This is a genomic window from Streptomyces sp. KM273126, assembly GCF_004337435.2.
GTDB classification, from domain to species: domain Bacteria; phylum Actinomycetota; class Actinomycetes; order Streptomycetales; family Streptomycetaceae; genus Streptomyces; species Streptomyces acidicola.
The window spans coordinates 4418219-4879591 of record NZ_SJXB02000001.1 but is presented as its reverse complement, the minus strand read 5'-3'; the positions used below and the strand labels follow the sequence as shown (position 1 = coordinate 4879591).

366 protein-coding genes, 1 tRNA gene, 3 rRNA genes, 8 pseudogenes and 1 riboswitch (2 of these 379 only partly in view) are annotated in these 461373 nt (G+C 70.5%); of the genes and pseudogenes, 158 read left to right on the top strand and 220 right to left on the bottom strand.

All coding sequences use genetic code 11. The annotated features are described in order from the left end of the window. The 4 genes from E0500_RS20855 to E0500_RS20840 form a co-directional block, all read left to right on the top strand. On the top strand, positions 1-262 hold the end of the coding sequence (locus E0500_RS20855) for an ATP-binding protein (RefSeq protein ID WP_131561600.1). The gene continues 2570 nt to the left of window position 1, outside the view; only the last 262 of its 2832 coding nucleotides appear in the window; its start codon lies beyond the left edge, outside the window; it ends in the stop codon at positions 260-262. Continuing rightward, a complete protein-coding gene (locus E0500_RS20850; RefSeq protein WP_131561598.1) occupies positions 259-735 on the top strand; it encodes a roadblock/LC7 domain-containing protein in 477 nt (158 codons plus the stop codon). The genes E0500_RS20855 and E0500_RS20850 overlap by 4 nt, the downstream gene beginning before the upstream one ends. Positions 736-805: 70 nt before the next feature. Beyond that, a complete protein-coding gene (locus E0500_RS20845) occupies positions 806-1246 on the top strand; it encodes a DUF742 domain-containing protein (RefSeq protein ID WP_131561596.1) in 441 nt (146 codons plus the stop codon). After that, positions 1233-1835 (top strand): ATP/GTP-binding protein, encoded by a 603-nt coding sequence (locus E0500_RS20840; RefSeq protein ID WP_131561594.1) that lies wholly within the window; start codon positions 1233-1235, stop codon positions 1833-1835. Before E0500_RS20845 ends, E0500_RS20840 begins: the two co-directional genes overlap by 14 nt. A gap of 73 nt (positions 1836-1908) precedes the next feature. Here E0500_RS20840 and E0500_RS20835 read toward each other — a convergent pair whose 3' ends face one another. From E0500_RS20835 to E0500_RS20825, 3 genes are read right to left on the bottom strand one after another with little or no spacing between them, the layout of a single operon-like run. Further along, a complete protein-coding gene (locus E0500_RS20835; protein ID WP_131561592.1) occupies positions 1909-2577 on the bottom strand; it encodes an ABC transporter permease in 669 nt (222 codons plus the stop codon). Further along, positions 2574-3281 carry an ABC transporter permease gene (locus E0500_RS20830; protein WP_131561591.1) on the bottom strand — a complete coding sequence of 236 codons (708 nt, stop codon included), beginning with the start codon at positions 3279-3281 and terminating at the stop codon, positions 2574-2576. The genes E0500_RS20835 and E0500_RS20830 overlap by 4 nt, the downstream gene beginning before the upstream one ends. Beyond that, positions 3278-4441: an ABC transporter ATP-binding protein gene (locus E0500_RS20825; protein WP_165934931.1), complete on the bottom strand. Its 1164-nt coding sequence runs from the start codon at positions 4439-4441 to the stop codon at positions 3278-3280. The genes E0500_RS20830 and E0500_RS20825 overlap by 4 nt, the downstream gene beginning before the upstream one ends. Positions 4442-4919: 478 nt before the next feature. On the opposite strand from E0500_RS20825, the gene E0500_RS20820 reads away from it, so the two are divergent. Next, entirely contained in the window at positions 4920-6770 is a 1851-nt protein-coding gene (locus E0500_RS20820; RefSeq protein WP_165934930.1) for a BTAD domain-containing putative transcriptional regulator, read from the top strand. A 127-nt stretch (positions 6771-6897) separates the two neighbouring features. On the opposite strand, the gene E0500_RS20815 is transcribed toward E0500_RS20820, so the two are convergent. The 4 genes from E0500_RS20815 to E0500_RS20800 all read right to left on the bottom strand — a co-directional run bounded on the left by E0500_RS20815 (position 6898) and on the right by E0500_RS20800 (position 11963). Then, positions 6898-8142, bottom strand: a complete 1245-nt coding sequence (locus tag E0500_RS20815) for an MFS transporter (protein WP_165934929.1) — start codon at positions 8140-8142, stop codon at positions 6898-6900. A gap of 5 nt (positions 8143-8147) precedes the next feature. Further along, positions 8148-9239, bottom strand: coding sequence for a SagB/ThcOx family dehydrogenase (locus E0500_RS44990; RefSeq protein WP_131561582.1), 1092 nt, complete (start codon positions 9237-9239; stop codon positions 8148-8150). A 200-nt stretch (positions 9240-9439) separates the two neighbouring features. Next, positions 9440-10138 carry a bifunctional 2-polyprenyl-6-hydroxyphenol methylase/3-demethylubiquinol 3-O-methyltransferase UbiG gene (locus tag E0500_RS20805; RefSeq protein ID WP_131561580.1) on the bottom strand — a complete coding sequence of 233 codons (699 nt, stop codon included), beginning with the start codon at positions 10136-10138 and terminating at the stop codon, positions 9440-9442. Further along, positions 10131-11963: a carbamoyltransferase C-terminal domain-containing protein gene (locus E0500_RS20800; protein ID WP_131561578.1), complete on the bottom strand. Its 1833-nt coding sequence runs from the start codon at positions 11961-11963 to the stop codon at positions 10131-10133. Before E0500_RS20800 ends, E0500_RS20805 begins: the two co-directional genes overlap by 8 nt. Before the next feature lie 240 nt (positions 11964-12203). On the opposite strand from E0500_RS20800, the gene E0500_RS20795 reads away from it, so the two are divergent. Continuing rightward, positions 12204-13424 carry a cytochrome P450 gene (locus E0500_RS20795; RefSeq protein WP_181587257.1) on the top strand — a complete coding sequence of 407 codons (1221 nt, stop codon included), beginning with the start codon at positions 12204-12206 and terminating at the stop codon, positions 13422-13424. Here the strand turns inward: E0500_RS20795 and E0500_RS43120 are convergent. The 11 genes from E0500_RS43120 to lxmK all read right to left on the bottom strand — a co-directional run bounded on the left by E0500_RS43120 (position 13387) and on the right by lxmK (position 26007). Then, positions 13387-15483 carry an ABC transporter ATP-binding protein gene (locus tag E0500_RS43120; protein WP_220140560.1) on the bottom strand — a complete coding sequence of 699 codons (2097 nt, stop codon included), beginning with the start codon at positions 15481-15483 and terminating at the stop codon, positions 13387-13389. The two genes, E0500_RS20795 and E0500_RS43120, sit on opposite strands and share 38 nt — an antisense overlap. Next, positions 15483-17267: an ABC transporter ATP-binding protein gene (locus tag E0500_RS20785; RefSeq protein ID WP_131561572.1), complete on the bottom strand. Its 1785-nt coding sequence runs from the start codon at positions 17265-17267 to the stop codon at positions 15483-15485. The genes E0500_RS43120 and E0500_RS20785 overlap by 1 nt, the downstream gene beginning before the upstream one ends. A gap of 93 nt (positions 17268-17360) precedes the next feature. Next, the gene (locus E0500_RS20780; RefSeq protein WP_165934928.1) at positions 17361-18164 is read right to left on the bottom strand and encodes an AfsR/SARP family transcriptional regulator; all 804 of its coding nucleotides are present in this window, start codon (positions 18162-18164) and stop codon (positions 17361-17363) included. Positions 18165-18405: 241 nt separating this feature from the next. Next, positions 18406-18576, bottom strand: a complete 171-nt coding sequence (locus tag E0500_RS20775; RefSeq protein ID WP_165934927.1) for a hypothetical protein — start codon at positions 18574-18576, stop codon at positions 18406-18408. Positions 18577-18701: 125 nt separating this feature from the next. Next, positions 18702-19652: a sulfotransferase gene (locus tag E0500_RS20770; RefSeq protein WP_165934926.1), complete on the bottom strand. Its 951-nt coding sequence runs from the start codon at positions 19650-19652 to the stop codon at positions 18702-18704. Beyond that, positions 19649-20230 carry a hypothetical protein gene (locus tag E0500_RS20765; protein ID WP_165934925.1) on the bottom strand — a complete coding sequence of 194 codons (582 nt, stop codon included), beginning with the start codon at positions 20228-20230 and terminating at the stop codon, positions 19649-19651. The genes E0500_RS20770 and E0500_RS20765 overlap by 4 nt, the downstream gene beginning before the upstream one ends. Continuing rightward, entirely contained in the window at positions 20227-21888 is a 1662-nt protein-coding gene (locus E0500_RS20760) for a hypothetical protein (protein WP_131561567.1), read from the bottom strand. The genes E0500_RS20765 and E0500_RS20760 overlap by 4 nt, the downstream gene beginning before the upstream one ends. Positions 21889-21962: 74 nt before the next feature. Further along, on the bottom strand, positions 21963-22631 hold the full coding sequence (locus E0500_RS20755) for a TOMM precursor leader peptide-binding protein (protein ID WP_165934924.1): 669 nt from the start codon (positions 22629-22631) through the stop codon (positions 21963-21965). After that, complete coding sequence (locus tag E0500_RS20750) at positions 22610-23884, bottom strand: YcaO-like family protein (RefSeq protein WP_131561563.1); 1275 nt, start codon at positions 23882-23884, stop codon at positions 22610-22612. Before E0500_RS20750 ends, E0500_RS20755 begins: the two co-directional genes overlap by 22 nt. A gap of 39 nt (positions 23885-23923) precedes the next feature. Further along, complete coding sequence (locus tag E0500_RS20745) at positions 23924-24913, bottom strand: T3SS effector HopA1 family protein (protein WP_131561560.1); 990 nt, start codon at positions 24911-24913, stop codon at positions 23924-23926. A gap of 5 nt (positions 24914-24918) precedes the next feature. Next, positions 24919-26007: a class V lanthionine synthetase subunit LxmK gene (lxmK, locus tag E0500_RS20740; RefSeq protein ID WP_165934923.1), complete on the bottom strand. Its 1089-nt coding sequence runs from the start codon at positions 26005-26007 to the stop codon at positions 24919-24921. A 250-nt stretch (positions 26008-26257) separates the two neighbouring features. Here lxmK and E0500_RS20735 point away from each other — a divergent pair, with 250 nt between their 5' ends. Together E0500_RS20735 and E0500_RS20730 are read left to right on the top strand one after the other, a co-directional pair. Next, positions 26258-26950, top strand: coding sequence for a 2OG-Fe(II) oxygenase (locus E0500_RS20735; RefSeq protein WP_131561556.1), 693 nt, complete (start codon positions 26258-26260; stop codon positions 26948-26950). A 66-nt stretch (positions 26951-27016) separates the two neighbouring features. Beyond that, a complete protein-coding gene (locus E0500_RS20730; protein WP_131561554.1) occupies positions 27017-27895 on the top strand; it encodes a TauD/TfdA family dioxygenase in 879 nt (292 codons plus the stop codon). Positions 27896-28116: 221 nt separating this feature from the next. Here the strand turns inward: E0500_RS20730 and E0500_RS20725 are convergent, their stop codons facing one another. From E0500_RS20725 to E0500_RS20720, 3 genes and pseudogenes are all read right to left on the bottom strand, one after another. Next, positions 28117-28908 (bottom strand): bifunctional 2-polyprenyl-6-hydroxyphenol methylase/3-demethylubiquinol 3-O-methyltransferase UbiG, encoded by a 792-nt coding sequence (locus tag E0500_RS20725; protein WP_165934922.1) that lies wholly within the window; start codon positions 28906-28908, stop codon positions 28117-28119. A 156-nt stretch (positions 28909-29064) separates the two neighbouring features. Next, positions 29065-29214 (bottom strand): annotated as a pseudogene (locus tag E0500_RS43955) (sulfite exporter TauE/SafE family protein); the annotation flags it as partial. 126 nt (positions 29215-29340) lie between these two features. Next, positions 29341-30123, bottom strand: coding sequence for an IclR family transcriptional regulator (locus E0500_RS20720; protein ID WP_220140559.1), 783 nt, complete (start codon positions 30121-30123; stop codon positions 29341-29343). A gap of 76 nt (positions 30124-30199) precedes the next feature. On the opposite strand from E0500_RS20720, the gene E0500_RS20715 reads away from it, so the two are divergent. The 3 genes from E0500_RS20715 to E0500_RS20705 are packed head-to-tail and all read left to right on the top strand — an operon-like array spanning position 30200 to position 32849. Next, positions 30200-31375, top strand: coding sequence for a cupin domain-containing protein (locus E0500_RS20715; protein ID WP_131561544.1), 1176 nt, complete (start codon positions 30200-30202; stop codon positions 31373-31375). Continuing rightward, positions 31372-32205, top strand: a complete 834-nt coding sequence (locus tag E0500_RS20710; protein ID WP_131561542.1) for a fumarylacetoacetate hydrolase family protein — start codon at positions 31372-31374, stop codon at positions 32203-32205. Before E0500_RS20715 ends, E0500_RS20710 begins: the two co-directional genes overlap by 4 nt. Then, complete coding sequence (locus tag E0500_RS20705) at positions 32205-32849, top strand: maleylpyruvate isomerase family mycothiol-dependent enzyme (RefSeq protein ID WP_181587076.1); 645 nt, start codon at positions 32205-32207, stop codon at positions 32847-32849. Before E0500_RS20710 ends, E0500_RS20705 begins: the two co-directional genes overlap by 1 nt. 9 nt (positions 32850-32858) lie before the next feature. Here E0500_RS20705 and E0500_RS20700 read toward each other — a convergent pair whose 3' ends face one another. From E0500_RS20700 to E0500_RS20650, 11 genes are all read right to left on the bottom strand, one after another. After that, entirely contained in the window at positions 32859-33833 is a 975-nt protein-coding gene (locus tag E0500_RS20700) for a formylglycine-generating enzyme family protein (protein WP_181587075.1), read from the bottom strand. A gap of 12 nt (positions 33834-33845) precedes the next feature. Then, positions 33846-35375 carry a sulfatase gene (locus E0500_RS20695; RefSeq protein WP_131572295.1) on the bottom strand — a complete coding sequence of 510 codons (1530 nt, stop codon included), beginning with the start codon at positions 35373-35375 and terminating at the stop codon, positions 33846-33848. A 30-nt stretch (positions 35376-35405) separates the two neighbouring features. Then, positions 35406-35696, bottom strand: coding sequence for a DUF202 domain-containing protein (locus E0500_RS20690; RefSeq protein ID WP_131572294.1), 291 nt, complete (start codon positions 35694-35696; stop codon positions 35406-35408). Beyond that, complete coding sequence (locus tag E0500_RS20685; protein ID WP_181587074.1) at positions 35693-36064, bottom strand: YidH family protein; 372 nt, start codon at positions 36062-36064, stop codon at positions 35693-35695. Before E0500_RS20685 ends, E0500_RS20690 begins: the two co-directional genes overlap by 4 nt. Next, positions 36061-37578: a sulfatase-like hydrolase/transferase gene (locus E0500_RS20680; RefSeq protein WP_181587073.1), complete on the bottom strand. Its 1518-nt coding sequence runs from the start codon at positions 37576-37578 to the stop codon at positions 36061-36063. The genes E0500_RS20685 and E0500_RS20680 overlap by 4 nt, the downstream gene beginning before the upstream one ends. Then, the gene (locus tag E0500_RS20675; protein ID WP_131565535.1) at positions 37575-40103 is read right to left on the bottom strand and encodes a glycoside hydrolase family 3 protein; all 2529 of its coding nucleotides are present in this window, start codon (positions 40101-40103) and stop codon (positions 37575-37577) included. Before E0500_RS20675 ends, E0500_RS20680 begins: the two co-directional genes overlap by 4 nt. Positions 40104-40168: 65 nt before the next feature. Continuing rightward, positions 40169-42253, bottom strand: coding sequence for an ABC transporter ATP-binding protein (locus E0500_RS20670; protein WP_131565533.1), 2085 nt, complete (start codon positions 42251-42253; stop codon positions 40169-40171). Further along, a complete protein-coding gene (locus tag E0500_RS20665; RefSeq protein WP_181587072.1) occupies positions 42250-43146 on the bottom strand; it encodes an ABC transporter permease in 897 nt (298 codons plus the stop codon). The genes E0500_RS20670 and E0500_RS20665 overlap by 4 nt, the downstream gene beginning before the upstream one ends. Continuing rightward, positions 43143-44096 (bottom strand): ABC transporter permease, encoded by a 954-nt coding sequence (locus tag E0500_RS20660; protein ID WP_131565529.1) that lies wholly within the window; start codon positions 44094-44096, stop codon positions 43143-43145. Before E0500_RS20660 ends, E0500_RS20665 begins: the two co-directional genes overlap by 4 nt. 2 nt (positions 44097-44098) lie before the next feature. Further along, a complete protein-coding gene (locus E0500_RS20655) occupies positions 44099-45652 on the bottom strand; it encodes an ABC transporter substrate-binding protein (RefSeq protein WP_131565527.1) in 1554 nt (517 codons plus the stop codon). 141 nt (positions 45653-45793) lie between these two features. Further along, positions 45794-46462: a TetR/AcrR family transcriptional regulator gene (locus E0500_RS20650; protein ID WP_131565525.1), complete on the bottom strand. Its 669-nt coding sequence runs from the start codon at positions 46460-46462 to the stop codon at positions 45794-45796. A gap of 99 nt (positions 46463-46561) precedes the next feature. On the opposite strand from E0500_RS20650, the gene E0500_RS20645 reads away from it, so the two are divergent. Beyond that, the gene (locus tag E0500_RS20645) at positions 46562-47188 is read left to right on the top strand and encodes a PadR family transcriptional regulator (protein WP_165935060.1); all 627 of its coding nucleotides are present in this window, start codon (positions 46562-46564) and stop codon (positions 47186-47188) included. After that, positions 47185-48969 carry a sulfatase gene (locus tag E0500_RS20640; RefSeq protein WP_131565520.1) on the top strand — a complete coding sequence of 595 codons (1785 nt, stop codon included), beginning with the start codon at positions 47185-47187 and terminating at the stop codon, positions 48967-48969. The genes E0500_RS20645 and E0500_RS20640 overlap by 4 nt, the downstream gene beginning before the upstream one ends. A gap of 31 nt (positions 48970-49000) precedes the next feature. On the opposite strand, the gene E0500_RS20635 is transcribed toward E0500_RS20640, so the two are convergent. Further along, entirely contained in the window at positions 49001-49471 is a 471-nt protein-coding gene (locus tag E0500_RS20635) for a hemerythrin domain-containing protein (RefSeq protein WP_131565517.1), read from the bottom strand. A 335-nt stretch (positions 49472-49806) separates the two neighbouring features. Further along, entirely contained in the window at positions 49807-50295 is a 489-nt protein-coding gene (locus E0500_RS20630; RefSeq protein WP_309505234.1) for a TetR/AcrR family transcriptional regulator, read from the bottom strand. 205 nt (positions 50296-50500) lie between these two features. Here E0500_RS20630 and E0500_RS20625 point away from each other — a divergent pair, with 205 nt between their 5' ends. After that, the gene (locus E0500_RS20625; protein WP_258572877.1) at positions 50501-51346 is read left to right on the top strand and encodes an aldo/keto reductase; all 846 of its coding nucleotides are present in this window, start codon (positions 50501-50503) and stop codon (positions 51344-51346) included. 46 nt (positions 51347-51392) lie between these two features. Here E0500_RS20625 and E0500_RS20620 read toward each other — a convergent pair whose 3' ends face one another. After that, positions 51393-52139, bottom strand: a complete 747-nt coding sequence (locus tag E0500_RS20620) for a FadR/GntR family transcriptional regulator (protein WP_131565513.1) — start codon at positions 52137-52139, stop codon at positions 51393-51395. Between the two features lie 404 nt (positions 52140-52543). Here E0500_RS20620 and E0500_RS20615 point away from each other — a divergent pair, with 404 nt between their 5' ends. Continuing rightward, positions 52544-54328: an alpha-L-fucosidase gene (locus E0500_RS20615; RefSeq protein ID WP_258573389.1), complete on the top strand. Its 1785-nt coding sequence runs from the start codon at positions 52544-52546 to the stop codon at positions 54326-54328. 60 nt (positions 54329-54388) lie between these two features. Here E0500_RS20615 and msrB read toward each other — a convergent pair whose 3' ends face one another. The 4 genes from msrB to E0500_RS20595 all read right to left on the bottom strand — a co-directional run bounded on the left by msrB (position 54389) and on the right by E0500_RS20595 (position 57795). Continuing rightward, positions 54389-54796: a peptide-methionine (R)-S-oxide reductase MsrB gene (gene msrB / locus E0500_RS20610; RefSeq protein ID WP_131565511.1), complete on the bottom strand. Its 408-nt coding sequence runs from the start codon at positions 54794-54796 to the stop codon at positions 54389-54391. A 13-nt stretch (positions 54797-54809) separates the two neighbouring features. Then, on the bottom strand, positions 54810-56204 hold the full coding sequence (murC, locus tag E0500_RS20605) for a UDP-N-acetylmuramate--L-alanine ligase (RefSeq protein ID WP_131565509.1): 1395 nt from the start codon (positions 56202-56204) through the stop codon (positions 54810-54812). Between the two features lie 197 nt (positions 56205-56401). Next, entirely contained in the window at positions 56402-56875 is a 474-nt protein-coding gene (locus E0500_RS20600) for an indole-3-glycerol phosphate synthase (RefSeq protein ID WP_181587071.1), read from the bottom strand. Between the two features lie 92 nt (positions 56876-56967). Further along, positions 56968-57795: a pyrimidine reductase family protein gene (locus E0500_RS20595; protein WP_258572875.1), complete on the bottom strand. Its 828-nt coding sequence runs from the start codon at positions 57793-57795 to the stop codon at positions 56968-56970. Here E0500_RS20595 and zapE point away from each other — a divergent pair. The 6 genes from zapE to E0500_RS20565 all read left to right on the top strand — a co-directional run bounded on the left by zapE (position 57794) and on the right by E0500_RS20565 (position 64797). Further along, the gene (gene zapE / locus E0500_RS20590; RefSeq protein WP_131565505.1) at positions 57794-58942 is read left to right on the top strand and encodes a cell division protein ZapE; all 1149 of its coding nucleotides are present in this window, start codon (positions 57794-57796) and stop codon (positions 58940-58942) included. The genes E0500_RS20595 and zapE overlap by 2 nt on opposite strands. Before the next feature lie 296 nt (positions 58943-59238). Beyond that, complete coding sequence (locus tag E0500_RS20585; protein WP_258572874.1) at positions 59239-59610, top strand: hypothetical protein; 372 nt, start codon at positions 59239-59241, stop codon at positions 59608-59610. An 80-nt stretch (positions 59611-59690) separates the two neighbouring features. Beyond that, positions 59691-60272, top strand: a complete 582-nt coding sequence (locus E0500_RS20580) for a carbonic anhydrase (RefSeq protein WP_131565501.1) — start codon at positions 59691-59693, stop codon at positions 60270-60272. Positions 60273-60286: 14 nt separating this feature from the next. Next, positions 60287-61750 (top strand): SulP family inorganic anion transporter, encoded by a 1464-nt coding sequence (locus E0500_RS20575; RefSeq protein WP_131565499.1) that lies wholly within the window; start codon positions 60287-60289, stop codon positions 61748-61750. Between the two features lie 673 nt (positions 61751-62423). Next, the gene (locus E0500_RS20570) at positions 62424-63311 is read left to right on the top strand and encodes a slipin family protein (protein ID WP_131566570.1); all 888 of its coding nucleotides are present in this window, start codon (positions 62424-62426) and stop codon (positions 63309-63311) included. Positions 63312-63396: 85 nt separating this feature from the next. Beyond that, the gene (locus tag E0500_RS20565; RefSeq protein ID WP_131566567.1) at positions 63397-64797 is read left to right on the top strand and encodes a PhoX family protein; all 1401 of its coding nucleotides are present in this window, start codon (positions 63397-63399) and stop codon (positions 64795-64797) included. A 94-nt stretch (positions 64798-64891) separates the two neighbouring features. Here the strand turns inward: E0500_RS20565 and E0500_RS43950 are convergent, their stop codons facing one another. Then, positions 64892-65563, bottom strand: a complete 672-nt coding sequence (locus E0500_RS43950) for an ABC transporter (RefSeq protein WP_258572872.1) — start codon at positions 65561-65563, stop codon at positions 64892-64894. Then, positions 65563-66492, bottom strand: coding sequence for an ATP-binding cassette domain-containing protein (locus E0500_RS43945; protein ID WP_258572871.1), 930 nt, complete (start codon positions 66490-66492; stop codon positions 65563-65565). The genes E0500_RS43950 and E0500_RS43945 overlap by 1 nt, the downstream gene beginning before the upstream one ends. A gap of 146 nt (positions 66493-66638) precedes the next feature. Between E0500_RS43945 and E0500_RS20555 the strand changes: the two genes are divergently transcribed. From E0500_RS20555 to E0500_RS20525, 7 genes are all read left to right on the top strand, one after another. Continuing rightward, positions 66639-67403 (top strand): peptidyl-tRNA hydrolase, encoded by a 765-nt coding sequence (locus E0500_RS20555; protein ID WP_131566576.1) that lies wholly within the window; start codon positions 66639-66641, stop codon positions 67401-67403. 137 nt (positions 67404-67540) lie between these two features. Then, positions 67541-68140 carry a DUF4142 domain-containing protein gene (locus tag E0500_RS20550; protein WP_309505233.1) on the top strand — a complete coding sequence of 200 codons (600 nt, stop codon included), beginning with the start codon at positions 67541-67543 and terminating at the stop codon, positions 68138-68140. Positions 68141-68353: 213 nt separating this feature from the next. Beyond that, complete coding sequence (locus tag E0500_RS20545; RefSeq protein ID WP_131566557.1) at positions 68354-69160, top strand: DUF4142 domain-containing protein; 807 nt, start codon at positions 68354-68356, stop codon at positions 69158-69160. Positions 69161-69353: 193 nt separating this feature from the next. After that, positions 69354-70703, top strand: coding sequence for a DUF692 domain-containing protein (locus E0500_RS20540; protein WP_131566554.1), 1350 nt, complete (start codon positions 69354-69356; stop codon positions 70701-70703). 326 nt (positions 70704-71029) lie between these two features. Next, the gene (locus E0500_RS20535) at positions 71030-71794 is read left to right on the top strand and encodes a DUF4142 domain-containing protein (RefSeq protein WP_131566550.1); all 765 of its coding nucleotides are present in this window, start codon (positions 71030-71032) and stop codon (positions 71792-71794) included. Positions 71795-71881: 87 nt separating this feature from the next. Beyond that, the gene (locus E0500_RS20530; protein ID WP_131566547.1) at positions 71882-72634 is read left to right on the top strand and encodes a TIGR04222 domain-containing membrane protein; all 753 of its coding nucleotides are present in this window, start codon (positions 71882-71884) and stop codon (positions 72632-72634) included. A 150-nt stretch (positions 72635-72784) separates the two neighbouring features. Next, on the top strand, positions 72785-74410 hold the full coding sequence (locus E0500_RS20525; protein ID WP_131566544.1) for an alpha/beta hydrolase: 1626 nt from the start codon (positions 72785-72787) through the stop codon (positions 74408-74410). A 220-nt stretch (positions 74411-74630) separates the two neighbouring features. Here the strand turns inward: E0500_RS20525 and hemQ are convergent, their stop codons facing one another. Both hemQ and hemG read right to left on the bottom strand, forming a co-directional pair. Further along, positions 74631-75374 carry a hydrogen peroxide-dependent heme synthase gene (gene hemQ / locus E0500_RS20520; RefSeq protein WP_131566541.1) on the bottom strand — a complete coding sequence of 248 codons (744 nt, stop codon included), beginning with the start codon at positions 75372-75374 and terminating at the stop codon, positions 74631-74633. Between the two features lie 4 nt (positions 75375-75378). Further along, on the bottom strand, positions 75379-76830 hold the full coding sequence (gene hemG / locus E0500_RS20515) for a protoporphyrinogen oxidase (protein WP_131566538.1): 1452 nt from the start codon (positions 76828-76830) through the stop codon (positions 75379-75381). Between the two features lie 168 nt (positions 76831-76998). On the opposite strand from hemG, the gene E0500_RS20510 reads away from it, so the two are divergent. Then, positions 76999-78006, top strand: a complete 1008-nt coding sequence (locus E0500_RS20510) for a DUF4349 domain-containing protein (RefSeq protein WP_131566535.1) — start codon at positions 76999-77001, stop codon at positions 78004-78006. A 36-nt stretch (positions 78007-78042) separates the two neighbouring features. Further along, the gene (locus E0500_RS20505; RefSeq protein ID WP_131566532.1) at positions 78043-79452 is read left to right on the top strand and encodes an FAD-dependent oxidoreductase; all 1410 of its coding nucleotides are present in this window, start codon (positions 78043-78045) and stop codon (positions 79450-79452) included. Between the two features lie 117 nt (positions 79453-79569). On the opposite strand, the gene E0500_RS20500 is transcribed toward E0500_RS20505, so the two are convergent. Beyond that, positions 79570-79893 carry a hypothetical protein gene (locus tag E0500_RS20500; RefSeq protein ID WP_131566529.1) on the bottom strand — a complete coding sequence of 108 codons (324 nt, stop codon included), beginning with the start codon at positions 79891-79893 and terminating at the stop codon, positions 79570-79572. 159 nt (positions 79894-80052) lie between these two features. On the opposite strand from E0500_RS20500, the gene E0500_RS20495 reads away from it, so the two are divergent. Beyond that, positions 80053-80874 carry a rhomboid family intramembrane serine protease gene (locus E0500_RS20495; protein ID WP_131566526.1) on the top strand — a complete coding sequence of 274 codons (822 nt, stop codon included), beginning with the start codon at positions 80053-80055 and terminating at the stop codon, positions 80872-80874. A gap of 13 nt (positions 80875-80887) precedes the next feature. Here E0500_RS20495 and E0500_RS20490 read toward each other — a convergent pair whose 3' ends face one another. Then, entirely contained in the window at positions 80888-81916 is a 1029-nt protein-coding gene (locus E0500_RS20490; protein ID WP_131566523.1) for a GlxA family transcriptional regulator, read from the bottom strand. 129 nt (positions 81917-82045) lie between these two features. Here E0500_RS20490 and E0500_RS43940 point away from each other — a divergent pair, with 129 nt between their 5' ends. Next, positions 82046-82168: a hypothetical protein gene (locus E0500_RS43940; protein ID WP_258572869.1), complete on the top strand. Its 123-nt coding sequence runs from the start codon at positions 82046-82048 to the stop codon at positions 82166-82168. A 181-nt stretch (positions 82169-82349) separates the two neighbouring features. Here E0500_RS43940 and E0500_RS20485 read toward each other — a convergent pair whose 3' ends face one another. Together E0500_RS20485 and hemE are read right to left on the bottom strand one after the other, a co-directional pair. Further along, positions 82350-82598, bottom strand: coding sequence for a hypothetical protein (locus E0500_RS20485; RefSeq protein WP_258572867.1), 249 nt, complete (start codon positions 82596-82598; stop codon positions 82350-82352). A gap of 363 nt (positions 82599-82961) precedes the next feature. After that, positions 82962-84050 carry a uroporphyrinogen decarboxylase gene (hemE, locus tag E0500_RS20480; protein ID WP_181587070.1) on the bottom strand — a complete coding sequence of 363 codons (1089 nt, stop codon included), beginning with the start codon at positions 84048-84050 and terminating at the stop codon, positions 82962-82964. Positions 84051-84254: 204 nt separating this feature from the next. Between hemE and E0500_RS20475 the strand changes: the two genes are divergently transcribed. From E0500_RS20475 to E0500_RS20465, 3 genes are all read left to right on the top strand, one after another. Next, positions 84255-84929: a DUF3000 domain-containing protein gene (locus E0500_RS20475; protein WP_131566520.1), complete on the top strand. Its 675-nt coding sequence runs from the start codon at positions 84255-84257 to the stop codon at positions 84927-84929. Between the two features lie 475 nt (positions 84930-85404). After that, positions 85405-86067, top strand: a complete 663-nt coding sequence (locus tag E0500_RS20470; protein WP_150206749.1) for a response regulator transcription factor — start codon at positions 85405-85407, stop codon at positions 86065-86067. 234 nt (positions 86068-86301) lie between these two features. Further along, positions 86302-87594, top strand: coding sequence for a ribonuclease D (locus tag E0500_RS20465; protein ID WP_131562812.1), 1293 nt, complete (start codon positions 86302-86304; stop codon positions 87592-87594). A gap of 105 nt (positions 87595-87699) precedes the next feature. Here the strand turns inward: E0500_RS20465 and E0500_RS20460 are convergent, their stop codons facing one another. Genes E0500_RS20460 through E0500_RS20450 form a run of 3 tightly spaced genes read right to left on the bottom strand, consistent with a single transcriptional unit; the run spans position 87700 to position 90874 of the window. Further along, positions 87700-88554, bottom strand: a complete 855-nt coding sequence (locus E0500_RS20460; RefSeq protein WP_131562810.1) for a carbohydrate ABC transporter permease — start codon at positions 88552-88554, stop codon at positions 87700-87702. Continuing rightward, the gene (locus E0500_RS20455) at positions 88551-89558 is read right to left on the bottom strand and encodes a carbohydrate ABC transporter permease (protein WP_131562808.1); all 1008 of its coding nucleotides are present in this window, start codon (positions 89556-89558) and stop codon (positions 88551-88553) included. Before E0500_RS20455 ends, E0500_RS20460 begins: the two co-directional genes overlap by 4 nt. Continuing rightward, positions 89558-90874 carry an ABC transporter substrate-binding protein gene (locus E0500_RS20450; protein ID WP_131562806.1) on the bottom strand — a complete coding sequence of 439 codons (1317 nt, stop codon included), beginning with the start codon at positions 90872-90874 and terminating at the stop codon, positions 89558-89560. Before E0500_RS20450 ends, E0500_RS20455 begins: the two co-directional genes overlap by 1 nt. Positions 90875-91035: 161 nt before the next feature. Here E0500_RS20450 and E0500_RS20445 point away from each other — a divergent pair, with 161 nt between their 5' ends. From E0500_RS20445 to E0500_RS20425, 5 genes are all read left to right on the top strand, one after another. Next, on the top strand, positions 91036-93546 hold the full coding sequence (locus E0500_RS20445; protein ID WP_131562804.1) for a glycoside hydrolase family 2 protein: 2511 nt from the start codon (positions 91036-91038) through the stop codon (positions 93544-93546). Beyond that, a complete protein-coding gene (locus tag E0500_RS20440; RefSeq protein WP_131562802.1) occupies positions 93543-94628 on the top strand; it encodes a LacI family DNA-binding transcriptional regulator in 1086 nt (361 codons plus the stop codon). The genes E0500_RS20445 and E0500_RS20440 overlap by 4 nt, the downstream gene beginning before the upstream one ends. A gap of 290 nt (positions 94629-94918) precedes the next feature. After that, positions 94919-96136 (top strand): acetyl-CoA C-acyltransferase, encoded by a 1218-nt coding sequence (locus E0500_RS20435; RefSeq protein WP_131562800.1) that lies wholly within the window; start codon positions 94919-94921, stop codon positions 96134-96136. Beyond that, positions 96133-98262: a 3-hydroxyacyl-CoA dehydrogenase NAD-binding domain-containing protein gene (locus tag E0500_RS20430; protein WP_131562798.1), complete on the top strand. Its 2130-nt coding sequence runs from the start codon at positions 96133-96135 to the stop codon at positions 98260-98262. The genes E0500_RS20435 and E0500_RS20430 overlap by 4 nt, the downstream gene beginning before the upstream one ends. A gap of 137 nt (positions 98263-98399) precedes the next feature. Then, positions 98400-98765, top strand: coding sequence for an NTP pyrophosphohydrolase (locus E0500_RS20425; protein WP_131562796.1), 366 nt, complete (start codon positions 98400-98402; stop codon positions 98763-98765). A 41-nt stretch (positions 98766-98806) separates the two neighbouring features. Here the strand turns inward: E0500_RS20425 and E0500_RS20420 are convergent, their stop codons facing one another. From E0500_RS20420 to ngcE, 9 genes are all read right to left on the bottom strand, one after another. Continuing rightward, on the bottom strand, positions 98807-100330 hold the full coding sequence (locus E0500_RS20420) for an amino acid permease (protein WP_131562794.1): 1524 nt from the start codon (positions 100328-100330) through the stop codon (positions 98807-98809). 201 nt (positions 100331-100531) lie between these two features. Continuing rightward, positions 100532-102448, bottom strand: coding sequence for a 1-deoxy-D-xylulose-5-phosphate synthase (gene dxs, locus E0500_RS20415; RefSeq protein WP_131562792.1), 1917 nt, complete (start codon positions 102446-102448; stop codon positions 100532-100534). Between the two features lie 264 nt (positions 102449-102712). Next, a complete protein-coding gene (locus E0500_RS20410) occupies positions 102713-104008 on the bottom strand; it encodes a sugar ABC transporter permease (RefSeq protein WP_131562790.1) in 1296 nt (431 codons plus the stop codon). Beyond that, the gene (locus E0500_RS20405) at positions 104005-104796 is read right to left on the bottom strand and encodes an ATP-binding cassette domain-containing protein (protein WP_131562788.1); all 792 of its coding nucleotides are present in this window, start codon (positions 104794-104796) and stop codon (positions 104005-104007) included. Before E0500_RS20405 ends, E0500_RS20410 begins: the two co-directional genes overlap by 4 nt. A gap of 221 nt (positions 104797-105017) precedes the next feature. Then, positions 105018-106112 (bottom strand): sugar ABC transporter substrate-binding protein, encoded by a 1095-nt coding sequence (locus E0500_RS20400; RefSeq protein ID WP_131562820.1) that lies wholly within the window; start codon positions 106110-106112, stop codon positions 105018-105020. 133 nt (positions 106113-106245) lie between these two features. Next, entirely contained in the window at positions 106246-107445 is a 1200-nt protein-coding gene (locus E0500_RS20395; protein WP_131562818.1) for an ROK family transcriptional regulator, read from the bottom strand. 204 nt (positions 107446-107649) lie between these two features. Next, entirely contained in the window at positions 107650-108573 is a 924-nt protein-coding gene (locus tag E0500_RS20390; RefSeq protein WP_131562786.1) for a carbohydrate ABC transporter permease, read from the bottom strand. A 4-nt stretch (positions 108574-108577) separates the two neighbouring features. After that, positions 108578-109504: a carbohydrate ABC transporter permease gene (locus tag E0500_RS20385; RefSeq protein ID WP_131562784.1), complete on the bottom strand. Its 927-nt coding sequence runs from the start codon at positions 109502-109504 to the stop codon at positions 108578-108580. Positions 109505-109586: 82 nt separating this feature from the next. Further along, complete coding sequence (ngcE, locus tag E0500_RS20380) at positions 109587-111038, bottom strand: N-acetylglucosamine/diacetylchitobiose ABC transporter substrate-binding protein (RefSeq protein WP_131562781.1); 1452 nt, start codon at positions 111036-111038, stop codon at positions 109587-109589. 494 nt (positions 111039-111532) lie between these two features. Here ngcE and E0500_RS20375 point away from each other — a divergent pair, with 494 nt between their 5' ends. From E0500_RS20375 to E0500_RS20335, 9 genes and pseudogenes are all read left to right on the top strand, one after another. Next, positions 111533-115330, top strand: coding sequence for a GH92 family glycosyl hydrolase (locus E0500_RS20375; RefSeq protein ID WP_131562779.1), 3798 nt, complete (start codon positions 111533-111535; stop codon positions 115328-115330). A gap of 150 nt (positions 115331-115480) precedes the next feature. Continuing rightward, positions 115481-116095 (top strand): Uma2 family endonuclease, encoded by a 615-nt coding sequence (locus tag E0500_RS20370; protein WP_131562777.1) that lies wholly within the window; start codon positions 115481-115483, stop codon positions 116093-116095. 257 nt (positions 116096-116352) lie between these two features. After that, positions 116353-117426 carry a lytic polysaccharide monooxygenase gene (locus tag E0500_RS20365; RefSeq protein ID WP_131562776.1) on the top strand — a complete coding sequence of 358 codons (1074 nt, stop codon included), beginning with the start codon at positions 116353-116355 and terminating at the stop codon, positions 117424-117426. A gap of 253 nt (positions 117427-117679) precedes the next feature. Continuing rightward, positions 117680-120112: pseudogene (locus E0500_RS20360) on the top strand (GH92 family glycosyl hydrolase); the annotation flags it as partial. Positions 120113-120350: 238 nt separating this feature from the next. Beyond that, complete coding sequence (locus E0500_RS20355) at positions 120351-122945, top strand: SpoIIE family protein phosphatase (RefSeq protein ID WP_131562774.1); 2595 nt, start codon at positions 120351-120353, stop codon at positions 122943-122945. A gap of 2 nt (positions 122946-122947) precedes the next feature. Beyond that, positions 122948-124192 (top strand): sugar ABC transporter substrate-binding protein, encoded by a 1245-nt coding sequence (locus tag E0500_RS20350; protein ID WP_131562772.1) that lies wholly within the window; start codon positions 122948-122950, stop codon positions 124190-124192. Beyond that, positions 124095-124874, top strand: coding sequence for an ATP-binding cassette domain-containing protein (locus E0500_RS20345; RefSeq protein WP_181587256.1), 780 nt, complete (start codon positions 124095-124097; stop codon positions 124872-124874). The genes E0500_RS20350 and E0500_RS20345 overlap by 98 nt, the downstream gene beginning before the upstream one ends. Beyond that, positions 124865-126169: a sugar ABC transporter permease gene (locus tag E0500_RS20340; protein WP_131562771.1), complete on the top strand. Its 1305-nt coding sequence runs from the start codon at positions 124865-124867 to the stop codon at positions 126167-126169. Before E0500_RS20345 ends, E0500_RS20340 begins: the two co-directional genes overlap by 10 nt. Positions 126170-126300: 131 nt before the next feature. After that, the gene (locus E0500_RS20335; RefSeq protein WP_131562769.1) at positions 126301-127656 is read left to right on the top strand and encodes an ABC transporter substrate-binding protein; all 1356 of its coding nucleotides are present in this window, start codon (positions 126301-126303) and stop codon (positions 127654-127656) included. A gap of 63 nt (positions 127657-127719) precedes the next feature. Here the strand turns inward: E0500_RS20335 and E0500_RS45455 are convergent, their stop codons facing one another. Then, complete coding sequence (locus E0500_RS45455; RefSeq protein ID WP_131566451.1) at positions 127720-128088, bottom strand: ATP-binding protein; 369 nt, start codon at positions 128086-128088, stop codon at positions 127720-127722. A 180-nt stretch (positions 128089-128268) separates the two neighbouring features. On the opposite strand from E0500_RS45455, the gene E0500_RS20325 reads away from it, so the two are divergent. Next, complete coding sequence (locus E0500_RS20325; RefSeq protein WP_131566456.1) at positions 128269-131955, top strand: S8 family serine peptidase; 3687 nt, start codon at positions 128269-128271, stop codon at positions 131953-131955. Between the two features lie 56 nt (positions 131956-132011). After that, the gene (locus tag E0500_RS20320) at positions 132012-133013 is read left to right on the top strand and encodes a LuxR C-terminal-related transcriptional regulator (protein WP_131566460.1); all 1002 of its coding nucleotides are present in this window, start codon (positions 132012-132014) and stop codon (positions 133011-133013) included. Between the two features lie 226 nt (positions 133014-133239). Here E0500_RS20320 and acnA read toward each other — a convergent pair whose 3' ends face one another. Further along, positions 133240-135957 (bottom strand): aconitate hydratase AcnA, encoded by a 2718-nt coding sequence (acnA, locus tag E0500_RS20315; protein WP_131566464.1) that lies wholly within the window; start codon positions 135955-135957, stop codon positions 133240-133242. Positions 135958-136286: 329 nt separating this feature from the next. Between acnA and E0500_RS20310 the strand changes: the two genes are divergently transcribed. Continuing rightward, positions 136287-137816 (top strand): UDP-N-acetylglucosamine 1-carboxyvinyltransferase, encoded by a 1530-nt coding sequence (locus E0500_RS20310; RefSeq protein WP_131566467.1) that lies wholly within the window; start codon positions 136287-136289, stop codon positions 137814-137816. Positions 137817-137865: 49 nt separating this feature from the next. Here the strand turns inward: E0500_RS20310 and E0500_RS20305 are convergent, their stop codons facing one another. From E0500_RS20305 to E0500_RS20295, 3 genes are all read right to left on the bottom strand, one after another. Further along, positions 137866-138900 carry a beta family protein gene (locus E0500_RS20305; protein ID WP_131566470.1) on the bottom strand — a complete coding sequence of 345 codons (1035 nt, stop codon included), beginning with the start codon at positions 138898-138900 and terminating at the stop codon, positions 137866-137868. A gap of 410 nt (positions 138901-139310) precedes the next feature. Continuing rightward, positions 139311-139526, bottom strand: coding sequence for a DUF397 domain-containing protein (locus E0500_RS20300; RefSeq protein WP_131566473.1), 216 nt, complete (start codon positions 139524-139526; stop codon positions 139311-139313). Then, positions 139508-140350 carry a helix-turn-helix transcriptional regulator gene (locus tag E0500_RS20295; protein ID WP_131566476.1) on the bottom strand — a complete coding sequence of 281 codons (843 nt, stop codon included), beginning with the start codon at positions 140348-140350 and terminating at the stop codon, positions 139508-139510. The genes E0500_RS20300 and E0500_RS20295 overlap by 19 nt, the downstream gene beginning before the upstream one ends. Before the next feature lie 308 nt (positions 140351-140658). Between E0500_RS20295 and E0500_RS20290 the strand changes: the two genes are divergently transcribed. Then, positions 140659-140931 (top strand): hypothetical protein, encoded by a 273-nt coding sequence (locus E0500_RS20290; protein ID WP_181587069.1) that lies wholly within the window; start codon positions 140659-140661, stop codon positions 140929-140931. Positions 140932-140969: 38 nt separating this feature from the next. Here the strand turns inward: E0500_RS20290 and E0500_RS45450 are convergent, their stop codons facing one another. Continuing rightward, on the bottom strand, positions 140970-141212 hold the full coding sequence (locus tag E0500_RS45450; protein WP_181587068.1) for a hypothetical protein: 243 nt from the start codon (positions 141210-141212) through the stop codon (positions 140970-140972). Positions 141213-141517: 305 nt separating this feature from the next. On the opposite strand from E0500_RS45450, the gene E0500_RS20280 reads away from it, so the two are divergent. Next, positions 141518-142312, top strand: coding sequence for a carbonic anhydrase (locus E0500_RS20280; protein ID WP_399120224.1), 795 nt, complete (start codon positions 141518-141520; stop codon positions 142310-142312). A gap of 63 nt (positions 142313-142375) precedes the next feature. Here the strand turns inward: E0500_RS20280 and E0500_RS20275 are convergent, their stop codons facing one another. Next, positions 142376-142927, bottom strand: a complete 552-nt coding sequence (locus tag E0500_RS20275; protein ID WP_131566481.1) for a DUF6299 family protein — start codon at positions 142925-142927, stop codon at positions 142376-142378. 333 nt (positions 142928-143260) lie between these two features. Between E0500_RS20275 and E0500_RS20270 the strand changes: the two genes are divergently transcribed. Continuing rightward, the gene (locus E0500_RS20270) at positions 143261-143464 is read left to right on the top strand and encodes a DUF5999 family protein (protein WP_131566484.1); all 204 of its coding nucleotides are present in this window, start codon (positions 143261-143263) and stop codon (positions 143462-143464) included. Between the two features lie 89 nt (positions 143465-143553). Here the strand turns inward: E0500_RS20270 and E0500_RS20265 are convergent, their stop codons facing one another. Next, positions 143554-143952, bottom strand: a complete 399-nt coding sequence (locus E0500_RS20265) for a RidA family protein (RefSeq protein ID WP_131566487.1) — start codon at positions 143950-143952, stop codon at positions 143554-143556. Further along, the gene (locus E0500_RS20260) at positions 143949-145130 is read right to left on the bottom strand and encodes an acyl-CoA dehydrogenase family protein (protein ID WP_131566490.1); all 1182 of its coding nucleotides are present in this window, start codon (positions 145128-145130) and stop codon (positions 143949-143951) included. The genes E0500_RS20265 and E0500_RS20260 overlap by 4 nt, the downstream gene beginning before the upstream one ends. Positions 145131-145250: 120 nt before the next feature. On the opposite strand from E0500_RS20260, the gene E0500_RS20255 reads away from it, so the two are divergent. The 8 genes from E0500_RS20255 to E0500_RS20220 all read left to right on the top strand — a co-directional run bounded on the left by E0500_RS20255 (position 145251) and on the right by E0500_RS20220 (position 153175). Continuing rightward, on the top strand, positions 145251-146909 hold the full coding sequence (locus E0500_RS20255; RefSeq protein ID WP_131566493.1) for an AMP-binding protein: 1659 nt from the start codon (positions 145251-145253) through the stop codon (positions 146907-146909). A 31-nt stretch (positions 146910-146940) separates the two neighbouring features. Continuing rightward, entirely contained in the window at positions 146941-147786 is an 846-nt protein-coding gene (locus E0500_RS20250) for a PaaX family transcriptional regulator C-terminal domain-containing protein (protein WP_131566496.1), read from the top strand. Positions 147787-147870: 84 nt separating this feature from the next. After that, positions 147871-148770, top strand: a complete 900-nt coding sequence (locus tag E0500_RS20245; RefSeq protein WP_131566499.1) for a sulfotransferase — start codon at positions 147871-147873, stop codon at positions 148768-148770. Further along, positions 148767-149195 (top strand): hypothetical protein, encoded by a 429-nt coding sequence (locus E0500_RS20240; RefSeq protein ID WP_165935092.1) that lies wholly within the window; start codon positions 148767-148769, stop codon positions 149193-149195. The genes E0500_RS20245 and E0500_RS20240 overlap by 4 nt, the downstream gene beginning before the upstream one ends. Next, positions 149192-150424, top strand: a complete 1233-nt coding sequence (locus E0500_RS20235; RefSeq protein WP_131566501.1) for a glycosyltransferase family 4 protein — start codon at positions 149192-149194, stop codon at positions 150422-150424. Before E0500_RS20240 ends, E0500_RS20235 begins: the two co-directional genes overlap by 4 nt. Then, positions 150421-150972 (top strand): adenylyl-sulfate kinase, encoded by a 552-nt coding sequence (gene cysC, locus E0500_RS20230; protein ID WP_131566504.1) that lies wholly within the window; start codon positions 150421-150423, stop codon positions 150970-150972. The genes E0500_RS20235 and cysC overlap by 4 nt, the downstream gene beginning before the upstream one ends. Next, positions 150969-151889, top strand: coding sequence for a sulfate adenylyltransferase subunit CysD (cysD, locus tag E0500_RS20225; protein ID WP_181587067.1), 921 nt, complete (start codon positions 150969-150971; stop codon positions 151887-151889). The genes cysC and cysD overlap by 4 nt, the downstream gene beginning before the upstream one ends. A 2-nt stretch (positions 151890-151891) precedes the next feature. After that, entirely contained in the window at positions 151892-153175 is a 1284-nt protein-coding gene (locus tag E0500_RS20220; protein WP_181587066.1) for a sulfate adenylyltransferase subunit 1, read from the top strand. Positions 153176-153200: 25 nt separating this feature from the next. Here the strand turns inward: E0500_RS20220 and E0500_RS20215 are convergent, their stop codons facing one another. Together E0500_RS20215 and E0500_RS20210 are read right to left on the bottom strand one after the other, a co-directional pair. After that, positions 153201-155468: a bifunctional salicylyl-CoA 5-hydroxylase/oxidoreductase gene (locus E0500_RS20215; protein WP_131568061.1), complete on the bottom strand. Its 2268-nt coding sequence runs from the start codon at positions 155466-155468 to the stop codon at positions 153201-153203. Between the two features lie 4 nt (positions 155469-155472). Beyond that, positions 155473-156300: an enoyl-CoA hydratase family protein gene (locus E0500_RS20210; protein WP_131568059.1), complete on the bottom strand. Its 828-nt coding sequence runs from the start codon at positions 156298-156300 to the stop codon at positions 155473-155475. A gap of 308 nt (positions 156301-156608) precedes the next feature. Here E0500_RS20210 and E0500_RS20205 point away from each other — a divergent pair, with 308 nt between their 5' ends. Beyond that, on the top strand, positions 156609-157058 hold the full coding sequence (locus tag E0500_RS20205; protein ID WP_131568057.1) for an ATP-binding protein: 450 nt from the start codon (positions 156609-156611) through the stop codon (positions 157056-157058). 84 nt (positions 157059-157142) lie between these two features. Here the strand turns inward: E0500_RS20205 and argF are convergent, their stop codons facing one another. The 10 genes from argF to E0500_RS20155 all read right to left on the bottom strand — a co-directional run bounded on the left by argF (position 157143) and on the right by E0500_RS20155 (position 173267). Then, positions 157143-158153: an ornithine carbamoyltransferase gene (gene argF, locus E0500_RS20200; protein WP_131568055.1), complete on the bottom strand. Its 1011-nt coding sequence runs from the start codon at positions 158151-158153 to the stop codon at positions 157143-157145. A 134-nt stretch (positions 158154-158287) separates the two neighbouring features. Continuing rightward, positions 158288-159517, bottom strand: a complete 1230-nt coding sequence (locus E0500_RS20195) for an arginine deiminase (RefSeq protein ID WP_165935130.1) — start codon at positions 159515-159517, stop codon at positions 158288-158290. A 111-nt stretch (positions 159518-159628) separates the two neighbouring features. Then, on the bottom strand, positions 159629-162190 hold the full coding sequence (locus tag E0500_RS20190) for a polynucleotide kinase-phosphatase (RefSeq protein ID WP_131568051.1): 2562 nt from the start codon (positions 162188-162190) through the stop codon (positions 159629-159631). Continuing rightward, positions 162187-163683 (bottom strand): 3' terminal RNA ribose 2'-O-methyltransferase Hen1, encoded by a 1497-nt coding sequence (locus E0500_RS20185; RefSeq protein WP_165935129.1) that lies wholly within the window; start codon positions 163681-163683, stop codon positions 162187-162189. Before E0500_RS20185 ends, E0500_RS20190 begins: the two co-directional genes overlap by 4 nt. Positions 163684-164013: 330 nt before the next feature. Next, the gene (locus E0500_RS20180; protein WP_131568047.1) at positions 164014-165306 is read right to left on the bottom strand and encodes a glycosyl hydrolase; all 1293 of its coding nucleotides are present in this window, start codon (positions 165304-165306) and stop codon (positions 164014-164016) included. Further along, a complete protein-coding gene (locus E0500_RS20175) occupies positions 165303-166235 on the bottom strand; it encodes a carbohydrate ABC transporter permease (protein WP_131568065.1) in 933 nt (310 codons plus the stop codon). Before E0500_RS20175 ends, E0500_RS20180 begins: the two co-directional genes overlap by 4 nt. Before the next feature lie 5 nt (positions 166236-166240). Continuing rightward, positions 166241-167215 (bottom strand): sugar ABC transporter permease, encoded by a 975-nt coding sequence (locus E0500_RS20170; RefSeq protein ID WP_309505105.1) that lies wholly within the window; start codon positions 167213-167215, stop codon positions 166241-166243. Continuing rightward, positions 167212-168483 (bottom strand): sugar ABC transporter substrate-binding protein, encoded by a 1272-nt coding sequence (locus tag E0500_RS20165; protein ID WP_131568045.1) that lies wholly within the window; start codon positions 168481-168483, stop codon positions 167212-167214. Before E0500_RS20165 ends, E0500_RS20170 begins: the two co-directional genes overlap by 4 nt. 115 nt (positions 168484-168598) lie before the next feature. Further along, positions 168599-171871, bottom strand: coding sequence for an alpha-mannosidase (locus E0500_RS20160; protein WP_131568043.1), 3273 nt, complete (start codon positions 171869-171871; stop codon positions 168599-168601). Positions 171872-172181: 310 nt separating this feature from the next. Continuing rightward, the gene (locus E0500_RS20155; protein WP_131570823.1) at positions 172182-173267 is read right to left on the bottom strand and encodes a LacI family DNA-binding transcriptional regulator; all 1086 of its coding nucleotides are present in this window, start codon (positions 173265-173267) and stop codon (positions 172182-172184) included. 215 nt (positions 173268-173482) lie between these two features. Here E0500_RS20155 and E0500_RS20150 point away from each other — a divergent pair, with 215 nt between their 5' ends. Both E0500_RS20150 and E0500_RS20145 read left to right on the top strand, forming a co-directional pair. Further along, complete coding sequence (locus tag E0500_RS20150) at positions 173483-175699, top strand: endo-beta-N-acetylglucosaminidase (protein ID WP_131570821.1); 2217 nt, start codon at positions 173483-173485, stop codon at positions 175697-175699. 240 nt (positions 175700-175939) lie between these two features. Continuing rightward, positions 175940-177964, top strand: coding sequence for a beta-N-acetylglucosaminidase domain-containing protein (locus E0500_RS20145; RefSeq protein WP_131570819.1), 2025 nt, complete (start codon positions 175940-175942; stop codon positions 177962-177964). Here the strand turns inward: E0500_RS20145 and E0500_RS45445 are convergent. From E0500_RS45445 to E0500_RS20135, 3 genes and pseudogenes are all read right to left on the bottom strand, one after another. Next, positions 177962-178207, bottom strand: a pseudogene (locus tag E0500_RS45445) (hypothetical protein); the annotation flags it as partial. The gene E0500_RS20145 and the pseudogene E0500_RS45445 sit on opposite strands and share 3 nt — an antisense overlap. 30 nt (positions 178208-178237) lie before the next feature. Then, positions 178238-179260 carry a hemolysin family protein gene (locus E0500_RS20140; protein WP_131570817.1) on the bottom strand — a complete coding sequence of 341 codons (1023 nt, stop codon included), beginning with the start codon at positions 179258-179260 and terminating at the stop codon, positions 178238-178240. After that, positions 179257-180588, bottom strand: coding sequence for a hemolysin family protein (locus E0500_RS20135; RefSeq protein WP_131570815.1), 1332 nt, complete (start codon positions 180586-180588; stop codon positions 179257-179259). The genes E0500_RS20140 and E0500_RS20135 overlap by 4 nt, the downstream gene beginning before the upstream one ends. A 397-nt stretch (positions 180589-180985) precedes the next feature. Here E0500_RS20135 and E0500_RS20130 point away from each other — a divergent pair, with 397 nt between their 5' ends. From E0500_RS20130 to E0500_RS20120, 3 genes are all read left to right on the top strand, one after another. Continuing rightward, positions 180986-182014, top strand: a complete 1029-nt coding sequence (locus E0500_RS20130) for a sporulation protein (RefSeq protein ID WP_131570813.1) — start codon at positions 180986-180988, stop codon at positions 182012-182014. Positions 182015-182180: 166 nt separating this feature from the next. Next, positions 182181-182636 (top strand): tellurite resistance TerB family protein, encoded by a 456-nt coding sequence (locus E0500_RS20125; protein WP_181587065.1) that lies wholly within the window; start codon positions 182181-182183, stop codon positions 182634-182636. 450 nt (positions 182637-183086) lie between these two features. Beyond that, the gene (locus E0500_RS20120) at positions 183087-184343 is read left to right on the top strand and encodes an FAD-dependent monooxygenase (RefSeq protein WP_131570744.1); all 1257 of its coding nucleotides are present in this window, start codon (positions 183087-183089) and stop codon (positions 184341-184343) included. Between the two features lie 192 nt (positions 184344-184535). On the opposite strand, the gene E0500_RS20115 is transcribed toward E0500_RS20120, so the two are convergent. Next, positions 184536-186017: an MFS transporter gene (locus E0500_RS20115; protein WP_131570746.1), complete on the bottom strand. Its 1482-nt coding sequence runs from the start codon at positions 186015-186017 to the stop codon at positions 184536-184538. Beyond that, complete coding sequence (locus E0500_RS20110) at positions 186014-187564, bottom strand: DHA2 family efflux MFS transporter permease subunit (RefSeq protein WP_165935217.1); 1551 nt, start codon at positions 187562-187564, stop codon at positions 186014-186016. The genes E0500_RS20115 and E0500_RS20110 overlap by 4 nt, the downstream gene beginning before the upstream one ends. A 67-nt stretch (positions 187565-187631) precedes the next feature. On the opposite strand from E0500_RS20110, the gene E0500_RS20105 reads away from it, so the two are divergent. The 3 genes from E0500_RS20105 (at position 187632) to E0500_RS20095 (ending at position 189157) form a co-directional block, all read left to right on the top strand. Next, complete coding sequence (locus E0500_RS20105) at positions 187632-188294, top strand: TetR/AcrR family transcriptional regulator (protein ID WP_131570750.1); 663 nt, start codon at positions 187632-187634, stop codon at positions 188292-188294. A 100-nt stretch (positions 188295-188394) separates the two neighbouring features. Beyond that, on the top strand, positions 188395-188703 hold the full coding sequence (locus tag E0500_RS20100; protein WP_228023314.1) for a hypothetical protein: 309 nt from the start codon (positions 188395-188397) through the stop codon (positions 188701-188703). Further along, complete coding sequence (locus tag E0500_RS20095) at positions 188693-189157, top strand: archease (RefSeq protein WP_131570752.1); 465 nt, start codon at positions 188693-188695, stop codon at positions 189155-189157. Before E0500_RS20100 ends, E0500_RS20095 begins: the two co-directional genes overlap by 11 nt. A 135-nt stretch (positions 189158-189292) precedes the next feature. On the opposite strand, the gene E0500_RS20090 is transcribed toward E0500_RS20095, so the two are convergent. Beyond that, positions 189293-190705, bottom strand: coding sequence for an RtcB family protein (locus E0500_RS20090; RefSeq protein WP_131570753.1), 1413 nt, complete (start codon positions 190703-190705; stop codon positions 189293-189295). Between the two features lie 129 nt (positions 190706-190834). Between E0500_RS20090 and E0500_RS20085 the strand changes: the two genes are divergently transcribed. From E0500_RS20085 to E0500_RS20070, 4 genes are all read left to right on the top strand, one after another. Beyond that, positions 190835-191989 (top strand): CapA family protein, encoded by a 1155-nt coding sequence (locus tag E0500_RS20085; protein WP_131570755.1) that lies wholly within the window; start codon positions 190835-190837, stop codon positions 191987-191989. Then, positions 191986-192621, top strand: coding sequence for an MBL fold metallo-hydrolase (locus E0500_RS20080; RefSeq protein WP_131570757.1), 636 nt, complete (start codon positions 191986-191988; stop codon positions 192619-192621). The genes E0500_RS20085 and E0500_RS20080 overlap by 4 nt, the downstream gene beginning before the upstream one ends. Positions 192622-193039: 418 nt before the next feature. Continuing rightward, a complete protein-coding gene (locus E0500_RS20075) occupies positions 193040-194266 on the top strand; it encodes a polysaccharide pyruvyl transferase family protein (protein WP_131572057.1) in 1227 nt (408 codons plus the stop codon). Between the two features lie 52 nt (positions 194267-194318). Beyond that, a complete protein-coding gene (locus E0500_RS20070; RefSeq protein WP_131572056.1) occupies positions 194319-195758 on the top strand; it encodes an FAD-dependent oxidoreductase in 1440 nt (479 codons plus the stop codon). A 25-nt stretch (positions 195759-195783) separates the two neighbouring features. Here E0500_RS20070 and E0500_RS20065 read toward each other — a convergent pair whose 3' ends face one another. Both E0500_RS20065 and E0500_RS20060 read right to left on the bottom strand, forming a co-directional pair. Beyond that, entirely contained in the window at positions 195784-196449 is a 666-nt protein-coding gene (locus E0500_RS20065; protein ID WP_131572055.1) for a dienelactone hydrolase family protein, read from the bottom strand. Positions 196450-196600: 151 nt separating this feature from the next. Beyond that, positions 196601-197524 carry an LLM class F420-dependent oxidoreductase gene (locus E0500_RS20060; protein WP_131572054.1) on the bottom strand — a complete coding sequence of 308 codons (924 nt, stop codon included), beginning with the start codon at positions 197522-197524 and terminating at the stop codon, positions 196601-196603. A 244-nt stretch (positions 197525-197768) separates the two neighbouring features. Here E0500_RS20060 and E0500_RS20055 point away from each other — a divergent pair, with 244 nt between their 5' ends. Continuing rightward, positions 197769-197948 (top strand): hypothetical protein, encoded by a 180-nt coding sequence (locus E0500_RS20055; protein ID WP_131572053.1) that lies wholly within the window; start codon positions 197769-197771, stop codon positions 197946-197948. Between the two features lie 177 nt (positions 197949-198125). Here E0500_RS20055 and E0500_RS20050 read toward each other — a convergent pair whose 3' ends face one another. The 4 genes from E0500_RS20050 to E0500_RS20035 all read right to left on the bottom strand — a co-directional run bounded on the left by E0500_RS20050 (position 198126) and on the right by E0500_RS20035 (position 201105). Continuing rightward, positions 198126-198596: a DUF6099 family protein gene (locus E0500_RS20050; protein ID WP_131569612.1), complete on the bottom strand. Its 471-nt coding sequence runs from the start codon at positions 198594-198596 to the stop codon at positions 198126-198128. A 321-nt stretch (positions 198597-198917) separates the two neighbouring features. After that, positions 198918-199244: a nucleotide pyrophosphohydrolase gene (locus E0500_RS20045; RefSeq protein WP_131569610.1), complete on the bottom strand. Its 327-nt coding sequence runs from the start codon at positions 199242-199244 to the stop codon at positions 198918-198920. A gap of 39 nt (positions 199245-199283) precedes the next feature. Further along, entirely contained in the window at positions 199284-200621 is a 1338-nt protein-coding gene (locus tag E0500_RS20040) for an ATP-binding protein (protein ID WP_399119530.1), read from the bottom strand. A gap of 94 nt (positions 200622-200715) precedes the next feature. Further along, positions 200716-201105 (bottom strand): cell division protein SepF, encoded by a 390-nt coding sequence (locus E0500_RS20035; RefSeq protein ID WP_131569606.1) that lies wholly within the window; start codon positions 201103-201105, stop codon positions 200716-200718. Between the two features lie 399 nt (positions 201106-201504). On the opposite strand from E0500_RS20035, the gene E0500_RS20030 reads away from it, so the two are divergent. Both E0500_RS20030 and E0500_RS20025 read left to right on the top strand, forming a co-directional pair. Continuing rightward, positions 201505-205644, top strand: a complete 4140-nt coding sequence (locus tag E0500_RS20030; protein ID WP_131569604.1) for a molybdopterin-dependent oxidoreductase — start codon at positions 201505-201507, stop codon at positions 205642-205644. A 157-nt stretch (positions 205645-205801) separates the two neighbouring features. Further along, positions 205802-206098 carry a DUF6010 family protein gene (locus tag E0500_RS20025; RefSeq protein WP_181587064.1) on the top strand — a complete coding sequence of 99 codons (297 nt, stop codon included), beginning with the start codon at positions 205802-205804 and terminating at the stop codon, positions 206096-206098. A 15-nt stretch (positions 206099-206113) separates the two neighbouring features. Here the strand turns inward: E0500_RS20025 and E0500_RS20020 are convergent, their stop codons facing one another. Beyond that, a complete protein-coding gene (locus tag E0500_RS20020; RefSeq protein ID WP_131569602.1) occupies positions 206114-206869 on the bottom strand; it encodes a dienelactone hydrolase family protein in 756 nt (251 codons plus the stop codon). Positions 206870-207038: 169 nt separating this feature from the next. Between E0500_RS20020 and E0500_RS20015 the strand changes: the two genes are divergently transcribed. Both E0500_RS20015 and E0500_RS20010 read left to right on the top strand, forming a co-directional pair. Beyond that, the gene (locus E0500_RS20015; protein WP_131569600.1) at positions 207039-207470 is read left to right on the top strand and encodes a VOC family protein; all 432 of its coding nucleotides are present in this window, start codon (positions 207039-207041) and stop codon (positions 207468-207470) included. 49 nt (positions 207471-207519) lie between these two features. After that, positions 207520-208170 carry an SDR family oxidoreductase gene (locus tag E0500_RS20010; protein WP_131569598.1) on the top strand — a complete coding sequence of 217 codons (651 nt, stop codon included), beginning with the start codon at positions 207520-207522 and terminating at the stop codon, positions 208168-208170. A 61-nt stretch (positions 208171-208231) separates the two neighbouring features. Here E0500_RS20010 and E0500_RS20005 read toward each other — a convergent pair whose 3' ends face one another. After that, positions 208232-209125, bottom strand: coding sequence for an MBL fold metallo-hydrolase (locus tag E0500_RS20005; protein WP_131569596.1), 894 nt, complete (start codon positions 209123-209125; stop codon positions 208232-208234). Positions 209126-209340: 215 nt separating this feature from the next. On the opposite strand from E0500_RS20005, the gene E0500_RS20000 reads away from it, so the two are divergent. Then, a complete protein-coding gene (locus E0500_RS20000; protein WP_131569594.1) occupies positions 209341-210246 on the top strand; it encodes a LysR family transcriptional regulator in 906 nt (301 codons plus the stop codon). Positions 210247-210267: 21 nt separating this feature from the next. Here E0500_RS20000 and E0500_RS19995 read toward each other — a convergent pair whose 3' ends face one another. From E0500_RS19995 to E0500_RS19975, 5 genes and pseudogenes are all read right to left on the bottom strand, one after another. Further along, positions 210268-211509, bottom strand: coding sequence for an acyltransferase (locus E0500_RS19995; protein ID WP_258572862.1), 1242 nt, complete (start codon positions 211507-211509; stop codon positions 210268-210270). A gap of 55 nt (positions 211510-211564) precedes the next feature. Beyond that, complete coding sequence (locus E0500_RS19990; RefSeq protein ID WP_131569590.1) at positions 211565-212179, bottom strand: TetR/AcrR family transcriptional regulator; 615 nt, start codon at positions 212177-212179, stop codon at positions 211565-211567. A gap of 236 nt (positions 212180-212415) precedes the next feature. Beyond that, positions 212416-213157: pseudogene (locus tag E0500_RS19985) on the bottom strand (ion transporter); the annotation flags it as partial. 232 nt (positions 213158-213389) lie between these two features. Further along, complete coding sequence (locus E0500_RS19980) at positions 213390-214409, bottom strand: hemolysin family protein (RefSeq protein ID WP_131572180.1); 1020 nt, start codon at positions 214407-214409, stop codon at positions 213390-213392. Beyond that, entirely contained in the window at positions 214406-215764 is a 1359-nt protein-coding gene (locus E0500_RS19975) for a hemolysin family protein (RefSeq protein ID WP_181587063.1), read from the bottom strand. Before E0500_RS19975 ends, E0500_RS19980 begins: the two co-directional genes overlap by 4 nt. A 590-nt stretch (positions 215765-216354) precedes the next feature. On the opposite strand from E0500_RS19975, the gene E0500_RS19970 reads away from it, so the two are divergent. Then, complete coding sequence (locus E0500_RS19970; RefSeq protein ID WP_181587062.1) at positions 216355-216810, top strand: tellurite resistance TerB family protein; 456 nt, start codon at positions 216355-216357, stop codon at positions 216808-216810. A 132-nt stretch (positions 216811-216942) separates the two neighbouring features. Further along, a complete protein-coding gene (locus tag E0500_RS19965) occupies positions 216943-217509 on the top strand; it encodes a hypothetical protein (protein ID WP_131572342.1) in 567 nt (188 codons plus the stop codon). Between the two features lie 54 nt (positions 217510-217563). Here the strand turns inward: E0500_RS19965 and E0500_RS19960 are convergent, their stop codons facing one another. The 3 genes from E0500_RS19960 to E0500_RS19950 form a co-directional block, all read right to left on the bottom strand. Then, the gene (locus E0500_RS19960; RefSeq protein ID WP_399119524.1) at positions 217564-218958 is read right to left on the bottom strand and encodes an LCP family protein; all 1395 of its coding nucleotides are present in this window, start codon (positions 218956-218958) and stop codon (positions 217564-217566) included. A 263-nt stretch (positions 218959-219221) separates the two neighbouring features. Then, entirely contained in the window at positions 219222-220154 is a 933-nt protein-coding gene (locus tag E0500_RS19955; protein ID WP_131566872.1) for a M56 family metallopeptidase, read from the bottom strand. Positions 220155-220160: 6 nt separating this feature from the next. Then, positions 220161-220547 (bottom strand): BlaI/MecI/CopY family transcriptional regulator, encoded by a 387-nt coding sequence (locus E0500_RS19950; protein WP_131566868.1) that lies wholly within the window; start codon positions 220545-220547, stop codon positions 220161-220163. A gap of 218 nt (positions 220548-220765) precedes the next feature. On the opposite strand from E0500_RS19950, the gene E0500_RS19945 reads away from it, so the two are divergent. From E0500_RS19945 to E0500_RS19870, 16 genes are all read left to right on the top strand, one after another. Beyond that, positions 220766-221032 (top strand): GlsB/YeaQ/YmgE family stress response membrane protein, encoded by a 267-nt coding sequence (locus E0500_RS19945; protein WP_131566866.1) that lies wholly within the window; start codon positions 220766-220768, stop codon positions 221030-221032. A 155-nt stretch (positions 221033-221187) separates the two neighbouring features. Beyond that, entirely contained in the window at positions 221188-221763 is a 576-nt protein-coding gene (locus tag E0500_RS19940) for a TerD family protein (protein WP_131566862.1), read from the top strand. 122 nt (positions 221764-221885) lie between these two features. Continuing rightward, on the top strand, positions 221886-222491 hold the full coding sequence (locus tag E0500_RS19935; RefSeq protein ID WP_131566859.1) for a hypothetical protein: 606 nt from the start codon (positions 221886-221888) through the stop codon (positions 222489-222491). A 140-nt stretch (positions 222492-222631) separates the two neighbouring features. After that, positions 222632-223216, top strand: a complete 585-nt coding sequence (locus E0500_RS19930) for a TerD family protein (RefSeq protein ID WP_131566856.1) — start codon at positions 222632-222634, stop codon at positions 223214-223216. A 138-nt stretch (positions 223217-223354) separates the two neighbouring features. Then, positions 223355-223666 carry a Sec-independent protein translocase subunit TatA gene (tatA, locus tag E0500_RS19925; RefSeq protein WP_131566853.1) on the top strand — a complete coding sequence of 104 codons (312 nt, stop codon included), beginning with the start codon at positions 223355-223357 and terminating at the stop codon, positions 223664-223666. A gap of 62 nt (positions 223667-223728) precedes the next feature. After that, positions 223729-224721, top strand: coding sequence for a cation diffusion facilitator family transporter (locus E0500_RS19920; RefSeq protein ID WP_258572861.1), 993 nt, complete (start codon positions 223729-223731; stop codon positions 224719-224721). Positions 224722-225143: 422 nt separating this feature from the next. Further along, positions 225144-226670, top strand: a complete 1527-nt coding sequence (locus E0500_RS19915; protein WP_258572860.1) for an ABC transporter substrate-binding protein — start codon at positions 225144-225146, stop codon at positions 226668-226670. 34 nt (positions 226671-226704) lie between these two features. Next, entirely contained in the window at positions 226705-227376 is a 672-nt protein-coding gene (locus E0500_RS19910; RefSeq protein ID WP_131566850.1) for a haloacid dehalogenase type II, read from the top strand. After that, positions 227373-228665 (top strand): FAD-binding oxidoreductase, encoded by a 1293-nt coding sequence (locus E0500_RS19905; RefSeq protein ID WP_309505104.1) that lies wholly within the window; start codon positions 227373-227375, stop codon positions 228663-228665. Before E0500_RS19910 ends, E0500_RS19905 begins: the two co-directional genes overlap by 4 nt. Before the next feature lie 18 nt (positions 228666-228683). Then, positions 228684-229631 (top strand): ABC transporter permease, encoded by a 948-nt coding sequence (locus E0500_RS19900; protein ID WP_131566847.1) that lies wholly within the window; start codon positions 228684-228686, stop codon positions 229629-229631. Further along, positions 229618-230517, top strand: a complete 900-nt coding sequence (locus tag E0500_RS19895) for an ABC transporter permease (protein ID WP_131566845.1) — start codon at positions 229618-229620, stop codon at positions 230515-230517. The genes E0500_RS19900 and E0500_RS19895 overlap by 14 nt, the downstream gene beginning before the upstream one ends. Then, positions 230514-231407 carry a GntR family transcriptional regulator gene (locus tag E0500_RS19890; protein ID WP_181587060.1) on the top strand — a complete coding sequence of 298 codons (894 nt, stop codon included), beginning with the start codon at positions 230514-230516 and terminating at the stop codon, positions 231405-231407. Before E0500_RS19895 ends, E0500_RS19890 begins: the two co-directional genes overlap by 4 nt. Further along, a complete protein-coding gene (locus E0500_RS19885) occupies positions 231365-232327 on the top strand; it encodes an ABC transporter ATP-binding protein (protein ID WP_181587286.1) in 963 nt (320 codons plus the stop codon). Before E0500_RS19890 ends, E0500_RS19885 begins: the two co-directional genes overlap by 43 nt. Then, the gene (locus E0500_RS19880; RefSeq protein ID WP_258572858.1) at positions 232324-233334 is read left to right on the top strand and encodes an ABC transporter ATP-binding protein; all 1011 of its coding nucleotides are present in this window, start codon (positions 232324-232326) and stop codon (positions 233332-233334) included. Before E0500_RS19885 ends, E0500_RS19880 begins: the two co-directional genes overlap by 4 nt. 46 nt (positions 233335-233380) lie before the next feature. Beyond that, on the top strand, positions 233381-234529 hold the full coding sequence (locus E0500_RS19875) for a cation diffusion facilitator family transporter (RefSeq protein ID WP_131566831.1): 1149 nt from the start codon (positions 233381-233383) through the stop codon (positions 234527-234529). After that, complete coding sequence (locus E0500_RS19870; RefSeq protein ID WP_131566828.1) at positions 234529-236013, top strand: aldehyde dehydrogenase family protein; 1485 nt, start codon at positions 234529-234531, stop codon at positions 236011-236013. Before E0500_RS19875 ends, E0500_RS19870 begins: the two co-directional genes overlap by 1 nt. A gap of 607 nt (positions 236014-236620) precedes the next feature. Here E0500_RS19870 and E0500_RS19865 read toward each other — a convergent pair. Then, complete coding sequence (locus E0500_RS19865) at positions 236621-237343, bottom strand: phosphatase PAP2 family protein (protein WP_131566878.1); 723 nt, start codon at positions 237341-237343, stop codon at positions 236621-236623. A gap of 60 nt (positions 237344-237403) precedes the next feature. Here E0500_RS19865 and E0500_RS43930 point away from each other — a divergent pair. Beyond that, a pseudogene (locus E0500_RS43930) lies at positions 237404-237637 on the top strand (BlaI/MecI/CopY family transcriptional regulator); the annotation flags it as partial. Positions 237638-237659: 22 nt separating this feature from the next. On the opposite strand, the gene E0500_RS43925 reads toward E0500_RS43930, so the two are convergent. Together E0500_RS43925 and E0500_RS19855 are read right to left on the bottom strand one after the other, a co-directional pair. After that, positions 237660-238232 carry a hypothetical protein gene (locus E0500_RS43925; RefSeq protein WP_258572856.1) on the bottom strand — a complete coding sequence of 191 codons (573 nt, stop codon included), beginning with the start codon at positions 238230-238232 and terminating at the stop codon, positions 237660-237662. Positions 238233-238488: 256 nt separating this feature from the next. After that, positions 238489-239970, bottom strand: coding sequence for a PHB depolymerase family esterase (locus E0500_RS19855; RefSeq protein ID WP_131566824.1), 1482 nt, complete (start codon positions 239968-239970; stop codon positions 238489-238491). A 438-nt stretch (positions 239971-240408) separates the two neighbouring features. Between E0500_RS19855 and E0500_RS19850 the strand changes: the two genes are divergently transcribed. Continuing rightward, positions 240409-242775, top strand: coding sequence for a glycogen-debranching protein (locus E0500_RS19850; protein ID WP_220140552.1), 2367 nt, complete (start codon positions 240409-240411; stop codon positions 242773-242775). An 805-nt stretch (positions 242776-243580) separates the two neighbouring features. Next, positions 243581-244339: an SDR family oxidoreductase gene (locus E0500_RS19845; protein WP_131570331.1), complete on the top strand. Its 759-nt coding sequence runs from the start codon at positions 243581-243583 to the stop codon at positions 244337-244339. A 165-nt stretch (positions 244340-244504) separates the two neighbouring features. Here E0500_RS19845 and E0500_RS19840 read toward each other — a convergent pair whose 3' ends face one another. Both E0500_RS19840 and E0500_RS19835 read right to left on the bottom strand, forming a co-directional pair. Further along, a complete protein-coding gene (locus E0500_RS19840; protein ID WP_131570333.1) occupies positions 244505-245584 on the bottom strand; it encodes an endonuclease/exonuclease/phosphatase family protein in 1080 nt (359 codons plus the stop codon). A 47-nt stretch (positions 245585-245631) separates the two neighbouring features. Beyond that, positions 245632-246288: a M15 family metallopeptidase gene (locus E0500_RS19835; protein ID WP_131570335.1), complete on the bottom strand. Its 657-nt coding sequence runs from the start codon at positions 246286-246288 to the stop codon at positions 245632-245634. A 129-nt stretch (positions 246289-246417) separates the two neighbouring features. Between E0500_RS19835 and E0500_RS19830 the strand changes: the two genes are divergently transcribed. Continuing rightward, positions 246418-247113 carry a response regulator transcription factor gene (locus E0500_RS19830; protein ID WP_131570337.1) on the top strand — a complete coding sequence of 232 codons (696 nt, stop codon included), beginning with the start codon at positions 246418-246420 and terminating at the stop codon, positions 247111-247113. After that, the gene (locus tag E0500_RS19825) at positions 247106-248227 is read left to right on the top strand and encodes a HAMP domain-containing sensor histidine kinase (protein WP_131570346.1); all 1122 of its coding nucleotides are present in this window, start codon (positions 247106-247108) and stop codon (positions 248225-248227) included. Before E0500_RS19830 ends, E0500_RS19825 begins: the two co-directional genes overlap by 8 nt. 137 nt (positions 248228-248364) lie before the next feature. On the opposite strand, the gene E0500_RS19820 is transcribed toward E0500_RS19825, so the two are convergent. Further along, positions 248365-249324 (bottom strand): ankyrin repeat domain-containing protein, encoded by a 960-nt coding sequence (locus E0500_RS19820; protein ID WP_131570339.1) that lies wholly within the window; start codon positions 249322-249324, stop codon positions 248365-248367. A gap of 102 nt (positions 249325-249426) precedes the next feature. After that, positions 249427-249846 carry a hypothetical protein gene (locus E0500_RS19815; protein WP_131570340.1) on the bottom strand — a complete coding sequence of 140 codons (420 nt, stop codon included), beginning with the start codon at positions 249844-249846 and terminating at the stop codon, positions 249427-249429. 179 nt (positions 249847-250025) lie between these two features. Here E0500_RS19815 and E0500_RS43115 point away from each other — a divergent pair, with 179 nt between their 5' ends. After that, positions 250026-250142 (top strand): AraC family transcriptional regulator, encoded by a 117-nt coding sequence (locus E0500_RS43115; protein WP_131570342.1) that lies wholly within the window; start codon positions 250026-250028, stop codon positions 250140-250142. Between the two features lie 785 nt (positions 250143-250927). On the opposite strand, the gene E0500_RS45440 is transcribed toward E0500_RS43115, so the two are convergent. Then, positions 250928-251623: an HD domain-containing phosphohydrolase gene (locus tag E0500_RS45440; protein ID WP_131570344.1), complete on the bottom strand. Its 696-nt coding sequence runs from the start codon at positions 251621-251623 to the stop codon at positions 250928-250930. A 1912-nt stretch (positions 251624-253535) separates the two neighbouring features. Here E0500_RS45440 and E0500_RS19800 point away from each other — a divergent pair. From E0500_RS19800 to E0500_RS43920, 3 genes are all read left to right on the top strand, one after another. Then, positions 253536-258026, top strand: a complete 4491-nt coding sequence (locus tag E0500_RS19800; RefSeq protein WP_181587057.1) for a hypothetical protein — start codon at positions 253536-253538, stop codon at positions 258024-258026. Between the two features lie 203 nt (positions 258027-258229). After that, positions 258230-259666: a hypothetical protein gene (locus tag E0500_RS19795; protein WP_131563536.1), complete on the top strand. Its 1437-nt coding sequence runs from the start codon at positions 258230-258232 to the stop codon at positions 259664-259666. Positions 259667-260025: 359 nt separating this feature from the next. After that, on the top strand, positions 260026-260148 hold the full coding sequence (locus E0500_RS43920) for a hypothetical protein (protein WP_258572854.1): 123 nt from the start codon (positions 260026-260028) through the stop codon (positions 260146-260148). 536 nt (positions 260149-260684) lie between these two features. On the opposite strand, the gene E0500_RS19790 is transcribed toward E0500_RS43920, so the two are convergent. Together E0500_RS19790 and E0500_RS19785 are read right to left on the bottom strand one after the other, a co-directional pair. Continuing rightward, a complete protein-coding gene (locus E0500_RS19790; RefSeq protein ID WP_131563535.1) occupies positions 260685-262013 on the bottom strand; it encodes a class I SAM-dependent RNA methyltransferase in 1329 nt (442 codons plus the stop codon). Positions 262014-262170: 157 nt separating this feature from the next. Beyond that, positions 262171-264225: an APC family permease gene (locus E0500_RS19785; protein ID WP_131563534.1), complete on the bottom strand. Its 2055-nt coding sequence runs from the start codon at positions 264223-264225 to the stop codon at positions 262171-262173. A gap of 700 nt (positions 264226-264925) precedes the next feature. Between E0500_RS19785 and E0500_RS19780 the strand changes: the two genes are divergently transcribed. Together E0500_RS19780 and E0500_RS19775 are read left to right on the top strand one after the other, a co-directional pair. Further along, complete coding sequence (locus E0500_RS19780; protein ID WP_131563533.1) at positions 264926-265597, top strand: TrkA family potassium uptake protein; 672 nt, start codon at positions 264926-264928, stop codon at positions 265595-265597. Then, complete coding sequence (locus E0500_RS19775; RefSeq protein WP_131563532.1) at positions 265597-266274, top strand: TrkA family potassium uptake protein; 678 nt, start codon at positions 265597-265599, stop codon at positions 266272-266274. Before E0500_RS19780 ends, E0500_RS19775 begins: the two co-directional genes overlap by 1 nt. A 103-nt stretch (positions 266275-266377) precedes the next feature. Here E0500_RS19775 and E0500_RS19770 read toward each other — a convergent pair whose 3' ends face one another. The 8 genes from E0500_RS19770 to E0500_RS19735 form a co-directional block, all read right to left on the bottom strand. Beyond that, complete coding sequence (locus E0500_RS19770) at positions 266378-267130, bottom strand: DUF3159 domain-containing protein (RefSeq protein ID WP_131563531.1); 753 nt, start codon at positions 267128-267130, stop codon at positions 266378-266380. Between the two features lie 3 nt (positions 267131-267133). Further along, positions 267134-267532: an OB-fold nucleic acid binding domain-containing protein gene (locus tag E0500_RS19765; protein WP_131563530.1), complete on the bottom strand. Its 399-nt coding sequence runs from the start codon at positions 267530-267532 to the stop codon at positions 267134-267136. Between the two features lie 55 nt (positions 267533-267587). Further along, positions 267588-268298 carry a response regulator gene (locus tag E0500_RS19760; RefSeq protein ID WP_131563529.1) on the bottom strand — a complete coding sequence of 237 codons (711 nt, stop codon included), beginning with the start codon at positions 268296-268298 and terminating at the stop codon, positions 267588-267590. Next, entirely contained in the window at positions 268295-270838 is a 2544-nt protein-coding gene (locus tag E0500_RS19755; RefSeq protein ID WP_131563528.1) for a sensor histidine kinase KdpD, read from the bottom strand. Before E0500_RS19755 ends, E0500_RS19760 begins: the two co-directional genes overlap by 4 nt. A gap of 129 nt (positions 270839-270967) precedes the next feature. Next, positions 270968-271648: an ABC transporter ATP-binding protein gene (locus E0500_RS19750; protein WP_131563527.1), complete on the bottom strand. Its 681-nt coding sequence runs from the start codon at positions 271646-271648 to the stop codon at positions 270968-270970. A 199-nt stretch (positions 271649-271847) separates the two neighbouring features. Next, positions 271848-272609: a DUF3710 domain-containing protein gene (locus E0500_RS19745; RefSeq protein WP_131563526.1), complete on the bottom strand. Its 762-nt coding sequence runs from the start codon at positions 272607-272609 to the stop codon at positions 271848-271850. A gap of 1 nt (position 272610) precedes the next feature. Next, on the bottom strand, positions 272611-273126 hold the full coding sequence (dut, locus tag E0500_RS19740) for a dUTP diphosphatase (protein ID WP_131563525.1): 516 nt from the start codon (positions 273124-273126) through the stop codon (positions 272611-272613). Next, the gene (locus E0500_RS19735) at positions 273123-273707 is read right to left on the bottom strand and encodes a PaaI family thioesterase (protein WP_131563524.1); all 585 of its coding nucleotides are present in this window, start codon (positions 273705-273707) and stop codon (positions 273123-273125) included. The genes dut and E0500_RS19735 overlap by 4 nt, the downstream gene beginning before the upstream one ends. A 170-nt stretch (positions 273708-273877) precedes the next feature. Between E0500_RS19735 and E0500_RS19730 the strand changes: the two genes are divergently transcribed. Then, positions 273878-274339, top strand: a complete 462-nt coding sequence (locus E0500_RS19730) for a DUF3093 domain-containing protein (protein WP_131563523.1) — start codon at positions 273878-273880, stop codon at positions 274337-274339. Between the two features lie 129 nt (positions 274340-274468). Here E0500_RS19730 and E0500_RS19725 read toward each other — a convergent pair whose 3' ends face one another. The 4 genes from E0500_RS19725 to E0500_RS19710 form a co-directional block, all read right to left on the bottom strand. Next, positions 274469-275425, bottom strand: a complete 957-nt coding sequence (locus tag E0500_RS19725) for a hypothetical protein (protein WP_165934997.1) — start codon at positions 275423-275425, stop codon at positions 274469-274471. Positions 275426-275438: 13 nt separating this feature from the next. Continuing rightward, positions 275439-275735, bottom strand: a complete 297-nt coding sequence (locus E0500_RS19720; RefSeq protein ID WP_005481602.1) for a DUF4193 domain-containing protein — start codon at positions 275733-275735, stop codon at positions 275439-275441. Between the two features lie 469 nt (positions 275736-276204). Next, entirely contained in the window at positions 276205-277446 is a 1242-nt protein-coding gene (locus E0500_RS19715) for a HAMP domain-containing sensor histidine kinase (protein ID WP_131563522.1), read from the bottom strand. Positions 277447-277451: 5 nt separating this feature from the next. After that, positions 277452-278105: a response regulator transcription factor gene (locus E0500_RS19710; RefSeq protein ID WP_131563521.1), complete on the bottom strand. Its 654-nt coding sequence runs from the start codon at positions 278103-278105 to the stop codon at positions 277452-277454. Between the two features lie 416 nt (positions 278106-278521). On the opposite strand from E0500_RS19710, the gene E0500_RS19705 reads away from it, so the two are divergent. Continuing rightward, positions 278522-278686, top strand: coding sequence for a hypothetical protein (locus tag E0500_RS19705; RefSeq protein ID WP_165934996.1), 165 nt, complete (start codon positions 278522-278524; stop codon positions 278684-278686). Positions 278687-278796: 110 nt separating this feature from the next. Here the strand turns inward: E0500_RS19705 and E0500_RS19700 are convergent, their stop codons facing one another. After that, complete coding sequence (locus E0500_RS19700) at positions 278797-279618, bottom strand: inositol monophosphatase family protein (RefSeq protein WP_309505103.1); 822 nt, start codon at positions 279616-279618, stop codon at positions 278797-278799. A gap of 8 nt (positions 279619-279626) precedes the next feature. After that, positions 279627-280754, bottom strand: coding sequence for a ferrochelatase (locus E0500_RS19695; protein WP_131563520.1), 1128 nt, complete (start codon positions 280752-280754; stop codon positions 279627-279629). Between the two features lie 170 nt (positions 280755-280924). Between E0500_RS19695 and E0500_RS19690 the strand changes: the two genes are divergently transcribed. From E0500_RS19690 to sepH, 3 genes are all read left to right on the top strand, one after another. Next, positions 280925-282181, top strand: coding sequence for an MFS transporter (locus tag E0500_RS19690; protein WP_131563519.1), 1257 nt, complete (start codon positions 280925-280927; stop codon positions 282179-282181). After that, positions 282129-283469: a D-arabinono-1,4-lactone oxidase gene (locus E0500_RS19685; RefSeq protein WP_131563518.1), complete on the top strand. Its 1341-nt coding sequence runs from the start codon at positions 282129-282131 to the stop codon at positions 283467-283469. Before E0500_RS19690 ends, E0500_RS19685 begins: the two co-directional genes overlap by 53 nt. A gap of 452 nt (positions 283470-283921) precedes the next feature. After that, complete coding sequence (gene sepH, locus E0500_RS19680) at positions 283922-284950, top strand: septation protein SepH (RefSeq protein WP_131563517.1); 1029 nt, start codon at positions 283922-283924, stop codon at positions 284948-284950. 169 nt (positions 284951-285119) lie between these two features. On the opposite strand, the gene E0500_RS19675 is transcribed toward sepH, so the two are convergent. After that, entirely contained in the window at positions 285120-285947 is an 828-nt protein-coding gene (locus tag E0500_RS19675) for a sulfurtransferase (RefSeq protein WP_131563516.1), read from the bottom strand. Positions 285948-286272: 325 nt separating this feature from the next. On the opposite strand from E0500_RS19675, the gene E0500_RS19670 reads away from it, so the two are divergent. Further along, entirely contained in the window at positions 286273-287091 is an 819-nt protein-coding gene (locus E0500_RS19670) for a VOC family protein (protein WP_131563515.1), read from the top strand. 296 nt (positions 287092-287387) lie between these two features. Here E0500_RS19670 and E0500_RS19665 read toward each other — a convergent pair whose 3' ends face one another. The 7 genes from E0500_RS19665 to E0500_RS19635 all read right to left on the bottom strand — a co-directional run bounded on the left by E0500_RS19665 (position 287388) and on the right by E0500_RS19635 (position 295849). Further along, positions 287388-288380, bottom strand: a complete 993-nt coding sequence (locus E0500_RS19665; RefSeq protein WP_131563514.1) for an AraC family transcriptional regulator — start codon at positions 288378-288380, stop codon at positions 287388-287390. A gap of 339 nt (positions 288381-288719) precedes the next feature. Continuing rightward, positions 288720-289052, bottom strand: a complete 333-nt coding sequence (locus E0500_RS19660) for a hypothetical protein (protein WP_131563513.1) — start codon at positions 289050-289052, stop codon at positions 288720-288722. Between the two features lie 246 nt (positions 289053-289298). Continuing rightward, positions 289299-290126, bottom strand: coding sequence for an NmrA family NAD(P)-binding protein (locus E0500_RS19655; RefSeq protein ID WP_131563512.1), 828 nt, complete (start codon positions 290124-290126; stop codon positions 289299-289301). 270 nt (positions 290127-290396) lie between these two features. Next, positions 290397-291041, bottom strand: coding sequence for a thymidine kinase (locus E0500_RS19650; RefSeq protein WP_131563511.1), 645 nt, complete (start codon positions 291039-291041; stop codon positions 290397-290399). Positions 291042-291120: 79 nt separating this feature from the next. After that, positions 291121-292362 (bottom strand): alkaline phosphatase family protein, encoded by a 1242-nt coding sequence (locus tag E0500_RS19645; protein ID WP_181587055.1) that lies wholly within the window; start codon positions 292360-292362, stop codon positions 291121-291123. Continuing rightward, entirely contained in the window at positions 292362-292958 is a 597-nt protein-coding gene (locus E0500_RS19640; protein ID WP_131564886.1) for a DUF5998 family protein, read from the bottom strand. Before E0500_RS19640 ends, E0500_RS19645 begins: the two co-directional genes overlap by 1 nt. 56 nt (positions 292959-293014) lie before the next feature. After that, on the bottom strand, positions 293015-295849 hold the full coding sequence (locus E0500_RS19635; RefSeq protein ID WP_131564888.1) for a GNAT family N-acetyltransferase: 2835 nt from the start codon (positions 295847-295849) through the stop codon (positions 293015-293017). A 239-nt stretch (positions 295850-296088) separates the two neighbouring features. Here E0500_RS19635 and E0500_RS19630 point away from each other — a divergent pair, with 239 nt between their 5' ends. Then, the gene (locus tag E0500_RS19630; protein WP_131564890.1) at positions 296089-296370 is read left to right on the top strand and encodes an HPr family phosphocarrier protein; all 282 of its coding nucleotides are present in this window, start codon (positions 296089-296091) and stop codon (positions 296368-296370) included. A gap of 158 nt (positions 296371-296528) precedes the next feature. Here E0500_RS19630 and E0500_RS19625 read toward each other — a convergent pair whose 3' ends face one another. From E0500_RS19625 to E0500_RS19610, 4 genes are all read right to left on the bottom strand, one after another. Further along, positions 296529-297224, bottom strand: coding sequence for a GntR family transcriptional regulator (locus E0500_RS19625; protein ID WP_131564893.1), 696 nt, complete (start codon positions 297222-297224; stop codon positions 296529-296531). A 241-nt stretch (positions 297225-297465) separates the two neighbouring features. Next, positions 297466-298239: a M23 family metallopeptidase gene (locus E0500_RS19620; protein WP_131564895.1), complete on the bottom strand. Its 774-nt coding sequence runs from the start codon at positions 298237-298239 to the stop codon at positions 297466-297468. A 12-nt stretch (positions 298240-298251) separates the two neighbouring features. Then, a riboswitch (cyclic di-AMP (ydaO/yuaA leader) is annotated at positions 298252-298417 on the bottom strand. A 211-nt stretch (positions 298418-298628) separates the two neighbouring features. Further along, positions 298629-300017 (bottom strand): pitrilysin family protein, encoded by a 1389-nt coding sequence (locus tag E0500_RS19615; RefSeq protein WP_131564898.1) that lies wholly within the window; start codon positions 300015-300017, stop codon positions 298629-298631. Further along, positions 300014-301390: a pitrilysin family protein gene (locus E0500_RS19610; RefSeq protein ID WP_131564921.1), complete on the bottom strand. Its 1377-nt coding sequence runs from the start codon at positions 301388-301390 to the stop codon at positions 300014-300016. The genes E0500_RS19615 and E0500_RS19610 overlap by 4 nt, the downstream gene beginning before the upstream one ends. Before the next feature lie 850 nt (positions 301391-302240). On the opposite strand from E0500_RS19610, the gene E0500_RS19605 reads away from it, so the two are divergent. Then, a complete protein-coding gene (locus E0500_RS19605) occupies positions 302241-304694 on the top strand; it encodes a DNA topoisomerase (ATP-hydrolyzing) subunit A (protein ID WP_131564900.1) in 2454 nt (817 codons plus the stop codon). Between the two features lie 82 nt (positions 304695-304776). On the opposite strand, the gene E0500_RS19600 is transcribed toward E0500_RS19605, so the two are convergent. Next, on the bottom strand, positions 304777-305931 hold the full coding sequence (locus tag E0500_RS19600) for a GTP-binding protein (protein WP_131564923.1): 1155 nt from the start codon (positions 305929-305931) through the stop codon (positions 304777-304779). Positions 305932-306190: 259 nt separating this feature from the next. On the opposite strand from E0500_RS19600, the gene E0500_RS19595 reads away from it, so the two are divergent. The 4 genes from E0500_RS19595 to E0500_RS19580 all read left to right on the top strand — a co-directional run bounded on the left by E0500_RS19595 (position 306191) and on the right by E0500_RS19580 (position 310292). Next, positions 306191-306328, top strand: a complete 138-nt coding sequence (locus tag E0500_RS19595) for a hypothetical protein (RefSeq protein WP_181587285.1) — start codon at positions 306191-306193, stop codon at positions 306326-306328. Between the two features lie 478 nt (positions 306329-306806). Continuing rightward, the gene (locus E0500_RS19590) at positions 306807-307745 is read left to right on the top strand and encodes a sucrase ferredoxin (RefSeq protein WP_131564902.1); all 939 of its coding nucleotides are present in this window, start codon (positions 306807-306809) and stop codon (positions 307743-307745) included. A 109-nt stretch (positions 307746-307854) separates the two neighbouring features. Further along, entirely contained in the window at positions 307855-309612 is a 1758-nt protein-coding gene (locus E0500_RS19585) for a sensor histidine kinase (RefSeq protein WP_131564904.1), read from the top strand. Next, positions 309612-310292: a response regulator gene (locus tag E0500_RS19580; protein ID WP_131564925.1), complete on the top strand. Its 681-nt coding sequence runs from the start codon at positions 309612-309614 to the stop codon at positions 310290-310292. Before E0500_RS19585 ends, E0500_RS19580 begins: the two co-directional genes overlap by 1 nt. Before the next feature lie 48 nt (positions 310293-310340). Here the strand turns inward: E0500_RS19580 and E0500_RS19575 are convergent, their stop codons facing one another. The 3 genes from E0500_RS19575 to E0500_RS19565 all read right to left on the bottom strand — a co-directional run bounded on the left by E0500_RS19575 (position 310341) and on the right by E0500_RS19565 (position 314728). Further along, entirely contained in the window at positions 310341-311933 is a 1593-nt protein-coding gene (locus tag E0500_RS19575; RefSeq protein WP_131564906.1) for a cation acetate symporter, read from the bottom strand. After that, on the bottom strand, positions 311930-312499 hold the full coding sequence (locus E0500_RS19570) for a DUF485 domain-containing protein (protein WP_131564908.1): 570 nt from the start codon (positions 312497-312499) through the stop codon (positions 311930-311932). The genes E0500_RS19575 and E0500_RS19570 overlap by 4 nt, the downstream gene beginning before the upstream one ends. Before the next feature lie 105 nt (positions 312500-312604). After that, positions 312605-314728: a type IIA DNA topoisomerase subunit B gene (locus E0500_RS19565; RefSeq protein WP_131564910.1), complete on the bottom strand. Its 2124-nt coding sequence runs from the start codon at positions 314726-314728 to the stop codon at positions 312605-312607. A 445-nt stretch (positions 314729-315173) separates the two neighbouring features. Between E0500_RS19565 and E0500_RS19560 the strand changes: the two genes are divergently transcribed. After that, positions 315174-315404, top strand: coding sequence for a hypothetical protein (locus E0500_RS19560; RefSeq protein ID WP_131564913.1), 231 nt, complete (start codon positions 315174-315176; stop codon positions 315402-315404). 108 nt (positions 315405-315512) lie between these two features. Here E0500_RS19560 and E0500_RS19555 read toward each other — a convergent pair whose 3' ends face one another. The 7 genes and pseudogenes from E0500_RS19555 to E0500_RS19520 form a co-directional block, all read right to left on the bottom strand. Next, a complete protein-coding gene (locus tag E0500_RS19555) occupies positions 315513-316331 on the bottom strand; it encodes a trypsin-like serine protease (protein ID WP_131564915.1) in 819 nt (272 codons plus the stop codon). A gap of 133 nt (positions 316332-316464) precedes the next feature. Further along, entirely contained in the window at positions 316465-318006 is a 1542-nt protein-coding gene (locus E0500_RS43915) for an RNA polymerase sigma factor (RefSeq protein ID WP_131564917.1), read from the bottom strand. Positions 318007-318427: 421 nt separating this feature from the next. After that, entirely contained in the window at positions 318428-319315 is an 888-nt protein-coding gene (locus tag E0500_RS19540; RefSeq protein ID WP_131564919.1) for a FadR/GntR family transcriptional regulator, read from the bottom strand. 182 nt (positions 319316-319497) lie between these two features. Continuing rightward, positions 319498-321296: pseudogene (locus E0500_RS19535) on the bottom strand (ATP-binding cassette domain-containing protein). Positions 321297-321336: 40 nt separating this feature from the next. Beyond that, positions 321337-322095 (bottom strand): NUDIX domain-containing protein, encoded by a 759-nt coding sequence (locus tag E0500_RS19530; protein ID WP_131563412.1) that lies wholly within the window; start codon positions 322093-322095, stop codon positions 321337-321339. A 131-nt stretch (positions 322096-322226) separates the two neighbouring features. Beyond that, the gene (locus E0500_RS19525) at positions 322227-324203 is read right to left on the bottom strand and encodes a glycogen debranching N-terminal domain-containing protein (RefSeq protein ID WP_181587054.1); all 1977 of its coding nucleotides are present in this window, start codon (positions 324201-324203) and stop codon (positions 322227-322229) included. Between the two features lie 271 nt (positions 324204-324474). After that, positions 324475-326220 (bottom strand): DUF4192 domain-containing protein, encoded by a 1746-nt coding sequence (locus tag E0500_RS19520; protein ID WP_258572850.1) that lies wholly within the window; start codon positions 326218-326220, stop codon positions 324475-324477. Between the two features lie 453 nt (positions 326221-326673). Between E0500_RS19520 and E0500_RS19515 the strand changes: the two genes are divergently transcribed. Then, the gene (locus E0500_RS19515; protein WP_131563411.1) at positions 326674-327162 is read left to right on the top strand and encodes a phospholipase; all 489 of its coding nucleotides are present in this window, start codon (positions 326674-326676) and stop codon (positions 327160-327162) included. Between the two features lie 126 nt (positions 327163-327288). On the opposite strand, the gene E0500_RS19510 is transcribed toward E0500_RS19515, so the two are convergent. From E0500_RS19510 to E0500_RS19460, 11 genes are all read right to left on the bottom strand, one after another. Continuing rightward, on the bottom strand, positions 327289-328470 hold the full coding sequence (locus E0500_RS19510; protein ID WP_165934989.1) for a macrolide family glycosyltransferase: 1182 nt from the start codon (positions 328468-328470) through the stop codon (positions 327289-327291). A gap of 70 nt (positions 328471-328540) precedes the next feature. Next, the gene (locus E0500_RS19505) at positions 328541-329527 is read right to left on the bottom strand and encodes a Gfo/Idh/MocA family oxidoreductase (protein ID WP_309505102.1); all 987 of its coding nucleotides are present in this window, start codon (positions 329525-329527) and stop codon (positions 328541-328543) included. After that, positions 329524-330921 carry an NDP-hexose 2,3-dehydratase family protein gene (locus E0500_RS19500; RefSeq protein WP_131563409.1) on the bottom strand — a complete coding sequence of 466 codons (1398 nt, stop codon included), beginning with the start codon at positions 330919-330921 and terminating at the stop codon, positions 329524-329526. The genes E0500_RS19505 and E0500_RS19500 overlap by 4 nt, the downstream gene beginning before the upstream one ends. A 43-nt stretch (positions 330922-330964) precedes the next feature. Continuing rightward, complete coding sequence (locus E0500_RS19495) at positions 330965-331708, bottom strand: NAD(P)-dependent oxidoreductase (protein WP_131563408.1); 744 nt, start codon at positions 331706-331708, stop codon at positions 330965-330967. Between the two features lie 42 nt (positions 331709-331750). Then, on the bottom strand, positions 331751-333070 hold the full coding sequence (rfbH, locus tag E0500_RS19490) for a lipopolysaccharide biosynthesis protein RfbH (protein WP_399119494.1): 1320 nt from the start codon (positions 333068-333070) through the stop codon (positions 331751-331753). Then, a complete protein-coding gene (locus E0500_RS19485) occupies positions 333067-334065 on the bottom strand; it encodes an NAD(P)-dependent oxidoreductase (protein WP_131563406.1) in 999 nt (332 codons plus the stop codon). Before E0500_RS19485 ends, rfbH begins: the two co-directional genes overlap by 4 nt. Next, complete coding sequence (rfbB, locus tag E0500_RS19480) at positions 334052-335038, bottom strand: dTDP-glucose 4,6-dehydratase (protein WP_131563405.1); 987 nt, start codon at positions 335036-335038, stop codon at positions 334052-334054. Before rfbB ends, E0500_RS19485 begins: the two co-directional genes overlap by 14 nt. Next, positions 335035-336102, bottom strand: a complete 1068-nt coding sequence (locus E0500_RS19475; RefSeq protein WP_131563404.1) for a glucose-1-phosphate thymidylyltransferase — start codon at positions 336100-336102, stop codon at positions 335035-335037. Before E0500_RS19475 ends, rfbB begins: the two co-directional genes overlap by 4 nt. Before the next feature lie 121 nt (positions 336103-336223). Next, a complete protein-coding gene (locus E0500_RS19470; protein ID WP_131563403.1) occupies positions 336224-336796 on the bottom strand; it encodes a dTDP-4-dehydrorhamnose 3,5-epimerase family protein in 573 nt (190 codons plus the stop codon). 171 nt (positions 336797-336967) lie between these two features. Then, positions 336968-338254, bottom strand: a complete 1287-nt coding sequence (locus tag E0500_RS19465; RefSeq protein WP_131563402.1) for an activator-dependent family glycosyltransferase — start codon at positions 338252-338254, stop codon at positions 336968-336970. 668 nt (positions 338255-338922) lie between these two features. Next, on the bottom strand, positions 338923-339336 hold the full coding sequence (locus E0500_RS19460) for a DUF4260 family protein (protein ID WP_165934988.1): 414 nt from the start codon (positions 339334-339336) through the stop codon (positions 338923-338925). An 898-nt stretch (positions 339337-340234) separates the two neighbouring features. On the opposite strand from E0500_RS19460, the gene E0500_RS19455 reads away from it, so the two are divergent. Next, on the top strand, positions 340235-342406 hold the full coding sequence (locus tag E0500_RS19455) for a RecQ family ATP-dependent DNA helicase (protein ID WP_131563400.1): 2172 nt from the start codon (positions 340235-340237) through the stop codon (positions 342404-342406). Between the two features lie 221 nt (positions 342407-342627). Further along, complete coding sequence (locus E0500_RS19450) at positions 342628-343263, top strand: hypothetical protein (protein WP_131563399.1); 636 nt, start codon at positions 342628-342630, stop codon at positions 343261-343263. Between the two features lie 251 nt (positions 343264-343514). Here E0500_RS19450 and E0500_RS19445 read toward each other — a convergent pair whose 3' ends face one another. The 3 genes from E0500_RS19445 to E0500_RS19435 form a co-directional block, all read right to left on the bottom strand. Next, a complete protein-coding gene (locus tag E0500_RS19445; protein ID WP_131563398.1) occupies positions 343515-344141 on the bottom strand; it encodes a hypothetical protein in 627 nt (208 codons plus the stop codon). Between the two features lie 68 nt (positions 344142-344209). After that, positions 344210-344911, bottom strand: coding sequence for a ribonuclease HII (locus E0500_RS19440; protein ID WP_131563397.1), 702 nt, complete (start codon positions 344909-344911; stop codon positions 344210-344212). A 104-nt stretch (positions 344912-345015) separates the two neighbouring features. Beyond that, on the bottom strand, positions 345016-345639 hold the full coding sequence (locus E0500_RS19435; RefSeq protein WP_131563396.1) for a TetR/AcrR family transcriptional regulator: 624 nt from the start codon (positions 345637-345639) through the stop codon (positions 345016-345018). 174 nt (positions 345640-345813) lie between these two features. On the opposite strand from E0500_RS19435, the gene E0500_RS19430 reads away from it, so the two are divergent. After that, positions 345814-347361, top strand: coding sequence for an MFS transporter (locus E0500_RS19430; protein WP_131563395.1), 1548 nt, complete (start codon positions 345814-345816; stop codon positions 347359-347361). A 281-nt stretch (positions 347362-347642) separates the two neighbouring features. Here E0500_RS19430 and E0500_RS19425 read toward each other — a convergent pair whose 3' ends face one another. The 4 genes from E0500_RS19425 to E0500_RS19410 all read right to left on the bottom strand — a co-directional run bounded on the left by E0500_RS19425 (position 347643) and on the right by E0500_RS19410 (position 351983). Beyond that, complete coding sequence (locus E0500_RS19425; protein ID WP_258573382.1) at positions 347643-349115, bottom strand: DUF4153 domain-containing protein; 1473 nt, start codon at positions 349113-349115, stop codon at positions 347643-347645. 416 nt (positions 349116-349531) lie between these two features. After that, a complete protein-coding gene (locus E0500_RS19420) occupies positions 349532-350434 on the bottom strand; it encodes an ADP-ribosylglycohydrolase family protein (RefSeq protein WP_131563394.1) in 903 nt (300 codons plus the stop codon). Between the two features lie 12 nt (positions 350435-350446). Beyond that, positions 350447-351106 carry a histidine phosphatase family protein gene (locus E0500_RS19415; protein ID WP_131563393.1) on the bottom strand — a complete coding sequence of 220 codons (660 nt, stop codon included), beginning with the start codon at positions 351104-351106 and terminating at the stop codon, positions 350447-350449. A gap of 271 nt (positions 351107-351377) precedes the next feature. Further along, positions 351378-351983, bottom strand: a complete 606-nt coding sequence (locus tag E0500_RS19410) for a YdbC family protein (protein ID WP_131563392.1) — start codon at positions 351981-351983, stop codon at positions 351378-351380. A 152-nt stretch (positions 351984-352135) separates the two neighbouring features. On the opposite strand from E0500_RS19410, the gene E0500_RS19405 reads away from it, so the two are divergent. Continuing rightward, on the top strand, positions 352136-352669 hold the full coding sequence (locus E0500_RS19405) for a TerD family protein (RefSeq protein ID WP_131563391.1): 534 nt from the start codon (positions 352136-352138) through the stop codon (positions 352667-352669). Positions 352670-352972: 303 nt separating this feature from the next. On the opposite strand, the gene E0500_RS19400 is transcribed toward E0500_RS19405, so the two are convergent. Both E0500_RS19400 and nrdR read right to left on the bottom strand, forming a co-directional pair. Beyond that, a complete protein-coding gene (locus E0500_RS19400; protein WP_131563390.1) occupies positions 352973-355867 on the bottom strand; it encodes a vitamin B12-dependent ribonucleotide reductase in 2895 nt (964 codons plus the stop codon). 159 nt (positions 355868-356026) lie between these two features. Further along, a complete protein-coding gene (gene nrdR / locus E0500_RS19395; protein WP_131563389.1) occupies positions 356027-356590 on the bottom strand; it encodes a transcriptional regulator NrdR in 564 nt (187 codons plus the stop codon). A 521-nt stretch (positions 356591-357111) separates the two neighbouring features. Here nrdR and lexA point away from each other — a divergent pair. Continuing rightward, complete coding sequence (gene lexA, locus E0500_RS19390) at positions 357112-357888, top strand: transcriptional repressor LexA (protein WP_131563388.1); 777 nt, start codon at positions 357112-357114, stop codon at positions 357886-357888. Positions 357889-358038: 150 nt separating this feature from the next. On the opposite strand, the gene E0500_RS19385 is transcribed toward lexA, so the two are convergent. The 4 genes and pseudogenes from E0500_RS19385 to E0500_RS19370 all read right to left on the bottom strand — a co-directional run bounded on the left by E0500_RS19385 (position 358039) and on the right by E0500_RS19370 (position 364351). Further along, a complete protein-coding gene (locus E0500_RS19385) occupies positions 358039-360039 on the bottom strand; it encodes an ATP-dependent DNA helicase (protein ID WP_131563387.1) in 2001 nt (666 codons plus the stop codon). Between the two features lie 175 nt (positions 360040-360214). Continuing rightward, a pseudogene (locus tag E0500_RS19380) lies at positions 360215-361053 on the bottom strand (GNAT family N-acetyltransferase). Between the two features lie 291 nt (positions 361054-361344). Beyond that, positions 361345-363027: an IucA/IucC family protein gene (locus E0500_RS19375; protein ID WP_399119485.1), complete on the bottom strand. Its 1683-nt coding sequence runs from the start codon at positions 363025-363027 to the stop codon at positions 361345-361347. A gap of 625 nt (positions 363028-363652) precedes the next feature. After that, positions 363653-364351, bottom strand: coding sequence for an aminotransferase class III-fold pyridoxal phosphate-dependent enzyme (locus E0500_RS19370; RefSeq protein WP_131559683.1), 699 nt, complete (start codon positions 364349-364351; stop codon positions 363653-363655). A 480-nt stretch (positions 364352-364831) separates the two neighbouring features. On the opposite strand from E0500_RS19370, the gene E0500_RS19365 reads away from it, so the two are divergent. Next, positions 364832-366058 carry a serine protease gene (locus E0500_RS19365; RefSeq protein WP_181587053.1) on the top strand — a complete coding sequence of 409 codons (1227 nt, stop codon included), beginning with the start codon at positions 364832-364834 and terminating at the stop codon, positions 366056-366058. Between the two features lie 310 nt (positions 366059-366368). After that, a complete protein-coding gene (locus tag E0500_RS19360; protein ID WP_131559681.1) occupies positions 366369-367556 on the top strand; it encodes a serine protease in 1188 nt (395 codons plus the stop codon). A 182-nt stretch (positions 367557-367738) separates the two neighbouring features. Here E0500_RS19360 and hflX read toward each other — a convergent pair whose 3' ends face one another. From hflX to miaA, 6 genes are all read right to left on the bottom strand, one after another. Further along, positions 367739-369235, bottom strand: a complete 1497-nt coding sequence (hflX, locus tag E0500_RS19355) for a GTPase HflX (RefSeq protein ID WP_131559679.1) — start codon at positions 369233-369235, stop codon at positions 367739-367741. 320 nt (positions 369236-369555) lie between these two features. Beyond that, positions 369556-371061 carry a M1 family metallopeptidase gene (locus tag E0500_RS19350; protein WP_131559677.1) on the bottom strand — a complete coding sequence of 502 codons (1506 nt, stop codon included), beginning with the start codon at positions 371059-371061 and terminating at the stop codon, positions 369556-369558. Positions 371062-371145: 84 nt separating this feature from the next. Continuing rightward, positions 371146-373530 carry a bifunctional (p)ppGpp synthetase/guanosine-3',5'-bis(diphosphate) 3'-pyrophosphohydrolase gene (locus E0500_RS19345; protein WP_131559675.1) on the bottom strand — a complete coding sequence of 795 codons (2385 nt, stop codon included), beginning with the start codon at positions 373528-373530 and terminating at the stop codon, positions 371146-371148. Between the two features lie 297 nt (positions 373531-373827). Further along, positions 373828-374697: a diaminopimelate epimerase gene (gene dapF / locus E0500_RS19340; protein ID WP_131559673.1), complete on the bottom strand. Its 870-nt coding sequence runs from the start codon at positions 374695-374697 to the stop codon at positions 373828-373830. Positions 374698-374744: 47 nt separating this feature from the next. Continuing rightward, positions 374745-375287 carry a hypothetical protein gene (locus E0500_RS19335; protein WP_131559691.1) on the bottom strand — a complete coding sequence of 181 codons (543 nt, stop codon included), beginning with the start codon at positions 375285-375287 and terminating at the stop codon, positions 374745-374747. A 108-nt stretch (positions 375288-375395) separates the two neighbouring features. Next, positions 375396-376334 (bottom strand): tRNA (adenosine(37)-N6)-dimethylallyltransferase MiaA, encoded by a 939-nt coding sequence (gene miaA / locus E0500_RS19330; protein WP_131559671.1) that lies wholly within the window; start codon positions 376332-376334, stop codon positions 375396-375398. A gap of 181 nt (positions 376335-376515) precedes the next feature. On the opposite strand from miaA, the gene E0500_RS19325 reads away from it, so the two are divergent. Together E0500_RS19325 and E0500_RS19320 are read left to right on the top strand one after the other, a co-directional pair. Next, complete coding sequence (locus E0500_RS19325) at positions 376516-376857, top strand: hypothetical protein (RefSeq protein WP_131559669.1); 342 nt, start codon at positions 376516-376518, stop codon at positions 376855-376857. A gap of 24 nt (positions 376858-376881) precedes the next feature. Further along, a complete protein-coding gene (locus E0500_RS19320; RefSeq protein WP_131559667.1) occupies positions 376882-377166 on the top strand; it encodes an antitoxin in 285 nt (94 codons plus the stop codon). 113 nt (positions 377167-377279) lie between these two features. Here E0500_RS19320 and E0500_RS19315 read toward each other — a convergent pair whose 3' ends face one another. The 5 genes from E0500_RS19315 to E0500_RS19295 all read right to left on the bottom strand — a co-directional run bounded on the left by E0500_RS19315 (position 377280) and on the right by E0500_RS19295 (position 383692). Further along, positions 377280-378014 carry a class III extradiol dioxygenase subunit B-like domain-containing protein gene (locus E0500_RS19315; protein WP_131559665.1) on the bottom strand — a complete coding sequence of 245 codons (735 nt, stop codon included), beginning with the start codon at positions 378012-378014 and terminating at the stop codon, positions 377280-377282. A 143-nt stretch (positions 378015-378157) separates the two neighbouring features. After that, entirely contained in the window at positions 378158-378430 is a 273-nt protein-coding gene (locus E0500_RS19310) for a type II toxin-antitoxin system RelE/ParE family toxin (protein ID WP_131559663.1), read from the bottom strand. A gap of 31 nt (positions 378431-378461) precedes the next feature. Continuing rightward, on the bottom strand, positions 378462-379979 hold the full coding sequence (gene miaB, locus E0500_RS19305) for a tRNA (N6-isopentenyl adenosine(37)-C2)-methylthiotransferase MiaB (RefSeq protein WP_131559662.1): 1518 nt from the start codon (positions 379977-379979) through the stop codon (positions 378462-378464). Positions 379980-380102: 123 nt separating this feature from the next. Beyond that, entirely contained in the window at positions 380103-382706 is a 2604-nt protein-coding gene (locus E0500_RS19300; protein WP_220140550.1) for a glycoside hydrolase family 2 TIM barrel-domain containing protein, read from the bottom strand. A 212-nt stretch (positions 382707-382918) separates the two neighbouring features. After that, on the bottom strand, positions 382919-383692 hold the full coding sequence (locus E0500_RS19295) for a sugar isomerase domain-containing protein (RefSeq protein ID WP_131559658.1): 774 nt from the start codon (positions 383690-383692) through the stop codon (positions 382919-382921). A gap of 227 nt (positions 383693-383919) precedes the next feature. On the opposite strand from E0500_RS19295, the gene E0500_RS19290 reads away from it, so the two are divergent. From E0500_RS19290 to E0500_RS19265, 6 genes are all read left to right on the top strand, one after another. Beyond that, the gene (locus tag E0500_RS19290; RefSeq protein WP_131559656.1) at positions 383920-384804 is read left to right on the top strand and encodes a MurR/RpiR family transcriptional regulator; all 885 of its coding nucleotides are present in this window, start codon (positions 383920-383922) and stop codon (positions 384802-384804) included. A gap of 109 nt (positions 384805-384913) precedes the next feature. Beyond that, a complete protein-coding gene (locus tag E0500_RS19285) occupies positions 384914-389224 on the top strand; it encodes an NEW3 domain-containing protein (RefSeq protein WP_131559654.1) in 4311 nt (1436 codons plus the stop codon). Then, positions 389221-389904 (top strand): peptidyl-prolyl cis-trans isomerase, encoded by a 684-nt coding sequence (locus E0500_RS19280; protein WP_399119477.1) that lies wholly within the window; start codon positions 389221-389223, stop codon positions 389902-389904. The genes E0500_RS19285 and E0500_RS19280 overlap by 4 nt, the downstream gene beginning before the upstream one ends. Positions 389905-390061: 157 nt before the next feature. Further along, on the top strand, positions 390062-391438 hold the full coding sequence (locus E0500_RS19275) for an extracellular solute-binding protein (protein WP_131559652.1): 1377 nt from the start codon (positions 390062-390064) through the stop codon (positions 391436-391438). A 2-nt stretch (positions 391439-391440) separates the two neighbouring features. Further along, complete coding sequence (locus E0500_RS19270) at positions 391441-392460, top strand: carbohydrate ABC transporter permease (RefSeq protein WP_181587052.1); 1020 nt, start codon at positions 391441-391443, stop codon at positions 392458-392460. Continuing rightward, positions 392457-393365: a carbohydrate ABC transporter permease gene (locus E0500_RS19265; protein ID WP_181587051.1), complete on the top strand. Its 909-nt coding sequence runs from the start codon at positions 392457-392459 to the stop codon at positions 393363-393365. The genes E0500_RS19270 and E0500_RS19265 overlap by 4 nt, the downstream gene beginning before the upstream one ends. Here the strand turns inward: E0500_RS19265 and E0500_RS19260 are convergent. Both E0500_RS19260 and E0500_RS19255 read right to left on the bottom strand, forming a co-directional pair. Beyond that, positions 393329-395686, bottom strand: a complete 2358-nt coding sequence (locus E0500_RS19260; RefSeq protein ID WP_131559649.1) for a glycoside hydrolase family 3 N-terminal domain-containing protein — start codon at positions 395684-395686, stop codon at positions 393329-393331. The two genes, E0500_RS19265 and E0500_RS19260, sit on opposite strands and share 37 nt — an antisense overlap. Continuing rightward, positions 395683-396792, bottom strand: a complete 1110-nt coding sequence (locus tag E0500_RS19255; RefSeq protein WP_131559647.1) for an N-acetylglucosamine kinase — start codon at positions 396790-396792, stop codon at positions 395683-395685. The genes E0500_RS19260 and E0500_RS19255 overlap by 4 nt, the downstream gene beginning before the upstream one ends. A gap of 8 nt (positions 396793-396800) precedes the next feature. On the opposite strand from E0500_RS19255, the gene E0500_RS19250 reads away from it, so the two are divergent. Further along, a complete protein-coding gene (locus E0500_RS19250) occupies positions 396801-398156 on the top strand; it encodes a glycosyl hydrolase (RefSeq protein ID WP_220140549.1) in 1356 nt (451 codons plus the stop codon). Between the two features lie 31 nt (positions 398157-398187). Here E0500_RS19250 and E0500_RS19245 read toward each other — a convergent pair whose 3' ends face one another. After that, positions 398188-399696 carry a glycoside hydrolase family 3 N-terminal domain-containing protein gene (locus tag E0500_RS19245; RefSeq protein WP_131559645.1) on the bottom strand — a complete coding sequence of 503 codons (1509 nt, stop codon included), beginning with the start codon at positions 399694-399696 and terminating at the stop codon, positions 398188-398190. A 104-nt stretch (positions 399697-399800) separates the two neighbouring features. Beyond that, the gene (locus tag E0500_RS19240) at positions 399801-400196 is read right to left on the bottom strand and encodes a MazG nucleotide pyrophosphohydrolase domain-containing protein (protein WP_131559643.1); all 396 of its coding nucleotides are present in this window, start codon (positions 400194-400196) and stop codon (positions 399801-399803) included. 167 nt (positions 400197-400363) lie between these two features. On the opposite strand from E0500_RS19240, the gene E0500_RS19235 reads away from it, so the two are divergent. Both E0500_RS19235 and E0500_RS19230 read left to right on the top strand, forming a co-directional pair. Beyond that, positions 400364-401512, top strand: coding sequence for a peptidoglycan recognition family protein (locus E0500_RS19235; RefSeq protein ID WP_131559641.1), 1149 nt, complete (start codon positions 400364-400366; stop codon positions 401510-401512). A gap of 195 nt (positions 401513-401707) precedes the next feature. Then, positions 401708-402691 (top strand): TAXI family TRAP transporter solute-binding subunit, encoded by a 984-nt coding sequence (locus tag E0500_RS19230; RefSeq protein WP_131559639.1) that lies wholly within the window; start codon positions 401708-401710, stop codon positions 402689-402691. Positions 402692-402729: 38 nt separating this feature from the next. On the opposite strand, the gene E0500_RS19225 is transcribed toward E0500_RS19230, so the two are convergent. Further along, positions 402730-404136, bottom strand: a complete 1407-nt coding sequence (locus tag E0500_RS19225) for a HAMP domain-containing sensor histidine kinase (protein WP_131559638.1) — start codon at positions 404134-404136, stop codon at positions 402730-402732. A 9-nt stretch (positions 404137-404145) separates the two neighbouring features. Next, a complete protein-coding gene (locus E0500_RS19220; RefSeq protein WP_131559636.1) occupies positions 404146-404832 on the bottom strand; it encodes a response regulator transcription factor in 687 nt (228 codons plus the stop codon). A gap of 241 nt (positions 404833-405073) precedes the next feature. On the opposite strand from E0500_RS19220, the gene E0500_RS19215 reads away from it, so the two are divergent. The 8 genes from E0500_RS19215 to E0500_RS19185 all read left to right on the top strand — a co-directional run bounded on the left by E0500_RS19215 (position 405074) and on the right by E0500_RS19185 (position 411756). Next, on the top strand, positions 405074-405850 hold the full coding sequence (locus E0500_RS19215) for an amino acid ABC transporter ATP-binding protein (RefSeq protein WP_131559634.1): 777 nt from the start codon (positions 405074-405076) through the stop codon (positions 405848-405850). Positions 405851-406025: 175 nt separating this feature from the next. Continuing rightward, on the top strand, positions 406026-406865 hold the full coding sequence (locus E0500_RS19210) for a glutamate ABC transporter substrate-binding protein (protein ID WP_131559633.1): 840 nt from the start codon (positions 406026-406028) through the stop codon (positions 406863-406865). Between the two features lie 75 nt (positions 406866-406940). Continuing rightward, positions 406941-407609, top strand: coding sequence for an amino acid ABC transporter permease (locus E0500_RS19205; RefSeq protein ID WP_131559631.1), 669 nt, complete (start codon positions 406941-406943; stop codon positions 407607-407609). Further along, complete coding sequence (locus E0500_RS19200) at positions 407606-408529, top strand: amino acid ABC transporter permease (protein WP_131559629.1); 924 nt, start codon at positions 407606-407608, stop codon at positions 408527-408529. Before E0500_RS19205 ends, E0500_RS19200 begins: the two co-directional genes overlap by 4 nt. Before the next feature lie 204 nt (positions 408530-408733). Next, on the top strand, positions 408734-410467 hold the full coding sequence (locus E0500_RS19195; protein WP_131559627.1) for an FAD-dependent monooxygenase: 1734 nt from the start codon (positions 408734-408736) through the stop codon (positions 410465-410467). 87 nt (positions 410468-410554) lie between these two features. Next, entirely contained in the window at positions 410555-410641 is an 87-nt protein-coding gene (locus tag E0500_RS45435; RefSeq protein WP_399120220.1) for a putative leader peptide, read from the top strand. 84 nt (positions 410642-410725) lie between these two features. Next, complete coding sequence (locus E0500_RS19190) at positions 410726-411298, top strand: cysteine dioxygenase (RefSeq protein ID WP_131559626.1); 573 nt, start codon at positions 410726-410728, stop codon at positions 411296-411298. A gap of 86 nt (positions 411299-411384) precedes the next feature. Beyond that, on the top strand, positions 411385-411756 hold the full coding sequence (locus E0500_RS19185) for a rhodanese-like domain-containing protein (protein ID WP_309505230.1): 372 nt from the start codon (positions 411385-411387) through the stop codon (positions 411754-411756). A gap of 159 nt (positions 411757-411915) precedes the next feature. Here E0500_RS19185 and recX read toward each other — a convergent pair whose 3' ends face one another. The 4 genes from recX to E0500_RS19165 form a co-directional block, all read right to left on the bottom strand. Then, positions 411916-412707, bottom strand: a complete 792-nt coding sequence (gene recX, locus E0500_RS19180; protein WP_131559622.1) for a recombination regulator RecX — start codon at positions 412705-412707, stop codon at positions 411916-411918. A gap of 8 nt (positions 412708-412715) precedes the next feature. Next, the gene (gene recA, locus E0500_RS19175; RefSeq protein WP_131559620.1) at positions 412716-413843 is read right to left on the bottom strand and encodes a recombinase RecA; all 1128 of its coding nucleotides are present in this window, start codon (positions 413841-413843) and stop codon (positions 412716-412718) included. 282 nt (positions 413844-414125) lie between these two features. Next, complete coding sequence (locus E0500_RS19170) at positions 414126-415388, bottom strand: AI-2E family transporter (protein WP_309505100.1); 1263 nt, start codon at positions 415386-415388, stop codon at positions 414126-414128. A 93-nt stretch (positions 415389-415481) separates the two neighbouring features. Further along, a complete protein-coding gene (locus E0500_RS19165) occupies positions 415482-415676 on the bottom strand; it encodes a DUF3046 domain-containing protein (RefSeq protein WP_131559619.1) in 195 nt (64 codons plus the stop codon). An 80-nt stretch (positions 415677-415756) separates the two neighbouring features. On the opposite strand from E0500_RS19165, the gene E0500_RS19160 reads away from it, so the two are divergent. Further along, positions 415757-416725, top strand: coding sequence for a hypothetical protein (locus E0500_RS19160; protein ID WP_131559617.1), 969 nt, complete (start codon positions 415757-415759; stop codon positions 416723-416725). 54 nt (positions 416726-416779) lie between these two features. Here the strand turns inward: E0500_RS19160 and E0500_RS19155 are convergent, their stop codons facing one another. Genes E0500_RS19155 through E0500_RS19145 form a run of 3 tightly spaced genes read right to left on the bottom strand, consistent with a single transcriptional unit; the run spans position 416780 to position 418691 of the window. Next, complete coding sequence (locus E0500_RS19155) at positions 416780-417088, bottom strand: AzlD domain-containing protein (protein ID WP_131559615.1); 309 nt, start codon at positions 417086-417088, stop codon at positions 416780-416782. After that, positions 417085-417831 carry an AzlC family ABC transporter permease gene (locus E0500_RS19150; RefSeq protein WP_131559613.1) on the bottom strand — a complete coding sequence of 249 codons (747 nt, stop codon included), beginning with the start codon at positions 417829-417831 and terminating at the stop codon, positions 417085-417087. Before E0500_RS19150 ends, E0500_RS19155 begins: the two co-directional genes overlap by 4 nt. Positions 417832-417857: 26 nt before the next feature. Then, positions 417858-418691, bottom strand: a complete 834-nt coding sequence (locus tag E0500_RS19145; protein ID WP_131559611.1) for an AraC family transcriptional regulator — start codon at positions 418689-418691, stop codon at positions 417858-417860. Positions 418692-418870: 179 nt separating this feature from the next. Between E0500_RS19145 and E0500_RS19140 the strand changes: the two are divergent. From E0500_RS19140 to E0500_RS19130, 3 genes and pseudogenes are all read left to right on the top strand, one after another. Then, positions 418871-423698 (top strand): annotated as a pseudogene (locus tag E0500_RS19140) (ATP-dependent helicase). A 61-nt stretch (positions 423699-423759) separates the two neighbouring features. After that, on the top strand, positions 423760-424575 hold the full coding sequence (locus tag E0500_RS19135; protein WP_131559608.1) for a DNA-formamidopyrimidine glycosylase family protein: 816 nt from the start codon (positions 423760-423762) through the stop codon (positions 424573-424575). A 32-nt stretch (positions 424576-424607) separates the two neighbouring features. After that, the gene (locus tag E0500_RS19130) at positions 424608-425372 is read left to right on the top strand and encodes an SDR family NAD(P)-dependent oxidoreductase (RefSeq protein WP_131559606.1); all 765 of its coding nucleotides are present in this window, start codon (positions 424608-424610) and stop codon (positions 425370-425372) included. A 728-nt stretch (positions 425373-426100) separates the two neighbouring features. On the opposite strand, the gene E0500_RS19125 is transcribed toward E0500_RS19130, so the two are convergent. From E0500_RS19125 to E0500_RS19085, 9 genes are all read right to left on the bottom strand, one after another. Next, positions 426101-426571 (bottom strand): Dps family protein, encoded by a 471-nt coding sequence (locus tag E0500_RS19125; protein ID WP_131568296.1) that lies wholly within the window; start codon positions 426569-426571, stop codon positions 426101-426103. A 244-nt stretch (positions 426572-426815) separates the two neighbouring features. Then, positions 426816-427193 (bottom strand): helix-turn-helix domain-containing protein, encoded by a 378-nt coding sequence (locus E0500_RS19120; protein WP_131568294.1) that lies wholly within the window; start codon positions 427191-427193, stop codon positions 426816-426818. Positions 427194-427302: 109 nt separating this feature from the next. Next, positions 427303-427848 carry a CinA family protein gene (locus E0500_RS19115; RefSeq protein WP_131568292.1) on the bottom strand — a complete coding sequence of 182 codons (546 nt, stop codon included), beginning with the start codon at positions 427846-427848 and terminating at the stop codon, positions 427303-427305. Then, on the bottom strand, positions 427845-428540 hold the full coding sequence (pgsA, locus tag E0500_RS19110; RefSeq protein ID WP_131568290.1) for a CDP-diacylglycerol--glycerol-3-phosphate 3-phosphatidyltransferase: 696 nt from the start codon (positions 428538-428540) through the stop codon (positions 427845-427847). Before pgsA ends, E0500_RS19115 begins: the two co-directional genes overlap by 4 nt. Then, complete coding sequence (gene rimO, locus E0500_RS19105; protein WP_131568288.1) at positions 428537-430009, bottom strand: 30S ribosomal protein S12 methylthiotransferase RimO; 1473 nt, start codon at positions 430007-430009, stop codon at positions 428537-428539. Before rimO ends, pgsA begins: the two co-directional genes overlap by 4 nt. 115 nt (positions 430010-430124) lie before the next feature. Next, complete coding sequence (locus E0500_RS19100; RefSeq protein WP_131568286.1) at positions 430125-430991, bottom strand: helix-turn-helix domain-containing protein; 867 nt, start codon at positions 430989-430991, stop codon at positions 430125-430127. Between the two features lie 266 nt (positions 430992-431257). Continuing rightward, positions 431258-433990, bottom strand: coding sequence for a DNA translocase FtsK (locus E0500_RS19095; protein WP_220140547.1), 2733 nt, complete (start codon positions 433988-433990; stop codon positions 431258-431260). Positions 433991-434294: 304 nt separating this feature from the next. Continuing rightward, positions 434295-434978: a two-component system response regulator gene (locus tag E0500_RS19090; protein WP_131568281.1), complete on the bottom strand. Its 684-nt coding sequence runs from the start codon at positions 434976-434978 to the stop codon at positions 434295-434297. Between the two features lie 328 nt (positions 434979-435306). After that, complete coding sequence (locus tag E0500_RS19085; RefSeq protein ID WP_131568279.1) at positions 435307-440811, bottom strand: HAMP domain-containing protein; 5505 nt, start codon at positions 440809-440811, stop codon at positions 435307-435309. Positions 440812-441185: 374 nt separating this feature from the next. On the opposite strand from E0500_RS19085, the gene E0500_RS19080 reads away from it, so the two are divergent. Then, positions 441186-443957 (top strand): SpoIIE family protein phosphatase, encoded by a 2772-nt coding sequence (locus E0500_RS19080; RefSeq protein ID WP_131568277.1) that lies wholly within the window; start codon positions 441186-441188, stop codon positions 443955-443957. 50 nt (positions 443958-444007) lie between these two features. On the opposite strand, the gene E0500_RS19075 is transcribed toward E0500_RS19080, so the two are convergent. The 8 genes from E0500_RS19075 to thyX all read right to left on the bottom strand — a co-directional run bounded on the left by E0500_RS19075 (position 444008) and on the right by thyX (position 454283). Beyond that, positions 444008-444080: transfer RNA gene (locus E0500_RS19075), tRNA-Thr, on the bottom strand. A 118-nt stretch (positions 444081-444198) separates the two neighbouring features. Next, complete coding sequence (locus E0500_RS19070) at positions 444199-444864, bottom strand: DegT/DnrJ/EryC1/StrS family aminotransferase (RefSeq protein ID WP_131568298.1); 666 nt, start codon at positions 444862-444864, stop codon at positions 444199-444201. Positions 444865-444978: 114 nt separating this feature from the next. Continuing rightward, a 5S ribosomal RNA gene (rrf, locus tag E0500_RS19065) occupies positions 444979-445095 on the bottom strand. Between the two features lie 88 nt (positions 445096-445183). Beyond that, positions 445184-448305: ribosomal RNA gene (locus tag E0500_RS19060) — 23S ribosomal RNA — on the bottom strand. Between the two features lie 312 nt (positions 448306-448617). After that, positions 448618-450144 (bottom strand): 16S ribosomal RNA (locus tag E0500_RS19055). The 16S, 23S and 5S rRNA genes sit together here, the layout of an rRNA operon. A gap of 453 nt (positions 450145-450597) precedes the next feature. Continuing rightward, a complete protein-coding gene (locus E0500_RS19050; RefSeq protein WP_131566383.1) occupies positions 450598-452283 on the bottom strand; it encodes a ribonuclease J in 1686 nt (561 codons plus the stop codon). A gap of 128 nt (positions 452284-452411) precedes the next feature. Next, positions 452412-453311 carry a 4-hydroxy-tetrahydrodipicolinate synthase gene (dapA, locus tag E0500_RS19045; RefSeq protein WP_131566380.1) on the bottom strand — a complete coding sequence of 300 codons (900 nt, stop codon included), beginning with the start codon at positions 453309-453311 and terminating at the stop codon, positions 452412-452414. A 231-nt stretch (positions 453312-453542) separates the two neighbouring features. Next, complete coding sequence (gene thyX / locus E0500_RS19040; RefSeq protein ID WP_131566377.1) at positions 453543-454283, bottom strand: FAD-dependent thymidylate synthase; 741 nt, start codon at positions 454281-454283, stop codon at positions 453543-453545. A gap of 220 nt (positions 454284-454503) precedes the next feature. Here thyX and E0500_RS19035 point away from each other — a divergent pair, with 220 nt between their 5' ends. Further along, on the top strand, positions 454504-454737 hold the full coding sequence (locus tag E0500_RS19035) for a hypothetical protein (protein WP_131566374.1): 234 nt from the start codon (positions 454504-454506) through the stop codon (positions 454735-454737). A 158-nt stretch (positions 454738-454895) separates the two neighbouring features. Next, positions 454896-455456 (top strand): hypothetical protein, encoded by a 561-nt coding sequence (locus E0500_RS19030; protein WP_131566370.1) that lies wholly within the window; start codon positions 454896-454898, stop codon positions 455454-455456. A gap of 64 nt (positions 455457-455520) precedes the next feature. Here the strand turns inward: E0500_RS19030 and E0500_RS19025 are convergent, their stop codons facing one another. The 6 genes from E0500_RS19025 to eccD form a co-directional block, all read right to left on the bottom strand. Next, positions 455521-455997, bottom strand: a complete 477-nt coding sequence (locus E0500_RS19025; protein ID WP_131566366.1) for a hypothetical protein — start codon at positions 455995-455997, stop codon at positions 455521-455523. A 16-nt stretch (positions 455998-456013) separates the two neighbouring features. Continuing rightward, positions 456014-456766 carry a 4-hydroxy-tetrahydrodipicolinate reductase gene (gene dapB / locus E0500_RS19020; protein WP_131566363.1) on the bottom strand — a complete coding sequence of 251 codons (753 nt, stop codon included), beginning with the start codon at positions 456764-456766 and terminating at the stop codon, positions 456014-456016. 90 nt (positions 456767-456856) lie between these two features. Continuing rightward, positions 456857-458236 (bottom strand): pitrilysin family protein, encoded by a 1380-nt coding sequence (locus E0500_RS19015; protein WP_131566360.1) that lies wholly within the window; start codon positions 458234-458236, stop codon positions 456857-456859. Next, complete coding sequence (locus E0500_RS19010) at positions 458233-460464, bottom strand: polyribonucleotide nucleotidyltransferase (RefSeq protein ID WP_131566357.1); 2232 nt, start codon at positions 460462-460464, stop codon at positions 458233-458235. The genes E0500_RS19015 and E0500_RS19010 overlap by 4 nt, the downstream gene beginning before the upstream one ends. Positions 460465-460818: 354 nt before the next feature. Further along, a complete protein-coding gene (gene rpsO, locus E0500_RS19005; RefSeq protein ID WP_131566354.1) occupies positions 460819-461106 on the bottom strand; it encodes a 30S ribosomal protein S15 in 288 nt (95 codons plus the stop codon). A gap of 193 nt (positions 461107-461299) precedes the next feature. Next, a protein-coding gene (gene eccD, locus E0500_RS19000) for a type VII secretion integral membrane protein EccD (RefSeq protein WP_131566351.1) crosses the window boundary here: on the bottom strand, positions 461300-461373 show its 3' portion. 1384 nt of this gene lie beyond the right edge of the window; 74 of the gene's 1458 nt are visible here — the last part of the coding sequence; its start codon lies beyond the right edge, outside the window — the gene reads right to left on this strand; it ends in the stop codon at positions 461300-461302.

The following is a 461373-nucleotide window of genomic DNA, read 5'->3' as shown; positions in this document are numbered from 1 at the left end:
CCTGCGCCGCCGTGTCCGGGGCGCCACCCTCCGTACGGCGGACACCTCGGGGCACGCGGCGCGTCAGGCGGCACGCCCGGCCGACGCCGACGCCGTCCGGTCACAGATCGAGGAGTTCGAGGCCGCCGTCGAGCGTGCGCACCGCGACTCGGCGACAGCCACCGACGCGGACACGGGCCCCGCAGGCACCACCGCACACGACCAGCCCAGCCGGGATCGCCGGCACCACCAGCACGACCTCCCGGAAGGAGCGGAGCAGTGAGTACGTCGACAGGTGACACTCAAGCAGGAGGGGCCGAGCCGGCCGACCTCCAGGCCGCCGCGGCTGACTTCACCTGGCTCCTGAACCGGTTCGCCACCGAGACCGCCGGCGTGGTCGACGCCATCGCCGTGTCCTCCGACGGGCTGCTCATCGCCGTGTCGCAGAAGCGCGAGCACGCCGACTCCGAGCGCCTGGCCGCGATCGTGTCCGGCATCACCAGCCTGGCCGCCGGCGCCTCCGGCAACTACGGCCTGGGCGGCCTGAACAAGGTCATCATCGACCTGGAGGGCGGCCATGTGCTGGTCTCCGCGATCGGCAGCGGTGCCGTGCTCGGTGTGGTCACCGACAAGGAGGCCAAGCTGGGCAACATCGCCTACGAGATGACGCTGTTCGCCAACCGTGCCGGTGCCGCGCTCAGCCCCCAGCTCGTCCTCGAACTGAAGAACAACGTCGGGGGCGCGGCGACGCGCTGACCGTTCGCCGCCCGGTCGCGGGAGTCGTGGGAATCGCAGCAGCAGGAGTCGCAGGAGGAGGGAGACACCCATGGCGGACGGCCAGGACCCGGCCGACGCGGACGGCTTCACGGGCCCGGACGGTGCTCCCGTCGGCGCGGCCTCCGCCGTACGGCCGTTCCTGCTCACCCAGGGCCGCGTGGCGGGGTACGCCTCCGGCAGCGCGATCCCCGTCGAGACCCAGGTCGTCGCCACCACCGCGGGGATCGACGCACTCGACCGGCTCACCCTGGAGCGGCACGACATCATCGCCGCCTGCCGGTTGCCGCAGTCCGTCGCGGAGATCGCGGCCAAGCTCCGGCTGCACCTGAACGTCGTCCGCGTCCTGGCCGAGGACCTGCGCGCCGAGGGGCAGTTGACGGTGCACGTGCCGCGCCCCGGCGCCGCCCGCGACGCCTCCGTTCTGCGAAAGATCATCGATGGTCTCCGCGCCATCCCCGACTCCCGAGGGGTACTCCGTGACTCCGACTGAACCGGCCATCCGCCCCGCCGCGGTGCCGACGGCCGCCGTACGACCACCGCTGCCGGTCAAACTGGTGGTGGCGGGCGGCTTCGGCGTGGGCAAGACCACCACCGTCGGCTCGATCTCCGAGATCGAGCCGCTGACCACCGAGGCGGCCATCACCGAGGTCGCCGCGGGCGTGGACGACCTGACCCACACCCCCCGCAAGTCCACGACCACGGTCGCCATGGACTTCGGCTGCCTCACCATCGACCCGACGCTGAAGCTGTATCTGTTCGGTACGCCGGGACAGGACCGGTTCGGCTTCATGTGGGACGACCTCGTCGAGGGCGCGGTCGGCGCGCTCGTCATCGTCGACACCCGGCGCCTGGACGACTGCTACGCGGCCGTGGACTACTTCGAGCACAAGGAGATCCCGTTCGCGGTGGCGGCCAACGCCTTCGACGGCACGGTGGAGCACACCCTGGACGAGGTCCGCTGGGCGCTCGATGTCGCCGAAGAGGTCCCGGTCGTCGTGTTCGACGCCCGCGAGCGCGGCTCGGTGCGCGACGCGCTGCTCGTCGTCCTCGAACTCGCGCTGGCCCGCACGGAGACGTGACGACGCGCGCGGGCCCGGACGGACCGGTGGATCCGTCCGGGCCCGCGCGCACGACGGATCGGGCCGCCGGCCGTCAGGCGCTCCTGCGCACCCCCCGCGACACCGCTACCCGCGACACCGCCCAGAACACCGCGAGCGTCGCCAGCGCCAGCAGGGCCGTCAGCGTGGCGCCGCCGACCACCTTCTCGTAGTCACGCTGGTAGAGGCCGTCCACGATGTACCGGCCGAGCCCGCCGAAACTGACGTACGCGGCGATGGTGGCCGTGGAGACGATCTGGATGGCGGCCGAGCGCAAGCCCCCCAGGATCAGCGGCAGCGCCTCGGGCAGTTCGACCTGGAACAGCACCCTGCTCTCCGGCATGCCCATGCCCCGGGCCGCGTCGACGGGTGAGGGGTCGACCGAGCGCACGGCCTCGTACGTGGTCACGAGGATGGGCGGCACGGCGAGCACGACGAGCGGGATCATCACGGGCAGCATGCCGAGCCCGATCAGCACGAACAGCAGTACCAGCAGACCGAAGCTGGGCAGGGCGCGGGCGGCCGTGGCGATGAACGCGAGCGTGTTGCCGCCGCGGCCGGTGTGCCCGGTGACCAGCCCGACGGGGAGCCCGATCGCGGCGGCGATCACGAGGGCGAGCAGCGAGTACTGGATGTGCTCCCACATCCGGGTGGGGATGCCGTCGTAACCGTGCCAGTGGGCGCTGTCGCTGAAGAAGGCGTTGACGAAGTTCAGGACGTTCACCGGGCCGTGTCCTTAAGCGCGAGAGCGGCCGGGCCGGGCTGCTCGGCCTTCGGTTTCGTGGGCGTGCGCCGCGGCATCCACGGCGTCAGCAGGACGCGTACGAGCACCAGCAGGGCGTCCACCAGGATGGCCAGGACCGCGGTGGTGACCACGGAGGTCACCGCGAGCTCGGGTCGGTGGTACAGCATCGAGGCCCCGAGCAGGTTGCCGAGGGCGCCCTGGTTGCCGATGAGGCTGCCGACGCTGACGAGGGAGATGCTGGACACGGTCGCCACCCGCAGTCCCGCGATGATGGCGGGCACGGCGATCGGCAACTGCACCTGGACGTACCGGCGTACCGGCCCGAAACCCATGGCGGTGGCCGCGGCGAGCGTCTCCTGCGGCACCGAGCGGACCGCGTCCACGACGGCGGGGACGAGCACCACCAGGCTGTACAGGGTCAGCGGGATCATCACGGTGAGCTCGCTCAGACCGGTGTAGTCGATGAGGACGACGAAGAAGGCCAGCGACGGGATCGCGTAGATCACGGTCGTCACCCACAGCACGGGCGGATACAGCCAGCGCAGCCTGACGCACAGCTGGGCGAGCGGCAGGGCGAGGACCAGTCCGGCCAGCACCGGCAGCAGGGCTTCCCGCAGATGCAGCCCGATCAGCCCGAAGTAGCTGTTCTGGAGGTCGCTCGGGATGTCGAAGAAACCGCTCATCCCGCGACGTCCGCCTTCCGGCCCTCGGCGTCCGCCTTCCGACCCGCGACGTCCGCCTTCCGGCCGGCGGCGTGGGCGCCGCGGATGGCCTCGCCGATCGTCTCCTGGGAGACGACACCGACGACCCGCCCGGTGCCGTCCACGGCGACGGCCCAGCCGGTCGGCGACAGCACGGCACAGTCCAGCGCCACCCGCAGGGAGTCCTGGCCGGCGACGAACGGCCGCCCGTACGGCAGGAGTTCCTCCGCTGCCGCACCCGGCAGGCTGCCCGGCTCGCTCCAGCCGAGCGGCTTGCCGTCGCCGTCGGTGACGAGGAGGTACGGAGCCCCGGACGCCTCACGGGCGGCGGTCTGCTCTGCGGTGGCGCCGACCGCGACGACGGGCCCGGTGAGCAGGTCCAGGCCCTCGGAGGGGAAGAACGACAGCCGCCGGATGCCCCGGTCGGCGCCGAGGAAGTCCTCGACGAACGCGTCGGCCGGAGCGCTCAGCAGCTCGGCGGGCTCGGCGAACTGCGCGAGCCGGCCGCCGGCGCGCATCACCGCGACCTTGGTGCCCAGCCGGATCGCCTCGTCGATGTCATGGGTGACGAAGATGATGGTCTTGCCCAGCTCGCCCTGGATCCGCAGGAGTTCCTCCTGCAGTCCCTTGCGGACCACGGGGTCGACCGCCGAGAACGGCTCGTCCATCAGCAGCACCGGCGGATCCGCGGCCAGCGCGCGGGCCACGCCGACGCGCTGCTGCTGACCGCCCGACAGCTGGTACGGGTACCGCTTGGCGAGCGAGGCGTCGAGCCCCACCCGCTCCATCAGCTCCTCCGCCCGGGCCCTCGCCCTCTGCTTGCTCCAGCCCAGCAGCCGGGGCACGGTCGCGATGTTGTCGGCGATGGTGCGGTGCTGGAAGAGGCCGGCGTTCTGGATGACGTACCCCATGGACCGGCGCAGGGTGTTGACCGGCTGCTTCTGGACGTCCACACCGTCGACGAGGATCGTGCCCTCGCTCGGCTCGACCATCCGGTTGATCATCCGCAGGGTCGTCGTCTTCCCGCAGCCCGAGGGTCCGACGAGGACGGTGATCGTGCGGTCCGGTATCTCCAGCGACAGTCCGTCGACCGCCACCGTGCCGTCCGGATACCGCTTGGTGACTGAATCCATCCGTATCAAAACGCCGGACACCCTTCGGATTTGGGGAGGCGACTGCTGCGGGTGGGGCTCGGTCGAACAGCCGTTTGCGGGACGAGTCTAAACGGCCGATGTTTACGCGCCTTTGACGGGAGTGTGGCGCGATGTGTGCGGGTGACCAGAGCTGCCAGTCAGCGGTGAGACCGCGGTGGAGCCGGGTCCTGAGACGACGCCAGGGTTGAGAGGATGCGGTCGACGGTCGGCGGGCCGCGCGCCTGGAGGCCGCTGATGTGATCCTGCTCCGTTTGCAGGCGCGGCGATGTTGTCCGGAGACGGGCAACACCTGTCGGACATGGGGTAACACCGGCCGGACGCGGAACGGCTGCAACGAGCCCCGGGGGGGCCCACCTTCCGAATCTTCGTGCGAATGCTCTTGCGAACCTTTGCATGACGGACCCATGATCACCGCATGAAATTTCATGGGGGAGAGTTCAGACTGCTGGGACGGATAGACGCCCGCGTGAACGACGTACCAGTCAAGATCGGTCGGCGCCGGGAGCGGTTGTTGCTCGGGCTGCTCCTCCTGGACATGGGGCGCTCCATTCCGGTGCGACGGCTGATCGAACTGCTGTGGACCGGTGAGGCCGTGCCGACCAGCGCCCGGGCCAGTCTGCACGCACACGTTTCGCGGCTGCGCGGCCTGTTCCAAGGAGTCGTCGCCCAGGGACAGGAGCTGACCATCGCATCCGACGGTGCCGGGTACGCGCTGCAGGCCAGTCCTCAGTGCGTCGACGTCCACCGTTTCCGGTCTCTCGTCCGCCGTGCGGACCGCGCCCCCAGCGCCACGGAGTGCACGGCACTCCTCGACCGCGCCCTCAGCGAGTGGCAGGGCCCTGTCCTGGGGAGCGATGGGCCGCAGGAGCTGGTGCACCGTCTGGGGAGCGGGCTGAACGAGATGTACCTGTCCGCCGTCACCCTGCGGGCGGAGGCGAGGCTGACGCTCGGTCAGCACAACGGCCTTCTGGAGGAACTGGCCCAGCTGGTGCAGGAACACCCGCACCACGAGCGCATCGCCCTGTTGCGCATGGGGGCGCTGTACCGCTCCGGGCGCCGGAGCGAGGCGTTGAGCGTCTACGAAGAGACCAGAGCCCGGCTGGCCGATGACCTCGGGCTGGACCCCGGCTCCGACCTGCGACGCGCACAGGAGATGATTCTGCTGGCCGACGGGACGCCGGAGGAATGGCCGCGCGGTCTGATCGGTGACCGATGGCCGGAGGCGATCACCGTGCCGGTGGGGCGGAGCGGGCTCCGGACCACAGTGGGTACAGCCCCGCCCGTCTCGTCCATCCCGACCTCGGCCGCGGGGTTCACCGGCCGGGAAGCCGAACTGCACCGAATCTCGGAACTGTCGCAAGGTGTCCGGCGCCGCGCCCCCGCGGTCGCGATCGTGGGCGCCGCGGGCAACGGCAAGACGGCACTCGCTCTGGAGTGGGCCCGCCGGCACCACGACCACTACCCGGGCGGACTGGACATCGTGGACCTGCAGGGCTACTCGACCCGGCCCGCACTCACCCCGGCCGAGGCGCTGCGCATCCTGCTGACCCGGCGCGGGTTCTCTCCCCACCGGATGCCCCACGTCATGGCCGAGTTGACGGCGCTCCACCACAGCGAGTTCGCGGGCAGCCCGAGCCTGCTCGTGCTCGACAACGCTGTCTCCGCGCAGCAGGTGCTGGCCCTGCTGCCCCCGGCTCCCGGCTCCCTCGTCCTGGTCACGAGCCGCAATCGGCTCAGCAGCCTGCTGGTGGCGGCCGATGTGGGGATGGTACAGCTCGGCACGCTGTCGCCCGGCGACGCTCACCAGGTACTCCAGCACGTCGTCGGTGCCGGCCGTACCGAGGCGGAGCCTCAGGCCGCGGCGGAGCTCGCCGCGCTGTGCGGGCATTCCCCGCTCGCGCTGCGCATCGCCGCGGCCAACCTGGTGATGCACCCTGGGTGCCGTATAGCGGACCATGCTGAGGCGTTGCGCGACGGCAACCCCATGGACTGTCTGGCGATCGCCGGCGAGAGGGACTCGTCGGTGGGGTTCTCACTCGGCCTGTCCGTCCAGCGGCTGGGGCACGAGGCGCAGGCCTTCTTCCGCGCCTTCGGATCGCTGTCCGGTCCGAAGGCCGGTCTGCCGGCGTTGGAGCGGCTGACGGGGTTGCCCCGAGCCCGGGTGTCGGAGCTGCTCGACCTCCTCTTCGCGGAGCACCTTGTCCATGTCGACGGAGCGGATCGCTTCCGCATGGACGAACTGACGTGGCAATACGCGAGGCTCCTTGCCATGGCCGAGACCCGCGGGGCCGCGGACATCTCGGACTGCGCCGCCTGATCCCGGTCAGCTGTCGTCACCCTGGCATTCCGCAGGCGTGGACAAAGGGGTACGCGGTTCCCGTCGGATTGTGCGTTCGCGCTACCCGCCGAACGCGGCACCCGCACGACGGGGCTCCCGCACGCGGTCATGCGACGGGCTCGTCCCGTGGTCGCGTGCGGGCCTTGTCGGGTCCGCCCTCTGTTCGCACCGCCCTCACGTCCGGTACGGCCAGCACCACGAGCGTCACGGCAACGATGCAGACGCCTGCCGCGGAAAGCACCCGCTCCTGCCCATACACGGAGGCGAGCGGCCCGGCCAGCATCTGGCCGAGCGGAACAGCGACCAGAGATCCGAGGACCTGATACGACGTCACCCGGGCCAGCCGGTCGGGCGCGACCCGTTCCTGGACGGCGACGGTCAGCGCGACGTTGACCTGTTCCATCGCCACACCGGCGAGGAAGGCGGCCGGTACCAGGACCGCCGCGCGGGGCTCGGCCGCCAGGGACCACGGCAGTACCGCACTGAACGAGGTCAGCAGCACACCTGTGGCCAGTGCCGCGCGGGGCTGCCAGCGCAGCGCGAGGACGCCGCCGACGACGGCGCCCACGGTCTGGGCCGCCAGCACGAACCCCCAGGTCCGCGCACTGGTGTGGGCTTCGGCCACGGCGGGGCCGATGACCTGGACACCGCCCGCCCAGATCAGCTGCCAGACACACGCGTGCAGGACGACGCTCCACAGCCAGCGGTGACGAAGGAACTCGTCCCGGCCCTCACTCAGGTCGCCGAGGAGCGAACGCCGGCCGGCGGGGCGCGGCACCGCCCCGACCTGCAACCGGCGGAAGAACAGCCCGGCCACGGCGAACGACGCGGCGTCGGCCAGGATCCCCCAACTGGGGCCCGCCCACCCGATCAGCAGACTTCCCGCGGCGGCACCGCTCACGGTGGCGAAGCTGGTGAACGTGCGCAGCAGCGCGTTGGCGCGGTGCAGCAGCTCACCGGGGACCGTCTGGGGGACCAGGGCGGTGGTGGCCGGAAGTTCGACCGCCGCGAAGGCTCCGTTCAGCGCGGAGAGGAGCATGAGCAGGGGTACCGAGGCCACCCCGCCCAGCAGGCTCAGGCCCACCGCGGTCTGCGTGAGGGCCGCGCCGAAGGCGGTGCTCTGCAGCAGCAGTCTGCGCGGCAACCGGTCCGCGAGAACACCGCCGAAGACCGTGGCCACGACTGCGGCCACCGAGCGCGCGCCGACCACCAGGCCGAGTTGGGTGACCGAGCCGGTGAGGTCGAGCACGGCGAAGGACAGCGCCACCGGAGCCATTCCGTTGCCGACGAAGCTCGCGGCGCGGCCCCACACCACGTTCCTGAAGGCGGCGTGTGCCAGAGGACCACTCACGCGGGTCACACCGGGAACGGCGCGGTCGGAAACCGGTACCGCGCAGGCAGGTCGTCGTCACCGAGTACGGGTGTGCCGCAGGCCATGGCGAACGTCGGGAACTCGTCCGGCCCCGGCAGCCCGAGGAGGCTTTCCACCTCGGTGTCCCGGAAGGCGCCGGTGATCGCCGTTCCCAGGCCGAGTGCCGCGGCGGTCATGGAGAACACCTGGGCCATGTGACCGACGTTGTGCAGCAGCACCTTGTAGGCGCGGGGGTTGCGGTACTTCCAGGACATCCGCGTCGCGAAGGCCGTGGTGAACACCCCGAAACCTGCCGCTTCGAAGAATCCCTGATGGAAGGTGAGGTGTTCCATCGTCTCGCGCGGCACGGCCTCCCGCACGGGAACGAGCCCGTGCCGGATGCCGTCGTAGCGGTAGATCCCGGCGTCCACTCCCCGCACGTTCAGGACGACGACGTAGGCTTCCGTCTCGTGCCGTGAGCCACCCGACGCGTTGGCCCGCAGCTGGAGCACACCCACGCTGCCCGCGTCGATGAAGCGGAGCGGGCCGAAACCGTAGTGGAGCAGGGTGGCGAACTCGTCGAGGGGTGTCGGGTCGCCCGAGAAATCACGGTGGGTACGCCGTCCTTCGAGTACGTCCTGGAAGGACGCCGGCATACGGGCGCGAACCCGGGGCAGGAGCAGCACCTCCTCGTCGCCCCGCGTCGCCTTGGAGTTGGCCGGCCGGGTGCGGTGGTGCAGCGCCTCGTAGTACTCGTCGATGCCCTCCGATTCCGGGCGGACGAAAGGCGTGTCGCGAATGCTCTGGTGGAACTGCCAGGCCAGCGCGCCCCATTCGCGCCACGGCCCCGGCAGCTCGTCGTTGCCGGTGTCGTTCGCGGGGACCAGGTAACCGAGTTCGCGCAGCTTCTCGACCGCCTGGGCGACGGCTCCTGAGTCGGCTGCCAGCGCCTGGACGTCGATGCCGTCCACGGCCGTGGTGAGGACGCCGACGACCGCGGGGTGCACCCTCAACCGTCCCTTGATCCTCGGACTGGAGAGGTACGTACCGTCGCCGCGGACGCTGAAGAACACCGGGTCGATCAGGCGAAGTTTCACGGTCTCTCACTCTTCGTGTGCCACGGCTGCCGGGCCGGCGCCGTCCGTGCGTGCCGTGTCCCGCGCCGACGGGCACGGGACACGGCACGCTTCAGGTTCACGGTGCCGCGTAGCAGAGGCAGGCTTCGCCCTCCTCCTCGACCACCTCGACGAGCAGGACCTCGTCGTTCGTGTTCTCCATGGAAACGCACCTCCTTTCCTCAACTCGGGATGTGCACCACGGCCGTTGCCCCGTTCGGCGACGGCGTGGCCCGCACCAGCAGGGTGGGGACATAGGCGGGATCCGGGGCCTCGACGATCCTGGTGTCGACCGTGACGAAGCCGTGCCGGGCGAGGATGTCCCGCCATTGCTCTGGGGTGTGGGCCCAGCGCACCACGGGCACCGGGGGGCCACCGTTCTTGCGGCGGATGTAGGTACCCTGCGCGCCGTAGCAGCCCTCGATCGGCGGCTCGTGGGAGAAGACGAGGAGCCCGTCCGGCGCGAGCCGCTTGCGCACGAGGGGCAGGAGGATGTCCGGGTCCGTGAACCAGACGGCGCCGTGCACCGAGCAGATGGCGTCGAAGCGCTCGTCGGTCTCCGCCAGGAAGCCCTCCGCGTCCCGCTCCACGAAGCGCAGTCCCCGTACGTCGCCCCAGCGCTCGCGGGCCTCGTCGAGCAGGACGGGTGAGAAGTCCACGCCGACCGCTCGGGCACCGCGGACCGCCAGGTGGGCGGTGTTGCGTCCGCTGCCGCAGCCGAGGTCGAGCACCGTGCGCGGCGCACCCAGGAGTTCGGGGCCCGGCCCGTGATCGGGGTACTGGGTCCAGTTGAACCAGGTGGTCTCGCCGGCCGCGTTGCGCAGGCGCGTGCCGGGCCGGCGATCGGCGAACGCGGTCCATGGGTCGCGGTGTTCAGTCATCCCGGCCGTCCTTCTGGCTGTCCTTCCGGCCTTCCTTCCGGCCTTCCTTCTTGCCGTCCTTTTTGCCGACCATGAAGCGGCCCATGACCAGTTGGTCGATCTCCGTCTTCAGGAAGCACCGCAGGGCGTCCCTCGGAGAGCAGACGATCGGTTCCCCGGCGACGTTGAACGACGTGTTGAGCAGACACGGCACACCGGTGCTCTCGGAGAAGGCGTGCAGCAGCGCGGCGAGTTCGGGGTTGGCGGCGTCGTCGACGGTCTGGATGCGGGCGGTGCCGTCCACGTGGCAGGCGCCGGGGATACGGTCCCGGTATTCGGCCCGTACCGGGAAGACGAACGTCATGTGCGGGGACGAGGTCTTCTTGCCCAGGTCGAAGATGCGCGGTGCCTCGGACGCAAGGACCACGGGCGCGAAGGGCCGGAACGGTTCGCGGTGCTTGACCCGGAGGTTGATGACGTCCTTGATGTCGGGGAACCGTGGGTCGGCGAGGATGCTGCGGTTGCCCAGCGCGCGGGGCCCGTACTCCATGCGCCCCTGGAACCAGGCCACCACCTTCTTCCCTGCCAGCAGGTCGACCGTCCGGGCGACGATCTCCGCCGCGTCCAGTTCGACCCATACGACGTCGTCCTGGTACTCGGCCAGAGCGGCAAGGATCTCCGTCTCGTCGTACGAGGGTCCGAGATAGGGAGTCCGGTTCGTCGCGGAACGCTCCGGCAGGCCCGCCACGTGGACCGCCGCGCCGATGGACACGCCCGGATCGCTGGCGCCGAAGCCGACCTCCATCGCGGCGAAGGACGATCTCTGCAGCATCTTCGTGCCGGCGACGCAGTTGAGGGCGAGACCGCCCTCGAAGAGCAGCGTGTCGAACTCGGTGGCCGCGCCGAGCACCCTGACCTGATGCGCTGTCACGGCCTCGACCATGTGCTGGGCGAGCCCCGCCACCTTGACCCGGAAGTCGAACTCCTCGCGCTTTTCACTGTCGCCGTCGAAGAGGGCGTCGAAGAAGGAGTAGTACGCCTTCTTCTCACCCGGGATGAATATGCGGTAGGAGCCGTCCTCGTACAGCTGAACCGCGTTCACCAGCAGGGGATTACGGGTCGGCGGGGGCGCGTAGGCAGCGAGTCCCATCACCTTGTATTCGTCATTGTTGGGGACGAAGCCCAGGTAGCGGGTGATTTTTCCGTAGGCCAGGGCGAGGGAGTCGTCCACACCGACGGAGCCCTGTTCGAAGACGCGCATGACGCCGCGCCGCAACTCGCCCATGACCGCGGAGTGGGCCTCGGCCCGGCCGTCGCTCACCAGAAAGGCCGCGTCGCGGACGCCGGCCAGGTAGGCGCCGCACATCAGGTGCGCCGCGTGGTGAGGGACCAGGACGAGACGGTTCGGGTCGAGCGCGTAGTCCATCCGCGTCATGAAGTCGGTGTGCACAGCGGCTCGGCCGAGCATCCCCGTGAAGAGCTCCCCGGTGCGGCTGAGCTGGTCGAACTTCGCAACAACCGGCATTTCGCCAGCCGCGATGTCCAGAATCGTCCGGTCGACGACCTCCGGGGCGAACCGCCACGGGAAGGCGAAGACGTCGACGTCATCGAGGCCGATTCCGGCCTGCTCCAGGCACCAGCGGATCGCGCGGACGGGGAAGTCGGAGGTCTTCTTGGCCCGGCTGAGCCGCTCCTCCTCGACAGCCGCCACCACCTCGCCGTCCACCACGAGGGCGGCGGAGGCGTCGTGTCCGATCAACTGATGGCGGTCCACTCCCGTCGCCCCGTACAGGTTCCCGAAGAGTTCCGCGCTCCTCGTGAATCCGTTGTAGCCGACCACGATCACTGATTTTCAACCCCCCTCGACTCCCTGCGGGCATCTGCCGCGCCCCGTCGCCACCATTCTCGTCACGTGATGTACGGGGGACATACGAAAGAGGTACCGGAAGAAGATGCCAGGAATATGACGCCCTTTCTGGGACGCCATCGGCCTGACAGGATTCGGTGACATGCCATGGCCGCATATTCCGAACCTCAGGAATCCAGGCCGCCGCTTCTCGATATTCAGGGGAGAATTCCGGTGCCGATGCCCGTCGCCGAAGCCGGCCTGACCCTCGCCGACCCGACCGCCTACGCCGACGACGACCGTCTGCACCGGGCCCTGGACCTGCTGCGGCGCGAGGCCCCCGTCCACTGGGTGACGCCCCGCGGCTACCACCCCTTCTGGGCGGTCACCCGCCATGCCGACGTCCGGGAGGTGGAGCGGCGAGGCGACGTCTTCCTGAGCGCGCCCCGGCCGATGCTTGCCCCGGCACGCACCGTCGCGCCCGGCACGGGAAGCGGGAAGAAGGAGCTGCTGCGTCCCCTGGCGCACCTGGACGACCCCGAGCACCGGGTGATGCGCGCGGTCACCGCGTCCCGGTTCTCCTCGCAGGCCGTCGCCGCGTTGCGGCCACGGATCCGGGACCTGGCCCGGCAGGCCGTGGACCGGATGGCGCGGCGGCAGGGGGAGGTCTGCGAGTTCGTCAGTGAGGTCGCCGATGTCTACGCGCTGCACGTGCTGCTTGTCCTGCTGGGACTGGACGACTCCGAGGCCGCGACGGTCGGCCGCTTCACCCCGGCGGCACGCCGGTCCATGGCACCGGAGCAACGCACCGCGGCCATGCGGGAGTTCTACACCTACTTCCTGGCGCTGACGGCGGACCGGCGCGCGCACCCCAGGGACGATCTGACGTCGGTCATCGCCAACGCACGGGTGGAGGGACGCCTTCTGGACGACCACGAGGTGCTGTCGCAGTTCGTCATCATCCTCATGGCCGGACACGACACGGCGAGCGTCACCGTCGCCGGTGGGCTACGGGCCCTGATCGAGAACCCCGGCCAGCTGAGCGCCCTGCGCGACGGTGCGGCCCGGCTGACCGACGCCGTCGAGGAGATGATCCGCTGGGTCACCCCGGTCAAGGCGTTCATGCGTACCGCCCGTGAGGACCACACCGTCGGCGGCGTGCTGATCCGTGCGGGCGAGGCCGTGCTGCTGTCCTACCCGTCCGCGAATCGCGACGAGTCGGTCTTCCCCGATCCCCATCGGTTCGATGTGTGCCGGACGCCGAACCGGCAGCTCGCCTTCGGGTACGGAGTCCACCACTGTCTGGGGGCCTCGCTGGCCCGGCTGGAGATCGAGGAGTTCTTCGCCGAGCTTCTTCCCCGCCTGGTGTCGGCCACCGTCGCGGGCTCGCCGGTGCAGCTGACGACCACCTTCTCCGGAGGGCTCAAGTTCTTTCCGGTGCGCTGTGTCCTGAAGAGCTGAGCCCGGCCTCGTACAAGTCCGCGTAGACGCCTCCCGCGGCCAGCAGTTCGGCGTGCCGGCCCCGTTCGGCGATGCGGCCGTCCGCCATCACCAGGATGGCGTCGGCGTCGCGCACCGTGGCGAGGCGGTGCGCGACGACCAGACTGGTGCGTCCGGCGCGCAGTTCGCGCATCGCCTCCTGGACCAGTGCCTCGGTGCGCGCGTCGAGGGAACTGGTCGCCTCGTCCAGGACGAGCACGGGGGCGTCTGCCAGGAAGGCGCGGGCGATGGTGATGAGCTGTTTCTCTCCCGCGCTGATCTGTGTGGCGTGCTCACTGATCAGCGAGTCGTAGCCGTCGGGCAGGGTGCGCACGAGACGGTCGAGGCGCGCGGCACGGGCCGCCGCGACAGTCTGCTCCCGGGTGACCTCGCGCGGGCTGCCGTACGCGATGTTCTCGGCGACGGTCCCGGTGAACAGCCAGGTGTCCTGCAGGACCGTGCAGACGTGTCCGCGCAGTTCACCGCGCGGCATCCGTGAGATGTCCGTCCCGTCGAGGAGGATGCGCCCGCCGTGTACTTCGTAGAAGCGCAGGAGCAGGTTGACCAGGGTGCTCTTGCCTGCACCGGTGGGCCCGACCACGGCGGTCGTGGTGCCCGGTTCGGCGGTGAGGGAGAGGTCCTGGATGAGGGGCCGTTCAGGGTCGTAGGAGAAGCGGACGCGGTCGAAGACCACCTGTCCGCGCACCGGACTCGGGGCCCTGGGGGCTGTGTCGAAAGTGGCGTCGTCCGCCCGAAGGGCGGTCCGGGCGGCGGCGATGGGGGTGCCCCCGCGCGAGCTCGGGTTCGAGCATGGGGGAGCGTGCTCTCGGCGTGCCGGGCGGAAGACCCCGTTGATGGACGGGATGTACTTGGGCTTTCGCCCGGTGCGCCGAGCGGGGGTACCTCCCACGCCCTTGAGGCAGTGGGGGAGCGTGCCAGACGTCGCCCGGCAGGCGCCACTTTCGACACAGGCCCCAGCCGCCGGCCGCGGGTCGGGCGGCTCCTCCTCGGTGTCGAGCAGTTCGAAGACCCGCTCGGCCGAGGCCACCGCCGACTGCACGAGGTTGGCCGTGCCCGCGAACTGGCCGAGCGGCTGGCCCAGCAGCCGGGCGTACTGCACGAACGCCTGCACGGTGCCGATGCTCAGGGCACCGGCGGCCACGCGCAGCCCGCCCACCACGGCGATGAGGACGAAGGTGAGGCTCGCGACCGAGGCCATCCCCACCGGTATCAGGCCCGACACGTACTGGGCCTTCAGGCTCGCCCGGTGGAAGTCCCCGTTGTGCCGGGCGAACCGTCGCTCGGCCTGTTCCCGGTGGTCGAAGACGGTGACCAGCGCATGTCCCGAGTACGTCTCCTCGGCGTACCCGGTGAGCGCGCCCATGGCGGCGCGCTGGGCCTTGAACTGCCGCTGGGCGCGACGGGCCAGGCGTGCCGCGACGGTCCCGGAGAGCGGCACGGTGACGAGGGCGACGAGGGTGAGCAAAGGCGAGGTCCAGCTCATCACGACAACGACACCCACCGCCGTCAGCGTGGAGCCGACGAGCTGACCGAGCGTCTGCTGCAGGGACTGCGCGATGTTGTCGACGTCGTGCGTGGCCCGGCTGAGGGTGTCGCCGCGCGGACGGCCGTCGAGGTGGCTCAACGGCAGGTGCGCCGTCTTGCGTTCGACGCGGGCGCGCAGGTCGTGCACGAGGTGGCCGATGACCCGGAGGGTGACCCGGGCTTGCAGCAGCGCGCAGACCGCGGCGCCGGTGTACACCAGAAGCGCCCAGCACAGGACCCGGCCCACGGCTCCGAACGGGACACCGGAGGCGGCCGGGGCGCCGGGCGATCCGCCGACGACGAGATCGGTGGCATGCCCGAGAAGTCTCGGTCCGAGCGCGGTGAGCCCGGCCGAGGCGGCGCCGAGGGCCAGCGCGAACAGGACCGTACGGCGCCGGGGCGCGAGCAGACCGAGCAGGCGGATCGCGGTCCGCCGGAACGTGGTCGGCCGTCGCCCTTCCGGCCCGGAGCGGGAACCGTTGCGGCCGACGGCCACTAGGCGGCCTCCCCGCTCGTCGCGGCCAGCACGATCTCCCGGTATGCCGGGCAGGAATCGAGCAGGTCGACATGCGGGCCGATGCCGACGAGCCGTCCCTCGTCGAGCACCACGACGCGGTCGGCGGCACGCAGGGCCGAGACCCGCTGGGTGACGACCACCGCGGTCATCGCCTCGCCGTCCAGGGCCGTTAGCAGTCGCACCTCCGTGGCCTGGTCGAGCGCCGAGAAGGGGTCGTCGAGGAGGCAGACGGCGGGCCGGTGCACCAGGGCCCTGGCGACGGCCAGCCGCTGCCGCTGTCCTCCGGAGAAGTTTCTCCCACCCTGCAGCACCGGGGCGTCGAGGCCGCCCGGCAGCCCGGCCACGAAGGCGTCGGCGCAGGCCGTGCGCAGCGCCCGCCACAGTTCCTCGTCGCAGGCGCCGGGTTTCGCATACCGGAGGTTGGAAGCGACGGTGCCCGAGAAGAGGTGAGGATGCTGCGGCGCGTAGCCGATCGCGCCGGCCAGGTCGCCCCGGCCGAGCGCGCGTACGTCCGTGCCGCCGAGACGGACGGCCCCGGGCGTCGGGTCGAACCTGCGCACCATCAGGCCGAGCAGCGTGGATTTGCCGGCCCCGGCGGATCCGGTGACGGCGACGACCTCGCCGGCCCGCACGGTCAGTGTGATGTCCCGGAGCACCGGTTCCTCGGCGCCCGGATACCGGAATCCGACGCCCCGCAGCTCCAGGGTCTCTTTCCTTCGCCCCGCCGGGCCCACGCCGCCTGGGAAGGCGGCAGGGGAAACAGGCCCTGGCCGTCCGGACCGCGGTGCGTCGGGTCCGGCGGTCGGGGACGGGCGTGCTGCCGTGCCCAGTGCCTCCCCGATCCGCTCCGCACTCACCTCGGCGCGGGGCAGCAGGACGAACAGGGATCCCGCCGCCATCACCGATGTCAGGATCTGGGTGAGGTAGGTGAGGAAGGCCGTCAGGGCGCCGACCCGCAGGGTGCCGTCGGCCATGCGGTGTCCGCCGACCCACACCACGACGACCGCGGAGGCGTTGACGACCAGCATGACGACGGGGAGCAGGACGGCCATCAGTCGTCCGGACCGCAGCGCCGCGTCCAGCAGGTCGGTGTTGGCCCGGTCGAACCTCGCGCGCTCATGGGTCTCCCGCACGAAGGCCCGGATCACCCGCACTCCGGTGATCTGCTCGCGCAGGACGCGGTGGGTGACGTCGAGGTGGTGCTGCAGGTCCCGGAAGAGCGGGCGGGCCCGGCGCACGGCCCACCCGACGGCCAGTGCCAGCAGGGGTGCCACGACCGCGACGATTCCGGACAGCGCCACATCCTGCCGCAACGCCATGACGATTCCTCCGAGGCACATCAAGGGTGCCGTGACCATGACCGTGCACGCGGTGAGGCAGAACATCTGCACCTGCTGGACGTCGCCGGTGGTACGCATGACGAGGGAGGACACGCCGAGGCGGCCCACCTCGTGCTCGGCGCAGGCCAGGGTCCGGCCGAAGACGGCCGCACGCAGCTCCCGGCCAACGTCCAGGGCGGTGCGGGCGCCGAGCCAGGCGGCACCGCCGGAAGCCGCCAGCTGCACCACGGTGGCGGCCGCCATCCAGGCCCCGATGCGCAGGACGTGGCCGACGTCTCCGGCCACCACTCCCCGGTCGACAAGATCGGCGTTGAGGGCCGGCAGGCACAGGGCGGCCGTGGTCTGTGTCAGCTGAAACGCCAGGATCAGGGCGATCGGAGGGAGGCGCCGTCGGACATGTGTACGCAGCAGGCTCGTCAGCACAGCGCCCTTCCCTCCTCCCAGACCTCTGCGTCCGCTCAGACTCAGACCTCTGTGTCCACTCAGACCTGTCAGTCCTGTCAGTCCTCTGCGTCCTCAACGCCGCCGCGCGTGCGCCGGACCGGTGAGCTGGTCCTGCAGTGCCAGGTCCGGGACCGGCTCGCTGCTGAGCATCTGTTGCTGGAGATTGCGCAGTTCGGTGAGGGGTTCCATGCCCAGCTCCTGCACCAGTCGGCTGCGCAGCGAACGGTACAGATCCAGCGCCTCACTGCGGCGTCCGCAGCGGTAGAGGGCGGTCATGAGCTGGGCGTGCAGGCCCTCGCGCAAGGGATGGAGAAGGACCAGCCGGCTCAGGTCGGTCACCACCTCGGCGGGGCGCCCGAGTTGGAGCAGTGCGCCGAAGCGTTCCTCCATGACGGTCAGCCGGACTTCTTCCAGGCGGGCCGTTTCCGCATCGGCGAACGGACCACTCGCCCCGGTGAGGGCGGTGCCGTGCCACAGGGCCAGGGCCTCGTCGTACGCGTTCAGGGCCGCGCCCGGAACCCCGTTGATCACCGCCTCCCGCGCCTGCCGGACCATGGCGAGGAAGACGTTCAGGTCGAGTTGGCCGTCCTCGACGCGGATCACGTATCCCGACGGCTTCGTCTGGATACCGTCGAACCCGTGACGGGACAGTGATCGTCGCAGTTCGGAGACGAGAGTGCGCACCCGCGTCTCAGGGGCCACGGGCAGCGGCCTCCCCCACACCGCGTCCATCAGGCGCGTGTTGGTCACCGTGCAGTTGGCCTGAAGTAACAGCACTGCCAGCAAAGACCGCTGTTTCCCGCTGAGCCGGACGAAATCCGTGCCGATCCGGGCTTCCACCACACCAAGAATCTGGAACGTCAAGGAACTTGACATCAAAACAACCTCCCCGTTGTTCGCGAAACTCCCAGTTCGTCTGCCGCCCCGAATCGCCCGGCGCGCCGCTTTGACAAAGGGAATCCGACGGCCCCAACCCTGGCAGCAAGATCTAGCCATCGGCTTGCCGTCCCCTTGTCACGGCACCGCGAACAGAGAACGGAACGCGATATTCCCGATCTTGCGAAATCCGGAATACCGCGCTCCATTCAGTGCGTTGTCACTCAGCTGCCCGAGGCACTCAGATGCCCGGCTCGGGCGCGGCCGGCGATGTGGTGCAGCACACGCCGCTGGTACCACCGGTCGGCCAGCAGTCGGTCCAACCCGGGCTCTCCTCGATACCCATCAGGGCCGTTACCACGAGCGACTCCCAGCCGGACTCGGACACATCACGAATCGTGAACCTGGACACGGAAAATCTCCTTTCTGTTCTTTTCATCTCGGACCGGTCGGACACCTCCGCCTCGGGGCGGAGACCTGACCGGTGAAAACCACCGGAAACTCGTCACCGGAATTTCCTTTCTCTTACGGGCGGGCTCAGTAGCCCAATTCGTGTGCCAGCACCGCCATTCGTCTGCACATCTCCTCCGGCAAGTCCCATTCCGGGTCGAATGTCACCGGACCGGGATCCGGGACAGGCCTGAGGTCAGGGGCGCTGAAGAACTTGTGGTCGCCTCCGAACAGCCCACCCGTAGGGCCGTTGTTGGCGAACAACCACGACTCGGGGTGCACCATGCGGTCGATGACCGCTTCGTCACTCTCCAGTTCGAGCCAGTCGAGGATCCGGCGCAGCCACACCCGGGGCTCGTTGACCAGATCCTCGCCGCGGACCCGCATCCACTGCCGCTGCGGCAGTTCGCCGAGCGTCCGCATGATCCGCCGGTGTGACAGGTACCAGGAAGAAGCGGCTCCGACCACGCGCACCTTCCGGTGCGTGAGGTATTGCTGGTTCTGGTTGTGCATCGAGCGCTGGGTCGTCACGGGGTGCCGCGTCAGGTGGATATAGCGGGCCCTCGGATAGCTGCGCAGGCACCGGTCGAGGGAGTCGTCCGTGGCCACCGTGTCGGGCGATTTCTCCACCCCGACCTGCGGGCTGACCAGATCCAGCAGGTGATCCAGGATCATGGGCATCGGCCAGTCGGGGCGCTCCCTCAGCCACTCTTCGGCTCGGGCGACCGCCTCCGCCGTCTGTTCACCCTCGTGGAGTTGGGCGATGGCACGGCAGACCCCGCTCAAGCGGGTCCTGCGGTATTCCGGCGGGAACCGCTCCGCCTCCGTGCCGTCCTCGCCGACGAGATCGCGCACCGTCTCGTTGGCGAAGACCAGCATCTCGGGAAAGCCGAAGATCCGCGGGTGCCCCGCCAGGAGGGCCAGAGTGATCGTGGAGAACGAACGGGGCGGGGAGAGGATGAAGAGGGGATCCGGGTGCCCTGCGACAACGGGTTCGGTGTCATGGGGCGCTCCGCCCGCGGGAACTGTTGCTGTCATGTGGGGCTCCCATCGAGAGGGCCGGCGGAGACGGTCACCAGATGGCGCATCCCCGGATGCGGGCGTCGGACGGCCGAGGTCACGGGACGGTGGCTGCCGGTGTGGATCCGGGTACCCCGCCGCGGGCAGGAGACCGCGAGCCGAAGGGCGTGTGCGAGAGCTCCGGCCCCCGCCAGCAGTTCCGGGTAGACCGCACCGGCCCGCGGGCCGCGCATTCTCCCGAAATCGGCGCAGACGAGGAAGAGCCACCCCACGTCCGGGCACGCGTCGGCGAGAACCCCTGTCCATGAGGACTCCGCCTCGAACGGTGCCACCGCGTCGACCGTGGCGAACGCGGCGCGCGGCACGCCCGGTCCGGCGTGGCCCGTCACCGCGACGATCCCGTACGGAGTCTGGTCCGGTACCGCCAGCCTGTGGAACCGGAACGCGGTCTGCAGCGCAGCCGCCACTTCCCGTACGACGGCCGCGGGTTCGTCCGCCCGGTGCCGGCGCTCCGGCTCCCGACGCGGGGCGGACCGCGCGCTACGGCACGCGTTTTCCACCGCGGCGACCGCGTCGGCCATCGACGGCGGCGTCATCCGTGCACCGCCTCTGTTCCCGGGCCGCCCAGCAGTCCGGCCACCGCAGCCACGCTCTCTCTCGTCGGGTCGAGTTCGAGGACCGCCGGCAGGTGGTCGCTCCAGCCGAGTTCAAAAGAGAGCGGGATCCGGAGCTCCCGTGCCGCGGATGCCAGTCGCATCGCCGCGATTCCGGCATCCAGGTGCGCCAGACGCCGGGCACCGTCCCCGAACTCCGCGGCGAGCGGACCGGCGTCCGCGACGAGCACGATCACCGCATCCAGGCAGGCCACATCCGGCCCGGAGGACAGCACGGCAGGTCTCCACGGCGGGGAGTCGGCTCGCACGGACAACAGCCGGTGGCCGGCCTCGTCGTACAGAAAGACCTGTCCGGGCAGGTCGAGGCAAGAAAGGTCCGCCAGGACGTAGGCATTGACGGAGACCGGACTGTTCTCATCCGGCCTGTCCATCCCGCCAGCCTCGTCGGCCCCGTCCGCTCCATCTGCCCCGTCCGGGCCCCGGTCGGCGCCGTACGCGGCGGTCGTGCCCGCCGTATGCGGCAGAAGCGCCGAGAGTGCCGTAACCGGATCGCCCGCGCCGGGGTGCCCGTCGGGCCGGCGGGGCGACGGTGGGCCTGGTCGTCCCTGCAGCCGCCCCCCGGGCGATGTGTGCAGCGTGACGCGGCGCCGGGACGCCTGTCGCATCTGCTGACGCCGGGGAGCGAGCAGACGCGGTGCGGGCATCAGCCGACCGGGCGGGAGCGCCAGGTGCCATTCATACGCCTCGATGAACCGTACGGCGTCGTCCACCGCCCCGCCTTGGGAATCCCCGCCGCAGGAATCCCCGCAGAGTTCGCACGAGGGGTCGGGCGCGAAGAGGTGACGCTCCGTACGATCGCCCGCGGTGGTGGTGCGCACCCGTGCGCCGAGGGTCGTCACCGGCGTCGTCCGCGCGAGGACGGCAAGCACTTCCATGGCCGCGGCCGAGGCCAACAGCGCCCGCGCGCCGCCCTCGACGCCCACGGCCCCACCGCCACGGCGGAAGCAGCCGACGCACGCCGACTCGCCCGGCCAGAACAGTGGTCCCACCTCGACCCCGCCGTCTCCCGTCGCGAGCCGCAGGACGGGGACGCCGTCCGCCCAGGCCGTGGCCACCCAGTCCTCCAGGCGCCCCGGAGCACCGGGCCGGTCGGCGACCACGACAAGGTCGCAGCCCTGGGGGACTCCGCCGCCGACTCCAACGCCGCCTCCGGTGGACACCCTGCCGACCCCGCCGGCGGTCAGGTCCTCCGCCAGCATCCGCGTCAGCGGCTCCTCGGCGACCAGCAGCACATGAGACCGGGAGAGCTCGCCCAGCACCGACGCACCGGACGCGTGCCCACCCGTGAGGGCAGCCGTGCGCGAGTAGTACGTGACGGTCTGCTCCGGCACGTCCTCCCCCAGGTTCTCCTCCTGCGCGGTGCTGCCCGACTCCAGTACGCCCCAGTCGTCCAGCAGCTCCAGCGCCTGGGTGAGGTCGGCGGGCTCGACGGCGAGCAGGGCGCACAGTTCGTCCGGGCAGTACCGTCCGTCCAGCAGGGGCAGCAGCGCACGGACGAATCCGGAGGCGGCCTCGCCGCTCAACAGCATCCGGTGCGGGCCGCCCTCCAGTACGAGCCCCCCGGGAGCGTCGACGAGCACCAGCCCACGGCAGAGGGCAGGACGTGCCCGACCACCGACCCGCACGGCTCCCGAAGCCGGCGCACCCCCGCTCATCACAGCGCCTCCGAGGGATCACGACGCGGCGACCGGGCGGGCGGAGCCTGCGGAACCGGCTGAGCCGGCAGAACCGCTCTGAGGCGCTCCAGACCCGCGTCCGGGGCACCGCGGACACTGCAGCGCGTACAGCCGTGACACGGCACGACGCGGTGTGCCTCGACACCCCACTCCCGGAGCCGAATGGTGCTCACCAGCCCCGTACCGGTGCCGGGCGCGCCGTCCACGTACGCCGCCGCGACGGAGCCTGCCGCCCTGGCATGGTGGGGCAGGAATCCACCGGGTCCGCAGTGCGGATCGCGGTCGTAACGGTCCGTCAGGAGCGAGGTCGTCCGCGCCTGGAGGTCGTGCTGGCTGCGCCTGCGCCGGTAGCAGCCGAAACAGGGGGCGTACGGAGGGCGGACCAGAGGGCCGACCCGGACGGCCGCGGTTTCCAGGACGACCGGGAGCCAGCTCCGTCCGGCGTCGTGCGCCAGCGAGTCGATCTCCTCGCAGAGCGCGGGCTCGGGCCGCCAGGCGGCCAGGACGACGAGGCCGCTGAACTCACGGAAGGCGTACCGGAGTTCGGATGGGGAGAGCACCTCGATTCCGGGACGGGTCTCGGTGAGCAATCGGCCGACCCGCTCGCCGAAGGCTCCGGTGGCGATCACAGGAAAGGCTGGGGCCACGGGTTCAACTCCTCCTCCGGTCGGCTGGGACATCCCATGGCAACGGGCGCCGAGTACAGGCGCGGATGGGCCCGGTACTGCCCGTACCGGTGAAAGGTCAGGGGTTGCAGCCCCGGTACGACCACGCACACGGCCGTCAGTCCCGCCGCCGCCAGCTCGCGCGTGGTCCGGTCGACGGCCACGGCCCGCATGCCCCGCTCCGAGAGGGCGCCGACCACCTGCGCCAGGGCCTGACCCGCATGCCGGGGCAGGCTCGTACCGTCCTCGGCCCGGCGGGTGCGGCTCTGCTCCAGCAGGAAGTCGAAGGCGTGCCGCCGCTCCGGCCTGCCCATGACCTGCGCTCCGGCCATGACCAGGGCGTACGCGCCGGGATCGGGGCGATGGAACACGGCACGCGCGGGAATGGCTTCGAGCAGGGCCTTCTGAGCCGCCTCGGTGAGGTCGTGGCCGACGGCGCAACCGACCGAGCGGCGGCAGGAGTCGTCGTACTCGGCGACCTGCACGCAGTAGACGGCAGGCACTCCGATATCCGTCGTCGCGTCATAGAAGTGCGTCGTGACGAAGTGCCGTTCGCAGTGGGCGAGCAGTGCGGAGAGCTCCGCTGTGGGACGCGTGAACTCGATGCGCGGCAGCGGCAGCATCTGCAGCCAGACGAGCGCTGCGGAGTCCCGCTCGCACACCTCGCACAGACCGCGCAGCAGGGCCTCGGCCGGGTCGGAGTGCACCGCGTAGCCCGTGGAGATGCGGTTCCAGAAGCGCTCCGCAGGGGCGAGGCGGCGCATGCCGTGACGCGCCATCACGGACGGCACCCACACCGCCTCTCCCGAGGCCATGTCGAGCCCCCGCTGCCATCGGATGGGCTCATCGGCCCGGAAGGGTACGACCGGGCAGTGACCGCTCGCGTATTCGGTCTCCGAGCAACGGGGCACGGCCGTCATGTCCAGCACCGGCCCGTCCAGTTCCGCGACAGTCGCCCATCGTTCCCCGCTGCCGGGAAAGTCGGCGCCCGCGTAGCGTTCGGCGGCCTCGGCGACGGCGATCAGCTCCGCGCCACCCGGACCGGCCAGGCTGCGGCCCGAGCCGCGGAACTCCTCGGGCCGTTCGACGCCCGGCGCACCGTTCACCCTGGCCGAGGCAAGGTACAGCCCCGTCAGGCCCCGGACAGGTGCTCCGGGCAGCACCTCGGAGACGACGCCGTACGGAGAGACGAGTGCGCGCACGCCCGCCGCCAGCTCCGGTGAAAACCCGCCCATGCTCCTCCCTTTCCTCTGTGGTGCCGTCCGGTCCGTCCGTCAGCTCCGCGCGGGCCGGGGGTCCGTACGGGCGAAGTCCAGTTCCGGTGAGTCCTCGTGGCGGAACGGGGCGGCAGGGTCGATCCCCGCCTCCCGCAACGCGTCCGCGACGGCCTCGCTGCGAGAGCCCCGGTGGGTCCCGGTGGCGTGGTCGACGAGCCCCTGAGCCACGGCCGTTGCCCGGTGCTGGCCGAAGCTGAGTCCGGACGGGCCACGCGACCGCCGGGCGAAGGGATGCCACGCCATCGACACTCCCGGCGCGAGCCGCCGCGCGAACACGGAAGCCTCGTCCCCCAGACCCGGCAGCCCGTCGAGTGCGTCGACGATGTCCAGGGCGGCGTCCCAGCCGTCCGGGCCCAGGAAGAGCACCAACGCGTCACGACGCGGCAGCAGGAGCGGGGAGGAGGCCACCTTGGCGCGGTAGGTGACGCCCTTGTCCTCCAGGCAGCGCAAGGCCGCAGCCCAGACACCCGGCACCGCCTCGATGCTCCGCACATGCACGTACACGCGAAGGATCGGCTTGCGCACGGAGCGCCCACGGCTGCCGTCGGCGAGGAAGAAGCCGGGTGAGAGAGCGGGACGCGCGGCCGGCATCGACAGGTAGACCACCTCGCCGTCCCCCGGGGCGTCGGCGATCCTGCGGTCCTCAGAAACCCATACCCGCGTGCCGTCGACGGAGGCCAGCAGCTCACCGCCCCTGCGTCCGTCCACCCGAGCGCTGGTGACCGTGTGCTGGTGTGGCATGACCCGGGTGAGTTCGGCTTCCAGGCCGGCGTCCCGGACGACGTCCTTGGACTTGTAGGTGTCCGGCCTGCGCCCGGAATGCAGGAAATCGTAAAGACTCCATCGGAGCAGGACCGAAAGATGTCGCGGGCTGTTTGCCTCCAGTTTGTGGTTGTCAACTTGGGCGGACATTCCGTCGGACCGCAACTCGACCTTTTCCAAGGCGCTCTCGAGTTCCGGCAGCAGCAGGTCACCTGTTTGCGACATCGACCTCACCCAATCTCCAGAAGCCTGGCGATCTCACCGGGCTTGAGCAGCGCTCTGCGCCCGATGCCATTGGCCACGTACTGGGTCATGCTGAGCACCATCATCTTGGCCACGACACTGAACATCCGGTCGTAGAGGTGCCATCCGGCGAATGCGGCGGCCCGGCGCGGCACATCGGGATCGACCGCCGGGCGCACCGACCGATAGCCGGACCAGAACTCCCCCACCATGGGCTGTATCGCCCGCAACTCGACCGTGGTCCGGTCGATGACCTCCTCACGGCTTACACCGAGCACGGTCCCGGAATCGCCCACGGGCCCCGTGTGCAGTCCGCGGGCCGCCCGGTCGGCCGCCAGGTAGAGCCACTCCCCGACGAACATGCCCACGTCGTGGGCCGGGTCACCGAGGCGGAACTCCTCCCAGTCGATGATGTGTGTCCGTCCGTCGGCGACGAGGACCTGGTCGAGCCGGAAGTCGCCGTGCGTGGGCACCTTCGGGGACGTGTCCTCGTCGCGGCGCATCGCGCGCAGCGCCTCCTTGACCTCCTCGTCCTGCTGCACCAGGCGCCATCCCTGGAGCACGGCCGAACTGGCGGCCTGGTACTGCGTGAGCGTCAGCCCTTCCAGGGACTCCAGGGGCGGGTACCGCGAGGGGGAGGTGTCGATGGAGGCGTTCTCCGGGCGGGCCGGCAGTTCGTGCAGGGCGCCCGTCATCTCGCCCAGGCGACGGGCCAGTTGGGAATCGAACCGGCCCTCACGAGCCAGCAGGTCCGCCGGCTCGGCATCCTCGATGAGCTCGAAGACGAGCAGGTTGCGGTCGTCGTCAGCGCCCAGCAGGGCGGCCCCGGACAACCCGGGCGTCCGCAGTGCCTCGAACGATCTGGCCCTCCCGACGCCCGGAGCCGGGCAGCCGAGGGACTCGTTCAGCTGCTTGACGAACACTCCACGCCCGCTGGTGGTGAAGCCCGAGCACTTCCGGTGCCGTCCCGGATGCGTGACCACCCGGTCCGGCGACAGCTTGCCCAGGCCCAACCGTTCGAGGAATGGGTTGACTATGGCGAGATCTGGAATTCTCGCACCGTTCGGCGGAGGCATGTGTCGAGTCTTGCCGCCGCCTGTACGAAACACATACGCGCCCCGCACGTACATTCCGCGTCAGCGACGGATACGAACGGCATACGCGCCCTGCACGTCATGAGCGAAAGCAATTGACGCATCATCCATAACCTCACTAAATTCGCCATTCATCGACTGTGTTCTGTACGGACGCGTTCTGTACGGACGGCCGGTTCAACAAATACGGAAATACGGACCGGCTGAATGCGAAGAGGTGCGGAGGAATGCGATGACCGAGGCGGTCGACACCACGGCGGCGTTGGAAGCGCCGGTGAGCCCGGATGCGATATGGCAGTCGGCGACAAAGGTCTGCCGCATCACGGACTTTCTGCCCGCCCCGACGGCCGAAGGGCTGCTGCAACGCGCCGTATCGGCCCCACGGCACGACCTGCTCCCCGCGCGCGTGCGCGGGAACCAACTGGACACGCGCACGCGGAGTTCTCTCGCTCACCGCGGCTTCTCCGCTCCGGAACTGCTGACCGCGATCGACGCCGTGGTCGGCCAGGTCGAGAAGGTCCTCGGCGTCTCCTGCGCCGGAACGCGGCCGGCCTTCACGCTGAACGTGCACAACGACGGTGACTTCTACCGCGCCCACCAGGACGTCAGCCCCCATGACGTGGCGAGCGGCCTGGCGGCCGCCAAGCGTGTGGTGACCTTCGTGTACTACCTCCACCGCAGCCCGGCCCCGTTCACCGGCGGGGCCCTGCGCATGTACGACTCCGCCCTGCCGCTGAACGTCCACCACGACGGTCTGCGCCGCAAGGACTGCACGTACCGGGACTACGCCCCGGACCACAACAGCGTCGTCTTCTTCCTCCCCTCCGCCCTGCACGAGGTCATGCCTGTCAGCTGCCCCGGCGGGGACCATGCGAACAGCCGGTTCGCCATCAACGGCTGGCTGTGCCGGACCGACGCGTCCTGACGCCGTGAACCAGGCCGTCTCGAAAGCGAGATCCCCACGGATCGCTCAACACCTGATGGAGGACCCATGGAACGGTTCGCGCTGGACGCCATCGAGCGGCTGACAACCCGGACGCACCAGGCGTACGACACGATCGCGGTCGACCCGTTGACTCCGTTGCTCGGAGCCGAGATATCAGGCCTCGACCTGTCCAAGGAACTGACGCCCGAGCAGGAGAAGGAGGTCAAGGACGCCTTCCTCACTCACCACGTGCTCGTCTTCCGCGACCAGAACCTCAACCCCGACGACCACAAGCGGTTCGCCGGAGTCTTCGGCCCCCTCCACCCCGTGGCGCTCACTGCCGAGGGCTCGGACCCGTACATCCTGGAGATCAGTTCGAGCAGGAAATCGCGTTGGGTAGCCGGAGACAGCTGGCACCACGACGGCACCGCCGACGCCGAGCCGTCCCTCGGTTCCATGCTGTACGTCACCCGTGTTCCGGACACCGGCAGCGGCGGCGACACCCTGTTCGCCAATATGCATCTCGCCTACGACTTGCTGTCGCCGTCGATGCAGACGTTCCTGGAGGAACTGACCGCCCTCCACAACGGTGCACTGCCCTGGCTGCGGAAGGGCCAGAATCCACCGCCGGGGTACGACGTTCCGCGCAACGAACATCCGATCGTGGTCCGCCACCCGGACACCGGGCGCAAGCTGCTCTTCGTCAACAACCCCTACATGTCGAAGATCACCCAGCTCTCCCAGGCCGAGAGCACGGCTGTCCTCGACATGCTGTACTCCCACGTCGCCCGGACGCCCCTGTTGCAGTGCCGGGTCCGCTGGCAGCCGAACACACTGGTGTTCTGGGACAACCGCTGCGTCCAGCACCACGCCGTCTGGGACTACTTCCCCCACGGGCGCTACGGCCAACGCGTGTCCATCACCGGCACCCGGCCCCGGGCATGACTCGTCGCCCCCCTCCCCGACGGGGGGGCCGGCCGCGGGCGCCGGGCGGAGCCGTGAGTCAGCCCGGGGCGGCGCCGATTCCAGGAGCAGGACAGATGGCGGTGGCGGTGGCGGTGGCGGCGAGACCGGATACGACCCCGGTGCCGTCGGCTACGGTCCCGGAGCCGTCGAGGTCTCCAGCAGCCCGCAGGGGCCGCACTCGCCCCCGGTACTGATCCGGTTCACCCATCCCCGTCGTGCTTGCGCAGCACCGCCATGTACGACAGCTGGGGCGCGTCGGTCGGAGCGCCCGGGTAGCGGAAGTCCTCTACATCGCACAGGTGCCAGCCTGCACCCCTCGCGATGCGCTCCAGCTCCTCCGGCCCGCAGAACAGGTAAGGGAACCAGTCAGTTGCCGTGGTGCCGTAGCGCAGGCGCATCACCAGCTCGCCCGGCAGCCTGCCACGCGCGAGGTTGCGCTCGGCATAGGCGCGATTCTCCGCGGTGCCGGCCACCGGACGCCTGCCCTCCGCGATGATCAGTGCGTCGGCGGAGGTGACCGCGTGCACCTGCCGGAGAATGTCCGCGCCGCGCGAGACGGAACCGAGCAGTCCGACGTTGTTGCCCAGAAACAGCACGGTCCGGAACGGCTCCTTCCCCCGCACCTGGTGCTCCAGCTCCGTCACGTCGCCGCAGACGGTCTCCTGCACTCCGGCGTCCCGGCAGATGTCCAGCGCCAGCGCCGACGTGTCCAGTGCCGTCACATGCATCGACCTGCGGGCCAGACAGGCGCCGTGCCTGCCGCTGCCGGCGCCGACGTCGAGCACGGGCCCCCGGGCCCTCGCCAACGCGTCCCGAACTGCCGACGGCCACTCCTGTTCTCCGTTGAGCCACTGGGCCGAGCCGGACGGCACGATCAGTCCGTCCGAACGCTCGACGAACGCGGTGACGGGCCGCTGCAAACGCACCGCGTCCGAGAGTTGCCGTCCGAACGCGTCACCGATCCGCGGCCCCGGAGAACCATTCGCCTCCACGAACTCTCCTCTGCAAAGGCACACCCCAACCGATCAATGTGCGCCAATATCGCAGGGCTCGGATACGGGCCTCATACGCGTCGCGCACGGGGGTGCGACGCCGGGCCCGCGGAAGGACCCACACCCAGGCACTTCTCCGCCTGGCCCGCCAACGGATCAACGTGGTGTTCGCCCGGCGACCTTCGCCGCCATGCGCTTGCCGTCCCAGGCGCCCAGGACCTCGGTTCCGATGAACCGACCGATCACCGCCCAGTCGAGCGAGGCGGCGGCGCCGGAGCGAGTGGCCGACTCCGCGCCGGATCCTGCCCGGCCGGGTATCCGACGCCTCCCAGACTCGCGAAAAAGAACACGTGGTGTCCACGGCGGTATCACCCTGTTTCGGTGCGCCGACGACACCGTCGCCACCCGGGCAGTCAGGGTTTCAAGAACATCTCATTGCCCCTTTGACCCGGCTTCGAGGGCGGCGGAGATGGCCGTGGACGCGGTGGTCAGTGCCGCGACGACCTCCTTCAGCCGACGCGGGGAGTGGCGCACGCTCGGCATGGAGACCGCCACCGCGGCGACGGTGTCACCGCCGGGGCCTCTCACGCCACGCCCGACAGCGACGACACCGCGCTCGGAGCGCTCCAGGTTGAGCGCCACGCCGCTCCGTCTGACCGCGCGCAACTCGGCCCGCAGCTTCGCCGGATCGGGGCGCTCCTCGGCCCCGCCGTGGGGGGCGGGCGCGTAGAGCGCGGCCAGTTCGTCGTCGCCGAGGGCCGCGAGCATGACCAGGCCACCGGTCACCTGGTGCGCGGGGAAGACCATGCCCTCCCGCTTGCCGACCCGGAGCGCCTGGGAGCACTCGACGGAGGCGATGAACCGCACGGTCCGGCCGGTGCGGACGCTGAGGTTCGCCGTCTCGTCGAGCACGTCGACAAGCGCCCGCATCGGGCCGAGGGCGGCGGCCCGGAGTTCCGCGACGTCCGACCGTGTCTGGGCGGCGAGTTCCAGCACGGGGCCGACGCGGTAGCTGCGGTCCGCGTTCTGCACCGCGAAGTCCCGGTACACGAGCGTGGAGAGCAGACGGTGGGCGGTGGAGCGGGCCACTCCGAGCCGCTCGGCGGCCTCCGAGACCGTGAGGGGGCCCTCGACCTGGAGGATCACCGCCAGCCGCAGCGCGTGGTCCACGCTCGTGACGCCGTATGCCGGCGGGTTCTTCATGGGCCTGGCCAAGGCGCGGACCTCCCGGACTGTTCTGCTGAGCAGAATCTACTGTTCCCGGGCGGGCCGCGCGACGCACGGTTCCCGTATGAGCGACCAAGACCGGACCCCGGGCCGGAACGCCGTCTCCCCCGTCACGCTGACCGCCAAGGACGCACCCGGTCAGCCGCCCGTCACTCCGGGGCTGCTGGACCTCTACCGGGGCTTCGAGAAGGCCCTGCTGGTGCCGTTGTGGACCCGGATCGGTGACCTGATGCCCGAGCACCCCAGGTCGAAGGCGCAGCCGCACCGGTGGGAGTGGCGGACGCTGCTCGACCTCGCCGGCCGGTCCGGGGAGCTCGTCCCGGTCGGCCGGGGCGGCGAGCGGCGCGCGATAGCGCTGGCCAACCCGGGTCTGGGCGGCAGGCCGTACGCCACGCCGACGCTGTGGGCCGCCATCCAGTACCTGATGCCCGGGGAGGACGCGCCCGAGCACCGGCACACCCAGAACGCCTTCCGGTTCGTCGTCGAGGGGGAGGGCGTGTGGACCGTCGTGGAGCGCGATCCGGTGCCCATGCGCCGCGGTGACTTCCTGCCGCAGGCGGGCATGCACTGGCACGCGCACCACAACGCGACCGACGAGCCCATGGCCTGGATCGACGGCCTCGACATCCCCTTCCAGCACGACATCGAGGCGCAGTTCTTCGACTTCGGCCGCGACGAGCTGTCCGACGAGGAGCGCACGACACCCGAGCGCTCCCGCTCGGAGCGGCTCTGGGGGCACCCGGGTCTGGTGCCGGTCTCGCACGTCGAGCGCGCCCGGCCCGGCCGGGGCACCCCGCTGCTGCGCTACCGCTGGGAGGACACCGACGCCGCCCTGACCGACCAGCTGGAGCTGGAGCGCGAGGGGCACCCCGGCACCGTCGAGCCCGGGCACGCGCTGGTGCGCTACGCCGACCCCGCCACCGCCGAGGACGTCCTGCCGACCATCCGCGCGCAGTTCCACCGCGTCCGCGGCGGCGCCGAGACCGCTCCCCGCCGCGAGACCGGGTCGTCGGTCTACCAGGTGTTCGACGGGAGCGGCCGGGTGACCGTGGGCGACGTCTCCTGGTCGGTCCAGCGCGGCGATCTCTTCGTGGTCCCGTCCTGGGCGCCGCTGTCGATGCGGTCCGAGGCGTCCCCGTCCGACTCCGACTCCGGCGCGCTCGACCTGTTCCAGTTCAGCGACGCGCCCGTGCTCACCAAGCTCAACCTGTTCCGTACCCATGTCGAGGAGAACGCGTGAAGCTCGCAACCATCCGTCTCGGTGACCGTACCGCCGCGGTCCGCGTCGAGGAGGAGCACCTGGTCGACCTCGGCCTGCCCGACGTGGGCGCCGTTCTCGCCTCACCCGGCGGGCTCGCGGACGCGGCGAGCGCCGACGGGCCGCGGCACTCCGCCGCCGACGCGGTGTTCGCCACGCTCGTCCCCCACCCGAGCAAGGTGGTCTGCGTCGGTCTGAACTACCAGAAGCACATCAAGGAGATGGGCCGCGACCTGCCCCAGTACCCCACCCTCTTCTGCAAGTTCGCCGACACCCTCATCGGTGCCCGCGACGCCATCCGGCGCCCGGCCGAGACCGAGGCGTTCGACTGGGAGGCCGAACTGGCGGTCGTCATCGGCCGCCAGGTCCGGCGCGCCGACGAGGCGACGGCCGAGGCGGCCATCGCGGGCTTCACCGTGCTCAACGACATCACCTGCCGCGACTGGCAGTTCCGCACCCGCGAGTGGCTGCAGGGCAAGAACTGGGACTCCACCACGCCGGTGGGCCCCTGGCTCGTCACGGCCGACGAGGCGGGCGGCCCGCGGCCCGCGCTCGACATCCGCTGCACGGTGAACGGCCGGGTGATGCAGCAGGACAACACCGGTGACCTGCTGTTCGATCCGGTCGACCTGGTCCGCTACGTCTCGACGATGGTGCGCCTGAACCCCGGCGACATCATCGCCACCGGCACCCCCGGCGGTGTCGGCCACGCCCGCAAGCCGCCCGTCTTCCTCCGGGACGGCGACGTCGTGGTCACCGAGATCGCGGGCCTGGGCCGGCTGGAGAACCGCGTCCTCGCCGAGGAGGCCTGATGCGCACGCTGAACACGACGCTCGCCTGGCTCGCCGAGGGAACCGCGCTGTGCCGTGCGGCCATCGAGGGCCTCGACGAGACCTCGCTCGGTGCGCCCTCGCTGCTGCCCGGCTGGACGCGCGGGCACGTCGTCGCCCACCTGGCCGGCAACGCCGAGGCCATCGGGAACCTCGTGCACTGGGCGCGTACCGGCGAGCCCACCCCGATGTACGGCTCGCCGCGGGAGCGCGACGCGGCCATCGAGGCGGGCGCCCGGCTGCCCGCCGACCGGCTCGCCGCGTGGTTCGACGAGTCCGCGCGGGCCCTGGCCGACGCGATGGCCCAACTGACCGGGGAACAGTGGCAGGCGGAGGTGACCACCGCCCAGGGGCGGACCGTGCCGGCCGGCGAGACCCCCTGGATGCGCGGCCGGGAGGTGCTGGTGCACGCCGTCGACCTGGGCACCGGCGTGGGCTTCGCCGACCTGCCCGAGGCGTTCCTCGCCGAACTCCGCGACGACGTCCTCGCCCGGCGCGGCCGGGCGAACGTGCCCGTCGTGCACGGCGACCCGGCGGAGGTCACGGCGTATCTCGCCGGCCGCCCCCACGCGGGCGTGACGACCGCCGACGGCTCCCCCGCCGGGCCCCTGCCACCGTGGCTATGACCTCGGCCGCTACGACCCCGTGATGTCGCGGGCGCAGCGGAAGCCGGTGTTGCCGCCCGAGCTGTCGGGGCTGTTGCTCGTGCGGGCGGCCACCCGGTAGCGGTTGCAGTAGGAGTCGTGGCACAGGTAGGAGCCGCCACGCATCACCCGGCCCGGGCCGTCCGGCGGTCCGGTCGGGTTGTCGCGCGGTCCCGTGCGGTGGAACTCGGCGCTCCAGCGGTCGGCAACCCACTCCCAGACGTTGCCCGACACGTTGTGCAGGCCGAAGCCGTTGGGCGGGAAGGCGTCCACCGGGGCGGTGCCCGCGTAGCCGTCCTCCGCGGTGTTCCGGGTCGGGAAGCGGCCCTGCCAGATGTTGCAGCGGTGCTCGCCGCCCGGGGTGAGCTCGTCGCCCCAGGGGTAGCGCTTCCGCTCCAGGCCGCCGCGGGCCGCGTACTCCCACTCCGCCTCGGTGGGGAGCCTCGACCCGTCCCAGCGGCAGAACTCCTGGGCGTCATGCCAGGTGACGTGGACGACGGGGTGGTCCCAGCGGTCGGCGAGCCCGCTGCCCGGCCCCTCGGGCGCGGCCCAGTAGGCGCCGCCGACCCCGCACCACCAGGGGGTGGACTCGGGGCGGGGCGAGACGCGGCGCAGTTCCCCGGGAAGGAAGCTGGCGAACACGTAGGACCAGCCGAAGCTCTCGGCCTCGGTCCGGTAGCCGGTGGCGTCGACGAAGGCGGCGAAGCGGGCGTTGGTGACGCAGTGCGCATCGATCTCGAAGGGGGCGACGGTCACCTCGCGCACCGGCCCCTCGCCGTCGCCGCGGTTGGCGTCGCGATCGTCGCCGCCCATCAGGAAGGTGCCGCCCGGCAGCCTGACCGGGCGGCCGTCCGCCGGCGCCGCCGCCCGTGCGGGGTCCACGGGCGGGCGGGCGGGGACGGCGAGCGAGAGGGGCTGGTGGCCCGGGCCTTCGGAGCGGTCGGGGCCGCAACAGGACGAGGACATGTGCTTTTTCGTCTACTTCCCGCCCGCGAGCCGGACGTCGGGGATGTGGGGCGCGTGCCAGGACACCGGGGTGGCCCCGCCCAGCGGCGTCAACCGCTGCTCCAGGTCGCCGGCCAGGTGGGCGCGGCCGGTGTCCCGCAGGTGTTGAGCGTACTGCCCCGGGTCGTTGTAGTAGGTGGGGCCGGTCTGCAGCGTGGTGTGCATGGGGTCGGGCAGCGCGCCGGGCCCGCCGGCGTAGTGGTTCCACCACTCGGCGAGGTGGCCGCGCATCCGGTCGGCGAGCTCCGGCTCGTCGGCCAGCAGGTCGCGGGTGAGGTGCGGGTCGTTCGTGACGTCGAAGAGGGACTCCCACTCGGCGCGGAAGGAGCCCGGGTGGTAGGTGCGGATGTAGAGGTGGTCCCGGGTGCGGACGGCCCGCTGGTAGGTGTGGGCTCCGTGACCGAGCACCAGGTAGGGGCGGGAGACGATGGCCTCGCCGCGGAGCGCGGGCGCGAAGGACTCGCCCTGCCAGCCGCCGGGGGCCGGGATGTCGAGCAGTTCGCAGAGGGTGGGCGCGAAGTCGATGTTGTAGAGCAGGGCGTCGCAGTGCCGCGCGGAGTCGGGCAGGTCGTCGGTCACGCCGGGCCAGTAGACGACGAGCGGCACCCGGTGGGTCGGCTCGTTGGCCAGGCCGTGCTCGGCGTAGGAGCCCTGCTCGCCGAGGGACTCGCCGTGGTCGGCGCTGACGACGATGGCGGTGTCGTCGGCGATGCCGAGCTCCTCCAGGGTGGCGAGGAGCTGCCCGAAGTGGTGGTCCCAGTACATGATGGAGCCGTCGAAGCCGTTGACGAGGTGCTCGAAATCGGCGCGGGTGCGGATCTCTTCGGGCATGGCGTGCGGTACGGGAGACGGGCGGGGGCCGCGGAAGTAGTGGAGGTCGCGGGCGGTGCGCGGGCCGTAGATCTCCGCGTGTCCGTCGATGGCCTCCTGGTCGGGCCAGGCGGGGGCGGGGCCCGACTCGGCGGCGCGGCGCACCCACTCGGGGCCTATCTGGTAGTCGGTGTGCGGCTCCCAGTAGGTGAGGTGCAGGTACCAGTCGTCCTCGTCGGCGTGGCGGCGGATCCAGTCGAGGGCCACGGCGTTGATCTCGTGGGCCTCCTCGTCGTTGATCTTGTCGGTGGCGCGGATGGATTCGCGGAAGTTGCCGTGGAAGAAGTAGGCGCGGTGCCGTTCGGCGAACATCGACACGACGGCGGTGTACCAGCCGTGGTCCTGGAGGCGCTGGCCGAGCAGCGGGCGGTAGGGGTCGGGCCGGTGTCCGGAGTCGAGACGGAAGCGGGCCGCCTCGCCGAAGTGGCCGACGACACCGTTGGTGATGCCGAACTGACCGCTGGTGAGGGCGGTCCTGGAGGGCAGGCAGGGCGAGTCGGAACAGTAGTAGCGGTCGAAGGTGACGCCCCGGTCCGCGAGGCGCTGGAGGTTGGGCGTCGTGGGCCGCTGGTAGCCGTAGGGCTGGGTGTGGTCGGCGCGGAGGGTGTCCACGTCGACGTAGATGACGCGCAAGGGAGTCTCCCGGGTGGGTGTGGGGGCTGGTCAGGTGGTCAGGAGGTGCAGGGTCGCCAGTGAGCCGCCGAGGCCAGTGACCCAGGCGGCGGCGAGCAGCCTGCGGCGGGTGGCGCGGGTGCCGGGGCGTGGCGTCCCGACGGCGGCGACCAGGGCGGCGGCCACGGCCAGGCACACGGCGGCGGCGAGTTGGAGCGGGGCGCCGGCGGTGAGGCCGCCGCGCAGCAGCAGCGCGGCGGCGACGAGCGCGGACAGGGCCGTGCGCTGCCGGGCGAGCGCGGTGCGCTCGGGCTGCAGCCCCGGGTCGCGCGGCGGGTTCACCGGACCGCCGGCACGATCAGCAGCACGGCGAGGCCGGCCAGTGACATGCCCCAGCCCACCAGTCGCGGCAGCCGGGTCATGGGCAGCGGCCTGCTGTGCCGCATCGCGTGCTGCACCCGCTGCCACCGGCCGTAGGAGCAGGCGCACAGCACCGTGCCGGTGAGCGCGAGCACGGCGCCGAGCGCGACGCCGGTCACCCGGTTCGGATACGGCTGCACGAACTGGGCGACGGCGACGGCGCCCGCGAGCAGCGCGAGGCCGGTCCTGATCCAGGCGAGGAAGGTGCGCTCGTTGGCGAGCGAGAACCGGTAGTCGGGCTCCTCGCCCTCCTCGTACCAGGGGGTGGGGCGGGTTCGGTCGCCGGTCATGCGGGGGCGGTGTCGGGGGCGGCGGGCGCGGGCAGTTCGACCGGCGGGAAGCGCGGGTCGTGGGTGGCCGGGATGACGTCGGCCGTCTCGACCTGCCAGCGCAGCAGGGCGTCCGTCATCCGGCGTTCGACATCGGCGTGCTCCGCCCGACCTGCCAGGTTGACGGACTCGCCCGGGTCCGTGGCGCGGTGGTACAGCTCCGGCGGCTCGTACAGACGCCAGACGTAGGTCCACTCCCGGTCGCGCACGGCGACGGCCTTGCCGACGAGTTCGGGGCGGTCGTGCTGGATGTCGCCCTTGAGGTCGTAGGGGTAGGCCGGCCGTTCCATCTGGGGCTCCTCCTCGACGGCGAAGCCTCCCTCGGTGAACGCGTACTGCCGGTGTTCGCGCTCGGGGTCGCGCAGCACGGGCAGCAGGCTGCGGCCGTAGTGCCGGTGCGGTGCCTCGACGCCGGCGAGTTCCAGCACGGTGGGCAGTACGTCGATCAGCTCGACCATGCCCTCGTACCGCTGCCCGGCCGGCAGACCGCCACCGCTGATGACGAGCGGATCGCGCGTGATGCAGGCGTCCATGGCCGAGGGCCACTTCTCGATCAGCCCGAAGTCACCGAGGTACTCACCGTGGTCGGCGAAGAAGAGGGTGACGGTGCGGTCGGCCTGGCCGGATGCGGCGACGGCGTCCTGGACGCGGCCGACGTGGTGGTCGAGGCGGGAGACCATGCCGTGGTAGACGGCGGCGACCTCGCGCCACATCTCGGGGGTGAGGCGGTCGAGCCCGTAGGTGCGACGGATCGCCTCCTTGAAGCCGGGCTCGTGGCCCGCGTCGGGCCCGCTGGGCACGGGCAGCGGCTCCGGCACACGGTCGCGGTCGTGCATCGAGTACCAGGGTTCCTCGGCCTGGAAGGGGCAGTGCGGGGCGAACAGCGGGACGAACAGCACCCAGGGGCGGTCGGGCGGCTCGGCCAGGCGGCGTTCGGCGGTCCGTACGGCGGCCTCGTCGTGGTCGGTGAGCCCGTCGGGCTCCAGCCGCCCCCGGTAGAAGGCGCGGGCCCAGGTGTCGGAGGGGTAGTCCTTGACGAACTGCCGGCGGGTGGGCGGCTCGGCGTGCCCGTACTCGTGGGCGCTGAGTTCGGTGACGCCCGGGGCGAAGGTGTCGCCGCGGGTGCCGGCCCAGGTGACGTGGTAGCCGGCGTCCTTGAGGATCCGCAGCAGGTTGGGTTCCTCGGCCTGGAGGAGGTGGGTGAGCGTGCGGTGGCCTCGGACGTGCGGATACCAGCCGGTGAGGAACGAGGCGCGGCTGGGCGAGCAGACCGGGTGCTGCACATAGGCCTGCTCGAAGACGGTCCCGCGGTCGGCCAGTGCGTCGAGGTGGGGGGTGCTGGCCCGGTCGTTGCCGAAGCGGCCGAGCGCGTCGGCGCGCAGCTGGTCGGGCACGATGATGACGAAGTTGGGCCGCTCGGCCCGTGGGCTCTCGGCCCGTGGGCTCTCGGCCCGGTTCGTCGGGTTGGTGGTCATGACAGGTGGACCTCCCGGGAGAGCGGCAGCGCGTCGCTCGCGGTGCCCGCGCGGGCCGTGAAGGCGCCGGGCTCGTGGGACCAGCCGGAGCCGTCCCAGTGCGCGAAGGCGCGGGCCGGGATCCGCACCGCGACCTCGGCGGTGGCACCCGGGTCGAGGTGGACGGGGACGAAGCCGGCGAGCCAGCGGGCGGGCCGGTCGAGGGCGCTGTCGGGGCGGGAGAGGTAGAGCTGGATCACCTGCTTCCCGGCGCGCGGGCCGGTGTTGGTGACCCGGACGGTGGCGGTCACGTCCTCTCCGGCGCCGATCCCGTCGGGCAGCGTCAGCTCGTCGAGGCGCCAGGTGGTGTAGCCGAGCCCGTGTCCGAAGGCGTAGGCGGGTGTGCGGCCGGCGCGGAGCCAGGCGCGGTAGCCGATGTGGAGTCCCTCGGCGTAGTCGAGCCGGCCGTCCGTCGGCCGGGTGTCGAGCACCGGGACGTCGGCCTGTTCGGCGGGCCAGGTGGTGGGCAGCCGGCCGCCCGGCTCCCGGACGCCGAGCAGCAGGTCGGCGAGCGCCCCGCCGAAGTCCTGGCCGGGGAACCAGGTGAGCAGCACGGCGGCCACGTCGTCGCGCCACGGCATCAGTACGGGGCCGCCGGCGTTGACGACCACGACGGTGCGCGGGTTGGCGGCGGCGACGGCGCGGACGAGGTCGTCCTGACGGCCCGGCAGGGCGAGGGTCTCGCGGTCCCGGCCCTCGGTCTCGGCGCGGGTGGTGGTGCCCACGACGACGACGGCGGCATCGGCGCCGCGGGCCGTCTCGGCGGCACGGGCGATGGCGGCATCGGCGTCGGCGAGTTCGGGCAGCAGCCCGAAGGCCAGCGACACCGAGCCGGTGCGGCCGGCGTCGCGGGAGGTGAGGTCGTGGACGACACGCAGCTCGACCTCGCGGCCGGCCTCCAGCGTGGTCTCGCCGGACGCGGTGGGCGGCACGAAGAGACCGGCGCCCAGCTCCGACCCGCCGAGGCCGAAGCAGGCCTCCACGACGGGCTCGCCGTCGACGTACAGGGTGGTGCGGCCGACGCTCGCGATCGCGAGCCGGGTGGGGCCGCCGTGTTCGGGCCGGTAGCGGGTGGTGAGCTCCAGCGTGTGGGCACTGGCCGGGCGGCTGGTGCCGAACCAGACGAGGTCGGTGGCCAGCCGGTCCTCGGCGAAGACCTCGCGTCCTTCCGCGTCGAGGAACCGGGTGCGCACTCCGGGACCGCCCGTGACGGGGTTGGTGAGGGTGTGCGACGGCAGCGGGACGGGGGCGTCACTGATGACGGTGCCCATGTCGTGGACGACGCGGGCGTCGGGCAGCGCGGCCCTCAGCCCGTCGAGCGGGGTGACGACGGCAGGGGGCACCACGGTGGCGCTGCCGCCGCCCTGGGTGCGGGGAGTGACGGCGGCCTGGCCGCTGACCGCCAGCGAGCCGATGTCCCGCGTGTTCCACGGCAGTTCGTTGCCGTGGTTGCGCAGCAGGACGGCTCCCGCGGCGGCGGCCTCTCGGGCGAAGTCGGCGGGCGGCGGGGGCGGTACGAGGGCCCGTTCGGCGCCGGTTACGGCGCCGGTTCCGGTGTCGCCGTGGGCCATTTCGGTGTCGCCGTCGGCCAGGGCGCCGACCCGGGCGGCGAGCCGCAGCAGGCGGGCCACCTTGGCGTCGATCGCGGCTTCGGGAACGCGGCCGTCCCGTACGGCTGCGACCAGTTTCCCGCCCCAGGGGCCGTGGGGTCCCGGCATGGCCAGGTCCTGCCGGCCGCGGGCGCTGGCCTCGGTGCTCTGCACGGCGGTCCAGTCGGAGACGATGACGCCGTCGAAGCCCCACTCGTCGTCCAGCGGGCTGCGCAGGAGGTCGTTCTCGGTCATGGTGGCGCCGTTGACGCCGTTGTAGGCGGACATCACGCCCCAGGCCCCGCCCTCGGTGACGGCGGCCTCGAAGGGGGCGAGGTAGAGCTCGCGCAGGGTGCGCTCGTCGACGCGGACGTCGACGGTGTAGCGGTCGGTCTCGGCGTCGTTGGCGACGTAGTGCTTGGGCACGGCGGCGATCCCGTGCCGTTGTACGGCGCGTACGAAGCCGACGGCCAGGGCACCGGAGAGCGCCGGGTCCTCCGAGAAGCACTCGAAGTGACGGCCGCCCAGCGGGCTCCGGTGCAGGTTGATGGTGGGCCCGAGGAGCAGGTGCACGCCCCTGGTCCTGGCCTCGTGGGCCAGGACCACGCCGTACCGGTCGGCGAACCCGGGGTCCCAGGTGGCGGCGAGCGAGGTGGCGGAGGGCAGGTTGAGCGAGGGTTCACGCTCGTCCCAGAACTCGCCGCGCACCCCGGAGGGGCCGTCGGACAGCAGCATCGAGCCGAGGCCGACGGCGGGTTCCGCGGCGGTGCGCCAGAAGCTGCCGCCGGTGAGCAGCCGGACCTTCTGTTCCAGGGACAGCGCGGCGACGAGCCGTGCCTCCCGGGAGTCGTCGGGTTCGCCGGCCGGTTGCCGCACGTCAGTGCTGGACTGGGTCATCGGGTTCCTTGTCGCTTTCCGGGGGCCCGGGTGCGGGCCGAGGTGGGGGCGTGAGACGGGGGCGGTCAGTCCTGGGTCGCCAGGCGCAGCTCCCCGGGGAAGTGGCAGGCCGCGCCGTGCTCCGCAGGGTCCTGGACGCTCAGCGCCGGGTCCCGCTCGGCGCAGATCGTTCGCTCGGGGCGGGACAGCGGGCCGATCGGGCAGCGGGTGCGGAAACGGCAGCCGGACGGCGGGTTCTTGGGGCTCGGCAGGTCGCCACGGAGCACGATCCGTTCGCGGCCGGCGCCTGCCTCGGGGGTCGGCACGGAGGACAGCAGCGAGACGGTGTAGGGGTGCTGGGGGTCGGCGTAGAGCCGCTCGGCGGGGCCGGTCTCCACGATGCGGCCCAGGTACATCACGGCGACGCGGTCGCTGATGTGGCGGACCACGGCCAGGTCGTGGGCGATGAACAGGTAGCCGAGGCCGAGGCGGTCGCGCAGGTCGGCGAGCAGGTTCATGATCTGCGCCTGGATGGACACGTCGAGCGCGGAGACCGGTTCGTCGAGGACCAGGCACTCGGGCTCGACGGCCAGGGCGCGGGCGATGCCGATGCGTTGGCGCTGGCCGCCGGAGAAGGCGTGCGGCAGCCGGTCGAGATGGCGTTCGCCGAGGCCGACGAGGTCGAGGAGTTCCGCGGCCCGCTCCGCCCGGTCGGCGACCGGCACACCGCGCACCCCGAGTGCCTCGTCGAGCACCTGACGCACGGTGCGCCGCGGGTTGAGGGAGGCGTAGGGGTCCTGGAAGACGTACTGGACCCCGCGTCTGGCCTCGGCTGCCTCGCGGCGCGGCAGGGTGGCGACGTCCAGGCCGCGGATCCGGACGGCGCCGGCCGCCGGCCGGTTGATGCCGACGAGGGTGCGGGCGAGGGTGGACTTGCCGCAGCCGGACTCGCCGACCAGGCCGAGGGTCTCGCCCGCGGCGACCCGCAGGCTGACGCCGTCGACGATGTACAGCGACCCGCCGCGGCCGAAGGCGCGCCGGGTGCCGAGGTCCACCCGCAGGTCGTCGACCTCCAGGATGGTCTCGCCGATGGCGGGCCGCTCGGGGGCGGCGGCCTCGGCCGCGGCGTCGGCGCGGGCCTCGGCGGGCGCCGCGGCGCGGCCGTCGGCGGTCGCCCAGCAGGCGGCCCGGTGTCCGGGGTCGGCCGGGAGGGCGTCGAGGACCGGGATCTCGGCGCGGCAGCGGTCGTGGGCGAGCACGCAGCGCGGGTTGAAGGCGCAGCCGGTGGGCAGGTTGGCGGGGTCCGGCGGCTGGCCCGGGATGGCGGGCAGCCGGCCGCCGGCCGGGGAGTCGAGCCGGGGCATGGCGCGCAGCAGGGCCCGGGTGTAGGGGTGGGCGGGGGCGGTGAACACGGCCTCGGCGGTGCCGGTCTCGACGATCCGGCCGCCGTACATGACGGCGACCTCGTCGCACAGTTCGGCGACGACGCCCATGTCGTGGGTGATCATCAGTACCGCGACGCCGGTGCGCTCGCGGAGTTCGGCGAGCAGGCGCAGGATCTGGGCCTGGATGGTGACGTCGAGCGCGGTGGTGGGCTCGTCGGCGATCAGCAGGTCGGGGTCTCGGGCGAGGGCCATGGCGATGACGACGCGCTGGCGCATACCGCCGGAGAACTGGTGCGGGTACTCGCCGGCGCGTCGTTCGGGATCGGGGATGCCGACCATGTCGAGGAGTTCCACGGCGCGCTGTGTGGCCTTGGCGCGGCGCTCGCCGTGCACGATCAGGGCCTCGGCGACCTGCTGCCCGACGGTGAGGACGGGGTTGAGGGACGCCTGGGGGTCCTGGAAGACCATGGCGATGCGGTCGCCGCGTATCGCGCGCATCTCGCGTTCCGGCAGGGTGAGCAGGTCGGTGCCGGCGAAGCGGACGCTGCCGCCCTCGGTGCGTCCCGGCTCCGGCACCATGCGCATCAGCGCCCTGGCGGTGATGGACTTGCCGGAGCCGGACTCGCCGACCAGGCCGGTGATGCGGCCGCGTCTGATGCGCAGCGACACTCCGTCGACGGCGGTGACCGGCCCGCCTTCCGTGTCGAACGTGACCCGCACCTCGCCGGCGTCCAGCAGGACGTCGGTCTTCTCGATGGGGGATGCGGTCGTGAGTGATTCGGTCATTTCCGGGTCACCGCCTCGTTGAGTGCGTCGGAGAGCAGGCTGAAGGCGAGGGCCAGCAGCAGGAGGACGAGGGTCGGGCCCAGCACGTAGACGGGCGCGTAGGACAGGAAGCGGACCCCGGTGTTGAGCAGGGTGCCGAGGGAGGGCTGCGGGGGCTGGATGCCGAGGCCGACGAGGGAGAGTCCGGTCTCCAGGAAGATGGCGACCACCATGGCGATGGCGGTGTGCACGATGATCGGGTCGATGGCGTTGGGGAGGACGTGGCGGAGCAGCACCCGCCATCTCGGGACGCCGAGGACGCGGGCGGCGAGTACGTACTCGCGCTGTTCCTGGGTGAGCAGCGCGGCCCTGGCGAGGCGCCCGTAGCCGGGGAGCAGCACGATCACGATGGTGATGAGCAGCGCGGTGCTTCCGGGTTCGAGGATGAGCGCGATGACGATGCCGAGGACGAGTCCGGGGAACCCGAGGATGATGTCGAAGACGCGCTGGAGGAACATGCCGAGCGCGCGGGAGAGTCCGCCGGCGATGCCGAGCAGGGTGCCGAGGAGCATGGCGAGCGGGACGCCGACGAACAGGAGCACCAGGTCGGAGCGGAGGCCGAAGAGGGTACGGACGAAGATGTCGCGGCCGAGTTCGTCGGTGCCGAAGGGGTGGGCCAGGGAGGGGTCGGCGAAAGTGTTGCCGGTCTGCTGGTCGTAGCCGTCGCTGAACGCGGGCACCAGCAGGGCGGTCAGCACCAGTACCACGACGAGCGAGGCGCCGACGATGCCGCGGGGGCGGCGGAACGCGAGCAGATAGCGGCGCCAGCCCTCGTACCGGCGGGCGGTGGCGGCGGCCTCCGGGGCGGCGGCGGTCGGCGCGGGCGGGACGGCGGGGTCACCGGTGAGGCTCATCGGGTGCCCTCCAGTCTGATGCGGGGGTCGAGCAGCGACAGGCCGACCTCGGTGAGCAGTTGCAGCAGGACGGCGATGCCGACGGCGAGCAGGATCAGTGCCTCGATCACGAGGTAGTCGCGCTGTGCCGAGCTGGTGACGGCGAGGCTGCCGAGACCGTTGCGGGCGAAGATCGCCTCGATGACGATGGCGCCACCGAGGAGGTCGCCGAGCCGCATGCCGAGCGAGACCAGGGCACTGGCCAGCGAGTTGCGCAGTACGTGGCGGACGGTGACGCGGCGCGCCGAGGCGCCCTTGGCCACGGCGGTCTGCACGTACTCCTCGGTGCGGGACTGGCGCATGGCGCTCTGGATGAGCCGGGCGAGGGAGGCGGCCTGGGGCAGGGCGAGCGCGAAGGCGGGCAGCAGCAGGTACTGGATGCCGATCTCGGCGTTGTCGAACAGCGACACCTCGCCGCTGACGGGCAGGACCTGCCAGGCCACGCCGAGCAGCAGGGCGAGCAGCAGGCCGGTGAGGAAGGCGGGGGTGGCGAGCAGGGTGGTGCAGGTGAGGTCGAGCAGCGACCTGGCCCAGGGGCGGCGGCTCGAACCGGCCGCGACGCCGAGCAGCAGACCGATGGTGATCATGAACAGGGCGGCGAGCAGCGCGAGTTGCACGGTGCTGCCGAACCGGTCGCCGATCAGGTCGGTGACCGACCTGCCGGTGATGTAGGAGGTGCCGAAGTCGCCGCGGAGCACGCCGCCGAGCCAGTGCAGGTACTGGCTGACCCAGGGCTTGTCGAAGCCGAGGTCGGCGCGGATCGCGGCGATCTCCTCGGGTCCGGCGTCCGGTCCGGCCACGGCCGCGGCGGGGTCGCCGGGGGCCATGCGCGGCAGCAGGAACGCGAGGACCGAGGTGGCGAAGAGGACCAGCAGGGCGGAGGGGATCCGGCGGATCAGGAATCTGTTCATGATCACACCACGTATGTGTCGTCGAAGATGAAGGAGCCGAGGAAGGTCTGCCGCACGTCCTGGACCCGCTTGGAGCGGACGATGGTGGACTGCGAGGTCGCGATGCTGTGGTTGAAGGCCTGGTCGAGCATGTAGCGGCCGAGCGCCTGGACCGCCGGCACCCGGTCCTCGGGCGCGGCACTGGCGGCGCCGGCGACGAGGTCCGCGTACTTTTCCGCGGTGAAGTGCGAGGGGTTCTGCTGCGCGGCGAACGCGGGGTGGGTGGCGAAGGTGGCCGCGGACAGGTCCGCGATGCCGTAGCCGTTGATGAACAGCTGGCCGAGGTCTCCCTCGGCCTGGCGGCTGCTGTACTCGACGGGGTCGAGGACCCGGGTCCTGACCCTGAGGCCGGCCTCCTCCAGGTTGTAGCGGACGATCTGGGCGGTGCCCTGCACGGCCTGGATGGTGTTGGTGACGATGGCCACCTCGGTGCCGGCGGCGCCGGCCTCCCGGATCAGCTCCCGGGCGCGGTCCGGCTGGTAGGTGTAGGCCTCCGACTGTTCCTGGCTCCAGCCGGCCTCCTTCCTGCTCCACCAGAGGCTGGTGGGCCTGCCGTAGCCGGCGAAGACCTGGTCGGCGATGCGGTCGCGGTCGATGGCGTGGCCGACCGCCCGGCGCACCCGGATGTCGTCGAAGGGGGCGGTACGGACGTCCATGCCGATCGCGTAGTCGACGGTGACGCCTGCGTTGATCTCGTAGCGCCCGTCGTTGGAGACGCCGCGGGCGTCGAGCGGGGACGCGCCGTAGGCGATGTGGGCCCGGCCGCTGCGGATGGCGGTGATCAGCGCGGTGGGGTCGGTGATGGCGGGCTGCTCGATGCGGTCCAGGTAGGGCCGGCCCGGGACGCGGTAGTCGTCGTTGCGGACCAGGGTGAGCTGCGAGCCGGGGTTCCAGGTGTGCCAGCGGAACGGGCCGGTGCCGATCATGGCACTGCCGTCGGCGATGCCGTCGGCGCTCTCCTCGTCGAGGATGGTGGCGAGTTCGAAGGCGTCGAAGAGGTTGCTGGCGGGGCGGCTGAGCCGGATGCGCAGCGCGTGGTCGCCGTCGGCCGTCATGTCGGTGATCAGCGAAGTGACGGCGCGGGCCTGGGACTTGGCCACCGGGTCGGCCGACCTGGTCAGCGAGAACATGACGTCCTTGGCGGTCATCGGGCGACCGGTGTGGAAGCGGACGTCGTCCCGGAGGTTGAGCGCCACCGTGCGGCCGCCGTCGCGGAGCTCCCAGTCGGTGGCCAGCAGCGGCTGCGGGGTGCCGGAGGAGTTGTAGGCGGTCAGGGTCTCGAAGACAAGGCGGCGCCAGACGACCGAGTTGGCGTTGTGCGCCTGGACGCTGTCGGGCTGGGCGTCGACGTTGATCGCGACGATGAGCGTGCCGCCCCTGCGGGCTCCGCCGCTCACGGCGCCCCGGGCCTCGTCCACTGCGAGGCGGCAACCGCTCACTGCGGCCAGGCCGAGGCCGGCGAGACCGAGAAGTGTGCTACGCCGGGTGACGCCCCCGGCTGTTCGATCGACTCTCATGGGCTTCCTGTCTCTCCATCCGCCGTCGTTGGCGGCATTGCCCAGCGTCGGTGGGCAATGTGGGAGCACTGTAGACCCGAAAACCAATCATGTGAATGGTTTGTTGCGAGATCTTTTCAGGGGGCGTCGGCGCCGGGCGAACTAGGACAGTCCTCGCAGATAGTCGTCCATGAAACGGGCGAAGTCACCGGCCAGGTCCACGGCGTCGGGAGCGAGCAGCCACTGGGTCTGGAGACCGTCCATCACGGCCATGATCAGGGTGGACGCCACCAGCACATCCACGTCGGCGCGGATCACACCCTCCACATCGCGGGCGTGCCGCAGATAGCCGGCCACCCGCTCCCTGAGCATCAGGAAACGCTCGGCGAAGTACGGCTGCGCCGGGTGGTCCCCGCCCACCGACTCGCCCCGCAGCACCGTGTAGAGCCGCACCAGGCCGGCCTGGGTCGCGTTGAGCTCCATCAGGTCGACGAGCCGCCGCAGCGCGACCATGCCGTTCTCCTCGGCGAGGGCCCGGTTGAACGCGGACTGCTCGGCGTCGCGCAGCCGCAGCACCTCGGTGAGCAGGTCGTCCTTGTTGCGGAAGTGGTGCAGCAGCCCGGCCTGGCTGAGGCCGACGGCCTCGGCGATCTCACGCATGGACGTGCTCCGGTACCCCTGCTCGGCGAAGGTCCGCAGGGCGGTGCGCACGATCTCCTCGCGGCGGGCCTTGCCCTTGGCGTAGCCGCGGCGCCCGGGTGTGGCGCGGCCGTCCGGGGTGCGGTCGTCCGGGGTGCGGTCGTCCGGGTGTGCTGACTGATCGACAGACATACGAAGAACGGTAACCGGCCCCGGAACGACCCTTGACGTGATCGAACGACGCGACCTATGTTCACCGCCACATATGTGCAAGCGCACACAGGGAGCCCGATGAAGCTCGAACACGTCCTGCTCCGTCTCCTCGCGACCCGCCCCTACAGCGGCTACGACCTGCGCAAGTGGCTCGCCGCCGACGGGCAGTTCGCGGGCTCACGGGTCCACCACAGCCAGATCTACCGGGCCCTGGCCCGGATGCGCGAGGACGGCTGGGTCGAGGACCGGATCGATCCACGGGAGCGGCGTCCCGACGCCCGGGTCCACCGGCTCACCGAGCGCGGCCGGCAGGCCCTGCGCGACTGGATCGACTCCCCCTACGAGCCCACCAGCCGCTTCCACGACTCCGACTTCGTCAACCGCTTCCTGATCACCGCGGCGCTCGACCGCGACGCGGCCATCCGCCTGGTGACCACGGAGCTCGACCACCGCACCGAGCAGATCGCCCGGAACCGCGACCGGGACCGCACCATCCACTTCGAGGACCCCCTGCCGGGCCTCGACACCCGCCGTCAGCAGGCCGCCGCCGACCTCGTGCACCAATACGGCGCCGGCGCCGTGGACTGGTGGGTCGCCTGGCTGCGGGACGTGCTCCGACGACTGGAGAGCGACGACCTCGCAGCGCCGGCCGCCGTCACCCCGGACACCCCCGCCGCCCCCGACATCTCGCTGGAGCGCCCGTGAAAGCCATCATGGTGATGTTCGACAGCCTCAACCGGCATCTGCTGCCGCCGTACGGGGCCGACTGGACGCACGCCCCCAACTTCGCCCGGCTCGCCGAGCGCGCCGTCACCTTCGACAACTCCTACGCCGGCTCGCTGCCCTGCATGCCGGCCCGCCGCGAACTGCACACCGGCCGGCACAACTTCCTGCACCGGTCGTGGGGCCCGCTGGAGCCGTTCGACGACTCGATGCCCGAGCTCCTCAAGCAGGCCGGCGTCCACACCCACCTCGCCAGCGACCACCCGCACTACTGGGAGGACGGCGGCGCCACCTACCACGGCCGGTACTCCACCTGGGAGTTCTTCCGCGGCCAGGAGGGCGACCCGTGGAAGGGACAGGTCGCCGACCCGCCGATGCCGAGGGACCTCAAGGAGGTCCGCCGCCCCGGCTACCGGCAGGACTGGGTCAACCGCCGGCACCTGCCGACCGAGGAGGTCCATCCGCAGACCCTCACCTTCGACGCGGGCGTCGAGTTCGTGCGCACCAACGCCGCGGCCGACCGGTGGTTCGTCCAGATCGAGACCTTCGACCCGCACGAGCCGTTCTTCTCGCACAAGCGGTACAAGGACCTCTACCCGCACGACTACGCGGGGGCGCACTTCGACTGGCCCGACTACAAGCGGGTGGCCGAGACCGGCGCGGAGACCGAGCACGCCCGCTACGAGTACGCCGCGCTGCTGTCGATGTGCGACCGCTCGCTCGGCCGGGTGCTCGACCTGATGGACGAGCTCGCGCTCTGGGACGACACCCTGCTGATCGTCAACACCGACCACGGCCTGCTGCTCGGCGAACACGGCTGGTGGGGCAAGGGCGTGCTGCCCTGGTTCAACGAGCTGGTCCACCTCCCGCTGTTCGTCTGGGACCCACGCGTCGGCACGGCCGGTGAGCGCCGCTCCTCACTGGTGCAGACGATCGACCTGGCGCCCACCCTCCTTGAGTACTTCGACGTCCCGCGCCCACCGGACATGCGGGGCCACCCGCTGCGCGACACCCTCACCGACGACACCCCGGTCCGCCAGGCCGGGCTCTTCGGCAGCTTCGGCGGCCACGTCAACGTGACCGACGGCCGCTATGTGTACATGCGGGCCTGCGTCGACGACACGAACGCGCCGCTGAACGAGTACACGCTGATGCCCACCCATATGAAGGCCAGGTTCTCCCCCGCCGAGCTGTCCGACATCCGGCTGGTCGAGCCCTTCGCCTTCACCAAGGGCGTCCGGCTGATCAGCGTGCCCGGCCACTCGATGATCAACACCGCCGCGTTCGGCTCCCTGCTGTTCGACCTCGCCGACGATCCGGAGCAGAGCACCCCGGTCGTCGACGACGAGGCGGAGCTGCGCATGGCCGGGCTGCTCGCCCGGCTGCTGCGCGACTCGGACGCGCCGGCCGACCAGTTCGCACGACTCGGGCTGCCGTCCGAGGGCCCGGTCGGCCCCGAGCACCTGCTGGTGCGCGCCCAGCGGGAGCGCGGCGAGGAGACGCTGCGCGCGCTGCCGCCCGTCGAAGAGTTCCCCGACGGCCGGTTCTCGGTCCGCACACCGGTGGCGGAACTGACCGCCGACCCCGCGGCGGCCGACATCCTGCGTCGCCACATCCCGGGCGTCACGGACACGGAGAACCTGCAGTTCATGGCCACCATCTCGGTCATCGGGCTGGCCGCCCTGCCGGTCGCCCGGGTCTCCGTCGACCAGCTCCGCGCCCTCGCCACCGAACTCGCCGAACTGAACGCGACGCGCGCGTGACCGTCGGATCGTCGGATCGCCCGGCCCAGGATCAGATCGGGCCCAGGACCTCCGGTGGCTCGGCTGTCAGCTCAAGGGTCTCCAGCACGGTGAGCAGTTGCCGCTCCTCATAGCGGAAGTGGTTCTCCATGAGCGCGGCGATGCCTTCGAGATGGTGGTCGAGCTCCTCCGGGGGTGCGGCCCGGGCGACGGCGGCGCGGAGGCCGCCGAGCAGGTGGGCGATCATCGAGTGATCCTGCTCAAGCGATCTCAGCACCGGGCGCAACTCGGGGTGGGCGTCCGCGATGGCGGGGAACAGGGTGCGGTCCTCGCCCTGGTGGTGGCCGTCGAGAGCCGTGCAGAAGCCGTGGCAGTACAGCAGCAGCTCACGGGTGGCCGCCTCACCCGGGGTGCCCTCGGCGAGGGATTCGCGCGTGAGGCGAAGCGCCTCGCGCAGCCGCTCGTGCACCAGGCGTAGTTCTCGGCTCCAGGCGATGAGCCTGGTCGTCTCGCGCTCAGTCACGCGAGAGCGAAGGGTGCGACGAGTGCATCGTCGGCCTCCTTCGGTCCGGCGCCTCCATGCCTGACACGGTCTGCCACCGGCACGCGACGCTTTCCGGACCCTATCGCGCCGACTGCCCCGCCGGCACAGGTGCCTTCCGGTGACGCGACGCCGAGCCGAACGACACGACCTCAGCCGAGCGGGGTCCCCGGCGACGCCCACGGCCGTACGGCAGGCCATGCGGCCCGAGCCCGCTGCGAGCGGCGCACCGCCGACGAACCAGACCGTCGCGCGATGGGTGAACGCCGCCCCGCCAAGGTGTCCGGCTCCGAGGATCGGCGCCGCGGGAGAGGTGTTCAGTCGTCGACGCTACGGGCGCGGGTGGTGAGGCCGGGCAGGAGCAGGGTGAGCCTGCGGGCGCGGGCTGCCGGGGCCTGCTCGGCGGGGGCGGTGGAGATGAGCAGGTACATGTCGTCGATGGTGACGTCCGGGTGGATGTCACCATCGGCCTGACCGGCCCGGATGAGGGTGGCCAGGGCGCCGGCCGCGCGTTCCACCGTTGCCTCGCCGGCCGGGTCGGCCCCGAGGGCGAGGGCGGCCGCCTTGACGGCGTGGTCGGCGGCGGACGCCTCGACGACACGTTCGAGAAAACCCGTGATCTCGTCCGTGGCACGCGCGCCTGACGCGACGCGCGCGACGGCGGCCTCGGCCGCCACACCCTCCAGGTGCTCGGCGACCACTGCCGCCACCAGGTCCGCCTTGTCCGGGAAGTGCCGATACAAGGTGCCCACGGCCACGGCCGCCGCGGCGGCGATCTCGTCCATCCCGACCTCGGGCCCGTGCAGCGAGATCTACTCACGGGCGGCGTCGAGGATCTTCTTCCTGTTGCGGACTGCGTCGGCGCGCGGCGCTCTGGCTTGGGTCATGAGGGTCCTCCAATGGCTGGTGGAGTCACCACTTGCATTAACGTGAATTATGGTTCATGATAAATCCTGAACCAGAGTTCACATTAGTTCGGGGGATGTCCCCATGACCACGGAGGAACGAACCATGACCGCCCCCCTCACTTTCGACCTCGGCGGCGACCTGACCGTCAACCGGCTCGGCTACGGCACCATGTGGCTCACCGGCACCGGCGTGTGGGGCGAGCCCGCCGACCGGCCCGCCGCCGTCCGCGTCGTACAGGCCGCTGTCGAACAGGGCGTCAACTTCATCGACACCGCCGACTCCTACGGCCCGATGGTCACCGAGCGGATCATCGCCGACGCGCTCCACCCCTACCCCGACGGCGTGGTCGTCGCGACCAAGGTCGGAAACGCACGCCCCGCCCCCAACGTGTTCGTGCCGGTCGGCCACCCCGCCTACCTCAAGCAGCAGGTGGAGCTCTCCCTGCGGCTGCTGAAGACCGAGCGGATCGACCTCATGCAACTGCACCGCATCGACCCTGAGGTCCCCCTTGCCGACCAGCTCGGCGCCCTGTCAGAGCTCAAGGCGGAGGGCAAGATCCGCCACATCGGACTCTCCGAGGTGACGGTGGAGCAGTTGAAGGAGGCCCGGAGCATCACCGAGATCGCCGGCGTCCAGAACCTCTACAACCTCGTGACCCGCCAGTCGCAGGACGTCCTGGACTACGCCACCGCCGAGAACATCGCGTTCATCCCCTGGTTCCCGATGGCCATGGGCAAGCTCGCCCAGCCGGGCAGCCCGGTCGCCGACCTCGCGGCGGAGCTGGACGCCACCCCGGCCCAGGTCGCCCTCGCCTGGCTGCTGCACATCTCACCCGTCGTCCTGCCCATCCCCGGCACCACCTCCCTGGACCACCTCACCGAGAACCTCCAGGCGGCCAAGCTCTCCCTGACCGACGACGAGGTGGCGCGGCTGAACTCGCTCGCCTGACCTCGCGGATGCAGCCTTCAGCACCTCGCCGAGCCGCCCGAGCGGCTCAGGAGACGGTGCGCCCTGCATCGCGCCCCGGCGTCCGAATGCCGTCACGCTCAGGCGCGGCGGATCCGAGGTGCTGTCGTAGCCACTGTTCGGTGTTGCTGACATGCAGCAGCGCGGCGGCCTGGCTGAGGGGGGAGTCGCGTGCGGACAGGGCCGCGTAGATCGCCTCGTGTTCCGCGAGGGTCCTGCCGGCCGCCTGGTCGTCGACCAGGCCGCGCCAGATGCGCGCGCGGATGGTACGCCCCGAGATGCCCTCCAGGAGCGTGAGCAGCGATTCGTTGCCCGTGGCCGAGACGACGGCGCGATGGAACGCCGCGTCGTGCGAGTTCAGCCGCTCGACGTCGTCGCGGGCGTCCCGCATGGCGTCCAGATGGCGTTTGACCTCTGCCAGTCCTTCCTCGGTGATCCGGGTGGCGGCCAGGGCGGTGGCGAGGGGTTCGAGCAGCCGCCGTACCTCCATCAGGTCCAGCAGGGCTCCCGAGTCGCTCTGCAGCAGTTCGACCGCGCCCCCGAGACCCTCCAGCAGCAGGCTCGGCTGCAGGCTGGTCACATAGGTGCCGTCGCCTCGTCTGACCTCCAGCACCCGGGCGACGGCGAGGGCCTTGACGGCCTCGCGGGCGAGGTTTCTGGAGAGTCCGAGCTGCCCGGCCAGTTCCGGCTCGGGGGGCAGTTTGGAGCCAGGGGGCAGCGCGCCCGTCCGGATCAGCTCACGGATCTGTCCGATGGCCTTGTCCGTCAGGGACAACGTGAACTCCTTCCACGAGTCGGCCGCCCAGGCACATCCGGTCTGACCCAGGATTCCGCATCCCCAGCATGACACGACACGCGGCCCATACAAGTGATGTCTTGAGAAGAAGTAAACAGACAAAAGTAGCAAGTATTCACCAACTACCATTTGATTGGGGCTATTCATCCCTTCACAAGGGTTGACCTGTCTGACACACGAGTGAGATTCATAGGACGCATCAGTCTCTCCCGCCCCCAAATTCCCGGGAGTTCACCGTGTCAGGACGACCGACCCGCAGGCAGTTCATCGGTGCGACGGGCGCAACCGCGATCGCGGCATCGCTGCCCGCCGTACTCGGTACCGGTACATCGGCCCAGGCGGCTGCGTCCGCGCGCCAGGACAGCCTCAGCAAGCTGGTCGACATGCGTTTCGGCATGTTCAACCACTTCAACCTCGGCACGTTCACGGACGAGGAGTGGGCGGCACCGCACCAGGACCCCGCGCTCTTCGCCCCCACTGCCGTCAACTGCGCCCAGTGGGCGGCGGCTGCCGTGGCGGCGAAGATGGACTACGGGGTACTCACAGCCAAACACCACGACGGCTTCTGCCTGTGGCCGACCGCCCACAACAAGCAGAACGTCACCCACAGCTCCTACCGGCACGACATCGTCGCCCAGTACGTCACCGCGTTCCGAGCGCGCGGCCTCAAGGTCGGCCTGTACTTCTCCATATGGGACCGCACCCACGGCGTCGAGGCCTACGACAGCCGGCACGGGATCGGCAGCGACGAGGCCGTCCAGCCCGGCGACCTCACCTACATCCTCGGCCAGATCACGGAACTGCTGACGAACTACGGCACCATCGACCTCTTCGTCATGGACGGATTTGCCTGGCAGATGGGCCAGCAGGCCGTCTCGTACCAGCGGATCCGCGAGCACGTGAAATCGCTGCAGCCAGGCATCGTCATGATCGACCACGGGGCACTGTCCGTGCCCTTCCTCGGTGATGCGATCTACTTCGAGGAGCCGCTGGGCATCACCGCGCCCACGGGCAACACCTACGCGGCACTCCAGGGGCAGACGATCAGTGACGGATGGTTCTGGCACCCGAGTACGCCGACCAGGGACCCCATGAGCAAGGCAGCCATCCTCTCCCATCTGGCCGATCTCGAACCGAAGTACACCTCGTTCATCCTCAACTGCCCGCCGAACCGGAACGGGGTGCTCGACACCAACATCGTGAGCCGGCTGGCCGAGGTCGGCGCCACGTGGAGCCCGGACACCTCCAGAGCACCGCTGCCCACCCAGCCGCTGCGCGCCGAGCACCCCATCACTCCGGTCAACGCCATCGCCACCGGCTTCCACAGCGGCGAAGGGCCGCTGAACGCCATCGACGGGCTCAGCGACCGCAACTTCGAGACGTGCTGGTCCACTTGGAGCCTGCCGCTGCCACAGTCGATCACCATCGACCTGGGCGGTGTCTGGAGCAACGTCTCCACTCTGGAGTACCTGCCCAAGCAGTGGAACCGCACCGACTCCACCGACGGCGACATCACCTCGTACACCATCCACACCAGCACGGACGGCATCGCGTTCACCCAGGTGGCGAGCGGCAGCTGGGCCGGCGACCGCACCCTCAAACTGGCCGAGTGGCCCGCCAGGAACGCCGGTTACGTGCGGATCCAGGTCGACGCGGCGACCGGCGGCTACGCCAACATCGGCGGAGTCAGAATCGGCGGACGCACCGCCAAGCCGGCGCTGCTGTCCACCACACTGCCCGGCGACGGCACCGTCTACCGTCTTCAGGCCCGCCACAGCGGCAAGGTCGCCGACGTGGCGGGCACGGGTACCGCCAACGGCACCGGCGTTCTGCAGTGGCCGTGGAACGGTCAGGCGAACCAGAAGTGGACCTTCACCAGCACCGGAGACGGGTACTTCAAGATCCGTGGCGTGGGCAGCGGCAAACTCGTGCAGATCGCCGGACTGTCCCGGGCCAACGCAGGGAACGTCGACATCTGGGCCGATGCCGACGCCCCCCAGCAGCACTGGGCCCTGACACCGACAGGCGACGGATATTACGTCCTCACCAACCGGTTCAGCGGTCTGTCGCTCGCCGTCGGCAACGCACTGACCGACGACGGGGCCGACATCAACCAGTGGACGTACGACGGAGCCACGCACGAACAGTGGCGGATCATTCCCTCCTGACCACAGCGTGACCGTACGGGCCGCAGGTGGGCGGCAGACGAGTCGGGCTATACGCCCGCGTCAGTCCTCGTCCGGCACCAACCGCAACGAAATCGAGTTGATGCAGTACCGCTGGTCGGTCGGCGTCGCGTACCCCTCGCCCTCGAAGACGTGCCCCAGATGCGACCCACAGCGGGCGCACCGGACCTCCGTGCGCACCATGCCGTGGGAACGGTCCTCGATCAGCTCCACGGCGTCCGAGTCCTTCGGGTCGTAGAAGCTCGGCCAGCCGCAGTGGGACGCGAACTTGGTTCCCGAGGTGAAGAGTTCGGCGCCGCAGGCGCGGCAGGAGTAGACGCCCTTGGTCTTGGTGTCGGTGTACTCACCGGTGAAGGCGGGCTCCGTGCCGGCCTGGCGCAGGACGGCGTACTCGGCCGGGTTCAGCTCCGCACGCCACTGCTCGTCCGGCTTTTCGACGTCGTACGACATGAAGGCCAACCCCTTAGTTGTGCTGCGCGAGACGGTCCAGGATCAGTGGGCCCAGGTCGGTGACGTCACCCGCGCCCATGGTGAGAACGAGATCGCCCGCCTTCGCCATTCCCGCGACCACCGCGGGCGCCGCGTCCTTGTCGTGGACCGCCGTGACGTCCGCACCCGCGGCCCGCGCCGCCTCGATGATCAGCTCACTGGTGACGCCCGGGATCGGGTCCTCGCGGGCCGGGTAGATGTCCAGGACGACGGAGGCGTCGGCCAGGGCCAGGGACTGGCCCATCTCGGTGCCGAGTTCCTGGGTCCGCGAGAAGAGGTGCGGCTGGAACAGCACCAGGATGCGGGCCTCGCCGGCGGCCCCGCGCATCGCCTCCAGGTCCGCCGTCATCTCCGTCGGGTGGTGAGCGTAGGAGTCGATGACCTGGACGCCCGCGACCTCGCCCTTCAGCTGGAGGCGGCGCTTGACGCCCGTGTACGCGGCCAGGGCCGGGGCGAGCTCCGCGGCCGGGACGCCGAGGGCTGCGCCCGCCGTCAGCGCGGCCACCGCGTTGAGGGCGTAGTGACGGCCGGGGACCGAGACGGTGAAGGTGAGCTCCGCGCCCTCCCAGTCCACCGTGACCTCGCTCTTGAGGCCCTGCGGGACGATGGAGAGGACCCGTACGTCGGCGTCCTCCGCCTCGCCGTACGTCACGGTCCTCACCTTGCCGGCCAGCCGCCGCGTCAGCTCCCGCGCACCCTCGTGGTCCGCCGAGATCACCAGCGTGCCGCCGGGGACGATCCGACCCGCGAACGTCTCGAAGGACTCGTGGATCTCGTCCATGGAGGCGTAGTTGGCGTGGTGGTCGAGCTCGACGTTGAGGACGATGGCGACCTCGGGCGCGTACTTGTGGAAGCTGCGGTCCGATTCGTCCGCCTCGGCGACGAAGATCTCGCCGTCGCCGTGCAGGGCGTTGGAGCCGGGGGCGTCGAGTTCGCCGCCGATCACGTACGACGGCTCCAGGCCCAGCGCGCTCAGCGACACGGCCAGCATCGAGGTCGTGGTGGTCTTGCCGTGGGTGCCCGCGACCGCGATCGGGCGCAGGCCCTCCATCAGGGCCGCCAGCGCGTCCGAGCGGTGGACCACGGGGATGCCGAGCTCCTCCGCACGGGCCAGCTCCGGGTTGCCGCCGCGGATCGCCGAGGACACGACCACGCAGCTCGCGTCGTCCGCGAGGTGCTCCGGCGCGTGCCCGATGTGCACCGTCGCCCCCAGGGCGCGCAGTGCCTCGACGGTCGCGGACTCCTTGGTGTCGCTGCCCGCCACCTTCGCCCCGCGCTGCGCGAGTATCTTCGCGACCCCCGACATCCCGGCGCCGCCGATCCCGATGAAGTGCGGTCGGTCCATGGCGGTAGGAAGGCCGGGTGCCATGCGCGTTTCTCCCAAGATTCGTACGGCAACGAGGGCGCCCTGAAGGTGAGGGCGACCCCAGCCTATTGCGTACGCGAGGACGCCTTCGCACACCCGCGGCGAGCCGAGCGCCCCGAGAGGGGCGCGGGGAACTGCGCGAGAAACCACGACGAGCCCGCACCCGAACCACGACATGCACCAGTACGGCGCCCGAACAGCTACGCCTTGCTGTGCGAGAACAGCTTCAGCACCGGCACCCCCACCTTGTGCCGCGCACGCGACGCCCAGTCCCGGTGGAAGAACTCCTCCACGTAGTGGGGATCGGTCAGCACGATGACCTCGTCCGCCTCCACCTCGTCGACCAGCGACTTCAGTGCGTCCAGCGGATGGGCCTCGATGAGCCGCCCCTGCGCCTCGTTGCCGGCCCCGTGCAGCGCCTGCAGGGACACCTCCAGGGCGCGTTTCCCGGTCTCCCGGGCCTCCTCCCCCTCGGGGGTCTCGCGCTCGCGGGCGGCCTCGTCCAGTTCCCCGAGGGCGAGGTCGTCGATGGCCCGCAGAAGGCGGTCCGCCTGGTCCCCGCGGGGCTGGAGCAGCACATGGAAGGCGACCGCCTCGTCGCCGTGCAGCGTGGTGACGAACTCCACGTCGGCGGACGTCAGGGCCTTCTCGATCATCAATACGCTCGTGAACACGACTGGTGCCCTTCTCCATCCGGGACCGGGACCGGGAGTTCGAGTGTGCCCAGCGACACCGAAACAGAACGGCACATTCCACCCACAACCCTTCAGGTCCGACGGTAACGGCTGAACAGGAACCCGGCCTCCTCCAGGAGGGACACGAGTTCGAAACGCTTGGGTACGGCGACTGACGGGCCCCCGGCGATGCGCTGCGCGTCCCCCGCCGTGAGCATCGGGGCGAGCGTCAGACACAGCTCGTCCAGCACGTCGGCCGCCACCAGCTGACCCAGAAGCCGCGGGCCGCCCTCGGTGAGCAGCCGGGTGTGCCCGAGGTCGGCGAGGGCGCGTACGGCCCGGGCGGGGTCCACCTCCGTGCCGTCCCCGGCGATCACGACGCGGGCGCCGGCCTTCTCCGCGGCGGCCACCCGGTCGGGGGCCACCGCGGCGCCGGTGAGCAGGAGCGTGGGGACGAGGGGCGCAGTGAAAAGCGGGAGCGAGAAGTCCAGGTCCAGGCTCGCGCTCACCACGGCGATGGCGGGCGCGGGGCCCTGCCCGGCGGCCTCCCGGCGCGCCGCGAAGGCCTCGCGCGCACGCGGCGGACGGTAACCCTCCTGCCGTACGGTCTCCGCGCCCACCACCACCACGTCCGCGAGCCCCCGCAACGTGCCGAAGATCCGCATGTCGGCCGCGTGGGAGATGGGCTGGGAGCGCCCGTCGTGCTGGGCGGCGCCGTCGAGGGTCGACACCATGTTGGCGCGCAGCCAGGGTTCGGGGGCGCCGCCGGACGCCGAGGGGTAGGCGTACGCCTCGGCCAGTTCGTCGAACCCCCACTCGCGGTCGGTGCCACTCCCCGCCACCGCGTCCGTGCCCCCGCCGGGTGCGCCTCCGGGCCGTGGGGGCGCTGTCAGTTCGGTCACAGGGAACAGGCGTCGCATGTCGTGCAGTGTGGCACGACCCTTAGACTCGGTAATCGTGTCGTCGTCGTCCTCCGCCGCCGTGTCCGGGATCGGTCGCATACCCGAAGCGGTTCCGCTGTCCCTGTGCACCCGTGAGCCGCATGTCCCCGCGGACCGGCTCGTCGCCGAGATGGTGCCGCCGCCCCGGTTCGACTCCGTGCGCTTCGACACGTACATCCCGGACCCGAACCAGCCCAGCCAGACCGAGGCCGTCCGGGTCCTGAGCGGCTTCGCCACGGGTCTCGGCGGGGCGCCCGTCGGCGGCACGTCCGGCAGGCGCCGGCTCTTCGGCTTCGGCAGGCCCCGGAAGAAGACCCCCACCGGCCCGCGTGGCGTCTACCTCGACGGCGGCTACGGCGTCGGCAAGACCCATCTGCTGGCCTCGCTCTGGCACGCGGCCCCCGCCGAGCCCGAGCTCAAGGCCTTCGGCACGTTCGTGGAACTGACGAACCTGGTCGGGGCGCTCGGCTTCCAGAAGACGGTCCAGACCCTGTCCGGACACCGTCTGGTGTGCATCGACGAGTTCGAGCTGGACGACCCGGGCGACACCGTCCTGGTCTCGACCCTGCTCGGCAAGCTCGTCGACGCGGGTGTCGCGCTCGCCGCCACCTCGAACACCCTGCCGGGCAAGCTCGGCGAGGGCCGGTTCGCGGCGGCCGACTTCCTGCGCGAGATCCAGGGGCTGTCGGCACACTTCCGCGCCCTGCGCATCGACGGCGAGGACTACCGCCACCGCGGGCTGCCCGAGGCCCCGGCGCCGTACTCCGACGAGCAGGTGACGAAGGCCGCGTACGCCACCGAGGGCGCCTCCCTCGACGAGTTCCCGCCATTGCTGGACCACCTGGCGCGCGTCCACCCGAGCCGCTACGGCGCCCTCACCGACGGCCTGAAGGCCGTGTGCCTCACCGATGTGCAGCCCGTTCCGGACCAGTCGACCGCCCTGCGGCTCGTCGTGCTCGCCGACCGGCTGTACGACCGCGAGGTGCCGGTCCTCGCCTCGGGACTGCCCTTCGACAAGCTGTTCAGCGAGGACATGCTGAACGGCGGCTACCGCAAGAAGTATTTCCGGGCCATCTCCCGCCTCACCGCGCTCGCACGCGACGCCAAGGGCCTCGTCGAGCACTGAGCGGGGCGCTCACCACCCACCGGGCGGGCACCAGGCCGGGCCCTCAGAACACCGCGCCACCCTGCCCTGCCCCGCGCAGCTCGCTATTCACTGCACTCTCACAGGTCAAGGTCCATTTCAAGCCAGCCCGGCCGCGCTTTCAGGCTCTCTTCAGCATGAAACGTTAAGTTTACGCAGCAAACATCTGCGCCGGGTTACCGTTGTTCTTGACCCGTCGTTGACCAACTGTTGACGCGCCGAAAAGACGGTAAACACCTGGGAGGAGGGACAAGATGCGAGGTAGAAGGGGCCTGACCATGATTGAGCTCCTCTCCGCCATCCTGCTCTGCCTCCCGTTCCTCATCCCCACCACCTCCTTCGCATCCGCGCACACCACGCGCGACGCCAAGGTCAACGCCGCGCCCGGAAAAGTACTCACGGGTAAGGCGCTGCGCGACGAGATCGTCACCCACCGCAAGTGCGACCACTCCCGGGACCCGCTCGGCCCGCTGCCGAGGACTGACCGGCATCGCACGACCGACTCCGTGCCGTCGGCGCCCGAGCGTCCACTGACGGGGTCGGATCGGGCATTCGTTCACGAGCCGGTCGCGCCTGTCACGTGGCATCACCAGGGGGCGAGATCACGGACGGCCCACACCCCGGCCGCACTCCAGGTCTTCCGCTGCTGAGCAGCAGAGTTCTCTCCCCCCACACTCTGTTCTTGTCAGCCCGACGCGCCGCCGTGGCGCGCCAGGAGGAATCACCACACATGCAGCCCCTCATCGACAACGCCCGTACGTTCGGACAGCGCCCTGAGGAGTTCGCCAGGCTGGCCGAAGGCCAGTCCCCCCAAGTCCTCTTCATCACCTGCTCGGACTCCCGGGTCGTCCCGGCCCTGATCACGGGCGCCCGCCCCGGCGAGCTCTTCGAACTGCGCACCGCGGGCAACATCGTCCCCCCGTACGCCTCCGACCACCCCACCAGTGAGGCGTGCACCATCGAGTACGCCGTGGAGGTCCTCGGCGTACAGGACATCGTGGTCTGCGGCCACTCCCACTGCGGAGCGGTCGGCGCGCTGGTGCGGGGCGACGACCTCACCGCCGTACCCGCCGTACGGGACTGGCTCGCGCACGCCGCGGACGAACCCAGGTCCGCCGACTCGGCGGACCCCGCCGTCGCGGAAGCCGTACAGAACCACGTTCTGGCACAGCTTCTGCGACTGCGGTCCTACCCGTGCGTCGAACAACGCCTGGCATCGGGTCAGCTCCGTCTGAGGGGCTGGTACTACGAGGTGCACACGGGAGCCGTGCGCGAACACCGCGCTGACACCGACTCGTTCGAGTCCCTGTGAGCGGGGGAACGACTGTGCTGACCAAGTTCCCCCACCTGAGGCAGGACTTCGCCGCCTCCCTCGTCGTGTTCCTCGTCGCCCTCCCGCTGTGCGTGGGCGTCGCCGTCGCCTCCGGGGTCCCGGCAGAGCTCGGACTCGTCACCGGCATCGTGGGCGGCATCGTCACCGGTCTCATGCGGGGCAGCAGCCTCCAGGTGTCCGGGCCGGCCGCCGGTCTGACCGTGCTGGTCTTCGAGGCGGTCAACGAGTTCGGGCTGCCCGCGCTGGGCGTCATCGTGCTGGCCTCCGGGCTGCTCCAGCTCGCCATGGGCGCGCTGAAGCTGGGCCGCTGGTTCCGGGCGATATCCGTGTCCGTCGTCGAGGGCATGCTGGCCGGCATCGGGCTCGTCATCATCGCGGGCCAGCTGTACGCGGCGGCCGGCCTGAAGGCACCCGCCTCCGGCCTCGACAAGATCGCCGGCCTGCCCGGCGCGGCTGCCGACGCCCTCGGCAGCACCGGGGCACTGGCCTCGCTCGCGATCGGCGCGGGCACCATCGCCGTGATGGTGCTGTGGAAGCGGCTGCCGAAGAAGGCGCAGACGGTACCGGGGGCACTCGCCGCGGTGGTCCTGGCCACCCTTGCCTCCCTCGCCTTCAGCCTCCCGGTCGCCACCGTCGAGGTGAAGGGTCTGCTGGACTCCATCCAGCCGCCCGGCCTCGACGCCTTCGGGGAGCTGGCGAACCTGAGCATCCTCGGCACGATCCTCGCGTTCACGCTGATCGCCTCCGCCGAGTCGCTCTTCAGTGCCGCGGCCGTGGACCGGCTGCACGACGGGCCGCGCACCGAGTACGACAAGGAGCTGATGGCCCAGGGTGCGGGCAACACCGTGTGCGGTGCGCTCGGCGCGCTGCCCATGACCGCGGTGATCGTGCGCAGCTCGGCCAACGTCCAGGCGGGCGCCAAGACCAAGGCGTCCCGGGTCCTGCACGGCGTGTGGCTCCTGCTGTTCGCGGCGCTGCTGCCGTCCACGCTGGCGCTCATCCCGATCCCGGCCCTCGCGGGCATCCTCGTCCACGCGGGCTGGAAACTGATCCCCTTCCGGGAGGTCGTCGGACTGTGGCGGGCGCACCGGGGTGAGGCGTTGATCCTCGTGGTCACCGCCGTGGCGATCGTCGCGGTCAACATGTTCGAGGGCGTACTGATCGGTCTGGCCCTCTCGGTCGTCAAGACCGCGTGGGAGGCCTCGCACATCAGGCTGGAGGTCATCGACAAGGGCGCCGGCCCCATCCAGGCGTACCTGTCGGGCAACGCGACCTTCCTGCGCCTGCCGAAGATCCTCGACAGCCTGGAGGCCCTGCCGCAGGACCGCCCGATCGAGGTGGACCTCTCCGGTCTCCACCACCTCGACCACGCCTGCCGCACGGCCCTGGAGAACTGGGCCCAGCGCCACAGCGCGCCGGACACCGAGCCGGTGAGGGTGACGTCGAACACCGGGTGAGCCCGTAGGGCGCCCACAGGACAGGGCTGCGGGTGACGCTGTTGCGCCGCCTGCAGCCCCGTCCCTCCGGGGGTGTGGCCGGTCGGTCTCGTCTGCCGGGTTCCTGGTTGTGGTCGGCTGCGGGTCGTATGTGGCTGGTCGCGCCCACGCGGCGGAGCCGCAGATTCAACACAGCCCCGCACCCCTTAAAAAGCACGGGCGCGCCCGGCACCACAACGCGCCGCCACCACCCGTCACCGTCACCGTCACCGTCACCGGCACCGGCACCGGCACCGGACACGACACCTGCATCACCACCCGCCCGACACCTGCACCACCGCGCGACCGGTACCACCACACGCCCCGCAGACGTGTACGCACGGCAGGGGGTGTGCCGGGAGGTGTCCGCCCGCAGCGGCCGGCGTCCACCGCCGAGCACATACGACACCCCACAGACCCGCCGGACCGAGGACGGAGACCTCCCGGCGCGCCCCCGACCCACGAACAAACGCGTAGGCGCCCAAGCCACAACGCACCCGCACCCGCACCCGCACCCACGCACCGCCCCGACCGCCGGAGGCACCCTGCACCCGCACCCCGCACCGTCGCCCCGAACCCACCCCAGGCATATCGTGGTATTCGCGGGCGAAGGGTGAAAACGACCCTACGCACGACGGCTCGAAAGGGGGTCGTCATGATCGAGGCACTGGTGACTGCGGCCGTCGCGGTCGGCTGCGCCGGTGGGGTGTACGCCGCAGCGGCGGCACGGGTCATCAAGCAGTACGAGCGCGGCGTGGTACTCCGGCTCGGGCGGCTGCTCGGAGAACCCCGTCCGCCCGGTTTCACCATGGTGGTCCCCGGCGTCGACCGGCTCCGCAAGGTCAACATGCAGATCGTGACGCTGCCGGTGCCCGCGCAGGAGGGCATCACCCGGGACAACGTGACCGTGCGGGTCGACGCCGTTGTCTACTTCAGGGTCCACGACGCGGTCAGCGCCGTCATCAACGTCGAGGACTACCGCTTCGCCGTCTCCCAGATGGCCCAGACCTCCCTCCGCTCGATCATCGGCAAGAGCGACCTCGACGACCTGCTGTCGAACCGCGAGAAGCTCAACCAGGGGCTGGAGCTGATGATCGACAGCCCCGCCGTGGGCTGGGGGGTACAGGTCGACCGCGTCGAGATCAAGGACGTGTCGCTGCCGGAGTCCATGAAGCGTTCGATGGCCCGCCAGGCCGAGGCCGACCGCGAGCGGCGGGCCCGCATCATCAACGCCGACGCCGAGCTCCAGGCGTCGAGGAAGCTCGCCGAGGCGGCCCAGCAGATGGAGGACACTCCCTCCGCGCTCCAGCTCCGCCTGCTCCAGACCGTGGTCGCGGTCGCGGCCGAGAAGAACTCCACGCTCGTGCTGCCCTTCCCCGTGGAACTGCTGCGGTTCCTGGAGCGGGCGCACCAGGAGCAGCCACCCGACGGAGCACCGGAAACGACCACGCAGCCACAGGTGCGGCCGGCCTCCGCACCGCCGCCCGAGGTCACGCCCCGGCCGTCCAAGACCGACGGAGTGACACCACCGAGCACGGAGTGAGACCTTCTACGCGCGTGGTTCACGGGACCGAAGTCACGTGATACACAGGCGGGTCACATCCTGTCCGCCAACAGGAAGGTTTCCCATGTCCGTGACACGACGCACGCCTGTGACACGACGTCAGATGATGGCCCGCTCCGGTGCCCTGGGAGCGGGCATCGCGTTCACCGGCGCCCTCTCCGAACTCTTCGCCGGCACGGCCGCCGCGCAGGGCGTGGGCCATTCCGGCTACGGCCCACTGATCCCCGACCCGGACGGCCTGCTCGACCTGCCGAAAGGATTCCGCTACCGAGTCCTGTCCCGCGAGGGCGACCCCCTCCGCTCCGGCGAAGGCAAGGTACCCAGCAACCACGACGGCATGGCTGCCTTTGCCGGCCGTTCCGGCGGCAGAAACGGCCAGGTCCACCTGGTCCGCAACCACGAGAACCGCGTCACCGGCCGGATCGGCGTCCCCACCGTCGACGGCCTGACGTACGACCCGATGGGCAAGGGCGGCTGTACGGCCCTGACCCTCGACCGGCGGGGCAACGTCCTCGACGAGCGCGTCGCGATCGCCGGTACGGCGGTCAACTGCGCGGGCGGGCCCACCCCTTGGGGCACCTGGCTGACCTGCGAGGAGACCGAGGACAAGGCAGGCACGAACGGCTACACCAAGGACCACGGCTTCATCTTCGAGGTCGACCCCGCGGACCCGCACCGCTCCGGAGCCGTACCCCTCACCGCCATGGGCCGCTTCCAGCACGAGGCGATCGCGGTCGACCCTCGCCACGGCATCGTCTACGAGACCGAGGACGCCTTCGACAGGCCCTTCGGTCTCTTCTACCGGTTCCTCCCCGACAAGCCGCGGGGCGGCCTCGGTTCCCTGCGCGCGGGCGGCCGCCTCCAGGCGATGCGCGTACCCGGCGTGCCCGACCTCTCCTCGATCCAGGAGACCGGCGCGACCTTCGACGGCATCGAATGGGTGGACGTGCCGGATCCGCTCGCCGCCCGCACCCCCGTCCGCCTCCAGGACTTCGGCCCTAAGGGCATCACGCACGCGCAGAAACTGGAGGGCTGCTACTGGGGCGGCACGAGCGTGTACTTCGTGTCGTCCTTCGCACGCAGCGCGGAGGGCTCGGCCGCCGACCACTACGGGCAGATCTGGCGCTACGACCCGGCAAGGCGCCGCCTCACCCTCGTGATCGTCTTCGGCCCGGACACGGATGTCCAGCTCCCGGGCGAGTCACCCGACAACATCTGCCTCGCCCCCAGCGGCGGCCTGATGGTCTGCGAGGACGGCAACGGCGCCCAGCACGTCTACGGGGTGACGCGCCGAGGCGAGGTCTACGCGCTGGCCCGCAACGCCCAGAACACTGGCACTCCCGAGGAACCGGAGTGGGGCGAGTTCGCGGGCGTCACCTTCTCCCCGGACGGCGAGACGATGTACGTCAACTGCTACACACCGGGAACGACGTTCGCGGTCACGGGCCCATGGCGCCGGACCTGACCCACTGACGTGCGCCACTGACCTGCGCAACCGGCACGCGCACCCGGCACGCCGGCCCCGGCGGTGGTCCTCCGCCTCCGGGGCTCCCGGCCGGTCAGGACGACCGTCGGGTGGTAAGCGCGCAGGCCGCCCCGATCGCGGCCGCCGCCAGCAGCGCGGCACCCGCCAGGGGCAGCACCGGCACCGGGACCGTACCCTCCTGCGAGCCCGTGACCAAGGCGCTGACCGCCGCCCGCGCCGGGGAACCCGTGACGACGAGCGCCAGGAGCGCGCCCAGCAGCAGTGCGGGCACGGCGCGGCCCGGCGAGCGCAGCAGCGGACGGGTGGTGAGCGCGCCGACGGCCGTGCCGAGGAGCGCACACGCGAGCGTGGCGAGCAGTCCGGCGGCTCCGGCCTGGACCGCCGACAGCCGTATCTGGTGATCGGCGCTCGTCGCGTCACTGATGAACGTGACGAAGACCGTGGCCACGACCCCGAGCGCCCCGGCCGCCGCCAGCGCGACCGTGACGCACGCCAGGTGCGCCCGCTCGGGACCCGCCGCCGCGCCCACACAACTCCGCGCCGCGGACGGCTCGTTGGTGGCGCAGATGCGTACCAGCCAGGCGGCCACGGGCAGCAGCGCGGCGGCCGTCCAGCCGAGCGAGTCCAGCACGGGCTGCCCGCTCTGCACACCGATCGCGAGGACCGCGGCGTACAGGATCACGGGCGGGAGCGCCCGCTGGGAGCGCAGCAGCAGGGCGGCCTGGTAGCGGAGGAGCGCGGTCATCAGGAGCTCTCGGTTTCGATGGGTTCGGGTGTGCGGGGCCGGGGCACGACGCCCCGTGCGGGCTCGGGCTCCACGCTCACCACGTGCCACGGCGGCCGGGCCCCGAGCAGCGCCCTGAGCACGGCGTCCGAGCGGGACTCCGGGACAGTGATCCGGTGCGCGTCGCCCGCCACCTCCTCGACCAGGGCCGCGAGTGCCGTGACCTCGTCCGGTGGAGCGGTTCCCGCGGGCCCCTGTGCGCGGACGACCACGTGGGGACCGTCCGCATGCGCGTCCCCGTTCCCCGTACGGGGGTTGAGGGTGCCCTCGACGACGGCGTAGATCGCGTCCGGCCGCCCCGCCAGCCGGCGCGGGTCGTGGTCGACGAACACCACCGCGCCCCCGGCGGCCGTGCGCTCGGTCACCGCGCGCTCCAGCTCGCCGCGGGCCGGGTCGTCCAGGCCGGTCCAGGCCTCGTCCAGGACCAGCAATTCCGGTTCGGCGAGCAGGGCCTGGGCGACGGCGACCTTCTGGCTGCTGCCCTTGGAGAGTTCCGACATCGGCGTCCGGGCGTGCTCGGCGGCGCCGAAGCGCTCCAGCCACTCGTCGGCGGCGTCTGCGGCCGCCGGGCGGGACAGGCCGTGGACGGTGCCGAGATGCATGAGGTAGTCGGCCGCGGTGAAGGGCAGCGCGGCCGGGAAGCGTTCGGGGACGTACGCCGTGCGCGGGCGCCCCACCATCCGGCCCACCGTGGGCGCGTCGAGGCCCGCGAGGAGGCGGAGCAGCGTGGACTTGCCGGTGCCGTTGGCGCCCTCGATACGGATCAGCGCCCCGGGGGCCACCTCCAGGTCGACGCCGGACAGGACCCAGCGGCCGCGTCGCCCGTAGCGGCGGCCCACGCCCTCCAGCCGCAACCGTTGTTGTTCGCGTTCCGGTACCTCACGTGCCATGCGCCCCATCCTCGTACGGGTGTGCGTACGCGCGCAGGGGAACGGATCTTCCGCCTGGCAGACTGGGGTGTGTGACGAGTGACGCGGGTGCACAGACCTCGGTGAACGGCGGCGCAGTGAAAGACGACACAGTGGCGGACGGCACGGTGGCGTACGACACAGCGCAGGACGGCACAGCGCAGGACGGCACAGCGCAGGACAGCCCCTTCCGCGGTGAGTCCGTGTCGCGTGACGAGGCGCCGCAGTTCGTGCTGCCCCTGGTGGTGCGGACCGAGCGGTCCGCTCCCCCGGCCCGTACGGACGCGCTGGAGACGGCGGCCCGTGCGGTGCTGGTCATGCTGAGTGACGAGCGGTCGCTGGGGGACGGCCCGTGGGCCCAGGCGATGCGGGACTGGCAGGACGCCCGGATCCGCAAGGTGGTGCGCCGGGCGCGTGGCGCGGAGTGGCGCCGTGCCGAGGCGCTCCCCGGGATCACGGTGACGGGCAAGTCGGCGGAGGTACGGGTCTTCCCGCCCGTTCCCCTGGACGGCTGGCCCAAGGACCTGGCCCGCCTCCAGGTCTCGGGCACCGAACTCGACGACCCGGAACCTCCGGTGGACGCGGACCTCTCCGCCCCCGTCCTCTGGATGAGCCCGGAGCTCGGTATGACGGCGGGCAAGGCCATGGCCCAGGCGGGCCACGGAGCCCAGCTGGCCTGGTGGGAGCTGTCCGACGCGGACCGCGCGGCCTGGCGCGACGCAGGCTTCCCCCTCGCCGTACGCACCGCCGCGCCCGACCACTGGCGCCACCTGACCACCTCCGGCCTCCCGGTCGTCCGGGACGCGGGCTTCACGGAGATCGCGCCCGGGAAAACCGTGGTGGCCGAGGGCGGTAGTCGTTTCTGCCCTCTCCCGGGCCTCCGACGACCGTAAGCGTGACCCGCCCGGCCCGCGAACGCGGTTGACCAACGTTGAACAACACAGCCGTTCCCTACGTACCTCCCTGCACTGGCCAAGTAACAGTTCCCAACGACCAGTTGGTTTCCCCAGGGGAGGCTCTTTTGGAGCGCGTGAAAGTCTCGGTCATCGCCGGCGCGGCCCTCATCGTCACGGTCGGGGCGCTGGCGTTCCCCGTGTGGTCCTACACCGACCGGTCCGGCACCGCACAGGCGAACATGTCAGCCGGCATGGTGAACACCCAGTGGGGGCCCTTGACGGCCTCCGACCGGGATCTGATCGTCCGTGTGCGGCTGGCGGGACTCTGGGAGCTGCCTGCCGCGGAGCAGGCGATGAAGCGTTCGTCCAGCAAGGAGGTCAAGGAGGCCGCGGACCACCTGATCGTGGGCCACGCCGACCTCGACAAGCGGGTGCGGACCGTGGCCACCCAGCTGGGCGTCGAGATCCCGGACGAGCCGAACGAGCAGCAGAAGGCCTGGCTGCAGCAGATGACCGCGGCCCAGGGCAAGGAGTACGACCGCACGTGGGCGAACCTCCTGCGCTCCGCCCACGGCAAGATCCTCCCCGCCATCGGGCAGGTGCGCAACGGCACCCAGAACATGCTGGTGCGCCAGCTGGCCTCGGACACCAACCAGACCGTGCTGGACCACATCACGATGCTGGAGAAGACCGGACAGGTCGACTTCGACGCCATCGCCAACGGCACGATCTGACCCGTCCACGGCGCCACCGCCCGGACCGACGGCGTTCGGCCGGCCGGTCTTCCACAGGGCCCGTCACGGGCGCAGGTGTCGTCTCCGCCCTCACCTGTCGCGGCCATGCGGCCGTTTCGCAGCCGGTTGAACATGCCGACCGGTCTGTACGTACCTCTTGGCCCTGGCCAAGCACGTTCCCAACGATCAGTTGGTTTCCTCCGGGAGGCTCCTTTGCGACGCTCCAAGGGCACTGTCCTCGTCGCCCTGGCGATCGCCGGCACGATCGGCGCACTCGCCTACCCCGTGTTCGTCTCGTACCCCAACCGCAACGCCACCGCCGCCGCCGCGCTCACCGGAGACACGGTGACCACGCAGTGGGGACCGCTGACCCCGTCCGACCGGGACCTGATCGTCCGTGTGCGGCTGGCGGGGCTGTGGGAGGGGCCGGCCGGCCAGCAGGCGCTGGAGCGCTCCTCCGACAAGGTCATGCAGGAGGCCGCGAATCATCTGATCGTGGGTCACGCCGACCTGGACAAGCGGGTACGGATCATCGCGGCGAAGCTCGGTGTCGAGCTGCCGAACCAGCCCAACGCCCAGCAGCAGGGCTGGCTGGACGAGATGACCGCGGCCTCGCCCTCCGAGTACAACCAGGTGTGGGCGAACCTCCTGCGCTCCGCGCACGGCAAGATCTTCCCGGACATCGCCACGGTGCGGAACTCCACCCGTAACACGCTGGTGCGCCAGCTGGCCTCGGACGCCAACCAGACCGTGCTCGACCACATCACGATCCTGGAGAAGACCGGAGCGGTCGACTTCCAGAAGATCGCCGAAGGGTCGGTCTCCGGTACCGCCAGCCCGACCGGCCCGCCGCCGCCGGTCGCCGGGCAGTCGCCGGCCTCCCCGCCCGCGGCGGAGCCGAGCACCAACCCCGATGTGAGCTCGTCCGTCTCGCCGGGAGCACCGGGCGTGGTCAACACCAACCGGCCCGATCCGGAGGAACTCAACGACGACCAGGGCCAGACACCGCAGGTCCAGTAGCCGTAAGCGGCAGAGGGCCGGAGTGCGGGGAACCGCCGCAAGCTCAAATGTTGCTCTGAAGGTCCCCTCCGAGGGGTTCGACCCGGCGTGCCGGGGTCATGAGTCGGTCACGCCGGAACACAGGTCCACCGCGGTGAGACGACCCACAGGGTCCTGGTGCAGCCGTGACCGGCGTGACGAGGAGGGGACGAGGATGAAGCAGCTGGGGACGGGCATCGGGTGGCGGCCGGAGATCGCCGAGGCCGTGGAGCGCATGGTCGCGGGCGGGAACAGGACCGGCGCCGGTGTCGACTGGGTCGAGGTCGTGGCCGAGAACGTCTGCCCCGGCCATCTCCCCGAGTCGCTCACACGGTTGCGTGAGCGCGGCGTCACGGTCGTCCCGCACGGTGTCTCGCTCGGCCTGGGCGGCGCGGACCGTCCCGCGGAGGACCGGCTGCGTGCTCTCGCGGAGCGCGCGGAGGCGCTGGGGGCGCCCCTCGTCACGGAGCACATCGCCTTCGTACGGGCGGGTGGCCCCCTGACGGCGTCCGACGTGCTGGAAGCGGGGCACCTGCTTCCGGTCCCGCGCACCCGGGACGCACTCGACGTCCTGTGCGAGAACGTACGGGCCGCCCAGGCCGCGCTGCCGGTGCCGCTGGCGCTGGAGAACATCGCGGCGCTCATCTCGTGGCCGGGCGAGGAGATGACGGAGGGCCAGTTCCTGTACGAGCTGGCCGACCGCACCGGCGTCCGGCTCCTCATCGACGTGGCGAACCTCCACACCAATCACGTCAACCGGGGCGAGGACCCGTCCAGGGCCCTCGACGAACTCCCTGTCGAGGCCATCGCGTACGTCCATGTCGCGGGCGGTTTCGAACGCGACGGCGTCTGGCACGACAGCCACGCCCACCCCGTCTCCCAGCCCGTGCTCGACGTCCTCGCCGACCTCGTCTCCCGGGTCACCCCGCCGGGCATCCTCCTGGAGCGCGACGAGAACTTCCCCGAGCCGGCCGAACTGGAGCGGGAGCTGACCGCGATCCGGGACACGGTACGGCGGGCGTCCACGGCGGCAGCCGCACAGGACGGCACCCGGGCCGTGGAGCGCGGCACCGCTCCCGGGCCCGACGCCGATCCGGCGCCGTCCACGGGTCCGGCCCGTCAGCGGCTCGGGCTCGCTCAGGCCTCGCTGCTCTCGGCGCTGGTGGCGGGGACGCCCGTGCCCGAGGGGTTCGACCGGGTGCGGCTGGGGGTGCAGGGGCGGGCGCTCGGGGCCAAGCGGGCGGACGTCGTGGCGAAGGTTGCGCCCGAACTGCCGCAGATCCTCGGGGAGTCGTACCGCCCGGCCTTCCTCGCCTACACGCACGGGCACCCCATGAGCGGCGGCTACCGCCATGACGCGCTGGACTTCGCCGAGCATCTGCTGCTCGCCGGGCGGCCCGAGGACGCCGAGGTCCGGCGGCAGCTGCGCGAGTGGTGGCTGGACCGCTCGGGCCCCGTCCCGCGCTCCGAGCGCCCGACGGCCCGCCTGGCCCGCGCCACCCGCCGGGTCCTGCTCCGCCGCTGAGCGCGGGCGGACCACCGAGCGTCTCCTGAGCTCAGGCAGGCCGCCGGGCCCGCCTGAGTGCGGCGAGAAACAACGCACGGTGGCAAATGTGCCGCGAATAACAAACACGCGGCACGTGCGCGGGTTTGACACACCCTTTCGCCAGCTTTCCCCCGATCTCACCCCCAGCCCCTCCCTGTCCTCATACACCATTCAGCGCCCATTTCTGGCCACATCAACGCATCCTCCTCGTACGGCAGTTGACGTAGACCCGGCAGTAACATGCCAATCCGCAGTCAACCCGCACCCGAAGCGCACTAGCGTGCGGTGCCGCGACAGGAGGCACCATGCGATCCAGCAACCGCGGCGGACTGATCAGTGGGACAGGGCTGATCGTCGCCGGACTGACGGCGACCCTCGTCGCGCTGATCGTTCCGATCTGGTCGTACGCGGACCGCTCCGGCACCGGTGTGCACGCGCTCAACGCGTCCACCGTGTCTACGCAGTACGGTCCGTTGTCCGGCCTGGACCGGGAGTTCATCACGAAGGTCCGGCTGGCCGGACTGTGGGAGCTGCCGGCGGGGCAGCAGGCCGAGCAGAAGGGCACGACCCAGGCCGTGCACACGGCGGGCGCGCACCTCGTCGAGGGCCACACCTTCCTCGACGCGCGGGTCCGCGTCGTCGCGGCCCGCCTCGGGCTCGAACTGCCCAACCAGCCGAGCGAGGAACAGCGGTCCTGGCTGGCCGCCCTGGCTGCGGCCCGGGGCGAGGAGTACGACCGGGAGTTCGCCAACATCCTGCGCAAGGCACACGGCAAGGTCTTCTCCCTGGTCGCCCAGGTCCGCGCCACCACCCGCAACTCCCTGGTCCGCGACCTCGCCGACGACGCGAACGCGACCGTGCTCGACCACATCAAGGTCCTGGAGGCCACCGGGCTCGTCGACTACGACGCCCTGGCCCACGACGCCGCCTCCGCGAGTACGCCGCCCCTCACCAACTCCCCGGCCCCGCCCGGACCCACCGACGATCCCGGCTCGCCCATCCCCGTGACCCCGTCCCCGGACTACAGCCTGCCTCCGGCGGCCGTCGGCCCCGAGGAGGACCGGCCCTGAAGCGGAACGTTTACGTACCGGTGACCGCCTGTCCGCATCCTGAACAACCCATGGCGATCCGGCGGCCGTTCACATAGAAACACGCTCATGGTGTGGCCACTCCTCCTGCTCCTGGCCTGGGTCGCCGTCGGCACGGCGTGCATGCGGCTGTGTCTGGCAGCCGCGCGCTCCGGCGCCGAACCCAGGGTCGTACGCCGCGATCTGACGCTGTACGAGGCGGCGTTCCTGTTCGGCGGCCCCGCACGGGTCGCCGAGCTGACGCTGGTGGCGATGGCCCGGCAACGGCGTCTGCTGCTCGCGCACACCGGCTGGGCGACCGTGGTGGACCCGGACGGGCGGGACGACATGGAGCGTTCGGTGATAGGGGCCATAGGCCCTGAGGGCCAGTCACGGATCGCTCCCATATGGCAGTCCGCCGCGGCCGCGGAGTCCGTACGGCGCCTCGCCGACCGGCTCGTCGCGGCGGGACTCGCCGTACCGGACGGCACGCGGACGACGGTCGCGGAGGCCGTCCGCCAGGTGCGGGGCTCCGCGCTGCTCGTGACCGCGCTGGGCACCGTCGCGCTGCTGATGCCGGCACACGACTCCGCCGTGGACCCGGTCCTGGTCGCCCTCTGGTTCGCGCTCCCCCTGATCCTCAGCCTGAGCTGCCTGGCCATCGCCCGCGTCGAGGTCCACCCGTACTCGCGCTGGGCGTCGCCGGCGGGCCAGCGGCTCCTCGCCGCGCTCACCCGGCACACCGAGGGCGACGACGACCGGACGTACCTCACCTCGGTCGCGGTGCGCGGTGTCCGGGTGGCAGGGGAGCCGGAGGTGCGGGCGGCGTTCGGGCATCGCTGAGAGGCCACTTGGCGGGGCACTGCCTCTCGCGCCCCTGGCCGGGCGCTATCAGGGGCATTGGGAACTCCCGCAGCGGCCCGGTTGCTTTACTTCCCCCTACCTCGAACGAAACATCCCTTGTGTTGCTGCCGAGCGCCGAAGGGATACGCGATGAGAGCTGCCGTGCTGTACGGAACCGCCGGGTCCTTGGTTCTGTCCGCCCTCGTCGCCGCGCCGGCCGGCGGTGACCCCCGGTGGCCCGGGAGCCGGGCCACGGCCGAGACGCTCGGCACCGAGATCGCCGCCGAGCGCGCCTCGAAGGAGGGCATCCGGTTCGGCGCGTGCCCCAAGGAGGAGGGCCTGCCCGGCAGTCTCCGGTGCGGCACCGTCACGGTGCCCCTCGACTACGCCCACCCCGACGGCCCGAGGATCAAGCTGACCGTGAGCCGGATCAAGGCCACGGGCAAGAGCCCCGCGAAGGGGAAGATCGCACGGCAGGGCGCCCTCGTCTACAACCCGGGCGGACCCGGCGCCTCCGGCATGGCGTTCCCGCTGATCGGCCATGTCCCCGGGTGGAAGCGCATCGCGGCCGCGTACGACCTGGTCGGATACGCCCCGCGTGGGGTGGACCGCTCGGCGCCGCTGTCCTGCCAGGACTCCAGGCGCTTCCCGCAGGGGCCCACGGAGGCGCCGACGTACCCCTCGGAGCGGTACAAGAGGGAGCGCGTCGCCCGGGCGAAGGCGTACGCGAGCGGCTGTGCGAAGCGGAGCGGCAGCCGGCTGCGGCACTACCACTCGCTCAACAACGCCCGTGACCTGGACGTGCTGCGGGCAGCGCTCGGCGAACCGCGGCTGACGTTCATGGGCTCCTCGTACGGCACGTACTTCGGGGCGCTGTACGCGACGATGTTCCCCTCGCATGTGCGCCGCATGGTCTTCGACTCGGCGGTGAACCCCGCGCCCGACCAGATCTGGTACCGGAACAACCTCGACCAGTCGGCCGCCTTCGAGGGCCGCTGGACGGACTTCCGCGTGTGGATGGCCCTGCACCACAAGACGTACGGGCTCGGGGACAGCGCGGAGAACGTGCTGAGGAGCTACGAGAGGGCGCGGGCGCGGCTGGCCGCCGGGCCCGCGGGCGGCACGGTGGGGCCCGGTCAGTTGCACGGCACGTTTCTGCAGGCCACGTACTTCGACGACTACTGGCCCTCACGGGCGCAGGCGCTGTCCGCGTATCTGAGGGGCGACCCGAAGCCGTTGGTCCGGCTGGCCGGTCCGCACCCGGAGGCGGCGGCCGGCCAGGAGAACGCCGACGCGGTGTACACGGCCGTCGAGTGCAACGACGCTCCCTGGCCCACCGACTGGCGTGTCTGGGACCGCGACAACACCCGTCTGGCGCGCACGGCACCCTTCGAGACCTGGGCCAACGTGTGGACGAACCTGCCGTGCGCGTACTGGCCGGTGCCCCGGCAGCGTCCGCTCGATGTGCGCACGGGCCCCGGTGAGCTGGCGCCGACGCTGATCCTGGCCGCCGAGCGGGACGCGGCGACACCGTACGGCGGCGCGCTCGAAATGCACCGGAGGCTGTCCGGCTCGGTGCTGGTGACCGAGCAGGACGCGGGCACGCACGGTCTCGTGGGCGGCCCGAACATGTGCGTAAACGGCTACCTGGAGACCTACCTCCTGGAGGGCCGACTCCCGGCAGGGCAGGCGGGATGCGCCCCGCGTCCGGAACCACTGCCGAAGGGGCCGGGCGGCCGCTCCGCCAAGGGACAGGCCGCCCCCTACCTTCACTGATCAGGCGAGCCCCTCGACCAGCTCAGCCACCGACCTGCGCCGCCCCGTGCTGCATCTCCCGGGGGCCACCCCCGGACCCCCGGCCGAGAAGACCCGGCCGGCCTCCGCATCAAGCCAGCCCCGCCACCAACTCAGCCACCGACCTGCGCCGCCCCGTGCTGCATCTCCCGGGGGCCACCCCCCCGGACCCCCGGCCGAGAAGACCGGGCCGGCCTCCGCATCAAGCCAGCCCCGCCACCAACTCAGCCACCGACCTGCGCCGCCCCGTGAAGAACGGCACCTCCTCGCGGACGTGCATACGGGCCTCGGAGGCGCGGAGGTGGCGCATGAGGTCGACGATGCGGTACAGCTCGTCGGCCTCGAAGGCCAGGATCCACTCGTAGTCGCCGAGGGAGAACGAGGCGACCGTGTTGGCGCGCACGTCCGGGTAACCGCGGGCCATCTTGCCGTGGTCGGCGAGCATGCGGCGGCGGTCCTCGTCGGGCAGCAGGTACCAGTCGTAACTGCGCACGAAGGGGTACACGCTGACGTAGTCGCGGGGCGTCTCGTCGGCGAGGAACGCCGGGATGTGCGAGCGGTTGAACTCGGCGGGGCGGTGCAGCGCCATGTTCGACCACACGGGCGTGAGCGCGCGGCCCAGCTTCGTACGGCGGAAGAGGTTGTACGCCTCCTGGAGCTGGTCGCTCGTCTCGGCGTGCCACCAGATCATGAGGTCGGCGTCGGCGCGCAGACCCGACACGTCGTACGTGCCGCGGACCGTCACGTCCTTGGCGGCGAGCTGGTCGAAGAGCTCCTGGACCTCGTCGGCGTAGCCCGCGCGGTCCTCGGGCAGCACGTCCTTCAGCTTGAAGACGGACCACAGGGTGTAGCGGATGACCTCGTTCAGGTCCTTGGCCAGCTTGCCCTTGTTCGGGATCCTGCCGGACTCGGTGGTGGGGGCGTCGTCACGGGCGTCGTCACTCATGAAGCTATTCTCCCGCTCCGCCGTGCAGGCTCTGCACCGGGTTGGCCGTGAGCTCCTCCACACCACGCAGGTCGCCGGCCAACTTGTCCACCGCCGCGTACGCGCTCGCGATGCACGCCGGGATGCCCACGCCGTCGTACGCCGCGCCGCACACGGTCAGCCCGGGGAGCCCGGCCACGTGCTCGCGGATGCGGGCCACGCGCGCGTGGTGGCCGACGGGGTACTGGGGCAGGCCGTCGTTCCAGCGGGTGACGCGGGTCTCGACGGGCTCGGCGGTCAGTCCGGTGGCCTCGCGCAGGTCGTGGCGGGAGACGGCCACGAGGTGGTCGTCGTCGTGGGTGAGGATCTCCGTCTCGCCGTACCGCCCGACGGAGGTCCGCAGGACGAGGACGCCGGGGTCCTCGTCCGCGATCCAGGCCCACTTCTGGGACGCGAAGGTGGACGCCTTGATGGTCCGCCCGTCGACCGGCGGCACGAGGAAGCCGCTGCCCTCGGGGAGGGCGGTGCCGGCGCGGCGGTAGGCGAGGGTGACGAGGGCCATCGAGGCGTACTCGACGGCGGCCAGCTCGGTCGCGGCGGCGGGCGCCTCGGCACGCAGCAGCTCGGCGGCGGCCGGGGCCGGGACGGCCACGACGACCGCGTCGGCGTGCAGGACACGGTCGCCCGCGACGACGCGCCACGCCTCCCGGGTCCGGCGCAACTCGCTCACCGGCGTCCCCGTGAGGATCTCGCCGCCCCGTGCGCGCACCGACGCGGCGACCGCGAGCGGCAGCCCGCCCACTCCCCCCTCGATGCCCATGAACACCGGCCCGGTCTGCTGAGCGGCGGCGGCCCTGGCCTGGACCTCGCGGACGGCCTCCGTCAGGGACGCGTGGGCGCGGGCCGGCCCGAAGAGCTGGGGGACGGCCGAACGCATCGAGATGCGGTACGCGTCGCCCGCGTACACACCGCCCAGGAGGGGCTCCACCAGGCGGTCGACGACCTCCCGGCCGAGGCGGGCCGCCACGTACTCCCCCACGGCCACGTCGTCGCCGAACTCCGTGCGGGGCAGGTCGGCATCGCGCTCGATGCGCCTGAGACCCTCCTCGGAGAGCACCCCGGCCAGGGCGGACGCCGTGCCGGGCACGCCCATGACGTGGCCCTTGGGCATGGGGCGGAGGGCGCCGCGGGTCCAGATCGAGGCGGTGGCCGTGGCGGGCGGCTGGAGGCGGTCCGTGAGGCCCACCTCACGGGCCAGGCCGACCGCCTCGGGGCGGCGCGCCAGCATCGACTCGGCGCCGAAGTCCACCCGCACGCCCGCGATCTCGCCCGGCAGCAGCTTGCCGCCGACCCTGTCCGACGCCTCCAGGACGGTCACGCGCGCGCCCCGGTCCAACGACCGGTGCGCGGCGGCCAGCCCGGCGATCCCGCCCCCGATGACGACGACGTGCCCCGCCCCCGCACTTGATCCACGCATGCCTCTACCTTCTCAGAACCCACCGACAGCCCGGTGATGCCGGGTGATCGACCGGTGTCCCTGCCGAGTCCCGACCGTGACCGCATCGGGACCGGAAGGACCCAACGTCCCGGGCCGTTCCGGCGTCGAAGGTACGTCCGTCACGACAACCCTCGGGGGTAAGCCGACATGGCCGAAACGCGCGTACGACGATCCCGGCGACCTGTGCGGGCCCTGGCCGCACTGTTCCTCGTCAGCGCCCTGGCGCTCGCCGGGTGCAGCTCGGGCCAGGATTCCGACAGCGGCGACAGCAGCAAGGCCGAGGCGGCCTCGCAGCAACAGGCCGGTGCGGGTGCCGACAGCGCGAGCGACAGCAAGGGCGGCAGCGCGGGCAGGGCCACCCGGGCGCCCGATCCCACCGCGAGCCACATCATCCGCACCGCCTCGCTCACCGTGCGGGTCAAGGACGTGCCGAAGGCCCTGGAGGCGGCCCGTACCACCACGGAGAACGCGGGCGGGTTCGTCGGGGGCGAGACCACCACCCGCGACGACAAGGGCCGCGAACGCACCCGTGTCACGCTGCGCGTGCCCACCGACAAGTACGAGGAGGTCCTGGGCGACCTGGAGGGCAGCGGCGAACTGGTCGAGCGCGAGGCGAAGGCCGAGGACGTCACCGACCAGGTCGTCGACGTGGAGAGCCGCATCACGTCGCAGCGGGCCAGCGTGGCCCGGATCCGCGAGCTGATGGACCGGGCGACGAAGCTGAGCGACGTGGTCACCCTGGAGGGCGAGTTGAGCAGCCGTCAGGCCGATCTGGAGGCCCTGCTCGCCCGGCAGGCGTCCCTGAAGGACCGCACCAGCCTCGCCACGATCAGGCTCTCGCTGACCGAGACCCCGGTGAAGAAGGCCGGCAAGGACGACGACCCTGGCTTCCTGGACGCGCTCGCGGGCGGCTGGAACGCCTTCGTCACCATGTTCCGCTGGATCGCGCTCGCGCTCGGCGCACTGCTCCCGTTCCTCCTGGGCGGCGCCCTGCTGGTGCTGGTGTGGGTACGGCTCGTACGGCCCAGGCTGCCGCGGCGGCCGGCCACGGCGTCCGCGTCGGCGATGTCCGCGCTGGGCCCGCTGCCGCAGGCGCGCCCGGCACCGGGGTCCGCGCGACCGCAGGAGAGTCAGGAGAGCGGCGAACAGGACTGACGGGACTGAAATGTCCTGTCCCCGTAGCGTGTTCGCATGAGCATGAGCGGTAGGCGGGGCACGCGGGGTGCGCGGGAGCGAATGGTCGTGATCGGTGGCGACGCGGCGGGCATGTCCGCCGCGTCGCAGGCGCGCCGGCTGCGGGACCCCGAGGAGCTGGAGATCGTTGCCTTCGAGCGGGGCCACTTCACGTCCTTCTCGGCGTGCGGCATCCCGTACTGGGTGGGCGGTGACGTCACCGACCGGGACCAGCTGATCGCGCGCACACCTCAGGAGCACCGCGCGCGGGCGATCGACCTGCGACTCCGCACGGAGGTCACGGAGATCGACGTCCCCGGATCACGCGTCCGCGCACGGGACGTCGATTCCGGCGCCGAGTCGTGGACGTCGTACGACAAGCTCGTGATCGCGACCGGCGCCCGCCCGATCCGCCCGCCGCTGCCCGGCGTCGACGCGCCGGGCGTGCACGGCGTGCAGACCCTGGACGACGGACAGGCCCTCCTCGACACGCTGGCCGCCACGAAGGGCCGCCGCGCGGTCGTGGTCGGAGCCGGGTACATCGGCGTGGAGATGGCCGAGGCACTCATCAACCGCGGGTACGAGGTGACGGTCGTCAACAGCGGCCCAGAGCCCATGTCCACGCTCGACCCCGACATGGGACGCCTGGTCCATCGGGCCATGACGGACCTGGGCATCACGATGGTGAACGACGCCGAGGTCACCAGGCTGCTGACCGGCGAGGACGGAAGGGTACGGGCGGTCGCCACCAAGGACACCGAGTACCCGGCGGACGTGGTGGTCCTCGGCATCGGCGTACGCCCGGAGACGGCACTCGCGAAAGCGGCGGGCCTCCCGCTCGGCGACCACGACGGCCTCCTCACCGACCTGGCCATGCGCGTGCGCGGCCACGAGAACATCTGGGCCGGGGGCGACTGCGTGGAGGTCCTCGACCTGGTCTCCGGCCGCGAGCGGTACATCGCGCTGGGCACGCACGCAAACAAGCACGGCCAGGTCATCGGCACGAACGCCGGCGGCGGATACGCCACGTTCCCCGGCGTGGTCGGCACGGCCGTCAGCAAGGTCTGCGACCTGGAGATCGCCCGCACCGGCCTGCGGGAGAAGGACGCACGCCGGGCGGGCCTCCAGTACGTGACGGCCACCATCGAGTCCACGAGCCGCGCCGGCTACTACCCGGGCGCCGCCCCCATGACCGTCAAGATGCTCGCCGAACGCCGCACCGGCCGCCTCCTCGGCACCCAGATCGTGGGCCGCGAGGGCGCGGCCAAACGCGTCGACATCGCGGCGGTGGCCCTGACGGCGGGCATGACGGTGGGCGGTATGACATCACTGGACCTGGGCTACGCCCCACCGTTCTCCCCGGTCTGGGACCCGATCCTGGTGGCAGCACGAAAGGCGACAAAGGCGCTGCGAAGCAGCGCTCTTTAAGGGGCGCGGGGCTGTACCACTGTGCGGCTCCGCCGCGTGGGCGCGCCAGCCACGACGACACCCGCAGCCAAGAACCCGCAGGGACCCCAACGGCACCCACCCGCCCAACCAGCGGAGCTAAGCCGTTCCGTTGATCCTCTCGATCGCCTGCCGCGCCTGCTCCGCCGGCGGCCGCGGCGGCAACGACGACACGGACGCGCTCATGGTCATCGCGGGCGGCTGCTCACCCGCCGGCTTCGCATGGGCGGCAGCCGCCCGCGCGGAGCGCAACCGGTGGCTGACGGCCTCGTCGAGCGTCACGGGCCGCTTCATCTGCGCGGCGAGCCGGCCGGCCTCCTGGCCGAGCCGTGCCACGTCCTCCCACGGCAGGCGCACCACCAGGGTGATCTCGGCCTCACCGTCGGGCGTGGCGTGCATCGGAGGAGTTACTCGGTCGTTCATCGCCTGATCCTCACGTAGTTGACCGCATCACGGGCGTTGAGGAGACATACGTACGCAGAGACGGCCGCGTTCACCCACTGGGGCGCAACGTCGCGTGGTAGGCGCGTGGCTCGGCGGCGACACACGGTTCCGGGGTCCGACAGGGGGCACTAGTTCCTTGTGGTCATCCCCGTCCATGATGTGATGCCCGTACGCACGACGCCGTATGTGACGTACGCGCTGATCGCTGCGAACGTCCTCGTCTTCCTCCTCATGCCGGGCCTCTCCGGTTCGGTGGCGGGTGACAGCGGCCTGGCGCAGCTGTGCCATCTGCAGGCCTTCCTGGACCACTACGCGGCGGTGCCGAAGGAGCTGATTCACCACCAGCTGCCGCGGCTGGTGCCGACGGGCCAGGTCGCGTTCGACCCGCAGCGGGGACCCGGGTGTCTGGTGGGTCCGCCGGGCTACGTCAAGTCACCGGTGCTGTCGGTGTTCACGGCGATGTTCCTGCACGGCAGCTGGCTGCACCTGCTGGGCAACATGCTCTTCCTGCTGATCTTCGGCAACAACATCGAGGACCGGCTCGGCCATGTGCGGTACGCGCTGTTCTACGTGGTGTGCGGGTACGCGGCCGCGTACGGGTACGCGCTGGCGAACTCCGACTCGACCGCCCCGCTGATCGGTGCGTCCGGGGCGATCGCCGGGGTGCTCGGCGCGTATCTGGTGCTCTATCCCAGGGTGAGGGTCTGGATCCTCGTACCGTTCCTGCTGTTCCTGCCGCTGCGGCTGCCGGCCTGGGTCGTGCTGGGATTCTGGTTCGGGCTGCAGGCGGTGTACTCGTCGGGCGCGGCCATCTCGCATGCCGGGACCGTGGCGTACGCGGCCCATGTCGTCGGCTTCGTCGTGGGCATGCTGCTGGCCTGGCCGCTGCGCCCCGGCACGCCGGCTCCACCGGAGCCACGCGGCATCCTGTTCGGCAGGCGCGCTCGGCCGGGCTGGTGACGGCGACACCGCGTCACATGTGATCCTGGTCCGCGCCGTCAGCGGCCTCTCTGGCCTCTCGGGCCTCTTGCACGGTACGGAATCCCCGTCGGTAGGCCGACGGCGATGTACGCATGGTCCTGGAGAAGTGGTGCCGGTAGGTCACCGGCGACTCGAAGCCCACGGCCGTCGCGATCTCCTCCACCGAGGCATGCGAGTTCTCCAGCAACGGCAGGCTCGCCCGTACCCGCTGCGAGATCAGCCAGCGGATCGGTGACGTCCCCGTGGCCTTGGCGAAGTGGCGCAGATAGCTGCGCTCGGACATCAGCGCCTCCCGGGCGAGCGCAGCCACCGTGACCGGCTCGCTCAGGTGCTCCAAGGCCCATGCCATGCTGCGCGAGATCCCGTGGTTCTCGGACGGCACCGACACCGGCGCCTTGATGTACTGGGCCTGGCCGCCGTCCCTGTGCGGCTGGATCACCAGACGACGCGCCACCGCATTGGCCAGCTCCGTCCCGAAGTCCTTGCGTACCAGGTGCAGACACAGGTCCAGAGTGGCGGCACTGCCCGCACCGGTCAGGACATCCTCGTCGTCGACGTACAGGGGATTCGGATCCACCTCGACCCGTGGGTGGCGGGAGCGCAGCAGATCGGCCCAGCGCCAGTGGGTGGTGGCCGGCCGGCCGTCGAGCAGCCCGGCCGCCGCCAGCGTGAAGGCACCCATGCACGTCGAGACGATGCGCGCACCGGCGCGGTGCGCCGCCCGCAGCTCTGCGATGAGCGCGCCGGACGGCGGTACCTCTGGATCGGCGCTGCTGGGCACGATGACCGTGTGGGCCAGGCGCAGCTGCCGTAGCCCGTACCGCGTGGTCAGGACGGCACCGCCCGCCATGGGTACCGAGGAGGGCCGCTCCGCGCAGAGCCGCAGCTCGTAGTGCGCGGGGATCAGATCGCTCAGATACGGGCCGAAGACCGCTGTGACCATGCCGATCTCGAAGGACGAGGTCTGATCGGTCACCAGCACGGCGACGCGGTACGGAGGGTCTTGCTGCCGCTGGATCATCCGTCGCTCCTCTGCGGGACGCTGGCGGAATCTTAGCGGACAGTGTCACTGCCGCCACTGTTCCGGGACGGTCCCCCGCGGGATCGTGGCAGACAACAGCGCACAGAACCGAGAGGGGTAGGGACGGACATGCGCGCACTGGGCATCGCCTGCAAGCGCTTCTTCCGCGACGTGTGCTACGGCATCGACGCGGCCAACGCGATCCGCCACGGGTTGAAGCCGGCGCCCCGGCCCGGCCGCAGGAACGGCTGACGGCAGGGCGGCGGCTTCGGGGCACTACCTGGCCGGGCGCGAGTGTGTCGCCGCGGGTCGTGTGGGGGTTGTTCGCAGCGGCCTGAACGCGTTTCGGGCCGGAGAACTTCCGGGCACAGGGGAAGGGCCGGTTCTGACGGGGCTTTCAGAACCGGCTCTTTGTCAGGAGAACCCGGTCGTGTTACCGGGCCTGGCGGCGGTATGCCTTGACCACGCTGGCGTAGCTGTTCCTGGCGTGACCCTGCGCGATGATGCGCTCCATCAGTGCCTCGGAGTACTTGGGCAGTTCGGCGTCGACGCCGAGCGCCTCGCTCTCCTCGACGAGGTGCTTGAGCGCGCCCAGGTGCGTTTCAAGGGTGGCGTCGTTGGCGGGGAACCTGTCGTCGCCCGCGTCGATCTGTGTGGCGTAGTCGGCCGTGCGCGGTGACACCGACCGCGCCCTCGCTCACCATCGGGAGAGCCTCGTGGAGGGGCCGTCACCACCAAGGACCACCGTTCGGCCGCCCGGGCGCTGAAGGGCCTGGCGGGTGCCCACTCCCTGGCCGGGGATCCGGAGCGGGCCGCGCGCCTGCTCGGCACCGCGGCGGCGACCAGGGAACGGGCCGGAGCTCCTCACCCCCCTGCGGAACAGGGCGATGTGGAGCGGATCTCCGCGCGCGTGCGCGCCGCCATCGACGAGGGCGTCTACGCCCGGGAGTTCGCATGCGGCATCCGAACCGACCACGAGACCCGGGCCACCGCGGAGGCGGCGATCCCGGCACCCGCGAGATACGGGAACCAGGCCCTGTCGGGCCTAGCGCGCGGACCGCGTGTGGACGTAGTCGACGAGCCGGGTCAGGGCGTCGGGGTCCGTGGAGGGCATGACGCCGTGGCCCAGGTTGAAGATATGGCCCTCAAGACCGGCAGCCGCGTCGAGTACCTCGCGGGTCTTGGTCTCCACCGCCTCCCGGGTGGCGAAGAGGACCGTGGGGTCGAGGTTGCCCTGGAGCGCCTTGCCGGGACCGACGCGGCGGGCCGCCTCGTCGAGCGGGACGCGCCAGTCGACGCCGACGACGTCCGCGCCGGCCTCGCCCATGAGGCCGAGCAACTCGCCGGTGCCGACACCGAAGTGGATGCGCGGCACACCGTACGGCGCGACCGCCTCGAAGACCTTGGCGGACGCGGGCATGACCGAGCGGCGGTAGTCGGCGGGTGCGAGGGCGCCCGCCCACGAGTCGAAGAGCTGGACGGCGCTGGCGCCCGCCTCGATCTGCACCTTCAGGAAGGTCGAGGTGATCTCGGCGAGCCGGTCGAGCAGGTCGGCCCACAGTTGCGGGTCGCCGTACATGATCGCCTTGGCGTTCTCGTACGTGCGGGACGGGCCGCCTTCGACGAGGTAGCTCGCGAGGGTGAAGGGTGCGCCCGCGAAACCGATGAGCGGGGTCTCACCGAGCTCGGCGGTGAGCAGCCCGATGGCCTCGGTGACGTAGTGGACGTCCTCCGGGGTCAGGTCGCGCAGCTGGGCGAGGTCGGCGCGGGTGCGGATCGGGTTCTGCACGACCGGGCCGACGCCGGGCTTGATGTCGAGGTCGATACCGATGGCCTTGAGCGGGACCACGATGTCGCTGAAGTAGATCGCCGCGTCCACGTTGTGCCGCCGAACCGGCTGGAGCGTGATCTCCGTGACCAGCTCCGGGCGCATGCAGGACTCCAGCATCGGGATGCCCTCACGCACCTTCCGGTACTCGGGGAGGGACCGGCCGGCCTGACGCATGAACCACACCGGCGTGTGCGGCACGGGCTCGCGCCTGCACGCCTTGAGGAAGGCTGAATCCTGGACCGCGTCACGCTGGGCGGTCGTAGCGGTCGGCTGGTGGCCCGAGGGGCCGGCGATGGCACTCACGACGGAAAGTCTCGCACGCCCCGTGCCGCCCCCGACGCCGGGTGGGGCCGTCTCCGGGCCCCCGCGAGGCAGCCGATGGGGACGCGCGGAGGCGTGCGAAGGCCTGAAACGGGGCGCCACTTTCGCTCAGCGCGATGCGACCGTGACCCGGTGCACGGGTGTCTCTCCCTGCGCTCGGGCTCCGTTCCCCTTAATCTTCCCCGCATGGCTGCGGCTCAGGGACGACTGTCGGACGGCGCTGGCGGAATGGACGACGCGACGGAGGGGAACCGGGAAGCGATGGAGACGGAGACGGCTCCGCTGCCCTTCCGGACGGCCGTCGACGCGCTGGGGGCCGCGACACCGCGGCCGGAGATCGAGATCGAGCCCACGCGCGCGCCGCAGCGGCTCGCCCCGTACGCGTACGCGCTGGAGGCGGCGGTCCTCGACGGCGACGAGGATCTGGCCGACGGTCGCCTCATCCTCCTCCACGACCCGGCGGGACACGAGGCCTGGCAGGGCTCGTTCCGTCTGGTCACCCTGATCCGCGCCGAGTTGGAGCCGGAGATGGCCGCCGACCCGCTGCTGCCCGACGTGTGCTGGTCGTGGCTGACGGGGGCGCTCCAGGCCCGGGGCCTGTCGTACGGCGAACCGAGCGGCACCGTCACACGGGCGAGCTCCCACTACTTCGGCGGCCTCAGTGCCCGCCCCGCCGCCTGCCAGATCGAGATCCGCGCCTCCTGGACGCCCCGTGAGGGCCTCGGGGGCGTCCCCGACACCGCTTCCCACCTCGCCTCCTGGTGCGACCTGCTCTGCCAGGTGGCCGGCCTGCCACCGGCGGTCCCGGGCGAGGCGTCCGTGGTCACCCTGCCCCAGCGCCGGGGACCGCAGCCTCGCTAGACCCTGACGTGTCTGACGTCAGGGCACGTCAGGCCTGGTCCCGCCGCACCAATCCGGAGATCGCACACGGTCGCCGGGGGCGCCCGCCCTCGGCGGCCAGGGCCTCGTCCACCGGGCGCCCTCGGTTCGGCAGGGCCCCGTTCAGCAGGAGCTTCCTCGTTCACCTGGAGCTCCCTCGGCATCTTCCACGGCGCTTTCGGCGTGATCATGCATCCCTGCCCCGCACATCACCCTTTCGCCACTGCCTCTTTGTCGATACGGCCACTTTCGGACCGGTATCGACGCAGAGCGAACCCGTTCGATCTTCGAATGATCGAAGGCGTGTCCGAATTGTACGGATTGTTACTCACCAAATCGTGATCATTCCCTAAAGGAGCATGCGTCGGGTGCCGAAGACGTCTGTGACCTTGAAAGCACGGTTCGTCCCGGCTTCACCCCCCACGAGCCGGCCCCGTCCCGCACCCCAGGAGGCCTGGTGTCCGTTCTCCTAGAGCAGCCCGCAAGCCTGGTCGCCTACCGCCCGAACAAACCCACCGCGATGGTGGTCGTGGCCGACCCCCGCGTCCGCTCCACCGTCACCCGTCACCTCTGGGCGCTCGGTGTCCGCGATGTCATCGAGGCCTCGTCCATCGCGGAGGCCCGTCCCCGCGTCGGCAACCCCCGAGACATCTGCGTCGCCGACGTCCACCTGCCGGACGGCTCCGGCCTCACCCTCCTGTCCGAAACCCGCGCCGCGGGCTGGCCAAACGGCCTCGCCCTCTCCGCCGCCGACGACATCGGCGCCGTCCGCAACGCCCTGGCCGGCGGTGTGAAGGGCTACGTCGTCACCGGTACGCGGACGAACATCGGCCTCCCCACCCGCCCCGGCGCCGCCCCCATCGGCTCCGCGGCGGCCCGTATGCACCGCCGCCCCCCGGGTGCCCCGAGTCACCCGGGTGGCTACCGCGAGCTGTCGGGCCGTGAGGTCGAGGTGCTGCGCCTGGTCGCCGAAGGCCAGTCCAACAAGGCCATCGGCGTCTCGATGGGCCTGTCGGCACTCACCGTCAAGAGCCACCTCGCCCGCATCGCCCGCAAGCTCGGCACGGGCGACCGCGCCGGGATGGTGGCGGTGGCCCTGCGCACCGGGATCATCCACTGACCACGGGACGGTGACCGACGACCGGTGCCCCGTGTCCGGGACCGACGGCCCCGCGCCGGTCCCGGACACGGATACCGATCGGTCCCGTGTACCGGGTGCGACGGACCGCGCACCGGACGCATTCACTGACACACATGTGGCGCGTGTGCCGTGTGACTGGATTACGACCATCGAACGCCCGCCGACGGAACGTTCCGTCGGCGGGCGTTGTGCATACACAGATACCCTTGACAGGTGACCGACGCCCAAAAGACCGCAGCAGACAGCTCACTGCGAACCACCGGAGGCGCCCCTCCGGACGACGGCGGATCTTCTGCGACGGGGGCGCCGATTCCTTTGCTGGAGCCTCGGGACGGCATTCCATCCGTGATCGCCGACGACACCTCGCTCGCCAGGACGATCGCCGCGTTCGCCGCCGGCTCCGGTCCCGTCGCCGTGGACGCCGAACGCGCGTCCGGGTACCGGTACGGCCAGCGCGCCTATCTCGTCCAACTGCGCCGTGAGGGCGCGGGCACCGCGCTGATCGATCCCGTCGCCTGCCCCGATCTGTCGGGCCTCGGCGAGGCGATCTCCGGCGTGGAGTGGGTGCTGCACGCGGCCACCCAGGACCTGCCCTGCCTCCGTGAGATAGGCATGGTTCCCACGCGGATCTTCGACACCGAACTCGCCGGGCGCCTCGCCGGCTTCCCCCGGGTCGGCCTCGGCGCGATGGTCGAGGGTGTCCTCGGCTACGTCCTGGAGAAGGGGCACTCCGCCGTCGACTGGTCCACTCGCCCGCTCCCCGAGCCATGGCTGCGGTACGCGGCGCTCGACGTCGAGCTCCTGGTCGACCTGCGGGACGCCCTGGAGAAGGAGCTCGACCGGCAGGGGAAGCTGGAGTGGGCCCAGCAGGAGTTCGACGCGATCGCGTCCGCGCCGCCGGCGGAGCCCCGCAAGGACCCCTGGCGCCGTACGTCCGGGATGCACAAGGTGCGGCGGCGACGCCAGATGGCCGTCGTACGGGAGCTGTGGGAGTCCCGCGACCGCATCGCGCAGCGCCGGGACGTCTCGCCGGGCAAGGTGCTCAGTGACGCGGCCATCGTCGAGGCCGCGCTGGGCCTGCCGGCCAACGTGCAGGCGCTCGCCTCGCTCAACGGCTTCGGGCACCGGATGGGCCGACGTCAGCTGGAGCAGTGGCAGGCCGCGGTCGACCGTGCGAAGGCTCTGCCGGATGCCCGGCTGCCGCAGCCGGGGCAGCCGGTGACCGGGCCTCCGCCGCCGCGTGCCTGGGCCGACAAGGACCCGGCGGCCGCGGCGCGGCTGTCCGCGGCGCGCGCCGCGGTGTCGGCGCTGGCCGAGCAGCTGAACATGCCGCAGGAGAACCTGATCACTCCGGACACCGTGCGGAGAGTGTGCTGGGAGCCGCCGGGCTCTGTGGATGCCGAGACGGTTGCGGCCGCGCTTGCCGGGTACGGAGCGCGGCCCTGGCAGGTTGAGCAGGTTACGCCCGTACTGGTGAGTGCGTTGTCAGAGGCGAAGGGTGCCTGATCACCGCAGGGCGTTCTTTCGTTTCGTACGGCGGCTGCGGGTCGTCTGTGGTTGCTCGCGCGCCCCTTTTGGGGGCCTGCGGCCCCACTCGGGGGCGCAGGCCCCCTACCTCGTCGCCCCCCTCATGAACCCGTTGTAGATGTACCGCTGCAGGAACAGGAACACGATCAGCGTCGGCAGGATCACGAGGACCGCTCCGGCCGAGATGACCTCCCAGTGCGCGTCGAAGGGGCCCTTGAAGCGGAACAGGGACGTCGAGATCACGCCAAGATCCTTGGACGGCATATAAAGGAAGGGGATGTAGAAATCGTTGTATACGGCGATCCCCTTCACGATCACCACCGTGGCGATCGCCGGCTTCAGCAGCGGGAAGATGATCTTCCGGTAGATGGTGAAGGCGTTGGCACCGTCCAGGCGGGCCGACTCGTCGAGTGAGATCGGGATCGACCGTACGAACTGCAGGAAGATGTAGATCGACACGATGTCGGTGCCCGTGTACAGCATGATCGGCGCCCAGCGGCTGTCGAACATGCCGAAGCTGTTGACGATCTGGAAGGTCGCCACCTGGGTGGTCACACCGGGAACCAGGGTCGCGAACAGGAACAGCGCGACGACGAGCTTCCGGAAACGGAAGGTGAAGCGGTCGATCGCGTACGCCGCCATCGAACCGATGATCACCGTGCCCGTGATGGCGAAGAGCAGGATGAAGGCCGTGTTGCCGATGGCCATGAGCATCCTGCCGTCCTGGAACGCCGTCACGTAGTTGTGCAGGTTCAGCAGGTCGCCGGGCAGGCTGAGAGCTCCGCTGTCGTCCGCCATCTCCTGCGAGGTCTTGAGCGACGTCAGGAAGACGACCGCGAGCGGCAGCAGTACCACCACGCTCGCCACGACCAGCGACAGATACGTGAGCGTTCGGGCGACTCCCCTGCGGACCGCGGGCGTCGGGGCCATGAGCGTCATACGAGATCCACCTTGTCGTCGGGGACCAGTCGGCGCTGCACCCAGGTCACCGCCAGGATGATCAGCAACAGGACGACCGCGGCGGCCGACGCCAGCCCCGTCTTGTTGAACTGGAAGGCCAGCTTCACCGTCTGGATCACGAAGGTCTCGGTGCCGGTCGCGCCGCCGGTCATGATGTACGGGATCTCGAAGACCGCCAGCGAGCCGGAGATCGAGAGGATGACGGTCAGTCCGATCACCGGGCGGATGCCGGGCGCGATGATGTACCGGAACTGCTGCCAGCGGTTCGCGCCGTCCAGCTCGGCGGCCTCGTACAGCTCGCCGGGAATCGACTGGATCGCGCCCAGGAACAGCACGAAGTTCAGGCCCATGTAGCGCCAGACCGACACGCCCGCGAGCGATATGTTCGCCGACGTCGACGTGGACAGCCAGGCGCGGTCCGGGTCGTGGCCGAACAGGCTCAGCACCGAGTCCAGTGTGCCGCCGTCCTGGAAGAAGTAGAGGAAGACGAAGCCGATCGCCACCCCGTTGATCAGGTACGGGAAGAAGAGCACACCCTTGAAGAAGTTCCGGAAGCGGACGTTGAAGCTGAGGATCGTGGCGAAGTAGAGCGCGAGGCCGATCTGGACCGCCGAGGCGGCGAGGTAGTAGCCGCTGACCAGGAAGACCTGGAAGAGATCCGCCCTGGTGAAGATGTCGACGTAGTTCTCGACGCCGGTGTAGTGCAGTTCGGGGCTGACGCCGTCCCAGTCGGTGAAGCTGTACGCCACCATGTTGGCGACCGGCACGTAGGTGAAGGTGATCAGCAGCGCGAGCGGCGCGGCCAGGAAGAGCCAGGGGGTCACTCGCCGCCATACCCGTACCTTCCGCGGAGGACGGGACGTCCCGGCGGCCGGTGACGGCGCGGCGGCCGGTGACGGCGCGGCGGCCGGTGACGGCGCGGCGGCCTTCGGCCGCGCCGCTTTCTCCGTCTCCGTGGTGTGCGTCTCCCTGGTGTGCGTCATCAGGACCCCAGGGACTCTTCCGCCTCGGTCCAGCGCTTGCCGAGGTCGGCGAGGAAGTCGTCGACGTCGCCGTCCTTCGCGCCGCGGGCGAGGTCGACCAGGTCCTGGCGGTAGTCGGGCGCGTAGATGCCGACCTCCGAGGCGTTGTCGATCTCCTTGACCAGTGCGCCCTCGCTGTCGTCGACCTCGATGACCTTCACGCCGGCGTCCTCGTACGCCTTCAGCACGTCGGGCAGCGGAGCGTCCTTGAGCGGGGACATGGCCAGGTTGTCGGTCACGTACGTGGACTTCTCCGTGAACCAGTCGATCCAGGCGCGGGCGGCCTCCTTGTGCGGGGAGTGGACGTTCACCGCCTGGTTGTAGTCGGGGGCGGCGGTCGCGCAGAACCCTCCGTCCACCTGGGCGGGGAAGGGCATGAACCCGATGTCGTCGGGGTCGGCGCCGGCCTTCTCGGCGGCCTGCCGGAACTGGATGACCGCCCATGTGCCGAGCCACATCGTGCCGATCTCGCCCTTCGCGAGCCGGGGCTTGGACGCCTCCCAGTTGGTGGTCGCCGGGTCCTTCTCGATCAGGCCCTGGTTCACGATGTCGTACAGGAGCCGGTCACCGATGCGGAGGTCGGCGCCCTCGGCCCAGGGGTCGCCCTCGGTCAGCTTGGTGGTGGCCTGCGTGTCGCAGTGCACCGAGCCGTTGACATACGTCCACGAGGTCAGCGGCCACATGTCCTTGAAGTTCGTGTAGTACGGGACCGCGTCCGTCTTCGACTTGATGGCCTTCAGCGCGGTGAGGAACTCGGCCGGAGTGGTGGGCCAGTCGGTGACCCCGGCCTCCCGCCAGACCTTCTTGTTGTAGACGAAGCCGGGCATCACGCCGTTGGTGGTCTGCCCGTAGACCTTGCCGTCGACCGCGGTGAAGTCGGTGAAGCGGTACTTCTCGCCGCGCTCGGCCTCGGTACCCAGCGATGCGAAGAACCTGGGGTAGTCGTTCTTCTTGATGACGGCCGGGATCATGAGGACGTCGCCGTAGTTCTCCGTGTTCATACGGATCTTGACCTCGGCCTCGTAGCCGGTGATGGCCTCGAACTCCACCTTGACCTTCGGATAGGTCTTGTTGAATTCATCGGCGTACTTCTCCATCGTGCCGTCCTGCACGATGTCGGTCCGGTGGGTGAGGACCTTGATGGTTCCGGACACCTTCGACGGGTCGTCAGGTGCCTTGGCGTCCGCGCCCTTCGACGTGCCGCCGCTGCCGGTGCAGCCCGCGGCCATGAGCGCGGCGGCCAGCAGTGTTCCGATGAGGCTCCTGCGATGGTTCATGTGCACCAGCTCCGTTCGGGACGGATGAGCACGAATGGGTTGGCTGGTTCGGCACTCTGACAGCCCGTACTGAACCGGTAAAGTCCCTATTTCGCCAAGGGTTCCGAAACATTTCGGGCATCGTTCTCGGGCGCTTGACTGGACCGGTTTAGGGAGTGCGCATGCTGGACGCGACACCGCTCACCGAGGGATGGAGCCTGCGGTACGACGGCCGCGTGCTGCCCGCCGCCGTACCGGGCTGTGTGCACACCGACCTGCTGGCGGCGGGCGTGATCCCGGACCCTTTCCTCGGGCGGAACGAGACCGAGGTGGCGTGGGTGGGGCGGAGGGAGTGGGTGTACGAGACGGAGCTGCCGGCCGCCTCCGGCTCGACGGCTTCTTCCGGTGCTTCCGGTTCTTCCGGTGCTTCCGGTTCTTCCGGTGCTTCCGGTTCTTCCGGTTCTTCCGGGCACGAGCAGACCGATCTCGTCTTCGAGGGCCTCGACACGGCCGCCGAGATCGTCCTGGACGGCCGGCTCCTGGGCCGGGTAAGGAACATGCACCGCTCGTACCGCTTCGACGTGACCGGTATGAGCGGCCGGCTGGCGGTGCGCTTCGCCTCCGCGTACACGGAGGCGGAGGCGGTGCGGGACCGGCTCGGGGACCGGCCGAACGCCTATCCGGAGCCCTTCCCGTTCCTCCGCAAGATGGCCTGCTCCTTCGGCTGGGACTGGGGACCGACCCTCGTCACGGCCGGAATCTGGCGGCCGGTGCGTCTGGAGCACTGGTCGACGGCCCGGATCGCACGGGTGCGCCCACTGGTGAGCGTCGAAGACGGCGTGGGCCGCGTCGAGTTGGCCGTCGACGTCGAACGCACCCGGGTCGAGGCGGACCTCACCCTTCAGGCCCGGATCGGTGCCGTACAGGTGAGCGCGGCGGTCGACGGGACCAGCGGGACCGTACGGCTCGAGGTGCCGGACGCAGCGCTGTGGTGGCCCCGGGGATACGGGGAACAGCCGCTGTACGACGTCGAGTTGACCCTCGCCCACGACGGCACGCCGCTCGACTTGTGGCGGCGCCGCATCGGCTTCCGGAGCGTGGAGCTGGACCGGAGCGCGGACGAGCACGGCACCGGCTTCACGCTCGTCGTCAACGGGACACGGCTGTTCGCACGCGGGGTCAACTGGATCCCGGACGACGTGTTCCCGTCCCGGATCACCCGCGAGCGCTACCGCGAGCGGCTCGCCCGGGCGGCCGAAGCGGGCGTGGACCTCGTCCGGGTCTGGGGCGGCGGCATCTACGAGAGCGAGGACTTCTACGACGCTTGCGACGAACTGGGACTGCTCGTCTGGCAGGACTTCCCGTTCGCGTGCGCGGCCTACCCCGAGGAGCAGCCGCTGCGGGGCGAGGTGGAGGCCGAGGCGCGCGAGAACGTCGTACGGCTGATGCCGCACCCGTCGCTGGTGCTGTGGAACGGCAACAACGAGAACCTGTGGGGCTTCCGGGACTGGGGCTGGGAGGAGCGGCTCGCCGGGGAGTCCTGGGGCGAGGGGTACTACCTGGGCGTACTTCCGCGTGTCGTCGCCGAGTTGGACCCGACCCGGCCGTACACGGCGGGCAGCCCCTGGTCCGGGTGCTGGGACCACCACCCGAACGACCCGGCGCACGGCACGCACCACTCGTGGGACGTGTGGAACCGGGACGACTACGCGGACTACCGGCTCCATGTCCCGCGTTTCGTGGCCGAGTTCGGCTGGCAGGCACCGCCCGCCTACGCGACGCTACGACGAGCCCTGCCCGGCGAGGAGCTCGCTCCGGACTCCCCCGGCATGCTGCACCACCAGAAGGCGGACGACGGCAACGGCAAGCTGGAGCGGGGGCTCACCCGCCATTTCGCGGTCCCCGAGGGCGACTTCGACCGCTGGCACTACCTCATGCAGGTCAACCAGGCCCGGGCCGTCGCCGCCGGGATCGAGCACTGGCGGTCGCACTGGCCCGTCTGCGCGGGCACGGTCGTGTGGCAGCTCAACGACTGCTGGCCGGTGACCTCCTGGGCCGCGATCGACGGCGACGGACGGCCCAAGCCGCTCTACCACGAGCTGCGCAGGCTGTACGCGGACCGACTGCTCACGCTTCAGCCACGGGACGGCGAGCTGGTGCTGGCCGCCGTGAACCAGGCGGGCGAGGACTGGTCGTGCTCGCTCCGGCTGCGGCGGATGTCCGTGGACGGCGTGGTGGTGGGCGCGGTGGACCTGGCTCTTACGGCCGCCGCACGGACGGTCGCGGACGTCCGCGTGCCGCGCGAACTGGTGCCCACCGGCCCGAAAGAGTTCCTGGTCGCCGACGCAGACGCCGGCGCCGGCGCAGACACGGGCACGGGCACGGGCACGGGCACGGACAGGCTGCGCGCCCTGCACTTCCCCGTACCGGACCGCGAAGTCCCCTACCCCCGGCCGGAGTTCGACGTCACCGTGGCACCGGGCACAGTGACGGTGACGGCCCGCACGCTCGTCCGGGACCTGCTGCTCCAGGCCGACCGCCTGGCCCCCGCGGCACGGACCGACACCGGGCTGGTCACCCTGCTGCCCGGCGAACGGGTCACCATGGGCGTACGCGGCTGGCAGGCTCCGGACGACGGCTCCGGTGCGGACGCCGTCCGGTCCGCCCTGTACTGCGTGGAGCCGACCCGATGACAACACCGCCAACACCGCCGACGCCTCCGGCACCCCGGGTCACGATAAAGGAGGTCGCCGCGCGGGCCGGGGTGTCCAAGGGAGCGGTGTCGCTCGCCTTCAACCACAAGCCGGGGCTGTCCGAGGCCACCCGGGACCGTATCTTCACGGCGGCCCGCGAGCTGGGCTGGGCGCCGAACCTGACCGCCCGGTCGCTGGCCGGCCGGCGGGTGGACGTCGTGGGGCTGGCGATCTGCCGTCCGGCGAAACTGCTGGGCCTCGAACCGTTCTACATGGAGTTCATCGCCGGAGTGGAGAGCGTGCTGACCGAGCGGTCCTGCTCGCTGCTCCTGCGTCTGGTGCGGAATCTGGAGGAGGAGGTGGGGCTCCAGGACGCGTGGTGGCGGGGGAAGCAGGTCAGCGGATCGATCCTCGTCGACTTCCGCGCGGATGATCCGCGGGTGGCCGCGGTGCGACGTCTCGGGATGCCGGTGGTCGCGGTCGGGCACCCCTCCCTGACCGGCGGCCTCACCTCCGTGTGGACCGACGACACCACCGCCGTGACGGAGGCCGTACGGTACCTGGCGGCGCTCGGGCACCGGCGGATCGCCCGGGTGGGGGGTGCGGCGACGCTCGGGCACACGTCCCTCCGTACGGCCGCGTTCGACGAGGCCGCGAGGGCGCTGGCGCTGGCCGGGGCGTTTCAGGTGTCGACCGACTTCTCGGGGGAGGCGGGGGCGCGGGCGACGCGGTCGCTGCTCAGTGCCTCCGGCGGGGACCGGCCCACGGCCATCGTGTACGACAACGACATCATGGCGGTGGCGGGGTTGTCGGTGGCGGCGGAGATGGGGCTGTCGGTGCCGGACGATGTTTCGCTGCTGGCCTGGGACGACTCCCAGCTGTGCCGGCTGACGCGTCCGACGTTGTCCGCGATGAGTCATGACGTGCACGGGTTCGGGGCGGAGGTGGCGCGGACGCTGTTCGGGGTGATCACGGGCGAGGGTGAGGGGGCGGGGGCGGGGTCGCATCCCGTTCCGACGCCTGTGCTGACACCACGTGGTTCGACGGCGCCGCCGTCCCGCTCCGCTCGGGATGCCGGGTGAGGATGGCTGCCGTTTGAAAAATGCGGGGAGCCTGTGGCTTGTCGCTCCCCCACTCTCGGCTGCGCTCGAGCGGGGGAACCCCCATCGCGGCGGAGCCGCGTATCGACACAGCCGCGCGCCCCTGAAGGGGCACGGTCATCGTCGCGGAGTACAAAAACTCGTGTGACCTACACCGCTACGGCCTAGAGGACTGGGCAGCATGGTTACCCACAAGTAGCATGGGTCCTGAGCGCGCGCTCAGCGCTTGCGCGTCGCAGCAGTGCCACCCCGCACCCTGGAGGAGAGCCATCGTGCCTCGTACCGTCAGGGACGTCGTCTTCGTCGACGGCGTCCGTACCCCGTTCGGCAAGGCGGGCCCGAAGGGCATCTACCACGAGACCCGCGCCGACGACCTCGTCGTGAAGGCGATCCGGGAGCTGCTGCGTCGCAACCCCGGTCTCGCCCCGGAGAAGGTCGACGATGTCGCCATCGCCGCGACCACGCAGATCGGTGACCAGGGCCTGACCATCGGCCGTACCGCCGGCATCCTCGCCGGGCTGCCGCAGTCCGTGCCCGGCTTCTCGATCGACCGGATGTGCGCGGGCGCGCTGACCGCCGTGACGACCACGGCCGGCTCCATCGCCTTCGGCGCGTACGACGCCGTCATCGCCGGCGGTGTCGAGCACATGGGGCGTCACCCGATGGGCGAGGGCGTGGACCCCAACCCGCGGTTCGTCAGCGAGAAGCTGGTCGACGAGTCGGCACTGTTCATGGGCATGACCGCCGAGAACCTGCACGACCGCTTCCCGCACATCACCAAGCTGCGCGCCGACGAGTACGCCGTGCGCTCGCAGGAGAAGGCCGCCAAGGCCTACGCCAACGGCAGGATCCAGCAGGACCTGGTGCCGATCTCGGTGCGTCGTACGACGCCCGATGCCGGTGAGACCGGCTGGGGCCTGGTCACCGCCGACGAGCCGATGCGTCCGGGCACCACCCTGGAGAACCTGGCGAACCTCAAGACGCCGTTCCGCGTCCACGGCCGGGTCACCGCCGGTAACGCGGCCGGTCTGAACGACGGCGCCACCGCCTCGATCATCGCCTCCGAGGACTTCGCCCGCGAGAACGACCTGCCGGTGAAGATGCGCCTCGTCTCCTACGCCTTCGCGGGCGTCGAGCCGGAGGTCATGGGCTACGGCCCGATCCCGGCGACCGAGAAGGCCCTCGCCAAGGCCGGGCTGTCGATCGAGGACATCAACCTCTTCGAGATCAACGAGGCCTTCGCCGTCCAGGTCCTGGCCTTCCTCGACCACTACGGCATCGCGGACGACGACGAGCGCGTCAACCAGTACGGCGGCGCCATCGCCTTCGGTCACCCGCTGGCCTCCTCCGGGGTCCGGCTGATGACGCAGCTGGCCCGCCAGTTCGAGGAGCAGCCGAACGTCCGCTACGGCCTGACCACCATGTGCGTCGGCTTCGGCATGGGCGCGACGGTCATCTGGGAGAACCCGCACTTCGAGGGGGACAAATGAGCACCACCGCTGAGCTTCTGAAGGGTGCGGCCGAGCTGTTCCCCGACGAGGTCGTGACGTCCGCGCACGTACGCCACCTCGACCTGCCGTTCGGCGCCGGGCGCTTCGCGCTCATCACGCTGGACAACGGCCTCGACCACACCAAGCCGACCACCTTCGGCCCGGCCTCGCTCGCGAACCTCAACACCGCGATCGACCAGGTGGAGAAGGAAGCGGCCGACGGCGAGATCGTCGGCGCCGGCATCACCGGCAAGCCGTTCATCTTCGCGGTCGGCGCCGACCTCAAGGGCGTCGAGCTGCTGAAGCAGCACGACCACGCGCTCGCCATCGGCAAGGGCGGCCACGAGGTCTTCAAGCGCCTGTCCGCGCTCGCGGTCCCGACCTTCGCGTACTACAACGGTGCCGCGATGGGCGGTGGCGTCGAGGTCGGTCTGCACTGCACGTACCGGACCGTCTCGAAGGCGCTCCCGGCCTTCTCGCTCCCCGAGGTCTTCCTCGGCCTGGTCCCCGGCTGGGGCGGCTGCACCCTGCTGCCGAACCTGATCGGCGCCGACAAGGCCGTCTCGGTGATCATCGAGAACAGCCTGAACCAGAACAAGCAGCTGAAGGGCCAGCAGGTCTTCGACCTCGGCATCGCCGACGCGATCTTCGAGGGCGCGGACTTCCTTGAGCAGTCGCTTCTCTGGACGGCGAACGTCCTCAAGGGCGACATCGCGGTCGAGCGTCCGGTCATCGACCGCGGTGAGGCCTGGGACCAGGCCGTCGCCAAGGGCCGCTTCATCGCCGACAGCAAGGTGCACGGCGCCGCCCCGGCCGCGTACCGCGCGCTGGACATCATCGCCGCCGCCAGGAACGGCGACCTCCAGCAGGGGTACGACGCCGAGGACGTCGCCCTCGCCGACCTGATCATGGGCGGCGAACTGCGCGCCGGTATCTACGCGTTCAACCTGGTGCAGAAGCGCGGCAAGCGTCCGGCCGGGGCGCCCGACAAGAACCTGGCCCGCCCCGTCACCAAGGTCGGTGTCGTCGGCGCGGGCCTGATGGCCTCACAGCTGGCGCTGCTCTTCCTGCGCCGCCTGGAGGTGCCGGTCGTACTGACCGACATCGACCAGGAGCGCGTCGACAAGGGTGTGGGCTACGTCCACGCGGAGATCGAGAAGCTGCTCGGCAAGGGCCGTATCAACCAGGACAAGGCGAACCGTCTGAAGGCCCTGGTGACGGGAGTCCTGGACAAGGCCGAGGGCTTCGCCGACGCGGACTTCGTCATCGAGGCCGTGTTCGAGGAGATCGGCGTCAAGCAGCAGGTGTTCGCGGAGGTCGAGGCGGTCGCCCCGGCGCACGCGATCCTGGCGACGAACACGTCCTCGCTGTCGGTGTCGGAGATGGCGTCGAAGCTCAAGAACCCCGAGCGGGTCGTCGGCTTCCACTTCTTCAACCCGGTCGCGGTGCTGCCGCTGCTGGAGATCGTCCGCGGTGAGAAGACCGACGACGCCTCGCTGGCCACGGCGTTCGCCGTCGCCAAGAAGCTGAAGAAGACGGCGGTCCTGGTGAAGGACGCCCCCGCGTTCGTGGTGAACCGCATCCTCACCCGCTTCATGGGCGAGATCCAGAACGTCATCGACGAGGGCACTCCGGTCGAGGTCGCCGAGAAGGCGGTCGAGCCGCTGGGTCTGCCGATGTCGCCGCTGGTGCTGCTGGAGCTGGTGGGCCCCGCCATCGGTCTGCACGTCTCCGAGACGCTGAACGGCGCCTTCCCGGACCGCTTCAAGGTCTCCCCGAACCTCAAGGCGGTCGTGGAGGCGGGCAAGCGCGGCTTCTACGTGTACGACAGCGGGAAGCCCGAGCTCGACCCGGAGGTCGCCGCGCTGCTGAAGCAGGGCGACACCGTCCTGACCGAGGAGCAGGTGCGGGCGCGGGTCCTGGACACGGTCGCCCAGGAGATCGGCCTCATGCTCGACGAGGGCGTGGTCGCCGAGGCCCAGGACATCGACCTGTGCCTCATCACGGGTGCCGGCTGGCCCTTCCACCTGGGCGGCATCACGCCGTACCTGGACCGCGAGGGCGTCAGCGACCGCGTGAACGGCAAGAAGTTCCTGGAGCCCGGAGTCGCGTCGGTTCCCGCGTAACCCCCAGTCGTGTGCAGAGGGCCCCCGCTCCGGCGGGGGCCCTTCCGCCGTACAGTCGCGGGTGACCGGCGGCGTCGACCGCCCCATGACGCACGACAGGGCCCTGGGCCGACAGGACCTGGCCCGGAGGCACCACCATGACGACACTCGTGATCATCGACGCCGCCAACGTCATCGGCTCCGTCCCCGACGGCTGGTGGCGCGACCGACGCGGCGCGGCGGAACGACTGCGTGACCGGCTCGCCCGGGACGGGATGCCCGGACAGGCCGAACCCGTGGAGCTCGTCCTGGTCGTCGAGGGGGCGGCGCGCGGTGTGGAGTCCGTCCCCGGTGTACGGGTCGACCAGGCGCCCGGAAGCGGTGACGACCGGATCGTCGAACTCGTCGCCGAGGCCCCCGACCGGCCCCGTCTCGTCGTCACGGCCGACCGCGAACTGCGGCGCCTGGTCGGCGAGTTGGGCGCGGCCGTCGCCGGGCCGCGCACGGTGCACGGCCCGTCCTGAGCCGGCCGGCAGTCGCTCGGTGACGCACCACCGCCGGTTGATCACTGGGCGTCGCAGTTCGGTGGCGTGGTCACCTCGCCCGGCGGGGTCTCCTCGTGCTGCGCGAGACGGCTGTGTGTGCGGCTGTACAGGAAGTACACGACGAAGCCGAGGAGCATCCAGGCGCCGAAACGGATCCACGTCTCGGCCGGCAGATTGAGCATCAGCCACAGCGAGGCGAGGACGGACAGGACCGGGATGACGGGCACCCACGGCGTGCGGAAGGCACGGTGCAGGTCGGGGCGGGTCCTGCGGAGGATGAGGACGCTGACCGCCACGACGACGAAGGCGAACAGCGTGCCGATGTTGACCAGTTCGGCGAGTTCGCCGAGGCTCGTGAAGCCCGCGACGATCGCGATGATCACGCCGAGCAGGATGGTCGGCCGGTGCGGTGTCTTGTACTTGGGGTGGACCTGCGAGAAGAAGCGCGGCAGCAGCCCGTCACGGCTCATCGCGAAGAACACCCGGCTCTGGCCGAGCAGCAGGATCATGCAGACGGTGGTCAGACCGACGGCGGCGCCGAAGCTGATGAAGCCCGCGTACCACGGGTGCCCGGTGGACTTGAACGCGTCGGCGAGCGGGGCGTCCACGGAGAGCTTCGTGTAGTGCTCCATGCCGGTCACCACGATCGACACCGCCACATAGAGCGCGGTGCAGATGAACAGTGAGCCGAGGATGCCGCGCGGCATGTCCCGCTGCGGATTCCTGGTCTCCTCGGCGGCCGTGGCCACGATGTCGAAGCCGATGAAGGCGAAGAAGACGACGGACGCGGCCGTGAAGATGCCCATCACACCGAAGTTGGAGGGCGCCCAGCCGAACATCAGCTGGATCAGCGGGGCATGGAGATCCCCGCCCGCCTCCACGGGCTGCGCCTTCGGGATGAACGGGTGGTAGTTGGCGGTCTTGATGAAGAACGCGCCCGCGATGATGACGACGAGGACGACGATCACCTTGACGGCGACGACGAGCGAGGTGAGCCGCGCCGAGAGCTTCATCCCGAGGACGAGGATGCCGGTGAGGACGAGGACGAGCAGGGCGGCGAGGATGTCGAAGCCGAAGCCGTGGGCGCCTTCCCGGCCGGCCAGCTCCTCGGGCACATGCCAGCCCGCGTTGTCCAGCAGTGAGCGGACGTAGCCGGACCAGCCGACGGCGACCACCGCTGTGCCGAGCGCGAGCTCCAGCACCAGGTCCCAGCCGATGATCCAGGCGGGCAGCTCACCGAGCGTGGCGTACGAGAAGGTGTACGCGGACCCGGCGACCGGGACCGAGGACGCGAACTCGGCGTAACAGAGCGCGGCGAGCGCGCAGACGACCCCGGCCACGACGAACGCCAGGGCCACCGCGGGCCCCGCGTTGTTCTTGGCGACCGTGCCGGTGAGGACGAAGATGCCGGTGCCGATGATGACGCCGACGCCGAAGACGGTGAGATCCAGGGCGGACAGGGACTTCCTGAGCGCACGCTCCGGTTCCTCGGTGTCCCTGAGGGACTGTTCGATCTTTTTCGTCCTGAAGAGGGTGCTGCTCACGGGCGTCACGGGCGTACCTCCCACACTGTGTCGTCCCCGACATGATCGAGAGGGGGTGTAGGGCGTATGCCCCGACATGGGGAAATTCACGCGAATGGGCCGGTTTCGCCACCGTAAAGGTTGGTGAAACCGGCCCATTCGGTCGATTTCCAGCCCAGCAGGTTGCCTCGGGCCGGGCTCGGAGCCGACCCGGAGCGCGGGTCAGTCGCGAGCGGGCTCCACCGAGTCCACCTGGTCGAACCGGCCGTCCAGCTTGGAGACCAGCCCGGTGACCTGGCGCGCGATGTCCGGCGCGGTGAGGCCGATCTCCGCCATGACCTCGGCGCGGGACGCATGGTCGAGGAAGCGCGGCGGAATGCCGAAGTCGCGCAGCGGGACATCCACACCGGCGTCGCGCAGGGCCTGGGCGACGGCCGAACCGACGCCGCCGACACGGGAGTTGTCCTCGACGGTGACGACCACGCGGTGCTGCTCGGCGAGCGGTGCCATGGCCTCGTCGACGGGCTTGACCCAGCGCGGGTCGACCACGGTCGTGGAGATGCCCTGCTTGTCGAGCAGGTCGGCGATCTCCAGGCACATCGGCGCGAGGGCGCCCACCGACACCAGCAGCACATCCGGCGTGTCGGTGCCCGGCTCGCGCAGCACGTCCATGCCGCCGATCCGGCCCACGGCGGGTACGGCGGGACCGACGGCCCCCTTGGAGAAGCGGACCACGGTCGGGGCGTCCTTGACCTCGACGGCCTCGCGGAGCTGGGCGCGTACCTGGTCGGCGTCGCGCGGCGCGGCGAGCCGCAGCCCCGGTACGACCTGGAGGATCGACATGTCCCACATGCCGTTGTGGGAGGCGCCGTCCGTGCCGGTGATGCCGGCGCGGTCGAGCACGAAGGTGACACCGCACTTGTGCAGGGCCACGTCCATCAGCACCTGGTCGAAGGCGCGGTTGAGGAAGGTGGCGTACACGGCGAAGACGGGGTGCAGCCCACCCGTGGCCAGACCGGCGGCCGACACGGCACCGTGCTGCTCGGCGATACCGACGTCGAAGACCCGCTCGGGGAACGCCTTGGCGAACTTCTCCAGACCGACCGGCTGCAGCATGGCGGCCGTGATGGCGACGATGTCCTTGCGCTCCATGCCGAGCTTGACCATCTCCTCGCCGAAGACGGACGTCCAGTCGGCGCCGGAGGAGGCGATCGGCAGACCCGTGTCGGGGTGGATCTTGCCGACGGCGTGGAAGCGGTCCGCCTCGTCCAGGAGGGCGGGCTGGTAGCCGCGGCCCTTCTCGGTGAGGCAGTGCACGATGACGGGGCCGCCGAACCGCTTGGCACGCGCGAGCGCGGACTCCAGGGCCTCGATGTCGTGCCCGTCGATCGGACCCACGTACTTCAGCCCCAGGTCCTCGAACATGCCCTGCGGAGCGATGAAGTCCTTGAACCCCTTCTTGGCGCCGTGCAGCGTGTCGAAGAGCGGCTTGCCCACCACCGGGGTGCGTTCGAGCACTTCCTTCGTCCGGGCGAGGAAACGCTCGTACCCTTCCGTCGTGCGCAGCGTGGCGAGGTGGTTGGCGAGGCCGCCGATCGTGGGGGCGTACGAACGCTCGTTGTCGTTGACGACGATGACCAGCGGGCGGTCCTTGGCGTCCGCGATGTTGTTGAGCGCCTCCCAGGCCATGCCGCCGGTGAGGGCGCCGTCACCGATGACGGCTACCACGTGGTCGCCCCGTTTACGGAGCTGGTTGGCCTTCGCGAGGCCGTCGGCCCAGCCGAGGACCGTGGACGCGTGCGAGTTCTCGATGATGTCGTGCTCGGACTCGGCCTGCGACGGGTAGCCCGACAGACCGCCCTTCATCTTCAGCTTCGAGAAGTCCTGACGACCGGTGAGCAGTTTGTGCACATATGACTGGTGGCCTGTGTCCCAGAGCACCTTGTCGTTCGGGGATTCGAAGACGCGGTGCAGGGCGATGGTGAGCTCGACCACGCCCAGGTTGGGGCCGAGGTGGCCGCCGGTCTTGGATACCGCCTCGACGAGGAAGGTCCGGATCTCCTCTGCCAGCTGGTCCAACTGCTCCAGGCTGAGCCGGTCCAGATCGCGCGGTCCCCTGATGCGGGTCAGCAGCGGCACCCGTGCCTCCTTGCAATAGTGCTGTTCGAGCGTTACCGGGTTCGTCGAGTCTAATGTTCCGCCCGTACGGGCGACGCCCGGCCCGCGCGTCCTTCTCACGCGATCGGACGTAGACCATCCTGCGCAGCCGTCCCGCTGCGAAACGTCCCCGGCCGGGATGGCCGCGCAGCGGCCTAAGGGGCGCGGGGAACTGCGCGACCAGCCACCACGAGACCCGCAGCCGGCCCATCGCACCAGCCCCCGCGGCGCTCCCCCTGAAAACCGCTACGCGCGCCCCGCGGTCTTCTGCGTCCGCCGTGTGACGGAGTCAATAACCACCGTCGTCAGCAGAACCCCCGCAGTGATCATGTACTTCACCGGCTCAGCAATCGACTCCAGCTGCAAACCGTACTGAATCGACACAATCACCATCACACCCAGCAGCGCGTTCCACGTACGCCCGCGCCCGCCGAACAGTGACGTACCACCGATCACGGCCGCGGCGATCGCGTTCATCAGCAGATCCCCGGTACCCGCGCTCTGGTTCGCCGAAGCGATCTTGGAGGCCAGGAAGAGGCCGCCCATCGCCGCGAACCCACCGGAGATGGCGAACACGGAGATCCGCACCGCCGTCACATTGATACCCGCACGCCGGGACGCCTCCACGCTGCCGCCGAGCGCGAAGACCTTACGGCCGTACGCGGTTCGGCGCAGCAGGAAGTCGGTGGCCACCAGGAACACCAGGAAGATCACCGTGGCGAGCGGCAGCCCCTTGTACTGGTTGTACATGGCGGCCGCGGCGAAGGAGACCACGGCGAGCAGCACCGTGCGCAGGACCGTGTCGCTGAGCGGCCTCGACGGGATGCCGACCGCCTCACGCCGGCGGTTGGACAGGAACGAGGTGAGGAAGAACACGCCGACCACCACGGCGGCGAGACCGTAGGCGGCCGCGATGTCCGTGAAGTAGTACGTGGTCAGCTTGCCGATCAGGCCGTCGCTGTCGAGGTTGATGGTGCCGTTCTCGCCCAGGGTCTGGAGCATGAAGCCCAGCCAGAAGAGCAGACCGGCCAGGGTGACGGCGAACGCGGGGGCGCCGAGCACCGCGAAGAAGAAGCCGTGCGCCGCGCCGATGGCGGCACCCGCGGCGATGGCGAACAGCACCGCGGCCCACTCGGGCCAGCCCTGGTTGACCGCGAGCACGGCCGCGATGGCGCTGGACGCGCCACTGACCGAGCCCACCGACAGGTCGATCTCACCGAGCAGCAGCACGAAGACGATGCCGACGGAGATCATGCCGGTGCCGACCATCGTGATGGTGATGTTGCTCAGGTTCTCCGCGGAGAGGAACGCCGAGTTCAGGCTCTGGAAGACGACGCAGATGACAATCAGACCGATGACGACCGGGATGGAGCCCAGCTCACCGGCCTTCATCTTCCGCCTGAACTCACCGATGTAGCCGGTGAGTCCGCGCTCGCGGATGAGGAGCCGGGGGTCGACCGCGGTCACCGCGGCCGCGGCGGCCTCGGGGTTCTCGACGACGGGCCCGTCCTGCGCGGTCGTGGAGGTCTTGTCGAAGCTCACTGGGAAACCTCCCCGTTCGTGCGCGCCGCACGGCGGGTCACGGCGTTGTCGGTGGCGCCCGTGATGGCGGAGATGATCTCTTCCTGTGAGGTCGTCCTGACCTCGAAGACACCGTTGTTGCGGCCGAGGCGCAGCACCGCCACCTTGTCGGCGACGGCTTTCACGTCGGCCATGTTGTGGCTGATGAGGATGACGGCGTGGCCGCGTTCGCGCAGCCGCTCGACCAGGTCGAGGACCTGGGCGGTCTGCTCGACGCCGAGGGCCGCGGTGGGCTCGTCGAGGATGACCAGCTTGGGCTCGCCGAGCATGGAGCGGGCGATGGCCACGGTCTGGCGCTGTCCGCCGGAGAGCGAGGCGATCGGGATGCGCACACTGGGGATGCGGATCGACAGCGTCCGCAGCAGTTCCTGGGAACGCCGCTCCATCTCGACCTCGTCGAGGACGCCCCACTTCCTGAGCTCGCGGCCCAGGTACAGGTTGCCGACGACGTCGATGTTGTCGCACAGCGCGAGGTCCTGGTAGACGGTCGCGATGCCCAGGTCCTGGGCATCGTGCGGTTTGTTGATCTGGACGGGCCTGCCGTCCCACTCGATGACGCCCTCATCGATGGGGTGCACGCCGGCGATCGTCTTGACCAGCGTGGACTTTCCGGCGCCGTTGTCGCCGACCAGGGCGACCACCTCACCGGCGTGGACCTCAAGCTCTACGTCGGTGAGCGCCTGAACGGCACCGAACCGCTTGGAGACCCCGCGCAACGCCAGCACGGGCGTAGCGGACACGTGAACCATCTCCTTCGCCGCCTGACCCGGCGGAAGGTTGCACAGAAGAGTTGGGGGGGTGTTCCGTCCGGCGCCCCGCGCGAGCTTGCGGGGCTGTCTGATGCGCGGGGCGCCGGCGGAGCCTGGGGCGGAGCGGGCCCGGTCATGGGGCCGCTCCGCACGAGCCGGTCCCTGTCCCCGTACGGGAGTTCAGGATGAACGCGCGTACGGGGACAGGGACGTGCGGCTGACTACTTGACGCCGGCCTCGTCGCAGGCCGACTTGTACTTGGCCGTGCAGATCTCGGCGGCCGTGTAGATACCGTCCTTGATGACGGTGTCGTTGATGTTCTCCTTGGTCAGCGAGACCACCGGGACCAGGACCGAGGGAACGTCCTTGGCGCTGCCGCTGGAGACCTTGTCCTTGGCGATGGAGTCCAGCTTCTCGCCCTTGGCGAGCGCCACGGCCATCTCGGCCGCCACGTCCGCCTCCTGCGGGTAGGACTTGTAGACGCTCATGAACTGCTCGCCGGTGAGGATGCGCTGCACGGCCGAGAGTTCCGCGTCCTGGCCGGTGACGGGGACGTCCAGGCCCGCGGCCTTGAGGGCGGTGATGATGCCGCCCGCCATGCCGTCGTTGGCGGAGTAGACGCCGACGATCTTGTCCTTGCCGAGCGCGGAGATCGACGACTCCATGTTGGCGTTGGCGTTGTCCGGCGACCATTCCTTGGTGTCGAACTCGCGGCCGATGTTGACCTTGCCCTTGAGGACGGAGAGCGCGCCCTCCTTGAACTGGGCGGCGTTGGGGTCGGTGGCCGACCCGTTCATCATGACGATGTCGCCGTCCTTGGCCTTGTCGCCCAGGGCCTCGAGCAGGGCCTCGCCCTGGGTCTTGCCGACGGTGACGTTGTCGAACGAGGTGTAGGCGCTGATCGGGCCCTCGGCCAGGCGGTCGTAGGCGACGACCGGGATGTCGGCCTCCTTGGCCTTCTGGACGGAGTTCTGAATGGCCTTGGCGTCCACGGCGTCCACGATGAGGACGTCCACCTTGCTGGTGATCATCGTGTCGACCTGCTGGGCCTGGAGGTTGGCGTCCTGCCGCGCATTGCTGTACAGGACGTCGGCCTTGCCGTTCGTGAGCTCCTTGATCTTCTTCTCGATCAGGGGCTTGTCGAACTTCTCGTACCGGGCGGTCTTGTTCTCCGGCAGAAGCAGGCCGACCTTGATGTCGTCCCCCTTCGCCGCGCCCGCGGACTCGTTGTCGCCGCCCGACTCCTTGGCGCTGCCACAGGCGGCAAGCGAGACGGCCATCGCACCAGCTGCGACTGCGAGGGCGGCACTACGCATACGCGTGTTCACTTCAGAAACCTCCCTGACGAGGCCGCGACGCTGCGGCCGAGGTGGCTGGAAGTCAACTCGGCCACGCGTACGACGTCAAGAAGTAAATCCTTAACGGGTTGGCAACGGTGTCATCCGTCCTCTAAGTGAAGACAGGGGTCGCGGCAGTCAGTGCGCCGTCCAAAAGGGTTGAATCCCCCATCTCGCTGAGGGCCAGCGCGAGGGCTCCGAGGACCTCCGCACGACCGCCGAGGGCCCCCGGCAGCACCGAGAGCTGCCGTGCCGCGCTGGGGATCGCGTACCGGCCGACGGACTCCCTGATGGGCGCGAGCACCAGCTCCCCGGCCTCGGCGAGGTCGCCGCCGAGGACCACCCGGCTCGGGTTCAGCAGATTGCAGAGGCTGGCGACTCCGCTGCCGATGTGGCGGCCGACGTCGGCGATCACCCGACGGCACCCCGGATCTCCGTCCCGCGCCAGCCTGACCATGCCCTCCATGGTCAGGTCGGTGCCGTGGCTGGAGTTCAGGAGCGGCAGTACGTAGCGCGCGGCCGCGAAGGTCTCCAGACAGCCCCGGTTGCCGCAGCGGCAGACGGGGCCGGACTCGTCCAGCGTGATGTGCCCGATCTCCCCCGCCGTGCCGCCCGGGCCGCGGTAGATCTTCCCCGCGATCACCAGTCCGGCACCGACACCGCTCGCGACCTTGATGTACGCGAGGTCCTTGACCCCGCGGCCGCTCCCCCAGACCAGCTCCCCGAGGGCGCCCAGGTTGGCGTCGTTGTCCACGTGCACGGGCACGCCGAGGCGCGCCCGCAGCTCCTCGGCGGGCCGGGTCCCGGTCCAGCCGGGCAGGATGGCGGTGGAGCCGAGGGTGCCGGACTCCACGTCGATCGGGCCGGGCACGCCGACGCCGACGCCCGCGATCTTGCCGCGGTCCACTCCGGTGGCCTCGATCAGCCGGTTCACCAGCTGCTCGGCGCGGTCGAGGCCCTGCGCCGCGGAGGCGTCCACGTCGAGCGGCTCGGACTCCTCGGCCAGCACCTGGTGGGCGAGGTTTCCGACGGCGACGCGCAGATGCGTGTGCCCGAAGTCCACGCCTATGACAATGCCGGCGTCACCGCTCAAGGAGACGGCCCGGGCCCGCCGGCCGCCCGCCGAGGTCGGCGTGACCTCGACCGTTCCGCCGTCCTTGAGCTCCCGCACGATGTTGGAGACGGTCGCCGCCGACAGGCCCGTCGTCCGCGCGATCTCCGCCTGTGTGAGGGATCCGGCCAGCCGCACGGCGCGTACGACCCGCTCCAGATTGGCTCGGTGCAGCGACGACTGCGACCCCGGAGTCTCCACGACGACCTCCTGCGCGCGGGACCGCTTCAGCGGGGCCCCGTCCATGTCCAACAATTGAACTCTAAGTCGAGCTGTTCGGGGCATGTTCCGTCAAGAGGTTGAACCAGATCCGGGTCGTTGCACATGCATGGGACGCCGCCCCCGGAAGACCGGGAGCGGCGTGACATCGGTGAACGCGCCGGGCCGCCGGGCGCCGCGGCTCTCCTACTTCAGCGCACCCGCCGTGAGCCCCTGCACCACCTGCCTCTGGAAGACGATGTACGCGGCGAGCACCGGCAGCATCGCCATCACCAGCCCGGCGAAGAGGCCGGACCAGTCGCCCTTGTAGCCCTGGCTGACGGCCAGCTGCACCAGGCCCTGGGTGAGGACGTGCTTGTCCTGGTCGGTGTTGAGCACCGTCGGCAGCATGTACTGGTTCCACTGCCCCAGGAAGTTGAAGATGCCGACGCTGATCAGGCCGGGCTTGGCCATCGGCAGCATGATCTGGAAGAACGTACGGGAGTGCGAGGCCCCGTCCACGAACGCCGCCTCCGCCACCGAGCTCGGCAGGGTGCGGAAGAACGCGGTCAGGAAGAACACCGTGAAGGGCAGCGAGTAGGCGATGTAGACGAGGATCAGCCCGTGGATGGTGTTCAGCAGGCCCATGTTGTTCACCACGTAGAACAGCGGGACCAGCGCCAGCATGATCGGGAAGCTCATGCCGCCGATGAACAGGTAGTAGATGAAGCGGTTGCCCGGGAAGTCGAAGCGGGCCAGCACATAGGCCGCCATCGAGCCGAGCACCAGGGTGCCGATGAGCGAACCGCCCACCACCAGAACGGTGTTGAGGAAGTAGTCGCTCATGTTGGCCTGGGTCCAGGCCCGCGACCAGTTCTCGAAGTGCAGCTTGTCCGGCAGCGACCAGGGCGAGCTGAAGATCGATCGGTCGTCCTTGAAGGACGTCATCACCGCCCACAGCAGCGGCATGACGACCATGAACGCCCAGAGGACGAGCATCCCGTGGGAGAAGACGTTGAGGACGGCGCCCTCCTTCTTCTCCTTCGGGGGCGCTCCGGCCGGGGCGTCCGTCTTGACGACGGGGGCACCCGACTCGGCGGGTACGGGGGCGGGGGTCTCGGTCGTCTTCATCTGATCAGTACTCCAGCCGCTCGCGCCGGCCCAGCCGCATCACGACGGCGGCGAAGGCCAGCGTGACGACGAGCAGGGCGACGCCGATGGTGGTGGCGTAGGCGGCCTGACCGTCACGGAACGCCTTCTGGTACACGTAGAGGACCATGACGGTGGTCGAGTAGTCGGGACCGCCGGGCCCGGTCGTCATGATTCCCACGACCGCGAACGACTCGGCGCCGAGGGCGAGGATGCCCATGTAGACCCAGCCGGACTGCACGGTGTCCCACAGCAGCGGCAGGGTGATCCGGAAGAACGTGGTGATGCGGTTGGCCCCGTCCAGCAGCGCGGCCTCGTACAGGTCGGCGGGGATGGAGGCCATACCGGCCGAGAAGAGCACCACGAAGAAGCCGACCGTGGACCACACGAGCACCGCCATCACGCACCACAGCGCCAGGTTCGGGTCACCCAGCCACAGCGGCTGGACACTGTCCAGCCCGATCCCGCGCAGCAGGGAGTTGATCGCTCCGCTGTCCGGGTTGTACGCGAACTGGAACAGCAGGGCGACGATCGCGATCGAGAGCACCTGCGGGAAGAAGTAGACGATCTTGTAGAACGAGGAGCCGCGGACCCCGGAGACCACGGGTCCGCCCTTTCTCCGCCGTCCACCGACATTGATCATGAAGGCGAAGAACAGCGCCAGACCGATCGTCACCACCGGCAGCAGCAGCGCGAACAGCAGGCTGTGCTGCAACGACTTCCAGAAGATGTCGTCGTCGAGCATCCTGGAGTAGTTGTCGAAACCGACCATCTTGAACTCGGGACTCAGACCGGTCCAGTCCGTGAACGAGTAGTAGATGGACTGGATGAACGGCCAGACGACGAAGAGCGCGTACAACCCCAGGGGTACCGCGAGGAACCCCACGATGAACCGGTACTTGCCGTGCTGCATTACCACCGACCCCGATCTGCGCGCGGAAGCCGTCGGGGTGTGCCCGGCGCACGTACGCCGGGCACACCCTGGTGACGGATCCTCACTGGTGCTTGTAGTGCTTGATCGACGTGTCCTTGGCGGCCGCGTCGGCGAAGCCCTGGATCTTCTTGATGGCCTCGGCCGGGGTCATGCGGCCGGCCATCATCTCGCCGAGACCGGACACACCGATCTGCTCCTTCTGAAGCTTCACATACCAGTCCTGGATGCGCGGGTTCACCACGTTGTCCCCGGCCTTCTCCAGGGCCGCCTGCCCCGACTCCAGGCCGGGGGTGAGGGTGATACCGGTGGTACCGCCGTTGTACGCGCTCAGCGACTTCACCTTGTCGGTGAAGTTCCTTGACGAGGCCTCACTGAGCATGATGCGCAGCTGCTCCATGCCGCCGGCCGGGTTCTTCGCCTTGGCCGGGATGACGAAGGGCTCGGCGCCGGAGGCCCAGATGGTGCCGAACGGCATCTTGTCGGAGGAGTCGAGGCCGGTGGGCGCGTTGACGGCCAGGCCGAAGTCCTTCGGGATGACGTTCGCCGACTCGTTCTCCACCCAGGAGCCGTTCGGGAGGAACAGGGCCTTGCCCTGGGCCCAGGCGGTCTGCGACTGGATGTGGTCCAGGCCCGGGGTGCCCTTGAGGACGTAGCCCTTCTTGAAGAGCTCGTAGTAGGCCTCGAAGGAGGCCTTGACCGCCGGGTGCTTCCAGGCGTTCGGCTCCAGGTTGTCGATGGCGTCGAGGACCTCTCGCCCGCCGACCTTGGCGATCATCGGGTAGAGCGAGAAGGGGAGGTAGTACGGGTACTTGCCCGCGTACGTCCAGCCCGCCATCCCCTTCTTCTTGGCCTTCTCGCAGACCGCGAGCATCTGGTCCCAGGTCTCGGGGTACTGCTCGTCGAGCGAGTCCAGGGCCTTCTGCGAGTACCAGACGCCGTACACCGTGTAGGCGTAGTACATGATCCAGACCGGGTCGCCGTCGAACTGGCCCATCTCCACGATGCCGGGGCGCAGGGTGTCGCGGACCTTCTTGTCCGGGTCGTCATATGACGGGGCGTCCAGCAGCGGGGTGAGGTCGGCGAGCTGCTTCTTGCCGACGAGGACGCCCATGTCCATCTGCTCGGCGCCGGAGTTGTCGATGAGGTCGGGCGGGGTGCCCTGGTTGAACCGCGGCTGCAGCGTGGACTGGATCTTCTGGGTGGCGGAGAACTTGACCTTCGCCTTGGGGAAGCTCTTCTCATAGAGCTTCACGGCGTCCTGGCCGTACTCCTTGCCGAAGCCGCCGTCGAACAGGACGAACTCCATCTGCGTGGCGTCGTTGACGCCGAGCGGGTTCTTCGCGGTCTTCTCGCCCGCAGCGGCCTTCTCCTCGTCGCCGCCACCGCTGCTGGCACACGCGGACAGGAAGCCCATCGTGGGGACGGAGATCAGGCCCAGCGCAGCGGAGCGCTTGATCAGATCACGGCGGCCGACACCCTCGGGGCCGTTGCTCCCGTCGGTAGTGGATCCCATGCTCAAGTCCTCGCCTTCTCCAGGACTCAGGCGGTGAACCGGATCCTCCCGGCACCGCGGTCGGTTCGTGCTGGGGTCGTGCGTGAGGATTCAACAGGGGCGGGACGGCAGTCGGCGCGTGTGACACGTCCGCTGCCACCCGTAATTCCCCCCGGGTCGTGCCTGTCCACGCCTAGGCGGACGCCGACAGGTATAGTCCACTTCCCGTCAGCGGAGCAAGATCGAACGCAAGTTTGGCCTGTGGTCTTTTCCGAGTTGAGACCTCGCGGAAATATGACACGGCTGTGAGCTTCCCAAGCGAAGATCCACACTGCTTCGCCCCGGTTCGGCGTGACTTCTGCGGCACGAAACCAGCCACAGAAAGCCCGGTTGGCACGCCCGACACCCTTGACATCACCCACCACCTGAACCCCTACTAGTGGCTTGCGCAGCGAAGTTGACAACGTTGTCCATTTCTGATCGGTTCCGATCAGGCGCAGGGAGGGTGCGCGCGCATGCGGCACAGATGGGGATCCACGGCGGTGCTCGGCGCCGCCGCCTTCGCTCTCGTGGCGGCCTCGCAAGGGGTGGCCGTGGCACTGCCGGTCACGGCGGCGGCCGCGGACCGGGAGTTCCACTCGTCGTTCGAATCAGATGATCCGTCACCGGACTGGCTCAATACCGTCGACACCGCACCGGACGGCACCAAGAGGGCGTCCGGCGTCGACGGCGGCTACAGCAGCGGCATCCCGGGCAATGTGACCGACCATGTCACGGAGGTCCGGGCGAGCGGTGAGTACGCGGGCGCGGGCGAGGTGAAGGAGAACCTCGTCGACAGCGAACCGAGCACCAAGTGGCTGACCTTCGCACCCACCGGCTGGGTGGAGTTCGACCTCGACGCCCCGGTGAAGGTCGTGACGTACGCGCTGACGGCGGCCAACGACCACGCCGAACGGGACCCGAAGGACTGGACGCTGAAGGGCTCGACGGACGGCGAGGACTGGAAGACCCTCGACACCCGGTCGGGCGAGTCCTTCTCGGAGCGGTTCCAGACGAAGTCGTACGACGTCGACGGCACCCCGGCCGAGTACCGGCACTTCCGGCTGGAGATCACCAGCAACAACGGCGCCTCCGACGCCACCCAGCTGGCCGATGTCCAGTTCTCGACGGGCGGCACCGGCGATCCCGTCCCCCAGGACATGCTCTCGCTGGTCGACCGCGGCCCCAGCGGCTCCCCCACCGCCAAGGCGGGCGCGGGCTTCACCGGCAAGCGGGCGCTGCGGTACGCGGGCCGGCACACGGTGAACGGCCGGGCGTACTCGTACAACAAGGTCTTCGACGTGAACGTGGCCGTCGGCCGGAACACCGAGCTGGCGTACCGGATCTTCCCGTCCATGGCGGACGGCGACCGCGACTACGACGCAACGAACGTGTCCGTGGACCTCGCCTTCACGGACGGCACCCACCTGAGCGAGCTGAACGCCACCGACCAGCACGGCTTCGCGCTCACACCACGCGGGCAGGGCGAGTCCAAGGTGCTGTACGTCAACCAGTGGAACAACGTCCGCTCGTCGATCGGCTCGGTCGCGGCCGGCAAGACGGTGGACCGGATCCTGGTGGCGTACGACTCGCCGAAGGGCACGGCGAAGTTCCGCGGCTGGCTCGACGACGTGGCCCTGCGCGCCGCCGCCCCCGAGAAGCCGAAGGCCCACCTGTCGGACTACGCGGTGACGACCCGCGGCACGAACTCCAGCGGCGGCTTCTCCCGCGGCAACACCTTCCCCGCGACGGCCGTGCCCCATGGCTTCAACTTCTGGACGCCGGTCACCAACGCGGGCTCCCTGAGCTGGCTGTACGACTACGCACGATCGAACAACGCGGACAACCTGCCCACCGTCCAGGCGTTCAGCGCGAGCCACGAGCCGAGCCCCTGGATGGGTGACCGGCAGACCTTCCAGGTGATGCCGTCGGCCGCGTCGGGCACCCCGGACACCGGCCGGGCGGCCCGGGCGCTGGCCTTCCGGCACGAGAACGAGACGGCGCGGCCGTACTACTACGGCGTCCGCTTCGAGAACGGCCTCAAGGCCGAGATGGCGCCCACCGACCACGCGGCGGCGCTGCGCTTCACCTACCCCGGCGACGACGCGAGCGTGCTCTTCGACAACGTCACCGACGAGGCCGGCCTGACCCTCGACAAGGAGAACGGGATCGTCACCGGCTACTCGGACGTGAAGTCCGGACTGTCGACGGGCGCGACCCGCCTCTTCGTGTACGGAGTCTTCGACGCACCGGTGACGGAGGGGACCTCGTCCGGAGTCAAGGGCTACCTCCGCTTCGCCCCGGGCGCCGACCGCACGGTCACCCTGCGCCTCGCCACCTCGCTCATCAGCGTCGACCAGGCGAAGGACAACCTGCGCCAGGAGATCCCGGACGGCACGTCCTTCGAGACCGTGAAGACGCGGGCACAGCGCCAGTGGGACAGGATCCTCGGCAAGGTCGAGGTGGAGGGCGCCACGCCGGACCAGCTGACGACGCTGTACTCCAGCCTCTACCGGCTGTACCTGTACCCCAACTCGGGCTACGAGAAGGTGGACGGTAAGTACAAGTACGCGTCCCCGTTCTCGCCCATGCCCGGCCCGGACACGCCGACCCACACGGGCGCGAAGATCGTGGACGGCAAGGTGTACGTCAACAACGGTTTCTGGGACACGTACCGCACGACCTGGCCGGCGTACTCGTTCCTCACGCCCTCTCAGGCGGGCGAGATGGTCGACGGCTTCGTGCAGCAATACAAGGACGGCGGCTGGACCTCGCGCTGGTCCTCCCCCGGCTATGCGGACCTGATGACGGGCACCTCGTCGGACGTGGCGTTCGCGGACGCGTATGTGAAGGGGGTCGGCTTCGACGCGAAGGCGGCCTACGACGCGGCAGTGAAGAACGCGACGGTCGTCCCCCCGTCCTCGGGCGTGGGCCGCAAGGGGATGACCACGTCCCCCTTCCTCGGCTACACGAGCACCGAGACCCACGAGGGCCTGTCGTGGGCGCTGGAGGGCTACCTCAACGACTACGGCATCGCGCGGATGGGCGAGGCCCTGTACAAGAAGACGGGCGAGAAGCGCTACAAGGAGGAGTCCGCGTACTTCCTCAACCGTGCGCAGGACTACGTGAACCTGTACGACGACAAGGCGGGCTTCTTCCAGGGCCGGAACGCCAAGGGTGACTGGCGGGTCGAGTCCTCCAAGTACGACCCGCGCGTGTGGGGCTACGACTACACGGAGACCAACGGCTGGGGCTACGCCTTCACCGCTCCCCAGGACAGCCGGGGCCTGGCCAACCTGTACGGCGGCCGGAAGGGACTGGCCGAGAAGCTGGACGAGTACTTGGCCACTCCGGAGACGGCCTCCCCCGAGTTCAAGGGCTCCTACTCCGGGGTCATCCACGAGATGACGGAGGCGCGGGACGTCCGGATGGGCATGTACGGGCACTCCAACCAGGTGGCCCACCACGCGCTCTACATGTACGACGCGGCGGGCCAGCCCTGGAAGACGCAGAAGAACGTCCGCGAGGTCCTCTCCCGCCTGTACACCGGCAGCGAGATCGGCCAGGGCTACCACGGCGACGAGGACAACGGCGAGCAGTCGGCCTGGTACCTCTTCTCCGCGCTCGGCTTCTACCCGCTGGTCATGGGCAGCGGCGAGTACGCCATCGGCTCCCCGCTGTTCACCAAGGCGACGGTCCACCTGGAGAACGGCAGGGACCTGGTGGTCAAGGCCCCGAAGAACAGCGCGAAGAACGTCTACGTCCAGGGCCTGAAGGTCAACGGCAAGGCATGGAAGACGACGTCGCTCCCCCACGAACTGATCGCGAAGGGCGGCACCCTGGAGTTCGACATGGGCCCCAAGCCGTCCTCGTGGGGCACGGGCGAGAACGCGGCGCCCGTCTCGATCACGCGGGACGACGCGGTGCCTTCACCGCGCTCGGACGTGACGAAGGGCGAGGGAGCCCTGTTCGACAACACCTCGGCGACGGACGCGAGCGTCACGTCCCTGGACCTGCCGGTCGACGAGCGCACCAAGGCCGTTCAGTACACGCTGACGTCGTCCACGGACCGCTCGAAGGCACCGACCGCATGGGTGCTCCAGGGGTCGGCTGACGGCACCACCTGGAAGACCCTCGACAAGCGGTCCGGCGAGTCCTTCGCATGGGACAGGCAGACACGCGCCTTCTCGGTCACGTCACCGGGTGCGTACACCCAGTACCGCCTGGTTCTCTCCGGCGAGTCGACGCTGGCGGAGGTGGAGTTGCTGGCCTGAACCGTGTTCCCCCATTGAGGGAGAGGCGGGCGCGGAGCTGTCTCCGCGCCCGCCTTGCGCTGTCAATGGCGTGCCGTGGTCTCGTCACTTCGCGTGGCGACACCTTCGTACCCGGGAGCACGACGCACCACGGCGTGCACACTGGCGCCCATGGGAGCAGCGACGACCACGCCCGAGCCGGCACCGGCCACCGAGGACACCTGGATGTTCCCGCCGGGAGACGGCTGGACATTCGACCAGGTCAAGCACTTGGAGCTGCCCTTCGACTGGGAACTTGTGGACGGAGTGATCGTGGCGCGTGGGCAGACCAACGTCTGGCACAACGAGGTGCGGGACGGCATCGCCGACGCCCTCAAGGCGGCACGCGTCGAGCGCTACCGGGTTCTGACCGGGCAGTGCGTGATGGTGGACGACAGGAACCCTCCCAAACCCGATGTGATCGTCTACGACCCTCGGAAACTGAACTTCTTCGAGGCCGAGTGCGTCCCTGCGGAAGGGGTCGCCCTAGTCATCGAGGTCGTCTCCCCCGGCTCCCGTCAGCGCGACCGGGTATGCAAGCCCGCACTCTTCGCCGCGGCCAAGGTCCCCTGCTACTGGCGCGTCGAACTCGACCGGGACCGGCAGCTAGCGATCCACGAGTACTGGCTCAACGCCGACACCCGCTCATACCTCCCCGCTCCGCTGCACGCGGTCCATCACGGCAAGCTGATCACCGAGATGCCGTTCCCCGTCGAGATCGACGTCGTCGGGCTCGTCGGATTCTGACCCCGCACCTCAGTCGCCAAGGGCCGCACCCGCTCGGGTGCGGCCCTCGTGCGTCAGGCGTTTACAAGCGGAGCGCTCGGCGCTAGCGTCCGAAGCAGGTGCGGTGGGAGCGCTCCCATATGCGGTGGACCGGAACCCATCCCATGGAGCGCTCCCACCTCCCGCACGCAGGGGCACCGCACGCACCCGGCACCCCTGCGCGCACCCGACGCACACACGCACGTTCCTCATGGCTGTACACCGAAGGAGCGTTTGTCATGCACGCGATAACCCTGCGATCGTTGCTCCCCAAACGCCACAGAGCCCTCCTCCTGGTCCTGCTCGCCCTCGTCACCACGATCCCGGCGCTCGGCCTGGTCATGACGGCCGGCAGCGGCAAGGCGGAGGCCCACGGCACCCCTATGAAACCGGGCAGCCGCACCTTCCTGTGCTGGCAGGACGGGCTGACCGACACCGGTGAGATCAAACCGGTCAACCCGGCCTGCAAGGCGGCCCAGCAGGTCAGCGGCACCACGCCGTTCTACAACTGGTTCTCCGTGCTCCGCTCGGACGGCGCCGGTCGCACCCGCGGCTTCGTCCCCGACGGCGAACTGTGCAGCGGCGGCAACCCCAACTTCACCGGGTTCAACACGCCCAGCAAGGACTGGCCCCTGACCCACCTCACCTCGGGCGCGACCGTCGACTTCTCGTACAACGCATGGGCGGCGCACCCCGGTTGGTTCTACGTCTACATCACCAAGGACGGCTTCGACCCGACGAAGACGCTCACCTGGAACGACATGGAGGAGCAGCCGTTCCTGACCGTCGACCACCCGCCGCTGAACGGCAGCCCGGGCACGGTCGAGGCCAACTACTCCTGGCGGGGCAAGCTCCCGGACAACAAGTCGGGCCGCCACATCGTCTACGTGGTCTGGCAGCGCTCCGACAGCCAGGAGACCTTCTACTCCTGCTCGGACGTCGTCTTCGACGGCGGCAACGGCGAGGTGACCGGCATCAAGGAGCCGGGCAACCCCACCGACCCCGTACCGGGCCAGTGCTCGGCGACCCGCCGCACGACGGGCACCTGGAACGGCGGCTACCAGTCCGAGGTGACCGTCGAGAACACCGGTGACGTGCCGATGCTGGGCTGGATGGTCGACTGGACGCTGCCGGGCGGGCAGTCGGTCAGAAGCCTGTGGAGCGGCAACGCCACCTACAGCGGGCAGAACGTGATGGTCCACAACGTCGACTGGAACGGGTCGCTGGATCCCGGCGAGAGCACGACGTTCGGGTACGTGGTGGACGGCTCGGGAGGTGATGCGGCCACGAGCCTGGCCTGCCGGGTGGGCTGAGCGGCCACCGCGGCCGGTACGCGAGCCGGTCGCGTGAGCCGCGTGAGCCGAGCGGCTCGGGGCGGACCGGGTGGGCGGCCGTGCCCGCTCATCCGGTCCGCGCGCCGGGCCGGTCTGCTCCGGAAGGGTGAGACCGTACGCGCGCCTCCGGCACCGTACGGCCTCTTCCGTGGTACCGGTGGCGCACGTCACTGTCCCCGCGGTGTGTGCCATCTGTGGTGCGCGACCCGTCCGAAGGAGGAGGGGCCGCGTCATGCGTTTCCGTCTCACGTTCCTGCTGCTGGCCGCAGCCCTGACACTGGGGAGCACCACCCCGGCTCTGACGGACCGGGAGAACGCCTCCCCGGAACCGGTCCGGGACCCCACCGTGTACGTCGATCCCCTCATCGGCACCATGAACGGCGGCAACGTCTTCCCGGGCGCCGTCGTCCCGTACGGCATGCTCTCCTGGAGCCCGGAGAACACCCGCGGAGACGCCACCCGCACGGCCGCGCCCGGCGGCTACCGGTACGACACCACCCGCATCCGGGGCTTCAGCCTCACCCACATGTCCGGCACTGGCTGCGCGGGCGGCAGCGGCGACATCCCGTTCTTCCCGTTCGCGGGCGAGGTCACCTCCTCCCCGGCCGGCGACACCAAGGACGCGGTGTACGCGTCCGACTTCGCGCACGCCGACGAGACGGCCGAGCCCGGCCACTACAAGGTGAAGCTGGCGTCCGGAGTGACCGCCGACCTCACGGCGACCGCCCGCACGGGCTCCGGCCGCTTCACCTACCCCGCCGACAGGCCCGCCACGATGCTGATCCGTACGGCCAACTCGGAAGTGGGATCGACCATGTCGGACGTACGGATCGATCCGGCGACCCGCACGGTCTCCGGCTCGGTCACCTCCGGCAACTTCTGCGGCTACCTCTCCCCGGAAGGCCGGCGCGCCTACTACACGCTGCACTTCACGGCACGCTTCGACCGCGCCTTCAAGGCGGTCGGCACCTGGCAGGACGCCACCCTGACCCCCGGGTCCACGTCGGCGGGCGGTGGCACCGGCGGGTTCTGGGAGGGCGGCCGTCCCGTGGCCGGCAAGGGCGCGGGCGGTTATGTGGAGTTCGAGCCGGGTTCCGGACCCGTGAACGTCAAGGTCGGCATCTCCTACGTCAGCAAGGCCGGCGCCGAGGCGAACCTCAGGGCCGAGAACCCGCGCGGCCGGTCCTTCGACACCGTACGGGAGGCCGCGCGCCGCGCCTGGCGGGACCGCCTGGGCGCGATCCGGGTCGGCGGCGGCACGGAAGCGGACCGTACGACCTTCTACACGGCGCTGTACCACTCCCTGCTCCACCCGAACGTCATCAGTGACACCGACGGAAGGTACCGGGGCAGCGACGACCGCGTGCATGAGGTCGCCAGGGGACGCGGTGCGCAGTACGGCACGTTCTCCGGCTGGGACGTCTACCGCTCCCAGGTCCAGCTGCTGACCCTCCTCGACCCGCGCACCGGCTCCGACGTCGCCCAGTCGCTCCTCGAACTCGCCCGCCAGAACGGGGGCGTGTGGGACCGCTGGCTGCACGGCGCGGCGGGCACCCACGTCATGAACGGCGACCCGTCCCCCATCGCCCTCGCGGGCATCCGGGCCTTCGGCGGCACGGACTTCGACCTGCGGGGCGCGCTGGACTCGCTGGTGCGGGCGGCCACGGTGCCCACCGAACGGGACCTCTCACCGGCGGGCAGGCCGGTCCTCTCGGCGGGGCAGCGCCCCTCGCTGGACAAGTACCTGGCGAAGCACTACATGCCGTCGGTGTCGAACGCCTGGGGCGGTGCCGCCGAGACACTGGAGATGTCGGGCGCCGACTTCGCGCTCTCCCAGCTGGCACGGGCGGCAGGAGAGAGCACCACGGCAGCCGTCTTCGCCGACCGCTCCCAGTGGTGGCGGAACAACTTCAACAGCGCGGCCACTCCGGCCGGCGGCTACATCGCCAACCGCAAGGCGGACGGCAGCTGGGTCACGGGCTTCACCCCCGCCACCCGCAACGGCTTCGTGGAGGGCACGGCGGCCCAGTACACCTGGATGGTGCAGCACAACCCGGCCGGCCTGTTCGCGGCCATGGGCGGCCGGGACAAGGCGGTCGCCCGCCTGGACAACTTCTTCCACAAGGACGACGGCAGCTGGGCGCTCACGGACAGCGGCGGCGAGAAGTCCGAACTGGACAACGAGCCGACGATCAACGTCCCCTACCTCTACGCGTACGCGGGCGCCCCGTACAAGACGCAGGAGACGGTCCGCGCGGCGATGCGCGAGCTGTGGTCCACCCGGCCGGGCGGCATCCCCGGCAACGACGACCTGGGCACGATGTCGTCCTGGTACGTCTTCTCGGCGCTCGGCATGTATCCCCAGGTACCGTCACGCGCCGAACTGGTCCTGTCCTCCCCGCTGTTCCCCTACGTGCACATCGAGCGACCGCACGGCAACGACATCGAGATCCGCGCGACGGGGGCGTCGGCCGGCGCCCCGTACGTCCACTCGCTGAAGGTCGACGGCCGTCCGGCCGATCGCCCCTGGCTGCCGTCGTCGTTCGTCCGTGACGGCGGGCGGCTGGACTACACCCTGGACGCCGCCCCGAACCGCACCTGGGGCAGCGACCCCGCCGACGCCCCGCCCTCCTTCCGCGAGGGCGAGCGGCCCCACCGGGTCGGCCGCTGACCCGCCGCACCTGCGGTCCCGGCCCGGGGCGCCCGCGCCCGCCGGAGCCCCGCGACGGCAGGACATATGGCGTGTTCGTCCAGGTATGCGATTCTGATGTGTGGGTGCCCTGCCGCTCACGGGCGGCGCGGTCCGGTCTCGTCGGGTCGTGCGCCCACGCCGTCGCCGCCTGAGTTCAGGGGAACCCCTACCTGCCGGCACCTGCGGCACGGACGGGAGGTAGGTACGGACAATGCCCCATTACGGCGGTGCCCGGGCCGCAGTGTCGGGTCTGCGGGCACTCGGGGCCGGGGCACAGGACGTCGGTTTGCCACGCCCGGCGTCTGAGCCCACTGCGAGAGAGCGGGTCCTGGCGTTCACCGGGGCCGCGCTGATGGCTGTCTACGTGCCGAATGAAGGGGGCCGAAACCTCCGGCTCGTCGAGTCGGCCGGAACCGGCACCGGCACCGGCCGGGACGGACTGCCGGAGCGCATTCCGGTCTCCGGCGACTCACCCGTGGCCGACGCCTTCCGCGTCGGCCGGCAGCTGTGGCTGAGTTCCGCGCCGTTCGCCTCCCGTCCCACGGACGGTCCTCTCGCGGTGCTGCCGCTCGGGGCGGCCGGCGGATGGCTGGGCTGTCTCGTCGTCGTGGGCGACTCCGTGGACGGCTTCGGAGCCGAGCAGCGGGACTTCCTGGAGCAGTACGCCGTGGCGATCTCCCGCCGGCTCCGGGGCGAGGCCGACACGGCCGCGCCCGAACCACCGCTCGATCCCGCCCTGCGGAGCATGCGCGTCGGTTCGTTCGTCCTGGTGCTGAGCACCGGCGTGGTCGAGTCCGACGCGACCCTGCGCGAACTGGTCGGCATCTCCGAGGACGACTTCGACGGCGAGACCGACGCCCTCCTGACGTACACCGTGCCGGAGGACCTTCCCTCGCTGATGTCGGTGCTGGAGCCGTCCTCGCAGGTCGGCGGCCTGAGGGAACTGGAGTTCCGTATCCGTCGGCCCAGTGGTGAGCTGTGCTGGCTGCGCCTGGTCTGCCGGGTGCTGAGGGGTGTGGACGACGGGCCGGACCGGGTGGTGGGTCTCGTGACCGCGGCTCCCGTGCTGCGCCAGAGCGCCAGTGACGTCGCCAGGGTGCAGTGGCTGACCGCCGCGCTCGACGACGCCACGACGGTCCGGGACGTCAGCGGGGTGATGGTCGCCGCCCTGCGCGAGCCGCTGGGTGCCGACCGGGTGGCCCTCGCCGAGCTGGTGGACGACCGGCTGGCGGTCACCGTGCTCGATCCGCCGGGGGACGGTGCCTGGCCCGAGCTGTGGCGTTCCGAGTGGCACTCGGAGTGGCCCGACGCGCCGGTCGGCGCGCTGTCCACGCTGCGGGCGGTGCTGCGGGACGGCCGGATGAGACTGTGGTCCGCGGGGGCCGTCATCGAACCCGGGCTCATGGGCATCGGCCCCGGCGGGCTGGCCGTCCTGCCGCTCCGGGCCAAGAGCGGGGTCGCCGGGGTGTGCCTGGTCGGCTGGGACGAGCCACATGAGTTCGGCCCGGAGGAGCGGTCCCTGCTCACCGCGACGGCGGGGCTGGTGGGGCAGGCCCTCAAGCGGGCACGCGTGTACGACGCCGAGCAGGAGCTCGCCACGATGCTGCAGCGCAGTCTGCTGCCGCGCCGCCTCCCCGAGCTGCCCGGTGGGACGGCCGTGGCCCGCTACCTCCCCGCCCAGCGCGGGCTGCAGGTGGGCGGTGACTGGTACGACGTCATCGCGCTCTCCGAGGGCCGGGTGGCCCTGGTCATCGGCGACGTGCAGGGCCACAGCGCCGGGGCCGCGACGATCATGGGCCAGATGCGCACTGCGGTCAGGGCCTACGCCGTGGAGGGCCACCCGCCCGACGTGGTCGTCTCGCACGCGAACCGTCTACTCGTCGGCATGGAGACCGACCTGTTCGCCACCTGCTGCTATGTCGAGCTGGACATGGAGGAGGGCAACGCGCTGTTCGTCCGGGCCGGGCACCTGTCCCCGCTGCTGCGGCACCCGGACGGCAGCACCGAGGAGGTGGCCGTCGAGGGCGGACTCCCGCTGGGCATCGTCGCGGACGCCGAGTTTCCCCTGACCGCCGTCGCGCTGTCTCCCGGCGCCGTTCTCGCGCTGGTCACCGACGGCCTGGTCGAGTCGGCCGCCCTGCACCTGGACGAGGGCATGCGGCGCACGGCTGAGGCGCTCGCCGCCGCCGACCCCTCGGATCCCGGGCGGATGGCCGACGCACTGCTCGGCGAGGACGGTCGCCGTGAGGACGACGTGGCGTTGCTGCTGCTGCGCTACGACGGGATGAAGGTGCGGCCCGTTCGGTCAGGATGGGTGGTGTGGCGGCTGCCCGACGCCGTCATGCACGCCCGCCGCTTCACCGCGCGTACCCTTCGCACGTGGAAGGTCCGCGAGGAGGCCGACACGGTACTGCTGGTCGTCTCGGAACTGGTCACCAACGCGCTGGTCCACACCCAGGGCGCCGTCCGGCTCGACCTCACCCACGCCGGGGACCGGATACGGGTCACCGTGACCGACTCCTCACCGCGCGCCCCCGCCAAGCCGGTGATCGTGGACTGGGAGTCGACCGGCGGCCGGGGCCTGTTCCTGGTCGAGGCGGTGTCGGCGTCCTGGGGCTCCGTGCCGGTCGGCGGCGGCAAGCAGGTGTGGAGCGAGTTGGTCGTGGCCCCGCCCGCACCGGGGCCCGTGGACGACGGGCCCGCGCAGCACGACGCCGGACCCGGACGCGAGGGGGCGGACCCGGACGGAACCGAGGGGGCCGGAAAGGAAACCCAGGGGGCCAGAAAGGGAATCGAGGGGGTCTGAAGATGAGGACCCGCACGCGCAACGCCCTCGCCGCCCTCGTCACGGGGCTCATGGCCGTGTCCATGGCCGGTTGCGGAGAGACCGAGGGAGAGGGCGAAGACGGCTTCACCGTCGGCCTGCTGCTGCCGAGCAGCGCGGTCCCCCGCTGGGAACGCTTCGACAGACCCCTGATCGAGAAGCGGGTGAAGGAGCTGTGCCCCCACTGCAAGGTGGCGTACGCCAACGCCGCGGACGACGCGATGAACCAGCGCGACCAGATGAACTCCCTGATCACCAGAGGGGCACGGGTCATCATCCTGGACGCGGTCGACGTCAAGGCGATGCGTTCCTCGGTCCAGGCGGCAGACCGGGCGCACATCCCGGTCGTCGCCTACGACCGGCTCGCCGAGGGCCCGATATCGGGCTTCGTCAGCTTCGACGGCACCCAGGTCGGCAGGCTCCAGGGCAAGGCACTCCTGGAGGCCATGGGAGACAGGGCGAAGGGCCGGCGGATCGTCATGATGAACGGCGACCCGATCAGCCCCAACACGGCCTGGTACAGAAAGGGTGCCCGGTCCGTCCTCGGCGACAAGGTGACGATCCGCAAGGAGTACGCCAACCTGGAGTGGCGGGCGGAGAACGCCCACGACAACATGGCCGCCGCGATCAGCGACCTGGGCGCGCACCGCATCGACGGAGTCCTGGCGGCCAACGACGCCATCGCCTCCGGTGTCATCTCGGCGCTCAAGAGCGCCCGTGTCTCACCGCTGCTCCCCGTCACCGGCCAGGACGCCGACCTCGACGCGGTGCAGCGGATCGTCAAGGGCGAGCAGACCATGACCGTGTACAAGTCCTTCGAGCGGCAGGCCGACGTGGCCGCCTCCATGGCCGTGGCCCTGGGGCACGGCAGGTCGGTCCACGCCATCGCCACGACGACGGTGGACAGCCCCACCACCCAGGACGTCCCGGCCGTGCTGCTCACTCCGGTCCCCGTCACGGCCGGCACCATCGGGCGGACCCTCGTCAGGGACAAGGTGTACTCGATTCACGAGATCTGCACTCCGAAGCTCCGGTCCGCCTGCGACCGGGCCGGGCTCACCGGACCGAAGAAGGTCACCGAACCGAAGAAGCTCACCGGACCGAAGAAGAAGGAGATGGGAGGTGATCCCGGTGGCGTACCCGCCCGTGCTGGCGTTGCGCGGCATCTCCAAGCGATTCGGCGGCGTCCAGGCGCTCCTGGACGTGGAACTGCAGCTCCGGGCCGGTGAGGTGGTCGCCCTGGCCGGGGACAACGGTGCCGGCAAGTCCACGCTCATCAAGGTCATCTCGGGGGTCGGGCCCGCCGACCGGGGTGTCATCGAGTGGGAGGGCCGGCCCGTCCACATCAAACGGCCCCACGACGCCCAGGCCCTGGGCATCGCGACCGTGTACCAGGACCTCGCGATGTGCGACAACCTCGATATCGTCGGCAATCTGTTCCTCGGCCGGGAGATCGACCGGGTGGGCATCCTCAACGAGGTGGAGATGGAGCGCCGCGCCCGCGAGCTGATGCACACCCTGTCCATCCGTATCCCCGATGTGCGGGTGCCGGTCGCCGCGCTGTCCGCGGGACAACGGCAGGCCGTCGCGATCTCCCGCTCGCTGATGGGCTCACCGAGGGTCCTGCTCCTCGACGAGCCCACCGCCGCCCTGGGCGTCGAGCAGACCAGCCACCTCCTCGACCTCATCGAGCAGGTACGGGACCGCGGCATGGCGGTCCTCCTGATCAGCCACAACATGGGCGACATCAAGGCCGTAGCGGACCGTGTCGCCGTCCTCCGCCTGGGCCGCAACAACGGCCTGTTCGACGTCAGCACCGCATCCCAGGAGCAGATCATCTCCTCCATCACCGGCGCCGCGGACAACGCCGTGGCCCACCGCACGACGGGCACCGAGGAGGCATGGCCGTGAGCGGGAGCAAACCGTTCGGGAGCGCCGGGCCCGGCGGCGGTGCCGGGACCGCCACGCCCGGCCGGGGCCCACGCACCCGCGGATGGCACCAGAGCCTCAAGGGGTACGCCGACGACGTCCGCGGCCGGGTGCGGGACGGTGACCACGGCCCGATCTCGGCCGTCCTCGGTCTGGTCGTGATCGGGATCGTCTTCCAGAGCCTCGACAGCAGCTTCCTGTCACCGCGCAACCTGTCCAACCTCAGCGTGGACATCGTGGGTACCGGTCTGGTCGCGGTCGGCATCGTGTTCGTGCTGCTGATCGGGGAGATCGACCTGTCGGTCGGCTCCGTGAGCGGCCTGTCGGGGGCCGTGTTCGCCGTGCTGAACGTGAACCTCGGCATACCGGAGTGGCTCGCCGTGATCGTGGCGGTGGTCTCGGGGGCGGCCGTGGGCGCCCTCCACGGGGTGTTCTTCGCCCGGATCGGTGTGCCCGCGTTCGTCGTCACCCTCGCGGGACTGCTGATCTGGAACGGCCTGACGCTCTACCTGCTCGGCGCGAGCGGCACCATCAATATCGACCAGTCCGGCCTGGTCGCCTCGCTGACCAGCAGGTACTTCGGTGCCCACGCGGTCTCTTACGGTCTGGCGGCGCTCGGCACGGCCGGGTACCTGCTGGCCGCGTTCCGGCACCGGAAGCGGAACCGGGCCGCCGGGATGCCGTCCCGGCCGCCGGGCGAGATCTGGTTGCGCGGCGGTGTCCTGGCGGTGCTCGCCTTCGGCGCCGCCCGCGTGCTCAACCAGTTCCAGGGCCTTCCCCTGGCACTGCTGATCTTCCTGGTGGTCCTCGTCGTCTCGGACTACATCCTGCGCCGCACCCGCTACGGACGGCGGGTGTACGCGCTCGGCGGCGGTGTCGAGGCGGCGCGACGTGCCGGTGTCGGTGTCGAGCGGATACGGATCTCGATGTTCATGCTGTCGGGGACGCTGGCCGCTGTCGGGGGCCTGTTCGTGGCTTCGGGGCTCACCTCGGCGAGCCCCACGACGGCCCGTGTCGCGGGCTCGGGCATGCTGCTGATCAACGCCATCGCGGCGGCCGTCATCGGCGGCACCAGTCTGTTCGGCGGGCGCGGCTCGCCCTGGTCCGTGCTGCTCGGCGTGCTCGTCATCCAGTCGATCGCCTCGGGCATGACGCTGCTGGGGATCGAGGACTCCATCCAGTTCATGATCACTGGAGGGGTGCTGCTCGCCGCTGTCGCGGCCGACTCCCTCTCCCGGCGGGCCGACAGGCTGAGCGGTCGACCACGAGCCGGTTGACGCGCTCACCACAATTCTTGATTGCTACTCCTTGCTCCTTGCTCCTTGCTTCTCGATGAAATCTCAACCAAATGGAAGAGTCGGGCATTCCTGACATACGGTGGAGAAAGTCTCGCGTCCATCGGAGTCCCATGAAGCGCAGCCGCCTCGCCCGGGTGGCCGTGACCGCCACGGTCGCCGCCGGTCTGGTCCTCTCCGGCTGCGGCCACGCGGGCCCGCCGACCGGTGGGTCGAACGGCGGCATCAACGTGCTGACCACGGACGCGCCCCAGATGCAGAACCTCAAGAAACTCACCAAGAGGTACTTCACCGCGCGGACCGGCATCAACGTCAACTACACGATGCTGCCGGAGAACGCGGCGCGGGAGCGGATGAACCGCGAGTTCGCGACCCAGGCCGGGCACTACGACGTGGCGAGCGTCAGCGCGTACGAGGTGCCGATCTACTCGGCCAACGGCTGGCTCACCCCGCTGGACTCGTACGCGAAGGCGGACAAGCAGTTCGACCAGAGCGACATCTTCCCCAACCTGATCACCGCACTGACCGGGAAGAACGGCAAGCTCTACGCCGAGCCGTTCTACGGCGAGGGGTCGTTCCTGATGTACCGCAAGGACTTCTTCCGCATGGACGGGCTGACGATGCCGGCGAACCCGACCTGGGCGCAGGTCGCCCGGCTCGCGGCCAGGCTCGACGGCACCGACGGCGCGAGCGGCATCTGTCTGCGCGGGCTGCCCGGCTGGGGCCAGAACCTCGCCCCGATCAACACCGTCGTCAACACCTTCGGCGGCTCCTGGTACGACATGGGGTGGGACGCCAGGCTCACGTCGCCGGACTTCAAGCGGGCCGTGGAGTTCTACGTCCACCTGCTCCGCACGTACGGTGAGCCCGACGCCCAGCGGATGGGGGTTCTGCAGATCCTCGACCGCTTCGTCCGGGGCAAGTGCGCCATGATGTACGACGCCACGTCGCTGGCCTCGTCCATCGAGGCCGACAGTTCACCGGTCAAGGGCAAGGTGGGCTACGTCCCGGCGCCGCACGACAAGACCAAGAGGTCCGGCTGGCTGTGGACCTGGGCCTGGGGCATCCAGAAGGCGAGCAGGCACAAGGACGCCGCCTGGAAGTTCATCTCGTGGGCCTCCTCCAAGCAGTACCAGGCGGAGGTGGGCAGGGAGCTCGGCTGGACCGCGGCGCCCGCCGGGAGCCGCGAGTCGCTCTACGACAACCCCGAGTACCAGAAGGCGGCCCACGCCTGGTACCGGCAGGAGTACATGGCCGAGACGCAGTCCGCCGATCCGAAGGACCCGGGTGTCGGGCCGCGTCCCTACGCCGGTATCGGTTTCCTGGCCATCCCCGAGTTCGCCGTTCTCGGTACCGCGGTCTCCCAGCAGATCAGCTCCGCCATCGCCGGACAGCAGTCGGTGGTCACGGCCCTGCAGAAGTCCCAGGACCTCGCGCAGGCGTCGGCGGCGAAGCATCGGGGTGAGTGAGGGGCCAGGTCCGGTTTTCCCCCGCCTCCCCACCCGCCCCTGCCCCTGCAACCACCCACCCGCTTACATACCACCCCCAGACCTCGGGCCGAGCCCCGACCGTCGCGCTCGGGCAGGCTCCACGCCGTGCTGGTGGGACGGTGCCGACACCGTGTCCAGGGACGGCAGTTCGGCGGTGCCCGCGGGTGGCAGTGGCACGGTGAACTCCGTGCGCCCCGGCTCGCTCTCCACACTGATGCGCCCCCCGTGCGCCGAGGTGATCGCGGCGACGACGGCAAGGCCGAGACCGGAGCCGCCCTCCTTGTCCGCGGTGCTGAGCGCGAGGCGTCGGCGCCGGTGAAGCGTTCGAAGACCGAGGGGACCAAGTGCCGCGGGACGGGTTCCCGCCCCCGTCGAACGAACCGCACCACACCTGGTCGAGGATCTGCGCAATGCTCAGCACCTGGCGCGGGTGGTAGTAGTCCGCGCAGCCGCAGCCGTGACCGAAGGGGGCATTGGCACTCCCCGGCCACGGGAATCCCTTGAGTCGCTTTCCGCACGGCGTTCACCCTGATCACTGGCTTCCGCCCACCAGGCCGGAAGCGTTTCAGCGTTCAGGGGAGGACGCCACCCATGCGAAGACTCCATGCCCTCTGGGCCGTGGCGGGAGCGGCCGGACTGCTCGCGGGCGCGATCACGCCCGCGGCGACCGCACCCGCACCCGCACCCGGATCCCCGGTCACCGTGCCGGGCTCCACACCAGCAGTCGGCACCGCACCCGCAGCGCAGACCGTCACCCTGATCACAGGCGACACCGTGACGCTCACCGCCGGCCCGGACGGCAAGAACGCCGTCGACGTCCGGCGCGGCAGGGGCCGTGAGGCGGCCACCTTCCTGTCCAGCGAGCGCGACGGCGAGATCAGCGTCTTACCGGCGGACGCGATCCCACTGGTGCAGGCGGGCCGCCTCGACCCGGCCCTGTTCAACATCACCCAGCTGGTGAAGCAGGGGTACACGGACGCGATCACCGGCGCCACCCCGGTGATCGCGACGTACGCGAAGGGCAATGCCACCCCCGACGGCGCACGCCGGACGCTCGCGCTGCCCTCGATCGACGGTGCCGCGCTCAGCGCGCGGAAGTCGACCACCTTCTGGGCGGACATCGCCCCCGCGCTCGGCACCGAACCCACCACGAAGGCCGCGCGGCAACTCGGCGAGGGCATCGAGAAGATCTGGCTGGACGCAAAGGTGGAGGTGTCCCTCGACACCAGCGTCCCGCAGATCGGCGCGCCGGAGGTGTGGCGGTCGGGCTACGACGGCAAGGGCGTCAAGGTCGCGGTCCTGGACACCGGCGTGGACACCGGGCACCCGGATCTCGCGGGCCGGATCACGGAGTCCCAGAGCTTCGTGCCGGACCAGCCCGTGCAGGACGGCCACGGTCACGGCACCCACGTGGCGTCCACGATCGTCGGCTCGGGCACGGCCTCGGACGGCAAGCGCAAGGGCGTGGCGCCGGGCGCGGAGCTGCTGGTCGGAAAGGTGCTGAACAACGCCGGCGAGGGCCAGTCCTCATGGATCATCGCGGGCATGGAGTGGGCGGCCCACTCCGGCGCGAAGATCGTGTCGATGTCGCTGGGTGGTACGGCATCGGGCTCCTCCGACGCGCTCAGCGAGACCGTCGACGAGCTGTCCGCCGCCACGGGCGCCCTCTTCGTGATCGCGGCGGGCAACACGGGCCCGTCCGAGCAGACCATCGGCACGCCGGGCATCGCGGACTCGGCGCTGACGGTGGGTGCCGTCGACAAGTCCGACAAGCTGGCCTCGTTCTCCAGCCGGGGTCCGCGCTACGGCGACTACGGGGTGAAGCCGGAGATCACCGCGCCGGGCGTGAGCATCACGGCGGCCCGCGCCTCCGGCACCAGCATGGGCACACCGGTCGACGACAACTACACGACGGCGAACGGCACGTCGATGGCGACCCCGCATGTCGCCGGCGCGGCGGCGCTGGTCGCGCAGGCGCATCCGGACTGGACGGGGCCGCAGATCAAGCAGGCCCTGGCCAGTACCGCGAAGACGAATCCCGACAACTCCGCCTTCGAACAGGGCGACGGCCGCGTCGACGCCGTGCGGGCGGTCGGACAGGGCGTCTTCGCGACCCCGACGCTGAGCTTCGGCAAGTACGAGGACGGCGACACGGAGGCCGACAGCAAAGTCATCACGTACACCAACACCAATGACAAGCCGGTGGAGTTGAAGATCTCGTCGACCCTGACCGAGGCCGCCCTGGGCGAGGACACCGTGACGGTCCCGGCGACGGGTACCGCCACCGTCGCGGTCACGGTCGACCCCTCGGACCAGCCGCAGGGCCGGTACGCGGGCCACATCACGGCACAGGCGGACGGCGTCCTGGTCACCACGGGCGTCGGCTTCGAGAAGCTGCCGAAGACCTACGACCTGAAGGTCTCGCTGGTGGACCGCCAGGGCAAGGCGTCCACCGCGGCGTCGCACTACACGCTGCAGGAGCTGAACGGCGCCTATCCCAGCGAGTACGGGTTCCTGGGCAGCACCTGGACCTGGCAGGTACCGGCCGGCACCTACTCCATGGCGACCTGGATCCCTGACCGGGACGCGGGCGGCGTGGCCGTCGGCACCTCGGTCGTCGGGGATCCCGAGATCAAGGTCGACAAGGACACCGAGGTCGTCCTCGACGCCCGCAAGGCCGTCGAGATCAAGCCGAAGACCAAGGAGGACTCCGAGTTCCAGGGATTCAGCACCAGCTGGCACCGGGAGGGACCGGGCGGCGCCTGGGGGCTGACCTACAGCCAGGGCTTTTGGACCGACCACATCTATGTGGCGCCGACCGAGAAGGTCACCGAGGGGACACTGGAGTTCTCCGCCAAGTTCCGCCTGTACGCCAAGGAGTTGACGGCGAGCGTCACCAGCCCGGAGAAATCCGCGCTGTCGTCGCTGTACTACGCGCAGACGTACAACGACTTCCCACTGAAGATCAGCGGTGACCGCACGGCGCAGGCGGTGGACGCGGGCGGCGGTACCGCGGCCGACTTCGAGGGGCTCGACGTCAAGGGCAAGGTGGCGGTGGTCGGGCTCGGCGCCACGGAGGTGGCGGACGAGGCACTGGCCAACGCGACGAAGGCGGGAGCGGGTTACGTCATCGCGTACCGCAAGAAGCCCGGCTTCTGGATCGCGGCCGTGGACCGTGCGACGACTGTCCCGCTGATGATCGCCACCGGTGAGGAGGGCGCGAAGCTCACCGACCTGCTGAAGACCGGCAAGAAGGTCAAGCTGAAGCTGGGTGGCACACCGGTCAGTCCGTACGTTTACAACCTCCTGGTCGCGCAGAGCGGCTCCATCTCGCAGAACCAGACGTACCGCATGGACAGCTCCAACACGGCGAAGCGAAAGGCTCGTTACTACGGGACCCAGGCCGGCGAGATCGGCGCGGACGCCCTCTACACGTTCCGCCCCTGGCAGCTCTTCGGCATCGAGAACGCCGATTACATGCAGCTCGGCACGGAACGGACCGAGTACTACTACGTCGACCCCGACACCCGTACCTGGCACACCGTATACCCGAACTGGCAGGCGTTCAGGGGCCAGTGGAGCCCTCTGCGGACCTTCAGCGAGGCGGCCACGGAGCCCACGGAGAGCTGGCTGCGGCAGGTCGTCCGCCCGGGGACCAGCGAGGAGTACGGCCTCTCTGAGCGAACCGGCGACAAACTCACTCTTCATGTGGCGGAGTTGAGCGACGCCACTCCGGGCCACTACGGATACATCGACACCACCGTGGACACCGCGAAGGGCAAGCTGTACGCGGACGGGCAACTGGTCGGCGACACGGTCCTCGGCGGCTACGGCACGTTCGACGTGGCGCCGGACAAAGCCGCGTACCGCTTCGAGCTGGACGTACAGCGCCAGGCGCCCTGGGCGGCGTACTCCACGAGCACCCGGACAGAATGGTCCTTCGCCTCGGCGCACACCGACGCCGAAACGGCGCTGCCCCTGCTCACCGTCGGCATCGCCCCGAAGGGTCTCGACCTCCTCAACCGTGCCGACCGCAAGCGGGAGTCGGTGATCGACCTCTCGGTCGGGAACCAGCTCGGGAGCCTCCGGCCGAGCAGCCTGAAGGCGTGGGTCTCCTACGACGAGGGCACGTCCTGGAAAGAGGTGAACGTCAAGCACGGCGAGGCGAGGTTCAAGCCCGCGAAGGGCGCGGAGTCCGTGTCGCTGCGGGTGCGGGCCGCCGACCGGGACGGCAACACGATCGACCAGACCGTACTGCGGGCCTTCGGCCTGAAGTAGACGGCGGCCCGGCACGGTGTACCAGCCTTAACAAAGATCCTCTACCGTGCCGGGCCATGGTGAACACGGCGTACGACACGGCAAGACGGCCCCCTGCCGCGAGCCCCTGGGCCGCGGTGGGGGTCTCCGCCTTCGACGAGCAGGTGTACCAGGCGATCCTTCATCAGCCCGATGCGGGCGCGGCCGGCTGGGCGCAGCTGGCCGGTGCCTCCCTGGGGCGGGTGCGCAAGTCCTGCAACCGGTTGCTCGCGCTCGGGCTGCTCCAACCGCCGGATTCCATGGGCGGGTTACGCGCGGTCGACCCCCGGGTGGCGATCCGGGCGCTGATCCGGCGGCGCGAGACGGAGTCGGAGATGCTCGCCGCCACGGCCGAGGAGATGGCCACCGCGTACGAGGCCGGATTGCTGCGTGAGGAGCCCGCCCGGTTGGTCGAGGTCGTCTCCGGAGAGGGCGCCAACGCGGCGCGCCTGGAAGAGCTGTACGCGCGCGCCGAGCGCGAGGTGTGCCTCTTCGACACTCCTCCCTATCTCGCCCCGCGCACCCCGCAGCTGGACCTCCAGGCCGATCTGCTCAGCCGCGGGATCGCATATCGCGCGATCTACGCGGCGACCGCCCTGGAGGATCCGGACGTCCTGTCCCACGCCTGGAGGATGGTCGAACTCGGCGAGCAGGCCCGGGTGTTGCCGACCGTGCCGGTCAAGTTGCTGGTGGTCGACGGGAGTCGGGCGATGCTCCCGCTGACCGCCCCGGCGGCGGGGGGCTACTGCGCCGTCGTGGTACGGCACTCGGCGGTGACCGAAGCCCTGCAGAGGCTCTTCGACCTGGCCTGGCAGCAGGCGACGCCGCTCGGCCAGGGGGCTGACGACGGTGAACTCTCCGAGGGTGAACGGACGTTGACCCGGCTGCTGGCGGCCGGGATGAAGGACGAGGCGGTGGCCCGCCATCTGGGAGTGAGCCTCAGGACGCTGCGGCGGCGGGTGAGTGAGCTGCAGGAGCGGCTGGGGGCGGCGAGCCGGTTCCAGCTGGGGGTGCGGGCCGCACAGCGCGGCTGGGTGTAGCCGACGAAGGGCCGCGCCCCTCAGGAGGAGCGCGGCCAGATGGCTCCTGGAACTGCGGACACATCGACCACGCGGATCGCGGCGCCTCGGTCGCAATCGGGGGCCCGTGCACGCCGGACGGGCGACACGGTCACCAAGAGCAAGTGGTACTCGGATGCGTGCAGCACTGGCCGCCGCCCGTGCAGGGCGACGGCCAGAACCCCGGGCACTCACGCCAAGGAGCACATCACTTGCGGATCAGGCTCCGCAGCACGTACTGCATGATGCCGCCGTTGCGGTAGTAGTCGGCCTCACCGGGGGTGTCGATGCGGACGACCGCGTCGAACTCGACACCCGTGTCCGTGGCGACCTTGACCGTACGCGGCGTGGTGCCCTCGTTCAGCTCCGTCACGCCGGAGACGGAGAAGGTCTCCTCGCCGGTCAGACCGAGGGCCTCGGCCGAGGCACCCTCCGGGAACTGCAGCGGGAGCACGCCCATGCCGATGAGGTTCGAGCGGTGGATGCGCTCGTACGACTCGGCGATGACGGCCTTGACGCCGAGGAGCGCGGTGCCCTTGGCCGCCCAGTCACGGGACGAACCGGAGCCGTACTCCTTGCCGGCCAGGACGACCAGCGGGGTGCCGGCGGCCTGGTAGTTCTGCGAAGCGTCGTAGATGAAGGAGACCGGCGCGCCCTCCTGCGTGAAGTCGCGGGTGTAGCCGCCCTCCGTGCCCGGCGCGATCTGGTTGCGCAGGCGGATGTTGGCGAACGTACCGCGGATCATGACCTCGTGGTTGCCGCGGCGGGAACCGTACGAGTTGAAGTCGCGGCGCTCCACACCGTGCTCGGTGAGGTACTTGCCCGCCGGAGTGTCGGCCTTGATGGCACCGGCCGGGGAGATGTGGTCGGTGGTGACCGAGTCGCCCAGCTTGGCGAGCACGCGGGCACCGGCGATGTCGGTGACCGCGGACGGCTCCATCTCCATGCCCTCGAAGTACGGGGGCTTGCGGACGTACGTCGACTCGGCGTCCCACTCGAAGGTGTTGCCGGTCGGGATCGGCAGGGCCTGCCACTGGGCGTCGCCCGCGAAGACGTCGGAGTAGGACTTGTTGAACATGTCCTCACCGATGGCGTTCGCCACGACGTCGTTGACCTCGGCCTCGGAGGGCCAGATGTCGGACAGGTGGACCGGCTTGCCCTCCTGGTCGATGCCGAGGGCGTCCCTGGTGATGTCCACCTTCATGGAGCCCGCGATGGCGTACGCGACGACCAGCGGCGGGGACGCCAGGTAGTTCATCTTGACGTCGGGGTTGATGCGGCCCTCGAAGTTGCGGTTGCCCGAGAGGACCGAGGTCACGGCCAGGTCGTGGTCGTTGACGGCCTTGGAGACCTCCTCCGGCAGCGGGCCGGAGTTGCCGATGCAGGTGGTGCAGCCGTAACCGACGAGGTTGAAGCCGACCTTGTCGAGGTACGGGGTCAGACCGGCCTTGTCGAAGTAGTCCGTCACGACCTTCGAGCCCGGGGCGAGCGTGGTCTTGACCCACGGCTTGCGGGTCAGGCCCTTCTCCACGGCCTTCTTCGCGACGAGCGCGGCGGCGACCATGACGTACGGGTTCGAGGTGTTGGTGCAGGAGGTGATGGCCGCGACGGTCACCGCACCGTGGTCGATCTCGTAGGTCGAGCCGTCGGGGGCGGTGACGGTGACCGGGTTGGACGGGACGCCGTTCGGGGTGACGGCCGGGGCGTCGGAGGCCGGGAAGGACTCCTGGCCCGCCTCGTCCACGGTGTCGACGTAGTTGCGGACATCCGTCTTGAACTGCTCGGCGGCGTTGGCGAGGACGATGCGGTCCTGCGGGCGCTTCGGGCCGGCGATCGACGGGACGACCGTGGCGAGGTCGAGCTCCAGCTTCTCGGAGAAGTCGGGCTCGGCGGCCGGGTCGAGCCAGAGGCCCTGCTCCTTGGCGTACGCCTCGACGAGCGCCAGCTGCTGCTCGCTGCGGCCGGTCAGCTTCAGGTAGTTGATGGTCTCGGCGTCGATCGGGAAGATCGCGGCGGTCGAGCCGAACTCCGGCGACATGTTGCCGATGGTGGCGCGGTTCGCGAGGGAGGTGGCGGCCACGCCCTCGCCGTAGAACTCGACGAACTTGCCGACCACACCGTGCTTGCGCAGCATCTCGGTGATGGTGAGCACGAGGTCGGTGGCGGTGGTGCCGGGGGTGAGCTCACCGGTCAGCTTGAAGCCGACGACGCGCGGGATGAGCATCGACACCGGCTGGCCGAGCATCGCGGCCTCGGCCTCGATACCGCCGACGCCCCAGCCGAGGACGCCGAGGCCGTTGACCATGGTGGTGTGCGAGTCGGTGCCGACGAGGGTGTCGGGGTACGCCTGGCCGCCGCGGACCATGACCGTACGCGCCAGGTGCTCGATGTTCACCTGGTGGACGATGCCGGTGCCCGGCGGGACGACCTTGAAGTCGTCGAAGGCGGTCTGGCCCCAGCGCAGGAACTGGTAGCGCTCCTTGTTGCGGCCGTACTCCAGGTCGACGTTCTGCTTGAAGGCGTCGTTCGTGCCGAACTTGTCGGCGATGACGGAGTGGTCGATGACCATCTCGGCCGGGGAGAGTGGGTTGATCTTCGCCGGGTCGCCGCCGAGCGCCGCGACGGCCTCACGCATGGTGGCGAGGTCCACGACACAGGGCACGCCGGTGAAGTCCTGCATGATCACGCGGGCCGGCGTGAACTGGATCTCCTGGCTGGGCTGGGCCTGCGAGTCCCAGCCGCCGAGGGCCCGGATGTGGTCGGCGGTGATGTTCGCGCCGTCCTCGGTGCGGAGCAGGTTCTCCAGCAGGACCTTGAGGCTGTAGGGAAGGCGGGCCGAGCCCTCCACCTTGTCCAGCCGGAAGATCTCGTACGACTCGTCGCCCACCTGCAGCGTGCTGCGGGCGTCGAAGCTGTTCGCCGACACGACAGTCTCCTTCATTTTTGTGCGCGTACCACCGCATCCTGCCGCCACGCCGTCTCGACGATCCGCTAAGGTAAGGCTAACTTAGGTACGCCTTACCGCCCATTCGGTGCTGGCGTGCGGCTGCGGCGCGCCTCGGCAGATATCTCGATGTCGAGATAACTCTAGTACATGAGCGCGGCGCGGTCATGCCCAGACCCTGTTGACCCTGCCGCGCCGTTCTCGCGTCCCCACACGCGCGGTGCGGCCGAGGAAGGCCTGATCCGGGCCGACTCACTCGGAAGGCGGTCTTCCGCTTTTCGTATATCTCACATCAGATATACGGTCGCCCCATGGGAGACGACTACCTCGTACGCATCGGCAGACTCATCCGTGACGCTCGGCAGCACCGGGGCTGGACACAGTCGCAACTCGCGGAGGCACTCGGCACCAGCCAGAGCGCCGTGAATCGCATCGAGCGCGGCAACCAAAACATCAGCCTTGAGATGATCGCTCGAATCGGTGAAGCCCTGGACAGTGAGATCGTCTCGCTGGGCTACGCGGGTCCGATGCATCTGCGCGTGGTCGGCGGCCGCCGCCTGTCCGGCGCCATCGACGTGAAGACCAGCAAGAACGCGTGTGTCGCGCTGCTGTGCGCCACGCTGCTCAACAAGGGGCGCACCGTGCTGCGCCGGGTCGCCCGTATCGAGGAGGTGTACCGCCTTCTGGAGGTACTCGGGTCGATCGGCGTCCGCACCCGGTGGATCAACGACGGGGTCGACCTGGAGATCGTGCCCCCGGCCGACCTCGACATGAACGCCATCGACGAGGAGGCGGCCCGCCGCACCCGCTCGATCATCATGTTCCTCGGCCCGCTGCTGCACCGTCTGGACCGCTTCCGGCTGCCCTACGCGGGCGGTTGCGATCTCGGCACGCGGACGATCGAGCCGCACATGATCGCGCTGCGCCGGTTCGGGCTGGACATCACCGCGACCGAGGGCCAGTACCACGCCACGGTGGACCGCTCGGTCAGCCCGGCGCGGCCGATCGTACTGACCGAGCGCGGCGACACGGTGACCGAGAACGCGCTGCTCGCCGCCGCCCGGCACGACGGCACGACCGTCATCCGCAACGCCTCGTCCAACTACATGGTCCAGGACCTGTGCTTCTTCCTGGAGGCCCTGGGCGTGCGGGTGGAGGGCATCGGGACGACCACCCTCACCGTGCACGGCGTGCCGGACATCGATGTGGATGTCGACTACTCCCCCTCGGAGGACCCGGTCGAGGCGATGAGCCTGCTGGCCGCCGCCGTGGTGACGGAGTCGGAGCTGACGGTCCGTCGCGTCCCCATCGAGTTCCTGGAGATCGAGCTCGCGGTCCTGGAGGAGATGGGCCTCGACCACGACCGCACCCCCGAGTACGTCGCGGACAACGGCCGTACGCGTCTGGTGGACCTCACCGTCCGGCCCTCCAAGCTGGAGGCGCCGATCGACAAGATCCACCCGATGCCGTTCCCCGGCCTCAACATCGACAACGTGCCGTTCTTCGCGGCCATCGCCGCCTCCGCGCAGGGCAAGACCCTCATCCACGACTGGGTCTACGACAACCGCGCGATCTACCTCACGGACCTCAACCGGCTCGGCGGCCGCCTCCAACTCCTCGACCCGCACCGCGTACTGGTCGAGGGCCCCACCCGCTGGCGCGCCGCCGAGATGATGTGCCCGCCCGCCCTGCGGCCCGCCGTGGTCGTCCTGCTGGCGATGATGGCGGCGGACGGCACGTCCGTCCTGCGGAACGTGTACGTCATCAACCGCGGGTACGAGGACCTGGCCGAGCGGCTCAACTCGGTGGGGGCGCAGATCGAGATCTTCCGGGACATCTGAACGACACGGGCCGCCGCACCCAGCACATGCGCTCCGGCGCGGGAGGCGCTCATTCACCGAGGCTCCGCGCCACGAAGGTCATGTGCTGGGCGTTGCCCACGCGGTTCCAGACGGAGTGGTTGCCCGTGCTGACGGTGCCTCGGGCCCGGTCGTGGAGCCACCTCTCCCCCGCACCCGCCGCTGCGCCCCGGAAGTCCGCGAGACGGGTGAGGCAACGCGCGGCCTCCCGGTTGGCTTCGTCGTACCGAGTGCCGTGCGGCACCTTGGACAGGTGGTAGGAGCGGGCGGTCGTGTAGCGGAGGACACCCCAGCGTGGGCCCCCGTTGCGCGGGGTCTCGGCGACGTACCTGGCGGGATGGATGCCGTAGTCGCCGTAGCGGAGTCGGGGAAGGTAGGCGCGTTCACTGTGCTGGATCTCGTGCCAGGTCTCCCAGTCCGGCCGAGGCGCCTCGTACGGGACTCCTTCCTGGAAGTCGGGGGGCGGATCGGGAAAACCGCCGGCCAGGACGGTCACCGTGCGCCAGGAGGTGAGAGGCATCAGGGCGTCCAGGGCGCGCAGGCCCTCCTTGGCGGCGTCGCGGCGGTCGGGCAGGACGGTGCCGAGGTCGAGGAACAGGTTGGCGGGGTGATTCGGAGGAAGCTGGTCCAGCAGATCACGGACCCCCGAGGTCATGCCGTCGTTCCACTCGCCGGAGTGCTGTACGCGCACGCCGAGACCGACCTCGCGTCGTCGGGCCACTGCGACGGCAAGTGACTGCTGTATGCCAGGACGTCCGGGTCCGGTGACGGGCCACAGGTTGCGGTGGTCCCACCACTCGGGGGTCAGGGTATCGGCCAGGACCGCGGCTTCGGTGCCATCGGAGAACGGTGCGTCCAGCCATCCGGATTCATGGCGCTGCGCGGCGGCGACGTTGTCGGCGTCCTCGCCGATCCGCTCGGCCAGAGGCTTGGGCAGCATGCCGGGGCGGGGAGGCAGCGTCCACAGCGGAGCGACGCGACGCCGTACGTGCGGTGTCAACGCTCGGTAGGCGGCCGTGGCATGCGGCCGGGTCGGCAGCACGGGAACGTACAGCGGTACGGACATGGCGGTCCCCTTAGGCGCTGCCCGTGCGCGGTTTCCTTCGCTTTCCCTTGCTTTCCTTTGCTTTCCTTCAGGGTGAAACCACTGCCAGGGCCCCGAAAGGGCGCCAATCAGCCAATGCGTACCTTCGCTGGGCCGGCGGGCGGCCACTCACGACGGTTCAAGGGGCGGGGACAGAAATGATGGATGACCGATGGACCACGGTCACCGAGTCCGAGTCCGTCAGGCCGGACGGCGATTGGCAGATGTGGGACAACCCTGACGGGACAAGGCCCAAGCGGCACCAGGAGCACTCGTGGCCCAGATCTGCCAATCGCTCACCGCAGATCCACCACCCCACTGCCGGAGCCGGGGCTCCGGCAGTGGGGGCACGGGACGTGACGCTCAGCGTCGTTGCGTTGCTGGGCCTGACGTCAGGTTCGGGCTTCCAACTGGCCGCGCTTCACGGCGGTTACGAAGGAACCCCAACCGTCAACCGCAAACTTGAGTACAGGGCCGTACGGGTTCTTGCTGTCACGCACGGGAACGACGGTCGCGAAGTCGTCGGAGACCTCAACGCACGCGCCACCGTCCTGATTGCTGTAGCTGCTCTTGCGCCACGAAGCAACACTCAGGTCGACGATCCGCACTGCACTTCCTCCAACTTGCGCAGGATGTACTTCCGCGACTCGGCTGGAGACAGCGCCAAGTCGCGCACTGAATCGTACGCCTTCTGGAGGCGCACAACTGGCCTGGTTTCATCGATGAGTTCGCCCCTGTACCCATTCTCGGTGTAGGCCACGGTCCGGCCCTCCGGCAGCAGCAGGTACCAAACGTCGAAGCCCATCAGGGCGTGAAGCCCGGCACTGTTCGGCAGCACATGAACCGTCACGTGGTCGCGTTCCGACATCTCCAACAGGTGCTCCAACTGCGTTCGCCACTCCGTTGCGTCACGCAGCGGAGTAAGCAACACGGCCTCTGACAGGATTGTTCGGAACGGAGGTGCGTCCTCGCCCTCCAGCAAGTCCCGCCGACTCATCCGCGCCTCGACCTGCTGGTGCAGCTCATCACCCTTGAGGTCGCCCGCCGCCAAGACCTCCCGCGCATACCCCGGCGTCTGCAACAACCCCGGCAGCACACTCACCGCGAAGTGCCACAGGCTGACCGCCTCCGCCTCCAGCGCCATGTACTGCCGATACCGCTCCCGAAACTGCGTACGGTCCGCCCGCGCCAGTTCCCACAACGCCAGCAACATCCCCGGCGTCCCGAAGTACGTGTCGAGGGCCTGGACGACCTCCGGGCCGCCCAGCGTCTCCCCCTTCTCCATCTTCCCGAACAGCGACCAGTCCCACCCCAGTCGCTCCCCGAGCTGACGCAGACTGTCCCCCTTGCCGGCCCGCAACCGCCGTAACTCCTCAGCGAACCGCTGACGAGGCTCCTGACTGCGGCCCGTGACCAGGCGTCGCTGCGGCAAGGTGACTCCTCTCCGGGGTTCACGCGCAACCCCACATGCCCACGCCCCACCGTCACCCCTGTGGACAGTGTGGAACGTGCGTCAACCGGCGCGGAACGGCACCGCGTCGACGGCACCGTCCCGACCAAGTTCGGCGGCATTCTCGTAACGACTCGACTACGCACGGTAATTCACCGAACGCGGACGCGCAGGCCGATTCGGCACATTCCCGCATCCGCGCATCCACCCGTCCCGCCATCCCGCCACCCAGCCCCACCCACTCATCCCTTCGCTCCCCTCCCGTCACCAGGACCGAAAAAGGCAAGCCCATGCCGAACCCGAATCTCACCCCCAAACTCCAGGAAGCCACCGACGCCCGCGACGCCCTCAACGCCGCGCTCACCCAGGCCGGTATCCAGCTCCCCGCGATGGACGTCCGTACCCCGTGGAACGACCTCGTCCCCGACGACGGGGAGCAGACGGCACAAGACCACGCCGACGCCCCCGCCAGCGCCCGCTACGCCCTCGTCCACCTCGGCGTCTGCTCGGCCCCGGTCGCCCTCGCTCTCGCCGCCGTCATCGCGAGGGGCGCCACCGGATGACCGCCCCAAATCCGGACCACGTCCCGAACCCCACCCACTCACCGAAGCCCGAGCTCGCTCGATCCTCTCCCCCACCCGGCACCGCCGTCCGCGACACCACCCTCGACCGCGTCGGCATCGTCATGGGGCACAAGGGCCCGTACCTTCAGCTCCGCCCTCTCTCGGGCGGCCGCGTATGGGACGCCGATCCCGACCGCCTCGAACCCCTCACCCCCACGGAACTGCTCCGCGTTCGTCTCGCCGAGACGAACGCGCGCAGCCGCCAAGAGCTCGGCATCCATCGGCCCACTGGGGAAGCCCCTCCTCCTCGGTAGGTTCCGCCGGCGCGACGCACCGAAAGGTATCGCGCGGCCGACGGCCATGACCTCCTGCCCGGACGGTTCCGGGGGCGCGCTGCCTGTTTTGCGAAAAGCCGACGAAGGGCGATGAAGGGACCGGTAACGGCCTTACGGCAATGCCCAGTTCGGCTTAAGGGAAAGGGCAGGTCATGGGCTGGGAGGCGACGGCCCAAGATTGTTTCAACATCTGCCAAGAATCAGTAACGGAACGGGTGTTCACCGGATTCGGACGTACGTTCCTCACCGTGATTTCTGAGCCTTCTCCCCACAGAACGGCCGGCCTCGCGCCGACCGCCCCTGCCACTTCGCCCTCGACCTCGTCCTCGACCAAGCCCGGGACCGCGCGGCGCTCCCTCCTCCGCGCCGCGCTGACCGGCACCGCCGTCCTCGGTGCCGGTCTCGCCGTCGGTGCACCCTCCGCCGCTGCCGCGACTCCCGTCGGCGGCACCCGTGCCCGCCCGACCACCCCGCAGGAGGCCCTGCGGGAACTGGCGGCGGGCAACCTCCGCTGGCGCACCTACCGCCAGCAGCACCCCGACGAGACGCATACCGTGCGGCAGGCCTTGGTGTCGGGTCAGCAACCCTTCGCCATCGTGCTCGGCTGCATCGACTCCCGTGTGCCGCCGGAGCTGGTGTTCGACCAGGGCCTCGGCGACCTGATGACCGTGCGCTCGGGCGGCGAGGTCCTCGACGACGCCGTGCTCGGCAGCACCACCTACGGGGTGCTCGAACTGGGCGTACCCCTGATAGTGGTGCTCGGGCACCAGTCGTGCGGCGCGGTGAAGGCCGCGGTCCACGCGGACGAGACGGGTGAGGAAGTGCCCGCCAGCCTGAGGTACCTGGTCGAGCAGATCAAGCCGGCCATCGACCACAGCCAGGAGGGCGACGCGCGCGTCGACGCGACCATCGACGCCAACGTCAAGCGCGTCCGCTCCCGGCTCGCGGCCGAGCCCGACCTCGCGGCCAAGGTCGACGCGGGCGAACTGCTCATAGTCGGCGCCCGCTACGAACTGACCACCCAGCAGGTCCACCGGGTCGGCTGACCCCGGGCGGCGGCCCCGGTACCCTGCCCAGCGCCGGGGACCGGGGCCGCCGTGCCGTGTCCGTCAGCGAGCGACCAGCTTGATCTGCCGCTCCTCCACCGCGCGGATGTACGGCACCGGAATCCAGCCGGAGAAGCGGCGCAGCTCCAGCAGGGTGGCCTGCACCTGGGCGTCGCCGGGCCGGTACGTGTCGGACCTGACCCAGCCCGTGTCCCCCGACGGGCGTCCGCCTTCGGGGCAGACCGTGCGGGAGTTGCTGCTCACACGCCGCTCGACGCCGTTGCCGGAGCTGCTTGTGGTGACGCAGCGGTACGTGACGGACCCGGCCCTGCCCGAGTTCGTCCACCGGTGTTCGTCGCCGTCGCAGACGGCGCGGGTGCCGCCGATGCTGCGTCGGCTGGTGCCCTGCTGGATCGAGGACGACACGAAGACGGGGCCGCTGCCGGGCGCGCAGCGGTACGTGCCGGACAGGGTGATCGTGCCGTCGGTGGCCATGCGACCGGTGGTGGCGATCGTCACGGCCTCGTCCGGCTCGGCGGCGGCCTGGGCCGAGGGGGCGGTGAAGACCAGCAGCGCGGCACCCGTGGCCGCGCCGATGACCCGGGAAAACGACATCGGTATACCTCCTCATACCTCCTTGAACGGGTACCTCAGAGGTATCGGCCCGGCGGGCGCCTGTCCGTCTTCGTCACTCCTTCGTCAGCGAGTCGGCTCGCCCGTCTCCAGCACACCGACCCCTCACCGGGGGAGCAGTGGTCTCCGGTATGTCAGCGTCGTGTCACAGGACGTCCGGGTGGTGTCACGCTTCCTCGACATCGCTTGGCGAGGGGTTCGGGGCGCACGCATGGTTCGTAGTACAGCACCAGGGCGGGGCGGTGACCCGCCGCCCGCCGCACAGTCATCCGATGGAAGCCATCCGATGTGAGGCATCCGATGTGGAGGCGCGCCATGTGTTCCCACCAGCCCCAGTGCCCCTCGGTCGACCGTCCTGGAAGCGACGCCGCGCACATCGTCGCCTTCCACCCCGAGCAGGGCTGGAACCTGCTGTGCAACGGGGCCATCGTCTTCGACGACACCGGTGAGATCCAGCCCGACGGCAGCGTGGTAGCTCCGCGGCGGGTACCGGTCACGGAGCTGACGGTCGCCGCGTAGCGCTCCGCGGGAGAGCGGTGATATCGCTGCGGGCCGGTGGGGGCTGGTCGCGCAGTTCCCCGCGCCCCTGTCGGGGCGCCGTACCGCGCCTACGGCAGCACCGCGAAGCCGTCGAGTTCGACCAGAGCCCGCTCGTCCCACAGCCGTACGATCCCGACGACGGCCATCGCGGGATAGTCACGGCCCGCGAGCCTCCGCCAGATCCGGCCGAGCTGGGAGACGTGTGCGCGGTAGTCGGCGACATCGGTGGCGTAGACCGTGACGCGGGCGAGGTCGGCCGGAGTGCCACCGGCGGCCTTCAGTGCCGTCAGCAGGCCGGTGAGCGCCCGCTCGAACTGCTCCGGGAGCGTGTCCCCGACGATCTTGCCGTCGGTGTCGAGCGCGGTCTGGCCGGCCAGGAAGACCACCCGGGAACCCGTGGCGACGACCGCGTGGGAGAAACCCGTGGGCGGGGACAGGTCGGGCGGGTTGATGCGTTCGGCGCTCATGAGGGGTGCACCTCCTCCGTCTTCTCCTCCGTCTTCTCCTCCGTCTTCGCCTTCTCCTCCCTCAACTCCTTCGTCAACTCCTTTGCGATGATGTCGCGTTGGACCTCGCTGGCCCCTTCGTAGACCCGGGGCGCCCGCACCTCCCGGTAGAGGTGTTCCAGCAGGTGGCCGCGGCGCAGGGCGCGGGCGCCGTGGAGCTGGACCGCCGCGTCCACGACGTACTGGGCGGTCTCGGTGGCGAACAGCTTGGCCATGGCGGCGCGCTTGGGGACGTCCGGGGCCCCCTCGTCGTAGGCCGTCGCCGCCGCGTACACCATGAGGCGTGCCGCCTCCGTCCGTACGGCCATCTCGGCGACCTGGTGGGCCACGGTCTGAAGGTCCTTCAGCTTGCCCCCGAAGGCGCTGCGTTCGGCCGTGTGGGCGAGCGTCGCGTCCAGGGCCGCCTGCGCCATGCCGACCGCGAAGGCACCCACGCTCGGCCGGAAGAGGTTCAGGGTGCCCATGGCGACCCGGAACCCGCGGTCGGGCTCGCCGAGGACGTCGTCCGCCGTGACCGGTACCGCGTCGAAGCCGAGGGCTCCGACGGGGTGCGGGGAGAGCATGTCGAGGGCGGTGCCGGTGAGGCCGGGGCGGTCGGCGGGGACGAGGAAGGCGGTGACGCCGCGGGCGCCCCCTTCGGGTGTCGTGCGCGCGAAGACGGTGTAGAGGTCGGCTTCGGGGGCGTTGGAGATCCAGCACTTCTCGCCCGTGAGCCGCCAGCGGCCCGGACCGTCCGGCTCCGCCCGCAGGGCCAGCGCCGCCGCGTCCGAGCCCGCCCCCGGCTCGCTGAGCGCGAAGGCCGCCACCGCCGTGCCCGCGGTCACCTCGGGCAGCCAGCGGCTCCGTTGGGCCCCGGTGCCGTACGCGTGCACCGGATGGGCGCCCAGGCCCTGCAGGGCGAGCGCGGTCTCGGCCTCCGTACAGGCGTACGCGAGGGACTCCCGCATCAGGCACAGGTCGAGCGCGCCGGAGGTGAACAGCGCCTCCAGCAGGCCGAGTCGGGCGAGTTCCGCCACGAGCGGGCGGTTGACGCGGCCCGGCTCGCCCTTCACCGCCAGGGGCCTCAGCCGCTCCGCCGCCAGGGCGCGCAGCTCGACGCACCGGGCGAGTTGTGCCGGTTCGAGCGAGAATGCGGTCATCGCCAGTCCTCTCACCTGAGGGGCGGATCCTCACCCGACGGTATCGCGGACCATTGACTGTCGTCACCAACCCGATACGCTCCTGGTGCGAGCCCACCACGGCCAAGGGGGCGAACCGCCATGAAGACCAAGGACCCCGGTGAGAAGGACCCCGCTGAGGGCGTACGGCCGACTGGCTCGGCCCACGCGGACACCTTCGCCCGCGACCACCTCCCACCCCCCGGCCAGTGGCCCGAGCTCACCTTCGACCTGCCGGAGCTGCGCTACCCGGCCCGCCTCAACTGCGCCGCCGAACTGCTCGGCACGACGGACCCGGGGCGTCCGGCGTTCCACACCCCCTCAGGCGCCACCTGGACGTACGGCGAACTCCGCGCCCGTGTCGACCGCATCGCCCACGCCCTGTCCACTGTCCTGGGTGTCGTCCCCGGCAACCGGGTCCTCCTGCGCGGCCCGACCACACCATGGCTGGCGGCCTGCTGGCTGGCGGTGCTCAAGGCGGGTGCGGTCGCCGTCACCGTGCTGGCGCAGGCCCGACCGCACGAGCTCGCGACCATGTGCCGGATCGCCCGGGTGGACCGGGCCCTGTGCGACGTACGGTCGGTCGACGACCTCGCGAAGGCCGAGGTGCCCGGGCTGCGGATCACGACGTACGGCGGTGACGCGCCGGACGACCTGCTGCGTCTGCCGGCGCCCGACGGGCCGTTCGAGGCGGTCGACACGGCCGCCGACGACGTCGCGCTGATCGCGTTCACGTCCGGCACGACCGGCCGCCCCAAAGGGTGTCTGCACTTCCACCGCGATGTGTTGGCCATAGCGGACACCTTCTCGAAGCATGTGTTGAAGCCACACCACGAGGATGTCTTCGCGGGCAGTCCGCCCCTCGGGTTCACCTTCGGGCTCGGCGGGCTCGTCGTCTTCCCGCTGCGGGTGGGCGCCAGTTCCTTACTGCTCGAACAGGCCGGTCCCCGGCAGTTGTTGCCCGCGATCGCCGAGCACCGGGTGTCGGTGCTGTTCACCGCGCCGACGGCGTACCGGGCGATGCTGGCGGAACTCGACGGCACATCCGGGCAGGCCCGGCATGACGTGTCGTCACTCCGGCGCTGTGTCTCGGCGGGCGAGAACCTGCCCGGGGCCACCTGGAAGGCCTGGCACGAGCGCACCGGGCTGGGGATCATCAACGGCATCGGCGCCACCGAGCTGCTGCACATCTTCATCTCCGCGGCCGACGAGCACATCAGGCCCGGCACGACCGGCGTTCCCGTACCGGGGTGGCACGCGCGCGTACAGGACGAGAACGGCTCGCCCGTACCGGACGGCGAACCGGGACTGCTGGCGGTGCGCGGGCCGGTGGGCTGCCGGTACCTCGCCGATGCGCGCCAGCGGGAGTACGTGCGGGGCGGCTGGAACATCACCGGGGACACGTATGTCCGCGAACCCGACGGTTACTTCCGGTATGTCGCGCGCGCGGACGACATGATCATCTCGTCCGGGTACAACATCGCGGGCCCGGAGGTCGAGGACGCCCTGCTGCGGCACCCGGACGTGGTCGAGGCGGCGGTGGTGGGGCGGCCGGACGAGGCGCGGGGGCAGGTCGTCGTGGCGTACGCGGTGCTGAGGGCGGGCGCGCCACGGGACGAGACGGCGCTGCGCACGTTCCTCAAGAGCGAACTGGCGCCCTACAAGTGCCCGCGCGAGATCGTCCTCCTGGACGCGCTGCCGCGCACGGCGACCGGAAAACTACAGCGGTTCAGGCTGCGCACCGGCGACGACCAGCGGTGACGACCAGCAGCAGCGATGCCGAAGATCTAAAATGATCAACGTGTCCGATCAGCACGCACCCCGTTCCCTCATCGTGACCTTCTACGGCGCGTACGGTCGCTCCGTGCCCGGCCCGGTGCCCGTGTCCGAGCTGATCCGGCTCCTCGCCGCGGTGGGCGTCGACGCGCCCTCCGTACGGTCGTCCGTGTCCCGGCTGAAGCGGCGCGGGCTGCTCGTGCCGGCCCGTACGGCGGCCGGGGCGGCCGGGTACGCGCTGTCGCCCCAGGCGCGGCAGTTGCTCGACGACGGTGACCGGCGCGTGTACGCCGCCCAGCCGCCACCGGTGGACGAGGGCTGGGTGCTGGCCGTGTTCTCCGTACCGGAGCCCGAGCGGCAGAAACGGCACGTACTGCGCTCCCGGCTGGCCGGGCTCGGCTTCGGCACCGCGGCTCCCGGGGTGTGGATCGCGCCGGCCCGCCTGTACGAGGAGACCCGGCACAGCCTGGAGCGGCTGAGGCTCGACCCGTACGTGGACCTGTTCCGCGGCGACCACCTGGGCTTCGCGCCGACGGTCGAGTCGGTGGCCCGCTGGTGGGACCTGGCCGCGATCGCCAAGGAACACGAGGCGTTCCTCGACGGCCACGCGCGCGTGCTGCACGACTGGGAGGGCCGGGAGGACACCCCTGCGGAGGAGGCGTACCGCGACTACCTGCTGGCCCTGGACTCGTGGCGCCACCTGCCGTACGTGGACCCCGGGCTGCCGTCCGCCCTGCTTCCCGCCGACTGGCCGGGCGTGCGTTCGGCTGCCGTCTTCCGGGCGCTGCACGAGCGGTTGAGGGACGCGGGAGCAGTCTTCGCCGGAGTGGATCAGGTACCGGGAGTGATCCGCCAAACCTGACGCCAGGTTACGATTTGGTGGACTCAGGGAACCCTTAGATTTCTCCTTCCGTCTTCTCAGAATTCTTACTTAGCATCGTGACGCATGAGTCTGATGCGCAATCTGAACCGGGCGCTCACCGCCACCACCGGCCTCCAGGTCCGCAAGGCCGCCCCGGCCACGCCCGACCAGCCGAAGAAGGCCGCGGCTCCCAAGCCGGCCGCCAAGCAGCCCACGGCGGTGTACCGATGTCCGGGCCCCGAGGACCTCACGACGGACCGGCTGCTGCGGCAGCCGGTCTTCATCATGTCTCCGGTTCGTTCCGGTTCCACGCTGCTGCGGATGCTGCTGAACGCGCACTCGCGGCTGCACTCGCCGCACGAGCTGCACATACGCCGGCTTGAGGTCGGCTACGGCAGCAAGCTGTCGCAGAAGGCCATGACCGCGCTGGACCTGGAGCGCGGCGACCTGGAGCATCTGCTGTGGGACCGGGTGATGCACCGCGAGCTGGTGAAGTCGGGCAAGGACTTCGTCGTCGAGAAGACGCCGAGCAACGCCTTCGTCTTTCAGCGCATCAGGGACTGCTGGCCCGACGCGCGTTTCGTCTTCCTGCTGCGCCACCCCGTCTCCATCGCCCAGTCCTGGCACGAGGGCGACCCCGACAAGCGCACGTACGAGGAGGCCGCGGCCGACGCGCTGCGCTACATGAAGGCCGTCGAGAGGGCCCGCGAGGGCATCACCGGCGGTCACACCGTGCGCTACGAGGACATCACCGCCGACCCGGAGAAGGAGATGCGGCGGCTGTGCCTGTTCCTCGACATCGACTTCGAGCCCTCCATGCTCGACTACGGCAAGAAGGACGACGCCCAGGTCGTCAAGGGCCTCGGTGACTGGCGGGACAAGATCAAGACCGGCACGGTCCAGACCGGCCGCGCGCTGCCCACCGAGGACGAGATCCCGGAGATCCTCCGGCCCATGTGCGAGGCCTGGGGTTACAGCGAGTGAAGCCGCATGCCGAGATAGCAGAGGTCTGGCCACGCGACGGACGCATACGGCTCGTCGGACACCTCCACGGGCTGCCCACCAACGACGCTGCGGACACGGCGGTCACCTGGCAGCTGGTCCTCACCCGCCGCGCACACCCCGACCAGCGGCTGCACTACGACGCCCACCTCAAGGGCGACCGCTTCGAAGGCGAACTGCCCGTCGCCGACCTCGCCGCGGCCGACCACGCGGCCGTCGAGGAGTGGGACATCCACCTCAGCGACGGCGAGACGGAACTGCGCGCCGGACGCCGGCTCGATGACATACGCGGCAAGAAGAAGATCTTCGTGTACCCGGAACAGCACACCGGGAACATCGGCGTGCGCCCCTACTACACGGTCAAGGACAACCTGTCCCTGGAGTGCCGTACGGGAGGTGCGGCATGAGCGACCGCCGCACCCTCCCCAGGGTCCGCTATCTGCTGCTGCACGCCTACGGCCGCGGCGGAACCATCCGCACCGTGATGAACCAGGCCAACTCGCTCGTGGCCGCGGGCTGGGACGTCGAGATCGTGAGCGCGATCCGCCGCCGGGACGACATCCAGTTCCCGCTCGACCCGCGGGTGCGGGTCTCCACGGTCGTCGACCTGCGCGAGGACGCGTACACCCCGCCGTCCGGCCTCATGGCCCGCTGGCGCGACCGCCACCGCGGCAGGCTCCTCGACGAGCCCCCTCGGTACATCCCGGCGGGCGAGTTCGGCTACCGCTACTTCAACCGGTACGTCGAGGACCGGCTCATCGCGTACCTGGGCGCGTTGACCGACGGCATCCTCGTCACCACCCGCCCCGCACTGAACTTCCTGGCCGCCGAGCACGCCACGAACGGTGTGGTCCGCATCGCCCAGGAACACATGAACCACGGCACCCACAAGCGTGACGTGCAGAAACGCATCCAGGAGACCTACCCCCGCTTCGACGCGGTCGCGGTGCTCACCGAGCGGGACCGCGACGAGTACGAGGAACTGCTGCCCGGCACCCGGGTCGTACGCATCCCCAACGCCGTGCACTCGCTCGACCAGGTGCCCGCCAGTCCACAGGCGAAGATCGCGGTGGCGGCCGGGAGGCTCTTCCCGCAGAAGGGCTTCGACATGCTGATACCGGCTTGGGCGAAGCTTGTGGAAACGTTCCCCGAATGGCAGTTGAGGATTTACGGAAGCGGGGAGAAGAAAGCGGAACTTCGGACTCTGATCGAGGAGCACCACCTCTACAATCACGTGTTCCTGATGGGTCACACCGACCGCCTGGACGACGAACTGGCGAAGGCCTCGTTCTACGTGCTGAGTTCCCGCTTCGAGGGGCTGCCGATGGTGATGATCGAAGCGATGAGCCACGCGCTGCCGGTGGTGAGTTTCGACTGTCCGACCGGCCCCGCGGACGTCCTCACGCACGGGGTCGACGGTCTGCTGGTGCCGCCCGAGGACCCGGACGCGCTCGCCGACTCGATGGCCAAGCTGATGGCCGACGAGAAGTTGCGCGCGGACATGGGTGTCGCTGCGGTGCTCACTGCCTCGTCGTACGGTCCGGACGCCGTGCACCCGCGTTGGGAAGCCCTCTTCACCGACCTCCACGGACAACGGCATCCGAGCGGTGCCGCCGCGAAAGGACAGCGCGCATGACCACCACTCCCAGGGCTCAGGGAGCCACCGTCTGGCTCACCGGGCTGCCGAGCGCGGGCAAGACCACCATCGCCCGCATCCTCGCCGGGCGCCTGCGGTCGGAGGGACACCGCGTGGAGGTCCTCGACGGTGACGAGATCCGCCGCTTCCTCTCCGCCGGCCTCGGCTTCTCCCGTGAGGACCGCCACATCAACGTCCAGCGCATCGGCCTGGTGGCAGAGGTGCTCGCCCGCAACGGCGTCCTCGCCGTCGTCCCCGTCATCGCCCCGTACGCCGACAGCCGCGAGGCCGTGCGCAAGCGCCACTACGCGAGCGGGACGCCGTACCTCGAGGTGCACGTAGCGACCCCGGTGGAGGTGTGCAGCCAGCGGGACGTGAAGGGCCTGTACGCGCGCCAGGCCGCGGGCAACCTCAAGGGCCTGACCGGTGTCGACGACCCGTACGAGGAGCCGGTCGACCCCGCGCTGGTGCTGCACACTCAGTCGCAGACGCCCGAGGACTCGGCGAACGCGGTGCACGCGCTGCTGGCGGGGAGGGGGCTGGCATGACGGCGGAGCTCACCGAGCGAACCTTCGCTCTTTCGCACCTGGACGCGCTGGAGTCCGAGGCGGTGCACATATTCCGTGAGGTGGCGGGCGAGTTCGAACGGCCGGTGATCCTGTTCTCCGGCGGCAAGGACTCCATCGTCATGCTCCACCTGGCACTGAAGGCCTTCGCCCCCGCCGCGATCCCCTTCTCCCTGCTCCACGTCGACACCGGACACAACTTCCCCGAGGTCATCGAGTACAGGGACCGCACCGTCGAGAAGCACAACCTGCGCCTCCACGTCGCCTCCGTGCAGGACTACATCGACCGCGGCGTCCTGCGCGAACGCCCCGACGGCACCCGCAACCCCCTCCAGACCGTGCCGCTCACCGAGAAGATCCAGTCCGAGAAGTTCGACGCCGTCTTCGGCGGCGGACGCCGCGACGAGGAGAAGGCCCGGGCCAAGGAGCGCGTGTTCTCGCTGCGCGACGAGTTCTCCCAGTGGGACCCGCGCCGCCAGCGCCCCGAACTGTGGCAGCTCTACAACGGCCGCCACGCCCCCGGCGAACACGTCCGCGTCTTCCCCCTGTCGAACTGGACCGAGCTGGACGTCTGGCAGTACATCGCCCGCGAGGGCATCGAACTGCCCGAGATCTACTTCGCCCACCAGCGCGAGGTCTTCCAGCGGGCCGGCATGTGGCTCACCGCCGGCGAATGGGGCGGGCCCAAGGCGGGCGAAACCGCGGAAAAGCGGCAGGTGCGGTACCGCACGGTCGGCGACATGTCCTGCACGGGCGCGGTCGACTCCGACGCCACCACACTGGACGCCGTGATCGCCGAGATCGCCGCCTCCCGGCTCACCGAGCGGGGCGCGACCCGCGCCGACGACAAGCTGTCCGAGGCCGCGATGGAAGACCGCAAGCGCGAGGGGTACTTCTAGTCATGACCAGCACGATCAGCGCGACCGAGTCGACCGGCCACGTCGGGGCCACCATCGACACACTGCGGTTCGCCACCGCCGGATCGGTCGACGACGGCAAGTCCACCCTCGTCGGGCGCCTCCTGCACGACTCCAAGTCGGTCCTCGCCGACCAGCTGGAGGCCGTCGAGCACGCCTCCCGCAACCGCGGCCAGGAGGCCCCGGACCTGGCCCTCCTCACCGACGGGCTGCGGGCCGAGCGCGAGCAGGGCATCACCATCGACGTGGCCTACCGCTACTTCGCCACGCCCCGCCGCCGCTTCATCCTCGCCGACACCCCCGGCCACGTGCAGTACACCCGCAACATGGTGACCGGCGCCTCCACCGCCGAACTCACGGTAGTCCTCGTCGACGCCCGCAACGGCGTCGTCGAACAGACCCGCCGCCACGCCGCCATCGCCGCACTGCTGCGCGTCCCGCACGTGGTCCTGGCCGTCAACAAGATGGACCTCGTCGGCTACGAGGAGCAGGCGTTCGACCGCATCGTCCAGGACTTCGCGGCTTACGCGGAGGAGCTGGGCCTGCCCGGGTTCACTCCGATCCCGGTGTCGGCGCTCGTCGGTGACAACGTGGTGGAGCCGTCGGCGCACATGGACTGGTACGCGGGTCCGGCGCTGCTGGAGTTCCTGGAGAACGTCCCGGTGGGCGCGGAGAGCGCCGACGCCCCGGCGCGCTTCCCCGTCCAGTACGTGATCCGGCACAACGAAGTCCGGTACTACGCGGGCCAGTTGGTTTCCGGCTCGCTGCGGGTGGGCGACCGGGTGACCGTCCAGCCGTCCGGCGAGGCGTCGGAGATCACTGGCATCGACGTGCTCGGCACCGACGTCGAGACGGCGTACGCGCCGCAGTCCATCACCGTGCGCCTGGCCGACCAGCGGGACGTCTCGCGCGGCGACATGATCACGGCCGGCACGGACGCGCCCACGCTGACGCAGGATGTGCGGGCCGCCGCCTGCCACCTGGCCGAACGGCCGCTGCGGGTCGGCGACCGGGTGCTGGTCCGGCACACCACGCGGACCGTGAAGGCGATCGTGAAGGACCTGGGCGATGGGGTTCCCCCCGGTCGAGCGAAGTCGAGAGTGGGGGAGACCGAACTGTCCGCGAACGACCTGGGCCGGATCACCCTGCGCACGGCCGAGCCGCTGGCGCTGGACGACTACGCGGACGTACGCCGCACGGGCGCGTTCATCCTGGTCGACCCGGCGGACGGCTCGACACTGACGGCGGGGATGGCCGACCTGTCGTAGGCCTCACCGCGCATCGTGGACGCCCTCAACTCCCCAGCGTCAGCCGGGGTTTGGGGGCGTCTGTGCGTCCGGTGCGCGGCGGTCTACTGCCGGCACGGTAGGGCGGGGGCCAGCTCACCCCCGGGCCCTGGTAGCCCTGGTCGGCGGCGGCGTGGAGCGTCCAGTTCGGGTCGTAGAGGTGGGGGCGGGCCAGGGCGCACAGGTCCGTACGCCCGGCGAGGATCAGGGAGTTGACGTCGTCCCAGGAGGAGATCGCGCCCACGGCGATCACCGGGACGCCCACCTCGTGGCGGATGCGGTCGGCGAACGGCGTCTGGTACGAGCGGCCGAACTCGGGGTGTTCGTCCGCGACCACCTGCCCGGTGGACACGTCGACGGCGTCGGCGCCGTGCGCGGCGAAGGCCCGCGCGATCTCCACGGCGTCCTCGGCGGTCGTGCCGCCGTCGGCCCAGTCGGTGGCGGAGATACGGACGGTCATGGGCCGTTCCTCCGGCCACACCGACCGCACCGCGTCGAACACCTCCAGCGGGAAGCGGAGCCTGTGGTCGAGGGAGCCGCCGTAGCGGTCGGTGCGGCGGTTGGTCAGGGGCGAGAGGAAGCCCGAGAGCAGGTAGCCGTGGGCGCAGTGGAGTTCGAGCAGATCGAATCCGCAGCGGGCGGCACGCCAGGCGGCCCCCGAGAACTCCTCCCGGATGTCGGTGAGTTGAGCGCGCGTCAGCTCACGCGGGGTCTGGTTCCGCGGTGTGTACGGGAGCGGGGAGGCGGCCACGAGCGGCCAGTTGCCGTCCTCCAGGGGGTCGTCGATGCCCTCCCACATCAGTTTGGTCGAGCCCTTGCGGCCGGAGTGGCCGAGCTGGACACCGATGGCGGTGCCCGGTGCCTGTGTGTGCACGAACCGCACGACACGGCGCCAGGCCTCGGCCTGCCGGGGCGACCACAGCCCGGCGCATCCCGGGGTGATCCGTCCCTGCGGGCTCACGCACACCATCTCGGTCATCACCAGACCCGCCCCACCGAGGGCCCGGGCGCCGAGGTGGACGAGGTGGAAGTCGCCGGGGACGCCGTCCACCGCCGAGTACATGTCCATGGGGGAGACGACGACGCGGTTACGCAGGGTGAGGCCGCGCAGCCGGAACGGGGTGAACATGGGGGGTGTGCCGGGCGGGCAGCCGAACGCGCGCTCCACGTTCCCGGTGAAGCGGGGGTCGCGCAGCCGGAGGTTGTCGTGGGTGACGCGGCGGCTGCGGGTCAGCAGGTTGAAGGCGAACTGGCGGGAGGGCTGGCCGAGGTGGAGCCCGAGGTTCTCGAACCACTCCAGGCTGGCCCGTGCCGCACGCTGGGTGGAGGCGACGACGGGGCGCCGCTCGGCCTCGTAGGCGGTGAGGGCATCGGCCAGGGAGGGCTGTTCCTCCAGGCAGGCGGCGAGGGCGAGGGCGTCCTCGACGGCGAGCTTGGTGCCGGAGCCGATGGAGAAGTGCGCGGTGTGCGCGGCGTCGCCCAGCAGGACGAGGTTGCCATGCGACCAGTGCTCGTTGACGACGGTGCGGAAGGTGGTCCATGTGGACTTGTTGGACCTGAGCGGGCGTCCGCCGAGCGCGTCCGCGAAGATCTTCGCGCAGCGCTCGACCGACTCCTGCTCGTCCGCCTCCGCGAACCCGGCCGCGCGCCACACCTCCTCGCGCATCTCGACGATGACGGTGGAGGCGTCAGCCGCGTACGGGTAGGCGTGTAGCTGCATCACGCCGTGCTCGGTCTCGGCGATCTCGAAGCGGAAGGAGTCGAAGGCGAAGTCGGCGGCGAGCCAGATGTAGCGGCAGCGGTGTTCGGTGACGGAGGGCCGGAAGGCTTCCGCGTATGCCTCGCGGGTGGCGCTGTGGATGCCGTCGGCGGCGATGACCAGGTCGTACGTCTCCGCGAGCCGGGCCGGGCAGGGCGCCTCGGACTGGAAGCGCAGTTCGACGCCGAGCGAGTGGCAGCGCTCGTGCAGGATCTCCAGGAGCCGCTTCCGCCCGAGGGCGGCGAAGCCGTGGCCGCCGGAGGTGTGCCGTATGCCCCGGTGAACGATGTCGATGTCGTCCCAGCGCACGAACTCGGCCTTCATCGCCTCGTGGACGGCCGGGTCGGCATGCTCGATCCCGCCGAGTGTCTCGTCGGAGAGGACCACGCCGAAGCCGAAGGTGTCGTCGGGTGCGTTGCGCTCCCAGACGGTGATCTCGCGGGACGGGTCGAGGCGTTTCAGCAGTGCCGCCGCGTACAGGCCCCCGGGACCGCCGCCGATGACCGCGACCCTCATGCCGTCACCGCCCACGCCACTTCGGCGGGCGCTTCTCGGTGAACGCGGCGTGGAACTCCGCGTAGTCCTCACCGTTCATCAGCAGGGCCTGGGTCGAGGCGTCCAGTTCGACGGAGGCGGCGAGCGGCATGTCCAGCTCTGCGGTGAGGAGCGCCTTCGTCTGGGCGTACGCGAGGGCCGGGCCCTCGGCCAGGCGGCGGGCCAGCGCGTGGGCGGCCTCGTCGGCGCTGCCCTCTTCGGTGAGCTCGCTGATCAGCCCGATCCGCTCGGCCTCGGGCGCCCGTACCGGTTCGCCGAGCATCAGCAGCCGGGTCGCGTGCCCGAGCCCGACGACGCGGGGCAGCAGGTACGCGGCGCCCATGTCGCCGCCGGAGAGCCCCACGCGCGTGAACAGGAAGGCGAACCGGGCCGTGGGATCCGCCACCCGGAAGTCGGCGGCCAGCGCCAGCACGGCGCCGGCGCCCGCGGCGACCCCGTGGATGGCGGCGATCACCGGGAACGGGCACTCCCGTACGGCGCGCACGACCTGCCCGGTCATCCGGTTGAAGTCGAGGAGCTGGGCCGTGTCCATGGACAGGGTCGCGCCGATGATCTCGTCGACGTCGCCGCCGGAGCAGAAGCCGCGCCCCGCCCCGGCCAGTACCAGGGCGCGCACCGACCTCTCACGGGACAGCTCGGCGAGCAGGTCTCGCAGGTCGGCGTAGGCGCCGAAGGTGAGCGCGTTGAGTTTCTCGGGGCGGGCGAGGGTGATCGTGGCGACGCCGTCGGCGACCGTGCACCGCAGATGGTGCCAGTCGGAGGTGCGGGCGACGGAGCCGGTGAAGGGACTCATGAGGGGCGGCCTCCTCCGACGGGAACGGGCCTACGCCATCGAAGTTATCACCGATGTGTGACTGTCGTCATGATGCCGCGATACCCCGGATGACGCCGCGATACCCATGGAACTGGGTACAGATCCTCCGCAAATCGGTCACGAATCCTCGACAGGCCGGTAACGGTGGGCGTACTCGGGAGAGCCGGCGCGTTGACGGGGGTAGGCCGCCTGGCAACGGGGCCGACGGCCCTGTACGGCGCCCGCCGAGGGACGCTGCCGGAGCGCGCCGTACCATGCACCAGGTTGAAAGCAGGATTTCCTGCTCCATGAACGGACCCGCCTTGTACGAACGCCCTGTTCCCGCCTCGTGGCGCATCGCGCTGCCGCACACCGTCGCGGCCGTGCCCGTCGCCCGCGCGCTCGTCCGCACGGCGCTGGCCGAGCTGGAACACGCGGCCGACAGCGACACCGCGGAGCTGCTCACCGCGGAGCTGGTCGCGAACGCCGTGGAGCACGCGGCGGGGAACGGGCCGATAGAGCTGGTCGTGGAGCTGCTGCCGACCGGCTGCCAGGTCGAGGTGCACGATCCGGACCCGGCACCCCCGGGCGATCTCACCCACCCGTACCGCGCCATGCCCGACCCCTGGCAGGAGCACGGGCGCGGACTGCTCCTCATCCGCACCCTCAGCGCGTCCTGCGGCCACCGCCCCACCGACTCGGGCAAGGCGGTGTGGTTCCGCCTGCCGGTGACGCCCCACCGGCGTCGGCTGGCCTGACGGGCTAGCGGGCTAGCGGGCTAGCGGGCTAGCGGGCTAGCGGGCTAGCGGGCTAGCGGGCTAGCGGGCTAGCGGGCTAGCGGGCTAGCGGGCCAGTGTCGCCACGAGGACCGCTTTGATCGTGTGCAGGCGGTTCTCCGCCTCGTCGAAGACGACGGAGTGGGACGACTCGAAGACCTCGTCCGTGACCTCCAGGGACTCCAGGCCGTACGTCTCGTGGATCTCGCGGCCGACCTTGGTGCCGAGGTCGTGGAAGGCGGGGAGGCAGTGGAGGAACTTGACGTCGGGGTTCCCGGTCGCGCGGAGCACGTCCATGGTCACGGCGTACGGGGCGAGCGCGCCGATCCGCTCGCTCCACACCTCCTTGGGCTCCCCCATCGACACCCATACGTCGGTCGCCACGAAGTCCGCCTCCCGGACGCCCTCGGCGACGTCCTCGGTGAGCGTGATGCGGGCGCCGCTCACCTCGGCGAGCTTGCGTGCGTCGCGGACGACGTCCTCGGCGGGCCAGTAGGCCTCGGGGGCGACGATCCGGACGTCCATGCCGAGGAGCGCCCCGGTGACCAGGTAGGAGTTGCCCATGTTGAAGCGGGCGTCGCCGAGGTAGGCGAACGCGATCTCCGTCAGCGGCTTGTCGCAGTGCTCGACCATCGTCAGCACCTCGGCGAGCATCTGGGTGGGGTGCCAGTCGTCGGTGAGGCCGTTGTAGACGGGCACGCCCGCGTACGCGGCCAGCTCCTCCACGGCGGCCTGGCTGTCGCCGCGGAACTCGATGGCATCGAACATCCGGCCGAGCACCCGGGCAGTGTCCCGCACGGACTCCTTGTGGCCGATCTGCGAGCCGGACGGGTCGAGGTACGTCGTCGACGCCCCCTGGTCCGCGGCCGCGACCTCGAACGCGCACCGCGTACGCGTCGACGTCTTCTCGAAGATCAGCGCGATGTTCCGCCCCCGCAGGTACTGCACCTCGGTCCCGGCCTTCTTGGCCGCCTTGAGCTCGGCGGCCAGCTCGATCAGCCCACGGAACTCCACCTCGGTGAAGTCGAGCTCCTTGAGGAAGGGTCGGCCGGCGAGGGCGGTCGGGACGGTCGCCATGAGGGCTCCTGTGGTGCGGGGGCTGGCTGCTCGGACAACGGACAGGTTTGGAAGTCTATACGACAAGCCACATTTCTATACGGGACTGGGGTGTGCGCAACGCACCAGGGACGCGAGCCGGGCCGGCCACTCCCTCAGTCATCAACAGCCCCTCTCTCCACAGGACAGCTCATACACCGAGGCCCACCCCGCCCCCGCCCCAGCTCACTCCCGGGAATCTCGATCACCTCGATCCCCTGCTTCCGCAGATGGGTGTTCGTCGTCGCGTTCCGTTCGTACGCCACGACCACCCCCGGCTCCACCGCGAGGACATTGCACCCGTCGTCCCACTGTTCCCGCTCAGCCGCGTGCACATCCTGCGTCGCGGTCAGCACCCTGATCTCGCTCAGCCCGAGCGCGGCGGCGATCGCACGGTGCATGTGCTCCGGCGGATGGTCCGTGACCTTGAGTTCCTTGTCACCGACGCCCGGTTCAATGGTGTACGAGCGGAGCATGCCGAGCCCCGCGTACTGCGTGAAGACGTCACCGTCGACCATGGTCATCACGGTGTCGAGGTGCATGAGGGCGCGCCGCTTGGGCATGTCGAGCGCCACGATCGTCTCCGCCGAGCCCGCGGCGAACAGCTTGTGCGCGAGCATCTCGACGGCCTGGGGCGTCGTCCGCTCGCTCATACCGATGAGCACGGCGCCGTTGCCGATGACGAGGACGTCCCCGCCCTCGATGGTGGACGGGTAGTCCGCCTGCCCCTCCGACCAGACGTGGAACGTCTCGCCACGGAAGAGAGGGTGGTGCCGGTAGATCGCCTCGAAGTGCACGGTCTCGCGCTGGCGCGCGGGCCAGCGCATGGCGTTGATGGAGACCCCGTCGTAGATCCAGGCGGAGGTGTCGCGCGTGAAGAGGTGGTTGGGGAGCGGGTCGAGCAGGAAGTCGTCGAGATCCATGACGTGGAAGCGCACGGAGGCCGGCTCCGCGTGCGCGTCCAGGAACTCCCGCTTGGTCATCCCGCCGACCAGGGCCTCGGCCAGCTCGGGTGTGGGCAGGGAGTCGAAGGCGGCCCGCAGGTGGTCGGTGGCGAGCGGCCCGTACTCCTTCTCGTCGAAGACCCGGTCCAGGATGAGCGTCCGGGCCTGGGGGATCCCCAGGACGTCGGTGAGCAGGTCGCCGAAGAGGTGGACTGTGACCCCGCGGTCACGGAGCACGTCCGCGAACCCGTCGTGTTCGGCGCGCGCCCGGCGCACCCACAGGACGTCGTCGAAGAGGAGGGCGTCCTTGTTGCTCGGGGTGAGCCTTTTGAGCTCTAGGTCCGGCCGGTGCAGGATGACGCGGCGCAGCCGCCCGGCCTCGGAGTCGACGTGGAATCCCATGTCTCCATCCTGACCATTCGGGCGGGTGTTCACCCGCCCGAACGGCCGGATCGCGTCGTCACTCCGCGCTCCGCGACCGGAGCCGGCCCTCGCCGGCCGCGGAGGCACCCCTCACAGCCGTGGGTCCACCGGCTCCGACTCCAGCGCCAGCACCCCGAACACCGCCTCGTGCACGCGCCACAGCGGCTCGCCCTCCGCCAGCCGGTCCAGGGCCTCCAGGCCCAGCGCGTACTCACGGACGGCCAGGGACCGCTTGTGGCCCAGGAAGCGGTGGCGGAGGCGGGCCAGGTTGTCGGGGCGGGTGTACTCCGGGCCGTAGATGATCCGCAGGTACTCCCGACCACGGCACTTGATGCCCGGCTGGACCAGACGGCCCTTCCCGTCGCGCACCACCGCCCCGGCCGGCTTGACCACCATGCCCTCGCCCCCGCGCCCGGTCATCTCCAGCCACCAGTCGATCCCGGCCCGCACCGACTCCGCGTCACCCGTGTCCACGAAGAGACGCCGGGTCGTCTGCAGCAGGCCGCTGCCGTCGTGCTCGACGAGACGGTCGATCAGGGACAGCTGCTCGTCGTGGGGCAGGGCCGCGAGGCTGCGGCCCCGGACCGCGAGGATCTGGAAGGGCGCCAGACGCACGCCCTCCAGGCCCTCGGTCGGCCAGCAGTACCGCCGGTAGGCCTCGGTGAACGCCGCCGCGTCCGCGGCCCGGTCACGCTGCCGCGACAGCAGGTCGCCCACGTCCACACCCCGCGCCGCCGCACCCTCCAGCGCGGCCAGCGCACCCGGGAACGCCGCCCCGGAGGCCGCGCCGACCGCCGCGTACTGCGCCCGCAGCAACCCGGACGCCTTCAGCGACCACGGCATCAGTTCGGCGTCGAGCAGAAGCCAGTCCGTCTCCAGTTCGTCCCAGAGACCTGCGGCGTCCGCGGACCGCCGTACCCGGGCGAGGATCTCCTCCGTCATCGTCTCGTCGTCGAAGAAGGGACGCCCGGTGCGCGTGTACAGCGAGCCCGTGGGGCCGCCGGTCACACCGAAGCGGTCAGCCGCGGCCGCCGCGTCCCGGCACACCAGCGCCACCGCCCGCGACCCCATGTGCTTCTCCTCGCACACGACCCGCGCGACCCCGTCCGCCTCGTACTGCGCGAAGGCCTCGGCCGGGTGCTCCAGGTAGCCCTCCACCTGCGAGGTGGCCGTCGGGGCCATCGTCGGGGGCAGGTACGGGAGCAGGCGCGGGTCCACGGCGAAACGGCTCATGACCTCCAGGGCCGCCGCCGCGTTCTCCTCGCGGACCGCGATCCGTCCCGCGTGACGTGTCTCCACGGTCCTGCGACCGTGCACGTCCGCCAGGTCCAGCGGTCGTCCCTCGTGCCCGCCGGGCGCCTCGGTGGCGAGCGGCTTCGTGGGCTCGTACCAGACGCGTTCGGCCGGTACGTCGACGAGCTCCCGCTCCGGCCAGCGCAGTGCGGTGAGTTTGCCTCCGAAGACGGCGCCCGTGTCGAGGCAGATGGTGTTGTTGAGCCAGGTGGCCTGTGGAACCGGGGTGTGGCCGTACACCACCGCGGCGCGGCCCCGGTAGTCCTCCGCCCACGGGTAGCGCACCGGCAGGCCGAACTCGTCGGTCTCGCCGGTCGTGTCGCCGTACAGGGCGTGCGAGCGCACCCGGCCCGAGGTACGGCCGTGGTACTTCTCGGGCAGGCCCGCGTGGCAGACGACCAGTCGGCCGCCGTCGAGGACGTAGTGGCTGACCAGGCCGTCGACGAACTCCCGTACCCGCGTGCGGAACGCGTCGTCCTCCTTCTCCAGCTGCTCGACGGTCTCGGCGAGTCCGTGCGTGTGCTGGACTCCCCGGCCCTTCAGCCAGCGGCCCAGCTTGTTCTCGTGGTTGCCGGGTACGCAGAGCGCGTCGCCCGACGCGACCATGGACATCACGCGCCGCAGCACACCCGGGGTGTCCGGGCCGCGGTCGACGAGGTCGCCGACGAAGACCGCCGTACGGCCGTCCGGGTGCGCGCCGTCGACGTAGCCCAACTTCCCGAGCAGCGACTCCAGTTCGGACGAGCAGCCGTGGATGTCGCCGATGATGTCGAACGGGCCGGTGAGGTGGGTGAGGTCGTTGAAGCGCTTCTCGGTGACGACGGTCGCGTTCTCCACCGCCTCCACGCCCCGCAGGACGTGCACCTTGCGGAATCCCTCGCGCTCCAGATGCCGCAGGGAGCGGCGGAGTTCGCGGGTGTGGCGCTGGATCACCCTGCGCGGCATGTCCGCCCGGTCGGTGCGGCCCGCGTTGCGCTCGGCGCACACCTCCTCGGGGACGTCGAGGACGATCGCGATGGGCAGCACGTCGTACTTCTTGGCGAGGTCGACGAGTTGACGGCGGCTCTCCTGCTGCACGCTCGTGGCGTCGACGACCGTGCGGCGGCCGGCCGCGAGCCGCTTGCCGGCGATGTAGTGGAGTACGTCGAACGCGTCCCGGCTGGCGCTCTGGTCGTTCTCGTCGTCGGCGACGAGGCCGCGGCAGAAGTCCGACGAGATCACCTCGGTCGGCTTGAAGTGCCTGCGTGCGAAGGTCGACTTGCCGGACCCGGACGCGCCGATCAGCACCACGAGAGAGAGGTCGGTGACGGGCAGGGTGCGCCCCTGCACCGCCTCGGTCCGCTCCTGGTTCTGCGTCATGCCGCCTTCACCTCCTTCTCGTTCGTGGTCCTCGTCGTCGCTATGTCCGTGGCGGTGTTCAGGGTGAACACGGCCATCTGGGTGGGCGGGCCCACCTCGGGGTCGTCGGGGCCGACGGGCACGAACTCCACGCCGTACCCGTGCCGTTCGGCCACCGCGTCCGCCCACGCCCGGAACTCCGCGCGCGTCCACTCGAAGCGGTGGTCGCCGTGGCGGACGTGCCCGGCCGGGAGGCTCTCCCAGCGGACGTTGTACTCGACGTTCGGCGTGGTCACGAGCACGGTGCGGGGCCGCGCGGAGCCGAACACCGCGTACTCAAGGGCGGGCAGCCGCGGCGGGTCGAGGTGCTCGACGACCTCGCTGAGCACGGCGGCGTCGTATCCCGTCAGCCGCTTGTCGGTGTAGGCGAGCGAGCCCTGGAAGAGCGTGACGCGCGAGGCCTGCCGCTCCCCCATGCGGTCCAGCTTCAGCCGGCGCGAGGCGATGGTGAGGGCGCGCACCGACACGTCGACGCCGACGATCTCGGTGAACCGCGGGTCCTTGAGCAGCGCCTGCACCAACTGGCCCTGTCCGCAGCCGAGATCGAGCACGCGCCCGGCCCCGGCGGACCGCAGCGCCTCGATGATCGCGTCCCTGCGCCGCACGGCGAGCGGAGTCGGCTTCTCCTCCGCCTCGTTCTCCCCCTCGACCGCGTTGTCGATCTCCTCGACCTCGCTGTCGTCCGTCTCGGCGAGGCGTACGAGCTCCAGCCGTTCCATGGCCTGGCGCGTCAGCGACCAGCGGCGCGCGAGATAGCGGCTGGTGATCAGCTTGTGCTCCGGGTGGTCCGGCAGCCAGCCCTCACCGGCCCGCAGCAGCTTGTCCACCTCGTCGGGCGCCACCCAGTAGTGCTTGGCGTCGTCGAGCACCGGGAGGAGTACGTACAGGTGGCGAAGGGCCTCGGCCAGGGTCCGCGCCTCCGACTCCAGCACGAGGCGTACGTAGCGGGAGTCGCCCCACTCGGGGAACTCGCTGTCCAGCGGCACGGCGTCCACGGTCACCGTCCAGCCGAGCGGCTCGAAGAGCTTGACGACCAGGTCAGGGCCGCCGCGGGCGGGCAGCGCGGGTATCTCGACGCGCAACGGGCGGGCGGCGCCCGGGAGTTCGGGCCGGGCACGGCAGGTGCCCTTCATCGCGCTGGAGAACACGGCGCTCAGCGCGACGGCGAGCAGGGAGGAGGCCGCGTAGGGGCGGTCGTTCACATACTGCGCGAGCGCCGCGTCGGGGGCGCCGCCCCGGCCCTTGCCCTTGCCGCGCCGGACCAGCGCCACGGCATCGACCTCCAACAGCAGCGCGGCCGTGCAGCGCTCGGCGCTCGCCTCGGGGTAGAGGACGTGGGCCATGCCATAGGAGGTGGAGAACGCCTGCGCGTTGTCGGGATGCTTGTGCAGCAGGAAACCGAGATCGGTCGCCGGGCGCTCCGGTGTGCCGGTGGTGCTGATCGTCAGGAACACGGTGGTTACCCCTCGAAACCCTTCTGAGCTGCGAATCCTCGTCGTACCGTGGGGCGCGACGCACATCGGGCGCACTTGTGGCGGAATGCCGATGGGCCCCGGAGAGGGAAGGACGTATGTGTGCTCACGACGCGTGGCCCTTCTCGTGTCGTAGCAGCCCTGCGCTACGGATCGCCGGCCACGGGAGCGCCTCTTCTCCGGCGCACCCGCACAACGTACAGCGAACGACCGCGGCTGCTCCCAGGAATTTTCGCCCGCACTTGCTCCCTGGGCTCCTGACAAGTGCGGGGCTCCACCCCGGTAGCCATGGGCCTGGTCTGGAGGGTTGCCTCAGCCGTCGCTGACCGCCGCGTACACACTGGCCGGACGGGGTGGCAGCGGCACCCGGACCACATCGCGGATTCCGCGCGCGGCGAGCCCGGCGGGGTCGGCCACGGTGGCCGATGTCACGAGTGCCGGGCGCAGGTCCTGGGCGGCCAGCCGCATCCATTCCTCGAAGATCACCCCACCGGGGGCGAGAGCGCTCCTGCTCAGCGGCACGTCCTCGGTGTCGACGGGCACCTCCACGGCGAGTGTCCGGTGCACGGGTGCGTTCGCTCCGGCACGCAGTTCCCGGACGGTCTCGGCGAAGCGCAGAGCGATCGGTTTGGGGCGCCGCGCCTCGTCGAACAGCCCGAGGGAGTATTCGAGTTCGGGGAAGTCGGTGAGGCGGCGGCTCACGTCGTGCGAGCACCACCAGGTCACGCCCCACAGACCGGTGGTGTCCGCGGCCGCGCGTACGGTGTCGGCGCAGAACGCGGGGGCATCGGTCTCCGCCAGGCAGTTGAGCGGGGCGCCCACTTCCTGGAGCCAGACCCGCCGGGCGGGGTCGGTGGCGAACGCCTGGGACAGTTCGACGAGGTACTCGGCGTGCCGGACGCTCTGCTGGGACATGCCGCCGTAGTGCTGTGCGGTGCCGTTGAAGACCCAGGAGTGGATGGCCGTCATGTCGCCGAGACGGCTGGCGTGGGTGGGGAGGAACGGATGGCCGTCCAGGTACCACACGGCGTCGTACGCGGCATGCACGTGCTCGTGAACCCGCCCGTTCGAGGGTGCGGACGGGGCGGCTGCCAGGAGGGTGCTGACCCAGTGCGCGGCCTCGTCGGAGGTGGCCCGCATGGGAGTCGGGTGGGGGCGGTCCGAGAACTGGTTCAGCTCGTTGCCCATGGTCAGTCCGAGGAACCCGGGGGCGTCCGCCAGTGCGTCATAGAGGGCGCGCACCAGGCGGGTCTGTCCTTCCAGGGCATCCGGGTCGGTGAACATGTTCCTGTGGTGCCAGCTGGTCATCCAGCTCGGCAGGAAGTCGAAGCTCGACAGATGGCCCTGGATGACGTCGACCGAGACGTCGAGGCCGTGGTCATGGGCGATGTCCGCCATGGTCCGCACATCTGCCAGTGCCCGGGGCCGGATCCAGGCCCGGTTCGGCTGGAGCAGCGGCCACAGCGGGAAGATCCGTACATGGTCCAGGCCTAGCCGGGCGATCCCCTCCATGTCGCGCCGTACGCCGTCCCAGGACGGCTCCAGCCAGGAGTGGAACCAGTGCTCCGACGGCGTGTAGTTGACGCCGAAACGCAGAGCGTTCATCCCTTGATCCCTCCTTCCTCGACGCCGCGGAAGAAGAAGCGCTGGAGGCCGAAGAAGAACAGGAGTATGGGCGCCACCGCGATGACGGTTCCGGCCGCCACGACCCGCGGATTGTCGAAGAACGTGCCCCGCAACGCGTTGAGGCCGACCGTGAGCGTGTACTTGTCCTGGTCGGACAGGACGATCAGCGGCCACAGGAAGTCGTTCCAGGACCCCACGAACGCGAAGATCGCGACAACGGCCATCGCGCCCTTCACCTGCGGCACACAGATCAGTAAGAAGCGCTTCCACACCGTGGCTCCGTCGATGACCGCAGCCTCCTCAAGAGCCACGGGAAGGGAGCGGAAGGCGTTGCGCATGAGCAGGACGTTCAGGGCCGCGACTGCTGTCGGCAGCGCCACCCCCAAGAGGGTGTTGTTCAGCCCGAGGGAGCGCATCAGCAGGAACTGCGCCACGATGATGATCTCTCCGGGCACCAGGAGCGCGAGGACGAACACGGACAGCGCCGCGCCCCGTCCCCGGAAGCGCAGCCGGGCCAGGGCGAACCCCGCGCAGGTGGCCCCGACGACGTTCGCGGCCACGGAGATCAGGGCCACGATCGCGGAGTTCAGCACGTAGTGCGGTATGGGTACCCGCCGGACGACCTCCCGGTAGTTCTCCAGCGTCGGATCGCTGGGAAGAAGCTGAGGGGGACGGGTGTACAGGTTGTCGCCGACGCCCTTGAAGGACAGCGACAGCTGCCAGACGAACGGGCCGACGAGGATCACGAACACCACGATGAGTGCCGCGTAGCGCCAGATGCCCGCACCGGTGCGGCTCCCCCGGTGGGGCCGGGGCCCGGACCGGCCGCGGACGGGGGCGGGGGCGGCGGCGTGTGTGGTCGTCGCCGGAGCGACGCCCGGCGCAAGAGGGCGCCGGCTGCCCGTCATTCGGTTCATTCCGCGTCTCCGTCCCCCCGCTGCAACCGCAGCTGGACCAGCAGCATGGCCAGGGTGATGACGAACATGACGACGCTGATCGCCGTCGCGTAGCCGGTGTCCGCCGAAAGGCCGGTGCCCTCGCGCTGGATGAGCATCGTCATCGTCATGTCCTTGCCGCCGGTGCCGCCGGTGTTGCCGGAGAGGACGTAGATCTCGCTGAAGACCCGGAAGGCGGCCACCGACGACAGCACACCGACCAGCGCCATGGTCGAGCGGACCCCGGGAACCGTCACCGAGAGGAACCTCCGGACGGGGCCCGCCCCGTCGACGGATGCCGCGTCGTACAGGGTCGCGGGGATGTGTGCGAGGGCCGCCAGATAGATGACCATGTAGTAGCCCACACCCGTCCACACGGTGACGAACATGGCGCTGAACAGCAGGAGCCAGCGGTCCGCGATGAAAGGGATCGGGGTGGAGATCAGCCGGAGCGAGGACAGGAGTTCGTTGACCAGTCCACGGCTGTCGAGCAGATTGGTCCAGATCAGCCCCACCACGACGGCGGACATCACGACCGGCGTGTAGTAGGCGCTCCGGAACACTCCGATGAGCCTGCCGGGCCGGCTCACAAGGCAGGCCAGCAGCAGCGGCAGTACGACCATGAACGGGACCACGCAGACGACGTACAGGCTGGAGTTCAGCAGCGCGGTCCAGAAACGAGGGTCGTCGGCCAGCCGGCTGTAGTTGTCGAGACCGGTGAACCGGCCACCGCGCACCATCGTGGCGTCGGTGAATGACAGGACCACGGTGTTGAGGAACGGGAACAGCACGAAGACGACCGTGACGACGAGCCCGACAGCGAGGAAGAGCCAGGGTGCGGCCCACCAGTGGTGTGTCCGGCCGGACCGCGATCCGCGGCCGAGGACCGCACGAGGACCCGCCGGACCTGGCCCGGCCCGGCGGGAGGCCGCGGGGGCGAGGGGCGAGGTCACGTCCGGCCGAGTTTCTCGTTGCAGAAGGCGACGGTGTCGTCCAGGGCCTGCTTCGGGGTCTTGTCGCCCTTCAGCGCGAGGGCGACCTGTTCGCGCAGCTCGTCCACCATGGCCTGGGAGAAAGCCGGCGGCCAGTGGACGACGGCCCGCCCGATCTGCGCGGCGGACTCGACCCGGACCCTGCCCTCGTCCGTACCGTCGCTCTTGGTGAAGAACGGGTCGTCGAGCGTGCCGACGGTGGCCGGGAAGATCGCCGCTTTGCGGGCGAACGCCAGTTGGTTCTCCGCGTTGGTGGCGAACTTGGCGAAGGCGATCGCCGTAGGCGCGTTGCCGGTCTTCGAACTCACCGCGAGGGACTCGATGTACATGTTCGGGGCCGCGTTGGCGATCATCGGACCGATCGCGACGCTCTTGTAGATGTCCGGGGCGTTCTTTTTGAAGTCCGCCAGGTTGTAGGCGCTGCCGGGCAGCCAGCCGAGGCGGCCGGCCTTGAACTTGTCGACCTCGCCGACCTGCTTCTCGTTGAGGATGTCCTCGGTCAGCGCTCCGGAGTCGTACATCTCCTTGTATCTGGTGAGCAGTTCGACGCCTTTGGCGTTGTTGAAGGTGAACGCGGTGGCGTCCTTGTTCATCAGCTGGACGCCGTAGGTCCCGAAGGTCTCGATCACCGGCGTACGGCCGAGCATCGAGTACTCGCCCTTCGCGGCGTCGGCCATCTCGTCGGCCTGGTCGAACAACTCGTCGTAGGTCTTCGGTGTGTTCTTCGGGTCGAGGCCCGCCTTTGTCATGAGTTCGGTGTTGAAGAACGAGGGCCCGGTGTTGAGGTAGAAGGGATAGCCGTACGTCCCGCCGTCGATGCCCGCCCAGGTCATGGCGTTCCAGGCGGCGGGGAGGTAGTCCTTCTTGGCGGAGGGATCGGCCTTGGCGATGTTCAGCAGCATGTCCGCGCCTGCCAGGGTGTAACCCGCCTCGGGGCCGAGGTCGACGACGTCCGGCAGGTTGCCCGCGGCGGCGTCCGCCGAGAGTTTCTCGGAGTATCCGTCGGCGGGCTGGTCGATCCACTTCACCCGGGTGCCCGGGTGCTTCTTCTCGAAGGCCGCGACGAGGTCGGTGAAGTAGTCCTCGTACCCGCCCTTCAGGTTCCATGTCTGGAACGTGATCGCCCCGGTGACCTTTCCGTCGACTCGTCCGTCGGTGTCGCCTCCGGCGTCGCCGCCGTCCCCGCCTCCGCCCACGCCGCATCCGGCCAGCCCCAGGCCAAGCACCATGGCCACACTCGCGGCCCGTGAACGTCTCGTCGCTCTCGTCGGCCTCGGTCTCGTCGGTGTCGTCGGTGTCGTCGGTCTCATCGTGAACTCCCTTGGTCGGTTCGGCCCGGACGCGTCAGCCGGCCGGGCGCCGCAGCCGCAGCGTGACCACCTGGAACGGCTCCAGAGCCAGGGCCGCCCCTTCGGCCGGTACGGCGCCCGCGTGCGCCTGGCCCGCGAGGGCCTGGCCGGTGTGGCGCAGCGCCCGCCGTATGTCACTGTCCGCCCCGAACTCCCGCTCCAGCAGGTCCGTTTCCCGAACGGTGGGATGGTCGCCGAGATCGGCGGAGCAGCGCAGCGTCGCCGTGGCCCGTCCGCCCCGGGCCTCGTAGATCCGTACGACGACATCTCCCGAGCCGTCGTCGGCGAGCTTGACCGTGTCGATGACGGGCAGGCCCGTGGTCTCGGTGAGCCGGACGAGCGGTACGAGCGCGGGAAGGCCCGGTATCGCGGGCGCGTTGAGCGCGTATCCGGCCGCCACGGTGCCGGCGAACTCGGGTGAGGGGACCACGGCCCACCGCATCCGGTGGGTTCCCCGGTCGGTCACCGGATCGGGGAAGGTGGGTGCGCGCAGCAGCGAGAGCCGTACCAGGCTGCCGCCGCCGGGGCCACCGAGACGTGTCACATCACAGCCGTAGGAGGAGTCGTTGACGACACCGACGCCGTAGCCCGCCTCGGCGACATGCACATAGCGGTGTGCGCAGACCTCGAAGTGCGCCGCGTCCCACGAGGTGTTCTCGTGGATGGTCCGTTCGACGAAACCGAACTGGGTCTCGTAGCGGGCGCCCGTGGTGTGGACGGCCAGCGGGAGGGCGACCTTGAGCAGTCGTTCGGTCTCCTGCCAGTCGGCGACGAGGTCCATGTCGAGCTGCCGTGATCCGGGCGACAGGCTGATGGTCATCGTCATCCGGGATGCTCCGGTGGTACGCACCACGGTGACCCCGGCGGCCCCTTGACCCAGGGTGCGGAGCTCGATGCGTTCATCGCCGGTGAGCGGGCCGGTGAGATCGGTCCGCATACGGTGTGCGTCACGGTCGACGTCCCAGGCGTCCCAGCGCACCGGCTCGTCCCGGTGCAGTTGCAGGACGCCGAGCGGCTGTCCCGCGGGGACGAGCTCCCGGTTTTCGGCCAGATCGAGCAGCGAGGACACATGGCCCTGGGCGTCGACGACGACGCGCAGCAGACCGTTCTCCAGCGCGTGGGAGCCGTCGGCCAGCCGCCGGACGGTCACCTCGCCGTCCACCTCGCGGCCCGAGTCGCCGTCCGATTCGCCGTCCCTGTAGCCGTCCCTGTAGCCGTCCACCGTGTCCGGCACCGGCTCCCACGCCTCGCGCCCCGCCCAGGGGAGCGGCAGGATACGGCCCGGGGTGGTGGCTCCGCCGCCCGCGAGCACGGCACACGCCCGCTCGACGATGGCCTCCAGCCGAGCGGTCAGCGCCTGGTAGGTGGCCCGCGCCTCACGGTGGACCCAGGAGATGGAGGAGCCGGGCAGGATGTCGTGGAACTGGTGGAGCAGCACCGTGCGCCAGATGTCGTCGAGGTCTCCCGAGGGGTAGGCCCAGTCTCCCCGGAGCGCGGCCACGGTCGACAGGTACTCGGCGGTGCGCAGCAGCGCCTCCACGCGCCGGTTGCCCTGCTTCATCGCGAGCTGGGAGGTGAACGTGCCGCGGTGCAGCTCCAGATACAGCTCACCGGACCACACCGAGGCCCCGCCGTTTTCCGTGAGTTCGGTCTCGGCCTCGGTGAAGAAGTCCCGGGGAGCGCGCACGGTCACCGTCGGTGCGCCTTCGAGATCGGTGAACCGGGCGGCGCGGCCCAGCATCTCCCGGGTGGGGCCTCCCCCGCCGTCCCCGTGCCCGAAGAGCAGCAAGGAGTGCCCGGAGAGGCCCTTGTCCTTGAAGTTGACGACCGCGTGGTGGAGTTCCTTCGCCGTCACTTCGGCGGCGTAGGTGTCCGCGGGCGGGAAGTGGGTCAGGATCCGGCTGCCGTCGATGCCCTCCCACTGGAATGTGTGGTGGGGGAAGGTGTTGGTGTCGTTCCAGGAGATCTTCTGGGTGAGGAACCAGCGGAAGCCGGCCAGTCGCGCCAGTTGGGGAAGGGCCCCCGAGTAGCCGAAGCTGTCCGGCAGCCACACCTCCTCGGGTTCGGTCCCGAAGCGCTCCCGGAAGTAGCGCTTTCCGTAGGTGAACTGACGGACCATCGACTCACCTCCGGGCATCGTGGTGTCCGACTCGACCCACATGCCGCCCACGGGAATGAACCGGCCCTCCGCGACACGGGCCCTGAGGCGGGAGAAGAGCCCGAGGTGGTACTCCTCCAGCCAGCTGAACTGCTGCGCGGAGGACATGGCGTAGACGAAGCCGGGGTCGGTGTCCATCAGGTCCAGGACGTTCGAGACCGTACGGGCGATCTTGCGGACCGTCTCACGCACCGGCCACAGCCACGCGGAGTCGATGTGCGCGTGCCCCACGGCGGTCAGACGGTGCGCGCTGGCATTGGCCCGCTTCGCCAGCTCCCCGGCAAGGGCCTTACGGGCAGCGGGCACCGTGGCCGCCAGGTTCTGCGGATCGGCCGCGTCGAGAGCCGCGTCGATCGAGCGGAGCAGCGTCCAGTGGCGGGGGTCGTCGGGCGGCACCTCACGGGCCAGTCCGCCGACTACCTCCAGATCGCGCAGCAGCTCCCACAGCTCGGCGTCGAAGGCGCGGATCCCGGCCGCGGCAAGCCGGTACAGAGGGGCGGGACCGGCGGTCGTCCGCTCCCCCAGCTCGGTGGTGATGAACGGTACGACATCCAGCAGCAGCGGATTGGCGGCGGCCTCGATGTAGACGGTGAAGGTGCCGTCCGGGCGCACCAGCGATGTCGCGGCGCCCGGACCGACGAGCCTGATCCAGGACTGGCGGGGGTGGAGGCCCTTGAGGACCGTGCCGTCCGGGCGGTACGCCAGCCCTTCTGCCTGGCCGCCCACCGAGTGGTCCGCCCAGCCGAGGTCGAAGACGAGTTCCACGATGTCCGGGGGGCCGTCGTCCTCGTCCTTGTTCTCGTTCTCGTTCTCGTCCTTGTTCTCGTGCTCGTGCTCGTGCTCGGGTAATCGACCGTCGACACGGAACCAGGTGGTCCCCCAGGCGGGGCCCCAGGTGTCACCGACCACGAACGGCTTGTACCGCGGCGCGGCCCGGTCGGGCAGTGGCTCCAGTCCGAGCGCGTGCCGGGCGGGGACCGGCTCCCCGTCGCCGTCGACCGTCCACGCCGACACCGCCACCCTGCCGAGCGGCCGGTGTACCCGGGGAGCGAGACGCTGCCGCACCACGCGTTCCAGCCGGTCGAGAGTGATCTGTGGTGCGGAGTGCATCGATACCCCCAGCTGATCGTCCGGGACAGCGCGAGCCGACACTAAGGCGCTTAAGTTGGGGGTGTCAACGATCGGTGCGGGAAGTCAGGGGGTGCCAACTGAGCGGGAATACCGGGGCGTTGCGCGGGAAGCGCCGGGGAGGGTGCGGGCGGGCGGAACGGCCGTGCTCCGGGGGGCCGCGCAGCCAGGAGAACGGAATGCGCCGCACAGGCCCGGCCGAAGTCGCCCGGGTGAGTGGGCCCGGTGCCGGGCAGACGTGCCGGGCAGACGTGCCGGGCAGACGTGCCGGGCAGACGTGCCGGGCAGCGAGTCAGGCGCCCGCGTCGCCGAGGGTGCCCGCGTCGCCCAGGGTGCCCGCGTCGCCGAGGGTGCCCGCGTCGCCCAGGGTGCTCGCGCGGGCGATGAGGGACGGCACCCGTTCCTCATGGTCCGTCGCCGGTTCACCGGCCAGCAGTGTGAGCAGCCGCTCCGCCACGTCCGCGCCGAACCCCACCGCGTCCCGCCGCAGCGCGGTGAGCGCGGGCCTGAGCGCCGTGCACACGGGAGTGTCCTCCCAGACCACGATCGCCACATCGCCGGGGACGTGCAGTGCGTGTCGGCGAATGACGTCGACACCGGCGACCGCCAGCACCTCGTTGTCGTAGATCAGAGCCGTGGGCCGCGGATCTCCGCGGAGCACGGACTCGGTGACGGCCTCACCGGCCGCCGCCGAGAAGTCGGTGGACAGGGTGCGGCAGTCACTGAACCCGAGGTCACTCCCGGTCTTCTCGAAGGACTCGACCCGGAGGTGCACATGGAGCATGGAGGCGGTTCCCGACACATAGGCGACCCGCTCATGTCCCGTTTCCTTGAGATGGCGCATGATGGCCTTCATCGCCGCGGAGTCGTCGATCGAGACCGAGGGCAGGGCTCCCTCGGGGTCGGGGCCACCCGCGATGAGTGCCGGCAGGCCGAGCGCCGCGACGGCGGCAGGCCGCGGGTCATGGCGCCGCAGATCGACCAGGACCACTCCGTCGACCCGCCGCTCGTGCTGCCACCTCCGATATGTCTCGATCTCCTCGTCGACGGACCCGACCACCTGAAACAGCAGCGCGTAGTGCCGGCGGCTCAGCACCATCTGCATCCCGGTCATCAGCCGGTGGAAGAACAGTTCCGTCCCGACGTCCTGCGCGCTGCGCGCGATGACCAGCCCCACGGTGGAGGACCCGGCGCCGGTGAGGGCGCGTGCAGCGTGGTGCGGTGACCAGTTCAGTTCCTTGGCGACAGCCAGGACACGGCGACGGGTGGCCTCCGAGACACCGGGCTTCCCGTTCAGGGCGAAGGAAGCCGCTGCTTCGGATATCCCCACCAGGTCGGCGATGTCCCGGAGCCTGGGACGACTGCCCTCGGCGGTCATGGAAACCTCGATGTGTTGTGCTCCGCCCCTGCTTCAGGGGATCTCCCATCTTAGATGGCGGATCACGCCACTTGTCCCGTGGCACTGGAGCTGATGCGTCATCATGTCCCTCTTGCAGGGCCAACTTTAGCGCTTTAGTGTCGGCCGCGTTCCGCGCCGCACGGCGCCTGCGTGCGGTGCGTCGGCCTGCCCTGTGTCTGCCGGAGGGGATTCCCATGCCCGTTGACGAGATAGGCCCGTCCCCGAGACCCGCTCCGGCGGCGGAGCCGGAGCCCCTTCCCGAGCTGCGACGCCGGCGTTTCCTGCAAGCCGCGGGCGCCGGGTTGGTCGCGGCCGCTGTCCCGGCGACGGGCGCAGGAACGCCGGTCGCCCGGGCCCACACGGCGTCGGAGCGCACGTCCGCGGCCGTCGCAGCCGCGACGGCGGACTTCGGCCCAGAACCTCCCCTGATGCACGGGTACTCGGGCCCGCAGATCAAGGCGTGGAACCCGGACACCGACCGGAACGCCCGCTATCTGCGCTCACGGGTCCCCCTCGCCCGGCGCATCGCCCCCTTCGAGCCGACCCAGGCCCGGCGCGGTCTCGACCCCCGCCCCAGGCTGGCCGTTCTCGCCAACGACTATCTGCAGCCCGGATGGGAGACCGAGGGCTATCCGTACGGGCCGGGCGCCGAGGCGTACGCCCTGCGGTTCTGGCAGTACGCCGATCTCTACGCCTCCTGGCACGGATTACCCCTCGACGGCCGGCACGACGAGACGAACCCTCCGTACGGGCTGGTCAATCTGCCCAATCCCGGGTACACCGACGCGGCGCACCGCAACGGTGTCCTCAGCCTGGGCTGCTGGTTCTGGCCCCGCCCGGAGAACTTCGCGGAGATCGTCGAGAAGACTTCGCAGGGCACCTTCCCCACCGCCGACAAGCTGATCGCGATGGCGGAGTACTTCGGCTTCGACGGGTACTTCATCAACCAGGAAGCCGTCATCTCCGCTGCGCAGGCGAAGCTCCTGATGGAGATGCTCGGCTATATGGCACGCAAGGCCCCCACCGGTTTCCACCTCCAGTGGTACGACTCCCTGACGGTGGACGGCCGTATCTCCTACCAGAACGAGTTCAACCAGGTGAACTCCCCCTGGGTGGTCTCCGGCGGACAGCGGATCAGCACCAGCGTCTTCCTCAACTACTGGTGGAACTCCGCCAAGATCCAGGCCTCGCGCACCCATGCGCTCTCGCTGGGGCTCGACCCCTTCGAGGTCGTCTATGCCGGCAGCGAGATCGGCATGTACCGGTTCGCCCAGCCCTACGATCCCCGCGCGATCTTCCCCGAAGGGGCGGAGCCCCGTACGAGCTGGGCCTTCCTCGGCTCCGAGATGGTCTGGTACACGGTGGAGGGCGACAAGAGCGCCCTCGCCGCGCAGGCCCCCGCCTACGCACGGGAGCGCCAACTGTGGTCGGGGCCGACCGAGGACCCCTCGCGCTCCGGCCGTACGAGGCAGCCCGACAGCAGCCGTCCACTCGACCCGGCGGGCTGGGACGGCGCGGCCCACCACATCGTGGAGAAGTCGGTGATCGGGGAGCTGCCCTTTGTGACGCGCTTCTGCACCGGTACCGGGGAGCGTTTCTTCATCGACGGTGTACGGGTCGGCGACCAGCCGTGGTTCGACATCGGCGTCCAGGACCTGCTGCCCACCTGGCAGTGGTGGGTGCGCGACGCCGACGGGGCACCGAGCGACGCGGTCCGGGTGGACTACGACCACACCGACGCCTACGACGGAGGGTCCTCGCTCCGCCTCACCGGTACGCTCGGCCCGTCGCGGTCGGTGGTCGTACGGCTCTACAAGACCCGGCTGAGGCTCACCCCCACCTCCACCGCCGGCCTCGTGCACCGGGGTTCCGCCACGGCGCCCGGCGGTGACGGCCCGGTACTCAGAGTCGGCCTCGTGTTCGAGGATGCCCCCACGGAGACGGCCTGGCTCACCGTCGACGGGGCGACGGGCGACGGCTGGTCGCACTGGACGGGTGCGCTCGGGCAGTGGGCCGGCCGGACCGTGGCCGCCGTCGGCGTGTCCCTGGTGGCCGGCGCCCTCGGGGCGGAGGACATCGCCGTCAACATCGGCGAGCTGCGACTGGCGGATTCCGTACCGGAGCCTGCGCCGCGCTGCCCCGCCGGATTCACGGTGGACCGGGCGGTACGGGCGAACGGTACCGCGAGTGTCTATCTGAGCTGGGATTTCGAGCCGGAAGGCGTGGCCCACTACGACGTCTTCCGCCGAACGGCCAACGGCAGGCAGTGGCTGGGACGAGCCTACGACGGCGCCTACTGCGTGTCCGCGCTGGCGCGGGACGGGAACGAGGAGGCGACCCGCCTGGAGTTGGAGGCGGTGTCCGTGACAGGTCGGCGCAGCTGCGCCACCGCAACCGAACTGGGCTGGTAGGACCGGACCGCGCCGGTCCGGCGCACCCGGACCGGCACACCCGGACCGGCACACCCGGACCGGCAACGACCGCCGAGGACAAGCGCCACGCCAGGTCATGCACGTTCCGAATCGGCAGTGGCCGACGGGCGGTTCAAGGTCAGAGTCGGTCCTGCTCCGGGGATCACGTTGCCCGCCCCGGACTCCCGCTCCGTCGACGCCGATCCGATGCCCGCAACCACACCGAGGGGAACGCCAGGCATGGGTCCAACACCAAACCACTCCGTCCTGCGCGGCCACCGCGCTCACCGCACCCGCCGCGCCCAACGTCGGTTCGTCGTCGCGGTGCTCGCTCTGCTCTGTCTGCTGACCGGTTCCCTCCCGGCGGCCCACGCGGAGCCCGCCGGGGCCACGACCGGGACCACCGGCGGCAAGCCCGCGCTGCCCGACGTCACACCCCGTCCGCAGCACATGGAAGGCAACGGGGGCACCGTGGTCGTGCCCTCCCGGGCACGAGTGCTCACCGCCGGGGACGTGGACCGGCCCACCCTGGACCTCGTCGTCTCCGTGCTGCGCGGGGCGGGTGCCACAGACATCGTGGAGGCTCCCCTGCCGGCCGGACGGCGCCACGCAGGCGAACTGACCGTGGTCGTCGGCGGGCTCCAGGACGCCCGGGTGACCCGGGCACTGCGGGCGGCGGGCGGCCGGGTTCCGGACGAACTCCCCGCCGAGGGCTATGCGCTGGCCTCTCGAGCCGCCCCCGGCGGCGGCTCGGTGGTCCTCGCCGGCGCGGACGGAGACGGCACGTACTACGCGGCTCAGACCCTGCGGCAGCTCACCTCGGGCTCGACTGTCGCGGGGGTGTCGGTCGTCGACTACCCGCTGATGCCGCTGCGTGGCGCGATCGAGGGCTTCTACGGCAGCCCGTGGACGCATGCCGAGCGCCTCGACCAGCTCGCCTTCTACGGCGAACTGAAGATGAACACCTATCTGTACGCCCCGAAGGACGACCCCTATCACCGCGAACGCTGGCGGGATCCGTACCCGGCGGAGCGGCTCGCGGAGCTGGGCGAGCTGGCGCGGCAGGCGTCGGACCACCATGTGCGGTTCACCTTCGCGCTCTCGCCCGGCGTCTCCATCTGCTACAGCTCCCCCGGCGACCGGGCGGCGCTGGAGGCCAAGCTCCAGGCCGTGTACGACCTGGGGGTGCGCAGTTTCTCCGTACCGCTGGACGACATCAGCTACACGCGGTGGAACTGCGCGGGCGACCAGGCGGCGTACGGGGCGCCGTCGCGACAGTCCGCGGCACAGGCCCAGGTGGATCTGTTGAACAGGCTGCAGCGGGATTTCCTGGCGGACAGGGAGGGAACCGAGCCGCTGCAGATGGTGCCCACCGAGTACGGGGACGTCACCGAGACCGCCTACAAGAAGACCATCCGCGAGCAGCTCGACCCGAGCATCGAGGTGATGTGGACGGGCACCGACGTGGTGCCGCCGAGCATCACCGTCGAGGACGCCGCCAAAGCCGCCGCCGTGTGGGGCCGCAAGGTGTTCCTGTGGGACAACTACCCGGTCAACGACTACGGTCAGGCGGAGGGCCGACTGCTGCTCGCGCCCTACGCGGAACGCGAACCGGGGCTGCACGCGCAGCTGTCCGGCCTGGTGCTCAACCCGATGAACCAGGCGGCGGCGAGCAAGGTCGCGCTGTTCGGAGGTGCCGACTTCGCCTGGAACGACACCGGCTACGACCCGCTGCGGGCCTGGCGAGCCGCCGCCGACTACCTGGCGGGAGGCGACCCGGACACGGTCCAGGCGCTGCTGGCCTTCTTCGACGTCGAGCATCTGGCACCGACCTTCGGCACGGACCCCTGGCAGCCACAGGCCCCCGAACTGGCCGCCCGGCTCCAGCGGTTCCGCGCGGACTGGGACAGCGGCGCCAAGGAGGCCGCGCTGCGCGGCCTGCTCCCCTACGCGCGGCTGCTCGCCACGGCGCCGGAGCAGATCAGGAACGGGGTCGCGGACGAGGGCTTCGTCGCCGACTGCGGTCCGTGGCTGGATGCCTTGCGGCTGTGGGGAACGGCGTTCGAACGGACCCTGGACGCGCTCGGCGCCCGCCTGTCCGGCGACGACGATCGCGCCCAGCAGTGGTTCGACGAGGCGGCCGCGCTGGCCGAGCGGGCAGGCGCCATCGAGACGATACCGGGCGAGACCCGCCCTCAGGGCCCGGTACGGGTCGCCGACGGAGTGCTCGACGTGTTCCTCGTCGGCGCCCGCGAGCTGCGGTGACGCCTGCGGCGCCACCCAGTACGCGAGCGGCAGTGGCCACCGGACGGCCTGCCACAGCGGCGTGGTCAGCCGCCAGATGAACAGCGCGACCAGGAACCACGTGAGGTACCACGGATCCAGCAGGCTGATCGGGTAGCCGGGGTCGTCATCGGCCCACCTCTTGAACAGCGAGTACGCGACCTCGAAGATCACACCGGACACAGCACAACCGCGCTGGATGTGCGCCCGCGCCGGTCGGCCGTCCTGCGTCGGGCGCAGGACGGCCGACGCGCTTCACGTGGTGACGGGTGCCGGGCCGACCAGTTCTGTCAGGACGTCCTCCATCGTCACGAAGCCGATGACCGCGCCGGTCTGGCCGGTGACCGCGGCGAGGTGGCTGCCGTCGGCTCGCAGGGTGGTGAGGGTGTCGTCCAGCGGGGTGTCGATGCGGACCCGGGTGACCGGGTGGAGCGCGCTGCGCGGGAACGGCTGGTCGCGTTCGGTGACGCCGAGGGTGTCCTTGATGTGCAGGTAGCCCATCAGGGTTCCGTCGGGGCCGGTGACGGGAAAGCGGGAGTAGCCCGCCTCGGCCGCCGTCCGTTCCAGTTCGGCCGGGGTGACCGTATGCCCGACGGTGCGCATCGTCCCGGCGGGGACGAGGATCTCGCCGACCGGGCGTGTGCCCAGCTCCAGCGCGTCCCGCAGCCGTTCGCCGTCGGCGGGTGACAGCAGCCCGGCCTCGCTGGAGTCCACGACCATGCGCGCGAGCTGGTCGTCGGTGAAGACCGCCTCGACCTCGTCCTTCGGCTCCACTCGCAGCAGCCTCAGCAGCGCGTTGGCGAAGGCGTTGATGCCGAACACGACCGGCCTGAGCGCCTGGGTGAGGGCGATGAGGGGCGGGCCGAGCAGCAGCGCGGTGGGCACGGGGGCGGCGAGGGCGATGTTCTTGGGGATCATCTCGCCGATCAGCATGTGCAGATACGTCGCCGCGGCGAGCGCGATGACGAACGCGATCGGGTGCACCAGCCCGTCCGGGACGCGGGCCGCCTCGAAGAGAGGCTCCAGCAGGTGCGCGATGGCCGGTTCGGCGACCGCGCCGAGCACCAGCGAGGAGACGGTGATGCCGAGTTGGGCGGTGGCCATGACCGCGGAGAGGTGTTGCAGGCCCCACAGGGTCATCCGGGCCCGCTTGTCCCCCTCCTTCGCCCGCGGCTCGATCTGGCTGCGCCGCACGGAGATCAGGGCGAACTCGCCGCCCACGAAGAAGGCGTTCGTCAGCAGGGTCAGGGCACCGATGGCAAGCTGCAGGACGGTCATCGGGACTCCCCCGCCGGAACGGGAACCGGGGCCGGTTCGGTGATCCGGACGCGGTCGGCCCGGTGGTGCTCGACGTCGAGGACCTCCAGCTGCCAGCCGTCGAGGTCGAGGACGTCGCCCTTGGCGGGGATGCGTGCCAGGCGGGTGGCGATCAGGCCGGCCACGGTCTCGTACGGGCCCTCAGGTGCGGTGAGCCCTATCTCGGTGAGCTGGTCGATACGGACGGAGCCGTCGGCCTCCCACACGCCTCGGCCGTCGCTCGTCCTGGGGCCGGGCAGCAGGTCGGGAACCTCGACGGGGTCGTGCTCGTCGCGCACCTCGCCGACGACCTCCTCGACGATGTCCTCCACGGTGGCCACGCCCGCCGTGCCGCCGTACTCGTCGATGACCACGGCCATCGTGCGGTTCGCCCGCAGCCGCTCCAGAAGCCGGTCGGCGGTCAGGCTGTCCGGGACCCGGAGCGGGTCCGTGGCCAGCTCGGTCACGGGCGTGAGCTGCCGCTTCTCGGGCGGCAGGGCGAGGACGTCACGGATGTGGACGGTGCCGATGACCTCGTCGAGGCTGTCGCGGTAGACCGGGAAGCGGGACAGGCCGGTGGCGTACGACAGGTTCGCCGCGTCAGCCGCCGTCGCATGGGCTTCCAGTGCCCGGACGTCGACCCGCGGGGTCATCACGTTCTCCGCCGTGAGTTCGCTGAGGTGCAGGGTGCGTACGAAGAGCTCGGCGGAGTCCGCTTCCAGCGCGCCCTCGGCGGCCGAGTGCCGGGCCAGCGCGACGAGCTCCTCGGGGCCGCGGGCGGAGGCCAGTTCCTCGGCGGGTTCCAGGCCGAAGCGGCGTACGAAACGGTTCGCGGTGTTGTTCAGGTGCCGGATGAACGGCCCGAAGGTCGCGGTGAAGCCGCGCTGCGGGGCCGCGACCACCTTGGCGACGGCCAGCGGCCGCGAGATCGCCCAGTTCTTGGGCACCAGCTCGCCCACCACCATCAGGACGACGGTGGAGAGGGCCACGCCCAGCACGGTGCCCACCGAGGAGGCGGCACCACCCAGTCCGACCGCCTGGAGCGGGCCGCGCAGCAGCACCGCGAGCGACGGCTCGGCGAGCATGCCGATCACCAGGGAGGTGACCGTGATGCCGAGTTGGGCGCCGGACAGCTGGAACGTCAGACGGCGTACGGCCTTCAGCGCGCCCTCGGCACCGCGCTCACCGGCCTCGGCGGCGCGCTCCAGCTCACCGCGCTCGACGGTGGTCAGGGAGAACTCCGCGGCGACGAAGACGGCGCAGGCCAGTGTGAGGAGGAGGGCCACCAGGAGCAGCAGGACCTCGGTCACCGAGCCACCCCCCGTCCCTCACTCACAGGCAGCGCGGGCTGCGGGCGGGGCATGGCACAGCTGGTACTGGGAGGCTCACCCATGGCGGGACCGTGGCTCCTTCTCGGTTCGGCGGGTCGGGTCGACCCGCGGTGGGGAGAGTGTGGACACTCTCCCCCTTATGGTAAAGGGAGAGCAAAGCTCCTTGGTCAAGCCCCTGGCAGCCCTTGCAGTGGGCCAGTTTTCGGACTTTTCCAGGTCGGGGTCCGGGACTTACCCGCCGGCGAGCCCGCCCACGCCTATGCTTCTACACGTTTGTAGCGAACGGCCGGGTGTTCCCGGTTGTTCCCCGTGCCGCGATCTTCCGGAACACGGCACACCCCGACAGGACAGACGCACGTAAGGAGTGAACGCCGCGATGGTGTTCAAACGGCTGCTCGGCTCGCTCGGCGTGGGCGGACCCACGGTCGACACGGTTCTCAACCCCGGCGCGGCCCTGCCCGGTGGCGCCCTGACCGGCCAGGTCCACCTCAAGGGCGGTGACGCCGACTTCGACATCGAGCACATCACCCTGGAGCTGGTGGCGCGGGTCGAGGCAGAGCACGGGGACGGCGAGAGCGAGGGCGTCGTCACCTTCGACCGCTTCACCGTCGCAGGCGGCTTCCGGCTCGCCGCGGGCCAGCTGCACAGCATCCCGTTCACCGTGATGCTGCCGTGGGAGACCCCGATCACCGAGCTGTACGGCCAGCCCCTGGGCATCGTGCTCGGCGTCCGCACCGAGCTGGCCGTGGCCGGCGCCAAGGACAAGGGCGACCTCGACCAGCTGACCGTGGGCCCGCTGCCCGTCCAGGAGGCCGTCCTCGAAGCGCTCGGCCGGCTCGGCTTCGGCTTCAAGTCCGCCGACCTGGAATACGGGCACATCGGCGGCACCGGCCAGCAGCTGCCCTTCTACCAGGAGATCGAGCTCAACCCCTCTCCGCAGTACGCCCACCAGATCAGCGAGATCGAGGTGACCTTCCTCGCGGGCCCGGCCGGCATGGACATCGTCCTGGAGGCCGACAAACGAGGAGGCCTGTTCTCCCAGGGCCACGACGCGCTCACCCGCTTCACCGTCTCCCACGACGCGGTCGCCCACCAAGACTGGAACGCCCTGGTCGACGGCTGGATCCGCCAGCTCGTCGAGCACCGGGCGTCGTACGGCTCCCACGCCCCGTACGGGCATCAGGACCCCTACGCACACGGGCACGGATACGGGCACGGGCCCGACAAGCACCACGACGGCCACCACGACGGCCACCGCTCCGGCCCCGGCATGGGCACCGTGATCGCCGCCGGTGCCGCCGGACTCGCCGTCGGTGTCGTCGGCGGCATGGTCGCCGCCGAAGTCGTCGACGAGGTGGGCGACTTCTTCGAGGGCGACGACGAGGACGAGGGCGAGGACAGCTGACCGCGAGACCACCGGCAAAGCGGTGAAGGACTCGCACGCAGGGGGCGGAGAGACCTGGTCCTCCGCCCCCTGCTGGTAACTTCTACATCAATGTAGAAGACCGTGGCCTGGTCTGCATCAGCCCGACCCCGGTCTGCACTCACCCCGAGACACGTACGGAGCTGGCATGGCCCTGTGGGACCGCATCAAGGAATCCGCGTCGACAATGCAGACGCAGCTCAACGCGAAGAAGAACGACCTCAAGAGCGGCGCCTTCCGCGACGCCAGCATGGCCATGTGCGCCCTCGTCGCAGCCGCCGACGGCACCATCGACCCCTCCGAACGCCAACGCGTCGCCCAGCTCATCGCCACCAACGACGTCCTCCAGAACTTCGACGCCATGGACCTGCGCCGCCGCTTCGAGGACAACCTCGACAAACTCACCGCCGACTTCGACTTCGGCAAGGTCAGCGTCCTGCAGGAAATCGCCAAGGCCAAGAAGAAGCCCGCCGAAGCCCGCGCCGTCATCCAGATCGGCATCGTCATCGGCGGCGCCGACGGCGACTTCGACAAAACCGAACAAGCCGTCGTCCGCGAAGCCTGCTTCACCCTCGACCTGCCGCCCCACGAGTTCGACCTCTGACCACCCCACCCATCCCACCTCCGACCACCCCGCAACACCCACGCCGGGCCGCCCACCACAACGGCCCGGCACGCCTGTTTCGGCACGCGTGTTGGCGGCGGTGCCGTCATGACGCCGCGTCACGGGGCGGAACGCCTGTCGGCCTTTCGGCGTGATGTCGAGGGTGACATCGGCCCATGTGGGCGGTATGCAATGTCTGTGCGGTATACGCAAGGGGGGGGTGTCCGGCCGAGTCGGCGGGCTGCCCGGGAGCGGATACGGATGAGGGCGGCCGATGGCTTCGAGCACGATGAGAAGGGCGCGGTTACGGTTCGCGCGCCGCGCGTCCGCGAGCGGCCTGTACGACGCCGATGACGGGCCCGCGACGCCCGGGCCGGCCGACACGCTCGTGTTCGGCCGGGTCGCCGGTCATGAGACGGCCGCGCGCCCGCGTCGACGTAGGGTCGCGGCATGAGGGCGATCGTCGTGGGGGCGGGCATCGGGGGGCTGTCGGCGACGCTGTGCCTGCTCCGCGCCGGCCACGAGGTCACACTGGTCGAGCAGGCGCCGCGGTTCACCGAGATCGGTGCCGGGATCCAGCTCGCGCCCAACGCCACGCGCGTACTGCGTCGGCTGGACGTGCTCGACGCGGTCGCCGCACAGGCCACCCGCCCCTCCCACTGGGGCTTCCGCACCTGGTCCAACGGTGCCGAGATCTGCCGCTACACGCTGGGGCGCGCGGCCGAGGACGCGTTCGGGGCGCCCTACCTGCAGGCCCACCGGGCCGATCTGCACCATGCCCTGGCCTCCGCGGTGCCGCCCCGGTCGGTGCGCCTGAACACCACTGTCGTGGGCATCGACCAGGACGACGAGTCCGCCTACGTGACGACGGCGAGCGGCGAGCGGCTGGGCGCGGACCTGGTCGTGGCCGCGGACGGGGTGCGGTCGGCGGTCCGACAGTGGCTCTTCGGCGCGGATGAGGCGGTCTTCTCGAAGACCGTCGCCTATCGGGCGCTGCTCCCGGCCGACAAGGTCACCGATCTGGACCTGCCGGACTTCGCCATCTGGCTCGGACCCGGCCGGCACTTCGTCCACTACTGGGTGCGTCGCGGGGAACTGCTCAACATCGTGGGCGTGGTCGGCGCGGAGGCGGCACAGGAGTCGTGGACCGCTCAGGCGGAGCCGGGAGAACAGCTGCGCGAGTTCGACGGGTGGGACTCCCGGGTGCTCAGCCTGCTGGAACACGCGGGTCAGGTGCTCCGCTACGGCATCTACACGCGCACCCCGCTCACTCGGTGGAACATCGGGCGGGTGACCCTGCTCGGCGACAGTGCCCACGCGATGGTGCCGTTCCAGGCCCAGGGGGCGGCGCAGGCGATGCAGGACGCGGCCGTGCTCGGCGACGTCCTCGCCGGTGCGACACCGGACGGGGTACCCGACGCGCTCGACCGGTACGTACGCCGGCGGCTCGCGACCGCCACGAGCATCCAGGCCAGTTCCGCACGGGCGGGCCACGACTACCACCTGCCGGACGGGCCCGAGGCCCAGGCGCGGAACGCCCGCATGGCGGCATACGCGGCCGAGCACGGGTTCCTGCCCCAGGCGACGGCCTGGGCCGCCGGCGCCCTGGACGAGGGTGCCGACGGCCGCCCCGCCCCGGGCACCGGCACGGACACCGCCTCCGGCGGTCCCGGGGAGCCCGGGGAGAACATCACCCACCCGGACTGACGCCCCGACGCGAGCGGGTCCGGCTCGCCACCGGCCGCCTCCCACACGACGTCTCGTCCCCGGCCGTCGGCGCACGGTCCGGACACGATCACGACGAGCGCGGGAGCAGGTCTCGGCCACCGCACCGGCCACCGATCTCGGCACGGCAGGCAGTGGACGACCGGGCTCTCGCGCACCAGAGGTGTCGCGGCGTCAGTGTGCCGTGACCGGGCCCTGCGCCGGGTCCGGGCGCCCCGTCGGCAACAGCGGTACGCCGAGGGCGGCGACCACGGCGGCGATGATCGCGCACGCGGTGAAGGCGTTGTCGAAGCCGCCGGTCCCCGCCGCCGCGCCCGCACCACCGCCCTCCAGGCTCGCCCCCGCGATGGTCGAGATGACGGCGACGCCGAGCGCCGCGCCGAGCTCGTGCGCCGTACTGACCAGGCCGGAGGCCAGCCCCATGTCCTGGTGCGGCAGGCCGTTCATCGCGGCCGTGGTGGCGCAGACGAAGGCGGTACCGAGTGCGAGCGCCAACAGCGTGAACCCGGGAACAAGATCCGTCCATACGCCGCTGTCCGCGTCCAGGCGGGTCAGCAGGGCAGCGCCGACAGCGGTCAGCGCGAAGGCGACGGAACCCACCGGGCGCCAGCCCAGCCGTACCACGAGGTGGGAGGCGGCATGCGCCCCGAGCGTGATGGCCACGGCCACCGGCAGGAAGACGAGCCCCGTCTTCAACGCGCTGAACCCCAGGACATGCTGGACGTAGAACGAGCTCAGGAAGAAGCTCGCGATGAGCAGTCCGGAGGCGGCCAGCATGACCGCACTGCCACCGACGAGCGAGCGCCGCGCGAAGATCGCCAGGCGGACGAGCGGCTCGGGCACCCGCCGTTCGACCGCCACGAAGGCGACCGCCGACAACACGGCGCCGATCAGCGGCAGCCAGGCTCCCGGAGCGCCGAAGCCTTGGTCGCGGGCCTGTACCGACCCGTAGACGAGCAGGCCGGGCGCGGCTGTGAGGGTGAGCGCGCCCGCGAGGTCGAGCGAACCGGCCAGGCCCGAAGGGGCCGCCGGATCAGGGGAGTTGCCGAGCAGGGCCGGGACGCCGAAGAGCGCGACCAGCCCCACCGGCACGTTGATGAAGAACACCCACTCCCATCCGGGCCCGGAGACGAACACTCCGCCGAGCAGTACGCCCACGGCGGATCCGGCACCACCGATCGCGGCCCAGACGCCGAGGGCCTTGTTGCGGTCGGGCCCGCGGAACAGGGCCGTGACAAGAGCCAGCGCGGCCGGCGACATCAGCGCCGCGCCGACGCCCTGTGCCGAGCGGGCGGCGATCAGCATCCCGCCGCCCGCCGCCAGCCCGGAGGCCACGGACGCGGCGGTGAACACCGTCAGCCCCGCGAGGAAGGCGCGGAGCTTGCCGACGGCGTCGGCGAGACGTCCGCCGAGCAGCAGCAGACTGCCGAAGAACAGGGTGTAGGCGGTGACGACCCACGTGAGCCCCGAGCCGTCGAGACCCAGGTCCTCGCCGATGGTCGGGAGCGCGACGTTGATGACGGTCACGTCCGCGATCAGCATGAACTGGGCGAGGCAGAGCAGGGCCAGCACTCGCCACCGGTACGGGTGTTCGGCCGAGCTGCCGGACCCGTGCGGGTGGGGATCGGGGTGCGCTGCTTCCGGTGTGTGGCTCATGACGGATCTCCCGAGTCGTCGGAGTGGATACGGCGTGGTGCGAAGGCGAGGGCGATGACGACACCCGCCGTGGCGATCGCGGCCCCGGTGAACATGGCCGGCCCGAGCCCCGCGGTGAACGCGTCGCGCGCGGTACGGGCGACCGCGGCTCCCGCCTGTGCGGGGAGTCGTTCGGCGACGGAGAGCGCCGCGCCGAGGGAGTCGTGTGCGGCGGCTTTCTCGCCCGCGCCCAAGCCGCTCCGGCCGATCTCGCTGCGGTACCGACCGGCCAGCAGGCTGCCGGTGACCGCGACCCCGAGGGCGGCGCCGAACTGAATGGCGGTGCTGTTGGTCGCCGACCCCACACCCAGATCCCGCTCCGGAAGCGAGCCCACGATGGAGTCCGAGGTGACGGTGATGACGAACCCCGCGCCCGCACCCAACAGCACGATGACGACCAGGACCCGCCCGTAGCCGTCTCCCGGGCCGGTCGTGGCGAACACGGTCAACGCGGCGGCCACCAGCGCGAGTCCGGTGGCCGCGACGTACCGCGGCCCGAGGCGCTGTGCGAGCGCCCCTGCCAGTGGCCCGGCCACCAGGAGCCCCAGCGCCATCGGCCCCAGCCGCCAGCCGGTCTGCGCGGCCGTGTAACCGAGGTTGAACTGCAGATGCTGAACGAGAGCGAAGAGCGTCCCGATCATCGCGAAGGCCGCGAGCAGGATCAGCACCGCGCCAACGGCAAGCCCTCGGTGGCGGAAGATCTCCAGGGGAAGCAGTGGACCGGGGGCACGCGACTCCCACCGTACAAAGGCGACGATGAGCACGACGGCCGCGGTGAACGCACCGAGTACCACCGGATCGGTCCACCCGTCCGACGGCCCCTCGATGAGCGCCCACAGGAGCAGGGCCGGCCCCGCGACGGACATCGAGGCCCCCAGGGGATCCAGCCGACGCCCTCGCGTGGCCGGCGCAGCGGGGACCAGGAGGACGGCGGCGACCAGACCTGCGACTCCGACGGGCAGATTCACCAGGAAGACCGAGCCCCACCAGAAGCGGTCGAGGAGCCAGCCTCCGAGCATCGGCCCGATGACCGTGCCGGCACCGACGGCCGCCGACCAGATACCGATGGCTTTGGTGCGCTCGGCCGGGTCCGTGAAGACGCTGCCGATGATCGCAAGGGTGGCGGGCATGATCAGCGCCTCGCCGATGCCCATCGCACCCCGCGCCACGATCAGCTGGGTGACCGACCCGGCATAGGCGGCGGCCACCGAGGCCCCCGTGAACAGCACGAGCCCGGCGAGGAAGACCCGCTTGCGGCCGAGGCGGTCGGCGAGCCCGCCGCAGAACAGCATCAGCGCGCCCGCCAGCAGCGCGTAGATGTCGACGATCCACTGCAACTGTCCGGCGGATGCGCCGAGTTCGCGGACGAGCGTGGGCAGCGCGACGTTCAGGACCGTGGCGTCGAGCCCGACCACCAAGAGGCTCACGCCGAGTACGGCCAGGGTCAGCCACCGCCTGCGCGGCGGCAGGGCGGCGACTTCTGCGGATGTGCGGGCAGGAACACTCATGAACTGAACCGTACAGTTCATATGAACCGAACTCAACCGTACAGTTCAGTTGCCCTATGCTGGAGTTATGGATCAAGCGGCCCCTGTCAAGCGCCCCCCGTCCGGAGCGCGAGCCGAGCAGAAGCGGGCGGCGATCATCACAGCCGCACGCGAGACCTTCCTCCAGGAGGGCTTCTCTGCCGGAATGGACCTCATCGCTGCCCGGGCGGGCGTGTCCAAGGTGACCGTCTACAACCACTTCGGCAGCAAGGAGGCCCTGTTCACCGCCGCCATCGCCGGCGCACTGGACGCCCCGCTCAGCGGGACCCTCGTGGCCGCCATCGATCAGCTCGCCGACGCGGACGACCTGCACACCGCCCTCACCGACGCCGCCCGTGCCTGGGTCGCGGGCGTCCGTGACAACCCCGACGTCCTCGCCATGCGCAACCTGGTCGCCCGCGAACTCCACCGCTTCCCCGGCCTCGGCACCGCCTGGCAGCATCAGGCCCCCGGCCGCCATCACCCGGCAGTCGCCGGCGCCCTTGAGCAACTCGTGGCCAAGGGCCGACTCGCCATCCCGGACATGGAGGTGGCGATCATCCAGCTCTACTCACTGCTGCTGTATCCCCACATGGTCTTCAGCACGTACGGCACCGAACTCGACGCGGATCTCACCGACCGGCTGATCTCGCAGGGCGTGGAGATGTTCCTGCACCACTACGCTCCGGCCGGCCCCGACCCCACACGCTGAGCAGTCGAAGGCGACGGCCACAGGCAGGGTTTTCCGGGTGCTCGCTGCTCACGTTTCTGGGTACTCGCCGCTCACGCACCCTTCTGAGGAGATGACCAGGATGCTGATCATCGGACTGCTCCTCCTCGTGGCCTCGGGCGCCTTCACCGGCCTGGTGATCGCCTACAACCTGTCCGGTGGCCCCGAGTACACCGTGACGATGTTCGGCCAGTACATCGCCACCATGAACTCCCTCGCGATCTTCTGCTCGGGCCTCGCCCTGGCTCTCATCTTCTGTCTGGGCCTCGCCCTGGCGCTGGCAGGGAGCGGAGCGGCACACCCCCGGCACCGCAGACCGCGGGGGTCCGACGGTACGTACGACACCGCCCCGCTCCACGGCGAGGGGACCGGCGACGACCATGGTCGGTGATCCGGACGACGACGTGGAGGCACGGCGGCAGGGCATCGCCGGCCACCGCACGGTGCCGCACACCGCCGACATCCGCGTCGAAGCCTGGGGAGCGAGCCGGGAGCGCTGTCTGGCGGAGGCCGTGCTGGGCATGGTCGAGTGCTTCGCCGACGTCTCCGCGGTGCGGCCCACCGCAGTGGAGCGCGTCCGGCTGGCCGAGGACAGCGACGACGACCTGCTGGCCGCGCTCCTGGACGAGGTCCTCTTCCGGCTGGAGGTGCACGGCAGGGTGCCCGTGGACGTCGAGGTGGACACGGCCGACGAAGCCGACGACGGTCTCGACGTACGGCTGGCCGTCGCCGACCTGACAGCGGTGGAGATCACCGGCGCCGCGCCGAAGGCCGTCTCATGGCACGAACTGCACATCGGGCCGGGCCCGTACGGCTGGTCGTGCGCGGTGACGATCGATGCCTGAGGCACGTGAGACACGGGGACGGGGAGACAAAGAGGCGCGCGAGGCGTCCAAGAAGGAGTGCGCCGCTAAGGAGGGTTGCGCCGCTACGGAGTAGTGCGCCGCTAAGGAGTAGTGCGCCGCGAGGAATACGGCTCCTCAGCCCTTGACCACGCCCAGCGGGACCAGTCGCGCCACCGTGCGGCACAGCCCGGCCCGTTCGCTGGCCGCCACCACCGCGCTCACGTCCTTGTACGCCTCCGGGGCCTCCTCGGCCAGGCCTCGCCAGGACCGTGGCCGTACCGCGATGCCGTCCCCTTCCAGACGGGCCCCCAGTTCCCGGCCGACGACGGCACGCGCGGCCCGGTGGCGGCTCCACACGCGGCCCGCACCGTGGCAGGTGGAGAAGAAGGCGCCCCCGCCGGGCACGCCCGCGAGCACGTACGAGGCCGTGCCCATGGTGCCGGGGATCAGGACGGGCTGGCCGACCGCCCGCACGTCCTCGGGCAGGTCGGGGTGCCCGGGCGGGAAGGCGCGGGTGGCGCCCTTGCGGTGCACGCACAGCCGGCGCCGCGTCCCGTCCACCTCGTGGGTCTCGATCTTGGCGAGGTTGTGGGACACGTCGTACACCAGCGTCAGACGGGCGCCCGCGGCGCCACGGAAGACCCGGCGGGCCGCGTCGGACAGGACCTGGCGGTTCGCGCGCCCGAAGTTCGCTGCCGCGGCCATCGCGCCCAGATAGGCGCGCCCCTCCGGCGAGTCCACGGGGGTGCAGGCCAGCTGCCGGTCGGGCACGGTGATGCCGTACCGGGCCATGGCGCGGTCCATCGCCTTGACGTGGTCGGTGCAGATCTGGTGGCCGAGGCCGCGCGAACCGCAGTGGATCATCACGCACACCTGGTCGAGGGCCAGCCCGAACGCGGCGGCGGCCGTCTCGTCGTACACCTCGGCGACCCGCTGCACCTCCAGGAAGTGGTTGGCGGACCCGAGGCTGCCGACCTGCCGTATGCCCCGTTCCCGGGCCCGCTCGCCGACCTGGGTCACATCGGCGTCGGCGACCGCGCCGCCGTCCTCGCATCGGACCAGGTCGTGGTCCTCGCCGTATCCCTCGGCAACGGCGTACCGGGAGCCGCCCTCAAGGATCCGTTCCAGTTGCCCGTGGCCCGACGGCCGCCACACACCGCCGGGTCCCGCGCCGCGCGGGATCGCCCGGTCCAGACCGTCCATGACGGCGGGCAGTGCGGAGCGCAGCGCCCGCCGGTCGATGTCGGCGACCAGCAGCCGCACCCCGCAGGAGATGTCGAAACCGACCCCACCGGGCGAGACGACACCGCCCTCGTCCACATCGGTCGCGGCCACCCCGCCGATGGGGAAGCCGTAGCCCCAGTGGATGTCCGGCATGGCGTACGAGGCACCGACGATGCCGGGCAGGGTGGCCACGTTGACGACCTGCTTCAGCGACTGTTCGGCGTCGCCGAGGAGGTCCCGGGAGGCGAACACCACGCCGGGCACCCGCATCGGCCCCCGGCGTTCGATGCGGAAGCGCCAGGGCCGCTCCTCGACCAGTTCCATCGCGACCTCCCGCGGCACCCATCGCTCACGTGGCCTCTGCCCTGTCCTCGGTACCCGTGCCGGTGCCGCCCTACCGGATACGGAAACGGGCATGGGTGAATCGTCCCGGCGTCGCCTTACTGTGGGGACATGGGCGGCGACGTGGTGACGCTGTTCCTGTGCGGCGATGTGATGCTCGGGCGCGGTGTCGACCAGATCCTGGCGCACCCCGGTGATCCGGCACTGCGGGAGGACTACGTCGCGGACGCCCGGGAGTACGTCCGGCTCGCGGAGTCGGAGAGCGGCCCGATCCCCGCCCCGGTCGACCCTTCCTGGCCGTGGGGCGAGGCACTGCGCGTGCTGGAGCAGGCCGCCCCGGACGCCCGGATCGTGAACCTGGAGACGTCCGTGACGCGGCGTGACGCGTTCGCGCACGGCAAGGCGGTCCACTACCGGATGCACCCGGCGAACCTGCCCGCGCTGACGGTGGCCCGGCCCGACGTGTGCGTCCTGGCCAACAACCACGTGCTGGACTTCGGCCGCCCGGGCCTGACGGAGACGCTCGACTCGCTGGCCCGCGCGGGCCTGCGCGTGGTGGGTGCCGGACGGGACGCCGACGAGGCGTACGCACCCGCGGCGGTGCCCGTCGCGGGCAGGGGACGGGTGCTGGTGTTCGCCCTGGGGGCGCGGTGCAGCGGCATCCCGCCGGACTGGGCGGCGACCGCGGAATCGCCCGGTGTCGCGTACGTGCCCGATCTGTCGGCGACCACGGCCGCCGCCGTGGTCCGGCACGTGCGGCAGGCCAAACGTCCGGGGGACATCACGGTCGTGTCCGTGCACTGGGGCTCCAACTGGGGATACCGGATCTCCCGGGAACAGCTCCGCTTCGCGCACACCCTGGTGGACGGCGGCGTCGACGTCGTCCACGGTCACTCCTCGCACCACCCTCGGCGCCTGGAGGTGTACCACGACCGGCTGATCCTGCACGGCTGCGGCGACTTCATCGACGACTACGAGGGCATCGGCGGGTACGAGGAGTACCGCGACGACCTCCGGCTCGTCCACCTCGTCTCCGTGGCCGCGGACACGGGGCGGCTCACCGGCCTGCGGATCGTGCCCCTTCAGGCCCGGCGGATGCGGCTGGAGCCCGCACCGGACGAGGACCGCGCCTGGCTGCGGGCGACCCTCGACCGCATCAGCGACGGCGTCCGGATCACCCTGTCCTCCGACGGCACGCTGGCGCTGGCGCATCCCACGACCACGTCCGGAACAGTCGACGGGCCCGGACAGGCGGGCGGCGGATGAACCTCCGGTTGCGGCTGACCCTGCTCGGCGTGGGCGCGATGAACTCGCCGCGCTTCGCGCCCGCGGGGCTGCTGCTGCGCTGCGCCCGGCAGCGCGTCGCCTTCGACGGCGGGCCGGGCGCGGAACCGCCGCCGGGGCGGCTCGCCGGCTGGCTGGTCACCGACGAGCAGGCGGAGCTGCGGTCCGCGCTGCGCCGGAGCGCGAGCACGCGGGGCGTCCGGATCCGGGCCGGTGACCTGGAACTGGGGCCCGGCACCGTCCGGGTGCGCTGCCTGCCCGTGCAGCACACGTCGCATCCCGCGTACGGCTACCGCATCGAGACGGGCGGGCCGGTCGCGGTGTGGGCGCCGGAGTTCTGGGAGTTCCCCGAGTGGGCCGCGGGCGCGGACCTCATGTTCGCCGAGGCCGCCGCCTGGGACCGGCCGATACGGTTCCGGGGCGGCGTCGGAGGCCACGCGAGCGTGCGAAGCGTCGCGGACCAGGCCGTACGGCTCGGGGTGCGGCGGCTGGTGCTGGCCCATATCGGACGGCCCACGCTGCGCGCGATCGACGCCGGGGCGCGGCCGCCGTTCGGCGAGTGGGGTGTCGAGGGCCGCACCTACTCACTGGGCTTCGCTGCACCTGCTTGCTGAGCCCCACTTGCTTGCTGAGCCCCACCCGCTTCCTGGGCTCCGCCGACCTGCTCGGTGAGCTTCACCAGCGCCCGGGTCACCGGATCGCCGACGGCCGGGGCGCCCGGCATCGCCGTCGATCGCCATACGTTTCCGCAGGTGGGAGCGGGTAGGCGCGGTCGGCGATGCGGTGCGCGGGCGTGGTGCGGTGAGGGTTCCCACTCGCTCGTCGGGGCGAGCTGGGCCACGCTGAGATGCGGACGGACATACGAACGGGGCCGCGGGCGACCGACGCGCGCCGCCCGGTGATCCGGCGCACCACGCCGAAGCGCGCCCCGCGGCACGGCGCTCCCCCACCACCACTCGCTTCCACTCCCCGATCCCCTCCCCCAATCCACTCCCCGGCCGACTCGACTCCGACGTGACGGGAGCCCAACGGATGAACACTGCCCCACCGGAGCCACTCCCCGGCGCGTCGGGCACGCCCGCCCGCCCACGCATCGGCCTGCTCGGCTCGTACGGCGGCTTCAACATGGGCGACGAGTCCATCCTGACCTGCCTACTGGGCTGTCTGCGCGCCCAGCGCCCCGAGGCCCGGCTCGTCGTCTTCAGCCGGAACGCCGCCCACACGCGTGTCCACCACCACGACGCCGACGAGGTGGTCGACTGGGAGGGCGTCAGCCGCAACCACGTGCTGGACGCGCTGACCGGGCTGGACCTGCTGGTGCTGGGCGGCGGCGGCATCCTCTTCGACGGTGAGGCACGCCGCTATCTGCGGCTGGTGCGGGCGGCGCAGGAACGCGGCGTGCGCACGTTCGCCTACGCGGTCGGTGCCGGCCCGCTGCGGGAGCCGGACGACCGGGAGGCGGTGCGCACCGTCCTCGCGGAGATGGACGACGTCGTGGTGCGGGACGAGGAGTCCCGGCTCGTCCTGGAGGAGGTCGGCGTCGAGCGGGAGATCGTCGTCACCGCGGATCCCGCGCTGCTGCTGGCATCGGAGACGTTCACCGACCGGATGATGAGCGACGAGGGCATACCCGCCGGCGCCCGGCTGGTGGGGATGTCCGTGCGGGAGCCGGGCCGGGCGGCGGAGAACCTGGACGAGGGCGGCTACCACGCGCTGCTCGCCGACGTCGCCGACTTCCTCGTGCGGCGCCTGGACGCACACGTGGTGTTCCTGCCGATGGAGCGCCACGACGTGCGGCACGCCCACGCCGTGCTGTCCCATATGACGGCCCCGGACAAGGGGCGGATCCTGCACGGGACCTACAGTCCGGGACAGCTCCTCGGATTTATGCGCCACCTGGACCTGGCCGTCGGTATGCGCCTGCACTTCGTGATCTTCGCCGCGCTGTCCGGGCTGCCGGTGCTGCCGCTGCCGTACTCCGGCAAGGTCTTCGACTTCGCGCGCCGGATCGGGGCGCCGGCGCTGGTGGGGGTGGCGCGGGAGCAGGCCGGGCTGCTGCTGGCGGAGGTGGACCGGCTCTGGGACGAGTATCCGCAGCGCCGTGCGGTACTGCAGTCCCGGGTGCGGGAGCTGCGCACGCTCGCCGAGGAGACCTGCGTCCGGTGCGGGAACCTGCTCGACGACATCGAGGCGGCTCGGTGCGCGGAAGCGCAGCAGTCGCCGCCCCATGCGTCAGAGGTCCGCCCGCTGAGCGCGTGACCTGCCCGGATGTGGACCGGACCCACCAGGGCCCAGCCCGCGGAGGACCCCGATGCCGATCCTGGAAGAGCCCCGAGAGCCCCGTACCGTCACGCTGCCGCCGCGGCCCGCCCGGCACGGGGGCCGTACCGGCGTCCTGGTGGTGGGCGGCGGGCCCGCCGGGTGCGCCGCCGCGATCGCCGCAGCCGACGCGGGCGCCGATGTCGTGCTCGTCGAACGCCACGGGTTTCTCGGCGGCAACGCGACCGCGGCGCTCGTCATGCCGCTGATGTCGTTCCACAACGAGCACAAGCAGGCGGCGTTCACCGAGTCCGGGGACATCACCCGGCTGCTGCCCACCGACCACGGCGAGGGCGAACCGGTCGTCGCGGGTGTCCTGTGGCGGCTGCTGGACCGGCTCACGGCACGCGGCGGCTGCGTCCCGCCGTCCCTGAAGACCGGGTACACCGTGCCGTTCGACCCGGAGATCTTCAAACTGGTCCTGCTCGACCTGATGGACGAGGCGGGCGTGCGGATGCTGTTCCATTCCTTCGCCTCGGCCGCGCTGCCCCTGGAGGACGGCTGGCGGGTGGTCTTCGAGACCAAGTCCGGGCCGGTCGTGATCGACGCCGGGGTGGTGGTGGACGGCACCGGCGACGGTGACGTCGCGGCCGCGTGCGGGGCGCACTACGAGATCGGGCGCCCGGAGGACGGGCTGGTGCAGCCGATGACCCTGATGTTCCGCGTCGCACAGTTCCTGCCGGATCGGTTCGCCGAGTACGTGCGCGCGCACCCGGACCAGTGGCGCGGCGTGCACGGGCTGTGGGACCTCGTGAAGGAGGCCACGGCGGACGGCGAGCTGCAGCTGCCGCGCGAGGACGTGCTGTTCTTCGCCACCCCGCATCCGTCCGAGGTCAGCGTCAACAGCACCCGCATGACCAAAGTGCTCGGCATCAACGTGTGGGACCTCACCCGGGCCGAGTACACCGCCCGCCGGCAGATGGAGCAGATCGACCACTTCCTGCGCACGCACGTGCCGGGCTTCGAGGACTCCTACGTCGTGCAGAGCGGCACCCACATCGGCGTCCGCGAGACCCGCCGTGTCGTCGGCGACTACCAGCTGACAGGACACGACGTCCTGGCCGCCCGGTCCTTCCCGGACGTGATCGCGCACGGCGCCTACCCGGTCGACATCCACAACCCGGAGGGCACCGGCACCCTCCTCAGGCGGGTGCCGGCCGGCCGTTTCTACGACATCCCGTTGCGCTGCCTGCTGCCCCGGGGCGCCGACCGACTGCTGGTGGCCGGCCGCTGCATCTCCGGTACGCACGTGGCGCACTCCTCGTACCGGGTGATGCCCATCGCCATGGCGACCGGCCAGGCGGCCGGCGCATGCGCCGCGCTGTCCGTCCACGAGGGACGCGCTCCGCGGGACGTGCCCGCCCTTCTCGTCCAGCAGGAACTGCTCAGGCAGGGCGCCCGGCTGCACACCGGGATGCCGGTACCCGACTGAGGGGGGCAGGGGGCGCGCCCTCCGGCTATCCCACTCCGCGCTGCGGGGACTTCAGCCGCTCGACGCACCACTGCCGGGCGGCGACGGCGACCTCTTCCAGCGCACCGGGTTCTTCGAACAGGTGGGTGGCCCCGGGCACGATGTGCAGCGAGTGCGGGCCGCGCAGCCGCCCGGCCGCCTCCTCGTTGAGCCGCAGCACCACCTCGTCGTCGCCGCCGACGATCAGCAGCACCGGCACCCGTACGGCCTCCAGGGCGTCCTCGGCCAGGTCGGGCCGGCCGCCCCGCGACACGACGGTCAGCACGCGGTCCGGGCGCTCGGCGGCGGCGACCAGGGCCGCGGCCGCGCCGGTGCTGGCACCGAAGAGGACGACCGGGAGCCCCCGAGTGTCGAGCTGCGTGTCCATCCAGTCGATCGCGGCCACCAGACGGCGGCCCAGGAACGGGATGTCGAAGCGGTGCTCGCCCGTCACGGCGTCGACGCGCTCCTCCCGGTCGTTGAGCAGATCCATCAACAGGGTGCCCAGTCCCGCGGCCCGCAGCTCCGCGGCCACCATCCGGTTGCGCGGACTGTGCCGGGAGCTGCCGCTGCCATGCGCGAACAGCACCACGGCCCGGGCCCGCTCCGGCACGATCAGGTCGCCCGGCAGCGTCGCGCCGTCGGTGGGCACCAGAACCATCTCGGAGATCATCGGTATCCCTTCTTCCCAGGTCGGCCGACCCCGCGGATCGATGTTCCGGGTTCTCCCCATCGCGTACCCACGTCCCGCACGTCGTCACAGCCCCGCGCCCCCCGAGGCCTTCGGCCCCTTGAGGGTGCGGGGCGCACCGGGCTTGGCGTGGTTACGACAACTGCGACTGCACCTGCGCGGAGATCAGCTCCAGGTGGTCGAGGTCGTCGAGGTCGAGGACCTGGAGGTAGATCCGCTGGGAGCCGACGGCCTGGTAGCGGCCGATCTTGTCGACGACCTCGGCCGGGGATCCGGCGAGCCCGTTGGTCTTGAGCTCGTCGGCCTCTCGGCCGATCGCGGCGGCGCGGCGGGCGACTTCGGCGTCGTCCCTGCCGACGCAGACGACCAGCGCGTTCGAGTACACCAGGTCGTCGCCCCGGCGTCCGGCCTCCTCGGCCGCCGCGCGCACCCGCCCGAACTGCCGCTCGCTGTCCTCGATCGAGGCGAACGGCATGTTGAACTCGTCGGCGTACTGCCCGGCGAGGCGGGGCGTACGGCTTGCACCGTGCCCACCGATGAGCACGGGCACCTTGGCCTGCGCGGGCTTGGGCAGCGCGGGCGAGTCGGTCAGCTGGTAGTAGTCGCCCTCGTAGCTGAAGGTCTTGCCGACCTCCGTCGCCCACAGCCCGGTGACGATGGCGAGCTGCTCCTCAAGACGGGCGAACTTCTCCTTCGGGAAGGGAATGCCGTACGCCTTGTGCTCCTCCTCGAACCAGCCCGCGCCCAGGCCGAGTTCAACGCGTCCGCCCGACATCTGGTCGACCTGTGCGACCTGGATGGCGAGGACACCCGGCAGGCGGAAGGTGCCGGCGGTCATCAGGGTGCCGAGCCGGATGCGCTTGGTCTCGCGGGCGAGTCCGGCAAGAGTGATCCAGGCGTCGGTGGGTCCGGGCAGGCCGTCCACGGAGCCCATGCGGAGATAGTGGTCGGAACGGAAAAACGCGTCGAAACCAAGATCCTCGGTGGCCTTGGCAACGCTGAGAAGGGTGTCGTAGGTCGCCCCCTGCTGGGGCTCGGTGAAGATGCGGAGATCCATGTTCCCCATCCTGCACGCTCGAACACGGGTCAACCCCATCGGTCCCCTCCGCACCCCGCCGTCCCGGTCGGGTGAAATTCCGTCAACCGGACGCAAACGCGCGGGACCGCTCAGTGACCCGCCCGAGCAGTGATCGTTGGCGTGGGCGGAGCCGGACCGCCCGGCACCCGTCGCCGGCGGCCGCTGCCGGGACGCCTGCTCAACGCGCCCCCGCGCCCGGGGGCCGAGGGCCGAGGAGGCCTTGATGTCCCAGGAAGCCGTGCCGGATCAGGCCGAACCGGATCAGGCCGTGCCCGCACAGCCCAAAGGGCTGCTCCAGCAGATGGAGGAGCTGATGGCGGCCCTCAACGCCGATCTGTCTCAGCTCGACGCGGACCTCTCCGGCCCTCGCCCCACCTCAACGGACGGCCCCGACGCTGCTTGACTCCTCCTCCCCCGCCTGCACCTGGCGCCTCCCCCGCCCGACTCCTCCTTCATCTGCGACGCCCGGCCCCGCGACGGCCGGGCGTTTGCCGTGGGGCGACCACGACCACGACCACGGCCGCACCCGCACCCGCACCCGCACCCGCACCCGCACCCGCACCCGCACCCGCACCCGAGCTCAGCCTGCCTCGCGGTCCGGGACCGCCTGTTCCCTGACCGCGAGGCGGCGCAGCATCTCCCGGACCCGGTCGCGGGACTCCTCGGCCGCGTCGATGGCCTCCATGCACTGCCAGTACGTCGTCTCGTCGTCCGCCGCGGAGGCGATGCCGACGAGCGCTATGCCGACCTCGCCGAGGAGGCCGCCGAGAGTGACGAGGGCCTGGTGAGCGTCGCCCAACTCGGTGAGCTGGGAGGCGCGTAAGGCCTCCACGGGCAGCTGCGGTGCGCCGAGGACCCCGCAGCCCCTGCCGGCCAGCTCGGTCAGGCCCAGTGCCTCACCCCGCAGTTCGGGCGGGCCCGACACCGCCAGCCGGCTGCCGATCGCCTGGGCCAGGGCCTGTGCCTGCCACGCCTCCGTCATGATCTCCCGCTCCTCCTCGCTTCCCACCAGGGCACGCCTGCTCGCCAGGATGAGCCGCATCGCGTCCATGCGAACCGTCCCCGTCTGTCTTGACGCGCTCTTCGCACGTCCGCCCGAACTCCGCTGTTCACTACCCAGAGTGAAGGCATGTGGGACGAAAAGCCAGAGGAAGCCCGAAATCTGTGGACAATCAATTGGCTGTGGACAACTCGACAACTCCGGAGAGTGACAAACGGATTGACGGGTTCCCATTGGAATCGGTTCCTCCCCTGCTGGAGGCCCTGACAGACACTCAGGGCGACTCCCGGGCCCCGGGTTCCCCTCCATCCGTCCCCCAGCACCCGTCTCCCCGGCGCCCGTCTCCCTGGCGCCTGTCTCCCCGGCGCCCGTCTAGCCCCGCGGCGGGAACCTCCGCTCGTTGCGGTCGATCTTCGCGTCCAGCGCGGCCAACGGGTCGATGCCGAGCACCTCGCAGAGCTGGAGCAAGTACGCGAGCACGTCGGCGACTTCGTCGGTGACACGGTGGGCGGTGTCGGCGTCGTCCATCACGCGCGCCGACTCCTCCGGAGTCAACCACTGGAAGATCTCGACGAGTTCGGACGCCTCGACGCTGAGCGCGGCGACGAGGTTCTTCGGGGTGTGGTACTGCTGCCAGTCGCGGGCGGCCGCGAAGTCTGCGAGCCGTCGCTGCAGGCCCGCCACATCCAGTTCGTTCACGGATGCAGGTCTATCACCCGGCCCCTCGTCGCTTCCGGATCACCTCCCGCACGCGTCCAGGTCCACCACGGTCACCCCGGCCACGCCCGCGGCCCACGACGCGTCGCTGACCGCCCCCACCAGCCGGATGTGCCCGCGCGCCCCCATGCGCACCGCGAGCCGGGCCAGCTCTCCCGCCTGCCTGGCGTCGAGGGCGCGGTCGAAGCCGTCGGCGAGGACGGTCAGCGACTGGAGCGCCGCGGGCACCTCACCCACCGGGTCGACCTCCAGGACCCCGGGGCCCGTCATCAGCACCAGGGCCAGCGCCAGGTACCTCAACTCCCCGTCGCCGAGCAGGCCCAGCGGTGTTCGCACCCCGTCACCCCGGTCCAGCAGGGCCCGTACCCTCCTGTCGTCCAGCGGCTGCGCCAGCAGGTCCGCGACCGGGCCCGCGCACCCGGCGTGGGCCGCCGCGACGAGCTGTACGTGCCGCCGCCCGCACTCCGTGCGCGTACGCCACAGCACCTCGGCGAGGTTGCCGCAGCCGCGCAGCAGCCGGCCCGCACCGAGCCGCACCGCGGCACGCATGGGTTCCGGCTGCGGATCGCAGGCGAACACGGACCGCAGGGCGACGACCGTCTGCTCGGCGGCGGCGAGCACCCGGCGCTGGCCCTCGGTCCTGCCGGCGACGCGCAGGGGCAGCAGAGCGGTGCCGAGGCGGTCGTCGGGGAGGGGGCCGCGGGTGACCGGCGCCGAGCCCGCCGTGTGCCAGGCCGCCTGGACGACGGGGCGGCTCGGGTCACGCAGGGCCGTCTCCAGCAGGACCTGTCCACCGGACGTCAACCGCTCGCCCACGATGCGCAGTTCGGGCTCGGCCTGGACCGCGACGTCGAGCCGTACGGGCCCTTCGGGGCCGTCGGCCGTGCAGCCGATGCGGAAGCCGCGCCGGCGCTGGGCGTCGGGCCGGGCCCGCTCGGGCACGCACGCGACCGGGTCCGGGAACACCTCCCCCAGCCCGGCCCCGCCACCGAGCCGGGCCAGCGCCTCGTACGCCCGCAGAGCCGTGGACTTGCCGCTGCCGCTGCTCCCGGCGAGGAGGGTCACCGGCCCCAGCGGGAACGCGGCGCTCCGGTGCCCGGCGAAGGCGGAGAGCCGTAATTCGGTGACACCGGGCCGCTCCGAGCGCGCTCCCTCTCCCGGCGGAACGGCGACGGCGGGCCCACTCGCGGCGGAATCAGGCGGCACGGAATCCGGCGGCACGAGACCGGCTGACACCGGGGCGGGCGGCACCGGAGCGGGCGATGACAGCGCCGACGGCGGCAGAGCCGGTGACGACTGAGCAGGCGATGACTGCGCAGATGTCGACTGCACAGATGATGACTGAGGCGGCATGATCACGCACGGACGGTAGCCACCCGCCGCCCGGACGAACCGTTCCGCCCCGGTGACCTTCCTACGATCGGGGGAGCGCGCACGATCCGCCGACCCCGCGTCACACTCCGGGAACCCCGGCACCCTCCATGAGCCCCCGCACCTCGGTCCCCGGCGGCGTGAGGAGGAACACGTTCCGGTCGACCCGGTGCATCCCGCTCGCCAGGCCGAATACGACCCCCGTACTGAAGTCCAGCACCCGCTTGGCGACCTCGGCCTCGGCGCTGGAGAGGTCCAGCAGCACCGGGATCCCCGCCATCAGCGTCTCGGCGACGTCGCGGGCGTCCGCGAACACGTTGACCCGCAGCACCACGAAGCGGCGCCGCGCCTCCGTCTCGGCCTCGGGTATCGCGCGGTGGCCGACCGCGGACGGCCATGCGTCCCGGCCCCGCAACGGCACGACCTGGGCGAGCCCTTCCCACTGCTCGTCGGTGACATCGTGACTGTTCACCGGACCTCCCCCTGGCTCGCACTCAATGTCTGCACCAGTCAATTCTTACGCATGGTCACCCGTTCGGCCCAATAGCGACACGGACCGCTACGCCCCCAAGCGCACAACGGCCGGAATACGTCACTCCCCAACCCCTCACAGTGGCCGCACGGACGCTGTGTGGCCCGCGTAACCCTTCATGATCAGGTCATGTGACACAGGCGTAACGGGCAATTCGTACGCTCGACCGCACCGGACAACGATCGAGGGCCGAGATCCGTATCCAACACCGAACGGATCATCACCGATCACCGATCACCGATCACCGATCACCGATCACCGATCGGGCATACCGATCAGACCGATGACTCCGCTCAGACCGCTCAGACCGCTCAGTCGCCGACCAGGAAGGGGCCGCCCGTGGCCGCACAGGGCCCGCAGGGCACCGCCCAGCAGGTGCGGACCGTGTGCTCGTACTGCGGTGTCGGGTGCGGAATGGTCCTGGACATCGGCATGGGCCCGGACGGACGGCGTACTGTCCTCAAGGCGTCCGGGGACAAGTCCCACCCCGCGAACTCCGGCAGGCTCTGCACCAAGGGCGCGACGACGGCCGACATGCTGGCCGCGCCGGGACGGCTGACCACCGCGCTGGTCCGGGAGGACCGCGGCGACGAGCCGGTCCCCGCGCCGGTGCACGACGCCGTGGCCGAAACCGCTCGGCGGCTGCGCGCGATCATCGACGAGCACGGTCCCGACGCCGTCGCTCTCTACGTCTCCGGTCAGATGAGCCTGGAGGCGCAGTACCTGGCGAACAAGCTCGCCAAGGGCTTCATGCGGACGAACCAGATCGAGTCGAACTCCCGGCTGTGCATGGCGAGCGCGGGCACGGGATACAAACTGTCGCTCGGCGCCGACGGGCCGCCCGGTTCGTACCAGGACCTCGACCGGGCGGACCTCTTCCTCGTCATCGGCTCGAACATGGCCGACTGCCACCCCATCCTGTTCCTGCGGATGATGGAGCGGGTCAAGGCGGGCGCCAAGCTGATCGTGGTCGACCCGCGGCGCACGGCGACCGCGGAGAAGGCCGACCTGTACCTGCCGATACGTCCCGGCACCGACCTCGCCCTGCTCAACGGTCTGCTGCACCTGCTGCACGAGAACGGGCACACGGACTCCGCGTTCATCGCCGCGCACACCGAGGGCTGGGAGGCGATGCCCGGGTTCCTCGCCGACTACGCGCCGGACGCCGTCGCCGGGATCACGGGCCTTCCGGAGGAGGACATACGCCGGGCCGCGCGGCTCATCGGTGAGGCGGCCGAGTGGACCAGTTGCTGGACCATGGGCCTCAACCAGTCCACGCACGGCACCTGGAACACCAACGCCCTGGTCAATCTGCACCTCGCGACCGGCGCGATCTGCCGGCCCGGCAGCGGGCCGTTCTCCCTCACCGGGCAGCCCAACGCCATGGGCGGGCGCGAGATGGGCTACATGGGGCCGGGGTTGCCGGGACAGCGGTCCGTACTCGTCGACGAGGAGCGGGCGTTCGTCGAGGAGCTGTGGGGGCTGGCGCCGGACACGCTCAGGAAGGACGGGGTCGGGCAGGGCACTGTCGAGATGTTCCAGAAGATGGCGGACGGCGAGATCAAGGCCTGCTGGATCATCTGCACCAACCCGGTCGCCTCGGTGGCCAACCGCAGAACCGTGATCGAGGGCCTGGAGGCCGCCGAGTTCGTCGTCACACAGGACGTGTTCGCCGACACCGAGACCAACGCGTACGCGGACGTCGTCCTGCCGGGCGCGATGTGGACGGAGACCGAGGGCGTCCTCATCAACAGCGAACGCAACCTCACCCTCGCCCGGCCCGCCGCCGACCCGCCCGGCGAGGCCATGGCCGACTGGAGGCTGATCGCGGCGGTCGCCCGTGAGATGGGGTACGAGAAGGGGTTCTCGTACGACAGCGCCGAGCAGGTCTTCGAGGAGATCAAGCAGGCCTGGAACCCGAAGACCGGCTGGGACCTGCGCGGAGTGACGTACGAGCGGCTGCGCTCGACCTCCGTGCAGTGGCCGGCCCCCACGGAGGACGGGCCGGACCGCAACCCCATTCGGTACGTGGAGAGCGGTGCCCCGGTGTTCCCCACGGCGAGCGGGCGGGCCGTGTTCCACGCGCGGCCGCACATGGAACCCGCCGAGATGCCGGACGACGACTATCCGTTCGTGCTCAACACCGGCCGGCTTCAGCACCAGTGGCACACGCTGACGAAGACGGGCCGGGTCGACAGGCTCAACAAGCTGAACCCCGGGCCGTTCGTGGAGCTGCATCCGCGGGATGCCGCCGAGCTGGGCATCGAGGACGGCGACGGTGTCGAGGTGGCCTCGCGGCGCGGGCGGGCCGTCCTGCCCGCCGTCGTGACGGACCGGGTGCGGCCGGGCTGTTGCTTCGCGCCGTTCCACTGGAACGACCTGTTCGGGGAGTATCTGAGCATCAACGCGGTGACGAGCGACGCGGTCGATCCGCTGTCGTTCCAGCCGGAGTTGAAGGTGTGCGCGGTGTCGCTGACGAAGGTGGCGGCTCCCGCACCCGCACCCGTCGGGTCGACTCCCGTCGGGTCGACTCCCGTCGGGTCGACTCCCGTCGGGTCGGCTCCCGTCGAGTCGGCGACCCCTCGGGCGGTCGTGCCGACGGCGGTCACCCCCGGCGCGAACCCCTTCGGCCTCGATCCCTCGCCGCCACCCGTCCTGTCCGCGCAGGAACGCCAGTACCTCACCGGCTTCCTGGCCGGACTCGGCTCCGGCACTCCCCTCTCCGGTGTCCCCGTCCTGCCGCCGGACGCGCCCTTCAGCCCCGAGCACGCCCTGTGGGTCAACGGTGTCCTGGCCGGGATGTACTCCAGGTCGGCGTCCGCGCCCCCGGCCGCCCCGTCCGCCGAGCCCGCCGGCCGGGAGATCGTCGTGCTGTGGGCCTCGCAGACCGGCAACGCCGAGGAGTTCGCGGTGGCCGCCGCCGAGCGGCTGGCCGCCACCGGGCTCCGGCCCCGGCTCGTCGGCATGGACGACACCGACCCGGGTCAACTCCCGCGTTCCGCCGACCTGTTGCTGATCACCAGCACCTTCGGCGACGGGGACGCGCCCGACAACGGCTCGGGCTTCTGGCACGCCCTGTCCGCCCAGGAGGCCCCACGCCTCGACGGTGTGCGCTACGCCGTGCTGGCCTTCGGGGACTCCTCGTACGACGACTTCTGCGGCCACGGCCGCCGGCTGGACGAGCGGCTGGACGAGCTGGGCGGAGTGCGCCTCGCGCCCCGTACGGACTGCGAACCGGACTACGAGCCGTCGGCGGACGCCTGGTTCGACCAGGTACTCACGGCCCTGGGCACACGGACGGACACCCCGGCCGCTGATCCCGCTCCCGCTCCCGCTCCCGCCGCTGATCCGGCCCGGTCCGCCAAGCCGGCGCCCACCACCGCCCGCCTGGTCGGCAACCGGCTGCTCAGCCTACCCGGCGCGCGCAAGGAGGTACGCCGGTTCACCTTGGACACGAGCGGCACGCCCCTGACGTACGAGGCGGGCGACGCGCTGAGCGTACGTCCCGTCAACTCCCCGGGCCTCGTGGCGGAATGGCTGGCGGTGACCGGCATGGACGGCTCGACGGCCGTACAGGTGAACGGAGTCGGCGAGGTCCCCTTCGCGGAGGCCCTGCACCGGCACCTCGACATCACGCGCATCACCGCAGGCCTGCTCCGGTTCGTCTCCGAACGCGCCCGCGACAACCGTGAGTTGAAGAAGCTGCTGCGCCCCGACAACAAGGACGGCCTCGCCCAGTGGTCCTGGGGACGGCAGGCCGTGGACGTGGTCGCCGAGTACGCCGTGCGCGCCGGTGCGCAGGAGTGGGCCGACGTGTTCAAGCGACTCCAGCCTCGCCAGTACTCCATCTCGTCGAGCCCGCTCGTCGACCCGCACCACATCTCACTGACGGTGTCGGTGGTGCGGTACGAGAACCTGCACGGGCGCCCGCGCGGCGGGGTCTGCTCGCCCTTCCTCGCGGACGGCGAGCCGGACATGGAGGTCCCGGTCTCCGTACAGCGCTCCCCCCAGTTCCGGCCTCCGGCGGACCCGTCGACCCCCATGATCATGGTCGGTCCCGGCACCGGGGTGGCCCCCTTCATCGGCTTCCTCCAGGAGCGGCGCGCGCTCGGCCACCGGGCGCCGAACTGGCTGTTCTTCGGCGAACAGCACCGGGCGACGGACTACTACTACGAGGACGAGCTGACGGGTTTCCTTCAGCAGGGCGTCCTCGCCCGGCTCGACACCGCGTTCTCCCGCGACCAGCGCGCCAAGGTCTACGTCCAGGACCGGATGCGCGCGCACGGCCCCGAGCTCTGGCACTGGCTCCAGGACGGCGCCCGCTTCTACGTGTGCGGCGACGCCTCCCGTATGGCCAAGGACGTGGACCGGGCGCTGCGGGACATCGTGGTCACGCACGGCGGGATGAGCGAGGACGAGGCCGCCGCGTATGTGAAGCAGCTGGCGGCGGACAAGCGGTACGTGCGGGACGTGTACTGAGCCGTTGCCGGCACTCGTCGCGGAGATACGTCGGAAGGGCCTTGGATCCACCCCTGCTGCCATGCGTGGTGGGCCGCGGCGATGGGGGTCCCCCGCGCGAGCGAAGCTGAGCGTGGGGGAGGGTGGAGGCGCCCAGCTCGGACATCGCGGCGGAGAGGTGGTTGCGAACCGCGCCCGGCGCGGCGGAGTGCCGTTCGGGGCCCCGCACGGGCGGGCGACCCTGGGGATCCAGGCCGCGGGAGCGCTCGCCCTCGGCGCCCTCGCCCTCGCCGGTCTGGCGGTGGATCCGGAGCTGGGACGCCATCTGGTGGCGGCGGGCTGGTTCCTCCACGGTGTCTGGGACCTCGCCCACCTGCTGCTCGCCCCGCTGCGCGGCGTCGTGGCCCGTACGTTCGCCGAGTGGTGCGCCGTCGTGGACGTACTGGTCGCCGTGCAGCTGGTGTTCCTGCGGTAGCCGGGTGCCGGGTGGTCACAGGGAACGGTTCAGGAGCGACAGCAGCGCCGTCCAATGGCGTTCGGATGCCTCGGCGTCGTACATCGCGGTGTCGGCCTGGGTGTAACCGTGCGCAGCGCCCGCGTACACCTCGGTGCGGTGGCGGACGCCCGCCTCGGTCAGTGCCGTGTCGAGCCGGTCGATCTGCTCGGGTGGCATGGACTGGTCCTGGTCGGCGTGGCCGAAGTAGAGCTCGGCGGTGATGCGGTCGGCCAGCAGGTGCGGGCTGTCGGGGGCGTCGGTCGCCAGGCCCCCGCCGTGGAAACAGGCCGCGGCGGCCACCCGCTCCGGGTAGTCCCCGGCGGTACGCAGGGCCAGGCGGGCGCCCATGCAGTACCCGGTGACGCCGACCGGCCCGTCGGCGGCCTCCGGACGGTCTGCCAGCCGGTCGAGGTAGGCACCGGCGTCACGCGTCGCCAGCTCGGGCGTGAGCGACCGCAGGACCGGGGTGATCTGTTCCCAGAGGTTCGGGTGTTCCTGGGGGTCGACGTAGTCGGGCAGGTCGAACACGGGTGCCGGGCCGTGGCGGTAGAACACGTTGGGCACCAGGACGGTGTAGCCGGCCTCGGCGAGGCGGTCGGCCATCTTCTTCAGGTGGGGCCGCAGTCCGTAGGCGTCCATGTAGAACAGCACCGCCGGGTGCGGGGAGTTGTCGTCGGGGAAGGCCAGGTAGGCGTCGGCGGTGCCGTCCGGGGTGGGGATGTCCACGGAGGTTCCACGCACAGTGGTCATGGGTGCTTGCCCTCTCTTTTCTCGGACTGGCCAGGGGCTCCTTGGGCGCACCCTAGCTGTGCGTCCCGCTGAGACGCCGAGGTGCCGTAAGTCGGCGAGCCGTTGACTTGCATCTGTTCAGTGTCTCAATGTAAACATTAAGACAAATACTTGGTCGGAAGGCAGTGCCATGACCGTTCTCGACTCCCCGATCCCCCGGTTCCACCTGGCCATGCCGGTCGACGACCTGGCCGCCGCCCGCCGTTTCTACGGCGAGGTGCTCGGCCTGGAGCAGGGCCGCAGCGCGGACACCTGGGTCGACTGGAACCTGCACGGCCACCAGTTCGTCACCCACCTCGCGCCAGAGCGCGCTCAGCGCATCCACAACCCTGTCGACGGCCACGACGTCCCGGTGCCGCACTTCGGGCTGATCCTGACCATCCCCGCGTTCCACGAACTCGCCGAGCGGATGCGCGCGGCCGGCGTCGAGTTCGTCATCGAGCCCTATGTGCGCTTCGAGGGCCAGAAGGGCGAGCAGTGGACGATGTTCCTCCTCGACCCGGCCGGCAACGCCCTGGAGTTCAAGGCGTTCGCCGACGACTCCCAGGTCTTCGCCGCATGACGGCTCCGACAGCCGAGAACCGTCAGGAAGGAAAGGAAGCGGGACGACCATGAAGGTTTTCCAGATCGGCGCCGCCGGAGGTGTCGGCCGCCGTCTCGCCGAGCGGCTCACCGCTCGCGGGGACGAGGTGACCGGCATGCACCGCAGCCCGGCCCAGGCCGACACCGTCCGGGCGGCCGGAGCCACCCCGGTGACCGGGGACCTGATCGAGGACTCGGTGGAGACACTCGCGGCACGGCTCGCCGGTCATGACGCGGTGGTGTTCTCCGCGGGCGCCCACGGGACCGGCCTGGACAGGACGACGCTGATCGACGGCAAGGGCCTGGAGAAGGCAGCCGAGGCCGCCGTACGCGCCGGGGTGCCGCGGTTCGTGCTGGTCTCGGTGTTCCCCGACGCCCTGCGCGACGGGGAACACAGCGAGGGCTTCGAGCACTACATCAAGGTCAAGAAGACCGCGGACGTGCATCTCACGCGTACCGGCCTGGACTGGCTGATCGTCCGCCCCGGCACGCTCCTCGACACCCCCGGCACCGGCCGGGTGACCGCCGGTCCGGCCGTGGAGTACGGGGATGTGCACCGCGACGACGTGGCGGCCTTCATCGACGCCGCCCTGCACGAGCCGGCCCTGAACCGGGTGATCGTCGAGCTCACCTCCGGGGACACGCCCGTCGCCGACGCGGTGGCACGGCTCGCCCGCTGAGCGCCTCACCGGCGAGGAGTGCGTCAGCTGATCCTCTGCCCCCGCCGGAAGCCGGATCCCCTCACGCCGCGTGCTCGCTGCACAGGCACGCGACAGCGCTGTCGATCCACTCCCGGCCCGCCCACTCGGGGTGCCGCTCGATCAGCACCGCTCGGACCTCCTCGACGATCGTCTCCCGGCTCATCGCCGAGTCACGGCGCGCCCAGGTCTCGTCGCGCAGCTCCCGCAGGTGGTCGAGCACGTCCTCCAGCACCTGCGTTCCGCCGATGTCGCCGTGGCCCGGGACCACGGTCCCCGGCCTGGCCGCCGCCAGCCGGGCCATGACCTCGATCCAGCCGAGACTGGTCACGTCGGTGTCGTGGGGCGGGAACCAGGGGAAGATCGCGAACTGTCCGGTCTCGGCCAGGTCACCGGTGAACAGCACATCGGCGTCGGGCACGGTGATCACCTGGTCGCCCTTGCTGTGCGCGCGGCCGACGGCGCGCAGCCGCACCACTCGCCCGCCGAGGTCGAGTTCGCGGGACTCCTCGTAGACGAAGTCCGGCGTGGGCACCTGCGCACCCTCCAGGTACTTGGCGACGGTCGTGCCGAGACCACGGAACATCGTGAGGTACCCGGCCCCCTTGACGGCGAGGTCCTCGGCCTGTGCCCTGTTCACCAGGTACGTCGCCTCCCCGGCGAAGACGTGCGCGCCGAAGGCGTGCTCGGGGTGGAAGTGGGTCGAGGTCAGGTACAGCCTGCGCCCCTTGGCGTAGTCACGGGCGAAGGCCAGCACCCTCTCGGCGTTCTCCGGGCCCAGGCCGGTGTCGACCACCAGCACCGAGTGCGTCCCGCCGATGACTCCGATGTTCGGGACCAGCTGCGTGTTCCGGTTCGGCACGACCACCAGGTCGCGCGCGAGCTCCTGTGCACCGGTGGTCTCCACCACGGGGTCGGGCAGCTGATACTCGGTCATGACGCATGCTCCTTGCCTCGCCGGAACGGAACGGTCGGGTCCGGGCGGCTCCGGTCCGGTCGGGATTCAGGGACCGGACCCAAGTCCGGGTCCGGGTCCAGGTCCGTGGGTCCGTGGGTCCGTTGTCGTTCTCCCTCCCACTCCACCTCCGCGCCGATCGCGGCGTCCAATACTTGTTGAGCACGCCCGATACCGTGCGGGTATCGTGCCTGGCGATGGACCTTCGCCTCCTGCGCTACTTCGTGGCCGTCGTCGAGGAGCGCCACTTCGGCCGGGCCGCCACCCGGCTGCACATGACGCAGCCGCCGCTGACCCGCGCCATCAAGCGGCTGGAGACGGATCTGGGTGCCGCCCTGCTGCACCGCTCGGCCGCCGGTGTGACGCCGACCGCTGCCGGGACCGCCCTGTACGACGAGGCCCGTGCCCTGCTGGCGCAGGCCGATCACGCTCGCGCCCGGGTCGCTGCCGCGGCCGGCGTCGGGAGCATCACCATCGGCACCCTCGGCGACAGCGTGGAGCGTGCCGGGGCCGGTACGTCCCTCGCGGCGGCCTTCCGCAGGCGTCATCCGGGTGTCAACGTCCGTGTCCTCGAAGCCGATCTCACCGACCCGACCATCGGGCTGCGCGCCGGCCTGGTCGACGTCGCCGTGACCCGGGCACCGTTCGAGGACACCGGGCTCAGCACCCGCGTCATCCGCTCCGAACCCGTCGGGGTCGTCCTGCGCGCCGACGATCCGCTCGCCGGGCGCGACCTGCTGCGCCTGGCCGACCTCGACGACCGCACCTGGTTCCGGTTCCCCGACGGCACCGACGCCGTCTGGCACGCCTACTGGAACGGCACCAAGCCCGGCGAACCGCTGCGCGAGGGCCCCGAGGTGCGAACCGTCCACGAATGCATCCGGGGTGTCCTGTGGCACGGAACGGTCGGACTGGCACCGCTCGGCCACGAACTGGCCTCGATGGGCCACGAGCCCGCCGACAGCCTCACCGTCGTCCCGCTGGCCGACATGCCGCCGAGCCGGCTGATCGTCGCCTGGCACGCCGACGACGCCAACCCGTTGCTGCATTCGTTCGTCGAACTCGCCGCGCCCGGCAGCCGCCGCCAACGCGCGCCGCGGTGACCACGGCGCGCCACCTCCGGCTCACAGCACTCGCCGGAACCCCGGGATCCTGCGCAGGGCGGCGGCCAGCAGGAACGCGGCGGGGAGAGCGGTGGCGGAAACCGTGGCCCACAGCGCGGCGGCGGTCAGGCCATGGCCGGCCAGGTAGTACTGCAAGGTCACGACGAGCGGGAGGTGGACGATGTAGACGGCGTACGAGTCGGCGGCCAACTCCTTCGTCAGGCGGCCGCTTCGGCGGACGGTTTCGCGGAACAGCGTGAGCAGGCCGACACCCAGCGAGACGCACAGGGCACTGTCGTACGCCGCCCACAGCGCGCCGGGTGCGTTCAGCCCACCGGGGCCGAAGAAGGGCGCGTCCGCGCCGACGGCGAACAGCACTGCCACGCCGACGAGTCCGCCGGTCAGCCACACCCAGCCGGTTCGGGCGTCGAAGCGGTCCAGCCAGTCATGGCGGTGGGCGAGGACCCCGAGGGTGAAGAACGCCGCGTACTGCGGGAGCCGGGCGGGCTCGATCTGAAGGAAGTCCAGGAACGGGACCCACTCGTCCAAGGGGTGAAAAACGCGGACGGTGAAGGTGGCGACGGCGATCCCGGCGGTGAGGCCGAGCAGGGCGCGATGGCCCGGGACCGGCAGCACCAGCTGCACCTCCTGCACCTCCTGCACCTCCTGCACCTCCTGCGGACGGCGCCTGACGAGGCGGGCCGCCTGGCGGCAGAGCACGTACAGGACGCTGTACGCCAGCAGGTTCTGGATGAACCACAGGTGAGCGAACTGCAGATCCGGCCAGGACGGTCCGGTCCAGTCGGCGGGCCTGTCCCCCAGGCCCAGGTAGACGTCGGTGAAGTAGCGGGGGAAGGAGACCGGCGGGTAGCCGCGGTAGTGGACGTAGTAGGCGTACATGAGGCCCGGCACGATCGTCAGCGCGCCGACGGCCACCGGGAGGCCGAGCCGTATCAGACGTCCCGTCAGGAACCGTCGGGCGCCGCGGCGATCGTACGAGCGTGGGATGAAGAGTGCCGCGACGAAGAAGAACAGGCTCATACGGAAGGACCCGCCGACCGCGGAGAGCGTGCCGAGGGCCTGCTCCCGAGGCTGGCCCTCGACGTACCACCAGTCGGCGGGGCCGTAGGGCTGGGCCGCGTGGTGGATGACGACCAGCACGGTCAGGGCGATGCGGAGGTTGTCCAGCCAGTCGAGACGGCGGGTGGAGTGGGCGGATCGGGAGGGTGCCTGCGGAGGTGAGGGCGGGGAGGAGGTGCCCATGCGCGAAGTGTCCATGCGTTCATTCTTGTAAACACGTGTACACCTGGCACTGGTGCTAGCCCCCGGCCCCTTCCTCCGGCCGACCGTAGTAACCCCTCAGCAGGAGTTGCTGGTTGGCGGCGCTGCGGCGGGCCAGCACGTCCGGGGCGAACATCGGCTCCCGCAGGTTGGGCTGCATCACCCGCTCCAGCAGCAACGGCCCCAGGATCAGACACAGCATCTGAAACGGTGCCCACTCCTCGTCCGGCCCCTGCTCCCCGTACGCCTCGGACAGCCGCTCCACTTCCGCGCGGGCACCGGCCAGCAGGCGGCCGAACAGGGCCGCGCTCGCCTCGCTGTCCTCCAGCAGGACTTGGCGCAGATAGCCGCGCAGTACCGGGTCCGCGCCGAAGAGCCGGGCGGAGACCTCACCGAGGGAGGCCATCAGCCCCTCGCCGGGGCCGAGGTCGCGCAGTTCCCCGCCGATACGGTCCAGGACGTACTCGTCCACCGCCGCGCGCAGGCCCTGCTTGGAGCCGAAGTGCCGGGTCACCAGCGCCGGTGAGAGGCCGGCCGCGGCGGCCACCGCTCGGGTGGAGGTCGCCTCGAAGCCTCGCTCGGCGAACAGTTCCAGCGCCGCCTCGCGCAGCCGTGCCCGCCCCGTCAGATCACTCTTCGCCACCGCCCGCATGGCGGCAGCGTAACCACCCTTCCTCGGGTCAGGTGCGCGCCGAGGGGGACGGGGCGCTCTCTTCCGCCGTGTGCGGGTGGGCGGCGGGGTGCGGGCCAGGCTCGTTTCCAGGTCGTCCAGGGCTTGGCGGGTGACGGCGATGCGGTGGCGCAGCTCCCGTTCGGAGGTGTCCGGTGCCGCCGCACGCTCGTCGTCGTCCCCGCCCCCGCCCCCGTCCCCGCCCCCGTCCTCGTCCTCGTCCCGTTCCATGTCCTTGGCCTCGTCGAGGGAGGCGATGACCACACCGATGAGGACGTTGACCAGCACGAAGGAGGCGAACAGGACGTAGGAGGCGTAGTAGACGATGCTCCAGCGGGAGATCTCCAGACCCGCACGGACCGCGTCACCCAGGCCGTCCAGGGTCATCAGGAGGAAGAGGGTGAGCACCGCGCGGCCGAGGGAGCCGTAGTGCTCGGGGTTGGCGTCGGCGAAGAAGACCCAGCCGACCATGGCGTAGACGTACAGCAGCAGCGTGCCCACCAGCAGGAAGCTCATCGTTCCCGGCACGCTGCGGGCCACCGCCACGAGCACGACGCGCAGTTGGGGCAGGAAGCGGGCGGCGCGCAGGACACGGGCCAGCCGCAGCAGCCGCAGCACGGTGGCGTTCTCGCGTACGACGGGCAGGAAGGCGCACACGACGACGGCGAGGTCGAAGAGGTTCCACGGGTCGCGGAAGAAGTCCCGTGGGCGGTCGGCGTGGGCGCCGGCGCGCAGGAGGATCTCGGCGGTGAACAAGGCCAGGAAGCCGTGCTCGATCAGCTTCAGTTCGTCGTGCCAGCGCTGGACCACCCCCGCGTAGGTCTCGACGCCGAGGACGGCCGCGTTGGCGAGGATGAGCGCGAAAGCCACGATGGCGAACCACCGGGCCTCGGTCACGGCACGGCAGTGCGAGGCCAGGGTGTGCAGGGCGGTTGAGCGCGGTGTCCCGTCGTGCGTCATCGGGTGGTTCTCGGTTCCCTCACCAGCATGTCGTGCAGTGCCCCGCCGGACAGATCCTAGTGAACGACCGCACTCGTACGCTGCCCGGGACACCAACTCCGCTTCCGAGCAGTCTTGTTGAACGTCATGTCCGCCGCGAGGAACGCGCGCAGACCTGATCCGTCCCGGCGGCCGGTCGCCGGACTGGGACGGGGACGGGGACGGGGACGGATCAGGGTGCTCGCTGCCGCCGTTACGCCGCCTGCGGGTGCAGGAGGCGGGCCAGCAGGTCGTCCAGCGTGACCATGCCGGTGAGCCGGCCACCGTCGTCGCACACGACGGCGAGGGACGCACGGCGCTGGCGCAGCTGCTCGATGGCATGGCCGACGGTGTCCCGCGCAGCCAGCTCCGGCACCGGCCGGGCGATGTCCCGCGCGGTCGCGGTGCGGCCCCGGCCGCGGGCGATCAGCACGTCGCGGACGTGGACCGAGCCGACGACCAGCGGGCCGTCGCGCACCAGCAGGCGGCTGCGGTCGTACTCGGCCGCCGTGGCGACGATGGTGTCGAGTCCGGCCTCCGCCGGTACCGAGATGATCTCGGCGGCCGGGACCTGGAGGTCGCCCACCGGGGTCTGGGGCTCGGTGAGCGAGTTGGTGATCAGTTCGGAGTCGTCCTTGCTGATCAGGCCCAGACGTTCGGATTCCTCGACGAGGTGGGTGAGCTGCTCGCGGTTGTGGACGGAGGTGATCTCGTCGCGCGGGGTGACCCGGCACAGCCGGACCAGGCTGTTGCTCACCTTGTTGAGGGCCCAGATCAGGGGGCGGACGGCCGCCACCACCCCGCGGAAAGGCGGGGAGAGCAGCATCGCGGAACGCTCGGGGTGGGCGATGGCCCATGACTTCGGCGCCATCTCGCCGACCACCATGTGCAGGAACACCACCACGATCATGGCCAGGGCGAACGCCACGCCGTAGCTGATCGCGCTCGGCAGGCCCAGCGCGTGCAGCAGCGGGTCGAGTTCGTGGGAGATCGCGGGCTTGGACACCGAGCCCAGGCCAAGGGTGCAGACGGTGATGCCGAGCTGTGCACCGGCCAGCATCAGGGACAGCTCGCGCATACCGGCCAGGGCCGCCTTGGCGCCGCGCTGCCCCTCGGCCGCGGCCTTCTCCATACGGTGCCGCTTGGCGGCGACCAGCGCGAACTCGGCCGCGACGAAGAACCCGCTGCCGATCAGCAGCAGCACGGTGACGAAGAGCGCCATCGGGAAACTCATGCCTGCTCCTCCTCACGTTCCACCACGGCCACCCGCTCCAGACGCACCCGTTCGGGCACGTGCCGGTCGAGGGTGCGTACGTCGATCACGGCGCTGCCGCCGTCGGGCAGTTCCACGGTGAGCCGGTCGCCGACGGCCGGGAAACGGCCGAGCCGGTCCACGATCAGGCCGGCCACGGTGTCGTAGTCCTCTTCCTCGGGCAGTGCGATGCCGGTGGCCTCGGCCACCTCGTCCAGGCGGCGTCCGGCGTCCACCAGCCAGCCGCTGCCAGCGCCATTGCCGCTGCCGCTGCCGTCCGGGACGGCGATCTCGGTGACGGTGTCGCTCTCGTCGGCGATGTCGCCGACCAGTTCCTCCGCGATGTCCTCGTACGTGACGATGCCCGCGACGCCGCCGTGCTCGTCGAGGACGACGGCGAACTCGTCGTCCCGCTCCCGCATCCGGTCCACCGCGTCCGGCAGCGGCAGCGTGTCCGGCAGCAGCAGCGGGCGGCGGGCGATCGCTCCCGCCGTGGTGGCGGTGAAACCGTCGGCGGGCAGGTGCATCAGTTCCCGGACGCCCAGCACGCCGCTGACGTCGTCCGGGTGGTCGCCGAGCACGGGGTAGTTGGAGTGGCCGTGCTTGGCGATTAGGTCGACCGCCTCGGCGGCGGAGGCGTCCTTGCGGACGAAGACGGCGTCGGCGCGCGGCACCATCACCTCGTCCAGCGTGCGGTCGGAGAACTCCAGCGCGTGGTCGAGCAGCTCGGCGGTGTCCTTGGGCAGCTGGCCCTGCTCGCGGGACTCGCCGATCAGATGTCCGAGCTCCTCCAGGGAGGCGCCGTGATGCAGCTCCTCGACCGGCTCGATGCCGATCTTGCGCAGCAGCTTGTTGGCCACGCCGTCGAAGACGTGGACGACCGGGCCGACGACCTTCAGATACGCCAGCGTCGAGGCGGCCAGTGACTTGGCCAGCCGCTCCGGTACCGCGAGCGCGAGGTTCTTCGGGGCCAGCTCGCCGAGCACCATCTGCACGAAGGTGGCCAGGACGAAGGCCAGCACGACGGAGATGCCGGAGACGGCACCCTCAGGGACGCCCATCCCGGTGAGGACCGGGTTGAGCAGCGCCGACACCGAGGGCTCGGCGATGAAACCGACGACCAGACCGGTGACGGTGATCCCGAGCTGGGCGCCCGACAGCATGAACGACAGCCGCTCCAGCACCTTCAGCGCGCGGGCGGCCCTCTTGTCGCCCGCTTCGGCCTCCCGCGCGAGGGCGAGGCGGTCGGCGGAGACGTACGCGAATTCCTGGGCGACGAAGTATCCGGTGCCGGCCGTCAGGATGAGAACGGCCAGCAGGCCCAGAGCGGCACTCATCGAACACCACCCCGCCATGTGCCGTACTCAGGAAAAGCCTGGCGGGGTGGTCGGGGACTGTGCCCCGAGGGGTCCGTCGTTCTGGCGGACAAAGGTGTGCTCCTCGTAGTCGGTCTGTTTCAGGACAACGCGTGTGTCCTGATGCCTGTTCCCACTCCTGTCCGGTGGTCCACCGCGGTGGACCACCGGCGCTGCACCAACGCTGCCCGAACGCCGCCCCTCCGGCCGGGCCACGGCCGTCCTGTGCGGGCGCCGTGCGGTGCGCCCGGGACCGGACCGCCCCTCGCGGGGGCGCGCTCGGAGCGGTCCGGCCGGCACGTGGTGGTCGCCGCCGGGCCGACCATGGACCCGGGTGACCGGCAGCGGGCACACCTCACCCCGGCGCGACCGCCCTGTGATTCTACTTGCCTGTAGAAAGTCGGCCCGCGGAGGGGTGGCGGCGCACCCACAGAGGGGTGGGGACGCACACCGAGGCATGCGACAGACTTCGGCCGGGGGGCGGACAGACCGACCCCTCCACGCCCTGCTGATAACTTCTACATCAATGTAGAAGACTTCTGCACGCATCCCGAGACACGTACGGAGCTGGCATGGCCCTGTGGGACCGCATCAAGGAATCCGCGTCGACAATGCAGACGCAGCTCAACGCGAAGAAGAACGACCTCAAGAGCGGCGCCTTCCGCGACGCCAGCATGGCCATGTGCGCCCTCGTCGCAGCCGCCGACGGCACCATCGACCCCTCCGAACGCCAACGCGTCGCCCAGCTCATCGCCACCAACGAAGTCCTCCAGAACTTCGACGCCATGGACCTGCGCCGCCGCTTCGAGGACAACCTCGACAAACTCACCGCCGACTTCGACTTCGGCAAGGTCAGCGTCCTGCAGGAAATCGCCAAGGCCAAGAAGAAGCCCGCCGAAGCCCGCGCCGTCATCCAGATCGGCATCGTCATCGGCGGCGCCGACGGCGACTTCGACAAAACCGAACAAGCCGTCGTCCGCGAAGCCTGCTTCACCCTCGACCTCCCGCCCCACGAGTTCGACCTCTGACCACCCCACGGCACTCATGCCGGGCCGCCCACAGCAACGGCCCGGCATGAGTGCCGTCTTCGGTGAGAACTGGAGACTGGAGCAGTGACCTTGGACGTCGGACGGTCCGGCAGGCGAAGCAGACTGCGACACATGCGGCTGGTGGCCGTGCTGGCGAGTACGGGCCTTCTGGTCGGCATCGTGCTGTCGGCCCTTCCCCGGGAACCCCTTCCTCCGCCGTTCAGCGCCGGTCACCACGAGGACGGCGGCACTGCGGGCGGGCCCGTGACACACGAGGCCGAGGCGGTTTTCCGGGTACTGGAGCACGCCGGGCTCCCCATGGAGAACGCCGTCCTCCACACCCGCCGCGACCAGGATCCGGACGGGCTGCTCGGGCAGCATGACGGCTACCACAGCAAGGTGACCTTCGAGGACCGCCGGATCGACGGAGGCGCCGTCGCCGTCGCGGACCCCGGCAGTGTTCAGCTCGGCGGCGCGATCGAGGTGTTCCGAGGCACCGGTGCCGCTCTCGCCCGTGTGGAGCGGCTGCGGGCCGACGCCGCCCACCCGGATCTGGCGGAGCACGTCTACCACAGGGGGCGGATCCTGCTGCGCCTCTCGCCGTACCTGAGGGAACCGTCGGCCGACGCCTACGCGGCCGCGGTCGGCGCCTCCGCGTTGCCCAGGTCGACGGCGGATCCGGTCTCCGGGACCGTGTGAGCCGGCCGTGCGGTCGGATGCCATCTCAACGGATGTCGTCTCACGGATGCCGTCTCACCGGATGCCGTCGATGTCGAGGTCGCTTCCGACGACGAGGGTCACCACTCCTGCGGCGGCGTCCGCGTTCTGGCCGGCCCTGACGTCGGGCAGCCGCGAGGCGAGTACGTCGGCCGACGTCTCCAGCCCCTGCGGGTGGGTGACCGCGGTGGTGCGGGTGATCTCCGGTGCGTTGCCCGTGCCGACGACGGTGAAGCCGGCCTCGCGCAGCCTCTCGGCCACGGTGGCGGCACGCCCCGCCACGCCGGTGCCGTTGAGGACCTGCACGCGCACCGCGGAGGCGTACACCGGGTTCTTCCCGTCCGCCGTCAGCTTCTTCTTGTCGACCTCCCGGTCCTTGGCGAGGGAGGTGAACAGGTCGGCGGCCTGGGGGTACTGCCACACGACGTTGGCCTTGTCGGTGGCCACGTCGGCCTCGCGCGGGTAGTTGGGGACGGTGAGGAAGGTCAGCCGGTCGGTGGGGATGCCCTGGAGCTCGGAGGCGAGGCCGTAGAGCGGCTCGATGCCGGCCAGGTCCTCGTCCGTGGTGAGCGACTTGGTCGCGGACTGCATGAAGCCGTACAGCGCGTTCGGGCTGGTCAGCTTGGACTGTGCCTTGTCGGCCAGCGCTTCCATGAACTCCTGCTGGCGGCCGATACGGCCGATGTCGGAGCCGTCTCCGACGCTGTAGCGGGCGCGTACGTAGCCCAGCGCGGCCTCGTCCTTGACGGTCTGGCAGCCGGCTTCCAGATCCAGGTGCGCCTTCTCGTCGTTGATGGCCTGCTCGGGGCAGACCTCTATGCCGTCCAGGGCGTTGACCATCCCCTTGAAGCCCTGGAAGTCCATGGACATGAAGTGGTCGATGCGCAGGCCGGTGTTGGCCTCGATCGTCCTGATGCTGCAGGCGGCGGCGTCGGCGACCTCGCCGCCGGTGCCCCCGATCGCGAACGCCGCGTTGATCTTGGAGCGGAGCGCGGCGGACGTCGTGCCGTCACTCTTGTCGCACGCGGGTATCTCGACCCACGAGTCACGCGGGAACGACACCACCGTGGCCCACTTCCGGTCCGCCGGGATGTGCACCACCATCAGCGTGTCCGACTGCATGGTGGTCAGGCCCTTGCCGTACCCGGCATTGGCACCGTCACGGCTGTCCGAGCCGACGACCAGGATGTTCTTCGAACCGGGGCTGAGGTTGACGGGACGGTTCCCGCCGAGCTTGTTGTCGAGATCGGCGGACCCGATGTTGCCGTCGAGGTCCTGGTATACCCAGGCTCCGGCCCCGGCGACACCGAGGAGGAGCACCGCGAAACCCCCGGCGACCCAGGCGGCGATCCGGCCGCGCCGTGTCAGCCGTGCCGTGCGCCCCTCCTTGTCGCCGACCGGAGTGCGCCGGCGCCTGCCCGAACCGCTCACCGGCGGGCCCCTTTCGTCCTCGGCCACACCCGGCCGGTCAGTTGCTCATGAACGTTCGGAACCAGTACTCACCCATGCTCACCAGTGCTCTCCGAACGGCGGAACTCTACACTCATGTAGAGATACGAGCGGGCCGCCGCTACGTCTCACCGCATCCGGCTCCGAGAGCTCCTCAGTGCACGGCCGGCCCGACTCAGGCCTTCTCCGGGGGGCATCGCCGGGCGGGCGGCCTTGGTCGCCGGCCCGGCCGATCCCCCGCGAACTCAGAGCGGCGTGGCGGCGTAGAGGATGAAGAACATGGTCACGGCGGAGTTCGCGGACGACATCGCGGACACGGCCGTGCCCGCGGCCGCACCCCACGCCGCCAGCCCCACCGAGGTGAACACCGACGGCCAGCTCCGCACCGCGGGAGCCGGGCCGAGCAGGGCCGCCACCCTGCGCGGCACCGGCCCGGGCATGGCGAAGCCCGCGAGCGTGGACACCGGAGTCCCGCGGGAGACGAGGGCCGCCTTGCCGATCGCCTGGGCCACGGTCCGGCGGCTGCCGACGGTCTGGGCCGCGATCTCGTCCGCCCACCGCTCCGCCGTGTACGACACGGCCGTCCGCAGCGGGCGCAGGAACGGGTTGGCGCGGGCGGCGAGCTGGACGGCGAGAAGGAAGCGGTGGTGCCGGGCGGCCAGGTGCGCCCGTTCATGGGAGAACAGCGCCCGCCGCTCGGCCGGTTCCAGGCAGTCCAGCAGGGCCGTGGTCACCACCACACGGCCCCGGCGGCCTCCGGGCAGGGCGTACGCATAGGGCACGTCGTCAGGGAGTACGGCCACCTCCGTGTCCGGCAGCCCGGCCAGTGCCTGGTGAGCACGGCGGCGGACCCGGCCGTGCCGCCACAGCGCCCGGGCGGAGGCCACGAGCACGGCGACCAACGCGGGGATCGCCGCCTTGCCTGCCACCTCGTCGTACGGCACCGCCTCGCGCACCTCGGCGTCCGACCAGCCGTCCGGCAGCGGGTTGCCGGGCAGCTGGGCGGTGCCGACCACCATCACCAGCCCCAGGCACACCGTGCTGCACGTCGCCATCACTCCGGCCACCGCGGTCAGCAGACGCGTCGCGGTCCTCGGATGCAGATGCTGCTCGGCCAGCCGCGCGATCGGCCATGCCGTCAACGGCAGCACCAGCGGCAGAAAGACGAAGACCCCCATGAGGCTTCAGTCTTCCCCCTGGCCGCCCGGATGACCCAGCAGTCCGCGCAGGAGCCGCTCGTCGTCCGGTCCCAGCCCCGTCACGAAGCTCGCCAGCACCGCCTGGCGGTCACTCTCGCCGTCGAGCACCTTGCGCATCTTGTGTGCGGCGAGTCCGGCCTGGTCGGAGGCCGGGGTCCAGACGAAGGACCGGCCGGTGCGTTCCCGCGTGACCGCACCCTTGGCCAGCAGCCGGGTCAGGATCGTGATCACCGTCGTGTACGCCAGATCGCCGCCCAGGTGCTCCTGCACCCAGCCCGCCGTCGCCGGCCCTTCCGCCTCACGCAGCGCCGACAGGACCAGCGCCTCCAGCTCGCCCTGCCCCCGCCGGGAACGCTGCCGGTGCTCCGTCACGTCCTGTCTCCCTTCCGCCGCCGCCGGTTTCCCGACCGGACATCGTATAGACGCCCGGAGCCATTCAACGCCACCCCGATGAAGACCCCGTCAGCCCACCATCCGATCACCCGATTCTCTACACGATTGTAGAAGATAGGCTGCCCAGGCATGCCCTCCCGCGACATGGGAAGGGCGGACGAGCAGCCACGAACAAAAAGCAGAGGGGTAGGAGACACATGGGTGTCATCGCGTGGGTGGTGCTGGGACTTCTCGCCGGAGCGATCGCCAAGGCCATCCTGCCCGGACGTGATCCGGGCGGGCTCATCGGTACGACGTTCATCGGCATCGCGGGCGCCTTCATCGGCGGGTGGCTGTCGGCGAAGCTCCTCGACCGGCCGGTGGAGCGGGAGTTCTTCGACGCCGCGACCTGGGGGTCGGCCATCGCGGGTGCACTCGTCCTACTGATCGGTTACCGCATCTTCTTCGGCAACTCCCGTGACTGACACGCCACTTCGAGACCGCCACCCCGACTGAGCACGCGCGACACACCGAACCCGGCGCGACCGCACCCCCCTACCGCTTCCTCTACAGTGCTGTAGATTCTAAATCCGGGCCCGTACTGCGGGCCCCGACCGCACAGATCACGAAGGAGTACCCCGTGGGAGTTTCCCTGTCCAAGGGCGGCAACGTCTCGCTCAGCAAGGAGGCGCCCGGCCTGACCGCCGTCCTCGTCGGCCTCGGCTGGGACGTACGCACCACCACCGGCACCGACTACGACCTCGATGCCTCCGCACTGCTGCTCGACGCCTCCGGCAAGGTGGTCTCCGACCAGCACTTCATCTTCTACAACAACCTCAGGAGCCCCGACGGTTCGGTCGAGCACACCGGCGACAACCTCACCGGCGAGGGCGAGGGCGACGACGAGTCCGTCAAGGTGAACCTCGCCACCGTGCCCGCCGAGATCGACCGGATCGTCTTCCCGGTCTCCATCCACGACGCCGAGAACCGCGGCCAGAGCTTCGGCCAGGTCCGCAACGCCTTCATCCGCGTCGTCAACCAGGCCGGCGGCACCGAGATCGCCCGCTACGACCTGTCCGAGGACGCCTCCACCGAGACCGCGATGGTCTTCGGCGAGCTCTACCGGAACGGCGCCGAATGGAAGTTCCGCGCCGTCGGCCAGGGCTACGCCTCCGGACTGGCGGGGATCGCCGCCGACTTCGGCGTCAACGTCTGACGCCGGACCACTCACGTCGCCGGGCCGTCACGCCGACTGCGGCCCGGCGGCGGCATCCGGCACGCCCCGCCCGACCCCGAAGCCCGACTGTGCGACCGCCGCCCAACCAACCAGGAGACCTCGTGGCCCTCGGCCCACACCGCCTCCGCCCAGAGGACCGAGCGGACTTCGAAGCCCTGCTGCACCTGGCGCTCAGCACCCAGGACGTCCGCAGCGCCCTGCTCGCCGACCCCAGCGGCCAGGCATCCGGGCGCCTGCGCGCCCAGGCGCTCGACGCCGCCGACGAGATCACGGCGGCGGCCGGAGAGGCGTACGGCGCCTATCTCGCCGTACGCGCGGCAGCCCGGGACACGACACGGCGTCCGGCGCCCCAGGGCACCCTGCTGCCCGCACTCGCCGTGCTCACGCCGCTCGTGGCGGCCACCTCCGCCGCGGTCCTGCTCCTCCTCGGGTATGTCTTCCAGCTCGCGCACGTCTCCGGCACGTTGCCCGGTTCGCTCGTCACCGCGGGCTGGGTGCTGGCGCTCGTCGCGGCCGTGAGCGCCCTCGTCGCCCTCGCCGCGCTGGTGAGCACGGGCATACGCCGACGTGGTGGCCCACCGTCCGGCGCGCGCCTGGAGCAGGCCCGTCTGGCCTGGCACCAGGCGCTGCTCGGCCAAGGACTGCTGCCCCATCTGCGCCGCTGCGTCAAAGAGGACCCGTTCCTGCACGCCGCGCCACCGACATAGCAACGCCCGGGTCAGCCGGCCCACGGACCCCGGCGGCACGCCGACGGTCGACGGCCGACCGCCGACCACCGAACGACCCGGCACCCGCACACCCACCGCCTCACCGCACCACACTGCACACACCCAAGGAGACACCCCCCATGTCGATCAACCTGAACAAGGGCCAGCAGATCAGCCTGAGCAAGTCCGACGGCACCGCCCTGACCTCCGTCCGGATGGGCCTGGGCTGGAAGGCCGCCCCCCGCAAGGGCTTCCTCGCCAAGCTCACCGGCGGCGGCGACATCGACCTGGACGCCTCCGCCGTGCTCATCGCAGGCGGACAGCCGACCGATGTCGTCTTCTTCCAGCACCTGGTCAGCGACGACGGCTCGGTCCGGCACACCGGCGACAACCTCACCGGCGGGGCCGGCGCGGGAGGCGACGACGAGTCGATCCTCGTCGACCTCGCCCGTGTCCCCGCTCACGTCGACCAGATCGTCTTCACCGTCAACTCCTTCACCGGCCAGACCTTCGCCGAGGTGCAGAACGCCTTCTGCCGCCTGGTCGACGAGACCACCGGAGCGGAGCTCGCCCGCTACACCCTCACCGGCGGCGGCAGCCACACCGCCCAGATCATGGCCAAGGTCCACCGCACCGGCGGCGGCTGGCAGATGAAGGCCATCGGCGAACCCGCCACCGGCCGCACCTTCCAGGACCTGCTCCCAGCCATCGCCCCTCACCTGTAGGCGCCCGAGCGCCGCGCGGAACAGCAGGCGCGCCGCCCTCCATTTCCGTTCACAGACCGAGACGGCGTTACCGCCGCCCCGGACACCAGATACGCTCGCGCCATGCCCGGCCCGGGCCAAGGAGAGGACAGGACCAGCATGTTCGGACTGAGCGAACTCGCCATCATCCTCATCGTCGTCATACTCGTCCTCGGCGCCAAGAAGCTCCCCGACCTGGCCCGTTCGGCCGGGAAGTCGGCCCGCATCCTCAAGGCCGAGGCGCGGGCGATGAAGGAGGAGCAGGCCGCGCACGAGCAGACCGCGCAAGCGGATCAGGCGGACCGGACAGCGCCCCGCGTCGTCCAGGGCGAGATCATCCCGTCGGCGAACAGCGCCACCACCGACGCCGGCCAGTCCACCGCGCCCCGCACCCACACGCCGGGCACGGAGCCCTCACGGCCACAGGCCTGACCTCCGCCTTCTCGGTACTGGTCCCGGCGGCGGTGTGGCGGGCCAGGGCCGCGCAGGAGGGCATGAGGTCGGGCGGGCCGATGGTCGGCGTCGGGAGCCTGACGTCCAAGACCATCCCCGCGACGTCGGCAGTGGCCGGCCGCAGGACGGTGACTCCGTCCCGGGCGAGGACGGGCAAGTCCTCGTCGTACAGGCCGCGGCGCACAACCGTCGTGCAGGCCGTGTTCGTGGTGATCTCCGGCTCGGTCGCCCTCCTCGGCGACACCGTCCACAACGCCGCCGACGCGCTGACCGCCGTCCCCCTGGGCATCGCCTTCATCCTCGGCCGCCGCGCCGCGACCCGCCGCTTCACCTACGGCTACGGGCGCGCCGAGGACCTGGCGGGCATCGTCATCCTGCTGACCATCGCCTCCTCCGCCGGCTTCGCCGCCTGGGCCGCGATCGACCGGCTGCTCAATCCGCGGGACATGGACCATGTCGGCATCGTCGCCATCGCGGCGGTCGTCGGCTTCATCGGAAACGAGTGGGTCGCCCGCTACCGCATCCGTGTCGGCCGTGAGATCGGCTCGGCCGCACTGGTCGCCGACGGACTGCACGCCCGCACGGACGGCTTCACCTCCCTGGCCGTGCTGTTCGGCGCGGGCGGCGCTGCGCTTGGCTGGCAACTCGCCGACCCCCTGGTCGGGCCGGCGATCACCGTGGCGATCCTGCTGGTACTGCGGGACGCGTCACGCGAGGTCTTCCGCCGGATCATGGACGCGGTCGATCCCTCCCTGCTCGACGCCGCCGAGCAGGCCCTGCGTGAGGTGGAGGGCGTACACGAGGTCGGCGAACTGCGGCTGCGCTGGATCGGGCACAGACTGCGCGGCGAGGTTGCGGTCGTCGTGGGCGGGGAGTTGAGCGTCCGCGAGGCGCACGACGTGGCGGCCGAGGCCGAGCACGCCCTGCTGCACGCGGTACCGAAACCGACCGCGGCTCTGGTCCACGCCGACCCGGCCCACTCACCCGACGAGGCGGATCCGCACGACGCGCTGGCGCACCACGTGGCTGCGTGAATCCGCGTCGGGAGACTTCGCCGCCGTCGGGCTATGAGATCGTCGAGATCGCCTTTGAGGCCGCGTCGCCCGGCACGTCCGGGAGCACCGAACCGCGGGTGGTCCTGCCCGAGGGCGTAGCGCCCGACCACGCTGGATCTGCGCAGTTCACCGGGCCCGCGCTCTGCCGACCGGCAGAGCGCGGGCCTTCGTCTGCCCACGGCCTCGTCCGCCGAGGGCAAACGCGAGCCCCAACTCCACCAACCCGCCCTTGTCCTCACCTCGACACACACAAACAACGACGAGTTAACAAAATATTGTTTACAACCTGCCGGGGCGAGCGTACGTTCGTCGTCCAAGCAGCAGCACCCGCACCGCCGCCCCCCTCCCCAAGCGTGATCAACCCTGATCGAGTGGGCGTGAACTCCATGAACAAACTGCGCTTGACCACCTGTGGACTGACCGCTACCGCCCTGACTGCCCTCGCCGGCTGCGGCATGAGCGGCGGAGACACCTCCGCCGACGGCACCGGCTCCCCCGACGGCCGAAGCATCGTGATCGACGAGCCATACGCTCCGGCGGCCAACTGGGCCCTGGAGACCGACGACGCGTTCATCCTGACCAAGGCCGGCTGCCTGGAGACCCTCGTGAAGTACGAGAACGGCGGCACCCTCACACCGATGCTCGCCACCTCATGGACCCAAGTGAAGCCGACCGTGTGGAAACTGCGGATCCGGCAGGGTGTGACGTTCCAGGACGGCACCCCGGTCGACGCGAAGGCCGTGGCAGGCGCCCTGCAGCACGCCCTCAAGGCTAAGACCCCGGCGGCGGCCTTCTCTCCCGAAACGGTCTCCGGCGTCAAGGCGGTGGACTCCTCCACCGTCGAGGTGACCACCGTCGAGCCGAACGTGATCCTCCCGCAGAGCCTGGCCAGCCCGAACACCGGAATCCTGGCGCCCAAGGCGTACACCGGCTCGGCCACCGACCCCAAGGGCACCTGCACCGGCCCCTTCGAGATCACCAGGGAGATCCCCCAGCAGGCGATCGAACTCAAACGCAACGACGACTACTGGGGAGGCCGTGCCCGACTGGCCTCCGCCGAGGTGCGGTTCATCGCCGACGGTGCCAAGCGCGCCACACAGGTACGCACCGGTGAGGCGCAGATCGCCCGCAAGATACCCGTCACCAGCGTGCAGGAGCTCAAGGGCGACACGGGCATCCAGACCCGGACCGCAGAACTGTCCCGCACCACCGAACTGGTCCTGAACAACAAGAAGACCCCGTTCACCAGCACCAAGGTCAGACAGGCGCTCCAGGCCGCGATCGACACCAAGGCGATCGCATCAGCGGTCTACCCCGGCGCCTCGCGCCACGCCGTGGGACCGTTCGCACCGAGCGACCCCTGGGCGCCGAAGGATGCCGCTCCTGTCAGGAGCGACCCGGCCAGGGCCAAGTCGTTGCTGGCGGAGGCGGGCGTCGATCCGTCCTCGCTGAAGCTCACGCTCCTCGCCTACAACGAGGGCTCGGGCTTCGCCGACCTCGCCACCGTCATCCAGGAGCAGCTCAAGGCCATCGGCATCAAGGTCTCCATCCGGTCGGGCGAGTACGCGTCCATGGAACCGGACCTCCTCGACGGCAAGTTCGACATGACCCTGCTGTCCCGCAACTACCTCAACACGCTGCCCGACCCGTACGGCTTCCTCTCCTCGGACTACACCTGCAAGGGCTCGTACAACCTCTCCCACTACTGCGACGCGACGGTGGACGCCCTCGTCAAGAAGGCCGCGTCGACCAAGAACACCACCGACCGCTACGCCCTCTACGCGGACGTCGCCGCCCGGCTCCAGTCCCAGGCCGTGGACGTCTTCCTCGTGCACGAGACCGAGTCCGTCGCCCTCGCCGGGGTGAAGGGCTACCAGATCCAGCCCTACTACACGCTGACGGCCGATCTGTCCCTCGGCTCGAAGTGACCCGACTCCAACAGTCTCAAAGGAGATTCAGCGCATGACGACCGACCTCCGCCCCAAGTTCATCACCTTCGACTGTTACGGCACGCTCACCGCGTTCGGGATGTCCAAGCTCACCCGTGGTCTGGTCGCCGACCGCGTCCCCGCCGACCGCATGGAGGCCTTCCTCGACGACTTCGAGGCGTACCGCATCGACGAGGTCCTCGGCGCCTACCAGCCCTACCCCGACGTCATCACCAGCGCGCTGAAGCGCGCGTGCAAGTTGTGGGGCATCGGGTACCGCGACGCGGACGGCCAGGCCATCGTCGACGCCGTACCGACCTGGGGCCCCCACCCGGACGTGCCCGAGGCGCTGCGCACCGTCGCCGCGCACTACCCGCTGGTCATCCTCTCCAACGCGGCGGACAGCCAGATCGGTTCGAACGTCGAGAAGCTCGGCGCGCCCTTCCACGCCGTGTTCACCGCCGAGCAGGCCCAGGCGTACAAGCCGCGCCTCCAGGCCTTCGAGTACATGCTCGACCAGCTCGGCTGCGAACCGGCCGACCTCCTGCACGTCTCGTCCAGCCTGCGCTACGACCTGATACCGGCCCATGACCTGCGCATCACCAACAAGGTCTACGTCAACCGGGGTTACGAACCGAGCGTCCCGTACTACGGCTACCACGAGATCAGCGACCTGACCGGGCTGCCCACCCTGCTCGGCCTGTGAGCGCCGCCGTGAAGCCCGTGCCGTACTGGCTCGACACCGCCCCGGCACGCCCCGACCGCACCGCGACCGAGATCGACGGCAGCACCGACATCGCCGTGGTCGGCGCCGGGCTGACCGGGCTGTCCGCCGCCGTCCACCTGGCCCGCAAGGGCGCCCAGGTGACCGTACTGGAAAGCGAGTCGGTGGGCTGGGGTGCCTCGGGACGCAACGGCGGGATGTGCACCACCGGCCTGGCCATCGGCTTCCGCACGGCAGTCGAACGCTACGGAATCCCGACCGCGAAGGCCCTCTACCTCGCTTACAACGAAGCGATCGACACGGTGGAGAAGCTGACTGTCGAGGAGGGCATCGACTGCGACTTCACCCGCACCGGCAAACTCAACCTGGCCGCCAAGCCCGCCCACTACGACAACCTGGCCCGCACTCACGAGGCACTCGCCGAGCTCATCGGCTACGAAACAATCCTGATCCCCCGTCACAAACTCAGCTCCGAGGTCGGCACCGGCTACTACTACGGCGCGATGGCCGATCCGCAGGGCGCCGGTCTGCACGTCGGCAAGTTCGTGCGGGGCCTCGCGGACGCGGCGGAGCGCCTGGGCGTGCGTATCCACGAGAAGGCGCCGGTGACCGGGCTGAAACGTGTCTCCGGCACCCAGCACGACCTGACGACACCCGTCGGCACCGTGCGGGCGGACAAGGTCCTGGTCGCCACCAGCGGGTACACGAGCTCCCCGTTCCGCTGGCTGCGCAACCGGATCGTCCCCGTGGGCAGCTTCATCGTCGTCACGGAGCCTCTGGAGCAGGCCGTGGTCGACGAGTTGATGCCCACGCGTCGCATGGCCTCGGACTCGCGCAACATCCTGTACTACTTCCGCATCACACCGGACAACCGGCTGCTGTTCGGCGGCCGGGCGCGGTTCGCGATGTCGAATCCGCAGTCCGATCTGAAGAGCGGGCGCATCCTGCGCAAGGGGATGCTGTCGGTCTTCCCGCAGCTGGCGAACGTCGGCATCGACTACTGCTGGGGCGGTCTGGTCGACCTGAGCCTCGACCAGATGGTGCACGCCGGCGAGCGGGACGGGCTGTACTACTCCGTCGGCTACTCCGGGCACGGCGTGCAGATGGCCACCCATATGGGCCGGCAGATGGCCGAGGTGCTCGACGGCCGTCCGGAGGCCAACCCCTGGCGAGGCCTGAAGTTCCCGCACGTGCCCGGGCACTACTTCGGTCCGCCGTGGTTCCTGCCTCTGGCCGGCGCCTACTACCGGGCGCTCGACGCCATCAAATAGCGAGGAAGTGAGCCAGGGATGGTCCGATTCGCTCTGCGACGACTGCTGGTGCTGCTCGTCGCCCTGCTCGCGGTGTCCGTCGTCACCTTCCTCATCCCGTATCTGAGCGGCGGAGACCCGGTGCGCACCATTCTGCGCTCCCGGGTCTCCGGCCAGGCCCTCGACCCGGCGGCGGTCGAGGCGCTGCGCCGGGAACTCGGCCTGGACCGGCCGCTGGTGGTGCAGTACCTGGAGTGGCTCGGGCGGGCGGTGCGCGGGGACTTCGGTCTGTCGTTCACCAGCCGGACCCCGGTCGACCAGTTGCTGGGGAGCGCGCTCGGTGTGTCGCTCACCCTGACCGTGATCGCCCTGGGGCTCGCGTTCGTGGCGGCGCTTCCGCTCGGCACGATCGCGGCGCTGCGGCCCGGCAAACGGGTCGACACCGCGGTGACGTTCGTGACGCAGAGCTTCGTGGCCGTCCCCGAGTACTGGCTGGCGCCGGTCCTGGTGCTGGTCTTCTCCCAGCAGTTGGGCTGGCTGCCGTCGGCGGGCTGGCGCACACCGGCCTATCTGGTCCTGCCCGCCGTCACCCTCGCCCTGCGGCCGCTCGCGTACTTCACCCAGGTCACCCGGGCGGCCATGGTCGACGTGCTCCGGGCGCCGTACATCACCGCCGCGAGAGCCAGAGGGCTCAGCCGTCCGCAGACCCTGGTGCGGCACGCCCTGCGCAACGGGCTGCTGCCGGTGATGACACTGTTCTCGCTCTGGTTCGCGGGGCTGCTGGGCGGCTCGGTGGTGGTCGAGGTGATCTTCGCGGTGCCGGGGATGGGCCAGCTCGTCTACAAGGCGGTGGTCAACCACGACATCCCGATCATCCAGGCCGGGATTCTCAGCATCGTGGCCCTGGCGGTGCTCATCACGACGTTCACCGATGTTCTGTACGCGACGGTCAATCCGGCTGTGAGGTTGCGCGATGGCTCTGTCTAGTCACGTCTCGTCCGGATTTGTCTCCGACCGCCTGGGGCGGGGGCTGCGCTTCACCCGGGGGCGGCACTGGACGCTCCGCGTCGGCGCGACGGTGTTCGCGGTCGTCGTGGCCGTCCTGGTGCTGACGCCGTGGATCGCGCCGTACGACCCGGCCGACCAGGACCTCTCCCGCCGGCTGGCCGGTTTCAGCGCCGAGCACTGGCTGGGCACCGACCAGCTCGGCCGGGACGTGCTCAGCCGGCTGATGTACGGCGGACGCTTCTCCGTCACCATCGCCGCCGTCACACTGGTGCTGGGGGCCGTCATCGGCATACTGCTCGGCGCGGTGAGCGCGCGACGGGGCGGGCTCCTCGACGAGATTCTCATGCGCACCGTGGACCTGCTCATCGCGATCCCCGACGTGGTCGTCGCGCTGCTGCTGATCGCGGTGTTCGGCACCGGGTACGGGACGCTGATCGCGGCCCTGACGGCGGTGGGCTGGACGCCGTTCGCCCGGCTGATGCGCGGCCTCACCCTGGAGATCAACGCCAAGGGCTATATCGAGGCCGCGGAGGCGCTGGGCTGCTCCAAGTCGTTCATCATCTTCCGGCACGTCATCCCGAACGCGCTCCGGCCGATGCTGGCGCTGGGCTTCCTGCGCTTCGGGCACAAACTGATCACCGTCGGCGGCCTGTCCTACCTGGGCCTGGGAGTGCGGCCGCCGGACTCCGACTGGGGCGCCATGCTCCTGGACGCCCAGCCCTACATGGCGCGGATGCCGATGCTGGTCATCCTGCCCGGAGCGGCGATCTTCCTGACCGCGCTGAGCGTCACCCTGATCGGACAGGGAGCCGAGATCATCCGTACACAACAGAAAACAGCAATAACAGAAGGACCGACCCGATGACCGACCACCCCCTCCCGCCCGTTCCCCGCCCTGCGGTGCACCGCCGGACGCTCGCCACCACCGTGACCGAGCAGATCCGCGACGGCGTGCACCAAGGCGCCTTTCCGCCCGGCCACCAGTTCAACGAAGCGGAACTGGCCGAGCGGCTGGGCGTGAGCCGGGGACCGGTCCGGGAGAGCCTCCAACGCCTTGTCCACGAAGGCCTGTTGGAACGGCATGCGCACCGTGGCGTGTTCGTGCCCGTCCTCACCGAGGAGGATGTCCTGGACATTTTCTACGCCCGGTTCGCGCTGGAGGCCGCGGCCTTCCGCCGCGTCATGTCCGCCCGGCCATCCCATCTCGTCGACGCGCTGAGCACCACCGTCGACGAGATCGCGAGGGCTGTGGAGAACGACGACTGGGAGACCGTGGGCCACCTCGACCTGCACTTCCACAGCCAGGTGATCGAGGCCGCGGGCAGTCCCCGGCTGAGCCGCATGTACACCAGCCTGATCTCCGAGACCCGGCTGTGCCTGGCTCTCATGGCCGACGTCCACCCCGCCCGCCAGGACCTGCTGCATGAGCACCGGGAACTGACCGAGCTCATCGCCGGCGGCGACGTGGAGACAGTGATCTCCACGCTCACCCGGCACTTCGACGAAGCCACGGTGACCCTGCGCAGACGCCTGCGCGAGTCCCACGAGCAGCGCCACCCGGAACCCCCGGCCCCTGACCCGGCATGCCCCTCCCACGAGGACCCCCGAGGAGCTGCACCATGCACCTTCGCCCACGCACTTCACCGACCCCACCCGAGCCCGCCCGAGGCGCCGAACTCACCATCAGCGACCTCCGCGTGGAGTTTCCCGGCATGCCCGCCGGCGGCACCCCTCCCGTCGACGGCCTCGATCTGACCGTAGGACCGGGACAGATCGTCGCCCTGGTCGGCGAGTCCGGCTCCGGCAAAAGCCTCACCGCCCTCGCCATCACCGGGCTGCTGCCGCCCGGCGCCCGGATCACCGCCGGCCACGTCACACTCGACGACGAGGACCTGGCAGGCTGTTCCGACCGACGTATGAACCACATCCGCGGCAACCGGGTGGCCATGCTGTTCCAGCAGCCCAAGGCCACCCTCGACCCCACCGCCACAGTGTGCGGCCAGGTCGCCGAACCGCTGTGGCTGCACCGCGGCCTCAGCTGCCGGCAGGCCCGCGCCAGGGTGGCCGGACTGCTGCGGGACGTCGGGATCGCCGACCCCGAGCGGGTGGCGGGTTCGTACCCCCACCAGCTCTCCGGCGGCATGGCCCAGCGCGTCATGATCGCCGCGGCGCTGGCCGGCGACCCCGGACTGCTGATCGCGGACGAACCGACGACCGCGCTCGACGTCACCGTCCAGGCCCAGATCCTCGCCCTGCTGCGGCGCAAGCAGCGGGAGAGAGGGCTTTCGGTGCTGCTCATCACCCACGACCTGGGGATCGTCGCCTCGCTCGCCGACCGGGTGGCCGTCATGTACGCGGGGCGCATCGTCGAGGACGGCACCGCCCGGGAGATCTTCGCCGACCCCCGACACCCCTACACCAAAGCCCTGTTGCGGGCCTCGCTGCTGCGGTCCGAGGACGGCCGCCTGTACTCCATCGCGGGCAGTACCGCCCAGTCGCGGAGCCTCGACCACGGCTGCCGCTTCCGCCCGCGCTGCTCGGTGGCGGAGGAACTCGGCATCTCCCGCGAGTGCGAGAACGCCGAACCCACGCTCCACTCCTGCGGCGACGACCACAACAGCCGATGTTGGGCCCCGCCCACGCCGGACGCACACGAACGGATGGCGGGAGTATGACGGCGCCGGCACCCGTCGACCTGCCCACGCCCTCGCCGCGTGCCCCGCTGGTCGTCGTGGAGGACCTCGTCAAGCACTACCCGGCCGCAGGCGGGGGGTGGGGCAGGAAGAAGCGTGTCCACTCGGTGGACGGCGTCTCGTTCGAGATCGGGCCCGGCGAAGTCCTGGGACTGGTGGGCGAGTCGGGGTGCGGCAAGAGCACCCTGGCCAGGGCGGTGCTCGGCCTGACCCCGGTGGACTCCGGACGGGTGCTGTTCGACGGCACCGACATCGCACAGACCAAGGACCGGGACCGCAGAGCGCTACGGCGGTCGATGCAACTCGTCTTCCAGGACCCGCTGTCCGCCTTCGACCCCCGCATGCGGCTGGGCACCAGCCTCGAAGCACCGCTGACCCAGCACGGGCTGGGCTCGCGGGACGAGCGCAAGGAACGTATCGCCGAGGCACTCGGGCAGGTCGGACTGGACGAGACGTACCTGGACCGGCTGCCGCACGAATGCTCCGGCGGCCAGCTGCAACGGGCGGTCGTGGCACGGGCCCTGCTGCTGCGCCCCCGCTTCCTGGTCTGCGACGAGCCGACGTCCGCCCTCGACGCCTCCAACCGCGCCCACATCCTCAACCTGCTCGTCGACCTCAGGGACCGGCTCGGGCTGACCCTGCTGATGATCTCCCACGATCTGCGGGTCGTACGGCACCTCTGCGACCGCGTGGCCGTGATGTACCTCGGCAAGGTACTCGAAGTGGCACCGCGCCACGACCTGTTCGAGAACCCCGCCCATCCCTACACCCGGGCCTTGCTGGCGTCGTCGCTCCCCGAGTCGCCGGAGGCCCAGGGAACCTTCAGCACCCTGCAGGGCGAACCGCCGAGCCCGCTCAGCCCTCCCCCGGGGTGCCGGTTCCACACCCGGTGTCCCAAGACCCAGCACCGGTGCGGTACCGAGGCACCGGGCTGGTACCGGGCCAAGGCCGAACAGCACCAGGTGTCCTGCCACTTCCCGGGCCCCTGAGGCCGCACCGCACCCTTCAGCAACTCAGCTCCACGAGAGGAATCACATGCCCACGCACGAACACGAGGCCGCTCACCAGCCGCACGACCACCAGCACGGTGACGGGCACAAGCACCAGCACGACGGCCACGCGCACGGCCACGCTGAGGGACACGACCACGGCCACGCTCATGGGCACGACCACGGTCACGGTCACAGCCACCCCGGGGGTCTCCGCGGCGCTTTCCTGGAGATCTTCCGCCCCCACAGCCACGACGCCGCCGATTCCACCGACACTGCACTGGAGTCGTCCGAGGACGGCATCCGCGCCCTCAAGATCAGCCTGGTCGCCCTGATGGTGACGGCGCTGCTGCAGCTGGTCGTCGTCGCCATCTCCGGTTCGGTCGCGCTGCTCGCCGACACCATCCACAACTTCTCCGACGCCCTCACCGCGTTGCCGCTGTGGGCCGCCTTCGCGCTGGCCCGCCGCGCCGCCTCCCGTCGCTACACCTACGGCTACGGACGCGCCGAGGATCTGGCCGGCCTCTTCATCGTCCTCATGATCGCGGTCTCGGCGGTCGTCGCCGCCTGGCAGTCGGTCGAGCGGCTGCGCAACCCCCAGGAGATCAACGACGTGTGGCTGGTCGTGGCCGCAGGCATCATCGGATTCGCCGGCAACGAGCTCGTCGCCTCGTACCGCATCCGCGTGGGCCGCCGCATCGGCTCCGCCGCGCTCGTCGCCGACGGACTGCACGCCCGCACCGACGGACTGACCTCGCTCGCGGTGGTCCTCGGCGCGGTCGGCGTCCTGCTCGGCTTCCCGCTGGCCGATCCGATCGTCGGCCTGCTGATCACCGTCGCCATCCTCCTGGTGCTGCGCGGCGCGGTCCGCGACATCTACCGAAGGCTGATGGACGGCGTGGACCCGGAGATGGTCGCCGCGGCGGAGGAGCGGATCTCCGGTGTGCCCGGTGTCGTCCAGATCGAGACGGTCCGTATGCGCTGGCTCGGGCACCGGGTGCACGCGGAGGTGGCCGTGGTCGTCGACCGCGAGAAGTCGCTCGTCGAGTCGCACGACATCGCCGAGGAGATACGGCATCAACTGCTGCACGGCGTCCCGAAGCTGCAGGACGCCCTGGTGCACGTGAGTCCGAGCGGCGACGGTGAGCAGGACGTCCACCACGCAGTCGCCCACCACTTCGCCAAGGTGTCGTGATGGCGACGCCCAACTCCGCACCGGCACTGGTCAGACCGTTGACCTGGCAGCCGCCCGGCGGCGCGATGTGGTCCGGCCGCTGGGTGGACGGCACCGCGTCCTTCCCTGTGCACGACCCCGAGGACGGCAGTCTCCTGGGCTATGTCACCGACGCGACCGAAGCGGAGGTCGAGGAGGCGGTACGCGCCGTCGCTGCCGCCGCCCACGGCACGCACTGGCCGGCGTGGGAGCGCCGGGAAGCCCTGACGGCGGCCGCCGCGCTGGTCCTCGAACGCCGGGAACTGCTCATCGGGATCATCTCGCGGGAGAGCAGCAAGACCGTGCGGGAGGCGGGGAGCGAGATCTTCCGTGCGGCGGAGACGCTGCGGCTCTCCGCCGCGCAGGCGGGCCACCTCACCGGCGAGACCCTGCCCTTCGCCGACACACCGCGCGGCGAGGGCCGCCTCGGCTGGTACACACGGGAGCCCGTCGGCGTGGTCGCCGCCATCACGCCGTTCAACGACCCGCTCAACCTGGTCGCCCACAAACTGGGCCCGGCTCTGGTGGCGGGCAACGGCGTCGTCCTCAAACCCGCCGAGCGCACGCCGCTGACGGCACTGGCCTTCGCCCAGATCCTGCTGGACGCGGGCGTACCCGCCGACCGGTTCGCCGTCGTCCCCGGCTCCGGCAGCCGGGCCGGACGGGCACTGGCCGGCCATCCCCTCGTCGACCTGGTGTCCTTCACCGGCGGACCGGGGACCGGGGATGCGGTGGCGCGCGCCGCCGGAGCGAAGAAGACCCTCATGGAACTCGGCGGCAACAACGCCGTCCTGGTCCTGGCCGACGCGGACTGGCGACTGGCGGCCCGCGCCGTGGTGGAGGGCGCCTTCGGTGTGGCCGGGCAGAACTGCCTTTCCGTACAACGGGTGTTCGTCGCCGCGCCGCTGGCACGCCGGTTCATCGAGCAGGTGGCGGCCGGGGCCCGCGCGCTCCGTGTGGGCAGCAAGTCCGATCCCCGTACGGACGTCGGCCCGCTCATTCACGAACGGGAGGCGATACGGGTCGGGGAATGGGTCGAGGAGGCGCTGCAGGGCGGTGCGGTGGCCCGCGCGGGCTGCCGCCGCGAGGGCGCCTACTACTGGCCCTCCGTACTGACCGGCGTACCCGAGCACGCCCGGCTGATGACCGAGGAGATCTTCGGCCCGGTCGTCACCATCCACTCGTTCGCCACGATCGACGAAGCCGTGACGAGGACGAACGCCACCCCGTACGGCCTGCAGGCCGGCGTCTTCACCCGGGACCTCGACCAGGCCGTCACGATCGCGGAACGCCTGCGTGTGGGCGCTGTGATGGTCAACGACAGCAGCGACTTCCGCATCGACGCAATGCCGTTCGGCGGCCCGAAGCGTTCCGGCGTCGGCCGGGAGGGCATCCGCTCCGCCGTGGAGGCCATGACGGAACCCAAGGTCGTGGCCATCCGGCAGCAGAGCGTGCCCACGGACTGACCGCGAGTCAGAGGGCTCGCACCGTGCAGACGCGGTGCTGGCCAGGAGTGCTGCGACCGTCCCAGGAAGCTCGGGACCCTGGAGCGCTGCCCATCCGAGCACAGCCGAAGCCGGCGCCCACCGTCCGTCCTTCGTCGTTGAAGGCCGCATGGTCGTCGGCGGCCGGCTCCGCGGGACGGCCCTCCGCCGCGCCGCAGTGGCCGTCCGGCAGACCGCGGGCGCCTGTCACCGGGTTCTGGACGCCCTGCGCGCCTGATCGCGCCGCAGCCACCACTCGCACCGGTCGGTTTGTCCGGCCGACCGGTGCGGGGGACAGTGGTCAGGCCCGGGACCGCACGGCCGCCCGGCCCGGGACCCGGTGCACTTCAAGCTCACACGGTGGCCTCCTGTGCCCCCGTGGTCCTCGCCGCGCGCAGCCTGCGCGCGGCGAGTATCCCTCCCCAGCGGCCAGGACGACCGCCGCGACGAGCACAGTCAGCGCCGTCGTCCGGCTGATCCCCAGGACCGTATCGCCCTCACCACACGGACGGTGCGGATGTCACCGCGCCTTCGATCCCGCAGTCGGTCCCCTGGCCGGAGGGCCGAGTCCGGGCGGTGGCGCAGTACTTCACGCAGGGCCTGATCCTCCTTCGCGACCGGGATCTTGCGGCGCACGGCCCTCCGGTTCCGAGTCGGCCGGTTCGGGCCGGAAGGCCCTGGGCAGCCAGTGGGCCGCGGCGCACACGCACACCCCGAGCCAGCCGGCGGCCAGTAACCAGCCGCCGACGACATCGGTGAACCAGTGCACACCGAGGTAGACACGGGTCAGTCCGACCGTCAGGCCCCAGCAACCGACGGCAACGCGCAGGGCCGTGCCGCCGCGCGGGGCGCGCAGGGTGAGCGCGAGGACGAGCAGACCGGCGGTCAGCACCGCCGTGGTGCTGTGCTCCGAGGGGAACGCCCAGCCGCTCGCGTGCGCCGTCCAGGCCTCCTGCGGCGGGCGCGGCCGGTGCAGGAGCTCCATCACGCCGTACCGCAGCGCCTGCCCGGTGGCGAGGCAGGCGAGGCCGAACGCCACGGCGAGCAGCCGCTGCCGCACGGTCCGCCCGACCAGGGCACCGGCCAGCGCGACGAGGACGTACGGGATCGCGCCCGTGCCGGTGGCGGTCACGCCACGTGCCAGGGCACGCATGATCTCCGGACGGTGGCCAACGGCCCAGGTGAGCAGAGCGGGGTCGGGCCAGAGCGGCTGCCCGGCGCCGGCCACGACGCTCATGGCCAGCACCGCGAACGCCGTCCATGTGCCAAGGCCAGTGCTGCCGGCCAGTTCGGCGACGTCCCTGCGGTTCACGAGGCCGGCAGGAGCGGACGCAGCGGGGACACCGTCGGCTGGGACGACGGGGCCACGGGTGTGGTCATCGGCGTGAGTCCCTTCCTCGCGGACGGCCGGGTACACGACGCCGAACTCGCCTCCGACCCGGCCCGGCCGACCGTGACCACGATCCTTTCCCGGCTGCACGCGAAAGGCACCCTGGAACGGGGGCGACAGGGCCGCGGCTACGCCTACCGGCCCATAGATGACCCGCACGGCCTGACCGCCCTGCTCATGTACGGCGAACTCGACCGTGACAGCCACCGGGCGACGGTCCTGCGCCGGCTGCTGGACGTCAGAAGCCCGGAGCCGCCGTGGAAGGGGGCGCACCACGTCTCTCGTACAGCCCGCGCACGACGGCCAGCCATGCCACCGCGGGTAGTTCGGGGATACGGTCGTGGCTCGCGTCGACCAGGAGTTCCTCCAGGACCAGACGGGCCGTCTCGCCCTGGTCCGACGCGAGTCCGCCGAGGAAACGGGCGACCTCCTCGGCGTGAGCCGCGGCCCGAGGCTGCACGAGCCATCGGAAGAACCAGCAGGTCATGCCGGCGGTGCGCCGTGCGTGCAGGGGGCCGAGCAGCTTCTCCTCGGGAGCGGGAGTCACCTGGAAATCGACGGCGAGCAGTCGCCGTAGCAGGTCATGGGCCGCGTCGTCCGAGCGCACGGACTGCGGGAGCCGCTCCAGGACGATGTTCTGCGCCGCGTACGGCATGCGCTGTTCGAGTACGCGCAGCAGGTCGTCGTGGTGTGCGCGGTCCAGGCGTTCCTCCACCGCGCGACGGAGCTCGCCGACGTGCCCCGTGGGGTTCGCCGTACGGGTCAGGTCCTCGACCGGTAGGGCAGTTGCGCGGTCAGGCGGGCGTGCCAAGGAGTGGGGCCGCCACCGCCGTGACGGTCAACGCGGGTCGCCTTCGGCCTGATCCACAACCCGCTGACCACGGCGGCCGCGGCACACGGCGGCGCGGCCATCGAGATGCAGGGCCGCGCCATCAAAGCGGGTGTCGGCGACGAGTACTTCGCGGCGGCCGAGCGATCCATCCCGCTCGACCGCCGCAGGCAGTGTCGAGGAGGAGGCGGGCGCCGTCCACCTGCTTGCACTGCGGAGTCGGACTACATCTCCGGGCTCAGGAGGGGCAACCGGAGTCGGCGATCACGAAGTAACCGGGGCCGGTCTCCTCCAGGGTGTGGGTCTCGAACAGGTTGTACAGGCCCATGTACTGGTTGGAGCCGTTGGCGTAGACGTACCCGAGGCTCTGGTGGGCCCGGCCGGCGGCCACCTGGTTGTAGTTGCTGTCGGAGTAGCACTGGTGGGTCGCGCCGGTGGTCGTGGCCTGGACGGCTGCCGAGGACACACCCACCTCGCCGGAGCCGTCAACGGTGGCCACGGTGTAGCCGTAGGTGGTGCCGGAGGAGAGCCCGGTGTCGGTGAAGGAGGTCGAGGACGGCGTGCCGACCTGGGCGCCGCCGCGGTAGACACGATAGGAGGCCGCACCCGCGACCGTGTTCCAGGACAACGAGACCGAGGTGTCGGTGGTGGAGGTGGCGGTGAGCCCGGACGGCGCGGGCAGACTGCCGCCGCCGTCCGCGGCGGCCAGACCCCAGAACTGGCCGATCCGGTACGAGGCGCAGATGTTCATGTCCGGGAAGTACTGGCCGGCGACGCCGCACTGGGTGGCTCCGCTGCCCGGGTCGACCGGCTGGCCATGGCCCATGCCGGTGATGGAGTACGACTCGACCACGTCCCTGCCGGAGCCGTCGCGGTACACCTTGTGCGGGTAGCCCTGGACGGTGTCACTGACGTCGGCGACGGTGTCCGTGCGGTGCACGTCGGTCCACTGCTCGACGATCTCGGTCATGTTCATCGGCTTGACCGTGCCATCGGCGGAGCCGTGCCAGACCGACATCGTCGGATACGGGCCCGAGTACGAGGGGTATGCGGCGCGCACCTTGTCGCCCCACTGCCGCGGGCTGAGGTCGGATCCGGGGTTCATGCAGCTCAGCCCCGCCGACACCGACCGGGCGCAGTCGAACGGGATGCCGGCGACCACCGCCGCCCCGCTGAAGACGTCCGGGTAGGAGGCGGCCATGACGGAGGTCATCGCTCCGCCGGCGGACAGGCCGGTGACGTAGACGCGCGCGGGGTCCGTGCCGTGGTCGGCGGCCGTCCGGTCGACCATCTGCCTGATGGACAGCGCCTCCCCCTGCCCCCGGGAGAAGTCCGAGGACTGGAACCAGTTGAAGCAGGAGTTGGCGTTGTTGATCGCCTTCTGCTGGGGCAGCACCAGCGCGAAGCCCCAGGCGTCGGCCCACTTCGTCCAGCCGGTCTCGTCGTCGTAGGCCGCCGCGGACTGGGTGCAGCCGTGCAGGGCGACGACGAGCGGACGCCCGGTCGGCAGTCCGTCGGGGACGTAGCGGAACATCTGCAGATTGCCCGGGTTGGAGCCGAAGCCGGTCACCTCCTTCAGGCTCGCGGCCCGAGCCGGAGCGGAGGTGAAGCCGAGGACGAGGGCGATGAGGGAGAGGACGAGAGCCGCTGCGAAGGCGCGGCGCGAGCGTGGAGTGCGGGCGGGGCCGAGCAGCGGAGCGTGTGGGGTGCGTGGATGCATGGTGCCGCCTCGGTGGTCGCGATGGGGGGAGAGACGGGGGCGCCTCGGTGGTCCGGCGCTGAACACCGTTGCACCGTCCCGTAGTTACGGCGAAGTTACGGCCGTCCGGTCGGCGTGGTAATGGCGATGCGCTCCACCCCGCGCGGGCACGGGCTGTGGTCCGGCACCGTTGCGGCACCACTGCGGCACGACAACGGCCCCGGCAGCGGACGCGATGCGGCTGCCGGGGCGAGGGCCGGCGCGTGCCGACGTCAGCTCAGCGAGCTGGAGGCCGCCATCGCGGTCGCCGCGCTGTTTGCGGGCCTTCCAATCGTGCGCGAGGCCTTTACCGCACTCAAAGGTTGCACTACTTTTCGGCAAGATTCAGCAACTGCTTTCAAACCAACGGCGCCTGGGACCGGCGCCGGGGGCTCTCCCTGCCTACCTTCAGGAGCCGCCGTGTCTTCGTTCCCCCTTGCCCGCACGCCCGGAAGACGCCGCCTTGGCATACGCACCGCCACAGCGGTCCTCGCCGCCACCGCGGCTCTCGCCGCACCGCTCGCCCTCGACGGCCTCACCACCCCGGCCGCGGCCGCGAGCGGCGGACCGCTGGGCGCCCGTTACGACGCGACCGGCGCGAACGTGGAGTTCCGGATCTACTCCTCCCGCGCCACCCGCATCGACCTGTACCTGTACCGGACGGCGACCGGCAGCCAGGAGGCCGCCGCCCTCCAGCTCACCAAGGACTCCGCGACCAACGTCTGGTCCGTGACGGTCCCCAAGGCCACGCTCGAGCAGCAGTACGGCATCACCGGCCCCGTCTACTACGGTTACCGGGCCTGGGGACCCAACTGGCCCTACAACGCGGCGTGGACCAAGGGTTCAACCGCGGGCTTCGTCACGGACGTCGACGCGGCCGGCAACCGGTTCAACCCGAACAAGCTGCTGACCGACCCCTACGCCCGTGAGCTCACCCACGACCCGGTCACCCCCACCGCCACCGATGCCTCGGTCTACGGCACCGGCCCTCAGCACCGCGCCGTCGACAGCGCCCCACAGGCCCCCAAGGGCATCGTCCTGGCCGCGGACGCCACCAGCACCGGAACCAAGCCCACCCGGGCCCTCAAGGACGATGTCGTCTACGAAGTGCATGTGCGCGGACTCACCAAGAGCGACCCGTCCGTGCCCACCGCCTACCGCGGCACCTACAAGGGCGCTGCCCTCAAGGCGGCCGACCTGGCCGCTCTCGGCGTCACCGCGGTGGAGTTCCTGCCCGTGCAGGAGACCCAGAACGACGCCAACGACGTGAACCCGACCAGCACGGCCGGGGACAACTACTGGGGCTACTCCACCCTCAACTACTTCGCGCCGGACCGCCGTTACGCCGCCGACCAGAGCGCCGGAGGTCCCACCCGCGAGTTCAAGGAGATGGTGAAAGCGTTCCACGACAAAGGGATCAAGGTCTTCACCGACGTCGTCTACAACCACACCGGTGAGGGCGGCCCCTGGAACGCGAGCGACAAGAACACCTACAACCTGTTCTCCCTGCGCGGCCTGGACAACCCCACCTACTACTCACTCACCAGTGACATGCAGAGTCCGTGGGACAACACCGGCGTCGGCGGCAACGTCAACACGTACAACCCCGTCACACGAGACCTGATCACGGATTCGCTGGCGTACTGGAAGGACACCCTCGGCGTCGACGGCTTCCGCTTCGACCTCGCGCCGGTCCTCGGCAACACCTGCCGGCACGGCTGCTTCCAGTACAGCCGCACCGACCCGAACACCGCGCTGAACCGCATCACCGCCCTGATGCCCGCCCGTCCCGCCCCGGGCGGATCCGGCACCGACTGGATAGCCGAACCGTGGGCCCTGGGCAGCGGCACCTACCAGGTCGGCAACTTCCCGGCCGGATGGTCCGAATGGAACGACAAGTTCCGTGACACCGTGCGCCGCGACCAGAACGCGCTGGGCGTGGAGAACGTCACCCCCAGCGACCTGGCCACCCGCTTCGCCGGCTCCTCCGACCTCTACCAGCCGAACGGCCGCGCACCCTTCAACTCCGTCAACTTCGTGGTCGCGCACGACGGGTTCACCCTCGCCGACCTGTACCGCTGCAACACGAAGAACAACAACCAGCCTTGGCCGTACGGCCCGTCCGACGGCGGCTCGGACCGCAACCTGTCCTGGGACCAGTCCGGCAACGCGGCCGATCAACGCAAGGCCGCCCGCAACGGTCTCGCCCTGCTGATGCTGTCCGCCGGTACGCCGATGATGACCGGCGGCGACGAGTACCTGCGCTCGACCAACTGCAACAACAACCCCTACAACCTGGACTCCTCGGCCAACTGGCTCACCACGAACCGGACCGCCGACCAGAGCACCTTCCGCACCTATGCCGAGCGCATGATCGCCTTCCGCAAGGCACACCCGGCCCTGCGCCCGGCGGACTTCTACAGTCCCGCAGACGGCAACGGCAACGGCATGGGCGAACTGGACTGGTTCACCCCCGCAGGCAGCGCACCCGACGGCACCTACTGGGGCAACCCCGACAACCACGCCCTCGCCTGGCGCTACGACGGCACCGAACTCGGCGATCCCAGCAGCGCTATCTACGTCGCCTACAACGGCTGGTCGGGCGACGTCGACTTCACACTCCCGTCCCCCGGGGTGGGCAAGACCTGGTACCGCGTCACCGACACCTCCACCTGGGCTGAAGGCACCGACCAGGTCGCCCGCCCCGGCAGCGAGGCCCTGATCGGCGGCACCGGCACCGTCTACCGGCTGGGCGGCCGGGCCGCACTGGTCCTGATCGCCAAGTAACCGCCGGACCGCAACAGCACCACCCCCCGGCCGTATCCCCACCTCGGCCCCGGCACGAGGAGTTCCCCCACCGTGAACCGCCCACTCCGACCCGGCAGAAGGCGGCGGCCCCGGCCGCTGACCACCCTCTCCGGCAAGTCCCACTACAACGGTGACCTGTGGTCCACGGCCGGACCAGTTCCGGGTCGGGGTGTAGTAGTACACGGCGACGGAGCACCGAGGCCGCCCACCCGCCGCCGACGGCCCCGCCGACCGCACAGCAGGTGAAACACTCTTCGTCCTCGACCGCCGCCGCGCAGCCCACCCCGCGCAGCCGCTCGGGCACCGCGTCGAGCCCCAGCACCGTCTCCCGGTGCTCGCCGGCCACGCCGAAGGCATCCCAGCCCGAAGGCATCCCACGCTGTTCTGGGACTCACCGATGACTGTCGGTGCCGCGTTCATCCGGTGAGAATCGGGCGGCCTCGAAGACCGGAACCGCCCCCGCTGTCCGGGGCATCGCCGTGCCTTCCGGGTACCGGAGCCCGGATGCGCCTCGGCGGGACGGGTGACAGACTGAAGCCTCGTGAACGGTGGTCTGTGGCAGAGGGCCCGGACTGCCTCCTACCTGCCCTCTCTGTGTTGCATCCCAGCAGCGATCGATCCGTTTGCTGACCTGTTGGGAACTGTCCAGGCTTCTGAAACACAGGACCGACCGGACGAGACGGCTCTTCTGATCGTCGGCCCGTATGGAGTCGGACACGGAGGTGATCATGCGTGATGACTGGAGGGACGCAAGGGAACCGCGTCCGGACGGCGGTGATCTCCCGTGAGTGCGGCCGAAGAAGGAGTCCGTCCGGCACCCGGAGGACTGGCCGGCCAGACGGTCGTGGTGGTGGGAGGCAGCGCGGGTATCGGTCTGGAAACCGCGCGACAAGTACGCGCGGCCGGTGGCGAGGTGGTACTCGCGGCGCGCAGCGCCGAACGTCTGCAGCAGGCGGCGGACGAGCTGAGTCCCCTGAGCACGGCCGCGTTCGACGCCTTCGACACCGATCGCCTGGAGCACTTCCTGCACGACCTGCCCGGGCAGGTCGACCATGTGTTGGTCACGGCGGGCGGCCCGACGTACACACCCCTCGCCGACATCGACCTGGCCGACGCCGGACGTGACTTCGGCGGGCGTATCGCGATGATGCTGGCGGCGGCGCGGGCGAGCCGGGAGAAGGTGAGGCCCGGAGGAACGCTGCTGTTCATCGGCGGGACCGGCGGCCGGCAGCCGGCGGTCGGGATGGCCGTGATGGGCGCTCTCACCGCGGCGCTGCCGGCGCTGACCGCCAACCTGGCACTGGAGGTCGCCCCGGTCCGGGTCAACCTCATCGCGGCCGGGTTTGTGGACACCCCCCTGTCGGCCGCCCTGCTGGGTGACCAACTTGAGGCACGCCGGGAGCAGTTGAGGAAGACACTCCCCATTGGCCGGGTGGTCGGTCCGGCGGATGTCGCCGCGCTGGCGCTGCACATCATGGCCAACAGCGCCCTCACCGGCGCCACCTACGACATCGACGGCGGCCAGCAACTCGTCGCGCACTGATCGCCCGATCAGCAGCCCAGGGCTCCACGGCTGCATCGACGCCCGGGGGCCCGGAACCGACGGTCGGCTCAGCGACCTACCCCCGAATCGGCGTGCAGCAGTGCGGCCGCACCAGGATCTGGTCGTCGTTGCGCGCGGCGCGGATCTGGAGGCTTGACGCGCTGTTCACCAGCTGATTCCGGCCGCCACCGGCAGGTGGTCGCTGCCGGTGGCCGGCAGGACCCACGAGCTTGCCGGCTCCACGCCGCGGACCAGGATCTGGTCGATCCGCGCCACCGGGAACTTCGCCGGCCAGCTGAAGCCGAAACCGTCGCCGGCCGCGTCCTGGACCGAGTGCAGCTGCGAGGTGATGCCGGCGAACGCGCGGTCGTCCGTGGTGCCGTTCAGGTCGCCGAGCAGCACGACCCGCTCGTTCGGCTCGGCGGCGACGGCCTCGGCGAGCGCCTGCGCGCCGCGGTCCCGGCTGTCCGTCCAAAAGCCATTCCTGGGAAGCACGCGTACGGACCCCAGGTGGGCCACATACACCGCCAGCGGACCCTGGTCCGTGGCCACCGTGGTGCGCAGCGCCCGGTTGTAGCCCATCTTGATGTCGACCGGCTTTGTGTCCCCCAGCGGCCCGTAGTCCATCTTGGTGTCGACCGGCTTGGTGTCCGACAGCGGCAGCTTGCTCCACAGCCCGACCGTGCCCTGCACCGTGTGGTACGGGTACGTCTTCGCCAGCTCCTTCTCGTACTGCGGCTTCGCCTGCGGGGTGATCTCCTCCAGGGCCAGCACGTCCGCGCCGGAGGCGGCCAGGTCGCGGGCGGTGCCGGCCGGGTCGGGGTTGTCGGCGCCGACGTTGTGACTGGCCACGGTGAGGGCGCTGCCCGAGTGGGACTTGTCGCTGAGCAGCCCGCCGAAGAGGCTCAGCCATACCGTGACCGGCAGCAGCAGCGCGACCACCGCGGAGGCGGAGCGACGCCACAGCGCCCCGGCCGCCAGCACCGGGATGAACAGGCCGAACCACGGCAGGAAGGTCTCCGCCAGGCTGCCGAGGCCCCCGATCCGGTTCGGGATCCAGGCGTGCAGCATGATGAACAGGCCCAGCAGCAGCGCCAGCGCCGCGAGCACCGGGCCGCGCTTCCACGGCCCCGGCCGGGAGGCGATGTGGATCGCCCGGCGGATGCCCGCGCGCCAGGTGGTGGAGCCGGTATCCCGGTGGCCGCCGCGAGCCTGTGCGGGCTCCGTCGTGTCCACCTGCGTCATCGTCCGTCCTCGCTCACCGTCGGTGCTGCCCGTATGAAAAGTGCTGGTCACTGCTGCATCCTCGGGTCCTGGGTGGGGTCGGCGTACATGCGCGGGCAACCACGATCGCTGGCGTTGCCGCGCAGCTCGTAGTGCCAGGGTTCGTTCTTGTAGATCTGGCACAGCCCGTATGCGGCACCGTGCTCGGACAGCCACGCCGTCGCCGTGGAGCGCCCGATGTCGACCGCGTCCCCCGACACGTGAGGAGACGTCGCCGCGGTGGCCACCCATCGGGCGGCCTCGTCTTCGGACCCGTACGTGGAGACCGCCTCGCGAAGGAGCTGATCTTGGTACGCCGGTGAACGCCAGCCGCTGTTGACGTAGAACTCGACTCCGTCGTCCGCGGCAGCCCGTGCAGCCAGGCGGAGGGCCTTGAGCAGTGCTGGATCGATGTTGGCCACAGCCGGAATGTCGTCGTCGAAGACCGTCACGCCGTCAGGGACGACACCGCCGGCCTCGCCGAGCACACCACGGCGCTCACTGCGATACGTATGAGTGAGCCGTGCGCCCGAGGGGGACGGTGGTGCGACCGGACGGGACAGCGGTGCAACCGAGCGGGACGGTGACGCCGCCGAGGGGGACGAGGAATTCGGCAGCTGGTAGCCGAGGGCTACGGCGATCGCTGCAAGGACGACGATCAGGCCCACGACAAGAAGCCGCCGCATCCGGCGGCTGCTTGTTCGTGCTGATGGTGGGGTGTGACGCATACCGCCAGTGAAGACAGCGCGGTGTTGCCGGCACGTATGTGGTTTCCGATATGCCGACGATATGTTCCGGCTCGTAGCCTCAATGGCATGCGTGTATTGATTGTCGAGGACGAGCCCTATCTGGCAGAAGCCATCCGCGATGGCCTGCGCCTCGAAGCGATCGCGGCCGACATCGCAGGTGACGGCGACACCGCTCTGGAACTGCTGAGCATCAACGCCTACGACATCGCCGTCCTCGACCGCGACATCCCCGGACCGTCCGGTGACGAGATCGCCACACGCATCGTCGCCTCCGGCAGCGACATGCCGATCCTCATGCTCACCGCGGCCGACCGTCTCGACGACAAGGCCTCAGGGTTCGGACTCGGCGCCGACGACTACCTCACCAAGCCGTTCGAACTGCAAGAGCTCGCGCTCAGGCTCAGAGCACTCGACCGCAGGCGCGCCCACAGCAGGCCTCCCGTGCGGGAGATCGCAGGTCTGCGCCTCGACCCGTTCCGCAGAGAGGTCTACCGGGATGGCCGCTACGTCGCGCTGACCAGGAAGCAGTTCGCAGTGCTCGAAGTCCTCGTCGTCGCCGATGGCGGTGTCGTCAGCGCCGAAGAACTCCTGGAACGCGCGTGGGACGAGAACGCCAACCCGTTCACCAACGCCGTGCGCATCACCGTCTCGGCACTGCGCAAACGTCTCGGAGAACCCTGGATCATCGCCACCGTGCCAGGTGTCGGCTACCGCATCGACACGCAGCCGGAGGCCGGTCACAAGGGAGGCGAGCGTGGATAGAGCACCTGGGTTGAGTGTTCGCCTCAAACTCACCCTCAGCTACACCGGATTCATCATGCTTGCCGGCACCCTGCTGCTCGCGGCTGTGTGGCTGTTCCTCCTGCGTTACGTCCCCGACCGTGCGCTCATCATCCCCGGCTCCACTGGCAATTCCTCCCATGGCGTTTTTCCCATCCGGTCCAACCTTCTGCGCGTTTTCGCTCCGAGGGCCGCCGCAGTACTGGCATTCCTGCTGGTGCTCGGCCTCGTGGGAGGGTGGATCCTCGCCGGCCGGATGCTCGGCCCGCTGACTCGCATCACCGGCGCCACCCGCCTGGCCTCGACCGGATCGCTCTCCCACCGAATCCGGCTACCTGGCCGCAAAGACGAGTTCCGCGAACTCGCCGACGTCTTCGACGGCATGCTGGAGCGGCTCGAAGCACACGTCGCCGAACAGCGAAGATTCGCAGCCAACGCCTCTCACGAACTACGCACCCCGCTCGCGGTCTCCAAGGCACTTCTCGACGTGGCCCGCACCGATCCGAACCGCGACACCGGCGAAATCATCGACCGCCTCCACGCCGTCAACACCCGAGCGATCGACCTCACCGAGGCGCTGCTCCTGCTCAGCCGCGCTGACCAGCGGTCCTTCACCCGAGAACACGTCGACCTGTCCCTCATGGCGGAAGAAGCCACCGAAACACTCCTCCCCCTCGCGGAAAAGCACGGCGTCACCGTCGAGACCCGCGGCGACATCACCCCCACGATCGGATCGCCGGCGCTCCTGCTGCAGCTGACCACGAACCTCGTGCACAACGCGATCGTCCACAACCTGCCCGCGCAGGGCACCGTGTGGGTCAATACCAGCGTCCGCCCCAGGACTGTGGTGCTCACTGTCGAAAACACCGGCGAGAAGCTCACCCCAGAGCTGGTCTCGACACTCACCGAACCATTCCAGCGCGGCACCGAACGCATACGCACCGACCACGCAGGCGTCGGCCTCGGCCTGGCCATCGTCAAAACCATCACCCACGCACACGACGGAACACTCACCCTCACCCCGCGCCCTGCCGGCGGAATCCGCATCACTGTGGAACTACCCGCGACAGACCCGGCTGCACGCCCCTGCGGCTGAACACGGCGAGCTGGAGGGCAAGGCCGTAGACGGCCCATGGTGTGGATGCGGTCGCGGACTCGGGTTGCTGGAAGACCTCTGTGACGTCCATGGACGCCGTCTCCCTCGGCTTCACCGGCGCAGCGGCCTCGCCGCTGTTACTGCCTCCAGTAGTCGCGTTGGGGCAGTTGGACCCATAGATCGGGAGGTCCAATGACCGCGCGCGCATCAGTCAGGCGCAGCCCTACAAAGGAGCAGGAGAAGGCCACCGGGTTGTACTGGTAGAGGTAGGAGGCCAGGACTTCCTCGGCGGTGTTGCCCTCGTACGGCCCACCGCACGTGTGCCGAGCCGAGCCCTCTATGGACCCGTCGCGGGCGATGCTGCCCTGGTTGCCGCTCTTGGGGTTCGCGTACAAGCCGTAGCAGACGGTCCCGATGGACAGCCGCGTCAGCACGCCCGGCACCTGCGGCGCGTACCCCCATGGCTGGCTCACGACGCAGCCGCCCGGCACGGATGTCACACCGACGATATGCAGGGTCTCGTCCATCTCGAACGCGTACGGATCCTCCAGCACCTCACCGACAACCTCGTCCTGCGCCGGCGTCGCCTCCAGGCGGCGTACCGCCTCGGCCGCGTCGATCCCGGCCACGCAGGCCAGACCCATGCCCTCGTAGTGGAAGCTGCCCAGCGCCCCGATGAGTCGCATGGCCTCCTCAGCCGTCGCGCGCTCTGCATCGGTCAGGTGCTCACCGGTCGGCACGGCGAAAAGGTCCGGTGTCGGCCCAGCCAGGCTCAGCCGCCCCGGCGACCAGCCACCGATGGACTGCCGCCACGGATTGGCCCCGGCAGCAGCGAGGGCCCGTGCGTTGTCCGGGTTCCTGGACACGACGGCATCCCACAACGCCGTCACTCCGTTCTCCAGCGCGTCCACGTCCGCAACCCGCCTGGCCAGCTCCGCAACAACCTCCGGAGAGCCGAACACCGCCGCACGGTGCAGGGGCCGCCCCCCGTTCCATGCCTCTGGGTCGGCCCCCTGGTCGAGGCGTCGGCGGATGTCGTCATGGTCCTTCCAGTCCCAGCCCATTCCGGCCCAGCCGTCGTCCTCTGCTGTCACCATGCCCCCTCCAGCCACGATCCGAATGGCGGACGCCGACGTCGCCATCAGCAGCGCTCACGCACCCGTCATGACCGGCGACAAGCCGCAGCTCGGACATGAAGATCACGGTATCGGAGCGGCCGGGTTGTCGGCCTGGTCCCGCAGGATGTGGTCGAACCAGTCAGCAGTCAGTTCCGCGCATCGACCGGGTGAACCGGCCACGCGAAGCATCCCGCCGTGGAGGGGAATGTACATCTGGTTGTGGAGTTCGGTGCCGAGCACGCCCTGTCCGTCGAAGAACGCACCGTAGACGTGGGAAACGGAATTGGTTTCAGGCCTCACCACGTAGAGCAGAGCCAGCAGATGCGCGAATCCGGTCTCCTCAGGGCGCAGGATGAGGGTGTCATCGGGGTCGCACGGCAAAGAAACGGCCCGCTCACGCAGTACGGACACGAACCTGCGCCATGCACCATCCAGCGTCCCAAACGCGTCCTCGTCGGCTTCCCCGACTGAGAACCAGGGCACGTACAAGCTGCTGTCCATGGCCGGCACCGTAGCTGACAGGCTGACGGATCAAGCCAGCAGGCCCAGCAAATCGTGCTCGACCGCCTGCTGGACCTCCTTCTCGTGCTGGCCATCCGCAGCGACTTCCGCCGCAGCGGACCGCACCGCGCTGGTACCGGGCGTCCGCGGACCCGCGGCTGAGCGCCGCGCCGCAGGCCATGCACGAGAACGCGGCCCACCCGTGGACGGTCCCCGAACTCGCCGCGATCAGCGGCCTGTCCCGGGCCGCCTTCGCGCGTGCCTTTCGGGAGGCGCTCAGCCGGACCCCCATGTAGTACCTGACCGAATGGTGGCTGATCCTCGCCCGCGACCCCTTCGCGTCGGCCTTCCGCCGCCACCACGGAGTTCCGCCCGGAGCCTGGCGGCAGCGGGAACGGGCAGCCGCCGGCTTTGTGCGTGATGAGACCTGACAGCGGTTGTCGTACGTCAGCAGCGACAGCGTCCGGTGGCATCACGACGTACTCCAGACGATGTACCCGCCCAGGATCCGGAAACAGGTCGAGCAGATCTCCCGGATCCATGAAACTGCTGTTCAGAGGCCCTTTGTTGCGGGCTCCAGAATCGCCACGCACTCCACATGATGCGTCATCGGAATGACGTCAGATTGCGTACGGGCAGGAAGTTCCAGGTCAGAGGCTCCTTTTCGGCTCCCCAAGTAGCTGACCCAGCCCCGGAGCGTCAAACGAGCGTCACGAGAGGAGGACGCCGTCCGCAGACTCGGGAGGCTGGGACGGGGGTCGGCAGCGGGAAGCGGTGGGGTGCCTGTGGACGACTTCTCTTGGCTTGAAGGAATCGTCGAGGACGCAGTCCATCCTGCCCTCGGCACGATCGGTCGCTGAGCCCTGACCCGCCGATCTCTTCCGCTGACACGATCTGCCCAGGGAAAAGACGGCGTGAGCGGCAGACGACCCTGCGGTCCCGACCCTGGCTGTCGTGCGTGGCGGCGCCGCCGGGCGTACGCGGCGGCGAGTAACGACCGACTTCCGTCCCGTACGGCCGCGTGGTGGATGACGCTGCCCCGTCCCCACCATGAGCGGTGAAGACGCGGCAGGTGATCGGCTCAGACATGGCCAGCGGTGGGACGGACGAAAATCTCGTTGCCGTCGACCCGGTGGCTGCTGCACGGCGAAGAGGGCCACCCAGGCCCGGATCCACCGCTCCGTCTTCTCGCAGACGTTCCCGAGGCGATGGCCCAGGGTGCGGCTTGGCAGGACAACTCCGCGCCTGCCTGATGGCTGGTCAGGCCATCGGCGGCCTGTCGCAGTACTTCGATCTCCCGCGCCGTGAGCCCGGCCTGACGGCGGGGCCGCGTCCGCCCGCGGCCCGGAGTGCGAGGCCGCACGCGGCACGGCCCAGGGTGCTGGAGTCCGCTTCCGCACGTCAGTTGTCCGACCGCTTCGTCGACGGTGCAGGCGTTCCGGTGCGGCCGCGGCTCGGTCGGTGCGGCGTACACGCCGGCAGCGGCGAGAAGGCGGGCCGTAGGAGAAATACGGATCCCGAAGTCACCGCGGTGGTAGCCACTGCCGTCGAGGCGCTCATGGTGTGCGGCGGCGGGTGCCGACGGTGCGAGCGTGGGCACGCGCTCCAGCACTCGCTGGCTCCAGTACGTGTGCATCCGTACTCGCTGCATGTCAGCGATGTTCAACGGCCCAGGCCGGCCGCACACATCGGCGCATACCTCGGCCCGCCCCAGGTCGTGCGGCCGAGCCGCGCAACGTAGCCGGGTGGCGACGGCAGGCCGTAGTTCTGAGAACATGCGACAAAGCCCTCGGAGGCTGGCCGACGGTCAGCCGTGTCAACAATCCGGCGCTTCAGCACACCTGGCACCCACGGTTCCCCCATCCCTACCGCTCCGGCCGCCTCCTCACGGCGCGGCGACTCGGTGGCCCGCCCCGGACCGCACGCCGGGAGGAAGACCGACTGAGCGAGACACCCACACCGTTGGACGACCGGTCAGCCACGGAGCGTATTCGGTTGAACCGTTCCGGGTTCCGTGGTGGACCGCGTCGGGGCAGTCAGCGAGAGCAACTGAGGAAGTGTGACATACGAGGGGCGTGGCAACTTCGGGCGTACACATTCCGTGCTGACGGGCGCTCATTTGTCGGCGTTCTCTGGTAAGACTGCTGCACATCACACTTTTCGGTACGAGGCTCGACCGGAGTGATTCACGGGGGGGGTCCGTAGGGCTGCTGGCCTGCTGGCCACGGACTGAGTACCGGGGACGCAAGGGGGCTGGGCGATGCATTCCGTTTCTGATTTCCGGCAGTGGCTGCTGGGGAGGCCGCAGTTGGTGTTGCGGATGATGCGCCACGTCGAGAAGGCTCACAGTCCGGTACTCCTGAACTACCCCGGTGCACCCGCCCCCGCCTCTCGTCGGCGACCGCCGGGCGCACGGCTCTGGATCAGCCGGGCTCCGGAGGAAGCCCTGCACGTCCTGTGCTATTGCGGCCTGCGTGTCGGCTGCTCGCAGCTCGTGGAGCTGGGCCAGGGGGACTTCCTTGAGGACCCGGATCTGGATCAGCTCGTCAGGATGCTCGAGATGCTGCCGCCCGAACTCGCGCAACTGGTCTTGTACGGGTTGACGTTCGCGACGCACTTGCCGACTCACCGATTCACGGAGAGCCATGGCGAGGAACTCCGGAGGGCGGTGGCCGTCAAGGGAGAACCGGTGGCGGCCGACATCTGGGAGCGCCCCTCCTGCACCCCGGCGATATGGGGTGATGAGACGGAAGGCGGAGCGGCGGTCGGCGAGGACGCCGACTCTACGGCGAGGGCTCAGGCACCGACTGTGCTGGCCCCCGACATCCTGTCGCTGCGAACGACCGGGCTTCGCGAGGGAGCCGCTGAACTCGTGAACCGGCTGGAGGCGTTCGCCGCCGCGATCAGGGACGGACGGCAGCCTGCCGGACACGAGGCATTGCTGAGCGCCGTGACGTCCTGGATGCGGGAACGGCAGTCCCTCGCCGAGGCTTTCGCGGAGGCGGTACCCGCGGCGGCCGAAGGCGCGGAGCCCTCCGACCCCTGGGGTCCGGATGCCGGCTGGGTCGAGGCCGCGGCGCTGACCGAGCGGCTTCGCGAGGAAGAACGGGAACGGGGGCGGATCGCTGAGGAGATCGCCAAGGTCGTGCAGGCGCGCGACGAGGCGGAGGGGTTGCTTGAGCAGGCCGTCAGTGACCTGATGCGGCAGACCCTCGTCGACCAGGTCGCGCAGTTCGAGCGGAAGCTCCGTGAGCTCCATGGTGAACCGGTGGCCGACACTACGGCGTCCGAGGCGGAGAGCGACTCCGCGGCGAGCGCCGGTACGGATCGTGTCCCTCCGGACGAAGGGAGCGGCGAGACGGACTCCGGCCGGGCTCCCCAGGATGAAATCCCCGGCCTGGAAGGCGAAATCACTCCGCACGGCGCGGACGACGGGGTTCGCGGACAAGGCGACACGCCTGCGTCTCAGGACGAGGGGACCGGGGACTCGCTCAGCAGCGGGAACACCCCGAAACCGGTCGCGGCAGCGACGACGGCGGTCGTCCTCCCTGACCCTGAGACCGAAGCCGTTGACCAACCCGAGGCGGTGGCGGCCCAGGACACCGGCGCCACCCAAGTCCGGTGGGAGGCCACCTCCCCCGGCTGCGGCGAACACCACGACGACGAGGCCCGGACCGGTGGGAACCAGCGTGAGGCCACTGTCCCCCCGCCCCCGCCCCCATGCGCCGTCCCACACCGAGCCCGACGCCGACGAAGCGAATCCCGCCTCGGCCGAAGGCTGGGCCGGAGCCGAAGCCACCGTGGAAGCCCTGGCCGCCGAGGGCCGACTCGCCGAGGCGTACTGGGTGAGCCGTGCCGCCGGCGTGTCGGAACACCGCACGCTCGCCCTTGCCTTCGCGGACGCCGCGTTCCACGATTCGCCCGCCTCAGCCTCCGACCTGCAGGTGAAGGCCGAGGAATTCCTGGACGCCGTCACGCGAAGCCGTCCCCTGGAGGACGACCGCGACGCCCAGTTCATGGTACTGACGGCAGCCGTACGTAGCGGAATCTCGGCCCACTGGGCGAGCAGCGCCCTCACCGGCGACCACACGTCCGTCCCCGGGCTTCCGGACCCTTGGGCAAAGGCTCTCGACGGCTTGGTGCTCGCCGTCCTCAAGGGCGCGGAGATCACTCCGGGAGGTCTGCGCACCGGCGTCGCGGCCGCAGAGGCCAACCGGTTCGAGAAGATCGCCGACCAGGCCCGTCAGCTCGCGGTCGACCTGCCGAAGCGGAAGATCCGCTACCAGCGGGCCACGGTCGTCCTACAGACGCTGGCCGGGCCCGAAGGGGTACTCGGCGCGACCCTGCACGCCATTGAGGAGTGGGCCAGTAAGGGTGGCAAGTCCGGCGCAGAGAAGCTGTCCGGGCTGATGGAGGAGCACTTCCGGCGCATCGATGCCGCGGACCGCCTGATCGACGACACCGACCGGGTCAAGCGCACCACCAAGCAGGCCAAGAACGACATCCACTCCGGCGCCCGCCTTCAGCTCCGCACGCACATCAAGAGCGTCCAGGACCTCCTGAGGGCGGCCCTGCGCGCCGCCGAGGCGCCGACGGCTTCGGGCAGCGGCGCCATCGGTCCCGAGCTGCTGGCGGCGCTCGAGGCCGCCAGGGAGGCGGGGCGGCCCCCGGGTGTGGGCGGCGCGCTGTTCGACCTGCTGGTGCGATGGCTCGACCGTTCCTACACGCCCGGGCCCAGGGATGAGGACATCCGGTTCCCACCGCCGGCGGACGCGCTGCTGATGCTGCCGGGCCTGTCCTGGCGCTCGGAGAACGGCAGGTACCTGCCCGACGTCGCCGCCCCGGAGGCGTTCCCCGTGCTCGCGGACATGCTGAGCCCGCATGACCCGGCCCGCGCCCTCGCCTGGCACCGCGCCCACGGTGACCTGCACCTCGCCGAACGTCTGCTGAACCGGATATCCCGGGGCGAGGTGCCCGGCGTCGAGCTCACGGCAGTCCAGCTCGCCGAGCAGCGGCAGGCGCTCTCCGATGCGGCTGGCCAGTGGAAGGACCAGTGCGTCAAGGAGCACCGCAGCGCCCAACTGGCGCTGGCCCGGGTCCGCGCGCAGAACCTGCTGACTCACGAGGTCGAGCGCGAGTTCACCGGCCGTCTGCTGGACTTGGAGGGCGAGGGCCACGGCGTGAGCTTCGGGGAGCGTCTGCGCGCCGTCGAGCAGGTCGCCGAGGACCTGCGCCTCTTGGAGCAGGACCGCAGCGACGACCTGCGCCGCCAGCTCGGGCAGGTGCGGCTGACGGAGCAGGACGCGAGCCGGATCCGCGATCTCCTGGACCGCGGTGAGACGGTGGCGGCGGAGGAGCTCCTGACGTTCGCCCGTCGGGGGCAGCCCTTGCCGGAGCCGGCCGAGCCGGCCGGAGAAGTCCTCTCCCGCTTCCTGGCGGGTGTGGCCGCCCCGGACGCACCCAGGCCCGACTCGTCCGGCGGCAGCGCCCGTTGGTGGGCGGACCACTACGCCTCGGGCGAGGCGCTGGTGCAGAACGCCGTCTCCGGCCTCGACGCCTGGGACCGGCTGGGGCAGTTGAGGGACGCCCGGAAGGTCGGCAAGGCGGTGGTCAGCGTGCTGCGGCTGCTCGGCCTGAACGCCTCGCAACCCAATGTGGAAGAGGCCAGGTGGGGCGTCACCCGGCTGAGCGTGCGGGCCGACATCACGGAGAGCACGCCCGGCTACGTCGCCGCCCTCGGTTCGTATGCCCGCCGCATGTACAAAGTCGTGGTCATCACCGACGAGTTGCGGGGTGAGGGCCCGCTACGCCATTTGCCGGCATCGGCGATCGAAGCCAACATCATTCTGTACACGCAGCCGCTGGGTGTCGAAGGCCGTCGCAGCCTCGCGCAGGAGTCGCGAGGCCGGAGCCACCAAGCGCTGGTCGTCGACCCGGCCGTGGTCGGCTGGGTGGCCGCGCACGCGCCACGCTCCTTCCGCGCCGTCCAGCAAGTCTCCCTGCCGTGGACGGGCTACACCCCGTACACCCCGCATGTCGCGGGTCTGGTGCCGCCCGAGGTGTTCAAGGGCCGCACAGACGAGATGCGCGCCGTCCTCGACCCGCAGGGGCCGATCTTCCTCTTCGGGGGGCGCCAGCTCGGCAAGTCGTCCCTGCTCAGGCAGGCCGTGGAGGTGTTCCAGAAAGACGACCAAGAGAACCGGGTCGCCGTGTACGTCGACCTGATGAAGGCCGATATCGGGCACGCGGAGCCACCGGAAGGCATCTGGCGGATGCTGCTGACCGAGTTGAAGAGGCGCGGCGTGATCAGCGAGAGCGTGGCCGACCGCGCGCCGGGCAATGTGATCGCGAATGAGGTCCAGCAGTGGATCGAGGAGCGGCCCGAGCGCCGTCTGCTGCTGCTCGCCGACGAGGCCGACGCGTTTCTCACGGCGGACGCCCAGGCCGTCTACACCGGCGGCGGCCAGTCCACGTTCCCCACGGTGAAACGACTGCAGCGGCTGATGGAGGACACCGGGCGCAACTTCAAGGTGGTGTTCGCCGGTCTCCACCAGGTCCAGCGCTTCAACCGGCTGATCAACGTGGTCACCGCGCACGGCGGCCGCGACGTGCCGGTCGGCCCGCTGAAACCGCAGGACGCGGTGGAGCTGGTGGAGGAGCCCATGGCGGCGGTGGGTCTCACCTTTGAGACCCGCGACCTCGTCTGGCACATCCTCGGCCTGACCAACTACCAGGCCAACCTGCTGCAGATTTTTTGCGACCGCCTGGTCGCCTACATGCAGCAGCGCTCCATGCCCGCCGATGGCCGGCACGCTCCGATCACCTGGGAGGACGTCCAGCAAGTGGCCGGCATGGAGGATGTTCGCGGGCTGATCGCGGAGCGCCTTCGCTACACAATCAACCTGGAGGACCGCTACCGCGTCCTCGCCCTGCTGATTGCCCTGCGCAGCTTGGAGCAGGGCCACGGGCACGGGTACCGGCCCGCCGAACTCCTCGAGCGCGCCCACGAGCGCTGGCCGGACGGCTTTCCACTCAACTCCGAGCGCCAGCTGACCATCTACCTCGAGGAGATGGTCAACCTGGGCCTGCTGATCCGGCTTCCCGGGGATGAGCGTGTCTACGCCATGCGCAGCCCCAATGTGGTGAACATGCTCGGCACCCAGGCCGAGTTGGAGAACGAGCTGCGCGACACGCAGTTCGACCTGCCCTACGACTACAACCCGAGCGTCGCCCGCCGTTCACTCGGTACTGACCGGCGGACCCGGGTGCAGCGGATGAGCCCGCTGACCGACGGGCAGCTGAGCGACATCCTCACCCAACCGACCCGCACCACGCTGGTGCCCTGCACCCCGGCGCTCAGCGCGGACCTGGTGGAGCGCGGCATCCAGCTCCACATCGACGGCCACGACCTGACCGTCGTGCGCATCGGACCGGACGACGACCTGACCGAGTTCATCACGGCCAACTCCCGCCGCAAGAGCGGCTCCCGGCTGCTCTTCGTCGACCTCAGAGGCCGGGACACAGCCCGGCTGCAGGAGGCCACGGACCGGCTCCTGGACCACACCCGGATCACCCAGCCTCGCTCCGACAGCTCGTCGTCCGTGCCCCGCCGTTATGCCGTCGTCCTGTGCGACCCGGACACCGCCGCGGGCGTGGTGTCGGCCGCCGGACTGGTGCGCCCCGAGCGGTGGACGGTGGACAGCGTGCGTGCCTGGTCCGAGTCGCCCTTCGGCTCCCCGCGTGAGCGGCGCAGCCTGATCGAGGTGACCGGCGGCTGGCCGATGCTGGTGGAACTGGCCATGCACAAGGTCCGTTCCGGCATGCGTCAGCAGGAGGTCTTCGACGAGCTGCGCGCCGAGATGACCGTACCGGAGCGTGCCAAGGCCCACCTGGAACTGGCGGGCCTGAGCTCCGACGACGTCGGCCGACTCGCCGCCTGGGCGCAGTTCTACACCGAGGAGGAGCACCGCACCGGGGTCGCCGTCGCCGCCGCAGGCGACCTTCAGGCCGCCTTCCACGAGGCGCGTCTGTACGAGAGCGACGCCGAGGGCGCGCTGCCCGCCGTGGAGCGGCTCTTGGCCCGCCTCGACCTCCTCGGCGTCCTCGACGTCACCGACAAGGGCGAGACCTTGGACCCGGTCACCTTCCGGTCCATCAAGGCGATCGGCGGCGACCTGTGACTGCCGGCCTGTGGGGCGGAAACGAGCCGGGCGGGGCGCATGGCCTGCAGGGGGCACAAGGGCGGGAGAGCAGGGCCGCTGTCCCTGCCAAGCCGGCTTCCGAGCGCGACCTGGTGCGTCTTCCCGGCCCGCGCCGCCACCTGGACCGGTTGGAGAGGGACCTGAGATCCGGCCGCAGCTGCGTCTGGTACTTCCCGGACCCAATGGTCGACTCCGGCCGGGCGGAACTGTTCCTGAGGGAGCTGTACAACCGATTCGAGGAACCCATACCGGTGCCGGGCACGATCACCTTGCTCGCCGACCGCCCCGGCGACCATGGAAGCGCCGTCGCCATCCCGCCCCAGCGCGCCACCGCGCCCGGACCGGAGGCTGCGTCCGCCGGGGCGGGCAACCACTTCACGCTCTGGCACGATGACGACGGCTTCGACGCCGAAGACCCCTACGGAGCGATGCTGGGCTCGCTGGTCGCCGCCCCGGCCGGCCCTCCACCGCCCTCCGGCCACCGCGGCCCGGCCCCAGGCGTCGCAGCGCTCACCTCGATGTCGCTCGGCGAGCGCTTGGCCAAGGAACTTGGTGTCACCGGCGACCCGTTGAGCGAGCTGATCAGGCGGGCGGACCGGCTCCGGCACGACGTTCCTGGCGACGACGGTCCGGAGGACGACGCCCTGCCAAGCGCACCGCCGCTGATCGTGGTGCGCGGCTGGGACGAGGACTCACCCGAGGAGACGGGCCGACTGCTCCGCACCGCCCATGCCACTTTCCGAGACGAGGGCCTGGACGCGGGACACCGCCCCCGCTTCCTCATCGCCGCCCGCATGGGCGACCTGCCCAGCAGTGCCTTCGGCGTCGGCCCGAGCCACGACCACGTCACCCTGCACTGGTGGTGGCGGGTGTGGACCCGCCTCGACAGTGAGGTCCTGCTCGCCTGGCGGCCCCGTCCGAACGCGGGGGCCGCCGAGGCACTGCTCCACCGGGTGACCGACGCTGTCGTCGCCGAGGTCTGCGGCCCCGACATCGACAGCGCACTCGCCCTCCGGGAAACGTGGAAGGGCGGCGACCTGGACTCCCTGCGCCGCGCCCTGGCCGGCGTCCTCCCCGGCGAGGCGGCAGTCTTGGACCGGACCTGGGCCCACCGCATGTCCACCGCCCACGCCTCCGCCCCCTCCGCGGAACTACGCGACGCCTGGTCGACCGGCACCGTCGACAGCTGGGACGGCCATGTCCGTCCTGTCCTCGGTCACCACCTTCTTGACCCCGATTCCACGGAGCTGCGCACCCTCGTCTGCCACGCCCAGAACCGCGTCCTGCTGCCCTTGGTGAACGAGGCCCGCACCGCCTTCATCGATCTGGTGCCCGGCCTCCTGCGCAAGGAGATCAGCCTCGACTATTTCCGCGAGCAGGCTCGCTCCCAGTACCAGGTCAAGAAGCAGTTCCCCGCCGCCCCGCTAGTCGAGTTGGAGGTGGCCGACCTCCAGCGCGCCTCCCGTCTCCTCACCCTCACCACCGAGCAGCGGCGCCGCCTGGACATCCTCTGCGACGCCCGCAATCTCCTCTCCCATCTCCAGCCACTGGCCCATCGACAGCTCATGGACGTGGCTCAGGCGCTCATCAGGGACTGGGTGGCGGACGACGTGGAGTGAGAGGATCCCCGGGCGATTCCGTGGTAGGCGGGTGACTGCAGTCGCTGGACAGACGCGATGCCGAATGATTCCACCGGGACGCAGATATCGTCGGCCGGCTGCGTGGGCTCCGGATGCTCATCGCTGTCGGCCTCCTCGAAATGATCTACCGCCCCTGATCGCATCTCGAAGCCGCCCGGTAGGTCCCCGGCCGACGCCGCGCCGCGTTCCCCGCCATTGCGACCAAGTCCTGCTCAGGCCTTTTCCAGGTCGGCTTCAAAACGTCACTCGCCCGGGGCGCGGCCGCCTGACCTGCTGTCGTCGCCCCCACGTCATGAACTCCGGGCACGTCCTGTGACGTAGAGCACACGCTCTGAGGCATGTCTCCCTCTGACATCACCCACGAACGGCCTGCGGGCTGGATTTTCGACACCACCAGCCGTGGTTGCACGGTGCCGGGCACCGAACTCGCCGTCGGTGAAGGGATGCCGACTCGTCTCTGACCGCCCGCCAGTTTCCGGACACCGAGGAGCTTGTCTTCGAGAGGCTCCAGACCTACGGCGACGGCCACATCGACCGCTGGATCGGTCTGGATGACTCGGGAGACAACGGACGTGGGCACGGACACCCCGCACCAGCACCGGCACTGGACCTGGCGCCGGCCGAGCCCGGCGCGACACAGGTCAGCCCGAGCCCTACCGAGAAGGCCACCACACCGGTCCCCTCCGGCCCCCACCGACTGAGTTGTCGGACCTGCCGGCGACGTCTTCCGCACAGGCGGGCCGGACCGAGTGGGCACGGACCGGACCGCGTGCAAGGAATACCTGACGCACCATCAGTACGAGCGTCAGGCGAGCGCCATGATGGCCACCGGTGGTTCGCGCGAAAGTCACGATCCGATGCGCGGCACCATGCCGGCCACTGGTCGAACCGCAGGTCGGATGCCATCCCCGGCATACGGCGAGACTTAACATCGTGTAGCCCTGGAAAGAGATCGGCCGGGTCGTACCGATACTCGTAATCGAGACGAACTAGCAGGTCAGAGCCCCTTCACAGCGGGCTCCAAGATCGCCACGCACTCCACGTGCGAAGTCATCGGAAACAGATCGAACGCCCGCAGCGTCCGCACCCGGTACCCGCCCTCCCGGAAGTACGCCAGGTCCCGTGCCAGCGCGGCCGGATCACAGGCCACGTAGGCGATCCTTCGCGCGCCCAGTGACGAAAGGTGCTGGACCGTCTTCTGGCCCGCGCCCGCGCGGGGCGGGTCCAGGACGATGAGGTCGACCTCGGTGATGCCGGTGCGCGGGAGGACGGAGTCCACCTTGCCCTGTTCGATGCGGACGCGGTCGAACGCGGCGAGGTTGTGCCGGGCGTCCTCCACCGCACGCTTGCCGGACTCGATGCCGAGGACCGCGCCCTTGTCGCCGAGCCGGTCCGCGAGGGCGCCCGCGAAGAGGCCCGCCCCGCAGTACAGGTCCAGCGCCATCTCGCCCTTGCGCGGCAGCAGTCCCTGCATCACGGCGGTGACGAGGGTGTCGGCCGCCTTGGGGTGCACCTGCCAGAATCCGCCGCTGCCGACCCGGTACGTACGGCCGTCCGCGCGTTCGCGTACGAAGGGGCGGCCGTGGACGCGATGGACGCCGCCGTCCTTCTCGCCGACCCGCATCACCGACACCGGCTTGTCCAGCTCCACGATGGGCAGTCGCGCTCCCGGCTTCGGCGTCAGGATCACCTGTCGGTCCTGCGAACCCGTCGCCGTGATCGCCTCGATGGACGCCATGCCCGTCCAGTCCCGCTTCTCGATGCCCAGCTCGGTCACTCCGGGGGCCGCGATCATGCAGTGGTCGACCGGTTCGACCTCGTGCGAGCGGTGGCGGCGCAGACCGGCCCGGCCGTCGGGGTCCACCGCGTACTGCACCCGTGTGCGCCACGCCGGGACCTCGCCCGCCGGAAGCTTGTCGCCCTCGGCCGGCACCACCGTGCCGTCCCAGCCCGCCTCCTCGGGTGTGAGGCCCGCGAGCCGCCGCAGCTGCTCGGCGATGACCTCGCCCTTGAGCCGCCGCTGGGCGCCCGGCTTGGCGTGCTGCCAGTCGCAGCCCCCGCAGCGGCCCGGCCCGGCGTACGGGCAGGGGGCCTCGATGCGGTCCTTGGACGCCGACAGCACCTCCACCGCGTCGGCGCGCAGGAAACGCGCCCCTTCCTCGCCCTCCGTCACCCGCGCGACGACCCGCTCACCGGGCAGCGCGTGCCGGACGAAGAGGACCTGGCCCGTGGAGGTACGGGCGATGCAGTGGCCGCCGTGGGCGACGGGGCCGATCTCGACCTCGTACTCCTCCCCCACCAGCGATTTCTTCTCTTCTGCCTGCATGGCGGGGTGACTCCAAGACGTTGAGCAAGACGTTAGGGGCGAAGACGTGCGCAGACACGCGACGACGTGAAAAGGCCGGCGGCCGGACAACAGCCCACAAGTCTACGTGGGTGTCACCCGGCCGTTCACCACAAGCCCGTCGCTCAGCCGGTGCGGGTCAGCTCCTGGTGCTGGGTGCCTTGGTCTCCCTGGGCCGTTCCGCGACGCCCCGGCGCACCGCGCCCGGTGCGTTCCACTCCTGCCGCCTGCGGGCCCGCTTCCGCGCCGCCTCGCTGGACTCCAGCTGGTACGGCACCGAGGTGACCATCACGCCCGGGGTGAACAGCAGCCTGCCCTTCAGCCGCAGGGCGCTCTGGTTGTGCAGCAGGTGCTCGTACCAGTGGCCGACCACGTACTCGGGGATGATCACGGACACCACGTCGCGCGGGGACTCCTTGCGCAGCCCCTTCACATACTCGATGACCGGGCGCGTGATCTCGCGGTACGGCGAGTCCAGGACCTTCAGCGGTACGTCGATGCCGCGCCGGTGCCACTCCTCCTGGAGCGCCTTGGTCTCGGCCGGGTCGACATTGACGCTGAGCGCCTCCAGGGTGTGCGAGCGCAGCAGCTTGGCGTAGGCGAGGGCACGCAGTGTCGGACGGTGGATCTTCGATATCAGGACCACCGAGTGGACGCGGGACGGGCGTACGGCGTCGTCGCTAGGGCCCTCCGGTGCCGCGATCTCGTCGGCGACCCGGTCGTAGTGCTTACGGATCGCCGTCATCGTCGCGTAGAAGATCACCATGCCCACCAGCGCCACCCACGCACCGTGCGTGAACTTGGTGACCAGGACGACGACCAGCACCAGACCCGTGAAGAACGCGCCGAAGGTATTGATGGCCCGGGAGCGGACCATGTGCCGCCGCTTGGCCGGGTCCCGCTCCGTCCTCAGGTGACGGTTCCAGTGCCGGACCATGCCGGTCTGGCTGAGCGTGAAGGAGACGAACACCCCGACGATGTACAGCTGGATCAGGCGCGTGGAATCGGCGCCGTAGATCCACACGAGCAGTCCGGCCGCGCCCGCGAGCAGCACGATGCCGTTGGAGAACGCGAGCCGGTCGCCACGGGTGTGGAGCTGGCGCGGCAGGTAGCGGTCCTGGGCGAGGATCGAGCCGAGCAGCGGGAAGCCGTTGTACGCGGTGTTGGCGGCCAGGAACAGTACGAGGGCGGTGGCGGCGGCGAGCAGGACGAAGAAGAACGTGCCGTCGCCGAAGACGGCGGCCGCGACCTGGGAGATCACCGGGTTCTGGACGTAGCCGTCACCGACCGGGACGCCGTTCTCCAGCAGTTCGTGAGCGGGGTTCTCGGCCATGCGGACGTTGGTCGCCATGGCCAGGCCGATGATGCCGCAGAACATGGTGACGGCGAGCAGGCCCATCATCGCCAGCGTGGTGGCCGCGTTCTTCGACTTGGGCTTGCGGAAGGCGGGCACGCCGTTGGAGATCGCCTCCACGCCGGTGAGCGCGGCACAGCCGGAGGAGAACGCGCGCAGCAGCAGGAAGACCAGCGCGAAGCCGGCGAGCCCCTGGTGCTCGGCCTTGATCTCGAAGCCGGCGGTGGGTGCCTCCATCGTCTGGCCGAGCACCAGAGCGCGGTATGCGCCCCAGCCGATCATGATGAAGACGCCCGCGACGAACACGTACGTCGGGATCGCGAAGAGCTTCCCGGACTCCTTCACCCCGCGCAGGTTCATCAGCGTCAGCAGCACGATGATGCCGACGGCGGACAGCACCTTGTTCTCGACGAAGAAGGGGATCGCGGAGCCGAGGTTCTCCACACCGGAGGAGATGGAGACGGCGACGGTGAGGACGTAGTCGACGAGCAGCGCGCTGGCGACGGTGAGGCCGGCCTTCGGGCCGAGGTTGGTGTTCGCCACCTCGTAGTCGCCGCCGCCGCTGGGGTACGCGTGCACGTTCTGCCGGTACGACGCCACCACGGTGAACATCAGCACGACGACCGCGACCGCGATCCAGGGGCTGAAGTGGTACGCCGACACGCCCGCGATGGAGAGGACCAGCAGCACCTCGCCCGGCGCGTACGCCACGGAGGAGAGCGGGTCGGAAGCGAAGACGGGGAGTGCGATGCGCTTGGGCAGGAGGGTTTCCCCCAGCCGGTCACTGCGCAATGCGCGCCCGATCAGGATCCGTTTGGGCACGTCGGTCAGTTTGGACACGCAAGGGATCGTAAGCGGTCCGGGTACGGGGAGCCCAGCCTCCCCCACCCCCGACCGGTCGTCCGGCGGCGGCCCGTCCCGCCGTCTGCCCTCCGAGTGAATCGGGGGCCGAGGCGGGTTGCGGATTCCAGCGCGGACGGCGTCCCCATGGCTATATGACGAAATCCGCCTCCCCCATGGCGAGATCCGCCTCCCACCCGCCCTGGAGACTTCATGACGCATGCTGCGGACCTCATCGGGGCCGCCGCCGAACTCATCGGCGCCGCCGCCGCGCTCGTCGGTCTCGCTGTCCTGACGGTCGTCAGCATCCGCAGCATCAGCCGCCGCTGAGGCTTGCCGGGCGAGTTTTCCGTGAGGCCCCGGCCGTCGCATGTGGTCCGTCATGCGGTCCGTGATGTGTCACGTCTCACGACGGACGGACAATAGCTCTTGTGTTCGACTCGCACGGGCCTCGTTGGCCGGATCGCCACCGGGGACACCGGGCCCGTCATCGGCCCGTGCGGTCGGGCAGATACGTTGGACACAGGCATCCGGCAACCGGCACCCCGGGCCCCGGCCGGGGCAACGGCCGGAATTCACCGGCATGATGTTGCCTGGCGGCCCGCAAGCCGGCCGCACGTGTCGCCCGCCGAGCCGAGAGAAGGACATGAGCAAGACATGGACACGGGCCAGATGGCCTGTGGAAAGCGTGGTGTAGGCCGTGCACATTGTCATCATGGGCTGCGGACGAGTGGGCTCCGCTCTCGCCCAGACCCTGGAGCAACAGGGGCACACGGTCGCGGTGGTCGACCAGGACCCCACCGCCTTCCGGCGGCTGGGCTCCGGGTTCGGCGGCCGTCGAGTCACCGGAGTCGGCTTCGACCAGGACACCCTGCGCGAGGCGGGCATCGAGGAGGCGGGCGCGTTCGCCGCCGTCTCCAGCGGTGACAACTCGAACATCATCGCCGCGCGGGTGGCCCGTGAGATGTTCGGCATCGAGAACGTGGCGGCACGTATCTACGACCCGCGCCGCGCCGAGGTCTACCAGCGGCTGGGCATTCCGACGGTCGCCACGGTCCGCTGGACCGCCGACCAGATGCTGCGCCGGCTGCTGCCCTCCGGGGCCGAGCCACTGTGGCGCGATCCCACCGGTGGGGTGCAGCTCGCCGAGGTGCACGCCTCGACGGCCTGGGTGGGCCACAAGATCAGCAAGCTGCAGGAGGAGACCGGCGTCCGCGTCGCCTTCCTCACCCGGCTGGGCGAGGCCATCCTGCCCACCTCGCAGACGGTGCTCCAGGAGGGCGACCTGGTGCACGTCATGATGCGCACGGACGATGTCGAGAAGGTCGAGGCGTCCTTCGCCGAGGGGCCCGATGAGGAGGGCGGTCACTGATGAGGGTCGCCATTGCCGGAGCCGGCGCGGTCGGCCGCTCGATCGCGGGCGAACTGCTGGAGAACGGTCACGAGGTCCTTCTCGTCGACAAGGCGCCGACCGCCATCTCGGTCGAGCGCGTCCCCCAGGCGGAGTGGCTGCTGGCCGACGCCTGCGAGATCACTTCGCTGGACGAGGCCGCGCTGCAGCGGTGCAACGTGGTCATCGCGGCGACCGGCGACGACAAGGTGAACCTCGTCGTCTCGCTGCTGGCCAAGACCGAGTACGGCGTCCCGCGCGTCGTGGCCCGGGTCAACAACCCCAAGAACGAGTGGTTGTTCAACGAGGCCTGGGGCGTGGACGTGGCCGTCTCGACCCCGCGCCTGATGTCGGCCCTCGTGGAGGAGGCGGTCAGCGTCGGCGACCTGGTCCGCCTGCTCCGCTTCAGCCACGGCGACGCCAACCTCGTCGAGCTCACCCTCCCCCCGGAGTCGGCCCTGGCCGGCACCCAGGTCGGCGAGGTCGCGTGGCCCGAGGACACCTCCCTGGTGACCATCATCCGCGGCACCCGCGTCCTCACCCCGACCCGGGAGGACTCCCTGGAGGCCGGCGACGAGCTGCTGTTCGTGGCCGCCCAGGCGCGTGAGGAACAGCTGGAGGACCTGCTCTCGGTACGGCGCCAGGACGCGACGGACTGACTGCCGCTCGTACGTCGCCCGTATGTGTCGTGCGTTTGCCTGTATGTGGATGGGGGCGCCCGGAGATCTCCGGGCGCCCCCATCCACATACAGGCAAACGGCGTTACATCTCTCGGCGGTGACGGCCCGCGGCCGCTTCGTCCTGCTCCCGTTCCGCGGCCCGGCGCTCCTCCTCCGCGCGCTCCTCCGCCTCCATCTCGGCGAAGACGTCGATGGGGGCCGGGGCCTTCGCCAGGAAGACCCACGTCAGCCACACCGCCAGCAGGAACGGCGGAATCTTCAACGCGACCAGCACCCAGCCGAGCTGGGTCGTGTCAGCCCACCAGTAGAGGGGGAACAGAATCGCGCACTTGGCGAGCAGGATCAGCCCCCAGGCGTAACTCGCCTTCGTGTACGCCTTCTTGCGGCCGGGGTTGCGGGTGCGCCAGGAGAGGTTCTCCTTGAAGACCGGGCCGAGGATCAGACCGAGCAGCGGCACGCCCGCGAGCGTCGTGATGATGTACGCGAGGGCGAGGCCCAGCGTGTAGAGCATGCCCGGCAGGTAGAAGTCCTTCGCGTTGCCGGTCATCATCGCGAAGACCACGCCGAAGGCGACACCGAAGACACCGCTGAAGGCGTGCTTCATGGTGTCCCTCATCACCAGACGGACCACCACGAGCAGCAGCGAGACGACGAGGGCCGCGATGGCGGACGAGTGCAGGTCCTTGTTGATCGTGTAGATCGTGACGAAGAGCAGGCCGGGCAGGACCGTCTCGACCATGCCCCGGACGCCACCGAACGCCTCGAACAGCGCGGCCTCCGTCACCGCCCTCGAATCGTCCTGGGCGTCTTCGGTCGGCTTGTCGAGCGACGTCACCGGCTACTCCCGTCCGAGCGGTCTCAGTTCGTACTTAGGGTTGAACAGCACTCTACGGCCCCGGCTCATCGAGATCCGGCCGGATGCGATCAGCTTGCGCCCCGGCTCTATCCCGACGATGGAGCGCCTGCCGAGCCACACCACGTCCAGGGCGGCCGAACCGTCGAACAGCTCGGCCTCCAGGGCCGGGACTCCGGCCCGCGGGCGCAGCGTAACCGTGCGCAAGGTACCAGTAACCGTCACTATCTGGCGGTCGTGACAGTCGCAGATGCGGGTGCAACCCGCCGTGTCCGCGTCCTCGCGCAGCTCCTCGGACTCCAGGTCCTCCTGGGACGAGGAGAGCCGGTCGAGCATGCGCCGGAAGCGGCCCGCCGGCTTGTCGGAACGAGGGGCAGCACTCATACCGGAAAGCCTACCGGGGGCCACCGACACGGGATGAGCCCGTGTACGTCACGCCCTACTTCTCGAACCGGTAACCCATGCCCGGCTCCGTGACGAAGTGCTTCGGATGCGACGGGTCCGCCTCCAGTTTCCGCCTGAGCTGGGCCATGTAGACCCGGAGGTAGTTCGTCTCCGTGCCGTACGACGGCCCCCAGACCTCCTGGAGGAGCTGCTTCTGGCTGACCAGGCGGCCGGTGTTGCGGACGAGGACCTCCAGCAGATGCCATTCCGTGGGTGTGAGGCGCACGTCCCTGCCGCCCTTGTTGACCTTCTTGGCGACCAGGTCGACGGTGAAGTCGTCGGTGTCCACGACCACGTCGTCCCCGCCGCCCCCGATGGGCTCGGCCCGGCGGACGGCGGCGCGGAGGCGGGCGAGGAGCTCGTCCATGCCGAAGGGCTTGGTCACGTAGTCGTCGGCGCCCGCGTCGAGCGCCTCGACCTTCTCGTCGGAGGAGTGGCGGGCGGACAGGACCAGGATCGGCACCCGGGTCCAGCCGCGCAGCCCCTTGATCACCTCGACGCCGTCCATGTCGGGCAGGCCGAGGTCCAGGACGACGACGTCGGGGTGGCGGGCGGCGGCGAGCCGGAGCGCGGTGGCGCCGTCGTGGGCCGCGTCGACCTCGTAACTGCGTGCCTTCAGGTTGATCACGAGGGCGCGCACTATCTGCGGCTCGTCGTCGACCACGAGCACCCTCGTGACGGCCTGGGGGGTCCCCTCAGGGCTCATGAGACCTGCCTTTCCGGTTCTGCGAGTCGTGCGGGGGCCTGGACCGCGTCCACAGCCCGGAGGGTGAGCACCATGGTGAGTCCGCCGCCGGGGGTGTCCTCGGCGTTCAGTGTGCCGTCCATCGCCTCGGCGAACCCTCGGGCGACGGCGAGGCCCAGGCCCACGCCCGCTCCGCGCGGGGCGTCGCCGTGGCGCTGGAAGGGCTCGAAGATGCGGTCCTTGGCGTCGTCGGGGACACCTGGGCCGCGGTCGACGACGCGGAGCTCCACGCGGTCCGCGAGCGCGCTCGCGGCCACCAGGACGCGTGCTCCGGGCGGGCTGTACTTGACGGCGTTCTCGACGATGTTGGCGACCGCCCGCTCCAGCAGCCCCGCGTCCACGGCGACCATGGGCAGGGTCTCGGGGACGTCCAGCTCCACGCTGTCCTCGGGCACCCCGCCGAGTGCCATCGGCACCACCTCGTCGAGGTCGATCTCGCGGATCAGCGGGGTGACGGTGCCGGTCTGCAGGCGTGACATGTCCAGGAGGTTGCCCACGAGGTGGTCGAGCCGGTCGGCGCCCTCCTCGATGCCTTCGAGCAACTCGGCCTGGTCCTCCTCCGACCAGGCCACGTCGTCGGAGCGCAGGGAGGACACGGCGGCCTTGATGGCGGCCAGCGGGGTGCGCAGGTCGTGGCTGACGGCGGCGAGCAGCGCGGTGCGGATGCGGTTGCCCTCTGCCAGCGCGCGGGCCTGCTCGGCCTCGTGCTGGAGCCGCTGGCGGTCGAGTACGACGGCGGCCTGCGCGGCGAAGGCGGCGAGCACCCGGCGGTCGGAGGCGGGCAGGACGCGCCCGGACAGCGCGAGCGCCATGTGGTCGCCGACCGGCATGTCCACGTCCGCGTCGTCCGGGCGCCCGACCAGCAGTCCACCGCCCACACGGCCCGCGCAGGTCCATGGCGCCACGTCGCTCTCCCGCTCCAGCAGGGCCACCGACTCCATTCCGAAGGTCTCCCGAACCCGTTCCAGGAGCTCCTCCAGCCTGGTCTCGCCGCGCAGCACACTGCCCGCGAGGAACGAGAGGATCTCGGACTCGGCGCGCAACCGGGACGCCTGATGGGTGCGTCGGGCCGCCAGGTCGACCACGGAGGCGACCGACACGGCGACACCGACGAAGATCGCGAGGGCGACGATGTTCCTGGGGTCGGCGATGGTCAGCCGGTGCAGCGGCGGCGTGTAGTAGTAGTTCAGCAGCAGCGAGCCGAACGCCGCCGCGGCGAGGGCCGGATACAGGCCGCCGACGAGCGCGGCGGCCACGGTCACCGCCAGGAACAGCAGCATGTCGTTGGCGAGGCCGAGGTCGACGGTGTTGAGCAGCAGCGCGAGAACGACCGGGCCGAGCACACCGGTCAGCCAGCCCGTGATGACCCGGGCCCGGCCCAGGCGCGCGCCCCGGGCGACAGGCAGTCCGCGTCCCTTGCCCGCCTCGGCATGCGTGATCAGGTGGACGTCCAGGTCCGGCCCGGATTCCCGGGCGACCGTCGCGCCGACCCCCGGCCCGAAGACGTACTGCCAGCTCTTGCGGCGCGACACTCCCAGCACGATCTGGGTGGCGTTCACCCCGCGCGCGAAGTCCAGCAGAGCCGCCGGGATGTCGTCGCCGACCACATGGTGGAAGGTGCCGCCCAGGTCCTCCACCAACGTGCGCTGCACGGCGAGTTCCTTGGGCGAGGCGGAGGTCAGCCCGTCGCTGCGGGCGATGTAGACGGCCATCACCTCGCCCCCGGCGCCCTTCTCCGCCAGCCGTGCCGCCCGGCGGATCAGCGTCCGCCCCTCCGGCCCGCCCGTCAGGCCGACCACGATCCGCTCCCGCGAACCCCAGATCGCCGACACCCGGTGTTCGCTGCGGTACTCGTTCAGGTACTCGTCGACGCGGTCGGCCACCCACAGCAGCGCCAGTTCGCGCAGGGCGGTGAGGTTGCCCGGGCGGAAGTAGTTCGACAGCGCCGCGTCGACCTTGTCGGACTTGTAGATGTTGCCGTGCGCCATACGGCGGCGCAGCGCCTGCGGCGACATGTCGACCAGTTCGATCTGGTCCGCCCGCCGCACCGCCTCGTCGGGGAGGGTCTCCCGCTGCCGTACACCCGTTATCGACTCGACGACGTCACCGAGAGACTCCAGATGCTGGATGTTGACGGTCGATATCACGTTGATGCCCGCCGCGAGCAGCTCCTCGACGTCCTGCCAGCGCTTGTCGTTGCGGGAGCCCGGCACGTTGGTGTGAGCGAGCTCGTCCACCAGGGCGACGGCCGGGGCGCGCCGGAGCACGGCGTCCACGTCCATCTCGGTGAACACGGCGTCGCGGTAGGCCAGCTCCCGGCGCGGAACCTGTTCCAGGCCGTGCAGCATCACCTCGGTGCGCGGCCGGTCGTGGTGCTCCACGAAGCCGACCACGCAGTCGGTGCCCCGCTCCACGCGGCGGTGCGCCTCGGAGAGCATGGCGTACGTCTTGCCGACGCCCGGTGCCGCACCGAGGTAGATCCGAAGCTTGCCGCGTCCCATGGCCTCATTGTCTTCCCGTCACAGCTGTGCACGCAGCGTCGACCTTACGGCCAACAATCACGACAAAGAGGGCGACGGGGTGGGCCGTGATCGCTCTTTGACGGAACTCTGACGCAGCGATGACCGGGGTCAGTGCTCCACGATCTCCCCGTCCCGCAGTTCCAGAACCCGGTCGGCGAGATCGAGGAGCGTCGCGTCGTGCGTGGCGACCAGCGCGGTGACCCGCTCGCTGCGGACGACGGCGCGCAACAGCTCCATGACGGCGTGGCCGGTCTCGGCGTCGAGCTGGCCGGTGGGCTCGTCGGCGATGAGGAGCGAGGGGTTGTTGGCGAGCGCGCGGGCGATGGCCACGCGCTGCTGCTGGCCGCCCGACAGCTCGCCGGGCCGCTGCTCGGCGTGATCGGCGAGGCCCACGAGGGAGAGCAGCAGCTCCACGCGTTCCTCGCGCTCGGCGGGCTCGGTCCGGCGCAGCCGCAGGGGCACGCCCACGTTCTCGGCGGCCGTGAGGATGGGGATCAGCCCGAAGGACTGGAACACGAACCCGACGCGGTCCCGGCGCAGCTCCAGCAACCCGTCCTCGCCCAGCCCGGACAGATCGAGCCCGTCGATCGTGATCCGCCCCTCGTCCGGCTCGTCGAGCCCGCCGACGAGGTTCAGCAGGGTGGTCTTCCCCGACCCGGAACGGCCCTTGAGGGCGACGAGTTCACCGCGCGGCACGTCGAAGGAGACGCCGCGCAGCGCGTGCACGGCGGCCGCGCCGCCGCCGTACGAGCGGTGCACGTTCTCGACGCGCACCATCGTGTCCCCCATGGCCCCTCGCCCTCCCCGTCGGCCGAACGCCCAGTATGGTCACCGGGCACCCGGCCGATCAATGGTTCGACGCACGCCGAGGCCCCCCTTGCGTCACCCGCCCCGAGTGCCGACAGCTCACGAGGCGCGAAGAGTCCGGACATGACAATGGGCCGCACCCGTCGGGGTACGGCCCATGCGGTCCCGTGCATGCTCAGGGCTAGCGGACCTCGGTGATCTCCGGTCCGCGCTGCAGCTGACCCATGCCGCCGGCGAAGCGGGACCCCTGCTCCTCCTGCTGGACGCCCTCGGGGACCATCTGCGCGTCGTTCGGCAGCTTCAGGACGATCGGGTCGCGGGGGGCCATCGGGCCCTCACCCCGGATGACGACCGTGTCCCGGAAGATCTGCTCCAGCAGCCCCGCGGTCTCCGGCTCCACCGCGCCCCGGCCGGAGATCACTCCCCGCAGGAACCAGCGCGGCCCGTCCACACCGATGAACCGTACGACCTGGAAGCCGCCCGTCCCGTCCGGCAGCTGTACCGGCACCTGGGCCCGCAGCTCCCAGCCCAGCGGGCCCTCGACCTCGTCGATGACTCCGCCCTGCTGCGTGATGCCGGTGGCGATCTCCTCGCGCACCTCGCCCCAGATGCCCTCGCGCTTGGGCGCGGCGAAGGCCTGCAGCTGGACGGCGCTGTCGCGCAGCACGACGGTCGCCGCGACGATCGCGTCGCCCGCGACCTCGACCCGCAGCTCCATGCCGTCGACCCCGGGCACGAAAAGGCCGCCCAGGTCGACCCGGCCCTCGCCGGGCTCGCGCACCTCGGAGCTGTCCCAGGGTCCTTCGGGGCGCGGCGCCGGCTCCAGCCGTACGCGCTCGCGCTCGCCTTCTTCGTCCGCCTCGGTGTCGACGCTGTCGACGACCTGCTCGGCCTCGCCGGCCGCGTCCTCGGCGGCACCCTTCTTCTTGCGACGTCCGAACACGTCACTGTCCTTCCCGGTCGGATACGACCGAAGCGTATCGATTCCCACCCGTTCTGCCGCCCACGGCGGCATGACCGCCAGTGGACCCGAAGCCCCCGTCGGCCCGCGCCGAGTCGGGAAGCTCCGCCACCTCCTGGAAGCGGACCTTCTCGATCTGCTGGACGACCAGCTGGGCAATCCGGTCGAAGCGCTCGAACCGCACTGGCTCGTGCGGGTCGAGATTCACCACGATCACCTTGATCTCCCCACGGTACCCGGCATCAACCGTCCCCGGGGCATTCACGAGGGCGACACCACAGCGGGCGGCGAGACCGGAACGCGGGTGCACGAAGGCCGCGTACCCCTCAGGGAGAGCGATCGACACCCCGGTGGGCAGAACCGCTCGCTCTCCCGGCGCCAGTTCACGGGCCTCGGTGGTGCGCAAATCCGCGCCCGCGTCCCCGGGGTGCGCGTATTCCGGAAGGGGAACCTCCGCGTCGACGCGCCGGATCAGCACGTTCACGGGCGTACGGCTCACGGGTTCACCTCGAAGGCGCGGGCACGCCGGACCTGGTCCGGGTCGTCCATGGCGGCCCGGATCTCCTCCGGACGGCCGTTGTCGATGAAGTGGTCGACCTTCACCTCGACGAAGAGCGCGTCGGCGCGGACGGCGACGGGGCCGTCGGGGCCGCCGATACGCCCCGTGGCGGTCGAGTAGATCTTCCGTCCGGCCACGGCGGTCACGCGGGCCTCCAGATGCAGCACGGTGCCGACGGGCACGGGCCGCATGAAGTCCGTCTCAAGCCGCCCGGTCACGGCGATGGTGCGCAACAGCCAGTTGAGCGAGCCGAGGGTCTCGTCGAGCGCGGTCGCCAGCACACCGCCGTGGGCGAGGCCCGGGGCGCCCTGATGGGCGGGCTGCACGGTGAACTCGGCGGTCAGCGAAACGCCCTCACCGGCCCTGGCCTCCAGAAGCAGCCCGTGCGGCTGCTCGCCCCCGCATCCGAAGCACTGGCCGTAGTGCGCCCCGAGCAGCTCGCCGGGGGCGGGCGCCGCGGGGTGCCGCACGGGCGCCAGGGCGTCGGCCGGAGGCTTCAGGGCTGAGGAACTACCACTCACAGCCGCAGACCTTACCTGCCCGCCCGCCTCCCACCACCGCCGTACCGGACAGCGCTCCGCGCAGACCGCCCCGGCCGTCATCCGTCGCCCACCACCGTGCGGCCCGACAGCGCTTCGCGCGGACCGCCCCGAATCCTGCACAAGTCAGGCACCGTGCCAAGCTTGTCGCCATGCAGCCCTCCGCGTCGCCGTACGAAGAACGTCTCACCGCGCCCCGCTCCTGGTGGCTGATCTGCGCTCTGGTCGGCGTGGCCATGGCTCTGATCCTGCTCCCCTTCGGCACGCTCCCGCTGCTGGGCGGGCTGGTCGGGGGCACGGCGGTCTCGGCGGTCGTGGCCAGCTCGTACGGCTCGGTCCGTGTCCGTGTGGTCGGCGGCGCGCTGATCGCGGGCGAGGCGAAGATCCCGGTGAGCGCACTCGGCGACGCCGAGGTCCTGGACCCGGAGGAGGCCCGCGCCTGGCGCACGCACAAGGCGGATCCGCGCGCCTTCATGCTCCTGCGTGCCTACATCCCCACGGCCCTGCGTATCCCGGTCACGGACCCGGCGGACCCCACGCCCTACGTGTACCTCTCGACACGGGAGCCCGAGCGCCTGTCAGCGGCCCTGGAAACGGCTCGCACCACGGTGTAGTCCGCCGCGAGCGGTACATCCGGGTTCTCGGGCCGTCTCTGTACTGCGGTGTCCCGTGCGGGGCTGTGCGGGGCCCAGAGGCGTTCTCGCCCGCCGTAGCGGCCCGGCTGCCGAGTACGGCAGCCGGCGTCAGCGGCCCAGCTCCTTCGGGATCTCTCCCACCCGCAGCGGATCCGCCGGCTTCTCCAGCGGCGGCAGCTCGGGCAGCGCGTCCCACGGGACCTGGATTCTGCGGAGGTCCTTGCGGATGCGCTCGGCGAGGTTCTTGGTGTCGCGGCGGTTCATGACCGCTCCGACGGCCGCCCCCACCATGAACGGCATCAGGTTCGGCAGATTGCGCACCGTGCGCTTCATGATCTGCTGGCGCAGCTCCCGCTTCATCTGACCGCCCAGCGCGGCGTTGATCGTCGACGGCTTGACCACGTCGATCCCGCGCTCCCCGGTCCAGGAGCTCAGATAGGCGGTACTGCGCTGCTTCACGTTCCCCGGCGGCCGTACTCCGTACACCTCGTACAGCTCGGCGATCAGTTTGAGCTCGATCGCGGCGACCCCGGTGATCTCGGCGGCCAGTTCCGTGGGCATCGCGGGCGGCACCGGCAGCATCGCGGCGGCTCCGATTCCGGCGCCCACCGTCGACGAGGCGTTGGCCGCGCCGGCGACGAGTCTGTCCGCGATCTCCTCGGGCCCCAGGCCCGGGAACTGCCTGCGCAGGGTCGCGAGGTCCCGCACGGGAATCCGCGGGGCTATGTCGACGATGCGGTCGGCGAGCTGCGCCAGGGCGGCCCTGGCCCGGCTGCCACCTTTACGGGCGCCCTCGATGCCTTGCCAGAGCGCGTCCCTGACGACCTCCGTGCGAGGCCGGGCGGCCGGCGCCGGAGAGTCCGCCGGGACCGGAAGGCCCGGCTGCGCGTCCGCGGTGTCCGCGTCCTGGGCGCCCCCCGACGCCGTGCCAGACGTGCGTTCGAGCGAGGCTCCGGGTTCGGAGGAGCCCCGCCCTTCATCACGCACGCCTTGAGAGCCGTCGTACGGCTCTTCGTCCGCCTCCTTGCGGAAGCGGCGCTTCCAGGGAGGGGTCGAGCCAGTCACGGCCGACCCCGCCTCAGTCGCAGTCGCGGCAGATCGGCTGGCCGTTCTTCTCGCGGGCCAGCTGACTGCGGTGGTGGACCAGGAAGCAGCTCATGCAGGTGAACTCGTCCTGCTGCTTGGGCAGGACCCGGACGGCCAACTCCTCGTTCGAGAGGTCGGCGCCGGGCAGTTCCAGGCCTTCGGCGGCCTCGAACTCGTCGACGTCAACCGCCGAGGTCGACTTGTCGTTCCTCCGGGCCTTGAGTTCTTCCAGGCTGTCCGAATCGACGTCGTCATCGGTCTTGCGTGGGGTGTCGTAATCCGTTGCCATTGTCGCTCTCCCCCTCTGGGTGTCTACGGTGTCTCCAGCGCACGTAACGCGTGAGAGGCCGGACTTGTGCCCGACCCGAGGCGGAGATTTTGCCTCACATCAAGGTCTGTTACTCAATCGACACCCAACCGGACCCCTCAAGAGTGATCGGCTTGGATGGCGAACGGGACCGTACACGGTCCATGGGCCGCACTTCAAAGGCGTCTCACCGTGTACTTCCCGTGATCAAGATGGTCGAAAACCCGGATTTTCCCGGCTTTCCGACAGCCACATGATCACGGAGAGTAGATGGCCGGAAATTCGCCCCTGTGATCGATCACACACGATCTTCACGCTTGCGCGCGAGGAAAATTCCGCCCAAAGCGAACACGGTCGTTGTGTCGGCGGCATGATGTCAGATCAGCACGGCCTCCCGCATCTCAGGTCGGCCGGATCTCGCGCCCCTCTGGACCCTCGAGCCGCCCGACTTTCAGGTCGGCAGAGTGACCCGCATCACGAGTCCACCTCCCTCGCGCGGACGGGCGGCGATGTGGCCGCCGTGCGCGCGGGCCACGGACCGGGCGATCGACAGGCCGAGGCCCACCCCCTTGTCGCTCCCCGTGCGCTCGGTGCGCAGCCGCCGGAAAGGCTCGAAGAGGTTGTCGATCTCGTACGCGGGGACCACCGGCCCGGTGTTCGTGACGACCAGGACCGCCTGGCCGTGCTGGAACTCGGTCACCACCTCGACCCAGCCGTTCTCCGGCACGTTGTACCGGACGGCGTTCTGGACGAGGTTCAGAGCGATCCGCTCCAGCAGGACGCCATTGCCCTGGACGACCGCCGGGGCGCGCTCGCCGCGGATCTCCACGCCCTTGGCCTCCGCTTCGGCGTGCACCTGGTCGACGGCCTGCGAGGCGACCTCCGCCAGGTCCACGGGCTTGCGCTCGACGATCTGGTTGTCACTGCGGGCGAGCAGCAGCAGGCCCTCGACGAGCTGCTCGCTGCGTTCGTTGGTGGCCAGCAGCGTCTTGCCGAGCTGTTGCAGCTCCATGGGAGCGTTCGGATCGGACAGATGCACTTCCAGGAGCGTGCGGTTGATCGCGAGCGGGGTTCTCAGCTCGTGCGAGGCGTTCCCGACGAACCGTTGCTGGGCCGTGAAGGCCCGCTCCAGCCGCTCCAGCATGTCGTCGAGGGTGTCCGCCAGCTCCTTCAGTTCATCGTCCGGGCCGTCCAGCTCGATCCGCCGGGACAGGTCCGAGCCCGCCACCGCGCGCGCGGTGCGGGTGATCCGGCCGAGCGGCGTCAACACCCGGCCCGCCATCGCGTAGCCGAAGGCGAACGCGATCACGGCGAGGCCCAGCAGGGCCAGCAGGGAGCGGCTGAGCAGACCGTCCAGGGCGTGCTGCTTCAGGGCGTCGTTGCACGCCTTCAGCGCGGCGTTGCGCGCGTCGTCGGTGGTCGCGTTGTTCAGCTCCGGGCAGGTGTCGCTGCGGATGGTGACGCCGCTGCCGGAGATCTGGAACGACTGGCCACTGCCCTCGTGGATGGCCTGGGCAGCCAGCAGATAGATGATCGACAGCAGCAGGATCCCGGCGATCAGGAACATGCCGCCGTACAGCAGCGTGAGCCTTATCCGGATGGTCGGGCGCAGCCAGGGGAAGGGCGGCTCCGGCTTCCTCGGGTCCCACGTGGGCTTCGGGGGCGCCTTGGGCGGCGCGGGTGTCGCGGCCATCGGGATCAGATCCGGTAACCGGAGCCGGGCACGGTGACGATGACCGGGGGCTCGCCGAGCTTGCGGCGCAGGGTCATCACCGTGACGCGCACGACGTTGGTGAAGGGGTCCGTGTTCTCGTCCCAGGCCTTCTCCAGGAGCTGCTCGGCCGAGACGACGGCGCCCTCGCTGCGCATCAGCACCTCCAGGACGGCGAACTCCTTGGGCGCGAGCTGGATCTCCCTGCCGTCGCGGAAGACCTCGCGGCGGTTGGGGTCCAGCTTGATGCCGGCGCGCTCCAGGACGGGTGGCAGTGGCACGCTCGTCCGGCGCCCCAGGGCACGCACGCGTGCGGTGAGCTCGCTGAAGGCGAACGGCTTGGGGAGATAGTCGTCGGCGCCTATCTCCAGGCCCTCGACACGGTCGCTGACGTCGCCGGACGCGGTGAGCATCAGCACGCGCGTGGGCATGCCGAGCTCGACGATCTTGCGGCAGACGTCGTCACCGTGCACGAGGGGAAGGTCGCGGTCGAGGACGACCACGTCGTAGTCGTTGACGCCGATGCGCTCCAGGGCGGCCGCACCGTCGTACACGACGTCGACGGCCATGGCCTCCCGGCGCAGTCCGGTGGCCACCGCATCGGCGAGCAGCTGCTCGTCCTCGACGACGAGTACGCGCACGTCGCTTGTCCTTCCTCTGTCCACCCGCGTGGCGCATCCTCGGCGCACGCGAGCAGGGTCTTCGTGGGTGTGTGACCTCCATCCTGCCCTTTTCGGCCATAAGTCGGCGGTAAGTCAGAGTGCGGGCCGCGCGCGAGGAACGCGGGAGTCCGGGCAAACGAGAAAATCTCGTCCGGTTGAGGTTTCCCCGGAACGGTGTGAGGGGAGGACGGCTTTACACCCCGCGATCACACTCTGCTTGTACCGCACCACCATGCGGTACGTCGCGATCCGCTTTCCGCAGGGCGGGCGTGGGTGTCCGGCACCGTCGCCGCCCAGCACGGGCAGCGCTGGGCATCCACAAGAGACGTGATCGCCCCTTCCGAACGGCACACCCCCGTGCCACCGACCCACGACCCAGGACGAGGGGGCGCAGCATGGACGCATTCACCGCAGGACTTTTGCAGCGCATAAGGGCAACCGAGTCCGACCTGACGCGGGCTCGCGAGACGGGCGACGACTTCCTCGTGGAGGTCGAGCAGGGCGAACTCGACGACCTGCACCGTCTCGCCGCCGAACACGGTGTGGAGGTCAGTGCGTAACGCGTCTGACCAGCTCGTCCGAGCGGGGCTCCGGCATCGATCCAGTGCCGGGGCCCCGTTCGGCGTTCACGGGGTGTCAGCCGGCGTCGTACGCCGTGCCGTGAGCGCCGTCAGTCGTGCCACGCTCCCAGCCCCTCCAGGCGGGCCTGGAGGGGCTCGAAGAGGCCTGGTGGAGCCACGACGGTCAGGTCGGTCGAGAGGGGCTCTCCGGGGCGGCCACCGGTCAGGGCGCCCGCTTCCCGGGCGATGAGGTCGCCCGCCGCGTAGTCCCAGGGGTTCAGTCCGCGCTCGTAGAAGCCGTCCAGGCGGCCCACCGCCACGTCGCACAGGTCGATGGCGGCCGAGCCGCCGCGCCGGATGTCGCGCACGTGGGGGAGCAGTTCGCGGAGCACCTCGGCCTGCCTGGCCCGACGGTCGGCCAGATAGCCGAATCCAGTGCCCACGAGGGCGACCTCCAGGGCGGCGGCGGGCCGCACGCGCGCGGCGCGGCCGTTCACATACGCCCCCTCCCCCAGGACCGCCCGGAAGGTCTCGCCGCGCAGCGGGGCGTGGACCACTCCGACGACCGTCTCGCCGTGCAGCCGGGCCGCGATGGACACCGCCCAGCTGGGCAGGCCGTACAGGTAGTTGACGGTGCCGTCGAGCGGGTCGATCACCCACTGGACGCCGCTGCTGCCCTCGACGCTGGCGCCCTCCTCGCCGAGCACACCGTCGTCCGGCCTGCGCTCGGCCAGCAGGCCGGTGATCAGCTTCTCGGAGGCGATGTCCATCTCGGTGACGACGTCGACGGCGCTGGTCTTGGTGGCGGCCACGCCGAGGTCCGCGGGGCGGCCGTCGCGGAGGAAGGCGCCCGCGCGGGTGGCCGCGTCGAGCGCGATCTCCAGAAGCTCGGCCCGCAGAGGGCCCCGCTGCTCTGCTGACTTGTCGGTCACGATGCTCCTCACGCGTACGGGCTGTCGGCGCCCGCGGCGGCGGGACGGGGGGCGCGGGCCGGGCAGCAGCCCACGGGGCACAGGTTGTGGCTCGGGCCGAGCGCCCCGAGGGCACAGGGGGTCACGTCCGCGCCGCGCTCGGTCGCGGCGCGTTCCAGGACCAGGTCCCGGACCGCGGCGGCGAACCGCGGGTCCGCGCCCACGGTGGCCGAGCGGCGCACGGGCAGGCCCAGCTCCTCGGCCTTGGCCGTGGCCTCCGTGTCGAGGTCGTACAGGACCTCCATGTGGTCCGAGACGAACCCGATGGGCGCCATCACGACGGCCGGCACCCCGGCGCCGTGCAGCTCCTCCAGGTGGTCGCAGATGTCGGGCTCCAGCCACGGGATGTGCGGCGCCCCGGAACGCGACTGGTAGACCAGCCGCCAGGGGTGGTCGGCACCGGTCCGCTCGCGCACGGCGTCGGCGATCAGCCGGGCGGTGTCCAGGTGCTCCGCGACGTACGCGCCGCCGTCCCCGTGGTCCTCGACCGGGCCTGAGGTGTCCGCGGCCGCGGTCGGGATGGAGTGCGTGGTGAACGCGATGTGGGCGCCGTCCCGTACGTCTTCGGGCAGGTCGGCGAGGGATTCCACGAGGCCGTCGATCATGGGGTCGAGGAAGCCGGGGTGGTTGAAGTAGTGCCGCAGCTTGTCGACCTTCGGCGGCTGAAGGCCCTCCGTCTCCAGGGCGGCGAGCGCGTCCGCGAGGTTCTCGCGGTACTGGCGGCAGCCCGAGTACGACGCGTAGGCGCTCGTGGCGAGGACGAGGACGCGGCGGCGGCCGTCGGCGGTCATCTCGCGCAGGGTGTCCGTCAGGTACGGCGCCCAGTTGCGGTTGCCCCAGTAGACCGGCAGGTCCAGGCCGTGCTCGGCGAAGTCCTTGCGGAGGGCGTCGAGCAGCGCTCTGTTCTGGCCGTTGATGGGGCTGACCCCGCCGAACCGGAAGTAGTGCTGCCCCACCTCCTTGAGCCGCTCCTTGGGGATGCCGCGTCCCCGCGTCACGTTCTCCAGGAAGGGGACCACGTCGTCCGGGCCCTCGGGTCCTCCGAACGAGAGGAGCAGCAGGGCGTCGTAGGGGGTCGCGTCGCGTGCGTCGGGCATGACTACGATCCTGCCACCCACCAGTGACAGCCGGGTTCCCGGCCCTTGTTCCGGGGGGCGTGAGCGGGTGCAGGGGGAGCGCCGTACCCGTAAGCTGTGTCAGCTGCAATCACGCCTTACGGGATCGGCCCATCCAGCCGACCGGTCCCACGGCAGACCCGGAGACCCACGTGCCCAGCCCCTACCGCGCCCTGTTCGCCGCCCCCGGCACCAAGGGCTTCACCGCCGCGGGTCTCCTCGGCCGGATGCCGCTGTCGATGATGGGCATCGGCGTGGTGACGATGGTCTCCCAGCTCACCGGCCGGTACGGGCTCGCGGGCGCGCTGTCGGCGACCATCGCCCTGTCCGCAGCCGTGGCCGGGCCTCAGGTCTCCCGCCTGGTGGACCAGTACGGGCAGCGCCGGGTGCTGCGCCCGGCGACCCTCCTCACGCTGGCCGCGGCGGCCGGGTTGTTGTTCGCCGCGCACCACGGGTGGCCGGACTGGGTGCTGTACGTCTGCTCGGCGGGCGTCGGCTGCACCCCCAGCATCGGGGCGATGACCCGCGCGCGCTGGGCGACGCTCTACCGGGGCACCCCGCACCTGCACACCGCGTACTCCTTCGAGTCCGTGGTGGACGAGGTCTGCTTCATCTTCGGGCCGATCTTCTCCATCGGGCTGTCCACGGCCTGGTTCCCGGAGGCCGGGCCGCTGCTCGCCGCCTGCTTTCTCGCGGTCGGCGTGTTCTGGCTGACGGCCCAGCGCGCCACCGAGCCCGCACCGCACCCGCGCGAAACCCACGGCGGCGGTGGACGGTCGGCGCTGCGCTCCCCCGGCCTGCAGGTCCTGGTGGGCACCTTCGTGGCGACCGGGGCGATCTTCGGAGCCGTCGACGTGGTCACCGTGGCCTTCGCCGACGAGCGGGGCCACAAGGCCGCAGCGAGTGTCGTTCTCTCCGTGTACGCGGCGGGATCCTGCCTCGCGGGGATCGTCTTCGGCCTGCTGCGCTTCGCGGGAGCCCCGGAACGCCGGTGGCTGCTGGGCGTGTGCGGCATGGCCGTGAGTATGATCCCCCTCCTACTGGTCGGGAACCTGCCGTTTCTGGCTGTGGCGCTCTTCGTCGCGGGCCTGTCCGTCGCACCGACGATGATCACGACGATGTCCCTCATCGAAGAGCACGTACCACGCGCGCAACTGACCGAGGGCATGACCTGGGTGAGCACCGGACTCGCGGTCGGGGTCGCGCTCGGCTCCTCCGTGTCCGGCTGGGTGATCGACGCCGCCGGAGCGGACGCCGGGTACGGGGTTCCGGCGGTGTCCGGTGCCGTCGCGGTCACGGTCGGTTTCCTCGGGTACCGCCGGCTGCGCAGGCCGGCTGCGCAGCGGGGAGGAGCCCATGAGCAGCACAGCGAGCGGCACGACGAGCACGAGCAGCGGAACATGGCGTAACTGGGCCGGGAACGTCACCGCCCGTCCGGTACGCGAGGTCACACCCGCCTCCGTGGACGAACTGTCCGCGGCCGTACGGCAGGCCGCCGAGGACGGCCTGCGGGTGAAGGCCGTCGGCACCGGGCACTCCTTCACGGCGGCCGCCGCGACCGACGGTGTGCTGATCCGCCCTCAACTGTTGGCCGGGATACGCAGGATCGACCGCGACGCCATGACGGTCACCGTCGAGGCCGGCACCCCGCTCAAGCGTCTCAACATGGCCCTCGCGCGCGAGGGACTGTCGCTCACGAACATGGGCGACATCATGGAACAGACGGTGTCGGGCGCGACCAGTACCGGCACCCACGGCACCGGCCGCGAGTCGGCCTCGATCGCCGCGCAGATCAGGGAACTTGAGCTGGTGACCGCCGACGGCTCGGTCCTCACCTGCTCCGCGACGGGGACCGCCGAGGAACGCGCGATCTTCGCGGCCGCCCGAATAGGCATCGGCGCCCTGGGGATCGTCACCGCGATCACGTTCGCCGTGGAGCCCCTCTTCCTGCTCACGGCCCGCGAGGAACCGATGGCCTTCGACAGGGTCCTCGCGGAGTTCGACGAACTCTGGGCCGAGAACGAGCACTTCGAGTTCTACTGGTTCCCGCACACCGGCAACACCAACACCAAGCGCAACAACCGCAGCGCGGGCCCCGAGAAGCCCGTCCCCCCGCTCAGCGGCTGGTTCGAGGACGAGTTCCTCTCCAACGGCGTCTTCCAGGTGGCCAACTGGGTCGGCCGTGCCGTCCCCGCCACGGTCCCCACGATCGCCCGGATCTCCAGCCGTGCCCTGTCCGCGCGCACGTACACCGACATTCCCTACAAGGTCTTCACGTCTCCGCGCCGGGTGCGCTTCGTGGAGATGGAGTACGCCGTGCCGCGTGCGGCACTGGTGGACACGCTGCGGGAGTTGAAGGCGATGATCGACCGCTCTCCCCTGCGCGTCAGCTTCCCCGTGGAGGTCCGCACGGCGCCGGCCGACGACATCACGCTCTCCACGGCGTCGGGCCGCGACAGCGCGTACGTCGCCGTCCACATGTTCAAGGGCACGCCCTACCGGGCGTACTTCACCGCGGCAGAGCGGATCTTCACGGCACACGAGGGACGCCCGCACTGGGGCAAGGTCCACACGCGCGACGCCGATTACTTCTCCGGTGTCTATCCCCGCTTCGGCGAGTTCACCGCGCTCCGTGACCGGCTGGACCCCGATCGCCGCTTCCAGAACGACTACCTGCGGAGGGTGTTGGGCCCGTAGCCACCCCGCGCCCGTGCGGCTGCGCGAGAGCGGGACGCATGAGCGAGGAGATTCACCCCGTTTCCACCGGTTTCATCCGGTGCGTCATGCTCCATCGGCACGAAAAACGGCGCTTCGGCCGACCAACTCGCACCCCTTGCGAGAAGTTGGGCGGCGTGCCGATCCACGCAAGTGGCCCGAATGGAGTACTGTTGCGAGCCCTGGATCCGGACTCCCGCCAGGGTGTCCGGGGCCTTCGAGGACCGCCGGGAGGGGGATCGTTGCACAGGGTGATGAGATTCGTCACTTAGCGTTGCGAAAAGGTAACCGTGCCATAACGGCGGCCCAGGGCCAACGCCCGACACGCCGGGCAACTCGGCAAGGTTGTGGCAGGCTGCACCCGGGCAGGCCACACTCGACTAGCGGAAGCAGCGACGCACGTGACGTCGGCAGGCACCACCCGGGAGGTCCCCATGCCCGAACTGCGTGTCGTGGCCGTCTCAAATGACGGCACACGGCTGGTGCTGAAGGCTGCCGACGCAACGGAGTACACACTCCCGATCGACGAGCGGCTCCGCGCCGCCGTCCGCGGCGACCGGCCACGCCTCGGCCAGATCGAGATCGAGGTGGAGAGCCATCTCCGCCCCCGTGACATCCAGGCCCGTATACGCGCCGGTGCGTCGGCCGAGGAGGTCGCGCAGCTCGCCGGCATCCCCGTCGACCGCGTACGCCGCTTCGAAGGTCCCGTGCTCGCCGAGCGCGCCTTCATGGCCGAGCGGGCGCGCAAGACTCCGGTGCGGCGCCCCGGCGAGAACGCGGCCGGTCCCCAGCTCGGCGAGGCCGTCCAGGAGCGGCTGCTCCTGCGCGGCGCCGAGAAGGAAACCGCCCAGTGGGACTCCTGGCGCCGCGACGACGGCACCTGGGAGGTGCTGCTGGTCTACCGGGTCGCGGGTGAGCCGCACTCGGCGACCTGGACGTACGACCCGCCCCGGCGGCTCGTCCAGGCCGTCGACGACGAGGCGCGCTCGCTGATCGGTGAGTCCGACGACCTCGGGGCGGCCGAGCCGAGCTTCCCGTTCGTGCCGCGGATCGCCCGGCTGCCACGGGACCGCCCCCTGGACCGCCCTGTGGAGCGCCCCATCCTGCCATCCCAGGCATCCGAGCCCGCCGAGGAGAGCACGGACGATCGCGACTCGCTCACCAGCATCCTGGAGGCCGTGCCCAGCTACCGGGGCGACCTCGTGGTGCCCGAGCGGCCCGCGGAGACGCAGGAGGAGCCCGCGCCGGAGCCCGAGGCGGAGGAGCCACCGGCTCCCGCGGCCTCGGCCGGTTCCGCTTACGCGGACGTGCTCATGCCGCGCTCGGTGGCCAGCCATCGCGAGCGCCTCGTCGGCTCCACCGACCGCCAGGCCGAGGCGGACGGTGTCCGTCCGGGCCGGCGCGCGGCGGTGCCGAGCTGGGACGAAATCGTGTTCGGTACACGTCGGAAGAAGCAGGACTAGCGGAACAGGCAGGACCAGAAGCACGGACCAGAAGAACCGGGACTCGAAGGAGCAGGACCAGTCGACTGGTCACAGGTACGTGCGTGGGGCCCGCATCGTTCAGATGCGGGCCCCACGGCATGCCGGGCGTCAGCAGGAGCCGGCCGATGTCACCTGGCGGCCGCGCAGATCACTGGGGGTCCGGGCCCGTCGCCACCGGGCGGTTGCCGTCCTGGCTCCACTCCGACCACGAGCCGACGTACAGGGCGGCCGGGATGCCGGCGACGGCCAGCGCGAGGACCTCGTGGGCGCCCGAGACACCCGACCCGCAGTAGACACCGACCTCCGGGGCACCGGACGTGCCCAGTGCCCTGAAGCGGTCGGCGAGTTCGGCGGCGGGCAGGAACCGACCGGATTCGGCCACATTCTCCGTGGTGGGTGCCGAGACCGCGCCCGGAATGTGTCCGGCGACGGGATCGATGGGCTCGACGTCACCGCGGTACCGCTCGGGCGCCCGCGCGTCGAGGAGCAGCCCGGTGCGGGCGAGCGCGGCGGCACCATCGGCGTCCAGCAGCGGCAGGGCGCCCGGAGCCGGTACGAAGGTTCCCTGAACCGGTTCGGGGACCTCCGACGTCAACGGGCCGTCCCAGGCCGCGAGGCCCCCGTCGAGGACGCGTACCGACGGGTGTCCGGTGAAGCGCAGCAGCCACCACGCGCGCGCGGCGGCCCAGCCGAGCCCGCCGTCGTACACCACGACGTCCCGGTCCGCCGAGACCCCGGCCGCCCGCATCGCGGCGCCGAAGACCTCCGTGTCCGGCAGCGGATGCCGGCCGCGGGCGCCCGCGGGACCTGCGAGTTCGGCATCCAGGTCGATGAAGAAGGCGCCCGGGATGTGCGCCTTCTCGTACTCGGGTCGCAGGTTCGGGCCGGCCAGCTGCCAGCGGACGTCGAGAAGGACCGGCGGGGTCGGGCCCGTGAGCTCAGTCGCGAGTCCGGCTGCGGAGATGATGGCTTTCATGCACCCCATCCTTGCGCACGGGGTGGCCCTGTCGTCCAGGTCCGGCTACTGTGCTCGGCCGGACAGACCCGATCACGAGGCGTACGGGATCGGGCACATGCTGTACATCCGCAGGACTCGCGCGGTACGGCGCGCCATCGGACGGGAAGCGGCAATTCGGGCACCCTTCCCCGTAGTTCGCCGAACCGCGGCGGCGCGGCAGGGGCGAGCCGCGCACGGGGGGTGCGAGCATCAGCACGGGACGCGCACGCGCGTGAAGGCGGTATGCGCGTACGGTGAGCGGCGGCGACACGGCCGCCGCGAGGGGCCGAGGAGAGTAGTGACGATGACCGAGGCACGGGGTTCGGCCGGCCTGGACGGTGAAACGTATCCGCCCGGCACACCATGCTGGGTGAGTCTGATGGTGCACGGGATGGCCGCCACCCAGGACTTCTACGGGGCGCTGTTCGGCTGGGAGTTCCGGCCGGGACCGCAGCAACTGGGCCCGTACGTAAGGGCTCTGCTCGACGGACACGAAGTGGCCGGGATCGGTCAGCTGCCGTCCGACCGTCATCTGCCCATCGCGTGGACGCCCTACCTCGCCTCGGCCGACGTGGACAAGACCGCCGCGATGGTGCGGCACTGCGGCGGCACGGTCGGTGTCGGCCCCCTGGACGCCGCCGACGCGGGCCGCATGGCCATCGCCTCGGACTCCTCGGGCGCCGTCTTCGGGATCTGGCAGGCCGCGGCCCACCTCGGCACCGCCGTCGCGGGCGTCCCCGGCACGCCCGCATGGAACGAACTCTTCACCCGTGACGCCATCGGCGTCGCCAAGTTCTACGAGACGGTCTTCGGCTACGAGGAGGAGTCACTCGCCGCCGCCGACGTCGACTACGTGACCCTCCGCGTCGAGGGCCGGCCGGTAGCCGGCATCCACGGCGTCGGCAGATCCCTCCCCCGCGACCGGGGCCCCCACTGGCTGACCTCCTTCGAGGTCGCCGACACCGACGAGGCGGTCACCCGCGTCACCGGCCTCGGGGGCCACCTCCTCAAGCCCGCCCGGGACACACCCCACGGCCGCGTGGCCACGGTGGCGGACCCGGAGGGCGCGGTGTTCTCCCTGGTCCACACACTGGTCCGCACAGAGGGCCGCACGAGCCGCTGAGCCGGGGCTCGGCGCCCGGCTGCGAGCGCTCACCCGCACGCACGCCGGGCCAGGGCTTCTTCGGCCGGCGTCCCGATGCTCGTGGGCCGGTACGGTGCGCACCGTCGCGCGCCCCGGCGGCCATCGCGCGCTGGCGCCGTGGCCTGGTACTGCGACGAGACTGCCGCGGCACGGACGCAGTACACCGGGCACTGGGTCGGGCGAGACGGGCTGCTGCTCGCGGCGGTCACCGTACCGGCCCGCCGGGAGTCACCCCTCACGGGCCGGTGACCCGCTGGGCCGGTGACGGGGCGCGATCAGCGATCGAGGACCACGGTCTGGGGTGACAGCCCGGTCGGGCGCACCGTCCGTCTTCCGACGCCCTTGCGGAACTCCTGCGGGCTGACGCCGCGGACCCGTTTGAAGGCCGCGCTCAGAGCGAAGGCCCCGCTGTATCCGACCCGCCGGGCGACACTGGCCACGGTCGCGTCCGGATCGCGCAGCATGTCCGCGGCGAGCGTGAGCCGCCAGCCCGTCAGATACGACATCGGGGGCTCCCCGACCAGCTGGGTGAAGTGCCGGGCGAGACCGGCGCGTGAGACGCCCACCGAGTCGGCGAGCGAGGCCACCGTCCAGGGCAGGTGGGGCTGTTCGTGCAGCCGCCGCAGGGCGGGACCCACGACCGGGTCGCTCTGTGCCCTGAACCAGGGCGGCGCTCCGGACTCCGGGTCCGCGAGCCAGGTGCGCAGGACGTTGATGAGCAGCAGGTCGAGCAGCCGGTCCAGGACGATCTCCTGGCCGACCTCGTCCTTGTCGATCTCCTCGGCGAGCACTCCGACGAGCGGGTCGGCCCCGGCGGAGGCCGGCCGGACCAGCAGCACCGGCAGGGCGGACAGGATGCGGGCGCCGATCTCGCTGGGGGCCTGGTAGGTGCCGCTGAGCATCACGGAGGAGCCGGCACGGTCGGGTTGCCCCCAGGTGCGCACGCCCAGGGCCATGCGTTCGGTGACGTCTTGGCCGTCGGTGGTCTGGCAGCGCTGTTCCGGGCCGACGACGATGCGCGGCTCGGTGTCCGGGTGGTCGGCGATGGTGTAGGCATCGGGGCCGCGCAGCACGGCCACGTCACGGGGGCGCAGGAGGAGCGGACGGCCGCGGTCGGGCAGCACCCAGGCGTCACCGTGCAGCATCGTCACGACCGACAGGGGCGCCCGGTCCTCGATGCGCATCCCCCAGGGGGGCTGGAAGACGGACTTCAGCAGGAACGCACCACGGGCCTTGGGGCTCTCCAGCAGACCGGTCAAGGTGTCCATCCCGTCAAAGTACAAGGTGTCCGTCCCCTCGCAGCAGACCACACGGCCACGTGATCATTTGGGCGGCCGGACAGGCTCCGGGGCGGTACGGGCACGCGACAGGACGGTCCGGGCGAGTACGCCGAGCGCGGCGGCGCAGCTGACGGTGCGCAGGACGTTGGCGGTGCGCCACAGACGTTCGAACTCGCCGCGCGCAGCAGGGTGGCGGCAAGGCCGGTGGCGAGGAAGACGCCCAGGAAGAGCGCGCCGAAGGCCGCGTCGTCGTCGAGGACCCCGTTGATCCGCTGGATGATGGAGACGAACGTCTCGTCGTCCGGGCAGCGGTAGCGCATGGGCTCCTCACCGGGGTACGGCTGATGTGCGGTTCGGTGGCGGGCGGCAGCCCGGGCGCGCGGTCAGCGCGGCCGGGTGATGCCGCGGAGCCGTGCGGCCGAGGAGACGGACCGGGGCCTGCATGACGTCGGCGGGCACCTGGGGGAAGACCGGCAGGCACACCTGCTCCCGGACCCTCCGGTTGGAGTGGGCGGCGAAGCTCGGCAGCCACTCGATCAGGCCGGGCCACCGAATGTCGTCCTCGGTGTTGTGGTGCCAGTCGATGATGCTGCACCGTTGCCGCCACCAGTCGGCCGCGGCGGGAAACCCGGTGGTGGTCAACGGGGGAACAGCCGACACGATTCTCCCGGAACCCCGCCGCATCGCGATGTGTGTGAGGGCGAACCCGTGCAGATGACGGGGACAGCGGGGCCGGACCACCCTCGGTCGTCAGCGGCGCGTCCATCTCTTCCCACCGTTTTCGTCCGGTGCCCCGACGCGCGGTGCCCCGAGTCCGGACCCGGCAGATACGCAGGTCCCGCACGGCCCCTGACCGCTTGCGCCGGGTGTCCGGGACCTGTCCGCCAGCGGTGCGCCGGACAGGCTCTATGCGTTCCACACGCCGGTGGCGGCTGTGTCCCGCGCGTAGGCGGAGAAGTCGCGCGGTTCGCGGTCCAGTACTTCCTGGACGCCGTTCACCAGGCTGGCGTTGCGGCCGTCCAGGATGAGTGCGAAGAGGTCGGCGAGCTCCGCCGGCTGGCCCGCCTCGACGAGAGCCGCTCGGTAGTCGTCGCTGGAGACGGGGATGTAGGTGATGGTGCGGCCGGTCGCCGCGGACAGCTCGTCCGCCACGTCGCGGAAGCTGAGCAGGCGGGGTCCGGACAGTTCGTATGTGGCGTGGATGTGCCGGTCGTCGGTGAGCGCGGCGGCCGCCACGTCGGCGATGTCGTCGGCGTCGACGAAGGGCTCCACGCAGTCGCCGGTGGGGAGGGCGAGCTCGCCGGCCAGGACCGGCTCCAGGAAGAAGCTCTCGCTGAAGTTCTGGTTGAACCAGTCGCACCGCACGACGGTCCAGTCGGCGCCTGACTTCTTCAGTGAGTCCTCGGAGGCGACGGCGCCCTCCTCGCCCCGGCCGGAGAGCAGGACGAGCCGGCGCGTGCCGTGGGCGACGGCGAACTGCGAGAACTCCGCGATGGTCTCGCTCGCGCCAGGGAAGGCGAGGTCGGGGTAGTAGGTGACGTAAGCCGAGCCGACACCGTCCAGGGCCGGTCCCCAGGTGCCGGGGTCCTCCCAGACGAACGGCCGCTCGCCCTTGCGGGAGCCGATGCGGACCGGGCGCCCCTGTGAGGTGAGCCGGTCCGCCACACGGCGACCGGTCTTGCCCGTGCCGCCGATGACGAGGGTCAGGTTGTCGTTCTTCGTGCTGTGGGTCATGGCTCCAGTGAAGCGCGATCACCCTGGACGGAACATAGCCTCCAAGCTCAGTTCCATACGCAATCGTCTCAAGAGTGCCGGGGCGGTCCGGCCAGGTGGACGACCATCTCCGCCACCTCATCCGCGAGACAGACGGCGTTCACCGTGGCCCCGGCCGGGGCCAGTTCCTTGCCAGTGCCCGGGTTACTTGGCGCTGGAACACTCCTGACGGACCACCAGCGACACCGGACCAGCCCCCGAACTCCCCGGCGTCACCGCGGCATTGGTAGGTCAGCTCGACGTGACCGGCAGCACGTCGGGAGACAGCGCCGCCGCGTGCGCCGTCGCGCTCGTCATCCGCTTGCGATGGTGACGACGGCACAGAACCTCGTAGCCGACGGTCCCCATGCCCACGTCCCCCACCACGACCTGCTCGCCCTCGACGACCATCTCGCCACCGACCGTGCGGGCGTTGTGGGTGGCCCGTGCCCCGCACCAGCACATCGCCTCGACCTGGAGCGTCTCCACCCTGTCCGCCAGCTCGATCAGCCGCTGTGAACCGGGGAAGAGCCTGGTCCGGAAGTCCGTGGTGATGCCGAACGCGAACACGTCGAGGTCCAGATCGTCCACGATCCGGGCCAGCTGGTCTATCTGCTCGGTCAACAGGAACTGGGCCTCGTCCACGACGATGTAGTCGACCTTGCCGCCCCGCGACATGCGCTCCACCACGAAGACGTAGAGATCCAGCTCGGGCGTGGCCTCCACCGCCTCGGTCACCAGTCCCAGACGCGAGGACAGCTTGCCCTCCCCCGCACGGTCGTCCCGCGTGAAGATCAGGCTCTGCAGACCGCGAGCCGAGCGGTTGTGCGCGATCTGAAGCGCCAGAGTCGACTTCCCGCAGTCCATCGTTCCGGAGAAGAACACCAGCTCGGGCATGGGAAGGCGAGGACCTTTCAGAAGGGTTCGGGGCAGGACCGGGCGCCCGGCACGGACGCCGCGCTGCGGACGGGAGGCTTCAGGTGCGTACTTCCAGGAGCGGGATGAGTTGTTCCACGGGCGTCATCGAGCCGTGGTTGCCGACCATCGCGGACTCCTTCGGTTCCCTTTCGGAGGCGATGATCAGTACGTCGTCGCGGGCCGCGGCCACGACATCACCGATGCGCGCGTACACGCGTTCGTCGACCGTGGGGCCGAACCAGCCCGCCGCGATGGCCTCGTCGCGGGACGCCACCCAGAACTGCTCGCCCAGTACCTCGCGCCAGCAGGTCAGGACGTCCGCCTCGGCACCCGGCACCGCGTACACGTGGCGGGCCCGCCCCTCGCCGCCCAACAGGGCGACCCCGGCGCGCAGTTCCCAGTCCTCGTCGAAGTCGATGCGGTGCTGCTCGTCGAACGGGATATCGATCATGCCGTGGTCGGCGGTGACGTACAGGGCGGTACGCGGCGGGAGTTGCTCCGCCAGGCGCTGGACCAGCCGGTCGACGTACATCAGCTGCCCGCGCCAGGCGTCGGAGTCGATACCGAAGCGGTGGCCCTTGCCGTCCACCTCGGAGTAGTAGGTGTACACCAGCGAGCGGTCTCCGGCGGCCAGTTGCTCGGCCGCCAGGTCCATGCGCTCCTCGCCGGAGAGCCGTCCGTGGAAGGTTCCGCCGCTGAGTGCGATCTGGGTGAGCGGGGTGGTCTCGAAGGCCGGCGAGGAGACCTGGGCGGTGTGGACGCCCGCCTCGGCGGCCAGCTGGAAGACCGTGGGGTACGGCTGCCACGCCCGCGGTGCGGTCCAGGGGGTCCAGCGGAGCTGGTTCATCAGCTCGTCTGTCTCGGGGTTGCGGACCGTGTAACCGGGCAGCCCGTGTGCGCCCGGAGGCAGGCCCGTGCCGACGGACGTGAGGGAGGTCGCGGTGGTCGCCGGGTAGCCCGCTGTGATCGGGCGGCCGGTGCCACCCCGCGACGACGCGAGCAGCGAGGTCATAAAGGGGGCTTCGTCCGGGTGCTCCCTCAGCTGCTGCCAGCCCAGCCCGTCGATCAGGAAGACGCAGTTCCGGTCGGCCGCGGTCAGTTCCGTCATGGCGGCGGTCGTGCCGGGGACCTCCATGCCCGCCGCGAGGGTCGGCAGGAGGTCGGCCAGCGAGCCGGTGCCGTACTCGGGCACGGGGGCCGAGCTCACATCGAGGGATTCGGGCTCGTCCCAGAGAGGGGCGGGCGGGGCGGGCACCGAGCGCCCCGGGTCGGGGGCGGTGGGCGGGGACGCGTGGGACATCAGCGGGCGGTGTCCGCGGTCGCCTCGGAGAGGGACTGGGCGAAGGCGAGGGCCTGGCGCACCGTCTCCGGGCCGTCCCCGGCCTCGCTGACGCGCAGGCTGAGGTCGTCCGCCGTCGAGTTGCCCGTGTAGCCGTGGTCCGCCTCGCAGTTGGGGTCGCCGCAGGCCGCGGGCTCCAGGTCGATGCGGGAGACGGCTCCCCAGCCGATGGTCAGGACGACCTCGCGGGGCAGTGTGCCCGGCGAGTACGACTCCGGGTTCGCGACCACCCGGCTGACGACGACCGACGAGATCCGGCCGAGCTTCACGGACTCGGTGGACGTCGTGGCGTACGGCGTCGGGGACGTGCTGTCCGCGGTCTGCTCGTCGGTGTGGCTCACGATGAAGCGGTTGCCGGTGAGGACGAGCACCGTGACGTGCCGCCGCACCTCGTTGGCGTCGAACGTCGTCTCCTGATGGACCAGGTACGACCGGACGGCGTCGCCGCCGACGGCGGCCTCCACCGCCTCGGCCACGAGGGCCGGGTAGTAGCCGCTGCGCTCGATCGCCGCCCGCAGCCCCTGAGTCGTCGTACTGGTCTTGGCCATGACGTCCATCCTACGGGGGCACACTGACTGCGAGGGACCGCTCTGCCGTGACTGTCGCGGTCGGATCAGTACACCGGGAGCGTACGGGGGCCGAGGTCGTCGCGGGCGGGCGGACGCGCCAGCCGTACGGTGGCGCCGAGGACGCTCAGGCCGTACCGAGCGACGACGACCGGCTCCAGGGAGACCGCGACGACCTCCGGATGGTCGTCGACCAGTCGGGACACCCGCAGGAGCAGTTCTTCGAGGGCGGCGACATCGACCGGTGCCGAGCCGCGCCAGCCGAAGAGGAGCGGCGCTGTCCGGATCGACCGGACCAGTGAGGCCGCGTCCCGGTCGGTGACCGGAATCAGTCGGTGCGCGGTGTCGCCGAGCAGCTGCGAGGCGGCCCCCGCGAGCCCGAAGGAGACCACGGCTCCGGCCGCCGGGTCGATCACGGCCCGTACGACCGTGTCGACGCCGCGTGGGGCCATGCCCTGCACGACGGGCCGCAGCTCCTCGGACTTTCCGAAGAGGCCGGTCAACTCCGCGTACGCCCGGCGCAGTTGCTCCTCGTCCGTCAGGTCGAGCCGTACGCCGCCCAGGTCGGCGCGGTGCCGCAGGTGCGGGGCGGTGGCCTTGAGGGCCACGGGGTAGCCGAGGGCGCGCGCCGCCGCGACGGCCTCGTCCGGGGTGGGCGCGGGCCGGGCCTCGCGCACCGGGATGCCGTACCGGGCGAGGAGCGCGCACGTCTGGCCGGTGCCGAGCGTGAGCCCCTCCCCGCGCGCGAGGAGCGCCTCGATCTGGTCGGCGGCGCCCTTCTCGTCGATGTCCTCGTACTCCGGCACCCTCCCGGGGTCCGTGGCGTCGCGGCGCCACTGTGCGTACCGCACGGTTTCGGCGAGGGCCCGGACGGCGCGCTCGGCGGCGGGGTAGGCGGGGATGAGTCGGGCGCCCTCCGCGGGCAGTGCATCCGGGGGCAGAGCGTCATCCGGAAGCAGGACGTCCTCCACTCGCGCGCGTGCCGGCCGTTCGTCGGGGAGCGGTACGGCGCGGGGTGCCGTGCCGGCGGCCCGGGAGAGGGCGTCCGCGAGTCCGCCCAACTCCACGTGGACCACGAGGACCGGCTTGGCCGGGGCGGCGGCCGCCGCCGAGCGGAGCGCCTCGGCGAGGGCCTCGTCGGCGGCGGACGTCTCGCCCACCGCCGGTATGGCCGTCACGATCACGGCGTCGCACGCGTCGTCCGCCAGCGCCCGCGCCAGGGCCGCGTGGAAGTCCCCCGCCGAGGCCCCGGTCGTGAGGTCCAGCGGCGGCAGGGGGCCGAGCCCCTGGGCGAGGCACGCGTCGTACGTCAGCAGTCCGAGCGACTCCGAGTTGCCGAGGATCGCCACGCGCGGGCCGGCGGGCAGGGGCTGGCGGGCCAGCAGCAGCCCCGTGTCGACGAGCTCGGTGATCGTGTCCACGCGGATCACGCCGGCCTGTCGCAGCAGGTCGGAGACGGTGGCCTGCGGCAGCCGCGTGGCACGTACGGGGTGCCCCTGGGGTGGCGCACCGCCGTGGCGCGCACCCTGGACCACGACCAGCGGCTTGGCCGCGGCCGTGCGGCGCGCGAGGCGTGTGAACTTGCGCGGGTTGCCGATGGACTCCAGGTACATGAGGGCGACGTCGGTGTCCGGATCGTCGTACCAGTACTGGAGCACGTCGTTGCCGGAGACGTCCGCGCGGTTGCCCGACGACACGAAGGTGGACACGCCCGTGACGCCGGTGACTCCTCCCCCGCGCCGGTGGAGCCGGGACAGCAGGGCGATGCCGATGGCCCCGGACTGGGCGAAGAGGCCGATCCGTCCGGGGCGCGGCATCTCGGGAGCGAGGGAGGCGTTGAGCCTGATGCCGGGCGAGGTGTTGATGATCCCGAAGGCGTTGGGCCCGACGATGCGCATGCCGTGGGTGCGGGCCTGGCGCACCAGTTCGCGCTGGCGCTCGCGCCCTTGGGGGCCGCTCTCGGCGTACCCGGCGGAGAGGACCACGAGGCCCTGGACGCCGTGCTCGCCGCACTCGGCGACGACCTCGGGGACGTGCTCGGCCGGGACGGCGACGACCGCGAGGTCGACGGGCTCGGCGATCTCGCGGATGGATCGGTACGCCGGGACTCCGCCGAGCTCCTCGTCCTGAACGGCCCTGTTGACGGCGTACAGGCGCCCGGTGAATCCTGCGTCCCGCAGGTTGGCGAGCACGTTGCGGCCGACGCCTCCGGGCGCGCGTCCCGCGCCGATGACGGCGACCGAGCCGGGCGCGAGCAGCCGCTGCACGGACCGGGCCTCGGCGCGCTGCTCCCGCGCGCGCTGCACGGCGAGGGAGCGGTCGGTGGGCTCCAGGTCGAGCTCCAGGCGGACGACTCCGTCCTCGAAGCTGCGCTGCTGCTGGTACCCGGCGTCGGTGAACACCTTGATCATCTTGGTGTTGGCGGGGAGCACCTCGGCGGCGAAGCGGCGGATGCCGCGCTCGCGGGCGACGGCCGCGATGTGTTCGAGGAGCGCGGACGCGACACCCCGCCCCTGATGGGCGTCCTGCACGAGAAAGGCGACCTCGGCCTCGTCCGCCGGAGTTGACGCGGGCATGCCCGCTGCATCGATGCGGTCATAGCGTACGGTGGCGATGAACTCGCCGCCGACCGTGGCCGCGAGTCCCACCCGGTCCACAAAGTCGTGGTGCGTGAAGCGGTGGACGTCCTTGGCGGACAGGCGAGGGTACGGCGCGAAGAAGCGGTAGTACTTCGACTCGTCGGACACCTGCTCGTAGAAGCTGACCAGGCGCTCGGCGTCATCAACGGTGATGGGCCTCACGCGCGCGGTGCCGCCGTCGCGCAGCACCACGTCAGCCTCCCAGTGGGCGGGGTACTCGCGCCGGTCCGACGAGGTCTGCATGGGCCCCAGAGTAGGACTCGCGTACGACAACGGCGCGGGGCGGTCTCGCGCACGAACACGGCGCGGGGCAGTCTGGGGGACACACAACAGCCGGATCGCGGTCAGGCCGTGGGCCCGATCCGGACCCGCTCCACGAAGCGGGAGACCGACCTGGACAACCCGGTCCAGACCGGTTGAGACACCTGATGACACCTGATGACACCTGATGACACCTGATGACACCTGAAGGGCAGCAACACATGGCTGAGCGCCGCGTCAACGTCGGCTGGGCCGAGGGCCTCCACGCCCGTCCCGCCTCCATCTTCGTCCGGGCCGCCACGGCCTCCGGTATCCCCGTGACGATCGCCAAGGCCGACGGCACCCCCGTCAACGCGGCCTCCATGCTGGGCGTGCTGGGCCTGGGCGCCAAGGGCGGCGAGGAGATAGTGCTCGCCTCCGAGGCCGAGGGCGCGGACGCCGCGCTCGACCGCCTGGCGAAGCTGGTCGCCGAGGGGCTCGAAGAGCTTCCCGAAACCGTCTGAGTGACGCGGCAATAGGCCCGAAAGGCCACCCGCGCACACATCGAAGGGCTCGTCCGAATTATCGGGCGAGCCCTTCGCATTTCCTCTTCGAGGGCAGCAGAAATAATCCCCCGCGAATCCCCCGCCGAATTCGGCCCTCTTTGTATACGGCTCTCCTGTTAATGCCGCAGGCCCGTGATGTTTACGGGATGTTGCGAAGTCCTCACACGCTCGGCGCGGTCGGCCTGACCGGGAAATCGCAGCCGGTGCGCGGCGGTCGCGCGCTCGGCGTGCAGGGCCGTGATCGTGCGGGCCCGCTCGCTGTCGCCGCGCGCCACGGCGTCGACGATGCCGCCGTGCTCGGCCCAGGACTCGACGGGGCCGGCGGGCGCCTCCACCGCGTACATCCAGGCGATCTTGTGGCGCAGCTGGGCGAGCGTCGAGGTCAGCGCGGGGCTGCCGGAGGCCTGGGCGAGCGTCTCGTGGAACCAGCCCCCGAGTGAGCGCAGGTCATCGCTGTTGCCCCGCCTGGCCCGCTCCTGCCCCAGCCTGACCAGGCCCCGCAGCACCTTCAGGTGCGCCTCGGTACGGCGCTGGGCGGCGCGCGCGGCGCCCAGCGGCTCCAGCAGCATGCGCATCTCCAGCAGGTCGGAGGCCTCCTGCTCGGTGGGCTCCGCGACACACGCGCCCGCGTGCCGTCGGGTGACGACGAAGCCCTCGGCCTCCAGCGTGCGCAGCGCCTCACGGACGGGGACTCGGCTGACGCCGTACCGGCGGGCGAGGAGTTCCTCGGTGAGCCGGCTGCCGCGCTCGTAGACACCCGCGACGATGTCATCACGGATCGCCGTGCATACCGAGTGCGCCGGAATACGCATGACCGGACCTCCGCCTTAATCCCCGTGAAACGCCATTGATTGACGTGCGCTCAAGCGACTCTATTGCAGTTGGCCGGAAATTCCGATGCCGGGCCGGAATCCAGGGATATTTTTTGGACAGGAGGCACGTCACAACGACGAAAGCCCCGGCTCGGTGAGCCGGGGCCTCGTAGAGCCTCGTGGTGCCGCTGGGACACGGGCGGACGGCGAGACGTCCGCGGTCGGCGGCGGGCGCGTGCCGTCAGACGTTCACGCCGTGCGAGCGCAGATACGCGACGGGATCCATGTCCGAGCCGTACTCGGCCGTCGAGCGGGCCTCGAAGTGCAGGTGCGGGCCCGTGACGTTGCCGGTCGCCCCGGACAGGCCTATCTGCCGGCCCGGGGTGACCGTCTGGCCGACGGAGACCCCGATGGACGACAGGTGGCCGTACTGCGTGTACGTGCCGTCGTGCATCTTGATGACGATGTTGTTGCCGTAGGCACCGCCCCAGCCCGCCTCGACGACGGTGCCGGAGCCGACCGCGCGGACGACCGTGCCCGAGGAGGCGTGGAAGTCGATGCCGGTGTGGCTGCCGGAGGACCAGGCGGCGCCGCCGGACTTGTAGCCGGTCGAGACGTACGAGCCGCTGACCGGGGCGACGAAGGTGTTGAGGCGCTTGCGCTCGGCCTCACGGGCGGCGCGCGCCTTGGCCTCGCGCTCCTTCTTGGCCGCCTCGGCCGCCTCCTCCGCGCGCCGCTTCGCGAGGGCCTCGGCCTTCCTCTGCGCGGCCGCCTCCGCGGCGGCCTGCTGCTGGGCGACGGCCTGGGCGTCGATCTGTTCGGCCACCGCGTCGCCGATCTCGATGGCCTGGGTGAGCCCGGTCTGTCCGGCGGAGGTGTCCGCGGCGAAGGCGGGGGCGGCCAGCGTGCCGATGACGCCGGAGGTGGTGAGCGCGGCGGCGCCGACGGCCTTCGTGGTCGCGCGCTTCATCCGGCCGGCGCGGCGGTGCTTCCCGGTGGCGCAGGTGAACGCCATGAAGTGGCTGGTCCTTTCCTTCCTTCTCGCCTACCGGGTTAGCTGACGGGTTCGGAGCAGGAAGGTCTCCTACGGTCCCCCTTCACCATGGGAAGGGCGTCCGATTCACCCCAGGGACTGCGATTGGGTCCCCGGCTCCCCTGGCTCGCGCCGTTCGGGGACTCGGCGATGACTGTCCGGTGCCGCGGGTGCGGCGCACTGCTGACGAACAGCCGAACAGACGCTAAGCGGGCCCTCTTTGAAATCACAAACGAAGCAGGGGTTTTGTAGCGCACACCACAGGGCAGACAGGCAACTTCCCCCGCAAAACAGACATCCGGGGCCCTGATGACTCTTTCGTCACCAGGACCCCGGAAGCCGGTGGGCCCGGCTGGGCCCGTGCGGGCGCTCTACTCGGCGCGTACGACGGAGACTTCGCCGATGCCGAGTGCCTTGACGGGCTCCTCGATCTGCGCGGCGTCACCGACGAGGACCGTCACGAGGCGGTCCACCGGGAAGGCGTTCACCACGGCCGCGGTGGCCTCCACGGTGCCGGTCGCGGCGAGCTGCCGGTACAGCGTCGCCTGGTAGTCGTCCGGCAGGTGCTGCTCGACCTGGTCGGCGAGGGTGCTCGCGACGGCGCCGGCCGTCTCGTACTTGAGAGGGGCGACCCCGACGAGGTTCTGCACGGCGACGTCACGCTCGGCGTCGGTGAGGCCCTCGGCGGCGAGGGTGCGCAGCACGGTCCACAGGTCGTCGAGGGCCGGGCCCGTGTTCGGCGTGTCGACGGAGCCGCTGATGGCGAGCATCGCGGCGCCCGAGCCGTCGGGCGCGGAGCGCAGCACCTGGCCGAACGCCCGCACACCGTAGGTGTAGCCCTTCTCCTCGCGCAGGACACGGTCCAGGCGGGAGGTGAGGGTGCCGCCGAGGCAGTACGTGCCGAGCACCTGGGCCGGCCACACTCGGTCGTGGCGGTCGGCGCCGACGCGGCCGATGAGCAGCTGCGTCTGGACGGCTCCGGGGCGGTCGACGATGACGACGCGGCCGGTGTCGTCGGCGGTCACCGCGGGCACGGGGCGCGGCTGGGCCGAGGAGCCGGTCCAGGCGCCCAGGGTGTCGCCGAGCAGCGCGTCCAGGTCGACGCCGGTGAGGTCGCCGACGACGACCGCGGTGGCCGTGGCGGGCCGCACGTGCTTCTCGTAGAAGGCGCGCACGGCCGCCGAGTCGATGCCCTCGACCGTCTCCTCGGTGCCCTGGCGCGGACGCGACATGCGCGAGGTCGCCGGGAACAGCTCCTTGGAGAGCTCCTTCGCGGCACGGCGGGCCGGGTTGGCGGTCTCGTGCGGGATCTCGTCGAGCCGGTTCCGCACCAACCGCTCGACCTCGCTGTCCGCGAACGCGGGGGCCCTCAGGGCGTCGGCGAGCAGACCGAGCGCCTTGGGGAGCCGCGAGACGGGGACTTCGAGGCTGAGACGTACGCCGGGGTGATCGGCGTGCGAGTCGAGGGTGGCGCCGCAGCGCTCCAGCTCGGCGGCGAACTCCTCCGCGGAGTGCTTGTCGGTGCCCTCGGAGAAGGCACGGGCCATGATCGTGGCGACCCCGTCGAGGCCCGTGGGCTCGGCGTCGAGGGGGGCGTCGAGGAGCACCTCGACGGCGACGACCTGCTGGCCGGGGCGGTGGCAGCGCAGCACGGTCAGCCCGTTGTCGAGCGCGCCGCGCTCGGGCGCCGGGAACGCCCAGGGCCTGGCGTCGCCGGCCTGGGGCTGCGGGTGGAAGTCCATGGTCGCGAGCTCGGTCACTTGGCCGACTCCTCGTTCTCGTCGGTCACCGCGGCTTCGGCGGTCTCGTCGGCTTCGTCGGCGTCCCCGCTCCCGGCCGTGATCGGCTCGTACACGAGCACCGCGCGGTTGTCGGGCCGCAGCCGGGCCTGGGCGACGGCCTGGACCTCCTCCGCGGTCACGTCGAGCACGCGCTGGACGGCGGTGAGGGCGAGCTGCGGGTCGCCGAACAGGACGGCGTACCGGCACAGTTCGTCGGCGCGGCCCGCGACCGTGCCGAGCCGGTCCAGCCACTCGCGCTCCAACTGGGCCTGGGCGCGCTCCATTTCCTCGGCCGTGGGGCCCTCGGCGGCGAACCGGGCGAGCTCCTCGTCGACGGCGGCCTCGATGACCGGGACCTCGACGTCGCCGGAGGTCTTCACGTCGAGCCACCCCAGGGAGGGCGCCCCCGCCAGCCGCAGCAGGCCGAACCCGGCGGCGACGGCCGTACGGTCGCGCCGTACGAGCCGGTTGTAGAGGCGGGACGACTCGCCGCCGCCGAGGACCGTCAGCGCCAGGTCGGCCGCGTCGGCCTCGCGCGTGCCGTCCTCCGGGAGGCGGTAGGCCGCCATCAACGCGCGCGCGGGGACCTCTTCCTCCACGACCTCACGCAGCTGCTCGCCGATGGTCTCCGGCAGCGAACCGTCCCGCGGGGCGGGCTTCCCGTCGTGCCCGGGGATGGACCCGAAGTACTTCTCGATCCAGGCGAGCGTCTGCTCCGGGTCGATGTCGCCGACCACGGAGAGCACCGCGTTGTTGGGCGCGTAGTAGGTGCGGAAGAACGCGCGCGCGTCCTCCAGCGTGGCCGCGTCCAGGTCGGCCATCGAACCGATCGGGGTGTGGTGGTACGGGTGGCCGTCCGGGTAGGAGAGGGCGGTCAGCTTCTCGAAGGCGGTGCCGTAGGGGACGTTGTCGTAGCGCTGGCGGCGCTCGTTCTTGACGACGTCCCGCTGGTTCTCCATGGACTCGTCGTCCAGCGCCGTGAGCAGCGAGCCCATGCGGTCGGCCTCCAGCCAGAGGGCGAGCTCCAGCTGGTGGGCGGGCATGGTCTCGAAGTAGTTGGTGCGCTCGAAGCTCGTCGTACCGTTCAGCGAGCCGCCCGCGCCCTGGACCAGCTCGAAGTGGCCGTTGCCCGGCACCTGGGCCGAGCCCTGGAACATCAGGTGCTCGAAGAGGTGGGCGAGGCCGGTGCGGCCCTTGACCTCGTGACGGGAGCCGACGTCGTACCAGAGGCACACCGCCGCGACCGGGGTCAGGTGGTCCTCGGAGAGCACCACGCGCAGCCCATTGGCCAGGCGGTGCTCGGTCGCTGTCAGGCCCCCGGTGCCTGCCTCGGCTGTGGCCGTGTGACCCATGGGCATGTACGTCCCTTCATCGCGGAAGCTGTCGTGGAAAACCGCGCTCTTCCTGCCGGTCCTGCCACTGTATGCAAGCGTGCGGACAGCTGGCGAAGTTCCCGGTTCCCGTACGCCCAGAGCGAGACTCCCGGGTGGGAGTGCGGGGAGTCATGTAGGCCCGGCGCGAGCCGGGGCCAGGGGCCGGGCCGTAGAGGAACTCGGGTGGGCAACTGCTGACAGGCTTGGTCACGGTGTGCCATCAAATGCTCCCTGTGGGTGATATTCTCATGTTGTCGGTCACAGCGGAGTGCCTGTTATCGGCGAGGTGTGACTCGCGCGCGACCAGAGGATCGGGCCGAGAGAGCTACCCGTCGGGGCGCTTGCAGCCGAGGACCGCAGGGAGGGTGGACCAGCCCCGCCGAGGACTTCGTGCAAGCCCACCGGGCCGTAAGACGCGGATCGCCGTGGGGGTACCTCCCACGCCCTTAAGGCAGTGGGGGAGGATCAGCGCGCCTTTCGACCCCGAAGACCGTTCGCGGGGCAGTCCGGGACATCCCGGATGCGGAGTTCGGCCAACACTGGCCAACAACACCAGGAACGGTGCGGCACCATGGCCGGGTACGGGCCGGGGGAGCGGGAGCGGCGCCATGTTGACGTGAGCGCCTGGCGACGCTTCTCCGCCGTGCCGGCGTACTCCTCCTCCCCCCGCCCCGACGTGCACGCCGGGCGCTCCGGCGCCGTGTTGGGAGGGGCGGAGAGGGGCCCCTGTGGAAGGGGCGTGGTCCGGGTTGTCGGTGGGTCGGGCCACAATGGAGCCCGTCAGATCCCGTTCATGCCCCGGCAAGACTGTGAAGGAGCCGCAGCAGCGATGGCCCGCCGCAGCACGAAGACTCCGCCCGACGACGCGTACGAGGAGAGGATCCTCGACATCGACGTCGTCGACGAGATGCAGGGCTCCTTCCTGGAGTACGCGTACTCGGTCATCTACTCCCGAGCCCTGCCGGACGCCCGCGACGGCCTCAAGCCGGTGCACCGCCGGATCGTCTACCAGATGAGCGAGATGGGCCTGCGCCCCGACCGCGGCTACGTGAAGTGCGCCCGCGTCGTCGGCGAGGTCATGGGTAAGTTGCACCCGCACGGCGACGCGTCGATCTACGACGCCCTGGTGCGCCTGGCCCAGCCCTTCTCCATGCGCGTGCCGCTGGTCGACGGCCACGGCAACTTCGGCTCTCTGGGCAACGACGACCCTCCGGCCGCCATGCGGTACACGGAGTGCCGGATGGCCGACGCGACCAGCCTGATGACCGAGTCCATCGACGAGAACACGGTGGACTTCGCGCCCAACTACGACGGCCAGGAGCAGGAGCCGGTGGCGCTGCCCGCCGCGTTCCCGAACCTGCTGGTGAACGGCGCGTCGGGCATCGCCGTCGGCATGGCGACGAACATGCCGCCGCACAACCTGAGCGAGGTCATCGCCGCGGCCCGCCACCTGATCCGTCACCCGAACGCCGACCTCGACACGTTGATGAAGCACGTGCCGGGCCCCGACCTCCCCACGGGCGGCCGGATCGTCGGCCTCTCCGGGATCAGGGACGCGTACGAGACGGGCCGCGGCACCTTCAAGATCCGCGCCACGGTGTCCGTGGAGAGCGTGACGGCACGGCGCAAGGGCCTGGTCGTCACCGAGCTGCCCTTCAGCGTCGGTCCGGAGAAGGTGATCGCCAAGATCAAGGACCTGGTCGGCTCGAAGAAGCTGCAGGGCATCGCCGACGTCAAGGACCTCACCGACCGCCAGCACGGCCTGCGCCTGGTCATCGAGATCAAGAACGGCTTCGTGCCGGAGGCGGTCCTGGAGCAGCTCTACAAGCTGACGCCGATGGAGGAGAGCTTCGGCATCAACAACGTGGCGCTGGTCGACGGCCAGCCGCTCACGCTGGGCCTGAAGGAGCTCCTGGAGGTCTACCTCGACCACCGCTTCAACGTGGTACGGCGTCGCTCCGAGTTCCGCCGCGGCAAGAGGCGCGACCGGCTCCATCTGGTCGAGGGCCTGCTCACGGCACTGGTGGACATCGACGAGGTGATCCGCCTGATCCGCTCCAGCGACAACTCGGCGGAGGCGAAGCAGCGCCTGATCGAGCGCTTCTCGCTGAGCGACATCCAGACGCAGTACATCCTGGACACGCCGCTGCGCCGTCTGACCAGGTTCGACCGGATCGAGCTGGAGTCGGAGCGGGACCGGCTGAACGCGGAGATCGCGGAGCTGACCCGCATCCTGGAGTCGGACGCGGAGCTGCGCAAGCTGGTCTCGGGCGAACTGGCCGCGGTGGCCAAGAAGTTCGGCACGTCCCGTCGCACGGTGCTCCTCGAGTCCTCCGGCACCCCCGCGCCCACGGTCCCGCTCCAGGTGGAGGACGCCCCGTGCCGCGTCCTGCTCTCCTCGACGGGCCTGCTGGCGCGTACGGCGAACAGCGAGCCCTTCGCACCGGACGAGGACGGGCGGCGGACCAAGCACGACGTGATCGTCTCCGCCGTGCCGGCGACGGCCCGGGGCGAGGTGGGCGCCGTGACGTCGTCGGGCCGCCTGCTGCGGCTGAACGTCATCGACCTCCCCCAGCTCCCGGAGACCGTGTCGGCACCGAACCTCTCGGGCGGCGCACCGGTGTCGGAGTTCCTCTCCCTGGAGGACGGCGAGACGGTGGTCTGCCTGACGACGCTGGACGAGTCCTCGCCGGGCCTGGCGCTCGGCACCGCGCAGGGCGTCGTCAAGCGTGTGGTCCCCGACTACCCGGTCAACAAGGAGGAGTTGGAGGTCATCACGCTCAAGGAGGGCGACCGGATCGTCGGCGCCGTCGAGCTGCGCACGGGCGAGGAGGACCTGGTCTTCATCACGGACGACGCCCAGCTGCTGCGCTACCAGGCCTCACAGGTGCGCCCGCAGGGCCGTCCGGCGGGTGGTATGGCCGGCATCAAGCTCACCGAGGGCGCGAAGGTCATCTCGTTCACGGCCGTGGACCCGGCGGCGGACGCGATCGTCTTCACCGTGGCGGGCTCGCGGGGCACCCTGGACGACTCGGTCCAGACGACCGCCAAGCTGACGCCGTTCGACCAGTATCCGCGCAAGGGCCGCGCCACCGGCGGTGTGCGCTGTCAGCGGTTCCTGAAGGGCGAGGACTGTCTGTCGTTCGCCTGGGCGGGCCCGATCCCGGCACGGGCCGCCCAGAAGAACGGCACCCCGGCCGAGCTGCCCGAGGCCGACCCGCGCCGCGATGGTTCGGGTGTGTCGCTGCAGAAGACGGTGTCGGTGGTCGCGGGACCGGTCTGACCGCCGGCCGGACCGCTCTGAGGCCGGGCGCCCGGCTCGTCTCTGGGCCTCGGAGCCCGGCTCGGCGGGGTTCTGAACCCCATCAATTTTCCCGAAGCTCATCGGGGTCCTGAGCCTCATCGGGATCCTGCACGTACCGGAGGACGCCCCACATGCTCGTCTCGTCGGCGTGTGGGGCGCCGTCCTCGCAGGCCCGAAGCTCCTTGCCGAGGGTCGGCGTGTCGATGCCGGACCCGATGAGGACGAGCTGGGTGCGGCGAGGGTCGCCGGGCGTCCAGGGCTCGGGGTAGAACCGCAGGAACCGCCCCACGGCGTGCACGGCATACCGGTTGTCCCGGTCGTGGGCACCGAAGTCGACGTATCCCTTGATGCGGTAGAGCCCGTCGGGCCGGCTGTCGAGGAACTCCATCAACCGGCGTGGGCCGAGGGGCACTTCGGAGGTGAAGGCGAGCGATTCGTAGGCGGTGTGGAGATGCCCGCAGTGCTCACCGTGCCCGTGCTCGCCGTCCCCGTGGCCCGCATCGCTTCCGTCTCCCTCTCCCTCCCCCTCCGCCTGCCGGTGGAGGTCGTCGAAGGACAGTTGCCCGACCCGCTCCTCGTCCGGCCTGCGGTCGAAGAGGAACTCCGGGTCGATGCGGCCGTACGTGGCGGGCACGACGGCGGCGCCGTCGCCGAGGGAACGAACAAGCTCCAGGACCCGCTCACGCTCGCCGTCCGCGGCCCGGTCGAGCTTGTTGACGACGACGAGGTCGGCGAGCGAGAGGTGCCGGTCGATCTCGGGGTGCTTCTCACGGGTCGCGTCGAACTCGGCGGCGTCGACGACCTCGACGAGCCCGCCGTACACGACCCGCGGGTTCTCACTGGCGAGCACCATGCGCACGAGTTCCTGCGGTTCCGCGAGCCCGCTGGCCTCGATGACGATGACGTCGATCCGGGCGGAGGGACGGGCGAGCCGCTCAAGGTACAGATCGAGCTCGCTGACGTCGACGGCACAGCACAGGCAGCCGTTGCCGAGGGAGACGGTGGAGTCTCCGAGCGCCCCGGCCACGGCCATCGCGTCGATCTCGATGGCACCGAAGTCGTTCACGATGGCCCCGATACGGCTGCCCCCGCTCCGGTGGAGCAGATGATTGAGCAACGTGGTCTTGCCCGAGCCCAGGAACCCCGCGAGGACGACGACCGGGATCTGTGACCCCTCGGGCGCCGTGATCTGCCGGGGATCCGGACTCGACGACATGTCCGACTGGTCGACCCGGTTCGCCTGGCTCAACGCGCGCCCTCTCTCCCACCACATGAATGTCGCCCCAGGATACGAGCGGGCCGAATCCCCGCGAAGTGAACGATGGTTCGCGACCACACGTGCGTCGGCCCCATAAGGACGAGGATCAGTATGTTGTGACCATGCAAAGGGACGCGGCCGTCGGTCCGGCCACCTCCGTTCCGGCCGACCTACCGCGTTGGTCGGCCGGCGGACCGAGGTCACGAAGGTCCGGCGCATGCTCTCGGTGTCGCGCCTGGTCACGTTGACCGCCGTCGGCGGCGTGGGCAAGACCCGGCTGGCGCTGCGGGTGGCGGGCACGGCCGCCCGGCAGTTCCCGGACGGGGTCCATGTCGTGGAACTGGCGAGACGGTGACCCGTCGGCGCTCACCCGGACTCGCCATCACCTGGGTATCGTCGCCTCGTTCCGCGGTGAACTCACCGAGGCCGCAAGGCTGTTCGACGAGGCGTGCCCGCACTCCTTGAGTACCGCCTTCTCCATTGCCGCCGACGGCCCCGGGTCACCGCCGCCGCACCCGGCCACCCCCAGAACGGCCAGTCCGACCAGCCCGACCACTGACGGCCAGTCCGACCAGCCCGACCACTGCAGACCTGCAATGGAGCACGCCCACTCCCTTCGACGATCAGCGTTGCCCCGAATTTTCACGGCACAGAGACGCGCGGCACACGGGAGAACTACTCAAACGCGACCGTTCGTCCAACGGGGCGCAGAGCGGGCCGCGGGGCGGGGCGCACGCCCGGCACGCACAGAGCGCATCCCGTATGCGCCCTCTGTGCGCCCCCGATCGGCCTCCGGAAGCCACCGGGACCCAAGTCAGGTTAGGCTCACCTCTGTGAGTACGTGCACGACCGCGTCGCGGCACCTCGACGAGCCCCTCGCGGGGACCTCGACCACCGCGAGGACCTGGCTGCTGCTGGAACAGCCCGGCCCCTGGGGTGCCCATGCCCTCACTGCGAGCCACCTGGACCCGGCCGTCGGCCGCGCCCTCGAAGCCGCGGCGGAAGACACCGGTGTGCGCGTCGCGCTCATCCGCCGCCCCGGCCGCCACGCGGACTGCCACGATGCCCGCGAACGCCATGTGTACGCGGCTCACACCGTTCCCGGAAACATATGGCTGCACAGCACCACAACCACCGATTTGGAGCAGTTGCTCGACCTCGACTTCCCCGCTCTCGGCATGGGGGACCCTCACACCTTCGACACCGTCCTGCGAGGGCGCCCCCACACAGGCGACCCGCTGGCCCTCGTCTGCACCAACGGCAAGCGCGACCGCTGCTGCGCCCTCCTCGGTCGGCCACTCGCCGCCGAACTGGCCTCCTCCGGAGTGCAGGGTGTCTGGGAGGTCACCCACCTGGGCGGTCACCGCTTCTCACCCACGCTGCTGGTCCTGCCGTCCGGATACGCATACGGCCGCGCCCAGGCCCACCACGTCAAGAGCGTCCTCCAAGCAGCGCGGGAAGGCCGCGTCGTCACCGAGGGATGCCGCGGAAGCTCCGCCTGGGAGCGCCCCGGGCAGGCGGCCGAACTGGCCGTGCGCACGGCGACGGGCGAGGACATGGCGGGCATCCTCACCGTCGTCACCACGAGGGGCGCGGCTCCGCGCTGGGAGGTGACGGTCGCCCACGCCGACGGCCGCCAGTGGCAGGTGACCGTCGCCCAGAGCGCCTCGCTGCCGCCCCGCCCGGAGAGCTGCGGCTCGCCCCTGGGCTCCCCCGCCCGGATGGACGTGGTGTCCGTCCAGGAGCTGTCGGCCACGCCACTGGCGAGCTGAACCGGCGTCGAGCCGGGTCGGGGCACCCACCCGCTCCTTCCGCACCCTGCCAGGAGATCCACACCACTCCCCTTCGGCCCGGCTCACCCCGCCACGTACCTTCATGGGTATGAGCTCCACTCCCCCCGCCCGTCGCCTGCGGCTGGGTCTGCCGCGGCGGGCGTTCTCACAGGTGCTGCTGATGCAGGTGGCGATCGCCGCCGGCGTCGCCGTGCTCGTGACCGGGCTGTTCCTGGCGCCGCTCAGCCAGCAGCTGGACGACCAGGCGATGCGCCGCGCCCTCGCGATCGCGCAGACCACCGCGGCCCAGCCGCAGCTCGCCGACGACCTGGCGTCGACCACGCCGTCCGTCCACGGCCCCGTGCAGGCGGAGGCCGAGCGGATCCGCAAGGCCAGCGGAGCCGAGTACGTCGTCGTGATGAACATGGACGGTATCCGCTGGTCCCACCCGGACCCGAAGCAGATCGGCAGCGTCGTCTCGACGGATCCGCGGCCGGCCCTGGCCGGTCGGGAGATCATGCAGATCGACGACGGCACGCTGGGCCGCTCGGCCCGCGGAAAGGTGCCGCTGCGCGATGCCGGCGGGAAGATCGTCGGCGCGGTCTCGGTCGGCATCGAGTACAACAGCGTGCGGTCCCGTCTGATCCACGCCATTCCGGAGCTCCTCGCCTACGCCGGCGCCGCCCTCGCCATCGGATCGCTGGTCGCGTACGTGATCTCCCGGAGGGTGCAGCGGCAGACCCGGGACCTGGCCTTCTCGGACATCTCGTCGCTGCTCGCGGAGCGCGAGGCGATGCTGCACGGCATCCGGGAGGGCGTCGTCGCCCTGGACCGGGGCGGCCGCGTCCGCCTGCTCAACGACGAGGCCCAGCGCCTGCTCGGCATCGGTGAGGAGGCCATCGGCCACTCCCTCGACGAGGCGCTCGGTGAGGGCCGTACGACCGATGTCCTGGCCGGCCGTGTGACCGGCACCGACCTGCTCACCGTCCGGGGTCGGCGCGTCCTGGTCGCCAACCGGATGCCCACCGACGACGGAGGCGCCGTCGCCACTCTGCGCGACCGCACCGAGCTGGAGCAGCTCGGCCGCGAACTCGACTCCACACGCGGCCTGATCGACGCCCTGCGCGCGCAGGACCACGAGCACGCCAACCGTATGCACACCCTGCTGGGGCTGCTCGAACTGGAGATGTACGACGACGCCGTGGAGTTCGCCGGTGAGGTGGTCGGCGACCACAGGGCGACCGCCGAGCAGGTCACGGAGAAGATCCACGATCCACTGCTCGCCGCGGTGCTCGTCGGCAAGGCCGCCGTCGCTGCCGAGCGTGGCGTGGCCCTGTCGCTCGCGGACCGGACCCTGCTGCCGGACCGGCTGATCGACCCCAGGGGGCTGGTCACCGTTGTCGGGAACCTGGTCGACAACGCCCTCGATGCCGTGGCCGGCACTCCACACGCGCGCGTGGAGGTCGAACTGCGTGCTGAGGGGCGCGCGGCGGTCCTCAGGGTGCGCGACACCGGACCGGGCGTTCCGTTGGAACACCGGGAGCTGGTCTTCGCGGACGGATGGTCCACCAAGAAGCCGCCCGCGCACGGCAAGCGCGGCATCGGGCTCTCCCTGGTGCGCCGGCTCGCCGAACGGCAGGGCGGCAGCGCCCGCGTCACGGAGGCGGACGGCGGGGGCGCGGAGTTCGTCGTCGTCCTCCCGGAGGCCCTGACAGAACCGGGACTGGCGGCTCAGACGCCCGCGCGCCCGCTTCTGCCGCCCGGCAGTCGGACCGGCTCGGGCGACCCGCTAACGTCGGGCCGCACGAGGGAACGGGATGCGATGCAGGAGCCCGAGGCCGCCGCAGCCACCAAGGAGGAGTCGTGATGATCGAGGTCCTGGTCGTGGACGACGACATCCGGGTAGCGAAGGTCAACGCCGCGTACGTGGAGAAGGTGCCGGGCTTCCAGGTCGCGGGTGTGGCGCACAGCGCGGTGGAGGCGTTGCGACAGCTGGAGACGCTGCCCCGCGTGGACCTCGTCCTCATGGACCACTATCTGCCGGACCGGACGGGCCTGGAGGTCGTCCAGGAAATGCGGCGGCGCGGCCTCCAGGCCGATGTGATCATGGTGACGGCGGCCCGCGACGTGTCCACCGTCCAGGCGGCGATGCGGCAGGGGGCCCTGCAGTACCTGGTCAAGCCGTTCGCGTTCGGGGGCCTGCGTACCAAGCTGGAGGCGTACGCGGAGCTCCGCCGCACCCTCGACGGCGGCGGCGAGGCCGAACAGGCCGAGGTGGACCGGATCTTCGGCGCCCTCTCCGCGAGCGGGGAGCCCGACCTCCCCAAGGGGCACTCCGCCACGACCACGGAACTCGTACGCCGCGCCCTGATGTCCGCCGACGGCCCGCTGTCGGCCCAGGAGATCGCCGAACGGACCGGTCTGAGCCGCCAGACCGCCCAGCGTTACCTGAAGCTCCTGGAGCGTACGGGACGGGCCACGCTGACCCTCAAGTACGGCGAGGCGGGCCGCCCGGAGCACCGTTACGTATGGGCGACCCGCGCCTGAGGGCGCGCCGGCGGGGCGCCGCCCCGGGCGCAAGGCGGCTTCGTGCGCTCAGACCGCCCCGGCTCCCGTCAGCGACCGCACCTCGGTCTCCGCGTGCTTGGCCGCGTCCGGTTCCTGGGCCGAGACGACCGTGCCGAGCCAGCCCGCGAGGAAGCCCAGCGGGATGGAGACGAGGCCCGGGTTCTCCAGGGGGAAGTACTGGAAGTCGACGCCGGGGAAGAGCGCCCCGGGGCTCCCCGACACCACCGGTGAGAGCAGCACGAGCACCAGGGCGGGTACCAGTCCCCCGTACACCGCCCACACCGCACCGCGCGTCGTGAATCCGCGCCAGAACAGCGAGTAGAGCAGCGCGGGCAGATTGGCCGAGGCGGCGACCGCGAAGGCGAGACCCACGAGAAAGGCGACGTTCAGGTCCCGGGCGAGCAGCCCCAGCCCGATCGCGACCACTCCCGTGCCGACCGCGGCGGCCCGCGCGACGGCCACCTCGCTGCGTGGCTTCCCCCGCGGCCGCCGCAGCGACGCGTACAGGTCGTGCGCCACGGATGCCGACGAGGCGAGCGTGATCCCGGCGACCACCGCGAGGATGGTGGCGAAGGCGACGGCGGCGACGATCGCGAACAGAACCGCTCCGCCCGTGGAACCCGGCCCGCCGCCCAGATCGAGCGCCAGCAACGGAACCGCCGTGTTCCCGGCAGCGTTCGATCGCCGTACGGCATCGGGGCCGACGATCGCCGCCGCACCGAAGCCCAGCACGATCGTCATCAGGTAGAAGCCGCCGATGAGCCCGATCGACCACACCACCGAGCGCCGCGCGGCCCGTGCGGTGGGCACCGTGTAGAAGCGCGACAGGATGTGCGGCAGCCCGGCCGTGCCCAGCACCAGGGCGAGCCCCAGACTGATGAAGTCCAGGCGTGCGCTCCAGTCCCCGCCGTACCTCAGTCCCGGCGCGAGGAACGCGTCCCCGTGCCCGCTGCGCTCGGCCGCCGTGCGCAGCAAGTGATCGAAGTCACCGTGGAACCGCACGAGTACGAGCACGGTCAGCGCGATCGCCCCACCCATCAGCAGGACCGCCTTGACGATCTGGATCCAGGTGGTGGCCCGCATCCCGCCCAAGGACACATAGACCACCATGAGGGCGCCGACCCCGATGACCGTCCAGACCCGGGTCGCCTCACTCGTCCCGCCCAGCAGCAGCGCGACCAGGATGCCCGCCCCCACCATCTGCGCCACCAGATACAGAACGGACACGGTCACCGAGGCGGTTCCCACCGCGATCCGCACCGGCCGCTCGCTCATCCGGGCCGCGACCACGTCGGCGAGCGTGAACCGCCCGCAGTTGCGTACCAGTTCGGCCACCAGGAACAGCACCACGAGCCAGGCCACCAGGAAACCCACCGAGTACAGCAGCCCGTCGTACCCGAAGAGCGCGATGAGCCCGGAGATCCCCAGGAACGAGGCCGCCGACATGTAGTCGCCCGCGATGGCAAAACCATTCTCCATCGGGGAGAACAGCCGCCCGCCGGCATAGAACTCCTCCGCGGAACCACGCCGGTTGCGGCTCACCCATGTCGTGATGCCCAGGGTGACCGCGACGAACGCGCTGAACAGCAGTACCGCCAACGTCTGTTGGTTGCCGGTCACCGCTCGCCCCCTCTGGCGCCGCGCGCCAGCTCCTGCGTGTCCCACCGCAGTTCGAGCGCGGCCCGGTCCCGGCGCAGCCTCGCATGCCGCATGTACGCCCACGTGAACAGGAACGTGGTCAGGAACTGCCCGAGCCCCGCCAGCATCGCCACGTTCACGGCGCCCGTCACCGGCCGCGCCATCAGCCCGGGTGCGGCCGTCGCGGTCACGACATAGCTGACGTACCAGGTGAAGAACACGGCGACCCCGGGGACCACGAACCTTCGGTACCGGCTGCGCACCTCCTGGAAGGCCGCGCTGCGCTGCACCTCCAGATAGATGTCGGCCGCGCTCCCGGCCCTGTCCCCGTCATCCCGGCCGGGGGACGGCGTGACGAAGGCGGGGGCTCCCGTACCGTCCAACTCGCCCCAGCCGGAGGCCGGCGCGTCGTACCAGGGGTCGTCGAACCTCGTCTGCCCCGCCGCCCCCACGGCGGCGGAGGCCTGGCCCGGCTGTCCTTCGTGGTACTCGACCGGGCTCTCGGCCCCACCCCCGTGTCGGCAAAGCCGACCATTCCTTGACTGCATGCCCAAGGATGGACAGAACGGCAGGATCCCTGACTCTTCTTCCCCCGCTCTTCACCCCATCAGGTGACTCGCCCCGCAGGCCACCGAGCACACCCCGGTGCGGCGCTACGCGTCGATGCGTGACCGGTCCAGAGTCGCCGCCGAACTGGAGATGAACTCCTTGCGCGGTGCCACGTCGTTGCCCATCAGGAGGTCGAAGACCTGCTCGGCGGCCTCCAGGTCGGAGAGGTTGATCCGGCGCAGGGTGCGGTGACGCGGGTCCATCGTGGTCTCGGCCAGCTGGTCGGCGTCCATCTCGCCGAGGCCCTTGTAGCGCTGGATCGAGTCCTTGTAGCGGATGCCCTTGCTCTGGAACTCCATCAGCTTGTCCCGCAGTTCGCGGTCCGAGTACGTGTACACGTACTTGTCCTGGCCCCTCTTGGGCTGGATCAGCTCGATGCGGTGCAGCGGCGGCACCGCGGCGAACACCCGGCCCGCCTCGACCATGGGCCGCATGTAGCGGTGGAACAGCGTCAGGAGCAGGGTCCGGATGTGGGAGCCGTCCACGTCGGCGTCGGTCATCATGATGATCTTGCCGTAGCGCGCCGTGTCGATGTCGAAGGTGCGGCCGGATCCGGCCCCTATGACCTGGATGATCGCACCGCACTCGGCGTTCTTGAGCATGTCCGTCACGGACGACTTCTGGACGTTGAGGATCTTGCCGCGGATCGGCAGCAGCGCCTGGAACTCGGAGTTCCGGGCGAGCTTGGCGGTGCCCAGCGCGGAGTCGCCCTCGACGATGAACAGCTCGCTGCGCTCCACGTCGTCGCTGCGGCAGTCGGCGAGCTTGGCGGGCAGCGAGGAGGACTCCAGGGCGGTCTTCCGGCGCTGCGCGTCCTTGTGCTGGCGCGCCGCGATACGCGTTCGGGCGGCGGCGACCACCTTCTCCATGACCACGCGGGCCTGGGCGGCCGCGTCGCGCTTGGTGGAGGTCAGGAACCCCTTGAGCTCCTTGGAGATCACGTTGTTCACGATCCGGCGGGCCGCCGAGGTGCCGAGGACCTCCTTGGTCTGGCCCTCGAACTGCGGCTCCGCGAGACGGACGGTGACGACCGCGGTGAGGCCCTCCAGGGCGTCGTCCTTGACGACGTCGTCCTCGGCCACGCGCAGCAGCTTCTTGGCGCGCAGCACCTCGTTCATCGTCTCTTTGACGGCCTGCTCGAAGCCGGCCACGTGGGTGCCGCCCTTGGGGGTGGCGATGATGTTGACGAACGACCTGAGGGTCGCGTCGTAACCGGTCCCCCAGCGCAGCGCGACATCGACGCCGAGTTCGCGGGTGACCTCGGTGGGTGTCATCTGGCCGTGGTCGTCGAGGACCGGGACCGTCTCCTTGAAGGTGCCCTGTCCGGAGAAACGGAGGACGTCGCAGACCGGCTTGTCGGTGGCCAGGTACTCGCAGAACTCGCTGATGCCGCCGTCGAAGCGGAAGGATTCCTCGCCCTTGCTGCCGCCCTCGCCCAGGCCGTACTCGTCGCGCACGACGATGGTCAGGCCGGGCACCAGGAACGCGGTCTGGCGGGCGCGCTGGTGCAGCGTCTCCAGGGAGAGCTTGGCGTCCTTGAGGAAGATCTGGCGGTCGGCCCAGTACCGCACGCGCGTGCCGGTACGGGTCTTGGGGATCTTCTTGGCCTTGCGCAGGCCCCCCTTCGCCTCGAACTCGGCGTCCGGCCCGGTCGCCGCGAAGCCGCCGGGCACGCCGCGCCGGAAGCTGATGCCGTGGGTGTGGCCGCCGCGGTCGACCTCGACGTCCAGTCGCGCCGAGAGCGCGTTCACCACGGAGGCGCCCACGCCGTGCAGACCGCCCGAGGCCGCGTACGAGCCGCCGCCGAACTTGCCTCCGGCGTGCAGCTTGGTCATGACGACCTCGACTCCGGAGAGGCCGGTCTTGGGCTCCACGTCCACGGGGATGCCGCGGCCGTTGTCCCGCACCTCCACGGAGGCGTCGTCGTGGAGGATCACGTCGATGTGGTCGCAGTAGCCCCCGAGGGCCTCGTCCACCGAGTTGTCGATGATCTCCCACAGGCAGTGCATCAGACCGCGGCTGTCGGTCGACCCGATGTACATGCCCGGGCGCTTGCGTACGGCTTCAAGTCCTTCGAGGACGAGCAGGTGCCGCGCGGTGTAGTTGGAACCATCCAGGTCTGCTCCGGTCAGCAGCGCTGTGGACGGCACGGACGTCTCGGCGGTCACGCGGTTCGCTCCTCGCTGAATTTCAGATGGGGTCCTTTGGGGTAAGGACGCGGCTTCGGTAGCCGTTCAGAGGGTACCGAGGCCTGGTAGAGCCGATGTAACGCCACCCTCGTCTGAACTCAGACTAGTCCAGACTCGTACGAGCGTTCGATCCCTCGATGGAGTGAAGTACATATCACGTTCCCTTTGAGGCATGAACCATTTAGGCTCCGGGCACGTCCTCATGAACAACCGGCAACCCAGCCGGGAGGACAGGACAACCGACAGACAAGCGCGAAATCCGTACGACACGAAGACACGCACTACGGCTCATTCGCCGCCAACCGGCAGCAGACAGCCTGCCCGGAAAGTTTTTTTTCGAGGAGAAGCCGCGAGCGGGAACGTTTTCGGCCTGGTTGGATGTTGACCCTGGTACGACAGCTCGTCGAGCTAGAGAAGAGGCGACGTGACTACTGTTCTGACCCCCGCGAGCCCACTGACGGCCGCCGACCGATGCGACCGTTGCGGCGCACAGGCCTACGTGCGCGTCGTTCTGCTGAGCGGTGGCGAACTGCTCTTCTGCGCTCACCACGGTCGCAAGTTCGAGCCGGAGCTCAAGAAGATCGCCGCTGAGATACAGGACGAGACGGAGCGGCTGACGACCGTTCCGGCAAGCGCCGGCGAAGAGGAACGCTGACACCTCGCATTCACGACGAGCCAGCGCCGGCGGCAAGCCGGTGACAAGGGCGGCCAACCCCCCGCGCCGGGGGTGGCCGCCCCTACTGTGAGTGTGGGGCAGTCACCCTCAGCGCCCCCAGCCCAGTGTCCGGAGGATCTCCGAGACCCGGGTGTAGACCCCCGGATTCCCCCGCAGACCGCACCCGGTCCCCCACGACACCAGACCGATCAGCTTTCCCTGGGCGACCAGCGGACCGCCGCTGTCGCCCTGGCAGGCGTCGCGTCCGCCCGCGAGCTCCCCGGCACACACCATGGAGCCGGCCGCGTACGTTCCGTCCCTGCTCCCTGAGTACGCCCCCTCGCAAGCCGCGTCGGGCAGCACCTTCACGCGTGCGGCGCGCAGACTGCGGGCGTAGTCTCCGGCGCCTGTGGTGTCCCCCCAGCCGTAGACCACGGCACCCGTGTCCGGCCGGTATGCAGGGTCTCCTGCCGCCGCCATCCGGATGACCGCGCTCTCGGGGAGCGGCGAGGCGAGGGAGAGTACGGCGAAGTCCCCGGCGTTCGTATTGCTGTCATAGTTCGGGTTGACCCAAGCGGCTCGTACGGGGATCTCCTTGCCCTCGGCCGAGAGAAGATCCCCACGGCCCTCGATCACCTTCAGGTCACGCACTTTTTCCGGCGGCGCCCCCAGCACCGCCCCGCTCAGACAGTGGGCCGCGGTCAGCACAGTCGAGCGGCCCACCGCCACACCGCCGCAGAACTGCCCTGCGCGCGTACCCCCGAACCGGTCACGGCTGGACAGAGCCACCGTCCAGGGGCTCTCGGAGATCTCGACCGGATAGCCGCCTATGACGACGTCGGCTGCCGCCGGAGTTGCGGGTGATGCCAGGGGTATCGCGCCCACTGCGGCGGCGAGGGCCGATACTCGGGCAACGGATCGTCGCATGCGAACTCCTCACTCTGGGACATTCACTGCACACCCAGGGTGATTCAACGGGCGGCTGCCCGCATGCGCGCACAAGCCGAAGGCCCGGCCTCCGCAACGGAAGCTGGGCCTTCGCAGGCGTACGAGCGAGGCTTTAGTCCAGGTAGTCGCGCAGCACCTGCGAGCGCGACGGGTGACGCAGCTTCGACATCGTCTTGGACTCGATCTGGCGGATGCGCTCGCGCGTGACGCCGTACACCTTGCCGATCTCGTCGAGGGTCTTCGGCTGACCGTCGGTGAGGCCGAAGCGCATGGAGACGACGCCGGCCTCGCGCTCGGACAGGGTGTCGAGGACGGAGTGCAGCTGCTCCTGCAGGAGTGTGAAGCTGACCGCGTCGGCCGGGACGACGGCCTCGGAGTCCTCGATGAGGTCACCGAACTCGCTGTCGCCGTCCTCACCCAGCGGGGTGTGCAGCGAGATCGGCTCGCGGCCGTACTTCTGGACCTCGATGACCTTCTCCGGGGTCATGTCGAGCTCCTTGGCCAGCTCCTCCGGGGTGGGCTCGCGGCCCAGGTCCTGGAGCATCTGGCGCTGCACACGCGCGAGCTTGTTGATGACCTCGACCATGTGCACCGGGATACGGATGGTGCGGGCCTGGTCGGCCATGGCGCGGGTGATCGCCTGACGGATCCACCAGGTGGCGTACGTGGAGAACTTGTAGCCCTTGGTGTAGTCGAACTTCTCGACCGCGCGGATCAGACCGAGGTTGCCCTCCTGGATGAGGTCCAGGAAGAGCATGCCGCGGCCGGTGTAACGCTTGGCCAGGGAGACCACCAGGCGGAGGTTGGCCTCCAGGAGGTGGTTCTTGGCGCGGCGGCCGTCCTCGGCGATGATCTCCAGCTCGCGCTTGAGCTTGGGGGCGAGCTTGTCGGCGTTGGCCAGCTTGTCCTCGGCGAACAGACCGGCCTCGATGCGCTTGGCGAGCTCGACCTCCTGCTCGGCGTTGAGCAGCGGGACCTTGCCGATCTGCTTGAGGTAGTCCTTGACCGGGTCGGCGGTGGCACCGGCGGCCGCGACCTGCTGCGCGGGCGCGTCGTCCTCGTCCTCGTCGGAGAGGACGAAGCCGGCATTCTCGGTGCCCTCGGGCTCGTCGCCGGCCTTGCCGGGTGCCGGGGTCTCCTCAAGCGCCTCGTCGTCGAGAAGCTCGGCGTCGTCCTTCTTGGCGGTGGTCTTCTTGGCCACCGTCTTCTTGACGGCGGTCTTCTTGGCGACAGCTTTCTTGGCGGTCGCCTTCTTGGCGGCGGCCTTCTTCGCGGGCGCGGCGCCCTCGGTGGGATCGTCGGCGGCCGACACGGCCGGAACGGCGGGGGCAGTGGCCTTCTTCGTGGTCACCGTCTTCGCCGCCACGGTCTTGGTGGCGGTGCGCTTGGCGGGACTCTTCGCTGCGACGCTCTTTCGGGTGCGCTTGGGCTCTGCGGCACTGACCATCAGCGTCACACCCTCTTCCTCAAGGATCTGGTTGAGGCTGCGCAGTACGTTCTTCCACTGAGTGGCCGGAATCTGGTCAGCTTCGAAGGCTCGACGCACGTCGTCGCCGGCGATCTGCCCCTCAGCCTTTCCCCGCTCAATGAGCGCCATGACAGAGACGGACTCGGCGATCTCCGGCGGGAGCGTACGGGATGTGCTGGCCGACACGAACAACCTCTCGGAACGTTGGAAAACGGCTTCCGGCCCCGTCCACTACGGACAGGAGCCGACGACCGCCGACTTGGGGATGGGCCGACGGCGCAGGCGGGGGCCGGGAGGTTGCACAGCGCCGTGAGCGGCGTCCGTATTCCCTCCTCGGCTGTCACCTCTTAGGTCATCGCGCTGCCCCGAAGAGCGTTACGCCCAATCCGCGTGGCCCGAGTCACACCCCGTAAGCACATAAATGCGTCCAGATGTGGTCAGAGTCGGTCATTACCGACAGTGGTCGGCTCCGACCCGGGAGCACCTCACTTCTCTCCGCCGGACCCCGCCGGTCCACAGGGGAGCCGGCGGGGTCCGGCGGAGAGACGGGTTCACCGGCCGGGCGCCACCCGGACAGGGCTTCGACCGTGCCGCTCTAGGCGGGCGATCAGTGCTCGCGCGGCGAGGGCACGACGCGTTCCACCTCGGGGTGGACGGTGAGCAGTTGCCGCGTGGCCACCTCGGCCGCCGCGCCGTCACCGGCGGCGAGGGCCTCGACGATCCGGACGTGGTGGCCGAGCGAGGTCTCGTTGGGGCGGTCGCAGCCGGTGGCCGGGCCTCCGGAGACCTGGAGGGCGGCCGAGACGATGCCGGAAAGATGCTCCAGCATGCGATTGCCCGCGACCTGGATGAGCATCGAGTGGAACTCGGCGTCCGCGCGCGCGAAGGTCAGCGAGTCGCCCTGCCCCATGGCATGACCCATGATCTCGACCATGTCGCCGAGCCGCTGCTGGACCTCCTCGCGTCCGTGCCCGGCGGCCAGACGGGCGGCGAGCGGTTCGATCGTCCAGCGCAGCTCGCTCAGCTCGCGCCGCTGGTCGTCGCGCTGCGGCCCGAAGGCCCGCCACTCGATGATGTCCGGGTCGAGCAGGTTCCAGTCACTGACGGGACGCACCCGCGTGCCGACGTTGGGGCGGGCACTGACCAACCCCTTCGCCTCCAGGACGCGGAGCGACTCACGGACGACGGTGCGGGAGACCTCGAATCGCTGGCCGATCTCCTCGGGCACGAGCGGCCGGTCCGCGCCGAGGTCACCGGAGACGATCATCTGACCCAGCTGCTGGACGAGTTGGCCGTGCAGGCCGCGTCCGCGGCTGCCCGTGGCGCGTCGGCCCACACGCCCCAGTTCGGGATCGGCGCTCTCCCAGGTGGGGGCGCCGACGCGCTCTACGCCGGGCGTCTCGGCGTAGGAGTAGCGGTCGAGTCCACCCGGGCCGGCCAGGCCGGAGTCTGCGGAGCGGGCGGCGGTCATCATGGTGTGCGCAAGGGTACTCACGCATCCTTTGTCGGCGCCCTCCTCAACTCCCTTGAGGTCTTTGGTGAAAAGCACACGAAAGGGTGATCGCTCACCCCGTCGCAATTGACGCCTTATCGGAAAGAAACGGGCGCTCTTCGAGGAGTTGCGCGCAAGGTGGGATCGGGCGGGTGCGGATAGCGGTCAGGAGACGTCTGTCTCCCTCATCGGACCCTGCTCCGCAGGGTCGTGAGCAGATATGCGCCGAGCAGCGCGGTCAGCGACAACAACAGTGCGCCGCCCACAGGTTGGGTGATCATCCGGGTCGCTACGGTCAGATAGCGCTCCCCGCCGAAGGGCCACGGCATCAGGGGCAGCTCGTGCAGCCGCGCCGAGAACCCGGCCGCCGCCCGGACGGTCATTCCCTCCAGGACCTTGCGCACGAGGGGCACGACGAGGACCGGCACGGCGAGCACCGCGGCCAGTCCCGCGGTCGTGGAACGGAAGATGCCGGCAGCCAGCACGCCGGCCCAGGAGCACCCCACGACGAGGCCGATCCAACTGGCGCCCAGAGGAAGCCAGTCGGCGGGAACGTCGGCGAGCTCCGGTCCGTAGACGAGGTAGAGCACTTCGAGGTCGCAGCCCACCGTGAGGAAGGCCAGCATCAGCGCGGTGACCGCGGCGACGAGGAGTTTCGCGGCGAGCAGCCCCAGCCGGCGGGGGACGGTGCCGCGATCCGCGGCCAGGGCGGGGTGGCGGAACTCGTCACCGAAGGCGATCGCGCCGAGGAAGCCCGCCCCCAGCGCGGCGGGCGGCAGCGGCAGCTCCTCCGGCCAGGCGGCCAGCAGGCGCGACTGCGGGGCATGGCCGATGCCCGCGAGGATCACGGAGACGACGGCGGAGGTGATCAGTACGGCGGCCACGGTGAAGAAACCGGTGTCGACTCCGGTGGCCCGGCGCAGTTCGTAACGGAGCGGCCGCAGAGGGCTCGGGGCGGGGCGGACGTCGACGGGGGCGGGAGCTCCGGGAGGCCGTCCGGTTCCGACGGCCTGGTCGTGTGCGTCGGCTCAGCCTCTCCGTGTTCGTCGTCAGCGGTCGTGCCGTCATCGCCCGTGAGCGCCGCACCGGCACCGTCGGCGGCGCGAGGCGGCCCCATGTCCCCGACTTCGTCGGCGAGTTGATGTACGAGGATGCCGTGCCGGAACGCGGTCTCCCCGACGTCGGCGCAGGTACTGCCGTACACGGAGAGCCGGTTGCCGTCCTCGCGCACGACCTCGACGGAACGCCGCGTGGTCCGGGCTTCCTTGGTGAGCAGGGCACCCAGGCGGACGGCGTGCGGGCTGCGGACGACGACGCGGGGACGGAGCCGGGTACGGGCGAAGTCGGCCGCCTCCTGGTCGGCGACGAGCCGTCCCTCCTCCAGCGTGACGACCCGGTCGGCTGTCTGCGCCGCCTCCTTGGGGTCGCGCGTCGTGAACAGCACGGTGCCGCCCTGGAGCGCGTGGGCACGCAGGATCCCGTGCAGCCAGCGGCTTTCACGGACGGACAGCCCGGCGGCGGGATCGTCGAGCACAAGGGTGTGCGGGTCGGCCAGCAACGCACAGGCCAGCCCCAGGCGGCGGTCCATGCCGCGCGAGAGGGTCCCCAGGCGTTCGTCGCGCAGACTGACGAGGCCGACGACGTCGAGGACGTCGTCGGCACGCTGCACGGGCACACCGGCTGCGGCACACAGCATGCGCAGGTGACCGCGGACCGTGCGGGCCGGATGGCCGGGCACGTCGCCGAGGAGGACACCCACCTCTCGCGAGGGGTGGTCGATGCGGTGCAGGGGACGGCCCCTGAAGTAGGCGATGCCCCGGCCCTGTTGCAGTGCGAGCATGAGCCGCACCGCCGTCGTCTTGCCCGCGCCCGGTGGGCCGAGGAGCACGGTGACACAGCCGGAGAGAGCCTCGAAGGAGACATTGTCGACGGCGGGTGGAAGCTCCTTGCGAGGGGTGCTGGTCAGTCCGATGGCCTGGATCACCCACAGCAAGATAGCGGGTTATGTCCGTTTTTCTGTGGTGTCAGACCTCGGGGCGCAGCATCGGCGGGTTGAGGAGCGTGGCACCACCCGCACGGAACAGCTGAGCCGGGCGGCCTCCCTGGCGCGTGGTCGTCCCGCCGGTGGGCACCAGGAAGCCGGGGGTGCCGGTCACCTTGCGGTGGAAGTTGCGCGGGTCGAGAGCCACCGCCCACACGGCCTCGTAGACACGGCGCAGCTCGCCGACGGTGAACTCGGGTGGACAGAAGGCGGTGGCCAGCGAGGAGTACTCGATCTTGGAGCGGGCCCGCTCGACGCCGTCCGACAGGATCTGCGCATGATCGAAGGCGAGTGGCGCCACCGGCTCGCCGTCACGGGCGTAACCGCCCTGCTGCAGCAACTCCTCCACGGGCGCCCAGCGCGCGATGTTCGCGTCACCACCTGCCCTGGGTGCGGGCAGATCGGGAGCGAGTGCGAGGTGGGCGACGCTGACGACCCTCATCCTCGGGTCACGCTTGGGGTCGCCGTACGTCGCGAGCTGCTCCAGGTGCGCGCCGTTGTCCTGGGCCGGGGCGGCCGGGTCGTGCGCACGCAGCCCGGTCTCCTCGGCCAGCTCGCGCGCGGCGGCCTGGGCCAGGTCCTCGTCGGGCCGCACGAACCCGCCGGGAAGCGCCCACCGCCCTTGGAACGGCTGCTCGCCCCGCCGCACCGCCAGCGCACACAGGGCATGGCGGCGCACGGTCAGCACGACCAGGTCCACGGTGACGGCGAAGGGCGGAAACGCTGACGGGTCGTAGGGCATATCGTGATCCTAGTCGTCTCCCTGACGATAAACACGCCCTTCGCTGCCGCCTCCACAGCTGATCCACTTCTGTCCGGTGCGGCCCCTGTGAGCCGCCTCCGTCAGGCTGTCCGATCGAACGTCGTCCGAGGTCACACTCCCAGCTGCAGGCCATCGGCCGCCTCCTCGACCATGGCGAGGCCGAGTCTGCTGACGCGCACGGAGAACGGCGCACCCGCGACCCGCAGCCCTGTCAGGCTGATCTCGCCCAGGGGCGCACCGCGTATCGGTCGCAGCGTGACCGTCCCGGCCGGCGCGTCGGGGCGGATCCCGGCGAGGGCGGCGAGGAGCAGCACTCCGGAGGCCGCGGCCGTCGCGGCCGGTCTGCAGGCCGTGGGGTGGGGCAGGGGTGCGCTCCCGGTCGTACGCTGCTGCCCCGCGTACATCTCGGGCAGCCGCCCACCGAACTCCTCCGCGGCCGCCAGCACACCCCGCAGCAGCGAGCCCGCCTCCTTCTCGTGGCCCGCGGCAGCCAGTCCCGCGACCGCGATCGCCGTGTCCTGGACCTGTACGGCTCCACCCCGGTGACCAAAGGGGTTGTACGCGGGCTCTTTCGCGCTCAGGCTCCGCAGCCCCCACCCCGAGTCCATGGCCGGGCCGCCCAGCAGCCGCGCGAGCTGCTCGGTCTGCACCTTGTCGAGCAGGCCGGGGGCCGCCACTCCCGAGCCGAGGAGACCGGTGTCGAGAAGGTGGGCGGCTCCGGAGCCGAGGTGGGGCAGAGCTCGCCCATCCCTGGTGCGGGCGGCCGCCGGTCTGCCGCCGCCCCGGTCCTCGATCCAGAAGTCCTCCCGGAACGCGGCCCGCAATTCCTGGGCCCAGTCCCTCAGTGCTGCACCGCCGGGTCTGCCGTGCGCGTCCAGGAGGTCGGCCCCCAGGACCGCGGCCCGATGTGCGTGCGCCTGTGTCTCGCAGAGCAGCGGCCCGCCGTGGTGCGGGTCGGGCACGTAGGGGCCGTCCCCGACGGTGGTGCTCAGCCAGCGCAGACAGCGTTCGGCGGCGGGAAGCAGCTTCTCCGTCTCCTGTTCCGGGAGCCCCCAGCGTCGTGCCTCCGCGAGGAGAGCCGGGAACAGCAGGGTGGCCTCGACGCCGGTACAGCCAGGCGGCAGGTGTGGACCGGCGTCCCGTCGTGGTCCGGGGATCATGCCGGACCGTGCTCCCATGCCCGGGAGTTGGGTGCGGGCCAGGGTGCGCAGGGTGCCTGCGGCAAGACGGGTGCCCAGGGGCAGCGTCATCCGGGCGGCGACGAGGGCGTCGGCCGGAGCCATGCCGCAACGCCAGGGCACTCCTGCCGCGAGGTGCGTGTCGGCAGGGTTCGCGGGGTCGCGCAGCAGCAGGGCCTGGAGGTCCTCGACACACGTGTGCAGGAGTGACTGGACCCCGGGGTCGTCGCCTGCGGCCGTGGCGCGGGCGATGGGGCTCTGCGCGCCGCGCCCCACCGCTCTGACAGGCCCGGCGCCGTCCGGTCGCACGCGTAGTTCCACACTGCGGGTACCGCCGGGCGGGAGCTCCATGTGCCAGCGCAGCAGTCCCGCCGAGGCCAGCGCGTCCGTGGGCGGAGGTTGCGCGGTGACGGCCGAGTGCCCGCCGGCGCAGGACCAGCGCAGGCCGGAGTCATGGACGCTGGCGGGCAGTTCGGGACCCGCTCTGCCGGAGGCCACCGCGCCCAGTTCCGCGAGGTCGGTACCGAGGGCCACCTCCACGAGTAGACGCAGCGGGCGGGGAACCGCGTTGAACAGGGTGATCCGCTCCATGCCGTCCGCGTGCCGGGTGCGTTCCACCACGACCTCCGGGTCCGGTCCGGCGTCCGCGGACACGCGCAGCGTCGCCGTGAACCGGGCCCGGTCGGCCCCGGCCATCCGCGCCTGCACGGCGAGCGGTTCCTGCCCGGCCACCCGCACCTGGCACCGGGAGAGCATGCGCCGGCCGGACCGGTAGAAGCCCTCCAGCCCTTGGCCGGTCAGCTGCCCCTGCTCCGTGGAGATCGTCAGGCCCGGCAGAGCGACGCAGATCAGCGTGGCATGGGCCGGCGGCAGACCCATGGGGGTGGAGGACGGGGTGAGCAGGGGCATGCGGCGGCTTCCTCTGCGCTCGGTGCGCCTGCGGTGTTCTCGCCGCCAGGCGGCGCGGGCTCCGGAGGGGCGGGGACGGTGCGGCGGCGCGGCCCAGCCTGGGGTTCCGCCACTCAGGTGAACGGAGCGGGCCTCCGCCGGGTCACGGCCCAGGTCTCTGAAGGCGACCGAATTGCGGAATGGGGAGGTGGGCAGGGGCTGCCGTCCGTGCCGGTGTCCGCCGTCCAGGGGCCAGCAGATGCCGTGAGCTTGACATGTGCACGACATTGCATCACTTCGACGTCTCTGCCGCCTTGCCGCAGCCACCAGTACCCCGGCGAGCTCGTGCGCGACCGCGAGTGCTGTCCGTCGCTCGGCCCGGGCCGTCACCGACGGGTGGGGTGCCGTCGGCCGACCGCGGGCGGCGGTCAGCAACGGCCCAGGAAGGTCGCCGAGTGGCGCGAACACCGGAGCCGCCCTCGGATCGTGCCCGGCGTCGGCGCCGCGGGCTGGTCCCGGACGGCCCGGGGGTGCAAGCGGTGTGGCGAGCCGTTTCCTGGGCGCCGTTCTCGCTCCTCCGCCCGGGGAAGCCGTCTGCGGGGGCCTCCAGGGCCTCGGCCCCGGTGCGGTTCTTGCGTTCCGCGCGGAGGCAGCGGCGGATGGACTCCGGGTCGAGGCCTTCGTTGCAGGCCTGGTGGAGGAGGCGGGCGAAGAGATAGTCGCGGTCGGCGGCGAGTGCCATGGCCAGAGCTTCCCTCGCCTCCAGTTCGTCACCGGAAGACCAGGCGACCCAGCCGGCGAGTGTGAGAGGAGCCGCGGCGTGCTCGCCATAGGCACCGACGCAGCGGCGGGAGAGAGCTCGCCACAGACGCAGGGCCGGCCCTGCCTCGTCGTCCTCCATCCACTCGGCCACGCGGTCACGGGTCGAGCGGTCCTGGAGGCCGACAATGAGCGTCGCCACCTCGTCGTGCCCGAGGAGCTCGTCGTCCCGGAGGTCCGCCTGGAGCGTGCCGGACACATACGGGGCGGCTGCCAGACGGCCCATCAGACGGTGTGCCAGCTCAACGGTCTCCTCGGCCGTCGCGGAGCGGCCCTCCTCATCCAGGATGCGAGGGACGACCGTCCTGTTCGCGGCATCGAGCGCCACCTCCTGCTGCAGGGCCGCCGCCGTCTCCCAGGGGATGAGCCTGGCCCTCAGCTCCCGCAAGGTGCCCCGCACTTGAAGGCCCGCGTACGTCGCCGCGGCAGCCAGGACCGAGGTACCGGGCAGCCCCATCGCCTGGCCCTCGGAGGAACAGCAGCCGTTGCCGGGGCAGCAGTACGACCAGAAACGGCCGTCGGAGATGCACAGAGCCTCGACAACGGGCACATCGAACCGGCCGCAGGCCCTGCGCAGCAGTTGTGACAGCGGTCGCAGCCGCTCCATCACCTCCCGCGCCGACTCCCCGCCCGACGGGTCCTGACAGAGGAACGCGACCATGCTCTCGGGCCTGGCACCTCGGCGTTCGCTGCCGGTCACGAGCCCGTGCGCCAACTGCTCGGCCACGGCAGGCCAGTCGTCGGCCTGCGCCGGGATGCCGAGGCGCGCCCGTCCGCCGAACCGCCCCCGGCCGTCCCGGTCGTGCAGGGCAACGAGCACGATGCTGTCCTCGGGCCGGTAGCCGAGCAGGTAGGGCAGGGCATCGGCCAGCTCCGCCGGTGTGCGCAGCGTGACCTGGTGCTCCCCGCACGGACCGGTCGCTGACCGGTGCCCCGCGTACACCCTGCCTTCGTCATGTCCGGGCACGGTGGAGGCGTCCTCGTGCCTCGCGTGCACGGAAGGCTGCTCGTGACTCGTGGCCGTCACGCCCTCCTTGCCCGCCCGGCTCCCCCACTCCTCCGACCCCTGCTCCTCCGACCCCTGCTCAGGCCCCACGGGTGGGGCCAGGTCACGGCCGTCGCCTTCGCTGCTCCGCCGCTGTCCGCCGATGTCGCCGTTGATGTCGCTGTAGTTGTCGCCGTTGTCCGAGGTTCCGACTGCTTCGCTGTGGTTCGTCATGCCGTGACCATCTCGCGGATTCCAGAGTTCCGCTTTGCCCTGTGGATAAGTCCAACCATGGTCACGTCAGGGGTTGTCCACAGTCCGGCCGCCTCGTTCACGCGATGTCCGTGGCACCGGGTTGCATGGAGCCTTGATGCCCGCGCCGAGCTCCAGGTACGTGGCCGGTTCTGTGCACTTGCTACCAGGCGCACCGCGCCCGCGACGCTCGCCCCTCGCCGCGCAGCGCGTCGCACAGACCGGTCATCCGGGGCGGAATGCCGTCAACTGGGCGCTGAAATCGAGGAGTTCAGCGCGAGAGGGGTTTGCCTCCATCGAGATGTGGGGGACTATTCCCGCAGCGATCACCGCGCGTAGACCCGCGCGACAACCGCTCAGTTGACGCTGTGTTCGCTCCCTGCCACCCGGTACGGAGCGTCTTCCTCCCACACCCCATCCGGAGGTTATTCCGTCATGCGCAGACGTCTGGCTCTTCCCCTCGCCTCAGCCGTGCTCGCCGTCGCCGCCTCCCTGTTGACAGCCACGTCCGCCTCCGCGGCTCCGGCCGACAAGCCGCAGGTCCTCAGCAGTTGGACCCAGGAGTCCGCGAGCAGCTACAACGCGTGGGTCTCGGCCCGGAACAACCAGGGCGCCTGGTCCGCCTACGGCTTCGACTGGTCCACGGACTACTGCTCGTCCTCGCCCGACAACCCCTTCGGCTTCCCGTTCGCAACCGCCTGCGCGCGCCATGACTTCGGCTACCGCAACTACAAGGCGGCCGGCACGTTCAGCGCCAACAAGTCCCGGCTCGACTCGGCCTTCTACGCGGACCTGAAGCGGGTCTGCTCGAACTACTCCGGCGCCACCAAGACGTCCTGTGACGCCACGGCGTGGACGTACTACCAGGCCGTCAACATCTTCGGCGTGAGCCAGAAGACGGGCGGCGCACAGCCGGTCGGCTGACCATGAAAAAAGCGCGGGTCCCTCGTTCACACAAGGGACCCGCGCTCAGCACTACACGGCGCCAAGTTCCAACATGCCCGCGACACAAATCCGTGCCGCGGGCGCGGGTGTTCGATCCTGGGGTGTTCAGTCCTGGCTGTTCAGGTACGCCTCGACGGCGTCGGCCGCAACGGCCGGACCGTCGACGGAGCGCATGCGCTCCCGCATGGCCTGCACCCGGTCGGCCACGGACGCGTCGCCCGTCACCTGGGCCACGGCCTCGCGCAGGCTCTCCACCGTCACGTCCTCCTTGGCCAGACGGCGGCCGAGGCCCAGCTCGTCCACGCGCTGGGCGTTCGCCCGCTGCTCGCTCGTCTGGGGCACGACCACCATGGGCACGCCGTTGTACAGCGACTCCATGGTGCTGTTCATGCCGCCGTGGGTGATGAACAACCGGGCGTGCCGCAGAACGTCGAGCTGGGGCGCGTAGCGCCGTACGTCGACGTTCGCGGGCAGCGGCCCGAGGTCGGCGGGGTCGGTGTGCTCGCCTACGGTGATGAGGACGTCCCACTCGGAGTCGCCGAAGGCCTCGATGGCCATTGTGAAGAACTCCGACCAGCCGCGGGCCGAGGTGCCGAGCGAGATCAGCAGCACGGGCCGGTCCTCCGAGGCCGGCTGCCAGGTGCCCTGGTAGGGGCGTTCGGCGATGCAGGGCCCGGTGAAGACGAACCGCTCGTCGAACGTCTCGCCCGCGTACTGGAATTCGCGCGGGAGGAAGACGATACCGAGCTTCTCGATGTTCGAAAGGAAGCCCATCGGGTCGGCCGGCAGCCCGAACTGGGGCAGCACACCCGCAAGCTTCTGCACCGCTTCCATGATCTGCGGGTCGTTCAGCTCCGCCACCGGGAACTTCTCCCGGAGCGAGAAGTACTCGTTCGCTCCGAACACCGGAAAGGTGCGGATCAGCGGAATGTCGTTCTTCGCGGCGAAGAAACGCGCACCCCACGCCATGAAGTCATGGATGATCAGATCCGGCAGGTTCCCCTCGTAGAACGGTGCGACCTGTTCCACGAGCGACGTGCTCTCGTTCAGGCACCGCAGTCCCTCACCCGCGTTCTCCGCGGCGGTCAGGGGGGCACGGTAGAAATCGCCGAAGACCGATTCGTATTTGACGGGTTCGGCGCCGGCGGCCTTCACGATGGGGGCGAAATGCTCGGTCACGGTGCACGTGACGCGATGGCCCCGCTTCACCAGTTCCTCGACCAGGCCGATCGTGGGATTGACATGGCCTACGGCCGGAAAGTTGAAGAAAGCGATATGGCGTTGCACGAGTGTCTCCTTCCATGTGCTGCCGGTTGCCCTTCGGCCGGTCGTCGCCGAGGGCCCGGGCAGCGGCCGCTCATTCGGTTCCGTTGGGTTCTCCGCGCGAGGCGGACCGGTGTATCTCGTCGAGGAGTTCGGCCTGCCGCAGGGTGGCTCCGCTGTCCGGGAGATTTCCGGTGCGCACCGCTGCGGCGAAGGCCGCGACGGTGGCCGCCACCTGGTCGTGCGGTTCGAGCCGGATCTCCTCGACCGTCCCGCCGCGGTGCAGACCGATCACCGGGACGTGGTCGGCGGGCGGGGTGAACGCCCGGTCGACGGTGATACTGCCCTCGCTGCCCCACAGTTCGTACGACGAGCGGTAGGCGTGCTCCATGCCGAAGGTGATCTGGGCCGTGACGGTGCCGAGGGTGCTCAGCAGTGCGGCGCCGGAGGTCTCGACCTGCCGTCCCCGGCCCTGGACGAGACGGGCGCCGACGAGGTCGAGGTCATGGCCGAGGAAGTGCAGTGCGGCCCGCAGCGGGTAGACCCCGACGTCCGCCAGCGCCCCGCCGCCGAGTTCCGCGTTGTACCTGATGTCACCGTCCGGTAGCGGGGGGATGGTGAACGCCGCGTGGAACGCGCGCAGTTCACCTATCGCACCCTCGGCCACCAGGCGCCGTACCTCCTCGTGCCGGTGGTGATGGACGAACATGACGTTCTCCATGAGCACCAGGCCCCGGGTGCGGGCGAGGCCGAGCAGTTCGCCGGTGCGGTGGCGGTCGGTGGTCAGGGGCTTCTCGGCGAGGACGTGCCGGCCCGCGGTCAGTGCGGCCTCGGTCCACTCGGCGTGCAGGGCCGCGGGCAGCGGCACGTACACGGCCTGGATGTCGTCCAGTTCGAGGAGCTCCGCGTATCCGTGGACGGGACGGCAGCCGAAGCGTTCCGCGACCTGTCGTGCCTTGGCCTCGTCACGGCTGGCCACGGCCGCTATCTCGATGTCGGGGCAGGCCTCGAAGGCGGGAAGCATACGGCGCACCGCGATGCCCGCGCATCCCATCACGCCCACCCGCAGGGGTCCGGTCACAGGGTCCGCACCGCCGTCGCGTTGAGGCAGGCGAGCATGGTGCGGGCCTGGACGTTGAGGTAGTGGCCGTGCCGGACCAGGGAGGTCAGCTGCCCCGGGGTGACCCAGGCGTAGCCGGGCGGCGGGTCCAGCGGGGCGTCGGCCTCGTCCGCCTCGACGACGAGGAAGCGGCTCTCGGCGTTGAGGAAGCGGCCGCCCTCCTCGGAGTGCACGACCTCGTAGCGGATGCGGTCCGGGCCGGCGCGCAGCACCGTGTCGAGGAACCTGGGACGTTCGGCCTCGGGCAGGTGGGCGTAGTTGTCCGGAGTGCACTGCACGGTCGGTCCCAATTCGACGGTGTCGAGGAAACCGCCCTCGACCCGGGCGTGCACCAGCACATGCGGGACGCCGCCGAACTCACGGGTGAGAAAGGCGGTGACCCCCAGGCCGACCGGCTCGAACAGGGGCTGGGTCCAGCCCGTCACCTCACGGTTTCCCGCCTGCACGGACACGGCCACGACGTTGAAGTAGCGGCCTTCCTCGTGCTCGATGGTGCTGTCGCCGCGCTTCCAGCCGGGGATGGACTCCAGCGGGACGCGCTCGGCCCGCACACTGTGCCGGGTGCGCTCGCCGGTGATCCACGAGTGCAGTTCGATGTCGGAGAGCAGCGCGCCGTCCGAGGCGTCCGCGAAGGGCAGGCAGGACAGCACCGTACGGGAGTCCATGTTGACCACGTTGTCCCGGCGCAGCAGTTCGTGGATCTGGCCGAGGGTGAGCCAGCAGAAGTCGTCCAGCAGCGGCACGTCGCCGACGGCCTCCACGACCATGTTGCGGTTGGACTTGCGGTAGAACCACGAGCCGTGCTCGGACTGGAGCACGTCGGCGATGATCCTGCCGCGGTTCGGCCCGACGAAGTACTCGATGTACTTGACGTCCGCGCCCTTGTGGGCCTTGGTGTAGTTGCTGCGGGTCGCCTGGACCGTGGGCGAGAGCTGGAGCAGGTTCGGGTTGCCGGGCTCCATCTTCGCCTGCATCAGGAAGTGCAGCACCCCGTCGAACTCCTTGACGAGGATGCCGAGGATCCCCACCTCGGGCTGCTTGATGATGGGCTGGTACCACTCGGCGTACGGACCGTCGCCGTGCGGTTCGCCGTCCTCGGTGACGTGCAGTCCCTCGACGGTGAAGAACCGGCCGCTGCGGTGCACCAGGTTCCCGGTGGACTCCTGGAACGACCAGCCGTCCAGCTCGGCGAACGGTATCCGCTCCACCCGGAAGGTATTGGCCCTGCCCCGTTCGGCCAGCCAGTCGCCGAAGTCCTCGGTGCTCAGGTGCGCACCTTCGGCGGTGGCGGCCGACAGAGCGATGCGGGCGGGCAGGCTCGTGTTCTCACGCGTCTGGATGATGTGGGACGGCATCGGAGGGACTCCCCGCCTTTCTCGTGATGCGTTCGCGGCCGTGTCAGGCATGTTCGGCCGCGAGGAAGTCGTTGAGGACCAGGCGGTAGTAGTCGGGGCCGAAGCCCATGTCCGCCACTTCAGGGACCAGGGCGCGCAGCTTCTCCGTGGAGATGTCGTACTGGACGCCGGTGTCCACGTACTCCTTGCGCGGCTGAAGTCCCATCTCGCCGGCGAGATGGTCGGCGATGGCCTCCACCGGGACGGCGTATCCGGAGGCCACGTTGACCGTGTCGGCCCGCAGACCCGCGGCGACCAGCCGGTCGATGATCGTCACCGCGTCGCTGACCCGGATCAGGTCGCGGGAGGCGCCCCGGTGCATGGTCACCGTCCCTTCGCGTACCTGCCGCAGCAGCGTCGGGATCAGCTGGTGGTACCGCCCGTGCGGTCCGACCAGGTGCGCCAGCCGGAGGATGACGTGGTCGACCCCGGTCTCGCGCAGCTGCTCCTCCAGGGCGAGCTTGTGTGCGCCGTAGGGGGTGTAGGGGGTCACCGGGGTGTCCTCCCTGCCGGGCCCCTCGGCGAATCCATACATTCCGGTCGCGGCTGTAGAGAAGAACAGCAGTCTCTGTCCGGTGGCCGCGCACTGCTTGGCGACATCACGCAGCAGTGCGACCTCCCGCGCGAAGTCCGCGTCGGAGGCGCCGCTCGTCCTGGACTCCCCCGCCGCGAGGGCAACGGTGTCCGGATGCCGGCCGGCCAGCGGACGCAGACTCCGCGCCAGGAATCCGGTTCCCACTATCTCCATCGTCGTCGTCCTGATCTCTGAGTGGGAGGCGGTCCGTCGGGCTCAGCCACGCTGGGCCACGAACTCCTTGATCGTGGCGGTCATGTAGTCGAGCATTTCGTCGGTGAGCCCCGGGTAGATGCCGATCCAGAAGGTGTGCTCGGTGATGACGTCGCTGTTGGTGAGCTCGCCGACGATGCGGTGGGGCTGGCCGATGTAGGCCGGCTGGCGGGTCAGGTTGCCGGCGAACAGCCGCCGGGTGCCGATCTTCCGCTCCTCCAGGTGGGCGACCAGTTCGGCGCGGGTGAAGCGGGCCTCGGGGTCGACGGTGATGACGAAACCGAACCAGCTCGGCTCGGACCGGGGCGTCGGCTCGGGGAGCATCAGGCCCGGCACTCCGTCCAGTCCCTCACGCAGCCGGCGCCAGTTGCGGCGCCGCGCCTCGATGAAGCCGTCGAGCTTGTCGAGCTGCGTCAGGCCCAGCGCGGCCTGGATGTCGGTGCCCTTCAGGTTGTAACCGACGTGGGAGAAGATGTACTTGTGGTCGTAGCCGGCGGGCAGGTTGCCCATCTGGTACTCGAACCGCTTGAAGCACGTGTTGTTCTTGCCGGGTTCGCACCAGCAGTCACGCCCCCAGTCGCGCAGTGACTCCACGATGCGGGCCAGACCGAGGTTCGAGGTGAGGACGCAGCCGCCCTCGCCCATGGTGAGGTGGTGCGCCGGGTAGAAGCTGACCGTGGTCAGGTCGCCGAAGGTGCCGGTGATCTGGCCGTCGTAGGTGGAGCCGACCGCGTCGCAGTTGTCCTCGATGAGGAACAGGCCGTGGTCCTTGGCGAGCTGGGCCACCTCGGCGACCTCGAAGGGGTTGCCGAGCGCGTGCGCGATGATGATCGCCCGGGTCTTGGGGCCGATGGCGGCCGCCACCCGGTCGGCCGTGGTGTTGTACGTGGCCAGGTCCACGTCCACGAAGACCGGGATGAGCCCGTTCTGCAGGATCGGGTTCACGGTGGTGGGGAATCCGGCGGCGACGGTGATCACCTCGTCGCCCGGCTTCAGCGCCCGGTCACCGAGCTGGTGCGAGGTGAGCGACGAGACGGCGAGGAGGTTCGCCGACGAACCGGAGTTGGTCAGATGGGCCTTGCGCCGCTTCAGGCGCTTGGCGAAGCGGGACTCGAACTTCTTGGAGCTGGGTCCGGCGGCGATGCGCATGGTCAGCGCGGCCTCGACGATGGCGACCCGGTCCTCCTCGTCCAGGACCGCGCCGGACGGCCAGATCTCGGTCACACCGGGCACGAACTCCCGGTCCGGCGCGGTCTCCTGGTGGTAGCTGCGGACCGCGTCCAGCACCAGTTCCTTGCTGTCGGGGTTGTCGCTCATCGTCATTTCCTTCCGTTGACTGGCGCCGGCACCGCGGCCGCCAGCAGGTCGCGCAGCGAGGCGTCGAGGGTGCGCCGCGGCTGCCATCCCAGGAGCCGCAGCGCCCGTGAGACGTCCAGTTGCTGCCACTGCGCATCCGTGCGTGTGGGCTGGTCGGGAACGGTCTCGACGACCGGGAGATCCACACCGCTGAGTTCGACCATGCGGTGGATCAGTGCGTCCATCGGGACCGCCTCGCCGCGGCCGATGTTGACCACCTGGCCGCTGACGTCCGCCGCCGGGGCGGTGGCGGCGGCCCGTACGGCGTCCACGGCGTCGTGCAGGTCCACGACGTCGCGGTGGGCGCGCAGCGGAGGGAGCCTGAGCTCGTCCGGCTTCTCGCCCAGGGACTCGGCGCGGGCGGCCGCGCCGAGGTGCGCGGCCACCATGCCGAAGAGGCTGCCGGCCGGCACCCCGGCGCCGATCACGTTGGCGAGGCGCAGGATCACGCCGTCCAGGCCGTGGTCCGCCGCGGCCCGCAGGACGGCCTGCGTGCCGAGGAGTTTGGTGCGCCCATACGGTGTGACGGGAGCGGGCTCCTGCTCCTCGGGGGTGCCGGCGCCCTGTGTGCCCGCGCCGTACTCGTGGACGGTGCCGAGCTGGATCAGCCGCGGCGGGCGGGGCAGGCCGACGAGTGACTCCGTCACCCGGAGGACCAGGTCCGCGTTGCCCGCGGTCATCTCGGCCTCGTCGGCCCGCCAGGCCCGGCCTGCGGCGTTGACCACCACGTCGGGCCCCAGCGAACCGAAGAACGCCGTGAGTTCCCCCGGGCCGGCCGTCAGCAGGTCCATGCGCAGGGGACGCGGGTCCGCCGGGCCGTCCTCCGCCGGGTTCCGGGACACCAGGTGCACCTGGGCGCCGTCGGCGAGGAACGCCTCACCGATGTGGCGGCCCAGGTAACCCGTGCCTCCGAGCACCACGACCCGGAGTCCGGCCGCGGCGCCGTGGTCAGTCGTTCGCACGCTCGGCCCCGTGCTTGACGGTCTTCCACCAGTCGGGGTTGTCGCGGTACCAGGCCACCGTGGCGGCCAGGCCCTCCTCGAATCCGGTCAGCGGCGCGTAGCCGAGCTCCTTGCTGATCTTGGACTCGTCGATGGAGTACCGCAGGTCGTGCGCCTTGCGGTCGGCGACGTGGCGGATCATCTCCGGCCCCGAGCCGGTCAGTTCGAGCAGACGCTCGGTGATGGCGCGGTTGGTCCGCTCGTTGCCGCCGCCGATGTTGTAGATCTCACCGGCCCGGCCGCCGTCGAGGACGAGGTGGATGCCGCGGCAGTGGTCGTCCACGTGCAGCCATTCGCGGATGTTGCCGCCGTCGCCGTACAGCGGCACCTGCCGGCCTTCCAGCAGGTTGGTGACGAACAGCGGGATGAGCTTCTCGGGGTGCTGGTACGGCCCGTAGTTGTTGGAGCAGCGCGTGATGGAGAGGTCCACTCCGTGGGTGCGCCAGTAGGTGCGGGCGACCAGGTCGGAACAGGCCTTGGAGGCCGCGTACGGAGTGTTGGGCAGCAGCGGCCAGTCCTCGGTCCAGGAGCCCTCGTCGATCGAGCCGTACACCTCGTCGGTGGAGACGTGCACGACCCGCTCGACCCCGGTGTCCAGCACCGCGTCGAGGAGCGTCTGGGTGCCCAGGACGTTGGTGCGGAAGAACTCTCCGGCACCCTCCAGCGAGCGGTCCACGTGGGACTCGGCGGCGAAGTGCACCACGGCGTCGTGTCCGGGCAGCAGTTCGCGCAGCAGGGCCCCGTCGCAGATGTCGCCCTGGACGAACTCCAGGCGCGGGTGCGAGGCCGGCAGGTTGTCGCGGTTGCCCGCGTAGGTCAGCTTGTCCAGGGCGGTGACCTGGGCGCCCTTCCACCCCGCGTAGGTGTCCGCGAGGAGGTTACGGACGAAGTTGGAGCCGATGAAACCGGCGGCGCCGGTGATGAGGATTCTCATGCCGCGACTTCCACTCGGGTGTGGTCTCCGACGACCAGGCGGTAATGGTCCGTGCTCTGCCCACTGGTACCGACGGAGGCGGAGCGACCGATGACAGAACTGCGCAGACCCTGAACGCCCGTGACCGAGGCGCCGTCCAGGGCGATGGAGTACTCCAGCCGGCTTCCGGTGACCGCGCAGCCAAGCCCGATGGACGTGTGCGCGCCGATGTGGCTGTCCTCCACGACGGTGCCGGCGCCGATGATCGCCGGCCCTTCGATACGGGAGCGCACGATGCGCGCCCCTTCTTCCACGATGACCGGACCCACCAGCACGCTGGCGTCGTCGACCTCACCGTCGACCGCGGGCTTGAGGCTCTCCAGGATGTGCCGGTTGCACTCCAGGACGTCCTCGACGTTCCCGGTGTCCTTCCAGTAGCCCTCGTACTGGCCGGCCCGTACGTCCGCGCCCGACGACACCAGCCACTGGATCGCGTCGGTGATCTCCAGCTCGCCGCGGGCGCTGGGCTCGATGGCCTGGACCGCCTCGTGGATGGCGGCGGTGAAGAAGTACACGCCCATCAGGGCCAGGTCGCTGCGCGGCTGCTGCGGCTTCTCCACCAGGCGCAGCACCTCGCCGCCGGGGCCCAGTTCGGCCACGCCGAAGGCGCGCGGGTCCGGGACCTTGTACACCACGACATGGGCGGCCGGGCGGTGCGCGGCGAACTCCTCGGCGATACCGGCGATCCCGTCGGGGAGCATGTTGTCGCCGAGGTACATCACGAAGTCGTCGTCGCCGAGGAAGTCCCGGGCGATGGCGACGGTGTGGGCGAGGCCGAGCGGGGCCTCCTGCGGGATGTAGGTCAGCCGTGCGCCGAACTGTGATCCGTCCCCGATCGCCTCGCGGATCTCGGGGCCGCGGTCGCCGACGATGACCCCGATCTCGGTCACGCCGAGGTCCAGGATGTTCCTCAGGACGTATTCCAGGACCGGAGTGTTCGCGATGGGGATGAGCTGTTTGGGCATGGAATAGCTGAAGGGTCGTAGGCGGGTGCCCGACCCGCCCGCCAACACCAGAGCCTTCATGGCAGGTCCTCTCGATTTCTCATGGGTTGTTGCCTCTTCGGTCTGGTGCGCGGTTCGCAGCCGCTCGGCCGTGCACGCGTTCCCGGTGCGCCGGCGGCCGGCAGGGCGGGGTGACGCAGTGTCAGGCGGCGTCGAAGTCGGACAGCATGCCTGCTGCCAGGGCCTCGGCCAGCGTGGGTGCCTTCGCGTCCTTGTCCGAGATCAGCGGTGTGCCGACGCAGTCCCAGGGAAGGTCCAGGTCGGGGTCGAGCGGGTTGATGTCGATCTGTGTTCCGGGGACATAAGTGCTGGAGACGACGTAGCAGATGCAGGCGTCGTCGGTGAGCGCCAGGAAGCCGTGCCCGACGCCCTCCGGGACGTACACGGACCGGCCCGAGGCGGCGTCCAGTTCGTTCACCTGGTGTCTGCCGAAGGTGGGCGAACCGATCCGCAGGTCGACGACGATGTCGCGCAGCACGCCCCGTACGCAGGTGACGAACTTGGCCTGTCCCGGGGGGATGCTGACGCTGTGGATGCCGCGCAGGGTGTGGCGCCTGGACACCGAGTAGTTGATCTGACGGGGCTGGAAGTCGATCCCCGCGGACCGCTCCAGTTCGTCGGACCGCATCGACTCGTAGAACACGCCCCGGTCGTCGGAGATGTGGTCCGGCTCGATCAGGTACGTGCCGGGGATGGTGGTCTCTTCGATGCGCACGGCTCGCTCGCCCTTTCGTCCTGAACTCGACTCGTGCTGTACGGGCTGGGGCCCTGCGGGTCCGGGCGCCCCGCCCCCAGGGCCGGTGGCGCGGCGCGGGAGCGGGGGAGCCGTGCGGTGGCGGAGCTGTCCGGTCAGCCGCGGTGTTCGGAGGTCAGCCGCGGTGCTCTGTCACCCGCGGTGCTCTGCGGTCAGCCGCTCCAGGACCGGGATCACGTCCTTCGGCGCCGGAGCGGCCAGCATGTCCTCGTACAGACCGCGGGCCCCGAGCTGGAAGGAGGGCTCCTCCACCAGCCGGACGAGGTCCTTCTGCAGGCTGTCGACGTCGATCGCCGCCGGGTCGGCGACCAGTCCCGCGCCGCGGCGGGCGACGTAGCGCGCCGTGACCATCTCGTCCCACATCGGGAGCGGCACGACGAGCTGCGGCACCTTGCAGGCGACGGCTGCGGCGAACGTCCCGCCGCCACCGTGGTGGATGATCGCCGAGCTGGTGGGCAGCACCTGGTTGAGCGGTACGTACTCGATGGCACGGACGTTGTCCGGGAGCGTGCCCACGGCGGCGAGCTGCTCGCTGTTGAGCGTCGCGACCAGTTCCAGGTCCAGGCCGGACACGGAGTCGAAGAACTCCCGCATCGGGAAGCCGCTGTGCTGACCGGCGAGCAGTCGCCGGCTCACCCCGAGGGTGAGCACCGCGCGGGGCCGCTCGGGCCGGGAGTACAGCCACGGCGGAAGCGTGGTGGCCCCGTTGTACGGGACCCGGCGGACCGGGATGTACGTCAGGTCGAGCGGGTTGCGCATCCGGGACTGGGTGAGGTCCAGGGTCCACTGGCCGACCAGCGTCTCCTCGGTGAAGTCGAGGCCGTACCGCTCCAGCACCGGGCCCAGCCACGCCATCCACGGGTCCTCGGTGAGGTCCGAGGACGGATCGGCCAGCTCCTGCCGCGTCTTGGCGCGGATCAGGGCGATGTTGTCCATGCCGAACAGAAGCCGTGCGTGGGCGGCGCCGCAGGCACGTGCGGCCACCGCGCCGGTCGGCGCCAGCGGGTCCCACAACACCAGGTCCGGGCGCCACTCGCGGGCGAACTCGACCAGGTTGTCCAGGACCGGTCGTCGCCCGCCCTCCGCCGAGGCCGGCGGGTAGTAGGCGTTGAACATGCCCCCGAGGACGGCCCTGGCCGTGCGCCAGGCGTTCTCGTCATCGGGGTCGAGCGCCAGAGTGGGCCGGTTGGGGCCGGCGCCGGCGATGAGGGGGGCCAGCGAGGCGGTGAGCTCCTCCTTGCCGCCCAGCGACACCGCGGTGAGGCCGGCCGAGGTGATGTTCGTGATCACGTTCGGGTCGACCACGCCTTCGGGGCTCGCCACCACGACCTCATGGCCGGCAGCCTGCAGCGCCCATGCCAGCGGGATGGCGGGATACAGATGTGCCGATGTCGGAAAGACGGTGAATAGAACGCGCATCGCTGACCTCTCGGAGACTGCCGGCCCGACGCCGACGGCGTGCTGTTCGATGGAATCGTGCGAGGGGGGTCTAAAGAGCCGCTTGTGCAAGGCGGTCGGGCCATGGCCCCGCCGGAGGTCCGGGTACCGGACAGGTTTTCTCGGCTTCTGGCCTTCTGGCCTTCTGGCCTTCTCGCTGGCGCTGTGCCGGCGCGGCGTGGGGTGCCCGGCTCCCGCGGAACCATGGGCGGAGTGCGAGGGCCTGCGTCGCACGGACGGGTGGGTGTGCCGGGATGCGACGCGATACGGCGGGCCGCCGACCGGTCGTGGAGGTGCGGCTGTCGTTCCTTCAAGGGAGCCGGGTCATGGGCACCGGTCTCCGAGCCGCCTCTTGTGCCGTCCACCGCCAAACCGCGCCCGGGGGCCGGGCCGCCTACGGCCGGCGCGAGTACGAGGCGACCTCGCGGACGTTGCGCCGCGCGCTCGCACTGTGTACAGGACCCGCGCTCTCGGTCAACGGCGACGGCTACGCCCAAAAGCAAGAAGGCGTAGCCGTGGTGAACAGGCTGCCGCTGGGCAGCCGAATGTGGGCGCGGGAGCGCTTGGCCCGCAACTCCTCATGACCGAGGGGCGCTTTGCGGGAACCAAGCGTCCACGCGGGGTACCTGCGGGGGTACCCACAGGGGATGTCAGCGCTGCCAGCCGTCGGCAGTGCGCAGGCCGAAACCGAGGGCCCGGTCGACGGTGATGTGCAGCAGCCAGGTCAGACCGAAGTTGAACAGGGGAACGGCGACGGACGGAGACTCGGGGATCAGGCAGGTCAGCATGACGACGATGGCGGTGACAGGCCGGTGCACCAGGTTGTAGACGGGAACGGCCCTGCGGGGCAGTCGGCCGTGCTGGTGCGGGCCGGAGAGACCGAGGAGGAACGACAGGTCCGGTACGACGGCACCGGCGAGTGCCGCGACGACCACCCAACCGCCGTACTTCGTCGCCTCGAACACCGCAAAGACCAGCAGCACGGCGGACAACAGCCCCCAGGCGACGCGGACCTGCGGTGAGGCCGAGCTCCTGGTAGCGTCTTCCGCGGCGTCGTGTGACACGGGACATGTTCCTTTCACGTTGGATCAGTACAAACTCGGGGCGGCGCCAGAGGGCCGCGCGGCGATGGTCGTGGGAGGGCCGGAAGGCCACCTCGTTCCCCGCTCGACGGGGTCGGCGGACCTGCATCCGACGCCAGGGATGCTGTCATGGCCCCGGCATGACAAGTGAAGCGCCGGTACGTGAAAATTCTCACGACCGGCCGCCGCGGTAGCGGAGCGGGCGTCTTGCACCGCGACACGCTCCGTGGCGTACAGACGTGTCAGGGAGGCGAGTTCACGCAGGGACGCGCCCCCGTCCGCCCTGAAGACGAAGTGCCCGCCGGGCATCGTGCGCAGTGCGCGGCCGCGCCCCACGTGACACTCCCCGGCATGTACCTCGGATACCTCGGACTCCGGGTTCGTCGCACCGTTCCTCGCGGCCGGGCGGCGCCGACCCGCCGAGGCTCCGCCGCCCGCGTACGGAAAGCGGACCAGCCGTGTCGCAGGGTCGGGCTCGTCGTCCGGACCCTTCCGGGACAGGTCGCGCGTCATGGTGCTCCGTCTCGGTTCCGTCCAGGGGTGAGCGGGCCGGCCGGGTCCGCGGTGGATGAAGTGGTCCCGACCACGCGGCCTTCACGGTGCCCGGGATCACTAAAAGGCCGCCAAACTCGGCGCGGTGAGGCCGAGCGGGGGTCGGCGGCCAGGATCCCCCGGGGCGGAATGTGCATGCGCATGGAAGTCTCCATGCCCAGCTCCCGCTCGGTCGACGCGCGTAGCTCTCGAAAAACTTCGAACACCTGCCACGAGCGCCCGCTGCCCTGCTCCGGAGCCGTCAGGCACGGGCTGACCTGCTCCCGAGCCGTCGGGCGCCGGCTGGCCTGTGTCCCCGGTTGTCGGTGGTGTCCTGTTGTATGGATGCATGATGCACAGCAGTAGCGCGGATCTGCGGACGGCCGCCGATACGGTCCTGGCTCGCCTCATCGGGGACGGCTCGGCGTCGGCCAGGCTGCGGGAGGACCAGTGGCGGGCCATCGAGGCACTGGTCGCCGACAGGCGCCGTGCCCTGGTCGTCCAGCGCACGGGCTGGGGCAAGTCCGCCGTCTACTTCGTGGCCACCGCCCTGCTGCGCGAGCGGGGTGCGGGGCCGACGGTGATCGTCTCTCCTCTGCTCGCGCTGATGCGCAACCAGGTCGAGGCCGCCGCCCGGGCCGGTATCCGCGCCCGGACGATCAACTCGTCCAACCCCGAGGAGTGGGACACCATCCAGGCCGAGGTCGCCGCGGGCACCGTGGATGTGCTCCTCGTGAGCCCGGAGCGGCTCAACAACCCGGATTTCCGCGACAACGTACTGCCCAAACTGGCCGCCGCCACCGGACTCCTCGTCGTGGACGAGGCCCACTGCATCTCCGACTGGGGCCATGACTTCCGCCCCGACTACCGGCGACTGCGCACCGTGCTCACCGAGCTGCCGCCCGGCGTGCCGGTCCTCGCCACCACCGCCACCGCCAACACGCGGGTCACCGCGGACGTGGCCGAGCAGCTGGGCACCGGAACCAGCTCGGACACGCTGGTCCTGCGCGGTCCCCTGGACCGCGAGAGCCTGAGCCTGGGCGTGCTCCGGCTGCCCGACGCCGCCCACCGGCTGGCCTGGCTCGCCGACCACCTGGGCGACCTGCCGGGCTCCGGCATCATCTACACCCTCACCGTCGCGGCCGCCGAAGAGGTCACCGCCTTTCTGCGCCAGTGCGGGTACACCGTCGCCGCCTACACCGGAAAGACCGAGAACGCCGAACGCCAGCAGGCCGAAGAGGCCCTCCTCGCCAATCGGGTCAAGGCGCTGGTGGCCACCTCCGCGCTCGGCATGGGCTTCGACAAACCCGATCTCGGCTTCGTCGTCCACCTCGGCTCCCCCTCCTCCCCCATCGCCTACTACCAGCAGGTCGGACGCGCCGGCCGCGGCGTCGAGCACGCCGAGGTACTCCTGCTGCCCGGCCGCGAGGACGAGGCGATCTGGGCATACTTCGCCTCCATCGCCTTCCCGCCCGCGGAGATCGTCCACCGCACCCTCGACGCCCTCGCCCAGGCGGACCGGCCGCTGTCGCTGCCCGCACTCGAACCCCTTGTGGAGCTGAACCGCACCCGCCTGGAGACCATGCTCAAGGTTCTCGACGTCGACGGTGCCGTCCGACGAGTCAAAGGCGGCTGGATCGCCACCGGCCAACCCTGGACGTACGACACCGAGCGGTACGCCTGGGTCGCCAAACAGCGCGCGGCCGAGCAGCAGGCCATGCGCGACTACGCCACCACGGCGGCCTGCCGCATGGAGTTCCTGCGCCGTCAGCTGGACGACGAGCAGGCAGCCCCCTGCGGCCGCTGCGACAACTGCGCTGAGGCCCCCTTCACGACCGAGGTCTCCCCGGCCGCCCTGGACGCCGCTCGCGGCGAACTCGGCCGCGCCGGGGTCGTGGTGGAGCCCCGCAAGATGTGGCCGACCGGGCTCCCGGCCATCGGCGTCGACCTCAAAGGCCGCATCCCGCCCGGCGAACAGGCCGCCCCCGGCCGCGCACTCGGACGGCTCTCCGACATCGGCTGGGGCAACCGGCTCCGCCCCCTGCTCTCCCCCCACACTCCCGACGCACCCGTGCCCGACGACGTGGCCGGCGCCGTCGTGACCGTGCTGACCGACTGGGCCAAAGGGCCGGACGGCTGGGCCTCGGGCGCCCCTGACGCACCACCCCGCCCCATCGCCGTGGTCACCCTGCCCTCACGCACCCGACCACAGCTCATCCAGTCGCTCGGCTCCAGAATCTCCGACATCGGCCGTATCCCCCTGCTGGGCTCCCTCACCTACACGGACCACGCCGACGGCCTGCCCCTGCCCCGCTCGAACAGCGCCCAGCGCCTCCGCGCACTCAACGGAGCGCTCGCCGTGCCCCCGCCCCTGAGCGAGGCCCTGCGCGCCGCGGACGGCCCCGTACTGCTCATCGACGACCTCACCGAGTCCGGCTGGACACTGGCCGTGGCAGCCCGGCTGCTGCGCCGAGCCGGAGCCGGCCAAGTACTCCCGCTCGTACTCGCCGCCCAGAGCTGACCCCACCGCACGCGACTCGGAAGGGCGGAGATTTAGGCGACGGATCGCCGGAAAACGGTCGGTGGCCCCAATTGCTCGTTGCCGCAACCAGGTTCGACAGGAAGAATTGAAGTCCGCTCCCCGCACGGCTCTCCCCGTGGTCCGGTAGGGCTCCGCTGTGGGATGCGCTCCCCAAAGTCCGACCCCGCCCGCACTGTGGGCGCGTAGCCGAAGGGAGGACCGTGACCTTCGGATTCGCACCGTCCTCGGCGGCGAACATGTCGACGGCTGCCCAGCTGTCGGCCGCTTCCGCCAATCCCCCGACCCGCATGCTCGAACCCGCGGAGTGGGCCGCCGCGGGCATTCCGCTGCTGCGCGATCCCCGGGACGTCGTCAGCGGACTGCACGCACGGCACCAGCCCCGGCCCGCCACCGCGGTCGTGGCCGTTCTCGACCCGGACGAGCGGCTGCGGGCGAGCGCCTCGTTCACCCGGCGTCCGGCCCCGGCCGACGGCTGGATGTTCCGCAACGCGCTGCTCGCGCAGCTGCGCCGGGTCATCCCGCACGATCTGCGGCGCCGCACTCCCGTGCGCACGGCCGTGCTGCTCTACTGCCGCGACGGGGACGGACGTTGGACGGAGGAGGACGGCGCGTGGATGTGGGGACTGCGGGACGCGTGCACACTGCACGGGCTGCGCTGCGGGGCGTACATCACGCTGACGCGTGACGGCTGGCAGGTTCTCGGCGAGGGCCGGGGCGGACGCCGCCCCCACGCGAACTCACCCGCGGAGTCCTTCGCCACGGCCGAGGCACCGCCCCCGCTGCCGCGCACGGGAGGGGTCGCGTCGGAGGTGCTGCGCCGGGCAGCGGCCCGCTGAACCGGGCGGGGCGTGCGCCCCGCGACGGCACCTGAACCACGGACAGGCATGCCCGGCGCGCGGGCGTCCGCGCATCCCTCATTGCCCCCGCATCACTGCCTCCGCACTCCACGACGGCGTCGGCGGAGGCCCCTCACTCCCCACCGGCCCCGGGCGACAGCCCGGAGACCCGGCCTGATTCCGGGCACGCGAAACCGACCAGGCTCCCCATGGGTGGGAGTCCGGTCAGTCCCTCGCGGGTGCGAGACCGCTCAGACCCCCGCGCCCAGCACCGAGTTGATGTGCTGCGGGTCTCCGCAGACGATCAGCAGGGCACCGGCACGGGCGAGCGCCAGCGGGACCGCCTGGGCAGCGGCCGTGTCGGGACCGCCGTTGACGGCGACGACGACCACGGGACGGGCCCCGGCCCGCTGGGCAACGGCGGCGTCCGCGTAGAACACGTCGTCGCCCGCGTCGTGCTGGGCCCAGTAGGAGGCCTCGCCGAAGGACAGCTCATGGGCGGCCCACGGATGCGGCTCGCCGGTGGTGATCACCAGCACCTCACCAGGAGCCCGACCCGACTCCAGGAGCAGATCGACGGCCTCCTCGGCGGCGTCCAGGGCACCTTCCACCGAGGCCGGGATGAGCTGGATCTGTGGGCTGGCAGGGGTCGCGGCAGCGGCCGGAGCGGGTGGCCCCGGCTTGGCCACGGCAGCGTCGCGCGGTGCGCGTTGGGTCGGCATGGGCCTGGTGGGCCCTGGACGACCTGGACGCGCCGGAGCCGCGGGACGGGGACCGGGTACGGGACGGGGGGTCGGCGCGACGCGGCCGCTGGCCGGAGTGGCGCGCGGACCCTGGGCACTCTCGTGAATCTGAGGCTCCTCGGGAATGAGAGGCATGAGCTGATTTTTATCAAACGCCGTTGCGACTCGCGTCGGCGGGTGGCACATGAGTGCGAACGAAACCGTCAGAAATCGAAGCCGAGCTGACCCTCGATCTCCGGAACGCTTCCGTCCGCCCAGCTGCGGACCTTCTTGAGGTGCCGCCACTGGGGCAGCGCATCAAGATACGCCCACGACAGCCGGTGGTACGGGGTGGGGCCCCGCTCCTCCAGCGCGGCCTTGTGCACGGGTGATGGATACCCGGCGTTGGCCGCAAAACCGAAGTCTGCATGGTCGATACCCAGTTCGGCCATCATTTTGTCGCGCTGAACCTTGGCTATCACCGAGGCCGCCGCGACGGCCACGCACGACTGGTCACCCTTGATCACCGTACGCACCCGCCAGGGGGCACCCAGGTAGTCGTGCTTCCCATCGAGGATGACCGCGTCGGGCCGGACCGGCAAGGCCTCCAGGGCCCGTACGGCGGCAAGACGCAGCGCGGCCGTCATGCCCAGGTCGTCGATCTCCTCCGGAGAGGCGTGCCCGAGGGCGTACGACGTGACCCACTTCCGCAGTTCCTCGGCGAGCTTCGTGCGCTTCTTGACCGTGAGGAGCTTGGAGTCGGTGAGGCCCTCGGGCGGTCGACGCAGGCCCGTGACCGCCGCGCAGACGGTGACGGGGCCGGCCCAGGCGCCGCGCCCCACCTCGTCGACACCGGCAACGATCTTCGCTCCAGTCGTGGCGCGGAGGGAGCGCTCGACGGTGTGAGTAGGTGGTTCGTACGGCATGGCGCTCTTAGCGTACGCCGCCGCGAACCCCCCGCGACACCCAGGTTTCCTCCGGCAGCCTCAGAGCCCGCGCAGACCTCGATCCGGCGGTCTGCGGAGCGTGATCACGCACCTGCGGAACGCAGCAGCGGAACCATCAACTGGTCGACCATCTCTTCGATGTCACGCTCGCTCCATTCGCTCGCGCACATCTTGGACCGGTACATCATCATGGCCGGAATGGCGTCGAAGACATACCCGTTGGCCGCGTCCGGACGCACCTCGCCCCGCTCGATCCCGCGGTTGATGACGTCGCGGAGCAGCTTGACGGTCGGCTCCACGACCCCCTCGACGATCACTCCATTGAATCGCTCGACCTGAGCCGTGTCGCATTCGTGAATCACCGAGCGCAGCGCGAACCCGGGGCGCGAGAACATCGCCTCGCGCGCTTGCCGGCACAGCTCCAGGAGGTCCTCGCGCACGCTGCCGAGGTCGGGCGCCTCGTCGAACTGCGGCAGCCCGGCCTGGAGCGCGTCCGCGACGAGGTCCTCCTTGGACGGCCAGCGGCGGTAGACCGCGGCCTTGCCCGTCTGGGCACCCGCGGCGACGCCTTCCATCGTGAGGCCGCTCCAGCCGACCGTACTGAGCTGCTCCAGTGCGGCGTCGAGGATCGCGCGCTCGAGCACGGCACCGCGCCGGCGAAGGGAGGGTGTCCGGGCGGGGGCAGCCGTCCAGCGCGAAGTAGCCATCTGAGTATCTCCGTTGAGCAGGGGGGAGGAGGGATTCCCGGGCAGGGCGAGCGGTCGGGCAAGATCTTTCGGCAGCGACTTCAGTGAACGCTTGCGTTCACTAAGGGGGACTCACTACCGTTTGACGCGGCAGTGAACGCAAGCGTTCACTAATGCACTTGTGGGGGACCCATAGTGACAACCTCTCCGTTGATTCAGGATCAGAAGCCGGGAGCCGCCCGCCGGGAGGGGCGCCCCGGCATCGCACTCGCGGTCATCGCGGCCTGCCAACTCATGGTGGTACTCGACGCGACGATTGTGAACATCGCGCTCCCGCACATTCAAGACGCGCTCGCATTCAGCACGACCGACCTGACGTGGGTGGTCAGCGCGTACACGCTGACCTTCGGCGGCCTGCTGCTCCTCGGCGGCCGGGCCGGTGACATCCTGGGGCGGCGCCGGGTCTTCATCACCGGCATCCTGCTCTTCACGCTCGCCTCACTTTTGGGCGGATTCGCCCAGGAACCATGGCAGCTACTCGCGGCACGCGCCCTCCAGGGCGCCGGTGGCGCGATCGCGTCACCCACCTCACTGGCGCTCATCACCACCACGTTCGCCGAAGGCCCGGAACGGAACCGGGCCTTCGGTGTCTTCGCCGCCGTCTCGGCCGGCGGCGGCGCCGTCGGTCTCCTCGCCGGCGGAATGCTCACGGAGTGGCTCGACTGGCGCTGGGTGCTGTTCGTCAACGTACCGATCGGCATCCTGATAGCCGTGCTCGCGCCGATGTACATCCGCGAGTCCGAGCGGCATCCGGGACGTTTCGACATCGCGGGCGCGCTCACGTCGACGGCCGGTATGGCGTCGCTGGTGTACGGCTTCATCCGCGCCTCGGAGGAGGGCTGGCGCGACAGCCTGACCGTCGGCTCCTTCGGTGCGGCGGTCGTCCTGCTGCTGGCCTTCGGGTTCATCGAGACGCGGGCCAAGGAACCGATCACTCCGCTGCGGATGTTCACCGACCGCAACCGGTCGGGCACATACGTGATCATGCTCAGTCTGGCCGCGGCGATGTTCGGCATGTTCTTCTTCATCGTCCTCTTCGTGCAGAACGTGCTGCAGTACTCACCGATCGAGGCCGGCCTCGCCTTCCTGCCCGTGACGGGAGCGATCGTCGTGGGCGCCGGTCTGTCGCAGCGCTTCCTGCCGGTCCTCGGGCCCAAGCCGTTCATGGCGGTCGGCTCGACGCTCGTCGTGATCGGGCTCACCTGGCAGACCTTCATCAACCCCGACAGCTCGTACGCGGGCGGGGTGCTCGGCCCCATGCTGATGTTCGCCTTCGGCATGGGTCTGAACTTCGTGACGCTGACCCTGACCGCGGTCTCCGGGGTCGCCCAGCACGAGGCGGGCGCGGCGTCCGGCCTGCTCAACGCGATGCAGCAGGTGGGCGGTTCCCTCGGTCTGTCCATCCTGACCACGGTCTTCGGCACCGCCAGCCGGGACGAGGCGGAAAAGCAGATGCCGAGCTTCCTGGCGAACGGCACGGCCGAGCAGAAGGCCGAGTTCGCCAAGACCCACCAGTTGCCGGCTCCTTGGGGCCACGAGGTTCTCGCCCAGGGCATCTCGACGGCGTTCATCCCGGCCGTCGCGATGGCCGTACTCGCCCTGGCCACCGCCGTGCTGGTCATCAAGGTCCGCAAGAGCGACCTGGAGGCCCTGTCCGGCACGGCGGGACCCGCCGGGGGCTGACGACCGCGGATGGCCGGACCGCGCCCGGGGGAAACCAACGGCGAGGGCATCGGTCCGGCCATCCGCACCGTGACGCCGAAAGGCGCCCGAGACCCGCCCGCGCACCTCAGTCCGGCCCCCTCGCAGCGGTGCGTTCGCGGGTGGCCACTGGAACGCCGGCGAACAGGCAGGCCCGTCGCACCCGTACTGCGGCCGCCCGACCTGTCCCACGTCGCTTCCACAAACCGCGACGAGCTCACCGCCACTTGCTGACCCCTTGCCGGCCCCTTGCCGAACCGCTCTCAGCGGTACATGACCTCGTCCCTGAACCGTGCGCACTCGGCCGTGTCCGCCTCCGCCGACAGCGGCCGCTTGTCGAGGATGCGTCGCGCCTCTGCCTCGCCCCGACTCGTCGCGTACCAGGGCGCGTCCCGCTCGTCGAGGTCGGCCGCGACATCCCGCAGCGCACAGGACCGCAGGGGCTCGGCCAGCTTGTCGAGGGCCGGCACGGCGTCGGCGGACAGCCCGCGCGCGTAGTCGAGGTCGAACCGGCCCGTGTCCTCGTACCGTTGGACGTTGCGCTCGGCGATCAACCCGTCCGGCGACACGAGCCCGAACACCAGCACCCCGGCCGCCGCACTGGCGGCCACGGCACGCGGCAGCCAGCGGGCTCCCCACACCCCGGCCGCCAGGATGAACACGATGACCAGGCCGAGCCACAACTCCACGGCCAACACCGAGATCCTCAGTCGCGTCAGTCCATACGCCTCCACGTACATGTCCATCCGCCGCACTGCGGATGCCACCACAACGAGGGTCAGCGCACACAGAGTTCCCAGCACGGAGCGCACCAGCGTGCGATCACCCGATCGAGTGCGCGGCGCCCAGCGCAGGGCCAGGACGATGACCAGCAGCGTGAGAAGCGTCGCCAGGAGCAACTGCCAGAAGCCCTGCCGCGCGTACTCGGCGTACGTCTGCCCGGTCTTCTGGAGTACGGCGTCGTACCCGCCGAAGAGGACGGCCAACTGAACGGCGTTGAACACGGCGAACAGCACGATGAGCACGATCAGCGGCAGCGCCCACTCGACGCGACCACGGGCACGTCCCTCGGGCACTTCGACCTGGTCCCAGTGAACGGGTGCGGCAGCCGTGCGTGCCGCCGCGAGCGCTCCGACGAGACCGAGAGCGAAGAGCAGCACACGCCAGGGGCCGTCGGCCACCGAGGTGTCCGGCACCAGGGCGCCGAGCAGGTCCGCGAAGGCCGCGTCCGCGCCGGCGAACAGCGCGCCGAACACCAGCACAAGCACCGCGGCGACGGCGAGCGCCCGCAGGACCGGGCCCAGCCGCTCGCGGGCGCCGCCCGACAGGCTGCGCAGCCCTTGCCAGGCCCAGGCGGGGCCGGTGACCACCGCGTTGAGCACGCCGATCGGGCCGAGCAGAACGGCCGGCCAGCTGCGGCCTCCGTGCAGTGCGAGGGAGCCCGCCGCGACCGCGGTGACGACGGCGAGGAACGACGGCCACTCCGCGTCACGCAACGCCGGAACGGTCAGCAGCGCCAGCCCCAGGGCTCCCCAGACGAGCGTCCACGCGCGCGGGCGACGGCCGGCCCGCCGGGCGGCGAAGTACACGGCGAGCACTGCCGGAACCGCGACGATCAACAGGTTGACGGCTGCTCCGTCACCGAGCAGCAGCATGCTGAGGATGCCCGTGGCCAGGGCGGCCCACAGGGTCGGGGTGCGGACGCGCGCGGGTTCGTCGACCTGGAGGCCGGCCAGCCAGGTACCCGGGCCGGCCCCCGGTGGCCCTGCGACGGGAGCCGCCTCCGACGAGCTCGCCCGGGACCTGGACGGGTCCTCGGGTGTGTCGGCAGCCAAGGCGCGCCCTCCGGGCCCCCCGCCCTTCGGCTCGGACGCGGACGATGTGTCGGACACGGGCCCCCTCCCGGCCGGCCCCGTACGCCCACCTACGCAGCGTGCCGCTGCGGCGGAAGGCTCGTGACCGGTGTCTCGTCGACGCACACCGTCATGATCGACAGGCGGCGTTGCGCGAGGGTATGCCGGGGTTCGGGCACCACAGCGGGGTGAAAGCCTTCTGTGGCACGCCTGTGACAGTTGGGGTGTTCGTGACGCTTGAGTTCAGGGCACAGCCTGTCCGTGACATGAGCGGCAGCGGGATGAGGCAGAGACCGCCGCTAGCGCACCGGAGCCCAGTCCGGCAGCACTTCTGTCTGCCGCAGCCACTCCTCGGGAGGTGTCCCCGCCTTACCGGAGGCGACGACTCCCCCGACGATGGCGCAGGTCGTGTCCACGTCTCCGCCCGCCTGGGCCGTCGCCCAGAACGCCTGCCTGTAGTCGCCGAGGGCCTTCGCGGCCGACCAGATCGCGAAGGGCACCGTGTCGTGCGCCGACGTGCGCCGGCCGCACCCGAGTACGGCGGCGACGGTGCTCGCGTCCCCGTAGTCGAGCATGTCGCGGGCGCGTCGCAGTCCCGCGTCGACGGCACTTCTGGGCATGAGTGCGATGACGCCGTCGAGCAACGCTTCGGCGCTCGGCGGCCCTGCCGGGTCGGCCACGAGGGCGGCGGCAGCGGCGACGGCCATGGCACCGGCGACGGCCTCGCGGTGCTGATGGGTGGGGTACGCCGAGATCTCCGCCTGGTGGGTCGCCTGCTCGGGGTCGTCCGCGTACCAGGCCCCCAAGGGGGCGATCCGCATGGCCGCGCCGTTGCCCCAGGAGCCCTGCCCGTCGAAGAGCGCGGAGGCGAGCTCCCGCCACTCGCCGCCCTCCCTGATCAGCCGCAGCAGCCGGTTGACCGCCGGCCCGTAGCCACGGTCGAAGTCGTGGTGCTCGGCGAAGGACCGGGCCAGCTCGTCCTGGTCGATCCTTTGGTGGGCGGCGAGGATCGCCACGACGGAGCAGGCCATCTCCGTGTCGTCCGTCCACTGCCAGGGGCCGGTCGGCGTCTCACGGCGCTTGAGCAGCGGATAGTTCGCGGGTACGAAGTACTGGGAGCCCAGTGCGTCCCCCACCGAGAGTCCGCGCAGGCTGCTCAGGGCGCGGTTCAGACGTGCGTCAGGAGAGGAGTCAGCGGTCATCGCCCTGCCACTCTAACCGGTGACTCCGTACGACTCCGGGTCACGCCAGCGTTCAAAGGGGCGGTCAAGGGTGTACTTGCCGTCGTCCCCGAGAACGAGCATCCGCATCTCCGCGTTCCCGGGGTTGGACAGCGACTCGAACTCGGCGACCGACCAGTGGAACCACCGCATGCAGAACAGCCGCATGGCCAGGCCGTGGGTCACCAGGAGCACGTTCGGCGGGTGGTCGGGGTCCTCGAAGCTGCGGAACAGGCTCTCCAGGAAGCCGCCGACCCGGTCGTACACGTCGGCCCCGGACTCGCCCTGCGCGAAGCGGTAGAAGAAGTGCCCGTACGCGTCCCGGTACGACTTCTGGAGCTGTACGTCATCCCGGTCCTGCCAGTTGCCCCAGTCCTGCTCGCGCAGCCGTGGCTCCTCGCGGACGCGCACCATCTCGGGGTCGAGGTGGAAGGCCCGGAACGTCTCGTGGGTGCGGCGGTACGGGGAGACGTACACGCTGACGCGCTCCCGGCCGAACACCTCCCGGAGCCGTTTGCCGGTCTCTTCCGCCTGCCGCCAGCCGAGCTCGGTGAGCCCCAGGGCATGGTCGGGCTCGCGTTCGTACACGGTGTCGTCGGCGTTGCCCGTTGACTCGCCGTGCCGGACAAGGACGATGCGCCGTGGTCGTGCCATGCCAAAACCCTAGATCGGGTGACGGTCGATCGAGCACCCGTATGGGCTCCTTACGGTGTAGGTCACACAGGTCCTGCACACCAAGGGTCGCATTTTGCACCTTCCGGCACCCTTTTGGCGCATCTGGATCTCATCTGGATCTCAAACCCATGTCGTCCAGATCTTGGACCCACCTCACCCGCGGATCCGCATCCCGGACTCACCCCTCACGAACGCATCCAGATTCCGGACTCACCCCCGGCGCCGGCGTCCGAATCTCAAACTCACCGACTCAAACCGTCCAGGCGGACTCCAGGTCCACGATGTCACCGGCGAGCGCCGCGACATCGGCCTCGATCTGGGCTCGCAGGGCGAGCCGCTCCACGCGTTCGGTGCGGTACTTTCCGTGCTCGGCGGCCGACAGCCACATGGAGAGGATCATGAACTCGTGGCCCGGCGCCTCACCGAAGAGGCCCCGCACCATGCCGGGAGAGCCGGCCATCGCGGGGTTCCAGACCTTCTCCTGCATCAGCGCGAAGTGCTCGGCACGCTCCTCATGAACGCGACAGTGCGCCACCCGCACCAGATCGGCGTCCGTGAAGCGCGGTTCGAAGCCGGTCTTCACATCGAAGCGGTAGTCGAAGAGCTTGACCTGCGGGTCCTTGAAGGTACCGGACTGTGAGGCGGCGAGCCGGTCATGGGAACGCGCCATGAAGGAGTCGTAGAAGGCACGGCTCTCCCAGAAGGAGAAGATGTGGGCCACACCGGGCCGCGCACGGCTCCAGCCGCCACCCTGCCCACGGAAACCCGGCTCCCCCAGAAGCCCCGCCCACTTTCGCTGCCCCCGTTCGAAACCGCGGCGGTCCACCACGGTGCAGCGAATCCACTTGACCAGCACCGCGCCATGGTAAGGCCACGGAGCGTGGCGCCGGTCACGCTCCGGCGGAGTGCACCCGAGCGAGCGCCCCCGCGCGCGTGGGAGGATGGACAACGGGCCTGGACTGTAAGGAAGTTCGGGCGGCAGGCCCAGGAATCGGGGAGGGAGATCTGGTGAACGGCCTCAACAAGGGCATCGGCAAGGTCGAGGTGGCGGTGAAATGGGATCCGAGCCCCTCGGGACAGGCACCCACGGACCTCGACCTCGTCGCGGCGACCTACCTGGCCGCCGAGCCGAGCGGAAACCCCGACTACGTGGTGCACTTCGACAGCCGCTCCCCCGACGGCACCATCATCCTCAACCGCGACAGCAAGACCGGTCAGGGCTTCGGCTGGGACGAGGTCATGACTGTCGAGCTCAGCCGGCTCGACAGCCGCTACGCGCGCGTGGTGGTGGGCGTGGCCATTCAGCAGCGGGCCGGCCGGAAGACCTTCGTCAACGTCCACAACTCCGCCCTGCGCGTCCGTGAGGGCTACACCGTCCTGGCCGAGGACGACTTCGGCGGCGTCCTGAACTCCACGGCGGCGACCGTCGCGGAGTTCGTGCGCGACGACTCGGGAGAGTGGTCGTTCCGACCGGGCGTCCACGGCTACGAGGAGGACCCGGCGTCCTTCGCCCGCGTCATGGGCAGCCTGGGCGAGTCCTGACCCGCTCACGGCACCCGTCAGCACTGAAGGGCAGTACGGTCATCGGCCGTTACTGCCCTTCAGTGCGTACTCGCGCGAAGAGACCCAGCTCCGGCGGAAACTCCGCCCACCACGTCAGCCGCTGGTCTCCAGCGGCAAGATGCTCCCTCACCACGTCCCACCAGCCGTCACGTACGAGCAGCGCAAGGTAGCGACGCTGCAACAGGGAGAAGAACCGGACGTCACCCGCACCGAGGGCGGTGGAGCCGGAAGCCCGGCTCCACCGCCCTGACGAGCTGATTCACGCCTCAGGGACGTCCGGGCTCAGCTGCACCCGCTGGTCGAGCCGCAGCCCTCGCAGATGTAGCAGGAACCGGCCCGCTGCATCTTCGTGCCGCAGGAGAAGCAGAGCGGGGCGTCCGCCTGGATGCCCAGCTGCATCTCCACGAGTTCGGCGCTGGTGTGGGCCTGCTGCGGTGCGGGCTTGGCCGCCTCGATGCCCGCCCTGGGGGTGGCGACGGCCTTCAGCTCCTGCGCGCGGGGCGCGGACTGGGCCAGGCCCTCGACGTCGACCTCGTCCTCGGTCGGCTCGTAGGAACCCGTCTCCAGGTGGCGCTGGCGCTCCTCGGCGGAGTGGATGCCGAGCGCGGAGCGCGTCTCGAACGGCAGGAAGTCGAGCGCCAGACGACGGAAGATGTAGTCGACGATCGACTGCGCCATCCGCACGTCCGGGTCGTCCGTCATACCGGCCGGCTCGAAGCGCATGTTGGTGAACTTGGAGACGTACGTCTCCAGCGGCACACCGTACTGGAGGCCGACGGACACCGCGATGGAGAAGGCGTCCATCATGCCCGCGAGGGTCGAACCCTGCTTGGACATCTTCAGGAAGACCTCGCCCAGGCCGTCGTCCGGGTAGGAGTTGGCCGTCATGTAACCCTCGGCGCCGCCGACGGTGAAGGACGTGGTGATGCCGGGACGACCCTTCGGGAGGCGCTTGCGGACCGGGCGGTACTCGACGACCTTCTCGACCGTCTCGCGGATGGCCGCCTCGGCCTTCTCCGTGATCTCGGCCTTCTCCTTCTCCTTGGTCTTCGCGGAGAGCGGCTGGCCGACCTTGCAGTTGTCGCGGTAGATGGCGAGCGCCTTGACGCCCATCTTCCAGGCCTCGAAGTAGATCTCCTCGACCTCCTCGACGGTCGCCGACTCCGGCATGTTGACCGTCTTGGACAGGGCACCGGAGATCCACGGCTGGATCGCGGCCATCATGCGGACGTGGCCCATCGGGGAGATGGCGCGCTCGCCCATGGCGCAGTCGAAGACCTCGTAGTGCTCGGGCTTGAGGCCCGGTGCGTCGATCACGTTTCCGTGCTCGGCGATGTGGGCGACGATCGCCTCGATCTGCTCCTCCTGGTAGCCCAGGCGGCGCAGGGCCTGCGGGACGGTGCCGTTGACGATCTGCATCGAACCGCCGCCGACCAGCTTCTTGAACTTGACCAGCGCGAGGTCGGGCTCCAGGCCGGTGGTGTCGCAGGACATCGCGAGACCGATCGTGCCGGTCGGGGCGATGACGGACGCCTGCGCGTTGCGGAAGCCGCTCTTCTCGCCGAGGCGGAGCACGTCCTGCCAGGCCTCCGTGGCGGCGGCCCAGACCGGGGTGTCCAGGTCGTCCATGCGGACGGCCTTGGTGTTGGCGTCGGCGTGCTGCTTCATGACGCGCAGGTGCGGTGTGGCGTTGCGGGCGTAGCCCTCGTACGGGCCGACGACCGCGGCGAGTTCGGCGGAGCGGCGGTACGACGTACCGGTCATCAGCGAGGTGATGGCCCCGGCCAGGGCGCGGCCGCCGTCGGAGTCGTACGCGTGGCCGGTCGCCATGAGGAGGGCGCCGAGGTTGGCGTAGCCGATGCCGAGCTGGCGGAAGGCGCGGGTGTTCTCGCCGATCTTCTGGGTCGGGAAGTCCGCGAAGCAGATGGAGATGTCCATCGCGGTGATGACGAGCTCGACGACCTTCGTGAAGCGATCGACGTCGAAGGACTGGTTGCCCTTGCTGTCGTCCTTGAGGAACTTCATCAGGTTCAGCGATGCGAGGTTGCAGGACGTGTTGTCCAGGTGCATGTACTCGCTGCAGGGGTTCGAGCCGTTGATGCGGCCGGACTCCGGGCACGTGTGCCAGTGGTTGATGGTGTCGTCGTACTGGATGCCGGGGTCGGCGCAGGCCCACGCGGCCTCGGCCATCTTGCGGAACAGGGTCTTGGCGTCGACCTCTTCGATGACCTCGCCGGTCATCCGCGCGCGCAGACCGAACTTCCCGCCGGACTCGACGGCCTTCATGAACTCGTCGTTCACGCGAACCGAGTTGTTGGCGTTCTGGTACTGGACGGAGGTGATGTCCTCGCCGCCGAGGTCCATGTCGAAGCCCGCGTCACGAAGTGCGCGGATCTTCTCCTCCTCCTTCACCTTGGTCTCGATGAAGTCCTCGATGTCGGGGTGGTCGACGTCGAGGATGACCATCTTGGCGGCGCGTCGGGTGGCTCCACCGGACTTGATCGTTCCTGCGGAGGCGTCCGCACCGCGCATGAAGGAGACCGGACCGGAGGCGTTGCCACCGGAGGAGAGGAGCTCCTTGGAGGAGCGGATCCGGGAGAGGTTCAGGCCGGCGCCGGAGCCGCCCTTGAAGATCATGCCCTCTTCCTTGTACCAGTCGAGGATCGACTCCATGGAGTCGTCGACGGCCAGGATGAAGCAGGCGGAGACCTGCTGGGGCTGGGGCGTGCCGACGTTGAACCAGACCGGGCTGTTGAAGCTGAAGATCTGGTGCAGGAGGGCGTACGCCAGCTCGTGCTCGAAGATCTCGGCATCGGCCGGCGAGGCGAAGTACTTGTAGTCTTCACCGGCCTTCCGGTACGTCTTCACGATGCGGTCGATGAGCTGCTTCAGGCTCACCTCACGCTGCGGGGTGCCGACGGCACCACGGAAGTACTTGCTGGTGACGATGTTGACCGCGTTCACCGACCAGAACTCGGGGAACTCGACGCCGCGCTGCTCGAAGTTGACCGAGCCGTCGCGCCAGTTGGTCATGACGACGTCACGGCGCGCCCACTCGACCTCGTCGTACGGGTGCACGCCGGGGGTGGTGTGGATGCGCTCGATACGCAGTCCCTTGCTCGCCTTGGTGCCCTTGGCGCGGGAACTCCGTGCCGGACCGCTCGCCGTCTCTGTCATGCCGCCTCCCTGTACGGGCGAAAACGCCCTGAAGTGCCACTTTGTTCCCGTAGCACGTGTTCTGTCATGTGTCGCGGCGCCGCGCACGCGGCCCTCCGCGACAGGTCCTGGTCGCCGCCGATCGTCCGGTCCGGATGATCCGTCCGGGCGCTCCGCCTGTCAGTCGGCGGCGCGGGCCGGCACGGGGACCCCTCCGGTCCCTCCGGGCCCGCATTCGGGTTCCCTGCGCTCCTCGACTGCTCCCTCGCAGTCCTCGCCGTCCCCGGCGGGGCGCTTCCCCTGCTCTTCCCTGAGTTCCGCGATGGCCGCCTCGAAGTCCTCCAGCGAATCGAACGCCCGGTACACCGAGGCGAATCGCAGATAGGCGACGAGGTCGAGCTCCTGCAACGGGCCGAGTATGGCCAGCCCCACGTCGTGGGTGGTCAGCTCGGCGCTCCCCGTGGCCCGCACCGCCTCCTCGACCCGCTGGCCCAGCTGGGCGAGCGCATCCTCGGTGACGGGCCGTCCCTGGCATGCCTTGCGCACACCATTGATGATCTTCGTTCGACTGAAGGGCTCGGTGACGCCGGACCGCTTGACCACCATCAGCGAACAGGTCTCCACCGTCGTGAAACGACGGGCACAGTCCGGACACTGACGGCGCCTGCGGATCGACGTACCGTCATCGGTCGTCCGAGAGTCGACGACGCGGCTGTCGGGGTGCCTGCAGAAAGGGCAATGCATAGAACTTCCAACCCCCTTTCACAGCAGACTCAAATAGCCTCACAGGCCACTCGGGCCCCGCGAAGCAGCCCCAAGCATAGGCGATACCCGAGGGCCCGGAGACCCGGGGGACCACAACTTCTGGGCCATCACCGCAATCCAAGCACTACATGTAGGGCTTGGCACGTAAATCCGCCCACGCCGCGCGTGTCGCACACGTATGGGCAGGCACCCCAGGGCCAATCCGCCACGGGACGGCCGGGGATACGGTGAGGGCGACGCTCAGGAGGGGCCGGTACCCGGTTGCCGGGGCACCTGGTGGCAGACTGGACCACGAAGCGACATCGGCCCACAAGGCCATCGCCCGGCGGTGAACAGTACAGCAATGAGCGCTTTTGTCCGCCAGGAGCGGCGTTAGCCATACACCCGGAGATCTGATCGCGTCGACCAATCCGCGATTTTTCACTCGAACGTGTGTTTGGCGCAACCTTTCGAAAGCAACTACCGTTGTCCAGCACGGGAGACCATCGAGAGGGGCCGACGTGACCACCACCGCAGACAGTGCCGCCATCACTGCCCAGGACCGCTCCCAGGACCGATTCGAGCCGGTGCATGCGATGAACGAAGCCACGAACCATGAGGGGCCAAAGCGGTCCCTGCCTGGCCGACCTCCAGGCATCCGGGCCGACAGCTCGGGGCTCACGGACCGGCAGCGCCGGGTCATCGAGGTCATCAGGGACTCCGTGCAGCGGCGTGGCTACCCGCCGTCGATGCGGGAGATCGGCCAGGCGGTCGGCCTGTCCAGCACGTCCTCGGTGGCGCACCAGCTGATGGCCCTGGAGCGCAAGGGCTTCCTCCGTCGCGACCCGCACCGCCCGCGCGCGTACGAGGTACGGGGCTCCGACCAGGCGTCGGCGCAGCCCACGGACACGGCGGGCAAGCCGGCCGCGTCGTACGTCCCGCTCGTCGGCCGGATCGCCGCCGGTGGTCCGATCCTCGCCGAGGAGTCGGTGGAGGACGTGTTCCCGCTCCCGAGGCAGCTCGTCGGCGACGGTGAGCTGTTCGTCCTGAAGGTCGTCGGCGACTCAATGATCGAGGCTGCCATCTGCGACGGAGACTGGGTGACCGTCCGCCGCCAGCCGGTCGCCGAGAACGGCGACATCGTGGCAGCCATGCTGGACGGCGAGGCCACGGTCAAACGCTTCAAGCGCGAGGACGGCCACGTCTGGCTTCTCCCGCACAACGCGGCGTACGAGCCGATCCCCGGCGACGACGCGACCATCCTGGGCAAGGTGGTGGCGGTGCTGCGGCGGGTGTGACCCCGTAGCGGCGGTGCGCCGCCCCTGATCCGGGCCCCGGAACCTCTGCGCCGGTTCCGGGGCCCTGCCCTGTCCGGCTCCGCTTCCGTCGGCTGAAGGTGGCCCGTGACTCCGTTCCCGCCGGGACGGGGTCACGGGCCGCCTTCGGGCTTACACCTCTTCCGTCTGCTGGGCCACCTGGTCGATGGCCGCCAGCGACTTACGCACTTGATTACGGTCCGTCGTGTACCAGAAGTCGGGCAGTGATGCCTTCAGATAGCTGCCGTAGCGGGCCGTGGCCAGCCGCTGGTCCAGTACGGCCACCACACCGCGGTCCCCGGACGCGCGTACGAGGCGGCCGGCGCCCTGAGCCATGAGCAGGGCCGCGTGGGTGGCGGCGACAGCCATGAAGCCATTGCCTCCCGCGTCCTCGACGGCCTTCTGCCGGGCACTCATCACAGGGTCGTCGGGCCGTGGGAAGGGGATCTTGTCCATGACGACGAGCTGACAGCTGGGGCCCGGGACGTCGACGCCCTGCCAGAGGGACAGCGTGCCGAAGAGGCAGGTCTTCGGGTCAGCCGCGAAGTTCTTGATCAGCTCGCCGAGTGTCTCCTCCCCCTGGAGCAGGATCGGGAACTCGGGGATGCGGACACGCAGCTCCTCAGCCGCCAGCTGGGCCGCTCGCATCGACGAGAAGAGGCCCAGCGTCCGCCCGCCCGCGGCCTGGATCAGTTCGGTCAGCTCGTCCAGCATGTCGGCGCGGTCGCCGTCGCGCGCGGGGCGTGCCAGATGCTTGGCGACGTACAGGATGCCCTGCTTCGGGTAGTCGAACGGCGAGCCGACGTCGACACCCTTCCACTGCGGCAGGTCCTCACCCTCTGTGCCCTCGGGGGCCAGGCCCAGCGATGCTCCCACGCCGTTGAAGTCGCCGCCGAGCTTCAGGGTCGCCGATGTGAGAACCACCGAGCGGTCCGCGAAGAGCTTCTCCCTGAGGAGGCCCGAGACGGACATGGGGGCGACGCGCAGGGAGGCACCGCTGTATCGATATGCGGCTCCGCCGCGGGGCTCGTGACGCTCGTACCAGACGACGTCCCACTCGGAGCCGTTGCTGATCCGCTCCGCCACGTCGTGCACGGTCTCCACCGAGGCCAGCGCCTGCTTACGGACCGCGTCCTCGTCCTGGACGGACTTGTCGCGCGTGCTGCCGATGGCCGAGATCACCGTACGGGCGGCGTCACGCAGCGCCATCAAGGCGTAACCGAGGTCTTCCGGGATCTCCTCCAGGCGGCCGGGCAGGGCCAGCTCCATGAGCCGCTCGAAGCCCTCGGCGGCGGTCTGGAGCTGGTCGGCGGCCTTCTCGTTCACAAGCTTCGCGGCGCGGCGCACGGCCCGGTTGACCTGGCCGGGCGTGAGCTCGCCCGTGGCCACGCCCGTCACGCGGGAAACCAACTCGTGCGCTTCGTCGACGATCAGCACCTCGTGCTGCGGGAGCACCGGAGCGCCCTCGATCGCGTCGATCGCGAGCAGCGCGTGGTTGGTGACGACGACCTCGGAGAGCTTGGCGCGTTCGCGCGCCATCTCGGCGAAGCACTCGGCGCCGTATGCGCACTTGGAAGCACCCAGGCACTCCCGGGAGGACACAGACACCTGGGACCAGGCCCGGTCGGAGACGCCCGGAGTGAGGTCGTCGCGGTCGCCGGTCTCGGTCTCCTGTGACCAGTCCCGCAGCCGGATCAGGTCCTGGCCCAGCTTGCTGGTGGGCGCGGCCGCCTCGAACTGGTCGAAGAGGCCCTCCTCCTCGTCCTGGGGCACGCCCTCGTGCAGGCGGTGCAGGCACAGGTAGTTCGACCGGCCCTTGAGCATCGCGAACTCGGGGCGGCGGCGCAGCAGGGGGTGCAGCGCCTCGACCGTGCGCGGCAGATCCCGCTCCACGAGCTGACGTTGCAGAGCCAGGGTGGCCGTCGCCACGACGACCCGCTCCCCGTGGGCGAGCGCGGGCACCAGGTAGCCCAGCGACTTTCCGGTGCCGGTGCCGGCCTGGACCAGCAGGTGTGAGCCGTCGTCGATGACCTGCTCGACGGCTTGGGCCATGGTCACCTGGCCGGGGCGCTCCACACCGCCGACGGCGGTGACGGCAGCATGCAGGAGTTCGGGGAGTGAGGGCTTCGTCATAGCGCGACCACCCTACGACCCGGCGCTGACACGCGGGTGGTCAAGGCGGGGGTGAGGGGCGTGATCAGGACGGGGGTGAGGGGTGGGATGGCGGGTGGATGCAGCACGGAGTCCTTCGAAGTTCTTCTCGAGTCGGAACCGCTTCGTGGTGAGCGGTGTACCAAAAGTGGTGGCGCTACAGCAGATCGCGCAGGGCCCGGTCTCGGACCATGAGGGCGGCTCGCTTGTCGGGCAGGTCGACCTCGGCGGAGAACCGGAAGCCGGCGCTCAGGAACGCGGAGATGGAGGGGGTGTTGCGAATGTCGGGTTCCGCGATGACGCGTGCGCACGATAGCCGCTTGTCCAGCACGAGGTCGGCGAAGGCTCGGAGCAGGGCTGAGCCGATACCGCGGCCGCGGTCGGCGACACCGCCGATGACGAGGTGGACGCCGGTGTCGTGCGGGCGGGCGGGGTAGTGGCGGGCCAGGGGTCGAGATCCGCGCGGTAGACCTCCCAGTAGCTCATCGGGGTGCCGTCCAGCAGACCGAGGCACGGAATGCTGCGTCCGTCTCCGGCCAGCTGGTGGCGCAGGTGTCCCTCGGTCACGGACTGTGGTCCGGCGAGTTTCCAGAAGGCGGCCACGGCGGGGTCGTTCATCCAGCGGCTGACCAGTGGAAGATCCCGCTCGACGCGTACGGGGAGGAGGTGCAGGACACCTACCGGGGTGGTGACCGGACCCCAGTCGGCGAGGCGGTCGAGCAGGTCGTCGTCCGTCGGGACGCCATCCGTAGGGCGCACCTCCGCGCCGTCGCCCTCGCCCAGTCCCCCGCCGTGCTTCTCGGCCTCCTCGGCCAGGAAGTCCAGGAACTCGTCGGGCAGGCGTAGGTCCAGCGTGTCCTCGCTGTCCTGCGCCAGGGCGGACGCCTCGCCCGTACTGATGTCGGCGCGAGGACGGCTACCGGGGCCGGTGGCGGCCTCGGCCGGGGCGTCCTCTGCGGGGACCGGACCAGTGTCGTCGTCGCTGTCCGTACGCACAGCGGTGGCGGCGGTACGGGTGACGGGCTGGTCGGTGGTGTCGGTGTCGGCGGTGCCGCCGGTTGGGCTGGTGGTGCCGGTGCGGGCAGCAGTGCTGCTGTGAGCGGCGGTCGGGGTGCCATTCGGGGCGCAGGCGGTCCCGGCGTCGGTGCTCGCATCGGTGGGAGGCACGGCGACGCTCCTCTCAGGAGACGGGGTGGGTCATGTTCCTCAGGAATCAGGGGTCAGGGATGTACGGGGAAGGGATACGGGGATGTCAGGGAAGTCGAATGGGCCGGGTGCGCCTGTTCATCAGGAGCGGAGGGGATTGGCGATGGTGACGTAGACGGACTGGGTGTCCACGGGGCCGACGAGTTCGTCGAGGCCGTGCAGCCGGGTCAGCAGGTTCGCCTTGCAGCGCAGGACAGGTGAGTCGAGGAGCAGAGCGGGCAGGGAGGTGCGCAGTCGGGCGGGGCCGGTGACCGCACCGGCCAGGAAGCGGCGGAAAGCGGCGAGCAACAGCCTCTCGTCGGCGAGGTGTTGGGAGCCGAAGGCGCCGATGAGCCCGAACACGTTGTTGATGGCGAGGTAGTACGCGAAGCGTTCGTCGGTGACCTCGTCGGAGACGAATGTGTCGCTCTGCTCACCGATGCCGGGCAACCGGGCTTCGAGCTCCGCACGGCGGGACTCGCGGAAGTAGTAGCCCTGGTTGTCACGGTAGCGGCCGCCCCTGGGCCAGCCCTCGGGGTCCAGCAGGAGCAGGGTGTTCTGCTGGTGGGCTTCAAGGGCGATACCTGCCTCACCGTCGAGCCACAGCACGGGGCGCACGACGTGTTCCAGGTAGCGCAGGAACCACTCGGTGGCGACGGCTTGGCGGGTGCGTCCGGTGCGGTCGGCGAGGCGAGCGACTATGTCGGTGAGCCTGGAACGCATGACGAGGTCGGGGGTGTCGACGGGCCAACCGTGCTGTTGGTGATCGGTCCCGTGGGGTTGGACGGAGGTGTTCGGCTGGACGGACGCGTGCGGTTGACCCGTGTCGTGGTCCCGGACGAGCGCGTGGGACGAGTCGGTCGGGGGGCGTTTGCCGGTTGGGGGGCTTTGGCCGGTCGCACACGGCCGAGGGGAGACGAGGCCGGCGATGCAGGTGACGTCGTCGGCCGGGTCGAACGGGTTGTGCCGGATCACCACGTCCAGGCCCGGGACGGGGTGGCCGGCCGGTCCGGTGACCGCGAGCCAGGCCGGGTCGCGGACGATGTCGAAGCCGGGGTGGGCGTTTTGCCACTCCCGCGCCAGGCCGGTGCGGAGGAGGCGGTGGACCTCGACTCCGCGGTGGAGTTCCTTGCGGAGATTCTCGCGACGGGAGTTGGTGATGCGTAGCCCCAGCGACAGCTTGAGCATCGCGGGGGCGCCGGAACGGTAGACGGTGCGCACGGAGGAGGTGGGGTGCCAAGGCGAGCCGAAGCGGCCGAGGTACTGGAGGAGCCCGGCATCCAGCAGGGCCGCGGTGTCGGGGCGGTGCAGGATCGCGTGGAGTTGCCAGGGGTGCACGGGTAGGGCGGTGTGGCCCTTGGGCAGAGGCAGCCCGGAGCCGGCCAGCCTGGCGGTCAACTGCTCGGCGGGGACGAGGCGGCCGCGCTCCGTCCATGCTGAGTCGGCCACCAGGGCGGATGGGGAGACCGCGATCCAGTGCAATGGGAAGGAGCCGCGCGACTCCGGTGAGTAGAGCCGTGCTTCCGCATCGGAGAGCCCTTCACGGCTATTCGGAGTGGGGTGCAGGGGGTGACCGAGTACGAGTGACTGTTCGGCGGCGAGGAAGAGATCGGGTACGTCGGTGGGGTTGTTGCGCCGGTCGCTGATGAACACAGCTGTGCGCCGGAGCGAGTCGGCGACCCGGCCAACGAGGTCGGCACTCTCCGTACCAGAGGGCTGCGAGGCATCTGCTTCTGCGTCATCCGTTGCGGCGGCTTCCCTGGCCAGCAGGGCTGCCACCGTCACCGCGTCGGCCGGGGGTGCGGTTTCGGGGGCGTCTGCCAGACGGGGAGGCCGAAGCGGTGCCAGCCCGTGGGGGACCAGTAGTGGACCGGAGCGAGAAGAGCTGTGCCGGTTACGGGGAGGGGGACAGGGAGGGTGCCGTCGTCGGGGGCGGGGATGTCGTGTTCCCGTGCCCAACAGCGCAGTAGGTTCTCGACGGCCGCGGCTTGGGCTGCGACGTGTGGGTCGGGGTGGTTCAGAAGGTCGGCGGTGGGGGCGGGCAAAGGTTCGGCTGTGTGTGTGCCGTCGTTCTGCTCGGGGATCGATTCGGTGCCTCGCGTGTGGGGGCGGGTGCGCCAGTCGGGCAGGGGGTCGCGGTCAAGGAGTCCTCGTGAAGTTTCTGGGGTGCGTACGCGATGTGTTCATCCCAGGGCGTCGTCACGCAGATTCATGCGGGGACGAGGGCGCTCGGAGAAGCTATGGCCGAAGGGATGGAGGAATGGATGGAGACGGGGATGGAGGCAGGAGTGCTGGCACGGATGGGCGAAGGCGATAAGCGTGTGGCCATGTGGCACTGAAGCGTGTTGTGTGCCTGGGAATCGCCGAGCAGGTAGTGCGGCGGGCTCAGTGCTTCCACCGGTGCCGGCGCTCACCGCGGTTCGCCTCCACCTCGCTCGCAGCATCCCTGCGCCGCCGTCCGCACCGCGTCCGTGAGTCGGTCGAGTACGGCGTTGGCCTGTTCGTCCGTGAGGGTCAGGGGTGGGAGGAGCCGTACGACGCTGGCATGACGGCCGCCCAGTTCGACGATCAGCCCTCGTCGCAGGCACTCCTGCTGGACCGCGGCGGCCGGTTCGGGCGCTGCGGGCCAGGGGTCATGGGACGGGGCCGGACGGCCGGCTGCGTCAAGGCGATCGTCACGGCGAGCAAGGCCTGCGTCACCGGTGACGTGGGCGGCGCGAGGGATGCCTTCGGTGCGTTCCGGTGTGCCCTCCGGGTCCACCAGTTCGATACCGATCATCAGGCCTTGGCCGCGTACGTGCCCGATACAGGCGAACTCGGCGGCCAGGAAGCGGAGTTCGGTGAGAATGCGGGTGCCCAGGATTTCGGGGTGTTCGTCGAGGTGGTTCTGGCGGACGTAGGCGAGGGTGCCCGCACCGGACAGGCAGTCGAGGTAGCGGCGCCCGTCGGCACCCTCGATCGTCAACCCACGGGCCCTGACGCGGACGAACGGCAGGGCGCGTGCGTAAGTGCGCGACGCGGACTCGCGAGCCGACTCCCGCCGTAGGATCCCCTCGTGCGCCGCGCGCGCCCCCTCGGCCGCACGCCCCACAGACTCGGTCACAGCCACGACGGTTCCTCCGCTCCCCAGAGGCGAGTTGGCCGAGGGCTCCGATCAACGGCAGGCCCCCGCACGTACCAACGACGCGACCCGCGTGGGGAAGCGGGTGCGGCCCGGATCGGTGCGGATGAAGATCCGTGTCGCCATATGAGGGAAGGGTTGCTGCCGAGTTGGGGAGGGGCCGCCCGTGTTGCGGAAGATCCATGCAGTCGCGGAGCCGTGTCCCGGCGGCGAAGATCCACGCCGTGACGGAACCGTTGCGGTTCTGTCGGGTGTCCCCGACAGCGACCGCATAGTGTGTGGTGCCGTTCAGTGACGCCGCGACGATCGCGGCCGGCCGGTGTCGGCGGTTCCGTACCGAGGGGGCGAACATCGGCGGATCCGGACCAAGCCGGCGGGCGGCGGCGTACGGAGAGAATGACGTACGCGAACGTACGCGACCGCTCCGGCGGCACAGAGTTGTCAAACGCCCCAGGGGGAGTTCAGACCATGCCACCCATACGCCCGTTCCTCACCGCTCGCCGAGTCAGGGGTGGGCGCCGCACATCCTTCCCCACGCTGGCTGCCGTCGGTCTCGCCACGGCTCTCGCACTGACTGTCACCGCCTGCGGCACGGGCGACGACGGGGCGAACGCCGACGCGTCCGCGTCCCAGGGCTCCTCGGACGGCAACGGCAAGATCCAGATCCCGGACGACATCCGGGACAAGCTCAAAGAGCACGGGATCGACATCGACAAGTGGAAGAACGGCGCCTGGAAGAACTGGGACAAGGACGACTGGCTGCGCGAGGCCGAGGACTTCGTCAACCCGATCATCAAGGACCTGTGGGACCCGGACCGGATGCGGGAGGCTCAGGAGCCGGAGAAGGAGGTCGACGAGAGCGACCTCTCCGGTGACCAGGGCGTCACCGACCCGACGCCGGCGGCCGTGAGGGCACAGGCCGTGCCGACGGGCTACCACGACAACGTGCCCGAGGCGGGCAAGGTGTTCTTCGACGGACCCGAGGGCACGATGGTCTGCTCGGCGACCGTGGTCGAGGACCCGGCCAACCCCGGCAAGTCGAACCTCGTGTGGACCGCGGGCCACTGCGTGCACGCCGGCAAGTCGGGCGGCTGGTACCGCAACATCGCCTTCGTACCGTCCTACAACGACAGCGGGATGACGGCGACGGAGCTCGAAGGCGCCACCAAGGAGGAGGTTGCTCCGTACGGCGTCTGGTGGGGCGACGGGGCGCGGACCTCGGACCAGTGGATCGAGCAGGGCGGCAGGACGGGCGGTGACGGCGCGTCGTACGACTTCGCGGTCATCCATGTCACGCCGGAGGAGGGTGGCGACGGCAAGTCCCTGGAGGAGACAGTCGGTTCGGCGCTCCCGGTGGACTTCAACGCGCCCGCGGTTCCGCAGGTGAGGAGCATCACGGCGACGGGTTACCCGGCGGCGGCGCCGTTCGACGGCGAGACGATGTACCAGTGCACGGACAAGCCGGGCCGGCTCTCGCTCCTGAAGTCCGACCCCACGATGTACCGCATCGGCTGCACGATGACCGGCGGTTCGTCCGGCGGCGGCTGGGTGGCGACCGGCGCGGACGGCAAGCCCGCGCTCGTATCCAACACCTCGATCGGCCCGGTGAACGCCGGCTGGCTGGCGGGCCCGCGGCTGGGCGGGGTGGCCAGGGACGTGTACGAAGAGGTGAGTCGGAAGTTCGCTGGTCAGTGACGACTCGGTGACCGACGACCGCGTGCTGTTCGTCGGGGGCCGGGCGCCCGGCCCCCGACGATCGGCCGTCGACCACCGACGAACACACGGCGGTGACCGCCAAGGGACAAACGACGGCGGACACCGGACGGCCAGAGAGACAGCGGACAGCCAGAGACTCAGAGAGTCAGACAGCGGTCGGTTCGAGGGACAGTCAGCGGTCGGGCGAGGCACAGGCCGCAGAAATCTTCACCGGCCGCCCGCCGGTCGTCCTCAGACGCCTGGGCATAGTGGGCGTGACATTTGGAAGTTCCCACGGGGGTCAAGCACCATGCGTTCCACACCACGGCGGCACCGCCTGCTCGCCGCCGCCGGACTCGTCGCCGCTCTGGCGCTCACCGCGACCGCCTGCGGGTCGGGCGACGACAGCGCGAGCGACAAGCCCGACGCCACCGCCTCCCCGGCTGCCGACATCACCGGTGACAAGGGCGGCAGCCTCGCCGACGCCCTCGCCGACAAGCTCAAGGAGCACGGCATCGATGTCGACGACTGGAAGGACGGCGGATGGAAGAACTGGGAGAAGGACAAGTGGCTCACTGAGGCAAAGGACTTCGTCAACCCGGTGATCGACGAGCTCTGGAAGCCCGAGCGGATGCAGTCCGCCGAGGAGGCCAACAAGACGATCTCGGCGAAGGACGCCACCGCCGACCAGGGCATAAGCGACCCGGAGCCGGCGCCGGTCGAGGCCACACCCGAGAAGACCCCGTACCACCAGAGCGCCGCGCCGGTCGGCAAGGTCTTCTTCGACTCCCCCGAGGGCTCAAAGGTCTGTTCGGGCACGGTGGTCAAGGACGTGAATCACCCGGGCAGGTCCAACCTCGTCTGGACGGCGGGCCACTGCGTGCACGCGGGCGGCAGCGGCGGCTGGTACCGCAACATCGTCTTCGTCCCGGCGTACAACGACCTGGGCAAGTCCGAGTCCGACCTGTCGAACGCCTCTCCCCAAGAGATCGCTCCGTTCGGTCCGTGGTGGGCGGACTGGGCCGCGACCTCGGACGAGTGGATCACGGGCGGATCGGAGACGGGCGGCGCGGGTGCCGCGTACGACTACGCGATCCTCCGCGTGAAGCCTGAGGCAGGTGACAAGTCCCTGGAGGAGACGGTCGGCTCGGCCCTGGACGTGGACTTCTCCACGCCGTCCGCCTCCGAGGCCGGCTCCATGGGCGCGTGGGGCTACCCGGCGGCGGCGCCGTACAACGGCCTCAAGATGTTCAAGTGCCTCGACCGGCCCGGCCGTCTCTCGCTCGACTCCGCCCTGCCGACGATGTACCGCATCGGCTGCACCATGACCGGCGGTTCGTCCGGCGGCGGCTGGTTCCGCGTCGTCGGCGGGGAGACCAAGCTGGTGTCGAACACGTCGATCGGCCCGTCCGACAACACCTGGCTCGCCGGACCCCAACTCGGCCGGGGTGCCCAGCAGTTGTACGACATGATGAGCACCCGGTACGGCGGGCAGTAGCCCTCGGCCGTACCCGCGACGCGCGACACGTGACACGGACGAAGGCCCGCCCCTCACGCGGGGGCGGGCCTTCGCTCATTGTGCGTACCGCGCGTCAGGCGGTTCGCGTACCGGTCTCAGGCGTTGTGCGTACCGGTCTCAGGCGTTGCGCGTACCGGCGTCAGGCGTTGCGCGTACCGGCGTCAGGCCAGCGGTGCCGGTGCGTACGGTGTCAGCTCCGCCGCCAGTTCCTCGTGGACCCGCGCCTTGAGCAGGGTGCCCTCCGGGGTGTGCTCCTCGGAGATCACCTCGCCCTCGGTGTGGGCGCGGGCGACCAGCTTGCCCAGCGTGTACGGCACGAGCGCCTCGATCTCGACCGAGGGACGGGGCAGCTCGTTGTCGATCAGCGCGAGCAGCTCGTCGATGCCCCGGCCGGTGCGGGCCGACACCGCGATGGCGCGCTTCTCGATCCGCAGCAGCCGCTGAAGCGTCAGCGGGTCCGCCGCGTCCGCCTTGTTGACCACGACGATCTCGGGCACGTCAGTGGCACCGACATCCCTGATCACCTCGCGCACTGCGGCCAGCTGCTCCTCCGGCGCCGGGTGCGAACCGTCCACCACGTGCAGGATCAGGTCGGAGTCGCCGACCTCCTCCATCGTGGAGCGGAACGCCTCGACCAGGTGATGCGGGAGGTGGCGCACAAACCCGACGGTGTCCGCCAGCGTGTACAGCCGCCCGCCCGGGGTCTCGGCCCGGCGCACGGTCGGGTCGAGGGTCGCGAACAGCGAGTTCTCGACCAGGACGCCCGCGCCCGTCAGGCGGTTGAGCAGCGAGGACTTGCCCGCGTTGGTGTAGCCGGCGATGGCGACCGACGGCACCTTGTGGCGCTTTCGCTCTTTGCGCTTGATCTCGCGGCCGGTCTTCATCTCCGCGATCTCCCGGCGCATCTTCGCCATCTTCTCGCGGATACGGCGCCGGTCCGTCTCGATCTTGGTCTCACCGGGGCCACGGGTGGCGAGGCCGCCGCCCTTGCCACCGCCCATCTGCCGTGACAGCGACTGACCCCAGCCTCGGAGCCTCGGCAGCATGTACTGCATCTGCGCGAGCGCGACCTGCGCCTTGCCCTCTCGGGACTTGGCGTGCTGGGCGAAGATGTCGAGGATCAGGGCCGTGCGGTCGATCACCTTGACCTTGACGACGTCTTCGAGATGGATGAGCTGGCCCGGGCTGAGCTCACCATCGCAGATGACGGTGTCGGCGCCCGACTCCAGGACGACGTCCCGCAGCTCGTCGGCCTTGCCTGAGCCGATGTACGTGGCCGCGTCCGGCTTGTCGCGGCGCTGGATCACACCGTCCAGCACCAGCGCGCCCGCGGTCTCCGCGAGGGCGGCCAGCTCGGCCAGCGAGTTCTCCGCGTCCTGCACCGTTCCCGAGGTCCAGACGCCGACGAGGACGACGCGCTCCAGGCGGAGCTGGCGGTACTCGACCTCGGTGACGTCTTCGAGCTCGGTGGAGAGCCCCACGACACGGCGCAGGGCCGCGCGCTCGGAGCGGTCGAACTGGTCACCGTCCCGATCTCCGTCGATCTCGTGGCTCCAGGCGACGTCCTCTTCCATCAGGGCATCGGCCCGAAGACCTTCGGTGTAGTTCTGCGCGAGGGCGCGCTGCGCGGCCTGGGAAGGGGAAGAAGAGGAGGTCATTGGATCCTTACGTCGATGGGAAACGGATGCGGCGACGGGCTTTCCGCCGATGACGGCAGTCCTTCCGCCAGTGGCAGCCGTCCAGTGGTCCTCACTGGCGGCACTCCGTCACTGACGACAGTCTTTCCGTCACGGGCAACGAGTCTCCATCACTGGTCACCGGTCTTCGGTCACGGGTCCGTCACTTGCGACGTACCCGTTCCGTCACCGTGGAGAACGCCCGAGTACCCCCGGAGATTCCCGGGGCCCGCCCCTAGGGGCCGGGCCGCGTCGCCGACGGAGAAGATGGTCGCACGACACGGCTCGTCTCGTCACCCGGGTTATTCCCGTTCCGTTTTGTGTGGTGATTTCTGTGATGACTTCCGTGCGGGCTCGGGCTTCCAGTCCGGGTGGCCCGGCATCGGCGGGGTCTTCGTCCCGTAGAGCCAGGCACGGAAGAACCCGCTCAGATCGCGTCCGGCGACGCGGGACGCGAGGTCCTGGAAGTCGCGCGTGCCGGCGGCCCCGTCGCGGTGGATACGCACCCAGGAGCGTTCCAGGTTGTCGAAGGCGGGGCGGCCGATCTCCTGGCGGAGGGCGTAGAGGAAGAGCGCGGCCCCGTCGTAGACGACGGGGCGGAAGATGCTGATCTTCCGGCCCGGCTCGGGTCCCTTGGGCATCGCCGGGGGGCCTCCGTCGGTGCGCCAGCGGTCGGAGGTGGCGTAGGCCGCCTTCATACGGGCCTCCAGGGACTTGCCGGAGTTCTCGTCCGCGTACAGGGCCTCGTACCAGGTGGCGTGTCCCTCGTTGAGCCACAGGTCGGACCAGGTGCGCGGGCTGACGCTGTTGCCGAACCACTGGTGGGCCAGCTCGTGCACCATGATCGACTCGACGTACCACTGCGGGTACTCGGACCGGGTGAAGAGCTCTCTCTCGAAGAGAGAGAGGGTTTGTGTCTCCAGTTCGAAGCCGGTCCGCGTGTCCGCGATCAGCACGCCGTACGTCTCGAAGGGGTACGCGCCGGCCTTCCGCTCCATCCAGGCGATCTGGGCGGGTGTCTTCGCGAGCCACGGTTCCAGCGTTTTGCGGTCCTTCGTGGGAACCACGTCGCGCACGGGCAGGCCACGCGGTCCGGTGCGGCGCAGGACCGTGGAGCGGCCGATGGAGACCTGGGCGAGTTCGGTCGCCATGGGGTGCTGGGTGCGGTACGTCCAGGTCGTGGCCCTGGGGCCGCGGTGCACGCCCACCGGCAGACCGTTGGCCACGGCCGTGTGTCCCTGGGGCGCGGTGACCCGGATGGTGAAGAGGGCCTTGTCGGAGGGGTGGTCGTTGCACGGGAACACCAGGTGCGCGGCGTCGGCCTGGTTGGCCATCGCAAGGCCGTCCGCGGTGCGCACCCAGCCGCCGTCCGTGCCTTCGGGGTACACGGGGTCACTGGTGTGGCGCACAGTGATCCGAAGCGGGCTGCCCCCGGGGAGCGGTGCGCGCGGGGTGAGGACCAGGTCCTCGCCCGCGCTGGTGAAGGCGGCGGGCGCGCCGTTGACCTCCACGGACCGCACCGTCCCGTGCGCGAAGTCGAGGTTGACGTGTTTCAGGGGTGCGGTCGTCCGGGCGTCGATGGTGGTGACGGCCGAGAGCGGTTTGCGATTGGTGCCGGAGTAGGTGAAGGCGAGGTCGTACGACCTGACGTCGTACCCCGGGTTGCCGAGGTACGGGAAGAGGCGGTCGCCCACGCCGAGGGGCACGGCCGGCGAGGGGACGCCTGCGGCGATCAGGCAGACGGAGACGGCGGAGGTGAGCAGCGCCGCCTTGACGCGACGGGCCCTGGGACGGGCGGTGAGCAGCATGCACCACCGCTACCAGCGCCCCTGCTCCCCCACAGCGACGGCGCGCGGCGGGCCCACTCGAACGGCGGGCCCCTCTGGCCTGCGCTACTGCGTGACCGGAGCCTGGTGCTGGGTTCGGCCCACGTCGTACACGCCCGCGACGTTCCGCATCGCGCGCATCAGGGCGGGGAGGTGGGCGGCGTCCGGGAGTTGGAGGGTGTAGGTGTGGCGGACGCGCTGCTGTGCCGGAGGTTCGACGATGGCGGAGACGATCGCGACGCCCTCCAGGGCGATGGCCTCGGTGAGGTCGGCCAGGAGGTGGGGCCGCTGGAAGGACTCGGCGACCAGCGTCACACGGCACTCGGTGGTGTCACCCCAGCGCACACCGACCTCCGCGCGCCCCGCGCTCTTCATCTGCTCCACTCCGGCGCACTCCACGCGGTGGACGGTGACCACTCCCCCGCGTACGGCGAAGCCGGTGACCTCGTCGGGCGGTACGGGCGTGCAGCAGCCCGCGAGCCGTACGCTCGCGCCTGGCTGGTCCACGGCGACGGTGGAGGAGGCGGAGCGTGCGGCGGAGGCGTCGGCCTCGGGTCGGGCGGACGGCGCGTCGGTGTTCGAGCGGGCGGAGAGGTCGTGGAAAGCGGACGCACCCGCGCCACCAGCAGCATCCGCACCAGCACCAGCAGGGCCGCCTTCCCCGGCAGAGCCTCCCTCACCGGCGGAGGCGTCGGCGGGCGACGGATGGGCCGCCAGCCAACGCTGGATGGCGATGCGTGCGCCGGGAGTGCGGGCGTGCTCCAGCCACTCCCGGGAGGGCTCGGAGGCCGGGTCCTGGCCCATGAGGAGCTGGACGCTGTCGCCGTCCCTCAGGACCGTACTCAGCGTCGCCAGACGGCCGTTGACGCGGGCGCCGATACAGGCGTGCGCGTCGTCGCCGTACTGGGCGTACGCGGCGTCCACGCAGCTCGCGCCCTCGGGGAGCCCCAGCGTGCCCCCGTCGGGCCGGAAGACGGTGATCTCGCGGTCCTGGGCGAGGTCCTCGCGCAGCGTGGACCAGAAGATGTCGGTGTCCGGGGCCGCCTCCTGCCAGTCGAGGAGCCGGGAGAGCCAGCCGGGGCGTGTGGGGTCGGCGCGCTCGCCGTCACCGCCGACCGGCCCGGCGTCGGTCCGCTCCCCATAGGTCTGCACACCCTCGCTCTGCACACCCTCGCTCTGCGCACCCTCGCTCTGCTCGCTGTCGGTCTGCGAGCCGTCGGTCTGCTCCTCCGTAGGAGGAGCGTAGGGATTGCCGAGCGCGATGACCCCGGCCTCGGCGACCTTGTGCATCTGGTGCGTGCGGATGAGGACTTCGGCGACCTCGCCGTCCACGCGTGCGACAGCCGTGTGCAACGACTGGTAGAGGTTGAACTTCGGTACGGCGATGAAGTCCTTGAACTCCGAGACGACGGGCGTGAGGCAGGTGTGCAGTTCACCGAGGACCGCGTAGCAGTCGGCGTCCTCGTTGACGAGGACGAGGAGGCGTCCGAAGTCGGCGCCGCGCAGCGGTCCGCGCTTGCGCGAGATGCGGTGCACGGAGACGAAGTGCCGCGGCCGGATGACGACTTCGGCCTGGATGCCGGCCTCGCGCAGCACTCTGCGCACCTCGTCGGCGATCTCGGCGAGCGGGTCGCCGCCGTGCGCCGCGTTGTCTACGATCAGCTCACGGGTGTGCTCGTACTCCTCGGGGTGGAGGATCGCGAAGGCCAGGTCCTCCAGTTCGGTCTTGAGCACCTGGACGCCCAGCCGTTCGGCGAGCGGGATCAGCACGTCCCGGGTCACCTTGGCGATGCGCTCCTGTTTCTCGGGGCGCATCACGCCCAGGGTGCGCATGTTGTGCAGTCGGTCGGCGAGTTTGATCGACATCACACGGACGTCGTTGCCGGTGGCGACGAGCATCTTGCGGAAGGTCTCGGGTTCGGCGGCGGCCCCGTAGTCGACCTTCTCCAGCTTCGTGACGCCGTCGACGAGGTAGCGGACCTCCTCGCCGAACTCCTCGCCGACCTGATCCAGCGTCACATCGGTGTCCTCGACGGTGTCGTGGAGCAGGGATGCCGTCAAAGTCGTGGTCTCGGCGCCGAGTTCGGCGAGGATCAGGGTTACGGCGAGCGGGTGGGTGATGTAGGGCTCGCCGCTCTTGCGCATCTGGCCGCGGTGCGAGGACTCGGCCAACACATAGGCCCGGCGCAGGGGTTCGAGGTCGGCGTCCGGGTGGTGGGCGCGGTGGGCCTCGGCGACATGGCTGATGGCGTCGGGCAGTCTGTCCCGGGTCGCGGTGCCGAGCAGCGCGGCACGGCCGAGGCGGCGCAGGTCGATGCGGGGGCGCCCCTTCCTGCGGTGTGCCGGCGGCACCGTCGGCTCGTGCGTGCTTCCCCGTTCATGCGAACTTGAGTGTGTGGAAGGGGGCGTCACAGGGGCGGGCGTGAGAGGGTTCGTGGCCTCCGCACTCATGGGCACCTCCGGCTGCGTGGACCGGCGGACGGATACCCCTTGGCGTACGGCGGCTCGGGGTATGCGTGGTTCCCCCGTCCGTGCCGGTGCTTGATGCTACCGAGCCCACCAGGTGCGATTGACCGCCTCCCCCCGAGCGTGAAACGGATCACTCATTCGAGCGACGCTTCACAGGTTTACGGTTTCGAGCCATCCATAGGGCAGTTGGCCATGGAATCGAACCCGCGAACGCCGCAGAGGGCACGGCATCGCAGCCCCGGGAAGCCCGAGTGCTGCGACACCCAGCCTGGACTCGGGTCAACTCGCCGCGTTTTCCAGCCAGTCCATGTCGATCGATCCCTCGGCGACGATCACGGCGGGGCCCGTCATCTCGATCTCGCCGTCCGGGCGTTCGGTGATGACGAGTGTTCCGCCGGGGACGTCAACGGTGTACGTCGCCGGAGTGCCCGTCACGGCCGGGTCGGTGCCGTCGCGGCGGGCGGCCGCCACGGCGACGGCGCACGCGCCCGTGCCGCACGAGCGGGTCTCGCCGGAGCCGCGCTCGTGCACGCGCATCGCGACGTGGGCCGGACCGCGGTCGACCACGAACTCGACGTTGACTCCGTCCGGGTAGGCGGAGGCCGGGCTGAACGGCGGCGCCGAGTACAGGTTGCCGGCGTGGGCGAGGTCGTCGACGAAGGCCACGGCGTGCGGGTTGCCCATGTTCACGTTGCGCGCGGGCCAGCTGCGCTCACCGACGCTCACGGTGACGTCCCCTTCGGGGAGGCGCGCCCTGCCCATGCCGACGGTGACGTCACCGTCCTTGTCGATGTGCACGGTCTTCACGCCTCCGCGCGTGGCGACCGCGAGGTCCCCCTCGGTGACGTGTCCGGCGCGCTGGAGGTAGCGGGCGAAGACCCGTACGCCGTTGCCGCACATCTCCGCGATCGAGCCGTCGCCGTTGCGGTAGTCCATGAACCACTTCGCCTCGGCCGCCATCGCCTTCGCCTCGGGGTGCGCGGCGGACCGTACGACGTGCAGCAGACCGTCCCCGCCCAGCCCCGCGCGCCGGTCGCACAGGGCGGCCACGGCGGCCGGGGGCAGGTCGATGGCGTTGTCCGGGTCCGGGATGATCACGAAGTCGTTCTCGGTCCCGTGGCCCTTGAGGAAGGCGATCGGCGTGCTCATTCCTCGATCGTACGGTGTGCGTACGACACCGCGTCGCCGCGCGGGGGTCAGCGCAGTCGGGCCACGCGCCACACGGCCAGGGCCACCACCGCGAGCACGATCACCGCGTACCCGAGGACCACCCGCCAGTCGGGGCGGCGTCCGGATCCGCGCTGGGGCAGTCCGGGCCAGGTGGTACCGACGCGGCGGGCGGCCATCATGCCCCAGCCGGCCGCGCAGGAGCAGATCAGCAGGCCCAGCATGGCGACCACGGCGCCGCCGTCGCCGAACTCGAAGGCGAGCGGGAAGGCGAACATCAGGGAGCCCAGCGCGGCCAGGGCGACGATGGGGGCGAGCTGCCAGATCCGTAGCCGGCGCTGGGGGCGGAGCTCGACCTCGACCTCGGGTCCGGCGGACATGTCGTCCACCTCCGGTCCGTCGTCGGTCACTCCGCCCGGCGACTGCTCGTCCGGGCCGTCCGAGCTCAGGGAGTCCCCGTCCGGGCTCAAGCGGTACCCCTCCAGGGCCTGCTGCTCCCCGTTCTCCGCTGTCTGGTACTCAGCGGTCTCGTACTCTGCGCCTTGTGCGGTGTTGCGAGGGCCGGCCTCCATCGCCACGCGCCCTCCCAACTAGGACTTCACTTGGTCGATCGAAGCTCGATGATGGCACGGTCCCGAAGGACCGGATGACGGCCGGTGCGTCCCGATGCCATGACGTGATCAGGCTGTGACCGGTCGTTCGACGAACGACAGGGCGAGCTCCGGAAGTTCCGCGTGATCGGCGACACCCCCCTTAAGCCAATGCACGCGGGGGTCGCGCCTGAACCATGAATCCTGGCGGCGCGCGAAGCGTTTGGTGGCACGCACGGTCTCGGCGCGCGCCTCGTCCTCTGAGCACTCACCCGCGAGCGCCGCGAGAACCTGCTGGTAGCCGAGCGCGCGCGACGCCGTGCGCCCCTCGCGCAGTCCTTGCGCCGTGAGTGAGCGCACTTCGTCGACGAGCCCGGCGTCCCACATGCGGTCGACCCGGCGGGCGATGCGCTCGTCGAGTTCGGGTCGGGAGACGTCGACACCGATCTGGACCGTGTCGTAGACGGAGTCGTGGCCCGGGAGGTTGGCGGTGAACGGCTTGCCGGTGATCTCGATGACCTCAAGGGCGCGGACGATGCGGCGACCGTTGCTGGGCAGGATCGCCTCGGCCGCCTCGGGGTCGGCGGCCGCGAGGCGGGCGTGCAGGGCGCCGGAGCCGCGCAGGGTGAGTTCCTCCTCCAGGCGGGCGCGGACCTCGGGGTCGGTGCCGGGGAACTCCAGGTTGTCGACGGCGCCACGGACGTACAGCCCGGAGCCGCCCACCAGGATGGGCCAGCGGCCCTCGGCGAGCAGGGCGTCGATGCGCGTGCGGGCGAGCCGCTGGTACTCGGCGACGCTGGCCGTGACCGTCACGTCCCAGATGTCCAGGAGGTGGTGAGGGACGCCGCCGCGCTCCGCGGGTGTCAGTTTGGCGGTGCCGATGTCCATCCCGCGGTAGAGCTGCATCGAGTCGGCGTTGACGATCTCGCCGCCGAGACGTTGGGCGAGGAAGACGCCGAGATCGGACTTTCCGGCAGCGGTGGGTCCGACGACGGCGATGACACGGGGGGCGGCGGGTGTGGTGCTCACCGCCCCAGTCTCGCAAACCCCCGCACCCGCCCTCGAACGAGTTACGTGACGGCACCGGGGTGGGGTCGTTCCCTGTTGCGAGGTTCGAACCGCCGGACTCGAGTACCGGTGACCCGGGCGACGCAATCGGACGCACCGGGCGACGCGGGATTTCCCCCGCACGAGTAACGTTGGAGTTGATATGGGCGTTTTTGCACGACTTTTCCGGAAGTCGAAGGCTACGGAGGAGGCGTCAACCGCCGAGGCGCAGTCCGACACGCCAACGGCCGGGTCCGAGGCACAAGGGACGGACGAGGCGAAGCGGCCGAAAGAGACCACGACGTCGGAGGCCACGGAGCCGGAAGGCAAGGCTGTCGAGGCCGAGGCGGGCGAGGTCAAGGCGAGTGAAGCCAAGGCAGGGGAAGCCGCGCCGGAGAAGGTCGCGCCGGAGGAACTCGGTGCGGGCGACGACGTGGAGATCCCGAACCAGCAGACCGCCGAGCAGGCCGCCGACAACGAGGCCGGCGAGAGCGCCCGCACATGACCGCTGCCCGCGGGAAGGTGAACCATGAGTCTCCTGGATAACGTGAAGTCCAAACTCACCCCGGCCAAGGAAAAGGTCTCGCACCTCGCGCAGAAGCACGGGGACAAGATCGACAAGGTCGAGCGCGGTCTCGACAAGGTCGCGAACGCGGTCGACAAGAAGACCAAGGGCAAGTACAGCGACCGGATCCACTCGGGCACGGGCCGGGCGAAGGGCGCCATGGACCGACTCGCGCACAAGGACAGCGGCGCCACCGCACCCCCGCCGGACGTGCCGCCACCGCCACCGCCACCGCCCCCGGCTTCCTGAGCGGCACGGTACGGCGGACGGCCGCGGAGCCCGACAGGTCCCGGCCGTCCGCCGTGTCGTGCCGTGTCATTCGTGCCGTGTCATTTCGTGTCGCGTCGTGTCGGGCGCTGTGGCTACGACCAGGCCGCCACCAGGTAGCCCACCCCGTACGGTGCCTCGTCGTAGAGGAGCGAGCCCGACAGGGCTGTGTTCTCGGCCGCGCCCGCGAGGATCTGCCAGGGGGCGCGGCCGGAGGCCTTGAGTTCACGGGCCAGGGCTCTGTCCAGGGCCTTGAGGGCCGGGATGTCCGCCGAGCCGAGCGCGCGGGCGACCTCGGCGTCGAAGCCGGCGGCGCGCTCGTCCAAGTAGCCGGGAGCCTTGAGGGTGCGGCACGCGCTGGCGTCGCCCATGACGAGCAGGGCCACCCGCTGGTCCGGCGCCGCGAGTTCCCGTCCGGCCCGGACGCACTGCTCGGCGTCCAGCAGTTCCCCGACGCCGAGGCCCGCTACGGGCGCGTCGGCCCAGTCCGCGCGCGCCAGCAGCCAGGCGGCCACCGCCAGGGAGGGCGGAAGCTCGCGTTCCAGGGCCGTGGCGTCCAGGGCCGCGGGGTCCGGCCTGCCGCGCCCCAGGCGTACGTCGACGTCCACGCCGAAGCCGCGGAACGAGCCCGGCGTGCCCTCCGGGTACTGTCCGCGTCCGGTCTCGTCGGCCGGGCCGACGACCACCAGCCGGTCGGGGCGTGCCGCGGCGAGCACCCCGAGCGCGTCCGCGCACGCGGCCCGCGCGGCGTCCAGTTCTGGCGCGGCACCCGCGGCGACCTCGGGCACGAGCAGGGGCGGACACGGGCAGACGGCTGCGGCGACAAGCATGATCCGCAGCGTAGCCGGGGGCGCGACCCGGTGGCTCCTCCCCCGGGCGGCCTTCCCACGGCCTGGCGTCCGCTCACCGCGACGGTCCGTCACTCCTCGATGAGCCTGTCACTCGACGAGCCTGTCGCTCCTCGACGAGTACGTCACTCCTCGATGAGTACGTCCGTCAGGTCGATGACCGTGACGACGAGCACCACGAGCTTGCCGTCGCTGACCACGTACTCGATGACGAGGTTGCGTGAGAGAGCGATCTCCCGCGCGGTCTCGTCGCCGCTCAGGGAGTGGGAGAGCTTGTGCCGCGGGTCGGTCACCAGGATGGCCAGGCCACGCTCCAGCAGATCCCGTCGTTCGGCGGGCAGACTGTCCCGCGCGCGGGCGGCCCGCTCGGTGAACTCAACGCTGTACGGCACCGCCATGCTCCCTCCCCTCACGCGGTGTGCCGGGCCCTCAGTCGCAGCCGCAGCCACTCGTCGCGGCGGGCAGCGGCTCCGGTACACCGATCTTCGGCAGGCCGAGCATCACCCCGGCCGGCTGTGCGGCGGCCTTCTCGGTGTTGCGCTTCTCCCAGGCGTCGCCCGCGCGCGTACGGCGCACGTCCAGGACGGCGCCCTCGGCGAGCAGGTGGTGCGGGGCCGCGTACGTGATCTCGACCGTGACCACGTCTCCGGGGCGGACCTCCTGGTCGGGCTTGGTGAAGTGCACCAGGCGGTTGTCGGAGGCACGGCCGGAGAGGCGCTGGGTGGCGCCGTCCTTGCGTCCCTCGCCCTCGGCGACCATCAGCTCCAGGGTGCGGCCGACCTGCTTCTTGTTCTCCTCCCAGGAGATCTCCTCCTGGAGGGCGACGAGACGCTCGTAGCGCGCCTGGACGACCTCCTTGGGGATCTGGTTGTCCATGGTGGCCGCGGGGGTGCCGGGGCGCTTGGAGTACTGGAAGGTGAAGGCCTGTGCGAAGCGCGCCTCGCGCACCACGTGGAGGGTCTGCTCGAAGTCCTCCTCGGTCTCGCCGGGGAAGCCGACGATGATGTCCGTGGTGATCGCCGCGTGCGGGATGGCCTGCCGCACCTTGCGGATGATGCCGAGGTAGCGCTCCTGGCGGTAGGAGCGGCGCATCGCCTTGAGGACCGGGTCCGAGCCGGACTGGAGTGGCATGTGCAGCTGCGGCATCACGTTCGTCGTCTCGGCCATGGCCGCGATCACGTCGTCGGTGAAGTCGCGCGGGTGCGGGGAGGTGAAGCGGACGCGCTCCAGGCCCTCGATCCCGCCGCAGGCCCGCAGCAGCTTGCTGAAGGCCTCGCGGTCGCCGATGTCGGAGCCGTACGCGTTGACGTTCTGCCCGAGCAGCGTGATCTCGGAGACGCCCTCGCCGACCAGTGCCTCGATCTCGGCGAGGATGTCGCCGGTCCGGCGGTCCTTCTCCTTGCCGCGCAGGGCCGGGACGATGCAGAAGGTGCAGGTGTTGTTGCAGCCGACGGAGATGGAGACCCAGGCCGCGTACGCGCTCTCGCGGCGGGTCGGCAGCGTCGAGGGGAACGCCTCCAGCGACTCGGCGATCTCGACCTGCGCCTCCTCCTGGACGCGGGCGCGCTCCAGCAGGACGGGCAGCTTGCCGATGTTGTGCGTGCCGAAGACGACGTCCACCCAGGGCGCCCGCTTCACGATGGTGTCGCGGTCCTTCTGCGCCAGGCAGCCGCCGACGGCGATCTGCATGCCGGGACGGCCTGCCTTCTTCGGGGCGAGGCGGCCGAGGTTGCCGTACAGCCTGTTGTCGGCGTTCTCACGAACGGCGCAGGTGTTGAAGACGACGACGTCCGCGTCGCCGTCCGAGCCCTCGGGTGCGCGCACGTAGCCGGCGTCCTCCAGGAGGCCGGACAAACGCTCGGAGTCGTGGACGTTCATCTGGCACCCGTAGGTGCGTACTTCGTATGTCTTGACGCCCACTGCCCGGCTCCGGTCGCTGCTGCTCATGCCATAAGGGTAGGCGTTGCCCGGAGTACACCCGGCCCGTGGCCTCCCGGCCGGCGGCGGGCCCGGGCGCGGTCTCGGTGGACGGGTCGTGCCCGTCGGCGCCGCCGTGCCCGGGCCCGGCTGTCAGTGTGGTCGTCCGACCGGCAGCGTGACGGTCGCCGGCCGCAGGCCGGGGGCCTTCGCGGTGAGGGTGAGGCGGCCCGTTCTCTTCCCCGGGCGAAGGATGGCGAGGGCCTTGCCGTGCCAGGTGTGGCGGCGCGGCTGCCGGAAGCTGTCGACGTTGTGGGGGTTGCCGTTGCCGGCGCCGGCGAGCTCCCCGGCGCCGGTCACCTCGAACGTCACCTCTAGCGCCGCGTCGGGGACCGGACGGCCGCGCCGGTCGATCACCTCGACGAGCACATGTGCGAGGTCGTCCCGGCCCGTGGTGAGGTCCATGACGTCGGGGACGAGCCGCAGCGCCGCAGGGGCGCCCACCGTCGTGAGGGTCGTCCGGCCGATCTCCCTGCCGTTCCTGGTGGCGACGGCCGTCAGCTCGCCGGGTTCGTAGGGCACGGTGAAGGTGGCCGTGGACCGCTCGGGAGCCGTCGCGGCGCCGCCCGGGACCGCCTTGCCGCCCAGCAGCAGCCGCACGCTGTCACCCGGTGTGTAGACGTGCACGGTCATCGGCGTGCCGGGCTCCACGTCCCAGGTCCAGCTCGCCAGCTCGTCGTAGTAGCCCCACCAGAGCGCCACCTGCTCGGTGCCCGGCGGGGTCGGGCGCAACACCATCAGCTCGACGGGACTGCGGCCGGTCACCGCCGCCCGCCAGTGGCTCTGCGGCTTGCGCTGCCCGATCAGGTCGAAGTCCCCGCAGTTCGCCTGGAAGTACGGGTACGGGTAGCCGAAGCCGCCCCAGGTGTGGTGCAGTTCGCGGGAGATCGACCAGCCCGGCATGACGCTCTGGTCGCCGATGGTCTCAGCCGTTCCCACGGGCGGGATCGCCGTCTTGCCGATGCCGGATTCGCCGAGGTAGTCCCAGGCGGCCCAGATCCACGTCCCGGTGGCCCAGGTGTGCTCGGCGGCGAACGTGATGTCCTGGTGGATCGTCGCCGGGAACGTCTCGTTGTGCGTCATCGCCTTGCCGGGGTGGGCCTCGTGCATCGGGCCGTAGGTCTTGCCGTTGGCGTTGTAGTGGACGTCGCCGACGTCGACGTAGTCCCAGGACGGGTCGTCCGCCGAGTGGGTCGAGCCGCCGCCGAGGGTGATCGGCCGGGTCCTGTCGAGGGAGCGGAGCGCCTGGGCCATCTCGGCTCCCCGGTGGCCGCTGGTGTTGTCGGTGATCTCGTTGCCCAGCGACCACATCACCACGCTCGGGTGGTTGCGGTCCCGGAGCACCGTGCCCCTGAGGTCCCGCTCCCACCACTCGGCGAAGTGCACGGAGTAGTCCTGGGGGTTCTTGCCGGTGTCCCAGACGTCGAAGATCTCGTCCATCACCAGCATGCCCAGCCGGTCGCAGACGTCGAGCAGCGCGGGTGTCGGCGGGTTGTGGGCGGTGCGGATCGAGTTGAAGCCGGCCGCCTTGAGGATCTCGACCCGGCGTTCCTCGGAGCGGTCGAGCGCGACAGCGCCGAGCGGGCCGTGGTCGTGGTGGACGTTGCCGCCCATGATCTCGACCGGCTCTCCGTTGAGCAGGAATCCGGCCTCGCCGTTCCACACCAGTGAGCGGATCCCGAAGGGGGTGGTGACCGTGTCCACGGCCCTGTCGCCGACGAGTACCTCCGTGTGGGCGGAGTAGAGGTTCGGCGCGTCCATGGACCACAGCTCGGGCTGCCTGACCGTGAGGTCGAGCCGTACGGTGGGCGTCGCGCCCGGCGCGAGGTCCTGTGCGGGCTCCTGTGCCGTCGCCACGACACGGCCCCGCGGGTCGCGCACGCTGACGCGCACGGATGCCGCCGAGGGGCGCCCGCCGAGGTTGACGAGGGACACCTCCACGCGCGCCACCGACCGTCGCTCGCCCATCACGGGCGTGCTCACATGGACGCCCCACAGCGGAATCCGCACCGGCCCCGTCGTCGTCAGCCAGGTGTGCCGGTAGATGCCCGAGCCCGAGTACCAGCGGCTGTTGCGGCCGGTGTTGTCGACCCGCACGGCGAGGACGTTGGTCCCCGTGCGCTTCACGTGCGGGGTCAGGTCGTACGCGAACGACGTGTAGCCGTAGGGGTGGAAGCCGAGGTGCACGCCGTTGAGCCAGACGTCCGCGTTCTGGTAGACGCCGTCGAACCGCAGCTCGTGGTGGAGGTCGTCGTCCGGGTCCGGCAGCGTGAAGTGCTTGCGGTACCAGCCGGTCCCGCCGACCGTGTAGCCGGTCGAGCCCCCGCCCTCGCTGTTCTCGGGGTCGAACGGGCCGATCACCGGAGGCGGGCCGGGCTCGGTCGGCGGCTCCTTGGGGACGAGCAGGGACGGGTCGCTGGTGGCTCCTCCGTCGGGAGCGGGGGCGTGGGGCAGATCCTCGACGCTCCAGTCATGCGGCAGGTCGAGCGACCGCCACTCGCGGTCGTCGAACTCCGGGTCCTGCGCACCGGTCGCCTCGCCACGGAAGAAGCGCCACCCCTCGTCGAACGACCGTTCCCTGGGCGGCCCGCCCGCGGGCGGCGACTCGGTGCCGGCCACGGCGGCCGCAGGGCCCGCGTCGAGCGCCAGCGAACCCACGCCCACCGCGCCCAGCTGCAGTGCCTGACGCCGCGTCACGCCGCCTGACGGGCCGTGCGATCGCCCGGGTACGTCATCGGCGGCGCGCTCCGGCGCATCGCTGTCGTGTCGCTGCTCCCGCATCGCCATGTCTTCCGCCCTCTCAGGAGAGTCAGGGGATTCGATATGCCGAACGTGAAACGAAGTACTGAACCGACATAGACATGACAGGAGTAGACGGGCTCGAAGGTGGCGTCAAGGCACAGAAACCCTCAACTGGCCGTGCGGCGGATGCGCCCGCTGTAGCGCTTCTCCAGTTCCAGGTTGCCCTCGAAGCCGCCGGGCACGTTGGCCGAGACGTACACCGGTGGGCGCTCACCGGCGGCGAGCAGTTGCGCGGCGGCCTCGGCGACGGACATCTGGACCAGCATCACGCCGGTCAGGGTGGACAGCGCGCAGACGGCGCCGCCGTCCGGGAGCCCGAGGAGCGCGTCGCCGCGCGGGGCGGCGTTGTCCAGGACGACGTCGGCGATGTCGGCGAGCTTGCGGCCACTGGGATGGGAGGCGGGGACGGCGCGTGTGTGGGGCAGCGAGGTGACGGCCAGGACGCGGTGCCCCTGGTCCTTGGCGTGCAGCGCCATCTCGACGATCACGTTGTTGACGCCCGAGTTCGACACGATGACGAACAGGTCCCCGGCCTGCGGCGCGGCGAGGTCGTAGAGCCGGGCGGCCACCCCGGACCGGCGCTCCAGCAGGGGGTCGTCCAGCACGCTCGGGTCGTCCCCGCCGTAGAGGACGAGGTCGGCGATGGACAGCCGGTTGGTGGGGACGAGTCCGCCGGCGCGACCCGCGACCTCCAGGACGACGGCCTGGGAATGTCCGGTGCCGAAGGCCTGGACGACTCCCTCCGAGCGCACACAGTCGGCGATCAGCTCCGCGGCCCGCCGCACCTCGTCGCGGGCGGACACGGTGATGCGGTCGAGAACGGCCAGGCTCGTGCGCGCGAAGCCCTCGGCGCTGACGGAGTCCACAGAGTCGACGGTCACGGGACACTCCCCACCGGTGGATTGAACCACCTCAACTACACCTGGTGAATCAATAAATCACACGCCTCGCACTCTGAGCAACGGAGCGATGCCCCCTTGCCCCACAAGCCTCATACCCGCGCCCCGGTCCTGAATTTCAATCTGTCGCCCAAGTGGTGGCTGGTACATTCTTCACCATCAGCACACAGCACCACGCACCACTCAGAACCAAGGAGACCGGGTACCGCATGCCCCCGACGGACGTCACCACTCTGATCCGTACCGAGCTGCCCCGCCTGGCCGGCTCCCTGCGGAAAGTGGGCGAGCTGATCCTGGAGGATCCGGCCGCCGTCACCCATGTCTCGGCCGCCGAGCTGGGCCGCCGCACCGGCACCTCGCAGGCCACGGTCACCCGCTTCTGTCGCGCCGTGGGGCTCGACTCGTACCAGCACCTGCTGATCGAGCTGGCCCAGGAGCGCGGCCGCAGCGAGGTCTCCGACTGGGGTACGGCCGAGATCGGCCCCGACATCTCCCCCGACGACGACCTCGAACGGGTCGTCCAGGTCGTCGGCAGCGCGGACCTGCGCGCGGTCCAGCAGACCATCGACCGGATCGACCTCGACGCACTGGAGCGCGCGGCGCAGGCCATGGCCCGCGCCCGCCGCATCGACGTGTACGGCGTGGGCGGCAGCGGCGCGGTGGCCCAGGAGACGGAGACCCGCCTCTTCCGCATCGGCTGCTCGGTGCGCGGCTGGACCGAAGTGCACGCGGCGACCACCTCAGCGGCGCTGCTCACCCCGGCCGACGTCGCCATCGGCATCTCGCACTCGGGGGCCACGCGCGAGACCATCGAGCCGTTCGAGCTGGCCAAGGAGCGGGGCGCCACCACGGTGGCCCTCACCGCCGACCCGCGCTCACCGCTCGCCCGGGCCGCCGGCATCCGGCTCATCTCGTCCTCGTCGCAGACCAGCTTCCCCACGGGCATCATCGGCGCCCGGCACTCGGTGCTGGTGCTCATCGACTGCCTGTACGTACGGGTCGCGCAGCTGTCGTACCAGCGCGCGAGCGCCTCGCTGGCCCTGACCGACCACATCGCCGGACAGCACGCGGTGAAGTCGCGCCGCGCACGGTGAACGTGACCGGAGATGCATGGGTGAACCACCGATGAGACGTGAAGGCGGTTGTTTGAACCATCGCTCGGTGCCACGATGAGGCTCCGCCGAGCACCCTCGTAGGAGCCTCATGCGTGTCACCGCTGTCGAGTCGACCGAGCTCTTCGCCGGAACCACCGAGCAGCCGCGTCAGGTGGTGGCCGTCGAGCTGAGCCACACCCCGGGCCGGACCGTCCGGCTCACCGTGGAGGGCCCAGGCCTCACCGGCACCTCGGAGACCACCGTGGGCGAGGACGGCACCGTACGCGCCGAGATACCCGTGACCACCGGCCTCGCCGCCGGCGACCGTTGCCCGATCACGGTGACGGCTGCGGACGGAGACGAACTGGCCCGGCACACGGGTGAGTTCACGGTCGCCGAACCCGGCTGGACCATGTTCATGGTCAGCCACTTCCACTACGACCCCGTCTGGTGGAACACCCAGGCCGCGTACACCGAGACCTGGGACGTCGCCGACGACCCGGCCGGCAGCGGGCTCCCGGCCCGCACCTTCGACTCGCGCGGCCAGTCCGGCATGAGCCTGGTGCGCGCCCACTGCGATCTGGCGCGGCGCGACCCTGCGTACACCTTCGTGCTCGCGGAGGTCGACTACCTCAAGCCGTACTGGGACGCCTTCCCCGAGGAGCGGGCCTTCCTGCGCCAGCTGCTGCGCACCGGCCGCGTCGAGATCATGGGCGGCACCTACAACGAGCCCAACACCAACCTGACCGGCGCCGAGGCGACCGTACGCAACGCCGTCTACGGGGACGGCTTCCAGCGGGCGATCCTCGGAGCCTCGCCCGAAACCGCCTGGCAGCTGGACGCGTTCGGGCACGACCCGCAGTTCCCGGGGCTCATGGCGGACGCGGGGCTCTCCTCCAGCTCGTGGGCGCGGGGACCGTTCCACCAGTGGGGGCCCACCCTCTCCGTGTTCGGTGAGGAGCCGCGCGATCCGAACAGGATGCAGTTCCCCGCCGAGTTCAGCTGGATCGCCCCGTCCGGGCGGGGCCTGCTGACCGCCTACATGGTCAACCACTACGGCGCCGGCTGGGCCATCGACAACGCGCCGACCCTGCCGGAGGCCGAGGCGGCCGCGTACAAGCTGTTCCAGGGCCTCAAGCAGGTCGCGCTCACCCGCAACGTGCTGCTCCCGGTCGGCGGGGACTACGCGCCGCCGTGCCGCTGGGTGATGGACATCCACCGGGACTGGAACGCCCGCTACGTCTGGCCGCGCTTCATCAGTGCCGTACCGCGCGACTTCTTCGCCGCCGTGCGGGCCGAGCTCGACTCCGAGGGGCGCAAGGCCTCGCCTCAGACCCGGGACATGAACCCCGTCTACACGGGCAAGGACGTCTCGTACATCGACACCAAGCAGGCCCAGCGCCACGGCGAGGCGCTGCTCGCCGACGCCGAGGCGTGGGCGACGCTCGCGTCCCTCGTCACGGGGCACCCGTATCCGGACGCCGCGCTCGACAAGGCCTGGCGGCAGCTCATCTACGGCGCCCACCACGACGCCATCACCGGCTCCGAGTCCGACCAGGTCTACATCGATCTGCTCACCGGCTGGCGGGAGTTGTACGACCTCGCCCAGGCCGTGCACGCCGACGCCACCCAGGCCCTCACCGACCATGTCACCCCGCGGCCCGGCGGTGCCCCGGACCTCGTCGTCCTCAACTCCTCGACCTGGCCGCGGCGGGACGTGGTCACCGTCGAGGAGCGGGACCTGGTCCCGCTCGACGAGGGCACCGGCCGCGCCCTCCCCGCCGTGCGCGACGAGGACGGCCGGCTCCGTGTCGTCGTACCGGAGGTGCCCGGCCTCGGCCTCAAGGCCCTTCCCCTGGCCGAGGGTGCGGTGTCCGGGTGGACGCCGCGCGACGGCGACGGTACGACGATCCGCAACGCGTTCTACGAGGTGACCGTCGACCCCGCGCGCGGCGGCGCCGTCAGCGGCCTGCGCGCGCTCCGCGACGGCGGGCGCGAACTGCTGCGCCCCGGCGACGTCGGCAACGAGCTCGTCGTCCAGGAGGAGTACCCGAGGCATCCGCGCTTCGGCGAGGGTCCGTGGCATCTGACCCCGACCGGCACCACGGTGGCTCGCAGCCGGGATGTGACAGCGTCCGCGACAGTGGAACATTCTCCGGCCGGGTCCCGCATCACCGTCACCGGCGACCTCGGCCTGTTCCGGTACACCCAGCGGCTGTGCCTGTGGGAGGGCGTCGACCGGCTGGACGTGACGACCACCATCGACGGGTACGACGGTGCCGACCGGCTCATCCGGGTGCGGTGGCCGTCCTCCGTCCGGGGCGGGCTGCCGGTGCACGAGGTGGCCGACGCGGTCATCGGGCGCGGGTTCGGGTTCGTGGAGGTGGACAGCGAGCGGTTCCCGTGGACGCTCGACAACCCGGCCAACACGTGGTTCGGGCTCGGGTCCACCGCGCGGGTGGCGGTGCGGGACGACTCCGGCGCGTTCCTCGGGCACCGGTCCATCGGGGTCGCCGAACTCGTGTACGCGAACTGGGACGACGCCGGGGAGCTGGGCACCCCGCTCGCGGCCGCTCTCGTACGCGCCGGGGTGACGGCGACCTCGACCATCGCCGGGGGACAGCGCTACGGCGACCTCGAAGTCGACTCCAACCTCCCCGACATCCGCATCGCCGTCGGCGCACCCGAGCGCAACACCCTGGTCGCCGAGGCCCTCGGCTGGGACCCGGCGGCCGGGCGGGAACTCAAGCGGCAACTGGCCGAGAGGGGCGTGGCGGCAGTGTGGGTCGCACCGCGGGCCGGGCTGCGGGAGGAGTGGGTGCCGGGCGCCGATCTGCGCGATCTGGAGCGGCTGCCGCTGCTCGTGGTGGCGGGAGCCCACCCCGAGGACGACGCGAAAGCGGTCGAGGCGCTGATCGCCGACCTCGACGACGCGACCGTGACGGCCACGGCGGCGGGCGGCGGCGAGGCGCTGCCGCCGGGCGACGCCTGGGACGGGCGGAGCTTCGCCGTCCTCAACCGGGGCACGCCCGGCTGTGTGGTCACGGCCTCCGGCGACCTCTACATGTCCCTGATGCGCTCCTGCACCGGCTGGCCGTCGGGCATCTGGGTCGACCCGCCGCGCCGCACCGCCCCGGACGGCTCCGCGTTCCAGCTCCAGCGCTGGTCGCACACCTTCGAGTACGCCGTCGTCGCGGGCGGGGGCGACTGGCGGGACCTCGGACTGCCCACGCGGGGGCACGAGTTCAACCATCCGCTGACCGCACGGCTGCGAACCGACGGCGAAGGGCCCCAGAAGCCCGAGCTGCTGCCGAGGACGACCACCCTGCTGGGCCTGGAACCCGCCGGTGAGGTCCTCCTCGACGCCCTCAAGCCGGCCGGCTCCCCGCTCGCCCGGGGCAGCGTGGCGCCCGCCGATCCGGCGCGCGGGGTCGTCGTACGGATGCACGAGGTGAACGGGCGGCCGGTGCGGGCGCGCGTGACGGGGCCCCGCGCGTGGACGGAGGGCGCCCGCGCCGATGTCCTGGAGACGCCCGGCGAGCCCCTCGCCCCGGACGCGGGCGGCAACCTCGAAGCGGACCTGACCGGCTTCGAGGTCGCCACCGTCCTGGCCACGCCCGACCGCGGGCAGCCCTCCGCCGGGCCCGACCGTACGCAGCCCTCCGCCGGACCCGGAGTCGCCGCCCGTGAGCCCGCCCAGCCGGTCCACACCCGCTACTGGCTGCACAACTCCGGTCCCGCACCGCGCGGCAACCTGCCGGTGGCCGTGTACGTGTCGCCGACAGCGCTCACCGCGTCCGACGGCCGCCCGGTCACCGCGACGGTCCGGGTGAGCTCGGAGCTCACCGACGCGCCGGTGTCCGGGACGGTGACCTTCGCGGTGCCTCCCGGCTGGTCCGTCGCGCCCGCCGAACTGCCGTACGCGCTGGGCCCCGGCGGGTTCACCCTCACCGAGGTGACCGTCACGCCCTCACCCGAGGCCGCGCCCGGCCGGCACTGGCTCGCCGCTCACCTGGAGTACGGCGGTCAGACGTACGAGGACGTCGTCGCGCTCGACGTGCCGGGTGCCGTACCGGAGGGCGAGCCGGACGGGCGTACCGGACCCACCCTCGTGACCCGGCTCGGCACCGAGCGGGTCACCGTGCGGCGGGGTGAGCGCGTCCGGGTCCCGGTGACGGTGCGGAACACCACGCGGGGGCCGGTGAGCGGCACGCTGTGGGCGGTGTCGTCGTGGGGCACGTGGGCGGGCGTGGCTCCCGGCTGCCAGGGGTTCACGGTGGCCGCCGGGGAGCGGACCGAGTGCGTGATCGAGGTGGACGGCGGGGCGGTGCCTCCGGGGTCGTACTGGCTGATGGCGAAGGCCGCGTGGCACGGCAATGTCGCCTACACGGAGACCGTCGTCCTGGAGGTCACCCCGTGAACGGGCCCACGGCGACGCACGTCCACCCACACGCGCACCCACGAACGGACCCTCCCGAAGGCACCGCCGCCCTCGTCCACGGCGAGGCCATCCCCCGTACCCGCGTGGACGCCTTCCTGAAGGCCGTCCCCGCGCGCGACCGTGAGATGCGTCCCGAGGCCCTCGCCCGGGCCGAGCGGCAGCGGCGACGCTGGGCGACGCAGGTGGTGGTCGCGGACGAGTTGGCACGCCGCGCCTGCGTCACCCGGGGGCTGAGGACGCCGGAGGAGGTGTCGCCCGCCCAGGTGCTCGCCGTGGCGGAGGCGGACGTCGCCGACCTGGGCAGCATCGTCGCGGCGGTGCTCGCCCACTCCCCCGCCGCACGCGCCCTGTTGGACGAGTTGGAGGGCGAGCAGGAGATCCCCGAGGCGGTCGTACGGGACTACTACGACCGCAACCGCGACCGCTTCCTCACTCCTGAGGCCCTCCGGCGGGGCGTAGACCCCTTCGACGAGCCGGCACCGGCCGACGTGCTGCCGTACGAGCGGGCCCGCGAGAGCATCGAGCGGGAGCTGCGGCGGACGGCGGGACATCGGGCCTTTTTCGCCTGGCTCGACCAGGCTCGCGCCGACGTGGTGTACGCCGCCGGACACGAACACCCCGGCGACCCGGCGCACCCGGACCACGAGCACCGGCACTGACCGGGAGCCGCCCGCCACCCGGCCGGAACCGAAACGCAACACGGAACCCCATTGACCTCCGATGAATTCTGGTCCACCTTTTCATCAACTGGAGTCGAAGTTGGTGAATTGAACCAGCGGCGAGTGGCAACAACCCGACCGCAGGAGGGCAACGACCATGCGCACAAGAAGACTCACCGGATCCCTGACCTGTCTCGTCGTCCTGTCCTTGACGGCCGCGGGCTGCGGCCTGTCGGGCGGCGGCTCCGGAGACGGGGAGGCCACCGTGGGCAACTGCACGGTCGACAAGGGCAATGTCGGCTCCGGCAAGCTCTCCGGCGACATCAAGGGCAAGATCACCTTCCAGACGACGAACTTGAAGAAAGACTTCGGGGAGTTCTTCAACGGAGTGATCGACGACTTCGAGAAGGCCAACCCCGGCACCTCGGTCAAGTGGATCGACGACCCCGGCGACACCGCGACGTTCACCCAGCGCAACGTCGCCGACGCCCAGGCCTGCACCCTGCCGGACGTGCTCAACCTCAACTCCGAGACGGCGACGGCCCTCACCAAGTACGACTACCTGCTCAACCTCGGCGTCAAGGACCCCTCCTCCGCCGAGCCGTTCGTCCCGGCGTTCTGGAAGTCCAGCACCATGAAGGACTCCACGGACGCGTCCGTGCACACCGTGTTCCCCTGGTACACCGGCGGCGTCCTGCTGACGTACAACACCGACCTGCTGAAGAAGGCCGGGATCGACCCGGACAAGCCGCCGACGACCATGTTCGAGCTGTTCGCCGACTACGAGAAGATCGCCAAGTCGGCCAAGGGCGAGTACTACGCGACGATGGCCAACCCGATCTGGCGGATACCGGCCGACTGGGACCAGATGGACATCAGGACGCTGTCCGCCGACGGCAAGGCCGCCACCTTCGCCGAGGACCCGAGGACCACGCAGTGGGTCGCCTGGATGGCGAAGCTGTACAAGGAGGGCGCCATGCCGAAGGACTCGCTGTCCTCCAGCAACGACCCCTCCACGCCGTACAGCCAGGGCCAGGTCGCCTACGGTTCGACGAACCCGAGCTTCGTGCGCTTCGTGAAAGAGAACAGCCCGTCGGTCTACGCCAAAACCGGCGTCGGCCGGCAGCCGCTCGACAAGCTCGGCCACACCACCGGTGCCCCGCAGTACATCGGGGTCAGCTCGACGAGCAAGAATGCCCCCACGGCGCTCGCGTTCGCCAAGTTCCTCACCAACGCCCAGAACCAGACGGCCTGGTGCAAGAACCCGAACGTCGTGATCTTCCCGACGACCACGGCCTCGCTGGACGACCCGTTCTTCCAGAACGCGACCGGCGACGACCCCTTCTCCAAGGCCCGCGCGCTCGTCGCCGAGCAGCTCAAGACCGCCACCGCCTACCAGACCAACCTCTCCCCGGCGGTGCAGAAGGCCATCGTGTCCCAGGTGCAGCTGGCCATGCAGGGCAAGAAGAGCCCCGAGCAGGCGGTGAAGGACGCCCAGGACAAGGCGAACGAGCTGCTGAAGCAGGGCAGCTGACCGTGGTGGCCGACACCACGAAGCCGGTGTCCGTGCCCGGTACGGAGGCCACGCGGCCCGCACCGGGCACCGCCCCGTCCCGTATACGCCGAGCGGGCCGTGCCCTCAGGCCCGGGCCCGCTCCCGGCGCCAACGGCGCGGCGCTGTACCGCCGCTGGTGGCAGCCCTGGCTGTGGGCCGCCCCCGCCATCGTCTGCGCGGCGGTCTTCGGCGTATTCCCGTTCCTCAACACGCTTCTGCTGTCGTTCACCGATGCCAAGCCGCTCGGCGGCGCCGCGGGCTTTGTCGGGTGGTCCAACTACACGCGGATGCTGGACGACCCCGACTTCTGGCTGGCGACCCGCAACAGCCTGCTGTACGCGCTGATCGTGGTGCCGCTGATGGTGCTGCTGCCGCTGCTGCTCGCCGTCCTGGTGGAGAAGCAGCTGCCCGGCATCGGGTTCTTCCGGTCGGCCTTCTACACCCCGGTCCTCGCCTCCAGCGTGGTGGTGGGTCTGAGCTGGCAGTGGCTGCTCGCCGACGAAGGGCTGATCAACACCTCGCTGGAGAAGGCCCATCTGATCGAGGACGCCATCCCGTTCCTGTCCGACTCATGGCTGATCCTGTTCTCCGCGATGGGCCTGACGCTGTGGAAGGGCCTCGGCTGGTACATGATCTTCTACCTGGCCGCGCTGGGGAACGTGCCCAAGGAGCTGCACGAGGCGGCGGCGATGGACGGCGCCGGCGCGGTCCGGCGGTTCTGGCACATCACGGTGCCGGGCGTCCGGCAGGCCATGATGCTGGTCGGCACGCTCACCGGCATCGGCTCGCTGCGGGTGTTCACCGAGATCTACATGCTCGGCAGCCCCACCGGTGGCCCCGGCGGCGCCGACCGCACTCTGCCCTTCTACATCCGCGACGTCGGCCTCGACCCCCTCACCGGCAACGCCGGTTACGGATCGGCGGTCAGTGTGGCCCTGTTCCTGCTGACGCTGGGGCTGACCCTGCTGGCGCAGCGCCTGACGAAGGAGGACGAGTCATGACGACGGCCGTGCCCAAGTCCCGGCGCCCGATGCCCCGGCGCCCGATGCCCCGGCGTCTCATGCCCCGCTGGCGGGACTACGGCCGCCCCCGTGAACTCGTCCTGCGCTATCTGCTGCTGCTCTTCGTGCTCGGCATCACCGTGGGGCCGCTGCTCTGGCAGTTCCTGGCGTCGCTGAAGGGCACCGGCGAGGACGTCTTCGGGGAGAACGCCTCGCTGCTGCCCCACGACCCGACCCTGCGCGCCTACCGGGAGGTCTTCGAGCAGGTGCCGGTGGCCACGTACATCTGGAACAGCCTGTTCGTGGTCGTCCTGTCCGTCACCAGCCAGTTGCTGTTCTCCACCACGGCCGGGTACATGCTCTCCAAGCCCGCGTGGAAGGGCCGCAGGGCGGTGTGGGTCCTGCTGGCCGCCTCCATGATGTTCCCCTTCGAGTCGATCATGGTGTCGCTGTTCCTGAGCATCCGTGACCTCGGCCTGGTCGACAGCCTGGTGGGGGTGTGGCTGCCCGGGTTCGTCGGTGCCATCAACGTCCTGCTGATGCGCGGTGCGTTCCTGGCGGTGCCGCGCGAGATCGAGGACTCGGCGATGATCGACGGTGCGGGCGAGTGGCAACGGTTCAGGCACCTGTATCTGCCGTCCGCGTGGGGCGCGATCCTGGTGGTCGTCATCAACACCTTCATCGCCGCCTGGGACGATTTCCTGTGGCCGCTGATCGTGCTGCGCTCCGAGGCCAACATGACGCTGACGCTGGGTCTCTCCCGGTTGCAGAGCTCGTCGTTCGGCTACGACCAGCGGGTGGTCATGGCCGGGTCGGTGATCTCCATCGTTCCGGTGCTGGTGCTGTTCTTCCTCACGCAGCGGTGGTTCTACAAGGGTGTCTCGGCGGGCGCCGTGAAGCTCTGACCGTCGGTCCGCAGCACGAGGGGCACGGCGGTCAGCGCGGCCCGCGACGACTCGGCGACCCTGATCTCCAGGGTGCCGGGCAGTACGGCCGTCTCCAGGTCGGCGCCGACCTGGGCCAGCTGACCGTCGCCGAGGGGGAAGGTGATCGTGCGCCGCTCGCCCGGCGCCAGTTCGACTCTCCGGAAGTCCCGCAGTTCGAGGGTGCGTGGCCACACCGGGGTCAGCAGACGGCGGATGTAGAGCTGGGCGACGGTACGGCCGTGGCGCTGCCCGGTGTTGGTGATGTCGACCTCGACGGTGTCCCCGACGGCGTCCTCGGCGAGACGCGGCGGGCCGTACGCGAAGGCCGTGTACGTCAGCCCGTGCCCGAAGGAGTAGAGCGGCTCGGCGCTCTCGTCGACGTACGACCCGTACTCGGTGTCCTTGTGGTTGTAGTGAACGGGCAGTTGACCCACCGAGCGCGGCACGGAGACGGGGAGCCGTCCGCCGGGTTCCGCGTGCCCGAGCAGTACCTCGGCGATCGCGTCGCCGCCCCACGGGCCGGGGTACCAGGCGGTGAGCAGGGCCGCCGCCCGGTCCGCCGCCTCGGGTACGGCGTGCGGGCGGCCCTGGAGCAGGACGACCACGGTGGGTGTGCCGGTGGCCGTGACGGCGTCCAGCAGCACGTGCTGGGCCGGGCCGAGCCGTAGTCCGGCGAGGTCCACGCCCTCTCCGGAGGTCATCTCCGAGACGGGTGTGCGGGCGGCTCCGTTGGCGGCGAAGTCCGTGTCCGGGGTACGGGCGCTGCTGCCGCCCAGGACGAGGACGGCCAGGTCGGCGGCGCTCGCCGCGGCGACGGCCTCGGGGATGCCCGACACGTCGTCGCCGGTGAGCGCGCAACCGCGGGCGTGCCGGACCGCGACGTCCGGCGGGGCGAGGCGGCGCAGTCCGTCGAGGACACTGCTGCCCGTGCCGGGGCGCTGCGGGGCGGTGTAGTCCCCGAGTTGGTGGGCGGTCGTGGCGGCGTGCGGGCCGAGGACCGCGATGCGGGAGACCGTGGGCCGGACCGGCAGCACCCCGCCGTCGTCGTGCAGGAGGGTGACCGCGCCGCGCGCCAGGGCGGTGCTCAGGGCGCGCCCACGGTCGGCGGCGGGCGCGGCGACCGGCCGGTCGGCGGAGTACGGGCGGTCGAAGAGCCCGAGGCGGAACTTCAGGCTCAGCACCCGGGCGACGGCGGCGTCCAGGACGTCCTCACCGACGAGACCGCGCCCGACCGCCTCCTGAAGGTGCGTGAAGCCCTCGTCCCACAGGCTCAGGTCGACGCCCGCGGTCAGGGCGAGGGCGCCGGCGGACACCGTGTCACCGGTGATCCGGGCCAGCCGGTCCACGGCGAGCCCGTCGGCCATGACGATCCCCTGGAAACCCCAGCGCTCGCGGAGCAGCCCGTGCAGCAGGGCACGGTTGCCGGAGCAGGGCATGCCGTCGACCTCGTTGTACGCGGCCATGACGGCGGCGGCGCCGGCCCGGACTCCGGCACGGGCGGCCGGGAGGTGGATCTCGTGCAGTTCCCGGAGTCCGAGTTCCGACTCGGCGGAGTTGCGGCCGCCGACCGTGGCGCCCTGTCCGGCGAAGTGCTTGAGCACGACGGGGGCCTTGTCGTCGGCGAAGAGACCGTCCCGCGTGTCCCCTGTCTCCCCATGTGTCTCCCCCTGCATGCCCCGCACCAGTGCCTCGGTGAGCCGGGCGGCCAGGTACGGGTCCTCGGCGAAGCACTCCTCGGTACGGCCCCAGCGCGGGTCGCGGGCGATGTCCAGCGCGGAGACGAGGGCCACATGGCCGCCGCGGGCGCGCAGTTCGGCGGCGGCGTGGGCGGCGGCGCGTTCGTACAGCTCGGGGTCCCAGGTGGCGCCGACCGTCAGGTTGACGGGGAGGACGGTGCCGTCCAGGGCCATGTGGCCGTGCGGGACCTCCTCGACGAACAGGGCCGGGATGCCGTGGCGGCCGGCCGCCACGACGTGACGCTGCACCAGGTCGGCGAGGGCCGCGCCGTGCGCGGCGTCCGCTCCGGTGGCGTGGTCGACCCCGGACCAGGCGTCGGCGCGGAAGAGTCCGTACAGGGCGCCGAGCCCCGCGAAGCGCTCGGTCTCGGCGTGCAGCGCCTCGGTGAGCTCGAACGCTCCGTCGGGTGTGCGGCGGTAGGCGTCCCAGCCGTACATGCGCTGGTTGAGCTGGCCGGCCTTCTCGCGCAGGGTCATACGGGCCAGGAGGTCACGGACGCGGGTGTCGACCGGCGCCGTGGAGTCACGGTAAGGGAGGAGGGCTTCCTGCTGAGTGCCGCTCATCGGCCACCGCCTTCGTGTTCGAGCCGGGCGAGGGCCACGGCCCCCCGGCAGCCGTCCGCCACCCCGTCGAGCGTCAGGCCGAGAGCCCGGAGCCGGCCGGTCAGGGGTGCGGTCAGGGGGCCGTCGGGCCCGAGCAGCCCGCCGGTGGCGACGATCCGTTCGCCGGGCCGGGGTTCCAACGCGCGGATGGTTTGCGTCAGTTGGTCCGCCGCCTCGTCGAGGATCGCACCGGCGACGGCGTCGTCGCGCCGGGCCGCCTCGGCCACCAGGGGCGCGAGCCGGGCGAGCCGGATCGGCGGCTGCCCCATCACGGCCGGCAGCAGGTGCATGCGGAAGGCCTCGCGTCGGGCCCGGGTCCAGTTCTCCGAGGCGGCGCCTCCCTTTTCGTACCGCGGGACGTCTTCGTACGGCAGGGCGCCTTCGTACGGCAGGGCGCCTTCGTACCGGATGACGCCCTCGGACGGCAGGATGTTGGCCTCGGACGGCAGGACCTCCTCCGGCAGCCCCAGCGCGCGCCCGACCGTGGCGGCCAGTGCCGTGGGCCGGCCGCGCCCGTCCGCCATGCGCAGAGCGGCTCGCACGGCGCTGCGGCCGATCCAGAAGCCGCTGCCGTCGTCGCCGAGGAGCCAGCCGTCGCCGTCCACGGTGGCGGCGCAACGGCGTTCCGCGATCCTGGCCGCGACCGCGCCCGTGCCCGCCACCAGGGCGAGGCCGTCGGCGGGGGCGCCGGGCGCGGAGGCGAACGCGGCCTCGATGTCGCTGTGGATCCCGACCGTTTCGGTGGCGATGCCCAGTTCGCCGAGCGCGGCGGTCAGGGCGGCCAGCGCGTTGAGGCGCCCGGGCTCGTCCGGGGAGGCTCCCGTGGCACCCGCGAAGCCTCCGGCCACGGCCACGACCCTGCCGCGCGCCCCTTCCGGCACCGCCCGGTCGACGGCCTCGGCGAGGTGCTCGGTGAGCTGCGGCACGGGGACGGTCAGGGCGTTGCCGGGACCGGCGACGCCCTCGCCCAGCGGGCGTCCGTCCCCGGCGGCCGCCAGGACGGCGCGGGTGCGTGTGCCGCCCACGTCGAGACCGACCACAAGATCCTGGTTCAATTCATTGTTCATCGCGGACTATGGTGGTTGATACATTCGCCGGGGACAAGACCCGACCAGACCCGACCGGACCCGCCCGCGTCGGCGCACGCAGCGCATGCTTCGAGGAGGACCCCATCAGTACTCCCCCCGCGCCCGCACCGTCCCCCGCGCCGCCTCTCCGGTTCGGCGTCAACTACACACCGCGCCGCGGCTGGTTCCACTCCTGGCACGACTTCGACGAGGCACACGCCCGTGAGGACCTGGCGCAGATAGCCGGGCTCGGCCTGGACCACGTCCGGGTGTTCCACCTCTGGCCGCTCCTGCAGCCCAATCGCACGCTGATCCGCACCGCGGCCGTCGACCAGCTGGTCCGGCTCGTCGACCTGGCGGGCGAGACGGGCCTCGACGTCATGGTGGACGGCGTGCAGGGCCACCTGTCGAGCTTCGACTTCTACCCGGAGTGGACCCGCAGCTGGCACCACCGCAACGTGTTCACCGACCCCGACGCCCTCGACGCCCAGGCACGGCTGCTCAAGACCCTCGGCCGCGCCCTCGCCGACCGCCCCCATCTCATAGGCCTCCAGCTCGGCAACGAGCTCAACAACCTGGTCGAGCACAACCCGGTCACACCCGAGCAGGTGGACCACTATCTCGACACCCTCCTCGCCGCCGCCCGCGACGGCCTCTCCGCGGCCCCGCCCGGCCGCCTGGTCACGCACTCCGCGTTCGACGCGGCCTGGTACGGCGACGACCATCCGTTCACCCCGGAGGCCTCGGCCCGCAAGGGTGACCTGACGACCGTCCACCCCTGGGTCTTCTCCGGTGACTGCGCGCGCCGTTACGGTCCCCGCTCCCCGCAGGTGCTGCACCTCGCCGAGTACGGCGTGGAGCTCGCCAAGGCGTACGCCGTGGACGTGGACCGGCCCGTCTGGGTCCAGGAGACGGGGGCGCCCGAGCCGCACATCCCCGCGGTCGACGCCCCGGAGTTCGCCCGCGCGACCGTGCTGAACGCGGCCGGGTGCGCCGGGCTGTGGGGCGTGACGTGGTGGTGCTCCCACGATGTGGACCGCGCCCTGGCCGACTACCCGGAACTGGAGTACACCCTGGGCCTGTTCGACTCCTCCGGCCGGGCCAAGCCGATCGCCGCGGCCCTCGCCGAGACAGTCACCGGACTGCGCGCCGAGCCTCCCGCTCCCGAACCGCGCACCACCGCCCTGGTCCTGGACTGCGCACCGGGCACACGGTCCGTCTCCGGTCCGGGCGGCACGTACTTCGAGACGTGGATGCGTCTGTGCACCGAGGGCGCCCGCCCCGCCGTGGTCCTCGCCGGACGCGCGGACGACGCCGGGTACCTCGCGGCCCGGGGGATCACGGAGCTCGTGAGGGCGGGATGACGCTCACCCGCCCATGAAGGCCGGATGATGCTCACCCGCCCGTGAGGACCTCCGCGACCGCCCGCAGGTTCACGCGCCCCCGCCCGTACGAGCAGAGCCCGCCTGCCTCGCCCGCTGCGTCTCCTGCGTTTCCCGGCTCCGGCAACCCCGTCGCCACCCGCACCGCATCAGGCCGCCCGGCCAGCAGCGCGTCACGGAGCCGGTGCTGCCAGGGGTGCAGCCCGGCGTCGTACGTGGCGACCACCAGCGGCGATCCCTCGGCGCCCCGCAGCACCTCGGCGACGAGCCCCGCCGGGTCCGCGGGCTCCTCGGTGACCGCCGTCCCGGTGGCCGTGGGGTCGAGCGCGCGCACCTCGGTCAGCAGGTCCTCACCGCCCCAGTTGAGTGCGGGATGCGGGGGCGGGAACAGGTCGACGACATGGGCGCCCCGCACGGGCCCCGGCAGCGCCCGGCCGCGTACGGCACGGCGGGCCGCCTCCAGCCCGGCGCCGGCGTCCCACGGGCCGCTCACCCCCGGGGTGGCGTAGCGCCGGGCCAGCCGCCGGACCCGCCCCGCGGCCTCCAGCACGCGCTCCGCCGGCAACTCACCGGCCCGGAGCGCCTGGAGCACCGCGTTCCGGCAGGCGAGGGTGACGTCCAGGTCCGCCACCGCGACGACGACCTGGTCGACCCCGGCGGCGAGGGCGAGCCGCGCTCCGGCGGCCTCTCCGTAGCGGTCGGAGATCGCCTTCATCTCCAGGGCGTCGCTGACGAGGACGCCGTCGAACCCGAGGTCGCCGCGGAGCAGTTCGCCCAGGATGCGCGGGCTGAGGGTGGCGGGCCGCCCGGGGTCAAGGGCCGGGTAGACCACGTGCGCGCTCATGAGCATCGGGACGCCCGCGGCGACGGCCGCCCGGAACGGCTCGATGTCGTGGGCGAGTTCGCCGTACGGGCGGGGGTCGACGGCCATGTCATGGTGGCTGTCGGTCTCGGTGCCGCCGTGCCCGGGGAAGTGCTTGGCACAGGAGGCGACACCGCGCGCCTCGGTGGCGGTGATCCAGGCGCGCAGCTGGCGGGAGACGAGCGCGGGGTCGGCTCCGAAGGAGCGGGTGCGCACGATCGGGTTGCGCGGCTGGTGCTGGAGGTCGGCGACGGGGGCGTACGACGCGGTGATGCCGAGCGAGGCCAGGTGCCCGGCGAGCGCGTCGGCGCAGCGCGCGGTCAACTCGGTGTCGTCGACCACGCCGAGTGCGAAGTTGCCGGGGACCTCGGGTGCGCCCGCGCCCACCAGGTGGCCGATGCCGCCGCCCTCGTTGTCGATGGCGACGAGCAGGTCGGGGCGCAGTTCCCGCAGGCGCTCGGTGAGGCCGCGGAGCTGGTCGGCGTCGCGCACGTTGCGGGTGAAGAGGATGACCCCGCCGAGTCCGCGCTCGATGAGCCGCTTCAGGTCGTCGGGGACCGCCGTGGTGCCCTCGAACCCGGCGACGAGGCAGCGATGGGCGGCCTCGTCCAGGTCGGCCGGCAGGTCCGGTCGGTCGTGCGCGTGCTCGGGGTGGGTCATGATCCGATGATAGAAGCCACCAATTCCAGCCCACAAGGTGAATCATTCAACCGGAGCGGAGCCCGGGTGCGACGCTTCCGCAAGGAGCACAGGGAGCGAGCGCCCTACCCCTTCCACCCCTGGCTCCGCAGCACCCCCGACACGTCCGGCGCCCGGTAGTGCTCCCCCTTGAGGACCTTGCCGTCCTCGCGGCGGGTGACCCTGCCGTCAGGGCCCAGCTTGGTCATGTTGGAGCGGTGGACCTCGGCGATCACCGCGTCGAGGTCGATCCCGTGGACGAGGGCGGTGCCGTACGCCACGTACACGACGTCCGCGAGTTCGTGCGCCAGCCGGTCGAGCGGGCCCGCCACCGCCACCTCGGCGGCCTCGGAAGCCTCCTCCGCGAGCAACTCGCCCCGGTGGGCGGCGAGTTCCGGCGCCACCTCCGTCGGTTCGGTGCGAGCGTCGAGCCCGAAGGCGTGGTGGAACTCACGGACGAGATCGGCTGGCGAGAGGTACATCCGGCGACCTTACCGGTACGCCGCCGGCGGCCGTCCTGCGCGAAATTCGGAACCCGCCAGTAGCGGGGGGGCGGTGTGCGCCGCACCGGCCCAACCCCCTACTCTCCCTTGGGTCTTCAAGCATGGCCTGCGCACCATCTCAGCCAAGAAACGTCGAGGACCCCACCGTGACAGTTCCCCCCACTCCTCCCACCTCCCCTGCCCACCGGGCGAAGTCCCGGGTGACCCGGCGCACCATGATCGGTGCCGCGGGCGCGATCACGGCCGCGGCCGTGATCACACCGACCGTGATGGCCACGACGAACGGCTCCGACGGCGACGCCGCCATCGACACCGAGGACACCAAGCCGGGCACGACCTCGGAGACGTTCCCCGAGACCCGTGCCAAGACGGCCACCGGCGAGGCCCCCGTCGAGGCCGCGTTCCCCATCGGCTACGTGGGCGTGCGCTGGGAGGGCACCTCCGCCGTGTCCGGCGGCGGCATCCGGCTGCGTGACGCGGACGGCGCGCAGGGCGCCTGGCAGGACTTCAGCGCCGGCGGCTGCTCGGAGACCAACGGCGGCGCCCTGCTGATCGCCGCCGACAAGGCCTCCGGCTACGAGCTGAAGGCGCCCGACGGGTCCACCAGGCTGCGTTCGCTGGCCCTCGACACCCAGCAGGGGCCGGGACGCAAGGTCGCCGTCCCCTCGGACACGACCCGCGTACGAGGTGTCGCCTATCTGTCGCGGGCGGCCTGGGGTGCGGACGAGAGCCTGCGTTTCAAGCCGGACGGCACGGAAAACACGCCGCCCGCGTACTACCCGTTCCAGACCATCGCGGTCCACCACACCGCCACGGTCAACGACGACCCGGACCCGGCGGCCACCGTACGCGCGATCTACCAGCTCCACGCCATCACCAACGACTGGGGCGACATCGGCTACCACTTCCTCATCGACGAGGCGGGCGCCATCTACGAGGGCCGCTACTCGGGTGACGACGGCATGCCCGCGCACGACGGGGACGGCAAGCTGGTCACCGGTTTCCACTCCGTCGGCTACAACATCGGCAACCTCGGCATCGCCCTGCTCGGCACCCTGACGGAGCAGGGCCCGACGGACGCCGCCCGCGCCTCGCTGACCCGGCTGGTCCGCGTGCTGACGCGGCTCCACGGCGTCGACCCGAAGGCCACGGTCACGTACACGAACCCGGTCAACGGCAACGTGAAGGAGGTCCCGGAGATCACCGGCCACCGGGACTGGTTCGACACGGAGTGCCCGGGCCAGACGATGTACGACGAGCTCGACCGGCTCCGCGACGAGGCGGCCCGCGGCTGACCCTTCAGCCGCCCTTCACCGGCCCGGAGGATGCCGGGCCCGCGTTCCACGGCGGGCCCGGCATCACCGTACTGGGGCACCGATCGCGCCGGAGTTCCGCACTCCGCGTCACGCTTCCGCACCCCCTCGTCACGACCCCGCACCCGGTCGAGCCCGGCCCTTGGCCGACGTTCGCTGACCTGGCAGGATGCGCGCATGTTCCCGGCACCCCACCGCATCGGCGCCCACCGCGTGCTGCTGGCCTCGACGGCCGCGCTCGTGGTCCTCGGGCTGCTGACATGGTGGCTGTGGCCGCGCGAACAGCCGCCGACCGGGACGATCACGATCAGCACGGGACCGCAGAGCGGCGTCTACCACGACTACGGCGAGCGGTTGCGCACGGCCATCGCCAGGGACATGCCGGGCCTGAAGGTGGAGCTGCTGACGAGCGACGGCTCCCAGCAGAACGTCACGCGGGTGGCGGGCGGAGAGGCCGACCTCTCCATCGCCGCGGCCGACGCCGTGGAGTCGTACGAGGGACCCGGCCGCGGCAGGCTGCGCGGACTGGCCCGTCTGTACGACGACTACGTGCAGGTCGTCGTCCCCCACTCGTCGGACATCGAGAACATCTCGGACCTCAAGGGCAAGCGGGTGGGAGTGGGAGGGGCGGAATCCGGGGTGCGCCTGATCGCGACCCGGGTGCTCAGGGCAGCCGGGCTGGACCCCGAGAAGGACATCGTTCCGCGGAGCGACAGCATAGGGACGGCCCCGGACCGGCTGCGGAACGGCGAGATCGACGCCTTCTTCTGGTCGGGCGGCCTGCCGACGGGCGGTCTGATCAAGCTCGCCGAGGTGTACGACTTCCGGTTCATCCCGATCAGCGGCGACCTCGTCACCGAGCTGCACGTCCAGGGCGAGACCACCCGCTACTACCGGTCGTCGGTGATGCCCGGCGACGCCTACTCCGTCCAGCAGGGCGCTCCCGTGCAGACGCTGACCGTGGCGAACCTGCTCGTCACCCGCTCGGACCTCGATCCCCGGCTCACCGAATGGCTCACCCGCGTGGTCATCAAGAGCCGCGACAACATCGGCTCCCATGTCCACGCGGCCCAGCTCGTGGACCTGCGCACGGCGATCTACACGGACCCCCTGCCCCTCCACGAGGGCGCCAGGCGGTACTACCGCTCCGTCAAGCCGTAGGAGCCCACCACGCCGCCGGAAACGGCACCCTCACGGCCTCAGGACGTCGGCCCCGTCCTGGGTACAGTGACGGTCACCTTCAAGCCGTGCGGCTTATGGCGGGTGTACGCGATCGAGCCGCCGCCCGCGCCGAGGAGGGCACGGGAGATGGACAGTCCGAGGCCGGAGCCGTTGATGTTCTGGTGACCGGGACTGCGCCAGAAACGGTCGCCGATGCGCCCGAGTTCCTCGTCGCTGAGGCCGGGCCCGCCGTCGGTGACGACGACGGTGGAGGCCTCGCCGTTGGAGGCGACCTCCACGTCCACCTTCTGGCCCTCGGGGGTGAACTTCAGCGCGTTGTCGATCACCGCGTCCAGTGCGCTGGACAGGGCGACCGGGTCGGCCCAGGCGGTGGTGGGCGGGCAGGTCCCCGCCAGCCGGACGCCCTTGCTCTCGGCGACCGGTCCCCACGCGGCCACCCGCTCGGCGGCCAGCTCGCCGATGTCGGTGAGCCTGAGGTCCGCCTCGGCGTGCTCGGCCAGCGCCAGGTCCAGCAGGTCGTCGAGGACCTGGGCGAGGCGCTTGCCCTCGGTGCGGACGGAAGCGATCTCCTTGTTCCCCTCCGGGAGTTCGAGTGCGAGCAGGTCGATGCGCAGCAGCAGCGCGGCGAGCGGGTTGCGCAACTGGTGCGAGGCGTCGGCCACGAAGGCGCGCTGCTGCTCCAGCACGTCCTCGACGTTGTCGGCCATCTCGTTGAACGAGCGGGCCAGGCGCCGCAGCTCCGGCGGCCCGCCGGCGACCGCGACCCTCGACTTCAGGCGGCCCGAGGCGATGGCGTGCGTGGTGGTGTCGAGGACGCGTACGGGCCTGAGGACCCAGCCGGTCAGCCGCAGCGCGGCCCCGACGGCGAGGAGCATGGCGGCGACGAGACCCGTGGAGATGACCAGCCAGCCGTGCAGGATCTCCGACCGCATGTGTCCGGTCGGCGAGTCGGTGACGACGACGGCGACGACGTCACCGTCCCGGATGACCGGGGACGCCACGACGAGACGGTTCCGCTGCCAGGGCCACACCTGCTCCGGGTCGTGACTGCGGCGCCCCAGCCGAGCCTCGTCGTAGGCGTCGCGGCCCTCGCCCTCCTCGGGCACCAGCCAGGTCTCCGGCGCGTTCGCCATGGGGGTCCTGTTGCGGTCGTAGACGCCCGCCCGGATGCCGTACACGTCGTGGTAGCGCTCCAGCTCCTTCTGCAGGGTGTCGCGACGCTCGTCCGGAATGTCCACCCGTGAGCCGCTGGGACGCTCGGTGACGTACTGCGCGAGCGCCGCGAACCGCGCGGTGTCGTCGATACGGTCGACGACCACCTTCTGCTGCTCCGCGGCCGCCAGGCTCACCGCCAGCGGGATGCCGAGTGCGAGCAGCACGGCGGCCATGAGGACGATGAGCAGCGGAAGAAGACGAGTGCGCACGCGGGCACGCTATGACGCGGAGGTGACGAGCCGGTACCCGACTCCGCGCACTGTCTCGATCAGTGCGGGCATGCGCAGTTTGGACCGCAGGGACGCCACGTGCACCTCCAGGGTGCGCCCGGTCCCCTCCCAACTGGTCCGCCACACCTCACTGATGATCTGCTCCCGACGGAAGACCACCCCGGGCCGCTGGGCCAGCAGCGCGAGCAGGTCGAACTCCTTGCGCGTCAGCTGCACGACGGAACCGTCCACGGTGACCTGCCGGGTCGGCAACTCGATGCGCACGGACCCGAGATGGAGCACATCCTCCCCGGTCACGGCGGTGTCGTCCGGGACGCTGCGCCGGCTCACGGCGTGGATACGGGCGAGCAGCTCCCCGGTGTCGTAGGGCTTGACCACGTAGTCGTCCGCTCCGAGGTTCAGGCCGTGGATCCGGGACCGTACGTCGGAGCGGGCGGTGACCATGATCACAGGGGTGCTGGTGCGCTTGCGTATCTTGCCGCAGACCTCGTAGCCGTCCTGGTCGGGCAGGCCGAGGTCCAGCAGGACGACACCGAACCCGGCGCCCTCGGGGACCAGTGCCTGGAGCGCCTCCTCGCCGCTGCGGGCGTGTGTGACGTCGAAGCCGTGCCGCGCCAGCACCGCGGACAGGGCGGCCGCGACATGGTTGTCGTCCTCGACGAGGAGCAGTCTCATTCCGGCCCCCTCCGGTTCGTTCGGTCGTTACGTGCCCATGGAAGTGACGCCGATGACGGAGGACCGCGTCAAGTGCGTATCCCCCGGTGTTACCCAGCCGGTACGCTCCCCGGCCCGGCCACTACGGGGAGTACCTGTCTGCGACCCGATCGTTATGCTCAATTCTCGCTCAGATGTAATGACGCTGGTCGGCGCCGGTCACTACTGTCTCCGCAACCGAGGAGGACGGAGCCATAAAGCGATGACCGAAGTATCGGTGGCCAAGGACGTTGTGGCCGGGACGAGCGACTTGGTCGTCCTGAAGAGCGTCAACAAGCACTTCGGCGCGTTGCACGTGCTCCAGGACATCGATCTGACCATCGCCAAGGGTGAGGTCGTCGTGGTCATCGGGCCCTCCGGGTCCGGTAAGTCCACCCTGTGCCGCACCATCAACCGCCTGGAGGGTGTCGACTCCGGCGAGATCCTGATCGACGGCCGGCCGCTGCCCGCGGAGGGCAAGGAGCTCGCCCGGCTGCGTGCCGACGTCGGCATGGTGTTCCAGTCGTTCAACCTGTTCGCGCACAAGACGGTGCTCGAAAACGTGATGCTGGGACAGCTCAAGGTCCGCAGGACCGACAAGCAGAAGGCCGAGGAGAAGGCACGCGCCCTGCTCGACCGGGTCGGTGTCGGCACGCAGGCGGACAAGTACCCGGCGCAGCTCTCGGGTGGCCAGCAGCAGCGCGTCGCGATCGCCCGGGCACTGGCGATGGATCCGAAGGTCATGCTCTTCGACGAGCCGACCTCCGCGCTCGACCCCGAGATGATCAACGAGGTCCTGGAGGTCATGCAGCAGCTCGCCCGCGACGGCATGACCATGGTGGTCGTCACCCATGAGATGGGCTTTGCCCGTTCGGCCGCCAACCGGGTCGTCTTCATGGCCGACGGCCGCATCGTCGAAGAGGCCGTGCCGGACCAGTTCTTCAGCAACCCCCGCAGCGACCGGGCCAAGGACTTCCTGTCGAAGATCCTTCACCACTGAGGGCCCAGTGAGGGCCCATCGAGGGTCCGCTGAGGGCCACTTGAAGGCCCGTTGAGGGACCTGACCGAGGACCTGAACCCCAGGCCCCCGGCGGCCCACGTCACCCGCATCCGACGGCCTGCGTCCCCACCGCACCGACGGCCCGCATCTCTTCACCACGCAAAGGACGTGCACCATGAAGCTCCGCAAGGTCACCGCCGCCTCGGCCACCGTCTTCGCTCTCGCCCTGACCGCCACCGCGTGTGGCTCCGACGACGGCGGCGACAGCGGCGACGGCGGCGGCAAGAAGATCACCGTCGGCATCAAGTACGACCAGCCGGGCATCGGCCTCAAGGAGCCCGACGGCTCGTTCTCGGGCTTCGACGTCGACGTCGCGACCTACGTGGCCAAGCAGCTCGGCTACGACGAGAAGGACATCGAGTTCAAGGAGACGCCGAGCGCCGACCGCGAGAACGCGCTCCAGCGCGGCGACGTCGACTTCATCGCGGCGTCCTACTCGATCAACGACGAGCGCAAGGCGAAGGTGGACTTCGCCGGCCCGTACCTGCTGGCCCACCAGGACCTGCTGGTCCGTGCCGACGAGAAGGGCATCAGCGAGGGCACTGACCTCAACGGCAAGAAGCTCTGCTCGGTCACCGGTTCGACCTCCGCGCAGAACATCAAGAACGAGATCGCCCCCAAGGCCCAGCTGCGTGAGAACGGCACGTACTCCGAGTGCCTCGACGGGCTCGCGAGCGGCGCGGTCGACGCGCTGACCACGGACGACTCGATCCTCGCGGGCTACGCGGCCCAGGACCAGTACAAGGGCAAGTTCAAGCTGGCCGGCCTCAAGCTGAGCAACGAGAACTACGGCATCGGTGTCAAGAAGGGCGACACCGAGATGGTCGACAAGATCAACAAGGCCCTGGAGAAGATGGAGAGCGACGGCTCCTGGGAGAAGGCCGTCGAGGCCAACTTCGGCCCGGCGAACTACAAGAACGAGCCCGCCCCGAAGATCGGCGACATCGTCAAGTAAGGCAGGAATCGGCGGTGGGCCGCTCGGCGGACCGGCCCACCGCCGCCCTCGGCACACGCGGAAGCGCGGGAGATCGTGTTCGACTTTCTTGAAGGCTACGACGTCCTAGGGGCGTTCTGGACGACAGTGCAGCTGACACTGCTCTCGGCCGTCGGCTCCCTGGTCTGGGGCACGATCCTGGCCGGTATGAGGGTCAGCCCCGTGCCGCTGATGCGCGGCTTCGGCACGGCCTACGTCAACATCGTGCGGAACATCCCGCTCACCGTCATCATCGTGTTCACCTCGCTCGGCCTCGCCGACGTCTTCGGCGTGACCCTGGGCGCCGCCGACGACTTCGACGCGCTGTCCTTCCGGCTCGCCGTTCTGGGTCTGAGCGCCTACACAGCGACCTTCGTGTGCGAGGCACTGCGCTCCGGCATCAACACGGTGCCCGTCGGCCAGGCGGAGGCGGCACGCGCCATCGGGCTCAGCTTCACCCAGGTACTCACCCTCATCGTGCTGCCGCAGGCGTTCCGCACGGTGATCGGTCCCATGGCCAACGTCCTGATCGCGTTGACCAAGAACACCACGGTCGCGGCCGCCATCGGTGTGGCGGAGGCCTCTCTGTTGATGAAGGAAATGATCGAGAACGAGGCGCAGCTCCTCCTCATCGCCACGATCTTCGCCCTGGGCTTCGTGGTGCTGACGCTGCCGACCGGTCTCCTCCTCGGCTGGCTGAGCAAGCGACTGGCGGTGAAGCGATGAGCTCCGTTCTCTATGACACTCCGGGCCCCCGCGCGAAACGGCGCAACGTCATCTTCGCGGTGGTCTTCGCCGTCCTGCTGGTGCTGCTGCTCTGGTGGGTCTGGCAGACCATGTCCGACAAGGGCCAGCTGGAGGGCGCCAAGTGGAGCCCGTTCACCGAGGCGCAGGCGTGGACGACGTATCTGCTGCCAGGCCTCGTCAACACGCTCAAGGCGGCGGCCCTGGCGATGGTGATAGCCCTGCCGCTGGGCGCGATCCTGGGCATAGCGCGGCTGTCGGACCACCGGTGGGTGCGTGTCCCGGCCGGTGTGATCGTCGAGTTCTTCCGCGCCATCCCGGTCCTGCTGCTGATGGTCTTCGCCAACCAGTTCTACTCAGAGTCCACGCAGATCAGTAGCGACGAGCGGCCGCTGTACGCAGTGGTCACGGGCCTCGTCCTCTACAACGCCTCGGTGCTCGCCGAGATCGTCCGCGCGGGCATCCTGTCGCTGCCCAAGGGCCAGACGGAGGCCGCCCAGGCCATCGGTCTGCGCAAGACGCAGGTCATGTCGTCGATCCTGCTGCCGCAGGCCGTCACCGTGATGCTGCCGGCGATCGTCAGCCAGCTCGTCGTGATCGTGAAGGACACGGCGCTCGGCGGCGCCATGCTGAACTTCACCGAGCTGCTCAACTCCCGCAAGACGCTGGCGGCGAACTACGCGAACGTCATCCCCAGCTTCATCGTGGTGGCGGTCATCTTCATCGTCCTGAACTTCATCCTGACCAGCCTCGCCGGCTGGCTGGAGGACAGGCTGCGGCGCGGCAAGAAGTCGACCGGAGCGGTTCTTCCGGCGGCGGCGGTCGCGGGCACCGCGGCGACCGGAGCGGACGGCGGCGGCTTCATGGGGGTCACCGGCGGCGACGTCGGAGACAAACCCTGACCGACGCCGGCACAACGGCGTCGGTACATCGAACAACTGACGGCATGTGAGCAATCGGAGGCAGTGGCGCGCGCGCCACTGCCTTCGTCGCTTGACGCAAACACCGGCAGTGGGTTGCATACGTTCTGTGATCGTGCACGCCGCTCCATCTGGCTGTTCCCCAACATTCCTCAGGACACCTCTCCGGGCAGGGGGCACCGCGCCGTGGATCCGGTGATCATCGTCGGAGCGGGGCCCGTCGGGCTCACGCTCGCCCTCGCGCTCGCGCGCCAGGAGGTCCCGTCCGTGGTCCTCGACGAGAGCCCGGGCAAGGACGAACAGCGGCTCGCGCGCACCGTCGTCCTGCGCGAGGACACGGCCGCGCTCCTGACCCGGCTGACCGGGTTCCCGCCGACCGACGCGGGACTCGTCTGGTCCGGATGGCGTTCCGTGCGCCGCCGGCAGGTGATCCGGAACGTCCGCTTCGACGACATGCCCGGCGGGACCGCGTCCGAGGGCGTCGCCAGGGGTGCCGCCAGTGCCGCCAGTGCCGCCGAGGACGATCCCGACGCGTCCGCCGGACCGGCCCCGCTGCATATCGCCCAGCACGTCCTGACGAGCGCGCTGCGCGCCGCCCTCGCGAACGAGCGGCTGGTCAAGGTGGCCGTGGAGAACCGCCTCGACGCGATCGAGCAGGAGGCGTCGGGCGTCACGGCACACACCCGCGGCCCCAAGGGCACCTGGTGGCGGGGCAGCTACCTCATCGGCTGCGACGGCCCGCGCTCGACGGTGCGCAAGCTCCAGGACATCCGTTTCCCCGGACGTACCGCCGTGGAGCGGCACGCCGTGGCGGCGCTGCGGACGGAACTCCCCTGGCCCGCAGAAGCGTTGCTGCACCGGGCACCGCCGTGGCGGACGTCCGGGCCCTCGGCCGAGGAGATCACCGCCCGACCCCTCCCTGACGGCGTATGGCGTCTGGACTGGCTGCTGCCTCCGGGCAAGGACCTGGTCACCCCGGACCTGCTGGTGGCGCGCATCCGGGAGACCCTCGCGGGCTGGAGTTCGGGCTCGACCCCTCCGTACGACCTGCTGGACACAGGAGTCCACACCGTCCACCACCGCCTCGCCCGCCGCTGGCGGGCCGGCCGGGTCTTCCTCGCCGGGGACGCCGCGCATCTGCTGGGCGCGCTCGGCACCCATGGCCTCGACGAGGGACTGCGGGACGCCGACAACCTCGCCTGGAAGCTGGCCCTGGCCTGGCACCACGGCCCCCACGAGGGGCTGCTCGACAGCTACCAGGCGGAGCGGCGCGGGCTCGTCGCCGCCCGGCTGCGCGCCGCCGACCAGGCTCTGCCGCTGCTGCGCGGCAGCAAGGGCCTGCGGTCCTACGTGCCCGGCTCGTCCCGCGGCCACGACACGCTGCTCACGGACGGCCACCTGGGGCGCGGCCCGCTGGGCGCGCCCGGCGCGTACGCCGATTCACCGCTCGCGCCTCCACCCACCGAGTCGGAGACCGCCGTCGATACGCCCCCGGGTTCCCCGGTCGTCGACGTACGGGTGACCGCCGAGGACGGCACCTTCGTCCGGCTGCGGGACCGGCTCGGGCGCGGGGCGCTGCTGGTGCTGCTGATCGCGCCGGGCACGGGGGTATGGGAGCGCAGGCACTGGGTGAGCGCCGGGATCATGCCACGGCTCGCGGCAGCCGTGACCGCACTGCCGCGCCCCGCCGAACTGCTGGTCGCCGAGAGCTACCCGGGCGCGGCCGCGCACACGGTCCTGCTGATCCGTCCGGACGGCCATCTGGTCACCGCGCTGAGCGGGGTACGCCCGGCGGACCTGTACGCGGCGGCGGAGGCGGCACTGGGCGGCCCGCCGAGGCCGGAGGCGGCCGCAGGGGCGGAAGCCGGGGCTGGGACGGGAGCGGGAACCGCAGCTGGGGCGGGGGCGGGGTCCGGCTGAGCCGCCGGGCCGAACTCATGGTCACCCTGAGGTCCACATAGTGACGGTGAGTTGACCCGTCTCCGCGACCATGGTGTACTCCCGATCGTGACCGACACCTGTGTGCGCCTGTGGCGGAGGGTCCATATGGACCTCGTCCGCTATGCGGGCTGCGTGTGTCGTCCGACCTGCTGAATTCGCACCCCTGCTCCGCTCCGCGCGCCCGCTCTCGGGTCGCGTTTCCACGCGAACGCTCATCAGGTCACAAGGACGGTACTCGTGTCGGTATCCCGCACCGCATCCACCCCGGCTCCTTCCGCCCCTGCCCCTTCCTCCCCGGTTCCTTCCTCTGCGGTCTCCGCTCCGACCCAGGCGGAACTGCTCGACTTCGCTCGCCGTACGGCTGCGGACGCGGAGCTGATCGCCTCTCTCCCCCTCGACCCCGAGGGCCGCACCTGGGTCCGTCTCAACGGTCCCGGCGGCAGCGAGGCCTGGCTGATCGGCTGGCCGCCCGGCACCGGGACCGGCTGGCACGACCACGCCGACTCCGTGGGCGCCTTCGTCACCGCCGCCGGTGAGCTGACGGAGAACTCGCTCGCCGCCCGGCTGCCCACCGACGGCTGGAAGACCCTGGAACTCACCGAAGACGTCGACCGCGTACGGCAGTTGCCGACCGGTAAGGGCAGGTCGTTCGGCCGTCACCACGTGCACGAGGTGCTCAACGAGTCCAGCGAGCAGCACGCGATCTCCGTCCACGCCTACTACCCGCCCCTGCCCCGGATCCGCCGCTACAGCCGCACGGGGCCGGTACTGCGCCTGGAGCAGGTCGAGCGCCCGGAGGACTGGCAGTGACCACCGAGGGCGACCCCGCCGCCGAACGCTCAGCCGAAGAATCCGTCAAAGCTGCCGTTGAGGCTGCCGTCGAACCTCCCGTCGGTATAGACGAGTTGCTGGAGCGCGTCCGCCAGGGGCTCGACCGGGTCGAGCCGAAGGACGCGTACGACGCAGCCCAGGCCGGCGAGGCCCTTCTGGTCGACATCCGCTACGCCGCCCTGCGCGACCGCGATGGCCTCATACCCGGCGCCCTGGTCGTCGAACGCAACGAACTGGAGTGGCGGCTCGACCCCCAGGGCAGTCACCGCGCCCCCGAAGCCACGAGCCACGACCTCCGCATCGTGGTCATCTGCAACGAGGGCTACGCCTCCAGCCTCGCCGCCGTGTCCCTGCGGCAACTGGGACTGCACCGGGCAACCGACCTGGCGGGCGGCTTCCAGGCGTGGAGAGCGGCGGGACTGCCGGTGACGTTCTGAGAGCTGGAGTCCCAGGGACCCGGTTTCCGGTGACGAGAGCCGGAGTCCCGCGGAACCAGTTTCCGGTGACGTCCTGAGAGCCGGGCATCTTGAGGGAGCCCTCCGTGAGCTCCCTCTCTTCTCACCGCCGGCCCAGCCATCCCCTCTCCGGGCCCCCGGTCAGAACCCGTCGTCCCCCAACCCCTCCGTGTCCTCCCCCTCTTCCTCCAGTGCCTGGCGGACCACCCGGAGGGCCATACCCTCCGGATACCCCTTGCGGGCGAGCATGCCGGCCAGGCGCCGGAGGCGCTTCTCGCGGTCGAGACCACGCGTGGCGCGCAGCTTGCGGGCGACGAGCTCGCGCGCCGTGGCCTCCTCCTGCTCGGAGTCGAGCTGGGCGACGGCCTCGTCGATGAGCGCCGAGTCCACCCCCTTGGTCCGCAACTCCCGGGCGAGGGCCCGCCGGGCCAGCCCTCGGCCGTGATGCCGGGACTCCACCCAGGCGTCCGCGAACGCGCTGTCGTTGATCAGTCCGACCTCCTCGAACCGCGACAGCACCTCATCCGCCACATCCTCGGGGATCTCCCGTTTGCGCAACGCGTCCGCGAGTTGCTTCCGCGTGCGCGGGGTCCCGGTGAGCAGGCGCAGACAGATCGCCCGCGCCTGCTCAGCCGGGTCCCCTCGGGACTCCCCCTTCCCGGCCCTCGACGAGTGAGGGGAGCCTCCGTCCTGCGGGTCGCCGGACGACTCGCCGGTGCCATGTCCGCGGCGCCCACGGCCACGCCTGTCGCGCGGCCCGTCGCCACCGCGAGCACGGTCCCCGCCACGAGAACGATCGCCGCCGCGGGCAGCACCACCGTCCGACCAGCTGTCGTGCCCGTCCGACCGGCCGTCGTGCTCCCCCTCGTCCTCAGGGGTGATCGGGTAGGTGTACTCCGCCCAGTCCGTTCGCCACGCTTCTGAGTCAGGCACGGTGCTGGTCAGCTCTTGGAGGTCGCGGCCTTGGACTTGGCGGCCTTGGACGCCGGAGCGGGTGCCGCCTTCGCGGCCTCGTCCGTGGCCGTGGCGGAGATCGCCGCGTCCGTGCCCGGCTCAGCGGCGGGCTCCTCCGGCCGGACCCCGACGCCCAGCTTCTCCTTGATCTTCTTCTCGATCTCGTTGGCGAGGTCGGGGTTGTCCTTCAGGAAGTTGCGTGCGTTCTCCTTGCCCTGGCCGAGCTGGTCGCCCTCGTACGTGTACCAGGCGCCTGCCTTGCGGACGAAGCCGTGCTCCACGCCCATGTCGATCAGACCGCCCTCGCGGCTGATGCCCTGGCCGTAGAGGATGTCGAACTCGGCCTGCTTGAAGGGCGGCGCGACCTTGTTCTTGACGACCTTGCAGCGGGTGCGGTTGCCGACCGCCTCCGTGCCGTCCTTCAGGGTCTCGATGCGGCGGATGTCGATGCGCACCGAGGCGTAGAACTTCAGCGCCCGGCCACCGGTCGTGGTCTCCGGGGAGCCGAACATGACGCCGATCTTCTCGCGGAGCTGGTTGATGAAGATCGCGGTGGTCTTGGACTGGTTGAGCGCGCTGGTGATCTTCCGCAGGGCCTGGCTCATCAGACGGGCCTGCAGACCCACGTGCGAGTCGCCCATCTCGCCCTCGATCTCCGCGCGGGGGACGAGAGCAGCGACGGAGTCGATGACGATCAGGTCGAGGGCTCCGGAGCGGACCAGCATGTCCACGATCTCCAGAGCCTGCTCGCCGTTGTCCGGCTGGGACAGGATCAGGTTGTCGATGTCGACGCCGAGCTTCTTCGCGTACTCGGGGTCGAGGGCGTGCTCCGCGTCCACGAAGGCGACCTGGCCGCCGGCCTTCTGCGCGTTCGCCACCGCGTGCAGGGTCAGGGTCGTCTTACCGGAGGACTCCGGGCCGTAGATCTCCACGACACGGCCGCGCGGCAGACCGCCCACGCCGAGGGCCACATCGAGGGCGGTCGACCCCGTCGAGATGACCTCGATGGGCTCCATCGACCGCTCGCCCATGCGCATGACCGCGCCCTTGCCGAATTGCCGTTCAATCTGTGCGAGCGCGGCGTCGAGCGCCTTCTCGCGGTCGGTTCCTGCCATGGGTTCCACCCGGTTTGCTTGATTCGATCGCTTCACGTCAAAGACGCTAACGCCTGCCACTGACAATGCGCCCCGACGCCCGTCCCGCCTGTGGATAACTCGGGCACATCTCCGCGAAAACCCTGTCGAAGTCCCCGCCGAGAGTCCCGCCAGAGCCCCCATAAGAATGGATGTTCGATTTTCGTGTCAAGCGCACCCGCAAGAGCGCCGTGAGCGCGTTCACTGTCCAGTAGCACCGATCCGACGGCACCGCAGCCACGGCGCCGGCTCGACGGGCCCGCGTCAGGAAGCCCCGTTCTCCGGCTCCGCTTCCAACTGCCGCTCCCGCTCCCGCTTCGGTTCGAGCAGTCGGCGCACGCGGGCGAGGATGTTCCCCGGAGTCCGCTTGTGGTGGCCGTGTACCCGAGGGTCGTCCGTGACGTCGTACCGCCTCACGTACGCCCCGAGGAAGGCCTGCAGCGTGGCGACCGCCGGGATGGCGATCAGCGCGCCGACCGCGCCGAGGAGCGCGGTGCCCGCGATGACCGACCCGAAGGCGACCGCCGGGTGGACGTCCACGGTCTTGGCGGTCAGCTTGGGCTGCAGCACGTAGTTCTCGAACTGCTGGTAGATCACGACGAAGACCAGCACCCACAGCGCGTACCACGGGTTGACCGTGAAGGCGATCAGCATCGGCAGGGCACCCGCGAGGTAGGTGCCGATGGTGGGGATGAACTGGGAGACCAGGCCGACCCAGACGGCGAGCACGGGGGCGTAGTTCACCCCGAGGTACTCCAGCAGGATGTAGTGGGCTATCCCGGAGATCAGCGCCATCAGGCCGCGCGAGTACAGATAGCCACCGGTCTTGTCGACGGCGATCTCCCACGCGCGGAGCACCTCGGCCTGCCTCGCGGGCGGCAGCACGGAGCACAGGGCGCGCCGCAGCCGGGGGCCGTCGGCGGCGAAGTAGAACGAGAACAGCGTGATCGTCAGCAGCCGGAAGAGGCCGCCGAGGACCTGCGTGGAGACGTCCAGGACTCCGGTGGCGCTGTTCTGCACGTACCGCTGCAGCCAGTCGGAGCGGAGCAGGCCCTCCTGGATGTCCACCCGCTTCAGCTCGGTGTGGAACGTCGTGTTGATCCAGCTGATGACGGAATCGAGGTACTCGGGGAAGCCCTCGATCATCCGGATGATCTGGCCCGCGAGCATCGAGCCGAGCAGTGTGACGAATCCGGCGGCCACGATCAGCACGCCGAAGAAGACGAGGAAGGTGGCGAAGCCCCTGCGCAGGCCCTTGGAGGCCATCCAGCTGACCGCGGGCTCGATGGCGAGCGCGAGGAAGAACGCGATGAGGATGTTGAGCAGCAGCCCGATGAGCTGGTGGAACGCCCAGTTGCCCAGTTGGAACACGGCGACGAGCGAGAGCGCCAGCACCATGGCGCGCGGCAGCCAGCGCGGCATGCGCGCCTGCCCCGCGTCGTCACCGGACGGGGGCCGCGCGGGCGGCGTGGTGCCGAGCGGGGGTGCCTGTTGGTCGACCTGTGCGGTCTCGTCTGTGGGAGCCACGGACCCAAGTCTCACCCACGCCGACGACAATCTGTCCCCGCCCCCGCATCTTCACGCCCGCGACCGAGGTCCGAGCCGATGCTTTTGGGCAGGTCAGCGTCGTTCGTCCGGAACATCCATGGTCGCGCACACCGCACGCCACACGTCCTTGGCCTCCCAGCCGGCGTCGAGCGCCTCGTGCACGGTCCGTCCGCCGAGTTCGGACATCACGTGGTCGCGCGCGAACGTGTCGGCGTATCCCGCGCCGAAGTGTTCCGCCATCCGCTGCCAGAAGACCGTCAACCGCATGACTCCAGTATCCCGCCCCAGGGGGGCGGGCCGAGCCGGGACGGCCTGCTGAGACCGCTTTCCGCCCTACGGTCTGACGCATGGCCGCATCAGGAGCACCCCCACTCTCCCCGACGCCCCCGGCGCACTCCCCACGTGCCCGCGCCGAGCAGTTCGTCTGGCTCACCGCGCGCGTGCTGGAACAGCGCCGTTTCGCGTACCACTTCCTCGGCGGGAGCGCCGACGCGGTGGAGACCGCGCTGACCGCCTACCGCAACGAGGACGAGGGGTACGGCCACGCGCTCGAACCCGATCTGCGCGGGCCGGTGAGCCAGCCGCTGCACACCGGGCACGCGCTGCGCGTCCTGGACTCGATCGGGCGCTGCGGCGGACAGCGGGCGGAACGCGTATGCCGCTATCTGACGTCCGTGTCGACCCGGGACGGTGCCCTCCCGGCGGTCCATCCCGGCCAGCGAGGCTATCCGACGGCCCCTTTCATCACCGTCGCGGACAACCCGCCGGGCGACCTCCTCGCCACCGCCCCCGTGGTGGGCATGCTGCACCGCAACGAGGTGTGGCACGCGTGGCTGTTCCGGGCCACCGACTTCTGCTGGCAGGCGGTCCAGTCCCTGGAGAAGTCACATCCGTACGAGATCGAGGCGGCCGTGGCCTTCCTGGACTCGGTGCCCGACCGCTCACGCGCGCAGGCGGCCGCCGACCGGCTCGGCCGCCTGGTCCGCGAACACCGCCTCGCCGTGCTGGACCCGGACCGCCTGGAGACGTACCCGGTGCCGCCCGGATACGCGCCGGGCGAGCACCATTTCCCACACGACTTCGCGCGCACCCCGGACTCCCTCGCGCGCGCGTGGTTCACCGACGAGGAGATGACCCGCTCGCTGGACTTCCTGGTGAGCGAGCAGCAGGAGGACGGCGGCTGGCCGATCCTCCCCCACTGCTCAACGCGTGGGCGGTACCCCCAGCGCCAGTGGGCGCCCGGAACCGCCCTGGAGAGCCGCCCGATCGTCACGATCGAGGCCTTGCGCACACTTGGCGCGTACGGACGGCTGTAACGCACCGGAGGACTTCACGGCCCGCACGCGTACGCGTGCGGGCCGGGTCGTTCCTCACCCCGCCATCGCCCTCACTCCAGCCGTCACCACGACGGCGGCGCCCACGACGATCAGGAAGGGGGCGCGCATCACCAGCATGAGCGCCGCCGCCGAGAGCCCCGCCGCCTTCGCGTCCAGCACGAGGGCCCGCCCGTCGGCGAAGGTCTGCTGGGCCGTGAGAGCCGCGAGGAGAGCCACGGGCAGCAGGGCGGCCAGCCGCCGGACGAGCGGCCGCTCCAGCACGCCGTCGGGGACGAGCAGGCCGACGAGCTTGACGGCATAACAGCCGACCGCCGTCACACCGATCGCGATCCAGATGTTCAACGTTCCGTCCCCCGCAGGTCGCCTTCGGCCGTCGCCCCGCGACGCCCCCGCACCCACAGCACGACCGGAACGGCCAGCGCGGCCACGAGCACCGGCAGCCCGGCAGGCAGCACGGGCAGCAGACCGAGCCCCAGCACCACCGCGAGCCCCGCCACGACCCTCTCGGTGACGCTCTTCAGCATCGGCGCGAGCAACGCCAGGAAGACGGCGGGCCCGGCCGCGTCCAGCCCCCATGCCTCCGTGTCCCCGATGGCCTCGGCACCGACCGCGCCGAGCAGCGTCGTGAGGTTCCACAGCACGTACAGGCTCAGCCCGGTGACGGCGAAACCGATCCGGACGGCACGCCGCGAGGGCTGGGCGAGCGCGACCGCGGCGGTCTCGTCGATGACCCACTGTGCCGCGAAGGGCCGCACCGCGCGCGGGAGTGCCAGCAGCTGCGAGAGCCGCAGCCCGTAGAAGGCGTTGCGCACGCCCAGGAAGAAGGCCCCCGCGGCCGCCGCGAACGGATTGCCCCCGGCCGCGAGCGCCCCCACGAGCGCGAACTGGGAAGCCCCGGTGAACACCAGGAGGCTGAGCGCACAGGTCTGCACCAGCGTGAGCCCGCTGCCGGCCGAGGTCACCCCGAAGGCGAACCCGGACAGCCCGACCGCCACCCCGACGCCGAGGGCGTCCCTGACGACGGCCGCGTCTGGCTTTCCTCCGCTGTCACCACGTATGTCTGCGAGAGCTGTTTGTTCTGCCACATCCCGGACGGTAGGAGAACCGGCCCTCACAGGTCTTGTACGTTCTTGCGCTCCCTCTGGTACGCCCCCGGCGGCACCCCCACGATCCGGCTGAAGTGTCGGTTGAGGTGCGGCTGATCGGTGAAGCCCACGGCGACGGCGGCCTCCGCGGGAGCGACTCCCGCGTCCAGGAGCCGACGCGCATGCCGTACCCGCGCATCGGTCAGCCACGTGTGAGGCGGCATCCCGTAAACCTCCCGAAACGCCCGTAGCAGCGCGAACGGACTCGCCCCCAGGGCAGCGGCGAGCCGCTCCAGCGTCGGGGGATCGGCCATCCGCTCCTCGAGCACGGCACGCGCGCGTGCTGCCGTACGGGCTCCCGCGGTGCGCACGGCGCGCTGGGGCAACGGCCCGCCGTTGAGGCGCAGCAACCGGGTCACGACGACCCTCAGCAGGGTGTCGGCGGCGAGCGCGTTCCCCTCGTCCGCGGCCCGCAGCACCTCGTGCACCAGCCCGGCGGCATACGGATCGTCGAGCACCGGGTTGCTGAAGCCGGGCGTCCCTCGGATCGCGGTGGTCTCGGCCGCTATCTCCGCCACGAGTTGCGGCGAGGGATAGACCGCGCCGTACCGCCACCCCTCCGGCCCACCCGCGCGCCCCGTGTGCGGCGTCTCGGGATTGACCAGCGCCAGCGCGCCCGGCCCCGCGTACTGATCGGCCCCACCGTGGTGAAAGACCTCGACCCCGTCGGTGATCGCCGCGATCACGAAGTTCTCGTGCGTGTGCCGCACGAACCGTTTCTCGACATACCGGGCCCTCAGCAGGTCAACGCCGGGCAACTCGCCGTATCGCCAGTGCCGTGCCCGCTCAGAACCTGCCATGCCTCTGATTCTGCCGCTGGGTCGCGTGTCCCGGCACCGCACCCCACAACCGGAGACGCCCGAGAACCGGAGGCGCCCGAGCCACCACATCGGGAAGCCGAACTGCCACCGCCCACCCGTCGTGGGCCGAATCCCCACTGGTCAGCGCCGCTGTCAGTGCCCGGGTGCACCATGGTCACATGGTCCGTTCCGCGCTCGACGCCTTCTCCCCCGCGACCCGCGGCTGGTTCACGGGGGCCTTTCCCGCGCCCACCGCGGCCCAGTCCGGAGCCTGGCGGGCGATCGCCGAGGGCTCGGACGTCCTGGTCGTCGCCCCCACCGGCTCCGGCAAGACCCTCGCCGCCTTCCTCGCCGCCCTCGACCAGCTGGCCTCCAGCCCACCCCCCGCCGACCCGAAGAAGCGCTGCCGCGTCCTCTACGTCTCCCCCTCAAGGCCCTCGCCGTCGATGTCGAGCGCAACCTCCGCAGCCCGCTGACCGGCATCCGCCAGGAAGCCGTCCGCCTGGGCCTGTCGGAGCCGGAGGTCAAGGTCGGCATCCGCTCCGGTGACACCCCCGCCGCCGAGCGCCGCGCCCTGTCCACCCGCCCCCGGACATCCTGATCACCACCCCGGAGTCACTGTTCCTGATGCTCACCTCGGCCACGCGCGACGCGCTGACCGGCATCGAGACAGTGATCCTCGACGAGGTACACGCGGTGGCGGGCACCAAGCGGGGCGCGCACCTGGCGCTCTCCCTGGAGCGCCTGGACGACCTCCTGCCGAAGCCGGCCCGCCGCATCGGCCTCTCCGCGACGGTCCGGCCGGTCGACGAGGTCGCCCGCTACCTCTCCCCTCACCGCAAGGTGGAGATCGTCCAGCCGAAGTCCGGCAAGGAGTTCGACCTGTCCGTGGTCGTCCCAGTCGAAGACCTGGGCGAGCTGGGCGGCTCCCCGGTCGCCGACGGCTCCGAGGGCGCCGAGCGCCCCTCGATCTGGCCGCACGTCGAGGAGCGGATCACCGACCTCGTCCAGTCCCACCGCTCGACGATCGTGTTCGCCAACTCCCGCCGCCTCGCGGAGCGCCTCTGCAACCGGCTGAACGAAATCGCCTACGAGCGCGCGACAGGCGAGCCCCTCGACGAGCACCACGCCCCCGCCGAGCTCATGGGCGGCTCGGGCGCGGCCCAGGGCGCTCCCCCGGTCATCGCCCGCGCCCACCACGGCTCGGTCTCCAAGGAACAGCGCGCCCTGGTCGAGGAGGACCTCAAGGCGGGGCGCCTCCCGGCTGTCGTGGCCACCTCCAGCCTGGAGCTCGGCATCGACATGGGGGCGGTGGACCTCGTCGTCCAGGTGGAGTCACCGCCCTCCGTGGCCTCCGGCCTGCAGCGCGTCGGTCGCGCGGGCCACCAGGTGGGCGCGATCTCCCGAGGCGTGGTCTTCCCCAAGTACCGCGGCGACCTCGTACAGTCCGCCGTCGTCACCGAGCGGATGCGCACCGGCTCCATCGAGTCCCTGAAGATCCCCGCCAACCCCCTGGACGTACTGGCGCAGCAGCTCGTCGCGATGACCGCGCTGGACACCTGGCAGGTGGACGACCTGCTGGCCACGGTCCGCCGCGCGGCTCCCTTCGCCTCGCTCCCGGAGTCGGCGTTCACCGCCGTGCTGGACATGCTCGCAGGCCGCTATCCCTCCGACGCCTTCGCCGAGTTGCGCCCGCGCGTGGTGTGGGACCGCGTCGCCGGCACGATCACCGGCCGCCCGGGGGCACAGCGCCTGGCCGTCACCTCCGGGGGCACGATCCCGGACCGCGGCCTCTTCGGAGTGTTCCTCGCGGGCGCCGACCCGAAGAAGGGCGGCGGCCGGGTCGGCGAGCTCGACGAGGAGATGGTGTACGAGTCCCGCGTCGGCGATGTCTTCACGCTGGGCACCAGTTCCTGGCGCATCGAGGACATCACGCGCGACCGCGTCCTGGTCTCCCCCGCGCCCGGGGTCCCCGGACGGCTCCCCTTCTGGAAGGGCGACCAGCTCGGCCGACCGCTGGAGCTGGGCCGCGCGGTGGGCGCCTTCCTGCGCGAGGTCGGCTCCCTGCCCCAGGACGACGCCCGTCTGCGCCTGCTCGCCGCCGGCCTGGACGCCTGGGCCGCGGACAACGTCCTGTCGTACCTCGCGGAGCAGCGCGAGGCCTGCGGTCACGTCCCCGACGACCGCACGATCGTCGTCGAGCGCTTCCGTGACGAACTGGGCGACTGGCGGGTCGTCGTGCACTCCCCGTTCGGCGCCCAGGTCCACGCCCCCTGGGCCCTCGCCCTGGGCGCCCGCCTGTCCGAGCGGTACGGCATGGACGCCCAGGTGATGCACGCCGACGACGGCATCGTGCTGCGTCTCCCGGACGCAGACCTGATGGGCCTGGACCTGCTCGACCAGGAGCCCAGGAAGGCAGGCACGGAATACGACGCCGAGCAGGCCCCCGTGGGCGCCGCGGACGTCGCCTTCGACAAGGGCGAGGTCGACCAGATCGTCACCGACCAGGTGGGCGGCTCGGCGCTGTTCGCGTCCCGCTTCCGCGAGTGCGCCGCCCGCGCGCTGCTGCTGCCCCGCCGCAACCCGGGCAGGCGCACCCCGCTGTGGCAGCAGCGTCAGCGGGCGGCCCAGCTGCTGGAGGTGGCGAGCGAGTTCGGCTCGTTCCCGATCGTGCTGGAGGCGGTCCGTGAATGCCTCCAGGACGTCTTCGACGTTCCCGGCCTCGCCGAGCTGATGGGCGACATCGAGTCCCGCAGGGTGCGGCTCGTCGAGGTCACCACACCGGAGCCCTCACCCTTCGCCCGCTCCCTCCTCTTCGGGTATGTCGCCCAGTTCCTGTACGAGGGCGACTCCCCGCTCGCCGAGCGCAGGGCCGCTGCCCTGTCGCTGGACTCGCGGCTGCTCGCGGAGCTGCTGGGCCAGGCGGAGCTGCGGGAGCTCCTGGACGCCGAGGTCCTGACCGAGCTGGAGCGGGAGCTCCAGTGGCTCGCGGAGGACCGGCGCCTGAAGGACCCCGAGGGCGTCGCGGACGTGCTGCGGCTGCTGGGCCCGCTCACGGACGCCGAGCTGGTGGAGCGCGGCGCCGAGCCGCAGTGGGCCCGGGAGCTGGCCGGGGCCCGCCGCGTCATCCGGGTCCGCGTCGCCGGCGCCGACCACTGGGCGGGTATCGAGGACGCGGGCCGGCTGCGTGACGCACTGGGCACGGCTCTGCCGGTCGGCGTCCCGGAGGCGTTCACCGAACCGGTCAAGGACCCGCTCGGCGACCTCCTCGCCCGTTACGCGCGCACTCACGGCCCGTTCACCTCCGCCACGGCGGCGGCGCGCTTCGGTCTCGGGGTGGCCGTCACGGAGGGCGCGCTGCAACGGCTGGCCGCGGGCGGCCGCATCGTTCAGGGGGAGTTCCATCCGGCGGGCATCGGCCAGGAGTGGTGCGACGCGGCCGTGCTGCGCCGCCTGCGCCGCCGCTCCCTCGCCGCGCTGCGGCACGAGCTGGAGCCGGTGCCGCCCGCCGCGCTCGCTCAGTTCCTGCCGCAGTGGCAGCACGTGGGCAACGGGCACGGTCTACGGGGCATCGACGGACTGGTGCGCGCCGTCGAACAGCTCCAGGGCGCCTCCGTTCCCGCGTCGGCCCTGGAGAAGCTGGTCCTGCCGTCCCGGGTCGGGGGCTACACCCCCTCGATGCTCGACGAGCTGACGGCGTCCGGGGAGATCGTGTGGGCCGGCGCGGGTGCCCTCCCCGGCAAGGACGGCTGGATCTCCCTCTACGTGGCGGACGCCGCGCCACTTCTCCTCCCGTCCCCGCACCCCCTGGAGCTGACCGCGCTCCACCAGTCGATCCTGGACACCCTCTCCGGGGGCTACGGCCTGTTCTTCCGCCAGATCTCCGACCAGGTCCGCGCCACCACCCACCCCGACGCCACCGATCCCCAACTGGCCGACGCCGTCTGGGACCTGGCCTGGTCCGGCCGGCTCACGAACGACACGCTGGCCCCCATGCGCTCCCTCCTGGGCTCGGGCCGCACCGCCGGCTCCACGGCCCACCGCGCCAAGCGCACGATCCCGCGCGGCCGGTACGGCTCGCTGACGGCGGCCGCACGCCCCCAGTCCCGTACCGGACCTCCCACGGTCGCGGGCCGCTGGTCGCTGCTCCCCGCCCATGAGGCCGACGCAACCGTGCGCGCCCACGCGCTCGCCCGCACCCTCCTCGACCGGCACGGCGTGGTGACCCGGGGCGCCGTGGCCGCCGAGGGGGTCGAGGGCGGCTTCTCGGCGACGTATCGCGTGCTGTCCGCGTTCGAGGAGAGCGGGCAGGCCCGGCGGGGGTACGTGGTGGAGGGGCTCGGCGCGGCCCAGTTCGCGATGGACGGCGCGGTGGACCGCCTGCGCGCGACGGCGAACGCCAGGGACCGGGGCGAGTCCCTGCCCCAGCCCGCCGGTTTCGGCCCACCCGACTTCCCCTCGGGCGCGGATGACTGGGCCGACTTCCCCGGAGGCCGCGCTGCCGGGACCGACTTCCCCGCGGACGCTGAGGGCGCTGCCGACTTCCCCGACAGCTACGGCTACGGCCACTCCCCGGCCCCCCACCGTGCCGGCAGCCGTACGCGCCGCGACGGCGCCACCCGATCCGTGGTCCTGGCCGCCGCCGACCCCGCGAACGCGTACGGCGCCGCCCTGCCCTGGCCCGAGCCTCCCACCGGTGCCGGCCACAAACCGGGCCGTAAGGCGGGCTCCCTGGTCGTGCTGGTCGACGGCGAGCTGACCCTGTACATGGAGCGCGGCGGCAAGACACTGCTCGCCTGGCCCTCCGACCCGGACGGCACGGTCACCGGGGACCCACGCCTCCTGGCCGCCGCCGAGGCCCTCTCCGCGTCCGCCCGCGCGGGCTCCCTGGGCACGGTCACGGTGGAGCGCGTCAACGGCGCCTCGGCCCTCACCTCCCCCTTCGGCACCCTCCTGGAAGGCGCAGGCTTCATAGCGACCCCGCGAGGGTTGCGGCTCCGCGCCTGAGCCGTGCCAGGCACCCCAAGGGGGCCCACAGCACCGTCCACCGGCGTGCCACCCTGGACCCATGCCCGAAGGAGACACCGTCTGGCAGGCCGCGAGACGGCTGCACAACGCCCTCGCGGGCAATGTGCTGACTCGCTTCGACCTCCGGGTGCCGAGGTACGCGACCGCCGACCTCACCGGCCGTACCGTCCTGGACGTCACCCCGCGCGGAAAGCACCTCCTCACCCGCATCGAGGGCGGCCTGACCCTGCACTCGCATCTGCGGATGGACGGCTCGTGGAAGGTGTACGAGAACGGCCGGCGCTGGACGGGCGGCCCCGCGCACCAGATACGGGCCGTCCTCGGTACCGCCGACCGCTCGGCCGTCGGCTATCGCCTCCCCGTACTGGAACTGCTCCGCACCTCGGAGGAGCACCGAGCCGTCGGCCACCTCGGCCCCGACCTCCTCGGCCCGGACTGGGACCCCGACCGGGCTCTCGCCAACCTCCTCGGCGACCCTGCCCGCCCCCTCGGTGAGGCCCTCCTCGACCAGCGCAATCTCGCGGGCATCGGCAACGTGTACAAGAGCGAGCTCTGCTTCCTGCTCGGGGCCACACCATGGCTCCCCCTCGGCGAGCTCCCCGAGAACCGCGCGGCCCAGCTCCCCGCCCTCGCCAAGCGTCTCCTGGAGGCCAACCGCGACCGCCCGGTCCGCATCACCACGGGCCGCCGCGACCAGAGCCACTTCGTGTACGGCCGGGCACCACGCCCCTGTCTGCGCTGCCGCACCCCCATCCGCTCGGCGAACCAGGGCGACGGCTCCCGAGAGCGCCCCACCTACTGGTGCCCGACCTGCCAGAGGGGCCCGGCTCCAACTGGCAACCGACAATACAATTGACGGACTGTCAGAAACTTTCGTACGGTCCCTTCATGGCCGTCACGGCGTACGACCTCACCGGACGCACCGCATTCGTCACCGGCGCCGCCAGCGGTATCGGGCGCGCCTCGGCCATCCTGCTCGCGGAGGCGGGCGCGACCGTGCACTGCGCGGACCTCGACGCCCCGGGGCTGCACGAGACCGCGACCCGCATCAAGAGCGGCGGCGGCACCGCGCACACCCACCACCTCGACGTCACCGACCGGGAACAACTCCGCCGAGCAGTCGCCGTCTGCGAGCGCCTCGACGTCATGGCCGCGATCGCCGGGATCATGCACAGCAGCCCGGTCCTGGAGACCCGCGACGAGGACCTCGACCGAGTGTGGGGCGTCAACTTCAAGGGCGTGCTGTACGCCTGCCAGGAAGCCGCCCGCCTGATGATCGCCGAGGGGACCCGGGGCAGCATCGTCATCATGGCCTCGGGCGCCGTCGACACCGGCGGCCCCGGCCTGCTCTGTTACGGCGTGGCCAAAGCGGCGGTCGTCCAGCTGACGAAGACCCTGGCGACCGAGATCGGCCCGCACGGCATCCGCGTCAATGCGGTGGCGCCGGGCTGGATCCGGACGCCCATGACGGACCGCCACGACGACGGGGCACAGGCACGCACGGAAGCCTTCATGGCACGGCTCTCCCCCCTGGACCGGGTCGGCGAGCCGGACGAGATCGCTCACGCCGTACTGCACCTGGCCTCCGACGCGTCGTCGTTCACGACGGGCCAGATCCTCCGCCCGAACGGCGGGGTGGCGATGCCTTGGTGACGGCTGCGGCTGACACGACTCACGTGCCAGCTGCGACTGACAGACACACGTGACGGCTGCAGCCGACGGGACACAGGGCTGGGGCCGACGGGAACAGGCGACGGCTGGGGCGGACGCACATGGTGCCGGTTCCTCAACATGGGCCGCATCGGCCTCAGACCGATCGCGGGCCACCCGGGCACCAGGTCACCGCTGCTCCGCCCCAACCGCCTCCTTCCCCTCCCCTCGGGCCGCGCGGCCCTCTCGGCGCCCTCGGCCCTCTGGGCGCCCTCGGCGCCCTCGCCCCCTTGGGCACGCAGTGCACCGGCAACAGGCTCAGCCCCCACCCCCGGCCGCGACCGCCGCCTCCACCGGACCCGCATCCGGCGCCAGAGCGAGCCGCAGCACCCCCACCACCACAGCGCGCCGAACCCCAGCGCCGCCCCCAGCGCCCCCAGCGCACTGTCCCCATGGCCGCCACCTCCAGGCCGCCCCGGCCACCCGGAGCCGTTCCACGCCCTCGGCCCGACGCTAGGCCGCCGCCCGCACCGCTCGGCAGGGCGCACCCCCGGCACAGGGGCGCACCGCACCCGCACGGACACCGCCCAGCGCCCGGGCCCGGCGCACTCCCCCCACGCGGATACGGCACTCACCCCACACAGGGCGCACACCACCCGTGCGCGGGCACGTACGCCACCCAGGGCGCGCCCCTCCCGCCGAGGCGCTCCCACGGGCTCCGCCCATCCTCGTCACCCGTGCTCCGCCTGGAACATCCAGTGATGCTTTTCGAGATCCGCCGTGATCCCGATGAAGATGTCCTGGCTCACCGGGTCGGGGTCGGCGGTGGAGTTCACCCGTTGCCGCATCCGCGTGATGACCGCGCCCAGCGCGTCCACGAGCGTTCCCACCGCGTCCGTGTCCTTGACCCAGCCATCAGGGACCTTGCCGATGCCGCTGGTGGCCGCGACCGTGCCGGCCCGTCCGTCGGGCGAGACACCCAGTGTCGCGGCCCGTTCCGCCACCGTGTCGGAATGCGTCCGGGCGGTGGCCACGACCTCGTCGAGCTGAAGGTGGATGGAGCGGAAACGCGGCCCGACGATGTTCCAGTGGATCTGCTTCGCCACCAGGGAGAGGTCCACCAGGTCGACCAGGGCGCCCTGCAGCGCCTCGGACACGGTCTTGAGGTCGGCCTCGGGCAACGGGCTCTTCACGACGTACATGGGCAAGCTCCGAATCCCTCCGCCGCGAACCCTCGCGCGGAGAATCGTTCGTACGGCCCCGAGCCCCCACTTACTCCAAGATGACCGCCCCGCCCACGACGGGCAAACGGGGAAACACGAAAGCCCCGGCCGACGCTCCTCCGGGTCTCCCCGGAAGAGCCCCGTCCGGGGCTTCCTCGCACCTCACCTCACGACGGGCCTCGGCCCGGTTCGTGAGTCAGACACATCACACCGCGTCGAACGCTCACGCGGCGACGACGTCCACCGCCTCGGCGGGCGCCTTGATCGTTACCCGTTCCGGTGGCACACCGGTCACCGATACGGAGTTGAGCATGGGTCGACGCACTGGTGCGGGCACCGGCTCGGCGGCCGCTGCCGACTGGGCCAGCTCGGCGAGTGCGAGCTCGTCGCTCACTTCCCGCATGAGCTCGGACATCCGTACGTCCAGCGCGTCGCAAATGGCGGAGAGCAGCTCGGAGGAAGCCTCCTTCTGCCCCCGCTCCACCTCGGAGAGATAGCCGAGTGAGACTCGGGCGGACGAGGAGACTTCGCGCAGAGTACGGCCCTGGCGCTGGCGCTGCCGACGCAGCACGTCACCCAGCAGGCGACGGAGCAGAATCATCGGTGGCTCCCTCCTCGGACCGCGTAGCCGCATCCTTCACGCCCCACCGTACCGCCTTGCGCCGCGGCCGTGCGGGGAGCGCTGTCGTGTTCACTAAGGGCTGCAAACATCAAGTCCCCCCGTTCTGTTCCGTATCCTGTGCCCGCTCATTCCCGGTCTGTTCGCCCGCAAGCTCCTTCAGGAGCAGTGCGAGTACGCTCCGTACACTCTCCATACGGATTTCCGCCCGGTCGCCGTTCAACCGCAACGCAGACACTTTCCCGCCACCTGAACCGCCGGAATCCGCGCCGAACGGTCCGTCGACGGCAACGAAAACCGTGCCCACCGGCTGTCCGTCCTGGGGTTCGGGACCCGCGACACCGGTGGTCGCGATGCCCCAGTCCGCACCGAGGAACTTCCGCACTCCGGCCGCCATCTGGGCCGCGACCTGCGGATTCACCGCTCCGTGCGCCGCCAGGAGACTGGCGTCGACGCCGAGCACCTCGTGCTTGAGCTCGGTGGCGTAGGCGGTCACCGAGCCGCGGAACGCATTCGAGGCTCCGGGCGTCGCTGTGATCTCGGCCGCCACCAGACCACCGGTCAGCGACTCGGCGACGGCGAGCGTCTCGCCCCTCACCATGAGTAGTCGCAGCACGTCGGCGGCCGTGGAACTCACCGATCCGCCTCCTCTGCCACCGTCTTCTGCGGGGCGACTCCGCGCTTGCGCAGCACAATGGCCTGTCTTACATAGTCGAGCCCGGTCACGACGGTCAGAACGACCGCCACGGCCATCACCCAGAACCGCAGCGTCGCCAGGGGACCCGTCAGCGCCAGGACGTACATCCCGACGGCCGTGCCCTGCACGAGCGTCTTCATCTTGCCGCCACGGCTCGCGGGGATGACGCCGTACCGGATGACCAGGAAACGCATCAGGGTGATCCCGAGTTCCCGGCCGAGGATGACGCCCGTCACCCACCACGGCAGATCGCCCAGACCGGACAGGCAGATCAGCGCCGCTCCCATGATCGCCTTGTCGGCGATGGGGTCGGCGATCTTCCCGAAGTCGGTGACGAGGTTGTACGTGCGCGCCAGGTGGCCGTCGAAGACGTCGGTGATCATGGCGACGGCGAACGCGGCCCAGGCCCAGGCGCGCCACACCGGGTCGTACCCGCCGTCCATGAGCATCAGCGCGACGAAGCCGGGCACGAGGACCAGGCGGAGCATGGTCAGGAGGTTCGCGACGTTCCAGAGACTGGCCTGGTTGACGGCGGCAGCGCCCAGCTTCCCGGCGCGCACCGGCTTGGCTCCGCTCGGGGCGCCCGAGGCGCCGGCGGAACCACCCGCCGCGGATGCCGGGACTCCCGTCATCTGACCCCCTCCTCAGGACAGGCGAGCGAGCCCTGCAGCGGCTCCGCCACCAGGTCGACGCCCTCCGTGCCGACCACCTTCGCCTCGACCATGAGGCCGACGCTCAGGCCCGCACCGGTCGTGAACAGCACCTGGCCGTCCGTCTCGGGAGCCTGGTGCGCACCGCGGCCGTACGCGCCCTCTTCGCCGTCGACCGACTCGACCAGCACCTGCACCGTCTCGCCGACCCGGTCCTCGGCGCGCTGCGAGACGAGCTCCTCGGCCAGCCGGGACACGCGCGCGAGCCGCTCGGCGACCACGTCCTCGTCCAGCTTGTCCTCGTACGTCGCGGCCTCGGTGCCCTCCTCGTCGGAGTAGCCGAAGACGCCGATCGCGTCCAGTCTCGCGCCGTTCAGGAACCGCTCCAGCTCCGCCAGGTCGTCCGCGGTCTCGCCGGGGAAGCCGACGATGAAGTTGGACCGCACACCGGCCTCCGGGGCCTTGGCGCGGATCGTGTCGAGCAGCTCCAGGAACTGGTCGGTGCTCCCGAAGCGCCGCATCGCGCGCAGCACACCGGGGGCGGAGTGCTGGAAGGACAGGTCGAAGTAGGGCACCACGTTCGGGGTGGACGTCAGCACGTCGATGAGCCCGGGCCGCATCTCGGCGGGCTGGAGGTAGCTGACGCGCACGCGCTCGATGCCGTCGACCGCGGCGAGCTCGGGCAGCAGGGTCTCCAGGAGACGGATGTCGCCCAGGTCCTTGCCGTACGAGGTGTTGTTCTCGGAGACCAGCATGATCTCCTTCACGCCCTGCTCGGCGAGCCAGCGGGTCTCGCCCAGGACGTCGCTCGGCCGCCGCGAGATGAAGGATCCGCGGAACGAGGGGATGGCGCAGAAGGAGCAGCGCCGGTCGCAGCCGGAGGCGAGCTTCACCGAGGCGACGGGCGAGCCGTCGAGGCGGCGCCGCAGGGGCGCACGGGGACCCGAGGCCGGAGCGAGACCCTCCGGGAGATCGACGGGCGCATGCCCGGGAAGCGCGACGTCGGCACCCGCGCTCTGCCGCTCGGCGGGGCTGATGGGCAGCAGCTTGCGCCGGTCGCGCGGGGTGTGCGAGGCGTGGATGCCGCCGGAGAGGATGGTCTGGAGGCGGTCGGAGATGTCCGCGTAGTCGTCGAAGCCGAGCACGCCGTCGGCCTCGGGCAGGGCTTCCGCCAGCTCCTTGCCGTAGCGCTCGGCCATGCAGCCGACCGCCACGACGGCCTGCGTTCTGCCGTGGTCCTTGAGGTCGTTGGCCTCCAGGAGGGCGTCGACCGAGTCCTTCTTCGCGGCCTCGACGAAGCCACAGGTGTTCACCACGGCGACGTCGGCGTCCCCGGCGTCCTCGACGAGTTCCCAGCCGTCCGCCTCCAAGCGGCCTGCGAGCTCCTCCGAGTCCACCTCGTTACGGGCGCAGCCGAGTGTGACGAGTGCGACGGTACGGCGTTCAGGCATGGGCTCAAGACTACTTCGTCCCACTGACAGCCCACGTCGACGGGGTTGGCCGATCTTGGCCAACCCCGTGCCCGCACACCCCTGTGGCTCGTCCGTGCGAGCCGAAACCCCTCGCCTATCCGGCCTCGGGGTCGCCCTTCGTGTACGTCAGGCGTTCGACCGCGCCGGGCTGCCACTCGTCCTCGATCTTCTTGCCGTTCACATACAGCTGGATCGCGCCCGCGTCACCGAGGACGAGGTCGATCTTCTCCTTGTCCTGGAAGGTCTTGGCGTCGCCCTGCTCCAGGAGCCCGTCGAAGAGCAGCCGGCCGTTGTGGTCCTTGGCCGAGATCCAGCTGCGTCCGTCGTCGGCACTGACCTGGACGGTCACCTTGTCCTGGGGCGCGGCCGCGATGGCGCTGTCGGACGCGTCGGGCTTCGGGGCGCCGTCCGCCCTGTCGTTCTTGGGCGTGGGCGAGGAATCGGGCTTGCTCGTGGTGGGCGTGGAGCCCTCGGCGACCGCCGTCGTGCCGTCGTCGTCACCGCCGCTGAACAGCGTGAAGCCGACGAAGCCGATCACCGCGACGATCGCGGCGACCATGGCGGCGGTCCAGTTCGGCCCGTGCCGGTCGGGGCGGATGCGCTCCGCCTCGAACAGCGGTGCCGCCAGGCCGGGGGCGGGGCGCCCGCCGTGGCCGGCTTCGAACTGTGCGAGCAGCGGCGCCGGATCGAGGCGCACCGCGCGCGCGAGAGTGCGGATGTGCCCGCGCGCGTAGACGTCCCCGCCACAGGCAGCGAAGTCGTCCTGCTCGATCGCGTGCACGATGGCGATGCGGACCCGGGTGGCGCTGCTGACGTCGTCGACGGTCAGCCCGGCATCGAGGCGCGCCTGCTGGAGGGCGCGGCCGATCGAGAGGCGTTCCGCCTCACGTTCGTCGCGGTCTTCTTCGAACGGACGCTCGTCTTCGGGGGAGTTGCCGTCAGGGGAGTTGCCGATGGACACGGGGGCGCCTTTCGAGCGTGTAGCCACCTGTGCTAGGGGTTCAGTCTAGGGGGGGTACGAAAGGGTGGGGCAACCGGGCGGTCGGAGTTTGTACGCCATCAGAACGGCCGGACATCCTGAGGGTGAGGCAGACAGTTGTCGCCTCCCTCAACTTGACGTACGCCGACGGGAAACGGTTGCCCACCATACCCTTACAGGCGGGGCATGTTCGATTACTCCGTTTGCCATGCACCACCCGAGAAGAGCATTCCCGGCGGCCGGTCTCCCTAGCCGTCGGCCTCTCCACGGATCACCGCGAGCACCCCGTCCAACTCATCGGGCTTCACCAGGACGTCGCGCGCCTTCGAACCCTCGCTCGGGCCCACGATGTTGCGCGACTCCATGAGGTCCATCAACCGTCCGGCCTTGGCGAAGCCCACGCGCAGCTTGCGCTGGAGCATCGAGGTGGACCCGAACTGCGTGGAGACGACCAGCTCGGCCGCCTGGCACAGCAGGTCGAGGTCGTCGCCGATGTCCTCGTCGATCTCCTTCTTCTGCTTGGTGCCGACGACGACATCGTCCCGGAAGACGGGCGTCATCTGGTCCTTGCAGTGCTGGACGATCGCCGCGACCTCGTCCTCGGTCACGAACGCGCCCTGCATTCGGGTCGGCTTGTTGGCCCCCATCGGCAGGAAGAGCCCGTCGCCCTTGCCGATCAGTTTCTCGGCGCCCGGCTGGTCGAGGATGACGCGCGAGTCGGCGAGCGAGGAGGTGGCGAAGGCGAGCCGTGAGGGCACGTTCGCCTTGATGAGGCCCGTGACGACGTCGACCGACGGCCGCTGCGTGGCGAGCACGAGGTGGATGCCGGCCGCGCGAGCGAGCTGTGTAATGCGCACGATGGCGTCCTCGACGTCCCGGGGCGCCACCATCATCAGGTCGGCCAGCTCATCGACGATCACCAACAGATAGGGGTACGGCTGGAGTTCGCGTTCGCTGCCCTCCTGCGACTTCACCTTGCCGCTCCGCACGGCCGCGTTGAAGTCGTCGATGTGCCGGTAGCCGTACGCCGCGAGGTCGTCGTACCTGAGGTCCATCTCCCGTACGACCCACTGGAGGGCCTCGGCGGCCCGCTTGGGGTTGGTGATGATCGGCGTGATCAGGTGCGGGATGCCCTCGTAGGCGGTCAGTTCGACGCGCTTGGGATCGACGAGGACCATGCGGACGTCCTCGGGGGTGGCGCGCACCATGACGGACGTGATCAGGCAGTTGATGCACGACGACTTACCGGAGCCGGTCGCACCGGCGACCAGCACATGCGGCATCTTCGCCAGATTGGCCATCACATAGCCGCCCTCGACGTCCTTGCCGAGCGCGACCAGCATCGGATGGTCGTCCTCGGCGGCGTCCGCGAGGCGCAGGACGTCCCCGAGGTTCACCATCTCGCGGTCGGTGTTGGGGATCTCGATACCCACCGCGGACTTGCCGGGGATCGGCGAGATGATCCGCACGTCGGGGCTGGCGACGGCGTACGCGATGTTCTTCGTCAGCGCCGTGATCCGCTCGACCTTCACCGCGGGACCGAGCTCGACCTCGTACCGCGTGACCGTCGGCCCGCGCGTGAAGCCCGTGACACGGGCGTCGACCTTGAACTCGGTGAAAACGGTCGTCAGGGAGTCGACTATGGCGTCGTTGGCCGCGCTGCGGGCCTTTCCGGGTCCCCCGCGCGCGAGGAGGTCCAGCGACGGCAGGGAGTAGGTGATGTCCCCGGCGAGCTGGAGTTGTTCGGCACGCGGCGGGAGATCGCGGGTATCGGCGGGCGGTGCCTTGGTGAGGTCGGGGACCCCCGCGTTCAGCTTCTCCTGTCGGGGCGGCTTGACGGTCCGCTCAGCCGCCTTGGAGCGCGCGGCCGGTACGGGTGTCGTCTCCTCGTAGCCGTCGCGTTCGGCGGTGACACCCTGGGTGAGGCCGGCGACGAGGGGCGAGGGCGGCATGCCGTGCAGGACCGCGCCGTCGAGTGCGGCAGCGGCGGCAGCAGCGACGTCCACAGCGCCCCTGGGCCGGTCCGGATCTGCTTGCGGCGCGGCGGACCTCCGGGGACGCCCACGGCGCCGTGAGAGGGCCTCCTGCTCGGCGCTGTCCGGGTCGTGGGCCTCGGAGGCGGTCCTGCGTCCCCGGGAGCGCGGGGGCAGCGACTCGCGCCACTGGTCGTCGTAGCGCTGGTCGTCCTCGGTGAGTTCCTCGTCGGTGTCGTCCTGGACGATGCCCAGCTTCCGGCCGAGCAGCCGCAGCCGCTGCGGGATGGCGTTGACCGGGGTCGCCGTGACGACGAGCAGACCGAAGATCGTGAGCAGCACGAGGAGCGGTACGGCGAGGACCTCACCCATGGTGTACGTCAGGGGCGTGGCCGCGCCCCAGCCGATGAGCCCGCCGGCGTCCCTTATCGCCTGCATGCCGTCGCTGCGCGCGGGCGCCCCGCACGCGAGGTGGACCTGACCGAGCACGCCGACGAGGAGCGCGGACAGACCGATGACGATGCGGCCGTTGGCCTCCGGCTTCTCGGGGTGCCGGATGAACCGGACGGCGATGACCGCGAGCAGAATCGGCACCAGCAGGTCGAGCCGCCCGAAGGCGCCGGTGACGAGCATCTCGACGAGGTCGCCGACCGGACCCTGCAGATTGGACCAGGTGCCGGCGGCGACGATCAGGGCCAGGGCGAGCAGCAGCAGCGCGATGCCGTCCTTCCTGTGCGCCGGGTCGAGACTCCGCGCGCCCTGCCCTATGCCTCGGAACACGGCGCCGACCGCGTGTGCGGCACCGAGCCAGACGGCGCGCACGAGCCGGTACACGCCTCCGGTCGGGTTGGGCGCCGGCTTCGGAGGGGCCGCCTTCTTCGCCGGTGCCTTCTTGGCGGGCGCTTTCTTCGCCGCGGTTTTCTTCGCAGGGGCCTTCTTCGCCGCAGCCTTCGGCGGAGCGGCCGTCTTCTTCGCGGCCTTCTTGGCTGCGGACTGACGTGAGGCCATGAGTGTGAGGTTACCGGTGGAGACCACAGTGGACACGTGTGGTTTCTGCTTCACCCATTCGTGTCGCCCGTGAAGAGGCAGCAAACTGACGTGACCCGCGGCAACCCTGACGGGCACTCACCCGGACCCTGACGCTTGCAGCAGCCCGTCCGGTGTTTGAGGACGAGGCCGTTCAGGCAGAAGCCGGAATCTGGGGGCGCTGCCCCAGGGGTGGGACGGGTAGGGGCGGCTGGGGCGAGATCCTCAGGCCCCAGCCACAACACCCGACCCCCGCAAGGCGCCACCGCACCCGGCAGAGCCTCGCTCAGTTCTGCGACGGCAACGAAGCCGCCCCGCTCCCGGTCCCCGGCTCCAACGCGTCCAGCGCCCTGCGCAGTCCCGTCAGTTTGCGTTCAAGATGCGCCGCGGTGGCCACCGCCGCCGCGTCAGCCGACTCGTCGTCAAGTTGCTTGGACAGCGCCTCGGCCTGCTCCTCGACCGCCGCGAGCCGCGCGGACAGCTCCGCGAGGAGTCCGACCGGCTCTTTGCTGTCGCCGACCGCGGACTTGCCACCGCCCTCCAACTGGAGTCGCAGCAGGGCGGCCTGCTCCCGGAGCTGGCAGTTCTTCATGTACAGCTCGACGAACACCGAGACCTTCGCCCGCAGCACCCACGGGTCGAACGGCTTGGAGATGTAGTCCACCGCGCCCGCCGCGTAACCGCGGAAGGTGTGGTGCGGGCCGTGGTTGATGGCGGTGAGGAAGATGATCGGGATGTCCCGTGTCCGTTCTCGCCGCTTGATGTGTGCTGCGGTTTCGAATCCGTCCATACCCGGCATCTGGACGTCCAGCAGAATGACCGCGAAGTCGTCCGTCAGCAGCGCTTTGAGCGCTTCCTCCCCGGACGATGCCCGCACCAGCGTCTGATCGAGCGCAGAGAGAATGGCCTCCAGCGCCAACAGATTCTCCGGCCGGTCATCGACCAGGAGGATCTTGGCCTTCTGCACCATGGCCCGCCCTCCTCGCCCCGGCGTGGGGCCTCCCCTGTCCTCAGGACTTGGGACGGCACCGCCGGGCGCCGTCCCAGGGGACGACTCCCTTGCGCCGCCCGTCCTTGTGCCGGTCATGGTAGCCGCACCCCGCCCGTCGCCACACCCTGTCACCGTGATGTCACTGTGCACGTAGCAGAAACGTAGCGGGAGACCAGAAGGTTCCCCCAATCCCGCCCCTCTACACGGCTGCGGCCACGGTCAGTTATGCGATTTCCGGCGCGCCTCGGCGGCAACTCGCTGCCGCCGGCACGCCAGTTGCCGGATCGCACCCGGAGTGTCCGGACACTCATTCGGCGCGCATCCACTGGTCCATGACCGTGAGCAGGTGATCGGGGTCGACGGGCTTCGTGACGTAGTCCGAGGCACCCGACTCGATGGCCTTCTCCCGGTCGCCCTTCATCGCCTTGGCGGTCAGCGCGATGATCGGCAGCCCGGCGAACTGCGGCATCCGGCGGATCGCCGTCGTCGTGGCGTATCCGTCCATCTCGGGCATCATGATGTCCATCAGGACGACCGCCACATCGTCGTGCTGCTCCAGGACCTCGATGCCCTCGCGGCCGTTCTCGGCGTACAGCACCGACAGGCCGTGCTGCTCCAGGACGCTGGTCAGCGCGAACACGTTGCGGATGTCGTCGTCGACGATCAGCACCTTCTCGCTGGCGAACCGGATGCCCCTCTTCGGGTGAGCCGCGGCCTCCTGGCCGCCCGCCGACCACTGCTCCTGCCCCAAGGTCCCGGAGGCCGCCGTGGGCTGGGGGCGGTGCTCAACCGTCGGCAGCGCCCTGCGGCGCCGCCTGAAGAGCGCCGCGGGCCCGTTCTGGGTCGCGTGGTACGACCTCACCTCGGCCGGGGTCTCGATGTCCGGCGGGGACAGCTCCTCCACCGCGGACGCCAGCAGCTCGCCGGGCTCGATCATCGCGGCCGCGGGCTGCGTGTATCCCTGCGGCGGCAGTTCACTCGGGTGCAGCGGCAAATACAGGGTGAACGTGGAGCCGCGTCCGGGCTCGCTCTGCGCGTAGATCTCACCGCCCAGCAGACGCGCGATCTCCCGCGAGATGGACAGCCCCAGGCCCGTACCGCCGTACTTGCGGCTAGTGGTCCCGTCCGCCTGTTTGAAGGCGTCGAAGATCACCCGCATCTTGCTGGCCGCGATGCCGATGCCGGTGTCGGTCACGGAGAACGCGATCAGGTCGGCGTCCGCGTCCCGCAGCGAGCCGGCCTCCAGCAACTGCTCCCGGATGGCCACCGGGACGTCCGCGCTCGCAGGCCGGATGACCAGTTCGACCGCGCCCGTGTCGGTGAACTTGACCGCGTTGGACAGCAGGTTGCGCAGCACCTGCAGAAGCCGCTGTTCGTCGGTGTGCAGCGTGGCGGGCAGCTCCGGCGACACCCGTACGGAGAAGTCGATGCCCTTCTCCGCGGTGAGCGGCCGGAAGGTGGCCTCCACGTAGTCGACGAGCTGGACGAGCGCGATGCGCGTCGGGGAGACGTCCATCTTGCCCGCCTCGACCTTGGACAGGTCGAGGATGTCGTTGATCAGCTGGAGCAGGTCGGAACCCGCCCCGTGGATCGTCTCGGCGAACTCGACCTGCTTCGGCGTGAGGTTCGAGTCCGCGTTGTCGGCGAGCAGCTTGGCGAGGATCAGCAGCGAGTTGAGCGGGGTGCGCAGCTCGTGCGACATGTTCGCCAGGAACTCGCTCTTGTACCGCATGGACACGGCGAGCTGCTCGGCGCGCTCCTCCAGGACCTGCCGCGCCTCCTCGATCTCGGTGTTCTTGACCTCGATGTCGCGGTTCTGCCGGGCCAGCAACGCGGCCTTGTCCTCCAGCTCGGCGTTGGACGCCTGGAGGGCCTTCTGCCGCTGCTCCAACTCCTCCGAGCGCAGCCGGAGCTGCTCTGTCAGCTCCTGCGACTGCTTCAGCAGCACCTCGGTCTTGGTGTTGACCGAGATCGTGTTGACGCTCGTCGCGATCATTTCCGCGATCTGGTTGAGAAAGTCCTTCTGGATCTGCGTGAACGGCGTGAACGAGGCCAGCTCGATGACGCCGAGCACGGTCCCCTCGAAGAGCACCGGAAGCACGATGACCTGCGCCGGGGGTGCCTCGCCGAGACCGGAGGAGATCTTCAGATAGCCACTCGGCGCGTTCTCCACGAGGATCGTGCGTTTCTCCATGGCGGCCGTCCCGATGAGCGCCTCACCGGGCCGGAACGACGTCGGCATGGAACCCATGGAGTAGCCGTACGACCCGAGCATGCGCAGCTCGTACGCGTCGTCGTTGCCGGTACCGAGGTCCTTCAGGTCCTTGCCGTCGACGAGCGGCATGGCGAGGAAGAACGCGCCGTGCTGCGCGGAGACGACGGGGGTGAGCTCGCTCATGATCAGCGAGGCCACGTCCGCCAGATCGCGGCGGCCCTGCATCAGGGCGGAGATACGGGCGAGGTTGCCCTTCAGCCAGTCCTGCTCCTTGTTGGCGATCGTGGTGTCGCGCAGGTTGGCGATCATCTTGTTGATGTAGTCCTGAAGCTCCTGGATCTCGCCCGAGGCGTCCACGTCGATCTTCAGGTTGAGGTCGCCTCGGGTGACCGCGGTGGCCACGCGCGCGATGGCGCGCACCTGCCGGGTCAGGTTCCCGGCCATCTCGTTCACCGACTCGGTGAGGTCGCGCCAGGTGCCGTCGACGTCCCGTACGCGCGCCTGGCCGCCCAGCGCGCCTTCCGTGCCCACCTCGCGGGCGACCCGGGTGACCTCCTCGGCGAAGGACGAGAGCTGGTCGACCATCGTGTTGATCGTGGTCTTGAGCTCCAGGATCTCGCCACGCGCGTCGATGTCGATCTTCTTGGTCAGATCACCCTTGGCGATGGCCGTCGTGACCATGGCGATGTTGCGCACCTGACCGGTCAGGTTGGACGCCATGCCGTTCACGGACTCGGTGAGGTCCTTCCAGGTACCGGCGACTCCCGGCACGTGCGCCTGACCGCCGAGGATGCCGTCGGTGCCCACCTCGCGGGCCACGCGGGTCACCTGCTCGGCGAAGGAGCTCAGGGTCGTCACCATCGTGTTGACGGTGTCGGCGAGCTGGGCGACCTCACCACTCGCCTCGACGGTGACCTTCTTGGTGAGGTCACCGTTGGCGACCGCCGTCGTCACCTGGGCGATCTGCCGCACCTGACTGGTGAGGTTGGCCGCCATCACGTTGACGTTGTCGCTCAGGTCCTTCCAGATACCGGTGACCCCGAGCACCCGGGCCTGGCCGCCGAGCTGGCCCTCCGTGCCCACCTCACGGGCCACGCGGGTCACCTGCTCGGCGAAGTTCGAGAGCTGGTCGACCATCGTGTTGACGGTCGTGACGAGTTCGAGGATCTCGCCCTTCGCGTCGACCGTGATCTTCTTCGACAGGTCACCGTTGGCCACCGCCGTCGTGACCTCGGCGATGTTGCGCACCTGCATGGTCAAGTTGTTGGCCATGCCGTTCACGGACTGCGTGAGGTCCTTCCAGGTGCCGGAGACGCCCTGGACCTCGGCCTGCCCGCCCAGGATGCCCTCGGTACCCACCTCGCGGGACACACGCGTGACCTGCTCGGCGAAGTTCGAGAGCTGGTCCACCATCGTGTTGAGGGTGTTCTTCAGCTCCAGGATCTCCCCGCGCGCGTCCACGTCGATCTTCTGCGACAGATCACCGCGCGCCACCGCGGTCGCGACCTGCGCGATGTTGCGCACCTGCGAGGTGAGGTTGCCCGCCATGCCGTTCACGGAGTCGGTGAGGTCCCGCCACACACCGGCGACACCGGGGACCTGTGCCTGGCCGCCCAGGCGGCCCTCCGTACCCACCTCACGGGCCACGCGGGTCACCTGGTCGGCGAATGCGGAGAGCTGGTCCACCATCGTGTTGAGGGTGTTCTTCAGCTCCAGGATCTCCCCGCGCGCGTCCACGTCGATCTTCTGCGACAGGTCACCCCGCGCCACCGCGGTCGTCACCTGGGCGATCTGCCGCACCTGGGAGGTGAGGTTGCCGGCCATGAAGTTGACGGAGTCGGTGAGCTCCTTCCACGTGCCGGAGACGCCGTCCACGCGAGCCTGACCGCCGAGTCGGCCCTCGGTGCCCACGTCACGGGCCACCCGCGTGACCTCCGCACCGAACGCCGACAGCTGGTCGACCATCGTGTTCACGGTGTTCTTCAGCTGGAGCATCTCGCCGGACACGTCGACGGTGACCTTCTGCGAGAGGTCGCCGTTCGCCACCGCCGTCGTCACCTGGGCGATGTTCCTCACCTGTCCGGTGAGGTTACGGAACGCCGTGTTGACGGAGTCCGTCAGGTCCTTCCACGTACCGGCCGCACCGGGCACCTGGGCCTGGCCGCCCAGTTCACCCTCGACGCCGATCTCACGGGCCACCCGGGTGACCTCGGCACCGAACGCCGACAGCTGGTCGACCATCGTGTTGACGGTGTTCTTCAGCTCCAGCATCTCGCCGGCCACATCGACGGTGACCTTCTGGGACAGGTCGCCGTTCGCCACGGCGGTCGTCACGGCGGCGATGTCGCGCACCTGAGTGGTGAGGTTGCGGAACACCGTGTTGACGGAGTCCGTCAGGTCCTTCCAGGTGCCCGCCGCACCCGGCACGTTCGCCTGACCGCCGAGTTGGCCCTCGCCACCGACCTCGTTGGCGACACGTGTGACCTCGTCCGCGAAGGTCCGCAGGGTCTCCGTCATCTGGTTGATGGTCTCGGCGAGCTGCGCGACCTCGCCGCGTGCGCTCACCGTCACCTTCTGCGACAGATCACCGTTGGCGACGGCGGTGGTCACCTGTGCGATTCCGCGCACCTGGGCCGTCAGATTGCCGGCCATAAGATTCACCGAATCGGTGAGGTCCTTCCACACTCCCGACACACCGGGCACCTTCGCCTGGCCGCCGAGCTCACCCTCGGTACCCACCTCGCGCGCGACCCGCGTCACCTCGGAGGAGAAGGACGCAAGCTGATCCACCATCGTGTTGACGGTGTTCTTGAGCTCCAGCATCTCGCCAGCCACATGAACCGTGACCTTCCGTGACAGGTCACCCTTGGCCACGGCCGTCGTCACCAACGCGATGTCACGTACCTGCGCGGTCAACCGGTACGCCATCGTGTTGACGGAGTCCGTGAGGTCCTTCCACGAACCGGACATACCACGCACGCGTGCCTGGCCGCCCAGCTTGCCCTCGGTACCGACCTCGCTGGCCACACGGGTGACCTCGTCGGTGAACGTCGACAGCTGGTCCACCAGGTTGTTGACCGTGCGCCCCACCTTGAGGAACTCCCCCCGGAGGGGATGCCCGTTCCCGTCGGCGCCCTGGGCGCGCAGTTCCATACGCTGCGACAGATCGCCGTCGGCCACCGCGGACAGCACCCGGCCGACCTCGGAAACGGGCCGCACGAGGTCGTCGACCAGGGCGTTCGAGTTGTCGATCGCGGTCGCCCACGAACCCTCGCAGGCGCCCGTCTCCAGCCGCTCAGTGAGCTTGCCCTCGCGCCCCACCACGCGCCGTACGCGCGACAACTCACCCGTCAGGTGCAGGTTCCGGTCGGCCACCTCGTTGAAGACGGCCGCGATCTCCGACAGCACGCCGTCACCGGTGACCGTCAGCCGTTTGCGGAAGTTGCCGTCACGCATCGCTTCCAGCGCCGCCAGCAGCTTGTTCAGAGCCGCTGTGTCCACTGTTGTGGTGCCGTTGCGTGATGGTCGCTGCTTGCTCAGGGACTGTCCGCCTTTCGCGCGCGTCTTAGTGCCCCGCGTCGCTGCGCCAGACTCCACTGTGTCCCTCCCGCAGGGGTCGACCTTTACTGCACTGCGTACTCGGCTACCACTCGGCGTACCGGTTAACACCGCCTGCCCGATATACCAGGGTCGGCTGGGTGCTGCTGCCCCGACTGCACGGAAGGCACCCCACCTGCCCGGACCCTCCTTGGAAGCTTGCCCAGTGTTTCACCATCACTGAACCAGGCCATAACAGTTCGGCAGCTTCGCACACGGTCCGCACACCCTCCGGGCGTAAACACAGCGAACCGGCATCCGCATGGACGGCGAAGGTAAGTAACCTTGCATGCGGCTGTCCAGCCGTGCCGGCATGTCCGGCCTGGGCGGTGGCACGAAGACGACCGGGCAGGCATCGGAGGGGCGGCCGCACCATGACCACCGGACTGCATCCCGGGGGCTCACCCCAGGATCCTCGGCCGACGGAGAACCAGCCTCTGCAGCGGCAGGAGCGGGACGGCCACGGACCCTCGCATGCCTCCCCGCACGTCCTCCCGCACGTCGAGAACCGGACAAGGAGTTCTGTGATCACCGCGCGCGCGGCCGCCAGTTTCGAGCCCGTCGGGCGATCGGTCGCGACCGCCCGGTCCTTCGTCCGTGACACCCTCCAGGGCTGGGGTTTCGCCGACATCGTCGACGACGCCGTGGTCCTCACCAGCGAGTTGGTCACCAACGCGGTGGTACACGCGGGCACATCGGCCGACGTCCTCTGCCTGCGCACCGACGACGGCGTACGCATCGAGGTGGCCGACAGATACCCCGAGCGCGAGATCCCCCTCCAGACCACATCCGTCAACATGGGCAGCCCGGACCGCGAGGGCGGCCGCGGACTCCAGTTGTGCGCGGCGCTCGCGGGGCGCTGGGGCGTCGACTACACACCCACGCACAAGCAGGTGTGGTTCCACCTCGACCTGCCCGAACGTGCGGTGGGCACGCGCACGGCCGGCCCGTCCCTCCCCGCCGACCTCCTCCCGCTCGCCGACGGCCGAGTCCGCGTCGCCGTGGTCCAGATCGACCGCACGGGCTCGATCGGTGCCTGGAACGAGGACGCCGAAGAACTGTTCGGGTACATGGCCGAGCAGGTCACCGGCAAGCCTCTCACCGACCTCGCGGCCTGGCCGCACACCCCGGGCACCAGCACCGGCATCGCCGAGGCCCTCCAACTGTCCCGCTGGGAGGGCAGTTACGGCATCCGCGGCGCCAACGGCCGCGTAACTCCGGTGTACGCGTCACATCTCCGCGTCCGCGACACCCAGGGCGAGCCGTCCACCGTCTGCCTTCTCGTACGGGACCACGAACGCGCCGTCCTCCAGACCCCGGTGCGCGTACCGGCCTCCGACGCGGCCGTGGCGTCCGACGGCCAACCGACGGACCCCTTCGAGGTCTTCATCGGTTCCCCGGCCCCCGACGACCTGGACGGCCTCCTCCAGCGCACGGTCGAACGCGCCCGCGACATGCTCGACGGCGACTCCGCCTTCCTGCTCCTCGCGACCGACGACGAAACGGAGTTGGAGGTACGCGCCTCCACGGGCCTCCCCTCCGCCCGCCAGCGCTTCGCCCGCGTGCCGGTCGAGGCGGGCCCCGGCCGCTACGGCTCGGCCCGCATGCCGGCGGTCCACGACGACCTCACGGCGGTCCCCGGCGCCGTACCACTGCTCAGCGGCACGGGCATGCGCTCGGTCGTCACGGTCCCGCTCAAGGTCGAAGGCCGCCTCACCGGCTCCCTCGGCGTGGCGGCCGAGGCACCGGGGCGCTACTCCAACGAGGAGGCACTGCGCCTCCAGTTCGCCGCCGACCGCATCGCCCTCGCCGTCGAGTCGGCCCGCCTGGGCGAACTGGAGCGCCTGCGCCGCGGCTCGCTCAGCTTCCTCGTCGAGGCCTCGGACCTCCTCGCGGGCACCCTGGACCGCGACCAGACCCTCGCGCTCATGGCCCAGATGACGATCCCGACCCTCGCCACCTGGTGCGCGGTCTACACGATCGCCGACCAGGCCTCGGAGCCCTATCTCTCGTACGTCCTCCACGAGGACGAGGAGCGCATCGACGGCATCAAGGCCCTGCTGTCCAAGGTTCCCCCGCCGGACCCGATCCCCGCCCCGGGAGCCCGCGTTTGGTCGGCGCCCGCCGAGGCGGCCCATCAGGCCGCGCTGCGCACGTCCATGCGCAGCCTGGGCCTGGGCGAGCCCGCGACGGTGAGCTCGGGCATCGGCACCACGCTCGCGACGGCCGCGGCGGTGGGCGGCGAGACCGTGGTACTTCCGCTGGTGGCCCGCAACCGCGTGATCGGCATGCTGACGCTGGGCAAGCCGACGGACGAACACTTCCGCCAGGAGATCCTGGAACTGGCCGAGGACCTGTCGCGCCGGGCGGCACTGGCGCTGGACAACGCCCGCCTGTACTCGGAGCGCACGGCCATCAGCCAGTCCCTCCAGCGCAGCCTCCTGCCGCCCGAACTGCCGGAGGTCGAGGGCGTCGAGGTCGAGGTCATCTACCGGGCGGCCGGCGAGGGCAACGAGGTCGGTGGCGACTTCTACGACCTGTTCCCGATCCGCGACGGGGCGTACGGCTTCGCCATCGGCGACGTCTGCGGTACGGGCCCGGAGGCGGCCGCGGTCACGGGCCTCGCCCGGCACGCCCTGCGCCTGCTGGCCCGCGAGGGCTTCGGCGGCCCAGCGGTCCTGGAGCGCCTGAACTCCGCCATCATCGACGAGGGCGCCCGCAGCCGCTTCCTGACGCTCTTGTACGGCGAGTTGTGGCCCCAGGAGGACGGCAGCGCCATCCTGAAGGTGGTCTGCGCCGGCCATCCGCTCCCGCTCCGCCTGCGCCAGGACGGCTCGGTCGAACCGGCCGCCGAACCCCAGCCCCTGCTGGGCGTCATGGAGGACCTGGAGCTGTACGAGCAGACGGTCACCCTCGATCCCGGCGACGTCCTCCTGTGCGTGACGGACGGCGTCACCGAACGCCGCGAGGGCACCCGCATGCTGGGCGACGACGGCCTCACGGACGTCCTGACCACCTGCACGGGCCTGACAGCGGGCGCGGTCGCGGCTCGCATCATGCGCGCGGTCGAACGCTTCGCCTCCGACGCCCCGTCCGACGACATGGCGATCCTCGCGATGCGCGTGCCGGGCCTCCACAACGACTGACCCCAGCGCACAGAAAAGGCCTCGCCCTGATGGGCGAGGCCTTTTGTCAGAGCCCCCAAACGGAATCGAACCGTTGACCTTCTCCTTACCATGGAGACGCTCTACCGACTGAGCTATAGGGGCCTGTCGCCTTTTCGAGGTTTCCCTCGCGGCAACGGAATAGATCATACCCCGAACTGATGACTGCTCCACACCAATAGCCCACTGGGCCGCGCCACTGCCTGTGGGCGAGGGAGCGGACTCACGGGAAGGCGGGTTGCAGCAGTCCGCCCAGCGCGTTGCAGGCGGAGACGACACGCTGCACCTGCCGCTTGGTCAGTGAGCCGTCCACTGGCAGCGCCAGCGTCTCGTCCGAGGCGAGCTCGGTCTCCGGAAGGCAGACGTCCCGCCGGAACCCTGGCATGCGGTGCACGGGCGTCTTCACCGGCACCCGGCACTCAACCCCCCGGGCGCGCAAGGCGCGCGCGAAGGCGTCGCGGTCCGGCCGGCCGTTGCCGAGCACCCGCACGACGTACTGCTGGTAGGTGTGCTCACCGCCACCGTCCGGGGTACGCACCCCACGCAGTCGACCGCTGAGATGGGCGGCATGCGCCCTGCGCTGCGCGACCTCGTCGTACGGCCTCTCGGTCTCGCCCTGCTCCAGCACCAACAGCCCGTGCCGTTGCCCGACTTCACGCAACCGCGCGATGTCCGCAGTCCTGCCGAAGCGGTGCACGACGATCACGGCCGCGGTGCGCTCGCTGACGGCAGCATCGACGGCGGCGGCGTCCAGGCAGTACGTCCCCGGATCTATGTCGGCGAACACCGGCACCGCACCGGCCAGTTGCACGGCGTCGGCGACCTCCACGTTCCCGAACGCCGGCACGATGACCTCGTCACCTGCGCCGATGCCTGCGGCTCTGAGCATTGCGGCTGCACCCATGCTGCGGATGCTGGTGGTGCAACGTGAACACGAAGTGACGCGAAACAAAAAAGAGCTGGTCCCTGAACCGAAGTTCGGGGACCAGCTCTCTCAATATTTGTTCGGCGGTGTCCTACTCTCCCACAGGGTCCCCCCTGCAGTACCATCGGCGCTGTAAGGCTTAGCTTCCGGGTTCGGAATGTAACCGGGCGTTTCCCTCACGCTATGACCACCGAAACACTATGAAACACTCAACCGCACCACGCCTGTGGCAAACGTGGGGTTGTTCGTGGTTTCAGAACCAACACAGTGGACGCGAGCAACTGAGGACAAGCCCTCGGCCTATTAGTACCAGTCACCTCCACCCGTTACCGGGCTTCCAGACCTGGCCTATCAACCCAGTCGTCTACTGGGAGCCTTACCCCATCAAGTGGGTGGGAGTCCTCATCTCGAAGCAGGCTTCCCGCTTAGATGCTTTCAGCGGTTATCCCTCCCGAACGTAGCCAACCAGCCATGCCCTTGGCAGAACAACTGGCACACCAGAGGTTCGTCCGTCCCGGTCCTCTCGTACTAGGGACAGCCCTTCTCAAGACTCCTACGCGCACAGCGGATAGGGACCGAACTGTCTCACGACGTTCTAAACCCAGCTCGCGTACCGCTTTAATGGGCGAACAGCCCAACCCTTGGGACCGACTCCAGCCCCAGGATGCGACGAGCCGACATCGAGGTGCCAAACCATCCCGTCGATATGGACTCTTGGGGAAGATCAGCCTGTTATCCCCGGGGTACCTTTTATCCGTTGAGCGACGGCGCTTCCACAAGCCACCGCCGGATCACTAGTCCCGACTTTCGTCCCTGCTCGACCCGTCGGTCTCACAGTCAAGCTCCCTTGTGCACTTACACTCAACACCTGATTGCCAACCAGGCTGAGGGAACCTTTGGGCGCCTCCGTTACCCTTTAGGAGGCAACCGCCCCAGTTAAACTACCCATCAGACACTGTCCCTGATCCGGATCACGGACCCAGGTTAGACATCCAGCACGACCAGACTGGTATTTCAACGACGACTCCACATGAACTGGCGTCCACGCTTCACAGTCTCCCAGCTATCCTACACAAGCCGAACCGAACACCAATATCAAACTGTAGTAAAGGTCCCGGGGTCTTTCCGTCCTGCTGCGCGAAACGAGCATCTTTACTCGTAGTGCAATTTCACCGGGCCTATGGTTGAGACAGTCGAGAAGTCGTTACGCCATTCGTGCAGGTCGGAACTTACCCGACAAGGAATTTCGCTACCTTAGGATGGTTATAGTTACCACCGCCGTTTACTGGCGCTTAAGTTCTCAGCTTCGCCCACCCGAAAGTGAGCTAACCGGTCCCCTTAACGTTCCAGCACCGGGCAGGCGTCAGTCCGTATACATCGCCTTACGGCTTCGCACGGACCTGTGTTTTTAGTAAACAGTCGCTTCTCGCTGGTCTCTGCGGCCACCCCCAGCTCACCAAGAAAATTGGATCACCAGGAATGGCCCCCTTCTCCCGAAGTTACGGGGGCATTTTGCCGAGTTCCTTAACCATAGTTCACCCGAACGCCTCGGTATTCTCTACCAGACCACCTGAGTCGGTTTAGGGTACGGGCCGCCATAAAACTCGCTAGAGGCTTTTCTCGACAGCATAGGATCATCCACTTCACCACAATCGGCTCGGCATCAGGTCTCACCCTGCAAGAGCGGCGGATTTACCTACCACTCGGGCTACACCCTTACCCCGGGACAACCACCGCCCGGGATGGACTACCTTCCTGCGTCACCCCATCACTCACCTACTAACCGCTTGGTTCAGCGGCTCCACCACTTTCCATTCCCCGAAGGGTCCGGAACGGCTTCACGGCCTTAGCATCACGATGCTCGATGTTTGACGCTTCACAGCGGGTACCGGAATATCAACCGGTTATCCATCGACTACGCCTGTCGACCTCGCCTTAGGTCCCGACTTACCCTGGGCAGATCAGCTTGACCCAGGAACCCTTAGTCAATCGGCGCACACGTTTCCCACGTGTGAATCGCTACTCATGCCTGCATTCTCACTCGTGAACCGTCCACAACTCGCTTCCGCGGCTGCTTCACCCGGCACACGACGCTCCCCTACCCATCCACACACCCGTTAGGGCCATATGTGTGAATGACACGACTTCGGCGGTACGCTTGAGCCCCGCTACATTGTCGGCGCGGAATCACTAGACCAGTGAGCTATTACGCACTCTTTCAAGGGTGGCTGCTTCTAAGCCAACCTCCTGGTTGTCTCTGCGACTCCACATCCTTTCCCACTTAGCGTACGCTTAGGGGCCTTAGTCGATGCTCTGGGCTGTTTCCCTCTCGACCATGGAGCTTATCCCCCACAGTCTCACTGCCGCGCTCTCACTTACCGGCATTCGGAGTTTGGCTAAGGTCAGTAACCCGGTAGGGCCCATCGCCTATCCAGTGCTCTACCTCCGGCAAGAAACACACGACGCTGCACCTAAATGCATTTCGGGGAGAACCAGCTATCACGGAGTTTGATTGGCCTTTCACCCCTAACCACAGGTCATCCCCCAGGTTTTCAACCCTGGTGGGTTCGGTCCTCCACGAAGTCTTACCTCCGCTTCAACCTGCCCATGGCTAGATCACTCCGCTTCGGGTCTTGAGCGCGCTACTACACCGCCCTATTCGGACTCGCTTTCGCTACGGCTTCCCCACACGGGTTAACCTCGCAACACACCGCAAACTCGCAGGCTCATTCTTCAAAAGGCACGCAGTCACGACGCAAGGAACAAGTTCCCTGCGCGACGCTCCCACGGCTTGTAGGCACACGGTTTCAGGTACTATTTCACTCCGCTCCCGCGGTACTTTTCACCATTCCCTCACGGTACTATCCGCTATCGGTCACCAGGGAATATTTAGGCTTAACGGGTGGTCCCGCCAGATTCACACGGGATTTCTCGGCCCCGTGCTACTTGGGTGTCTCTCAAACGAGCCGCTGACGTTTCGACTACGGGGGTCTTACCCTCTACGCCGGACCTTTCGCATGTCCTTCGCCTACATCAACGGTTTCTGACTCGTCCCACGGCCGGCAGACCGTGGAAGAGAGATCCCACAACCCCGTATACGCAACCCCTGCCGGGTCTCACACGCATACGGTTTGGCCTCATCCGGTTTCGCTCGCCACTACTCCCGGAATCACGGTTGTTTTCTCTTCCTGCGGGTACTGAGATGTTTCACTTCCCCGCGTTCCCTCCACATACCCTATGTGTTCAGGTATGGGTGACAGCCCATGACGACTGCCGGGTTTCCCCATTCGGAAACCCCCGGATCAAAGCCTGGTTGACGACTCCCCGGGGACTATCGTGGCCTCCCACGTCCTTCATCGGTTCCTGGTGCCAAGGCATCCACCGTGCGCCCTTAAAAACTTGGCCACAGATGCTCGCGTCCACTGTGCAGTTCTCAAACAACGACCAACCACCCGTCACACACCAACTACGTCAGTGCTTCACCGGGGCCGGCAACCCGAAGGACGAGCAACGCTCGCACCCTCAGACACCCAACAGCGTGCCCGACACACTCGCCTCTCTCATTCGCTTTCCACGCCGAAGCAGTACTTGCGAACCCGAGCAGGCCGAGTGTGCCGAATAATCAACGTTCCACCCATGAGCAACCACCGTCGAACATTTGCCGACGTAATGGCCTCTGACCTCGTCCCGAAGGACTCGGTAAGAAGTGCTCCTTAGAAAGGAGGTGATCCAGCCGCACCTTCCGGTACGGCTACCTTGTTACGACTTCGTCCCAATCGCCAGTCCCACCTTCGACAGCTCCCTCCCACAAGGGGTTGGGCCACCGGCTTCGGGTGTTACCGACTTTCGTGACGTGACGGGCGGTGTGTACAAGGCCCGGGAACGTATTCACCGCAGCAATGCTGATCTGCGATTACTAGCAACTCCGACTTCATGGGGTCGAGTTGCAGACCCCAATCCGAACTGAGACAGGCTTTTTGAGATTCGCTCCACCTCACGGTATCGCAGCTCATTGTACCTGCCATTGTAGCACGTGTGCAGCCCAAGACATAAGGGGCATGATGACTTGACGTCGTCCCCACCTTCCTCCGAGTTGACCCCGGCGGTCTCCTGTGAGTCCCCATCACCCCGAAGGGCATGCTGGCAACACAGAACAAGGGTTGCGCTCGTTGCGGGACTTAACCCAACATCTCACGACACGAGCTGACGACAGCCATGCACCACCTGTACACCGACCACAAGGGGGCGACCATCTCTGGCCGTTTCCGGTGTATGTCAAGCCTTGGTAAGGTTCTTCGCGTTGCGTCGAATTAAGCCACATGCTCCGCTGCTTGTGCGGGCCCCCGTCAATTCCTTTGAGTTTTAGCCTTGCGGCCGTACTCCCCAGGCGGGGAACTTAATGCGTTAGCTGCGGCACCGACGACGTGGAATGTCGCCAACACCTAGTTCCCACCGTTTACGGCGTGGACTACCAGGGTATCTAATCCTGTTCGCTCCCCACGCTTTCGCTCCTCAGCGTCAGTATCGGCCCAGAGATCCGCCTTCGCCACCGGTGTTCCTCCTGATATCTGCGCATTTCACCGCTACACCAGGAATTCCGATCTCCCCTACCGAACTCTAGCTAGCCCGTATCGAATGCAGAACCGGAGTTAAGCCCCGGTCTTTCACACCCGACGTGACAAGCCGCCTACGAGCTCTTTACGCCCAATAATTCCGGACAACGCTCGCGCCCTACGTATTACCGCGGCTGCTGGCACGTAGTTAGCCGGCGCTTCTTCTGCAGGTACCGTCACTTTCGCTTCTTCCCTGCTGAAAGAGGTTTACAACCCGAAGGCCGTCATCCCTCACGCGGCGTCGCTGCATCAGGCTTTCGCCCATTGTGCAATATTCCCCACTGCTGCCTCCCGTAGGAGTCTGGGCCGTGTCTCAGTCCCAGTGTGGCCGGTCGCCCTCTCAGGCCGGCTACCCGTCGTCGCCTTGGTGAGCCACTACCTCACCAACAAGCTGATAGGCCGCGGGCTCATCCTTCACCGCCGGAGCTTTCCACCACCAACAGATGCCTGTAGTAGTTGTATCCGGTATTAGACCCCGTTTCCAGGGCTTGTCCCAGAGTGAAGGGCAGATTGCCCACGTGTTACTCACCCGTTCGCCACTAATCCACCCCGAAGGGCTTCATCGTTCGACTTGCATGTGTTAAGCACGCCGCCAGCGTTCGTCCTGAGCCAGGATCAAACTCTCCGTGAATGTTTTCCCGTAATCGGGATGACACCACGAGAGCGGAACCAGGAGGAGGAATAATCCCCCCGGCTCACAGCGTCCTCGCTGTGTTATTTCAAAGGAACCTCGCCCTCCCGGAATCGGGAGAGACGGGGTATCAACATATCTGGCGTTGATTTTTGGCACGCTGTTGAGTTCTCAAGGAACGGACGCTTCCTTCGTACTCACCCGAGAGACTCTCTCGCGGCTTTCCTCCGGGCGCTTCCCTTCGGTGTTTCCGACTTTATCAGAGATTCTGAGTCGGAATTTCCATCCGGTCCGGGAGTGAATCCCCGATGCGTGGAGCACCCGGGTTCCCGTTCTGGTGGAGCCGTAAACGTACTGGAGCGGGGCGCCCCGATGCAAATCGAGGGGCCCCGCCCCGAGTTCACACCCACCACGGTCCGGGCGGCCGTGCGAACGGCCGTCCGTGACGGCGGGTCAGACCTCGACGACGACCGGGAGGATCATCGGCCTGCGCCGGTAGGTGTCCGAGACCCACTTGCCCAGCGTGCGCCGGATGAGTTGCTGCAGCTGGTGGGGCTCAACGACGCCGTCCTGAGCCGACCGCTCCAACACCTCCGTGATCCTCGGGGTCACATCGCCGAAGGCCGAGTCCTCGATGCCCGAGCCGCGGGCCTGGATGTGCGGGCCGCCCGTGATCTTGCCCGTCGACGAGTCGACCACGACGAAGACCGAGATGATGCCCTCGTCACCGAGGATCTTGCGGTCCTTGAGCGCGGGTTCGCCGACGCCTCCGACCGAGAGGCCGTCGACGTAGACGTAACCGGCCTGGACCTTGCCGGAGATCTTCGCCCTGCCCTCGACGAGGTCGACGACCACGCCGTCCTCCGCGATGACGATCCGGTCGTGCGGGACGCCCGTCATGGCGCCCAGCTCCGCGTTCGCGCGCAGGTGGCGCCATTCGCCGTGGACCGGCATCAGGTTCTTCGGCCGGCAGATGTTGTAGAAGTACAGGAGCTCGCCCGCGGACGCGTGGCCCGAGACGTGCACCTTGGCGTTGCCCTTGTGGACGACGTTCGCGCCCCAGCGGGTCAGGCCGTTGATGACGCGGTAGACCGCGTTCTCGTTGCCCGGGATCAGCGATGACGCCAGGATCACCGTGTCGCCCTGGACGATGCGGATCTGGTGGTCCCGGTTGGCCATGCGGGACAGGGCCGCCATCGGTTCGCCCTGGGAGCCCGTGCAGACCAGCACGACCTCGTCGTCAGGGAGGTCGTCCAGCGTCTTGACGTCCACGACCAGCCCCGGCGGGACTCGGAGGTAGCCCAGGTCCCGGGCGATGCCCATGTTGCGCACCATCGAGCGGCCGACGAAGGCGACCCGTCGGCCGAACTCGTGGGCCGCGTCGAGGATCTGCTGGATGCGGTGGACGTGGCTGGCGAAGCTGGCCACGATGATCCGCTTGCGGGCGCTCGCGAAGACCTGACGCAGGACGTTGGAGATGTCGCGCTCGTGCGGGGTGAAGCCGGGGACCTCGGCGTTCGTGGAGTCGGTGAGGAGGAGGTCGATGCCTTCCTCGCTCAGCCGGGCGAACGCGTGCAGATCCGTGAGGCGGTTGTCCAGCGGGAGCTGGTCCATCTTGAAGTCGCCCGTGTGGACCACCATGCCCGCCGGGGTGCGGATGGCGACGGCCAGGGCGTCGGGGATGGAGTGGTTGACCGCGATGAACTCGCAGTCGAAGGGACCAATGCGCTCGCGGTTCCCCTCGGCCACCTCCAGGGTGTAGGGACGGATGCGGTGCTCCTGGAGCTTGGCCTCGATGAGGGCGAGGGTCAGCTTGGAGCCGATCAGCGGGATGTCCGGCTTCTCGCGGAGCAGGTAGGGGACGCCGCCGATGTGGTCCTCGTGGCCGTGTGTGAGGACGATGCCGTCGATGTCGTCGAGGCGGTCCCTGACGGAGGAGAAGTCCGGCAGGATCAGATCGATTCCGGGCTGCTCCTCCTCGGGGAAGAGCACTCCGCAGTCGACGATCAGCAGGCGGCCGCCGTACTCGAATACGGTCATGTTCCGGCCGATTTCGCCGAGGCCACCGAGCGGGGTGACCCGCAGGCCGCCCTCGGGGAGCTTCGGCGGCGGGCCGAGTTCAGGATGCGGATGACTCAAAAGACTCTCCTCACCACACACGCCACGTACCTGTAGGGCACGTGGCGCGCATGACGTTCGTGCAAAAGCAGTTGTCAGTGTGGGACGCAGGCACCTGTGTCCTGCCTATTCAGTTGTGAAGTCCGTTGTCAGAGCTGTACCCCGCCGGCGGCAAGATCGATCTTGAGCTGGGCGGTCTCCTCGGGCGTGAGCTCGACCATGGGGGCGCGCAGGGGGCCTGCGGGCAGGCCCTGGAGTGCGAGCGCCGCCTTGGTGGTCATCACCCCCTGGGTGCGGAACATGCCCGTGAAGACCGGGAGCAGCTTCTGGTGGATCTCGGTGGCCTTCTGGACGTCACCGGAGATGTACGCCTCGACCAGGGCGCGCAGCTCGGGGGTGACGACGTGGCCGACGACCGAGACGAAGCCGACCGCACCCACGGAGAGGAGCGGCAGGTTCAGCATGTCGTCGCCGGAGTACCAGGCGAGGCCGGACTGGGCGATGGCCCAGCTGGCGCGGCCGAGGTCGCCCTTGGCGTCCTTGTTGGCGACGATCCTCGGGTGCTCCGCGAGGCGGACGAGTGTCTCGGTGTTGATCGGGACGCCGCTGCGGCCGGGGATGTCGTACAGCATGACCGGCAGCTCCGCGGCGTCGGCGACGGCCGTGAAGTGCCGGTAGAGGCCCTCCTGCGGGGGCTTGTTGTAGTACGGCGTGACGACGAGCAGGCCGTGCGCGCCCACCTTCTCGGCGGCGTGTGCCAGCTCGATGCTGTGGTGGGTGTCGTTCGTGCCGACGCCGGCGACGACGTGGGCGCGGTCGCCCACGGCCTCCAGGACGGCCCGTACGAGATCCGATTTCTCCGCGTTGCTGGTGGTGGGGGACTCTCCGGTGGTGCCGTTGATGATCAGGCCGTCGTTGCCTGCGTCCACCAGGTGGGTGGCGAGCCGCTGTGCGCCGTCGAGGTCGAGTGCGCCGTCCGCCGTGAAGGGCGTGACCATGGCGGTGAGGACCCGCCCGAAGGGGGTCTGCGGAGTGGAGGTCGGAGCCATGGGTAACACGCTACTCGCTGCTCAAGGCGCGGTCTGCCCGCGGGGGGCCGTAAAAGTCCGGACAAAGGTGGAACCCGGCACTGCCTGCTCGGGGGTTCAAGCAGTGCCGGGTCCGTTTGATCAGGCTAGATGAACTTCGCGAAATGCCGCAATCCGGGCGCCTCTCTCGGTTGACCCGTACATGCGTGTCCCAGGCGACCGGAGCCGTCGCGATAGGGGTCCCCGTGGGTACTACGGGGCGATCCGGCCGTTGGCATTGAAGGCGGCGTGCGTCAGCGGCATCAGCCTGGCCCACTCCGCCTCCATCTTCTCGCCGACCATCTCGATCTCCCGTTGCGGGAAGGACGGGACCTTGGCGAGCTCGTGCTGGGTGCGCAGGCCGAGGAAGTGCATGAGCGAGCGGGCGTTGCAGGTGGCGTACATCGAGGAGTACAGGCCGACCGGGAGGACCGAACGGGCGACCTCGCGGGCGACGCCGGCGGCGAGCATCTCCTGATACGCCTCGTACGCGTGTACGTACGTGTCCTCCATGACCCGGCCGACCAGCTCCTGCTGTGCCTGGGTGCCCTCCACGAAGACGTACTTTCCGGGGCGGCCCTCCTGGACGAGCTTGCGGGACTCATCGGGGACGTAGAAGACCGGCTGGAGCTCGCGGTAGCGCCCGCTCTCCTCGTTGTAGCTCCAGCCCACCCTGTGCCGCATGAACTCGCGGAAGACGAAGATCGGGGCGCTGATGAAGAACGTCATCGAGTTGTGCTCGAAGGGGCTGCCGTGCCGGTCCCGCATCAGGTAGTTGATCAGGCCCTTGGAGCGCTCCGGGTCCTTCTTCAGCTCGTCCAGGGACTGCTCGCCCGCGGTGGAGACGCGAGCGGCCCACAGCACGTCGGAGTCGGCCGCGCTGTGCTTGACCAGCTCGACGGTGACGTCGCTGCGGATGCTCGGCTTGAGTTCGTCGGCGGGGGTGTCGGTCACGGCTCGGAGGGTCCTTCCATCACGTCTCTCGGGCGGCGTCCACTCTACGGTCCGGCACTGACAACGGGGCGTTCGGTGGCGGGCCACGACATTCGCCGGCGAACTTCTGTGAAATCGGCGATATCGGGCACCTTCTGAGGGTTTCGCACGTCTGTGTAGGTGACCGCGACCGTTCGAGTCGCCAGGTCCGTCACAAGGTCCCGAAGGAGAAGCGCACCCCATGTTCCGTCGGCGCGAGCCCGTACCGTTCGCCTTCATCGCCGAAGCCGACAGGTTCCGCAGCAATGTCACTCCCCCGCCCCGTGAGCGGACCTCCGCGCGCGAGAGGGCCGGGCGCTGGCTGATAGGTCTCACCGTCGTCGCGGGGCTCGTGGGCTCCGTGCTCCTCGGGATGCCCGCGCTGTCCCCCGACCAGTCGCCCGCGCACGAGTCACAGGCGTCCCAGAACCGCTGACCACGGGCCGCTCAGGCCAGCCGCCCGGGCCGGCCGCCCGAATGGCACGGTGCGCACCCCCATGGACCCCCGCGGGTGGTGGGCCCGCATCCGGCTCGATAGCCTCACTCGGCGATGTCCCCCGCATCGATTGAGTCTGGACTGAGTGAGGATCTGTCGTGCCCCTGCCCTTCCTGACCGCCGATCGCGCTTTTGACGAGGCGGTGGACGACCAGGCGCTGCCGTTCGACGACCGCGACCGCTGGCGGCGGCCCTACCGACCTGGCCCGTGGCGGGTGAGCGCGGCCGCGATCCTGCTTCTGCTCGCCTCGTACGTGCTGTTCGCGGCGGTCATCATCACGGTGGCCGGGACCCTGGCCGCCGGCGCGTTCTGCTTCGGGCTGGCGCTGTGCATCATCGCCGGCGCCCTGCGGCTGCTGCGCATGGGAACCTGGGTGAGCGGGCGGGGGCTGCGCAAGGTGAGCTTCTTGGCCACGCGCACGACGCCCTGGGAGCAGGTCGCCTCGGCACGGACGGTGCAGCAGCCGGTGCGCTGGCTCGGGCTGCCGCGCACGCTCCAGGGGCAGGCCCTCGTCCTCGAACGCAAGGGCCGGGCATCCGGGGCCGTGCTGCCGCTGATGACCTCGCACGACGCCGACTTCCTGGCCCGCCCGGATGCCTTCGACCGGGCGACGGACACGGTGGAGGCGTGGGCCTCGGAGTACACGCGGGGCGCCTGACCGTTCGGTTGCGGTGGTGTCCCCGGGACCACCGCAACCATCAATTGCGGAACCACAACGGCGATCATCCAGCTCCGCGAGAGCGGCGCCGGTTTAGGCGCAAAGAGGGGCCGTGGAGCGCGATCGCCCGTTGCATCGCCTTGCGCGCCCGGGGTGTGTCCCGGGCGTCGCGGTAGGCGATGGCGAGGCGGAACCAGCTGCGCCAGTCGTCGGGGGCGTCCTCGGTCTCGGCCCTGCGCCGGGCGAAGACCTCGTCGGCCGAGTCACGGTCGATACGGCCGCCCGCGGTGCGCCTCAACTCGTCGACGGGCAGGCCCCCCTCGGCGTCGAGTTCGGCGGCGAGCTGGTTGGCCTTGTGGACGAACTGGGTGTTCTTCCACAGGAACCACAGACCGATCCCCGGCAGGATCAGCACCGCCACACCGAAGACGATCGTGACGGGTGTGCCGGCCTCGATCAGCAGGATGCCGCGGCTGCCGACCAGGACGAAGTAGACCAGCAGGACGGCTGCCGTGACGGCGTACGTGATCTTCGCGCGCATGATGGTTCCCAGCCGCTCAGCTCAGGTCGAGGAAGTGCTCGAGGCCGAAGGTGAGGCCCGGGGCGGTCACCACGCGGCGGGCGCCCAGCAGGATGCCCGGCATGAAGCTGCTGTGGTGGAGGGAGTCGTGGCGGACGGTGAGGATCTCGCCCTCGCCGCCGAGGAGAACCTCCTGGTGGGCGAGGAGGCCACGGAGGCGTACGGCGTGGACGGGCACCCCGTCGACGTCCGCGCCCCGGGCGCCGTCCAGGCCGCTCACCGTGGCGTCGGGCTGCGGGGCGCTGCCGGCACGCTCGCGGGCGGCGGCGATGAGCTGGGCGGTGCGCATGGCGGTGCCGCTGGGGGCGTCCACCTTGTTCGGGTGGTGCAGCTCGACGACCTCGACGGACTCGAAGTAGGGCGCGGCCTTCTCGGCGAACTTCATGGTCAGCACGGCCCCGATGGAGAAGTTGGGGGCGATGAGCACGCCCGTCTCCGGGGAGCGGTCCAGCCAGCCCCGCAGCTGCGCGAGGCGCTCGTCGGTCCAGCCCGTGGTCCCGACGACCGCGTGGATGCCGTGGCGTACGCAGAAGTCGAGGTTGCCCATGACCGAGGCGGGGGTGGTCAGCTCGACCGCGACCTGGGCTCCCGTGTCGGCGAGCGTCTCCAGTTTGTCGCCGCGGCCGAGGGCGGCCACCAGTTCCATGTCCTCGGCGGCCTCGACGGCCCGTACCGCCTCGGATCCGATACGGCCCTTGGCGCCGAGGACCGCCACGCGCAGCTTGCTCATGTTGTTGCTTCCTTACGGGAATGCGGGCTTACGGGAATGCGGGTTGTCGAGGACGTACGCGAACCTGCCGGCGATGCGTGCCGTCGTGCTTCACGCGACCGCGTCGTGCAGCCGGGAGGCCTGCTTGTCCTTGAGCGGGCCGATGACGGACAGCGAGGGGCGCTGTCCCAGGATGTCGCGGGCCACGGACCGGACGTCGTCCGGGGTGACCGCTGCTATCCGGGCCAGCATGTCGTCGACGGACATCTGCTCGCCCCAGCACAGCTCGCTCTTGCCGATACGGTTCATCAGCGCGCCGGTGTCCTCCAGGCCGAGGACCGTGGAGCCGCGGAGCTGGCCGATGGCGCGGTCGATCTCGTCGTCCGGCAGCCCGCGCTCGGCGACCTGGTCGAGCTCGTCCCGGCAGATCTTCAGCACGTCGTGGACCTGGGACGGCCGGCAGCCCGCGTACACGCCGAAGAGACCGCAGTCGGCGAAGCCCGAGGTGTACGAGTACACGCTGTACGCCAGGCCGCGCTTCTCCCTGACCTCCTGGAACAGTCGGGAGGACATGCCGCCGCCGAGCGCGGTGTTGAGGACGCCGAGGGCCCAGCGGCGCTCGTCGGTGCGGGCCAGACCGGGCATGCCGAGGACGACGTGGGCCTGCTCGGTCTTGCGGCCGAGGAGCTCGACGCGGCCGGCCGTGCGGATGGTGCGGCGGCCGTCGCGCGGGGCGATCGGGGTGGCGTCGGGCCGCTTGAGGGCGCCGGCCTGCTCGAAGGCGGCGCGGACCTGTCGTACGACCTTGTTGTGGTCGACGTTGCCCGCGGCCGCGACGACGAGGTGCGTCGGGTCGTAGTGCTTGCGGTAGAAGCGGCGGATGCGGTCGGCGGTGAGGGCGTTGACCGTGTCGACCGTGCCGAGGACCGGGCGGCCGAGGGGGTTGTCGCCGAACATCGTGTGCGCGAACAGGTCGTGCACGCAGTCGCCCGGGTCGTCCTCCGTCATGGCGATCTCTTCGAGGATGGCGCCGCGCTCGACGTTGACGTCCTCTTCGAGGATGAGCGAGCCGGTGAGCATGTCGCAGACGACGTCGATGGCGAGCGGCAGGTCGGTGTCGAGTACGCGCGCGTAGTAGCACGTGTACTCCTTCGCCGTGAACGCGTTCATCTCGCCGCCGACCGCGTCGATGGCGGCGGAGATGTCGAGCGCGCTGCGCCGTGTGGTGCCCTTGAAGAGGAGGTGCTCCAGATAGTGCGTGGCGCCGTTCAGCGCGGGCGTCTCGTCGCGGGAGCCCACGTGCGCCCAGATCCCGAAGGTGGCGGAGCGCACGGACGGCAGGGTCTCGGTGACGATGCGCAGGCCGCCGGGGAGGGTGGTCTTACGGACCGTACCGATGCCGTTGCTGCCCTTGATGAGGGTTTGGGTACGGGCGACGGCCCGCGCCTCGGAGGAGGTGCGGGCCGTCGTCAGGGAGCTACGCGACGTCACTTGTCGCCGTCGTCCTTCTTCTCGTCGGAGCCGCTGTCGGACTCGCCCTCGCCCTCGATCACGGGGATGAGGGAGAGCTTGCCGCGGGAGTCGATCTCGGCGATCTCGACCTGGACCTTCTGGCCCACGCCGACGACGTCCTCGACGTTCTCCACGCGCTTGCCGCCGGCGAGCTTGCGGATCTGCGAGATGTGCAGCAGACCGTCCTTGCCCGGGAGCAGCGAGACGAACGCACCGAACGTGGTCGTCTTCACGACCGTGCCCAGGTAGCGCTCGCCGACCTCCGGCATGGTCGGGTTGGCGATGCCGTTGATCGTGGTGCGGGCGGCCTCGGCGGCCGGGCCGTCGGCGGCACCGATGTAGATCGTGCCGTCGTCCTCGATCGTGATCTCGGCGCCGGTGTCCTCCTGGATCTGGTTGATCATCTTGCCCTTGGGGCCGATGACCTCGCCGATCTTGTCGACCGGGATCTTCACGGTGATGATCCGCGGTGCGTTCGGGGACATCTCGTCGGGCGTGTCGATCGCTTCCATCATCACGTCGAGGATGTGGAGGCGGGCGTCACGGGCCTGCTTCAGCGCGGCGGCCAGGACGGAGGCCGGGATGCCGTCCAGCTTGGTGTCGAGCTGGAGGGCGGTCACGAACTCCTTCGTGCCGGCGACCTTGAAGTCCATGTCACCGAAGGCGTCCTCCGCACCGAGGATGTCGGTCAGGGTGACGTAGTGCGTCTCGCCGTCGACCTCCTGGGAGATCAGGCCCATGGCGATACCGGCGACGGGGGCCTTCAGCGGCACACCGGCGTTCAGCAGCGACATGGTGGAGGCGCACACCGAGCCCATGGACGTCGAGCCGTTCGAGCTCAGGGCCTCGGACACCTGGCGGATCGCGTAGGGGAACTCCTCTCGCGTCGGCAGGACCGGGACCAGGGCGCGCTCGGCGAGGGCACCGTGGCCGATCTCGCGGCGCTTGGGGGAGCCGACGCGGCCGGTCTCGCCGGTGGAGTACGGCGGGAAGTTGTAGTTGTGCATGTAGCGCTTGCGGGTCACCGGGGAGAGGGTGTCCAGCTGCTGCTCCATGCGGAGCATGTTGAGGGTGGTGACGCCCAGGATCTGGGTCTCGCCACGCTCGAACACGGCGGAACCGTGCACCCGCGGGATGGCCTCGACCTCGGCGGCCAGCGTACGGATGTCCGTCACGCCACGGCCGTCGATGCGCTTCTTCTCCTTGATCACGCGCTCGCGGACCAGCTGCTTGGTGAGCGAGCGGTACGCGGCGGAGATCTCCTTCTCACGTCCCTCGAAGTCGGGCAGCAGCTTCTCGGCGGCCAGGCCCTTCACGCGGTCGAGCTCGGTCTCGCGCTCCTGCTTGCCGGCGATGGTGAGCGCCTGGGCGAGCTCGGTGCGGACCGCGGCGGAGAGCGCCTCGAACACGTCGTCCTGGTAGTCCAGGAAGATCGGGAACTCGCCGGTCGGCTTGGCGGCCTTCGCGGCGAGGTCGGCCTGGGCCTTGCACAGGACCTTGATGAAGGGCTTCGCGGCCTCCAGACCGGCGGCGACGACCTCCTCGGTGGGGGCCTCGGCGCCGCCCTTGACCAGCTTGATGGTCCCCTCGGTGGCCTCGGCCTCGACCATCATGATCGCGACGTCGCCGTCCTCCAGGGTGCGGCCCGCGACGACCATGTCGAAGACGGCGTCCTCGAGCTCGGTGTGCGTCGGGAAGGCCACCCACTGGCCGCGGATCAGAGCGACGCGGACGCCGCCGATCGGGCCGGAGAAGGGCAGGCCGGCCAGCTGCGTGGACGCGGAGGCGGCGTTGATGGCCACGACGTCGTACAGGTGGTCGGGGTTGAGCGCCATGATGGTGGCGACGACCTGGATCTCGTTGCGCAGGCCCTTCTTGAAGGACGGGCGCAGCGGGCGGTCGATGAGGCGGCAGGTGAGGATGGCGTCCTCGGAGGGCCGGCCCTCACGGCGGAAGAAGGAACCGGGGATCTTCCCGGCCGCGTACATCCGCTCCTCGACGTCGACCGTCAGCGGGAAGAAGTCGAGCTGGTCCTTGGGGTTCTTGGATGCGGTGGTGGCCGACAGCACCATGGTGTCGTCGTCCAGGTACGCCACGGCGGAGCCGGCGGCCTGCTTGGCCAGGCGGCCCGTCTCGAAGCGGATGGTGCGGGTGCCGAAGGTGCCGTTGTCGATGACGGCCTCGGCGTAGTGGGTCTCGTTCTCCACTAGCGTTTTCTCCGTTACATATCGTCTTTCGTCCCTGGTCCCGCCCGTGTGGCAGGGGGACGGTGGTGGAGAAGCGCTCCGTCTGGTGCGGGCCGGTCTTCGATCGAAGCACCCGGGGCTCACTTCCCCCCGGGGGCCACTACCGAGGACCGGCGGCGGCGAGGCGCGCTTCTCCTCGTTCGGTGTGGGTGAGGTCATCCGGGTGTCCGCTCGTGTCCCGGTTGCCGTCACGCTGTGTCGTGTGTACTGCGTTGTGCTACCACCCTACAAAGCGGCGGTGACACTCCGCACGTTCCGCACGTACAGCAAAGGGAGCGGTCCCCCACCTCCGGGAACCGCTCCCTTCACGGCGTCTTACTTGGCGCCCGCCGCACCGCGGCGGATGCCGAGGCGGTCGACCAGCGTACGGAAGCGCTGGATGTCCTTCTTGGCGAGGTACTGCAGCAGGCGGCGGCGCTGACCGACCAGGATCAGCAGGCCACGGCGGGAGTGGTGGTCGTGCTTGTGGGTCTTCAGGTGCTCGGTCAGGTCGGAGATCCGACGCGACAGCATGGCCACCTGGACCTCGGGGGAGCCGGTGTCACCCTCCTTGGTACCGAACTCGGCCATGATCTGCTTCTTCGTGGCGGTATCGAGCGACACGCGTACTCCTTGTGAGTCTTCTTTGTTGCCACCGAGTGCCCCCTGGTCTTCTTCTCAGGGGAGCTTCCGTGACTCGGGAGGCGGGGATCCGTCCGGCGCGGTCTCCGGCAGGTACCGCGAACGCGCACACAAACGGCCGTCACACAGCGTACCAGCCCGGAAGTGTCCGGATTTCCGCCGTGGCCCGCGGGGCTCAGACGCCGCCGCGGACCTTGCCGTAGACATCGAGGACGGCCAGGCAGACCGGGATCAGGGAGAGCAGCACCA

What these genes read in the sequence shown, in the direction of transcription:
- E0500_RS20845 (WP_131561596.1), top strand. Translation starts at nt 806, where the DNA reads ATGGCGGACGGCCAGGACCCGGCCGACGCGGACGGCTTCACGGGCCCG.
- E0500_RS20830 (WP_131561591.1), bottom strand. Translation starts at nt 3,281, where the DNA reads ATGAGCGGTTTCTTCGACATCCCGAGCGACCTCCAGAACAGCTACTTC.
- E0500_RS20805 (WP_131561580.1), bottom strand. Translation starts at nt 10,138, where the DNA reads ATGACTGAACACCGCGACCCATGGACCGCGTTCGCCGATCGCCGGCCC.
- E0500_RS20795 (WP_181587257.1), top strand. Translation starts at nt 12,204, where the DNA reads ATGCCCGTCGCCGAAGCCGGCCTGACCCTCGCCGACCCGACCGCCTAC.
- E0500_RS20780 (WP_165934928.1), bottom strand. Translation starts at nt 18,164, where the DNA reads ATGTCAAGTTCCTTGACGTTCCAGATTCTTGGTGTGGTGGAAGCCCGG.
- E0500_RS20770 (WP_165934926.1), bottom strand. Translation starts at nt 19,652, where the DNA reads ATGACAGCAACAGTTCCCGCGGGCGGAGCGCCCCATGACACCGAACCC.
- E0500_RS20765 (WP_165934925.1), bottom strand. Translation starts at nt 20,230, where the DNA reads ATGACGCCGCCGTCGATGGCCGACGCGGTCGCCGCGGTGGAAAACGCG.
- E0500_RS20750 (WP_131561563.1), bottom strand. Translation starts at nt 23,884, where the DNA reads ATGGGCGGGTTTTCACCGGAGCTGGCGGCGGGCGTGCGCGCACTCGTC.
- E0500_RS20745 (WP_131561560.1), bottom strand. Translation starts at nt 24,913, where the DNA reads ATGTCGCAAACAGGTGACCTGCTGCTGCCGGAACTCGAGAGCGCCTTG.
- lxmK (WP_165934923.1), bottom strand. Translation starts at nt 26,007, where the DNA reads ATGCCTCCGCCGAACGGTGCGAGAATTCCAGATCTCGCCATAGTCAAC.
- E0500_RS20735 (WP_131561556.1), top strand. Translation starts at nt 26,258, where the DNA reads ATGACCGAGGCGGTCGACACCACGGCGGCGTTGGAAGCGCCGGTGAGC.
- E0500_RS20730 (WP_131561554.1), top strand. Translation starts at nt 27,017, where the DNA reads ATGGAACGGTTCGCGCTGGACGCCATCGAGCGGCTGACAACCCGGACG.
- E0500_RS20715 (WP_131561544.1), top strand. Translation starts at nt 30,200, where the DNA reads ATGAGCGACCAAGACCGGACCCCGGGCCGGAACGCCGTCTCCCCCGTC.
- E0500_RS20705 (WP_181587076.1), top strand. Translation starts at nt 32,205, where the DNA reads ATGCGCACGCTGAACACGACGCTCGCCTGGCTCGCCGAGGGAACCGCG.
- E0500_RS20700 (WP_181587075.1), bottom strand. Translation starts at nt 33,833, where the DNA reads ATGTCCTCGTCCTGTTGCGGCCCCGACCGCTCCGAAGGCCCGGGCCAC.
- E0500_RS20685 (WP_181587074.1), bottom strand. Translation starts at nt 36,064, where the DNA reads ATGACCGGCGACCGAACCCGCCCCACCCCCTGGTACGAGGAGGGCGAG.
- E0500_RS20680 (WP_181587073.1), bottom strand. Translation starts at nt 37,578, where the DNA reads ATGACCACCAACCCGACGAACCGGGCCGAGAGCCCACGGGCCGAGAGC.
- E0500_RS20675 (WP_131565535.1), bottom strand. Translation starts at nt 40,103, where the DNA reads ATGACCCAGTCCAGCACTGACGTGCGGCAACCGGCCGGCGAACCCGAC.
- E0500_RS20670 (WP_131565533.1), bottom strand. Translation starts at nt 42,253, where the DNA reads ATGACCGAATCACTCACGACCGCATCCCCCATCGAGAAGACCGACGTC.
- E0500_RS20665 (WP_181587072.1), bottom strand. Translation starts at nt 43,146, where the DNA reads ATGAGCCTCACCGGTGACCCCGCCGTCCCGCCCGCGCCGACCGCCGCC.
- E0500_RS20660 (WP_131565529.1), bottom strand. Translation starts at nt 44,096, where the DNA reads ATGAACAGATTCCTGATCCGCCGGATCCCCTCCGCCCTGCTGGTCCTC.
- E0500_RS20655 (WP_131565527.1), bottom strand. Translation starts at nt 45,652, where the DNA reads ATGAGAGTCGATCGAACAGCCGGGGGCGTCACCCGGCGTAGCACACTT.
- E0500_RS20650 (WP_131565525.1), bottom strand. Translation starts at nt 46,462, where the DNA reads ATGTCTGTCGATCAGTCAGCACACCCGGACGACCGCACCCCGGACGAC.
- E0500_RS20645 (WP_165935060.1), top strand. Translation starts at nt 46,562, where the DNA reads ATGAAGCTCGAACACGTCCTGCTCCGTCTCCTCGCGACCCGCCCCTAC.
- E0500_RS20625 (WP_258572877.1), top strand. Translation starts at nt 50,501, where the DNA reads ATGACCGCCCCCCTCACTTTCGACCTCGGCGGCGACCTGACCGTCAAC.
- E0500_RS20615 (WP_258573389.1), top strand. Translation starts at nt 52,544, where the DNA reads ATGCGTTTCGGCATGTTCAACCACTTCAACCTCGGCACGTTCACGGAC.
- msrB (WP_131565511.1), bottom strand. Translation starts at nt 54,796, where the DNA reads ATGTCGTACGACGTCGAAAAGCCGGACGAGCAGTGGCGTGCGGAGCTG.
- murC (WP_131565509.1), bottom strand. Translation starts at nt 56,204, where the DNA reads ATGGCACCCGGCCTTCCTACCGCCATGGACCGACCGCACTTCATCGGG.
- zapE (WP_131565505.1), top strand. Translation starts at nt 57,794, where the DNA reads ATGTCGTGCAGTGTGGCACGACCCTTAGACTCGGTAATCGTGTCGTCG.
- E0500_RS20595 (WP_258572875.1), bottom strand. Translation starts at nt 57,795, where the DNA reads ATGCGACGCCTGTTCCCTGTGACCGAACTGACAGCGCCCCCACGGCCC.
- E0500_RS20585 (WP_258572874.1), top strand. Translation starts at nt 59,239, where the DNA reads ATGATTGAGCTCCTCTCCGCCATCCTGCTCTGCCTCCCGTTCCTCATC.
- E0500_RS20580 (WP_131565501.1), top strand. Translation starts at nt 59,691, where the DNA reads ATGCAGCCCCTCATCGACAACGCCCGTACGTTCGGACAGCGCCCTGAG.
- E0500_RS20570 (WP_131566570.1), top strand. Translation starts at nt 62,424, where the DNA reads ATGATCGAGGCACTGGTGACTGCGGCCGTCGCGGTCGGCTGCGCCGGT.
- E0500_RS20565 (WP_131566567.1), top strand. Translation starts at nt 63,397, where the DNA reads ATGTCCGTGACACGACGCACGCCTGTGACACGACGTCAGATGATGGCC.
- E0500_RS43950 (WP_258572872.1), bottom strand. Translation starts at nt 65,563, where the DNA reads ATGACCGCGCTCCTCCGCTACCAGGCCGCCCTGCTGCTGCGCTCCCAG.
- E0500_RS43945 (WP_258572871.1), bottom strand. Translation starts at nt 66,492, where the DNA reads ATGGCACGTGAGGTACCGGAACGCGAACAACAACGGTTGCGGCTGGAG.
- E0500_RS20540 (WP_131566554.1), top strand. Translation starts at nt 69,354, where the DNA reads ATGAAGCAGCTGGGGACGGGCATCGGGTGGCGGCCGGAGATCGCCGAG.
- E0500_RS20535 (WP_131566550.1), top strand. Translation starts at nt 71,030, where the DNA reads ATGCGATCCAGCAACCGCGGCGGACTGATCAGTGGGACAGGGCTGATC.
- E0500_RS20530 (WP_131566547.1), top strand. Translation starts at nt 71,882, where the DNA reads ATGGTGTGGCCACTCCTCCTGCTCCTGGCCTGGGTCGCCGTCGGCACG.
- E0500_RS20525 (WP_131566544.1), top strand. Translation starts at nt 72,785, where the DNA reads ATGAGAGCTGCCGTGCTGTACGGAACCGCCGGGTCCTTGGTTCTGTCC.
- hemQ (WP_131566541.1), bottom strand. Translation starts at nt 75,374, where the DNA reads ATGAGTGACGACGCCCGTGACGACGCCCCCACCACCGAGTCCGGCAGG.
- hemG (WP_131566538.1), bottom strand. Translation starts at nt 76,830, where the DNA reads ATGCGTGGATCAAGTGCGGGGGCGGGGCACGTCGTCGTCATCGGGGGC.
- E0500_RS20510 (WP_131566535.1), top strand. Translation starts at nt 76,999, where the DNA reads ATGGCCGAAACGCGCGTACGACGATCCCGGCGACCTGTGCGGGCCCTG.
- E0500_RS20505 (WP_131566532.1), top strand. Translation starts at nt 78,043, where the DNA reads ATGAGCATGAGCGGTAGGCGGGGCACGCGGGGTGCGCGGGAGCGAATG.
- E0500_RS20500 (WP_131566529.1), bottom strand. Translation starts at nt 79,893, where the DNA reads ATGAACGACCGAGTAACTCCTCCGATGCACGCCACGCCCGACGGTGAG.
- E0500_RS20490 (WP_131566523.1), bottom strand. Translation starts at nt 81,916, where the DNA reads ATGATCCAGCGGCAGCAAGACCCTCCGTACCGCGTCGCCGTGCTGGTG.
- E0500_RS43940 (WP_258572869.1), top strand. Translation starts at nt 82,046, where the DNA reads ATGCGCGCACTGGGCATCGCCTGCAAGCGCTTCTTCCGCGACGTGTGC.
- E0500_RS20475 (WP_131566520.1), top strand. Translation starts at nt 84,255, where the DNA reads ATGGCTGCGGCTCAGGGACGACTGTCGGACGGCGCTGGCGGAATGGAC.
- E0500_RS20460 (WP_131562810.1), bottom strand. Translation starts at nt 88,554, where the DNA reads ATGACGCTCATGGCCCCGACGCCCGCGGTCCGCAGGGGAGTCGCCCGA.
- E0500_RS20455 (WP_131562808.1), bottom strand. Translation starts at nt 89,558, where the DNA reads ATGACGCACACCAGGGAGACGCACACCACGGAGACGGAGAAAGCGGCG.
- E0500_RS20450 (WP_131562806.1), bottom strand. Translation starts at nt 90,874, where the DNA reads ATGAACCATCGCAGGAGCCTCATCGGAACACTGCTGGCCGCCGCGCTC.
- E0500_RS20445 (WP_131562804.1), top strand. Translation starts at nt 91,036, where the DNA reads ATGCTGGACGCGACACCGCTCACCGAGGGATGGAGCCTGCGGTACGAC.
- E0500_RS20440 (WP_131562802.1), top strand. Translation starts at nt 93,543, where the DNA reads ATGACAACACCGCCAACACCGCCGACGCCTCCGGCACCCCGGGTCACG.
- E0500_RS20430 (WP_131562798.1), top strand. Translation starts at nt 96,133, where the DNA reads ATGAGCACCACCGCTGAGCTTCTGAAGGGTGCGGCCGAGCTGTTCCCC.
- E0500_RS20425 (WP_131562796.1), top strand. Translation starts at nt 98,400, where the DNA reads ATGACGACACTCGTGATCATCGACGCCGCCAACGTCATCGGCTCCGTC.
- E0500_RS20405 (WP_131562788.1), bottom strand. Translation starts at nt 104,796, where the DNA reads ATGGTTCACGTGTCCGCTACGCCCGTGCTGGCGTTGCGCGGGGTCTCC.
- E0500_RS20400 (WP_131562820.1), bottom strand. Translation starts at nt 106,112, where the DNA reads ATGCGTAGTGCCGCCCTCGCAGTCGCAGCTGGTGCGATGGCCGTCTCG.
- E0500_RS20390 (WP_131562786.1), bottom strand. Translation starts at nt 108,573, where the DNA reads ATGAAGACGACCGAGACCCCCGCCCCCGTACCCGCCGAGTCGGGTGCC.
- E0500_RS20385 (WP_131562784.1), bottom strand. Translation starts at nt 109,504, where the DNA reads ATGCAGCACGGCAAGTACCGGTTCATCGTGGGGTTCCTCGCGGTACCC.
- ngcE (WP_131562781.1), bottom strand. Translation starts at nt 111,038, where the DNA reads ATGGGATCCACTACCGACGGGAGCAACGGCCCCGAGGGTGTCGGCCGC.
- E0500_RS20375 (WP_131562779.1), top strand. Translation starts at nt 111,533, where the DNA reads ATGCGGCACAGATGGGGATCCACGGCGGTGCTCGGCGCCGCCGCCTTC.
- E0500_RS20370 (WP_131562777.1), top strand. Translation starts at nt 115,481, where the DNA reads ATGGGAGCAGCGACGACCACGCCCGAGCCGGCACCGGCCACCGAGGAC.
- E0500_RS20365 (WP_131562776.1), top strand. Translation starts at nt 116,353, where the DNA reads ATGCACGCGATAACCCTGCGATCGTTGCTCCCCAAACGCCACAGAGCC.
- E0500_RS20355 (WP_131562774.1), top strand. Translation starts at nt 120,351, where the DNA reads ATGCCCCATTACGGCGGTGCCCGGGCCGCAGTGTCGGGTCTGCGGGCA.
- E0500_RS20350 (WP_131562772.1), top strand. Translation starts at nt 122,948, where the DNA reads ATGAGGACCCGCACGCGCAACGCCCTCGCCGCCCTCGTCACGGGGCTC.
- E0500_RS20340 (WP_131562771.1), top strand. Translation starts at nt 124,865, where the DNA reads ATGGCCGTGAGCGGGAGCAAACCGTTCGGGAGCGCCGGGCCCGGCGGC.
- E0500_RS20335 (WP_131562769.1), top strand. Translation starts at nt 126,301, where the DNA reads ATGAAGCGCAGCCGCCTCGCCCGGGTGGCCGTGACCGCCACGGTCGCC.
- E0500_RS20325 (WP_131566456.1), top strand. Translation starts at nt 128,269, where the DNA reads ATGCGAAGACTCCATGCCCTCTGGGCCGTGGCGGGAGCGGCCGGACTG.
- E0500_RS20320 (WP_131566460.1), top strand. Translation starts at nt 132,012, where the DNA reads ATGGTGAACACGGCGTACGACACGGCAAGACGGCCCCCTGCCGCGAGC.
- E0500_RS20310 (WP_131566467.1), top strand. Translation starts at nt 136,287, where the DNA reads ATGGGAGACGACTACCTCGTACGCATCGGCAGACTCATCCGTGACGCT.
- E0500_RS20305 (WP_131566470.1), bottom strand. Translation starts at nt 138,900, where the DNA reads ATGTCCGTACCGCTGTACGTTCCCGTGCTGCCGACCCGGCCGCATGCC.
- E0500_RS20290 (WP_181587069.1), top strand. Translation starts at nt 140,659, where the DNA reads ATGCCGAACCCGAATCTCACCCCCAAACTCCAGGAAGCCACCGACGCC.
- E0500_RS45450 (WP_181587068.1), bottom strand. Translation starts at nt 141,212, where the DNA reads ATGGATGCCGAGCTCTTGGCGGCTGCGCGCGTTCGTCTCGGCGAGACG.
- E0500_RS20275 (WP_131566481.1), bottom strand. Translation starts at nt 142,927, where the DNA reads ATGTCGTTTTCCCGGGTCATCGGCGCGGCCACGGGTGCCGCGCTGCTG.
- E0500_RS20270 (WP_131566484.1), top strand. Translation starts at nt 143,261, where the DNA reads ATGTGTTCCCACCAGCCCCAGTGCCCCTCGGTCGACCGTCCTGGAAGC.
- E0500_RS20265 (WP_131566487.1), bottom strand. Translation starts at nt 143,952, where the DNA reads ATGAGCGCCGAACGCATCAACCCGCCCGACCTGTCCCCGCCCACGGGT.
- E0500_RS20260 (WP_131566490.1), bottom strand. Translation starts at nt 145,130, where the DNA reads ATGACCGCATTCTCGCTCGAACCGGCACAACTCGCCCGGTGCGTCGAG.
- E0500_RS20255 (WP_131566493.1), top strand. Translation starts at nt 145,251, where the DNA reads ATGAAGACCAAGGACCCCGGTGAGAAGGACCCCGCTGAGGGCGTACGG.
- E0500_RS20250 (WP_131566496.1), top strand. Translation starts at nt 146,941, where the DNA reads ATGATCAACGTGTCCGATCAGCACGCACCCCGTTCCCTCATCGTGACC.
- E0500_RS20245 (WP_131566499.1), top strand. Translation starts at nt 147,871, where the DNA reads ATGAGTCTGATGCGCAATCTGAACCGGGCGCTCACCGCCACCACCGGC.
- E0500_RS20235 (WP_131566501.1), top strand. Translation starts at nt 149,192, where the DNA reads ATGAGCGACCGCCGCACCCTCCCCAGGGTCCGCTATCTGCTGCTGCAC.
- cysC (WP_131566504.1), top strand. Translation starts at nt 150,421, where the DNA reads ATGACCACCACTCCCAGGGCTCAGGGAGCCACCGTCTGGCTCACCGGG.
- cysD (WP_181587067.1), top strand. Translation starts at nt 150,969, where the DNA reads ATGACGGCGGAGCTCACCGAGCGAACCTTCGCTCTTTCGCACCTGGAC.
- E0500_RS20220 (WP_181587066.1), top strand. Translation starts at nt 151,892, where the DNA reads ATGACCAGCACGATCAGCGCGACCGAGTCGACCGGCCACGTCGGGGCC.
- E0500_RS20215 (WP_131568061.1), bottom strand. Translation starts at nt 155,468, where the DNA reads ATGAGGGTCGCGGTCATCGGCGGCGGTCCCGGGGGCCTGTACGCGGCG.
- E0500_RS20210 (WP_131568059.1), bottom strand. Translation starts at nt 156,300, where the DNA reads ATGAGTCCCTTCACCGGCTCCGTCGCCCGCACCTCCGACTGGCACCAT.
- E0500_RS20205 (WP_131568057.1), top strand. Translation starts at nt 156,609, where the DNA reads ATGAACGGACCCGCCTTGTACGAACGCCCTGTTCCCGCCTCGTGGCGC.
- argF (WP_131568055.1), bottom strand. Translation starts at nt 158,153, where the DNA reads ATGGCGACCGTCCCGACCGCCCTCGCCGGCCGACCCTTCCTCAAGGAG.
- E0500_RS20195 (WP_165935130.1), bottom strand. Translation starts at nt 159,517, where the DNA reads ATGGGATTCCACGTCGACTCCGAGGCCGGGCGGCTGCGCCGCGTCATC.
- E0500_RS20190 (WP_131568051.1), bottom strand. Translation starts at nt 162,190, where the DNA reads ATGACGCAGAACCAGGAGCGGACCGAGGCGGTGCAGGGGCGCACCCTG.
- E0500_RS20180 (WP_131568047.1), bottom strand. Translation starts at nt 165,306, where the DNA reads ATGAACGCTCTGCGTTTCGGCGTCAACTACACGCCGTCGGAGCACTGG.
- E0500_RS20175 (WP_131568065.1), bottom strand. Translation starts at nt 166,235, where the DNA reads ATGACGGGCAGCCGGCGCCCTCTTGCGCCGGGCGTCGCTCCGGCGACG.
- E0500_RS20165 (WP_131568045.1), bottom strand. Translation starts at nt 168,483, where the DNA reads ATGGTGCTTGGCCTGGGGCTGGCCGGATGCGGCGTGGGCGGAGGCGGG.
- E0500_RS20160 (WP_131568043.1), bottom strand. Translation starts at nt 171,871, where the DNA reads ATGCACTCCGCACCACAGATCACTCTCGACCGGCTGGAACGCGTGGTG.
- E0500_RS20155 (WP_131570823.1), bottom strand. Translation starts at nt 173,267, where the DNA reads ATGACCGCCGAGGGCAGTCGTCCCAGGCTCCGGGACATCGCCGACCTG.
- E0500_RS20150 (WP_131570821.1), top strand. Translation starts at nt 173,483, where the DNA reads ATGCCCGTTGACGAGATAGGCCCGTCCCCGAGACCCGCTCCGGCGGCG.
- E0500_RS20145 (WP_131570819.1), top strand. Translation starts at nt 175,940, where the DNA reads ATGGGTCCAACACCAAACCACTCCGTCCTGCGCGGCCACCGCGCTCAC.
- E0500_RS20140 (WP_131570817.1), bottom strand. Translation starts at nt 179,260, where the DNA reads ATGACCGTCCTGCAGCTTGCCATCGGTGCCCTGACCCTGCTGACGAAC.
- E0500_RS20130 (WP_131570813.1), top strand. Translation starts at nt 180,986, where the DNA reads ATGGTGTTCAAACGGCTGCTCGGCTCGCTCGGCGTGGGCGGACCCACG.
- E0500_RS20125 (WP_181587065.1), top strand. Translation starts at nt 182,181, where the DNA reads ATGGCCCTGTGGGACCGCATCAAGGAATCCGCGTCGACAATGCAGACG.
- E0500_RS20120 (WP_131570744.1), top strand. Translation starts at nt 183,087, where the DNA reads ATGAGGGCGATCGTCGTGGGGGCGGGCATCGGGGGGCTGTCGGCGACG.
- E0500_RS20115 (WP_131570746.1), bottom strand. Translation starts at nt 186,017, where the DNA reads ATGAGCCACACACCGGAAGCAGCGCACCCCGATCCCCACCCGCACGGG.
- E0500_RS20110 (WP_165935217.1), bottom strand. Translation starts at nt 187,564, where the DNA reads ATGAGTGTTCCTGCCCGCACATCCGCAGAAGTCGCCGCCCTGCCGCCG.
- E0500_RS20105 (WP_131570750.1), top strand. Translation starts at nt 187,632, where the DNA reads ATGGATCAAGCGGCCCCTGTCAAGCGCCCCCCGTCCGGAGCGCGAGCC.
- E0500_RS20100 (WP_228023314.1), top strand. Translation starts at nt 188,395, where the DNA reads ATGCTGATCATCGGACTGCTCCTCCTCGTGGCCTCGGGCGCCTTCACC.
- E0500_RS20095 (WP_131570752.1), top strand. Translation starts at nt 188,693, where the DNA reads ATGGTCGGTGATCCGGACGACGACGTGGAGGCACGGCGGCAGGGCATC.
- E0500_RS20090 (WP_131570753.1), bottom strand. Translation starts at nt 190,705, where the DNA reads ATGGAACTGGTCGAGGAGCGGCCCTGGCGCTTCCGCATCGAACGCCGG.
- E0500_RS20085 (WP_131570755.1), top strand. Translation starts at nt 190,835, where the DNA reads ATGGGCGGCGACGTGGTGACGCTGTTCCTGTGCGGCGATGTGATGCTC.
- E0500_RS20080 (WP_131570757.1), top strand. Translation starts at nt 191,986, where the DNA reads ATGAACCTCCGGTTGCGGCTGACCCTGCTCGGCGTGGGCGCGATGAAC.
- E0500_RS20075 (WP_131572057.1), top strand. Translation starts at nt 193,040, where the DNA reads ATGAACACTGCCCCACCGGAGCCACTCCCCGGCGCGTCGGGCACGCCC.
- E0500_RS20070 (WP_131572056.1), top strand. Translation starts at nt 194,319, where the DNA reads ATGCCGATCCTGGAAGAGCCCCGAGAGCCCCGTACCGTCACGCTGCCG.
- E0500_RS20065 (WP_131572055.1), bottom strand. Translation starts at nt 196,449, where the DNA reads ATGATCTCCGAGATGGTTCTGGTGCCCACCGACGGCGCGACGCTGCCG.
- E0500_RS20060 (WP_131572054.1), bottom strand. Translation starts at nt 197,524, where the DNA reads ATGGATCTCCGCATCTTCACCGAGCCCCAGCAGGGGGCGACCTACGAC.
- E0500_RS20055 (WP_131572053.1), top strand. Translation starts at nt 197,769, where the DNA reads ATGTCCCAGGAAGCCGTGCCGGATCAGGCCGAACCGGATCAGGCCGTG.
- E0500_RS20050 (WP_131569612.1), bottom strand. Translation starts at nt 198,596, where the DNA reads ATGGACGCGATGCGGCTCATCCTGGCGAGCAGGCGTGCCCTGGTGGGA.
- E0500_RS20020 (WP_131569602.1), bottom strand. Translation starts at nt 206,869, where the DNA reads ATGACCACTGTGCGTGGAACCTCCGTGGACATCCCCACCCCGGACGGC.
- E0500_RS20015 (WP_131569600.1), top strand. Translation starts at nt 207,039, where the DNA reads ATGACCGTTCTCGACTCCCCGATCCCCCGGTTCCACCTGGCCATGCCG.
- E0500_RS20010 (WP_131569598.1), top strand. Translation starts at nt 207,520, where the DNA reads ATGAAGGTTTTCCAGATCGGCGCCGCCGGAGGTGTCGGCCGCCGTCTC.
- E0500_RS20005 (WP_131569596.1), bottom strand. Translation starts at nt 209,125, where the DNA reads ATGACCGAGTATCAGCTGCCCGACCCCGTGGTGGAGACCACCGGTGCA.
- E0500_RS20000 (WP_131569594.1), top strand. Translation starts at nt 209,341, where the DNA reads ATGGACCTTCGCCTCCTGCGCTACTTCGTGGCCGTCGTCGAGGAGCGC.
- E0500_RS19995 (WP_258572862.1), bottom strand. Translation starts at nt 211,509, where the DNA reads ATGGGCACCTCCTCCCCGCCCTCACCTCCGCAGGCACCCTCCCGATCC.
- E0500_RS19990 (WP_131569590.1), bottom strand. Translation starts at nt 212,179, where the DNA reads ATGCGGGCGGTGGCGAAGAGTGATCTGACGGGGCGGGCACGGCTGCGC.
- E0500_RS19980 (WP_131572180.1), bottom strand. Translation starts at nt 214,409, where the DNA reads ATGAGTTTCCCGATGGCGCTCTTCGTCACCGTGCTGCTGCTGATCGGC.
- E0500_RS19975 (WP_181587063.1), bottom strand. Translation starts at nt 215,764, where the DNA reads ATGAGTGCCGCTCTGGGCCTGCTGGCCGTTCTCATCCTGACGGCCGGC.
- E0500_RS19970 (WP_181587062.1), top strand. Translation starts at nt 216,355, where the DNA reads ATGGCCCTGTGGGACCGCATCAAGGAATCCGCGTCGACAATGCAGACG.
- E0500_RS19965 (WP_131572342.1), top strand. Translation starts at nt 216,943, where the DNA reads ATGCGGCTGGTGGCCGTGCTGGCGAGTACGGGCCTTCTGGTCGGCATC.
- E0500_RS19955 (WP_131566872.1), bottom strand. Translation starts at nt 220,154, where the DNA reads ATGGGGGTCTTCGTCTTTCTGCCGCTGGTGCTGCCGTTGACGGCATGG.
- E0500_RS19945 (WP_131566866.1), top strand. Translation starts at nt 220,766, where the DNA reads ATGGGTGTCATCGCGTGGGTGGTGCTGGGACTTCTCGCCGGAGCGATC.
- E0500_RS19930 (WP_131566856.1), top strand. Translation starts at nt 222,632, where the DNA reads ATGTCGATCAACCTGAACAAGGGCCAGCAGATCAGCCTGAGCAAGTCC.
- tatA (WP_131566853.1), top strand. Translation starts at nt 223,355, where the DNA reads ATGTTCGGACTGAGCGAACTCGCCATCATCCTCATCGTCGTCATACTC.
- E0500_RS19920 (WP_258572861.1), top strand. Translation starts at nt 223,729, where the DNA reads ATGAGGTCGGGCGGGCCGATGGTCGGCGTCGGGAGCCTGACGTCCAAG.
- E0500_RS19910 (WP_131566850.1), top strand. Translation starts at nt 226,705, where the DNA reads ATGACGACCGACCTCCGCCCCAAGTTCATCACCTTCGACTGTTACGGC.
- E0500_RS19900 (WP_131566847.1), top strand. Translation starts at nt 228,684, where the DNA reads ATGGTCCGATTCGCTCTGCGACGACTGCTGGTGCTGCTCGTCGCCCTG.
- E0500_RS19895 (WP_131566845.1), top strand. Translation starts at nt 229,618, where the DNA reads ATGGCTCTGTCTAGTCACGTCTCGTCCGGATTTGTCTCCGACCGCCTG.
- E0500_RS19890 (WP_181587060.1), top strand. Translation starts at nt 230,514, where the DNA reads ATGACCGACCACCCCCTCCCGCCCGTTCCCCGCCCTGCGGTGCACCGC.
- E0500_RS19885 (WP_181587286.1), top strand. Translation starts at nt 231,365, where the DNA reads ATGCCCGCCGGCGGCACCCCTCCCGTCGACGGCCTCGATCTGACCGTA.
- E0500_RS19880 (WP_258572858.1), top strand. Translation starts at nt 232,324, where the DNA reads ATGACGGCGCCGGCACCCGTCGACCTGCCCACGCCCTCGCCGCGTGCC.
- E0500_RS19875 (WP_131566831.1), top strand. Translation starts at nt 233,381, where the DNA reads ATGCCCACGCACGAACACGAGGCCGCTCACCAGCCGCACGACCACCAG.
- E0500_RS19870 (WP_131566828.1), top strand. Translation starts at nt 234,529, where the DNA reads ATGGCGACGCCCAACTCCGCACCGGCACTGGTCAGACCGTTGACCTGG.
- E0500_RS19855 (WP_131566824.1), bottom strand. Translation starts at nt 239,970, where the DNA reads ATGCATCCACGCACCCCACACGCTCCGCTGCTCGGCCCCGCCCGCACT.
- E0500_RS19840 (WP_131570333.1), bottom strand. Translation starts at nt 245,584, where the DNA reads ATGACGCAGGTGGACACGACGGAGCCCGCACAGGCTCGCGGCGGCCAC.
- E0500_RS19835 (WP_131570335.1), bottom strand. Translation starts at nt 246,288, where the DNA reads ATGCGGCGGCTTCTTGTCGTGGGCCTGATCGTCGTCCTTGCAGCGATC.
- E0500_RS19830 (WP_131570337.1), top strand. Translation starts at nt 246,418, where the DNA reads ATGCGTGTATTGATTGTCGAGGACGAGCCCTATCTGGCAGAAGCCATC.
- E0500_RS19820 (WP_131570339.1), bottom strand. Translation starts at nt 249,324, where the DNA reads ATGGTGACAGCAGAGGACGACGGCTGGGCCGGAATGGGCTGGGACTGG.
- E0500_RS19815 (WP_131570340.1), bottom strand. Translation starts at nt 249,846, where the DNA reads ATGGACAGCAGCTTGTACGTGCCCTGGTTCTCAGTCGGGGAAGCCGAC.
- E0500_RS43115 (WP_131570342.1), top strand. Translation starts at nt 250,026, where the DNA reads ATGCACGAGAACGCGGCCCACCCGTGGACGGTCCCCGAACTCGCCGCG.
- E0500_RS45440 (WP_131570344.1), bottom strand. Translation starts at nt 251,623, where the DNA reads ATGTTCTCAGAACTACGGCCTGCCGTCGCCACCCGGCTACGTTGCGCG.
- E0500_RS19795 (WP_131563536.1), top strand. Translation starts at nt 258,230, where the DNA reads ATGGTCGACTCCGGCCGGGCGGAACTGTTCCTGAGGGAGCTGTACAAC.
- E0500_RS43920 (WP_258572854.1), top strand. Translation starts at nt 260,026, where the DNA reads ATGTCTCCCTCTGACATCACCCACGAACGGCCTGCGGGCTGGATTTTC.
- E0500_RS19790 (WP_131563535.1), bottom strand. Translation starts at nt 262,013, where the DNA reads ATGCAGGCAGAAGAGAAGAAATCGCTGGTGGGGGAGGAGTACGAGGTC.
- E0500_RS19775 (WP_131563532.1), top strand. Translation starts at nt 265,597, where the DNA reads ATGAGGGTCGCCATTGCCGGAGCCGGCGCGGTCGGCCGCTCGATCGCG.
- E0500_RS19765 (WP_131563530.1), bottom strand. Translation starts at nt 267,532, where the DNA reads ATGAGTGCTGCCCCTCGTTCCGACAAGCCGGCGGGCCGCTTCCGGCGC.
- E0500_RS19760 (WP_131563529.1), bottom strand. Translation starts at nt 268,298, where the DNA reads ATGAGCCCTGAGGGGACCCCCCAGGCCGTCACGAGGGTGCTCGTGGTC.
- E0500_RS19755 (WP_131563528.1), bottom strand. Translation starts at nt 270,838, where the DNA reads ATGGGACGCGGCAAGCTTCGGATCTACCTCGGTGCGGCACCGGGCGTC.
- E0500_RS19750 (WP_131563527.1), bottom strand. Translation starts at nt 271,648, where the DNA reads ATGGGGGACACGATGGTGCGCGTCGAGAACGTGCACCGCTCGTACGGC.
- E0500_RS19730 (WP_131563523.1), top strand. Translation starts at nt 273,878, where the DNA reads ATGCAGCCCTCCGCGTCGCCGTACGAAGAACGTCTCACCGCGCCCCGC.
- E0500_RS19720 (WP_005481602.1), bottom strand. Translation starts at nt 275,735, where the DNA reads ATGGCAACGGATTACGACACCCCACGCAAGACCGATGACGACGTCGAT.
- E0500_RS19715 (WP_131563522.1), bottom strand. Translation starts at nt 277,446, where the DNA reads ATGGCCGCGACACCCGCGCCGCCCAAGGCGCCCCCGAAGCCCACGTGG.
- E0500_RS19705 (WP_165934996.1), top strand. Translation starts at nt 278,522, where the DNA reads ATGGACGCATTCACCGCAGGACTTTTGCAGCGCATAAGGGCAACCGAG.
- E0500_RS19695 (WP_131563520.1), bottom strand. Translation starts at nt 280,754, where the DNA reads ATGCCCGACGCACGCGACGCGACCCCCTACGACGCCCTGCTGCTCCTC.
- E0500_RS19685 (WP_131563518.1), top strand. Translation starts at nt 282,129, where the DNA reads ATGAGCAGCACAGCGAGCGGCACGACGAGCACGAGCAGCGGAACATGG.
- sepH (WP_131563517.1), top strand. Translation starts at nt 283,922, where the DNA reads ATGCCCGAACTGCGTGTCGTGGCCGTCTCAAATGACGGCACACGGCTG.
- E0500_RS19675 (WP_131563516.1), bottom strand. Translation starts at nt 285,947, where the DNA reads ATGAAAGCCATCATCTCCGCAGCCGGACTCGCGACTGAGCTCACGGGC.
- E0500_RS19670 (WP_131563515.1), top strand. Translation starts at nt 286,273, where the DNA reads ATGACCGAGGCACGGGGTTCGGCCGGCCTGGACGGTGAAACGTATCCG.
- E0500_RS19665 (WP_131563514.1), bottom strand. Translation starts at nt 288,380, where the DNA reads ATGGACACCTTGACCGGTCTGCTGGAGAGCCCCAAGGCCCGTGGTGCG.
- E0500_RS19655 (WP_131563512.1), bottom strand. Translation starts at nt 290,126, where the DNA reads ATGACCCACAGCACGAAGAACGACAACCTGACCCTCGTCATCGGCGGC.
- E0500_RS19650 (WP_131563511.1), bottom strand. Translation starts at nt 291,041, where the DNA reads ATGCCCGAGCTGGTGTTCTTCTCCGGAACGATGGACTGCGGGAAGTCG.
- E0500_RS19645 (WP_181587055.1), bottom strand. Translation starts at nt 292,362, where the DNA reads ATGTCCCACGCGTCCCCGCCCACCGCCCCCGACCCGGGGCGCTCGGTG.
- E0500_RS19640 (WP_131564886.1), bottom strand. Translation starts at nt 292,958, where the DNA reads ATGGACGTCATGGCCAAGACCAGTACGACGACTCAGGGGCTGCGGGCG.
- E0500_RS19635 (WP_131564888.1), bottom strand. Translation starts at nt 295,849, where the DNA reads ATGCAGACCTCGTCGGACCGGCGCGAGTACCCCGCCCACTGGGAGGCT.
- E0500_RS19630 (WP_131564890.1), top strand. Translation starts at nt 296,089, where the DNA reads ATGGCTGAGCGCCGCGTCAACGTCGGCTGGGCCGAGGGCCTCCACGCC.
- E0500_RS19625 (WP_131564893.1), bottom strand. Translation starts at nt 297,224, where the DNA reads ATGCGTATTCCGGCGCACTCGGTATGCACGGCGATCCGTGATGACATC.
- E0500_RS19620 (WP_131564895.1), bottom strand. Translation starts at nt 298,239, where the DNA reads ATGGCGTTCACCTGCGCCACCGGGAAGCACCGCCGCGCCGGCCGGATG.
- E0500_RS19610 (WP_131564921.1), bottom strand. Translation starts at nt 301,390, where the DNA reads ATGGGTCACACGGCCACAGCCGAGGCAGGCACCGGGGGCCTGACAGCG.
- E0500_RS19605 (WP_131564900.1), top strand. Translation starts at nt 302,241, where the DNA reads ATGGCCCGCCGCAGCACGAAGACTCCGCCCGACGACGCGTACGAGGAG.
- E0500_RS19600 (WP_131564923.1), bottom strand. Translation starts at nt 305,931, where the DNA reads ATGTCGTCGAGTCCGGATCCCCGGCAGATCACGGCGCCCGAGGGGTCA.
- E0500_RS19595 (WP_181587285.1), top strand. Translation starts at nt 306,191, where the DNA reads ATGCTCTCGGTGTCGCGCCTGGTCACGTTGACCGCCGTCGGCGGCGTG.
- E0500_RS19585 (WP_131564904.1), top strand. Translation starts at nt 307,855, where the DNA reads ATGAGCTCCACTCCCCCCGCCCGTCGCCTGCGGCTGGGTCTGCCGCGG.
- E0500_RS19580 (WP_131564925.1), top strand. Translation starts at nt 309,612, where the DNA reads ATGATCGAGGTCCTGGTCGTGGACGACGACATCCGGGTAGCGAAGGTC.
- E0500_RS19570 (WP_131564908.1), bottom strand. Translation starts at nt 312,499, where the DNA reads ATGCAGTCAAGGAATGGTCGGCTTTGCCGACACGGGGGTGGGGCCGAG.
- E0500_RS19555 (WP_131564915.1), bottom strand. Translation starts at nt 316,331, where the DNA reads ATGCGACGATCCGTTGCCCGAGTATCGGCCCTCGCCGCCGCAGTGGGC.
- E0500_RS19530 (WP_131563412.1), bottom strand. Translation starts at nt 322,095, where the DNA reads ATGCCCTACGACCCGTCAGCGTTTCCGCCCTTCGCCGTCACCGTGGAC.
- E0500_RS19525 (WP_181587054.1), bottom strand. Translation starts at nt 324,203, where the DNA reads ATGCCCCTGCTCACCCCGTCCTCCACCCCCATGGGTCTGCCGCCGGCC.
- E0500_RS19520 (WP_258572850.1), bottom strand. Translation starts at nt 326,220, where the DNA reads ATGACGAACCACAGCGAAGCAGTCGGAACCTCGGACAACGGCGACAAC.
- E0500_RS19515 (WP_131563411.1), top strand. Translation starts at nt 326,674, where the DNA reads ATGCGCAGACGTCTGGCTCTTCCCCTCGCCTCAGCCGTGCTCGCCGTC.
- E0500_RS19500 (WP_131563409.1), bottom strand. Translation starts at nt 330,921, where the DNA reads ATGCCGTCCCACATCATCCAGACGCGTGAGAACACGAGCCTGCCCGCC.
- E0500_RS19495 (WP_131563408.1), bottom strand. Translation starts at nt 331,708, where the DNA reads ATGGAGATAGTGGGAACCGGATTCCTGGCGCGGAGTCTGCGTCCGCTG.
- rfbH (WP_399119494.1), bottom strand. Translation starts at nt 333,070, where the DNA reads ATGACGATGAGCGACAACCCCGACAGCAAGGAACTGGTGCTGGACGCG.
- rfbB (WP_131563405.1), bottom strand. Translation starts at nt 335,038, where the DNA reads ATGAGAATCCTCATCACCGGCGCCGCCGGTTTCATCGGCTCCAACTTC.
- E0500_RS19475 (WP_131563404.1), bottom strand. Translation starts at nt 336,102, where the DNA reads ATGAAGGCTCTGGTGTTGGCGGGCGGGTCGGGCACCCGCCTACGACCC.
- E0500_RS19465 (WP_131563402.1), bottom strand. Translation starts at nt 338,254, where the DNA reads ATGCGCGTTCTATTCACCGTCTTTCCGACATCGGCACATCTGTATCCC.
- E0500_RS19455 (WP_131563400.1), top strand. Translation starts at nt 340,235, where the DNA reads ATGATGCACAGCAGTAGCGCGGATCTGCGGACGGCCGCCGATACGGTC.
- E0500_RS19445 (WP_131563398.1), bottom strand. Translation starts at nt 344,141, where the DNA reads ATGCCTCTCATTCCCGAGGAGCCTCAGATTCACGAGAGTGCCCAGGGT.
- E0500_RS19440 (WP_131563397.1), bottom strand. Translation starts at nt 344,911, where the DNA reads ATGCCGTACGAACCACCTACTCACACCGTCGAGCGCTCCCTCCGCGCC.
- E0500_RS19435 (WP_131563396.1), bottom strand. Translation starts at nt 345,639, where the DNA reads ATGGCTACTTCGCGCTGGACGGCTGCCCCCGCCCGGACACCCTCCCTT.
- E0500_RS19420 (WP_131563394.1), bottom strand. Translation starts at nt 350,434, where the DNA reads ATGACCGCTGACTCCTCTCCTGACGCACGTCTGAACCGCGCCCTGAGC.
- E0500_RS19415 (WP_131563393.1), bottom strand. Translation starts at nt 351,106, where the DNA reads ATGGCACGACCACGGCGCATCGTCCTTGTCCGGCACGGCGAGTCAACG.
- E0500_RS19400 (WP_131563390.1), bottom strand. Translation starts at nt 355,867, where the DNA reads ATGACAGAGACGGCGAGCGGTCCGGCACGGAGTTCCCGCGCCAAGGGC.
- nrdR (WP_131563389.1), bottom strand. Translation starts at nt 356,590, where the DNA reads ATGCATTGCCCTTTCTGCAGGCACCCCGACAGCCGCGTCGTCGACTCT.
- E0500_RS19385 (WP_131563387.1), bottom strand. Translation starts at nt 360,039, where the DNA reads ATGACGAAGCCCTCACTCCCCGAACTCCTGCATGCTGCCGTCACCGCC.
- E0500_RS19365 (WP_181587053.1), top strand. Translation starts at nt 364,832, where the DNA reads ATGCCACCCATACGCCCGTTCCTCACCGCTCGCCGAGTCAGGGGTGGG.
- E0500_RS19360 (WP_131559681.1), top strand. Translation starts at nt 366,369, where the DNA reads ATGCGTTCCACACCACGGCGGCACCGCCTGCTCGCCGCCGCCGGACTC.
- hflX (WP_131559679.1), bottom strand. Translation starts at nt 369,235, where the DNA reads ATGACCTCCTCTTCTTCCCCTTCCCAGGCCGCGCAGCGCGCCCTCGCG.
- E0500_RS19350 (WP_131559677.1), bottom strand. Translation starts at nt 371,061, where the DNA reads ATGCTGCTCACCGCCCGTCCCAGGGCCCGTCGCGTCAAGGCGGCGCTG.
- E0500_RS19345 (WP_131559675.1), bottom strand. Translation starts at nt 373,530, where the DNA reads ATGAGTGCGGAGGCCACGAACCCTCTCACGCCCGCCCCTGTGACGCCC.
- dapF (WP_131559673.1), bottom strand. Translation starts at nt 374,697, where the DNA reads ATGAGCACGCCGATCGCCTTCCTCAAGGGCCACGGGACCGAGAACGAC.
- E0500_RS19335 (WP_131559691.1), bottom strand. Translation starts at nt 375,287, where the DNA reads ATGGAGGCCGGCCCTCGCAACACCGCACAAGGCGCAGAGTACGAGACC.
- E0500_RS19325 (WP_131559669.1), top strand. Translation starts at nt 376,516, where the DNA reads ATGGGCGTTTTTGCACGACTTTTCCGGAAGTCGAAGGCTACGGAGGAG.
- E0500_RS19320 (WP_131559667.1), top strand. Translation starts at nt 376,882, where the DNA reads ATGAGTCTCCTGGATAACGTGAAGTCCAAACTCACCCCGGCCAAGGAA.
- E0500_RS19315 (WP_131559665.1), bottom strand. Translation starts at nt 378,014, where the DNA reads ATGCTTGTCGCCGCAGCCGTCTGCCCGTGTCCGCCCCTGCTCGTGCCC.
- E0500_RS19310 (WP_131559663.1), bottom strand. Translation starts at nt 378,430, where the DNA reads ATGGCGGTGCCGTACAGCGTTGAGTTCACCGAGCGGGCCGCCCGCGCG.
- miaB (WP_131559662.1), bottom strand. Translation starts at nt 379,979, where the DNA reads ATGAGCAGCAGCGACCGGAGCCGGGCAGTGGGCGTCAAGACATACGAA.
- E0500_RS19290 (WP_131559656.1), top strand. Translation starts at nt 383,920, where the DNA reads ATGCCCCCGACGGACGTCACCACTCTGATCCGTACCGAGCTGCCCCGC.
- E0500_RS19285 (WP_131559654.1), top strand. Translation starts at nt 384,914, where the DNA reads ATGCGTGTCACCGCTGTCGAGTCGACCGAGCTCTTCGCCGGAACCACC.
- E0500_RS19275 (WP_131559652.1), top strand. Translation starts at nt 390,062, where the DNA reads ATGCGCACAAGAAGACTCACCGGATCCCTGACCTGTCTCGTCGTCCTG.
- E0500_RS19265 (WP_181587051.1), top strand. Translation starts at nt 392,457, where the DNA reads ATGACGACGGCCGTGCCCAAGTCCCGGCGCCCGATGCCCCGGCGCCCG.
- E0500_RS19260 (WP_131559649.1), bottom strand. Translation starts at nt 395,686, where the DNA reads ATGAGCGGCACTCAGCAGGAAGCCCTCCTCCCTTACCGTGACTCCACG.
- E0500_RS19255 (WP_131559647.1), bottom strand. Translation starts at nt 396,792, where the DNA reads ATGAACAATGAATTGAACCAGGATCTTGTGGTCGGTCTCGACGTGGGC.
- E0500_RS19250 (WP_220140549.1), top strand. Translation starts at nt 396,801, where the DNA reads ATGGTGGTTGATACATTCGCCGGGGACAAGACCCGACCAGACCCGACC.
- E0500_RS19245 (WP_131559645.1), bottom strand. Translation starts at nt 399,696, where the DNA reads ATGACCCACCCCGAGCACGCGCACGACCGACCGGACCTGCCGGCCGAC.
- E0500_RS19240 (WP_131559643.1), bottom strand. Translation starts at nt 400,196, where the DNA reads ATGTACCTCTCGCCAGCCGATCTCGTCCGTGAGTTCCACCACGCCTTC.
- E0500_RS19230 (WP_131559639.1), top strand. Translation starts at nt 401,708, where the DNA reads ATGTTCCCGGCACCCCACCGCATCGGCGCCCACCGCGTGCTGCTGGCC.
- E0500_RS19220 (WP_131559636.1), bottom strand. Translation starts at nt 404,832, where the DNA reads ATGAGACTGCTCCTCGTCGAGGACGACAACCATGTCGCGGCCGCCCTG.
- E0500_RS19215 (WP_131559634.1), top strand. Translation starts at nt 405,074, where the DNA reads ATGACCGAAGTATCGGTGGCCAAGGACGTTGTGGCCGGGACGAGCGAC.
- E0500_RS19210 (WP_131559633.1), top strand. Translation starts at nt 406,026, where the DNA reads ATGAAGCTCCGCAAGGTCACCGCCGCCTCGGCCACCGTCTTCGCTCTC.
- E0500_RS19200 (WP_131559629.1), top strand. Translation starts at nt 407,606, where the DNA reads ATGAGCTCCGTTCTCTATGACACTCCGGGCCCCCGCGCGAAACGGCGC.
- recA (WP_131559620.1), bottom strand. Translation starts at nt 413,843, where the DNA reads ATGGCAGGAACCGACCGCGAGAAGGCGCTCGACGCCGCGCTCGCACAG.
- E0500_RS19165 (WP_131559619.1), bottom strand. Translation starts at nt 415,676, where the DNA reads ATGCGGTTGACGGTCTTCTGGCAGCGGATGGCGGAACACTTCGGCGCG.
- E0500_RS19160 (WP_131559617.1), top strand. Translation starts at nt 415,757, where the DNA reads ATGGCCGCATCAGGAGCACCCCCACTCTCCCCGACGCCCCCGGCGCAC.
- E0500_RS19145 (WP_131559611.1), bottom strand. Translation starts at nt 418,691, where the DNA reads ATGGCAGGTTCTGAGCGGGCACGGCACTGGCGATACGGCGAGTTGCCC.
- E0500_RS19135 (WP_131559608.1), top strand. Translation starts at nt 423,760, where the DNA reads ATGCCCGAAGGAGACACCGTCTGGCAGGCCGCGAGACGGCTGCACAAC.
- E0500_RS19130 (WP_131559606.1), top strand. Translation starts at nt 424,608, where the DNA reads ATGGCCGTCACGGCGTACGACCTCACCGGACGCACCGCATTCGTCACC.
- E0500_RS19125 (WP_131568296.1), bottom strand. Translation starts at nt 426,571, where the DNA reads ATGTACGTCGTGAAGAGCCCGTTGCCCGAGGCCGACCTCAAGACCGTG.
- E0500_RS19120 (WP_131568294.1), bottom strand. Translation starts at nt 427,193, where the DNA reads ATGATTCTGCTCCGTCGCCTGCTGGGTGACGTGCTGCGTCGGCAGCGC.
- pgsA (WP_131568290.1), bottom strand. Translation starts at nt 428,540, where the DNA reads ATGACGGGAGTCCCGGCATCCGCGGCGGGTGGTTCCGCCGGCGCCTCG.
- rimO (WP_131568288.1), bottom strand. Translation starts at nt 430,009, where the DNA reads ATGCCTGAACGCCGTACCGTCGCACTCGTCACACTCGGCTGCGCCCGT.
- E0500_RS19095 (WP_220140547.1), bottom strand. Translation starts at nt 433,990, where the DNA reads ATGGCCTCACGTCAGTCCGCAGCCAAGAAGGCCGCGAAGAAGACGGCC.
- E0500_RS19090 (WP_131568281.1), bottom strand. Translation starts at nt 434,978, where the DNA reads ATGGTGCAGAAGGCCAAGATCCTCCTGGTCGATGACCGGCCGGAGAAT.
- E0500_RS19080 (WP_131568277.1), top strand. Translation starts at nt 441,186, where the DNA reads ATGACCACCGGACTGCATCCCGGGGGCTCACCCCAGGATCCTCGGCCG.
- E0500_RS19070 (WP_131568298.1), bottom strand. Translation starts at nt 444,864, where the DNA reads ATGCTCAGAGCCGCAGGCATCGGCGCAGGTGACGAGGTCATCGTGCCG.
- dapA (WP_131566380.1), bottom strand. Translation starts at nt 453,311, where the DNA reads ATGGCTCCGACCTCCACTCCGCAGACCCCCTTCGGGCGGGTCCTCACC.
- E0500_RS19035 (WP_131566374.1), top strand. Translation starts at nt 454,504, where the DNA reads ATGTTCCGTCGGCGCGAGCCCGTACCGTTCGCCTTCATCGCCGAAGCC.
- E0500_RS19025 (WP_131566366.1), bottom strand. Translation starts at nt 455,997, where the DNA reads ATGCGCGCGAAGATCACGTACGCCGTCACGGCAGCCGTCCTGCTGGTC.
- dapB (WP_131566363.1), bottom strand. Translation starts at nt 456,766, where the DNA reads ATGAGCAAGCTGCGCGTGGCGGTCCTCGGCGCCAAGGGCCGTATCGGA.